Genomic DNA, 461373 nt, shown 5'->3' on the forward strand with positions numbered 1-461373 from the left:
CCAGGTAATAAATACTTTTTCATTTGTTTTTTGTTTATAATTAAGCATCTCAAAGTTAATAAAAAAAAAACATTTTTTCTTATTTCTCAAACAAAACCAATATTACATTACTAAAAACAAAAAGCAGGTAGAAAATTACCTGCTTTTATTCACTTATAATTGAAAAAAATTAATATTTAAACAATACACTTCCCCAGGTAAATCCGCTCCCGAAGGCCGAAAGAAGCACAAGATCTCCTCTTTTAACTTTTCCTTCTTCAATAGCTTCGCTTAATGCAATAGGAATAGAAGCTGCTGTTGTATTTCCGTATTTCTGAATATTGTTATGGATCTTTTCATCCGGAAGTCCGAATTTTTGCTGTACAAACTGGGCAATTCTAAGATTGGCCTGGTGAGGAATGAACATATCAAGATCCTCCACTGTTTTTCCTGCTTTATTCAGAGCCTCCATCATCGTTTCAGGGAATCTTGTTACCGCATGCTTGAAAACGAAATTACCGTTCATGATAGGATATACTTCCTTATTGGTTACATTTTCCGGTTCTTTTCTCATCCTGTCGCTCCATCCGAATTTAGATCCCGGAAACTGTGTGCACAGTTCGTCTGCATATTTTCCTTCCGAATGCATATTTACCGCCAAAATATCCCCTGCATTTTCATCTTCGGTGGCAGACAGTATAATAGCTCCTGCCCCATCTCCAAAAATTACAGAAACACCTCTTCCTTCATCGGAAAAATCAAGTCCGAAAGAATGGATTTCTGCTCCTACCACAAGGATATTTTTATAAGTTCCTGATTTGATAAAAGCGTTGGCAACACTCACTGCATACACAAATCCTGAACATTGGTTTCTTACATCCAGAGCACCGATTGTATCACAGCCCAGCATATCCTGAAGCAATACCCCGCAGCCCGGGAAATAATAATCCGGAGAAAGGGTTGCAAAAACAATATAGTCTATATCCTGAGCGGTAAGTCCCGCTTTTTCAAGAGCTTTTTCAGAAGCTTTAAACGCTAAATAAGCAGTGGTTTCCTGAGAATCATTTCTGTTTTTTCTGTGTCTTCTTTCTTTGATGCCTGTTCTTTCCGTAATCCATTCGTCATTGGTGGTCATCAGCTTTGCTAAATCATCATTCGTAACAACATTATCTGGAACATAAAATCCGATCCCTTTTATTGTACTTTTAATCATATAGTTTTTTTAATTTTGGCAAAGATAAAATTATTTAACACATAGTTTTTCAAAATATTAGTATTTTTATTGTATGCCAATTGACACGATATACAGAGACTCCCAATGTGAATGGGTAGATGTAGAGGCTCCCACAGCGGAAGACTTGAAATTTCTTCACGAAAGATATGAAATCAACAATCTTCTTCTGGAAGATACGATGGATCCGAACCACCTTCCGAAATATGAAGAGGATGGAAATATTAAATTCTATCTCCTTCGTGAAAGTACAGAACTGGAGCGGAAAAATCTCAATACAATAAGCGACATCAGTACAAAAATCGGGATTTTCCTGGTGGATAATACGATTATCACTATTCACAGGATGAAGACCAGAAGCATTACAGAGACCAAGAAGCAGATCTCTTCGATGCAGGCAGATATCCCGCCTTCAAAAATAGCTTTGGTTATTGCTCTCCTGATTATGAAGAGCTTTGATGATGAATCTATCAGTCTTATGGAAACCATGGATAACATTGAAAATGAGATCTTTCTTAAAAACACCAACCATACCAACCAGATCAGAAGACTGTACAAGCTGAAAAGAAAATCCGGACTGAATTCAAGGGTACTGACCATTTCCACGGATGCTGTAGATAAATTTAAATTACTCAACCTCCCGGATTCTGAAATCGTCGATCTAAAAGACAAACATAAAGATGTAGTGGCGGATTTTGACCATCTGAATATTCAGATCACCAACCTTATTTCGATGTTCCTGGCGCTTTCGGACCAAAAGGCTAACCAGGTGATGAAAGTACTTGCCATTTATTCGGTTTATTTCTTACCAATCACTTTTATTGCCGGTGTTTACGGGATGAATTTCGACAATATGCCGGAACTTCACCACAAATACGGTTATTTTATAACTTTAGGCATTATGGCTTTGGTTGTGATCTGCACATTTATTTATGCCAGACGTAAGCAGTGGTAATTTCCGGACGACATTAACCGGAAGCAGGTGGTGATATTGTTGATAACAAAGTTTTTAAATATTTTATACAGATCTAATAATAAAAAAGTAAAATTTTGAATCCTGGCATTTAATCCAAAAAACAGCTAAACACCAAACCACCATGAAAACTGAAAATTTAGATAAAATCCTTAAGGAAGATGTACTTTCCGGAGAGTCTAAAGAAAAACTGTCTGCATTGCATGAAAATATCTCTTCCAAAGAATTCTCCGATCTGCTGGATGCCCAGGGAAACCAGTATGTGGAGTTTGTTCAGGAAGGAGGCGGTGTCTGGGGAAGCGCATTGGTAGGTTATCTTTACGGGCTGGAAATATTTGGAATCCGATTTCTGAAAGTGGCGGGAACCAGTGCCGGAGCCATTAACACGATGCTTATTGCTGCCTGTAAAACCAAGGAAGAAGCTAAAAGTGAAATCATCAAAGATATTCTCTTTAGCTGGAATTTCGCCGATTTCATGGATGGGAGAAATTATGTAAAAACCACCATTCATGCGATTCTTAACAATAAGAATTTCTTTAAGATCAATGCCATCATTCTGGCTGTTATCATGATCATCCTGGTGATTATTCCTTTTGCTGCCCGGCCTGAAACAACACTCAAGGCAAAACTGCTGTTCCTGGTTCCTTTAATTCCTGTAATAATCACTTTTTTCTGCATTAAAAAATTCTATAATGATTTCAGAAAGCAGAACAGCGGATTCAATCCTGGAAATACATTTCTGCATACGATGGAAAATGTTCTGGACAGTTTCGGAATCAAAACAGTGGCTGACCTTAATGAAAAGTTTATCCAGAAAGAATATGATTTGAACCTGAATTACCGCTACGGAAACAATCAGGAATATTATACCATTGCCCTGAAAAGCATTGAGGCAATCAAGGATAAAAATATTGAGCATATTGATCAGACAAGCTACAGAATATTCTATGAAAGTGCTGTGGGCAACGATTATTATAAAAACAATCCTTTTTACCAGCTCCGTTCGGAATATGTTGTCATTACCACCGATATCAATGCCAAGATCAAGGTAGAGCTTCCTACCATGGCCAATTTATACTGGTCGGAAGAGGAACTCAAGCACATCAGTCCTGCTGAATTTGTCAGAGCATCCATGTCTGTTCCGTTCTTTTTTGAACCATTTCAGAAGAGAATCAATAAAGATGATGATTCTGTGAAATATGCCTGGAAATTCTGGATGAATACGAAACCGGAAAACATCTACCCTGCCGGGCTTTTCATTGATGGCGGAAGTATTTCCAATTTTCCGATTGATATTTTCCATGCAACCGATGTATTTTATCCCAGGATGCCGCTTTTCGGGGTACAGCTTACAAGTGATTCGGATCTTCTTTCAGAAAAAGGGAAAACCAGTGAAGAAATTCTCAAAACCCCTTTTTCATATGCCGGAAACATCATCAGTACTTTAAAAGGTTTTAATGATAAATCATTCCTGACCAAACACAGTTTCTACCGTCTTTACAGTATCCAGAACGTCAACTGTGGAACAAGCAGCTGGCTGAATTTTTTCATGAAAAGAGAAGAAAAGGAAGATCTTTTCAACAGGGGTTTTCAGGCTGCACTGGATTTCCTGAATCAGTTTGACTGGGAAAAATATAAGTATGAAAGAATGATGCTTTCGATGAAGGAGAAAAAAATATTGAAGGAGGAGGATACGAAAACGGTGGGGTAAGGAATTTTTAAGTATTTTTATAAAAAATACCAATGCAAAACCCAAATAAAATTAATCTGGAAAACTTAATTGGTGAGTTTACAGTTGTTTTTAAAAAAGAATTTGAACAATACATCACAGTAGAAGTAAATGAAATTAAAAACATGGATAAAAATCACTTAATATCATTTGGCAATGATTTTTCTGCTTCATTAAATATTAAACAAAATTCAATAATTGCCGATTTTCTAAAGACCCGCAATTTAGAAGATCATTATGTTGGTAATTTTTGGGGAGGCTTTGCAACAACCTTAGTTGGAATTTTAATTGCTTTTACCACTGTTGAAAAACAAGAGATACAGGAAAAATTAATAGAAGCTATTAATGATCATAACGATAAGAAAAGTTCACCTAAGCCTTGATTATTGTATCTTACAATACTTCCAAAAATTCAAGATACATCGGCACACTTCTTTCCACCCATTCTTCTGAAGGATCGTTTTCGATTCCGTAGTACACAAAAGGTTCCTCATAATCTGCCCTGATATAATCGAAAGTCAGCTCGTAAGGCCGGAAAAGCTCATTCATGGTATATTTATATTTTCCGGAATCGCTGTAACCTTCTTCATCAATTCCCGCTGTAACGGCCAGCGTCATTTTCTTATTACCTGCTTTGAAACCGCTTTTACTTCCGTAAGCCCAACCGTAAAGAAGCACCTCATCAAACCATTTTTTCAGAAGTGACGGACTGCTGAACCAGTAAAACGGAAACTGGAAAACAATTTTGTCATAAGATTCTATCAGCTGCTGCTCTTTGGCTACATCAATTTTTTCGTCCGGATAGACATCATATAATGAATGAACGGTATATTTTTCAGGATATTTTTTCAGTTCTTCCATCCATCTTTTGTTGATCACCGATTTTTCCATTGCCGGGTGAATAACTATAATTAATGTTTTCATTTGTTTAAATTTCTCCAGCAAAAATAATATACGTAACTTACATTTCTACCATTGATACCCAATTGTATGGTACTATAAAAAATGTAAGTAATGACTAAAATAAAGGAAACATCCACCAATTTTGCCAATAAAAAAGCCCTGGCCGACGAATGCCCTGAAATCTATGCTTCCAATACGATTGGCGGACAGTGGGCGTTGGCAATCTGCTGCTATCTTATCAATGGAAAATTAAGATTTGGAGAACTTAGAAAAAAGTTAAACAATATTACAGAACGGATGCTCACCCTGCAGCTCCGCAGGCTGGAAGAAGACAGGATCATCACCAGAACAGTTTACGCAGAAGTCCCGCCCCGCGTGGAATATGAACTGACAGAAATAGGCTATAAATTGAAACCTATTATCCTAGAGTTTGAAAAATGGGGCAAAGAACATAAGGAAATTATGAAAAATATAAATTCTGTTTCTAAGCCACACAAACTATAAATTCAGATTTTGGCTAAAGCCGGATTTCATTTGTTTTTTATTGAACGGATTCAAGTCCGTTGCTATTGATGTAACTAAACTTTAGATAAATCGTAAACTGGTGTATAAAAAACACTATAACTCTCTAACTCCTAAACTCTTTACTTCATCCAAAGTGGCTTCTGATCCGACACATGTTTGTAAACAGGGCAGCTTTCGGTGTGTGCACCCTTTAGATATCCTGTGCTCATTAAAAACTCGTTAACGATCTCCCCGCCGGTAAATTTGAATGTTTTTTTGAAGAGTTTCATCCATTCCTGAAGCGTTTTCGGATGGTGGTGTTCCAGCCATTTTTCAAATGATCCGAATTCTTCCTGCAAAGCCACAATGGTTTTAGCATTTTCAATAGCAGCATTCACTTTCAGGCGGTTCCGGATAATTCCGGGATCATTCAGCAGTCTTTCACGGTCTTCTTCCGTATAAGCAGCAATAGCCTGAATATCAAAATTGCTGTATGCCTTTCTGAAGCTTTCTTCTTTCTTTAATACCGTTTCCCAGCTCAATCCTGCCTGATTGATCTCCAGGATCAGTCTTCCGAAAAGCTCATTGTCATCATGGATTGGAAATCCGTAATGGTGATCGTGGTAATTTTTATGAAGTTCCCTCCTGCTTTCAGGCTTCATTCCTTCTATTGCTGAACAATAACTCATTTGAATAAATTTTCTCTCTTGGTTTAAAATTTCTCTAAATCTTCTTTAATATCAATCCCTGTAAGGTCTTGCCTGATCTCCAAAACGATTTACAATTTCGTCAAAATAATTTTGACCCCTTTTTTGTAATTAATACTAAAGAATTCAAGGTAAAGATACATCAGGATTGTGACAACTGTTTGTCAGTAGCCATCCATACAAATTAATGAAATCAGTGGGAAATAAAATTTATTCGTAGATCAGCAGGAGGAATTTCTGTAATTCATAAGGTTTTCCTATAAAATAAAGTGTAGTTTTGTAAAAATGCCCATATCAGGAATCCATATAAGAAACTACAAAGCACTCATCATGGTGTTTGTATTGGCATTTTCATTATCACCCTGTTCCTTAAAAAGGGATTTCTTCAGTATTTTCGATATTCAGCACATCAATGGTTTAAATAAAGTAAAAATCACCAACAGTGCTGCATCCTGTACTTTCTCCGGTGAAACCTCATCTTCGAGAATAGTCCTTTCAAAAACTGATGTAAAGTTTAAAAACAATGGTTTTCTTTTCCATTCTGATGCATCTTTCGGCTTCGGAGAGGAAAAAATCAGGTTCCAAAAATATTCCGGACATGCTTCCGGAAACAGCCCTCCAAAGTATATTTTGTTTAAAAGATTGAAATTAGATCTGGTTTAAATTTTAACCGGTTTAATTTTATATACAATCTTTTAATATCAAATAATTTCAATGAAACATACTTCAGACAGCCGGTCTTATGACCTGGCCGGGTTATATACATTATCATTCCGTCTCGTGATCGGATGGACTTACTTTTCAGCTTTCTGGCGCAGACTTGTTCTCGAAAACAAACTTATTCCTGAGGAAGCAGGATATATAGGTGAAAAATTCAATCATTTCCTGCCCAATGCTTTAGGCATAAAACCTCTTATCGAATACTTAGTCACCCATCCTGATATCCTTCAAACTTCAATGATGGCCTTTACAATCGTAGAAGCGGTGGTAGGATTATTCATCATTTTAGGGTTATTGACAAGGTTAATGAGTATAGGAATTTTCGGTCTTGCCCTGGGAATTCTCCTCGGTTCAGGCTGGATCGGAACGACCTGCCTTGATGAATGGCAGATAGGTGTTTTAGGAATCGCGGGAGGATTTGTTTTATTCCTTACCGGAAGTGGTCCTTTTTCTTTAGATTATCATCTCATTAAGAACAATAAAAATTTTGTCCGTAAAAAGTGGTTTGTATGGTTAGCATCAGGCGTCCTTCCTTTGTCAAAACCTAAAACCCTTGTATTCGCGGGCTCGGTCCTCATTTTCGGACTTACACTTTATACCAACCAGTACTTTCATGGAGGAGTTTGGGGAACACTTCACAATAAATCTGTAAGACCTAAGATTGAAATTTCCAATATTTCTCTTAATGACTCAGATTTAAAATTTGAAGTATACAGGACTGAAGGTGCAGATGTATACGGTTCTTTTCTGATCGGTATCCATATTCTGGATCAAAACGGGAATATTTTAAAAGAGCTTAACCACAGAGAACTTTCGGAGTTCCCGAAAGAAAATATCAACAATCATTATGTATCCAAAGTAAAGCCTGGAAAACACAGCCTGGTTATTCCACTCGGCTCAAAGGCTGATCTTACGGTGAACCTTAATGATATTTTAACGAAAAAACAAAAAATCCATACAATAAAACTGATTGATATCAGTGGGATTGAGTGGACAGCGGAACTTAATCGTTTTTAACCATTAAGTTTTTTAAGTCTTTAAGGATAAGTTAAGGTGCTTCGACTCCGCTCAGCATGACAAGACGAAAAAAAAGCCGGTAAAAAAACAGTTAGTATTAGAAATGTCATGCTGAACGGAGTCGAAGCATATTCCATAACAAATTAATGATTGACATAATTTTCATAATCATTTTCCACAAAAAAGCCTCCGGAATTTCCGGAGGCTTTGTATTATTCAGATCAGTTTAGTGTACACCACTCAAATCTATTTTTTCTTTGCTTTTTCTTTCCTTAATGAAAAGTATGAACGGGATACACACAAGGAAAATAACCCCTAAGTAAAGGAAGACGTCCATGTATGAAAGTACCGTAGCCTGTTTGGTTACTGACAGATCCAACATTTTATAAGCTGCATTCATCGCTGCATCAGGAGTCATTCCTTTTGCGATAAAGCTGGCTTTTAATCCGTTGAGACGCTGCTGAACATCAAAACTGTTTTCATCAAGATGAGAGATTAGGTTGAGCCTGTATTTCTGGCCTGCATTGGCAATAAATGTAGTAATTGCTGCAATCCCGAATGAACCCCCAAGCTGTCTCATCATCCCGGTAAATGCTGCCCCTTGTCCGATTTCCTGACCTTTCAGTGTACTTAATGACAATGAAGTGATCGGGATAAACAAAAGTCCCAGACCGGCTCCCCTTACGATCAGCATCCAGAAAAAGGCATCTTTACTTGTATCCGGAGTAAGGATTTTATATCCCCAGAAGCTGTAGATAAAGAAGATGAACAGTCCCAAAGACACCAGAATCTGCTGTTTTGCCCCTTTTGAAAGCAGTCTTCCGATAATCGGCATCATAAAGGCTGTCGTCAGTGCCGCAGGAATCATCAAAGCTCCCGACTGTAAGGCCGTCCATCCTAAAATACTCTGTGTATACAGCGGTACAATAAATGTAGATCCATACAACCCGAATCCTAAGACGAAAGACATTACCGTTCCGATCCTCAGGTTTCCGTTTTTCAGCACCCGAAGTTCCACGATGGGATATTTGAAGGTAAGCTCTCTCCAGAGGAATAATATAAATCCTAAAATAGCCGATACGGTAAATGTTACGATCATTCCGCTCTCAAACCAGTCTTCTTCGTGGCCTCTTTCCAGAATAAACTGCAAAGATCCTACAGTAACTGCCAGTAAAGCAATTCCTATCCAGTCTACATCCGAAACCTTTCGTTTTTCTGCGTATTTCGGGCTTTTCACAAACTGTAAGGTCATCAGCGTTGCTGCAATTCCGATTGGAATATTGATATAGAAAATATACGGCCAGCTAAAATTATCAACGATATATCCTCCCAGCGGTGGACCTAAGGTTGGACCGATAATTACTCCCAAACCGTAGATAGCTTGAGCCATACTTCTTTTCTCAATAGGATAAGATTCGGTAATGATCGTTTGTGAAGTCACCAGAAGCGCTCCCCCGCCTATTCCCTGCATCAGTCTGAAAAATACGAGCTCCCAGATATTGGTGGCATTTCCGCATAAAAAGGAAAACACAGTAAATATGATAATGGAAGCAGCGAAGTAATTTCTACGTCCGAACTGCTGTGACAGCCAGCTCGTCATCGGCACGATAATTACGTTACCGATTGCATAAGCTGTGATCACCCAGCCTACCTCAGAAAGTGTAGCTCCAAGGTTCCCTTTCATTTCGTTCAGGGCAACGTTCACGATCGTGGAATCCACAATTTCAAGCAGAGCACAAAGGATTGCTGTGATCGTAATGATCACTCTCCGGGCTCCATATTCTACTAATGAATCTTGCATAATATTTTTGTACGAATAGTTTGTATTAATGTAAAATGTAGAATGTATTAATGATCTGAATTTTGGCTAAAGCCACTGAAAATTGTTTTTTTATATAAGCGGATTAAAATCCCCTTGTTGAATATTTAAATTCTTCAATCTTTCAATCAATCATTAATACATTGTACGTGAATACATTCATACTATTTCAATGATACCTCTGCCTTCACGTTCATCCCTGTTCTCAGTCTTTTTGCAATATTTTTGTCAAGATTTACAAAATCGATCTTTACAGGAAGTCTCTGAACTACTTTTACGAAGTTACCACTGGCATTATCCGGAGGCAATATTGAAAATGTAGCTCCTGTTGCAGGTGAGAATGAGCTCACTACCCCATCAAATTCCTGATCAGGGAAAGCATCAATCTCAATTTTCACTTTCTGTCCTTCCACCATTTTATCTACCTGCGTTTCCTTGAAGTTGGCCACAACCCATTTCTGATCGTTTTTAACCAAAGCAAAAAGCTGTGATCCAGCCTGAAGATACTGTCCTGCCTGAGTGGAAACTTTTCCAACATACCCATCTTCAGGAGCAAGAATTACAGTATATGACAAGTTTAATTTAGCATTTTCCACATCTACCTCTCTTTGTTTTGCCACTGAACCCGCAACGCTAATCTGCTGTGAACTTGCTGCAGTCTGAGAAGATGCAATAGTAGTTTGCTGCGCGATCTGGTTTCTCTGGTCAACCAAAACCTGAAGTTGTCTGTCTGCAGACTGCTTAGCGGCCAAAGCCTGCTCGTACTGCTGTTCCGTAATAGAATGGTCTTTTACAAGATTAGCATATCTCTTCAAATCCTGAGAGGTTTTCCATACGTTTACTTTTGCTGCTTCTATCTGTGCGTTGGCTGTTGTCACTGCCGCCTGTGAAGAGCTAATATTCTTTGAAGTTGCAGTTGTTGTTGCTTCTGCATTTGAAATATTGCTTTTAGCTGTTGATAAAGCAGCCTGAGCTTGTTCAAGAGCCATTTTCTGATCTCTGTTATCAAGGATCACCAAAGTATCCCCTTTTTTTACAAACTGATTATCCTTTACTTTTACTTCTGCCACATATCCGGAAATTTTAGAAATTACCGGTGCCATATTGGAAGTAATCTGCGCATCATCGGTTTCTTCATGATATTGTCCATAAGTAAAAGCTCTGTATCCGTAGATCCCTCCACCGATTACTACAGCGGCTAGGATGATAGGGAAAACTAAACTTTTTTTCTTTTTAGGTTCAAGTTCAACTGTTGGTTTATTATTATTTTCCATTTTGGTCTGAGTCTGATTATTTAATTGTTAAAGTTCCTGTTGTCTGTAATAGTTTTCTGTAAGCTAAAGCGGCATCTGCCTTTGCATTGATCACCCCTACATTAGCTGATATCTGGGCAGCGTCTGCATCCAGAAGTTCTGTCATGGTGGCAAGACCGTTGTCGTATTTGTTTTTGGTAATCCTGTAGTTTTCGTTGGCCTGTTCGGCAGCTTTTTCATACACTGCGATTCTCTTTTTAGAGTAATCTGTGTTCTGGTACTCCCTGTTCACGTCAAGCTTAATATTGTCATTCAGCAACTCATCGCTGGCGGCCAGCTGCTTTTCTCTTGCCTGGGATTGTTTCAATGAGGAGTTTTCTTTCCAGATATTAGACAGGTTATAAGAAATTCCAACCCCTACATTTACGGCATTGTATATGGTAAGAAATTTTGGAATGTCTGCTGCCACATAACCTCCTGTAAATGCAATTGAAGGAAGGTTTTCAGCTTTTGCTGATTTTGTTCCCAATTCTGCCGCTTTTCTCTGCTGAGCCAGAGCCTGCAGGTCTTTACGGTTTTCTTTAGCTTCATTGACATAATAATCCACCGCTTTCACTTCAGAACCTTCATCGATATAATTCTGGTCAACTTCAATTTCTGTCGTTTCCGGAATACCTAATAACAGGTCCATATTGATGTTTGCAATATTGTAGTTGTTTTTAGCTTCCAACAATTGCAGTTCGATATTGGAGGTCTGGAGGTTTGCTTTTAAACGGTCGTTTCTTGCGATAACGCCATTGTTTTCAAGCTTAAGAAAAGTTTCATCCCTTTTTTGAGAAGCCGTAAGATTTTCTTCCAAAACTTTGATGGCCTGGTTAGCTTTAAACAAATTGTTATAAGCCTGAGCTACATTGTAAGCAATCGCTATTTTATCATTTTCAGTGCTTAGTTTGGATGCTTCCACCAGATATTTTGCAGACTGGATCCCATATTTGATTCTTCCGCCGCTGTAGATAGGAACGCTAAGATTAGCAGATCCATAAGCAACCTGATGCACTTCCGGACCCCCTGCAGCCGAAACGCCAGGAAGCTTCAGGTCAACATTGGGTTTAAGCGGAAGGTACATATAGCTGCCCGAAACTTTAAGCTCCGGAAGCTGTCTGTTTTTGGCTTCCAAAAGATCTGCCGTTGCTTCTTCAATTTTAGCGGCATCTATCTTAAGGCTTTTACTGTTCTGGATTCCCAGCTGCACGGCTTCATCGAGGGTGAGCTGCTTTTTCTCCTGAGCATTTATGGCTGCCATTCCCATAAACAGGGATAATGCCAACACCGAATTATTTATTCTCTTCATAACCTAAAAGGTCTTTTAGTAAATATTTTATATGTTTATTAAGTTCTGTGTAGTATTTTTCATCAAAAATTTCATCATCCGCAGTATCGTTCAGGAATTCTTTATACATTTCTTTGGCGTTGGATGCATAAAACAAAGTTCCGCTTACGGTGGCATGAAGTAAATAGATGGGAGGGTTTTTGGTGAAGATCCCTTTTTTCAGTCCGCTTTCAAGAACCTGAGAATACATAGAGATAAAGCCCATTTTGGTCTGCTTCAGAAATTCCACAATCTGAGGATTTTCTGTATGAAGCTGCTCTCTCTGCATGATTCTGTAAAAACATTTATGATGTCTCACCCTTCCCAAAAACTGGTCTACAATTTTTTCTATCTTCTCCCATTCATTGATATCTGTTCTTTCCAGAATGTCTTTTGAAAAAAACTGTCCTTCATTCATTCTGTATTCCACCAACTTCTCATACAGCTTTTCCTTTGAACCGAAATAGTAAGAAATCATAGAGATATTTACATTCGCTGCCTTGGAAATCTCCCTGGTGGAAGTCCCTTCGAAACCTTTTTCAGCAAAAAGTTTTTCTGCAGCAAATAATATATTTTCTTCTTTTGAAACCATAGCATCTCTCTTTTTCAGGGCGCAAATTTACACAAGATTTTTAAAAAATCAAACGATTGATTGATTTTTTAATCTTCTTTTAATATTCACTAATGTAAATCACTGATTATTAACCACATTAGAGTTATAAAAATTTAATGAAAACTTAATAAATGAGAATCAATTTCATCGGTGCAGAACCTTAAACGAAAAAATCCGGAACAGATCCGGACTTTTATATTATTAAATATTATAAATTTCAACGAGTGAATTACTCCAAACTACGAATTTTTATGAATATAGCGAGATAGCTTGATGCCAAGATCCGTCCAGACAATTTTCGGGTTTCCGTTCCTTGTCAGGTGAAGGTCTGCCGTGTTGATTTCTTCCAGGATACTTTCAATATTGGCTCCGCTTATGAATTTAGAAAACCCGTCCCAGTTGAAACCTTCTGCGTTGATTTTTTTATAAACCAGATTTTCGGATTGATAATTCTGCAGAAGGGCAAGCCTGAAAATCTCTGAACAGTAATTCAGGAAATTTTTCTGCTTTTCCCTGTTCCATCCGGCAATTTCTCTGGCCCAGAAGATAATGCTTTTTAAAAACTGGGGCTTTTTTTTCACCATGAACGCATCCCTTACCCATTGGATAAAGAGTTTTTCAAATTCGTCGCTTTTATGCCCGGAATTTAAAATTTTCAGAGCTTCATTAAGGTCACCCTGTGCTTCATGAACAATTTCTCTTATTTTTTCCTCAGAAATTTGGAAATTCTTTTTAAAATAGTTTTCCAGGTCTTCATCACTGATTCTCGGAACTTCTACGATCTGTGTCCTGGAAAGAATAGTAGGAAGAATATCGTTCGCTGTTTCGGCTGTAAGGAGAATAAGGGTTTTGGCCGGCGGTTCTTCCAGAAATTTCAGAAATTTATTGGCTGCTGCTATATTCATTTTATCTGCCCGCCAAACGATCAGGATTTTGGTTCCGCCTTCAAAACTTTTCAGGGCAAATTTTTGGTTTTGCTCATCAATTTCATCTGCAGAAATGAACAGCTGCTTATTTTCCGATTCCAGAAAAGCAGTCCAGTCATCATAGCTTGAATAGGGAGAATCCAGGATCATTTCTCTGAAATCCTCAAATTTATTCTTGCTTAAAGAGTTTTTATTATCGGTAAAAACAGGGAAGCTAAAGTGCAAATCCAGGTGATTCAAATGTTCCACCTTGGAAGCGGCATGCTCATTTTCCCGGCTAAAAATTTCTTTGGCATAAGCCAAAACCATAGGAAATGTCCCATAACCTTCTTTTCCTAAAAAAAGCTGGGCGTGGCTTACTCTGTTTTCAGCAATACTCTCACGAAGAAGTTTTTTCAGATTTTCCTGTCCGGCGATGTTCTCCCAATTCATGTCCCAAAGATAAAGATTTTTTGGAACGGATGATTTCTGAAATGTGAATTTTGCTTTACAGGTGAAGTGGTGAGTTCAGTAATATAACTTATAAATAGGTTGTAAAAAATCACGAGCAAAGTATATTCACAACTAACGATTCACCATAATTATGGCTATTCATCCCCCTTAACAAACTTTAACCACATATAATTTTTACAATTCATTAATATTTAAGATATTTGCGCATTGTTTTAAAAATAAAGAATGAAAAAAATCTTTGCGGTATCATTCATATCAGTTGGATACTTCCTAAATGCACAGAGTATAAGTAACTCTCCGTATGCAACTTATGGAATTGGAGATGTAAAATATGATAATACGATTGAAACTGCCTCTATGGGTGGTATATCTACTGCTTATATCAGTGATTTCACGAGCAGCTTCAATTTCGCAAACCCTGCGAATAACTCTAATTTCGAGCTTACAAGCATCAAGCTGGAGGCTACCAACGAAAACAATTACTTCAAAACAGATTACAACAATACGAAGTCTACCAAACATTCTACGTATCTTTCCAATATATCATTAGCTTTTCCTTTGTCTCCAAAAGTGAAGATGGGTCTTTCCTACCAGCCTTACAGCTCCAAGAGCTATGATATTGTAAATACTACTGAAAGATACAGCACTGTAGATGGTGTTCAAACATTAGACGGCTATAATGTAAACCATTTTAAAGGAAGTGGAACTTTAAATACTGCCCAGGCAGCTATTTCTTATAAGATTGACCAGAATTTTGCTGTAGGTTTAAGAGCTAATCTTTACTTTGGAAATCTTTATGACCGTAATGAGCTTACATCTCTAGATAAAGATAAAGTTCTCAACGCTGAATATATCAACGGTTATGAAACTAAAAACAGCATTAAAAACTTTAACTTCACCCTTGGGGGTAGCTACCAGAGTCTGAATACCCGTACAGACAGAAAGCTGACTATTGGTGCTACGGCTACATTTGGGAATACCAGCAACATGACTACAGATTACATCAACAGTACTTATGTATATTCTGATGCTGCACAAACAGTTAAAGCTTTAGAAACCATTATAGACCAAAAAAGCACAAGTTCTAAAAACCTTCTTCCGTTACAGGCATCTCTTGGAGTTGGATACGGAAGTGAGAACCACTGGTTCTTTTCAGGACAGCTTGATTATAAAAAAGGAGAAGATATTTCTTATTTCGGGAAAACTTTTGACTTCCAGGATACATACAGAATTTCTGCCGGAGGTTGGTATTTGCCGAATTACAATAACTTCAGAAGCTATTTCTCAAGGGTAACTTACAGATACGGAGCTTTCTACGAAAGAGGAAGTCTTAAAATAAACGGAACCAGCATTAATAAGTTCGGGATCTCCGGAGGAGTATTGCTTCCGTTCAAAACAAGCAGCATTACAAGGATGAGCGGTCTGGAATTAGGCCTGGAAGTTGGAAAGAGAGGAACACTTAAAAACAACCTGATCAACCAGAATTACATTAACCTTAAAGTAGGATTTAATTTTGCTGACAGATGGTTCAGAAAGGCCCTGTACAACTAAAATGAATTTTTCAGATAAAATATCATATAAAAATATAGCATGCCTTTTTAGTTGTGCTATATTTTTTATATTGACATCCTGTGAAGAGGATCTTACCAAAGCCAATGGCAACAAAAGCAAGAACTTCCCGTCACAGATCATCAATAATGCCAATATTATACAGCGGGATTCCGGTTTTATATCATTAAAAGCCAAAGCTAAGATTATTGAAAAATATGAGCTGATAGACAGCCCTTATATTGTAGCCAGAAAAGGCATCATGATTGAATTTTTTGATAAAAAGAAGCCAAAGGTACCGGGTAAAATTACCGCTAAATATGCCCGCATTTTTGAATATAAAAAATTCTACGAAGCCAAAGGTGATGTAAGAATTACCACAAATGAAGGCCAGAGGTTTGCAATGCAGAGTATTTACTGGGATCAGAAAAAGAACAGGATTTTTACGAAAGATACGGTATATGTCACCATGGAAGACGGATCTACATTGGTGGGCGCCAATGGTATGACGGCAAAGGATGATTTCTCAGAATATACTTTCTTTAATAATTCAGGAGATTTCAGTACAAAAAGACTTGAAGAAAAAAAAACACCGCAGTAATATGAGAGTTCAGGCTATCGGGCTCATGTCCGGAACCAGTCTGGATGGTCTGGATATATGTTTTGCCGCTTTTGAAAAAAACAATGGCTGGAACTTTCAGATCTTGCATGCTGAGACCATTGCCTATCCGGAGGAATGGGAGAAAAAACTCAGAAACTCCATCCATTTATCTTCGGAAGAATTACTGGAGCTTCACTCGGAGTATGGTTTTTATCTTGGGCGAAAAGTCAGGGAATTTATCGACCGTAACCATCTTCAGAATATTGACCTCATCGCCTCTCATGGCCACACAGTTTTTCATCAGCCAAAAAAGAAATTCACTCTGCAGATTGGTGACGGCAGAGCAATCAAATTAGAAGCCGGACTTCCTGTTGTCTATGATTTCAGAAGTCAGGATGTGCTGATGGAAGGAAACGGAGCTCCTTTGGTTCCTATCGGTGACGAACTGCTTTTTTCTGAATATGATGCATGCCTGAACTTGGGAGGTTTCTCCAATATTTCTTTAAAACAGGATAACAAAAGAATAGCTTTTGATATTGCACCCGTTAATATTGTTTTAAACAGGCTTGCTCAGCAATTCAATAAAAATTTTGACGAAAACGGTGATCTGGCAAGGAAAGGCAAACTTAATAATGCGCTTTTAGAAAAACTGAATACTCTGGATTTTTATAGCCAGCCTCATCCTAAATCTTTAGGTATTGAATGGTGTAATGAGTTTATTTTTCCCCTTCTGGAAAATATTCAGGCTGAGGATGCCCTTACTACTTTCACAGAGCATGTTGCGCAGCAGATATCAAGCATTATTCATCAAAACAATTTAAAAAATGTTCTCTGCACCGGCGGAGGAAGCTACAATACCTGTCTTATTGAAAAGATCAGAGAAAAAACGGAATCCATGATCATCATTCCGGAAAAGCAGATCGTTGATCATAAAGAAGCGCTGATCTTTGCCTTTATGGGAGTTTTAAGGATGAATAACGAAATCAATGTCCTTTCTTCCGCAACAGGCAGCACTCAAGATCACTGTTCAGGGGTACTGGCATAAAAAAACCTTCATTTCTGAAGGTTTTGACTATTTGTAGGCTTCGATCTTGTCTGTTAATGTATTGATGAAGTTCTGAAGCGGCTTTTCTACCATCATTTTGATAAAAGGATTGAATTTCCCTTCAAAAAGCATCTGAACCTCAGTTTGATTTTCGCTGACAGGGTTTAAAGTAGCAGTCAGTGAAAAATCCAGGCTTGAACTTGCTGACTTCAAAACTGCTTTCTGCTCATCCACTTCATCTATTTTCAAAGCAATTTCCGGCATTCCTTGAAGTCCGAATTTAAAACCGTTATCTCTCGTTTCAAATTTCTGAAGACCGTCCGGCATAAAATCTTTGTAGTTTTCAGGATATTTCAATATTTCAGCCAGTTCTTTAGATGATTTATTGACAATAATTTTTCGTCCTTCTAAATTCATTTTTTATTTTTGTATTTAAATTCTTAATTCTTACAAATGTATAAAGTTTTTGTGAACGAAAAAAAATTATTAGTGTCTAAGCATCCTGAGAATCTTGAAAAAGAGCTTAGGTACGAAAGTTTCACAACTTTAGAGATTGCATTGGATCTTTTGGAGAACACCTCGGTAAAAGAGCTGAATGTTTTCGGTGAGAATATTGAAGAAATCTGGAACGAGTTCCAAAAGCTTTTCAGGATCATAGAAGCCGCCGGAGGACTTGTCAATAATCCTGAGGGTGATCTGCTTTTCATTAAAAGATTGGGTAAATGGGATCTTCCCAAAGGTAAAATGGAAAAAGGTGAATCCCGCGAAGAATCAGCCGTCAGGGAGATTGAGGAAGAAACCGGATTAAAAGATGTGGAGCTGGTAAAATTCATCAATACCACCTATCATATTTATATTGAAAGAAACGGTGAAAAAATTCTTAAGTGTACGCATTGGTTTGAAATGAACTTTAATGGTGAAGACACTTCAAAACCCCAGATAGAAGAAGGAATTACTGAAGTAGCCTGGAAAAACACCGCACAGATCGAGGATGAAGTTTTCCCAAGCACTTTCCAGAATATTAAACTGATTGTAAAAGAGTTCTGGAGTTCCAAATAAAAACATTTAGTTGGAAACTGGAAGAGAGAGGTTGGAAGCTATAGCAAACTTTTCACCTCTGGCAGTTCCCATAAAAATTGATTATAAAGCTGGAATACAGATGTTTTTACAATCTCAATAACTTCTATCTTCCAGCTTCAGACTTCCCTACTTTCAAAAGCTATTAAATAAATTCGATGGATTTCTCAAGAGCAATTCCGCGTGAACCTTTTAAAAGAATATTTTCAGAGTGAATTTTATTCTCCTGAAGATAGGCTATTAATTCCGCAGTATTTTCAAAAGACAGTGATGAAGGATTAACAGCCTTAAAATATTTTCCAACTGTAATAATTTGGTCGAATGCCAGCTCCCGGGCAAGATTCAGGATGTTCTGGTGTTCTTTTGCACTCTCTTCTCCCAATTCAAGCATATCGCCGATGATGACTGTTTTACGACCCTCAAAAGAGGCAAAATTATGCAGCGAGGCATTCATAGAACTGGGGTTGGCATTGTAGGTATCTAAAACCAATGTAGTGCCTTCTTTTTTTACCACCTGCGAACGCATATTGGTTGGCGTATAATGTTCAACAGCATGCTTTATTTTATCAAAGCTGATTCCGAAGTACAGGCCAAGGCTGGCTGCTGCGCAAAGATTGGTAAAGTTATATTCTCCCGTCAGTTTTGAAACGGCATGTGCTCCCTGATATTCCAGTCCTACAAAATGCTCCTCAGAAAGAAGTCCGAAATGATAATCCGAATGTTCTTTTCCGAAAGTAATTTTTGGGGTATAATTTTCGGTTTTTTCTGTCTGTATAGGGTCATTCTCATTGACAACGATGGTTTTTCCGTGGCTTTTCAGATAATCATAGAGTTCGGATTTCCCTTTGATCACTCCTTCGAACCCACCAAAACCCTCCAGATGAGCTTTTCCAAAGTTGGTAATGTATCCGAAATCCGGCTGTGAAATGGTACATAACAATTCAATTTCCTTCTGATGATTGGCTCCCATTTCTACCACTGCCATTTCGTGCTCCGGCTTTATGGAAAGAATAGTTAACGGAACACCGATATGGTTATTTAAATTTCCTGAAGTATACTGTACATTGAATTTCTCTGAAAGTACCGCATGGATAATTTCCTTGGTCGTTGTCTTCCCGTTACTTCCCGTAAGGCCTATAACAGGAATCTTAAGCTGGTTCCTGTGATGAATAGCCAGCTGCTGAAGAAACTCCAGTGTGGAGGGAACATAGAAAATATTTCTACCTTTATTTTCGAACTCCTGCTTTTCTACGATCACGGACAGAGCGCCATCGTCTGCAGCCTTTTCTGCTAAGGTGGCAGCATTGAAGTTTTCACCGGAAAAGGCAAAGAAAATATCATTCTTGCTAACTTTTCTGCTGTCGATAGTCACTTTATCTGACTGTAAAAATAAAGGATAAAACTGTTCTATATTCATGTGGAAATATATATATTTTTTTAAGAAGTCACATGCAATCGCCAAATCTATACAAGTGTTTTTAGACTTTTTAGCCAAAGCGATTTCATACTTCAAAAATAAAAAAACCTTCCGGAAATCCGGAAGGTTTTTTTTAAGTATTTTTTTGATAATATTATCTTCTAGTTCTGCTCTTATCATTAGCTCTAGCATCCTGTGCAACACGGAAGCCGATCCATCCGTAAGCTCTGTCCTGGTTTTTGTATCTTCTTTGTCCCGGATCCAACCAATATGCTGTATCCTGCCAAGAACCACCTTTTACAACTCTCACATCATTAGATACTGCAGATGTTCTGTCTCTCGTATCTTTCTGAAGTTTTACTCTTCCACCTGCATCTACAATAAATCTTCTCTGAGGAGAATTGTACATATCAAATGAAGAAGCTGAATCTGAAGCTCTGTAATATTCTAAAGAAGACTGTCTGTCACCATCTCTGTAGTTTCTAAGATCAGCAACGGTTTCTCTTTCAAACTGTCCAGGTAAACCTTTGTATACTAATCTTCCATCTGCTAAAGTATCATACTTGATTGAACCTTCGTCAATCATTTTGTAAGTTCCGTCACCGTTTCTTACAATAGCCTGAGGCATATTTCCTCTATAGTAGTTGAAGTCGTTGAAATCTTCATCAATGATTGGTCTGTAAACGTCAGCAGTCCATTCAGAAACGTTTCCGTACATACCATAGATTCCAAGATCATTAGATGGATATTGTCTTACATCTGCTGTTTGTGCAGCTCCGTCGTTTTTCCATCCTGCAATACCTGAATAATCCCCTCTTCCCATTTTGAAGTTTTCAAGGAACATTCCTTTATCTCTTCCTTTGGTTCCTCTTAATCTTTCGATTTCAGGTTTTTTACCTAAGTATTGGTTGTATTCTCTGTTTTTAGCCATACCAAGAGCTGCATATTCCCATTCAACCTCTGTAGGAAGTCTGAACTTCTGAACCATTGAAGCATTTGGAGCTCTGTTTGCAGAAAGAAGTCTCTGGTTGGTAGTTTTCATACCAGATTTTTGCTGCATTCTTTTCTCGTTGATATATCCCTGCATTTCCGGATCGTTCGCTTTGAATTTATCCATGTTGAAAGCAGTTCCGCCCTGATTATTAGATTCGTTGATATACAAATCTTTGGCTATAACTCCGGCCTGCATTAAAGCTTTTTCGTTCGCTCTATCGGTAAGCCATTCACAATATCTGTTCGCCTGAGTCCAGGAAACGCCTACTACCGGGTAGTAATCGAATTCCGGAGAACGAAGATAAGTTTCATTATAATCGTTTCTAGCTAATTTGTTGTCCCATAAAAGAGTATCTGGCAAAGCGCCGTTATAGATCTCCTTAAAGCTAGGGTCACTTGGTGGAAATACGTACTTCAACCATGTCAGGTATTCGCGGTATTCGTAGTTAGTAATTTCTGTTTCTCCGATGAAGAATGAACTTACCTGCATTCTGCGCGGTGTGTTATTCCAATCATGCATAACATCATCTTTCACTAATCCCATTGTAAAAGTTCCACCTTCTACATATACCATTCCTGGCCACCCCTTCTGTTTTTGTTGCTTTCCTGCAAAAAACCAACCTTGTTTTTCGTTTGGTTTCCAACCCGTCTTGCTGACAAATTTTTTAGTACCGCCTCCTTTGCTGGTCCCGGATCCGCCACAGCTGGTTAATGCAAGTGTAGAACTTAATGCTATTAATGAAAACAACTTTAGTTTTTTCATAGTCGATATAAATATTTTCAAAGTACAAAGAAAAAATAAATTATTCAATAAATCAAGTAAACATTTGATTTTTTTGAAAAACGTTAACAAATTAATTTTATTGTATCACAATTTAATTCTAAAATTTTCATTTTATTTGTAATTCAGAAATTTCAATAATAAACATGAAACAAAAAATCACCTTTTTATTACTAATCTCTTTTGTATCAACACTTTGGGCTCAGAGAAAAGCCATAGAATGGGAAGGCTCTAAAATCCAAGATTTTGGTGACACAAAATTAAATCTTCCAAATTTCAAAAATGAAGGTTTTTCGTTCAGCCAAAATAATGTTTTTATCATAACTAAACAAAAAATAGGAGAAAAGCAGCTAAAAGTTTCGGATCTGGCCTGGGAAAGCGTTTCCGGCAAGGAATTGTATGATCTGGACAAAGGCAGACTGCCGGATTATGAAATTGCAGATATTGCTTATTATACATTGGAAGGAGAAAGATATGCCAGCATCAGCGTTGCTTTATTTAAGAATGTAAAAGGACGTGTTCAAAGACTTTCTTCATTTAATATTTCTGAAACATCGGCTCCCGACAATTCCAGAATGGGAACTGCCAACAAGGTAGGAACTACTGCCAATCCTCTTTCGAGCGGTGGCTTTTATAAGATTAAAGTAGACAGATCGGGGATATTTAAAATCACCACCCAGTTTTTAAAAGATAACGGTATCAATCCCGCTTCTGTAAATCCGAAAAATTTCAGAATTTATGGAAACGGCGGTATCATGCTTCCGGAGTACAATCAGGATACAAAATACAGCGCGCTTCAGGAAAATGCCATCCAGGTGGTGGGTGAAGAAGACGGCGTATGGAACGACGGCGACTATGCCTTATTTTATGCTCAGGGACCAAACGGATACAATCTTTATGATACTTCCAACGGGAATGGTTTCAAAAGAATCGACACAAGAACGGACAGAAGCAACAATCTTAAAAATATATATGATGATTTCTCTTATTACTTCATCAATTTTGATAAAGGTCTGGGTAAAAGAGTACAGCCTGTTGATGTAAATCTGCCTGCCGGTAACCTGATCACGAGGTTTGATAATTATCAGGTGATCAACAACGACCAGAAGAATCTTTTAAAAGTAGGCAGAATCTGGGTGGAAGAGGCACCTTTTACAACAGATAAAGCAGTGACCTTCACGACCAACTCACCGATACAGGGTGGAGATGTTATAAAATACAGAACACAGGTGGTAGGTTACAGAGCACAGCAGAATACTGTTGAATTTAAGATCAACAACCAAAATCCGATCACACAGACTGTTCCGGCCAATACTCCCACTTACGGGTTTGATTTTTATCAGCTAAAGTATGACGGAACAATATCCAACCTGAGCGGAAATCAGATTACTATTAATTATGCCCCCAATATTTCTGTAAATCCTAATGGGGTTTTCCATTTTGATTATGCAGAAGTACAGTATAAGGAGAACCTAGCTTTCAATGGTTCACAGCTTAGTTTCAGAGACTTTTCACTTCCCAGCGGAACTAATACCAATTACGGTTTCAGCATTTCCAATGCCGCAAACCTTGAGCAGGTATGGGATGTAACGGACATTACCAATGCCAACAGAAGAGTAAACAAAGCAGGTGCAGGCAGCTTTAATTTCGGCTATTTTACTTCTGATCCGAATTTCAACAATGAGTTTGTAGCGTTCCGTGCTGATGGAGCATATAGTCCGCAGTTTGTTGAAAGAGTGGCCAACCAGAATCTCTCCGGACTTCAGAATGTAGATTACCTGATCATTACTGTTCCTGAAATGATGGGACAAGCACAGAGACTGGCCAGCTACCATCAGACGAAAAATAATTATACGGTAGAAATCGTAGACGCAGCTAAAATTTATAATGAATTCGGAAGCGGAAGCAGGGACCTAACTGCAATAAGAGATTTCGTTACTAAACTTAACAACAATGGAAGACTCAAATATGTATTTATTTTAGGAGATGCTTCTTATGACTATAAAAACAGAATCTCCGGCAATTCCAATATCGTTTCCGGTTACCAGGGTGAGAACTCGGCAGATTTTGTAGGTTCTTTCGTAACGGACGACTATATTGTAATGACACAGCCACAGACGGCATCTACCATTGAAAACAACCTTCCAGATATTCCTGTAGGCAGAATTCCAGCAGCCAATGTAACGGAAGCCGGAAATATGATCAGTAAAACGCTTGCCTATTACAATGCGCTTCCGGGACAGTCCTCCCCTTTCGGAGAATGGCGAATGAAACTCGACTTTGTTGTAGATGATGATAAAGACGGCGGAAGCCCTTTCCATGAAGTAACCAATAATACGTTGGTAAGCATTTTCGAGGCTCCGGGACAGCAGGACCTGAAAGAATATAATGTAAGAAAATTATATCTGGATGCCTTCCCTGCCCAAAGTACAGCAGCTGGACAAAGATTCCCTCAGGTGACCCAGGCGATCTCCAATGATATCGGTAACAGCCTTTATCTTTTCTATTTCGGGCATGGAGGTATTAACGGATGGGCACAGGAAAGAGTATTAACAAGTACTGAGATCCAGAATTCCAATAATTTCTCTAATGTGTACAGCAGATTCCCGTTTGTCTCTACCATTACCTGTGAATTCACATTATGGGATGAGCCGAATACTTCTTCTGCGGGAGAACAGTTCATTAAACTTAAACAGGGAGGAGCTGCTGCTATGATCACTTCAAGCCGTGCGATCGGAGTGGATTACGGACGTAACTTTACAGATCTTTATACCAAGAATATTTTCAAGTTAACCGCTGATGATTTTGAAACTTTAGGATATGCCCATTTAAATGCCAAAAAGCAAAAAGGAGCTACTATTGACCACCTGAAGGTAAATTTCCTTGGGGATCCTGCCATGAAACTGAGCAGACCTCAGAGACAGCTTGTGATAGATAATATTGAGTCTCCGGTTCCGGGATTGATCAGAGGTCTGGATTTTATTAAAATAAAAGGACATATCAACAATCCGAACGGTACGGTGAACACCACTTTCAACGGACGGGTTTCGATCAATATTTTTGATAAGAGATTAAACAAAAAAACTTTGAATAACGACGGGGTATTGGCTCCTGTCATGGATTACACGGAAGAAGGAAGTGCTATTGTTAAAGCTTCCGGAACAGCCGTAAACGGAGTGTTCACTGTTGAGTTTTATGTCCCTAAAGACATCAACTATGCAGTAGGGCAAGGAAGAATACTTGGATATGCAGACAACAGAGTAACAGATGTATTCAATAACCAGCCAGTACAGGTGGGTGATATCAACCCGAACGGAATCAATGATAATGAACCACCTAAAGTAAAGCTATACATGAATAACACCAACTTTGCTGATGGCGGAATTACCAACCAGAATCCGATGCTTTTAGCTTGCGTTACCGATGATACGGGAATTAACTCTACCGGATCCGGTGTAGGCCACGACATTACGGTTTATCTTGACGGCCAGATTATCAATACGGTTGTTTTGAATGATTTCTTTGCTTCAGGTGAAGGAAACGGATGTCTGAACCCAGGTCTTGCAGACTATCAGAAAGGAAATGTAACCTACCCTTTCAGAAACCTTGCGATAGGCCAGCATCAATTAACATTTAAAGTTTGGGATATAAACAATAATTCTACAACTGCTACGTTAAACTTTGAAGTTAAGGATGAGACCGACCAGCATCTTGTAATCAACAGACCGCTGAACTGGCCGAATCCGTTTACCAATAAAACATACATCCAGTTTGAGCACAACTGCGATGATATTTTAGATGTAAATGTTCAGATTTATACAATTACAGGAAAATTGGTAAGAACATTATCTCAGCCGGTAGTTGCAGAACCGTTCCTACAGGGCTTTAGAACGCCACGTCAGGCAATAGAATGGGACGGAAGAGATGATTTTGGGGCAACTGTTGCAAAAGGTACGTATATTTTTAAGATATTTGCAAAAAGTCAAAATCAAGAAAAATGCAAAGGAAGTGCTACAGCTGTAGAAAAAATGGTACTTTTGAAATAAATTAAATAATACATAGACAATAATTGTTATAAAAAACTGATAATATATAAAAGACAACATATGAATTTAACTACTAAACTGCTTTTGGGATTTGGTTTAAGTGCTGGTTTTTTAGGCTATTCGCAAGATTTAAGTAAAATAAATCCAGTATTAACCGGAGCTCCTTTTCTAAGAATTGCACCAGATGCAAGAGCTGGAGGTATGGGAGACCAAGGGGTGGTAACTTCACCGGATGCATTTTCACAATTCTGGAATGCTGCAAAATATCCTTTTAGCAGAACAAGTTCTTCCATAGGTCTTAACTACACACCTTATATGGGAAAACTTACCAATGATGTATTTTTACTATATGGTGCATTCCATAAATTTTTAGGACAGGAAGAAAGATCTACTATTTCTGCAAGTATCTATTATTTCAATATGGGTGAAGTAGACCTTACCCAATTGGTAGGTTCAGAAGTAACCTCTATGGGTACCTCAAAACCTAATGAATTTTCCATCGACGTTGCCTACGGTCTGAAACTTTCCGATTCGTACTCCATGGCCGTTACCGGTAGATTCATCCGTTCAGATTTAGCCGGAGGTTTCAATACGGACACTACCCTTAAAGCTGCCAACAGTTTTGCAGTAGACGTTTCAGGATACTATACCTCTCCAAGATTTTCAAGTTTCGGAGGCTATGACGGTAAAGTAAATGCAGGTTTTGCTGTTCAGAACTTAGGTCCTAAACTAGACTATACCGGAAATGAAGAATCCAGATCTTACCTCCCTACTATGGCAAGATTGGGGCTTGGATATGATATGTATCTGGATGATATGAACAAAATCGGTCTTAGTGTAGAAGGTTCTAAAATCCTGGTTCCGGGATCCGAATACGTAGGAATAGACCCTAATACAAGACAGCCGAGATATGAAATTCCTAACGTAGGGGTAATGGCCGGGATCGGAAAATCTTTCAAAAATAAAAACTCTATCATGATGAGTGGTGCTTTGGAATATTCTTATGACAATGCATTTTCAGTAAGAACAGGTTACTTCCACGAAAGCGAAGAGCAGGGAGCAAGACAGTTCGCTACAGCAGGTATCGGTTTGAAATACCGTTCTTTCGGACTTGATATTTCTTATCTGATCAATATGTCAAAAGTAAATACTGCTTTGGATAATACCCTTCGTTTCGGTCTTACCTGGAACATTGGTGATGAAACATCCAATGTTGATTATTAAGAACATTATACAATATAAAAAAGCCTCATGATCATGAGGCTTTTTTTATGTCAATACTGAATTAGCTGCGCTGTCAGTTTGCTTCGCAGTGAATTAGTAAAAGCTGAGATAAATTGTGAATAGTCAATGGTCAATAGTAAATTTTATTTCATTAATCAATTATAAAGTCCTTATATTTACTATTGACTGGCGAAGCAAAATTCCAATTTCAGCATTAAATTTGTATTACCCCAATCGTTTCAATTACCCATTAACAATTTATTACAGAAATATAACATATAAGTTTGCAAAAGTCCTATTTTTATAAGGCTTTTCTTATTTTCAATAATTAATTTTGTAGGATGAACTATTCAGCAGAACTCAAAAAATTCGTTACCAGCCAATATGTATATTCTGCGATCAGAATTACGCTGGCAACTGTTCTGCCCTGTTTAGTTCTTGCCCATTTCGGGATTCTGAAAGAATACTTTCTTTTTCCTTTGGGAACCAGCTTTGTGGCACTTTGTGACCAGCCCGGTCCTTTTATCAGAAGAAGAAATGCACTTACATTTGCTATTTTCTGCTTTGTTTTTGTGGCACTTATTGCCAGTCTCGTCATGAACTTCAAGGTGCTGGTCATTCTGGAAATCATCGTATTCGGAATGTTTTTCTCCCTGATTGGTGTTTACGGGCAGAGGCTTGCCGCAGTAGGATCGTTATCTCTTGTTGTACTGGCCATTTTTATCGACGGGCACCTTACCGGCAGTAATATTTTTAAGAGCCTGCTCATATTTGCATCCGGATGTACCTGGTTCCTCCTGATTTTCCTGGTGGTTACTACCATTCAGCCCTATAAACTGGCCAGCCAGATGATTGGTGAAAATTATCTTCAGCTTGCTGAATTTTTAAAAATAAAAGCCAATTATTATCAGAAAAATCCGGATTTCGACAGACTGACTATCCAGGTTATTGCCAAACAGGTCGGAATTAAAAACCTGCAGGAAGAAACCCGGGAAACTGTTTTCAAGACCAGAACCATCGTTAATGAATCTACGACAACCAGTCGTCTTTTAATGCTGATGTTTCTGAATTCTATGGACCTTCATGAGAAGCTGATGACCTCTGAAAGTGATTACCAGAAACTACAGCAGAGTTTTGAAGACAGCATGATCCTTGTCAATATTCATGATTACCTCAACCTGCTTGCGGATGAAATTACCAATATCGGGATATCACTTCAGATAGGAACAAGGGCAAAACCTATAGCCGATCTGGAACTTGAACTGAAAAATCTCAATTATCATTATTTCGAACTTCGCAATAAGCAGCTGACTCCCGATAATCTGGAAAATTTCATGATCCTGCGCCAGATCCTGATGCGCATTAATGAAATTACAAAGGAGATCAACGAGATCTATAAAGTATTTTCGCAGAATATAAAGCTGGCAAAAAGTCTTTCCACAGGCCTGGATCTGAAAAAATTCATGCCTAATGAGGAAAAACTGAATTTTAAGGTTTTAAGGAACAATATTTCGCTTTCATCCTCGCACTTCAGGCACGCGATAAGAATTACTACAGCCTTGCTGGTGGGATACCTTTTTTCAATGTTTGATTTCCTTGGGCTTGGTCATACGTACTGGATACTTATTACCATCACTGCGATATTGAAGCCCGCCTACTCTATTACCAAAAAGAGGAACCTTCTCCGTCTTTACGGAACCATTGCTGGAGCTGTTATTGCCTACGCAATTTTACATTTTATCGATATCAAGGGGCTATTATTTTCTATTTTGCTTTTGAGCATGATCATGTGTTTCAGCTTTCTGAAAGGCCGTTATTTTTGGGCGGTCCTGTTCATGACAATTTATGTATTCCTGAGTTTTAATTTTTTAAATCCCGGAAATGTAAATGTGATCTTTAAAGATAGAATTCTTGATACCTTCATTGCCGGTGTGATTGCCTTTGCAGTATCTTATATTGTTCTTCCGGTCTGGGAGCATACTCAGAATCTGGATCTGATGAAGAAATCTGCAGCAGATAACCTGATCTATTTTGAAAGTGTTATTTCCAAATTCTTATATGGAAATTTTGATATTGAAGATTACAAGGTAAAACGGAAAAATGCTATCATTTCCCTTGCCAACCTTTCTGATAACTTCCAGAGAATGATCTCTGAGCCGAAGAACCAGCAGAAAAAACTGGAAGTGGTACACCAGTTTGTGGCCACTTCACATCTGATTACTGCCTACACTGCATCTTTGTCCCAGTATTCTAAAAACAACGAAAAATATCCCGAAATAGATGCTGAAAGCTGGAGCAGGAAGATAGAGGCAGAAATGCAGCAGACCTCAGTTTTGCTGAACGGAAATGAGATCAATGAAGCTTTAAAAATGGAAAGCCGCCTCGAACCGGAAGATTCTTCCATTGAAGACATGATTTTGAAAAGAAAAACGGAAATAGAGGAAAATGATGTTGTCGACCGCAGAGATCCTGATAAAATTTCACATTTAACGGAACTTAAAAACATCCATGATATATTGGAACTGATCTATGATGTAGCTAAAGAACAGAGAAAAGTTATCGAGAAATACAAAAACGAAGCTGATCCTATTCCTCCACAATCGTGAAGCAATAGTCATCAAAAAATTCTACTCTCGCTTTGAACTCGTCTGAAAACTGCTCATCATAAACCCTGCAGCTGATCTTGTGAAGGTATTTAATCTCAAACGGCTTCACTTCATAATTTTTTTTCAGGGACCAGTATTTCGAGTGGTGGATTTTGTACATACTTTCCTTTACACTCCAGATAATAGTATAAAACGTCACGGAATTATTTTCAGGAATGAATCCCCTTTCATTTTCGTAGGTGAACTTGTCGATAACCCTTAAAATCTTAGGATTGAATTTTTCGATATCAATGCCTATTTTATTTTTGGAAATGGCAATAGCAGCAAAAGGAAATGAATGGGTAATGGAAATCTCTGCATCCTTAGGGGACAGAAACGGTTCCTTCTCTTTGTATAGAATTTTAGAATGAGGCTTTAAACCTTTTAAAAGTTTACGCACCATTAGCACTTCCAGAAGTTTTTTAGGATGATAATCTTTTACCTTTTCGGCATTTTCAGGTTCCAGGAGCTCGTTGATATCAAGTTCTTCGCTTTCATCATATTTCCATACGAGGATCGTGGCATTGTCATCTGAAAAATCTCGGTAAAGGGGCATCGTTTTTTTATTCGATAAAAGTAGTGAAAAGATGTGGAAGTTGAAAGGGATTGAAGACGGATGCAGGAAGATGGAGGTTACTTACAACTTACGCAATAACTTTAGTCTTAATATTGATAAACCTCCATCTCCCCTCTTTCCTTCTTATTTCGACTGATGATTCACATCATTTGTATGCCCAAGAATTTCAACATTAAATAACATAAACAACTTTTAATCTCATCATTTGAACTCGATCTGCCGTTTTTTTATCTTAATTATTAATTGTAATTTTGCATTTCGTTATCAACTGAATTTAAATTTATTCATTACATATGAGTACTACAACACAATACGTTCCTTACAAAGTGAAGGACATATCCCTAGCAGAATGGGGAAGAAAAGAAATTACCCTTGCCGAAGCAGAAATGCCAGGTTTGATGTCTATCCGTGAAGAATACGGACCGTCTCAGCCTCTGAAAGGTGCAAGAATCGCAGGATGTCTTCACATGACGATCCAAACTGCTGTGCTTATCGAGACATTGGTGGCTTTAGGAGCTGAAGTTACCTGGTCTTCTTGTAATATTTTCTCAACTCAGGACCATGCTGCTGCTGCTATTGCTGCTGCCGGAATTCCTGTTTATGCATGGAAAGGTCTGAATGAAGAAGAGTTTGACTGGTGTATTGAGCAGACTTTATTCTTCGGTGAAGACAGAAAACCATTGAACATGATTTTGGATGATGGTGGAGATTTAACAAACATGGTGTTTGATAGATACCCTGAATTCACAAAAGATATCAAAGGGCTTTCTGAAGAAACTACTACAGGAGTACACAGACTTTACGAAAGAATGAAGAACGGAACTTTAGTAATGCCTGCCATCAACGTAAACGATTCAGTTACTAAATCTAAATTCGACAACAAATACGGATGTAAAGAATCTGCAGTAGATGCTGTAAGAAGAGCTACAGACGTAATGCTTGCCGGTAAAAGAGTGGTAGTTTGCGGATACGGAGACGTAGGTAAGGGTACTGCTGCATCTTTCAGAGGAGCAGGTTCTATCGTTACTGTTACTGAAATTGATCCAATCTGTGCGCTTCAGGCTGCCATGGACGGTTACGAAGTAAAAAGATTAGATACCGTTGTAGACAACGCTGATATCATCATCACTACTACAGGAAACTTCAACATTGTAAGAGGAGAGCATTTCCTTAAAATGAAAGACAAGGCAATCGTTTGTAACATCGGCCACTTCGATAATGAAATCGATATGGCATGGTTAAACAAAAACTACGGTTCTACAAAATCTGAAGTTAAGCCTCAGGTAGACATCTACACATTAGAAGGCGGGAAAGAAGTAATTATTCTTGCTGAAGGTAGATTGGTAAACTTAGGATGTGCAACAGGGCATCCAAGTTTCGTAATGTCGAACTCTTTCTCTAACCAGACTTTGGCTCAGATCGAACTTTGGAACAACTCTGCTGCTTACAAAAATGAAGTATATATGCTTCCTAAGCACTTAGATGAGAAAGTAGCTGCTTTACACCTTAAAAAATTAAGCGTTGAACTGGAAACTCTTTCTCCGGAACAGGCTGAATATATTGGTGTAGATGTAAAAGGGCCATTCAAGCCTGAGTACTACAGATACTAATATTTTTTAATCTTAATATAATAAAGGCTTTTCAGGTTTCTGGAAAGTCTTTTTTTTGTATGCTTTTGGAGCTGTTTCTCACTATCCGCTTCTACTCCTCGCGCAAGCCAGGCTTAACCTCACTGCTGTGGGGTAACCGTTTTTATCAGGGCTAGTGAAATCCTTATCTCCCCTCTTCCCATATTTTCCCATATTTCACCATATTTTCATTAAAAAAACAACCATAAACCATGTAATTTATTAAAAATTTGCACTATTTTATTTATTTATATATATTTATTTTTCAAAATATTGTTTTATGATTAAAAAACTACTAACTTTTTTTTTGTTAATTTTTCTGCTCCAAATGAAAGCTCAAAACGAGTTTATTACTATATGGAAACCCAATAATACTTCCTCACCCGTTAATGCTACTTCACAAACAAACTCAAATCAAATATGGTTTCCCGGTGTAGGAGAAAATTACACCATTGCATGGGAAGAAGTAGGCTATCCGCAACATTCCGGAATGATGCAAAATGTAACTTCTACTCTACAAATCCTTATCGATTTCGGAACCCCATTAAACCCTAACCCTTCTGCAGCAACCTACAGGTTGAAAGTAAGCAATGGTAATGGAACTTTCAGACATCTGAAATTCGGAATTCCCAATCAAGTAGTTACGCCCGGGATTGTATTGTCATGGACCTTATTTGGAAGTACAGAAAAACTGATTGATATTGAACAGTGGGGGAATATTCATTGGGATTCTATGAATGCTGCATTCGTTGAGTGCAAAAATATGCAGATGAGTGCAACGGATATTCCTGATTTATCAGGTGTTACGGACGCTTCTTACATGTTCCATAATGCTATGAAATTCTTTGGAAATTCTTCAATGGCCTTCTGGGATACCTCTGTGATCAAAAACTTCAGATCCATGTTCGCATACGGTCCCAATAATTTGGTTGTCCCTCCGGATTCTTTCAATCCTCCTATCAGCTCATGGAATACTTCGTCTGCAGAAAATATGAGCTTTATGTTTAATAGCAGAAAATCATTCAATCAAAATCTGAATAGCTGGAATGTGTCCAATGTAAAAAACTTTTCATACATGTTTGCTTCATGCGATTCCTACAACCAGCCTGTAGACCAATGGGATGTTTCCAATGCAGAAGATATATCTTATATGTTCCATTATATTCCTGATTTCAACCAGCCACTCAGCACATGGAATACGTCTAATGTTATTAATATGGAGCACATATTTCATGGAGATTCGGCTTTCAATCAACCTCTGGAAACCTGGGATGTAAGCAATGTCACCAATATGGATACGTCTTTCTCCAGTGCCTCCAGTTTCAATCAGCCCTTGAGTACCTGGGATACCCGAAAAGTAACCAATATGATGTCTTTATTTTCGGATGCCTCAAGTTTTAATCAGTCACTTGAAACATGGAACCTGAAATCTTTAACCTCACCATTTTTGATGATTTATCAGACTGGACTGGATTGTGACAACTACAGCCGAACACTCAGAGGATGGGCACAGAATCAGGAAACACCTAATAACCTTGTGCTGGGGCCACTCTCTCCCTATGTATATTCTCTTGATGTTTCTATATGGAGAGATACCCTTATCAGCAAAGGATGGACATTCACCGGTGATAATATAGGAGAATGCAGAATGCTTGGAGTTTCGGATACACCTCCAGTCAATGCTACTTCTATATTTCCCAATCCGGCAGAGAAATTCATTTATATTAAAAACATCGCGGATATGAAAAGCTATGTGATTCTGGATGCATCAGGCAGAATGATCGCCAAAGATTCTTTAACAAAAGATGTGATCAACATAGAAACCTTACCTCCCGGAAATTATTTCTTACAGATTATTACCAAAAATAAAATTCATACATTGAAACTGATCAAAAGTAAATAAAAATAAGGCCTCACTATTTCATATCAGTCGGGCCTTATTTTTTAATTATTTATCATATTGATTAGGATGTTGTGCTTTGATCACATCCACTGTTCCCAATACTTTATCTTTCAGAGTATCCTGATATTTCTGAAGCTTTTCTGCTACTTCAGGATTTCCGCTTCCTAAAATTTTAGCCGCAAGAATTCCTGCATTCAAAGCTCCGTTTAAAGCTACCGTAGCTACCGGAATACCTCCGGGCATTTGAAGAATAGACAATACGGAATCCCATCCGTCAATAGAATTGCTCGATAGAATCGGAACCCCGATCACAGGTAAAGTCGTGCAGCTGGCTACCATTCCCGGAAGGTGTGCAGCACCTCCTGCTCCTGCGATAATTACTTTAAGACCTCTTTCCTTTGCTGTTTTCGCATAATCAAACATTCTTTCAGGAGTTCTGTGTGCCGAAACTACTGTCAGTTCGTATGGAATATCAAAGCTTTTCAAAAAACTTGCAGCCTGTTCCATAATCGGCAGATCGCTCTGGCTGCCCATAATAATTCCTACCATCTTCAATTTTTTATTAGATGGTCAAAGATAAAAAAATATAACCTTTAATACACATTTCTTCCTATAATACACATTTCTTCCTACCCCTTTCAGGTAAGAAGGGATGAAAAATATTTCAATCTATGCAATCAGATAAAAAAGTTAAACTGTGTTAATTTTGGATCGCCATTATTATTTTTTTCCAATATTTGTTTCACCAACAACATAAAATTTACATGTAATGAAAAATTTAAAAAAGCTTAAAAAAGAAGAATTGAAAAAAGTTTTAGGAGGTATGGAGCCCTGCAAATTCCAACTTTGCTTTAGAGACGGCAAATGGACATGTGTCCCTTATGACACATGTGGAGGATTCGAACCTTAAAAAAACAAGAGAGTACATTTTGAATGTACTCTCTTTTATTATATACTTTATCAGTTGTTCTGTACCTTCAAAAAATACAACAACTGTACCCATTCGCTTTATTCCATAACAGGTATATTTGTTCGCTATACCTGATTCACATTGAAAGATTATAAACTCATTTTTGCCGTTCTCACGGTCGCTCTTGTTTGGGGAACTACATTTCTGGCTATCCGTGTTGCTGTGGAAACAATTCCTGCGTGGTTTGTAGCCGGGATACGTCAGTTTCTGGCAGCCATGATTATGCTTACCATCCTTCTTTCAAAAAAAGAATTTAAATGGATAGGCTGGAAAAGCCTTGGTTATCAGGTTATTTTCGCCTCCCTTATGCTTGTGGTAGCCAATGGAATGACAACCGTTGCGGAAGAAACCGTATCCAGCAGTCTTGCTTCATTAATCAGTGCATGTTCCCCGATTCTTGTATTCCTGGGAAGTGTGGCTGTTGGTCTTCAGAAATTCAGTTTCCGGGCTCTTGCAGGTGTACTTTTATGTTTCAGCGGAATCCTGTTTATCTTCTGGGACGGAATACAGGATCTGGCGAATCCACAATACAGAACAGGGATGATCTTCCTTTTCTGTGCAATTGCCGGATGGGCCTCAGGAACTATTTTCACCAAAAAACTCAATATCCAGAGTGGTAATATTACCCTGAACCTTTTTTATCAGTTCCTGTTTGCAGGCACTGTACAAATTATTTTTGCCTTCTTCTTTTCAGAGAATTATAATTTCGGAAACTGGAGCTTCAAAAGTATTTCGGCCATGCTTTATCTGGCTGTTTTTGGTTCTGTTGCTGCTTTTTTTGCCTTCCATTATGCCTTAACCAAAATTTCGCCGGTACAGGTTTCCATCCTTGCTTATGTGAATACAATCATTGCTATATTTCTGGGATGGCTCATTATGGACGAAAAAATTTCACTCAAATTTATTCTTGCAGCAGTGATGATCATATGCGGTGTTTTTATTATCAATTACAAACCCGAAATGTTCAGAAGACAGAAGACTACATAAGAAGACAAACAGGATTACACTGAAATCTAAAAACAATCATACCCACTTCCATATCCCCCTCCTTTGGAAGGGTGGCGAAAATTCATAGAATTTTTGACGGGATGGTTTACAATTTCACATCATCCTATCAATAAAATCTTCTTCCATTTAAGCTTACAACACAGGCAAATTTCATATTTTCCTTATTTTTCCCTATATTGTTTACACCAACATTAACAATATGCTTAAAAACACATTTTTTATACTTTTTGCTGGTTCTTTTCTATTAATTAGCTGTGATTATAAAGAAAAAGAAAAAAATCTCACAGAAAGAGAAAAGCAATTACTGGAAAAAGAAAAACTATTTGCAAAAAAAGAATCCGAATATCAGTCTCTTTTAAAAATGAGAGACAGCATTTTTTCTAAGAAAGATTCCGTAAAGATAGTTCTGTGGCCTGAAGAAATCTCCGGACCCTGGAACGGAAAAGTGATCTGTACAGAATCCAACTGCAGTGATTATGTAGTAGGTGATCAGCGTACGGATATCTGGGAATTCGACAGTGATTCGATTCATTTGTCTACAAAAATTATCAATAACAATAATCTGGTAAGGCTATATTCCGGCAAATTTGAAAATAACGAAATCAAACTTAATTTCAAAACGGATTCCACTTCCCAGAAAAAAGTAGAAATGAATGTTCTGCTGAATGATATTTCCGACACCAAGCTGAAAGGAACAAGAACCATTACTACCGACAACGGCTGTACTGCCAAGTTTTCCGTCGAATTAGTACGTTCCACAAAATAAAAAAACACCTATGATTTTACTGAGTATACATAATCTGAGTTTTCCTATAGAAGATCCGGTCTTAAAATTCCTGTTGGTATTGGTTATCATCCTTGCCGCTCCCCTGCTTTTGAATAAAATTAAAGTTCCGCATCTGCTGGGGCTTATCATTGCCGGAGCAGTAATCGGACCTAATGGATTTAACGTGCTGGCAAGGGACAGCAGTATTGTGGTAACAGGAACTACCGGCCTTCTTTATATCATGTTTCTTGCCGGATTAGAAATTGATATGGGCGATTTTAAGAAGAACAAATGGAAAAGCCTCACCTTCGGAATTTATACGTTTGCTGTACCTTTTATACTGGGTTATCTGGGTGGTTATTATCTTCTGGGATTTTCAATGCTTACCTCCATCCTTTTTGCCAGTCTTTTTTCATCACATACCCTGATTGCATATCCGCTGGTCAGCAAACTGGGAATCGCCAAGAACAAGGCAGTCAATATCACAGTGGGAGGAACGATGATCACAGATATCATGGCCCTTTTGGTACTTGCGGTAATCGTGGGAATGTCACAGGGGGATGTAGGCACAGAATTTTGGGTTAAACTTTCCGTTTCCTTCATTGTTTTCGCTTTAATTGTTCTGATTATATTCCCTATTATAGGGCGTTGGTTCTTTAAAAAGGTGGATGATAAGATTTCACAGTATATTTTTGTCCTTGTCATGATCTATCTGGCCGCGATGCTTGCAGAGCTGGCCGGCGTGGAGGCTATTATCGGGGCATTCTTTGCAGGACTGGCTTTAAACAGGCTTATCCCTCACACCTCATCACTGATGAATAGAGTTGAGTTTGTAGGAAATGCTATATTCATTCCTTTCTTCCTGATCAGCGTGGGAATGCTTATTGATTTCAAAGTTTTCTTTAAAAGCTGGGAAACTTTAGAAGTTGCGGGAATTATGCTTGTTGCTTCTATCGGAGGGAAATATCTTTCAGCAGTGATGACGCAAAAGACATTCAGACTATCCAAAGAGGAAGGAAAACTTATTTTCGGACTAAGTTCGGCATCTGCAGCCGCAACTTTAGCTTCAGTAATGGTAGGATACAATATTATTCTTTCAGAAACTGAGACCGGTGAACCGGTAAGATTATTGAATGAGCATGTACTGAACGGAAGCATTCTTCTGATCCTTATTTCCTGTACAATTTCTTCATTTATATCTATGGCCAGCGCCCAAAAGATTGCAGAAAGCGATAATGAAGATACGGTTTCGGGGAATAGTCATGAAGAAGAAAATATACTGTTGGCCATTAACCACGAAGAAACTGTGGAAAGAATGGTAAATCTGGGCATACTGATTAAAGCTCATGAAAATACGGAAAACCTCTTCGCCTTAAATGTCATTAATGAAGATAAAAATGAATCTTCCGTGAAAAATGCCGAAAAGCTGCTTCATCAGGCAACAGATGCTGCGGCTGCGGCTGACGTTAAAATGCAGGCTCTTAAAAGATATGATAATGATGTGATCAATGGAGTGAAAAATGTGATTAAAGAACAGAATATTACCGATCTTATTATTGGTCTGGAAGATGAGAAAGGCTTCTCCCCTTCTTTTGTCTATAATCTTTACAGCGGGTATCTTCAGAATGATGATGTAAATGTACTGGTTTACCATGCAGCACAGCCGCTTTCCACTATAAAAAAATATGCCGTCATGATTCCGGAAAACGCTCATAAAGAAGCAGGATTTTTTCACGCTTTGCTAAGAGTGTGGAATATAGCAAGAAATTCCGGCGCAAGTGTGGTTTTCTATGCTCCTGAAAATATTCTGGATATTCTCCAGAAAATTGTGAAGAAAGCAAACATAGAAGCAGAATTCATCATTATGAGTACCTGGCAGGACGGTGAAAAGACCGCTGCAAAACTGAAGGAAGATGAAGCTTTGATTGTTTTGATGGCCAAACGCGGTATGAAGTCTTATATTCCTAGAATGAGGCTTATTCCTGAATTGCTGAATAAATACTTAAATGACAATAATTATTTGCTGATCTTTCCATTTTCAGAATTTGACGAAAACAGTCCGGAAATACGCTCTGTAGGTAATCATGATGATTTTGTGGAAATTGGTAATGTGATTCAGAAGATTTTTAAGTAGTTTAAAATATTTCTATATTTAATTTATGAAAAAATTATTTCCAATAGTTCTTTTATTATTAATCAACTGCAAAGATCAAAAACAAAATATAACCGCAGATCCAAAAATAGAGCAATCAGTAATGTCTGAAATTAAATATGGTGAAAATTTTTTTGATTACAATGAGATAGATTATTATCAAATTGAAACCAAAGAGGGTGGAATTACAGAATTAGATCAAAATCAAGGTAAATCAAAAATTGATAAACTTAAATATGATTTGGTCATTGGCGAAACTCCGGAAAGTATTAATGATCTTGATTTTCTGAATTATATGAATAAAATTGGTTATTTGAAGAAGAAAATAAATCCGTCTAAATTTGGGAACATCAATAAAATATTTGTGGAAAAGCCAGAAGAAGAAATGATGGTTGCCGCTTGCATTCCAGTCTTCAGGGATATCCTGGTTTTTAAAAAGAGCGGTAAAGTTACAGGAATAGCTAAAATATGTTTCGACTGTCATCAATATCGTATGATTGGAACAGATGCCAATACAGAAAATTTTGGTTCAGATAATGACTATTCGCAACTTGGAAATATTTTAGATAACATTAAATAGTGAAAAAAGCACTAATAATCGTAGTTTTGCTGTTGATTCTAATTATAGTTTCAGTAACAGTTTATTGGAATCTTCCCATTGAAATCACAAGAAAAAATGATATAGACACAGGAAATAAAATCATCCAGAATATTGAAGATTATCAAAAAAATTATGGAAAACTTCCTGATAACAATGATTATAAAACACTGAAAATTTTAGGATTAAAACTGGAAGACTCCCGAGTTTATCTTGATTACATAACGGATAATAAGGGTAATTTTGAGCTTACTTATCTTGAAGGGTTCGACGGTCCTTATCTTTTATGGAATTCTAAAGAGAGAAAATGGACGATTGATTATCCTAAAATTTATAAATAAAAAGAAGACTGCCTTTTCAAGCAGTCTTTTTCAATATTATGAATTAATCGTTTTCTTTATTTTGAGATAACTTTTACCATTTCTTTCACTTTCACCAATTTTTCCATTAGCTCTTCTCTCGAATCTGCCAACACATTAATATGCCCCATTTTTCTTCCGGGCTTGGTTTCGGTTTTTCCATAAAGGTGAACGTATGTTTTCGGTAGTTTAAGAACCTCATCCATTCCTTCATAAATTACTTTTCCTGCATGTCCTTCTGCTCCAACAAGGTTCAGCATTCCGCTGTACCCAATAACGTCAGTATCAGCTAAAGGTAAATTTTTCACTACTCGGTACATCTGTTCAAACTGGGAGTTGGCATTCCCTTCCTGGCTTTGGTGACCTGAATTATGTAGTCTTGGAGCCGTTTCATTTACCCATACTTTTCCGTTTTTATCAAGGAAGAGTTCAATGGCAAAAAGGCCCGGAGAATTAATCGCATTTAAGAATTTTTCTGTGATGGAATCAATCTGTTTCTGGATATCTTCGTTTAAAAATACCGGACAGATATTGAAATCCAACAAATTCAGCTTCGGATCGGCCACCATTTCCGTTACGGGAAAAGTTTTTGTTTCACCATTTTCATTTCTGGCAACAATTACAGAAAGTTCTTTATCGATATCTACCAGATTTTCAATCACAGAGTCCTGTACCCAAAGGTTTTTCATATCTTCTGCTGTACGGATTACCTGAACTCCCTTTCCGTCATATCCTCCCGTATTCATTTTTTGCACGAACGGTAGCGGCATTTTAATTTCGTCAGAACTTCCGTCCATCACTTCAAACTCCGGACTTGGAATATCGTGGGCCTTATAAAATTGTTTCTGAAGAATTTTTTGCTGGATTGTTTTAATAATTTTAGAATTCGGAACCACTTTTATCCCCTGATTTTCTAGTTCAGCCAAAGCATCTGCATTTACATGCTCTATTTCAATGGTTACAACCTCTTTATCTTTCCCGAAACTCAACACTGTTTCATAATCATTAAAATTTCCCTGTGTAAAATGAGAGATATTATTGCACGGTGCATCAGAAGCCGGGTCCAGTGTATAAAACTGATCGTCATATTTCAGTGCGCTTTGTATCAGCATCCTTCCCAGCTGTCCGCCTCCTAAAATTCCTATTTTCATTCTTACTTTTATTTTTTCTATTAGATTTTATTTACCGGTGATTTACTGAATTTTGTCAATCTTTAAATATCCAAGACCCATTGGGTTTTCCTGATTTTCCGAGTCGGATTTTGTCAGGATGATGGAATATTTTTCTTTCATTTTTTCAGGAAGGATATCATTAACATTGAAAATATCGTCAATATCAACACCGTGTTTATCATCAATATGGCTTACTGCACCTCCAAAACCCATCGTTGCATAAAATTCTGTTGCCTTTGCTCTTTTAACGATTTCTCCCATAGATTTTCCTACCATCAGGTGCTGCTCATGAAACTCTTCAAAAAAGCCTTTCTTGTATCCTCCCAGATTAAGAAAATACAGATGGTCTTCGTACAGCTGATCTGTTTTCTCAACGATTGTCACTTTGTATCCATCTGCAAATTTCACTTCCTGGTAACAGTCTATATGGATTTTTCCTTCTGCTTCTTTCCAGAAATCCTTCATATCGGGAACGAGATCTTTAAGATTTTCTGCAATCCCGAAAAAAACGTCGTGCTGCTCGATATTCCTGCCCTTGGGCGTTGCGCCGAGAATGATATAAAATAATTTCATTTCACTTTTCATATCTGCAAAAATACATCAAATTTATCTTTTTTAAACGTTTGGCAGACTACCACAATAGTTTTATATTTGTAGCATGTCAGAAATCATCATTCTGTTTCTCGGCGCAGTTTCCGCCGGTCTTTTGGGTTCACTTACAGGTTTGGGAGGAGGAGTTATTATTATTCCTTTATTAACGCTGGGTTTCGGCGTTCCTATGCATTATGCCATTGGGGCTTCTTTAATTTCCGTGATCGGTACTTCTTCAGGGGCTGCAGTAGCTTTCGTGAAAGAAGGTTTTACCAATATGCGGATAGGGATGTTTCTGGAAATCGGGACTACTGCAGGAGCAATTATCGGAGCATTGATTTCAGGAATGCTTAATCCTAATACGATCGGAATTATTTTCGCCAGCATTCTTTTATTGACGGTTGTTTTAAATCTTAAGGGAAAACCTGACCATCAGGAGCCTTTAATAAAAGGAAGCCTTGAAGAAAAGCTAAAACTGTACGGAACTTTTCCTGATAAAGGAGTTTTAAAAAGCTATTCTGCTAGAAATACCGTTCCTGGATTCCTGATGATGCTGTTTGCAGGTGCCATGTCCGGGCTTTTGGGAATCGGTTCCGGAGCGCTTAAAGTTCTGGCCATGGATAATATGATGAAACTTCCGTTTAAGGTTTCTACGACTACAAGTAACTTTATGATTGGTGTAACTGCTGTAGCCAGTGCTCTGATCTATTTCCAGAGAGGCGAAATCATACCTGTGATTGTAGCTCCGGTACTGATTGGTGTGGTGGTAGGAAGCTTTATCGGTTCAAAAACCCTGATGGTATCCAAAACGAAGAAATTAAAGGTGTTCTTTGCCATTGTGATCACTATTTTGGCAGTATATATGATGTATAACGGTATCAATAAAAGCTTCAGATAATGAGAAAGAATTTTACAGATGTGGATCTGAACCGTTCGGTAGGAAATCTTCTGAGACTGGGGGTTATTTTATCTGTAGCCACATCATTGATCGGTTTTATCAAGCTTTTCACTGAAGGCTTTAAAATGCCTAAGAAATATACTTCCCTGGATATGGGGTCGTCTTCCGAAAAGGTATGGGGAATGTTTTGGAATTCTTTATGCAAAGGAGAAGGTATGGCCATTATACAGCTTGGAATCCTGCTGCTGATCTTCACTCCTCTTGTCAGGATTATTTTTGCGCTGATCGGATATTTAAAAGAAAAAGACTACGTTTATGTAGTCATTTCCTCTATCGTTCTGGCCATTATGGCAGTCAGTTTCTTTACAGGTTACGCTCATTAATTTTTACATTTCATAAAATTCCAGCGGAAGCTGATCCGGATCCTGAGTAAAGAAAAATTCTTTTCCGGTATATTCGTCTATGCGGATCTCTTCGCAGACAAGACCTTTCCTTATCAATTCTTCTCTCTTATCCTTTACATCCTCTACGGAAAAAGCCAAATGTCTTAATCCGCATGATTCAGGACGGGACGGTCTTGGCGGAGGATCAGGAAATGAAAAGAGCTCAATTACATAATGATCGCCTATAGCGAGATCAAGTTTGTACGACTGTCTTTCTTTACGGTAAACTTCACGGATTATATTTAAATCCAGAATTTCAGTATAGAATTTTTTTGAAACTTCATAATTCGAACATATGACGGCAATGTGGTGAATCTTCATTTTAGAATATATTTTTTTCTTTCGACTGCATTCAGAGATACATCAGATCTCCTGTTATTTTATTTCTTTACAGTTTTCTTTTCTCCTTGTATCGATAATGTATTGAATTTTCCAGTCATTCTGCTGCTTGACCAATTGAAAGCTGTTTGCCCCGCAATGGGAGAACTTACCTTTAAAAAAGAATGAATACGGTGTAAAAACACTTGCCAGTCCTCCATCTGTATGAATGGCATCAACGATAATTCTTTCGTCAAGATCATCTTTCGAAAATTTGGTAACTGAGGCTATAAATTCCTGTACATTTTCATTTTTTACGGTCCCGTCTTTAGTGATGGTCTGGAGAATCGCTCCTTCTGCAAAAGCAGATTTCACCAGCTCAGGATCAGCATTTTTCATTCCTGAAAATAGATTGCGGATCGGTTTTTCTATGTCCTGATTCTGCTGACCGAAGCATAAAGTACCAAGAAACAAAGGGATTGCAACAAGTTTATTCATATGAGTTGTCATTAATCGGATACCATAAAAGTAGGAAAAATATTGTGAATTAATAAAATTAACAAAGTTTAAAAAGTTAATGGCTTCGAATTATTTAAAAATAGATTATTTTTATCTGTTTATTTAATACTATGTGGGGAATCTATTTGTTTTTAATCGCGCTGCTGGTAGTGTTTACGGTACTGCCCAAAATTCAGAGTTCCCATTGGATATTCAGGGTTCCGGAGTTTGGTAAGATCCAGATTTTTTATATCGTCTTTTTTACATTTATTTTTGGTTTTCTGATTGAGAATCCTCAAAAATTCTTGTATTCGCAAGGCCTTTTGCTCCTGTTATTTGTGCATCACGGGGTAACCCTTGTAAAATATACTCCTCTATATCCTGTTAAAAAATACAGACAGCAGCATAAATCATCTCAAAAACTGCATTTTATTTCAGCTAATGTCTACCAGTTTAATAAGGAATATGACAGATTTATCAAACTGATAGAAAAATACAGTCCTGAAATGTTCCTGACCATGGAAAGCAATGGTGAATGGGAGCAGGCAATGAGGATTCTTGAAAAAGAGTACCCATTTCAGCATAAGGTAACGCTTGAAAATACTTATGGAATGCATTTTTATTCTAAAATTGAGATTAAAAGCGCACAGACCCATTATTTCGTGGCTGATGATATTCCGAGTATCGAGGCTCATTTGAAGACTGAGGATGGATTTTCATTTGTATTTTTCGGAGTGCATCCGCCTCCACCGAGTCCTACTGAGGAGGAAACTTCCAAGGAAAGGGATGGTGACCTTCTAAGTGCAGCCAAAAGGGTTAAAGACATCCATGAGCCCGTTATTGTTGTAGGAGATTTTAATAATGTGGCATGGTCAAAATCGTCTATCTTATTTAGAAAAACGAGCCATTTGATTGATCCGAGAATCGGGCGTTCTTTTGTGTCTACTTTTCATGCAAAATACCGTCTGCTGAGATTTCCTATCGACCTGATGTTCCACAGTGAAGACATTTTTATCAAGGAACTGAAAACCCTTGAGAATTTCGGATCGGATCATCTTCCGGTTTATTGTGAATTTTTCATTGATCACCATAACGACGAGCAGGAAGAACAGGTAGAGGGTGCAACGGCAGAAGAGAAAGCTGAAGCAGAGGAAATGATACAGGAAGGAAAAGAAGAGGATGGAGAACGTGATGCGGTAGTAACTGAGGATTAAAATATAAAGATTGACTGATTAATGATTTTGGCTCAGGCAGATTCTTTTTTGATTAAAATAAAAGAGACCATCCTGCGGATGGTCTCTTTTGTATTATGGTCATTCTACAATTAGAATAGTTCTTTTCTGATAATGTTCTGGCTTCTTTCAGGCCCTACAGAAACCAGGTATACGTTGATTCCTAAATATTTCTCGATAAATTCGATGTATTTTTGGGCAGTATCAGGAAGTTCATCATAGCTTCTTGCTTTTGTAATATCTTCGCTCCAACCCGGTAAATCCTGGTAAATTGGCTCATAGTTATACAATTTCTCAGTTGAAGAAGTGAAATAATCGATGATTTTTCCATCTTCAGTTTTGTAATGGGTAACCACTTTCAGGTTTTCAATTCCAGTAAGAACGTCTAATTTTGTAATAACCAGGTTATTGATCCCATTGATCATACAAGCGTGCTTCAAAGAAACAAGATCTAACCAACCTGTTCTTCTTGGTCTTCCTGTAGTGGCACCGAACTCTCCACCGATCTGTCTGATCTTCTCTCCTAATTCATTGTCTAATTCAGATGGGAAAGGACCGTTTCCAACTCTTGTACAGTATGCTTTTGCAACACCAATAAGATTTTGAAGGGATGTTGGCGGAACTCCTGCTCCTGTACAAACTCCTCCAGTAGACGGAGAAGATGAAGTAACATATGGATAGGTTCCGAAGTCAATATCAAGCATCAAAGCCTGTGCTCCTTCAAATAAAACGTTTTTACCGTCTCTGATTGCTTCGTTTAGTTCCAGCTCTGTATCAACGATTCTGTCCTGAAGCTGTTTTCCTATTTCTAAATATTCGTTGTAAATTTCTTCAACGTCCAAGGTTGGTTTTCCGTAATATTTTTCAAAAAGAGAATTCTTGATTTTTAAGTTTTTCTCGATTTTGTCTCTCAGGATTTCAGGATTCAGAAGGTCGATCATTCTGATACCCACTCTTGCAATTTTATCTTCATAGCAAGGTCCAATCCCTTTTTTCGTCGTTCCGATCTGCGTTCCGCCGTGCTCTTCTTCACGGTAAGTATCCAAAAGAATGTGGTAAGGCATGATGACATGCGCTCTTCTGCTGATGAAAATGTGATCAGTTTTCAAACCTTTGCTTTCGATCTGATTCACCTCCTTAATGAAAGATTTAGGATTTACCACTACTCCGTTCGCAATGATACACTTCCCTTTGCACTGCAGTACACCGGAAGGAAGAAGGTGCAAAACGAATTTCTCTTCGCCTACATAAACCGTATGACCTGCGTTGTCCCCTCCCTGGAAACGAACAACATAATCCGATTTAGCCGATAAAACATCCGTGATTTTCCCTTTACCTTCATCTCCATACTGAAGACCTACAACTACGTAAGTTGACATATTTTACTTTTATTTTAGATTCATGCAAAATTACTTTTTAAAAATAGGGTGAGCAAATTATGAGGAGATTTTATTTTTGGGGTGGGTGGAAATCATGTGGTTGAGAAAATATATATCGCGATTTCTTTTCATATAAAAGTCCATTATATCTTTTCCAATCACTACTTTCAATTTATTTATTATCATTTTAACAGACCTAATTAATTCCGTATATTTAGAGTTGTCGTATGAAATCAAAGACAAGCCACTATGACATCACAAAAATCATCCTACTTCCCTTCCGGAACCAGTGAAATAAAGCTTTTCAACACCCTTTTCATTCCCGTTGAAGCACCTGTAAAAGCCACTTTACTCATCATTCACGGAATGCAGGAACACAGCGGAAGATATACAGAGATCGCCACTTATTTTGCAGACCACGGACTTGCTGTACTCACTTATGATCACCTGGGACATGGTAAATCCGTAAAAGATAAAAAAGATATTGGCTTCTTCCAGCTGGATCGCCCCGATGAAAAACTTATTTCAGATGCTGAAGCAATGGGTGAATATCTTCACCAACAATATTCTGATGTTCCTCATTTTGTTCTCGGACATTCTATGGGATCGTTTGTTACCCGTTGCCTTCTTCAAAAATCCAGTGGAAAATTTAATGGAGCTATTATTGTTGGAACCGGTGGTCCTTTAGCAGGTATCAGTCTCATAAAAAGCTATCTTTCATTAGCTAACAAAATAACGCCTCATCACCCTACTTATCTCAATACACTTTTTAATATTGTTAATAATAAGCGTTTCAGGAAAGATAAAGATTTCAGCGATACGAGCTGGCTCAGCCTGAATCCGGTCAACAGAAAATCTTTTACAGAAGATGAGCTCTGCGGACTTCCTTTTACCAATAATGCTTTCTATGCACTGTTCAGCATTTACAAAAAAGCTACGGCAAGAAACTGGGCTGTTTCTATTCCAAAATCATTTCCTTTGCTTTTCATCAGTGGACAGAATGATCCTATCGGGGATTTTGGAAAAGGCGTGATACAAACTGTTAATCTTTTGAAACAAGACGGATTCAAAGATGTAAACACTAAGATCTATCCCGAAATGCGACACGAAATATTAAATGAGGAAATCAAAGCAGATGTCTTCAATGATATATATCAGTGGATTTTAAAGCATTTATAAATTCAAATTGTGACTGTCATTGCGAACCGTAGGTGAAGCAATCTAATCTATTAAAAACTACAAGAGATTGCTTCGTCTGAGCTCCTCGCAATGACAAAATACAACAAAATATCTGCTCAATCAGCAAAATCCACGGAAGCATAAAATCATCGGGTCATAACATTTTAATTTAACCCAAAACAATCTCCCGTTCCACTCTGACTTCTTCCAGAAACATCTCATCATGTGAAATCACCAGCAGTGTTCCTTTATAGTCTTTAATTGAATTCGTCAGAATCTCCACATTCTGAAGGTCTAAATTATTTGTCGGTTCATCCAGAATAATCATATCAGGTGCTTTACTGCTGATGGAAAGTCCACACAACAAAAGTCTCAGACGTTCTCCTCCGCTCAGCATCCCGCCCTTTTTATCCCAGGTATCCTTACCAAACAAAAATCTTGACAACAAAGTTTTCACTTCAGATTCCGGAATTGCCCCGTCATTAAACTGCTGTACAAAATCATACACACTTATTTCCTGGCCAATCAAAGAATATTCCTGATCTACATATATTGTATTAAACTCTGATCTCATTATTTTTCCTTCGGACGGGCTTCTATTTCCTAATAGCAGATTGATAAGTGTTGTCTTTCCGGAACCATTGGAGCCTTTGACAGAAATCCGGTCCCCGCTCCTGATCTCAAGACTGAGATTATCTTTCCAGAGGTTTTTATTTCCGTATTTGAAATTAATGTCTTCCACACTGACCAGAATTTTCCCGGAATGCAGGCTGGAATCGTTAAAATTTACTTTCATCAGATCAGAATTTTTCAGTGAAGAACGAAGTTCCCGAAGGTCTCCTGAAATACTATTGATCTTTTCAGCATGAATACCTTTCAACCTGGAAGTATTTTTTTCGGCATTATTCTTTAAGGTATTCATCATAATTCTTGCTACGCCGGATTTTTCCTGTTTCTGTTTCCCTCTTGCATCCAGCTTTTGCTTTCGCTCAATTGTTTCCCTTTCTTTTTCTTTTGCTTTCTTTAAAGCTCTTTCCTTAGCATGAATATCATTATGTAATGCCTCCTGCTCTACTTCTTTCTGTTCAGCATAAAAATCATAATTTCCGCCATAAGCAGAGATTCCCTGGTTGCTTAATTCAAATATGGTATCAACAAGATTCAGTAAACTTCTGTCGTGGCTTACAATAACAACCGTTGAATTTGTTTTTTCAATAAAGTCATACAATAATTTCCTTCCTTCCAAATCAAGATGATTCGTAGGCTCATCCAGTACGATCACATCCGGCTGATTGATCTGAATACCAGCCAGAAAGACTTTTGTTTTCTGGCCTCCGCTGAGGCTTTCCAGCTTTTGATTTAATTCCAGATCTTCCAGTTTCCAGTAGCTTAATGCATTCCGGCAGCGTTCTTCAATATCCCAGTCATCATTTAGAACCTCGAAATATTCTTCGTCTACTTCGCCATTTGTGATCTTTTGAAGGGCGTTCAGCTTTTTGTCGATTGCAAGGCATTCTGCAACAGACAGGTGATCAAAATTGCCGAACATCTGCGGAACATAGTATAAATTACCTTTAACGGTAACAGTCCCTTCTGAAGGTTCAATTTCCTGAGCCATAATCTTCAGGAGTGTGGATTTTCCAATGCCGTTGCTACCAGCTAATGCAGATTTTGTATAGGGTTGTAAAGTTAAATTGACCGAATGGAAAAGGAGATTTCCTCCCGGAAACCCGAAGGATATATTTTGCAGTAAAATCATTATTTCTTTCTTATATAATAGTTAAACATCAGCAACACATCGGTTACTGCTTGGTAAAATCGGAAAGAAATTGAATCCTACATGCTCGTATTATGGGTTTGAGAGATACAAAGATAGTAAATTATTAATTATTCATTTTTTTCAAATAAAAAAAATAAAATCTTCATATAAAAAATAAACCCAAATGTCAGGAAAACCAATATTTCTATAACGGTAAAAATTTTTGGAAGCAGTATTTTCTATGCGAAAAATGCCTGCAACACTAAGTTTTACGGGAATTGCCTAACAGAATCACCTTGAATTATGTCAGGATATTATTTTTAAACCATATGTTTATTAAATCCGGAATAAAAGTAGAAAAGATTTTAATCAAAAATCCGTAACTTTGCCAACTACTAAAATTTTTTATGGAAAGCATTAAAGTTCACGACAAAACTTTCGTTCCTTATCTGAAGGACGCCGAAATTCAGGAAATTGTAAAAGAAACAGCTTTAAGAATTTATGAAGATTACAAGGATGAAGTTCCTGTTTTCATAGGTGTTCTGAACGGAGTAATCATGTTCTTCTCAGACCTTCTGAAATATTATCCGGGCGAATGCGAAATTGCTTTCATCCAAATGAGCTCTTATGTAGGAACAGAATCTACAGGGATTGTATACCAGAAAATGGAACTGACTAAAGATGTAAAAGACCGTCACATCATCCTTGTGGAAGATATTGTAGATACAGGGAATACGGTTGAAAGCCTGTTCAAATATTTCACAGAAACACAGCGTCCGAAATCTGTAAAGCTGGCTTCATTCCTATTAAAGCCTGACGTTTACAAAAAAGATTTCAAGCTGGACTATATCGGAAAGGAAATTCCGAACAAATTTGTTCTTGGATATGGTCTTGATTATGATGAATTAGGAAGAAACCTTTCAAATCTGTATCAGCTGGAAGAAGGACAGATCAACCATTAATTACTGCTATTAGCTTTTGGCTACTAGCCATTAGCTTTAAATATTAAAATCGAACTCAAGTAAATATTAACTAAAAAAGCTAAAGGCTGAAAGCTTATTGCTCAAGGCTGCAGGCGAATCAACATTATGATAAACATTGTTCTGTTCGGCCCTCCAGGAAGTGGAAAAGGAACACAAGCTCAAAACCTGATCGAAAAATTCAATTTAAAACAGATTTCAACAGGTGATCTTTTCAGATACAACATGAAAAATGATACGGAGCTTGGAAAACTGGCTAAGTCTTACATCGATAAGGGAGAACTGGTTCCTGATCAGGTAACAACGGATATGCTGATCGATGAACTCAGAAAACCAACGGATACCAACGGATTTATCTTTGACGGCTACCCAAGAACAACTGCACAGACGCAGGCACTGGAAAAAATTGTAGCAGAGGAGCTGAACGACAAGATCGACATTTGTCTTTCTTTAGTGGTAGAAGATAAAATTTTAGTGGAAAGACTTCTTAAAAGAGGTGAAACCAGCGGAAGATCTGATGACAGCAATGTAGAAATCATTGAAAACAGAATTAAAGAATATTATACGAAAACAGCAGAAGTAGCTGAACTTTACAAGCAACAGGGAAAATATGTTGAAGTAAACGGCGTAGGAGAAATTGACGAAATTTCCCAAAAACTTTTTGCTGAAGTAGAGAAAATAAAATAATCGGAATACGGGATATAGGATGCCAGTTTTTTGGCCCCGCAACCCGCAGCCCGCAACACAAACTATATGTCTAACTTTGTAGATTACGTAAAGATCCATTGTAAAAGCGGACACGGAGGTGCCGGTTCTGCCCACCTTCGCCGTGAAAAATATATTCCTAAAGGAGGTCCTGACGGTGGTGACGGCGGCCGCGGCGGGCACGTCATCATGAGAGGAAACGCTCAGGAATGGACTTTACTACCACTCCGATACACCCGCCACATCAAAGCGGAACGTGGTGAAAACGGAGCTAAAAACCAGCTTACCGGTGCTGACGGTTCTGATATTTATATCGATGTTCCAATCGGGACCATTGCTAAAAATGAAGAAGGAGAAATCATCGGCGAAATTCTCGAAGACAAGCAGGAGATTATTTTAATGCAGGGAGGAAAAGGAGGAAAAGGGAACGAACATTTCAAATCATCTACCAATCAGACTCCAAGATACGCACAGCCAGGAATGGATGGTGAGGAAGGCTTCGTTGTATTCGAGCTTAAAATTTTGGCCGACGTAGGATTGGTTGGATTTCCAAATGCCGGTAAATCTACCCTTCTTGCCTCAGTTTCTGCTGCAAAGCCTAAGATCGCCAATTATGCATTTACTACCCTGACTCCCAATCTGGGTATTGTGGATTACAGAAATTACAAATCATTTGTAATGGCCGATATTCCGGGGATTATTGAAGGTGCAGCTGAAGGAAAAGGTTTGGGACACAGATTCCTAAGACATATTGAAAGAAATTCCATCTTATTATTTTTAATTCCGGCTGATTCTGAAAGCCATTTCCAGGAGTTTAAAATACTGGAAAATGAATTGAAGGAATACAATCCTGAACTTCTGGATAAAGATTTCATCGTTTCCATTTCAAAATCCGACCTTCTGGACGAAGAACTGAAAAGAGAAATTGCCAAAGAATTCCCGGAAAACAGACAGCCGTTATTTTTCTCCGGCGTCACTGGAGAAGGCCTTGTAGAACTGAAAGACGCAGTCTGGAAAAAACTTCACGGATAAAGATGATATACTCATTAAAAAAAATAACAGCACCCGCTGTTATTTTTGTTTCATTTCTTCTGCCTGCCCTGGCGTATGCCCAGGACAGTGATTCATCTTTGGAACTATCCAAAACAAATGAACCGGCACCTTTAAGTGATAAGGCTTTTTTTAAGTATGAATTTAATAAAAGGTTAAAATATAGATTTACTTACGATAAAGTGACAGATCAGGGTACAACTCGTGAGGTGAGTGAATATATTCAGTATTTTATAAGTGATGCCGATTTATCCGTCCTGTATTTTAACAACAGCAGAAATGGAGTTATTTACAATTTAAACAAGGACACCAACCCGGTTCTCCCTGTTTTGATAAAAGATGAAAAGAAAGATATCAGACCCGGAAATTTTGATTATTTCAAAGGTGATATTTCTTTAGAATCCGAAATTGCTGATATCAGGAAAAGAAAAAAGGCAAAAACAGACCAGATTCTGGAACTGGTTGAAAAGAAAGCGGAAAATGATCTGGTTCATTATACCTACCATCTTATCCGTAACGATAAAGGAAGAACAAATTTAGGAATCATTGAGCTGGACATTACCAACAGCGACCAAGGTTTCAACAATAATATCCTGTATGACATGGAGCCGTTGTTCTTCAAAAACAAAATCGCCTTTGACAAAGGCGAAATAAAAAGTTATTCCTACTACAATAAGGACAAAAAAAGATCAAAGTATTATGAATCAATAGATACTGAATCTGCCCTTTTAAGATTATCATTTACCAAAGGCTGCTGTGTTTCATCGCTGGAATAACTAACAACGCCTGAACAGTTTCCGTTTGGAATAATTCTTGAAAGAAATCAGGAAAATCATTCGTTATGAAATACATACTCAGTCTTTGCGCATTTATATTCTTATTGTCTTGTACAACACAGAAAACTGATTCAAAATATTCTAAAATTGAATATAAGGCAGGTCCATGCTTTGGTTCATGCCCTATTTTCACCATCACGATCAATCCGGACAGGTCAGCTATACTTGAGGCTGAACATTTTAACTTCTCCAAAGATTTTTCAAAAGGTGAATTTTCTAAACCCCGTGAAGGGACTTTTAAAGGTACAATCAAAGAAACAGATTATAACAAACTGGTTTCTTTACTGAATGGTCTTGACGTTAAAAGCCTGAAAGACAATTACGGAACAAGAAACGTAACAGATCTTCCCACTTCATATCTGAGGATTAATTTTGCAGACGGAACTTCCAAAAACGTAGAAGATTACGGCAAAAGCGGAAGCGAAAAGCTGAAAGAAGTCTATATGTTCATTGAAGAACTGAGACACAACCAGCAGTGGACAAAAGTAAAATAATCCGTTTAAAAATATTTAGACTACCTTTGTATCTTATAATTCCTTCACATTGAGGGAATTTTATTTTAAAATTAAAAAACATTCATTTGAATTTTACAGACTTAAACTTAATAGAACCTATTGCAAAAGCAATTCAGGAACAGGGATATACCAATCCAACCCCCATTCAGGAGAGATCTATTCCTGAAATCCTAAAAGGAAGTGACTTTTTAGGGTGCGCACAGACAGGAACAGGAAAAACAGCGGCGTTTGCGATTCCTATTCTTCAGAATTTATCAAAAAGCAAGACCAAGAATAATCATATAAAAGCCCTGATCTTAACGCCAACAAGAGAACTTGCCATCCAGATTGAGGAAAACATCAATGCATACGGAAAATATCTTCCGCTTAAACAACTTGTTATTTTCGGAGGTGTAAAGCAGGGAAATCAGGAAGCAGCCTTAAGAAAAGGCATTGATATCCTGGTAGCTACCCCGGGCAGACTTCTGGATTTTATTGCCCAGGGGATCATCAGCCTGAAAAACATTGAGATCTTTGTTCTTGATGAAGCGGACAGAATGCTTGACATGGGTTTTGTACATGATGTAAAAAGAGTGATCAAACTTCTTCCACAGAGAAGACAAACCTTATTCTTTTCAGCAACAATGCCTTCCGAGATTCAAAAACTGGCAGATTCCATCCTTGATAATCCTGTGAAAGTAGAAGTTACCCCGGTTTCTTCCACAGCAGAAACCATCAAGCAGTCGGTCTATTTTGTAGATAAGGAAAACAAACTTAACCTTCTTTCTCATATTTTGGAGAATGATATTGCAGATTCCGTACTGGTATTTTCCAGAACGAAACACGGTGCTGACAAAATTGCCAGAAAGCTTCAGAAAGACAATATCTCAGCAGAAGCGATTCACGGTAACAAATCCCAGAATGCAAGGCAGAATGCCCTGAATAATTTCAAGTCCGGAAAAACAAGGATTCTGGTGGCTACAGACATCGCCGCAAGAGGTATTGATATTGATGAACTTAAATATGTTATTAATTTTGAACTTTCCGACGTTTCTGAAACCTATGTTCATAGAATCGGAAGAACGGGAAGAGCCGGGGCAGAAGGATCTTCAATTTCTTTTGTAGACAGCCTTGATCTCCTGAATCTGAGAAATACGGAAAAACTGATCGGAAAGAAAATTCCCGTGGTAAAGGATCACCCTTTCCATACCGATAATCTGGTAGCACAGAAAAGGGATTCCAATAATAAACCTATGGCGGCTGGCAGTGGCGAAAGAAGATCTTCGAGATCTCCAAAACCTCAGAATAACAATAAGTCAGCAGGTAGTACTCCAACCGGATTCAAGAAACCTAAGAATAAAAATTTCACCAGAAAAAAATAAGAAAAAGCTTCTCATTGAGAAGCTTTTTTTAAGTCTATACATCCCCAACTTAAAAGGGAATTTTATTTTCAATATATTTCAGAAGGTATTCTTTTGAGTTTCGGCCTTATAACCCGAATAACTGACCTGCATTTTCCGTTGTAATCCTGTCAATCTCTGAGAAGTCTTTGCCATAAATATCCACCAGCTTTCCTGCTACCAGATCAAGATATGAGCTTTCATTTCTCTTTCCTCTGTGCGGAACCGGGGCAAGATAAGGAGAATCTGTCTCCAGAACGATCTTATCCAAAGGAATTTCATTTAAAAATTGATCTATTTTTCCATTTTTAAAGGTTACAACCCCTCCTATTCCCAATATAAAATTGAGGTCAATGGCATGTTTAGCCTGCTCCAGATCTCCTGAAAAGCAATGAAAAATTCCACGGAGCTTCGGGTGTTTTTTTCTTTCCAAAACTTCAAATGTTTCATCAAAGCTTTCTCTTGTATGGATCACAATAGGAAGATCCATTTCTATAGCCCAGTCGATTTGCTGCTCAAAAGCTTTCACCTGGATATCAAGCGTTGTTTTATCCCAGTAAAGGTCGATACCGATCTCTCCTATGGCAGGAAAATCCCTCTGATCAAGGTAATTTTTAACGATCTCCAGCTCTTTTTCCCAGGATTCCGGTTTTACATAACATGGATGAAGTCCCATCATAGAAAGGATCTGTTCGGGATATTCGCTTTCCAGCTGAAGCATTTTCTCATGAGATTCCGAATCGATAGCAGGAAGATAAAATTTTGTAATTCCTTTATCCAGAGCTCGCTGAATAGCTTCTTCTCTGTCTTCATCAAATTCTTCTGCGTATAAGTGCGTATGTGTGTCAATCATTTTCTTAAAATTTCAACAGATCTTTATACGGGTTTTTCAAGCCCATCAATAAACCGAAGGCCGGCTCAGTCTTGATTCCCTGTTTCTTAAGTTCTATTATTTTATATTTAAAATCTTCTCCTTTTTCTTTTAATATTCTGTATTCAGCTATCATATGCTGATAAGCATTTTGGGCAAGCACCGGTTTGTTCTGCCCGAAAATCTCTACTGGAAATTCTTCCAGCATGAAGTTCAGAACAATACTTTTTTCTCCCTGTATGGTAATGTTTTCAACCTTCACATCTGCATCTGCAGGAATTAGCCGGCTGAACATAATATCATCCAGAAAATCTTCTTCAAAACAAAGATCTACCTCACAAATAATATCTAAATCGCTGCCTTCAACATCAATTCCGATAGGAATAGTTCCTGCCAGCACCGGGGAATATGGCTTCAGCTTCTCAAAGACCTTATGCTTTGTAAGAACTTCATACACCCTTTTCTGCTTTTCATTTCCGGACTGCAGATATTCAAGGGTAGTGAAATCAATCATTTAAAAATATTTTATGTCTTACTTTTTCCCTCTGGGTTTTAATCCTCTGGCATAATTTTTCTCTAAACTCAATATATTTCGGATCCTTTTCATCATCCGTCCTGTGTTCCAGCGCTTTATTGATCTTAAAATTTTCTTTGATAAAGCTTTTCGTATCATCTGAAAAATAGGCTTCACCGAATTTATCAAAGATATAACTGACAGCCTGAGGAGTAGGATGAATCATATCTTCCCTGTAAAAACGGTAATCACGCAGATCATCCATCAGTATTTCATAAACAGGAAGATAATGGCAGTTTTCCAGTTGAGAAACAGACTCATGAACTGCTGTGATCAGCTTGGATTTACTCAATTGGTTCTCAACCATTCCATCTTTTGTATGGCGGACCGGTGAAACGGTAAACAGGATCTGTACATCATCCCGGCAGATGTCTTTCAGGTTTAAAACCGTGTTGTAGATAGAATCTGTAAGCTCCTGATGAGAAAGCAGCCTTTTTTCAAAAAACTTCTGAGGAATTTTATGACAGTTGGCGGCCAGTTTTTTCTTCGGGATAAATTCATAAATAAACGAAGTTCCGTAAGTAATAATTACCCAGCCGGCATCCTGAAGAAATCGGTTTCCTTCCTCTATTCCGGCATTGATTACATCCAGGGTCTGGTGGATGTATCTTCTGTCGAAGCTGCTGTGATGATCCAGAGAGATAAATTCATCATTAAAAGTGATCAGCTCATCTTCTGTATAGAATTCCGAATCATGGAGCCTTTTAACGGCATTGCTGATCGAAAAAGGATTAAAAATGGTTCCAAAGGGGTTATTCACGGTCTGAAGCTGTCCCTGTCCCAGCAAATCTGTCATTTCCGAAGCAAAACAAGAGCCTATTGAAAATATTTTATCTTCAACATCGATCTTTTTCTCTGACTTGGGAATGTCAACTTCAGTTCTGAATTTCATTGGTAAGGGATTAGGATTTAGGAATTAGGGCTAAGATAACTGTTACCAACAACTAATCCCTAAGCCCTAAATCCTTTTACCTTTAATTAGCTCTCTCTTCTCAACAGGTAATTAGCCAGTTCTATAAAAGGTTTTTTCTTTTCTTCAGGAATATTGATCTTTTCCAGGTAGCTCTGCCCTATTTCGTTATGTTTTTCAATCAGGCGCAATGCTTTCTCATCCACTTTGGTTCTTCTGAAGATTTTTTCAACCCCATATACTTTGTCGATGTTGTCTGTTTTCTTACCATACCAGTGATCCAGTTCTTTTCTCTCTTCTTCTGTAGCATGTTCCCTGGCTAAAAGATAAAGAACGGTTTTTTTGTTTTCATAAATGTCTCCTGCATGCTTTTTCCCAAACTGGGCCTGGTCCCCGAATACATCCAGGTAGTCATCCATAATCTGGAAAGCAATTCCAATATGTTTTCCAAAATTGAAAATCGCTTTGGCATCTTTGAAATTAGCTCTTGCAATAAGTGCCCCTATCTCGAAAGAAGATGCACTTAAAACTCCGGTTTTATAGGTAATCATTCGGATATAATCATCGTAGGTTACATCTTCCTGGGTTTCAAAATTGATGTCGTACTGCTGTCCTTCACACAAAAGGAGACCCGTATGGGTAAAGATCCTGATGCATGCCTTGAAAATTTCGGGTTCAAGGTCTTCGAAAAATTTATAGGCTTTAAGCATTAATCCGTCTCCGGAAAGGATTCCAACATTAATCCCATGAAGGGTATGAATGGTAGGTTTGTTTCTTCTCAGCGGAGCTTCATCCATAATATCGTCATGGATCAGGGTGAAATTATGGAAAAACTCAATGGCCAGCGCTGGTTTTATAGCCTGTTTAAGATCTCCCCCAAACAGGTCACAGGCCATCAGCACCATAATAGGACGAAGACGCTTTCCACCATGGGAAATGATGTAATTCATAGGGTCATAAAGTTCCGCAGGCTTGTCTTTAAAAGTATACTTAGTGATGGCGTCAGCAACGATCTGCTGGTATCTGTCTAAAAATTCCATAAAATCTTTTAATTTGAACAAAAATACAATTTTTCAAGGCTTTATAAAACAAAAAACTTTGCCCCGGAGGACAAAGTTTATATTATAGTTTCAACTTTAAATTAAGCCAGAAATGCTACTGCCATATAAGTAATTGCTGCAACAATTGCCGAAATCGGAATCGTTAACACCCAAGCCCAAAGAAGGCTTACTGTAATTCCCCATCGTACAGCAGAAATTCTCTTTGTAAGTCCTACCCCGATGATCGAACCGGTGATGGTATGTGTTGTAGATACCGGAATTGAAAGATGTTCTGTAATGAATAGTGTAATTGCTCCGGCTGTTTCTGCACTCACACCTTCTAATGGAGTTACTTTAGTAATTTTAGTTCCCATTGTTTTGATGATCTTCCATCCTCCACTCATTGTTCCTAAGGCAATTGCCAGGAATGAGACTAACGGAACCCATAAATAATGTTGAGCAAAATAATTAAAACGTTCTGCTGATGCAATGTTCAGATAAAGGGGATCATGAATAATATCTACGTGATAGAAAATGATTGCAGCCCCTATAATACCCATTACTTTCTGAGCATCATTTAACCCGTGCGTTAAACTGAACAATGCTGAAGATGCCAGCTGCAGCTTCTTAAATGACTGATCTGCTTTGTGCGGGTTTGATCTTTTATAAAGATGAACAATGATAAGCGTAATGATTATTGAAATCAGCATCCCGATAAAAGGAGCTAAGAAGATAAACAAAAAGATAGGAATCACTTTATCAAATTTCACCACACTTTGATGGGTAACCTGAGTGAATGCTTCCTTAATGGTCTGCCAAATACCTAAATCCGGCTGCGCTGTTGCTACAGCATGATAATCCAGCATAAAAGCGTGCATTAAAGCAGCTCCTAAAAAACCTCCGATCAGTGTATGTGAAGAGGAAGAAGGAATACCAAACCACCATGTTAGAAGATTCCAGGCGATGGCTGCAATAAGTCCTGAAAATATAACTTCCAGATTGATAAAATTTTCATTAACCGTTTTGGCAATTGTATTACCAATTTTAAATTCTCCAATTACATAAGCGGCCAGGAAAAAAGCGGCAAAGTTCCAAAGTGCTGCCCAAAGAACGGCCTGAAATGGAGTTAAAACTTTTGTAGAAACAATAGTCGCAATTGAGTTGGCAGCATCATGAAAACCATTAATGTAATCAAAAATCAAGGCCAAGGCAATAATAACTATAAGTAAAATCGGAAATTCCATTGTTTAGTTATAATTATTAATTAAGCGTATTTAATCATGATGTTCTCAATAGTGTTGGCAACATCTTCTGCTTTGTCAGTTACTATTTCAAGATAATTAAGTACGGATGAAACTTTGATAATGTTGATGGCATCATTGGTTTCAAACAGATCTACCATAGAATTGGATAACAGGTCATCTGCAATATTTTCAATAGAGTTCACTTTGATACATGCTTCTTTCACCTGGTCCATATTTTTGAATCCTTTAAGGTTTTTCATCGCGTTCTGGATCTCAAGACAAGCTTTGTGGATCAGTAATGAAAAATCTGAATAGGCCTTCATTTCAGGCGATTTGTATAGGAAGATGTATTTTGTGGAAGCGTAGATGTAATCTGCGATATCATCAAGGCCGGTTGCCAGGGTATGAATATCTTCACGGTCGAAAGGTGTAATGAAGTTTTTTCCTAATTCAACAAAGATCTCATGGGTAAGTTCATCATTTTTGTGTTCATAGTCGCTCATTCTTTTTAACATGGTGTCGTCATTAAGATCGAAATCTTTGATTCCGTTGTTAAAGTCCTCAGACATTGCAACTAGGTTTTCAGTTACTTTTTCAAAAAGTACAAAGAAAATTTTATCTTTTGGTTGAAAAGCGTGGAAAATATTACCAATTCCCATTGTTATGTATTTATAATTTGAGTGCAAATTTCCTAAAAAAGGATTTGCCCTGAAACAATATAACATTAAGTTTTGTTAACATTCGATTACCACCTGATTATCAAGTAAAAAAACCGACTAAAAGCCGGTTTTTTATATTGATGGAGATGCTTTAGTTTGCTACTTCAGCTCTCATTTCTTTTCCTTTAAACTTCATTGAAGGAATATTGCTCATTACATTTTCCTGGAAAGATTTTTCCACTTCAAAGAAAGAGAATTTCTCTAAAATTTCAATGTCACCGATTTCTGCTCTTTTTTTGCTTTTTCCGGCTGTAGCTTTATTAATGATATCCAAAACATCAAGCTTTTTCAACTGATCTTTTTTCCCTAAATTGAAGAAGAACCTTACCATGTTCTCATCTTTTCTTCTAGGTTTTCCGCCACGGTCTCTGCTTCTTCCGTCGCCGCGATCACGGTCTCTTCCTCTGTCCCTGTCTCTGTCACGACCTCTGTCTCTTCTTGAATAATCGTCATCTCTGCTGCTTAGTTTCTGCTCAACAAGATCATGTTTGTCTTTGTAATAAAGAGCAAGATCTTTCAGCTGGAACTGTAACAGTTTATGAACTAATTCTTCTTTAGTGAAGGCACTCAGATCAGGAATTAAGCTATCGTTAAATTCAAAGATATCTTCTTCATGCTCTGTAAATAGCTTTTCAAAAACTCCTCCAACCTGAGCTTTGATAATATCATCACCTGTTGGAATAAATTTCTCTACAATATCGATTTTAGTTGTAGATTTGATCTGCTTCAGCTTTCTGCTTTCTTCCGGCTTTATTAAGGCCATTGAAATACCGTCTTTTCCTGCTCTACCGGTTCTTCCGCTTCTGTGAACGAATACTTCCGGATCATCAGGTAAAGAATAGTGGATCACGTGTGTTAAAGAATTTACATCCAATCCTCTTGCTGCAACGTCTGTCGCTACAAGGATATCAATGTTTTTCAGTCTGAATTTCTTCATTACCGTATCTCTCTGCGCCTGGGAAAGGTCTCCGTGAAGCGCATCAGCTGCATAACCATTCTGCATTAAGAAATCTGCCACTTCCTGAGTTTCCATTCTTGTTCTGCAGAAAAGAATAGAATACTGGTTTGGATTGGCATCAATTAATCTCTTAAGAGCTTCTTTTTTCTGACGGTAACCTACCACATAATATTCATGCTTAATGTTCTTCTTAACCTCGTTAATAGAACCTACAGAAATACGGTGCGGGTTGGTAAGATAATTTTTGGAAATTCTTTCCACTTCTTTGTTCATCGTTGCCGAGAATAAGAAAGTCTGCTTTGTATCCGGTGTTTCACTTAAAATTGTTTCCAACTCATCTTTGAAACCCATGGAAAGCATTTCATCAGCTTCGTCCAAAACTAACCAATGAATAGCCGAAAAATCAAGTGCTTTTCTGTTGATAAGGTCGATTACTCTTCCCGGAGTACCTACAATAATTTGCGGTTTATCCTTTAAAGAACGAATCTGATCCATAATACTGCTTCCACCGTAAACCGCTGTGGTTTTGATGTCTCTCATGTACTTGGAGTAATTTTTTATGTCTTTAGAAATCTGAAGACATAATTCCCGTGTCGGACAAAGCACCAATAATTGGATTTTGCGACTCGTATCGTCAATCATATCCAAAATCGGAAGCGAAAACGCTGCTGTTTTGCCTGTCCCTGTCTGCGCAAGTGCGATCAAATCGCGAATATCTGAAAGAATGAAAGGGATAGTCTGTTTTTGGATTTCTGTCGGGCTTTCGTAACCCAGTTCGCCAATTGCCTTAAGAATGTCAGGACTTAAATTGGACTCCGTAAATAAATTCATTAAATATTTTAAAATTTTTGCAAAGATACAACAAATATTTGATTTGTTTTTGAATAAAGTTTTAAATATGTAAACTTTAATTCAGAATCCTTTAATATTTTTTTAATTTTTTAAAAATTAAATCCAAAAAAACGGGCCTCGCATTAAAAAGATGTTAAACATTATTTTTTTTTATTAAATTGGATTGATTTTTTCGCTATTATTTATGAATTTTCAAAAATAGCATGGTTCAACGTAAAATTTCATTTTAAAACGTCCCTTCTTACCAACTTATTTATCTCCCATTATTACTGGATTTATAGCCCATTATTCTTCCCAGGCTGTGGATGATAAAAGCTCTGCTTTTAAGTTAAATTAAAAAATCTGTTCTGCATTTTAATACATTCGCTATATATTATAATTTTTGGTCAGCATAAGTTTATTTTTTAACTTGGTTAAATAAATTAAAAAGCCCACCTAATAAATTTTAAAAAACATGCATACTATAAATCCGGAAACCCTGAAATTTTTACAAAATCTTACCATCAACAACAACCGTGACTGGTTTAATGAAAACAAAGCCGCTTATACAGAAGCACAGGAAAATGTTATTGCCTTCCTTGATGGCTTGATTAAAGAAATGTCGGGTTTTGATGAGGAACTGGGGAAAATTGACGGCAAAAAATCATTGTTCAGAATCTACAGAGATACAAGGTTTTCAAAAGACAAATCACCTTATAAAACTAACTTCGGAGCTTCCCTCGGAATGGGCAAAGGTAGCCAGAAAGGCGGCTATTACCTTCATCTGGAACCGGGTAAATCTTTCCTGGCGGGTGGTATTTATATGCCGGAATCTTCCGTCCTGAAAGAAGTAAGAAAGGAAATTTCTTTATACGGTGAGGATTTTCTTAAAATCATCAATCAGAAAGATTTTAAAAAGCATTTTCCAGAACTTGATCAGGATGATAAACTGAAAAAAATTCCCCAGGGATTTGAAAAGGAAAATCCAATGAGTGAATATCTGAAACTAAAGAATTTTATTGTGGTATATTCCCTGAAAGATGAAGAAATCACGGACAAAAATGCCATAAAAAACCTAACGAAAATCTTTAAGCTGATAAAGCCATTCAATGATTTCCTGAATGCCCCTTTTCAATAAAAACCTTCTACATTTTGAATTAGAAAGATTATGAAAAGTTCTCCTAAGCTGACTTTTTAACTTAAAACTCAAAAAGAATCTGATTAATCTGCGAGCGAAAAAAACTCTCACAGATTAAGCAGATTTTTATTTTCTTTATTACTTATTATTTTAAAACTTCATTACATCCTTCACTACTCCATTTTTCTGGGTGTGCTGCAGTAATTCGGTTTCGACGAATGTTTTGATTTTATCTTCAGAACCATTGTTTGGGAACAGAAGATGAACATTGGCTCCGGCGTCCAGCGTGAAAAACAACGGCTGGCCTGTTTCTTTTCTAAAATCCCAGATTTTATTGATTACCTCCAGCGTTCCGGTTTTCATCAGAATAAAGGCAGGATCACTCATCATCATCATGGCATGAAGAGTAAGTGCCTCATGTTCAACCAATCTTATAAATTCTTCCAGGTTGCCACTTTTAAGAATTTGTTTCATGGGAACAAAGTTTTCTCTTGCTTCCTGAAATCTTCTTTCCGCATAAGGATTCGTATTCATCAGGCCGTGTCCTACGGTTGAGGATACGCTTTTCTGACCTTCATGAATCAATAAAACCCAGTCATTAAAGTTTCTAAATATTTCATGAATTTCATCATCGGGATATTTCACCGCAAACAGATCTGAGCTTCCTTCTACCTCATCCGTTACCCCCCAGACTACAAGCCCGTTATACAAGCTTCTGCAGGCACTTCCGCTACCTAATCTTGCCAGAAATGAAGCTTTTTGTAATGATTCTTCCTCAGATGATTTTCCTGAAAAGATTTCGTCCAGCTTCATCAGACATTTTGCAATGGCACCAAACCCGGAAGCGGAACTTGCAATCCCTGAGCTGTGCGGGAAAGTATTTTCTGTTCTGATGATATATTTTCCTTTCAGTATCCAAGGGAGGTACTGCTCGATACTTTTAAAGTATTTTTCTATTTTTTCAGCAAATTTCGTTTCTTCATTGCCCGCCAGAAAAGTTTGTACAGTGAAAGCTTCATTGGCAAAAAACTCTATAGAAGTGTTGGTTTTGCAATGGTTTAAAGTAAAACTTATACTTGGATTTGCAGGGATTTGATCAGCATATTTACCCCAATATTTAATGAGGGCGATATTGGAAGGACAGCTGTCTGAAACCGTCTGATTATTGATAGTGAAATTTTGTTTTCCTAGAAATTCTTGTGTTGTCATAATCTGATTTAAAATAAAAAACGGCGCATCTGTTGTAATGGATTCAAGCTGTGTTTAATACATGCTCTCAATAATATCCGCATATTTTTTAAGGACCACATTTCTCTTGACCTTCAGTGTAGGAGTTATTTCTCCGGTATTGATATCAAACTCTGCAGGCATTAAGGTGAACTTTTTTACTTTCTCATAATCTGCGAGATGAACCTGTAACTCATTAATTTTTTCCTTATACAAAGCAATAATTTTCTCGTTTTTTACGGCTTCTTCCCAATTGGTAAAAGGAATATTGTTTTTTTTGATAAAATCCTGCAGAAACTCAAAATTGGGAACGATAAGCGCTGAAACAAACTGCCTTCCCTCTGCCACAAGCATAATCTGCTGGATAAAGTTATTATTGGTAAGAAGGTTCTCGATCTGCTGCGGTGCTATATACTTACCGTTGGAGGTTTTCATTAAATCTTTGATCCTGTCTGTGATAATCAGGTTTCCTCTATCATCAAACTTTCCGGCATCCCCGGTTTTGAACCATCCATCTTCCGTAAAAACTTTCTGTGTTTCTTCAGGCTTATTGTAATATCCTTTCATGATACCGTTTCCTTTCGCCTGGATCTCATCGCCTTCGCCGATACGGATTTCTACACCAGGTAATGGTTTTCCGCTGGTTCCATGCTCAAAATGGGTCAACGGGAAAAGGGTCAGTGTAGCGGTTGTTTCAGTCAGTCCGTACCCTACCGTGATGTGAATTCCCACTGAATCAAAGAATTTGGTGACTTCCGGCGAAAGCGACGCTCCCCCACAAGGTAAGAACCAAAGTCTGCCGCCCATCCTTTCTTTAATTTTACTGAAAACCAGCCTATCTGCAACGGATTCCTTCAGTTTCAATCCAAAAGGAACCGGTTTTTCATTTCTTCTAAGCTCTGCAGTCTGCCAACCTGTTGCCAGCGCCCACTTAAAAATCTTTTTCTTAAGCGAAGAGCCTTCTTCCGCTTTTTCCAAAACTCCGGCATATACTTTCTGGAAAAACCTCGGCACAGCACACATTGTAGTAGGCTTTACTTCTTCCAGGGCTTTGGCGATATTTTTCGGATCTTCCAGGAAATACACTCTTGCACCGCCATACAGGCAAAGCAGGCTCCAGCTTCTTTCAAAGACATGGCTTAATGGAAGGAAGGCCAGCGACAGTTCTTCTTCAAAATTTTTAAATTTAAAAAATTCAAAATGGGAATCGAAAGCCTTGATAAAATTTCCGTGGGTAAGCATAACGCCTTTAGGAGTTCCCGTTGTTCCGGACGTATAGATCAGAGTGGCCGTATCGTCATATTCTTTTTTACAGATTTCCAGCTTGGGAGATGATTTTGCAATGAAATCCTCGAGATAAAAACTGTTGAATTCTTTTTTGATCCAAACCGATTTTTTAGAGACAATAATGGTCTCCAAACTGTTTTCTTCTTTCTGTAAAATCTCCAGACAGGCATCATACTGTTCCTGGCTACCGACAAGCACAGCTTTTGCTGAAGAATCCCTGATAATATATTCTGCCTGCTCTGCATTATTAGTAGAATATACAGGTACAGTAACGGCACCGATTGCCATTGAAGCAAGGTCAACAGTCATCCACTCAGAAGAATTATCTGAGTAAATAGCTACTTTATCATTTTCCTGAATTCCTGCATTTTTCAGTGCATTTGCTGTTTTAAAAACGATTTCGCTGAATTTTTTCCAGCTCAGCTCTTTCCAGGCTTCATCTTTCTTTTTAAAGCCTATCGCTGATTTTACCGGATGCTTTTCTACATTTTTAAGGATAATTGCTGCTGCAAGATTCATGAATTCAGCTTTTTGTCGTTAATATAATTTTTAAGATGAAAATCAACACTTTCCTTTACGGGAATAAACTGATAATCAAGCTCTTTTTTTATTTTCTGATTGGAAATGGTATTGAGTGATGAGATGGCTTCAATATTTGATTTTGTAATGATTTTCAGCTTAGGAATCAACCAGCCGAAAAGAATATTGGCCAACCGTCCCAGATTCAGCTGAAATCTTGTAAGGATTTTTGCATCTTTTAATCCAAGCTGAGACCTGATCTGTTTTCCGAGATCTGCATATTTTTTGTTTTCGGAAACAAGAATAAAACGTTCCCCGAAAGCATTTTTCTCCATCAGCTGAATAGAAATCCGGGCTGCATCTCTGACGTCTATATAACTGGTTCCACCGGAAAAGGTAAAGCCATTATTTTCAAAAGTGGGAAATATATCGCCACTGCTTTGCCCCCAGTTTCCGCTTCCTATGATCATTCCGGGATTCACAATGATGGTATTCAACCCTTCAGCAGAGGCCCTCCATACTTCCATTTCAGCAAGGTGTTTAGAAATGGCATAGGCAGAATGTTCTTCTTTGGGATTAAATTCTGAATACTCGTCTAATTCGCCTTTTTCATTAAAAACATCCAAAACAGCAATGGTACTTACGTGAAGAAATTTTTTCACTTCCGAACCTTCACAGGCAAACAGCAAATTTTCAGTACCTTTCACATTGGTGTGGTACATTTCTTTTTCGTCATGAGGATGGAAACTTACTTTTGCGGCACAGTGATACACCTCATCCACATCTTTTAATGCATCCTGAAGCGCATCAATATCATCAAAATCTACATCTACCCAATCGATCTTATTAAAAAGATCATCAGGATTTTCTGTATAAAAGCCGTAAGAATGCCTTACATCGTTTAAATTGCTGCCCGGTCTTTTGGAGGCACGAACGTTTTTCCCTTTTTTCAGAAGTTCCAAAACAATTACCCTTCCCAGGATTCCGGTTGCACCCGTTACAAAAATCATTAATTATGTACTTGATTGCTGACTAAAATATGACAATATTTTCTATCCGGCAATTCTTCATTTCCCTGTAAAGTTGATAAAAAACTGCCTATGCAAATTTGCGATTTTTAAAGCAGAATTCCACTTTATTTAACCAATATTATCATTTTAAGGCATTCGGTTTTCCTGTTACTATAATTTTAAGTACAGGGAGTGATATTTTATCACTTTAATTATTATAATTTTAAAGCTTTGGAGACCATAAGATCACTTAAATCATTTGAATAAGGAGTTCCGTAAAACAACAGATATTTGTCGGATCACATTCCCCTCCCCTGGAGGGGTGGCAAAAATTCTATGAATTTTTGACGGGGTGGTTAAGCATAACACATCACTATTAGACACAAAAAAAGCACAAAAGATTGACATTTATCTTTTGTGCCTTTATATTAAATTACATTGCTTTTTCAAGCCATAACCATATTATTTCTTCTCGGAGCCTTATCACAAAGAACGTCTGCAATGCTCTTGGAAATCTGATTCCCTTCCGTCAGATTATCCAGCCAGAAAAATTCACCTGCCGCATTGATCTCAATGAAATAATATTCATCTTCCGGGGAAACAATGATGTCTATGGCACCATAATCCACATTGTATACATCTAAAAGTTCAAGAAGCTTGGTTTCAATATCAGAAGGAAGCTCTGTTCTTATCCATTTTGTAAGCAGGTTTACACCGTCCTTTCTCCAATCGACTTTTGCATCTTCAGACTGCTGGGAATCTATTTCAAAAGCATAAACGTCCTGCCCTACAATGGTAACGCGAAGCTCTTTTTTCTTCTCAATTTTTTTCTGGAACTGCATCGGGCAATATACCAACGAATCCAATTCCTCAAGTTTGTCTTCGTTAACAACATTGGTAAAGACTACGCTTTCCACTCCGTCTTCGTAAATAGCAAAACCAGTCTGCATTTTAGCGATCACATTCTGATGTTTAAGGATGAACTGCCTTGCTTCTTCCGGGTTGTTCGTCAGGCAGGTTTCAGGAATCTTAAGTCCTAATTTAACTGCAATTTTAAGCTGCTCTTCTTTACTGTCCAGTCTTCTGTAAATGCCCGGTTTCCCTAGTGCATAAGCATCCACAGACTCTATAAATCCGAAAAGCGTATTTCGGATCTCACCCATAGCAGCGCCATAGAATTTTTTATCCATTTCCTCTTTTACCCCGCTTCCGATATTATAGGCTCTCCTGTACCAAACAGCAGCAATATCATCCAGACGGTACTTTGCTCCTTTTGTTTCAAGAACACTGATCCATTCTCCATCCTGATATACCGTTGAAAGTTTATTTTGTATAGGATACAGATCCACATCGAAACGGATGACCTCGCAGCCATTTTTTTCTATATATTCCGTTACTTTTTCAATTGAAAAGTTATCTGCTGTATGCGTAATGATTAATATTTTATTCATGGATTGTTAATTCTTTTTATAAGGTTATCGGCGATTCTTTCTGCAATGGGAAAGCCCAACTCTTTCTGAAGCATTCCCCATTCTCCCTGCGGATTTACTTCAAGGAAATAATATTCCCCGTCTTTTCCCCTGATCATATCTATTGCTCCGATATAAAGTCCCATTTCCTGCATCATGGAAGCAAGGCCCGCTTTGATATTTTCCGGCAGTTCATAAGCAGACCAGATATAGTTTCCCTGTGCCACCCTCCAGTCTGCATTGTCACTGTTATTGATCTTTCCGGTGAAAAAGTCTCCGGCTATGTAAACAATCCTCAATTCATATTCTTTATCGATATACGGCTGAAAGATCATCGGGCAATACATAATATCTGCAATATGCTGCAGGGTATCTTCTTCAATGATCATTGTTGAGATAAGATTCTCCCCATTCATGGTTTTTGCAGTCAGGCTGTGCAGTTTTGCCACTGCTTTTCCGTTACAGAATTCATGAAAGAAGGCAGTAATCTTTTCTTCATCATTGGAGAAAATGGTTTTGGGAACGGTTAGATGATTTTCTTTGGCCGTTTTCAGCTGAAGCATTTTATTTCCATCAATTTTCCTTTCATTTTCATAAGGATTGATCCATGGAATATTTTCTAAAACAGTAATAAGGTTATAACGAAGGTTGGCGTATCCGCTCAGGAATATTTTTCTGTACTCTTCATCCAGTTCTTCGGGAACAGGTATGCCCCAGGCTTTCCTGTGCCACACTCCTTTAATATCTTTGGAATGAACGGTATTTCCGGATTCATCGGTCAGTTCAAATGAATCTTCATTCACACTGATCTTCTGGAGATGATTCATATGGTCGGAATTCAGCCTGAAATACGGAATATTTTTAGAGTTGAGATATGCAAAAAACAGATCAATATTATAAAAATCCTGTGAATGGGTAATGCAGAGAATCATTTGCCGGTTTTTATTAAAAAAGGAAACTTAGTGTAAGTTTCCTTGGGAATGATTGTATTAATACGATTAATATTTCGTTTTAGTCCAGTGGAACTGTTGGAGCATCATCATCTCCGTCAGACGGATATTTCAGCGTGTGCATCATATCATCTTTAGGGGACGTTACTACATCGATAGACGGCTTAGTGATTGAGTCTTTTAAAGTGTCGGTAATAATCCCTGTGTCTCCTCCTTTAATCGTTTCAGGATCTTTAAGCTGCTTTTCCAGGAATGACGCAAAGAACGGCTTCTTTTTTGAATTTTTGTCTTTCATAATAATTTAGTTTTGGTTGAAAGTATACTTGTAATTGTATTCTGTAGAAATTTAGACCACATCATCATCACCGTCTGAAGGATACTTCATAGTTACCAGAAGGTCCTTGCTTGGATGGGTGACATGATCAAAAATCTGTGCTGTAACGTTATCAATAGAAGGTGCAGTAACGATGTCGTTATCTGTGTTTGAAATAATGCCGCCACCCTGAACGGTTTCCGGATCTTTAATCTGCTTTTCCAGAAATGAGGCAAAGAACGGCTTCTTTTTTGAATTTTCGTCTTTCATAATCTTTGAGTTGGTTATTGTTTTTATTCCGGTTTAAAGAATGTCTAATTCCCCAGACTCATCGCTGTCAGACGGGTACTTCATAGTTACAGCCTGGTCCTTTAACGGAGTTGTTGCATTGTCGAGAAACGGTGATGTTGTAACATTATCCCTTTCAGGTATAGTAATAACATCTGTAGTAGATGTAGTAATGCCCCCACCCTGGATTTTTTCAGGATCGCTGATTTGTTTTTCTAAAAATGAAGCGAAGAAGGGTTTCTTTGAATTTTTCTTTTCCATAAGTTATTATATTTAGTTTTTAAACAAAACTAAAGTACAAAAAATTTCAACATATGGGGAAATAATATTTTTATTTTAAGAAAAATTTAACTAAACCAATCAAAAGACAGAAATAAATTAATTTAAATTCAAAAACTCTTTAACAACTTTCGCGAAATCTACCGGATTTTCGGCCTGAACCCAATGCCCAGCATTTTTAACCGTAACTATTTTAGCTTTTGGAAACTGCTGTTTGATTCCGTATTCGTCCTGAGGAAGAATATAATTCGATTTTTCTCCTGCAATAAACAAGGAATCGCCTTCGAAAATTCCAAATTTAACAGCATTGGAAACAAATTCGTTATATTTTTCAGATAAGGTTTTAAGATTGAATCTCCAATTCAGTTTTTTGTTATCATCCCAATACAGATTCTTCGCTAAAAACTGGATCGTGGATTTTTCAGGAATATACTGACTCAATACGGCTTCTACTTCTGCCCTCGAGCTCACTGTATTAAAATCTACAGTTTCAAGAGCTTTAATAATCCCCTGATGATGAGGGGGATAGGCTTTTGGTGAAATATCCACTACAATAAGCTTTTCTACTCTTTCAGGATATTTCAGGGCAAACTGCATAACTGCTTTTCCACCCAGGGAATGCCCCAGAACATATGCTTTCTGAATTCCGTAATGATCCATATAGCGGGCAATATCATCAGCCAGATCGTCGTGCGTCATGCTTTCGGAATGAAAACTTCTGCCATGATTTCTCAGGTCGATCAGGTGTACGGGAAGATACTCACCCAGGTCTTTCCCGAAGCTTCCCCAGTTATCAAGCATTCCAAAAAGTCCGTGAAATACAAGAAGCGGCGTCACCGTAAGATTTTCGCCAAATATTTTTGAGTTTAAGATGTCCATTTTTTTGATTTTAGAAATGAGTAGATAAGCTTAGAAATGAGTAGATGAATATTGCAACTAATCAATATTCTCCCACGGCTTCTATCTTTTAGCCCCAGACTGCCAATCGTTTTAAGTAGGCCTGAACTGTATTTTCAAGCCCCATATAAAGTGCTTCAGATATTAAAGCATGACCTATGGAAACTTCCAGAAGATTGGGAATATTGTCTGCAAAATATTTTAAATTTTCAAGACTCAGGTCGTGTCCTGCATTAATTCCTAACCCAAACTCGGTTGCAGCCAGTGCCGTTTCATAATAAGGTTTTATAGCCTTGTCTTTGTTGGTAAGGTAATTTTTTGCGTAAGCTTCAGTATACAGCTCAATTCTGTCAGCTCCTGATTTTGCAGCGTATTCTACAAGTTCCGGCAAAGGATCAAGAAAAACAGAGGTACGGATTCCTGCATTCTTAAATTCTGCAATAATTTCTGTAAGGAAATCCAGATGTTTTTTGGTATCCCAGCCTGCATTGGATGTGATGGCATCGTCCGCATCAGGGACAAGAGTTACCTGTTCAGGCTTTACCTCAAGAACCATATCAATAAAAGAACGGTGAGGGTTTCCTTCAATGTTGAATTCAGTGGTAACAAGGGGTTTCAGGTCATACACATCTTTTCTGGTGATATGTCTTTCATCAGGTCTTGGATGGATGGTAATTCCCTGTCCGCCAAATTCCTGGATTTTCACTGCCGCTTCTGTTACGCTTGGTGTTTCACCTCCTCTTGCATTTCTTATCGTCGCAATTTTATTGATGTTTACGCTTAGTTTTGTCATTTTTTATTGATGTTAGATAATAAGGATAGAAGCTTGAAACCATTCATTGCATACCGCACTTTAATTTCCTCATTATCATAATTAAATTAATTTTAGAGATCTATATAAATATTGTTTCATCAGACCTTTAAGCTGATCTGCATTACCTGAAGATCAAATTCCTTCGAAGCAACCAGCAGATGGTCAAAAATATCTGCCTGAATCTGCTCGAAATGTTCCCATTTTGAATCGTTAGAGAAACAATATATCTCAAGCGGAAGCCCTTGCGGAGTAATATCCAGCTGGCGGACCATTTTTGCTCCTTTCTGATCTATATCAGGATCATTTTCTATATATTTCTGTGCATAATACCTGAAAACCCCGATGTTGGTAAGCTGTCTTCCATTAATGGTTTTATCATTATGCTCCAGATTTTGTTTTTCTTGTTCAATTTCCTGTGTTTTCTCTTCCAGGTAGTCTGAGATCAGGTTGATTTCTTTCAGGCGTTCAATATCTTCTTCGTTCAAAAATTTAAAAGAATTGATATTGAAATAAATAGATTTCTTAATCCTTCTGGTATTGGATTCAGACATCACCTGGAGGTTTTTAATCTCCGTGGTCAGGAGATCATAAGTAGGAATGGTTGAAACTGTTTTATCGAAATTGGTGATCTTCGTTGTGAGAAGACTTATATCAGTAATGTTTCCTTCGATGCTGTATTTTGGAATACTTACCCAATCCCCTACTTTCAGATTTTTGGAGGTAGCCACATGGATCCCGGTTACAAAACCTAAAATAGTATCCCTGAAAACGAGAACCAATACAGCAGTAATGGCCCCTAAGCTTCCGACAATAGTAGTTCCTTTGATCCCGAATATTACGCAAAGCCCTACGACAGAAAAAATGAAGATTCCCAGGATCTTTACAGTTTCCGAAATGGCATTCAGTGCCATGATCTTATAAAAATCCTGTTTTATGGTGAAGAAATACCTGAAACCCGTCAGTGATCTGTAAAGCATTCCCGCCAGAATCATTACCAAACCTAAATTGATGGATCTGTTGATAAAAATATTGGTTTTAGGAAGTGCTGTAGCAGGAAATATGGACGGATGAATGGCTCCTACTACCAAAAGTGCTGCAAAATGAGCAACAGAATTCGAGATTTTAGACTGATAAACGGACCGTATAACCGGATATTTTTCATCACTTTTAAAAAATCTGAAAACAAAATTAATAACGAATTTAAAGATAAAATCCACCACTAAAAACACGGCACACAACAGCCCTAACTTAACAATAATATGAACGACCCAATCCATACCGCCAGGCGTCACCTGGCTGATATAAATATAAAGCTGATCACTTATTTCCTGCAAAAAGCTTTTTGTATCCTGTATTTCGTCTTTCATTACAGCAAATTTATAAATAAAGAATGATGATGTAGCTATTGACAATCAATTTTCATCCCAAATATGAAAAAGGCTCCTGCAAATTTTCTTTTTTCCTATCTTGCATAGATAATTTTAAAGAATGGATACAGCCTTAATCAATATTCTCTGTCTTATTTTACTGGTTCTAGGAATACTGGGTACTTTCCTACCTGTACTTCCGGGACTTGTACTGAGTATCTGTGGTCTTCTGATCTATAAATTCGGGACGGATGCCGATCTGCCTATGATCTATATCTGGGCTTTTGTGATCCTTACCTTAATTTCTGTAGTACTCAGCTATGTAATTCCTGCAAAAACCAACAGAAAATATGGAGGTACACGCTGGGGAAGCATCGGATCAATCATCGGAACCATCGTAGGAATTTTTATTCCTATTCCTTTAGGATTCCTGGTAGGAATGTTTGCCGGCGTATTTATCGGGGAACTTCTTCATGACAGCAAGGATATGAATAAGGCCCTGCAATCGACTAAAGGAGCATTTATCGGCTTCATTTACGGAACAGGTTTCAGCCTTGTGGTAGGTGTGGCAATGTTTTTGGTAGTAGTATTGAATATGCTTGGTGTTATTTAAACAACATAATATTAAAATTTAGACGGAAGCTGGAAAAGGTGGATGGAATAATGCTTGATGTCAGATTTCCGGCATTGCAGTTTTGACAGATTAATTATAAATAAATTCACATCAAAAAAAAAAGATATGTTTCATAAAGCCATTATATTAAGTTTGGGAATGCTGACCTTAGCAGGCTGCAATGCCCAGAAGAAAGCAAAAACACCGGAAGTAAAAGCCGGAGCAGCTTCAGGCACGAAAGGCACCAAGGCTTCAGAAAAAGAAGGTATCGTTTATTTTAATCAGGGAGAAAATAAATTTCTTCCGAAATATCAGATGAATGTTACATTCAAAGGAATTTCCGAAGACAGCCGTTGTCCTGAGGGCGCCAACTGCATCTGGGCAGGCGTTGCCATAGCACAGGTAGAAGTTATGAGCACTACTTCCAGACCTGTGATTTTAAATCTTGCCACGATGGATAATGCCGGAAGAAATTACCACCAGTCTGAAGGATTCAACGGATATACCATTTCACTGGAAGAGGTAAGCCCATTCCCGAAATCCGACGGAGGGGCAAAAGCTTTGGAAGGAAAATACAGAATCGGGATCAAATTCACCAAAACCGGAGCTACCAGATCGGAAACTACCAGGAAATAGGTTTCTTTCCTTTTGAAATAAGGTATTCGTTAATTTTCGAGAAAGGTTTGCTTCCGAAAAATCCTCTGTACACAGAAAATGGAGACGGATGCGCAGACTTTAAAATAAAATGCTTGGCCGGATCAATGAGTTCGGCCTTTTTTTGTGCAAAAGCGCCCCACAAAACGAAAACAACATTTTCTTTTTTATCTGAAATTTCTTTGATGATAAAATCAGTGAATTTTTCCCATCCTAAATCTTTGTGAGAATTCGGAGTGTGCGCACGAACCGTTAAAGTTGCATTCAACAATAAAACGCCCTGTTTTCCCCAATCATCCAGCTCTTTTGAAGTTCTTACAATTCCTAGATCATCTTTTAATTCAATGAAAATATTTTTAAGAGACGGCGGTGCAGCAACCTGTTCAGAAACAGAAAAGCACAATCCATTCGCCTGAAAGTCATTATGATAAGGATCCTGTCCTATAATCACCACCTCAACATCTTCAAAGGGAGTAATTTCCAGCGCTCTGAATATCTGGTTTTTAGGTGGAAAAACTTTTGTGGTTGCGTATTCCTGTTTTACTTTTTCCAAAAGGTTTTTAAAATATTCCGTATTTTTTATCGGGGCTAAAATTTCAGTCCAGGTCATTGTAATATTATTTTCGATCAGATATTGACATAATTATAAAACATATTTTCTTTGAATTGCCCTCGATTGGGGTTCATTAATTTTTTATAATTTTCAAATATACATAATAATCATTTTTCAATCAAAAAAGCAATACCTGCCACTGTCAATAAAGCTATTAAATATCAGTAATTTTAGAATAATCAGAAATACTTTTTTATTTGTAATATCATCAAACTAGTGATACTTCTTTAAGCTAAAAACAATATTATCAGGAAAGTCTTCATCTTTTCTCTCCTCTTCCAAAACAAAATGGTGCTTCAGCAGAAGATTTTTCGAGCTTTCATTGAATTTATGGGTCATTGCCACTACTTCCTGAAGGTGCAGTTCATTAAATCCGAGTTTTAAAACCGCTTCCAAAGCTTCCGACATGATGCCCTTTCTGTGATATTCAGGTAAGAGTTCATATCCTACTTCCGCTGTCTTTCTGTCTTCAGAAAAATTCCAGAGGCAGATCGTTCCGATAAGATCGGGCTGATGTTTTAAAGAAATTCCCAAATAAACTGTCTGGTTATTCCGGGTGTTTTTCTTGATGGTTAAAATAAACTGAAGCGCATCATAATTATTTTTCGGAGAATTCCTTTTCACAAACTGATTGATCACTTCATTGCTGCGGATCCGTAAAATATCTTCAACGTGGCTTTCGTTGATTTCTTTTAATAATAATCGTTCTGTTTCGAGTTTCATATTTCCAAATGTACTAAAACTTAATAATTACCCCATTTTCAAATTCTCAAATTAACTCATTTTCAAATTAAATTCACATTTTCTCACTAAATTTGCATTGTGTATATAAATAAAGAAGATTTAAACGAATTAGAGTTTCCGCAATTGCTCGCGGAGATCTCTCCATTTGCGTATTCTCCGAAAACGAGAGAAAAAATTCTTCAACTTCGTCCCATGGAAATTGACGAGGCGGAACTTTCCCTGAAAAAAACGTCGGAATACCTTTCGAGTTTTGAAAGTTCAAATGCAATTCCGTTCGATGAATACGAAGATATCGAAAGTGAGCTGAAATTAATGCTGATCGAGAATTACCGTCTGGAAAACAGTGCTTTCATTAAAATAAAAACCTTAACTGAACAGATAGGAAAGCTTCAGAAGTTTTTCCCAACCATGCCTGACACTTTTCCTAAACTGATAGGTGATGTTTCTGAGCTGGAATTCAAAAAAGAAATTATTGATAAGATAGATAAGGTCTTTAACCGTTTTGGAGAAGTGAAAAGTGATGCCTCTCCTGTTCTGAAGGAGCTCCGTTCTGAAATTCAGGTGGCTAAAAAAGCCATTCAGGAGAATTTCAACCGTGCTTTGTTCAATTACGGACAAAGTGAATTTCTGGATGATATCCGCGAAACCATTATTGAGGATCAAAGAGTTTTAGCTGTAAAATCGGGATTCAAAAAAAGGGTGGCCGGAAGAGTTTTAGGAATTTCAAAAACAGGTTCTATTACTTATATCCAGCCGGACAGTGTAGTAAAGCATTACTTCAAGCTCCGTGAAAGTGAAGAAGAAGAGAAAAAAGAAATCGACAAAATTTTAAGAAAGCTTACTGCTGAACTGGCAGAGTTCCAGCCCCAGTTGTGGAGATACCAGGTTTACATTTTTGACCTTGACCTTACGAGAGCAAAGGCAAAATTTGCAGAACTGGTTAACGGAATCCTTCCCAAGATCAACCGTCACAGAACATTAAAGCTTAAAGATGCATTTCATCCGCTACTGTGGCTGAGAAATAAGGCAGAAAATAAGACTATTTTCCCACAAACTTTGAGTTTAACGGATCATAACAGAATTATCTGTATTTCCGGGCCGAATGCAGGAGGGAAATCCATCACCCTGAAAACCGTTGGACTGCTGCAGCTGATGATCCAGAGCGGAATTCTGGTACCGGTACATCCAAGGTCTGAAATGTTCTTTTTTGAAAAAATCATGACAGATATCGGTGACAATCAATCTATTGAAAACCATCTTTCAACTTATTCTTCCAGACTGAAGAAAATGGCTGGAATTATCCGTGAAGCTGATGGTAATACCCTGTTGCTAATTGATGAATTCGGGACGGGATCTGACCCTGAGCTTGGTGGTGCCCTTGCGGAAAGCTTCATGGAGTATTTCTACGATAAAAAGAGTTTTGCCATCATTACCACACACTATACAAATATCAAACTGGTAATAGAGCAGCTTCCGCATGCTGAAAATGCAGCGATGCTTTTTGATGAGGAAACGCTGGAGCCCATGTACAAACTGGAAGTGGGACAGGCAGGAAGCTCATTTACTTTTGAAGTGGCTGAGAAAAACAGGATTCCAAGGTTTATCATTCATGCTGCGAAAAAGAAGGTGGAACACGACATTGTGAACCTGGATAAAACCATCGTAAAGCTTCAGCAGGAAAAATTTGAGGTTGAAAAGCTGAAAACTGACCTTGCCGAAAGAAAAGAATCCGTAGAAGATAAGCGCGATAATTTACAGAAACTGAACGAGCAGCTACAGCAGAAGCTTTTCAATTTCCAGAAACTGTATGAAGAGGAACACCGCAAGCTTCAGTTCGGTAATAAGATTGAAACTTTCATCGACAGTTACGTAAAAGGAAAATCGAGAAAAGATGTGGTGAAAGATTTCGTGAAGCTGCTTGAGCAGGAGAAATTCAGGAAAATAGGCGCAGATAAAGATGAATCGAAACGTCTTCAGGTAGTGAAAAGAAAGATCACCCAGCAGCTTAAAAAGGAAGAAGTGATCGAAAAAATTGCTGAAACCAATGAAAAACTGGAAGAAAAGCGCAAAACTGACCGTGCTGTGTGGATGAAAGAAGGCCAGCGTGTTCGTATTCCGGGAAGTACCAGCGTAGGAACGATTGAAAAGATTTCAAAAAATAAAGTGATTGTGAATTACGGAACTTTTAAGACGACGATTAATGCGGATGAGCTGGAAAGGATCTGACAATTTAGGAGTTATAGCTTTATAACTTATAAAAAACAGCGCTGAATATTCAGCGCTGTTTTATTTTATTATTTCCTGATAAATTTCAAACGGATTGTATTTCCTTCACTTTTAAGCTGAATAAAGTAAATTCCCTTAGCAAGATGACGAACATCTACTGTATTGCCAGATATTCTGCCCTCTCCCATTTTCTGTCCTGAGACTGAGAAAATCTCATACTCAGCTTGTGAGAAAAGTCCTGAAATATTCAAAACATCTGCAGCAGGATTCGGATAGATACTTATTTCTTTGGATTTCGTGGTTTCATCTACAGCAAGATTCGTGTTCACAAAAGTTACTCCATAGTCTTCCACTTCTCCATACGAAAATATTTCGCACGGGCCAGCAGGCATTGTTTCACTGATTATCACCCTCATCGCTGTCCCGCACTGTGTTATATTGGCAAGAGAAGGAACATTAAATATAAAAGCTTTAGGATTCGTAGAATCTACCATAGTAGAAACGATCATTTCCGAGGCCTCAAAAATTGCGTTCGCATTAAAATCTATCCACGCTTTTACATAAGATATCCCCGGTGCTCCTGCCCAGCTGGATGTTACCGATATAACATTATTTACGGAGCCTACCCCAAGCTGTATACGACGGGGTAAGTCAATACGAAAATCCGTATGGTTTGACATCGATGAAGCACTTACCATCGCAGGAAGTCCCCCGGAAGGAGTTATTGTAACGTTTGATAAATAAAGTGTTCCCAAATTAGTAGAAGTGGATCTGCAGTAATTAAGATGGGTATAGAAGGTTAACGGAAAGGATATATCTCCGGAAGCATTATCAATCACCTGAACCATATGTCCCAGACAGGGTGTGAGATTATTCAGATCAACAGAAGTGGTCCCGGCAGGAATATTCATCGAGAGCCATACCGCAGATGTTGATGCCCTCCATCTCACGGTATAACCTGTAGCTCCGGGTATAGGATCCCAGGTGATATGTGCAGAAGTAAAACTGATATTGGAAGCTTCTAAATTCATCGGAACGGTAAAGGCAGATTCGGCGCAAATGTTTTTCATTCTGCTGGCTGCCTGAAATTGTAGTGCACCTGAAAAAAGCAGAAGTATAAAAAGTAAATTTCTGATCATATTTAGTTATTTATGGATTTTCTTCTGAAAAATAGGTTAAATTATTTATATATTATTACATTTTAATTAATAAATATTACACTTTAAGCATTTTATAGAAAATATTTCATTATTATCTGACCAAGAAATAACTTTTTAGAACATATTGATCATTTTATTCAAATACCGTTATATTTTACGGAGCAAAAAAGCATTTAATTTATATATTTGAAGGATTAAAAATTTCATAGAATGATTTCCGTAAACAAAGCATTGTACTTATCCGCTTTCAGTCTTTTTTCCTTAGCATTTGTCAGGGGACAGAGTAAGGTTCCTTTCGGCGTTGTAAAAGCTGAAGAAGGCTACGCCAATGTACGTGTTCACAAGGATGACTACAGAAAAATCGTGGACAAAATCCGGATGCGTAAAGGTGATGTATTTGTTTATGTAAAGCCTGCACCGGGAGAAACGGAATGGATCTGGATCAAATATCCTGAAAAACAGGATGAAGAAAAGCCTTTTGTGAGATATGAGAATCTTGAGAAGGAAGGAATGGTCAATAAGGGGCGTGTTGCTTTCATCGATCAGCTTCCTCAGTTCACGCCTTCAAAATCCAAGAACGGGAAATCACTTATTTTCACAGACAACAGCAATCCTAAAATACCAACTGCCCAAAGAACCAAGGTCGTTATTGATGTTTACCCTTCCAATGCCGGTTACAGAAAGCAGGAAAAAGATGCAGACGGAAAAATTCTTACCATCGATAAAGTAAAGCCATGGGGAATCAAAGATGCACTTCCTGAAGGGATGACGGAGATCAAATCCATCAGGGTTCAGCAGCCTGGAAGAGGTTCTGTTTTTGTAAGGGAAGCTATTAAAAATATGTTCCAGCCTACCATGGATTTCAACAATATCGGGGTAACTGCTCTTGATAATGATCATATCTACCTTTATATGATCAATGGTTCCGGTGAAAACAGGTACACCACTCTCTGGACGATCAACGAAGGAAGGGTAATGAGCCAGATTATTTACAATAGTCCTGAATAGTTGCCGTTTTTTTCTGTAATATTCTTATTTTTGCCCTGAAAAAGTTTTAACGCTCATTCATCACAGAAACTGGTTCTGCTTAACGCAGATTAAAAGGGAACCGTGTGAAAATCACGGACTGTCGCGCAACTGTAAGTAACTGAAGTCTTTATCAAGGATCCACTGTGCGGGGCATGGGAAGGAGGTAAAAGATGTTACAAGTCAGGAGACCTGCCTATTTCTTTAAACAAGAAACTTTCGCGATTGAAGTTATTGATCTGATGGACTGCTTCAGGAATTCTTATGTTCCTGTCACTGTTCTGTTATTTTAATATATTTCATTTCGCATTAATTAATAATGAAATATGACTACAGAAGAAAGAATTGCAGCATCCGAAACCAGAATTTTTAAAGCGGTTTTCCCGAACACAACCAACCACTACGATACTCTTTTCGGAGGGACGGCCATGCAGCTGATGGATGAAGTTGCTTTTATCACCGCGACACGTTTTGCAAGAAAAAGAGTGGTAACCGTAAGCAGCGATAAGATCGATTTCAAAAAACCTATTCCTGCCGGAACAATTGTAGAACTGATCGGAAAGGTGTCCTATGTCGGAAAAACCAGTATGAAAGTGAATGTGGAAATCTATACGGAACAGATGTACTCTTATGAAAGGGAAAGAGCCATTGTGGGTGATTTTACGTTTGTGGCTATTGACGAATTTAAAAAGCCGATCAGGATCATGTAATTAATTCTGATTAAAACAAGGTTTCGGGCGGCCTGCGGCCGCCCGAAACCTTGTTTTAAAAGACATTGAGTTTCTTTAAAACTATCTGAGGACTTTTTCAGTCTCCAGACTTTTACTCAATAACATTTCAAAGGCCTCACCCATTTCATCTGATGCCCTTGTGATAGCATTTTCAAGCATATTTCTGATCTGTTTTTCGGTAACGCCGGCTTCCGTCCAGCTTTTTCCTGAAGTATGAGAGTTCAGGATAAACGGCATGATACGGTCGATTGAACAGGCAAAAATAGCATCCGGGGTCTTTTCTTCCTCGAATTCAAGCCATAGCTCAAAAAATTCTGTGCGTAAAGGTTCATCCAGGATTCCAAAAATTTTCTGTGCTGAAACTTTCTCTCTTTCAAATTTTCCTACCATTGCTTTTTCATCAAAAAGAAAAGTATCTCCCGCCTCTATTTCTACCAAGTCATGAATAGAAAGCATTCTTATGACACGTAAAAGATCAATATCTACACGGTTTTTAGCGTATGGATAAAGAATCTGGGCCAGAATAATGATCTGCCATGAGTGTTCTGCCGTATTTTCTCTTCTGGAATCGTCGGCATTATAATTTCTTCTTTGTACATTTTTCAGTGCATCCACTGCCAGGATAAAATCGATTTCCTTCTGTATCTTCATTGTTAATTTTTATAATATTCGTTGATGGGATAGGTTTTAATATTCTTTATCCATTTATCGTTGATAAATTCTTTTTTAGTCACTTTTACTGTTTCACCGCCTGTTGCATCTTCTTCCAGCTCATATACTTTAAACAATCCGCGTTGTGGCACTACCGTATATTCCGTTGTGAGATGCCAGCAGCAACCAGATTTTGAATAGGTAATCAATCTTTTTCTTTCAGAATCCGTATTGAACATACCCAGATTTTCGTAAGCCAGAGCTGTTAATTCATCACTTAAAACAAATTGCTTCTTAGTGATATTGAATACATAGACATCATAAGAAGGTCCTCCATAGCCGCTTTCATTTCCGTTTCTGACGGCTATATCTTCTGTTCCGTCAAAGTTGAAATCATCAAAAATCAATGGGCTCTGTTCATTATATAACTGAATGATATTTGCGGTAGGCTTCTGGTCTTCATTCAGATAGAAGTTTAAATTCTCTGAAGTTAAGATCTGGAATGTTCGGGAAGTCTTCTTATCCAAAAGCTCAACAGTTGATTTTCCACTGCATTCATTGTTTTCGCAGGTTTCCACGTTGATTTTTACATCATAATTCTTTGAAGCATCTTTTAATTCGAACTGGTTCTGAGCAAAATAAAAGTTTCCGAAAAGAATAAGGGACCATACTATTTTGTGATTCATCTGGGTTGTGCTTGATTTTTAATTTTTTCTGTGAAATCTCATTCAAAAGTACAAAAATTTAAAATTTCATGACCGATTTTGATTCAATCTAAATCCAAAGGAAATTTTATATAAAAATTATCACACTGATTATCAATATTTTAAATTAAACATTAAAATTATTTCACTACTTTGTATTGCATAATACCATTTTATTTATATATCTTTGTAATGTAAAATCGGAATAGGTTCAACTAGCTAGGAACATTTATTCTGAAAATATAACTAATTAACAAAACTTATTAAAGATGAATACTGAAAATACCAAAGCGCAAATGCGTAAAGGAATTCTGGAATTCTGTATTTTAAGTCTCATCAATCATCGTGAAATGTATGTTTCCGACCTTATCGATGAACTTAAAAAAGGAAAACTGGATGTAGTGGAAGGCACCCTCTATCCTCTCCTTACAAGACTGAAAAATGGCGAATTCCTTTCCTACAGATGGGAAGAATCTACCGGAGGACCTCCAAGAAAATATTACCAGATCACAGAAAAAGGAAAACTCTTCTTGGACGAACTTCAAAATACCTGGGCAGAACTGACAGATTCAGTAAACCAAATCACACAAAAAAATTAAAAAACAAAGCTATGAACAAGACACTCTCAATAGGACTCGCAGGTTTTTCTTTCACTATAGAAGAACACGCATATATAAAGCTCAGCGACTACCTGAATGCTCTTAGAAGCTCATTAGATGCTTCAGAAGCAGAAGAGGTAATGCATGACATAGAAATCAGAATGGTTGAAATCTTCAAAGATTCTTTAGGTAAAAGAGAAGTCATCAACGATGGAGATGTAGAAAGAGTAATTGCTCAGATCGGTACTCCTGAAAAGATCGAAGAGCAGGAAGAAGCTTACTATTCTGAAAAAAACAGCAATAGACAAAATACTACAGGAACTACATATTCTGATAAGAAACAACTGTTCCGTGACCCTGAAAGACAAAAGATCGCAGGAGTTTGTGCCGGTTTAGCCGCATACTCTGGTATGGACATCACTTGGATGAGATTAATTTGGGTAGGTGCATTTCTTTTTCTTTGGGTTGCCCCTGGGTCTTCGTTTTTAATTGTCCTTTTATATTTTATTCTTTGGGCAGTATTACCTAAAGCAGAAACTGCATCAGATTTTTTGAAAATGAAAGGAAAGCCATTGAACTTTGATAATTTAAAGGAAGAATCTAGTAAAATTGTGCAATTCGCCAACGAGACAACAACCAGAGCAGGTGAAATTTACACTGAAAATAAGCCTTACATCAGCAATGCAGGAAGCGGAATCTGGAATGTTTTAAAATATATTATTGGAATCTTCTTCGCATTTATGGCTGTAAGCAGCATTATAGGTGTATTTGTAGTCTTTGGTCTTTTCGGAATTGACTCCAACTTTCCCGGAGCTGATGAAATGAAATTTCTTCTTGATAACGATGGGCTTTACAATGTATTTTTAGCATTAATTATTGTTGGATCTTTAATTCCTGCCGTTCTTTTCAGCCTGCTAAGTATTAAGATTTTTTCACCAAAAACTAAGTTGAGAAATATCGGTTGGGTTTTAGGAGTTTTATTCTTGGCAGTAATATGTTTGGGAACATTCTTTGGAGTAAGCATGGCTAAAAAAGAAATGTTCCTGAAAGGTCATAAAGAAGATACAGAAGAAGTAGCAATCAATACACAATCAGACAGCATCTATGTTGATGTGAAGCAGGTAACGATTCCTCAGAACTTCCAAGCTTATGACGACGATCTTTATTCTGATAAAGTCTCTGTGTTCGAAAAAGACTGGGTTCATGTAGATGTAACAAGAAAAGCTGATATCAAAACTCCTTATTTAATTATTAAAAAAGAAGCGAAAGGATACAACCTTCCATTGAATGTAAACGTTCCTGTAGAAATTGTAAACAACAAAATAATTCTTCCGAACTACGTAAAATATCCTTACGAGCACAGATTCAGAGATTACAGCATCAATTATGAATTGGTAGTTCCGATAAAAACAGTGGTAATTCCTTCAAAACATGACAGAATCGATTTTGACGGAGACCTGAACGGTGACGGAATCAACGATGACGATCAGGATAAAGATGAAAACGGAAACATCACCATAGAAAAAAATAAAATTTCTGTAAATGGTTCTACTATTGAATATAACTCTGATGATAAAGACAGCCTGATCATCAACGGGAAAAAAGTTCCGAAAGCCAAGGCTGACCAGGTCATTGATTCCATGAAGTCTACCATCAAAAAAATGAACAAAAACGTAGACATCAAAATCAAAGACGGAAAAGACGAAATTTCCATACAAACTAAATAATTAACTTCAGAGAGTGCAGAAGGTGTGAATGGAGGGCAACCGTTTGAAATTCACACTCTTCTTCTCTCAGAGATTACAAAAAAATATCATTATTTAGTTCGCTATGTTAAAAAAATGTTATACATTCGTATAGTTAAAAAATAATTAGCCAAATCATTAAAAAACACCTTAACCATGGTACAAGTTGCATTAGAAATTGTTATGAAGATCGTAGATTTAATCAGCGGTTTGTTTTAAGAGCGATAATATTTCAATATATTTGTAAAGTATAACCAAATTGGTTATACTTTTTTGTTTTTAATCTAAAGCTATATGAAAAAACTGATAGGTAAACTGATGTTAAAGATGTTGGGCTGGAAAGTCGTGCTACAAGGCGATGCAAAAAGTCTGAACCGATGTATCCTTGTGGTGGCACCCCATACCCACAACATGGAATATCTGTTAGGAAATCTTGCCTACTGGTCTTTAGAAAAGCCTTTGAAAATTATCATTAAAGACGCCCACACCAAAGCATGGTACGGAAGTGTTGTAAAAGGGCTTGGAGGTATTGGTATCGACAGAAGCCAGAAAAACGACCTGGTGAATTTTGTTGCCAAGCAATTCGAAAAGGAAGACTTCAGTCTTGTTATTACTCCTGAAGGAACCCGAAGCTGGGTACCGAAGTGGAGAAAAGGATTCTATCATATGGCCCTGGCTGCAAAAGTTCCCATTGTGCTGGCTGCAGGTGATTTCAAAAGAAAAATTGTTTATCTGGGCTATACCATCCCCTACGAAAGAATTGCTTCAGTTCCGTTTTCTGAGATCATGGCGGAGATTCAAAATTACTATGTAAAATATGACATCATTCCGAAAATTCCGGCAAACTGGAATCCGAATATCATGGGCAGCGACAACGAAGAAGAAGTTAAAAGCTAACAAGATCAATTCGCTCAATCAATTATCATTTATAATTCATCATTTATCATTTATAGCATGAAAGGTCAGACCAAAGAAGAGCTCCTTGCGTTCTTAAACTCCTGGGGAAACGGGGTAACATTAGCCAAAACACTTGAAATACAATTCATAGACATTGACGTTGAAAATGAAACCCTGACCGCTACAATGCCAGTGCAACCAAAAGTACATCAGCCATTCGGGATCCTTCACGGAGGAGCAAGCTGCGTGCTGGCGGAAACGTTAGGTTCAAGCCTGTCTAATATGTTCATCGATGGCAGTAAATATTACGGAGTAGGAACCAATATCAATTCCAACCACCTTAAAAGTAAAAAAGACGGGATCGTAACAGCCACGGCACGGTTCATCAGAAAAGGAAAAACAATGCATGTTTCTGAAATCGAGATCAGGGATGAAAAAGGAGTACTTATCAACCATACAACGATGACGAACAATATTCTTCTGAGATAATCTGAATATCAATACAAAAAAAGACCCAATTTTCCGGGTCTTTTTTTATTTCAAAACTATAATATGAGAAATGTTTTGTTAAAAAACAGTCTTTAAATTTTGACATTTTTAAGACTAGTAATACCTTTGCTGAAAGGAAAATTACCGGAAATTTCCTGTTATATTTTTCGGTCGGTGATTTTCAAAAATCTATCCACAGCTCATGATTTATTTCAAACTTCCCTTCGATGAAACGGTATATTCAAATGATCAGAATGCAAACGAAGAATCCGTTCAGTTTCATTCTTTTGACCTCTTAAGGCAGATCGGTTTTGAAGGTGATATTATCAATGCTTCTGAAAAGTTTGAACAGGATATTATTACCAGTGAAAGCTTATTGAAAGACGAAAGCTTTTTTAATACAGAAACCAGGGAAGAATATATTGACAGTCTTCATCAGGTTATTGCTGTAATTAAAGATCATAAGCTTCCAAAACTTGTATATTCAAGAAGAAATATCTTCAGGGATTTTAATCAGATTGATTTTAAAGAAAGCTTTAAAAAACTTTGTGCATCTTATCCCAATGCATTCAGATATATTTTTAATGACGGACAAAATGCCTGGATGGGAGCTTTTTCAGAAATCCTGGGAAAATTCAACAAAACAACTCATGAATTTGAAACCATGAGCCTTGCAGGAACACTTCCGGTATCTGAAGAATGGACGGAAAAAGAAATTGAAGAACAAAAACCTGTAACGTCCTATATTCAGGATACCCTTAGGAACTATTCCGGAAATATAGAAATATCAGACACTTACGATCATATTTCGGGAAATATCAAACATTTACGGACAGATTTTAAAGCCCAAATTAATCATGAAGATCTGGACAGTCTCATTAATGACCTCCATCCTACCCCGGCAGTCTGCGGCATTCCAAAGGATTTTTGCAAAAGAAGTATTCAGGAACTTGAAAAATTTCCCCGTGAACTGTATTCCGGTTTTATTAAAGTAGAGACCGATGAAAATGTAATGTATTTCGTGAATTTAAGATGTGCAAGGCTTTACAAAGATTCTGTACATGTATTTGTTGGTGGCGGCATTACAGCCCAAAGCAGCCCGGAAAAAGAATGGAGGGAAACGGAACTGAAATCGGAAGCGATCCTGAAGAATCTGGTTGTTTTTTAAGGTAATGGTGGCTTCGAGAGCCTCAGCCACCTTCCATGAGAAAACAAAAAACCTCTTTCCAAAGAAAGAGGTGTGTTATATAGAATAATGTAATTCTGTATTATTTCTTAGCTCCAATCCTGCTCCATGTATCCAGTACAAAAAGCAAAATAAGGCCAATAACCGCTGAAGCAATTGAAAATACAAACTTCAGGTTATCTTCTGATAAAAGATCCGTCTGCCAGTCTAATGCATAAAGATTGATGGCAATGAAAACGATAAATACAACTAGAAATACTTTATAAAACTTCTGCATGATACTTAAAAATTAATATAGTTCTGCACCAACTGCGCAAAATTAGCGGTGAATAATTTGATTGAAATCGCTAAAAGGATAATCCCGAAAACCTTCTGAAGAATAGACAGGGTAGCCTCCCCCATTTTGTTTTCCAGCCACTTCGCCGATTTCAGCACCAAATATACGAAAATTGTGTTGAGAACAATTCCTAAAATAATATTAATATCGTGAAATTCAGCTCTGAGCGATAACGTTGTCGTTAAAGTTCCTGCTCCGGCAACCAGCGGAAATGCAATAGGAACGATGGATGCAGCCTTAGCTTCAGTCGTTTTATTGATCTCAATACCCAGAATCATTTCAAGGGCTATGATAAAAATCACAAAAGCACCGGCAATGGCAAATGAATTTACATCTACTCCTATCAGCTTTAGGATCTTATTTCCTACAAAAAGAAAAACAATCATGATCAGTCCGGCAGTAATAGACGCTTTTCCCGCTTCTATCTGTCCAAATTTCTGCTGAAGGCTTACGATGATAGGAACAGAGCCGATAATGTCAATTACGGCAAAAAGAACCATAAAGCAGGTAACAATCTCTTTAATAGAGAAATCATTAAGTATTTCCATCTCTTTGTAATTAAAAATTTCGCAAAAATATGAAAAAAAATTGATTATTTGCTAATCTGTGAATACAAATTAACAACTGCTTTTAAAAGATCTTCCATTCCTTCTGCAGATTTCAAAGGCGAGTATTTCTCCACCTGAATTCTTTGTAACAAATTCCTGTATTCTTCAGCAACAGCAGAACCTTTATAGCTTTCCAGGAAGAGTCTGAAATCCTGGGAAGAACTCTGAAAATACTGTTTTCTTACATCAGAATCCATTTCTTCCAGGGTATCAAAGAATTTCTGATAATCTTCATTATCTTTAAGATTTTCCAAATAGCTGAAATAATCATTAATATCCGTTTTCAGCGTTTCTCTGATCTCCTTTTCCGTTTCAGCCACTGAACCCAGCGGTTTAGGAGATGCAGTTTCCTTAACTAACGCTCGCTTTTTTTGCCATGTCTTAAATAACAGGTACATAATAAATAAACCAACAAGAATAGAAATATTGGTTAAAAGGATATTCCAGTGGAATTTGCTTTTTTCTTTTACTTTAAAGGTAGTTGTCTTCAGAACCGGGGTGTCAACCGTTTCAAGAAGCGTGTTGGTATATTCATTTACTTTTTCAACAGTAGTACGCGATTCCAGGATCTGGTCATGGGAAAAAGCATTCAGGTCAAGCGTTTTCTGCCCAAGATCTACATATTCGCGGCTGGCCGGATCGAAGAATGCAAATTTCTCAGTCTGAATCGAAATGGCACCTGCCTTTTTAGGAATAACAACATAATTGGCTAAAATCTCCCCTTTCATTCCTGTAGTCCCGGGAACGACTTTAGAAGTAATTTTAGGAGCAAACACATCATAATCGGGTGAGGAAATAATCTTAGGAAGATGCATATCCGGAAGATTGCCTTCCCCTGAAACTTTCACCACCACATTAATCGGTTTTTTAACCTCTATTTTCTCCTTCGATGCGTTGTATACACTCACATTGAAGTTCCCAACTGCATTCTTAAAGTAATCCGGCGATCCTTCAGGAAGCCTTTTTACATTAAGCTTTACTTTATTGGAAACAATTTTATTCTTATTGGAATATGTGCTTACCGACGCCGAGACGGACGGAACCTCAACATATCCTGCTTCATTAGGAAACACCATAAATACGGCCAGAATCTGCGAAGCCATATTTCCTGATCCTGAAGGGTCTATTTCCGATTTGCTGAAGCTGACAGGATGCACATTGATATTATTCTGACGGGGAAGATGAACATCCTTCACTTTTCTGAAGTTGTCCATATTTTTAGAATAAACCTTCAATACAGCTATTGTAGGCTGATCCTGATAAACTTCACGGTCTTCTATCTCCATATTAAGATAGACGTCATTGGAAACATTGCCGGCAAGAGATCTTTTATCGATAATGTCTTTGATATTCACATCAAAAGGCTCCGTCTTGTAAATTTTATTATTGACGGTTACCAGAACAGACCCTATTTTAATTTTACCTTTTTTCTTCGGCTCAAGAGCAATTCTTGAAATTTTCTGGGTAATCAGCGTATTGGTGGCTGGATCAATCAATGTATTGGTCATTGATCCGCTTCCTATAATATTGAATTTTGAAAGGTCGGGAAGCTGAAAACGGGTTTGTGGTTCAAGATCAATCCCGTTAAGCTCTAAAACAATGGTAAGGTTTACAATGTCCTTTCCGTTGTATTCCGATTTATCAGATTCCATAAAAAGATTAACCTGTCCGTAAGAAATTACGGAGGTTAAAAGGAATAATATGTAAATCAGTTTTTGCTGCATCACCAATCTTTTTCGTTGCTCTGCGGCACCGAATAAGAATTCTTATTTAAGATTTTTCTGGCGGTTTCTTTTTCTTTTTCGTTGACTTTATCTAATATCGCATTTTCCAGGTTCTTAGGCATTTTTCCTTCATTATCCTGGTTTTGCTTAGGAGTGTCTCCTTGTTCGCTTTTCCCTTCATTCTGCTGGCCGCTGCCCTGATTCTGCTTTTGATCTTTGTTGTCGCCTTTCTGATCATCATTTTTATTCTGATCATTTCCGCCACCGCCTTTTCCGGAATTATTCTGTTCGTTTTTCTGCTGCTGTTTTTCTTTTTCTTTCAGCTTGGCAATTTCATAGTTCTTTCGGGTTGCTTCATTATAAGGATTCTGTTTCAGAGCCTGCTTATAATAATCTGCTGCTTTTTCCGGCTGGTTCATCTGCATATACGCATTCCCCAGGTTATGAAGAGCAGCCGTCTTATCCGGCAATGTCTGCGAAAGCTTCTGGGCTTTGTCAAACTCTGCTTTAGCCTCTTCATATTTCTTGCTTTTATATAAAGCATTTCCCAGGTTATAATGAGCAGTAAAATCTTTTTCATTCACTTTTACGGCTTCCATATATTTGGAAGACGCTCCGTCGTAGTCTTTCCCGTTAAATTTCTGATTACCTTCATAAACTAAAGTTCTATAGTTTTCCTGCCCAGACACTAAGTTTGAGAATGAAAAAATAATAAGAAACGATAAAAAAATGATTTTAGTATTCATTACTTGCAAAATTATTCCTTTATATGTTAATAAACAGACTTCTATTTGTTAAAGTTCGGTTAAAGTACTTATTTAAAATCTTGATAAACAAAGTATAAAAACTAAATATTGAAATCTTTTTTCGGGTTCAAGATATAAATCAAAAAGAAAAAGAAAATAGAAACTATTAAAAAATACTGATAGTAGTGATTGGCATTCTGAGATTTTACCAGCGTCTGTGCAGAGGAAGATTTTCTGTTCATGGCATCAACAATTTTATCCGGAGCCTCATTGATGTTGTTCCCGTCTATATAATCTCCTCCTGTAGATTCCGCCATTTTTTTAAGGGCTTCCGTCTGTCTTTTGGAAATCACCGTTCCGCCGTCCATATCGGTTTTATAGCCCATCAGCTGACCGAAAACATATTCCGGGACCGGAGCGCCTTCATCCGTTCCTATTCCTACCGACGTTATGGATATTCCTTCTTTATTGGCCAGTCGTATTGCAGCATTATCATTACCTTCATTATCTTCTCCATCACTCAGCAGAACAACTTTTCTTGAGCCTTTGCTTACATTTTTAAATTTCTCTACAGCAGCCTGCATCCCTTTTAGGAAATCGGTTCCCTGAATTTTCATTGAGCTTGTTTCCACAGCACTTATGTAGGTTTCCGCAGAACCGTAATCTGTAGTAAGCGGCATAATGGAAACGGCTTCCCCTGCAAAAATGACAATTCCAATCTTATCATTCTTCAGTTTCTGCATTATGGCAGTCATTAGATTCTTGGCTTCCGAAAGACGGCTGGGATCAATATCTTCCGCATTCATTGAATTGGAAACGTCAAGCATAAAGATGACATTGTTAAGCTTTTGATTGGTTTTCACCTCCTCGGACCCATTCAACAGATCAATGATCGAAAATATCAGAAAAAGCGTTCCCAAAAGGTATAAAGCCGGAAAGAATTTTGTAAATCCGGATCTTTTTTCGAATAAACTGTCATGAAAGCGGCTGTCTGCAAAGATTTCCCTTCTTTTCTTTTTCCATCTCAAAAAACGGATCAGAAAGAAAGACAGCAACGGCAGAAGCAGCAGCAAAAATAAATACCAGTAATTTCCTAACGACCAACTCATCAGCTTAAAAATTTATATAATACCCATCGCAGCAGTGCATCAAAAAACAGCATTCCCAACGCGATCCAAAGGAAAATTTTAAAATATTCATCATAATTGTACAGCTTGGAAACCTTGATATCCGTTTTTTCCAACTGGTTGATCTCGTCATAAACCTCTTCCAGACTGCTGTTGGAAGTCGCTCTGAAATATTTTCCGCCTGTTGTCTGTGCTACTTCCCTCAATGTATTTTCATCAATCGTCACCGCTGTTTCGGTAAAAATCAGTTCGCCGAAAATATCCTGAGAAGTGGGCATCAGAGCAAAGCCATTGGTTCCTATTCCGATGGTATATACTTTTATATTATTATTCTTGGCAAGTTCTGCAGCCAGCTGTGGAGGTATTGCATTCTGTATATTGCTCACTCCGTCCGTCATTAAAATCACCACCTTGCTTTTAGCTTTACTTTTAATAAGATGGTTCACCGCAACGGAAAGTCCCTCTCCAATAGCTGTTCCCGGCTCAAGGCCTGCGGAATTAAGATTTTTGATTTCATCTATAACGACCTGATGATCCGAAGTCACCGGGACTTTCGTAAAGGCTTCTGCCGCATAGGCTACCACTCCTATCCTGTCGTTCGGGCGTTTTTGTACAAATTTTACAGCAATATCTTTTAATGCGGTAATACGGTCCGGATTGAGATCTTTGGCAAGCATACTCAGGGAAACGTCTATAGAAAGCATAATATCAACTCCTTTGGTATCGTCCCTGTCCTGGGAAACCGTAAATGTTCTCGGTCTGGCCATTGCAATAATCAGTGCAGAGAGAATAATATATTTTGAAATCTTAAGCAGAGCAAGTACAGCACGGATTCCTCCACTGTCATCCATATTCTTGACAGTAGGAACTTTAATGCCTTTCTTCCGCTTTCCTCCCGCATCTTTTATGAAAAGAGGAATGAACAGCAGGAAAAGCAGCAGGAACCACGGACTGTAAAATTCAAAATCAAACATCCTTTCTTAAGTTTTCAAATTCTAAATCTTTTGATGATCTCTTCACAAAATCGCGGATATCAGCAAAATCTTTCTCCATCGTGGTCTGATCAGGGAAGGTTTTGGCAAATTTTACCAGATCTCCTCTCAAAAAGACATCTTCCACTATCCTTTCGTTTTCCTGGGAAATGGTATTGTTCTTTTTCAGGACGTCGATAAGATCGTCTGTAAGAAGAACGTCTGCAGGAAGCTGATACTGTCTGGCAATGAATTTTCTTGATATATCTATTAATTCAACATAGAAAGAACGGAAATCACCACCTTCTATATATTTTTTCTTTTTCAGGGAATCCAACTCTTTTAAAGTCTGGTTAGTGGCAACTGCAGGTGAACTTTTTGACTTTCTGCCCCATTTGACAAACATAATGATTGCTATAATCAAGGCAATAACCGCTAAAGCTGCAAGAATATAAAATTTGTAGAGCTCCCAATAGTCTTTTGTTTCAAGCTTCACCTCCTTATTATTCATGATATCATTAATCTGATCTCCCTTTTGGGCAGTATTCACAACATCAATTTCGTAAGGAATGGTTTTTAAGATCTTACCTCCAACATTAAATTCCAGCTCGGGAATGGTAAATTTTCCCTCTTCATACACTGAAAATTCAATTTTTCTTTCGTAAGAATTCTGGTTTTGTCCGATGCTGTCTTTAATTTCTTCAAAATGGAAGGGAAGCAGCTCGTTTTTTGGAGCTGAAACAACCTGCAACTCATGTACATTATCTATTTTAATGACTAAACGGTTGACTTCACCTAAAGCAAGGGTCTTCTTCTCCAAATTGGAAGACAGTATCTGTGAAAAAGCGTTTCCACAGATTAAAAAAGAAAGTATTAAAAGTATTTTTTTCAATTTCAACTGATTGTAATTGCGGCCGGAGCCTTCATTTATTTAAAATTTACTTCTTCTGAAAATAATTATACAGCAGTTTTGAATAATCAGCCCCTGTGTTGATATTCATAAAACTGGCCGAGCTGGTGGCAAAATCTTCTTCCAGAGCCCGGACTTTCTGCTTTTGAGCTTCGGCAAATGTATATCTCCATCTTGCACTGGAAGTATTGGCCCAGACTTCTTTTCCTGTTTCGGCATCATACAAAAGAGCATAGCCTACATCGGGGATTTCATTATCTTTTTCATCATAAATCCTCAATCCTAAAAGCTGGTGTTTTTTTGAAGCCACACGGAGCATTTTGGAATCATATTCATCTTCAAAATCCGAGAACAGAAACACCAGAGATTTTCTTTTGAATATCCCCATCATATACTCCATTGCCTTATCGATCTTTGATACAGCCGGAACATAATCTGCTGTCAGAATATTACTGATGATGGAAAGAATATGTTTTCTGCCTTTCTGAGGCGGGATTACTTTATATACTTTATCTGCAAACAGGATCAGGCCTACTTTATCATTATTTCCGGCGGCGGAAAATCCAAGACTGGCCGCAATTTCTGCCACATATTCCCTTTTCAGCTGACCTCTGGTTCCATAATCCATGGAAGCAGAAATATCTACCAGGAGCATCATCGTAAGCTCCCTCTCCTCTTCCATTACCTTTACGAACGGTTCGCGAAAACGGGCTGTTTTGTTCCAGTCGATTCTGCGGATTTCATCTCCGAACTGGTATGGACGGACTTCCGAGAACGTCATCCCCTGTCCTTTAAAAGCACTGTGATACTGTCCCATAAGTGAAGCTTCCGTCTTCTTTCTGGTACGGATTTCTATCTGCTTTACTTTTTTTACAATATCTTTTATTTCCATAATGTGTTGCGGAATTCGGTTACGAGATTCGGTTTGCGGGATTCGGGGTAATGTCTACTCCTCCATCTTCCATCCTCTAACTTCTAATCTCTCAATTCAATCGAAACATTCAGCCATTCATTATCGAATTTCGGGCTGTATTTCTTATAAAAATTAATGGCGGGTTCGTTCCAGTTCAATACCTGAAAAACCATTCCGCTGTATTGGTTTGCTTTTCCATATTCCAAAGTGGCATCAAACAGAAGTTTTCCAATTTGTTTTCCTCTCATTCTTTCAGTCACTACAAGATCTTCAAGATACAATCTTCTTCCTTTCCAGGTTGAAAATCTGTCATAATATAGAGAAATCCCCACAATTTCATTATTAAGTTCAGCAACAAAAGCTCCCCAAACCGGAGATTTTCCGAATCCATCTTCTGTGAATTCATCCAAGGTTATAGTCACCTCATGAAGTGCCTTTTCATATTCTGCAAGTTCACGAATGAGCTCCAGCATCGGAGCGCAGTCTTCCTGAGCGGCTTTTCGGATAATCACTTCACTCATTATGGTGCCTGTATTTTTGCCAAAATCCTGTTGATAATTTCTTCTGAAGAAATCTCTTCCGCTTCCGCTTCGAAGGTAAGACCAATTCTGTGTCTTAATACATCCTGAGCCAGTGCTTTTACATCCTCAGGAATAACGAAAGCTCTTCCTTTCAGGAATGCATAAGTTCTGGACGCAATGGCAAGGTTAATGGATGCTCTTGGAGAAGCCCCGAAACCAATATAATTTTTAAGTTCAGAAAGTCCGTAATTTTCAGGATAGCGGGTTGCAAAAACCATATCAAGAATATATTTTTCGATCTTTTCATCCAGGTAAATCTGGTTGATCAGTTCTTTGGCATCTACAATATCCTGCAGGGATATTACCGGTTTAATGACAGGCTGATGAGAAGTAGAAACCATTCTCATCACCGTTCTCTCGTCTTCAAAATTAGGATAGTCTATCTTACATTTCAACATGAAACGGTCGCTCTGTGCTTCCGGTAACAGATAGGTTCCTTCCTGATCGATCGGGTTTTGAGTGGCAAGTACCAAAAACGGTTTTGGAAGTTTCATAGTTTCATCACCAATGGTTACCTGCTTTTCCTGCATCACTTCCAGCAGTGCCGACTGTACTTTTGCCGGCGCACGGTTGATCTCATCTGCCAGCACAAAGTTGGCAAAAACAGGACCTCTTTTTATTGAAAAATCGTTGTCTTTGATATTGAAGATCATCGTTCCCACGACATCTGCAGGCAGCAGATCGGGCGTGAACTGTATCCTGGAGAATTCACCGTGAACAGCTTCTGCCAGGGTTTTGATCGCTAAAGTTTTTGCCAGTCCCGGTACACCTTCCAAAAGGACGTGCCCGTTCCCTAAAAGACCTACCAAAAGGCGGTCTATCATATATTCCTGGCCAATAATCACTTTATTGATTTCCTGTCTGAGAAGGGAAAATAAGTAATTCTTTTCTTTTACTTTTTCCGTCAACTGGCGGATATCTTCAGCTTGATATGTATCTGACATAGCTTTAATTAAAAATAGGTGGTAAATTTCTGATAAATACTGGCATTAATCAACATAATGAATGCCATATTAGAGTTAAAGTTTGTTAAATATTCCTCTATTAATAATGTATCCAAATAACAGGCAGGAATTTGTGGTACTGATTTCTTTTTAAAACAGTCTGCTTCTCTGAAAACATATTGATTTAATGACAACTCATGTTATCATTGAAAGTATGGCAATAAGGGTCTAAAACTAAAGTTTGGTAATGCTGATGGTAAAAACATTTTCCGGCATATCGACCGTTTCTTCATAGGCTCCGACATTGATAAAATATTCAGTTCCTGCAGTTGTTGTAAAGGTATAGGTTTCTGCAGCTCCGCCTCCGCCGTTGTCTACTGCATTTACACATGCCAGATTGCCACATGCTCCGCTGTAGATATCCATCTGAGGATCATAAGTACTGCCTGAAGGCATGGTTATTTTAACGGTAAACTGGCCACCGTCCCCGGTAAATTTAAACCAGGTTCCATCATTCATTGCATCAGGACATGTGGTTATAAATCCGCCATTATTAGTGGCAGACACCGCATCAGTCTGGGTGTAGGTGTAAGGAAATGCTAACGCTGCAAAAGCACCGGAGCACGCATCGTTTAGAGGTACAGGAGGAACTGTACTAAAAACAACATCTGTACAGCCGGAAGATTCAAGATTTCCTGTAACGGAAGTGACTTTCAGATAATAATTGGTATTGGGATTAAGAGGTACTGACGGCGAGAAATCAGTAGCATTCACGGTCTGTTGGTTAATCACATCAGTTCCTCCCGCGCTTGTTCCCAGTGAAACTTTATAAGAATCTGCTCCGGAAACAGGAAGCCATTTAAAATTCGGAGTTAAAGATATAAATTGGGCATTATTAACCGGAAAATTGATGAAAGGACATGCAGGAGTAGGCTTAGGCATTAATCCTGAAATAGTCACTGAAGATTTGTAATCCGCCCTAATCCCTCCGGGAGGAGATGCCGGGTCAACAATTGCACGGTCTCCTTTATAATAAAGGGTGGAATTCGGAACATGGGGATATACATGAAAAGCTTCATCAAAATTATTAATATCGATACTCTGAGCATTTTCTTTTGCCGCAATGACCAGATTATCCGTGTTATTATAAGTAAATGGGGTTGTCAATGTAATTTCAACCTTATTATTGGTCTTGGTTACTGTACCGACAAACACCTGAGTAAGCTGTGAAGCAGGAATCCAGTCTGTTCCGGATACAAAGGCTGTTTTTGAGGTATGTCCCATGTAAACTGTCCAGTCCGATGAGTCATTAATAGTAGTCGAAGCATCTACATAAAATGTAAGGCCCGTGATATTTCCTGCAGCTGTAGCATTCAATTCCTGTTTAGGATAAATCTGCTGGACATAAGAATACGAAAAAAAACTACTTACAGGTGCCGTTCCGACAGCTGGGCTTCCTATGTTTAAATTGATCTGGGCTTTAAACACTGATATTATTGACAACAAAGATAAAAGTAGAATTTTTTTCATTATTAATAATTTAAATTGAACGCTGCGCTAATTTAATGATTAAATTTTAATTTTATCATTAAATTGTGAATTTTAATCAACACATAACAACACCTTATACTAATATTTAATATATTTGTAATAAACACCATAATATGTATCAAAAACTACTTTTTCTGAGTATCCTTTTTGCAGGTCTTATGAAATCACAGACGACCAACAGGATGAATTTGATTTCAGATGCAGTTTATTACGACGGGTATGCGGCCACGGTATCGGATCCGGTACCTGCAGGACTTACCAGACTTTCAAATACCAGATACACAAGAAAGCTTACTGACGCTGAACTCAACTCTTTTAAAGCTAAAATAGCCATGAGAGTGACTATAGGTGCTCTGTGTGATAATTACGACCGTCTGGGAAGTGTTTATTTAACTATGGTACCCAAAAATCAGCCTACTTATACTATTGATGATGCCAATGTGAAAAGAATTGAAGTCGGCAGATACATTACTCCGTTCATGAGTAAGAACCGTACTCCTACAGAAGTTCCTTATACTTATAATTTAAGTAATCTGTACAGCATATTTCATGATACTACATTACGCACTGCCTATGATATGTATATGGAACTGGATGTTTTTGGTGTCCCTTATGCAGCTCAGACTCAGGTGGCCGGATGCGCCGGTAGAATTGATGTTTTTTCGGGGTCTCTTACTTTCTTTTCCACAGATACAGGGGCTACTCCTGCAGATTACAATTCGGTGGTTCCTATATTAAGTTACAACAGGTTAAATAATTATAACAGCACTGATGTTCCCGGTGAAACTGTCAGAATTGTCAGTTTCAATCTTCCCAATACTGTCACCAACGCTAATTTTTTCGTCATCTCTACTCCTCATGGAGCCAACAGTGGCGGTGAAGAATATGTTAGAAGGCAGAACTACACTTATATAGATGATGTACAAATGCTTACCTATACTCCCGGAGGAATTTCCTGCGAACCGTTCAGGGTTTACAATACACAAGGCAATGGAATTTATGGAGCAACTCCAAAATCCCTTACAGAATGGACTTCATGGAATAATTGGTGTCCGGGCAATTCAGTTCCTATCAGGGGATTTACAATGCCTAGTATCGCGGCCGGAAATCACACACTGAAACATACAATACCTACCGCCGTTTTTAATCAGCAGCAAGGTGATGTGTATTTATCGGTTTATATGCAGGGGAAAAGCAATGCTGCTCTGGATGTAAAAGATATTAAAACCGTAGATGTGAGTATATATCCCAATCCTGCTTCTGATTTTGTCAATATCAGATCCAAAACAGATGTAGCCTCAATCAGTCTTTTCAGTATAGATGGAAAAAAACTGGCTAAAACTCATGGAGAAAACAGGATTGATATTTCAGCTTACAGTACAGGAGTTTATTTTCTGAATATTGTGCTGAAGGATGGGATAACGTTTAAGCATAAGATCATTAAAAAATAAAAATGGTGGCTTCGGGAGCCTCAGCCACCATTTTATTAATCTTCTTTTACCACCCCGTCAAAAACTCTTTGAATTTTTGCCACCCCTCCGGAGGAGGGGAACTTGATCCTACAGGGTTTTGTCGTATTTTACTACTGAAATAATTGGCGATCAGGTGGTAATTCTTAAAAATACATTCTTAAATACTAATTTATTCAAAGTTATATTCAGGCCGTATTAATCTGAAAACAATAAAGAATTCCTTTGATATTTTCAGGGGAGTTTTTTTTAATTTACAAAAAAACGGTCATCATTAACATTTTTTTTCATGGTTTAAGAACATTTAATTCAATCCTTTCTTCAAAAAATTGTCACTTCCAGTTTATTAAACTATTTTTGGTGATTAAAATTTTTGCAAAATGAATTATCATTTTCAAGCACACAGACAAGTGAGAAAGAACCTTTTAAGTATTCTGCAGAACACTTCCCACGAAGATCTTCTGCTGATTCCTGACGGTTTCAACAACAATATATACTGGAATATTGCCCATACGGTTGCTACCCAGCAGCTTCTGCATTATTATCTGAGCGGAAATCCTTTCAGAATTGATAAATATTGGATTGAGACCTACAAAAAAGGCACTCTTCCCAACCTGAATGTACAGAAATCTGAAGTGGAAGACCTTGAGTTTTTACTTACTGAAACTTCAAAGATTTTGATGAAGGATTATGACAGCGATTTCTTTTCAGACTACACCCCTTACACCACAAGTTTCGGTATGGACCTGAAAAGCATCCAGGATGCCATTATCTTCAATAATATGCATGAAAGCCTTCATTATGGCTACATTATGGCACAAAAAAGAGCAATACTCGGAGAGAAGGGGAGATAATTAAGGTTTAAAGTTTAAGTGTTTAAGGTTTAAGGTTTAAAGTTATGGGGACAATAAGGAAATTTGAGGATTTAGAAATCTGGCAGTTGTCCCGTGAACTTTGTAAAGAAATTTATAATATTATTCAAGGGACTGCTCTTAAAAATAATTTTAAACTTTGCAGTCAGATCGACAGTTCATCAGGTTCAATTATAGATAATATTGCTGAAGGATTTGAAAGAAATGGTACCAGAGAATTTATTCAATTTCTTTCTATTGCTAAAGCTTCCTGCGGTGAAACAAGATCACAGCTATACCGTGTTTTTGACAGAAACTTTATAAGTCAGGAATTATTTGAAACTTTACTTGAACGAACGGAAACTTTAAGCAAAAAGATTAGCTCTTTTATAAAATATTTAAAAATAACAGATTTAAAAGGAACAAAGTACAAACCTTGAAATTCAGTATAATCTCTGGACTTTAAACATTTGAACATTGAACCTTAAACATACAAACATAGACATTTCAATGAAAGACGATTTTATTTTCGGGCTGCGTCCCGTAATTGAAGCTATAGAAGCAGGAAAAACGATTGACAAGATCTTTGTGCAGAATGCACTGCAAGGTCCTATTTATGCTGAGCTGAAAACAATTTTAGCTAAAAATAAAATCCGTCCCAACTATGTTCCCATTGAAAAGCTGAACCGTTTTACAAGAAAAAACCACCAGGGAGTGGTTGCTTTTATTTCAGATGTTCCGTTTCACAGAGTGGAAGATATTGTTCCGCAATTATTTGAAGAAGGGAAAACACCTTTCCTGTTGATTCTGGACAGGCTTACAGACGTGAGAAACTTTGGAGCAATCTGCAGAACGGCAGAATGTGTAGGCGTAGATGCCATTATTCTTCCTGAAAAAGGCGCGGCGCCTATCAATTCAGATGCAATCAAAACATCTGCCGGAGCTTTATATAATATTAAGATTTGTAAAGAACCGAATTTAGCCCATGCAGTAGATTTCCTTCAGCAAAGCGGTATTTCGGTATTTGCAGCTACTGAGAAGGCCCAAAAGCTGATCTATGACGTAAATTTCACAGAACCCTGCGCTATTGTAATGGGAAATGAGGAAACCGGAATTTCTAAGGAAGTAATGCATCATTCGGACGAAAAAATAAAGCTTCCTATTGAAGGGAAAACACAGTCACTCAACGTTTCTGTAGCATGTGGAGCCATCCTTTATGAAGCGGTAAGACAGAAAATGGTAGCAGCTCCAAATCTTTAATCAGTCAGAACAGAAGTATTTTTATGATGTTTTATGGTATCGTTATTGATGCAAAGAACAGAATCAGTAAAATTTAATTTAAAAAAAATCGAATGAAAAACGTAGCAGCAGCAATGCTTATCTCATCTATAGCCCTTATATCTTGTAAAAAAGAAACGGCAACCATCACTAAAGTAGATCCTAAAACAGGAAAGACAGTTACTGTAGAAGTGCCTGCCGATTCCGTTGCTAAAGTGGCGGAAAACCCTGCCATTAAAGATTCTGCAGGAGTTTTCACACAGACATTCAAACTGGAAAAAGGCAAGACCTACCCTCTTACCACTTACCAGAGAGATGTAAAAACAATGGAAGATCCTCAAGGAAAAACAATCACCGCTACCAGTGAATCTACAGATGAAATGAATTTCGTAGTGAATGATATCAAAGGGAATGTGTATGACATGACACTTAATCTTGTAGGTAAAAGAAATTCCCAAAGTGCTCAGGGGAAAACAGTAATCGTGGATACTAAGCTGCCGATCCCAAAGGAAGATGACCTGAAAATGATCTGGAACATCAATAAAGCACTTACAGGAAACAAGCTTAACATGAAAATGGACACTAAAGGAAATGTGATCTCCATTACAGGTTTTGATGCTGTTTATAATAAGGTGAATACTGCTGTAGGAACTCTTATCAAAGATGCCAACCAGAAAGCCAGCGTTGTGGCAAGCCTTAAGGAAACTTTCAATGAAAAAGTGCTGAAAGACCAGCTGAATAAAAATTTAACGATTATTCCTAAAAAAGGAGTGAAAATCGGTGAAAAATGGAGTACTTCTGAAAATGCCGACCCAAGCGGAAGCGTTAAGGTAAATTCAAACTATGTATTGAAAAGCGTAGGAAACGGTACTGCGGAAATCTCTGTAACCGGAGGAATTCCTAAAAAAACGGAAAAGAAAACGCAGGGACCTATTACCCATAGCCTTAGCAGCGAACTCTCCCAGAACGGAACCATTAAGTTTGACCAAAGTACAGGATGGATTGCCAACCAGAATATTGATGTAAAAACAACACAGATTGAGACTATTTCAGATGGAAAACAGTCACAGTCTATGAAAAGTACATCCAAATCTTCTGTAATGGTAAACCCTTCAGCAAAATAATTGAAGTAAAAAGTTTTTGAGTTAGAGAGCTGAAGAGTTTGAGGCTTATCTGTTTAATTGCCAACCGAAAACCGGCATCCAGCAACAGACAACCATAAACCGGAAACTTTGAATTTAAATCAGAAATTATGAAGTACATTCTTGAGTTAGTACTTACAGCCATTATTATTTTCTTTGTGTGGAATATTCTGAAAAGGATTTTCTTTAAAACCTTTTATAGCTATAGATTCGATAACCATAAAAATAATAACAGCCAACAGGACATACACAACTCGAATAAGAATAAACAAACCCTCAACTGGGACGCAGAAACAGTTGACTATGAAGAGGTAAAAGAAACCAAGGACAAAAGGTAAAAATTCCAAGAAATTAAAGATAATAACCAGCATGGCTAAAAATAAAAACTTAATTTATATTGCAATTTCATTAGTTGTATTTATAGTTTTAGCATTTTTATACTCCACCCCTGTTTTTTCAGGGAAACAGCTTTTTCAGCATGATATCGTACAGTACAGAGGAGGCGCAAAAGAGCTTCTTGACTACAGAGCCGATACCGGAAACGAAACCTACTGGAGTGACTCCATGTTTGGCGGAATGCCGACTTATCAGATGGGAAGCCAGTTCAAAGGTGATATCATCAAAAAGATAGACAGCAACCTGAACTTCCTGCCAAGGCCGGTTAATTATCTTTTCCTTCTTTTTGCAGGATTCTTCTTCCTTGGAATGGTAGCCGTCAGAAACTGGAAATACGCTCTATTGGGCGCCACTTTCTTCGGATTATCCACCTATTTTTATATCATTATTGCGGCCGGCCACAATGGTAAAGTGAATACCATCGAGTATTTCGCTCCGCTGCTTGCCGGAATTCTATTGGTTTACATCAGGAAAAACTACATCTGGGGATTCATTACCACTACCCTGTTTATGGGGCTTCAGATTGCGGCTAACCACCCGCAGATGACCTATTACCTGTTTCTGGCATTAGGATTTTTATTCCTTTCTGAGCTGATAAGAGCCATCCAGAAAAAGACTCCGATGAAGCATTTCCTTATTTCATCCGCAATCATTGCAGCTTCATGTGCAATCGGTGTCGGGATGAACTCCCAAAGGATCATGGCCAATTCTGAGTATATTAAAGAAACCGTACGTGGAAAGCAGATTTTAACCAATGACAGTCATACTTCAGGACAATCAGGATTGGATAAAACCAGCATCCTGATGTGGAGCTACGGAAAACTGGAAACACTCAATCTTTTCATTCCAAGGTTGATGGGTGGCGGAAGCCAGGAACCGGAAGCTAAGGAAATGATGAACAGGGTTCAGGAACTTATCCAGGAAAATGTGGGCTCACAGGCTGAAATGGACCGGATTTCCAAAGGGTTCAACGGGGTTACCTATTGGGGAGACCAGCCCGGAACTTCGGGTCCTGCCTACCAGGGAGCTGTTGTATGTTTCCTTGCTTTATTAGGTTTTTTCTTTGCCTGGAAAAAATACCGTTACTGGATCTTAGGAGCATCTATTTTAACTGTTTTGCTCGCATGGGGAAGCAACTTTATGCCGCTGTCTGATTTCTTTATCGACTACGTTCCTTTTTACAGCAAATTCAGGGCACCTTCTTCCATATTGGTTGTGGTGGAACTATTGTTACCTTTAATTGCCATTATCGGCATCTACAGGTTCTTTACAGACGAAAAATTAACCGAGGAATACAAAAAGAAAATCCTTCTGTATGTAAGCGGAGGAACTTTAGGACTGTTATTGATTCTCCTGATTTTCGGAAAATCACTGCTCGGTTTTTATACGGAAAGCGAAAAAACCTATTTCCCGCCTTTCCTGCTGGATTACCTCACCGATGAAAGATTCAAGCTATTCAGAATTGATGCTATCAAAGCTCTGATTTACGTCGCTATAACGGCAGCTGTTCTTTTTATGACTATGAAAAAGAAGCTGAGCCAGAATATTGCCCTCATCATCATTGGAGCAGTAAGCTTATTTGATCTCTGGACGGTCAACAAGCGTTATCTGAATGATTCCAACTATGTAGACAAAGTTTTTGCTGAAAACCCGTTCCAGACAGAAAGTTCAGATCTTCTGGCGGAAAAGGTTCAGGGAAATCCGAATTTAGAATCTATTTTAGCCAATGTCAACGTTAATAAAACACTTGAGACTATTGCTGAAAGAGACAAGACCCACTACAGGATTTTTAATAATATTTTAGGAACATTCAGCGAAACGAATACGTCTTATTTCAAATCTTCGATCGGAGGTTACCATGCCGTAAAACTGAGAAGATATGATGACGTGATCAATGAATATTTCCAGATCATGGATTCTGTAAAAGTACCGAATGTCCTTAATCTCCTTAACGCAAAATACTGGGTAATGGGCGGACCGGAACAGCCTCAGGCAATGCCGAATCCTAAAGCCAACGGAAATGCATGGTTTGTAAGTGACCTGAAATTCGTCAATACACCGGACGAAGAAATAAAATCTATCGGAGTGATCGACAGTAAGAAAACAGCTGTCATCGCCTCAGCAGACAAATCATATTTCAACAGCAAACCTGTACAGGCGGATTCTTCAGCATTTATCAACCTGACGAAATACCAGCCAAACGAACTGGAATTTAAATCCCAGTCAAAAACACCACAGCTTGCTGTATTTTCTGAAATCTACTATCCTCACGGTTGGAAAATGTTTGTAGACGAAAAAGAAGTTCCTTACATCAAAGCAGATTATCTGCTTCGTGCCGTACACGTTCCTGCAGGAAACCATAACATCAGAATGGTCTTCGAACCTGAAGTGATTGAAAAAGGGAAATGGCTGTCGCTTTTATGCTTCGGATTATTTATTGCACTGAGTGCATTCGGGATCTTCTGGATGAATAAAAATAAGAAAAAGATAACTAGCTGAAGAAAAAGTTTAAACAAAACACTTAATACTCTTAATCCTTAATTCAAGCCTTAATGGTTAAATTTTTAAAACATTAAGAAATATTAAGCTGTTAAGACTATTAAGACTTGGATTCAAATCTTCAATTAATGGAACAAAAAAAAATACTGATTATCACCTATTACTGGCCTCCTGCGGGAGGTCCTGGTGTTCAGAGATGGCTGAAGTTTGCCAAATATCTGCCGGAATTTGGCTGGGATCCCGTGATCTACACCCCGGAAAATCCAAGTTATCCCTTGCTTGATGAAAGCCTTCTGAAAGATGTTCCCCCAAATATAGAGATCGTCAAGACCAGAATCTGGGAGCCTTACCAGCTGGCAGAAAAGCTTAATAAAAGCAACAAAAAATTCAAAGCCGGACAGTTTGATGTAGGCAAAAACCAAAGCTGGAAATCTAAGCTTTCAATCTGGGTGCGTGGAAATTTCTTTATTCCGGATGCCAGGGTATTTTGGGTAAAGCCATCTATCAAATTTTTAGAACAGTATTTAAAAGAAAACAAAATAGATGTGGTGGTAACTTCCGGGCCACCCCACTCTCTTCATATGATTGGTCTTGGACTGAAAGAAAAATTTCCAAATCTGAAATGGATTGCTGATTTCCGTGATCCATGGACTGAAATTTCCTATTATAAACATTTAAAACTCACTAAAAGTTCGGATAGAAAACACCGTCAGCTTGAAAGTGCCGTTTTTAAAAATGCTAACATTACATTGGCTACCAGTTATACGGATGCGGATAATTTCAGGAAAGCAGGAGCCAATGCGGTCTGTATTACGAACGGATTTGATGAAAGTGACGCTTCAGCCCCGCACAGTATGGCAGAGGATAAGAATAAGAGTTTTACTTTAAGTTATATCGGGGTTCTTGAACAGTTAAGAAATCCTGAAAACCTTTGGAAGGTATTGGATGAGCTGATCAGGGAAAATAAAGAGTTTGCAGATGCTTTTACACTGAAGTTTGCAGGAAGAGTGGATGATAAAATTCTTCAGTCCATTGAAAGTTCAGCTTTAAAAGAGCACATTTTGAATCTGGGCTATATTCCCCATGATAAAGCAGTGGAAGAAATGACCAACTCCAGTCTTCTACTGATTACCAATTTTCCCAATGAATCTTCTAAAGGAATCATTCCCGGAAAAATATTTGAATACCTCGCCACCGGAAAGCAGATTATCTCTTTTGGACCGGACGAAGCTGATGTTTCGAGGATACTTTCGGAAACAGGAGCAGGAAAGCATTTCAGCTACGAAAACTCTCAAACAGTCAAAGAATTTATCCTTAGTAAATTTGAGTTATGGAAACATGGAAACCTTCTTGAAAACACTCAGAATATTGAACAGTTCTCAAGAAAAAATTTAACTGAAAAGCTTTCTGAAATTTTATAGTCAGATAAAAACCTGTAATTGCGGGTTATGCTAAAGAATTAAATAGACAATATTATAACAATATTATAGATGCTTCGACTCCGCTCAGCATGACAATTCATAACCTTACAGTTACAATTAGCAATGTCATGCTGAGCGGAGTCGAAGCATCATTCTTTAAATATATTATCGCATATCTTAAATCGTCCACTGATCATTCACAACTGCCACCAGATATTGTTTTCCCTGGAACTCCTCAAATATAAAACGCAGCGTCTTCCAATCCATTTTTCCATTTTCCTCGGTGCCTTTTATAAAATTTTCCGTGAAGTCTTTACCTGGGTATATTTCTTTTAAATTATTCAATGAATTTCCTTTACCCTGAAATGTATTTAATGAATAATGAGCCGTCGTAAAATCTTTGGAAAATACCCATTTGGACAGGTAGTCATTGATGGTTGCCTTGTACGGGTCTCCTGAACCGTCTTGTGCGCCCCAGCTGAATACAGTTTTGGTAGGCTGGTACTTCTCAAAATCTCCTTTCGTGAAATGATGATTTTCCTTAGGATCCACAAAGCCATACATGGAGAAAGTAATTCCTTTTTCCGGATGAATAAATGATGCAAAAGTTTTATAGTCTTTAGTTTTCAAAGCCTGCAGGATTTGGTCGTTAGCAGCTTTCACTGCTACCTCATCCGTTTTTTTCTTTTGAGCGGCTTCCTCAATATTTTTTTCTTTAGCCTGCGCCATAGAATCGATCACATTCGGAACCGGTTTTTCAGGATTTTTTTTACAAGCTGTTACTAAAGTCATTGCTAAAATTGGAATAATCAGTTTTTTCATCTTTCAATTTTTAACTTTAAAAAGCACCAAAACTGATGCCACACCATACTTTTAATAGATAAGTTCTGTTGCTAATTTTTCAACTAATCTTACCGTTTTCAGTACATTTGTCTTATGGAAATTTTAGATATCCTCATCATCGGAGGCGGACCCATCGGTCTCAACTGTGCTCTTGAAGCCCAGAAAAATAACCTGACTTATCTGATTATAGAAAAAGGAACCATCGTCAATTCCTTATATCATTATCCTTTATATATGCGTTTTTTCTCATCGGCAGAAAAACTGGAAATAGATGGTATCCCTTTCATCTCAACAGCTCCCAAACCCGGACGGCAGGAAGCACTTGAATATTATCAGGGAATTACCCGACAAAAAGAACTGAATATCAATCTGTATGAAAAGGTTCTGAAAGTTTCCAAAACAGGTAACATCTTCGACATTGAAACCTCAAAAGCAGTCTATAAAGCAAAAAATGTAATTATCTCCACAGGATTCTATGATATTCCAAACCTGATGAATATTACAGGAGAAGATCTTCCAAAAGTAAAACATTATTATACAGAACCTTATCCGTATGCCAAGCAGAAAGTAGTTGTGGTAGGATCAAGCAATTCTGCGGTGGATGCTGCCCTTGAAACCTACCGGAAAGGCGCTGATGTAACGATGATCATCCGCCACTCAGGAATTTCAGACAATGTGAAATACTGGGTAAAACCGGATATTGAAAACAGGATTGCAGAAGGAAGTATTAAAGCTTATTTTAATTCAGAAATGATGGAAATTACTGAAAAGACAGTCGTTTTCAAAGATGGAAACAGGGAAGTCAGGGAAGTTGAGAATGATTTTGTACTCGCACTGACAGGCTATCTTCCCGATTTCGAATTTTTAAGAAATTCAGGAATAGAGCTGCAGGGTGACTGTCTGAATCCGTTGTATCATCCTGAAACCATGGAGACCAATGTTCCGGATTTGTATCTGGCCGGCGTGGTCTGCGGAGGAAAAGACACCCACCTTTGGTTTATAGAAAACTCACGGGTTCATGCGCAGATGATTGTGGGCAATATTCTGTCCAAGTTCACTTCTGAGAATTAATCAGGATCTGCTAAAATTCGAAATTTGTCCCTAACATAAAGTTTCTTTTTGCAGCTGGATTATAAAACCGGTTTCCAAAAGCATTGATATCAAACCCTGCAACATAGTCTGTATTGTAAAGGTTCTGGATCTGAAGATGTACATTCAATTGGGTACGGTCAATCTGTATCGGGAATCCCAACCGGATATTTCCTACCAGGCTTGATGCCGACCATACAGAGTTGGCATCATTCAGAGGTATTTTTGACGTGTAATAATGAGAATAATCTATACTAAGTTTTTTAAAAAACACAACATTAAATAAACTGCTTATCGATGTTTTCGGAACTCCTGTCACTTCATTTTCTGAAAAATCATTGTCCAGCTGTTTGTAATTTTTGAATTTAAAATCATAGAAATTTCCGGAAAACCGGAACTTAAAGCTGCTAAGTATGTTATTCTTAAGATTAAAACTTTTAGATTCAAAAAGAATTTCCACTCCTTTTTGGGCAATATTTCCCTGATTAGCAAAATACTCCTGCCCGCTTTCATTTTGTCTTCGTACAATGGCATCTTTCATCCTGAAATCAAAATAGCTTCCTTCAATGAAAACAGCACTTCCAAACTGCTTTCTTATACCCACTTCTTTGTTCCAGCCGTATTCAGGAACAAGATCAGCATTAAATTCTTGGTTGGAAGACCTGATTTCTTCACCCGTAGGAGCCGAATTTCCTTTTCCTATTTTCCCTCTTACCGAAAAGCCTTTTCCCAGCAGGTAAGTAACTCCAATATTCGGAAGCCATTGCTTTTTGAATTTGATCCGAACTTCTTCTGAAACCGGGTACATTCTCTCCCATTCGTAGGAATTGGAATTTAAGCTTATTGAAATATCAGTAAAAAGCTTTTCATTAAAATTCAATTTTTGTGACAGAAAATAAAAGCCTGAGTTGTTTTTTAACTGATCAAAATTCTGAGGGTTACCCTGTATTCCTTTATTGTTATTGTAATTTTTAACCAGAATGTTCTGATGTCCTCCCTCAAATCCTAACCTCCAGGCAAGGGATATTTGGTCCCAGCTTTTTTCAAAATTAAAATGAGTCCTCAGGGCAAAATTCCTTTCAAACCTGTTTTCAAAATTCGTGATGAAAGGATTTTTAAAATCTACATAAGAACCCTGTACTAAAAGAAAATGTGAAAAATAGGAGTTAATAGCAGTTTCATGTGAAATTCCTGCTAAAATCATTTTATTACGGATGCCCGCATGCTGTTCCTTTGCTCCCGGAATCCCGCCGGCAGAAGGCCTCGCCTGTTTTCTGTCAGATTCCATCTGGTTCAGGGTTAATCCGCCCGGAGTTTCATAATCCAGATCAGAAAGCAATACTATCGCATTTAATGAGGCCCTGGGAGCATATTTAAAATGATCTTTAAGATAAATCTGTTGTCTTTTTACAGCAGATTGCTCCCGGTAAGAATCTGTCTGATAATAATTTTGAAAAAGCTCAAAGAAATGTTTCCCTTCCTGACGGGCAATATCAAAATGCTGATCAAAAGTTCTATAACTTCCTATGGCAACTCCGGCAGATAAATGATCAGACCTTCTGGTTTGCAAAAGCACCGTTCCACCCGTGACTGCTCCGTAATCTCCACTCTCAGGACCTTTATAGACTTCCATCCTGTTAATAAGTTTCGGGGAAATCACATTAAAATAAGTATTCCCCGAAGCATCCGACAAAATGAAATCATCCAGATAAACTTTGATATTCCGTACTCCAAAGGGAGATCTCAGGGTGCTGCCCCGTATTGATATCCTGTAGCTGGTCGGCGAACGCTCTTCCATCCTGGCTCCCGCAATCTGATTAACAGCTTCCATAAGTCTTTCCGGAGGATTCAGATCCAGAAGGCTTTCAGAAATAACTGTCACGGATTTTGTAGATGCCATAAAGGGAGCCGGCTTCTTATAGGCATCAATTTTCACCTCAGATATCAGAACAGCGGTATCCTTTTTCTGCGAAAAGAAAAAAGGCACAGTGAGAATAAAAAAGAATGCTAATAATCTCGTCATCAGCACAAAGCTAGCAAAGTTTTACTGTAATTTTTATGTACAGTGTGAAAATCCCCAGCTTTTAGCTTTTAATTTCTCTTTTTTTAAGCATCCACGGAATCACAAAATAAAACCCGGCAGCAATAGCCACAGCCACTATCCCGGTCCCTATCCAGAGCATATTGAATCCGAACCGGTCTGCCGTCATGGTCCCGACATATGGAGTAATGATAAAAGCCAGGGCAACAGATATTCCGTTTAATCCCATATAAGCTCCTTTATTATTTTCGCCTGAGCGTAAAGCAGTTATTGTAGATATAAACGGAAGGGTCCAGATCTCTCCGATACACAGAAGCGTCATGGAAACAACAAGGGTCAGAACAGAATAATCAAAAGCCAGCATCACATAAGATACTCCGCACAATACAGTTCCTATGAACAAGGTAAAGGCAAGACTGAAATATTTTTCAGCAACCTGTACAAAGCCCATTTCCAGCAGTACAATCAGAAAGCCGCTGTAACCCAGGATATATCCGATACTTTGCTGACTTAAATGGGCTGTGTCTTTATAAAAAATAGTCAGTGTACTGAACAGCTGGAAGAAACAGATCGAAAAAAGCATACAGAAAAAGCTGTACAGGAGGAATTTCCCATCCCGGTAGGGAGAATTTTCTTTTTTAACAGCAACAGCTTCTTTTACTTTTTTCGGTTTCAATGAAGCCTGTTTGTTTCGTTTTCCAAAAAATTTGATATACATCAGCCCCGCTAACAGAGCCGCCAATGCATTGGTGAAAAATAAAAATTCATAGGAAATGGCAGACAGTATCCCTCCCAAAGCAGGTCCGATTGAAAAACCAAGGTTGACAGCCATCCGGTTTAGCGAGAAAGCTCTCGTAATATTTTCAGGCTTGGCATATTTAGTAATGGCTACTGAATTGGCGGGACGGAAAGTTTCACTGACGATACTCTGGATCAAAATAATAGCGGCCAGCCCCACCTCTGTTTTAAAAAGAGGAATCAGGCAGAATAAGGGCACACTCAGAAGCAGGCTCAGGCTTTGAACGCGATATTCCCCGATTTTATCCGTGATCAGCCCTCCCAGCCATGAACCCAATACAGAACCTATCCCGAAAAAACTGAGGATAATTCCCGAATTTTCTATACTGAAATGAAGATACCCCGTCATGTACACTCCTAAAAACGGAAGTACCATAGAACCTGCACGGTTGATAAGCATGACCAAAGCCAGCATCCAGCTCTCTTCCGAGAGTCCTTTGAAAGAACTCGTATATACGCTAATTAATTTCACAATACTATTTTTTGAAGAAAACCAAGTAAGGCATAAAATTAGGAAAAACAGCCTGTACGATTTTTCCTAAGGTTCTTCTTTTTATCGATATGATTGATAGAAAGAAAAATATACTTCATTACAAGGAATTAATATTTATACTTATTAAAAACAAAAAAGGCAGGACTTTGGGAAGTCCTGCCTTTTATATATCAAATCATTTAAGATTATTCTGGTTTAAAAGAGTCCTTCAATGTTACGGTACGGTTAAACACCAGGTTATCAGCCGTAGAATCCTGATCTTTGGTAAAATACCCGATTCTCTGGAACTGAAGCGGTTCTCCCACCGCCACATCTTTCAGACCTGGTTCTGCAAATCCTTTAATAACAGTTACTGATTCCGGATTGATGAAGTTTAGGAAATCCACATCTTTTTCAGCATCAGGCTGCTCAACGGTAAAGAGTTTATCATAGATTCTTACATCTACCGGGATCGCATGAGTGGCAGATACCCAGTGAAGTGTACCTTTTACCTTTCTTAAGCTTTCTTCCGTTCCGCTTCCGGACTTGCTTTTTTCATCATAAGTGGCATAGATCGTAGTGATCTCGCCGTTCTCATCTTTCTCTACCCTTTCTGCTTTGATGATGTAAGCTGATTTTAAACGAACTTCCCCGCCTAATTTCAGTCTGAAGAATTTATTGTTTGCTTCTTCTTTAAAGTCTTCTCTTTCGATATATAACTCTCTTGAGAAAGGGATTTCTCTTGTTCCTGCATTTTCCTGTTCAGGATTATTTTCAGTTTCAAGCCATTCTTCCTTACCTTCAGGATAGTTTTCAATAACCAATTTTACAGGATCCACCACTGCCATTACGCGTTTTGCAACCCTGTTCAGATCTTCACGTACGCAGAAATCCAGTAACTGAATCTCAATCAGGTTTTCTCTCTTCGCAACTCCTACTTTTTCAATGAAGTTTTTGATAGATGCCGGTGTGAAGCCTTTTCTTCTCATTCCTGAAATGGTAGGCATTCTAGGATCGTCCCAACCTGTCACCACTTTCTCAGCAACAAGTCTTTGAAGCTTTCTTTTGGAGGTAATCATGTAAGAAACATTCATCCTTGCAAATTCTCTCTGTTTGTTTCTTACTTTGGCTTCATCATATACCTGATCCAGATACCAATCATAAAGCGGCCTGTGATTTTCAAACTCCAGAGAACACAGCGAATGCGAAATTTGTTCAATATAATCAGATTCCCCATGTGCCCAGTCGTACATAGGATAGATTTTCCATGCAGTTCCGGTTCTGTGGTGGGGCTTATTCAAAATTCTGTACATCACAGGGTCACGCATGTTCATATTGGGCGAAGTCATGTCGATTTTTGCACGAAGAGACATTGAACCGCTTTCAAATTCACCGTTTTTCATCTTTTCGAATAAATCTAAAGATTCTTCAACAGGACGGTTTCTGTAAGGAGATTCTATTCCCGGTTCTGCCGGATTTTTTCTCTGCTCGGTAATCACTTCAGACGGCTGCTCATCTACATAAGCTTTTCGTTCTTTGATCATCTGTACGGCCCATTCATAAAGCTGCTGGAAGTAATCGGATGCATACAGCTCTTTATCCCATTTAAAACCAAGCCATTCAACATCTTTCTTGATAGAATCTACAAATTCCTGCTCTTCTTTTTCAGGGTTTGTATCGTCGAAACGAAGGTTTACGGGAGCGTTGTATTTTTCGCCCAGACCAAAGTTGATGCAAATAGCTTTTGTATGGCCTATATGCAGATATCCATTGGGTTCAGGGGGAAAGCGGAAACGGATCTGGTCTTTTTTCAGTCCGTTTGCCAAGTCATCTTCAATAATTTGCTCAATAAAATTGAGTGATTTTTTTTCTTCTTCCATTTAGATTAGCTTTTATAAAAAAAGTTTCACAAAGTTACGGAAAATTTGGGGCTTACGGAAATGATAATTTTAGTGATAATTTTAGTGATAATTCTGTGATAATTCAATCTTTTTTGATTAATTTAGATAAAACTAAAAACCGTTTCTAAAAATTACCGACTATGGCTGTTTATATCTTAAGCAATCGTAAGATCGTCCGGCATAAGGGCGAAAAAGCAGATTCATTTTCCAGTGATGAATACTCTATTCCCAATTTCAGGATCGCCAAATGTAATTTTGACACCTACAAAGAGCCTACGGCTGCCGCCAAAAAGGAAAAAGATTATACCAACCGTAATATATTAGATTACAAATTATTTTCCGAGCCCGAAAAACAGGGCTATGAGGAAGTACTGGAAGTCCTGCAGAACGAAAAAGGCATTAAAAAATCTACGCTGACGGCCAATAATCTTGGCGGAACACAGAGAATGTTTTATGAGCTGTATAAAAATATGTCCTCTACCAAAGACAGAAGTGATGTCCTGATTTTTATTCATGGATATGCTTATGATTTTGATGATGAACTCAAGGCCATCATTGACCTTAAAAAACTGTACATAGACCATCCTGAATCACCTGTAGAACATATTCTTTTTGTAAGCTGGCCTGCTTCGAGCAGCCTTGTACCACTGACTTATTTCGATGATAAGGCTTCAAGCATTAATTCAGGATCATCGCTGATGAGGCTTTTCTATTTTTACACCCAGTTTTTAAAGGACATTTTTTCAAACCGCGATCTGGCTCCTTGCAATCAAAGAATTCACCTCATGGCTCATTCCCTTGGAAACAGAGTTCTTCAAAGCATGCTGTACAGCCTTAAGAGGGAAAATATTCTGCGTGTTATTGATCAGGTCCTGCTGTTAAACGCTGATGTATCCTATAAGGTTTTCGAAGATTCTGAAGATTCATATAATAAGCTTCCCCTGTTGGCCAACCGTATTTCCATTTACCTGAACAGAAAGGATACTGTATTGGGAATCTCTCAATTTACCAAGAATATCCTTACCCCAAGATTAGGCAAGAACGGTCCAAGTGATATTGAAAAGTTAAAAGATATTGTTTCTGTTATCGACTGCACTTTTGTAGAGGATGATATTCTGAACAGCTTTAAGTATGAAGTGGGAAACCATTGGGGATATCTTTCCAGCTCTGTGGTACAAAAAGATATTTTTCAGAATTTATATGGAATTGATAGAAATTTAATCACAGTAAGATTAAAAAATAACGAAAATATTTTCACAATTATTTCTTAATGATTAATTAAAAAAAAGTTATGAAATTAATCATATGTTAAACTTTAAAATCAATACTTAAGTTGGCATAAAGATTGTAAATTTCATTATAACGAGAAATACACACTTTATCATGAAAAGAATTAAAAACAAGTTTTCTTATATAGTGAGATATATCAAGGAAGCAATTTTCGTAAAAGACGTGATCTAAAAATGAATGTTAACCCATAAACAAGAAGTTTATCCGAGCCTAATATTACTTTATCTCTAATTTGACACATGAAAATACCTTCTATTACAATTTAGAAGCAGTTTTTCATATTTATACTTTTTCAAAATTGTTCGTAAAATAAGACTTTAACCTCGGAATTAAATCCTATTGGAGTGAATTTAGTTAATTAAAGTTAAATTCTTGTGAAATAAAAAAAAGAGATTGATATTTACTTACCAAACAAATTAAAATCTTTTATTATGAAACACATGAGAAAACTTAACAAGTCAGATTTAAAAGTTATCAAAGGAGGAATTGTTCCTATTGGATGCAACAGTTGGGATCCCAAACTCAGATGTTGCAGATCATGGGATGCTGAGCATGCGGGTAGCCCAACCTGTGCAGATTCTCCTCCTTCATTTGCATAGCTATTAAAGCTATATTTTGAACCATAACAACTCATTTCTGAGTTCCAGACTTGATTCAAAATTATTTACAAATAGAGATCCGGTGCCCAATCCTTGCGGCATCGGATTTTTCTTTGTGAATGTATATTGCGCAATAGCATTGAGCCCTACATTACTTTCGAGAGCGGAGGTGATCCACCAGCCGATATTCTGCTCTTCCGCAAGAAAAATCCACTCATCTGAACCTGAAAAACCTCCTACCAGAGCAGGCTTTAAAATAATATATTGTGGCCTGATGGTTTCTAAAAGTTCTTTCTTTTCAGCAGGATCAGTAATCCCAATCAGTTCTTCATCCAAAGCAATCGGCGTAGGAGTTCCGGCACACAATGAGGCCATATCATTCCAGTTCCCAGCTTTTATCGGCTGCTCAATAGAATGAATATGAAGATCTGCAAGCTGCTTCAAAACAATCTCTGCCTCTTCCCTGCTGAATCCGCCATTGGCATCTACCCGAAGTTCCAGCTCATCTTTTGAAAATTTTGTTCTTAATTCCTGAAGGATTTTGTGCTCAGATTTCCAGTCAACTCCAATTTTCAACTTAATACAGTGAAATCCCAATTGAAGCTTTTCCCTGATCTGTTCTTCCATATAATGAATATCTCCCATCCAAATCAGTCCGTTGATCATAATAGATGCTTTTCCTTCAGTAAATTCACTTGGAAAATACAGATGATCCCCATGCTTCAGATTTAAAACTGCCTGTTCATATCCAAACCATATTGAAGGAAATTCTATCAGTTGTTCTTTCAGATAGTGATCATCCTGATCGATATTATCACACAACCACTGCAGCTTTTCTTCATAATCCGGCCTGTCATCAAAACTTAGTCCTCTGAAAACAGCACATTCACCTGTACCTTTCTTTCCGCTTTCCTCAACTTCGAAAATAAAGGTTTCTTTTTCATGCAAAACGCCACGAGATGTTCCGCTCGGGCGTTTGAATTCTAATAAATATCTGAAATATTTTGCTGTCATTATTTTACACTGTCGATCCTCATAAATTCCTCTGCTTTCTCTACCATCTGAATACTTCCGCAGAAAAACGGGATTCTCTGGTGAAGTTCAGTCGGTTCTACTTCAAGGATTCTTCTGAACCCGTCCGTAGCCTTCCCTCCAGCCTGTTCTGCAAGGAATGCCATAGGATTACATTCGTAAAGCAGCCTTAGTTTTCCGTTCGGAGCCTGGGAATAAGACGGATAAATATAAATCCCTCCTTTCAGCATATTCCTGTGGAAGTCTGCTACTAAAGAACCGATATATCTTGAAGTATAAGGACGGTCTCCTTCTTCCATCTGGCAATATTTAAGATAATTTTTTACCCCTTGAGGGAACTTAATATAATTTCCTTCGTTAATGGAATAAATTTTTCCATTCGTAGGAAATGTCATGTTTGGATGAGAAAGATAATAGGTTCCCAAAGAAGGGTCCAGAGTAAAACCGTTCACCCCGTTTCCTGTAGTATAAACAATCATGGTGGAAGAACCGTAAATTACATATCCTGCAGCAATCTGGTTAATCCCTTTTTGAAGAAAATCTTCTAACTGAACCGGAGTTCCCGGCTCTGTTACTCTTCTGTAAATAGAAAAAATGGTTCCTACGGAAACATTCACATCAATATTGGAAGATCCGTCAAGAGGATCAATCAGAACAACATATTTACTCAGGTGACCGTTTTCGCCACATTTAATGTCAATAAAATCATCATTTTCCTCAGAAGCAATCCCGCAAACAACCTCTCTCTGAGACAAAGCCGTAATAAAAATTTCATTAGCAATCACATCAAGCTTCTGCTGTTCTTCTCCCTGAATATTCTGATTTCCTGCTGCTCCCGTTATATCTACAATCCCTGCTTTATTTACTTCTCTGTTTACTACCTTTGAAGCCAATCTTATTGCACTTAGCAGACGGGAAAATTCACCCGTAGAATACTGAAAGTCGTCCTGTTTATCAATAAGAAATTCTCCTAAAGTCTGTAATGGTTGATTTGACATATTTTTCTTTTTACGTTTTCCCCAAATTTCGGAAAATTTATCGGAGAAAGAAAGCTTTTGTTAGAAAAGACCTTAAACACTGTATTTCAGATCAATACACAATCAACACAGAGGTATCCTTAAAATTATCATGGTATCATTAATCCCCATTTGATGATAATAAATCAATGAAATTCTGATAATATTCATCAAGTCTCAATTTTAATAAAATCTTAATTCCCTCCAACGGAGAGACACTTTCATATCTCGTTGTAAATTTATAATTTTGACGTCCGTAAAAAACTCATGTAATTTTTAATCTAACAATTTTATTTTAAACAAATTAATGAAAATTTTCAAGTTTGGTGGCGCATCTGTGAAAGATGCCGAAAGTGTAAAAAATGTGTCCATGGTTTTACAAAGCCAGGGGTTTGCCAAATGTCTGCTGGTGATATCAGCGATGGGCAAAACGACCAATGAGTTGGAAAAAGTTGTAGAACTTTATTTCAAGAAAGATAACTATCAAACTGAGATTGAAAAGATAAAACGAAAACACATCGAGATTGCGGAAGGTCTGTTTCCTGAAAACCATGCAGTTTTTGCTGAGATCAATCTATTTTTTGATGATATCGATTCTTTCTTAAGAAGAAACAAATCCCCTAACTACAGTTTCGTGTATGATCAGGTGGTGAGCTGCGGGGAAATGATCTCTACTAAAATCTTAAGCGAATACCTGAACGAAATCCAGTTTACCAATCAATGGTTGGATGCCAGGGACTTTATCAAAACCGACAGTTCTTACAGGGAAGGTATGGTAGACTGGGCAAAAACAGAGGAATTTATTTCTACTCTGAATAAGGATATCTGTTACGTAACACAGGGTTTCATCGGTTCTGATGATAATAATTTTACGGTAACCTTAGGAAGAGAAGGCTCTGACTATTCTGCCGCTATTTTTGCGTATTGCCTGAATGCCGAAGCCATGACCATCTGGAAGGATGTTCCGGGCGTAATGACGGGAGACCCGAGAAAATTCAGTGATGTTTCCCTTCTTTCCAATATTTCTTATGAAGAGGCTATTGAAATGGCTTATTACGGGGCAAGTGTTATTCACCCGAAAACTTTGCAGCCTTTACAGCAGAAAAACATTCCTTTTTATGTAAAATCTTTCGTAGATCCTACCAAGCCAGGAACGAAGGTAGGAGGATCAGACAAAAATCAGCATGAAGAGTCTTATATATTAAAGGAGAATCAGGTTCTTTTAAAAATATCGACCCGAGACTTTTCTTTCATTGCAGAAGATCATATGAGTCTTATTTTCGGATATCTTTCCAAATACAAGATCAAGGTGTCTCTTATGCAGAATTCTGCTATTTCTCTGGCTTTATGCCTGGAAGATAAATTCGGCAATGTGGATGAGTTTAATGATGAACTTCAAAAAATATTTAAAACTGAAGCGGTTAAAAATGTATCTTTATTTACAGTAAGAAATGCAAATATGGATCATATTGACAAGTTTTACCAGGAAAAAAATGTATTATTGGAGCAGATTTCCAAAAATACGGTTCAAATGGTAACACAATAATTTTAACTGCGACTAAACACATATGAGTTTAATTTCGAAAAACGATCTTATCACAGCTTCCGGCTTAAGCAAAATCGGGTTCCTCAAGAACCCGGTTGCCTCTGCCGTGATGAGCATTGCCAAAATAAATGAAGTAAATAAATTATACGACAAATTAAAAGATAAGGAAGGCAAAGATTTTTTCGACTCATTTGTAAGAGAAAGAAACCTAAGCTATATCGCTTTTGAAGAGGACCTTGCGAAAATTCCAAAAACAGGACCGTTTATTCTGGTTTCGAACCATCCGCTAGGTGCTATTGACGGAATCTTGATGTGTAAAATTCTTTCAGAAGTACGTCCGGATTTTAAGGTAATGGGAAATTTCCTTCTGGAAAAGATCAAACCGATGGAGCCGTATGTAATCTCTGTCAATCCTTTTGAAAACAGAAAGGAAGCATACAGCAGTACTTCAGGAATGCGGGAAACCCTGAAACACCTTCAGAATGGAGGCTGTGTAGGCATTTTCCCGGCAGGAGAAGTATCCAACAAAAATAACCCTTACGGGGAAATACTCGACAAAGACTGGGAAAAACCAGCCCTTAAGCTGATCAGAATGGCTAAAGTTCCGGTAGTTCCTTTATATTTTCATGCTAAAAACAGCCGCCTTTTTTACCAGGTGGCCAAGCTTCATCCAAGTTTACAGACTTTGATGCTTCCCGCTGAAATGATGAATGACAGGGAAAAACCCATCAGAATCAGGATAGGAAAACCCATCACGGTAAAAGCAATGGATGAAATGGAAACCATTGAAGAGCTGGGTGAGTTCCTGAAGCGTAAGGTCTACATGATGAAATCTTATTATGAAAAGAGAAAATCATTGGCCCAGAGCATCAATCTTAAAAATTTAACGGTAAAATTCCCTCTTTTAAAAGAAGAGAATATTGTACAGAATATCATTGACGAAACGCCTAAAGAAGATATTCTCAAGGATATCAACAGGCTGAAAGGCACAGACAAAATGCTGTTCAGTAACGGAAACTACGAGATCTACTTCACAACTTATGAGGAAATTCCTTCTATCATGAGAGAAATAGGACGTCAGAGAGAGCTTACTTTCCGTGCTGTAGGTGAAGGAAGTAATCTTCCGTTCGATCTTGATGAATATGATAAGCATTACCACCACCTTTTCCTTTGGGACAGCAGTGCAGAGAAGCTTGCCGGAGCCTACAGAATGGCTTTAGGTAAAGAGGTTATGAAGAAATACGGCATCAAAGGATTCTATACAAGCTCATTATTTGAATTTGAGCAGGATATCCACCCATTCTTCAAGAAAGTAATTGAAATGGGCCGTGCTTACATCTGTGAGGAGTATCAGCAAAAACCACTTCCCCTTTTCCTTTTATGGAGAGGAATTGTTCATGTTTGCCTGAGAAATTCCGACCATAAGTTTTTGATGGGTGGTGTAAGTATTTCCAATAAATTCTCTGAGTTTTCCAAATCTCTGATGATTGAATTCATGCGTTCGAATTATTTTGATTCAGCAGTGGCACAATATATTACGCCAAGAAATGAGTATAAAGTAAAACTGCGTGACAGGGATAAGAATATCTTCTTTGAGGAAATGGAATCTGATCTGAATAAGCTTGACAAAATCATTGATGATCTTGAACCTGAATTAAGGCTCCCTGTGCTGATCAAAAAATACATCAAACAAAACGCTAAAGTTATTGCTTTTAATGTTGACCCGAATTTTAATGATGCCATCGACGGATTGATGTATATCCGCATCAGTGATCTTCCGGAAAGTACGATAAAGCCTGTACTGGAGGAGATGAGCGACCACATCAGAAAAGAACAGGAAAATAATTCAGCTGAAAATCAGTAGGTTTTATTTTTATTTTAAAAAAGTATGATTAATACTTGCTTCATATAAGAAAACTTACTACTTTTGCATCACTTTAAAACAACGAAGTAAGACAAACAAAAATATAATGGTTTCTTAGCTCAGTTGGTAGAGCAATGGATTGAAAATCCATGTGTCCCTGGTTCGATTCCTGGAGAAACCACTTGAAAACCTCTAATGTATTTAGAGGTTTTTTTGTTTTATAAATTCTTCAATATTTTCTCTGAATCCCAAACGGAAGCAAATTCTTCATTCAGATTAGCCAGAGCAGTTAAATGAATCAGTTCGGCATCATATTTCTCTCCATTAATCCCAATCCTGTCAAAAGCTGCTGTGGCATCAGAAATCACATAGGTTTCATATCCAAAATTCCCGGCCATTCTTGTCGTTGTCGAAACACAGTGGTTCGTGGTTATTCCAGCAATCACTAAAGTGTTTATATTCTGGTGGTCGAGCTTTTTTTTTAAGTCTGTTCCGATAAAAGCACTGTTTACTTTTTTCGTAATAACAGGTTCATCATTCTGAGGCAGAACATAGTCATTAAACTGAAAGCCCGGATCAGTTTCATACAGCTTAGACTCAGGATTAACGGAACTGTGCCTGATATGAAAAACCGGAAGACCCAGTTCTCGCCACTTTTCCAATAATTTTCCACTGATTTTTTCAGCATCTCTGTTATTCCTGTTTCCACCCCAGTATTCTTCGTCCAGAAATCCTTTTTGTATATCAATCAGCAATAGAGCTGGTTTTTTATCTCTTAATTTTGTCATTATATATTCTTAATAATTAAACATACGGCTGTAAAGAAACTCCTTATATCTGTCATTTAAAGGAGAATCAAACAGATCAAATACATGCACTGCACCAGGTATCACCCACAACTCGGTTTTAATACCTGCCTGATATAAAAAACTGGAATATTCTATATTTTCATCCCTTAATGGATCCAGTTCACAGGCTACTATTGTTGTTCCGGGAAGATTACTGAAATCATCGTAATAAGTCAGATCTGCATATCGAATGCTCTTATCTTTATCATCATTTCCCAAAAAATGAAGCCAGGCGGTCTCTGCATATTTCTTATTCCATAAAGGGGCATCTGTGAATTCATTCATGGAAGGCGTATCCATCCTGTTATGAATTACAGGATACAGTAAAAACTGGTGTTCGATATTCTTAAGTCCATTATCATTCGCCATTTGGGTAACTGCTGCCGCCAGATGTCCGCCTGCACTGGCTCCGAAAACAGTGATATTTTCTGGATCAATTCCCAGTTCGTCTTCTCCGTTCCTGATGACCCATTGCAGCGAATCAAACCCGTCCAGTATTGGAATGGGAAATCTATATTGCGGAGAAAGCCTGTAATCAACCGAAATGATTGTTGCACTTAGGTTTTCTGCTATTTCAAACATCTGGGGATCTACCTGTTCCGGAAGTCCAAAGACATATCCTCCTCCATGAAAGTAGAGGATCGTTCTGGTTTTATCAAATTTTTTGGGCTGATAAATATGGAGTCTTATCTGATGATGATCAAAAGTGCTTTCTATGAAAATATCTTTCACGTTAATATTATCCGGCACCCTGAAAGGATTTTCCTTTGCAAACTGTATCTTTTCTTTCTGAATAATCTCAGGGTTACTGAGAAACTCGGCTTCATTTATTTCCAGCGAAAATGGAAAACGGTCTATGCTTTCCTTCAAACCTTTATCAATTCTGTTTAAGTCCATTGTTTGTGTAATTTTTTGGATGATAGCCATAAGTTTTCACCCATTATTTTTTATTTTGTAAATTTATATGATGAATATCGGGCCTCCAAAAACTCAATGAATTGTGTGGAACGAACAAAAATGTAAGTATGGGTATTAAAGAGTCATCAACCAACCATGAAAACAAGAAGGGTCTGGAACAGAGCTGCTCAGAAATATATGCGGTAAACCTCATCAGCGGAAGGTGGATACTGTCTATTTGTTATTGTTTGAAAAGAGGAAAACTGAGATTCTCGGAGCTGAAAGACAGTATTCCCAACATCAGTGAAAGAATGCTTACCATGCAGCTCAAGAAAATGGAAGAAGAAAAACTTATTCTCAAAAAAGTATACGCTGAAGTTCCTCCCAGAACTGAATATGAATTAACGGAAATAGGAAAAGAGCTGATTCCTGTTCTGGATCATTTGGAAGTATGGGGGAAAAATCATAAAAAAATAAAAAATACTCTATAATAGTTAGCGCTGACATTCAACAAGATATTCTTTATTTTAAATTCTAAAAACAGGTCACTCCGGAAGACTTTTCACATTTATCAAAAAAAACTTGCACGATATTGCAAAAAGCTCTATTTTTGCACCCACGTTAAACAACGGAACAATTGGTTTCTTAGCTCAGTTGGTAGAGCAATGGATTGAAAATCCATGTGTCCCTGGTTCGATTCCTGGAGAAACCACTTAAAACCTCTAATTTATTTAGAGGTTTTTTTGTTTTTAAGATACTGAGGAATTATTAAACGTTGTTTTTTGTAAAAGATAACAATCTTAAAGTTTCGTTAATAAAGAGCCTTCCCAGGTAAACTCACCGTCTATTTTTTGGAAAATACCTATCTTCGCCAACAAATCTAATTTGAAAATGAAGAAGATCATCTCCGGGATATTTGTTTTCTGCTCTGTAGCTATACTGGCTCAGGAAGCGATCCAGTTTCAGGAATTACCGTTCAAAGACTTAATAGCAAAGGCAAAAAAAGAAAAAAAGCTTGTTTTCGTCGATGCTTATGCTTCTTGGTGCGGACCCTGTAAGATGATGGAAAAAAATGTATTCACCCAAAAAACCGTTGGGGATTACTTCAATACCAATTTCGTTAATGCCAGATTCGATATGGAAAAAGGAGAAGGAAGGGAAATTGCTGCCAAATATGGAGTACGTTCCTACCCTACTTATCTTTTCCTGAATGGTGAGGGTGATCTTGTTTCTCAAAACTCCGGTTATATGGATGAAAGTCTTTTTGTAGCCATGGCTCAGAACATCAATTCTCCCGGTAATAACAAGGGTTCTTTAAAGGAACGTTTTGCCAAAGGAGAAAAAGATCCTGAATTCCTGATCAACATTATGAAACTGAACTCTTCTTCAGATTATGATTTTGCTAAAAAAGCTTCCGAGCGATATTTTGAAAACAAAAAGAAGACAGAAGAAATCACCAAAGAGGAAATAGGCTTTCTCCTGTTCTTTGTAAAATCAACGGAAGACAGCAACTATAATACATTTGCCTCAAGAAAGGCTGAAATTATTAAATATCTACCCGAAGAAACTTACAATGAGTTTAATAACCAGTTGAAACTTTCAAAAATCGTAGACCAGTCTATTGATGATAAAAATAAAAGGATCAATGAGGAGTATTTCATGAAAACCGCAGAACCTTTGGTAGGAAAAGAGCTGGCCCAATCCAAATTGAACCAAACAAAGCTAAGCTATTACGAACAAAACGCCAATTTCCCTGAATTTGAAAAAGCTGCCCTGGAATACTATAAAAATTCTGATGCATTCGAACCCAACGAATTGCTTAGAGCAGCCTGGGTATTCAGCGAGCACATCAAAAACCCTGCTTCTTTAAAGAAAGCTACAGAATGGGCTGAAAAATCTGTAATGCGTAGCGAAACACCGGAAAATACATACATTCTTGCAAAGCTATATTTTCTGACCGGAAATAAGGAAATGGCAAAAAGCTACGCAGAAATGTCTAAAAATATGGCAGTCCAGACCAATAAGGATTCCAAACTTGCAGAAGAATTATTGAAACAAATAAAATAATAAATGCTAAAACACAAATTTCTTACCGCATCCATCACATTGCTGTCTACAGCTTTGCTGACAGCACAAGAGCAACAACAGGAAAAAAATCTATATATCAAAGGAAATGCACTTCTGGCACCAATTGGGCTCATCAATATTGGTTTGGAAAAACAATTGAGTCAAAAAATTACCATGCAGGGTGATATTTTGATATCTCCCTGGAAATCCTTTGCAGGACACGAATTCCAATATTACTCTGCATCCGTCGAAGGCAGGTATTACTTTAATGAAGCATTCAGCCATTGGTATGTAGGGGCAAACGTTGGGGTATCATCATTTGTTTTACAGAAATGGAACTATTGGAAAAGTATTCCTTACACCAATAGCAATAATGAAGTATTTCTTAAATCTGACTTATATCAAAAAGGATTTTCATTTTTAGTAGGTATTACCGGTGGATATCAGTTTAAGGTATCCGACCGCTGGAATATTGATGTATATGCAACCGTTGGTTCATCTACAGATTTCTATAAAGGATATGATCGTACTACCGGTAAACGGTATGAATCTGCCCAAAAATATAACAAAAGCGGAGAAATCCTTCCTTACAGAGGAGGCGTAATGATTTCTTATAAATTAAAATAACAGCATGAAACTGTTCGGAAAAAATCATATTATCATTTCAGTGATCACCTTCGTGATTCTTTTTTTAATGAATTATATCGGAAATGACCTGCCTGATAAACTGGAAAGAGCATTAATGACAGCTTTTGCCGGAGTTATAGGCTTATCTCTTGGACTTTTCATCCTTAATAAGGGAAAGAATGATAACAAACCACCACAGAATTTTGACTGAGAAAAGTCAATGATCAATAGTCAATTTGGTTTCAAAATCAGTTCTCGTAAATAACATATTTGCTTCGGATCTTTTCAAATTTCTCCAGATCACTTTTCCATGAAGCTTTGATTTCCTGAACTGACTTTCCGGCGATGATCTGTTTTCTGAATTCATCGGTTCCGGCAAGTTTATCGAAAAACAAATTCTCAAGGAAAAAGCCCTGACCAGGATTTTTATATGCTTTATAAGATTTGATCAGCCATTCAAGATTAATTTCCCTAAGATCTTTTGGATAGGCTGAAAGATCTTCACCGTAGCAAAGTTTTCCATTCAGGAAAGGATCTTTGGCTCCAAAATTAGGCTTTGGGGTAAACTGATAAGGAAGCCCTTGCGTCCAGGGAGATCCGTAAATCTGAAATGGCAGACTGGTTCCTCTCCCTACAGAAACCTGGGTTCCTTCAAAGAAGCATAAACTTGGATACAGATTGATAGACTTATCGTTGGGAAGATTCGGAGAAGGCTTATCCAAGACAGAATAGCGCTGTTTTTTATGATAATTTTTCATCGGAATCAGGGTGTATTTTGCCTGAACTCCATTTTTCAGCCACTTTTCACCATTGACCATTTTTCCGTATTCTCCTATCGTCAGCCCATAAACTACAGGAACCTCGTGCATCCCTACAAAACTTGACCATTTCTTTTTCAGGACCGGTCCGTCAGTATATCCATCGTGCGGATTGGGACGGTCAAGCACCATTATTTCCACATTATTTTCTGCTCCGGCTTCCATCAAATAGGTTAAAGTTGAAATATAAGTGTAAAACCTTACTCCTACGTCCTGGATGTCGAAGACTACAATATCCAATCCTTTTAATTGTTCCGGTGTTGGTTTTTTATTGTTTCCGTATAAAGAAATAATAGAGATTCCGGTTTTGGTATCTACTCCGTTTTTTACTTTCTCCCCGGCATCAGCATCTCCTCTGAAACCATGTTCAGGAGCAAAGATGGTTTTGATTTTAATATTGTTCTTCACCAGAAAGTCTACCACATAACTTTTATCGCTCATCAGACCGGTTTGGTTAGTCACCACCCCGATTGTTTTATTCTTCAGCAAAGGCAGATAAAGTTCAGGTTGATCTGCTCCCGTTTTGAAATCCGGTTGAAGTTGAGACTGAGAATAATATTGATTGAATACTCCTAAAAAAATTAGGCAAATAAGAAGTAAATTTTTAATTTTGAAATCTAAATTCATAAGCTTGAAATTTCCTTTATATTTCTCTAGAAAAATAGCGTTTTCCAAAGATAACAAAAATAACCTTTCAAGAGTTATCATCTTTATCGGCAGGCTTTCTGTAGCTTTGGGGATTATTGTTTCTTTAATTACCGTGGCTACCGGCTTCGGCTCCAAGAAAGCCATTAAGGAAAGACTGGCGGATTTCAGCGGACATATTACGGTAAGGTCTACCAGATCCAATTCTTCTTATAACACTTCTGTTTTAGATAACCAGGGACTGGATATCCAAAGGATTAAAAAGCTTCCTGATGTGGAAAGTGTCCAGAAATATGCAGCAGTGACCGGAATTATGCGTAACGAGCACAATTTTTCAGGGATTATATTTAAAGGAGTCGGGAAAGATTTTGACAGCCTGAGATTCAAAAAATTCCTGGTTGCCGGCACTACTCCAAAAGTAACAGAAAAGGGCTTCAATAACGACGTTACTATTTCGCAGAAAATAGCAAATGATCTTCATCTAAAAGTTAATGACAGTATAGTTACCGTATTTTCAAAAGCAGATCAGAAACCTATTTACCGTAATTTCAGGGTAATAGGAATTTATAAAACAGATATTAAAATGATTGATGAACAGTTTGTAATAGGCGGCATCAATCATGTAAGAAAAATTCTGGAAATGAAGCCTGATGAAATAGGCGGCCTCGATATTTTCTTCAAAAACGTGAATGATATTGACAGAGATTTTCCGGAAATTGAAAAACTGATCGGTTACAAAAATTATGCAGAAAAGGCAACGGAAAAATTCCCGCAAATCAACGACTGGATCAGTATTTTCGACACTAATATTGCTCTGATCATTATTATTATGCTGATTGTAGTTGTGATCAATATTATTATGGTCCTTTTAATTCTGATCATCGAAAGAACCAATTCCATTGGGCTTCTGAAAACTCTCGGAGCCAGCAATTCACAGATAAGAGCTACTTTCATCAATTATACGCTGATCATTATGATCCCGGGACTTCTCTACGGCAATGCAATTGGCCTGGGTTTGATCCTGATCCAGAAATTCTTCGGCATTATTAAGCTTAATCCTGAAAACTATTATGTGAGTACGGTACCTGTAGACCTTAATCCTGTTGCCATTATTTCAATCTCGGTAGGCATTCTGATTATTTCAGGACTGGCATTAATTATTCCGAGTTACCTGATCAGCAAAATATCTCCGGTAAAGGCAATTAAATATAATTAACGTGAATACTGAATGGTGAATGGTCAATTTTAATAGCAGCAACTAATTGTTTCTTGAAAAATTCATCATTGACTATTCACCATTCACATGATAAATCATCTTAAATTACGCAGCTAATTTTTAAAGCCTTATCTTTGCATCGCTTATAAAACATTTATGAAATACGCAAAAAATATTCTTGAAACCATAGGAAATACCCCTCTTGTAAAGCTTAACAAAGTACTGGGTGAAGATTTTCCTGCTTTGGTTTTGGCAAAAGTAGAGACGTTCAATCCCGGAAATTCTGTAAAGGACAGAATGGCTCTTAAAATGATAGAAGATGCCGAAAAAGACGGCAGATTAAAACCCGGAGGTACTATTATTGAAGGAACTTCAGGAAATACAGGGATGGGACTGGCTCTTGCAGCCATCATCAAAGGCTACAAATGTATTTTTGTAACCAATTCCAAGCAATCTAAAGAAAAATGCGATATTCTTCGTGCTGTAGGAGCCGAAGTGATTGTATGCCCTACCGATGTGAAACCTACGGATCCGCGTTCTTATTATTCAGTTTCCAAAAGACTGGCTAAGGAAACAGAAAACGGATGGTATGTGAACCAATATGATAACTTATCCAACAGAGCCGCTCATTACGAATCTACAGCTCCTGAAATCTGGGAACAGACAGAAGGAAAACTTACTCATTTCGTAGTAGGGGCCGGAACAGGAGGTACTATTACAGGTTGCGGAACATTCTTCAAAGAAAAAAATCCTGATATCAAGGTAATCGGAGTTGACACTTACGGTTCTATTCTGAAAGAGTTTCACGAGACAGGGGAACTTCATTATGATCACGCCTATACGTACATCACAGAAGGAATCGGGGAAGATATTATTCCTGAGAATTATGATATGTCTGTGATCGATCATTTTGAAAAAGTAACAGATAAGGACGGTGCCATCTACGCAAGAAAACTGGCTAAAGAAGAAGGGATTTTCTGCGGATATTCTGCGGGGAGTGCTATTGCTTCTTTAATCCAGATGAAAGACCAGTTTACAAAAGATGATGTGATTGTTGTTCTTCTTCACGACCACGGTTCAAGATATGTAGGAAAAATCTACAATGACGAGTGGATGAAGGAAATGGGTTGGTTAGATTAATCAGAAACGAAGATCAATTATCTTTTCACATATAAAAAATCAGAGCAAATGCTCTGATTTTTTTATTTACCAATATTCTTCTTTATTGCTTGTTTGAGGCTGTCGTAGTCGCCTTTACTCATTGATTTCTTTGGGAACATATAATTAAATTTACCTTCCAGGGAAATAAATTCATTATTGACTTCAAAGTCTTTAAAATCTTCCCATTTACTTAATTCTTCCTGGTGATTAAGGTTGACGTTAAAAATCTCATCATTAAACCTGATCTCATATATTTTGGAATCTTCCAGTGATTTTAAGTATCTATTCACCTCTTTTTTCCATCGGGAAATCTTATTAATGCTTAAAGAAAGATAAACCGTACATAACAGAAATAAAAAGCTCACAAAATACAGAATCCCGAATTTTTCTTTACTTAAATCATCTTTAAAGAAAAAAAGGATCAGCAGTATTAATCCTACAACTGCTGTAGTAATTGTTTTTCCTTTGGTAGTTGGTGAAAAAAATAAGCTTGTCTGGTTCCCGCTGAAATAAATTTCCTCGAAATCTTTTCTGTTCACATGTAATCTGATGACTTTCTCTCCATTCATTTCTTAGAAAATATTTAATTCGTTTTTTAAGATTACAAAACTAAATCAAATATCTTCATATTGATCATTTATTGCAGAAAGTTTATTCATCAGTTCACGATTTTTTTTCTTTAAATCCTCCATTTTCCGAAGCATATGATGGATGACTTCCAGACCGGGAAGATTAATTTCCAGATCATAATGCCAGTTGGTAAACTTCTCAAAAACAGGCAGATCTTCATAGAGCAAATACCGTACTTCATTCTCTGTTTCTACATGGAGTAAACCCTCGTCTACCAATTCATCAAAAAAAGTGACCTCTATATTGTATATTTTTACGAGTTCTTCCCGCGATATTCTTTCACTCATGACTTAGGAATTTTTAAGTTGTTCAAAAAGTTCTTTCTGTTTGTCCGTCAAACCAGTAGGTAATTTCACCTCATACGTCACAAAAAGATCTCCGGACTGCCCTTCTTTCTTATATACCGGAAATCCTTTTCCTTTCAGCCTTACTGTTGTTCCGTTCTGTGTTTCTGGTTTTACTTTGAGATTGACGCTTCCATCCAGTGTATTCACTTTTACATCGCCTCCCAAAACAGCAGTATACAGATCTATTGAAACTTTTGTTTTCAGATCATCACCTATTCTTTCAAAATTGGGATCAGCAGGAATATTGAATGTAATATACAGATCGCCGTTCGGACCTCCATTAAAACCAGGATTACCATGACCTTTCAGTTTGATCTGCTGTCCATCGTAAACCCCGGCAGGAATCGTGATTCTCACTTTTTTACCATTGATTTCAAAAGTCTGAGGATGGGTATGTGCCGCATCTTTTAAGGTTAAATTTAATTCAGCGTGAACATCCTGTCCTTTAAACTTACCTGAAGAACTTCCTCTTGAGCTTCTGCCAAAACCACCACCTGCACCGCCAAACATACTCTGGAAAAAATCTGAAAAATCTTCCCCTTCACCGAAATCAGCACCGGAAAATCCTCCGCCGCCATAATTCTGCTGCTGATACTGTCTTTGCTGCTGCTGGGCTTTTTCGTATTCTTCGCCATGCTTCCAGTTCTCCCCATACTTGTCATATTTAGCACGGTTCTCGGGGTTGCTGAGCACTTCATTGGCTTCATTCAGCTCCTTGAATTTTTTCTCCGCTTCTTTGTCGTCCGGATTAAGATCAGGATGGAGCTTTCTTGCCAGTTTTCGATAAGCTTTTTTAATGTTATCCTGGGTTGCGCTTTTATCTACGCCTAGAATTTTATAGTAATCTATATAAGCCATAGAAACGATATTTACTCAAATTTATGAAATTTGTCCCTGAAAAATATATAAGAGAGTGTTAAAAATAACCCTATCTTTGATAAAAAGCGTTGAATGAAAGAGGTTCTTAAAAATTACTCGGGAATTATACTTTTACTATTTGGGATTATTGCAGGAAGCATCATAGGCATTACTGCTCCGGGCATTGTAGAATACATTAAGCCTCTGGGAGATATATTCCTGAATTTGCTTTTTGTAAGTGTAGTGCCACTTGTATTTTTTGCCGTGTCCAATTCTATTGCGTCTCTGGAACAACAGTCCAAGTTTGGAAAAATCATTCTCGTCATGGCTTTTACTTTCCTGTTTTTTATTTTAACGGCGGCTGTTTTTACCATCTGTGCGGTCTATTTATTCCCTGTTTCGGGGGTTTCCGGCAGTTCGGAAATAATTTCTGAAGCCGTTAATGAAGACAGCTGGGGAAACAGGATTGTCAGTTTTTTCACTGTCGGAGAATTTACCCAGCTTTTTTCGAGACAAAATATGCTGGCTCTTCTTATTTTTGCCTTCATGACGGGCTTTGCTGCCAGAAAATCAGGAGAAAAAGGATTACCGTTCAGGGTATTTATCTCTTCAGGATATGAAGTGATGAAGGAATTACTTTTATTAATCATGAAACTTGCACCTATCGGACTTGGAGCCTATTTTGCCTATCAGGTGGCGACTTTGGGACCACAGTTGTTTGGATTCTATGCTAAACCTCTCGGGCTTTACTATATTGCAGGAATTATTTATTTCTTTGTCTTCTTTTCGCTGTATGCTTTTATGGCCAACGGGCAAAAAGGAATCAAAAGCTTCTGGTCCAATGCGGCATATCCTACTCTTACCGCTTTAAGTACCTGCAGCAGTTTTGCCACTATGCCGGCGAATCTTCAGGCTGCTTCGAAGATCGGTATTCCAAACTCAATTGCCAATCTGGTTATTCCTATCGGGACAACGCTTCATAAAAACGGATCTTCCATGTCGTCTATCATCAAAATATATGTTGCTTTCCTGATTATTGGAAAAGACTTTTTTGATCCGGCGAATTTATTGCTAGCTTTAGGAATTACGGTTTTCGTAAGTATTGTTGCGGGCGGTATTCCGAACGGCGGATATATTGGGGAAATGCTGATGATTTCGGTGTATAAATTACCACAGGAAGCCATTCCGGCTGTGATGATTATTGGTACGCTGGTAGACCCACTGGCAACTGTTCTGAATGCCGTAGGAGACATTGTAGCAGCGATGTTTGTAAACCGGTTTGTGAAGGTCTGATTAATATTTAAAACATGAAGGTTTAAGAGCTATAACTAAACTTATTCACTTCGTTTTACCGGCTCTAAATTTTCGTATTCTTCAGGGGTGAAAAGCCTGTAATGAACTTTAAATGTTTTGCCTAAAGGTGTTTCCAGGGAAAAACCTCCGGGACCGAAACCATCTGTAACATCGAGTGTAAAGTGAGAATATTTCCAGTATTCGAATAAATCGCGGTCGATCCAGAATTCATGTCCGTTAATGGTACCAATCATAGCATCATTCATACGGGGGAAAAATCCACCTTTCTCGAAACATTGCGGCTGAGTGCCTTCGCAGCATCCTCCTGCCTGGTAAAACATCAGCGCTCCATATTTATTTTCCAGTTCGAAAATAACATCCAGGGCTTTTTCTGTGGCCGATAGCCTTGATATTGTGGTTTCCATTTTCTGTTCTTTTACATCAACAAGTTACTTCTAAGGTACGAAGATTTTTATTGTCTTTAAAAAAGCCCGGCAGGAATCCACCGGGCACATTAATCCATCATCATTTAATTTGAGCCGGCAATATCCAGCACGATTCTACCATCAATCTGACCTTTTTTCATTTTATCAAAAACATCATTAATATCTTCAAGCTTTGCAGAGGTTACCGTTGCTTTTACCAGTCCTTCATTCGCAAAATCCAATGCTTCCTGAAGGTCTTTTCTTGTTCCGACGATAGAACCTCTCACCGTTATTCTTTTTAATACGGTTTCAAAAATCGGAAGTTCAAAAGATCCCGGAGGAAGACCGTTAAGAGCTATCGTCCCTTTTCTTCTGAGTACATCTATCCCCTGCTTGAATGCAATTGGAGATACTGCTGTAATTAAAGCGCCATGCATTCCGCCCACTTCTTTATGCAGATATTCCCCGGGATCTGTATTTTTCGCATTCACTACAAGGTCTGCGCCCAGTTTTTTTGCCAGTTCCAGTTTATCGTCCGCTACATCAATGGCTGCTACATGCATGCCCATTGCTTTGGCATACTGAACTGCAACATGTCCCAATCCACCGATTCCTGAAATAGCGACCCATTCGCCGGGCTTTGTCTCGGTTTCTTTTAACCCTTTATAAACAGTTACTCCCGCACACAAAATAGGAGCGATTTCCAAGAAATTAACATTGGATTTTAAATGCCCTACATATCTTGAGTCTGCAATAACGTATTCCGCAAAACCGCCATCTACGCTATAACCTCCATTTTTCTGTGCTTCACACAGCGTTTCCCAGCCAGTGATACAGTAGTCACAACATCCGCAGGCACTGTATAACCATGGAACGCCTACCGCATCTCCTTCTTTAACATACGCTTCAGGGCCACATGCCACGACAATACCTACTCCTTCATGGCCGGGAATCAGGGGCATTTTGGGCTTTGCAGGCCAGTCGCCATCTACAGCATGGAGATCTGTATGACACACACCACAGGCAATAACTTTGACGAGTACCTCATACCTTCCGGGTTCTCTTACCGGAACTTCTTCTATTTTCAGTGGTTGTCCGTAGCCTTGAACTACAGCAGCTTTCATCGTTTTTGGGATCATATGATTTGAGTTTAGTTTTTATTAGTTAGATGATAAATGGTGAATGGTGAATCGTTAATTTTACTACCAGTCTATTATTGAGTATTGACTTGCAAAGCAAATTGACTCTTCACATTAAAATATATTGTGAATGGTCAATAGTGAATTGGAAACTTTACTGTCAGTCTGCCATTGACCATTGACTTGCGTAGCAAAATTGACTTTTCACGTTCATAACCATTAACCTCTTAAGGATAACAGATTTCCTGCTTACCTGAAATATTTCAGATAAGGAATACGATTTTTCGCGTGAGGGATGGGAAGGGCGGCGAGGAACGAGCCGGTGCGGAATGAAATGGAGCACCGAAACGAAGTGAAGCCCTGGAAAAGCCCGACCGTTTTGCCCCGGCAGAGCCGGGGCAAACGGGCACGCCCTAATATTTAAAATTAAAAGAAACCTAATTTGTTTTTGTTGTAGGAGATCAGCATGTTTTTGGTCTGACGGTAATGATCCAGCATCATTTTATGGTTCTCTCTACCGATTCCCGACTGTTTATACCCTCCGAAAGGTGCTCCTGCAGGATAGGAATGGTATTGGTTTACCCAGACTCTTCCAGCCTGAATCTGACGAGGAATATTGTACAACTGATGAGCATCCCTGGTCCATACACCTGCTCCAAGACCATAGATCGTATCGTTGGCAATTTTTACAGCTTCATCTTCATCTTTGAAAGTTGTAAAGGCCAGTACGGGCCCGAAGATCTCTTCCTGGAAGATTCTCATTCTGTTGTTACCTTTGAAAATAGTCGGCTGGATATAGAAACCATCCTCTAAGTCTTCGCCCACGTTATTTACGTCACCACCCACAAGAACTTCCGCTCCTTCTTCTTTTCCTAACTGAATGTAAGACAATATTTTATCTTTCTGAATCTGTGAAGCCTGAGCACCCATCATGACAGTCTTGTCAAGTGGGTTTCCTACTTTGATAGCCTTTACCCTTTCGATCACTTTGGCGATGAACTCGTCTGCAATATCTTCCTGAACCAGCAGTCTGGAAGGACATGTACAGATCTCTCCCTGGTTAAGGGCAAAAAGGACTGCTCCTTCAATAGCTTTATCCAGAAATTCATCGTCTGCATCCATTACTGAACTGAAGAAAACATTTGGAGATTTCCCGCCCAGTTCAAGGGTAACGGGAATGATATTTTCTGTTGCATACTGCATTACAAGACGTCCTGTAGCTGTAGAACCCGTGAATGCAGCTTTTGACACTTTAGGGTTAGTTACTAAAGCTCTTCCCAATTCTGCTCCGAAACCGTTGACAATATTAATAACACCGGCAGGCAAAAGATCACCGATGATTTCCATTAAAACCATGATGGAAACGGGAGTGCTTTCTGCAGGCTTTAATACAACACAGTTTCCTGCAGCCAGGGCCGGAGCTAACTTCCATATTGCCATCAATATTGGAAAGTTCCAGGGAATAATCTGTGCAATTACACCCAATGGTTCGTGAACAATCAGGGAAACCGTGTCTTTATCTAATTCATTGTGAGAACCTTCTTCTGAACGGATTACGGAAGCAAAATACCTGAAATGGTCTATTGCTAGAGGTAAATCTGCCGCTAATGTTTCCCTTACCGCCTTTCCGTTGTCTATGGTTTCAACAATGGCAAGATATTCAAGATTCTGCTCTATCCTATCTGCTATTTTATTGAGTATAATACTTCTTTCTGTAGATGAAGTATTTTTCCAGGTTTGAAATGCTTTGTCCGCTGCATTTACAGCCAGTTCCAGATCTTCTTTGGAGGAATGGGCTACCTGGGTGAAATTTTTACCGTTTACCGGGGAAACTACATTGAAGTACTGTCCGTTAACAGGAGGTGTAAATTTCCCATCAATATAATTATCGTATTTGTTTTTGAATTCAGGCCACTGGAAAGCGGTCTCTGATTTCGGTTCTGTCATAGTGCTCATATTAGTATCATTTTATTTTTTCGTAATGCCAAATTACATTTACTCATGAAAAAGTGATAGCACAATCGTATAAAAAAACATCAAAATAGTGCAGATGTTCAACTTTATAATTTTATTAACAACACTGAAGAGTTAAAATTTATATATTTGAGTGATTGGGTTTTGTAAAATGTTTAGAAATGAATAACAATAATAAATTTTTATTAAATACTCCCGAATTAAAGAAGGAGAGCCAGTTATTGAACATGGTTGAAAACCAGACAAAATTCAATCTAAACAACTGTGAATTTAGTATTTACGAAACCCACAAGGCTGCTTTCGGGGTTAAACTTCATTTTGAAAACATTGCTTTTACCGCTATGCTGAGAGGTAAGAAACATATGAAGCTGGATAATAAAACAAACTATTTCGATTATTTTCCGGGAGAAAGTATTCTTGTTGCCCCCGGTGAAACTATGGTGATCGATTTTCCTGAAGCAGATCTGGCGCCCACCCAATGCATTTCTTTAAGCCTTAATCCTGAGTTTATAGAAAATTCTCTTAATTATTTAAATTACAGTCTTCCTAAAGCAGATGAAACTTCACAGTGGAATATCCAGCTGGATGAATTTTTTCTGTTTAACAATCAATCCTTAGCTTCTGCTACCAATAACATTATGAGAATTGCCATGGATGACAATTCCCAGAAGGATATCATGGCAGATTTCGCATTGAAAGAACTGTTAATCAGATTAATGCAAACCCAAGCCAGAAGCATGGTGGAAAAGAATATTGCCAAAAATAAATCAAGGATAGGTTTTGCCGTAGACTATATCAGGAAAAACCTTCATCAGAAGCTGTCTATTGACAGTATTGCCAAACTGGCTTATGTAAGCAAATCGAACTTTTTTAAAATGTTTAAAGATGAGCTGGGAACGTCTCCCAATGATTTTATCCTGCAGGAAAGAATCAACAGGGCTAAAGAATTATTGGCCGGACAGATCAGCATAAAGGAAACTGCTTACCAGACAGGATTTTCGGATACCAATTATTTTACGCGTGTATTTAAGCAGCTTGTAGGGGTTACGCCGAAGAGTTATCAAATCTCAGCTGTATTTTCCGAAAGGTATTAGAAATAAAAAAAGCATTCCTAAAAATGAAATGCTTTTATGTTCAGCTAATAAGCCTAATCCTTATAATCATAATATCTCGCTCCCTTCAACACAGAATTTTCATATTCTACTGATTTTAATCCGAAACCTTTGTAGTTTTCATTAACAGAATTCTCAAGCTGTTTTCTGTGCAGTTTTTCGTAGCTTTCAAAATCAATGGCAGTTCGGTTTTTCAGGTTTTCAAACAAGTTCCATTTGGATGCTGCAGTTTTCCAGTTCTTTGAGATTTTTCCGGCAAAAACTTTGGATTTCGAGCCGCTTCCATATCCTAAAAAGCCAATCTCAGTACCAGCCAGTTCTTCTCCTTCATCAAATGAAACCTGTATAGCCGAAAGAAGTGCCATAAAGATGGAAGCCGTATACATATTCCCTATTTCAGAAGATGCACGTTGTGATCTTTCAATCTTCTCATTAATAAAATTCAGATAGTCTTCAGATTTTGCAACAGCCTTCTGCTCGTCCGGAGTTCCATAAGAAAGCCCGTTTTCAATGCTGTAAATTTCAGTGAATACCCTTTTACCGTGAAATGCATATGGCAAATGAAAAATAAGGTACCTCCAGGCTTCATAAGGCTTATCTTTTCCTGTAATTTCCTTATAATGCTGATAAGCCTCCCTGATTCTGTCCTGATAACACTGGTTTGAGTACTGCCCGTCAAAAACAGGCTCATCCGTAAAAATTTCAATTTTATCCGGGAAAGTTTCCGGTGCAGAACTTAAGTCTTTTTTATCATAATGCCTTCTCGGCTTAAAGAAGTCAAAAACACTTTCAGTAGCAACTCCCCAGTTGTTTTCAATTTCCAGAAGATCGGGTTTTGATGAAACCAGCAAAGCAACTGCACCGCCACCCTGTGTATATTCTCCGGAAGAAGCCAGTTCGTATTTAGCATAATCGCTGGCGATAACCACTGCTTTTTTGTCCGGGTTTACTCTCACAAAGTCTAATGAATTGTGTAAAGCATCTACTGCCCCGATGCAGGCGAAAGTCATATCTACCACATCACAGTTTTTGAAGCATCTCTCGCCAAATTCCTTTTCAAGTACTTTTTCCACCATCTGCATGGCATACGAAGCTGTAGGTTTTGCCGCATCCAGAGCACTTTCTGTTCCCAGGTAAATCCTGGCTATATTTTTGGGATTGAGATCATGATCTTTGATCAGTTTTAATAAAGCTTCTGCTGCAAATGTTGCCGCATCTTCATGTACATCGGGAAACCCCATTTTATGCAATCCTAATCCTTTTTCCAGTTTTGCGGGTTCAATTCCTCTTTTCTCCGCCAGATCTTTGATTTCCAAATACAAAGACGGCACATAATAGCCCGCTGCCTCAATTCCAAAAGTCATTTATTCTAAATTTTTATACGAATTTATAAAATGATGTTTGAATAATCCCTCAATCCTCAGGCATAATTTCTATTTTAAATACAAAAATCATAAAAAAGAGGTTGGCTCAAAAGTTAAATAATTTACTTTTGAGACAACCTCATCAAATTTTTGTTTAAATCTATACGAATTTAGATATTTTTCTTTGACAATATAACTTTGTTGATAATCAATTGAGTTAAACATTGTAATTTAGTCCATGATAAATTTGTTTTCCAACACTTTATACAAAATCGAATCTTTATTCTCTAATAGGTTTAAAAATGATTGAAATAAAAAAATATTCTAATCAGGCGGGGCATCCTGAGCCAAGACGGGTCATCAGATACACTTTATTCTGGTGTGATAACGGAAGTGCTGAAATCCTGGTTGACGAAAATATCTTTATTCTGAAAACCGGACAAACTATCACCATTACTTCCGGACAGTTTCATCAATTAAAATCTGTGGATGGAGAACTTACTGCACTGGAATTTACGCTTGACTTTTTCTGTAAAAGTGACAGTGATATTGAACTTATTTTTCACAACGGACTTTTTTGCCATTTCGGAATGAATGAAATGATCACCATACAACATCCTGCCTTTTTCACTGAAACATTGAACACCATTGAAAAAGAAATTCTGGAGCAGCCTTATCAATATCTGATCTCTACGCATTCTCTGGTGGAGTTGCTGTTGGTAGAAATCAACCGCAGTAAAATTGCCAACGGTGATGAAATCTGGAAACCGGATGCTTTATTCTTAAAGTTCCTGGAAAGTATCAGAAACAATTTTGAAAATAATTATCAGGTATCTCATTTTGCTGATCTCCTTGGAACCACTGAAGCCAAACTGAATGAGATTTCAAAACTTCATACCAGCAAAACTGCTCAGAATGTCATCTACAGCCTTATTATTTCCGAGGCAAAGAGACTTTTGCTCTATGAAAAACTAACGGTAAAGGAAATCGCTTATCTGCTTGGCTTCAATGATCCTTTCTACTTTTCGAATTTCTTTAAAAAACATACTTCCCATTCTCCAAAAGATTACCAGAAGGCGGTAAAAGAGATGTAGTTTTTTCGCTTGAGTAAAAGAAGCTCATAACTTTCGGATTCCTATTCTTCTTTCAGCATTTAAATATTACATGCTTTTTCCGGAATTGTCTATTCTTTAGGCAACGGTTTTCGCTGAACTTTGTACCTGTAATTAAGCTCTAAAAAATTATAGTATGAAAACTCAACAGGACACCGCCGTTTTTTTATTAAGGATAGCTTTGGCATCAGGATTTTTATCTGCTGTAGCCAGCAGGCTGAATCTTTGGGGAGCTCAATCTTCAGGCTGGAAAAAATTTGTTCATTACACTTCTGAAACCAATTCATTTTTGCCTCAGTCATGGGCCTCTGTTATAGCAGTATTGTCTACTGCTTCTGAATTATCAATTGGCATTTTGCTTCTTGTAGGTTATCAGGTAAAAGGAACAGCAAAGTGCGCCTCTATTCTCACTTTATTATTTGCGGTTGCGATGGGTATTTCTTTTGGCATTAAAGAGCCTTTGGATTATTCTGTCTTCGCATTCAGTGCCGGAGCATTTCTCCTGAGTACTTTCTCCCGCTATGAATGGAGTTTAGACCAATTTCTACATCAATAACAGTTAAATTTATACATCATGAACACCAACATCTACGATTACATCGTAAAAACGGAACAGAAAGAATGGCAACCTTTAATTGAAAAAGGAATTCATTATGAAGGTATTTTTGTGAAATCTTTAAAATTTGATCCGGAGAAAAACCGTTCTACCAGCATTCTTTTAAAATTTGATCCGGGAGCCAGTTATCCTTATCACAATCATCCTGCCGGAGAGGAACTATTGATCATGGAAGGGGATGCAACTATTGCAGGAGCCCAGCTAGAAAAGGGAGATTATCTGTATACTCCTCCTGATTTTAAACATTCTGTGAAATCTGAAAAGGGATGTACAATTCTTTTTATTGTGCCGGAAGAAGTAGAGATTCTTTAAGCTTATAAACGTAAAAAGGCTGCCCTTTTTGAGGCAGCCTTATTTATATTCCTGTAATTTTAAGATCTTGTTTATTTAAAATCTTCAATAGCTTTATTGATCGCATCAATCTGCTTGTTGATGCTTACAGCATTCTGAGGATTCTGTCTCAACAGTTCCATTTTTTTACTCAAACCGTCTTTAAGCATTTGAGAGATCATCATTTTTGCCTGAGGATTATCTCCCATTTGACTTTTTGCATGGCTGATGATCTTTGTAATGTTTTCAGTAGCTTTCAGATTATCCGAACTCATGATCCAATTATAGCCTTCTTCCGCAGATTTTCCCAATTCGGGATTCTGGAACTTGATGAAAGGATAGAATGCCACTAATGAAGTAATATTAGCCATTTGCGAGGTCACTTTATTCTTTACAATGACAGGAAGCAACTGACCCAATAATTCGTCTGAAGCACCTTCAAGATCAATTTTATCGGCTAATGTATTGGCTTTTGATGGGTCCAGCGTTAAAACAGCATTTAGTGAAGCTCCTTTTACAGCATTGGAAACAGCACTTACCCCTTTTTCATAAAGCGAAAGATATTTTTTATCCTTGGTTTTGGCCAATGCAGCAATAGCAGCAGCCTGAACCAATGTTTTCGGGTCATTTGAAGCCAATTTTTCAACGTCTGCACCTAAAGCTTTCATCTGTTCAGGATTGGAAAGATCCATCAATTTAAGGGCTTTCATTCTTGTTCTGAAATACGGATCTTTTAATGCCGCCGAAAGTAGTTTTATAGCTGCAGGATTTTTTCCTACCTGATCTTTAATACCTGATAAAGCAAGATATCTGCTCTTAAATTCTTTGGACCCGGTAAACTGCATAAGATTCTGCTCAGGAGTTTTGGTATCTGTAATATCCGCCAGTAAAATTCCGTCTGCATTGATATTCACTAAATCTGCATTTTTAGAAACATCAAAATTAAAGGTATTTTTTGCGGTTGCGTTTACCCAAACGTTGTATCTTTTTGGTTTTCCGTTATCATAAACATCAATTGCCAGAGGAAACTGGAAAGGCTGATCCTGGGTTTGCTCAATGACAACAGCAATTTGTTTTTTAACAGGTTCGAAAGTGTAAGAATATTTAATTTTCGGATTCCCGTTTCCAAAATACCATTGGTTAAAGAACCAGTTCAGGTCTTTCCCGGAAACTTTTTCTAAGGATAGCCTTAGCTGATGGGCTTCTCCGTTCTGATATTCATATGTTTTGAGATAATCATTCAAGCCTGCGAAGAAGGCATCATCACCTAAGTAATTTCTCAGCATGTGGAGAATTCCGCCCCCTTTTTGATAAGTAACCAGATCGAAAACATCTTCACGGGAGTCATAATTGAATCTTACCAGGTTTTTATCAAAATTTCCTGGTGTTGTAAGATACATATTCACATCTTTCATCAGGTGGTCATCTGCTTGGTCTTTTCCGTATTTGTATTCGTTCCAGAGGTATTCTGAATAGTTCGCAAAAGATTCATTTACAGTAAGATTACTCCAGCTTTCTGCGGTTACCAGATCTCCAAACCACTGGTGGAATAACTCATGGGCTATGGTATCTTCCCATTTATTTTCATCGATGAGCTGTCCCGGTTTCTGCAAGATATCACTTCCATGCAGTGTCGCTGTTGTATTTTCCATCGCACCACTCACATAATCTCTTCCGGAAATCTGTGCATATTTCGCCCAGGGATAATCGTAGCCTAATTTTTTAGAGAAAAAGTCGATCATTTCCGGTGTGTTTCCGTAGATCTGTTTCGCGTATGGTTCGTATTCTTTTTCAATATAATAATCTACCGGGATATTCTTCCATTTGTCTTTAACGATGGCATATTCCCCAACTCCCATAAAAAACAGGTAGGTGGAATGTCTTTTGTCCATTACCCAATGGTCTGTTCTTAAGCCATTTGCTTCTTTCTGGGAATCTTTTAACAAACCGTTGGAAAGGGTCACATATTTATCAGGAACTGTCATATAGATCTCCTGGGTAGTCTTCTGGTTGGGTTTATCAATGGTTGGGAACCAGGCGGAAGAAGATTCTGTTTCACCCTGTGTCCAGATCTGTGTAGGCATATCGGGATCTTGTCCCTGTGCGTTAATGAAATACAGTCCTTTGGCGTCATTAATAGCTGCACTTCCCTGTTGCTTTACTTCATTCGGACGTGCTGTATACTTGATATAGATAGTATAGTCCTGGTTTTTCTGATAGGTTTTATCCAAGGTGATTTTTAAAACATCATCCTTATAATCGTATTTTAAAGGAGATTTTTTTCCATTGGTATCCATTGCTACTTCATGAATAAGCATTCCCTTTGCATCAAGCGTCAATTCGTTGGAAGGATAGAAAAAAGGTGTAGCAGTAAGCCATTCTTCACCATTCATCTGCTCTTTCTGATAATCGAAATTTACTTTAAGCTTGGTATGTTTAAGTTCCGTTACTTTGGTATGGGTAGCTCTGTATACTTTTTCTCTTCCTGAAGTTTCAGTCTGTGCTGATACGTTTGCGGAAAATAAAATCCCGAGTATAGCAATGGACAAAATCGCCTTTTTCATTGATTACTTTATTATTTTTTAGAATTATTTTTTGTTATGATGTCAAAAATATCATTGACCAGAGTTTCATAATCTCCTTTCTTCAACTGTTCCTTTGTTTTGGCAAAAGCTTTTTTCAGTTCACTTTCAGGGTTTTCATCGTCGATGATATCTACAGAAATCACTCCTTTCATTTGAAGAATTGCATTTTTTAATGCTTCCGGATCAACTGTTTGCTCGGTATTTATTTTTAAATATTTCATTTTATTCTTTTGTAAAGGTATTTTTTGTTCCTCCCTGAATGATTATGAATTGCTTTTTTGCAGGATAAAAGTCGATAACAATTCCGGCCATATCAAATTTAAAGCTCGTCTCAGAAGTTGCTTCCAAAGGAAACGCACCTTGTCCGGTCGCCTGAGCCATCAATTTTTTATCTTTGATAAAGATATTAATTTTTAAAGGGACATCCGGACTTGCATAATTTCCTACAAATTTCTGCAAATCAGCTTCCGGAATTTCAAGGGTTTTAAAACTTGGCATTTTAAAATCTTTTCCTATCGCCGTTTCTACCATTTTGATAGAAATTTCGTTGGTATCCATATCGGCTTGATTGGTTGTGAAACTCACCGCAGTTTTCAAATCCGGAAAATAAAACAATGCTGATCTGAAATTGTCGATTCCGCCTGTATGACCAAATCCGGAATATTTATCAAAAGGAACTTTCACCAAACCATATCCGTAATTATCAATAAAATTTTTCATTTTATCAACATTTTCTTTTTTGATTAATTTTCCGTTTTCAAGACCTAGAATAAATTCCAGCAAGTCTCTTGGTGTTGAAATGATATTGCCCGCCCCGATTGGAATACTCATGTCCGTTTCATTGGAAACTTCATATTTTCCGTTGGTAAACTGGTAAGATTTTGCCTGATCTTTTGAAGTGTCAATTTTTCCTCCAACTTCCGTTAAGGTTAATTTTAACCGTTTTGTAATTTTAGCTTTAATTAATTCAGCATAAGATTTTTTGTATACTTTTTCAAGAATAAAACCCAGCAAAATATAATTTGAATTACTGTATTCATGCTTTGAACCCGGTTCAAAATCACTTTTATATTTTTTGATGATATCAACTAAGCTGCTTTCTGTCTGAGGTTTTGTATTGTATTGCCAGTATTCGGCTTCGTTGGTCAGGTTATGAATCCCTGTTCTGTGCTGCAATAAATTTTCGATTGTAATTTTGCTTGCGTTGGGAATTTCAGGATAAAATTCAGAAAGTTTCTGATTTAAGGAAATCTTTTTCTCCTCAACAGCTTTCATTACCAAAACTGCCGTAAATGTCTTACTGATCGAGCCAATTCTATATTGTGTATTTACATTGGCTTTCTGCTGTTTTTCAACATCAGCAAATCCAATTACTTTCACAAAAGTCGGACGTTCATTTTCTGCAAATGCAAAACTTCCCATTACCTTATGATGAACAAACAGAGAATCGAAATAATTCCCCAGTTTTTCCTTTATATTTTGTTGAGAAAAAGCGGCACCCGAAATACCAATCGCTGTAAGAAAAAGTAACTTTTTTAGCATCCCTTTAAGATTTAACTGATAAGTAATAAAAAATAAGGTTTTGTTACATATCAACAGTCATTCTTGGCAGGATATTCATTGTTTAAATAGCTACCGGAGCTTTAATTCCCGGATGCGGATCATAATTTTCCAGAGTAAAATCTTCAAAACTGAAGCTGAAAATATTTTTAACTTCTGGATTCAATTTCATTACAGGAAGGGGTCTCGGCTCTCTGGAAAGTTGTTTTTTTACCTGCTCAAAGTGATTATTATAAATATGAACATCTCCGAAACTATGAATATAATCTCCTACTTCAAGGTCACAGACCTGGGCAACCATCATCAGTAATAATGCATAACTTGCAATATTGAACGGCACTCCCAGAAATACATCTGCGCTTCTCTGATATAGCTGCAGGGAAAGTTTTCCATCAGCTACATAAAACTGGAAAAGGGCGTGGCATGGCGCAAGGGCCATATTTGGAATTTCTGCGGCGTTCCATGCGGAAACGATCAGCCTTCTTGAATCGGGATTTTTTTTGATCTGGTCTATTACTTCTGTGATCTGATCCACTACTTTTCCGTCAGCTCCCTGCCAGCTTCTCCACTGCGCGCCATAAACAGGCCCCAGATCTCCGTTTTCGTCAGCCCATTCATCCCAGATGCTCACTCCGTTGTCGTTGAGATATTTGATATTGGTATCGCCATTCAAAAACCAAAGCAATTCGTAGATAATGGATTTCAGGTGAACTTTTTTAGTAGTTACCATCGGAAATCCTTTTGACAGGTCATATCTTAATTGGTACCCAAAAACACTTCTGGTTCCGGTGCCGGTTCTGTCCGTCTTATCTGTTCCATTGTCTAAAATATGCTGTAAAAGTTCTAGATAGTTTTGCATTTCTGAAAGCGGTTTTATGGTTCAAATTTAGAAAAAACTAACCGATTTCCACTTATCACAGATCATAAAAAGCATTCATTTTCATGAATGCTTTGTATAGGGCTGATGTTATTTTTCTATTAAACAGCAGTATATCCACCATCTATAAGATAATATCCTCCTGTTATAAATGAAGATTTATCTGAACTTAGGAATAGAACTAATTCTGCAACTTCCTGAGCAGTACCGAGACGGCCTATAGGATGTTTCCCTACCAATAATTCCTTTTTTTCTTCATCCATTTCCTGTAAAAGCGGGGTATCAATATATCCAGGGCCTACTGCATTGCAACGGATTCCTTTCTGTCCATACTCTGCTCCTATATTTTTGGTAAGCCCTACCACCGCATGTTTTGCCGTTGTATATGCCGAAGAAAGTGGTGCAGCTACGCTTCCATGGATAGAAGCCATATTGACAATCACTCCACCTCCGTTCTTCTCCATTTCCAGGATTTCATATTTGCAGCCATAAAATACGCCATCAAGATTAATACTTAAGACTTTTCTCCAGCTATCCAGGCTATAATCTCCGGTTAAAGCTGCTTCGCCGCCAATTCCTGCATTATTGCATGCAATATCAAGCTTTCCATAAATCTCGGCAGTTTTTCTGACAAGGTTTTCTACTTCTTCTGCGCTGGCAGTGTCAGCTTTTATAAATGAAGCTTCCCCTCCTTCCGACTTAATCTTTTCTACAGCTTTTTTACCATGCTCTTCATTGATATCCGATACGATAACTTTTGCACCTTCTTTAGCATACAGCTGAGCCACTGCTAAACCGATTCCTGAACCTGCACCTGTTACCAGTGCAACTTTGTTTTCTAAAATTCCCATATTGATAAAATTTAATATGTTTTTTGTTTAAATAACTATCTTCAATTTACCACAAAAATCAATAGTATTCGAAATTTTAACAATAAAATTTTCTTAATTTTACATCAATAATGCCAAATTATTTAAAAATTAATTCAATATATTAAAATAATTGACAATTCAATAACAATAGAACATTACATCTTGTCGGATTTTGCTGAATGCCTAATATGAAAAGGGGAAACAATCCTGCTTACGGATCAGACGAAATAGTACTATTCTATCGACCGGATAGTTTGAGAGACCGTATTAACTGAAAACGTCTCGCCTGCTTTTTTTCCTGACATTGCTTTAATAAGCGGAGATTCTGCAGAAACTGTCATGATTTTCTGATTTTCTGAAATAATTTCGCCCACAGATACGGCAACATAAAAGAGTCCTTTATCTGTTTTTACCAAAGCTCCGTTCTGAACTTTGTCAGAGGCTTCAGCTGATATTTTCTGAAGAATGGATCGTTGATTCAGAGATTCATTAAGCTGCCGCTGAAGGTTATTGATTTCCTGTTGTAGCATTTCGCGGCCGGTTTCATATTTGTCGCCCATGGAACTTTTGGTATCATTATTAGAAGCCCTGGTTTCTGCAATCAGGGTTTCAAATGACTGAATCTTGTCATTGATCTTTGTTTTTATGATGTTTAATAATTCCTGTTTGTTCATAGGGTGAAATTCCGGTAAAATAATTCTTATACATTTTGGCTAAAGCCTATTACAAATGTATATAAAAAAGCGGGCTAAAGCCCGCTCCTATTGAATATTTTTAAAAGATTAAAGCATGTTGGGTTAACCTTCCCTCTATTTTTCAAAAACTGCATAGTCTGAAACTTTGAAGCTGAAATTTTTTCCTCCGTCAAAATCTCTTTTTGTTTTGTCGAAAACATTGCGGAAAGTTCCTGAAAGATTCTGATCTTCGATGGTGAAGTTTACAGGCTCTTTTGACATATTCAGGACTACCAGAACTTCGTCTTTTCCATTTTTTCTTACATAAGCCAAGATCTTGTCATTGGCAGTTGTATTCAGAAGATACGTGGAAACGTTGGCATCTCCTCCTCTTAATGCAGGATTGGATGCTTTCAGTTCCAGCAAAGTTTTGTAAAATTCTGCCATCTGGTAATTGTTTGTCCATTTGATAGCATCTTTTTCAAAAAATTCCAGTCTTTTCGTGTTGGGAAGTTCCTGTCCCGAATACAGCAGAGGAACACCGTTCCAGGTAGCCGAGAATACAGCCATAGGCTTGGTAATAACTCCGTATTTTTCGTATTCTGTTCCGTTCCAGGAGTTTTCATCGTGGTTGGCTGTGAACCAGGCTCTCATGGAAGAATCTCCGATATTCGAATATTGCTTTAAAAGATCTGTAAGTTCCTGCAATGGCTCATTTTTCTTATAATAATCTGCCGATTTATGCATCCATTTCCATGAATAACTGGCATCAAATACTTTTCCGTATTCAGGGCTTTCGATTTCATCAAATTCTCCCAGCCAGAAAAGCGGCTTTATTTTTTCCACTTCGGGACGTGCCTGTTGCCAGAAATCTACCTCAACCCATGAGGCAAGGTCGCATCTGAAACCATCAATACCGGTTTCTTTCACCCAGAATTTCATGGCATCGATCATGGCCAGTCTCATTTCCTGATTTTTATAATCCAGCTCGATAATATCATCCATTCCTGAGGCAATATGGAATTTACCGTCAGGATCTTTCAGATAAAATTCAGGGTGTGTTTTTGTCCAGATATGGTCCCATCCGGTGTGGTTGGCCACCCAGTCTATGATTACTTTGAATCCTAAACGGTGGGCTTCATTTACCATATGCTTGAAATCGTTCATTGTCCCGAATTCAGGATTAATGGAGGTATAATCTGACGCTGCGTAAGGGCTTCCAAGGCTTCCTTTCTTGTTTTGCTGGGCAATAGGAGTTATTGGCATGAACCAAAGAGTCTTTACCCCCATTTTTTTCAGGCGGGGCATTTCTTTTTCAAATGCTTTAAATGTTCCTTCCTGTGTATATTGTCTTATGTTTACTTCATAAATATTGGTCGTGTGCTTCCATTCCTTCGGCAGATCCATAGTGTTTTTCGTATTTTGAGTAGCGCAGGAAACGATTCCCAGGCCAATTATTGCTAATAGAATTAATTTCTTCATTCATCTATTTTTAGCAAAAGTAAGGAATGTTTTTTTGTCAGAGTAGAAAGTGGAGGGAAAACGGGAATTGGTAATAGGAATTTTGTGTCGCAGGAGACTTTTTTAGGTGAATAAGAAAATGGTGGATGTTTATTATAAGAGTTATGGGAAATTGGATGCCTTTTTCACGCAAAGCTTGTGTTTGATTCCTTTTATTTTAAGGAAGCAAATGATGGCGGCTTCGCCGCTGATTAAGCTATTGGACATTCTACCTGCATAGCTTCTTCAAGCTTGTTTCCTGTTTTTAAAAAATTCACCATTCATTTGGGTAGCAAAATTCACTATTGACATAAAAAAGCCCCGGACAAAATCCAGGGCTCTATATTGTTTTCAGATGTTATTATCTTTCATCATCGTTATCGTCATCATCTTCGAAAACATCATCGTTGTAGTTTTCTTCTTCTTCGTCATCGAAGTTATCGTCATCTTCATCTTCGAAAGTTGTGTTTCCTCCAAAGTCATCATCAAAGCTGAAATCATCGTCCATAAGTGGCATTGCCGATCTTTTTTTGGACCCTCCAGCATTTCCGCTTCTGCTTGGAGCTTTTAATGGAACGTTTCCAAATCTATATACTGTAATAGGGTAATTAACTCCTTTTGTTTCTTCAATAATCTCCACAAGCTCACAATACAGCTCCCAAAGATCAAGAAGCCCGTACTGGAACTGAGCCTTGTCGCCTATTTTTTCAAAAGCTTCATCAATGTAGACATCCGACATAATCTCGCCATCACCATCGTCACTCATGTCTTCCAGAGGAACGCTTTTAACTATCGTCCCGTCATCTTCCAGCATATTAAAAGTGGAAAGCTCATCTCCCTGCAGACTGAACGCACTTTTAATTCCCAAATGTAAGTTCCATAGCGATTGTTTTCCCTTCACTTCAATATCTCGGAAAATATCCTCTTTCGCATCTAATATTACGCGGATCTTGTAAACCATATCAGTTTCTTAAATTACTTTTTTGCCTTAATTATTATGATAAATCTCTGTTGCAAATATATAATAAATGACATGTGACAAAAAAATATTTCAGGATTTTTTAAAATATTTTTTTTTCTTACATTTTACCAAAATTATTTACTTTTTTCAAGCATAAAACTGAATTTAGTTCCTTCCAGATAGACACTTTCTACGGTAATATTTTCATTGTGAGCCTCCAGGATGTGTTTCACGATGGCCAGCCCTAAACCGGAACCTCCTTCTCTCCTGCTTCTGCTGGTTTCCACACGGTAGAATCTTTCGAAGATCCTTGGAAGGGCTTCTGCTTTAATTCCCATTCCGTTATCTATCACTTCAATGAGTACTTTATTTTTAAGGACACTGGTTTTTACGGCTACTTTGGCTTCTTGCCTGTTGGCATAATGGATAGCATTGGAAATAAGGTTAATGAAAACCTGTGAAATTTTCTGTTTGTCGGCATCTACAAAGATCTGGGGATGAAGGGTCTGGATCTGGAGAGTGGCATTATGTTTTTCTGCCTCAAATTCAAGAAGCTCAAAAATTTCTTTAATTAAAAGGTTAACATCAAATTTTGAAACGTTAATACTGATTTCTCCTGCTTCAAGTCTGTTGATCATATCAAGGTCCGTAACGATCGCGATTAACCGTTCTACCGATTTATCAATTCTTTCCAGGTATTTGTCTCGGATGGTAAGGTTGTCAACTCCGCCATCCCTGAGGGTTTCCACATATCCTTGAATGGAAAACAGGGGTGTTTTAAGTTCATGGGAAACATTTCCTATATATTCCTTACGGTAGCTTTCCATTTCCTTCATCATGTCGATCTCAGTTACCTGCTGCTGATTAAGATCAGAAAATCTTTCTCCCAACTCCTTGATGGTAATATTTTCGTCATTGTCGTGAACAATTTCCTGCGGAAGCATTTGTGAAAGTCCGCGGACCTGCTTTTTCCCGTAATAATTGAAGAGAAGCTCAAGAACGACGTAATTGATCATAAAAATGAGAACCAGGCAGGTGAAAAGACCGATTTTAAAAAAAGGGGTCTGGTAATAGATATCCTTCAGTGAATCGAAAATGATTACTAAAAGAAACATCACCAGTGTCAGAAGACACGAGGCGACGAGTGTAAGTCTGTAAAATTTCAATTTTACAAGTTTTTATAGGTTTATGTAAAGATAGGAATTTAAGTTATTAAACGATAAGCTTATAACCGATTCCTTTTAATGTCTGGATGGTATTGATTCCAAGTTTTTCTCTTAATCTTCTGATGTGGACATCGATAGTTCTTTCTCCAACGATCACGTCATTGCCCCATACTTTTTCAAGAATTTCTTCTCTTTTGAATACTTTTTCAGTGTTTGAAGCAAGAAGATAAAGTAAATCGAACTCTTTTTTAGGAAGAAGAAACTGCTGTCCGCTTTTGGAAACCCTGAAATTGTCTTTATCAATTACCAGATCCCCGATCTCAATAAGCTTGGCATTATCTGAAACCTGAGAAGTCAGCTGTAATAAAGCATTTACTTTAGAGATAAGAATTTTCGGTTTGATCAGCTTTACAATATAGTCATTGGCACCGGCCTGAAATCCTGCTAACTGGGAAAATTCTTCACTTCTGGCAGAAAGAAAAACAATAAGTGTTTTCTGCAGCTCTTTTACTTTGCGAAGCTCCTGACAAGTTTCAATACCATCTTTCTCGGGCATCATCACATCCAGCAGGATAAGATCGGGAATAATCTCTTTAGCTTTATCTATACCTTCGTTACCGTTTGTGGCTGTATAGATATCATAGCCTTCTTTTTCCAGGTTGTAAGACAGAATCTCTAAAATATCCAGTTCATCGTCTATTAAGAGTATTTTCTTTTGGTTCATTTTAAATTTTTACTGAGTCAAAGTTAATAAATTTTAAAGCACAGATGAACAAATGTATTATCGTTCACATAAAGTTAACAATAATATCCTTTTCTTAATGTTTAGTTAAAAAAAAATTAAAATTCGCTAAACCATTTACCCCACTTATCTTTTATTCCTTTGCACCGAAAGAATCTAGTAAGATAAAGTAAAATGAAAAAACAACTCCACAAGAGCATTATGCTACTTGCTTTGTTTTCTGCCGGCTATGCTTTTGCACAAAGTCAGGTTTTAGAAGGCAGGGTATTGGATGAGAAAGACAACAATCCTATAGAAGGGGTAAAGGTAAAAGTAAATGATCAGGAAGTAGTAACAGACATTTCAGGATACTACTCTATCAATCTGTCACCGGGAACCAACTATGTTATAACGGTATCTTCCAACGGATACAACAAAAAAGAGATCAGTGAGGTTACTATAAAAAATGATGCAAATACCCATCTTGATATTGTTTTGAATAAACCATCCACTAAAGAAATTGAAGGGGTTGTTATAAAATCCAATGCAAGAAAAGAAACGATAGCCTCTACCATTGGATTGCAAAGAAATTCAGGTGTCGTTTCTCAGGTAATTGGTGTTGAAGCCATTAAAAGAAGCCCGGACAGAAACACAGGGGAAGTTCTGAAAAGAGTTTCGGGTGTGAGTCTGGCAGATGGAAAATACATTGTGGTAAGAGGTTTATCAGACCGTTATAACCAGGCTATGCTGAATGGTATTCAGTTATCCAGTACGGAGCCTGACAGAAAAACTTTCTCTTTTGACCTTTTCCCAGCCAACGTTATTGAAACACTTGTTATTAATAAGACTTTCATCCCTGAATACAGTGGAGAATGGGCAGGAGGACTGATCCAGGTAAATACTAAAGATATTCCAAACAAAAACTTTTTCAATATTCAGGTAGGTGTTGGAGGAAACTCTATTACAATGGGGCAGGAATTCCGTATGCAGAAAGGCGGAAAATGGGATTTCCTTGGTATTGATGACGGATATAGAAAACTTCCTTCTGATATGCCTGCAAAAAATGCCTTCGGTATTTTGGATGAAGCAGGTAAAACTGCCATCGGTAAGCAATATGTGAAGAATCTGGGCTATAACAGTATTGGATATCCTGAGAATGTAAGCTTACAACTTGATGGAGGTTTCAATACAAAGATCTTCGGAAAAGATTTAGGCGTTATTGCAGTTCTTAATTACAGTAACAACAAAAGAAGGATCGAGTCTCAAAACCGTTTCTTTACGATCAATGACCAGCTTGCCGATACGAACTTCGATTATTATACTGAAAAATATCAAAATGATATTATCCTGGGTGGTTTGCTAAATCTTACTTTAAAACTGAACAGCAATAATAAAATTTCCCTGAAAAACATCATTACCAATAACACGGTAAACCATATGTCTTTCAGAACAGGAAAGGACTTTGAATTCGATCCTATTAACGGAACGAATATTATGGCTAGAGAAATTGGGTTTAAGGAAACAACTTTCTATAATTCAACGCTTAACGGTACTCATAAAATAGACGCTCTTGGAGGTCTTACTTTAAACTGGTATGGTAGTTTCGGTATTCTGGATCAGTACATTCCATTATTGCAACGTTTACAATATAACCAATATCCTGACATGACAGGTAGTCCTTATCTGGCTTTGATTTCTAACGGGCTTTCACAAAAATCAGGAAGTGTATTTTATTCTACACTGAGCGATTATTTATATAATGCAGGAGGAGATTTATCCAAGACTTTTACAATGTTCGGACAAAAACAAACGGTAAAAGGAGGATATTTATTCCAGGTTAAAGATAGAATTTACAATTCCAGACCATTCTCAGTAAGACTTTCAGGATATAATCAGGGATTGCTTTCACAGCCTTTTGAAACTATTTTCAACCCTGAAAATTTTGGAACAGACGGAAACAAATTTACTTTCGATGAAATTGCAGGTAACCAATACAGATACATCGCCAATACGATTCTAAATGCAGGTTATTTACAGTTTGACAATAATTTTGCACCGTGGTTCAGAGCAGTATGGGGATTAAGAGTTGAAAACTTTGATCAATTGGTAGGAAGTACAAAAAGAAGTGATGACCGTTTTGTAAACACCCGCGTTACTGACTTTTTACCTGCGCTTAACCTGACATTCAAGGTTAATAACAACATGAACATTCGTGTTGCCGGTTCACAGACTGTTGTAAGACCTGAGTTCAGAGAGGTTTCACCGTTAGCGTACTATGATTTTGATCTGGGAGCAACTGTAATCGGTAATAAGTTTATTCAAAGAACTAAAATTACCAATGCAGACCTTCGTTGGGAGTGGTACCCGAGAAATGGAGAAATTGTTTCCGTTGCAGGTTTCTATAAAAACTTTAAAAATCCTATTGAATTATACTTCAACCAATCCGGTGTAGGAACAAGTAATACATTTAATTACCTGAACGTAGATAAAGCGGATGCTTATGGAGCTGAGCTTGAATTCAGAAAGAAACTTGATTTCGTAAGTGCCCTTAAAAACTTCACTTTTGGCGGAAACTTCGCTCTCATTAAAAACAGAGTAACTGACGAAGCTACTAAAACAGACCGACCAATGCAGGGACAGTCTCCATACACCGTGAACTTAAGTCTTCAGTATGATGCTGAAAAAACGGGATGGACTTCAACAGTACTTTTCAACATGATCGGAAGAAGAATCCTTTATGTAGGAAATGATCAGGTTCCACCAATCTGGGAGGCTCCAAGACCGCTTCTTGATTTCCAGGTGGCCAAAAAGATCTGGCAGAATAAAGGAGAGATCAAACTTAACGTTTCGGACATCCTTAACCGTCATGCCAAGTTCTATCATGACCTTAATAATAACAAAAAATATGATGGTGCCGATGCACTTGCTATAGACAGAGTAACAGGAACTAACATCAGTTTAACTCTTGGATACAGCTTTTAATTTAATCAAAATCTAATCTAATAAAATAAGTCTTTATAACATGAAAAAAATTGTTTTATACTCTTTAATGCTTGGTACATTAGCAACGACTATTACCGCATGTAGAAATATAGAAGAAGATGGTGAAACTATCGTTCAAAATGGTGGCTCAGGAGGAGGAGGAAATACTGAAAACCTAATTCTTTCAGGAAAGATAACATCGAATCTTACGCTTAAAGCTAATAATACTTATAAGTTAAGAGGACTAGTATATGTAACTAACGGGGCTACGTTAACGATTGAGCCTGGAACAAAAATTGTAGGTGAGGCCGATAAAAACGGGTCATTAATTATTACAAGAGGAAGTAAAATCATGGCGGAAGGAACTGCCAGCAACCCAATCATCTTTACTTCAGAGAAGCCAAGTCCTAAAAGAGGTGACTGGGCAGGTCTGGTAATCCTTGGAGCAGCTCCTACCAATGCTTCTTTCAATGGACAGGCCGGAATTGGTGAGATCGAAGGGGGTATCAATAACACTGAAGGTCTTGGACTTTACGGAGGAACCAATGCTGCAGATAATAGTGGTATATTAAAATATGTAAGAGTAGAATATGCGGGGTATGCATTCTTACCGGATAAAGAAATCAACGGTATTACATTTGGAGGTGTAGGTAGCGGAACTACAGTAGATTATGTAGAAGTTGCTTATGCCAACGACGACAGCTTTGAGTGGTTCGGAGGAACGGTAAACTGTTCTCACCTTATTTCTTACAAAGGTCTTGATGATGATTTCGATACAGATAACGGTTTCTCAGGAAAAATCCAATTTGGTATTGCTGTAAGAGATCCTCAGGTTGCTGACGTTTCAGGCTCTAATGGATTTGAATCTGACAATGATGCTAACGGTTCTACTCTAACACCGAAAACATCTGCTGTTTTTTCAAATATGACGATCATTGGGCCAATCAACTCTTCTGCCACAGCAACCAATGCAGGATCAATCAACTCTCTTTTCCAAAATGCACTACAGATCAGAAGAAATTCATCAATTTCAGTATTTAACTCTGTTTTCACAGGATTCCCGGTTGGTTTGTTTATCGATGCTACGAAAGGTACACCTACAGATGCTAACATCACAGGAAACAGTTTGGTTTTCCAGAATAATATTTTAGCAGGAAATACAACTCCTTTAAAATTCGGACCATCTACTTCCACTCCTACCCCTTATACTTTAGCAGATCTTACAACCTGGTTCAATACAGGAGCGAATTCTATGCTAACGTATACTGCTGATGTAAAATTAACCAATGCATGGGCTCCGGCCGGAACTACACCAAACTTCTCTCCTGCTTCAGGATCACCTTTATTAACAGGAGGTTTATTTACTCATGCTAAATTAGCAAGCTGGTTTACACCGGTAACTTACAGAGGAGCTGTAAAGGATGCTAATGATACATGGTACGCAGGTTGGACAAACTTTAATTTATAATAAATCACGGGCTATTCAATACATAATTAGCTCTGAATAAATTAACATTTTCTGAAGCTTAGTAACTAGTTTCTTCATATCAAATTTAAAAGGCCATCGGGAATTTTTCCGGTGGCTTTTTGCACGAATTGCTACTTAAACTGCGAGGGAGTCATTCCCGTCTGTGCTTTGAAAAATTTAGAAAAACTCGCATGATCATAAAATCCCAGGTCATACACAATATCTTTCACAGACATTTCAGATACCTTTAAAAGACGTTTGGCCTCCAGCAGGATCCGGTCCTGGATAAGAGAAGAAGCAGAAGCATTCAGGTTCTTTTTGCAGACGATATTTAAATAATTGGCAGAAATACTCAGTTTATCCGCATAGAAAGAAACCAATCGTTCCGTTTTGAAATGCTCATCAATAAGCTGTAGAAACCTAGAAATAATAGGATTGGAATGATACCTTTCAAAATCTTTGAAGGCCCCTTCCACGGATTTGCTGACCAGCAACCCGATCAGTTCACTCCGTTTCTGAACCACTTCCCAAAATACATTTTCGCCGCCGATCTCTTTTTGAATAGCCTGAAATTCATAACGGAAAATTTCAAAAGCCTCCTGGGAAAGATTGATCACCGGATGATTCTGATAATAGGACGCTGAGAATCTCAGTAAAGGCAAAAAGCTCTCAAACCAATCCCGGCTGATCATCAGCTGGTAACCTACCGTTTCCTCTTCAATCATCCATTGATGCACCTGATCAGGAAAAACAAGATGAATCTGGCTGTTTCCTACTTCATATTCCGTAAAATCAATAGTATGGCTGCCTTTTCCGTATTCAAAAAGATTGATGATAAAAAAATCATGCTTGTGGGGTTCATCAATGGAACGTTCTCCATGCAGTTCATTAAACAGCAGATGACAGCCCTGAAGCCGGTTTTCACTGAACTCCTGAATTCCTAAAACCGGAAAATGATCTGTATGCCCCACCCTGTCTGATTTTCTTTTAAAATTAGTAAAATTTATGCAGGAAATCTGAATGGATGGAGGTATTTTCATCTTAGGCCGGCGTCTTTTACCACAAAAGGCACAAAAGTTTTTTACACTTTAGTTATTTTAAGTTCAAAAGCTTTGAAAAAATGAAGAACACTTAAGCTTCTGGAAATCTTAGGTTTCTATGATGACTAATATTTGTAGGCTCTAAATTCCCCTCCCTTGGAGGGATGGCAAAAATTCTCTGAATTTTTGACGGGGTGGTCTAATAAACCACATTCCCCTGATAAACCAACGATTCCACATCCGAAATCCTCGACACCACCTCCGCAGAACAACTTGCATTCATCAGTACAAAATCCGCCTGATCTCCGGCTTTGGGCCATTGGAGGTTTCCTTTATCATCAAGCGGAAGAATATTGGCTGTGGCCAGTTTCAGATTCCTCGAAAGTAAAAATTCTGTGGAATACCCGTAAAGTTGTGCCATCAGATTGGCCTTCTGCAACACGCTTCCGGTCCCGAAAGTATTCCAGTGGTCTACAATGCTGTCATTACCGGTCAATACAGTTACATTGTGTTTATACAAAGCTGGAATTGGCATGACCAAACTCCCAAAAGGGATTGTAGAGACAATTCCGATCTGGGCCTGCGCCAGTTTTTCAGCCATTGCTTCCTGTTTCGTTTTATCTAATTTTGCCAGAACAAAACAGTGGCTCAGATATGTTTTCCCTTTCAGAAAAGGATTTTCATTGACTTTTTTAATTAAATATTCAACTGTTTGTAAGCCGGATTCGCCCGTTTCATGAAGGTGGATATCAATTCCTTTTTTATGGTCTAAAGCCAATTGAACTGTAAAATCAACCGTTTTTTCAATAGCCCCGTCAATCGTAAACGGATCTACTCCACCAATAAAATCTATGTCCATTTGAGCCGCTTCTTTGAGATAGGGCACAGAATCCGTATAAAATACACCGTGTTGTGGAAAGGCTACCAGCTCTGCTCCGAAACTTTTCTTTTTATTTTCTAAGGCTTTCTGAAGGTTTTTTAAGGATTGTAATTTTGAAGTAGATTCAATGTTGACATGGCTTCTGGCAAAAGAAGTCCCCTTTGACTGCAGCAGTTCAATCATTTTTTCCGCCTTGAATGTTGAGTTCTTCAGCATTTCAGGAAGAATTTTCTGTTCCAGCTCAATCATTCCCTTTACTCCACCGGTTCTTTTTCTTACTGCCTGCCATTTATCACCGTAAAAAGTTTTATCCAGATGTATATGCATGTCCTTAAAGGCAGGAAGCATCAGCATTCCTTTTGCATCAAGAGCTTTTCCATTCGGCTGGTTCGGGCTTATTTTAACGATCTTTCCTTTTTCAATTTCAATATAAAACAGATCCGTTTTAGTGGCAACTACTTCTCCTTCTTCATCATATTCAAACCCTGTTTCCAAACGGACGTTCTTAAGGCTTAATTTTCCTTTTTCAGAAATATTCTTTTGATCAAATAATGGGGATGCTGCCATACTATTTGGTATTAAAGTAAGTCCGGCTGCTGCCAGAGCTGAATTTCTTATAAAATCTTTGCGGGATATGGTATTGCCACGGGTTTTCATTTCCAATCTATTTATAACAAAAATAGAAAGAATAGCTTTGGATGAAGTGTATGGTTTATTACAATATCTGTATAATTTATTTGAGTTTTTGTGCTGAAGAATTTTTTTAACCACCCCGTCAAAAATTCTCTGAATTTTTGCCACCCCTCCAAGGGAGGGGAATTTTGATCCGACGAGTATTAGTCATCTGTATTTGAGATTTTCAGAGAGCTTAAGTGGTCTTTTTTGCTGTAAGTTTTTAACTTCAAAATAACTAAAGTGTAAAAAAACTTTTGTGCCCTTTTGTGTAAAAATAAAAAAGACCGGATCATAAAATCCGGTCTTATAGTAATTTATCTTTTATATCTTAAGAATATTCAAATTTCCTTACCGCTTCAAGCGTCATATCAATTTCTTTATCCTTGATGGCATCACTGATGAAGTAGGTTTCGTAACCACTTGGCGGAAGGTATATTCCGTTCTGAAGCATCTGGTGAAAGAAATTATTGAAAAGGGAATGATTGGAAGCCGCAGCTTCATCAAAATCCGATACTCTGTTGGTATGGAAAAATACAGACATCATGGATCCTTTTCTGTTGATTTTATGGGGAATTCCTTTTTCGTTCAGAATTTTACCTATACCGAAATCAAGTGTTTCAGCAGTTTTATTGATCCTGTTAAAGAATTCAGGATCGTTTTTAATAAGCTGTAAAGTTTTCAATCCTGCTCGCATGGCTAATGGATTTCCACTTAATGTTCCGGCCTGGTAAACTCCGCCTTTCGGAGCCAGGTGATCCATAATTTCGTTTCTTCCTGCAAAAGCTCCTACCGGAAGACCTCCGCCGATTACTTTCCCGTAAGTAACCAGATCCGCTTTTACATTATACAGTTCCTGCGCACCTCCGAAAGCAAGTCTGAAACCGGTCATTACCTCATCGAAAATCAATAAAGCCCCGTTTTCATCACAGATTTTTCTTAAGTTTTGAAGGAAATTATTTTCAGGAAGCACACAACCCATATTTCCGGCAACAGGTTCAATAATAATGGCTGCAATTTCACCCTGATTATGGCGGAACAGATCTTCTACCTGCTCAAAATCGTTGTAACGGGCCAGAAGGGTATCTTTAGCCGTTCCTTCTGTTACTCCCGGAGAATTCGGATTTCCGAAAGTGGCGGCTCCACTTCCTGCCTTGATCAGGAATGAGTCTGAGTGACCGTGATAACAGCCTTCAAACTTAATAATCTTATCTCTCTTTGTATATCCTCTTGCCAGCCTTACAGCGCTCATACAGGCTTCCGTACCTGAAGAAACCATTCTGATCTGGTCGATATTAGGAACATTTTCTATGATGAACTTTGCAATTTCTGTTTCCAGTTCTGTAGGTGCTCCGAAAGAGAAGCCTTTTTCAGCCTGGATCTTCAGTTCTTCCAAAACTTCTGGATGGGTGTGGCCTAAAATAGCCGGGCCCCATGAATTGATGTAATCGATATACGTATTGTCATCCGCATCGGTAAGGTAAGCTCCTTTTGCAGATTTCATAAATACAGGCACTCCTCCTACGGATTTGAAAGCACGCACGGGAGAATTTACCCCACCCGGGATGTATTTGTAGGCTTCATCAAATAAAGCCGAACTTCTTTGGTATTTCATTTATTGTTGATCGTTGATGGCTGCTAATTGATTTTCATCAGTAAACATTAAACTGTCAGCTGATAACCAACAACTAGCAACTATTGAATTAGTTTCTTGGTTTTTTATCAATCAAATAAATCAGCTGGCCGGCAGAAGGTTTCTGTCCTTCGTCCATTCTGTTTTTTGCGTATAATTTATTTAATTTGATTCCGAATTTCTGGGCGATATCATGCATATCTTCACCGTTTTCGGCTGTATAAGTGGCAGTATTACCTGCTGAATTTTTAGATTCAAGGAAAACGATGTCATTTTTCTTCAGAACATCACTATCCAGCTCATTCCATTTTGCCAGCCTGCTTTCGCTTATTTTGAATTTATTGGCAATGAATTTTACAGTAGTATCTTCGGGAATAACAATGTATTTTAAGCCTTCGTTCGGGTGGCTTTTGATTAGAATTGAATTAAGAATCTCAGCTTTTGTTTTGATTCTTTCCACTCTTTTCTGCTGCTGGGCATAAGAGGTCTGCTTATATGGAACCTCAACAGTAACAGGATCTTTAGATTTTTTAACCGTCATTTTAGAAGGTTCAAGCTGAGCCATAAATGTTCTGTCGTCTTTCAGATCAGGATACATTTTAAGAACGGCATACAGGACTTCTCTGGAATTGGTATTGTCATACTCATAAAGTCTGTATCTCTCAATTTTACCAATGAGGATTGATGCATAACGTGGGTTGGTTGCATAACCTGCCTTTTTAAGTCCATAGGCCCACGCTTTGTAATCTTTCATATCCAGATTGAAAAGATTGGTATAATATTTTCTTGTGGCCAGGAATATGGAATGATCTTCGTAAGACTGTCTAGGATCATCATATACTCTAAAACACTCATTGGGAGCATCATCTGTATGCTTCATGGTTTTTCCGGTCCAATCTTCCTTACATTTTATACCGAAGTGATTTTTACCTTCCTGAGCCAGTCTGCTCTGCCCTCCTCCCGTCTCCAGGAGTCCCTGGGCTAATGTGATAGAGGCCGGAATTTTGTATTTTTCCATTTCTTCTACCGCATATTTAGCGAATTTCTGAATGTACTGGTCTTCAGTAGCCCAAGTCTGGGCCGAGAATGTTGATAAAACTAAAAGGCTTACGATTGAGAAAAGTCTTTTCATGTTTTTCAATTTTTACTTATATAATTAAATTTCTATTCTGTTTTTCCAAAAGCAGATTGGCTCCTTCTATACCCTGCAGTCCGCCAGTATGAAAGCACAACACCCTACTATTTTCAGGAAAGTAACCCTCATCTATCAGTTCGAAAACTTTCTGCATCATTTTTCCTGTATACACCGGTTCCAAAGGAATACCGTACTTCTCTTTAAATTCATTGATAAAACGGATGTTTTCATCTTTTATTTTACCATAACCTCCAAAACATGAATCTATTAGATTAAAATTACGCCCTGAAGTTAATTCTGAGATTTTATTCCCTAGTGAAGCATCATCAACTACCTTAAATCCTATAACTTTCTGATTTTCTTCACAAAACTTTGCAATTCCGGCAACTGTTCCTCCGGTTCCGACTGCGGTGCAAAGATAATCAAAATCTTTTGTTTGGTCATTGAGCATCATTTTAACGCCTTCTATGGCCTCTTTATTAGTTCCTCCTTCGGGAACAATCAGCGCATCGGGGAATTCTTTGTGCAGAAATTCGGTGAGTTTTTCTTTATGCCGGTATTCTTCACGCGTGACAAATTTCAGGTTCATTCCGTTTCTTTTGGCCAGCAGAAGAGTTGGATTATCCCTCCATTTATCCTGCAGCTCTTCTCCCCTGATAATTCCTAATGTTGAAATACCGGACAACTTTCCTACCGCAGAAACGGCAGCAATATGATTGGAAAATGCTCCCCCGAAAGTAATGATATAAGGATTTTCAGGATTTTTCTCAAGATAGTTGTTGATGTTATAAAATAGTTTCCAGTATTTATTTCCTGAGATCTGGGGATGAATAAGGTCTTCTCTTTTGATAAAGAGTTTTATATTTTTATGATGAACGGATATTTCCTGAACGGGAATAGCTTCTGCCGGGGCTGTTAATAGCATTTTTATGGTTTAACTATTATCTGCAAAATTAGTGATTTGTTTTTTAGTGAATTATAGGTTTTTTTTCGGGTTTAGATAGAAGAATTTAAATTTAAATTTAAACACGGATGACACGGATTTACACGAATTTTGGAAATAATTTCTGATTCATTTTTTTTAGCCTCTAAATATTTTCGTGATTATTCGTGAAATTTGTTTTTTACTTAGGTTTTGGCTAAAGCCTGATAGAATGATTTTTTTGAAGGCGGGCTAAAGCCCACTCTTATTGAATTTTAATAAAAATCTTTTATCTTTTATCTTTTATCTTTTATCTTTTATCTTTTATCTTTTATCTTTTATCTTTTATCTTTACAAATACTTCCTGAAGTTCCAGAATTTCCTTTTTTTCAGGTAATTCATATCTGTTTCCTTTGCATACGCCTCTCTTTCAAACGAGATTCTTTTATAGGCCAGAAAACCGTCTTTCAGCTTGAAAACCCAGTAATAATATTCGATGACATAAAAAATATAAAAGAAAATAACAAGCATTTCGAGCTGCTGTCTCAAATGGATTTTTTCGTGATTGATAAGTATTTTATTTTCCTTATCTTCGGGTTTCCTAATGAAGATAAAGGGAAAGAGAGCAATGCCATTGATTTTTAATCTTTTTAATGGCTTTTGGCATATAATTATCATACTAACAAATATAAAGTTTTTTTGACTTAGCGATTTAACTTATGGCCCAATATGACATCAAAGAAGGTGAAGACTTTTACTATAATGAACAGGGGTACAAGGTTTTTACGGAAAAATTCCATCTGAAAAGGGGATATTGCTGTAAAAGCGGCTGCAGGCACTGTCCTTACGGGTACGATAAAAAGACTGATACATTTATTAAAAACGATAAAAAAAATAAATAAAATGAAAAAATATATTTTTATTTTGTTGGCATCGGCTGCATTAGGCCTTACATCGTGCAGTCCATTTCAGGTACGTTCAGATTATGCTGAAACAGCTAATTTTACAACTTACAAAACATACAAAATCAGAATTGACGATCTGAAACTGAATGATATTGATAAAGACAGGGTTTTAAACGAATTATCGAGACAGCTGCAGAGCAAAGGGCTTCAGTCCGGAGAAAATCCTGATCTGATCGTTAATGTAAAAGCCAATCATAAAAAGGTTACGGATATTACCAACAATTCGCCTTACGGAATGTGGGGATGGGGTGGCCCTTTCGGATGGGGTGTAGGCATGAGCAGAACATGGACCAGCAATTATAATGAAGGTGCACTGATCGTAGACCTGATCGATTCTAAAACCAACAAACTGGTTTGGCAGGGTATCGGAAGTGGAATTTCCGTAGATTCTCCTAAAGCCAAACAGAGACAGATTCCTGAGATCATGGCCGAGATCATGAAAAATTATCCTCCTCAGAGAAAATAAACTGATTTAAATCAATTATCATATATATCTTCCGGTACGGTTTTCTGTACCGGATTTTTTATTGCTAAAAAACATTTTAACCATTACATTCATTCATCTTAAATACCTATCCTTTCTTAGCAGTTTTAAAATATTTATGCATTTCATATGATCTATTCCAGTTTTTAGCCAAACTGCATGCTGTACATTTCAAAATTAACAATAATGTAATTTTTTATTCGTGAAAATATAGTATTCTTACAGAAATTTTATTAGTATGAAAAAACTTATCTTATGTACTGTAATAGCGGGGTTCGCTAATGCCCAGGCTCCTGCAGGTTATTACAATTCGGCAAACGGATTGAGCGGTGCTGCGCTGAAAACGGCATTAAGTTCTATAATTACCAACGGACATCAGGACAAAGGTTACAATGGGCTTTGGACAGGTTATAAAACCACTGATATCGATAAGAACTATGAAAATGACGGTTCAATTATGGATATTTATTCAGAGAGACCTTCAGGAACCGATCCTTACAAATATACACCAGGTACGAACCAGTGCGGAACCTACTCTACGGAAGGCAATTGCTATAACAGGGAGCATATTGTTCCTCAAAGTTTATTCAGTGAGGCGGCACCAATGGTTTCGGATATTCATTTTATCAGAGCTACAGACGGAAAAGTAAATGGGATGAGAAGTAATTATCCGTTCGGAAAAGTAGGTTCGGCAACATTTACTTCCCTGAACGGCTCAAAACTGGGCAGTTCTTCATCTTCAGGATATTCCGGGACCGTTTTTGAACCGATCGATGAGTTTAAAGGCGATGTGGCAAGAATGATTTTTTATTTCGTAACCCGTTATCAGAGCAAGCTTTCTACTTTTTCTTCAGGAAATATGCTGGGAAGCTCTACATTTCCTGGACTTCAGACCTGGGAACTGAATGTTCTTCTGGCATGGCATGCTCAGGATCCTGTTTCACAGGCTGAGATCAACAGGAACAATGCTTCTTATACTTATCAGGGGAACAGAAATCCTTTCATAGATAATCCCAATTATGTTAATCAGATCTGGGGTTCAAGCCCGGGAACTACCGATCCGGGAACCCCTACCAACCCTGGAACGAATTGTGTGAATGAAGCTTTTGAAACGATTCCTGCTGCCGAAGCTTCTTATACCACGAGAACATGGTCGGCCAATGGCATTTCATGGACAGCCACAGATGCAAGAACGGATCAGACGATCAACACGAAGGCTATTACGGTAAGAAACGGTTCTTTAACTTCAGGAAGCTCAGCTAACGGCATCGGATCACTAACGGTGACTACGCAGCTTAAGTTTTCAGGAAGCAACGGGACATTTGATGTAAAAGTAAACGGAACAACAGTAGGAACAATACCTTACGGAGCTACTGCGGCAACAACGACGATCAATAACATCAATATTTCAGGAAACGTTACAGTAAGTCTCGTGAACACCTCATCGAGCAACAGAGTAGCTATAGACGACCTTAAATGGACGTGTTATTCAGGAACAGCCAGACAGGCCCAGGGAATATCAGCTAATGAAATTACCATTCAGGAACTTCAGGTTTATCCTAACCCGATCTCCGGACAGGAAATTTTTGTAAAGGGTGATACGCAGAACATCCAAAAGGCAGAAATTTATAATCTTCAGGGTAAAACGCTTCAGACGATTAACAGTCCTTTTAAAAACGGAAATTCTATTAAGATCAGAAATCTTGAACAGGGAATTTATATTTTAAAGCTTGACCAGACTCCTTTGAAGTTTATTGTGAAATAATAATTGTAATAACAATAAACAGCCGGCTCAATATTCCTGAGCCGGCTTTTATTTTTTACTGGGATAATTTATTTTTCTTTTATTTCATGTAATTATACCATGGAGATCCCTGAGGAGTCGGATATTGTAATCCAAAAACAGCATTATTTCTGTATGCATCTTTGGTAACGGTAACATATTTATTTCTGATCCTTCCATCGTCTTCAATGGAAATACTCAGGATTGAATAATTTTTCCCATCATCCCAGAAAAAAGAAGTGGGATAGGTAAAAGCGTTTTTTTCGCCCTGGTTCCATGACACTTTATCGGGTGAAACTTTTTTAAGCTTTTCAAAAATCGGCTTTACAAGCCTGGCATCTACGGTTGCTTTATCTGTTACTGTAGCTGTAGGCTTGCCATGTTTGGCGGTTATCTTTTCAAGAAATTCTAATGAATATTTTTCGGCGGCATTGGTATCAATCGCTCCTACTTTTCCTTTATATACGGTAATTCTTGTTCCCATTGTGTTATCCAAAGGAATGCTGCTATACATCAAGCCCTTGTTTTCGTCTGCATAATACTGTATTACATCGGGTTTGCTTCCTTTATCTTTCAGAAACAGATCTTTATTTTCAAAATCATACTTCTTTGCATCTTCTCCCAAGGAGACGGACGAAAGGTCAAATGATTTATTTCCGCAGCATATATTGATCAATACAACGAAAATCAATATTAAAAACTTTCCTTTTTTCATAATACTTTATATTTTGATTATTAATGCCATTCGCCTGATGACAGACTTACTGTTTCAAATATATGAATACTATACAAAATATATTGATCAATGTAAGAGCTGCTCCAGCTCCCAAAGACCATGCTACTCTTTTCTTCATGGGGTATGGTGTACTGTAAGTGGAGAGCAATGCCGCAAAAAAAGCTGCAATTCCTGTGAAAAAACATCCGGCTGCAAACATTATCCAATCCAGTTCTACAGCATTGGTTGTGTCACGGTCTTTAGCATCTGTAATTTTTATTTTTTCCCCTAATTCCGGTGGGTTATTGCTTGTAATATCGAGTGTCTTTACTATTTTTTTTCCGTTTGCATCCGTATATTCCACTTTTGGAAAAAAGATTGCCTTGTCACTGTAGGTAGAAGAACTTGGAAAGCTTTTAGCTTTTGTGATTTCTTTTTTATAGCCTACAACGGTTGCTGTGTACTGTGGCTCATCAAAGGTTCTGTAGGCCTTTTCCCAAAAAAAGGTATAGGATAGAATAAATGTCAGTGCATTTACGGAAACCATTATTAACGAAATAAAAAGAAAGAGAAAGGTCTTCTCAAGAACACCTCCTGTTTTTCCGGAATGATTCCTTTGATCCGAAATTTTTGAAAAAATCCTGTATCCTAAGAACACGGAAAGCAAAACGACCACGGCAATTAAACCTCCAAAAAAAGTCATCATCAGGGAATTTAAATAATACTAAATCCTTTTTCTTTTGTTCTCATATGAAGCTTGACCTCCATTTCGATGTTGCCCTGCTTTTCAAGGTCCGGACTTTTGAACTGAAGCGGCTGGGATCCGTCTTTTTTCATGAGTCTTACCAATTTACCATAACCCATGATCTCCAGATGCAGATCGGCTTCATTAAGCTCTTCTACAGCTAAATTCTGACCAAACAACTGACCGGCACTGTCTAAAAATCTTTTTTTCCGGTCTTCGGTATAGTATAAAGCCTGCTCCTGAAGTTTCATTTTGTCCTGCGACATTTCCAGGTATTTCCCGACATTATGCTCAACAAGCACAGCGCGTATCTGCCTGTAATATTTCAGAACATCGCTGAAAAGGTCTTCTTTTTTCATGTCCTTGAAATCCACGGAATGCTGCCAGCCGTCCAATACAAAAGGGAGTTCCACTTCTATTTCACCGGCAACCGTAAAAGTGGGATGGCTGACATTTTCTGTAAGTCCGTCCCATGGAGATTCCATTTTAGGGTGAAAGGCAAAACGGGAGGCTTTCCAGTTATCTAAATCTGCACAAAAGAAATCCACGGACATGGTATCATCTTCATCTAAAACATTTTTCCCCAAACGCGGATACATTTTCCCGACCACCTGGTATTTCCCGCTTTGCAGCAGGGCCTGATTGATCATGGTATCTCCTCCGAACCCTCCTTCTTTAGTCTCATCTCCGTACCAGTCTATAACGGGAACATCATTCACATAGATGGTTCCTGAGCAGTACATTCTCGGATATACGGAGTATAATGGTTTTTTAAAATTATGCATACCTGAATTTAAGTTAAATATTTTTTATCCATATAGTAGGTTTCTTCTTTGATCACCTTTTCTTCCACTTTGAAATTACTTTTCCACCAGCCTACTTCGCCTTCTATCTCTACGGAAAGAACCACTCCGGAAAACTTCAGAATCGGCTGGATAAATAGTCCTGTTGTATCTGAATCTATGACAAAATCTCCTCCAAAATAGGAATCTGCTTTGGCAGCGGCTTTAAATGTGGCAATAGGTTTTACTTTTGTCCCTTTTACAGTTCCTACCTCGACGCTGACACTGAGTTCTATGGTAGCTCCCATTTTTCCGCCAATAGTAGTTTTACCCTGCATATTGATGCCGTTGATGCTATCTATTTTCAGGGCATCCACCATCATTTCCAGCTCGCCGTAGAATGTAGCCGTAAAGGTAACCGAAGCGCCCAGTTTTTCCAATCCGCCTCTGAATTTATTAATAATCCTGGCAGCGGCAGGGTTTCCGGTTGCTCCGTAAGAAGCTACGGCAATTGCCGCCCCGATGATGTCAATGACAACTTCAGCTCCTATCAAAGGTTTGAAACCAAAACCAACTTCCCCTATCACACTCAGATTGGCCCGCTCATTGATTCTCTCCAGATACCACTTTCCTACTACTGTAAACTTGGGATATCTTACATTAAAACCGACAGGAATTGCTGTTTCTTTTGCAGCACTCTGAGCGTAGTTGATGGCATTCTGAACGATATTTACGGCAGTGGCAATCATCTTTGCCACGAGCTCTATTTTATCTGAAAACTCATTGGTGAAGCTTCTTTTTTCTCTGCCGGCATCCCATTCTGCGGATAGTCCTACCCCTATGGAAATCGGGACTTTTCCGGTTTCGTTCAGGCGGTATCTTTTGTAACCGGCCTGTCTGGATTTCTCCTGATGCTTGGCATAGATATTTCCCGGCGGCATGTTGGCCGCTTTATAGTTGGAAACATTGACCTGGAATTCCAGCGCCAGTTCCCATTTGATATCGGGATATGCTTTGATTAAAACCGTAGTTCTTTTTTCATTGCTGAAATATCTGCAGCTGTGAACATGCATATGAAACTGGTTCGGATTGGTAGCCGAAGGCCAGATATACTGTACAGGGGCCACATTCAATCTTGATATATTGGAATAGACTTTGTACCTGAAAGACGGTGTGGCAAAGGTTTGCTTCGTATCTCCGGCATCAATGGACTGTCCCACATCAACCATGAGGTTCTGCTTTTTATGCTTGTTTTTGCTGTCGCGGAAACATTCATTAGTCTCGAATCCTGCAATATCTATCGTAAGTTCTTTCTTTGTGGATTCGGTAGGGGCTACGACTTCATAATTTATCGTCTGGGCATCATGGGCATTGAATACAAAAGATATATCTACCCTTCTGTTATTCTCGTAGTCTTTTTCATTTTTATATTTTACGTTGTCCCTGCCCATTTTATCATCGGTAGGGTCTATTTCTCCTTTCCCGACAGAAATGATCCTTCTGGGATCAAGGCCTCCGTCTGCAAAAAATTTCTTGACCACATCTGCTCTTCTCTGGGACAGCCCTTTATTGTAATTCTGTTTTCCTATCACACAGGCATATCCGCTAAGGTTCATGGTAGAATCTTTATGCTCAAGAAGAAATTTAAGCACATTATTGAGGATGGCTTCCCCGTTTTTGTCTATTACCGTTGAATCAAATTTATAATAGATGGTTCTCTCGATCTTTTCCTGAAGGGCAGCAGACTGTACTTTTCTTATTCCCATACCATTGTCGAAAATCTTGACCGTAGTATTACTTGCTTTCCCGTCTTTCACTTCACTTTCTGTGATCTTAATGACTTCGAATTTACAAGGCTCCTGACGAACGGAATTTACGTCCGGTTTATAAACTTTGGTAGGAGTCTGGTTCTTGCTTACATTGGCATTGGTGGTAATTACTTTATTTTTTACATTCAGATAGATTCCGTGAAGGTCATCACCGAGATTATCTTTAATGTATTTTTTGGATGCTGAATCTTTTACTTTGATGTAAAATTCTTCAACATTCTGGATGTTGTCTACATGAGCCATCCAGGAATAGGTATTTTCTATTTTTAAATTAACCTCGCCGTCTATAACCTGTACATTATTGTATACATGGACCAGCTTGTCTGCCTTTGCAGTCTGCTGGTTCCAAAGCTCCACTGTTACGGTATTTCCGTTAAGGCCTTCCGTTGTAAGGTTAAGGTAAACAATATGACCGTAGGAAATAAACTTGTTTTTATCCTGGTTTTTGATGCTGTTTTTACTTCCTCTCTGGGTAGTCCATTTGCTGGTAATAATTTTGGGTTCGCACCAGCCTTTTACATAAATACCTGTATTGTTTTTGGTATCCCGTTTACCTGAAAAACTGGCTTCGATGTAGAACTGATAGCTTCCGCAGTATTGTTTGTCAATTTTGAATTTATAGCCTGTAGTGGATGGAGCCTGGTAGATGATAATTTTGCGGTCATTGGTCTGCCTCATCCAGATAACAGGTTTCTTTTTATCTTCAGCAGTGGTGCCCGGCAGCCATTCATCAACCTGAAAAGTCACTTCCTGATTGGGCACAATGGTAACTCTCTGACCCGGAACAGACATTTTGGGATAATAATTACCTTTTGTAACCTTTATTTTTTTTACGCCTTTTGCCATTTCTTTATCATTTAGATTGTAGCATCCTGCCCACCATAGTCAGGCTGTTCATTATACATTTCCTCAGAGTCCACCAACGGATTGATCTGCTGCTGTACGTCTTTATCAGCATTCTTAAAATTCTGCGGACTGCCTTCAGTCCTCTGCCCGTGATCTATGATCTCAATGCATGGTGTTCCGGCAATGGCACAGACAGCTTTGCTTGTTTCCACGATGATATATCCGCCATTGTTGAGCTGTACTTTTTCGTAGTAATCTTTCCATTCTGTTACCATGATCTTGCAGGGTGGCGGCGGAGTTCCCATTTTTATACAGTTTCCGAAGGTATTTTTTTCGAATGTGGCTGCTCCTATCTCCTTCGTGGTAACGATCAGTTTTTTGGATGCATCCTTATCATTGGCGTATTCTTTCTGGTGTGAGAGCACTTTGAGCTTGTCCGGCATTTGTCCGAACTGGCATTTGCATAGAGCACCCTGTACTACAATATGTTTTTCTGCCATGGTTAAAATTCTTTATTTGAAATTACAAGTCTGGTTAAATATTGATTCCCGAATTCCAGACGGACAAAAGAGGAGTTCATTTTAAAGGTAACAACCGTTAATGCACTGGATGTGTTTTCATTGGTATCAACCGTAGTTTGGTAGAGCTTCGCATTGTACCGTGCAAATTTCTGCTTACATTCAGATGGTGAGCTGTCGTTGAATACGAGTCCATACGGTAACCCGGAAACCATATCGCTGCCGTAATACTGAATGGCATAATATTCCCGTCCATCGTTCATATTGGCGTAGATCATATTGAAATCATCAAAATCCCAACTGGAATATTGACCGTTTTTGCAGTCTTTACATTCCAGCTCGCTGGGATCTGTCTGTAAAAGCTTTGTAAAAACAGCAGATGTGGCAGGCAGCGTAATAAACTGTTTTTTACTGAATAAATTCTGAAGGTTTTTGGATGTTTTTTTCTGCTTTGAGGTTCCTTCTTCCGCGGCAAGGGTCGGAGCATCTGAATAGGTAGTGGCTGCTTCAGCTGATGATGCATCTGCTGCTTCCGCTCCCTCTGCAGCCTCAGACGGTTTATAGTTGATAAGAAATTCTTTGATCTCCTGTTCCAGTTTTCCTGTAGATTTGGTGAGTTTCGTATCAACCTCTTTTTTTGACCAGCTGTCCGGAATCAATCTTTCAAGATAAACCGTGACTTTCGTGTTTTTTGAAGACACTTTTTTCATATTGACAGTCCAGATGGCCTGTTGAATAAATTGCTTGGGTTTGGCTCCACTTTTTAATGCCAGATCCAGGTAAAGGTTTTTGGAAGCTCCATCATATTTCAGGTTATAGAGATCAACAGTGGTTGAGAAATCGCTGTTGGATGCAGCGGCAGCTTTTGGTTCATCCCTGGTATAATCATTCTGAAAATAGAAGATTGTATTTTGTAAGGTTTCGATATCCTTAGGGATGTTAAACTCTGTTTTCTGCCCGAAATACAGGCTGAAGCTTAATATAAAAACAAGGATGAAAAATTTATGATTTAGTTTAATTTTCATTGCATTAGTTTTTTAAATTACTCGGTCAGTGCCGCAATGACAACTGATATTTTCTTTTTCTTCTCAAGTTGTATATCACATTCTAAATACATTGATTTTATAAGTAAACTCTGTCCGTTCAGGTAATATACTGCCCTGAAACTGCCTTCGTGATTCATTACCGGACTGTCTTCAATGATCATTGAAAAAGGGGCTTTGTTTATAAAATCATAAATGCTTCTTTCGTCGTTCAATCTCCCCTCTCCTTCTATATTGACCAGGCCTGATTCTCCTTTTAGCGGATCGACTTCAAGTCTTATCTTATATTGGGGTTCTACCGGATTATCTACAACAGGAAAACTTGCTGTTATCTCTGTTTCATAATCCTGCCCGAAACTCTGATAGGCTCCAAAAAACAATGTTCTGATGAAATAATCGTTTTTCAGATAAAGGTTTATCGCGTCAGGCTCGTTGATTACTTTTTCTATCTTTCCGCAGTAGGTGTCTACCGTTTCACCATCAAATTCTTTATATATTTCCTCTTTTATGGCAGGCCATCTTTCTTTAAATATGGAAAGGTTTTCTATGCCGTTAAATTTCCCTTTTTCATCTACGCTGATCTGTAACGGGTATAAGACTTTAGAAGTTTTATAGGCCAGAAGATCGGCTATTTCATTGACTTCTTCTTCGTTCAGATACAGATTGGAAGTCCTGTCTATTTCAAAAAAATGAAGCTGCTTCTCTTTTTTCAGCCAACGTACTGACGTTTCATATTTCAGTTCGTTTTTATGATCATCATTTTCAATTGTTATGGTCGTTCCATACCTGCCGAATGAATTTTCCGGCTGAAAGATCAAGCTGTTGCCCCGCCCGAACTTTACCAACCTGTTTTTATCGGTCACCACAGTTCTCGGCAGAAAGAGCTCTTTCTGTCCTGTAAGCTCGATCAGGATCATATCTTTCACGTCGCAGTGGTTATTGTGAAATAACTTTAAGGCACCAGCATCCAGGCTGTACAACTGGCTTATACTTTTTAAGCTTTCTCCTTTCTGGACGGTATGTATGTTAAATTTCTGCATAAGCAATCTGGCATCAGTATTCTTTATCAGAATGTCTTATTTGTATATAATGATCATCAGGACAATACCCAAGGATCAATATTCAATCTGTAATTCTGTTCTTTATTTTTATTAAAAAATGAAACTATAATTTTTAAGTCTTATCCTTCATGGATCACTCTTACCCTGTCAGAGGTAGGATCCATTCCTATGCCTTCTCTTCTTGCCGACCAGTGCAGGTATTTGTTCCTAAGCGTTCTCAGGTCTTCCTGTTCTTTCATTTCTCTCTGATAGTCTGCATATTTCTGTTCCGGTATGGATGCTCCACCGTAAGCGACCCTAAGATCATGATATCTTTTAAAGGTATATTGCTTTCCATCTGCCATCGCATAGGGCCTTAAACGGTTTTTCACTCTTACCAGCAATTCATCTGATGAAATGGAATAGGTTTCGTCGGTCAGTTTTTTTATTTTAAGGGGAACTGTTTTCTGAACGCCATGCTCTGCCATAAAATGCAAAGGAATAAAACTATATGCCTTTTTCAAAAATTTACGTTCTCCTCTTAATGACAGGTAAAATCCCGGGGTAATGGTAAGTTCTTCATCCGTATACCATGCATCATTGATCAGCTGTTGCCGTAATGCTTTTAATTTTGTGCTGGTTGTCCAGGAAGTTTCCACCTCTTCCCATATTTCCGGACCGTCTTCATAAGCTCCGCCTACATCGCAGTGCACTCCCGGAAATATTTTTTCTATTCCTACGCTTACATTGGTAAGGTCGAAATTTTCGCGGTGTTCGTTTTCTGCCACAAAATGAATAACCGTCTGTGCCCTTCCAATATCATCCAATCCCAATTCTTCTACGTCATTGTGGAAATTGGGTTTTGGAGAAAAGTTTTTGGAATAGGAAGAAACGGTATCATAAATTCCCAGAAATCTTATCTTCAGAACATCAACAGTAATTCCTGCCTCCTGAAGCTTGAGTCCCAGATGGCCCCATTTTGGAAGTTCCTCGCCTTCTACAGCATTTCCGTCACTGTCTGAGTGAGAAGTTACGGTCATCCCTTCATGGGAAACGGTTGTTGCTCTGGCTTTATATTTTGATTTTCCTATTTCGTGGGCAAAATTACGGGCAGCTGCAGCGCCACGGCTGAAACCGAAAACATCAAAGGTAAGAACAGCTATTTTATCTGCTTTTTTTGAGCTTTTGATTGTTTTTACTTTTTTTACGATCTCTTCACAGCCTTTTCTTACTTTCCCTCTGATCCCGGTAGCCCCTGTTCCGAAGGCATAGCCAAGCATGGAATCTTCTTCTTTATCTTCCGTTCCTATTCCTTCTATGTAGATTCCAAAATTTTTATCGTAATTATCCCACAAACGGGCTACATTACTCCAGTCATTATTATAACTGTTATTATCACTGGGTTTGCCCCCGTTTTTCTTATAGTCTGCGGTTTTGTTCCTTCTTTCTGTGGTGTTGGTTTTATTATTCAAAGTTCCGTCAAAAAATATCCCAAGAGTAATGTCTAATACTTCCTCTTTGGATATTTCCGGTGTATAATCTCCAAATTTATTATTGTGCATGGTTCTTATTTTATTTATTGACAGATAGTTTGTAAACTTTTGACAGCCGGAATCTACTCTATTTTATCTGAGAGCCTGATCTTTGCTTTCGTAACCGGCAGTTCTTCGTTTCCGCTCTTTAAGGACAGACTGGCTCCTGTATTATCTGCACGGACTTTAATGGTAAGATCTATATTTTTTTCTTTTCCGAGCTTCCGGAATAATTCAAATATTTCTTTCTCATCAAATGAGTCTATCCATACTGCATATCTGTTTTTATTCTTATCTCTCCAGTAGAAGCCGCAGAATTTTGGAACAGCTCTTTTTTTATAAGTATCTGCTGTCAGGTTTTCTCCGAAAAGGTTTTCCTGTTCACCGTTATAATTATTAAATCCGAAGTCGATCCATTCGCTGCCTTCCGGCAAAATTACTGAAGGTTTCCAGTTATATTTTTCCCTGTATATCTCATAAATATCCGGATCAGGATAGCCTTCTTTTTCTATCTTAGTTCTGATTTCAGGCTTAAACGTTTCATAAGACGGATCTTTCAGCATTCTGTCTGCAAAGCCCTCTTTCAGCATATACTGGGCATTTTCGTATGCTTTTTCTTTGTTAATAATGGTATCATGAGCCTGAAAAGCTCCTACATCTTTCTGATTTCCCGGACCGCTGATCCAAAGAACCACCCGCCCTTTGGGAGCAAGGCCAACAATAAAATTACTGTAGGTGGTTTTCTTACCATTATCCTGGTCTATAAAGCCTTTATCAAATAAATCTTTTATTTTTTGCTTATCCAGATCCCATTTTCCAGTATAGAATTTATTTTCCACCAAAGAGTACCATGTAAATTCCAGTTTGTTGGGAATGTCCATCTGGCTGGTTTCTACACTCATAGTTCCGCCTTCATTCCCCCATCCTGTATTCTGTGTGCCCCAGATAGCATCAAAACTGTAAGTGAAGTCATCTGCAATAATGGCTCCTTTATAAATTTCCATCGGGTATTCCTCCGGTGCCGAAAGGGTTCCCAGCCAGCTGTATTTCTGTTCCATTTTTTTATTTTGACAATTAATTAATGAGAAACTACTAATAATAAAAAGAAAAAGAATTCTTATTTTACTTGTTTCCATGAGACATTATTTTCTTATTGCTTGCCAAAACAAGGTTATTTTTCTGTGCCTCTACATTAATTTTCTGAGCAATTTTTTCAACTTTCTTGCCCACACTCAGATGATAAGAATCTGTGACTTTTATCTGTATATTTTTAGCTGTTTTGATGATGGCCATATCAGAAAAGTTTTGATTTTTCGGCACTGTTGAATTCCACGATCTTACCGCTCTGCATCGTCATGTTTTCAAGTTCGCTGAACATGGATATTTCCCCGGCTATTTCATTGGATGTTTCAGACTGTCTTCTGAATTCTTTTTCCACCATCTCTGTTCTTGTGTCCGAAGATTCGCGGATATCACCTGAAGCTGTCTGTACAATGTCTTTTCCGGCTGTAGAAATGATACTGTTATTGGCAGAACTGTTGATTCCTTCTCCTGCACTGATCGAAATTTCTTTTCCTGCCGTTATATTGATGTTATCTCCGGCATTCAGCGTGAAGTTTTTAGGGGCTTTCATGCTTATATTGCCGGCTCCATCCATGAAATAGATGTTTCCGCTCGGATCCATGATCTTCACACTTCCTTCTTCATCATTCATTAAAATCCTGATTCCGCTTCTGGTCTGGATAGATTTCAGATGATTATTGACACCTCCTCCTAAAGCAACCCCGCCGTGGAACATTCCTCCCATTACAAAAGGTCTGTCCGGATGGCTGTGGACAAAGTTAACCATCACCTGATCTCCCACTTCGGGAATGGCGACATAGCCCCTGTTTTGTGTGATCTGATCCGTTCCTCCCGCATCCGGGCTCATCATCCTGATAAAATGGGTGGTATCACTGGTCTGCCAGTCGAACTGCACCTGTATCCTGCCCTGTCCTTCGGGATCTGTATTGGATATTACCACTGCAGTTTGCGGTTCTGCTTTGGGGATTTTATATTCCGGTCTCGGAAGGAATCCTGTATCTGCTGCAATTCCTGCAAAGCTTCCTTTATAATGGCCTATAGTGTCGATCTCATGCTCAGCTTCTGTGATCATGATTCTTGTAAAATAAGAGGTTTCATTGGAGTCCTGCTTCCGCATCTGAACATCTGCAATACATCCGGGGTGAAGGAATGGAACCGTTGTATTTCCTGAAATGGAAAAAACGTTCACAGCTGCACTTCCCGAGGCACTCTTCTGCGAGTATTCCACATCGAGATGGGTGGATGCTTTGATAGGAGCTATCTGAAGCGCAGGAGTCTTGTAAATACTGTTGTTATGCTCATAAGCTGTCTTCGCTATATCACTTACATGCTGAATAGGCGTTGAACCGGAAGTAAGCTTCTCATTTTTATTGCTGTTGTAGCCGTAAAACTGAGGTTTGGTATGGATGGCTTTCAGTTCAACTTTAATATCGTTGGCACTGCTTCCGTACGTCAGGATAATCGGCTTGTTCTGAGGTGGAAGTTTTCCGAAATGAAGCACTTCGCCGTCATAAAAAAACTGTTCACCATAGGCTTCAGCCATTCTTGCCAGATAATTGTAGTGAGTCTCGTCGTACTGACTGCTATAGATAATCTGCGAGAAATTATTGGCATCGACCCTGATATCAAAGCGGCTTTTATCAATTCCCTGCTTGATAACCTCTTCTGCAATGATACCGATATTGACTGGCTGGCTTCCTCCAAAACTCTGGATATGAGAAGCACCATCCAGAAGAATGGTAGGGCTGCATCCTGTAAGCACAATATTCCCCAGGCTCATTTTTTCCTGGCTGAAAGCTACTCCGGTAATGATGCCCACAAATGTCCTTTCCGGGCTGTTATCTATATCTTTATAGGAAATGACTGCAGTGAGGCGTTTTCCAAGAAATTTATTGGCATCTTCCAACGAATGGGTCTGGCGGCCCCCTAAAGTATCATGAGCCAGGGTAAGGGTAAATTCATGATGGCGCTGGGTACTTTGTTTAAGTTTAAAATGCTTATAAAATTTGATAATCTTTCCTTCTATAACCAGGGAAAGTTTTACCAGACGGTTGATACCGGCATGATGATTTTCGGTTACCCCGTCTGCATTTTGTGACGGTCGAAAAGCTTTTCCGCTTGAGTTTTCTGGTGTAGTAGACATATTTTATAAAGTGATTTGTGTTAAAATGTGTATATTATTCATCCAATCGGGAATTTTTGAGAATAAACAAAGATTCCTTGCTAGAAAATAGTGTTCACAACAGGTAAAAAAAGACCGTCTTGAGGGACAGTCTCTTTGTATTTTGTACTATTCCGGGTCTAGCTTAATGGCCAGAACCCGTCATATAGTGAATTTCCATAGGTAATGCTTTCTGCGCTTACTACAAAGCTTACCAGCATATTGTTGCTGTCGATCGCATCAAAATCCACTTCGTGGTGGATGACGTATCCGTTTTCCCATTTCAGGGTAATCAATGTTCCTTCTTCATGAGATTTATTGAATGTCACTTCACCGCTGGTCGGCTTATATTTACTGTTCAACAGACTTTCCAGAATATCCGATTTTTCGGTTGCCTCAATGGTTATTTTGATCAAAGCGTTCGATGGATCGGATGCTACACGTCCTGAAACATCTGTAGACCTTGATACATTATAGTTAAGTTTTAACAATTTTTGTCCTTCGCCTCCATTGAATTTTAAGATTCCTCTTGAATTTCCTGCCATATTCTTACATTTTAATCATTAACGATTATACGATTCTTAAAGTTTGTCTAACAAAGATAAACTTCATGCTCTAATTTAAAAAATTTTCACCCGAGAGATTTACATTTTGTAGTAATTCTACGACTTTTTTTCTACCCATCTTAAATAATAATTAAAAAAATATAGTTTCTGCTTATTTTATACATGAGAATGAATATAAAAATGCTTGTAATAATAGGATATGACCATAATAGCCAGATTGACAACAACCAAGGCCATCAACACACCACTATATTTCCTTTTTTTATCTGTGAAGCTCACACCCAATGTCAAAAAAAACAGCAATAATGTATAGACTGCCGGGTACATATGAAAAGCTTCCGAGAATTTTCCTTCAAATACCAGCATAATAGCCCTCTGAGCGCCACATCCCAAACATTCTATTCCCAGGAATTTCTTGCTGGGACAGGTGAGCATAAAGTCTTCAATTTTCATTTTTTATGTTACGATGAAATTTTCGCCCTTGTATATTGATGGGGAAAGAAGCAGTCGGCCTTCATTTCAAATGAGCCCTGAACAGCAATATAAGGATTTCTTAAAATTTCTCTTGCTATAAATATAAGGTCTGCATCCTCTTTTTCCAATATTTCTTCGGCCTGCTCAACCTTAGTGATCAATCCCACCGCTCCGGTTCTTACCCCAGTCTCTTTTCTGACCTGTGAAGAAAAAGGAACCTGATATCCATCAAACACAGGTATTTTTGCTCCATGAATATTTCCCCCGCTTGAAACATCAACCAAATCCACGGAATGTTCTTTTAGCACCTTAGCAAGCTCTACACTATCATCAATATTCCATCCGTTTTCGGCATACTCAGTCCCGGAAATCCTTACAAAAAGGGCAGTATCTTCATTCAATACTTCATTAACGGCATCAACAATTTCTATCAGAAAACGGACCCTGTTTTCAAAACTTCCTCCATATTCGTCTGTTCTGATGTTAGATAATGGTGATAAAAACTGGTGAATAAGGTATCCGTGTGCACCATGAATTTCTATAATATCGAATCCTGCCTTTACCGCTCTTTGGGCTGCATCTTTAAAATTCTGCACCTGTTCCCGGATTTCGCCGACAGTGAGGGGATGGGGAATCCTTTCAGAGGGATGATAAGGAATGCTGCTAGGAGCAACTGTTTCCCAGCCTTCTTCTACAGGAATCTGTATATTATTCCAAGTGGATCCTTTTCTCCCGGCATGGGCGAGCTGAATTCCTATTTTACTTTCTGAACGGGAATGGACAAAATCAACGATTTTTTTCAGTTCCTCTGCCTGATGATCGTTCCAGATTCCCATACAGTGGTTGGTGATTCTTCCCCGCGGCTCTACGCCTGTAGCTTCCACCATGATCAGTCCGGTTCCTCCTTGCGACCTGCTTCCGTAGTGTACAAAATGGAAATCATTGGCCATGCCATTTTCACAGGAATACATACACATGGGAGACATTACCCATCTGTTTTTCAATTCTACATTTCTAAATTTTATTGGTGTATACAGCATTTTATTTTTTTTGAATTTTCAATTTAATGGATGAATAAAAAAACATTGTCCAATTGGTGAAAAAGGAGTACTTTTAGCCCCCCTTTTTTAGTCATGACTAATATATGAAAAAAGACATACAGATCAGTTACGAGCACTTTAAAAACAGCAGTGAACTGAGCGATATAGAAAAAAAACTGTTCGAGAGTGCCAAGCAGGCCCGTGAAAATGCCTATGCGCCTTACTCGAACTTCCTTGTAGGATGTGCTGTTCTGCTGGAAAACGGCGAAATTTATTCAGGTAACAACCAGGAGAATGCTGCTTATCCATCGGGACTTTGCGCGGAAAGAACGACTCTTTTCTGGGTGGCTGCTAATTTTCCTGATGTAAAGGTTAAGAAGATTTTTGTAGTGGGAGGGCCAAGGGAATTCCATGAAAAAAATCCTCCGATTCCCCCTTGTGGAGCCTGCAGACAAAGTTTAATAGAATATGAAACGAAACAGAGCGAAAACATAGACCTTTATTTTTCAAGCATGAATGACGAGGTTGTGAAGGTGCATTCTATTAAAGATCTGTTGCCGTTTTATTTTGATTCATCATTTTTATAGGGCGAAAAGCCAAAACAGCGAAAATGCCAATTATAGCTGATTAGATTGGTCAGCTATTTTACTTTTTACCATTTTGCTGTTTACTTTTTTGCCTTTTTACTCTTTTACCTTTTGTCATTTACCATTTTACCCTTTTTGTGAAATACATATAAAAAGTTATCTTTGCAAAAATTTTGGTTTCCAGCATATTGGAAATAATAGGGAATTGGGTGCGATGCCCAAACTGTCCCCGCAACTGTAAATCGCAATAAGATTTTCTGCAAAAAACCACTGTTCATACGGGAAGGTGCAGAAAGCGAAAGTCAGGAGACCTGCCAAAATTATAATTAAAAACAGATTACTTTCGGAGGAAAAGTAAAATAGTATGGATATAAAAAGGTCTTTATTACTTCTTTGCTCGTCTTTTGGCAGCTTTCTTTTCGGACAGGAGAAAGCGGTTGACACTATTTATATTTTCGACAGCCAGATGAAAAAGGCAAAACTTTTTCACCCGGTCCGTACGATTACTCCTAAAGATATTGAGAAAAACTCGACCAATCTTTCTGAGCTTTTACGTTTCCAGTCTTCAATTTACATTAAAGAAAACGGCCGCGGTGCTGTTTCTTCACCATCATTCCGGGGAACAACGGCTCAGCAGACTGCTTTTGTGTGGAACGGAATTAATATCAACTCGAGCTTTTTAGGACAAGGGGATGTGAATAATATTCCTCTTTTCGGATATGATCAGATTGACATAAAAGCCGGCGGGGGAAGTGTTGTATACGGAAGCGGTGCTATCGGGGGAAGCATTCATTTAAATAATATTCTGGATTTCAACAAGGGTTTTAAAGCTTCGTTTTTTTCTGAGGTGGCTTCTTTTGATACGTATAATAATTTTGCACAAGCCGGTTTCAGCAATAAAAAATTAAGTATAAAGGTTTTGGGAAGCTATATAACCAGCCAAAATGATTATAAGGTTCCTGAATTTGTGGTAGGAAATACAGGATTCCACAATACTAACGGAAGATATTATAATACCTCAGTGAATATTGGTGTAGCATATAAAATTGCTGACCACCAGACTATTTCATGGCAGAATCAGATATTTGATGCTTCCCAGCATTATCCTATTTTCGAACTGAATGGTAATAAAACGAAATATAAAGCACAGACTTTAAGAAGCCTTATTGCATGGGACATTCATAAAAGCAATCTTTCCAACAGCCTGAAAATGGCTTACACGGAGGATAATTTCCAGTATTTTTCGGACCTTAACCAGCCTAAGGCAAGTGGGGCAGACGGAAAGAATTACATTTTTAAAAATGATTTCAATTATTTCATCACTCCAAAGATCAACATTAATGCAATTGGAGAATTTCAGGTGAACAAGGGTGAAGGCTATCAATCGGACAAAAATAACCAATCCGGAATTGGGGTTGTCAGCAGAAATGTAGGCTCTTTATCGGGTCTGATCAGATATTTTGCCACAAAAGACCTCCGTTTCGAAGCAGGAATTAAAAAAGATTTTGTAGAAGATATCTCTTCTCCCCTTCTGTATTCTTTTTCCGGGAAATGGAATGCAGTGAAATGGTATCATATGGGGATTAATTTTTCAAAAAACTTCAGATATCCTTCTTTTAATGATCTTTACTGGCAGCCGGGAGGAAATCTGGATTTAGTTCCGGAAACTTCTATAAATATTGATATGAACCATGAGTTCAGCTTTGGAGATTTTAAGATTTCTCTAAGCCCTTATTATATGGACATCAAAAATCTTATCAATTGGCTTCCAACCTCTTTTGGCTACTGGGCACCATTTAATACGTACAGGGTTGAATCTTATGGTTTGGAATCGCAGATTACCTGGAATAAAACTTTCGGTAAGCATGCTTTGAGGCTGGACGGAGGCTACACGTATTCAAAATCGATCAACAAAGACACTGATATGCAGAGGATGTATGTTCCAATGCACAAGGCAGTAGGAAATATAGAGTACGGCTATTCTTTATTTAAAGTATATGCTCAAGGGATGTTCAACGGTCTTACGTACACAACATCCGATGAAAAAAGATCTGCAGCAATTGATCCTTATTTTATTTTGAACGCCGGAATTTCTGCATCGCTTTTCAAGAAATATACTTTAGGATTTAAAGTAAATAACGTTACGGATACCTATTACCAGACGGTATCTCTTTACCCAATGCCTAAGAGAAATTACAGTGTTTATGCAACAATTAATTTTTAAACTTAAAAATATTATGAAACTGACAAAACTTCTACATCTTCTTTTTGCTTTTACACTTCTTCTAGGCATTGTGTCCTGTAGCAGTGACAATACTATTGAGGAGCAGGAAATATTCTACGGTAACGGCTTTTTAATCGCCAATGAAGGTTCTTTCGGAAAACCCGAGGCAGACGTAACATTTGTAAGCGCAGATCTAAGCCTTAAACAGGATAATATTTTTGCATTTAATAACGGTGGTGCAAAGCTAGGTGATGTTCTACAGATGATTGCCTTCAATGGTGAAAATGCTTATCTGCTGTTAAATAATTCTAATAAGATCCAGATTGCCAACCGTTCCAATTTTAAGGCTAACGGCCAAATTACCGCTGAACTTAATTCTCCCCGCTATATGGCTTTTGCCAACAATAATATTTATGTAACGAATGATAAATATATGGGTGATAAATTTGTAAGCATTTACAGGGTTTCAGACCGTTCTTTCATCAAAAAAATTGCTTTCACGGATGCTGTCGAGAGAATTGTGGAAGCCGGAAACAATATCTTTGTACAGAATGCTTCTTTCGGTTTTGGAAATAAGATCACTTACATCAATACTTCTACTAACGAGGTTCAGTCTACGATCACTCTTCCTGCCGGAAACATCAACAAAATCATCTCCAACAATCAAAATGTTTACGCGGTTGCTGCAGATGCCGCTAATTCTTATATCTACCAGATATCAAGCACAGGAAGCATCACCAAAACAACTACTTTAACGGGGATTGCCGATGCAAAAAATCTTGAAATTTCCAACGGTAAATTCTATTTCACTTCAGGAAAGAAAGTATACGGAATGGATATGAGCGCTACAACGGCTCCTTCGTCACCATTATTCACTGTAGCGAACAGTGTTGATGACTATTCTGCCTTATACGGATTCAGCGTAATCAACGATAAAATTTTCACGTCTGATTCTAACGGATTTACCCAGGACAGTAAAATTGTAGTTTACAACACTTCAGGAACTGTTATCAAATCATTTACTTCGGGGATAGGCTCAAATTCTGTTTACCCTAACTAAGAATTAATACTTCGGTATTATCATATAATTTTTTATTTTTTTTCATCATTTGTGTTTTTTTTCCGGTCGTTTCTTTGAAGAAGCGGCCGGATTTTATTTAAGAGGTAAAACGGTTATGGCGGGACTTTGTCCCGCCGTAACCGTTTATATATTCTAAGCTTAATTATGCTTTCAATCCCAGCTTCTCAGCTTCGGCAATCACAAATTTTTCAGCTTCTTCCTTGTCATTGGGGATCTCACCTTCCAGAATGGCTTCTTTCACTTTTTCTTTAAGAATCCCGATTTCTTTTCCGGGTTTAAGATTAAACATCTGCATGATTTCTTCTCCGGTAATCGGTGGCTGGAAATTGCGGACCTGATCTTTTTCCTCAACTTCTTTGATCTTCACAGCTACATATTCAAAGTTCTTTTTGAACCTGTCCTGTTTTTTAGAGTTTTTGGTTGTGATATCCGCCTTGCACAGGGTAAAAAGGTCTTCCAGATCTTCACCGGCATCAAAAAGGAGTCTTCTCAGTGCAGAATCTGAAGCATCATCTGTGATCAGAGCAATCGGCCGTGATGAAAGTTTTACCATTTTCTGAACATATTTCATATCACTTCCCAATGGCAGTTTTAGTCTGTGGAAAAGGGTCTTCACCATTTTTGAGCCTAAAAACTCATGGCCGTGAAAAGTCCATCCGGTTCCTTCAACAAATTTTTTGGTAGGCGCTTTGCCTATATCATGCAAAAGTGCTGACCACCGTAACCACAAGTTATCTGTATTTTCAGAGATATTGTCAACTACTTCAAGAGTATGATAGAAATTATCTTTGTGCGTCTGCCCTTCTACCTCTTCTACTCCTTTAAGTTCTAACAGTTCAGGAATAATCAGCTTTAAAAGCCCCGTTTCTTCCATTAATCCCAATCCTACAGAAGGTTTTTTAGACATCATGATTTTATTGAATTCCACCATGATCCTTTCCATAGAAACAATCTTGATTCTTTCGGCTTCCTGTCTGATCGCATTCAGGGATTTCTCTTCAATTACAAAATTGAGTGTTGAAGCAAAACGAACGGCTCTCATCATCCTCAAAGGGTCATCAGAATAGGTTTGGGCAGGTTCCAAAGGAGTTCTTAAAATTCCTTTCTCCAGATCTACAACCCCGTTGAAAGGGTCAACAAGCTCTCCGAAATTAGCCTTATTCAAAGAAATTGCCATTGCATTGATGGTGAAATCTCTTCTTTTCTGATCATCTTCCAGTGTTCCACCTTCTACTTCAGGCTTACGGCTGTTCTCGGTATAGCTTTCTTTTCTGGCCCCTACAAATTCCAGCTCAAGGTCTTTATATTTGATCATGGCCGTCCCATAAGTTTTGAAGACCGAAACTTTTAATTTAGGATCAATATCCTTTGCTACGGTTTGAGCCAGCTCAATCCCATTTTGCTCCGTCACAAAATCGATATCTGTAGACGCTGTTCTTTTCATCAAAAGATCGCGGACATATCCACCGACAATATATACCGACTGGCTGTTTTTTTCCGCAGCTTCAGCAATGATCTTGAACAGTTTTAAATTTTTATTTTGGGTAAGATTAATTTTCATCGTTATAAATAGATCGTCTTTTTCTAGCTATGCATTTCCATCAATCATAATGGGCGTACATTTTATTAATTTTTTCATCATCATCAAAGAACATCACTTCTACAGCATGCTTATCCATAATAGATCTGTAGAACAACGCCACCGAATTTACACCTGCCGTTGAGCTTATCAAATCGAAATGCAGATCAGGAAATTTATCCAGTGCTTTTTTCCAATATTCCCGGACGGCATCTTTGCCTTTCAATGTACTTTCTTTCCCTCCGGTAGCCATCACAATCATAGGAGTTGTGATCTCTATATCCTGTGTATAGTGGGACAAGATATCTTCAAGGTCATGGGAATTCCAGGCACGGATCCATTCTTCAGCAAACTTCTGGTGGTTCATGGCATGTCTTTTATCAGTTGAAGAATGCAAAGATAGAAATTAAAAAAAAGAAATCCTGCCGATATGTATTGACAAGATTTTAAATTGAAATATTTAATCCGGGATTTTATTCACGAAGAACCTTAATCCTGTTATCGTTCCATATTTTTATCACCGAAGAACCTGAATATTTTGAAACTTTCTCCCTGTCCTCTTCCACAGCATAATCTACGAGCTTAATGATTTCGGGTGAAATATCAGAAAACTTCAACGGACTTTTATCTCCACTGAAATTGGCCGAAGTGGAAACTAAAGGTCTGTTCAGCTTTGTAATCAGTTTTTTACAGAAATCGGTTTTAATAAGCCTGATTCCAATACTTCCGTCCTCAGCAAGCAATTCTTTCGGAAGGCCGCGGGGATTTTCATAAACAATCGTTACCGGCTTTTCACTAATATCAATAATTTCCCACGCCATTTCCGGAACGTCCACAAACTCCTGAAGTCTCTTTTCAGATTCCACAAGAATAATCATGGATTTGTTTTTTTCTCTTTTTTTGATATCGAAAATCTTATTGACAGCTTCTATATTCGTGGCATCGCAGCCTATTCCCCAAATAGTGTCTGTAGGATAAAGAATTGTTCCGCCGGATTTTAGTATTTCGATGATGTTTTCCATAATTTTTCAGGTTTTAAACCTGTGTATAAAGGTAAAGAAATGGTGAATTTCAGCCAAAAAAATATGAGGGTAAAATTTTGGCTTTTACTAAGATATAGTTTTGACTAAAGCCCGTTCCTATTGAATTTATAATATCATTTAAATCTGATCTGGATTTATTTCAATCCCGGCAGATATCTCTCCTTAATGATATTCAAATGATGATAATTGTGTCCTACAATCAGTTTACCGACTGTTTCTGCTGTCAATTCATTTCCATTAGCCGTTCCTATATTCTTCAGGGCAGATGGTTCAAGGCTTTCAATCAGGATTTGGGAAGATTTCCGCACTGTTTTGTACTCTTCTAATAAAGATTCCAAAGTTCTTTTATTCGCAAAAGAATGGGCAGCATAATCTTCTTCATCAAAACCCGGTAACGCCGCTTTGTCTCCCCTGGCAAAAACCAGAACTCTGTACTGAAATACTCTTTCGGCATCTGATAGATGCAGCAAAAGCTCTTTCAGGGTCCATTTTCCTTCGGCATAAGCAAAAAGGGACTGTCCTTCAGTAAGCTCCGAATACAGAGCTATTGTGTTCTCTCCCGATTTTTTTAATTCTTCAATCCAGCTTCCGGAAGGAATCTGATCAAGATATCTTTGTATGTATTTTTGAAAATCTGACATATTATTTAATTATAAGTGATGAGTAATAAGCAATGAGTGATTATGATTAATATTATAAATGTATTATTTATTGTTGACTATTCACTTTTAATTCTCTCTGTTCGTCCATTCATAAAAATTCACAGAATTATAGAGCTCAAAGCCACATGCGGGATAAAGCTGATTTCCTACATCATTGCTTTTTCCGGTTTCGAGAAGGACTCCACAGGCATTGGATGATCTGCAGAGGTTTTTTGCTTCTTCAATCAGCTCTTTGGAGTAACCTTTTCCCCGGTGGTTTTGATTGACGTAGAGATCGTTCAACAACCAGTAACGCTGCATTCTTGTAGATGAAAATATAGGGTACAGCTGAACAAATCCCGTCAGTTGGCCATCATTTTCTGCTACAAAAATTTCAGAATCTTTATGCTCTATTCTTTCTCTGAGAAAGTGTTCAGCAGAAGGAATATCGGATTCTTTGTGATAAAAAATCCTGTATTGGTCGAATAGTTCTGCTAATTGATTTAAATCCTCAAGCGTAGCTTTTCTAGTATTTTTCATATTGATTATAAATGATGATCGTAGCTCAGTACCCTTTTCATTTTCCATTGCTTATCCTCCAAAACCCATAAAATATTAAATTTTGCACGGCTTCCCTGAACCCATTTTCCATTGGAAAATTCGAAAAACTCATGTTCCCCTTCCTGTACAAAGGCATACAGCACATTATTGTTGTATAAAGGATACACTTTCATGCTGTTGGGAACAAGATCCCGTCTTACTTTATTGGGACCTCCGCAGATATTGTTTTTAATGGAAGCGGTAAAGGCTTTTTCTCCAGAAGTAATTCCGCCTTTATCATGATAAAATTCCAGGTCATTACTGACTATGGATTTATAATGAGAAAGATCGCATTTATTGAATCCTATGTCGAATATCAGGCTGTCCAGTTTCTTGGCTGTTTTATACAATTCATCGGTAGTTTTTACCTGGGAATATGTAATCTGACTGAAAAAACTTAAGATCAGAAAAAACAAAATCTTTCTCATTATTATTTATTTTAAAGGGTTAAGAAAAAGCTCTTTCAAGGTCTGCTATAAGATCTTCTGCATCTTCAATACCAACGCTTAAGCGAACCAAATCGTCTGTAATACCCAATTCTTCACGTTTATCAGCAGGAATGGAAGCATGTGTCATTAATGCAGGATGATTGGCTAAAGATTCAACCCCGCCTAAAGATTCTGCCAAAGTAAAAACCTTTACTTTTTCAAGGAATTTAACAGCATCTTCTTTTTTTCCTGATTTGAAGGTGAAAGAAACCATTCCTCCAGGCTCTTTCATCTGGGATTTGGCAAGTTCATACTGAGGATGGGATTCTAACCCCGGATAGATTACCCTGTCTACTGCAGGATGGGTTTCAAGATATTTGGCCACAGCAAGTCCGTTATCTGAATGGCGCTGCATTCTTAATGCCAAAGTTTTGATCCCTCTTAAAACAAGGTAAGAATCGTGAGGTCCCAGGATACCACCACTTGCAAACTGGATAAAATGAAGCTTTTCTCCTAATTCAGCATCTTTTGCAATTAATGCTCCGGCAATCACATCAGAATGTCCACCAAGATATTTGGTAGCCGAGTGCATTACGATATCTGCTCCAAGGTCAATAGGTCTCTGGATGTATGGCGTTGCAAAAGTATTATCAACAGCAACCAGAATACCTTTTCCTTTGGCTATTTCAACTACTGCTTTAATGTCTACCAGCTTCATCAATGGGTTGGTTGGGGTTTCTAACCAGATCAGTTTGGTTTTGTCCGTAATAACGTCAGCAACTTTGGAAACATCATCAAAATTCACGAACGTAAATTTCAGCTGGTATTTTTCAAAAAGCCTGGTAAACATTCTGTAAGTACCTCCATAAAGATCATCTACAGCTACTACCTCATCACCTGGATTCAATAATTTCAAAACACAGTCGATGGCCGCAAGTCCTGACCCGAAAGCCAAACCTCTTGCCCCATTTTCAATACTTGCCAGAGAGTCTTCCAATGCCTGTCTTGTAGGATTGGCTGCTCTTGAGTATTCGTATCCGGAATGTACTCCCGGACTTTTCTGTGCAAATGTAGACGTTAAAAATACAGGAACATTTACAGAACCTGTTGCAGACTCGTGGTGCTGCCCTCCGTGAATTACTTTTGTATTAAAATTCATACTATTTTTTATTTTTTATAAGCCTGCCATGAAAAAGTCAAGGCTCTTTGAAATGTTATCAGATTTTCTTTTCACCTCTAGCTTTCCGTTAAAAGCATAGGCCACAACATCTATCTCTTCCGGAAGTTTATCAGGAACAGTCGTTGTAAATGAAACCAGATATTCACTGTTTTCATACCGATCTTTGCCTGTCTCCTTAAGCTCTTCAAACTTTCCGTTGATCCTGAGAATGATTTTCTTCAGGGAATCATCTATATAAGCAATATCCGAGCCGTTTCCTTTAATGAAATCATCCATACTGGGAACAAGCTCCATGACAGATTCACCTTCCATATCATGTGGATGGAGACTTCCTTTTAACAGGGCTGCCGGAATATCTTTCTCTTTAAATAAAGCGACATCCAATGCAGCATTTTCGGGATTTTTTTCTGTTTCTGAAGTTGCTGCGGTTTCAGCAGCTGGGAGTTTATCTGCCTGAATGGCAGCGTCAGAGGTTTTTGTTTCCTTTACCTCAGTTTTTTTATTGCAAGATGCCAACAATACCATTGTACCGATAAGTAAAAGTGTTGTCTTCATAGTATTTTGTGATTGGTGTAGTGGGTTTTACATTTTTATCGCAGATTTCACAGCAAATTCTTCTGCAATCTCCTCAAGCCACTGTGCAACATCTTCCTCTCCGGTTGCTCTCTGGTAAGTATTGCCTAAAGATACGAGGATCTGGTGAATGAACATTTTCATCTGATCTACCGGCATTTCTTTTGTCCAAAGATCAATTCTTAGAGCCTCCATTGCTTTGTCGTCCCAAACCGAGATCATGGTAGCTTTTGTTTCTTCCTTTTCCACACCACCGTCCTGAGCGTTCCATGTAATATTTTCAGGAATGTGGTTCTCATCCAGCTCTACATCTATTGTAATCTGAGTTTTTCTCATATCAATCTAAAATTTTTCCGCAAAGTTAATACTTCTTCAGCTTATCTAAAATTTCTGTGGAGCTTCTTCATCATGAAACAGGGTATTAAATTAAAAAAAATAACTCTCAAATTGCTTTGAAAGTTATCATTTATTTTAACTATTATGGTGTTTTAGGTTTATATACCGCTTCATTAAAGATAGTGGTAGCATCCAGCTTTAAGAAATCAACCAGTTTTGTTTCCGGTTTTTGCCTGAAATAGGCTTTACAAATTTGCCAGCCTGTAAAAATTCCAATCTGGGGAGAAGACTCATTATCGATTTCCGTATAGAATTTTGAGAACGGGCCGGGAGAAATAAAACGCTCCACCAGCCTTGGATCGTCCCCGAAAATCAGGTTGCTTTCCACAAAATAATTCCAGATATTGGCTTCATTGGCAACAGCCCAGTCGTACTGCTTCTTGGTATAATTCATTTTCAGATAATCTGGCGTATCGGGAAGAAAGGCATCCTGCAGCATCATGATTTTTCCGTTCAGAATAATTTTATCAATAAATTTCTGATGATCCGGGGACTCCATTACAATATTTTCAGCAAAGATCTGGGAAACTTTGGGAACAATATTTTGAGGATTCATTGATTTTTGAAAATACAGTTCCAATCCTTTATAATTGGCATTTCCATCGCCCATAAATCCGGTGATATCTATAAAAAGAAGGTTTCCTTTGGAATCGTAAAAAATAGGATCCTGAACCATCTGAAGTGCCGATGAGAAAAGGTAAACCTTAGGACTTTTAAATTGCGGGAAGTAATATTTGATATGAGAGAATAAATCCTGAAGTTCTTTCTGAAGCTTTGCCTGATCTATTTTACCGGCAGCTTCTTTGTAAATCTTTATTTCTTCGGCATCAGCCCTTCTTTTTCCAAAATCCGCATCAGAAACCGTTCCCTGGAACCATGGAAATTTAGCCTTAAACTGATCCAAAGGGACATTCTGATCATAAAATTCTTTGGAAATATCTGTTACCTCAACTTTTTCAGCAGGAGCTTTTACTTCTACTTTCCATGGGTTCTCCGGTTCTTTTTTGCAGGAATCCAAAGCGAGAACTAAAATGGAAGAAAGCGCAATAATTCTAAAAATCTTCATTATTTTTACATGAAATTTAAGTGAACAAAAATAAGGATTAAAAACACAATGAATGATGAAAATTAAAATATTTACAACATTAAGCCTTATTATTTCAGGATTTTCTCTGTTCTATGCCCAAAAAATTAATTTTAAAGATCAAAACTTTGAAAAAGCAGTTCTTGAAAATTTTGACGTTAATAAGAACGGCTCACTGGAAAAGCTGGAAGCAGATATGGTTACCAATCTGTTCCTTGTTCAGAAAGGCATTACAGCGGCGGATGATGTGCTCCTTTTCAGCAATGCGAAGGTGATCGTGCTTGATGATAACACTATTTCCAGCGTCTCTCTTACCGGTCTGCCACAACTTGAACTGTTTTCGTGTACGGGATGCAAGATGATTTCTTTCAAGGCGGAAGGTCTTAAAAACCTAGCTTCTTTATATCTGGATAATAATGTTCTGGAAGCTTTTTCACTAAAGGAAATTCCCAAAATTGACCAATTAACATTATCTTTAAATCAGTTAAAAACAATTGACATCACTCCGCTCAAAAATTTAAGAAAATTAAACGTCGAACATAATAAGATCCAGAAACTTGATATTTCCCAAAATTCATCACTTCAAACGCTGAATGTAGGTGGAAATCCTATGAAGGAAGCTGATATTAAGAAGGGAACGAAAACTGATGTCACTGTTTTCGGATTTGAACAATAACCCATGCTATGAAACTAGAAACAGAAAGATTAATCCTCAGAAAATTGGAAGAAACAGATGTAGAACGCATGTTTCTGCTGGATTCTAACCCTGAAGTCATGAAATACATTGGTGTTCCGGTACTCACGGAACCAAATCAATCATTAAACGTTATCCGAATGATTCGGAAGCAGTATGAAGAAAACGGAACAGGAAGGCTGGCCGTGGTTGAAAAGGAAACCGGACTTCTGATCGGCTGGAGCGGCCTGAAATTATTGACCGAAGAGATCAACGGTTATAAAAATGTACTTGATCTCGGCTATCGCTATCTACCTGAATCATGGGGAAAAGGTTATGCCCTGGAAGCTGCGAAAGCATCTCTGGAACTGGGTTTTCATCAGATGAAAGCCGAAGTGATCTATGCTCATGCCCATTCGGAAAATGAAGGTTCCAACCATATTTTAAAGAAATTAGGCTTTGAGAAAACCAGCGAATTCACAGAACCCGATGGCATCTGTAACTGGTATGAGCTAAAACGTGAAAAATATCTTCAATAACACAAAAAACCTGTAATTTTGAATTTTCTTTGACGTCTGAAAATTCCTAAAGTTAAAGGAATAGATGTAAAGATGGTAAAAGACGGATTAAAATATAAAAAAGGGACAAAATTCCCTAAAGAATTTGAAAATAGACTAAAAAAATAAATAAATGCAGACTCAGAAAGTAATAGATCATATTGTAAACTGGCTAAAAGATTATGCCGTAAAAGCTAACGTAAAAGGCTATGTAATTGGGGTATCCGGAGGAGTGGATTCCGGAGTGGTTTCTACACTTTGCGCCATGACAGGGCTTGAAGTACTGCTTCTTGAAATGCCTATCCGCCAGAAAGAAGACCAGGTAAACCGCGCTCAGGATCACATCGAAGATCTTAAAAAAAGATTTCCGAACGTTCAAGGAAAAACAATCAATCTGACCCCTACTTTTGAGGCTTTTGAAGATATTGTTGAAAACCATGTTGAAGGAAGATGGAGCAATAATTTAGCTCTTGCCAATACCAGATCGCGTTTCAGAATGGTGACTTTATACTATTTTGGGCAACTTCACGGTTTATTGGTTTGCGGAACGGGAAATAAAGTGGAAGATTTCGGAATTGGTTTTTATACAAAATATGGTGACGGAGGTGTAGATGTTTCGCCAATTGCCGATCTTTATAAAACTGAGGTTTACAAGCTTGCCAAAGACTTAAATCTTATCGAGAGTATCCAAAAAGCAATTCCTACAGATGGGCTTTGGGATGCTGACAGAACAGATGAAGACCAAATTGGGGCAACTTACCCTGAACTGGAAAAAATTCAGAAAGAATATGATACTAAAACTGTTGATGATTATGAAGGACGGGACAAGGAGGTATTTATCATTTTTGACAGAATGCATAAAGCGGCAAGGCATAAAATGGTTCCTATCCCGATTTGTGATATTCCCGAGGAATGGAGAAATGATTAGTTTTAAGTAATAAATGATAAGTTTTATATGAACGGTAAAATAAGATCGGTATTTTTTATTTGTCTGGGGCTTCTTTTCGGAATGTCTGCGATGTATGTCTACAATAATTTTATTGCGGATAAAAAAGGGAATGCAGAGGCTGTAAAGACGGAAAAGGTCAGCTATGGAAATGCTTCTCCGGATTCTCAAAATACCAATGAAAATTCTTCTACACAGTCTATCGACCAGCTGACGGAGGAAAAAACAGTCATTAGTTATGTAAAACAGAATCACAGGCTTCCTGATTATTATATCACTAAAAATGAAGCAAGAAAGCTAGGCTGGAATGCTTCAAAAGGAAATCTTTGTGAAGTACTGCCCGGCAGAGCCATTGGCGGAGATAAATTCGGGAACAGGGAAAATCAGCTTCCTCAAGGCGAAAAGTATTACGAAGCTGACGTCAATTACAGCTGTGGAAACCGAAATGCAGATCGGATTATATTCACCCGCAATGGGAACGTTTACCTAACTAAAAATCATTATAAGAGTTTTGAGAAACAGTAATTGAATGTCATTGCATCGTTGCTGCGCTCCTCGCAATGACAAACCTTAAACAATAAAGAAAAATATGAAGACAATATATATCGATTTTACAGACATCGGCGATTATGAAGATTTTTATGCTCAATTAAAGGAAAAAATAACCCTTCCTGAATATTTTGGAGATAATCTTGATGCGCTGTCCGATGTTATTACCGGAGAACTGGAGCTACCACTCCACATTGAGTTTGTTAATATGACGGTAGATCAGCTTGAAATTTTTGAAGATCTCCTGACAACCCTTGAAGATGCAGAAGATGAAACGGAAGATTTCAGTTTCACTTATTATCTGGAGCAGTACGAAGATGAAGATGAAGATGAAGATGAAGATGAAGATGAGGACACCCCGGAAGACGAAGAATAATAACATAAAATCAAAACTCGCAGAAATTCTGCGAGTTTTTTGGTCAAGTCTTCTAAGTGTTTCTAATTTTATTTTTACTGTCTGATAAACTTAAAGCTTTGTGAAGTTTCCCCCTTCACGAAAATCTGCAGAATATAATCTCCTTTTGATAAAGAAGAAACATCTATTCTGTTTTCCACAGCATTATCTGTTTTTACTTTCTGACCGACCATATTGTAAATTTCCACTTTATCAATCTGCTTGATTCCTTTAAAGTAAAGCATATCTTTTACAGGATTTGGATAAATGGATATAGTATTGTTGTGTTGCGTACTTTCATGGGTAGAAAGCAATGTTTTCGAAAGATCCAGAAAAAAAGCAACCATCTGGTTGGATGCATTGGTTCCCATTCCTGCAATTCTTTTTCCATCCTGTGAAATAGCTAAGGGAAGCCCCATAGTAACCCCTTGGGTATTGATGCCCATACTTACCGCATAATCATTCAGGTTCACCCGTCCTCCTGCTTCTGTCCATATAAAGCCTTCTCCAGACATAGGAGGCGCACCAAAAGCCCTGAAAAATCCGATTACTTTTTTACCGTCGGCAGAAATCCCGGTTGCTCCCCCTCTGAAGAAGGCTGAGGAATTTGGATGGGTTATGTATGTAAGGCCGTTTACGCTGTTCCACACGTATGGGTTTGGCATTGCGGAACCTATAATTGTAGTTCCGTCAGCTGAAACGTCTCCAGCTTCGCCTACGTAATTGCCGTTAGTATCCGTAATAAAGCTTTCTACTCCGTTTACCCATTTGGCTCCGCTTCTGAATCCCGTATCCTGATCCTGCCAGCCGACAATCACAGATCCGTCAGCATTAATGGCATTGGCTCTGGAGCTTCTGTTGGGAACTATACTGCCCAGATCAGTTACTCCGCTTGCAGCATTCCATTTTACAGCATGTGCGGTTCCGGCAGTAAGCCATCCGAGCCCTACAATAGTACTGCCATCAGAAGTCATTCCCCAGGTAGAGCTTACATGGCCGTCCCAGCCTGCAGGAACCAGTCCGCCGAGATTCGTCCATGTGTTTGCAGCCGTATTATAGGTTGAAATTTCGTTAAAACCAGTTGCGGTATTGGTGATGGACGAACCTATTTTAGTTCCGTCAGCTGTAATCAGCGTTCTTCCTGCAGCGGGATATCCGTTGGATATAGAGCCTATCTGAACCAAACCATTCAGCTCATCCCACTTATAGATCTGACCTGCACTTGTGTGCATACTGACGATTCCACCATCCGAAATACCGCCAACTGTATAATTTCCCAATGCCATTACAGTGAGCTGGGCATTGGTTATTGCAAATCCAAACAGAAAGCAGGTATATAAAGCTTTCGTTGAGATGTTGTAAATTTTTTCCATAATTATTTAAGTTTAATATTTTGAATTGGCTTAAACAATATTAATATTATATTTACCTTTTTAAAAGATTTTGACTTACATAATTCGTGAAATTCAAAAGAATAAAAAACGTAAAACACTAAAATACAACCCTATAACAAAAATCTACTTTGAGGACAGATCATCAGGAAGCTGTAAGAAAAAAACAAAAAAAATCATTATTTTGCCGGAATGCTTTGCTTCAGGGCATCCGATTTCTGCTCATTATTCTGAGCTCAATTTTTGTTAAAGGACAATCGGGACCGGATTTTAATATTTTGGCAGACAAAGCTTTTCAGAAACTATATCAGAATCCTGATGAATGCATCAACTATTCCCAAAGCCTGCTCATCAGCGATCAGAATCCGGAACACAGGATTGTACTGCAAAATATTATTTCCCAGGCGTATGCTATGAAGGGAGATTATGTACAGTCCGTGAATATCTACAGTCAGAAGGAAGACTCAAGGGAAAAGGAAAAACTGTCTTATTTTCTTCAGATTGCCGGTGATTATAATCTAGCTGACCAATATCAGAATTTGGATCTTTACCACCAGTCACAACAGATTATCACCAGTCTTTTATCTGATCAAAAGCTGTTAAAAGGTGACAATCCCCGGCTGAATGTCATTACAGGCAAGCTTTACCAGCTTCAGGCGATTAATTTCGGGATCAACAGGAGCTATGACAAAGCCCGGGAAAACCTCAACAAAAGTGACCATTATCTCAGCTTTAATAATCAGGAAAACTTAATCCTGAAGATGGAGAACAGAATCTTCAGGGCTTCTTATTTGATGAAACAAAATAAACCGGAAGAAGCTAAATATATTCTGGAAAGCACACTTGCAGCAACTGAAAAGAATAAAAATTATCCGTTTCTTCAGGCATTTGCTTATGAAAACCTGTCACGGTATTATTTTTTAAAGGAAGATTATCATACTGCCATTGAAATTCTTGAAAAAGGACTTTCCAGGATAGAAAACACTCCGTATAACAGTTTAAAGGTAAAAATTTATGAATCATTGTCGAAGAACTATTTTGCTCTTCGTAATGATGAAAAATACCATCAGTACAATAAACTTTACAGTGAACTCCGGGCAAAATCAGATTCAAATACGAAAGAAGGGATACGCTATATTGTAAAGCTGGTAGAAACCAATCAGAATAATAATCTGGAATTTCAAAAGCAAAAGCAACTGAAAAAGATAATCTGGCTTTCTACGGGATCCCTGGTTATCATTACAGGACTTCTGATCTGCTTTTTAATCCTGAAAAGCAGTCATAAAGACCTTAAAAAACAGTTCGATTTTTTTGAAAAACAGCAAAAGCAGGAATTCACGGCACAGAAAGATATGCCAGACATTGTGAAGGAAGCTCCGGCTATTAAAACCAACGAAAAAGATCTTAATAAAATCTCCAAGGAAAAGGAAGATGAAATCCTTCAGAAACTGGAAGAATGGGAAAAACAGCAGCGTTATCTCGACAAAAACATGACACTTTCCATGCTGTCTTCACAAATGGGAGTCAATACAAAATATCTTTCCGAAGTGATTAACAGCAGTAAAGGGAAAAATTTCAACGGATATATTAATGAATTAAGGATTAATCACATTGCCCTCCTGCTGAGAACAGATCCTGTTTATCTTAATTATAAGGTCAGCTATCTCGCAGAATATTCAGGGTTTTCTTCACACAGTGCCTTTACCACAATTTTTAAATCGGTCACCGGAATGTCTCCGAATATTTATATCCAGGAAATCAGTAAAAGCAGAATGTTATGAAAGTTATATTAAAAATCATTCCCGCCATTCTTTTATGCTTTCAGATTTCAGTTTGCGGGCAGAATGTTCCGTTTGATTCCCTGATGAAAAAAGCCCGCCTTGAGATCTACGATAATCCGGATAATGCCATCAGGATTGCTAGGGATCTTCTTGGAAAGGAACATGATGTTCATAAGAAAATCGGCATTTATCAGTTGCTTTCTACGGCCAATATTGCCAAAAGGGATTTTGACCAGTCCCTGCTCTATCTTTTAAAAGCTAAAGAAACCGCACAGAAAACCAATGACCTGAAGATCCGTACCAGCGTCCTGATTTCCGCCGCCATACAGTACCAGCAGATGGAACTTTTCAATAAAAGCCTTGAAACGCTTAACGAAGCAGAGCCTCTTCTTGCCAAGCTGCCCGATGACCTGCCTGAAAAGCATATTGAAACGGCAAGAAGCTATGCCATCCGCGGAATGATTTACAAAAGTCAGTCGAATCCGGAAATTGCCCTGGAAAAGTTTCTGATCTCCATTCAGAATTTTGAAAAGGTACAACATAAGCAGACCACGTATTCCAATATGAGCGTGGTTTACTATAACATCGGCTATTGTTATCTTAATATCTCTCAGCTTGAAAAAGCCCATCAGGCATTTCTCAGGTCCGCAGACTATGCCCGGAAAAATAAAGCAAAAAGTCTGGAAGCATTTGCACTGAAGGGAATGGCTGAAATGTACAAGCAGAAAAAAGAGAATGAAACAGCTCTTCAGTTGCTGATAAAAGCTGAAGATCTCAGCAAAAATACCGGCGATCTTATCCTGAATGAAGGCATCTACAAAGAAATGTCCGACAACTATCTGGCCCTGGGAAAACCGGATCTGTATCAGAATTACAGTAAAAAATATTTTGAAATGCGCTTTCAGCGGGAACAGAATGAGTTAAACTCTATTAACCATTCAATCAATGATCATAATCTGGAAACACTCAAAAAAAGCAGTACAATCAAGACCCACTATAATTATCTGACGGCAATTATCGGAGGCATCAGCATTTTTATCATCGCTCTGTTGCTTTCTTTAATTTTCAGGATCAGGAGACAGAATCTGAAGTACAGAAAAGAGATTCAGAAACTGATAAGATCGTGAAAATTAAAAGTGAATAGTGAAAATAAAAAAAGCATTCCCGAAAGGAATGCTTTTTTTATTTTTTATTTTTATTTTCCAATGGCTTCTGTAATTGGATTTCCTATATTTCCGCTCGGGAACTGAATTTTCAGCAGTGATGATACGGTAGGAGCAATATCGGTCATATTATAAGGCTTATTACTTTCTCCTTTCTGAATTCCCCAACCCATAAAAATCAGTGGAATGTGTGAATCATAAGAATTCCATACGCTGTGCGTAGTTCCTGTCTTAGAATATGGAGGAAGCATTGAATCGTGAGAGACCAGCTGGATATCACCGCTTCTCTGCCTGTTGATTCCGTTGATAATTCTCTGCTTGATTGGTTCCGGAATGGTCGCTTCCTGAACTTTATCCACAGATACGGCATATAAAACGGTAGGATCTTTCTGTAGTTCTTTGATGGTGAAATCTCTCAGGTCATCCAGTTCAATTTTATTGTCCTGCATGAGCTTTCTGTCAAAATAGATCTGGTAGTTGTCTACAGCATTGATGAGCTTATCCACTCCGAATTTATCTTTCAGCTTCTGATTAATGTCTTTTTCCATTCCTTCTCCAAAGAATCCTGTAGTCATTTTATGTTCTTTCAGGAATCCTACTGAATGGGCTCCGCCGTGGTCAGCAGAAAGAAAAACAGTATATTCTCCTTTTCCTACTTTTGAATCCAGGTAGCTGAAAAATTCTGCCAGATCCTGGTCAAGTCTTAAATAAACATCTTCTACCTCAATAGAATTCGGCCCGAATTTGTGACCTGCGTAATCTGTAGATGCTAAATTGATCGCTAAAAAGTCAGTTATCTGGTCTCCTCCTAATTTTTCTCCTTCCACAGAAGCTTCTGCCAGTTTCAATGTCAATGTATTTCCGAAAGGAGTATAACGGATATTATCTTTTTTACTCTGATAATCCTGTGCTAAATTGCTGTAAGGGAAAACCGGCGTTTTTGCACTTCCCAGTAGTCCTTCCCAAGAAGAATTATCCGGTGAGCTTTCTGTATACTGATTAATAGGAAGTAATGTATTCCAGCCATTTGCCACTAATTTTTCAGGAAGGTTCTGCGAATTGAAAGATTTCACCCACTGCGGCAGGTCGTTCATATACCATGTACTCGTAATGAAGTTTCCTGTGCTGTCATCAAACCAGAAAGCTCCATTCGGCGTGTGGCCTGCAGGAAGGATAGAAGCGCGGTCTTTTAATGAAACCCCGATCACTTTTCCCTGGAAATTGGTTGCCAGCCTTAATTCATCTGTTACTGTTGTAGACCAAAGGTTTTTCGGAGAGTGGCTTCCTGTTTTTACGTTCGATGTTCCTACCGGCTGCACGCTTTCATCTGTTGTGCAATAAACATTTTTTCCGGTTTCTTTGTCTGTCCAGTCGTTTCCTGCAATACCGTGGATGGCAGGCACAGAACCTGTATAGATGCAGGTATGTCCCAAAGCTGTAACAGTAGGTACATAGTTGATATGAACATTATTCAAAGAATATCCTGTATTCAGTAATCTTTTGAAGCCATCATTTCCGTATTTATTGTAAAAACGGTACAGATAGTCCCACCTCATCTGGTCTACCACCAGTCCTACGACTAATTTGGGTCTTTCTAATTGAGAGTTTTTGTTCTTCTGAGCATTGATTGTCATTACGGACAAAAGGGCAGCTGCCGCAATTGAAATTTTCCTAAGCATCTGGTAAATTTTTGTTGACGACAAATTTAAGGGTTTTGAAAGTTTTGGAGTGTGAAATTTTATTTAAATTTAAACAATAGTCTTTATAGACAGAGATATACTATTCAAATAAAGGATATCAGATTATTATATTAGAAATTTATTTACTTTTACAGCCTTTAATTAATTACACAAATTTATGTATAAGTATATTTCTCTTCTTTTTATTTTCGTTCTTATTAACACAAATGCCCAAATCAATAAACAATTAATAGACAATTGGACAAGGGTAAAATCAAGCATGTTGGATGGAAGCAGAGATCTGTCGGCAAGCGATGAACGAATTTTAACCTGGAAAATCACCGATAATAAACTTTGTGAATACAAGCATCCTGTATTTGAAGATATGAAAACATGCATGGATATTAAAATAGAAGGTCAAAGTATAAAAGCTTCAGCATTGGCATTCTATGAAATAGAAAAATTAACATCTGATTCACTTGTAGTGATTTCAAGAATAAATGGAGAAACAAGTGGTGATAAAATAAAGAAAATATGGTTCGTTCGAACTTCAAAACTTCATAATGAATATCTTAGTAAAATAAAGAGTGACAGCACGATAACTGCAAATCGATATTTTACACCTACTCTTAAAAAAAATATTTTTTCTGATATTTTCGACCGTTATCCGAATGACTTCCATATAATAGGGAATATTATAATTTATCCCAAGAAACATATAGTTAACATTCAGCATGAAAATACAAATCAGTCTAAAAAAAGTATAGAAAGTATAGAATTCTTAAAATCAACTCTTGAAAAAAGTTATCACTTATGGAACCTTGAAGGTTTTGAAAACTTCGATCAAGTATCTATTCCTTTTAATATTGAAAGTGAGACTAAATATATAGACTCATTTCAGGGAGCAACGATGTCATTTACTTTTTTTAAAAACGAGCTTAAAAGCCCAAATAAAATACCTGTAAAAATTGAAAATAAATTCCTGTCTAATGAAACATTTCTTAAAGGAATTAAAGCTGTTGACGACAAAAAACTAGACAAGGCAATAGAGTTATTTAACAAGGCATTTGAACTGAATAATACAAATACAGATGCACTCTATAACATTGTCTCAATCAGCCTGAGTAAAAATGATGTTACTACAGCCTGCACTGCTTTAAAGAAATTAAAAGATTTTGAACAGACTGAAGGAACAAAGATTTTTAATGAAAAATGTTTAAAACATTAATTCATCTATTTAACCATAACTATAAACTACAGATTACTATAGAAATGTAATCAAGACTTACTCCGTTTCCATGGAAATAAAAAAACTAGAAAAACTGAATGACAATCCCAGCTTAGACTGGGGGATGAACGGCTACACCACGGATAAGATACTCGCCGTTTCTGCCGTTGAATTTTCCAGTTCTTTTGAATTTATTCTGAAAGAAAAGTCTATTCCCTACACCAAGATCTGGGAAACCAATTCAGATGAAATTATTGAAATTAATAAAATTATTGAAAAAGGGCATTCTTTTGGAGTTTTTGAGGGTAAAAAACTATCAGGCTGGGTCGTCTGTGAGCACAGAATATGGAACAACAGCTTTTATATAGAAAATATTCTGGTTAGTGAAAGTTTAAGAAGACAAGGGGCCGGAGCTCAACTGATTAAAAATGCTGTCCGGGAAGCCAGAAATTTAAACTGCAGAATCATTGAGCTGGAAACCCAAAATACCAACTACCCTGCCATACAGTTCTACAGGAGGTTGGGCTTCAGTATTACCGGACTGAATACGAGACTTTATGAGAATACGGAAGAAACGGCTGTATTCATGACCCTGGACTTATAAAGTTTAATCGAGACACACTATAAAAATTATTGATATTTTAATTTTGTACTAATCGGTACAATTATATATCTTTGCTTCATCAATTAATCTCCAATGGCAGGAAGACCTAAAATATTTGATGAGCAGCAAGCCATAGCAAAAGCAACTGAAGTTTTCAGGGATAAAGGCTATGATACAGCTTCGGCGGAAGAGCTGCTTTGTGCAATGGGCATTGGGAAAGGCAGTTTTTACCTGGCATTCAAAGGGGGAAAGCAGGAACTTTACATCCGTTCCATTACCCAGTTTGCAGATCATTTCTATCAAAAGCTTTCGGACAGTATCTCTGCTTCTGAAAACAAAATACAATTCATCAGGCAGTTTTTTTTAAGTCTTTCCGATGCTTCAGACTGTGATAAGGAACGGGGCTGTTATTTAGGAAATGCCCTGGTTCAGCTTTCTGAAAAAGATCAAAAAATAAAAAATATTACCGTGCAACTGCTGAAAAAATTACAGGCTCTGTTTGCAGAAACTGTAAGAAATGCACAAGAAAACGGGGAAATCATAAGTACTGAAAATCCTGAAATTATTGGATGGCACCTTAGCAATCTATGGAACGGAATCCATGTCACAAGAAGGATGGAGACTTCACCGGAAATCCTTAAAGGCATTATTGAAATCAATCTTAAAATACTAAACTAAAATTTTTTTAATCAATTTTGTACCATTCAGTACAATATAAAAATACTTATTAATTTAATACCCAAAAATGTCATGAACATTACCAACAACATCATCCTGATTACCGGCGGAGGCTCAGGAATAGGATTAGCCATTGCAAAAGCGCTGAACACCGACAACAAAATTATTATTGCGGGAAGAAATAAAGAAAAGCTCGATGCCGCAGCAAAAGGCCTTGAAAATGTCTTTACCATCCAGGCTGATATCACCAATGAAAAGGATGTGGATTCCCTTATTGAAGAAATTAAAGTGAATTTCGGAGAACTTAATATTCTAATCAACAATGCAGGGCATGCCTATACTTACACTCTTTCTGACAGTTCAGATACTTACAGCAAAGCCTTTGCAGAATTTGAAACCAATTATTTTGCCCCCATACGTCTGACTGAAAAACTGCTCCCACTATTAAAACAACAGGAAAATGCTGCAGTAGTGAATGTGTCTTCTATTGTGGCATTCGTTCCGGGCTCGCACATTCCGACGTATTCTGATTCAAAAGCAGCCCTTCATTCCTATACCCAATTATTAAGGTATGAACTGGCAAAAGATACTGCCGTTAAAATATTTGAACTGATGCCTCCTCTTGTCGATACGGATTTTTCTGCAGAAATCGGAGGCAAAGAGAATGGTATTCCTCCTTCAGAGGTAGCGGACAGTCTTGTAAACGGTCTTATCAATAACATCTACGAGATCCGTGTAGGAAATACGGAAGTCTTATACAGCAACTTTTTTGCAGGTTCAGAAGGTGCGTTTAATGTGATGAACGCATAATTTTTAACATACTGATCATTAATTGCGGGAAAAGGAAGAATCTTTTCCCGCAGTTTTGGTTACTATTAATTTTTTAATTTAAAATTATTACAACCGGATTTGGCTACAAGAAAAGCAGATCCGGCTACATCTGTTTTTTGAGGATTACGGAATTTTGCTTCAACAAAAAAAATCAAAATGAAAATTATCGTAACAGGTTCATTAGGAAATATCAGCAAACCGCTGACAAAAGAACTGACGGGCAGAGGACATTCTGTAACCGTTATCAGCAGAAACAGTGAAAAGCAAGCGGAAATTGAGGCTCTAGGGGCAAAAGCAGCCATCGGATCTATGGAAGACGTAGATTTTTTAACAGAAACTTTTAAAGGTGTAGATGTTGTTTATGCTATGGAGGCCTTGAATGCGGGTGTATTCTTTGATCATACTATTGATTTTATAGAAGCCAATATCCAGATTGCAAGAAACTACAAAGATGCTTTTGAAAAATCGGGAGTAAAGAATATTATCCATTTAAGCAGTATCGGGGCACATATGAGTGAAGGAAACGGAATTCTTACCTCTCATTATCAAGTAGAAAAAATACTGAATGAGCTTCCGGATGATGTTTCCATCAAGTTTATGCGTCCGGTCGGGTTTTATTACAATATGTTTTCATTCATTCCTACCATCCAGTCACAAGGTTTAATTATTCAAAATTATGGTGGAGATCAAAAAGAGCCCTGGGTGTCGCCACTGGATATTGCAAGTACCATTGCGGAAGAGATTGAAAGGCCATTCAATGGAAGAGAAATCCGCTATATTGCAAGCGAAGAAATTTCTCCCAACGAAATTGCGCAAACACTGGGTGAAGCCATTGGAAAAACTGATCTTAAATGGTTAACTGTTTCCGATGAAGAAATCCTAAACAGCATGGTGAAAGCAGGAATGAATCCGAAAACAGCTAAAGGCTTTGTAGAAATGAATGCTGCAAGAGGAACTGGTGCTCTATACGAAGATTATTATCTGCACAGACCTATTTTAGGAAAAGTAAAACTGAAAGAATTTGCAAAAGAATTTGCGGCAGCTTATCATCAATAATAGTTAATTTTGTGATATGAAACAGCCCATCAGAATCAAAACGATCAGTGAATTTCACCAGTTCCGTGGCCTGGCGAAACCTGAGCATCCACTCATCAGTGTTGTAGATTACAGCATGATTAAGGATGATGCAAGCCAAACTGAGCTGAGCTGGATTCTTGACTTCTACTCTATTTCTGTTAAACGGACGTCTCTCACGAAGATAAAATATGGGCAGCAGCAATATGATTTTGATGAAGGATTCATGTTTTTTATGGCTCCGGGGCAGGTTTTCAGCGTTAAAAGAGATCCGGGTTCAATTGCAAAACATACGGGATGGATCCTGCTCATTCATCCCGATTTTCTTTGGCACACTCCTTTGGCAAAGACTATACAAAATTATGAATACTTTGATTATTCGGTGAACGAAGCTTTATTTTTATCGGAAAAGGAAGAAAATATCATCAGCAATATCGTTCAGAATATTCATCAGGAATACCATTCCAATATTGACACATTCAGCCAGAATATTATTATTTCACAGATCGAAACGCTTCTCAATTATTCGGAACGTTTCTATCAGCGGCAATTTATCACCCGCAAAATTTCCAGTCACAAAATACTGGACTCTTTGGAGGTAATTCTTACTGATTATTTTAACAGCGAAGATCTCATTGCTAAAGGGCTTCCAAGTGTACAGTATATTGCAGATGAACTGAATGTATCACCAGGCTATTTAACCGGCCTGCTAAAGGTTCTTACCGGGCAGAATACCCAGCAGCATATCCATGAAAAACTGATCGGGAAGGCAAAGGAAAAATTATCAACAACCCAACTTTCAGTTAGTGAAATTGCTTATGAATTAGGCTTTGAGCATCCTCAGTCGTTCAGCAAATTATTTAAAAGCAAAACCCATCTTTCTCCACTGGAATTCAGAAAATCTTTTAGCTGAATACTTTCAGACAGTTAATACTTACCAATATATAAACGCATCGCTCCGATGCGTTTTTTTTAGAAAGTTTTTCATTTAAAAATGATTACAGTCAATTCACTGATTAGCAACAAATACAAAACAAAAAATCAACCAATAATCTAAAATAACAGTATTTTTATCACTTAAAATTGAAATATAATTAATTTTTTATATATTTATCGAACTAAAACAATATTAATTACTATGAAAAAAACATTCTTATTTGCTATTGCATGCAGTTTATTCCTGACCTCATGCAATAATGAAAGTATTCCGACTGTAACTCAGGAAAACCAAAGAACAGAAGCTGTTCAGAATTTCAAACGTGCGATCACCACCATGAATACTTCTAAAAATCTTCCTATGAGTGATGAGAAGCAAAGCACTGAATATCCGTTTCCACAATTAAGCGAAAAGAGAAAAGAAGCCCTTCTCCCTGCAGCAAAATCTCTCATAAAATCTACAGGTATAAAAGATGAACAAATTGAAGAGGCTACCCATGGTGATAAAACCAAAATCATATTATGGGCCATGGAAATTTTCCAGGATCATTACACTAGTTCTTCTCTATAACCTTAAAGCTTAATTTTTAAATCAATATGAAAAATATTTCCCTATTCCTTTTATTATTAATCGGAACCCTCGCATATGCCCAGACAGGAAGCATGACCATTTATAATTTTTCGACGCAAAGTGTTACCTATAACCTGATCGGTACCAATGACAACAGTTATCCCATAGACTGCCAGCCTATTGTAGAAGGAAATTCTGCAACGGCTTTACCGCCGTCATCCACTGTAGTTTATTCACAATACAATAACAGCCACCTGGTAACCCCTGCCATCAACGAATGGAAAGTAATCTCAGACGCAATATTTATCCCCAGCCAGACTTATAATGTGTCTGCAGGAGTTACTATTCCACCTGTTATCACCACTCCTACATCATGGCAATCGCTACGCCTTACTTTTTCAAATGGTGAAATGATCCACCTTGGAAGAGACTGCGGATATGTTGACAGCCATCATGGAGCTTTTAACGGTTCTACTCCTACCGGTATTACAGCTACATGGAATTATTTAGGAAATAATGTTGTAGTATTTATCAACTAACACAATTCATCAACGACAATATAGGGCAGATCCGTCATTCGGGTCTGCCTTTTTCAATCATTTTCTTTTAAAATCTGAAAATAGTTTCTTTAAGTAATAAACTTGCCTTTTCACTTGTTATTAGTATATGAAAACAATTCCATTATTTATTTTCTTCATGATCTCCATCATTGCCGTTTCAGCGCAGGCCAGCGATACGGAAGCTTCTTTTGAAACTTCCGATCATGTTAAAATCAATTATAAGATTTCCGGAAAAGGGGCAGCCTGCATCTATGTTCCCGGAGGTCCGGGACAGGGATTTCCTTCCTTTGAACTTTTGGGTGGAAATAATCTTGAAAAAAATATGCAGATGATCTATATGGACCAACGCGGGTCAGGCAGTTCCGGAACCTCAGATAATTACCATCTGGATACGATGGTTCGGGACATCGAAGAACTGAGACAGCATCTAAAGCTCGATAAAGTTTTTCTACTGGCTCATTCTTTCGGAGGGATTATAGCGGTTAATTATGCCAAAAAATATCCTCAGCATACAAAAGGATTAATTCTGGCCAATATCACACTTCATTTCCTCAACGATGACACCCTGAAAGAGCAGATAGAATACGGAAACAGTCTTCTCCAACTGCAGAATAAAGCAGTTCCCAGGGACAGCCTTTCTAATGAGCTGGCAAAAATCAGTACTGCCTTAAGAAAGAAAAGAATCGGATATAAATTTCTTACGGAAGATATTGAAACCATCAAACAAACCGATAAAATAGATTCTCTTCACCCAAGGATCATAGATTTTGGGATGGCCGTGATTTCAAAACCCAAAAAGTATCCTGAATACTATACTGATTATGCACCACTTACAAAAGACATTCGTGTTCCGGTTTTAGTTATCACCGGAAAAAAAGATAAAGCCGTAGGAACCCGGCATTATAAAGCATTCCGGTTTCCGGATCAAAAAGTTCTTGTCATTGATGGCGGACATCTTTTGTATTATGAGAAAAACAGGGAGTTTGTGGATGCAGTGAGAGAATTTGTTGATAAGCATCGTTGAATTTTAGATTCTTTTTATGATCCATTCCAATGGTGTGATCGGTTCTTATAATATTTTCGAACGCTATTTAAATGAAGAGAAAAGTCTTAAAATAAATAAATGAACTGCTAAAAAAGACTCAGCGCGGCCTTCGGCCGCGCTGAGTCTTTATATAAAATTTAGATCAATTAAAACTTAAGATCTCCGTTTACCTCTCTTACAGCATTAGCCGCTTCAGCAAACTTCAACTGCTCATCTGCAGTTAATGTTATGTTTACGATTTTTTCTACTCCATTTGCTCCGATAATAGCCGGAACTCCTAAACAGATATCATTTTGTCCGTATTCACCTTCAAGCATCAGAGAGCAAGGGATCATTTTTTTCTGGTCACAAGCGATTGCCTGAACCATTACAGAAACTGCTGCACCTGGTGCATACCATGCTGATGTTCCTAATAATTTAGTTAATGTAGCTCCTCCTACTTTAGTTTCTTCAATAACGTACTTTTGCTGCTCATCACTTAAGAATTCAGTGACAGGAACACCGTTTCTTGTAGCCTTGCTTAATAGAGGAAGCATTCCGGTATCACTGTGAGCAGCGATTACCATACCGTCTACGTCAGAAATCGGACTTTCCAATGCTTCAGCCAATCTGTATTTGAATCTTGCGGAATCCAGCGCACCACCCATTCCGATGATTTTGTGCTTAGGAAGACCTGAAGTCTTGTGTACCAAATAAGCCATAGTATCCATTGGATTGGAAACTACGATGATGATCACATCCGGAGAATGTTTTACAAGGTTTGCCGTAACATCTTTTACAATTCCTGCATTGATGCCGATCAGCTCTTCTCTTGTCATTCCAGGTTTTCTTGGGATACCTGAAGTGATTACTGCCACATGAGAACCTGCAGTTTTGCTGTAATCTCCTGTTGTTCCGGTAATTTTTGTATCAAATCCGTTTAGTGATGCAGTCTGCATCAAATCCATTGCTTTACCTTCAGCAAACCCTTCTTTAATGTCTACCAAAACTACTTCTGAACAGAAGTTTTTCATTGCGATGTATTCTGCACAGCTTGCTCCTACAGCGCCTGCACCTACTACAGTTACTTTCATATTGTATATTTTTTTTAAATTATTTTTTAGTTCAGTCTAAAAATTGAAACGCCCAAATTTAACAATTCCTGAAAAAGTGGGCAATTTTTCAGGAATTTAATTGGACTTCGGTGAAATTAATTGACGTTCAGTAAAAACGTATATAGTTTTTTCGCTCCGGAAAGGACTTCGCTGTAGTTTTCCTCGGTCACTTCAGTATCCAGAACCTCTTTGAAATTTTTCCACATAGGCCCCGTATTCTCCTGGTAGCAACCGAAGAAATTGAAGGTTACCTCATCAAAACCTTCTGTTTTAGAAAGCTGTTTGGCGATCACATTTCCCCCTAAAGTAGAACCTTCGATCACGTACATGGCTCCCAAAGCCTCATGCTCATTATTAAATTCGAGATGATGGGAAGCAGACTGATTTTCCAGGGAAAGACTTTCAAGATCTTTTTCAATAAGGGAAAGCTTCTTTCTGTCGTTCAGCTGAAGTTTTTCCGAATATTTATCGGAAAGACTTCTGAATATCTGGTCTTCGCTGTGAAGAAGCATCAGATAGTTGGTATTGATGATTTTTTTATAATCTTCTAATGTGAAGGTTTTATTAAAAATTTTTTCAGAATTGAAAAGTTTCTCCGCAGCATCGTGATATTCCGCTGTATTTTGTTTAAGATACTCTGATACCATACAATAAGGTTTTAAAGTTTCTCAAATTTACGGCTTTTTAAACGTTAAAATAAAACAAGTACCCTCTTTATTGCTCGTGTAATCCACATTTCCTCCGATACGGGTCATAATTCTGTGTACAATAGACAACCCTACTCCGTTTCCTTTAAAAGTTTTGGCATTATCCATCCTGTTAAAGATTTTGAACATCTTATGTTTTTCCTGCTCGGGGATTCCTATACCGTTGTCTGAAATCCTGTATACAACAGTTTCGTTTTCCACGGTTCCCCAGATTTCCACTTTGGGCTCGTCCTGGTGGGAGGTATATTTTACGGCATTATTAATGACATTCAAAAAAACCTGATTAAGCATCGTTTTATCTGCAAGTACGTCAGGACATTCTTTAATAACGATTACCGTTTTTGGAGTATCAAAAGTAATTTTAGCATTTTCCGATATCTTTTGAATTGTATTCAGAGGTTGAAGGCGCTCCAGTTCTATTTCGCTGTGTTTGGCACGGCTGAGCTGCAGTACATCATGCATCATTTCTGCCATACTGTCGATTTCTTCAATAATGGAGGTCAGTTTATTTTTATTCTTTTCCGTTTTCTCAAAATTGGCAAGCAGCATCTGGGCATTCAGCTTCATCACAGTAAGAGGAGTCCCCAGGTCATGTGAAATGGTGTATGAAAAACTGTCAAGCTCTTCATTTACCTTTCTCAGCTCATTATTCAGTGCTTTAATGGCATTATACTGTTTGTGGGAAGTTTCAAGGATTACATCACGCACAGCCTGTACGGCATGAATATCTCTGGAATTCCATCTTTTTGAATTCCCTTTGATATTTTCTGTAAAAATATGGAAAGAAGTCCTTGGCGAAACCATTTGCTTTTCTTCACCATTCTGAAGAAATACCTCTACTTTCTTTTCAGGATTTCCAGCCCAGTTAATGTGTTCGTCAAACTCTTTGCGGAACCAGATCAGCATTTCTTTTTTACTTCTTTCAATAAAGTAGATAATGATTCCTGCAGCATTTTCATCAAGCTTCAATTCCTGTCCGTAATCTTTAAGAAAACTACGGCTTACAAAAATACTTTCTGAAGTATTCTCAAGAGCCCAATGGGCAATACTGTCAATGATATCATAATCCGGAACAACTCCTACAGTCACTATATTTCCTTCAGAAATAATAGCAAGACCATCCGATTCAGGCAGTTTCCTGATTTTCGCTTTATTATCAGCAAGAGAATCGAAAAGATTATTATGTTTTAAAAATTCCGATTTCAGCTGAGATGCTTTTTCATTCAGCTCCAGACGGTATTTCAGTTCGTTTTTAGATTTGAATGAAGAATAGGCATTGGAAGCCAGGGCTGTAAAAATCCCTGCCTGTACCCTGTCTTCAAGGTCAATATGCTTAAATTCTGAATTCTGACAGGTAACTAATCCCCAAAGATGATCATCAATAATAATGGATATACTGAAACTTGAAGTGGCCCCGGAGTTTTTAATGTACTGCCCATGTATGGGAGACATTCCGCGGGAAGCCACAAAAGTAAGGTCTATATTTTCTTCAGAACGGCTCATAAGCGGAACTGTTTCATCATATACATTACTGAATATTCTTTTCCTTTTCTTTAAATAAAGTGCTCTGGCCTGCCTTGGAATATCAGATTCAGGATAATGAAGCCCCAGATAACTCTCCATATTATCGTCTCTTCTTTCTGCAATTACCTTTCCTGAACCGTCCATCATAAATTTATAAACCATCATCCGGTCATAATTCACAATTTTGGAAAGCGTTCCCAGCAATTGATCCCACAACTCCTGCTCGTTGTCTATGACATAGAAATTGTCATATTTATTAGAAATTCGTTTATTCCGGTTTTCCAAAACCATTTCAAATTCCAGAAAAATATGTTTTCCACTTCTGAAAACAGAAAAATGATACTCTTTTTCACCAAGAAATACCTTATCAAAATGGGTTTCGTTTTCTCTTTTTGTAAAGCTCTTTAGAGATGAATACAGATCAGATTCAATAACAGGGCGGAAGATCTCAGGAAAGTCCATAAGGCTTTTTTCAAAAAGCTGTTCCGCATTTTCGATTCTGAATATATCGGTAATATTCCGGCTGAAAAAAGTAATGGAATGGGACTCTGCATCAATGCCAATCAGGTATCCAAAACTTTGTATATACCCAGGAATATGGATAGGTTCCTCATGACACTCTACAAAATTCATATATTTCTTTGATCTATCAAATATAACGATTTTTTTACCGTCATGTTGCTTTGTGGTATTAAATCATGAAACCCTTACAGCACTGGGGTCCTATAAATTTAACTACATTTTAGCTTTAGACACTTTGTTCCCGACATCAACGAGTACTTTAGTTTAAAATATACTAAAAATTTATAAAAAATGCAAATTTAATTTTTCAATTATGATTGATCCCATGAATCCTATATGACACTTAAAATAATTATGTTAATTAAATAAAATTTATTAAATTTATATCACTAAATGATGAATACGGTTAAGAATTAGTATTTTTTTTCGTTATTTACAACAACAGTTATCTCATCTTTAAATCCAAAATAAGCTATGAAAAAGTTCCCATTAATTTTATTTTCACTTATCCTTTCTATAGGATTATGGAATCCGTCAGAAGCATGCACAAGGGTAGTTTACAAAGGACCACAAAATACCGTTATCACAGCCCGTTCTATGGATTGGCGTGATGAGATCCCCGCTAACTTATGGGTTTTACCCAAAGGAATAGACCGTAATGGATTGGTAGGTCCGAAATCTGTAAAATGGACTGCAAAATATGGAAGCCTTATAAGTTCTTCCTGGGACATTGCTTCAGCCGACGGCATGAACGAAAAAGGATTAGTTGCCAACCTGCTTTGGCTGGGAGAATCCCAATACCCAAAATTTGATGGTAAAGGAAGTAAAAAGGGAATTGCAATTTCATTATGGGCACAATACTATCTTGATAATTTTGCTACAGTAAAAGAAGCTGTGGAATTCTCACGAAAAGAGCCATTCATTATTGTAAGTGATTATATTCCGGGAACAGAAAGATTTACAACCGTCCATCTTTCCATTTCGGATGCTTCAGGAGACAACGCAGTATTTGAATATATTGACGGAAAACTGGTTATTCATCATGATCCGTCTTATACGGTAATGACCAACTCTCCTGTTTTTGAGGAACAGCTAGCGTTAAACAATTACTGGAAAGGGATTCCGGGAACCGTGATGCTTCCGGGAACAAACCGAGCTGCAGACCGTTTCGTTCGAGCTTCCTACTACATCAATGCAATTCCTCAGACTGCAGATACTCGTACAGCAATAGCGAGTGTTTTCAGCGTTATCAGAAACTGCTCTGTTCCTTACGGAATCACCTCAGCCACAGAACCCAATATTTCGTCAACAAGATGGCGCTCTGTTTCTGATCAGAAAAACCTGGTATATTATTTTGAAACGGTTTTCACGCCAAATACCTTTTGGGTAGATCTTAAAGATTTTGATCTTAGTTCTAAAGGTAAAGTAATGAAACTGGATCTGAGTAATAATAACACTTACAACGGGAAATCCAATGCGAATTTCAAAGAATCTGTACCGTTCACTTTCTTAGGATTAAAATAGATATTTCACCACAACCATTCTTATACCTAGCAAATTAACACTCTGAATGTTTGGATTATGATTAAACGCGAAGTGATATCAATCAAAGATTTGACAGGAGGTTAATCAGTTGTGGTTAGAATAATATTCACAGTAAAAAACAAAAATAGATATGGCCTTTTTTTCAATTAAAAAGAAAAGCCTGATTCTTTGCATGCTAGCCTGCGGGTTATCTGCTTATGCACAAAATCAGGACTCTCTGAAGACCACACCTCCTCCACAGGAAGAAGACAATGTAAAATACCCTGTACTGCAGATCAAAGGTCTTTTCCAGGCACGCTATCTCGTGGGAATGGCAAAAGATGTAGATGTAAACGGGCTTCATCATGCAGACGGATCAGGAACCAGCAATAATTTTATGCTTAAGTACATGAGGGTTCAGGTACGTGCACAGATCAGTAAAAGAACGGAAGTCGTGGCCCTTGCCAATCTTGCCGATTTTAAAAATGATCCTAAAAGCAGAGTCCTTGAGAACGCCTATCTGAAATATACATTCAATCCTAAACTTGCTTTCACCGTGGGACAGTTCAGACCGTGGTTCGGTATTGAAGAGACTTATCCTATAGACATCATCAAATCTCTGGACTGGTCCAATCAGTATACAGAATTTGGAAAACTGGGCTGGACGAGCTTCCAGATCGGACTTTCTGCAACAGGACAGCTTCAGCTGGGGGAAATACCATTTCAGTATGCCATTTCAGTCGTTAATGGAAACGGGAAAAATCAGATCAATGATAACGACAACGGCAAGCAATATTCTACAAGACTGGTTTTCGGGCTGTCAAAAAAATACAATTTCAATGTCGGCCTGAATGGAGGTATTGGCGAAGTTTTAAGCAAAAAAGTATACGCAGTAGGAATTGACCTGAGCTCCATGATCCAGTTTGACCCGAAATGGAGCCTGGATATGCAGCTGGAAGCCAAACAGGCAACCAATCATGTATTGTACAATACCATAGATCCGGAACTGAGACCTGGCAATCCTGACCAGTACCTGATCCGGGGTGCTTATTTCCTTCCCAATCTTAGGTACGAGATCAATCATAAAAACCTCAGCGCTTTCGAGCTGTCATGCCGGTATGAATATCTGGACACCAATTTCCGGCTAAATTCCAATCCGAGACAAACCATTACCCCGATGTTCGGCCTTGAATTCCTGAAAAATTACGGAGCAAGGATTCAGCTGGGCGTCCAGTTCGACCGTTACAAACATCAGGTGGAAAATACATCACAATACAACAATAATCTGTTCATTGTTCAGGTACAAAGTAGATTTTAACCGCTTAAATATTTATAGATCATGAAAGAAATTAATATTACCAATATAGCCATAACATTTGCCATTGCGCTAATTATATGGTTTATCCCGGCCCCGCAAGGCGTCGCTGAAAATGCCTGGCACCTGTTTGCTATTTTTGCAGCAACTATTTTAGGAATTATCCTTAAAGCCGCCCCAATGGGTACAATGTGTATGATGGCTATTGCTTTTACAGCCCTTACCCAGGTTGTGGCTCCGGGAGATGCAGGAAAGTCAATCACCAAAGCACTTTCCGGATTTGGGGATAAAGTAATCTGGCTCATCGGGATCTCTTTTTTTATCGCCAGAGGATTTATCAAAACCGGTCTGGGAAACCGCATTGCCTTTTTATTTATCAGAATATTCGGGAAGAGCTCATTGGGACTGGCTTACGGGCTTGGATTAGCCGATGTTTGTTTAGCCCCTGCTATTCCAAGCAACACAGCAAGAGGTGGCGGAATTATTTATCCCATCATGAAATCTATGGCTATCAGCTTCGATTCTGTACCTGAAAAGCCGGAAACACACAGAAAACTGGGATCTTTCCTTACCCTTAACAGCTATTATATGAACCTCATCGCTTCTTCTATGTTTCTTACGGGAACTGCAAGCAACCCGATGTGTCAGAAATTTGCAGCTAATTTAGGAATCAATATCACATGGATGTCCTGGGCTGCTGCAGGATTTGTTCCGGGATTAGTGGCATTCTTTGTCGTTCCTTTGGTCTTATATAAGCTATACCCGCCTGAATTGAAAAAAACAGGGGATGCTCCGAAAATGGCGGCTCAGAAGTTAAAAGAAATGGGGCCTATTTCCAGAAATGAATGGCTGATGTTATTGGCTTTCTTTATTCTTTTAGCTTTATGGATATTCGGCGGAGCCTTATCTATTGATGCAACTACAACCGCTTTTATCGGACTTACCATGCTGCTTCTTACCTCTGTTCTTACCTGGGAAGATATCAAAGGCGAAAAAGGCGCATGGGACACCATTGTATGGTTTGCCGTGCTGGTAATGATGGCCAGTTCTCTGAATGAACTAGGGTTTATCGGCTGGTTCAGTGATCTTATCAAGGTAAAAATAGGCGGATTAAGCTGGCAGGTAGCCTTCCCGGTAATTATTGTCGTTTACTTTTTCAGTCATTATATTTTTGCCAGTGCAACGGCCCACGTGGCGGCCATGTATGCAGCCTTGCTTGGAGTTGGGGTTTCTTTAGGAATACCGCCGATGTTACTGGCTATGATGCTTGGTTTCTTAGGTTCAATTTATGGGGTACTTACCCATTACGGACATGGTCCGGCTCCGGTATTCTACGGAAGCGGATATGTAGAGCTGAAAGCCTGGTGGCTGAGAGGTCTTGAAATAGGAATTGTATTGCTGATCATCTACATGGTAGTCGGAGGACTCTGGATGAAAGTTTTAGGATATTATTAATCATTAAATCAAAAATATGCTGTCAACCTTGTCAAGAAAAATGCTGATGTGCCTTACGGGACTTTTCCTGAGCTTTTTCCTGCTGATTCATTTTCTGGGAAACCTTCAGCTGTTCCTGCCGCCGGAGCAGGCCCATCTTCAGTTTAATGCCTATTCGCATTTTCTGTCCGGAAATATTCTGATCAAAATGGTTTCATATGTTTTGTATGCAAGCATTATTCTGCATGCCCTGGACGGGCTTATCATTACTTTAAAAAATAAAAAATCGGGAGGCAGTTACCAGTCGGAAAGACGCGGAAGAGCCAGTACATGGTCTTCCAGAAATATGGGAATTCTCGGTACGCTGATCCTGATTTTTCTGGTGATTCATTTTCAGAATTTCTGGTATGTGTACAAATTCGGAAATCCTCCGCTGGACAGCAACGGAAATAAAGACCTGTACATTCTTGTAGTAACGGTCTTCAAAGAATGGTGGTATGTCATTATTTATGTGATTTCAATGATTGCGCTATGCTATCACCTGATTCACGGGATCCACAGTGCTGCCAGGACATTGGGATTATACCATCCTAAATTTGTACAGTGGTTCAAAACCGCAGGAATTGCTTATTCAGTGATCATCAGTACAGGTTTTGCACTGATGCCTATTTATGTATTCTTTACTGCCAATTAAACAAAAAAGTCATGATCTTAAATTCAAAAATCCCGGAAGGTCCGCTGGAACGGAAATGGGAAAACTATAAAAAGAAAGCCAAACTCGTGAATCCTGCCAACCGCAAAAAGCTGGACGTTATTGTTGTGGGAACAGGGCTGGCAGGAAGCTCTATTGCGGCTTCGCTGGGCGAAATGGGTTACAATGTAAAATCATTTTGCTTCCAGGACAGCCCGAGGAGAGCCCATTCTGTAGCCGCACAAGGTGGTGTGAATGCTGCTAAAAACTATAAAAATGACGGCGACAGTGTCTACAGAATGTTTGCAGATACTTTAAAAGGCGGGGATTTCAGAGCCCGTGAAGCCAATGTTTACCGCATGGCAGAATGCTCTTTAAACCTCATCGATCAGGCTGTGGCACAAGGTGTTCCCTTCGGACGTGAATACGGAGGCTATCTTAACAACCGTTCTTTCGGAGGGGTTCAGGTGAGCAGGACGTTTTATGCAAGGGGACAGACCGGGCAGCAGTTGCTTCTCGGGGCGTATCAAGCATTGATGAGACAGGTCGGTAAAGGAGCTGTACAGCTGTATTCCAGACATGAAATGCTTGATCTCGTTATAATCAATGGTAAAGCAAGAGGTATTATCGTAAGAAATCTTGACACCGGAGAAATTGAAAGACATGCAGCGCATGCAGTGATTCTGGCAACCGGAGGTTATGGAAAAATTTACTACCTCTCCACCCTGGCAATGGGATGTAACGGTTCCGCCATCTGGCGTGCTCACAAAAAAGGAGCTTTGATGGCTTCCCCGAGCTGGATCCAGGTGCATCCTACTTCCCTTCCGCAATCGGGAGATTATCAGTCTAAATTGACCCTGATGTCAGAATCATTGCGTAATGACGGACGAATCTGGGTTCCTTCAAAAGCAGATGAAACCAGGCTGCCTAATGAAATTCCGGAAGATGAAAGAGATTATTATCTGGAACGCAGGTATCCTGCTTTTGGAAACCTTGCCCCAAGGGATATTTCTTCCCGTGCCGCCAAAGAAAGAATTGATGCAGGCTTCGGAATCGGACCTTTAAAAAATGCTGTATACCTTGATTTTTCTAAAGCGATCAGAGAACAGGGAAAGGAAAAAATACAGGAGAAATACGGAAATTTATTTGATATGTATCTTAAAATCACAGGATACAATGCCTATAATGAACCGATGATGATTTCCCCTTCCGCCCACTTTTCAATGGGTGGTCTGTGGGTAGATTATGAGCTGATGACCACTATTCCCGGGCTTTTCGCTTTGGGAGAGGCTAATTTTGCAGATCACGGGGCCAACAGATTGGGAGCCAACTCGCTTCTTCAGGCTTCTGTAGACGGATATTTTATTGCTCCTTATACCATTGCCAACTATTTGGCTGATGAGATTCACACCGGAAAAATTTCACCTGAAGGCCCGGAGTTTGAAGCTGCAGAAAATAAGGTGAAGCAGCAGATTGAGAGTTTTATGAATATCAAAGGAACCAAAACCGTTGATTATTTTCATAAAACCTTAGGAAAACTGTTGTATGATTACTGCGGGCTGGCCAGGAATGAAGAAGGTTTGAAATATGCCATCGGAGAAATCAGGAAATTAAAGCAGGAATTTTACAGGGATGTCAGGGTTTCAGGACAGGGAGACAAAATGAATTCGGAACTTGAAAAAGCAGGCCGTGTAGCTGATTATTTCGAGATCGGGGAACTGATGTGCTACGATGCTTTAACCCGCAATGAATCCTGTGGTGCCCATTTCAGGGAAGAATTCCAAACGCCGGATGGTGAAGCTCTGAGAAATGACACTGAATATCAATTTATCTCAGCATGGACCTGGAAAGGTGAAAACACCGAACCTGAGCTGATTAAAGAGCCGCTGGTTTTTGAAGAAATACAACCTACGGTAAGAAGTTATAAATAACAAAAGGGGAAGAAAGCTAAGGAAGCATAAGGCAAAAGGGCTAATAGTAAATTTGCTTATTTGCTTCAAGAGCTTTCTCAGTATTCTTAACTTTCTTCGCCTTAATTAAACACAAAAAATCATGGATTTACACCTTAAAATATGGAGACAGAAAGACAGACAGAGTGAAGGAAAACTGGTCAGTTATGATCTTAAAAAACTGAATCCCCACATGTCTTTCCTGGAAATGCTGGATACTTTAAACGAAAAACTCATTACGGAAGGCGACGAACCTGTAGAATTCGATCACGACTGCCGTGAAGGAATCTGTGGACAGTGCGGTATGATGATCAACGGAATTGCCCACGGGCCTTTAAAAAATACAACGACATGTCAGCTTCATTTACGGTCTTTCAGAGACGGTGAAACTGTTTTGATAGAACCTTTCCGTGCTGAGGCTTTTCCCGTTAAGAAAGACCTTAAAGTGGACCGGTCAGCTTTTGACAGAATTATTTCTTCCGGTGGATATGTATCGGTCAATACGGGACAGGCTCCTGATGCCACAGCCATTGCAGTTACCCATCAGACCGCTGAAGAAGCTTTTGATTCTGCCGCCTGCATCGGATGTGGAGCTTGCGTTGCCACTTGTAAAAATGGAAGTGCTGCTTTATTTACCTCTGCGAAAATCACCCATATGGTTCTTCTTCCTCAAGGTAAGGAAGAAAGAAATAAACGGGTCCTGGATATGGTTACCCAGATGGATAAAGAGTTATTCGGGCATTGTTCCAATACGGAAGCCTGTGAAGTGGAATGCCCCCAGGGAATTTCTGTATTGAATATCGCGAGAATGAATTACGAATATAGTAGAGCCTTATTCTTCAGGCGAAAAGACTAAATAGCGAAAGTAAAAAGGTTGATTTGTAAACTGGCAAATTAGCCTTTTTACTTTTTCCCTTTTTAAAATACTTTAGGGATCATAATCTTCTTCGGATCATTCTCGTCATACATAATCTCAATAGTTCCATATTTAGGGACAGAAGAGAGATTCAGGAGGCTGACGATTTTCTTGTAAACAGCAATATGTTCAGTTCCTCTGAAATCTTTAAAACTTACCTGAAACATAATCTCCGGCTGATCATTGACAAGAAGACCTGTCTGGCTTACGCTGATAATATTGGCTTCAGCATTTCTTCCTGAGAAAAGAATACGTTCTTCTTTATTATTTTTAAAAAGCCTGCTGATCAGTAACTGAAAAACCAATACATAAATAAGGGTCATCACTCCACTGAAAATAATCGGATGCATGAAGGTCAGAAATCTCCAGCCAAAATCAAAGGATTCCCGCTTATAGAAATAATAGTAGAGCCCAACGATGTAGGCCATCATCAATAAGGTAAAAACAATTCTCAAAACAATTCCGGAAGTATTGAACCCAACTTTCTGATCACTTAAAATAAAGTAAGGTTCCTGGGATACTTTGGGATTTAACAGTACTTTTACCTTATTTCCGACATCAAACCTTTTCTCCTGTGGTCTGGAATCGTGAAACATTATTTCATGTTCAATCCATGTATTTCTGAGATTGGGAAATAAAAGAACAATCTGAATGATATTCATATTGGTTTTGGGAATATACTTCAGGAGTTGATAGTTCATGATTTTTGCTTCCCTCGGAATTCCGTTCTGCAGTATAGACTGAATAGTATTCTTCTCTTTAAAGGTCTTTACAAAAAGGATATTGATAAAGAAGATCATCACATAGAGCCATATAAGAAAAGAAAAACCGAGATATCCATAGCTCACAGCTAATGAATTTCTCGGTTCTGTTGCAAGGTCCTCACTTATCATATAAATGAAAATCGGAAAAGGAATGCAGAAAAAAAAGAGAAAAATCCCCCAGAAAATGATCATAAATTTCATAGCTGCTATTTTGTAATCAGCAATAAAGTTATGATATTATTGTCGAACGGGAGATATCTTTTTACACCTCTTTATCAAAGTAAAGTCTGTAATATTTTCCCTTGTCGTCCTCTCCCATTTCCAGCTTCTGCCTGTCGCCGTGAATATAAATATGGAAATTTTTATCAAGTTTAATGATACTTTTGAAATGACGCTGGGTTTTCTTTACAGCCGCTTCACTGATCGGGAATTCTTCGGCAATATTCACCTGCATATCCTGCTCATAATCTGTCTTAAAGTTTACGAAACTTTCAATCACGTGCTGATCTCCCAATACTTCGTTGGCAAAATCATCCAGCTTGAATTCTTCCTTTTCCTTGAAGAAATTGATGGATTTATTTAAAAAATCAGCCTGATCCGCTTTTGAAACTTCAAATTCCTGTGGAAGCTGCTTGGTGATATAGTCCTTGTAAACCATCAGGGCTTCCTGGGTATGGAAATATTCATCATCACGCTGCTTTACTTTCAGGAAATCCTCGAACCAGTAATATATATCTCCGTTTTTGTTATTGTCAACCACAGAAAGTACATATCCTGTTTCTTTGTTATTGTTGTAGATTAAGGCTGCCTTGTCAATTTTAGACAAACCGATTCCCTGGTCTTTTTCAATGTCAAAAGTTTCTTCCTGAGGCGAAATTTTCAGGAAAGATTCTCTTTTTTCTGTTTTAAAGATTCCTATCTTATCAACTTTGTCCGGACGGTCGCTCTCTTCTTCAAACAGAACAATAAACAATTCTCCACCCTGAACCCTGGGGTTTTCAGCCGCTTCAAAAAGATGTTTTGCAATATTTTCAGATTCCCAAACGAATTTGGCCTTATCTTCAAAGATTTCGGACACGGAACTGTAAACCGGATTATTCACCAGATAAGTGTCGCTGTAAAAATTGAAGGTTTCCTCTGATTTAAAAGAACCTAAAAAATAATCTTCAAGCAGCTCTGCCATTCCTTCTTCCAGCTTAAGCTCTTCCTGAGACAGTGTTAAAGATTCTCCGTTGATTTTATTTCCTACTCTGTGTACTATAATTTTTGAAAACATCTTATCATTTTGAGCTGCAAAGATAATGTTTGAAAACCCAAATAAAAAATGCGTAAAAGTATTTGCAAGGAGTCAGTATATTTGTGAAAAAATGAAATAAACCTTTTGTGCATAGATATCTGGCTTTTTATTAAATTATAGTTTAATTATTATCTGCTTGAAAAAAAACATTAAAAATATAAGATTCGATCAGGAGAAAGCACCTTATGGCTGCGAATTGCTGGAATTGGAAGCTTTATTTAAAAGACTGACTACATGGACCTACTTTGGTAAAACGGAACGGATTCATTTCTTCAGTGTGATGGTTGTTACGGAAGGAAAAGGCAGGCATTTTGTAGATTTTAAAGAATATAAGCTCGAAAAAGGAAGTATTCTATTCATTGCTCCCGGACAGATTCAGCAATATGAAAGTAATCCTCAATATAAGGGATACATGCTGATATTTACAGAATATTTCTTCCATAAGCAGGTGAATGAGCTTACTTTCCTCAACCAATCCTCTATATTTGACATTACCCTTCCCAATGCCCTGGTAAAGCCCGATCCGGAAACTTTCTCCAGGATCATGCAGCTTCTGTTTTTGCTTCAGGAAGAATTCTCATCGTCGTATGAACTTTCTAAAAAAGAAAGCTTGCAGAAACTGGCCAGTTTGTTTCTTATTTATTCGGAACGCCAAAAACAGAGGGATAGCAACGTTATTTCCAATAACCACTATTTGTCCCAATATTATCACTTCAAGCAATTGCTTGAGACGTTTTTTTCTAAGGACCGGAGTGTAGATTTTTACGCTTCCCTCATGGCCATTACTCCCAAGACATTGAACAGGATCACGAGGTCTGCTATCCAGAAATCTGCGAAAGAGGTTATTGACAGCAGGGTTATTATTGAAATAAAACGGCTTTTGTTATTTGAAAAATTAAGTATAAAAGAGATTGCTTATTCCCTGAATTTTAATGAGCCTACCAATCTCGTTAAGTATTTCAAAAAGCATACAGGAGAAACTCCTACCTCCTATAAAGGATAATACTGTCCGTTTTTTACCATTTTTTGTCTGCTTTAAACCTTTTGGAAATCAACCGAATGGTACATCTTTGTAATTAGTACATCTTCAAAAAAATTATTTCAAATTCAAAAGCACAAATGTATTAATACAAAACCGGCTGCAGCCGGTACAATGAACCTGTAAGAAGGTAAAAACACAAATGGAGCTGCCTCAATATTAAGGCAGCTTTGTTGTTTCAGGGAATACATTTAGCCTGCAATTCAAAAGCAGTTGGCGATCTTCAATAAATAGTTTTCTGATTCATTTTGATAAGAACCTTATCATTTTGACAGGAATTTCAGGAGTCTTCATTTTTTCTAAAAACCATTAATCATTTGATTTTAAGCATATTAATCGGAAATAGTTTTCAAAGGAACACCATTGGCTTCATTATTTTCAAAACATGTATTATGGACCTTAAGACTCTAAACCGTATCGATAAGTTAAGAAGATTAAAAAGCAGAGGACCTGAAACTCCCAAGTGGCTAAAGCCTTACCATTTGATCCTTATTGCTTTCTGGGCCGTTTTCATTTTGGGAACCATGATCAAATTTTTAGAACAAAATCATTAAACCTATGAACTATTCGGAAGCCGTTCAGGAAATTACAGAGGTAATTCCTGACTTTGAAAATGAACTTACAAAAAACACCCAACAGAATCCTTACAGTGTGATCAGGAATTTCACGGAGCGCATCAAAAGTATGGTCCGACAGAATGACAGAAATATTTTATTCAAAAGTCTTCAAAAAATGGACAAAATTTACACAAACGGAGATACTGATTTAAAAAATGCCGTAGAAGGAATTTTTGTTTATTCCCTTGATAATTTCACAGTTTTCTGCAGCAGAGAGTACAGAACAATGATTTTTGACCACTTATCCAGGGAGTTACAACAGATATATGCCAGACAGATTTACAGTCATGGAAACTAAGGTTTTATTACATTTTTCATCTGTTTCATTACAAAAGCACATTTTAACTTAAAATTAATACTACTCAAATTCAATACGTTATGAAAACAAAGATCAGGAGAATATCCGACTGGAAAACACTAAAAACAACGACTAACAGGCATAATACGGAGATATTAGCTACTCACATTGCTGTGATTATAGGAGCTTTCATTTTTGCAGCCATGCTGTAGATTTTGGTATACATTTCGCTGCAAGATAGATACTGAAAAATATTAATTATGATGAAAGTACAAATGCAGGCTATTAACAAGAAAATAGCCGTTGAATACTTAAAATTTTTCTATCCGCCACTACGAAGTGAGATCACACAGCTATCTGTTCAGGAAAACTTTGCCGGCGTTATTCAGGCCACGATCAATTATCTGAAGGATATGCTCCAGGAATCGAAAATTTATATTGTGGCCCATCACATTAAACTGATGGACTGGATCTACAGAAACGGGGATTCTTATGTGAGAACCATCATAGAAAATCTGTTTGTAAGATCTCTTGAAAGTTTTAAAAAACATGCTAAAGATCAGCATTGGAAGCTCCTTTACCAGTATATGCCTGACAGTTTCCAGGTCATTTACAATGAGCAGCAGAAGCAGGACCAGATCTTTTTCGGTAAGTAAAAAATAATTTAATTTGTCAATAGGCTCTTCAGGCATTATGTCTGGGGAGCTTTTTATTTTACGAGTTCAGGTTTTATTATTCACCCTTCAACAAACATTATGTACAAAAAAAGACACTAGTAATCTATCTTCATAATATTACCTTCTTAAAAACGAAGCCAAACTAATCAAGAAAAAAACGACTCCTATTATTGGAGTCGTTTTTTATATTTTTTCAGAAAATTATTTTTTTATATCTGATTTTACATCTTTATAACCATCTGAAACTGCATCTGCTCCTTTTACAGCAACATTTTTAACACTTTTCGTTCCTTTGGTAGCGGTTTTGTCAACCCATTTTGCACCATCTTTAACACCTTTTTTTGTAGCTTTTGCTCCTTTTTTAGCTTTATCTCCCACCCATTCTGCACCATTCTTCACTCCTTTTTCTGTTGCTTTTGCTCCTTTTTGAATGGCAGTGCCTACATTTTTTGCTTCTTGTTTTACAGTTTCCTGGGCATTAACAGCTGTTGCAAATAACCCAAAAGCTAATAAGGTGAATAATTTCTTTTTCATATTTTTATTTTTAAAATTAACTTCATAAATACAGCATAAAAAGAGCCAAACCTATATTCTCAAAAAAAATTGACTAAAATAATTTATCTGTATAAAATTTTCAACTTTGATAAGTAATTTTTAATACAAATTTTCATCATTTTACAATTATAAGGTTATAAAACAAAAGCAAACCAATACTAACAGTATGTAAATCAGACTTTTAACTCCATCAAAATTATGAAAGTTTAGAATAAATAGCTGTTTCGAATTATGGGAACAATTAATGTTCTGCCACCCATTTATTCAAATCGATTTCTTTAGAAAGCTCCAGTTTCTTTCGCAATCTGTATTTTTTGGATTCAACAGTTCTTACGGATATATGTTCATATTCTGCTATCTGCTTATTCGAGAAGTCTAATTTTAGAAATGCACATAATTTTATATCACCAGCGTTAAGATTGGGGTATTTTGAAGTAAGGTTATTATAAAATTCAGGATACAATTCTTTAAATCTGTTCATAAAAGTAGGATCAGCATGTATAGCCAACTCTACCAGCTCTTTATGTGTATTGTTCAATTTTCTTTTAAGCTCCGATGATTCCTGTTCTTTCTTATTAATCAGAGTATCTTTTAGTTTCTCGCGAGATTTGGATATGTGATGAATCATATAAATTATAATGCTGCTGATCAAAATAATAATGAAAATGATGTAATAGAGACTGCTGTTATTTCTTTTTTCTTTTTCCGTCTGTTCGGTAAGTATTTTTTCGATAACCGTATTAACAGTTATATTTGCTTCTCTTTTTAAACTATCATTTAAATTAGAATATTTTGATAAGTATTCATTTTCCTTGTCACGATCATTAAGTCCTTTATAAGCTTCGGCAATCAGTTTATAAGACTCCAGGTCTCTGCTTCTTAGCCTGGCTTTTTTAGTAATTGCCAAAGAGTTCATCAGGTAGTCAAGAGCTTTATGATAATTTTGTTTTTCTATATTTAATCTGCCAAATGCCCGCAAAACATTGGCTTTACCTTCAATAGGAATCTGCTTTGTGTACAGTAAAGCGTTGGCCTTGTTAATATAATATTCTGCAGAATCCATATTATGAGCTTTATAGTGCCTTTCTGCAATAGTAATGTACAGCATTGGCATTGGCGACTTCATACATTGATGTTCGGTACTGTATACGGAATCCATCATTCCAAGAAATTCAAAACTTGATCTTTTCCAATCATAGATAGAATATATTCTTTTTTCCCGCTGCTTCCTGTTTTTGATCTTTTTTGCAAACTCTAAAGCTATATTGAAAGACTTAATGGAACGCTCATATAATTCTAATGAATAATAGTTTATCCCATAAGTAAAATGCAGATAAGCCTCCAATTCATCGTCATCATCTTTTTTAAGCTTTGTTTCCGCAATTTCCAGAAATTTCAAACTTTCCTGGTTTCTCTTCATGGTATTCAGAGCGTTGGCAATATTGATGTATCCTCTGATTTCTCCTTTTTTATAATCTATTTTTTTACTTACTTCAATAAATTTTCTCTCCTTTACCATCACTTCATTAAAATCACCTTCCTTTATTAGCTGGCTAAAGGTATTGGTTTGCATGCTGTCAATTTCAGTGATGCTAGATTGGGATTTTAATTCATGAACCAAAAAAATCGAAATAAAAAAAATACTTTGTTTAAACATGTGTTTTTAATGGTTGAATAGTTTTTTTTGAGTAGAAATTGTTTCATAAAGATCCTATAATTTCAAAAGCAACAGATATATGATGAAATATGTATCTGTCAGATTATTACATTTTGTTAAAATTGAAATTAACTTTTGAGCATAAATATTATGCTTTTACAATAAATTTTATTTTACAGGATGAACTTCAAGTACATATTTCGGCCACAATAATCGATCAGTAATTTTATGATAAATTATAAGTTAAACTCTTCGATTCATTTTAGAGCTCAACACCCAAGAGTAATTAATCTTTTAATTAAATTTATCCTTAAAATTAAAACCTGCTATTTTTTTGTAAACTCATTCTTTTTCAGCAATAAACAGTTTTCTCCATCTGGCAACAGTATTCCTGCTTAATTTAAAATGCCGTGCAAGCTGCATATTATTCAACTTGTTTTTTTCTTGATAATCCAAAATCTTAAGTATAGAAGATTTATTGTAAGACCGGTGGCTTTGATTAAATGTTTCTGTCATCTGATCTGATAAGCCAAAGATCTTACGGTTAAGTTCAATGATGTCTAATACCGATAGGTTTTGTTTATCTAATAAAAATCTACACTCCTCTTTTCTCGTAGGATGCTTTTTGTTTATGATATCATTATAGATACGATGATAATCCGGAGTTGCATTTTCCATAGTGTTTTTGATAATGATTGTTTTTTTAGAATCGGGTTTTCATAATATAATTTTCCTTATTTTTCCAGAGTTTGTGTATTATTTCCTGCAGCATATTTCTTTATCCAGTTGTATAAAGTCGTTTTAGGAATTTTATATTCATCTATAATCTGTTGTTTTGTTTTTTCTCTGCTTTCTAATGATTCCAGAATGAAATCTATTACTTCTTTGGTATATATATTTTTCCTGAACTGCGGAAGCTGGGATTCTTTTTCTTTTAATGAACTGTTATAATTTATGCTACCGGGTGGAGCATATAATATCAAATGCTGAGAATAGACCCTGAAGAAATCATATTCAAGTACTTTGCTCCATTTAAGCAAAGTACCGGTAGGCAACTGCTCCTGTAAAAACATCTCTTCAATTTCTTCACTGTCACATTTGAAAAAATTACAGATACGGGATGTTTCAATTCCAGTTTCCAGGACCCGCTGTTTGATCAGTGAGCCTATATAAATATTCTTAAAATCTCTATTCATGTTAATGTTGAAGGTTAATTTTTCAGGGCACCTTTAATTCAATTATAAATGATTTCCCTTTCTATACTCAGCTTTTGAAATTTGTGAATGCTTATTTATCCGGTGTCAGGTAATTTCCAAAATGAAGTGTTATTTCCATATTGATAGATTTCATAAGGGGTTATGGTGTAGAAAGCTGTTGTAAAGAGAAGTTTCTGCATTCTGATAAAGAATTAGGGGTTGAAATATGGGCATCTGTGGTAGGCTTATTTAGAGCTCCCCAGTTCATGGTAAGATATACTTTGTCCCCTGCATTGAGATGTACAACACAATTCACATTAATTGGTGTATTTCCTCCTGAAGCTGTGTCATTATCAATATTCCCCCTGTTTCCGCCAATAATATTGGTAAGCGCAGTTCCATTCTTAGTAATATTCAGGTTGATTCCTGTAAAAGCTCCAGTTCCTGAAACAGCTCCTCCACTTCCAAAATAAGCATACCCCTCTATTTTATAAATTCCTGACTCCAGTATCTGCCAGTAATCTCCTGCATCATTCCAAACTGCAGAGCCTCCCTGATTCACAATAACATCGCTTACAGAGAATGGAATAATCTGAGGAATACTGTTGTTGAAATTCGTTAAAGAAGTTCCGGAATAAGTAACCGTATCAGAAGCTCCCAATGCGGCAATGGTAGGGATTGTTTTATTGATTAAAATCCCGATTTCCCAGGTGGTTCCGCTGGTTGTTCCTTTGCTAATAAACATGGTATATCCACCAGGTGTCAAAGTTACACTTGAAACTCCTGCACCGGATTGATTATCTATGAGTTCAGATCCACTGGCTGCGATTGTAAGCAGTGCAGTTCCTACATTTTTGATGTAATACACTCTGCCCAATATATTTCCTGCTGCAGGAGCCGCAGCTGTTGCTGCCGGTAAGATAAATGTTCCTGCCGAAGCACCACCATAGGCCATATAGAAATCATTTACCCCCAGTGCTGTAGAGGCTGTTACCCTTTTATACTGTCCCGCTATAGAGCCGTTCACGGTAAAAGTACTACCTGGCAGTACTGTATTAACTCCGACATTTCCAGCTTGTGAATACATCACACCTGGCAAAACCAATAAGGCTGCAAATAAAAAATTTTTCATGATTATATTTTTAAGTTCAACGTAATTTAAAATTTCACTAGGACTTCCAGAATGTTTGATCAGTTCTATTAAAAAAATAGTTTGCTGATGTTTTACATTATCATAGGTAATCATCCCAGGGAGAGATTATAATATTTAAATAAGGAAAACTATCCACTGAAATAGAGCTAACGTATTACACATATTAAGAATACCTCTTTTTTGGCGGATACTATGTCCGATGCCAATACTGCATTATAATTCGGATTAAGTGCATTAACCCTATTTGTGCAAAATAGGGAGAGAGTGTAGAAATCAAAATAACTTTCAAAATAATTACCTTTTTTCATTGTGTATTTTTATCAATGTGTGTTAATTAAACAGCAGGAAATTAATCCTGCACCAATACCAATCTATTAGTGACAAGAAAATTAATGTCGAGTACAAACTGAATTTCCGTTTTTAATTTGTATTGTATTTAATTTTCAAAAAAGAATAAAGTGGATATTCATGTGGTATAAAATAGGTGGATTAAATTATTTTTCATCCCTTATGTTATACTACAAATCACTTAAAATATTTAAGCTTAAACAAAAAATACAGGTATCAACAAAGTACTTACGCAAAAAGTAAGATTATTATGTTTTCACATCTATCTCTTCTATTTTACCCACTTCTTTTAAAAACTACCCATATACCGTAAAGTAAGATTAGAAAGGGTGCTATTAGGAGTAATTGTAGCAGGGTCTGTAAAGCCGGCATCCCTGTAATACCTGTTGATTGAGAATCTGATTCTGTCATTTACATTTAAGGTTACGAATCCTGAGATAGCTGTATTGCTGTCAAAAACAGTTGCCCCACTAGGAAACCCGTATGCAGTGCGAAGATTTGGAACAGGTTCTGTACCATTTACCAAAACCATTCCTTCATAGGCGTCCCGGGCTGCATTAACACCATTCGTTACGCTGTGAAGAGAAATAACGCCTTGCACATGATAAGTACCTGCCTTTTTTACAACCAACTCTCCCGCTCCATTGACCGAAAAATTACCAGTATCATTCGCAATAAGGGTATTAATATCAAAACCAAGGGTTCTTGTATTAGTTGAAGTCGAAGTCAAAGGACCTTCATCAAAGGTACTTTTGCAGCTTACATAGGTAATGGTTTTATCCTTGGTCATTTTGTTCATCGAAAAAAAGGGAATCCAGGTACTGCTGGTATTATTCCACCAGTAAAAGCCCCTTTCAATAACAGCAGTCAGAGGATCTTCAAAATCAAGAAAAACCAATAATCCATGATCTTTGGCATTAGTTACATTCAGAGAAGTTACCCGGGGAACAATGACTCCTTCGTTGCTTAGGGGATTATCTTTATCTTTTGCACTGATTTCCAAGGTAGTTTTGGGTGTATTGGTATTGATCCCAACCTGAGAACTTAGTAAACCAAAACAAAAAAAGCTCCCTAGTATAAGTAAAGTTGAAATATTTTTCATGATCGTTAATCTAAATAAGATAAGGTTAGTGTATAAACTGACTCCGGGCCAACTGAAGTATCACAGGAATTTGTTCTTCTTGTTTGTACGGATATTCTCTGCCCTTTGGTCAATGTTATAATATCCGAAATGGTATGATTGGTACTTCTTTTCGCATTATCTGCTGACGGCAAAGGAGATTTGGCTATAAGCACGGGGTTGGCTCCATTGTTTATAAAAACTCCCACTTCTGTAGTTGTAGCTCCGAGATCCCCAATGTTTTTGTATACACCTCCAGTAAAGAATAAGGAATAATTTCCGGTTCTCCCGATAATAACATCTCCATTCTGTAAGGTATAGTTAGCATCCGGTGCTTCCAAGGCTGTGAATGGAGCTTTATACCAGACATTGATATTGGCATCCCCGCTGGCAATGACCGGGAAGCCACTTCCTGAAGCAATCGTTTTAAAGAGATTCTTTCCTAAAATCTTGGTCTGAAATATATATTGCCATAATTTTTTGTTATCATCCCAAAAATAATATCCCTCAAAACCAGCAGTTCCGGTTCCGGCATTATCCAAGAATACCAACATCCCATTCTGATTCTGAGCAGGATCCACTGTCGAAAAACGGCTGACAGTAGGAAATAACATCCCTGCAGAGTTTTCCGGAGTATCAGGATTTTTTGCACGAATATCCAATAAAGACTTGGGGGCACTTGTATTGATACCTACCCCATTTTGGGCAAACAAGATGCCTATGGAAAATATTAAAAAAAATACAGTTATCTTTTTCATAGCATTGTACATTAGTTAATCATTAAGATAAGTCATTGTAATACAATTGGTTCCATACCCTGTATAAACAGTACTGCCTGTTTCTGTGGTCTTTTGTATGGTCACACTTATAACATCATTCTGAACCAAACCCAAAATCCCACTAAGCGCAACGCTGGTAGCCGTTGTCCCTTCATTGGTTAGGGAGTTAGAAGTTGTCAAAACTGTTGTTCCGTTCTTCTTAATCCGGTAAGTATAAATAGCCCTGTTCTCGTTGACAGTACCTACTGTTTTTTTTAATGCTGAATTAAAGCTAACCAGATAAGTCCCGCTTTTTCCTACAGTAATCTGATTCCCGAAAACAGAAAAACCCGTGGGATCATAAGCCTTTAACGTACTGAACAACACAGTGTTTTCTGTATTTCCCGATGCCGAATATCCGCTTCCGGTTGCCACATAAATGGCATCATCGTAAAGACGGTTATAATTGCTAAGAAAAGAGACCCAGCTGGTGCCGTCCCAATAATAAAAACCATCGGGAAGCGTAGCATGCTGAAATAAGAAAACAGTGTGACCTTTTGCCTGGGGAACAGGAAACAATTTTACCTTAGGAATTAAGATTCCATCCATCCCGGTAGGAGAAGAAATACTCGTCGGTTCTACATGAAGACTTGCCGAGGGAGCAACAGTCTTAATACCCACTTGGGCAAATGAGAACATAGGGGCCAGTATGAACCCAAAAAAAATCACTTTTTTTTTCATTGTATGTTTCTAGAATTGTATTTTACCTTACTAAGAAGAATACACATCCGCCGAGCTATTGTATTGCAGTTGGTTGATGAATGCCCAAACAATATATTAGCGCAAGCTGGATATGATCACATTTTCATCTTAATTTGTATTAGCAATAAGCCTGAACTTATCATTGTGTTTCTACTGACAAATCACTTGAAATTTTCCAATCTAAGCAAAAAACACAGGTACCAACAAGGTACCTTACATCCTAACAAACTTAAAATCAACAAATTATAATTCATCAATATTTTTACGTAGCCATAATACAGTATCATCTTTTGGAGGGATATTGAGTCTCTTCCTTAAATTGTGTTTATTGTTTTTAATAGTTTGAACTGCTTTAAAAGTATACTTAGCTATATCTTTTGTATTAAAGCCCAAATAAATGTAAGCACAGAAGATGAGTTCAGAAACTTTAAGATGAGTATTCATCTCCATTAGTTTTTTGCGAAAGTCAGGATATTTTTCCTGGAAATGTGCCCAAAATTCAGGACTGTTATTCTTGGCCAGCTGAATGATTTCATCAAAGGCCTCATCTGTTTTCTGTTCGGATAAGGAAGTTTTTTTCTCTTCCTTTTTTTCAGAGGCAGAAAAGAATAAATAATACATTAATGAAGCAAGGGTTGCCGTACCTCCAATGATTATATAACATGTATTGAATTTTTTTTTATTTTCTTTTTTGCTTTGTTTCGATAGCATGCCAAATAAGTACTCTGATTAATAATTCTTAAGACAATAAATGATCGTGATATTTAGATATATATCAGTTATTATGGCTTGCATCTGAAAATTTTAGATTTCTAATATCTAGTTGTGCATATATAGGGAATCTTACTAAGATCAAAGTATTCTTCATTTCCACTAGTGTTGAATTTTTAGGGTTACCTTTTTTTAGAGTTTTGAATTTTAAAAGCACAAAGCAAACGAAGTCAGGGGTGAAATCAAAAAAAACAAGGTACCAACAAAGTACCTTTACCCCCTAATAAATACGGAAAATGGCATTTAATCATCATATATTTCTTCACCAAAGGAGAATATGATTTTGTACTTGGGTAGGTGAATGTTTTCTTAGATATAATATACCTATTATCACTGTATGAGCCATTATTTATCCATCTGTCAGCCTAGGAATATACAAACCGGAAGCATCAACATATTTGTAAATGTTTTACCATTATCCTACCTGAGTTCTTATCCATATGATAAGATCCTCCTGTGCAGGAATATTGAGTCTTTTCCTTAAATTATATTTATTGTTCTTTACCGTCTGAACGGCTTTAAAAGTATACTCTGCTATATCCTTTGTATTAAATCCCAAATAAATATAAGCTGATAATATAAGTTCTGAGGTTTTCAGAGTAGGATTGATAGCCAGTATTTTACCCCGAAAATTGGGATACACTTCCTGGAAACGTCCCCAGAATTCGGAATGGTTTTCTTTAGCCAATTGTATAACCTCATCAAAAGTTTCGTTTACTTTTTGCTCAAGTTCTTTTACCTGTAAGTCTTTTTGCAAATAAGCTGTTTTATTTTCTTTCAACAAAAGATCTTTTTTCTTCGCCTGCCTGTAACATGAAAAACTCACTAAGCTTACTATCGCTGTAATCCCCAAAAATAAACCTCCTAAAATGTAATACAGCTTCTTGTTTGAGTTCTGGTTCTGCCTTTTTTCATCTTCAATAATTTTTTTTCCAGAAGTCTGTAAAGCTATTAAATTAGTATGGGCAATGCTGTCTCTCAGTTTTGTATATTTTTCCAGATATTCATTGGCTTTATAAACGTTATTCTGGTGGCGAAATATCTCAGCTATTTCTTTATAATTCTTCATCATATTTTTCGGCCTGTTCATTTTGATAGATAATTCGAGAGACTTTTCATAGAACCCCAAAGCTTTATTATAATCGTTTGTGCTTTCATAATACTGTCCGGCCATATAGTTAAAAACAAGATGATCAAATGTTTCTGTGGACTTTTTCAATAATCCTTCGGCTTTATCCAGGTAAAATTTTGCAGAATCCTGATTTTTTCTCTTCTCAAGAAAATAGCTTGTAAGGTTCGTTGCCTCCACTACTCTGGGTAAAATTTTATAAGCCTTATGAATATAATAGTACATAGAATCATTATCCTGAATCAATTCAAAATTCACAGCCTTGCTCCCATAAATATAGTGCAGACGTTTTCTCTTTTTCTGTTTGTCACTTATTTTTAAAGCTTCTCTTATCGCTTTATCATAACTTTCATTGGATTTTTCAATGAATCCCAGTTCATGATAATTTTTTCCATAGGCTGCAAAAAGCGCTGACACCAATACCGGATCATCGTCATATTCAGAAAATAAAGCTTCTGCCTTTTGCAGGTATAGCTGCTCTTCATTATATTTTCCCAGAGAATGAAGAAAACCAACCATCTGAATGTAACCCCTTGCCTGGCCTCTTCTATAATTTATCGCCTCTGATAACTGTATTGATTTCTTAGACTGTTCAATTCCATCATAAATTTTACCTTTCTGAATATATTGATTCCCTATTTTTTCTTGCAAGCGATCTATTTCCTCAGGGGACCATTTCTGAGTATAGAATACACAGGATAGCAATAAAAAGAAAAGCAGAGCCATTCTATCTTTTACATTTATTAATTTCATTCCTTAGTTTATTTCATTTTAAAAATTACCTGCACACTGTAAAGCAAGTTGAGAAAGAGTATCATAAAAGAGTAATACTATTAGAAAGAATGATATATTGAAATAAAAGAAAATATTTGTTGGTTGTGCATGAAGACCAGCTGAAGAAGCTATAGTCTTTATATCCATTTGTGCGTTCATACCGAAGAGCCCTATAAGAAAAGTAATAGGAATTATTAGTTTTTTCATAATTATTAGTTTTATTAATTAATTCAAGTAAATAATATACATAAAATTAAATATTATTAACTTCAATTAATAAAACAAATTAATTATCCAAATATATAAAATAATACAATACAAATAATAAATAAAAATATAAAATAATAAAATATTAAATAAAACGCAGATATTATAATATTAAAATATTAATAACAAAAAAAATAAAAAAATAAAAAAATATTGAATAAATCAAATTAAGTGCTTATTTTTAAATAATTCACAATAAAAAGAACTACACTTCCTTTAAAAATCAGGTACTTATTCCAAATCACCAATATTATCCCTTGGTTATGCCCCAATTACTGCTTGATATTATAAGAAACCTTGATAGAGAATATCAAGGTTCAGAAAACTATTATAACTGATTAAAAACCAAAAAAATTTCAGAGTTTTATTCTCTTCCAGGTTAACCTAAAATCTTGAAAAAAAACGGTAACAAATTAATATGAACCATATATTTTTTCATCATTTGTAATTTGTATAATTATTTTCTGTTTTTCAGTACTTCAATTTCTTTTCTTAACAGTGCTATTTCCTGCTGTTGTTCTTTCACTGCATTCACCAGAATTTTGGTAAGAGCACTCTCATCAAGTTCACGCTTATCCTTTAGTCCGCTTTTTTTAGTGTCATCTATAATCTTTACCATATAAGGAGCAGCTTTCTCTACGTCCTGTGCAATGAAACCTACATATTCCGTGTCCAGATCTTTATATCCCGATTTTTCGTTATATTTATAGGTTACCGGGTTCAGTTTAGTGATCACATTCAGTCCGTCCTTAAATTCCGCAATGTCTTTTTTTACTCTTCTGTCTGAAAAAGTTCCCCAGCTTCCTCCACCCGGTTTGTCTGCTGATCCGTTTACGGAAAGTAACGATGTCGGGGATGCTGTCCCGATTCCTACTGAACCTGAAGGCGTTACAGTCATCTTGACTAATCCGCCAGTGAATAAACCTAAAGGAGTGGCAGTAGTTGTTCCAACAATCAATTGTGTTGTAGTCCCGGAAGTAACAATTTGGGCAGCATTACCATTATCTACATAAATATCCAGGATCGAACCTCCTGCTCTTGCTGTAAATGTACCTCGGGAAGTTCCTGTATTCGTAATTTGTGCCTGCCCGAAAGTATGATTAAATACGCTAGTAGTGCCTCCATTAGCCATAGTAAGCACATTCCCGGCCATATTCATAGTTCTTCCTGACGTAAGAGTACCGTCTGAATTATAGATATTTTTCATGGTCGAAGACAAATCTACAGTAGGACCGGTTATACCGTTTACACTGGTGGAGAGTAAAGTTCCGCTCAATGTATTACCTACAGAGCTTATCAATGTAACATCTGGCGATGCAGTAACTCCGTTAACGGAAGATCTCAATGTATTGGTAGTAGGCTTGGTAAGTGTATTGGACGTTATAACTGAAGCTGTAGGGGCAATACCATTCACGTTGGAGGTCAGTGTATTTCCTGACATAGATAATGTGTGTGTAGTTGCCGCAGCAATTGCCGGCGCCAGATTCAGGGATGGGCTTGAAATCCCATTCACCGTGCTTGTAAGATTTGTTCCCGATAATGAAATATTATTTGTATTAACAGCAGCAGCGGTGGATGCTACCCCGTTGACGGTGGAAGTTATTGTATTCCCTGAAGTTGACAATACATTTGTAGTTGCTCCTCCGGTGGCAGAGCCTTTACTAAGTACCCATTGAGTACCGTCATTATAATATAAGGCCGGCTGCACATCAGCTACCAATGCTGTATTATATACTATCATACCGGCAACATGCGCCGAAAGCGGAGATGGTGAAGAAGTTGAAGTTAATGCTATTCTCGGAGGTAAAAGACCCCTGTTGGCAGATACAACATCTAAAACAGCATTGGGGTTCGGATTAGCAGTATTAATCCCTACATTACCAGTTTGAGCGAAAATAATTCCACACGAAACAATCCCTAAAAGGGTAATCATTTTTTTCATTTTTGTGTATTTTTTAAATCATTTGTTCCTTTGCACTTTCAGATATGAATAAAATCAGTTTTCTGTTCGCACAAAATTTTGGACAAATCTATCGAGTTTATTACAAGAAGTACATACGGCATCTGTACTGCGAGAAATAAAGCAATGATAATCAATACAATAAATAAACATTGCAGTAGAAACACAGTGGAAAAACAAGAAGGAAATATTGGAGTTAATTTAAAAATACAACTATTATTAATAGAAAAAATAAACAATTATTCCATATAATTTATTTGTTATCATCCTCAGAAAGATATATTTTTCTTTTTTGAATTTCAGTCGGATGTTTCATAAATATTACTTTAACCTAGCCTCACACAATACTCACTTGGAAAACGTAAACATAAAAAAACCGCTTTAAACTTTCGTTTAAAGCGGTTTTAATTATTTCTTATTATTGATTAACAATAATTACTTCACTTCTTCAAAGTCTGCATCCTGTACATCGTCTGCACCTCCTGCATTACCTCCAGGATTTTGAGCTCCTGCATCTGCACCCTGAGCCTGTTGTCCAGCTGCATACAGTTCTTCGGAAGCTGCCATCCACGCTGCATCTAAAGCTTCTGTTTTAGCTTTTACATCGTCAGCATTTTTAGCTTCGAAAGCGGTTTTTAATTCTGCGTGAGCTGATTCGATTGCTGCTTTTTTATCAGCAGAAAGTTTTTCACCGAATTCTTTTAACTGCTTTTCAGTCTGGAAAATCAATCCGTCTGCTTTATTGAAGATTTCAACTTCTTCTTTTTTCTTAGCATCGGCTGCAGAGTTTTCCTGAGCTTCTTTCTTCATTCTTTCGATTTCTTCGTCAGAAAGACCTGAAGACGCCTGGATCTTGATCGTTTGCTCTTTTCCTGTTCCTTTATCTTTAGCAGAAACACTTAGGATACCGTTAGCATCAATATCGAAAGTTACTTCGATCTGAGGAACTCCTCTTGGTGCTGGTGGAATATCTGTAAGGTCGAATCTACCGATTTCTTTGTTATCGTTGAACATTGGTCTTTCACCCTGTCCTACTCTGATGCTTACAGCCGGCTGGTTGTCAGAAGCTGTAGAGAATACCTCAGATTTTTTAGTTGGGATGGTGGTGTTCGCTTCAATTAATTTAGTGAATACAGAACCCATAGTTTCAATACCTAAAGAAAGTGGCGTAACGTCAAGAAGTAATACGTCTTTTACGTCTCCTGTTAATACACCTCCCTGGATAGCTGCACCAATTGCTACAACCTCATCCGGGTTAACTCCTTTAGATGGTTTTTTACCGAAGAATTTTTCTACTTCTTCCTGGATGATCGGGATTCTTGTGGAACCTCCTACCAGGATTACCTCATCGATATCTGAAGTTGATAAGCCTGCATCTTTCAATGCTTTGGCAACCGGCTCCATAGATCTTCTTACAAGATCAGCAGATAGCTGCTCAAATTTAGCTTTGGTTAAAGTCTTCACCAAGTGTTTAGGACCTGTAGCCGTAGCTGTGATATATGGAAGGTTGATTTCAGTCTGAGGAGAAGAAGATAACTCGATTTTAGCTTTTTCAGCAGCTTCTTTCAATCTTTGTAATGCAATCGCATCAGATTTTAAATCTACTCCTTCTTCAGCTTTAAATTCATCAGCCATCCAGTTGATGATCACATCATCAAAGTCATCACCTCCTAAGTGCGTATCCCCGTTTGTAGACAATACTTCGAATACACCGTCTCCCAAATCAAGGATAGAGATATCGAAAGTACCTCCACCAAGGTCATATACAGCGATCTTCTGATCTTTGTGGTTTTTATCCAAACCGTAAGCTAAAGCTGCAGCTGTAGGCTCGTTGATGATTCTTTCTACTTTAAGACCTGCAATTTCACCAGCTTCTTTAGTAGCCTGTCTCTGTGCATCGTTGAAGTAAGCCGGAACAGTGATTACCGCTCTTGTTACTTCCTGTCCAAGATAATCTTCAGCAGTCTTCTTCATTTTCTGAAGAGTCATCGCTGAAATTTCCTGTGGTGTATATTCTCTGTCGTCAATTTTTACTTTTACAGTATCATTGGGTCCTGCTACAACTTCATAAGGTACTCTTGAAATTTCTTTAGCATCTTCCTTAAAATGAGTACCGATAAATCTTTTGATAGAGTATACAGTTTTCTTTGGATTCGTTACAGCCTGTCTTTTTGCAGGATCCCCTACTTTTCTTTCACCATCTTCTGTGAATGCCACGATAGACGGAGTCGTTCTTTTACCTTCTGCGTTAGGGATAACAACAGGGTCTTTTCCCTCCATTACAGCAACACAAGAGTTGGTTGTTCCTAGGTCAATTCCAATTATTTTACTCATAATATTTATATTTTTTCTAATTTTTATATTTTAATTTACACTCTCAATTTCTCAATATCTGTACCATTCAAAATTTTGTGACAAAATGACAGATCGCAAAATTTTCACCGTCAAATAGGACTTAAAGATTATGTTAAATTGTACTATTCAAGACAGTTTGAACATTGGACATTCTGAAAATTTAATTAAAGTTTAACCTTGGAAATGTGAATTAAACTATACGAATTGTTATTTTTGATAAAATATACACTTTAGAATGTCAGTACACTTCAATCCGCGAGATATTACATGGCTTGCCTTCAATGAAAGGGTTTTACAGGAAGCTATGGATGAAAATGTCCCTTTACACTTAAGAATACGTTTCCTGGGAATCTTTTCCAACAATTTAGATGAATTTTTCAGGGTACGGGTAGCCGGATTAAAGCGTGCAATGGATTTTAAAGAAAAAGTAATTGCGGAATCTTTCTACCAGCCGCCTTCAAAAATCCTCCAGCGGATCAACGAAATCGTGATCAGGCAACAGCAGAATTTTGATAAGACCTGGAAGCACATCCAGGCTGAAATGGCCGATCTGAAAGTGTCTATTAAGACTTCTAAAAACCTGACCGCCAAACAAAAAGAATTTGTAAGACAATATTTCGATGAAGTTGTGGAATCCAATGTCATTCCTATTCTGCTTCATGAAAATACGCCGATGCCTTATATGAGGGATAAAAGTCTTTATCTTGGAGTGGCTATGAGGAAAAAAGACTGGCAGTATTCCAGTAATTATGCGATTATTGAAATTCCGTCACGTTTTGTAGGAAGATTTGTCTTGTTGCCTACAGAAGATCCGGAAGAGAAAAACGTTATGCTGCTTGAGGATGTCATCACTTTCAACCTTCCCCATATATTTTCTTATTTCGGCTATGACGAATTTGCTGCAAATGCTTTTAAAGTAACAAAGGATGCCGAGCTGGAACTAGATAATGACATCCGGACCAACTTTGCAGAAAAAATAGAGAAAGGTCTTAAAAACCGAAGAAAAGGGAAGCCTACCCGTTTTGCTTTTGATAAAGATATGGATAAGGCCCTGCTGGAACTTCTGATCAGAAAATTAAATTTAACAAAAAAAGACAGCATTATTCCGGGTGGAAAAATTCATAATTTCAAGCACTTTATGGATTTTCCGGATGTTTTTGAAGCCTACGAAAGACCTGTGGAAAGAACCTCTTTCACCCATCAGGCTTTTGAAAACGGTGAAAGGGTGACCGATGTGATCCTAAAGGAAGATGTTCTGCTTACTTTCCCTTACCATAAGTACAATCCGGTGATTGACCTTCTGCGTGAAGCAGCAATGGACCCTGATGTAAAATCAATCCAGATCACTGCCTATCGCCTGGCCAGCAGCTCAAAGATCAGTAATGCCCTGATCTATGCGGCGAGAAACGGTAAAGAAGTGACAGTAATGCTTGAGCTTCAGGCCAGATTCGATGAAGAGTCCAACCTGCAGTGGAAAGAGATGTTCGAGCCTGAGGGAATTACTGTTCTTATAGGCCTTCCCAATAAAAAAGTACACGCCAAACTCTGTATCATCAAGAAAAGATCCCACAATAAAACCATCCAGTACGGTTTTGTAAGTACCGGAAATTTCAATGAAAAAACAGCAAAAATCTATGGTGATCATTTATTGATGACTGCGGACCGTGGCATCATGGCAGATATTAATAAAGTATTTAATGTCCTTAAAAAACCGAAAGACGATTTCCTTCCGGTCCTGAAAACCTGCAAAAACCTAATGATCTGCCCGCAGTTTATGCGTGAAAAGATAGTACATCATATTGATAAGGAAATCGAAGAAGCGAAAGCAGGAAGAAGAGCAGAAATTATTGTCAAAGTTAATTCTATGAGCGACAGGGCTCTCATCGAAAAACTCTATGAAGCCGCCAAAGCCGGAGTAGTTACAAAAACTATAGTAAGAGGGATCTACTGTGCCGTTAATCAAAAAGAATTCAAGGAAAAAATAAAGGCCATAAGCATCGTTGACGAATACCTGGAACATGCAAGGGTAATGTATTTCTACAATAAGGGGGCAGAAGACCTATATATCTCTTCAGCAGACTGGATGACACGAAACCTGGACTACAGAATTGAAGCCGCTGCAAAGATTACGGATAAGGAACTTAAGAAGGAATTGAAAGATATTCTCGATATTCAGTTGAGAGATAACGTAAAAGCTCGTATTTTAGACAAAAAATTGAGCAACGAGTATGTGAGGAATGATAAAAAGGAATGCCGTTCTCAAATAGAAACCTACAAATATTTAAAAGCTAAAACAAGCAAAAAATGAAGATCGCAGCGATAGATATAGGAAGCAACGCCGCCAGACTTCTGATCAATGAAGTAAAGATCAGCAACAGAAAGCCTGAATTTATAAAACTTAATCTTTTAAGAATTCCTTTAAGACTGGGGATGGATGTGTTCACCATGGGAATGATTGGGGAAGAAAGAGAAAAAATGGTTATCGACTCTATGAAGATTTTCAGCGACCTTATGAAGATCTATAAAGTAGAACATTACCGTGCCTGTGCCACCAGTGCCATGCGTGATGCTTCCAACGGAAATGACATCATCAAACAGGTTCAGGAAACTTCGGGAATCAATATAGAAATTATTTCCGGAGACGAGGAGGCTACTCTTATTTATGAAAACCATGTTGCTGAAGGACTCGACAAAGAATTTGCCTATCTGTACATTGATGTGGGAGGAGGTTCCACAGAACTTACTTTTTACGAAAACGGAAAAATGGTCTATGAAAAATCCTTCAATATCGGCACGATCAGGCTTCTGAATAATCTGGTATCCGCAGACAACTGGCATGAGATGAAGGAAGAAATCAAAAACAATATTGTCAGTAAAAAACCTATTGTGGCTATCGGTTCCGGAGGGAATATCAATAAGGTTTTCTCAATGAGCAAAACGAAGGACGGAAAACCTATGACGTTGTCTCATCTTAAAAAAGTATATAAAGAATTTAATGAGCTTTCTGTAGAGGAAAGAATGACCAAACATACCCTCAGGGAAGACCGTGCAGATGTCTTGGTACATGCTTTGAGAATCTTTAACAATGTGATGTCCTGGTCGGATATAAACAGAATATTTGTCCCTAAAATTTCCGTTGCTGACGGACTGATCCATAATATTTACAGCCAGCTGCACGAAAAAAAATAAATTTCTGACACAGTATAGATAGAAACCGGCCAGCCTCTGGCCGGTTTTTGTTTTTATATAAAAGTCATCGCAATACACCACACATAAAAAAATTCTTCCAAAAAATATAAAATTTTTACTGTACATTTAAAGTAAAACCAAAAGGGAGTACGTCTCACATAATATCAAAAGAAAAAATGAATCCAATCAAAATAATTCTTACAGGAGCAACCGGTATGGTAGGTGAAGGTGTTTTAATGGAATGTCTTGAAAACCCTGATATCTCTGAAATTCTAAGCGTAAGCAGAAAATCTTGCGGGAAAACACATCCCAAACTCAGGGAATATCTGGTTTCCGATTTCTTATCAATAGACCTGAATGATGAAAATCTTAAAGGTTATGATGCCTGTTTTTTCTGCGCCGGAATCAGCAGTGTAGGGATGAACGAGACAGAGTACACAAAGATCACCTATGATACAACGGTTCATTTTGCCAAAGCTGTTCTGAACCAAAACCCTGAAATGGTATTTAATTATGTGTCCGGAGCATCTACAGACAGTACAGAAAGTGGAAAGCTGATGTGGGCAAGGGTAAAAGGGAGAACAGAAAACACGCTGAAAAAAATGGGCTTCAGGAATGCATTCAATTTCCGCCCGGGATTCATGAAACCTGTTGAGGGTCAAATCAATGTAAAATGGTTCTTTAAACCATTTATTTGGTTTTTTCCTATTTTATTACCGTCAAAATCGTTAACTTTACACGAAGTGGGCAGAGCTATGATTAACGCTGTGCATAAAGGATACCCCACCTCTACTTTGGAAATTAGGGACATTAAAAATTTAGCAATATGAGAGACATGTTAAAAAGAATAGTTCTTGTGGTTTTTGTACTCCTGGTTCTGATGGCTGTTTCAGGCTATTTCTATATGCAGAAACATCCATTGGAAGGAAAAACGTCTGCAGATAAAACCATGAACATTTCAGGAAACAGGATAAGCAAGTAAACCACTTAAAAAGGTAAACAGCAGAAACACTGATTTACAAATTTGCTTTACTGTTCGCATATGCTGTATTCTTATCCTGAATATGTTTCCCCTTCTTAATTTTAGGAATCATTTACTACTCACAATTCAAACATTCGCTTTTTCACCATTTCGCTTTTTAGCTTTTTAGCTTTTTCCAGCCATTTAATCCTTTTGCCTTAATAACTTGTTACCTTATTATTAAACATTTCTTAAAATTCCATTAAAATACTTGCGGTGCATAAAGTTCATTTTTGCATAAATCTAATGCAAGTAAAAAATGATCAACAATTACCTATTAAAAGGATCTGTCATTGCCGCGTTTTTCCTTCAGGGTGGTCTTTTCGGACAGACACTTATCCATTACTGGAATTTTAACAATAATACATCTGCAGCAGCCATTACAAATCCCGCTTCTACCCTGGTAAGCGGATCCCTTGCTGCTCTTGCCGGAGGAACCAGCCAAATAGATTTTGCAGGCGGTACGGGACAGAATTTCGATATTGATAACTTTAATGCCAGAAATAATGACCCGTCCGGAGCTCATTTAAGATTCAACAACCCAATCGGTGGGGCATTACAGTTCAATCTTCCTACAACGGGATATAATAACCCTATTGTAAAATTTACCACAAGAAGATCGGCACAAGGTGCAGGAACCCAGGCATGGTCCTATTCAACGGATGGAACTACTTTCATCCCCTATCAGACTGTCAGTCCCCAGGATGCCAATCCTCAACTGGTTACGTTTGATTTCTCTGCTGTTTCAGGGGTTTCCAATAATCCGAATTTTAAATTAAAAGTAGAATTTTCCGCAACAGGAGGTGGAACGGGCGGAAATAACCGTTTCGACAATTTTACAGTAGATGCCACCGCTACCGGAGGAGCAGACACTACTCCTCCAGCAACAACCTATTTCCCTATCCACAACACAAATAATGTTTCTACCTCTGTAAATCCTACAATTTCTTTTAATGAAAATGTAAGACTTGCAGATAATTCCGCGATCACCGATTCTAATGCACAAAACCTTGTAGAATTCCGTACAGGAAATGCTTCAGGCCCTTCAGTTCCCTTCACGACAACTTTCAGTAATAACAAAATCACTGTAATTCCTTCAACAGCACTTATACCCGGACAGACGTATTACCTCTCTCTTAAACCTAATCTGGTAGAAGATATGAGTGATAATGCTGTGACAGCAATTACGCAGAGTACCTTTACTACAGTAGGCACAACAGTTTCCCTGGATAAAAATTTCATCAAGGTTGATGAAAATGCAGGAACTCTGGCTTTCAAGATCAATGTCGCCAATCCTTCAGCAGCCAGTGTAAACCTTGTGGTAAAACCTGCTCCGTTCAGTACAGCCGGCAGCAGTGATTTCACATTAGCCAACCAGACGATTAATATTACACCATCTACGACAAGTTATACGGTTAATATTCCTATCATTGATGATACGCTGGAAGAACAACAAGCAGAATATTTCGTAGTAAGTTTGGAAAATCCTGCAGGCGCTACGATTTCCGGAGACAATACGGCAACCGTTTATATTGTAGATAATGATAAACCTGTTCCTGTTCCTTCCGGACAGATCCAGCTGAATTACCTCGGAAGTTTCGATCCTTCCGGAAGCAACAACAGCTCTACGGAAATTGTTGTTCATGATCCGGCCACACAGAAATTATTTACCATTAGCTCTGTTACGGATGTTTTTGATATCATTGATTTCAGTAATCCCAGTTCATTGTCTGTAACCCAAACAGTAAGTATGACTCCCTACGGAGGAATTACAAGTATTGCCGTTAAAAACGGGATCATTGCTACCGCTTCCCCTAATGCCAATCCGCAGCAGAACGGTTCTGTAGTTTTTTTTGATATCAACGGCAATTTCCTTAAACAGGTTACTGTAGGAGCTCTTCCGGACATGATCACTTTCAGCCCTGACGGGACAAAAGTAATCACCGCCAATGAAGGGGAACCGAATGATGCCTACACCGTAGATCCGGAAGGCACAATCAGTATCATCGATATTTCAGGAGGTATCGGAAATCTGACTCAAAGTAATGTAACGACCCTAAACTTTAACAGTTTTGATTCTCAGGTTGCTGCTTTAACTGCAACAGGCCTGAGAAAAGTAAGAACAAATAATACACTTTCTCAGGACCTTGAACCTGAATATGTTACAGTAAGTTCAGACAGTCAGAAAGCATGGGTTACTCTTCAGGAAAACAATGCCATAGCTGAAATTAATTTAGCCACCAAATCAATTACAGGAATCTGGGGCTTAGGCAAAAAGGACATGAGCCTTCCGGGTAATGGTTTTGATGCTTCAGACAATAATGGGGAAGTAGTCATTGCGAACTGGCCTGTGAAAGCTTATTACATTCCTGACGCGGTTCAGAATTACAAAATAGGGAATACCCATTATATCGTAACAGCCAATGAAGGAGATGAGAAGGATCTTTCAGGATACAGCGAAAGGACAACGGTAGGTGCAAATACCTATACCTTGGATCCTGTTTTATTTCCTCAGGCATCTGTTTTAAAAGCTTCTCATAATTTAGGCAGATTCAGAGTTTCCAGCGCTACCGGAAATACAGATGCAGATTCGGATTTTGAAGAAATTGCAGCTTTGGGAGCACGCTCATTCTCAATTTTTAATGCAGATACCCAACAATTGGTTTATGACAGCGGTGACCGTTTTGAAAGATATATCGCGGCCAAACATCCTCTGATTTTTAATGCAGATAATGAAAGCAACGGGGTTAAAAACAGAAGCCGCGCCAAAGGCCCTGAACCGGAAGGTGTTGCTCTGGCTGCCATTAACGGACAGACGTATGCTTTCATCACACTGGAAAGAACAGGTGGTGTGATGGTTTACAATATTACAGATCCCAATAATCCTACATTTACAGATTACAAACATTCACGTTCTACCTCTGCTTACGGCGGCGACAATGGACCTGAGGGCATTACGTATATCGCTCCGGGAAATACTACCACAGGCAAGGGTTATGTGGTTGTTGCCAATGAGATCAGCGGAACACTTTCCATTTATGAAGTCAATTCTCCGACAACATTAGGAACCGGTGAAATAAAAACAGAGAAAGCTACATTCAATGTTTTTCCTAATCCTGTCACTAAAGGAAATACGCTTTATTTTAACAGGGCTCAGGACTATGAGCTTTATGATATGTCAGGAAAAATGCTCGGAAAGGAGAAAAATGCTTTAACTATAGATACTTCAAGACTTTCTGCGGGTGTTTATCTGATAAAAACTTCTGAAGGACAATTAAAAAGAGTCATTGTAAAGTAGAATACATTATTTAGTTGATGAATTGCCCCGGAATATTGTCTGAGCTTTTTTAACCTGCAAATTGATTAAATTTATCCTTTCTTAATAATTTGAAATAATTAAAAAATATGTTTGGATTTGCTTTTGACAGCGAAACAGAACTTGAGGTTATAGCTTATATTGATGATATAAAAAATATTGAGAGCCCAGAAAATATTATTTACCGTACTATACGACTCATTAATGTTGACAACGCTACCCTTCTAATATCAGCAATAGAAAATGCCACAGAAATCTATGAAAACAGCGGTTTCATCTGTTTGCTTGATGATAAAAAATCTATTATAACCAAGACTTTTATTAGTAATATCAGAGTAATAAAGTCTAAAAAGAACAATGTAACTTTATTAGGACAAATATGGAGTTATCCCCCAGGTTATCATAAAGCCTGGAAAATGAGACTCAATAATGAAATTATCCAAAAGAATATCTGGAAAAATTTTAGGAAAGAAGAATTACAGGGTTGGCTTGTTTATGCTCTTCACACAACGATAATAGACCAAGTAAAAGAAAATATCAGTATTCAGATCAATGGAAATGAATTTCACAATCTGGACGGTTTCTTCTGTACTTTGGGAGAAGAAGTTAATGGTATTGGCGGATATTTCGGACGTGGATTTGGTGCATTGAATGATTGTCTCTGCGGAGAATTTGGCGTAAAAGCTATGTCAGAATTAATCTGGCTTAATCATCAAAGAAGCAAAAAATTATTTAAAACTAAGTTTGATAAGATACTTCAGATTTTTGAAGATCGTCACGTCAAAGTTTTTTTAAAATAAAAGACTCGGGCGGAAAGCAAAGCTTTCCGCCCGAGTCTTGTTCCAATATTTTGATATTAAGCCTTCGGAGCCTCAGGTTGTGGAGTTTCCGGATTCATATCATCAAAATTCCTTTTCTCCTTCTTCTCCGGAACGGTGATGATCTCTTTTTTAACCTCATCCGGTTTTCCTTTTAAGTAATCCGGTAGGTTAAGTCCTGCCATATTAAACAGATCATTTAAAGGCGGAACTGTTTTCATCATTCCAGAAACGAAATTAGCGGTAGAACTATTTCCATCCTGCCCGTTTCCACTGTCCCAAACAGTCACTTTGTCGATCTTAATATTTTTAACAGCTTCAACCTGTGTTTTAACCAATTCAGGAAGTTTTTCAATTAATAGCAGCTGGAAGGCACTGTTGGTATCGCCTCCGGCAGCCTGTACCACTTTATCGTAACCTTCAGCCTGCTTGGTCAGAATTTCATAAAGACCTTTTGCTTCGGCTTCCATTTTTGCAAAAATAGCATCTGCTTCCCCTTTTGCCTGGAGTCTTATTTTTTCGGCTTCAGCCTGAGCGTCAATAATGGCTTTTTGTTTTGCAATTTCTGCATGTACTACAACGTTGGCCTGTTGGGTGGCCCGTTCTCTTTCGGCCCTTGCTGCTTCTGCTTTTTGCTCGGCCAGATAGGATTCTTCCAAAGACTTTGCAGCCTGTACTTTTTCTGCAGCTGTTGCAATTCGTAATGCTTCAGCTTCTTTTTCCCTCCTTTCGGCATCGGAGTTCGCGATGGTGATTTTTGCTTCGTTTTCTCCTTTTACAGCGATGGAATTGGCCAATGAAGTCGCAATTCTGGATTCTTTTTCAGCTTCAGCCTTACCAATCGATTCATCTTTTAAGGCTGCAGCAATGCTTACTTCTTTATCTTTTCTCGTGATGGCAATCTTTACATCCCTGTCTCTCTGTGTTTCTGCAATTTGGGTGTCTTTTTCCCTGTCAGCAACTGCTTTTCCGGTTTCCCCGATCTTCGTTTGTTCAGCAACGCTGATGATTGCTTCATTGATCGCTTTGGCAGCCGCTTCTTTTCCAAGTGCCTCAATATATCCGGATTCGTCTCTGATATCTGTAACGTTTACGTTGATCAGCTTTAAACCGATTTTCTTTAATTCCGTATCTACGTTTTTAGAAATGTTATCTAAAAATTTATCCCTGTCTGAATTGATCTCTTCAATCGTCATGGTGGCAATAACCAAACGCAGCTGTCCGAAAAGAATATCTTTGGAAAGTTCCTGGATCTGCTCCTGTGACAATCCTAATAATCTTTCAGCAGCATTTCCCATAGAATCAGGTTCCGTAGAAATAGCAATGGTAAATCTACAAGGCACATCCACACGAATGTTCTGCCTTGATAAGGCATTGGTAAGATTAGCCTCAATAGAGATTGGTTTAAGGTCGAGATAAGCATAGTCCTGGATTACTGGCCAAACAAATGCACCACCACCGTGGATACATTTTGCAGAGCTTCCTCCGGTTTTCCCGTAAATAACCAAAATTTTATCCGACGGACATCTTTTATACCTCGAAATAAGGGCTAAAAATGTGACGAATAGTACAAGTACAATAACTAATGTAAGAATAAGAGCTCCTGGTATTGCCATAAATAGTTTTTATAAAATGGTTGATAATGAATTAAATTTTTGAAACGACAAGGATCTTGTCATAGATGTAAGTTACCCTTACCGAATCTCCTGAAGAAATATTTTCTTTTTCTTCTGTCATCGCAGGAAGTTCATGGCTGGTTCCGTTCACAGAAATCGTAATTTTTCCTTTTCCCTTCATATCTGCAGGAATGGTAAGATAAACTTCTCCCGCTCTTCCGATGAGGTTTTCCAGTTTAAATGTATTGTCTTCTGTAAGCTTAAGGATTTGAAGGATAAGGATAAAGAATATAAATATAAATCCGGCTCCTACAAGCACAGCCACAAAGATCAGCAGTAATTTGTTTCCTATTGAGCTGTAAAACGCTACCCCGCTCCATCCGAATCCCAGAAGGAAATTGATAAGATTTCTGAAAGAAAATAACTGAAATGGGCTGTCCGCATGGCTGTCTCCGCTAAAATCAGCGTGTGTAACATCTCCGTGACTGCCTCCGACAAAAGTAAGAACCGTTTGAATTAAAAAGATAAAACTGGCTGCTATAGCCGTATACCAAAACCCCTGATGAAGCGGTTCTAAATTTAGTAAAAATTCAAACATAAGATGCGTTTCTCACAAATATAGCTAAAAAAAATCAATAAAGTCAACAAAAAACGCTATAAAACAGACTGTTAATAAATCAGACACCAAGGTTCAATTAAATAAAATAACGACCTTAAAAAAACAAAAAAGACAGGCTGAAAAACCTGTCTTTAAAAAATATCTCGTGTAATTTTTACTCTACATTGATTACTTTTTCAATCTCCGGTGCATGTTGCTTGATGGTATTTTCAACGCCCAGTTTCAGGGTTGAAAAATTCAGCGAACACCCGGAGCAGTTTCCCAGAAGTTTTACAAAAACCTGGTTATCCTTCACGTCAATAAGCTCAATATCGCCTCCATCCTTATTCAGGAACGGTCTGATGCTTTCCAGAGCTTCCATTACTCTCGTTACTGTATCTTCGTGTGTTATATTTGTTTCCATATTTTTCTTCGTTCAATTCGGTTTTTTTCAAACTTAATTGAAAATAATTATTTTTTAGCTTTCGGCGAGCATCCTGCCATAGTCGAAATCTTTACAGCTTCAGTAGGCGGAAGGTTTTTGTTTCTTTCCACAAGGCTTTCTACCATATTTCTTGCCACTTCCGTGTAGATTTCTGCAATTTTAGAGCCTTCCTGAAGCGCTGCAGGTCTTCCTACGTCTCCCGCTTCTCTTATACTCTGAATCAACGGAATCTCTCCTAGCACCGGAATCCCTAGATCTTCAGCCAGATACTGAGCTCCCTGCTGTCCAAAAATATAGTATTTGTTATCAGGAAGTTCTGCCGGTGTAAAATACGCCATATTTTCGATTAATCCAAGAACAGGAATATTAATGCTCTCCATCTGGAACATGGCAATTCCTTTTCTTACGTCTGCCAACGCTACGTGCTGAGGTGTACTTACGATCACAGCACCTGTTACCGGAACTTCCTGGATGATTGACAAATGGATGTCTCCAGTTCCCGGAGGAAGGTCGATCAACAGGAAATCAAGCTCTCCCCACGCTGCATCTCTGATCATCTGGTTCAAAGCTTTTGAAGCCATAGGACCCCTCCATACCACCGCCTGATTGGCTCCTGAGAAATATCCTATGGAAAGCATTTTAACTCCATAATTTTCTATAGGCTTCATCATGCTTTTTCCGTTAACTTCCACAGAAAGCGGCTTTTCACCTTCCGTATCGAGCATCGTAGGAACAGACGGTCCGTAGATATCGGCATCCAGTAATCCTACTTTGAAACCCATTTTAGCTAAAGTAACTGCCATATTCGCAGCCACAGTAGATTTTCCTACTCCTCCTTTTCCGGAAGCAATAGCGATTATATTCTGAATTCCCGGAATCTGCTTACCTTTGATCTGGCTTTGCTGGATCTCGCTAGGCTCCGGAGAAACAATTTTAAGTTTTAGCTGGATCTCTTCACCAAATTCACTGGCAAAAGCCTGTTTCATGGCAGCCTCCAGTTTTTTCTTCTCGTGCATGGCTGGTGAGTGGGCCGTCATGTCAATATAAACATCATTACCCATAATCTGAAAATTACTCACCAAATCATCTACTTCTATCTCTTTAAGGAAATCTTGAACCTTTTCTTTCGTCAACATATAAATATAAATTGTTCACAAATTTACGGATTTTTTCGATAATTTAGAATCAATAAAATCTATAACCTGATGTGATAAATAAGATGACAAAAATAATCGCACCGATTTCTTATCTTCCTCCTTATCATATCATTTCACTTTCATAAAACAGAATCTATGAACGCTACTAACTATCCCTCTAAATATGCTTCTTCTAAAGGTATTTTCACCCTTGGCAGCACCAGGTTCAAATGGTATAATCTGGCAGAAGATCCGGCTGACATTTCCCTTCAGGATATCATCAATGCCAAAGTCTGTATTGAAACTGCTGATGAAAATTTCCAGAACAAGGATGATCTCGGATTTGTCATCATGCACAGATGCGGCGAAAATTATCTGCTGTTGGTTTGCACATGGAGAAGCGAAAACGAATTATGGGAAAGCGTTTATTATGACGGTTCCGGAACATTTGAGGTTTGGGACAGAAAAAACATTCATATTCCCACCTATTGCGTATGGGAAATGGGGATTGTTTACCATGAATCCAGAGCCTGGAAAAAATTCCTGGGAACAGACCGTACGGAAATCTATCAGCAAAATTATTTGAATGATCTCTTCGAAGGAGAAGTATAGTTTTTTTTGAGATTAAAAGATTGAAGGGATTATTCAATAGAAACGGGCTAAAGCCCGTTTTATAGATATTAAAGATCCATCAGGCTTTCAGCCAAAATAAATTTGTCATTTTTAAACCTAATTATCCGTGTACATCTGTGCAATCTGTGGGCAATAAAAACCCAAACCACAAAGCTCTTTTTAAACATTTTAGTTTTTTGATTTTAAAGTAATTGAGTATAAGGAGCACTTTATTTTTTTAGTTTGCCCTGTTCTTTTCATCAAATCTCACATTACGGTCCGTGCCTTTTACTTTTTTGTTACCAAAAGTATAGGTTGCAGATAACGTAAGCCTCCTTGCATCATAGTAATTATTATAAAAATGAGTTCCGGTTGTATAATAGATCTCTCCTCTGCTCTTCGACTGTTTGAAAATATCGGAAACAAACAAATTCATCTGAAGACTTTTTTCCATAAGGTTCAGTTTAAGTCCGGACGTAAAATTTCCTGCAAAATCCATATACACATTCCCGGAATTGGATGGTAAACGGAACCAGTAATTGAAGATAAGCTGTACCGTTTTACTTTTATTGAGTGACAGGTTGTTCTGGAAATTAAAATCATAGCTACTTCCTTTTCTGGATTCGGCATCGGTAGAAAAAACTTTTGTTTCCATATAAGACAGGTCCGCTGCATAATTGGCTTCCCAGAATTTGAAAAAAGTATCTGAATAATTGATGGTAACTCCCATACTGTTCTGGTTATAAAAATTTTCAAAGGTGCTGATACGGTTCTCCCCCTGAAGGTTCACCAGCTGGTCAAATGCTTCTACCGTTCTCTGGAAATAGGCTGAAGTAGACAATTTTCCTTTGTAAACATGGGACAGCTCAAAATTATGATTAATAGACGGTTTCAAAAGAGGGTTTCCGGTAAAATACGAGTTAACATTAATATACCAGCGATAAGGATTAATCGCCCGGAATCCGGGCCTGTTGATCCTTTTTGAATAATTTAAACTGAAGGTATTGTTCTCATTGCTTTTATAGGTAACATAAGCCGTCGGAAAGAATTTCCCATATGAATTTTCTGTCTGCTGACCTGAAGTTACAGAATTTCCGTTCACTGTAGAATATTCATAGCGGATGCCTGCTTTTGCAGACCATTTTTCATTGAAATCTTTTTCAAAACTCAGATAGGCTGCGTAATTCTTCTCGTTATATTCAAATACATTGCTTTTTACAGGATCTGTGACAAAACTTCCATCGGTAAAATTCTGATAAGAAATGTCTGAATTATTATCAAAATTGGTAAACTTTATTCCCGTTTCTGTTTTTGCCAACTGAAAAGGCAATGTAAGATCCGCCTGCCCGGAATAAATTTTATAGTTGACTGTAGAAGGCGTCCTTACTACAAAACTGTCTCCGGCACTCTCTGTTGTGGTAAAATCAATAAGACTCTTCGGAATATTGGAGAAATAATTTCCGGTAATACTCAGTTTATTATCCCGCTTCCCGAATTTCAGGTCGTAGTAGGCACTTATAGTCTGCTGTCGGTTCTTAGCACGGTGTTCCGCATAGGTAGACAGCGTATTGGTATAGTTTCCGTTCTGAAAATAATCTGAAGTATTCGTAATATCCATATTGGAATGGCCGACTCCCTGCTCATAAATAAATCCTATATTCGATTTTGGATTAAACTGATAATCCACACTTAAACCTCCCCCCAAACCGTTTCCGAAATCTCTTCTGTCGTCAGAACTTTTAAGTCCGTCCGCTCCTTCGATGGTATAATTTTCATAGGAATGTTTTTCACTTTTATTTTGCCGAAACTTCAGTGATGCCCGTAGTTTTTCATTCTGATAATTGACCGTGGCGCTATTGGAGATCCCTGTATAAGTCTGCTGCTGAAGCCCTGTGGTAAGGCTTCCGCTCCATCCAAGATTCTGGTTTTTCTTTAGGACGATATTGATCAGGCCGCTGTTTCCCTGCGCTTCATATTTTGCCGGCGGGGTGGTGATCACTTCAATTTTTTCAATATTCTCAGATCTCAAATTTTTAAGATAAGCCACCAGCTCATTTCCCGAAAGGTTCAGCATTCTTTCATTGATCATTACGGCAACCCCGCTTTTCCCTGCAATGGAAATTCCCGAATTATCATCTACTTTAAGCAATGGTGTGGTTGCCAAAGCTTCAGCGCCATCCATTCCCTGTGAAGCAACAGAATTGGATACATTAAAGACCAGTCTGTCAGCTTTTCTCTCAATAAGCTTTTTTCTGGCGGTCAACGTAACCCCTTCAATCTGTTTTTCCTGTTTTTTTTCAATGAAAAAATCCTGCTTCATATCTCCGTTTACTGTAATATCTGATGTGGATATTTCCGCTCCGTCCTGTATTAATTGGATATGGTAAATTCCATTTTCAGAAAGTTTAAGCGTATAGTTCCCTTTTTCATCCGAAATAGCAGACTGTCTTTTCTGATCTTTAGCTGCTATGATTTCTATGTATGAACCTGAATTTCCTGATTGTGTAATTTTTCCTGTTATTCGCTGTGAAAAAGTAAGCACCGACACCAGCATAACCACCGAAAGTAGTATTTTCTTCATTTATTTTGTTGTAATAGTTTTTAATAAGACAATCCTTATCTTTTTTTGTTACATATTGTTCTGCAGTTTTTCAATATATTCGTTGATATAAATTGATGTTATGAAAAACAGGCTGGCGATTTTCTCTCTATTCATTGCCCAGATGATCTATTCCCAGAATGAGTCCCAATATGTAAATCCTTTCATAGGTACGGGAGGCCACGGTCATACGTTTCCGGGAGCTATTGTTCCTTTCGGTATGGTACAGCTTTCACCAGATACGAGGATAGATGGCAGCTGGGATGGCTGCAGCGGATACCATTATTCAGATCGTGTGATTTACGGATTTTCCCATACCCACCTGAATGGTACCGGAGTTTCGGATTACGGGGATATTATGCTGATGCCTGCTATGGGAAATGTAAGCCTGAACAGTAAGGATTATTCCTCTCAATTTTCGCATAAAAATGAGAAGGCTTCTGCCGGATTTTATTCGGTTAAATTAGATAAAAACAATATTGATGTCCGTCTTACCACCACCAAAAGAGTCGGTTACCACGAATATACTTTTAATAATGCAGGAAAAGCCCATATTATCCTGGATCTTAACCACAGGGACAAATTGCTGGAAGGGGAAGTAAAGATCATTGATGATAAAACCATTGAGGTTTTCAGGAGAAGTGAAGCCTGGGCATCCAACCAGTACATCTACGCCAGAATTGAATTTTCAAAACCGATGAAAATTTCAAAAAAAGAAGCTAACGGAAAGCAGGAGGATAAACTTTTTACGGGAACAAAACTGGCACTCGCTTTCTCCTCTGATGTCAAAAAAGGAGAAAAGATCAGTGTAAAAGTAGCCATTTCCCCAACAGGCTATGAAGGAACAGAAAAAAATATGCTTGCAGAAGGAAAATCAAGTGATTTTGAATCTGTAAAAAAACAGGCTGAAACCGACTGGAACAAGGAACTCTCAAAAATTGAAGTGAAATCTGAGGATAAGGATAAACTTTCTGTTTTTTATACAGCCTTATACCATGTTTTTACCCAGCCCAACATCAATATGGATGTAGACGGAAGATACAGAGGCCGGGACAATAAAATTTACACCACAAATGGTTTTGATTATTATTCTGTATTCTCGCTTTGGGATACTTTCAGAGCTGCTCATCCGCTGATGACGCTGATCGACAGAAAAAGAACGGCAGATTTTATCAATACTTTTATCAAGCAATATGAACAGGGCGGAAAACTGCCGGTCTGGGAGCTGGCTTCGAATGAAACGGAATGTATGATCGGTTACCACTCGGTTTCTGTAATTGCAGATGCCATGGCCAAAGGAATCAAAGGATTTGATTATGAAAAAGCATTTGAAGCTTCAAAAAATTCTGCCATGCTGGATATTTTCGGTTTAAATGCATATAAGCAGAATAATTACATCAGCATGGATGATGAGCCTGAAAGTGTTTCCAAAACAGTGGAATACACTTATGATGACTGGTGTATCGCACAAATGGCTAAGATTTTAGGCAAAAAAGAAGATTACCAGTATTTCATGAAACGTTCGCAAAACTGGAAAAATCTTTATAATCCGGCCAATGGCTTCATGCAGCCCAGAAAGAACGGGAATTGGTATGAGCCTTTTGACCCAAGGGAAGTGAATAATAATTATACAGAAGGTAATTCATGGCATTATTCCTATTCCGTTCAGCAGAACATTCCCGGCTTGATCGCCGCGCATGGTGGGAAAGAAAAATTCGAGCAGTTCATTGATGCTATTTTTACAGCTCCGGACAAAACAACAGGCCGGGAACAGGCAGATATTACAGGTTTAATGGGGCAATATGCACAAGGCAACGAACCCAGCCATCACATCGCTTACCTGTACAATTACGTGGGAAAACCTGAGAAAACAGATGCCAAGATCAAATATATCCTCGATAATTTTTATAAAAATATGCCGGACGGCCTTATTGGAAACGAAGACTGCGGCCAGATGAGTGCCTGGTATATTTTAAGTTCATTAGGAATTTACTCAGTTACTCCAGGACTTCCGGAATGGCAAACGACCACACCTTATTTTGATGAGGTTAAAATTCATCTTGAGGACGGCACTACAAAAGTGATTACAAAAAATACCGGCAGAGCCGAACTTCAGAAATTAGGTTTTGAAAATATTAAGCCTGCAAAGGATTTTAAATATTCAGAAATGACTGCAGCGCCGGTGATTGCATCAGACAGAATCTTTGATTTTTCTGCAAAAGTTCAGATCACCCTACTGAATCCGGGTGACAAAGTATACTATATGACTTTGAGTGACAGTGACGCCAACGTAAGAAAAACTTTTACCGCATATAAAGGCCCTTTCACGATCAGTAAAACAACACAGGTTCACGCTTATTCAGAAAGAAACGGTGAGAAAAGTTCGGTAACAGTAGCCAATTTCAGCAGAAGGCCTAATTACTGGGATATTACGGTCAATTCAAAGGTAAATCCACAATATACAGCAGGCGGAAAGCTGGCACTTATCGACGGAATCAATGGTGATGTGAACTGGAGAAAAGGAGAATGGCAGGGGTATCAGGGACAGGATTTTGAAGCTATTATTGACCTGAAATCACCTCAGCAGATCAAAAAACTGTCTTCAACCTATCTTCAGGACAGCAAAGCATGGATTTTAATGCCTAAAAAAGTAGAATACTACGCATCCATGAATGGTAAAGATTTTATCCTTCTTAAAAGCATCGACAATACGATTGATGCTAAAGATGAAAAAGTACAGACCAATGATTTCCAGACGGAGATTCTACCGACTGAAGCGCGTTACATCAAGGTAAAAGCGTATTACTACGGAAAGCTTCCAGCATGGCATCAGGGAGCGGGCGGTGAAGCTTATATTTTTATTGACGAGATTTCTGTGAAATAAAAAAACATTATCATAAATGAAAAAACTATTATTACTATTTTTTGTTCTTTTAAGTATCATTAAAGTATCAGCCTGTAAATGTATAAGAGAAACTTTAGCACAAGATTATTTAAATGCCAATGTTGTAGGTATTATTAAAATCATAAGAGTTTACGATGAGAATGCCGAACAAAGAACATATAAAGCAGATGTTGAATTTGAAAAATTGTACAAGGGAGCAAAGTTTAAAACCTTAAATGTAAGAGGATTAATCGGGAATTCATACTCTGGTGCTTGTGAAATAAATGTAGAACCCAACGAAAGATATTTGATTTTATTAAGTGGAGTTAATAACAATAACCCAACCATTTCTTCCTGCACTCCAAAATCTCGTTTAAGCACTAAACCTACAAAAGATGAGAATTCAGAGCTTGAAGCTTTAAAGAAAACTTTTTCTTATTTAGATGAAAATAAGTACAAATTTATAGGCCTTACATTTACCAGTTGTGATGATGAGACAAGCGATGATGGTCAAACAGATTTATCACAAATTAAAGATTTTAAGCCAAAGCAACCTTTTGCCATATACAGAGTAAAGATAAATGAATCATCTAAAATTGAAGAAATTGTAACCATCAATGATTTTGGCAGTCAGGACAAGATAATTAAGGAGATCATAAAAAGAAACATGATCGTTGACAGGCCAATGTTTTCAGATAGTTCGGATAAAAAAGAATTTCTCATATTACTTTTTTATCATAAAGAAAATTCAAAAAAACACTATAAAAAAACAATCTCCAATTATTGGTAAATAAACAATCCCTTCGAAAAATTCGAGGGGATTTGTTTTTATTAAAAATTTCCTGAGTTAGACTTAAACTATTATTAATAAGTTGAAGCAGGTTTATTATTGTTCTCTAATTTATATAAATCCAGAACACCGGGATCAATCTTCAAATCGGGTCTGAACATGATAATTCCTTTTATAAAATGTTTTCTGAGTTCATTTCCATTAATAATCACACCATCAGCATTTAAAGTAAATGCCTGCAGTTTTATGGTATTGAACGCATCATCAAATAAATAAAAACATACAGTATAATCGGCGTCTGTCTGGTCCCTTGGAATAAAAATATCATATTTCCCGTTTTCAGGAGCGGGCCTCAGTTCGCTGTATTTCAATGACCTTACCAGATCCTGGCCGCTGTAGTCATGGATCCCCTGGCTGTCAACTACAATCTGCGTAATTTTCCTGCCTGCTTTTCCCTGACCTTGCTTAATCAGCGACCATACCACTAACCCGGTAACTGCTATTGTTAATACAGCAATTAAAATTTTTATTTCAATTATAATTTCCTTTGATTTCAATGTAAGTACAAGCATTAAGACCATCATCAGCGGGATTATTACCACTATCATCTTAAATATTGAAAACAAAACCTTAATAATTAAAGTCCAGTTTTTTGAAATTTTTGAATGAATAGCCGGAAATTTATCTGCTTCAGATATCATTGTAATGTTGACTTTAATTTAACCTTTCAGACCATTTCAGACCCTCCGGCAGCTCCATATCAGAAAATTCGATGTGGATCACTCTTCTTTTTCTGCCATCCGTAGTTCTGTTGGAAGCATGAAGTGTTAAAGGTTTCATGATCATAATGCCACCCTTTTGCACATCACAGATTTTTTCTGTTTCTGTACTCCAGTCTATGGTTTCTGGTCTGTAGATTCCTCTGGTATGAGATCCCGGAATCACCTTCAACGCTCCGTTATATTCATTTGTATCATCCAGATGAATCCTGATGGTACATATATTTTCAAGAAATGGCAGAGGCGGCTGCACGGCAAACTGATTTTTTTTGGCCGTCCATGGTCCGAATCCCGGCATTTCAAGTTTTTTATCTACAGAAATCGTCAGATCCTGATGATAGGCAACATACCAGTTTGAGGTTTCCGGCTTATCAAAATAAATGCTTTTTACAGCAAAATATTTTTCTCCGAAGAATTCCCTTATTATCGTTTTCAAAGTATCATTGAAAATCAAATCTTTAATTTCAGGAATTTCCTTCAGAAACTGTCTTACGGCAAAAAGATCATCGGATTTTCTGAAATTCTCTCTCGAGGCATCTGCTTTTTCAATGATTTTTGCAATCTTTTCAATCTTATCATCAGAAAAGACCGAATTGATAACGGTAAGGCCTTTTTCAAAGAAATATTGTTTGTGATTCTCTATATATTGTTTTGTCATGTGCGATTAAACTTCCTGAGGAGTATTTTCCAGCTGCCCTTCCCACTTGGAAACGGCTGAAGTTGCCAGTGCATTTCCTAATACATTCGTCATACTTCTACCCATATCACAGAAGTGATCAATTGGCAGGATTAACGCGATACCTTCCGGCGGAATTCCGAACATGGAACATGTCGCAACGATGATCACCAGAGAAGCTCTCGGAACACCCGCAATCCCTTTTGAAGTAAGCATCAGCACAAGAAGCATGGTGATTTGCTGACCCAATTCCATTTCAATCCCGTAGATCTGGGCTATAAAAATGGAGGCGAACGTCATGTACATCATACTTCCGTCAAGGTTGAATGAATATCCTAGTGGCAGGATGAAAGATACCACCCTGTTGTTACATCCGAATTTCTCAAGCTCTTCCACCAGTTTCGGGAAAACAGCTTCTGAACTCGTTGTAGAGAATGCAATTAGTAGCGGAGCCTTAATTCTTTTTAATAATTCAAAAAGACGGTTTCCTAAAATAAGATAACCCACCAGCAGAAGTACAAGCCAAAGTACACCTAATGCAAAGAAAAAGTCCCGCAGGTAAATAGCATATACTTTGAATATTTCAAACCCGTTCACGGCCACTACAGCTGCAATAGCTCCCAAAACACCAAGCGGGGCAAACCACATAATATAACCCACCATTTTAAGAATAGCATGGGCAATGATATCAAAAAGTTTAACCACCGGTTTTGAATATTCTTCTCCTAAATTGGCAAGCGCCACTCCGAACATAATGGAAAAGACCACAATCTGAAGCACCTCATTAGTGGCGAAAGCTTCAAATAAACTTTTAGGAATCATATGCTTCACAAAGTCCTCCAGAGAGAAACTCTTACTTGTTTTTAAAAGATCTTCCGCAGCCGCTGCATCCTGGATAGGCAGCTTGGTTACATGTCCGGGCTCAAGCCAGTTGACAAGTGCCAGACCTATAAAAAGAGAAACCAGGGAAGCCGTAATAAACCACAGCATTGCTTTCGTTCCTACCCTTCCAATCATTTTGATATCGCTCATTTTGGCAATTCCCACTACAAGGGTTGTAAAAACCAGCGGTGCAATGATCATCTGTACGAGCCTGATGAAAACCGTTCCCAGCAGTTTGATATTCTTGGAAAAAGGTTCCGCACTCTCCGGATACTGCAGGTGTACCAGACCTCCGATTCCTACTCCCAGGATAAGTGCAACGATAATGGCAATAAAAAGTTTATTTTGTCCTTTCATATAAATAGTTCAATTCCCACAAATATAATGGTTTTTCAATTGGTACAAGATTTTGTCTGAATCCGGTTAACTTTAAATTAAGTTTATAATACATTAAAATTAAATCGCTGATTTCGAAAATATTGTAAAAAATTTAAGAAACATTTATTAAGTTTTTATTCTTTTGGTACACATTTTATTATTACATTTGATTGTATTAACAACATTAATAAATATACAACTATGAAAAAAACTATTGCAATGGCTGCATTGGCTGTAGCTATATCTTTTGGAGCGGTTTCTTGTAAAAAGAAAGTTTCTGATGCCGATCTTCAGACTCAGGCTACAACGGTGGTAACTTCTAATCCCAATGCTTCTGTGGAAGTAAAAGACGGAGTTGCTCATTTAAGCGGAACTTTCGCTGATCAGCAGTCTAAAGATGCCATGATCGCAAAATTAAAAGCTATTAATGGAGTAAAAGACGTAATGGATATGTCTACTGTAGCAGCTCCTGTAGCAGTTGCACCTGTAGAAACTACAACAGCTGTAGATCCTGCAGTTCAGAAAAAAGTTCAGGATGCTGTTAAAGATTTTCCTTCTGTAAAAGTAGAAGTTGTAAACGGACAGCTTACCCTTACAGGAAATGTTTCAGGCCTTCAGGCTAGAAAAATCAAAGAATCTGTAGATGCTTTGAAAATCGGAAAGTATAACAATAACCTAGTGGTAAAATAATTTTAAGATGAGCACATTACAAGATAAATATTCAAGCGTAGTTTCAGCAGCACAGTCTGCCGGAATTTCTAATCTTCAGGTTCAGGAGCAGGATGGTATTCTTTATGTTTCAGGAAGTGCTTCCAATACAGCAGCAAAAGATGCAGTATGGAATGCTTTGGGAACAATTGATTCTACTTATTCAGCTTCAGACATCAATATCGATGTACAGGTAGCCGGATTGGCTTCAGGTGCTTCTTTAACAGTTGCTACTGAAGATTCTAACCTGAACATCAGACAGGAGCCTTCTACCGAAGCTGCTGTAGTAGGAAAAGCTGCGAAAGGTTCATCAGTAACTTTGATCGAGCAGACTTCTGATGACTGGTGGAAAGTGAAAACTGATGACGGTCAGGAAGGATATGCTTATTCAAGATATTTAAGAGCATAATTTTCGAGAAACTGATTTCAAAAAACAATACAGACATCCCCGCTTGGGGATGTTTTTTATTTTCTTGTCAGCTTTTTCAGAAGCATAAGCTTCAATCAGCCAAAATCTGAGAGATTATTTTGCGCTCGCAGATTTATCAGATGGAGCAGATGTTTGTGTTTTATATAATATTGAATAAGAGTAGATTTATTTTACAGCGCTTTATTTTTCTTCTATTTTTCGTTAAAGATTGAGGTATACAGCAGAACGGATGCTATTTATTTTTAAATTAGCTGTAAATTTTATTTATGAAGATCCATATTTCAATTTTATTCATTTTCTTTTTCATCCTTGGACGTGCACAGAACACAGAACAGAAGGATACTTTTGTAAAAGACAATTTCACCAAAAAGGAAGTCTACATTCCGATGCGTGACGGGGTAAAGCTTTTCACAGCGATATACATCCCTAAAGATATTTCAAACAAAAACAAGTATCCTTTCCTGATGCAGAGAACCTGCTACAGCATTGCTCCTTATGGTGAAAACGAATACAAAACCAAACTTGGGCCTAATCAGTTCCTGATGAAGGATAAATACATTTTTGTATTCCAGGATGTACGAGGAAGGTATATGAGCGAGGGCACTTTTACCAATATGACTCCTCAAGTGGATCGTAAAACTAAAAAGGATGTAGATGAAAGTACAGATACCTATGACACCATAGAATGGCTTTTGAAAAATGTAAAGGACAATAATGGTAAAGCAGGTCAGTACGGAACTTCGTATCCCGGATTTTACACTGCAGCAGGAATACTGGCACAGCACCCTGCGTTGGTAGCTTCATCTCCACAGGCTCCTATTTCAGATTTCTGGAATGATGATTTTCTTCATAACGGGAGATTTATGCTGGGATATTTCAGAACATTTCCTGTTTTTGGAATTCAGAAAACGAAGCCTGAAAACAAAGCATGGTACATGGATACTTTTGTAAAGCAGACTTCGGAAGACGGTCTTAAATTTTACAGAGACATGGGCACTTTGAAAGACGGCTATGAAAAATATTATCAGAACAATTTTTTCATGACCGAGATTATGAATCATCCGAATTATGATGAATTCTGGCAGAAAAGAAGCCTGCTTCCCCATTTGAAAAATGTAAACCATGCCGTAATGACCGTTGGAGGATGGTTTGATGCCGAAGACCTTTCAGGGCCTTTGAATATTTACAAAACCATAGAAAAAACAAGCCCGAAAGCCAAGAATACAATCGTAATGGGACCTTTTTCCCACGGAGCATGGGCACAAGAGCAAGGAAAACATTTCCACAACCAGATCTATTTCGGGGACAGTATTGCAACGTATTATCAAAAGAATATTGAAACTAAGTTTTTCAATCATTATTTGAAGGGAAACACAAAAGAAGATGCCGGTCTTCCGGAAGCTCTGATGTATGATACAGGTTCTAAAGAATGGAGAGAATTTGCCTCTTATCCTCCGAAAAATGCCCAGAAAGTTAATTTCTATCTGGCAGACGGCACTTTAAAAAACACAGTAGGGCAAGGATTTTCAGAATATTACAGTGACCCTAACAACCCTGTTCTGAGCTCTGATAATTTAAAAGATTTCAATGGCTTCACGCCTAAAAACTATATGTCGGAAGATCAGAGATTTGCAGTAGGCAGGCCGGATGTTCTGACGTTCACAACCGATGTTTTAACGGAAGATATCACATTTGGCGGAGAGATTATGGCTAAGCTTAATATCGCCTCCACGTCTACCGATGCTGATTTTGCAGTAAAACTTATCGATGTATATCCTGAAGATTTCAAACCTGCAGAAAAGAAAGAAGGCGTAATCTACCCCAACTATCACCAAATGGTAAGAAGTGAGATCATGCCGGCAAGGTTCAGAAATTCCAGGGAAAAAGGAGAAGCCTTGGTACCTGATCAGAAAACAGCGGTGAATTTCAGACTTCAGGATGTAATGCATACCTTCAAGAAAGGGCACAGGATCCAGATTCAGATCAGCAGTACATGGTGGCCGCTTTTTGCGATCAATCCTCAGAAATTCATGGAGAATCCGAATTTTGCCACGAAAAAGGATTATACCAAAGCATTTATTAAAGTATATAATGACAGTTCTATCGAGGCTGAAGTTTTGAAATAAAATAATGATGAGCTGAGCCAGTAACAGTTTAATACCTGTTTAAAAAACATAAACCCGGTCGCTGAGGAATCTCAGCGACCGGGTTTTTTATGGTTGCAAGTGGCTTCAGGAGCCTCAGCCACCTGGAAATTGCAGGAATCACACATCAAAAATACATAATGAAATCAGGAAATAAGGGCTAAAAATATTATCAACTATAAAATAAGGTGGCTGAGGCACTCGAAGCCACCTTATTTTATTCTTCGATCGTTCTGAACGTCAGATTTACTCTTGGTGTTTTCACTTTTGTAGTCGGAGGAAGCCTATGCAGCCAGTTTTCCTGCGTTGTGCCTTTCATGACGAGTAAGCTTCCGTTTTCCAGGAATATTTCCACCTTTTCTTTGGTAGTTTTATGTTTAAATAAAAACTTTCTTTCTGCACCAAAAGTGAGGGAGGCAATTGCACCATGTTTTTTAAGATCGGTTTCGCCATCGCTGTGATAAGCCATGCCTTCACTTCCGTCATGATATAAATTGAGAAGACAGGAATTGTAGGTTTCTCCTGAAACTTCTTCACATTTTCTTTTCAGTTCCAAAAGCTCCGGAGTCCAGAATTTTGCCAGTTTGGTGCGCTTTGAATAGGTATATTCAAAAGCTTTCTCCCCAAACCATGCAACCTTTCTTTTCGTTAAAATTAATTTCCCGAAGATCATGGCTTCATCATTTTCCCATGGCATCTGATGCAGCAAATAGTTATAAAAGAAATCTGATCTTCCTTTATCAAAGACTTTCCCATAATAATTCACCGTTCCGTCGTGCGGAAGAATATTTAAAGGGAATTCTGACATTTCTTCAAATAAACTCATTTCATTATTTTTTTATGGCACGAATACACATGAAAGCAGGAAACTCATTTAATTCTTTATAATGTTTCGGATCCAGCTTTTCAAATTCTTCTGTAGGTTTTGGTTCAACCAGTTTATCAATATAAAACCCATTTTCTGTAAGAGGAGTGATACACTCACTCAGAGGTCTTCTAAAGCTATTGACTTCAACAGGTTTTCCAAATCCGTTCCATATACACTTTACATGTTCGATTTCAAAATATTCTTCTGAATGAAAGTAATTGTATTCAAAAAAAGGATGCTCAATGGATATAACAAGACTACCATTAGGTTTCAAAACCCTGCAAAATTCTTTAATGGTGAAATTCCAGTCCTCTATATAGTGAAGCGCTAATGCACAAATAACAGTATCAAAGGTCTCATTCTCAAACATTTCAAATGGTGAAGATAAATCGTGGACGAAAAAATCTTTTTGATTTTTATTTCTTTCACGTGCCAGCATGACCATTTTTTCACTGATATCAAAACCTTTTACTGTTGCTCCCTCAGATATTAATATTTCGGCATATTTTCCTGGCCCGCAAGCTGCATCAAGAATAAATTTACCACTTACTTCCTGAATCAGCTCTAATGTATTGGGTCTGTCATAATAGGCATTATGAGGTTTGTGATCGATAAGTTCATTATATTTCTCAGCGATCTCCTCATAGGCAGATAGGATTTTATGTTTGATCATAATTATTTTTATACTGTAATTCTAGATTGAATCTATTACATTGGAAATACGTGAGCCTTCCCATCCAACAATGGCATATTTACGGGTGCTTCCCCATCGGTAACCACCAATATTTCCTGTAGACTGGATCACACGGTGGCACGGAATAAGAAATGCCACAGGATTACTGCCAATAGCTGTTCCAACAGCTCTGGAAGCCTTAGGATTTCCTATTTTCTCTGCCAGGCTGCCATAGGTAGACAGTTTCCCCATTGGAATAGACAGAAGACTTTCCCAGACTTTAAGCTGAAAATCTGTTCCTTTTAAGTGTAATTTAATTGTATTGAGTTTGGTCCAGTCCTGACCGAATATGGACAGTGCATTCTTTTGAAGAGCATCCTGTTTTTCAAAGAAAGAAGCATTGGGAAACTTAGCATATAAATTCCCCAATGCTGTTTCTTTATCGTCTTCGAAAGCCATATAGCAGATCCCTTTTTCCGTAGATGCTGCCATTACATATCCAAAAGGACTTCTGGAAAAACTGTAATTAATGCTCAGGCTTTTTCCGCCGTTTTTGTATTCTGCCGGAGACATACCTTCTATTTTCACAAACAGATCATGAAGCCTGCTTGTGCTGGAAAGCCCCGTCTCGTAAGCGGTATCAAATATACTCGCTTTTTCTTCTTTAAGTAAATTTTTAGCATGTTCAAGACTGATGAACTGTAAAAATTTCTTCGGACTTGTTCCTGCCCAATCCGTAAATATCTTCTGAAAATGGGCCGGACTTAAATGAATATTTTCTGCCACTTCCTCCAAACTCGGCTGAAGCCTGAAATTGCTCCGGATATATTCTATCGCTTTGGCAATTCTGTTATAATCTATTTGACTTTGTGTGGACATAGTATTTCTTTTTTACCTCACAAATTTCCAAAGAATATACGGCAGAAAAAATCCGATTCTTGCGAAGTTTAGTTATTGTTATAAATATGGTTGTAAGCCAGCATTTTGTAATATAGCTTAGCAGCAAGGAAGGCAGTTGGTTTAGCCATCGGAGAATCCATTAATTCTACAATATCAAAAGCTACTACATTGCATTTTTCAAATACTTTTCTTAATAATTCAAGTGTCGGGTACCACTGAAGTCCGCCCGGTTCCGGAGTTCCTGTAGAAGGAGCGATGGAAGGGTCAAAAGCATCAAGATCAATTGTGATATAAACGTTTCCTGAAACTTTTTCCAGAACATCATTGATCCAGTTGTCATTATTGGCAATTTCATGGGCAAAAAACACTCTTCCTTCCGGCAAGTATTCAGCTTCTTCCGCATCCATGGAACGAATTCCCACCTGAACCAGATTATGCTTCTGATTGGCTTCAAAAACCGCACATGCATGGTTGGAAGTAGATCCATGAAATTCAGGACGTAAGTCTGTATGAGCATCTAACTGAAGAACGGTAAGGTTTTCAAACTTCTCTCCTACTGCACGGATAGAACCGATAGAAACAGAGTGCTCACCCCCGAAAAGGGTAAATACTTTTCCTTCATTATTTAGAAGCTCTTTTGTTTTCTGATATACTGCTTCCGTCATTGCTTCAGGAGTAGAATTTTCAGAAACCTCTCCCGCCAGGTATACTCCGTCAAGATAAGGTTCAGTACCTGTTTCAATGTCGTAAAGCTCCATGTTTTCAGAAGCATCAAGGAATAGTTCCGGGCCTTTATCGGCTCCTTTTCCCCATGTTGATGTTCCATCGTAAGGAACGGTTACCAGCATTACTTTAGAGTTTTCTAACGTTGCATTTTCTTCAGGAATTCCTGCGTATGTTCTCATGTTTTATTTAAAAAATTAAATGATTGAATGATTGAATGATTCCACAAAGATACAAAGAAGTTGGAAGCAGGAAGCAAGAGGCCGGAAGTTTTTGGAAGGCAACCAAAAAGACCCATGTTGGAAAAAACAAGTTATCTTATAAATTTTAATCTCCTCCTCCATCTTCAGGCTCCCATCCTTCTTTACCATTTAAATATTTAACCCTATTTTTGCAAAAAACAAAATATGTCTTTAAAAGCTGTTCTTTTCGACATGGACGGGGTTATTGTAGATACGGAACCACTGCACAGAAAAGCTTATTTTACAACTTTCGATGAACTGGAAATTACTGTTTCCGAAGAACTGTACAGTTCTTTCACCGGAGCCTCTACCAAAAGGGTATTTGAAACCCTGATTGAGAAATTTGGTTTAACGCAGACGCATGAAGCTGCTTCGGGTATCAAAAGATCTCATTTCAAGAATTATTTTGATACCGATGAAGAATTTGATCTTATTCCTGGTGTAAGAGAACTCATCAAGCATTATCATGAAAACGGGATCAAACTTATTCTTGCTTCTTCAGCGACAATGACGACGATTAATATGGTTTTTGAAAAATTCGGGCTTGAACAGTATTTCAGCGGAAAAATCAGTGGCGCAGATCTGAAAGAATCCAAACCTCATCCGGAAGTTTTTCTTTTGGCGGCAGAAATGGCTGGAGAGCCAGTGGAAAACTGTATGGTTATTGAAGATTCCACCAATGGAATTCTTGCGGCGCACAGAGCCGGGATTTTTTGCGCTGCTTACAGAAGCCCCCATTCTAAAAATCAGGATTATACTTTAGCGGATATTGTAGTTTCCGATTATGAAGAGCTGGAACTGGATAAGCTTTCAAAATATTTTTAAATGAAAAAGCTCTCAAAATCTGAGAGCTTTGTTTTTTATGTTTTTCCAGGAAAAGCTAAGATTCTTAATTATCCTTAATTCTTAACAAAAATCTTAATGGTTAAAATTGAAACATTAAGAACAATTAAGTGGTTAAGATTATTAGGTGAGATTGCTTCGTCACTACGTTCCTCGCAATGACGGTATCATTATTTGTATCCCAGGATTTTCAAAATATCTTCAGGTTCCTGTTTTTCACGGAAAATTTCATACTGAAGCTCTCCGTTTTCATCTTTCTGGATCAGGACGTGCCTAGGTTGCGGCATCAGACAGTGATGAACACCGCCATACCCTCCAATTGTTTCCTGATAGGCTCCTGTATGGAAAAATCCGATATACAACGGCTTGGTATCACTGAAGACCGGCAGATAGATCGCATTGGTATGCTGCTCGGAATTATAATAATCATCCGAATCACAAGTTAATCCTCCTAAAAACACTCTTTCATATGTATCTTCCCATCTGTTCAGCGGAAGCATAATGAAGTGTCTTGAAATGGCCCAGGTATCTGGAAGTGTGGTCATGAATGAAGAATCGATCATATTCCACTTTTCTCTGTCGTTCTGACGTTTCTGAGAAATGATCTTATATAGGTTGGCTCCACTTTCTCCTACGGTAAAGCTTCCGAATTCCGTATAAATATTAGGCTCTTCCACACCTTCTTCTTCACAGAATTTTTTGATCTGTGAAACAATTTCTTCTACCATGTACTGATAGTCGTATTCAAAGTTTAAAGAAGTTTTGATCGGGAAACCGCCACCAATGTTCAGTGAATCCACTTCCGGGGCAATTTTTTTCAAACGTGCGTATACACGAAGACATTTGTACAATTCGTTCCAATAGTAGGCTGTATCTTTGATTCCTGTATTAATGAAGAAGTGAAGCATTTTCAGTCTTGCATTCGGGTGTTCCGCAATTTTCTGGCTGTAATAAGGGATAATATCTCTATATCCTATTCCCAGTCTTGAAGTATAAAATTCGAATTTCGGCTCTTCCTCTGAAGCGATTCTGATTCCGATATCGAAAGTGGTATCAATACTTTCTGTAAGCTTATCCAGCTCGCGGTAGTTATCCAGGATCGGGGTAATATTTTCAAAACCGCTGTTGATCATTTCTGAAATTTTCACCAGATAATCATCGGTCTTGAACCCGTTACAGATAACTTCAATATTTTTATCTACTTTTCCTTTCTCATAAAGAGATTTTACAATATCCATATCATAAGCGGAAGAAGTTTCTATAGAAATATCATTCTTAAGGGCTTCTTCAAGCACAAAATTGAAATGGCTGGATTTTGTACAGTAGCAGTAGGTATAATTCTTTTTATAATCGGCTTTCTCAAAAGCTTCCCTGAACCAGCTCTTCGCTTTCTGGATGTTTTGAGAAATTCTCGGCAGGTAGCTAATTTTTAGCGGAGTGCCAAATTTTTCAACGACTTCCATTAAAGGAACATCGTGAAACAACAAATTGTTCTCAGAAACATTAAATTCTTCCGTAGGAAAATATAATGTCTGATCAATAAGTTCCGAGTACTTTATTTTCATTTCTTGACAAGTGAATTAAGAAATGCAAAATTGCTAAAAAAGTTTGGTTTTTGAGCGTTAAATTTATTATAAATTTCAAAACGGAAACCGGCAAAAACCTGAGAAGATTATCAATTTGTAAACTTCTTAATGTATTCTTCCCTTTTATTCTCTGAAATACCCAAAACCTGTTGAATATAAGCGTCCACCGAGCCATATTTCTTGTTGATTTCATTAAAAGCTGCATCAAGATATGCTGTTTCCACCCAGCTCAGCTTTTCAAGGACTTTTACATCCATTTTGGGGTAAAGGAAATGTAAATTATTCGCCAGACGGAATCTTTTATGGACGAGTTTTTCCCTGTAATTGTTTGATAAAAGATAGTCATTGTAAATGGTTTCTTTATCAAATTTCAAAATGGTCAAAATTAAAGCTGTGGTAATTCCTGTCCGGTCTTTTCCCGCCGTACAATGATAAAGAATGGGTTGATCAGATTCCATGATTTCAGTGATTATTTTTCTGACCATCTCTGGGTTTTCGGTTACATATTCCCGGTAAAAATCTATCATCCTTTTGTCGGCATCAGAACCGTTTACCTTTCCTTTTAGGACCAGTTTTTTAGCCTGTGACAGCTGATCTCCTTTGTCTTCAAAAGCTGAATATCTTTTATAAACCATTTTATCCGGGAGCTGGTCCGGTTTATCTGCTATTTCTTTTGAGTTTCTCAGATCGATTACCTCTTTTATTCCTAAATTTTCAAATTCTCTGAACGATCTTTTTTTCAGTTGATGAAGATGGGCGCTTCTGTAAAACCGGCCTTCCTTTAAAGTTCTTCCTTCTGAATTCCGGATATTTCCTGGTGTCCGGAAATTATGTACTTTTTTAATCCGGATATGCTTTTCATTTTCTGTTTTTCCGTATTCGGGTGTAGAAAAATGCAGTGTTCTGCATGAGGAAATACAGAATAATAAGATGATCAGAAATGATATTTTAGCTAGATTTTTCATTTTTATCCCACATACTTTCACAGATTTCACGGATAAATGTGGTTTTGATTCGGAGTTTATGTTTTGGCTAAAGCCAATTGGTTTTTATATATTTTTAAATGAGCTAAAGCCCATTCCTATTGATATGGTTTCGTGAAAATTTCGTTTAAATTATAAATAATTCTTCCCGATAAAAATTAATAAATCTCCTTTTTCATATTCAATGGAAACTTCATCTTCAACGGCAAAATTACGGGTCCCGATCCTCGAAGTGATGCTTAAGCTGCCATTCGTTAAGGGCCAGTTAACCCCTTTTGTTGTAATATTTTCAACATACGGAAAAGGATATAAAGAAATCATTTTATTATTTACTCCTTTTACAGAAAAGCTTGACGGGATGAAATAATATTCAGAAAATTCGTCATAAAATTTCAGGCTCATTTTATCTTTAAAAGTATAAGCAACCGTCAGATTTCCCAGGAAATGATCCTGTTCACCACCGCTTCCTCCGAATATATCGGCCATGCTAAAACCTCGTTCCAGAATGAGATCTAATGCTTTATGGAAATCCGTTTTGTCCTGATCGGGTGTATGAATAAACTTTTCGTGATAAATATTTTCATCTGCCCCGGAGTGAGAATCAAAATCACCTGAAATAAAATCCAGCTTTTCCAAGGGAAATCCCATATTTTTCAAGTAATGGAAAGCACCATCCGTACAGGCAATAAGTTCATATTGATCTGCATCCGGAAGTATTTTGGGGGCATCCCCGTTGATAAAAAGCAATACTTTACCTCTCATTCGGATTCCAGTATTCTTCCGGTTCGTTGTTGATTTTTGAAATGTATCTCGCCAAAACGAAAAGATAGTCTGAAAGCCTGTTCAGATATTTAATCAGTTCCGGGCGTACTTCTTCAGATTCATTTAAGAAAACAAGGGAGCGTTCTGCTCTTCTGCAAATTGTTCTCGCTGCATGTAAAAAAGTTGCGGATTTTCCACCACCCGGAAGGATAAAATACTGAAGCGGCTCCAGCTTATCTTCAAAAGCATCCATCCACTGTTCCAGCTCTTCAATCTCCGTATCCGAAATAATCAGAGGTAAGCGTGACTTCCCATTGGCCAGCATTAATTTATCAACCGGTGTTGCTGCTTCTGAACCTACCGTAAACAGATCAAACTGAATCTTTTTTAACTGCTTCAAAGCCTCTTCATCCTCAATATGACTTTTTGCGATCCCGATGAATGAATTCAGCTCGTCTATATTGCCGTAGCTTTCCACTCTTGCACTGGCTTTGGAAACTCTTGTACCGCCATATAAGGCGGTCTGTCCTTTATCTCCTGTTTTTGTATAAATTTTCATAGTACTAAATTACTTTATTTTGTACAATGTAAAAAGTAAAATGTAGGAATGATTCGCAGTTTTATCTCTGCACAGCTATGACCCTATTATTGATTGAGTGAGAGAATCCTTCGAGGGCGCTCAGGATGACATAGCTAATAAAATCTGCTTTATTACATGTTGTGATTTCACAAATTTCCACAGATGTAAATTTGGAGGATTTAAGTTTTGGCTAAAGCTAAAGCCCGCTTCTATTGAATCTATTTAGATATAATCGAAAAAAAATGACCGGATAAATCCGGCCACTCACAAATTATTTATTTACCTCTACATATTGTATGATGGTCTGGTTTTTTGGGTTATAGATTATTGTACTGCTATTGGGAAATCTTTTCAGCTTGTAATATTCTATATTTTTATCGCTTTTGATGTCTTCCAGGAAACTGGTATCAAAAGCATTTTCCGGAAGGAATTTTGAGACAAAACTTATTTTGTCTATGATGCTTTGTCCGTCTATCTTGCGGGCTGTTTTGTCGGATTTGTTTTCGTCGGCAGAAGGCTGTTTTTCCAGAAAAGGAAGAAGGACAGCGATATCGGATTTGTATTTGAAGATATATCCTTCAGAACCATTGGGAAATTTAAATTTCTTTCCGGTATCCTCAGTTACTATTGGTTTTCCTTCATTGGGAAATACCTGGTTAAATTTTACATCCTGGGAATTCGTTAAAGAATTAATGGATTCACTGACTGTTTTCTTAACAGTTTCTTCCACTGCCTGCTGAGCTTTCTGCTGTACAGTTTCAGTTGTTTTCTGAACGGTCTGGTCTATTTTCTCTTCAATTTTATTACATGAGATGAGTAAAAAAACAGGAATAACAGGCAAAATATACTTCTTCATTTCGAGATTTTGATAGCGTTGCAATTTTTTAATTCATGCAATTTACATCTAAACGGAGAAATGACCTTTTATATTTTAATAAAGAAATAAAATATTTTTTTAACATCAGAAATCCTGCTGACAAACTGTTGTCATAACCCTACCCTACCTTTGTATCAACAATAACAAACTAAAACAATACAATTATGACAACTACAGCAACAGCCACTAAACAGTTCATGACCTCTGATCAATTATTAGAGCACTGGCAGGGACACAGAAACCTTACAAGAAGAGTGATAGAAGCTTTTCCAGAGAAAGAATTATTTGAATTTTCCGTAGGCGGAATGAGACCTTTCGCAAAACTGGCAGTAGAGCTGATCAGCATCGGCGGACCTGCTCTGAAAGGGATTGTTAACAAAAACATGGAAGCTTACAATGAGGAAGGATTCAACCCGAAAACCAAAGAAGATATCCTGAAAAAATGGGACGAGGAAACTGAGGTGATCAATCATTATTTCAGCCAGATCACTGAAGAGCGTTTCCAGGAAACTTTCAACTTATTTGGTCAGTATGAATTTCCGGTGTACCAGAACATTCTTTACTTCGTAGATAATGAAATTCACCACAGAGGTCAGGGGTATACCTACCTGAGAGCTTTAGGAATTGAACCCCCTTTTTTTTGGGAGAGATTTTAGGATCATTAATGCCTTTGTTCAGACTGAAAATGATGATTCAATCCAGACAAAAAGAAAAACCTACGGAATCAAAATCATTCAAATTATCCATTCATTAAATATAGACACCCGATTTTGTTGTTTTTGATTTTTGTCTTTGGTTTAAAATCTCTTTGTTCAAACTATATGAATTTCCAAAAATCCGGCTTCACGTACGTGAAGCCGGATTTATATTGTTTATTAAAATAAATTTCACCGCCCCGATCTTGTTCCTGCCACAATATCTTTATTCTACTTTTTTTGAAATATTTTCTATCAGATTTCTAAGCTTCACTTTTAAAGATTCCGGTTCTAAAATGGTTGCAAAATCTGCAAAAGTGATCAGCCAGCGTGGGAAACCTTCTTCTATCCATTCCGTATCAAAAGTCATTTCAATTCCATGCTCTGTCTCCTTTTCTTCAACAAACCCGTAATATCTTTTTGAATTAACGATATGTCCTATTATTTTCTTTTCCACTAAAATCCTCACCCTTGTTTTCTCTCCGTTTGAATATCTTCTGTAATCATTGATCTGTCCGTATTCCTGCGAAAAAGGGTTCTGTGTTTTAAGAATCTGCTGGATCCTGTCAACCCGAAACTGTCTGAAATCCTTTCTCATGATACAGAAAGCCATTATATACCAGTAATTGAATTCAAAGAAAATACCTACCGCTTCGATGGTTCTGTTTGTTACCCGGGAATCAACTGTTTTGTATTCAATAATAAGCTGGGTCTTATCAGCAATACTTTCCAGAATGGTAGGGATCACATTTTTGATATTGCTATCCGTTTGGGTATGATGATTATATACATCAATCTGTTTTTCAATATTCTGGATCAGGCTTTTATCTGAATTCCGAAGTACAGAACGCACTTTTTCCATGGCAATCTGATAATGGGCTCCAAGGCTTTGGTGAGAAAATTTCTGCATCAGCTTTTCGGCAGTGATGAAGCTCAATACCTCTTCCTTAGTAAACATGATAGGCGGAAGCTTATAGCCATCCATCAGTGAATATCCGTTTCCGGCTTCGCCTATAATAGGAATTCCGGCATTTTCCAGGGTTTTTACATCCCGGTAGATGGTTCGGATGCTTACATCAAATTTGGCAGCAAGATCCTGTGCCCTTACTGTCGGTTTCGACTGTAATTGCGTGAGAATAGCTGTTACCCTGTCCAGTTTTTTAAGATAGTGATCGTTCATATTAATATCGCAAATCTATCAATCTTTTTTGGGTACATCACATAAATTGACCGGCTTTTTATTTATATTTAACTCTTTTATTCATTCTATTTATTTGAATATGAATCCTACCAGCTTTATCCAGACCATTGAAAGTATAAATAAGCCAGAACAGCCTGTCATGGATGCTTTGGTCTCAAATTTAGAATTAAAAACTTACCGTAAAGGTGATTTTCTTTTAAAAGGCGACGAAACCTGCCGGCACTTTTATTTCCTTGAAAAAGGCCTGGTAAAACTGTTCTTTGATAATGGTGATAAAGATTTTATTATGACTTTCTTTTCTGAACATTCTTTTTTCACTGAGCTGAGCGGTTTTTTAACGGGTAATCCTTCAAAATATATGATCGTTGCCCTTGAATCCTGTGAAGTTCTCCGTATTCATAGAAATGTCATTGAAGATGTATGTAAAAAATATCATAGTGCAGAAACTCTCTTCAGTAAACTGTACCGGAAAGCACCTGTCAACATGATGGGAAGGATCAGTGAAATGCTCGAAGATGAAGGCAAAAAACGGTATAATAACTTTCTGAAACAGAGACCTGACCTTATTCAGCGCATCAGTCTGGGAGATCTGGCAGATTATATCGGCATCACCCAGGTTTCCTTAAGCAGAATCCGTGCTCAAAAATAGTTTTTTATCATATGTAAAAAAATTCCGGAAAATTGCAGTCTACATTTGTCATATAATTAATCAAAAAACAATTTATTATGTCACAAAGAATTAATGCATTTGCAATGGGAAACAAAGCTGTAAACGCCCTTCATCATATGGGATCACAGATACAGCATTCATCACTGGAACGTTCATTTCTTGAACTTTTGTATTTCCGGGTTTCCCAGATGAACGGATGTGCTTTCTGCCTGGATATGCACTCCAAAGAACTGAGAGCCAAAGGCGAAACCGAACAACGAATATTTCTGGTAAGCGCATGGAGGGAATGTTCTTTTTACACAGACAGGGAGAAGGCCGGATTGCTGTGGGCAGAAACCTTAACTTCTTTAAACAGGAAAGAGGTATCTGATGAAATTTATGCTCAGGTTAATCAACATTTTTCTGAAACTGAAATACTTGATCTCACTATGGCCGTGATTGCAATCAACAGTTATAACAGAATCAATATTGCTTTTGGAGCAGATGTGGGGACTTATCAGGTTGCTGAGGAGGCACAGTAACTTCATTTTTTTATCGCAAAGTTTTATTGTGAGTGCTTTTAATTAGACTTACGATAAAACTTTGCATTAAATTTTATGTGGAAAAACTTTAAAATGATATTGCAATATTCTCTCGCAGATCAAGCAGATTTATAAAAAAGATTTGTGAAATCTGTGAGATCTGCGGGAAATAAAAAAATTCTCTTTATTGAAATCACTTTGAAAAAGATCATTAGTTATCTTTAAAAGTACTCACCAGCTTATCCAGATTTAAACTTCTGGCAGACGCGTCAAAGATCTCACGGTAAGTTCCGTTGAGTTGGACCAGCTCATCATGGGTTCCACTTTCTACAACCCTTCCCTTTTTCATCACATAAATAGTATCAGAATCCAGGATCTGTGACAGAGAATGGGAAATAATAACCACTGTACGTCCTTCTTTGATAGCATCCAGGGAGTTTTTAATCTGTTCGGTAGCAATGGCATCCAGGCTGGCAGTTGGCTCATCCAGGAAAATAATCGGTGGGTTTTTCAGGAACAACCTGGCAATGGCGATTCTCTGCTGCTGTCCGCCTGAAAGCTGGGTAGCATCATGCTGATAACCATCCGGAAGGTCGAGGATCTGATCGTGCAGGTATGCTTTTTTTGAAGCTTCCTGAATCTCCTCAAAGCTGGCATTCATATCACCATAACGGATATTATCCTCGATACTTCCCTGAAAAATATGGTTTTTCTGAAGGACCAATCCTAAATCGTCTCTCAGAAAAGTATTGTTATATTCATTTAAATTGACTCCATCCAGCAGGATTTCTCCAGAATCGGGAAGATAAAATTTACACAAAAGATTAATCACCGTAGATTTTCCGGCACCACTTAATCCTACCAATGCCGTGGTTTTTCCATTTTCTATTTTCATGGAAACATTATGTAAAGCCTGGGTTCCGTTTGGATAACTAAAATCTACATTTTTTAATTCGAAATTACCTTTGATTTCTTTTTCCACAAAGTTTCCGGTCGGTTCTTTCTCGTCATCAGCATTGAGAATTTCAAAATAGCCTTCTGCATAGATCATGGCATCATTCATATCATCGTAAATCCTATGCAGCTGGCGGATGGGAGCAGAAATATTGTTGAAGAGCATAATGTGAAGCATAATTGCCCCAATCGTCATCTGCTGATCGAGTACCAGATAAACCGTTAAAAGAATGATTAAAACCACTCCAAACTGTTCTATAAAAGTTTTCAGCCCATCATAAATAAAGTTGGTTTTCCTTGTGAACATCTGGCTTTCCATCAGCTCCATCTGTAAATCGTACTGTTTTTTTCCTTCAAATTTTTCACGGACGAAACTTTTAATGACCATAATGGAATTAATCAGGTTCAAAAGTCCTGAAGTTTTCCTTTCCCGTTGATTTCTAAGCTGGCGACGTACCCCTCCGAGCTTTTTCGCCTGTAATGAACTGATATAAAAATAGATAGGAACAATGATCGTGGAAACCATCCCTACATATACATTCTGCATGTACATAATGATGAGGGCGATAATGGCATTGGAAAAAAGCGGCAGTATATCGATGAAAAAATTCTGGACCAACTTTGTCAGGCTTTCAATCCCACGGTCTATTCTGATCTGCAGCTTCCCGGATTCATGATTCTCATCGTTGAAATAGGCCACTCTGTACATCAGGATTTTGTCAATAGCAGACTGCGCAAGGACGGAACTCACATTGATTCTTATTTTTTCTCCATAAAACTTCTGTCCGAAATTGATGAAAATATTAAGCAGTTCTTTTCCCAGCAAAATGATGGAAATGACGATCAGAATATGAACACCCTCAGACATAGGATGTGGAAGATGGGTGAGTTTGGTCACCTCATCCACCGTATATTTTAAAACAATTGGATTGACCTGTGCCGCAAGAGCTCCTAAAAAGGTAAGAAACAACGTCCCATAAATCATTAAACGGTAAGGTTTTATAAACGGAACGAGCTGTTTATAGATCCCGAATAAAGTGACTGTTCTGTTAAAAGGTTTTGCCATAGAAATTATTTTAACTAAAAAACGTACCGTTTCTGAGAGAAAAGGTACGTTTAATTCTATTTTTCAGCAAATACTTTTGGAACCGATATACTTTTATCCTTCGTAAAAATAGGTTGTAAGATAATGCAGTTCGGGTTTGCTTGCTGCTTTGGATTCAGCTTCTGCCTGTTCCAGGGTGTATTGCGTGGTCAGTTCTTTTCTTTGAAAGATAAATGAATTGTTTGCATTTTTGTCCACTACATCATTGAAGATATGCTCAATTTCAGAATTGGCAAGAGATGCAAAGCTAATGTCTTCGAAACCGTACATCAGCCTTAAGTCATCATACTGACTGAAGTTTTCATCTACAAATCCCTGAAACTGTGCTTTTGAGTTAAAATTACCTGCCCAGATGTTATAAATATACTTTTTCTTTTTCGGTTTGTCTAAAATACTCTGGTATACAAAGTTTTCACCAAGATAAGCTTCTCTTACCTGAGGATCGTTAGCAAGGTCTTCCGGAAGTCCTTCTTTCAGGATGTTTCCTTCAAACATAATGTACGTTTTATTTGTAATTGCTAAAGTCTGCTGTACATTGTGATCCGTGATCAGGATGCCTATATTTTTGTCTACGAGGCTTCTTACGATTTTCTGAATATCTTCTACCGCAATAGGGTCTACTCCCGCAAAGGGCTCATCCAAAAGGATAAAATTCGGGCTTGTGGCAAGACATCTGGCGATTTCCGTTCTGCGCCTTTCCCCTCCGGAAAGAAGATCTCCTCTGTTTTTACGTACATGCTGCAGGGAAAATTCTTCGATCAGTTCATCACATTTAATCTGCTGTTCACGTTTTGACAATTGGGTAAGCTGTAAAACCCCCATAATATTCTCTTCTACAGAAAGCTTTCTGAAGATGGAAGCCTCCTGTGCAAGATACCCGATTCCCTTCTGGGCCCTGCGGTACATGGCATCCGTTGTGATTTCCTGTTTATCGAGGAAGATCTTTCCTGAAGTAGGCTTAACCAATCCAACAATCATATAAAATGAAGTGGTCTTCCCTGCCCCATTCGGGCCCAGCAAGCCAACAATTTCTCCCTGTTCTACCTGTACAGAAACGCCTTTTACTACTTTTTTAGGACCGTATTCCTTGATTAAGTTTTCTCCTCGTAAAATCATAGGAGCAAAGATAAAGTTTTTTTGAATTCAAATTTTAGATTATAAATGGTAAACGTTTTTTTGAATGGTCATTTTATTTTCTAATAATTCGGAGATTGCCGGTATTGAATTTTAAATTTTGGCTAAAACCCTGAGTGATAGCGTTTTTATAGTAAACTGGCTAAAGCCCGTTCCTAATTGATTGCATCCTTCGACTTCGCTCAGGATGACAGACCTGATACTAACTACTTTTTTTATTATTATTTGTACAAATAAAAGCTTATGAATGTAATTTATGATCATATTCCCTTAAAAATTAAATATTTATACCATTATTTTGTAACTCCAATAAATTTTATCCGACCTATTGAAAAAGTATTTTAATCATCACACTACATTAACAATGGAAAATTACGGCTATACAAAAACAGAAGGCACACAGAATCCGAACCCGCAAAATAATGTCCCTTATCGCTCGGAAAAGAAAATTCCGGCAGCGATACTGGGAATCCTTGTCGGATGGCTGGCATTAAACAAATTCTATCTGGGCTATACGAAAGAAGGGGTGATCCAGCTTGTTCTGAATATCATCACTTTTGGAGCTGCTTCCATCATTCCTTTCATTGAAGGGATTTTATACCTGTTCATGAGTGATAAGCAGTTTGATGACACGTATGTTTACGGGAAAAAAGGATGGCTCTAAGGGAAAATAGTAAAATGGCAAAAAGGGCTAAGAAAGCTGATAAAGCTAAGAAGGCGAAAGGCTAATAAGCAAATTGGCCTTTCTGCTCTTTTGTCATCTATGTTATTATTTTATTTCCCTATTTTTATGCTACCAAATCAAGACTTAAATAATATGCAAAATAATCAAGACCTCACAGATCTTCTTGCCTTAGATCTGGGTATTAATATTGTGGACAGAAGACCTTATGCCAAAGAAGTTTTCAAATGGCAGGATATGGATCTTCTTCCCCACTCATCCACAGATACGCTTCTTTGCGAAATCTTCGAATGGAACGGGAGAAACTGGAGAACGACGGGAAACAACCTCATCGGATACCTGTTTTCCGGAGCTCTTCTTAATACAGTCAAAGAGCAGCTGATTAATACCCCTAAGAATTCCGCATTGATCCCGGATTTTGAATTCACCAAAGAAAGCATGGTGGAATATGGACTTTCTCTTCCTTCCCTCTTTAATATCGGAGTGAATGGAGATATTAAAAATACCAAGAGTTTCTCAATAAGGGTGAATGGGGTAACCAAGTCCAGGATTACCAATATTGATGCTCCGGGAATTGAAATCCTGAAAAATTACTCTTTGTTTACCCAAAGTAAATCCAAGACTTACAGAAAAAATATTAAATTCAATTATCTGAGTACTTCCCTCTTCTATGCAGAAAGTGTGGAGATCTTTCTTGAAAAAGAATCAGGAGTTGGGGTGGATGTAAGTTTTCAGACTGAAAATGTAGAAGTGGATACCAAAATAGACACGGATACCAAGAAACATTTTATTTTAAAATATTCCGGAAATCAAGCTCCTTTTGCTGCAAAATTTACGAAAGGAAAAGATTTCAATATTATGTGATCAATTTCACTGTTCACAAATATTTAGATAAAAATAAAACACCTCAGATCTGAGGTGTTTTATTTTTTATGATGATTTTTTTCTATTTATTCAAAATCATTGCTGCTTCTTTTGCAAAATAAGTAAAGATCATATCAGCCCCGGCTCTTTTGAAGCAGGTAAGACTTTCAATGATTGTTTTATCATTATCCAGCCAACCGTTCTGGGCAGCTGCCTTTACCATGGCATATTCTCCGCTTACATTATAAACCGCTATCGGAAGGTCAATCGCTTCACGAACTTTGGAAACAATATCAAGGTAAGGAAGTCCCGGTTTGATCATAATAATATCGGCTCCTTCATCAATATCTTTAAATACTTCGTTCATGGCTTCACGGGAATTGTGAAAATCCATCTGATAGGTCTTTTTATCTTTCGGAATTTCCATATTGTCCTTTGGTGCACTGTCCAGGGCACTTCTGAATGGTCCGTAAAACGAGCTTGCATATTTTGCAGAATAGCTTAAAATTCCAACATCCGTAAATCCGCTTTCTTCCAAAGCTTCACGAATGGTAAGAACTCTCCCGTCCATCATATCGCTTGGTGCCACAATGTCAGCCCCGGCTTCGGCATGGGATACGGACATTCTTGCCAGTGCATCATTGGTAGCATCATTCACAATTTTTCCGTTTTCAATGATTCCGTCGTGTCCATAGATAGAATAGGGATCCAAAGCTACATCAGGCATTACAATCATTTCCGGAACTGCATCTTTAATCGCTTTAATCGTCTGCTGCATCAGTCCGTCCTTGTTCCAGGCTTCTTTTCCGGTATTGTCTTTCAAGTGCTCTGATACTTTCATGTACAGATTGACCGATTTTACCCCCAGGGAAAAAAGCTCCTTACATTCCTTCACTGTCAGATCGATGCTCCTCCTGAAAATTCCGGGCATCGACGGGATTGCTTCCTGCTGGTTTTCGCCCTCCATTACGAAGATAGGCATTACAAAATCATCAGTCGTAAGGATGTTTTCTCTTACTAGACTTCTGATAGATTCATTAACTCTAAGCCTTCTATTTCTTGAATGTATCATTTTGGAATACTTTTTGAATATGTTTCTACAAATTTACTACAACTTATATAAAAAACTATTGTATAGAATTGTAGAATTGTTTATTTTTGTTTTAATACATTCGAGAAATTATAATTTGATGAAAAAACTTTTACTTTTATTTATATTTATCGGCGCTTTCGTTGGATTTTCCAACAATATGCAAGCACAGTTGAGAGAGCCGGGTTCCCTTTCACAGAAGTCTGATGACGGGGTGTTGGTAGCTTATCCTAATCCTGCAAAGGACTTCCTTCTGATCAAAGCGAAAGATTCTGCTTTAAAAATCAAAAGTGTAACCTTTTACTCAATTTTAGGAACACAGGTGGCTAACTATTCTGTCAACATGAACTCCGGAGAAATCAATATTGAAAAACTGAAACCCGGAAAATATCTGATTCGCTATATCTTAAGCGATAATACCCAAAAGGTTACTCAAATCGTAAAACAATAAAATTAAATCCTGATAATCATCAGGATTTTTTCTTTTCCCACTGTTCTGCCTTAATAATTCCGTAACTTTCAGAACTTTTTTAGACTCATTGTAAAAACAATTTAATGCTTAAAGCTGAACATATCAGAAAGACCTATGGTGCCGGAAAGAAAATAGCATTGGATGATTTCAGCATCCATGTTCCTCAAGCCAGTATTTATGGTCTTCTAGGCCCAAACGGAGCCGGGAAAACGTCCTTTATCCGTATTATTAATCAAATTACACAGGCTGATTCCGGAGAGGTATTCATCAATGGAAATAAGCTTAACCCAAGCCACATCCGGGATATCGGTTATATGCCGGAAGAAAGAGGACTTTATAAAAATATGAGTGTGGGTGACCAGATCCTTTATTTTGGAGAGCTGAAAGGAATGAGTAAAAATGATGCTTTAAATGAAGCCAAGAAATGGTTTGAAAAGCTTCACATCGACCAGTGGTGGAAAAAGAAACTCTCTGAGCTCTCTAAAGGGATGGCACAGAAAATCCAGTTTGTAGTCACCGTCCTGCATCGTCCGCATCTTCTGATTCTTGATGAGCCTTTTTCAGGTTTTGACCCGGTGAATGCCAATTTAATTAAAGATCAGATCATTGACCTTAAAAATAACGGCACTACCATTATCCTTTCAACACACAGAATGGAAAGTGTTGAGGAAATGTGTGATTACGTAGCGCTTATCAACAACTCTAAAAAGATCATTGACGGAAGGGTTTTTGACGTAAGGGAAAAATTTAAAAAGAATATTTTTGGGGTGACTCTTTCCGAGGTGGATGAGGTTAAGTTCGAGAATTTTAAAGCCAGCTATGATATTTTTAATTTCTCTAATGAAAACAACTTGGTTTCTTTTGACCTTAAAAATGAAAGCGGACAAAACGATATCCTTCTGGACCTCGTAAATGTAGGAAAAGTAAGATCATTTGATGAGAAAATCCCGAGTATGAACGAAGTGTTTATTAATGCGGTAAGCAATCATTCTTAATTTTTATGAATAATATTTTTTTAATTACAAAAAGGGAATTTCTTACCCAGGTTAAGAAAAAATCCTTCATTATATTAACATTACTTGCTCCTCTTTTAGTGATTGGATTTGGAGGGGTAATCGGGCTGATGTTTAAAGCAAACGAATCCCACAGCATCATTGAGGTTGTGGATAAAAGCGGACTTTTCAGGAATCAGCTGAAGTCTAATGATAAACTTGAATATGTTTTTGTTTCCGCCGCTGATGAAAAAGCAAAAATCAATAATCTTAAAGATAATGAGTCGCTGGACGGCATTCTGATCCTTCCCGAACTGAAGAATCAGAACTACAATGAACTTGAAAACAGCACAAGACTTATTATAAACGCCAAAATGGGCTTTGATACAAAGCAGAAGATCGTTTCTGATATTACAGATGTAATCAAAAAGGAAAAGATCAGGCAGCTTGGTATTGAAGAAACCCAACTCAACAATCTCGATAAGGGCTTTACCCTAAAGACTATCAATGTTTCTGATAATAATAAAGAAGATTCCGACCTTGCATTCGGTGTAAAAAGCGGTCTGAGTATCCTTTTAATGTATGTGACTTTCATGTTCATCATTATTTATGGAGTAAGGGTAATGAGAAGTGTTCTTGAGGAAAAAAACAACCGTGTGGTGGAGATCATTATCTCATCGGTCAAGCCTTTTGAGCTGATGATGGGTAAAATCTTGGGAGTAACCCTGGTGGCCCTGACGCAGTTTCTGATCTGGATCTCGATGTCTGTTATAGGAGCCTTGATTTTAAATACCGGATTTTCATCTTTCCAGAAAAATATTCCGGGAGGAAATGAGGAACTGGCCAGCAAGCTTGATATTACGCAGATTGCTACTCAGGTTTCACACAGTTTACTGGAACTGAATTTCCCGTTGATCATCTTTGTATTCATTGTATTTTTCCTTTTAGGATATATTTTTTACAGTTCCATTTATGCAGCCATCGGCTCGGCAGTAGATAATGAAACAGAGACCCAGCAGTTCACTTTATTTGCTATTTTACCGCTTACTGTAGGGATGTATGGGAGTTTTTCTTTAATGAACAATCCTGATGGTCCACTGGGCTTCTGGCTGTCTATTATTCCGTTTACTTCACCGGTTGCCATGATTGCAAGAATACCTTTTGGCGTTCCGGCATGGCAGATTGCCCTGTCTATTGCCCTTCTATTGGGAACTACTATTTTCATGATATTCTTAGCAGGAAAGATTTACCGTGTGGGAATTTTGATGTATGGGAATAAGGCCAGTTTGAAGGAGATCTGGAAGTGGATTAAAGGATAGTTTTGTTATTCTCTTGTCTTGAAACAAAAAGAATCAAAAATTCAAGACTGGAATCTTTCACTAAAAATTTAAATATGAGCCAATAAAAAGTACTATACAAAAACAAAAATCCCGGAAATTAAAATTTCCGGGATTTTTTTATAATTGAATAACTTATTATTCTATTTAAAGATATAGCTTAAGCTAAGGCTGATTACCTGCTCAGACTTTCTCTTATCAGTCCCTCCTTTTTCTTTTGCAAGATCAGGATAAGTATCTGAAAGACCAAGGTCATATTTAAGCGCTAATTCCAGCTGTCTCTTATAGCTGTATCCTACTCCTAATCCTAAAGCAAAGTTAAAGCTTGCAGCTTTTCCACTTACAGATGGATATAAAGGATCGGTAACATCCGGATCATAATATGGTCTTCCAATCGGAGCATTTTTAACGTTCTGACTCATCAGAAAGTTAAATCTTGGCCCGATCATTCCAAAGAATTCTGATTCTGCTTCAGAAAAATATCCTTTAAAATAGATAGGGACGCTCAGATAATTGTTACCATATACTGCATCATAACCGTCTTTCCCTTTAGCATCTTTGTCCTTTCCGGTTTCGCCTGCACCGTAATATACGACTTCCGGCTGTAAAAAGAACTGGTTTGCCTTCCCGATAGGAATTAAAGCCAAAGCTCCACCCTGAAACGCGAATCTCGGACCAGAAGGATTATGGGCATTTCTTACTCTGGAATAGTTACCTCCTGCCGTGATACCAAATCTTGTATTTGCAAAGTCAATCTGGGCAAAAGACAGAGTTGAAAGGGCCAATGCTGAGGTTAATAAAAGTTTTTTCATATGTTTTGTTTTTGTATGTGTTATCCTAGAATTTTTGCAACAGTAGCACCAATATCAGCAGGAGAATCTACAACGTTGATTCCGTTGTCTCTCATGATCTGCATTTTTGCCTGAGCTGTATCTTCATCACCTCCTACAATAGCACCTGCATGGCCCATCGTTCTTCCTTTAGGAGCAGTTTGTCCGGCGATAAATCCTACAACCGGCTTAGTAGATCCGCTTGCTTTGTACCATCTTGCAGCTTCAGCTTCCAATCCACCACCAATTTCACCGATCATTACTACCGCTTCAGTTTCAGGGTCGTTGATGAATAATTCCAAAGCTTCTCTTGTCGTTGTTCCGATGATTGGGTCACCACCGATACCGATTGCTGTAGAAACACCGTAACCAGCTTTTACAACCTGATCAGCGGCTTCGTAAGTAAGGGTACCCGATTTTGAAACGATACCTACTTTACCTTTTTTGAAAACGAAACCTGGCATGATACCAATTTTAGCTTCTTCAGAAGTAATGATTCCCGGACAGTTTGGACCGATCAATCTGCAGTCTCTGTCAGCGATGTAAGATTTTACTTTTACCATATCCGCTACAGGAATACCTTCAGTAATACATACGATAACTTTGATACCCGCTTCAGCAGCTTCCATAATCGCGTCAGCAGCGAATGCAGGTGGTACGAAAATGATACTTACGTTGGCTCCAGCTTTTTGAACGGCATCAGCTACTGTATTAAATACAGGCTTTCCTAAGTGCTCAGATCCTCCTTTTCCCGGAGTAACCCCTCCTACTACGTTGGTTCCGTATTCAATCATCTGGCCCGCATGGAAAGTACCTTCGTTCCCTGTAAATCCTTGTACAATTACTTTAGAATCTTTGTTTACTAAAATTGACATTTTATTGATGTTTTAATTTATTTAAATATTTTATTAATGCTCACAAATTTACTTATTTTTCTTTGATTTTGGACAAAACCAAGTGAATAGTTTATTTGAGATTTCTCAGCTTTACTTCTTTTTTCAAATAGCCTTTGAAATCTTCTGCAAACATTCCTATATAGGTTCCTTTTTTAAGATCTCTGTTGACTCCTGTTTTACCAAGAATAACGGATCCTGCTTCAATTTTGTTACCGGATGCGATGCCAACCTGGCCCCAAAGGGTTACTTCATCCCCTATGACACAGCAGCCTGCAATTCCCACCTGTGAGGCAATCAGACATTTCTTTCCGATAACGGTGTCGTGCCCGATCTGAATCTGGTTATCCAAAACAGAGCCTTCCCCGATTACGGTGGAATCTGTAACGCCTCTGTCGATTGTACAGCCATTTCCAATTTCTACATTGTTCTCAATGACTACATTTCCAACGGAAATAAGACGGTCAAAATTCCCATTCAGCTTTCTGTAATAAAACGCATCACCTCCCAAAACCGTGTTTGACTGAATAACAACATTATCACCAATAACCGTTCTGTCTCCAATAACGACGTTTGGAAAAATTAAAGTATTTTTCCCGATGACAACATTATTTCCGATAACGGCCGTACGATGAATTTTTGTTCCCTCTCCGATTTCTACGTCGTGAAGTTCCTCAGTGAAATTGTATATTCTTGTAAAATGGGTATTGATTTTATTGAAATCTCTGAACGGGTCATCGGAAACCAAAAGTGCTTTTCCTTCCGGACATTCTACTTTTTTGTCGATCAGAATAATTGTAGCCGCGGAATTCAGGGCTTTATCATAATATTTCGGGTGATTCACGAAAACAATGTCTCCCGGTTTTACCATATGGATTTCGTTGGTTCCCAATACTTCAAAGTCTTCGGGACCTACAAATTCAGAGCCTATTAATTCGGCAATAGTTTTGAGCTTTTGTGGAGAGTGGAATCTCATAACAACTGGTTTTCTTATAAAAACAAAATTCGGAATGCTAGTGCAAACCGAATTGATGTAAATTGTATTATTATTTTACTCTTTCTAAGTAGCTGCCGTCTTCTGTACTTACTTTAATTTTGTCTCCCGGCTCGATGAATAGAGGAACCATTACTCTGGCTCCGGTTTCAACGATTGCATTTTTAAGAGCGTTAGTCGCTGTATTTCCTTTTACTCCCGGATCAGCTTCAACTACTTCCAGGTAAACAGACTGAGGAAGTTCAGCAGAAAGAGGAGTTTCGTCAACTTCTTTCAAAATGATGGTTACTTCTTCTCCTGCTTTCATGAATTGTGAGTTTTCAATCATTTCTTTATTCAGATATAATTGAGAGAAATCATCATTGTTCATAAAGTGGAAACCATTTTCATCATCGTAAAGATACTGGAACTTTCTGGTGATTACTTTTACTTCGTCTATTTTGTGTCCTGCAGAGAAAGTATTATCGATCACTTTCCCGTTAGTTACAGACTTTAATTTTGTTCTTACGAAAGCTGGACCTTTTCCAGGTTTTACGTGAAGAAACTCTATTACTTTAAAAATATCGTTACTGTACTCAATGCAAAGTCCCTTTCTGATATCGTTACTTGTTGCCATTAATTTATGTTATCTTTTTATTTATTATTCTCTTTATTTACCAAATCAATTATATCCTCTAAGTAATACTGATTTGTTTTAAGTTTTGAAATGACTTCAGGATCATTATCTGTAAGTTTAACAATAAGTTTTTTATCAATTACCAATCCGAAGCTGACATCTCTTTTATCAGAAGTATTATTTGATTTTTCAATATCAATCAAAAGAACCTTGTAAGAGTTTCCTTTTTTATCCTTCCACGCAAACTTAGGGGTCAAGCCTGCATTTAAAACACCTCCCAGCAAACCTCCTCCATAAGGATTATTGTATGAAATTGCTTTTTTATCTTTTACTTCATCCAGATAGACCAAAAAATATTTCTTCCCAATTACCTTGACTCTTGCAAATGTATCAAAAGAATAGATATACGCTGCATAGGTCATGCTAAAATAAAGGTTATCCTGATACTTCATCAGCCATGCTCTATTCTCCTTCTTCGCTTTTTTGTCAGTATCTGTATATCTGAATGGCGACATTTTAATGTAATCTTCATTCTGACTTTTTACTTCTGCATAAACATTGGGCTTAGCAAGGCTGTCTTTTTTATAGTCCGAGAAGCCGTAATAGAACTCCATGCCTGTTATTCTTTGGTTCTGGGACAGGTAAAAATTAGAAATTACCAGTACAAAAAGGAAAGACAATTTTTTCATTAATTACTCTCTTTACCTGTTCCGTATCCTTTTACAATACCTCTCGGTGAGTTCTGGATAAACTGAAGGATCTCATCTCTTTCAGCAGTTGGAAGCATTTCTTTTTCAATATAGGCTACAGCCTGAGAAACGTTCATTTTCATCTGGAAAATAGTTCTGTAGATTTTCTGGATCTCGAAAATTTTCTCATTGGTGAATCCTCTTCTTCTTAACCCCACTGAATTAATTCCTGCATAAGACATTGGTTCTCTTGCAACCTTTACATAAGGAGGGATATCTTTTCTTACCAGGGTACCTCCTGAAATCATGACATGTTTTCCGATTTTACCAAACTGATGAACAGCACTGAGACCTCCCATTACGGTATAATCGCCAATTTCTACGTGTCCCGCAATACCACAGCCGTTTACAATGATCACGTGATCTCCGATAACGCAATCGTGTGCAATGTGGGAAGTTGCCATGATCAGGCAGTTTTTGCCAATTTTAGTAAATCCCAGAGCTTTTGTTCCTCTGTTGACGGTAACACATTCTCTGATCGTAGTTTCATCACCAATAATTACCTGGGTATCTTCACCATCAAATTTTAAATCCTGAGGGATCGCAGAAATTACTGTTCCGGGGAAAATTCTACAGTTTTTACCTATTCTTGCCCCATCCATGATGGTAACATTAGGACCAATCCAAGTTCCTTCTCCGATTTCTACGTCCCCTGCAATTGTAGTAAAGGGTTCTACAATAACATTTTTGCTGATTTTCGCACGTTTATCTACGGCTGCTAATTGATGAATCATTTAATCAACTTTATTTTTTGCAACTTGAGCCATTAATTCCGCTTCTACTGCTACAGTATCTCCTACATATCCGTATCCCTGCATATGAACAATACCTCTTCTGATAGGCTCTATCAATTCAATTTTGAAAATCATAGTATCTCCTGGAACTACTTTTCTTTTGAATTTTACTTTATCAATTTTAATGAAATAGGTAGAGTAATTTTCAGGATCCGGAACACTTGCCAATACCAGGATACCTCCTGTCTGCGCCAAAGCTTCTACCTGAAGAACTCCAGGCATTACAGGCTCTTTAGGGAAATGGCCTACAAAGAAAGGCTCATTCATGGTCACATTTTTCAAACCTACCACATGGGAATCTGACAACTCAAGAACTTTATCAATTAACAAGAACGGAGGTCTGTGAGGCATAAGCTTCATAATGCCGTTAATATCGAAAACAGGTTCTTTAGTAAGGTCGAAATCGGGTACATTTTTCTTTTTCTGAAGCTTCCACTGACGGTTAAGTTTTTTTGCAAACTGAGTATTCACAAAGTGACCCGGTTTATTTGCAATTACTTTCCCTTTTATCTTTACACCAGCTAATGCAAGGTCCCCGATCACATCGAGTAATTTGTGTCTTGCCGCTTCGTTAGGATAATTCAGTGTAAGATTGTCTAAAATACCGTTCGGTCTGATAGAAACGTTATCTTTTCCAAACGCTTTTTTCAGCTTTTCTGTAGTATCAGGAGTAAGATCCTTATCTACATAAACGATGGCGTTAGAAATATCTCCACCTCTGATCAAGCCATGATCTAGAAGCATTTCCAGTTCGTGCAGGAAGCTGAACGTTCTTGCGGAGGAAATTTCGTCTTTAAATTCTGAAATATTTTTAAGAGTGGCATTCTGAGTCCCCAATACTTTGGTTCCAAAATCCACCATGGTTGTTACTTCGTAAGTATCTGAAGGAATGATTGTAATTTCCGATCCGGAAGCCGGATCTGCATAGCTCAGCACTTCTTTTATGACCAGGTATTCTCTGGCGATCCCCTGCTCTGCGATTCCCACACTTTCAATGGCTTCAACAAAAAACTTTGAGGATCCGTCTAAAATTGGGGGTTCAGAGGCATCCATTTCAAGGATCGCATTATCGATATCACATCCTACCAACGCTGCTAACAGGTGTTCACAGGTAGTGATTTTTACACCTAATTTCTCTAATGTTGTTCCTCTTTCTGTTGCTACTACATAATTAACATCAGCTTCTACCTGGGGATGTCCCTCAAGATCTGTTCTTACGAACACAAATCCTGTATTTTCTTTTGCTGGTTTAATGGTAAGTTTTACTTCTTTACCCGTATGAAGGCCAATTCCGGAAAGTGTTACTTCTTTCTGGAGCGTTTTTTGCATATCACTCATTAGTTTTATCTTTTGAGATCTCCTCAAGATTATTTATTCGCTTTACAATTTCAGTAAAATTCCTGAAATGGACATAGTTTCTAAGATAGTCATTATAGCTTATTGCAGGAGATCCGTACAATGTCTCTTTATCATTAACGCTGGAGTTCACACCGCTCTGAGCCTGAATTTTCACCTGATTACCAATTTTGATATGGCCTACCACCCCTACCTGGCCGCCAATCTGGTTCCAGTCTCCGATGGTAGTAGATCCTGCAATCCCGGCCTGTGCTGCAATAACGTTGTTCTGACCGATTTTTACGTTATGGGCAATCTGGATCAGATTATCGATCTTTGTTCCTTTGCCGATAATGGTGGAACCGATGGTAGCTCTGTCGATACTACAATTGGAGCCAATCTCCACATCGTCTTCGATAATGACGTTTCCTAGCTGAGGGATCTTCTTAAACCCTTCTGCAGTAGGCTGGAAACCGAACCCGTCACCACCTACAACCGTATTGGAATGAATCACACAGTTATCTCCGATGATACAGTAATCGTAGATGCGGGCTCCACTGTCAATTTTACAGTTTTTACCGATCTTAACGCCTTTACCGATATATACATGTGGATAAATTTGTGAACCTTCCCCGATTTTGGCTTTTTCTGAAACATAAGTAAATGCCCCGATATACACCTTGTCACCAACCACAGCAGTATCGTGAATAGAAGAACCGTTTTCGATTCCTTCTTTTCTTCCCTGCATTTCCTGGTAGAGATTCATTAAAATCTGGAAAGAAAGGTAAGCATCCTTTACAACAATTAAGGTAGGATTATAATTAACTTTATCTATAAGTTTTTCCGAAACAATAATAACGGAGCATTTTGAGGTATCTAAAAAATGTGAAAATCGATCCTGTGCTATAAAAGAAAGATGTCCTGATTCACCATTTTCAATTGGTGAAACCCCTGTAATAACCGTGCTTTCGTCGCCTATTATCTGTCCGTCAATAAAACTTGCAATTTGCGAAGCTGTAAATTCCATATTCTGCAAAGATAAGAAATTCTGTAATTCGCAAACATTTTTTGATTTTCGGAACGTGAATTTTAAGATTATTTAAGATATTATCTGGGAAATATCTCTTGGAAAGGTAAGAATATACCTGGCTGTCTTGTGTACCATAAGCCCAGATAACAGCTGGTCCTGCGATTCTTCCAGCCTGATTTTTTTACCATTCTTCTGAAGCAGGTAAATAGGCTGCTTTTTGGTATCATAAGGCAGTAATTTTCTTTTAATCTCATGTACAAGCTCTTTTCCATTATTGATTCCGAAAAATTCATTAGTATTTTTTATTTTTTCCTCAATGAATTTTCGCTTAAAAGGATGAGTTGAGATAACCGTTTTCGGAAGGTTTCTTTGGATCACACATTTGCACCAATAGGAAAGAATAAAGTCTTCAGAATCCTGCCATGATTTCATCGCATGAATTATATCATTGTCATCAAGTTGCGTAAATCTGTAAATATCTTCATCGGTCGCTGAATTTTTCCCACGGTTCAGGAAATATTTCAGGTTTTCTCCCGCAGGAAGATCCATCCCTTCAGAAATGAGATATTTGGCTCTTTCCAGGATTTTAACCAGAAGAAATTCTGCCAGCGCAGAAGTTTTATGATAATATACCTGCCAGTACATAAACATCCTGGCGGTCAAAAAATTCTCAATGGAATATACCCCTTTGGCATCGATCACCAATTCGCCTTCGCTGCACACATTCATCATGGAAATAATCCTTTGTGTATTGATATTTCCCTCCGAAACGCCGGTAAAAAAGCTGTCTCTGTTCAGGTAATCAAGCCTGTCCACATCAAGCTGGGAGGAAATAAGCTGGTTGAAAAATTTTCTGTGGTACTTCCCCTGAAACATTTCAATGGCTACAGAAAGCTGGCCGTCAAATTCCTTATTCAGCTTATTCATTAATAATAAAGAAAGCTTTTCATGGTGCCAGTCGTCCATCAGCATATTTTCCAATGCATGAGAGAATGGCCCATGCCCAATATCATGCATCAGAATCGCAAGCATTGCGCCTTTTTCTTCTTCCTCTGTAATTTTCACACCTTTCTGGCGCAGGGTTTCCAATGCTGTAAACATCAGGTGCATCGCTCCCAGTGCATGATGAAACCTTGTATGGGTAGCCCCGGGAAAAATGAGATTCAGAAGACCGGTCTGCCCTATCCTCCGCAATCTCTGAAAGTAAGGATGCTCGATAACGTCAAATAAAATTTCATGTGGGATCCTGATGAAACCATGAACGGGGTCGTTGATGATCTTTAGCTTATTCTGCATTGAAACGTCGATATTAGTAAACAAAGTTAGGGATTTTAAATTTTAAGCGTCATTAAATTGACGTTAAAGAATTCCACCCCCTTCCAAAACAGAACATCCTTCTTTGTTGATGAGACCTATGTTTTATTCTTTCACCACAGATTGCACGGATTTGCACAGATGTTTTCTGCATATTCTGTTTTAAAAATATATCTTTGATCCATTAATAACCATTCATTTTGATGAGAAAAATTTCTTTTTTCATTTTATTTTTTTTCAGTTTACATTTTTCTGCACAGGCTTTATCGGAAACACAAAAACTTGAATCATTGTGTAAGGTCTGGGGATTTTTGAAATATTGCCATCCTCATGTTGCCAAAGGAGGCTTTGATTGGGATCAGCAGCTTTTTCAAAAAATCGGAGAGCTTGAGCACATCCGGGATAAAAACCAGTTGAACGAATTATATTCCGGATGGATCAGCAGTCTTGGAAAAGTGGATGAATGCAAAAAATGCATGAAAGAAGATAAAGCGAAAATATATTTTCTGAGAAACTTTGATCCGGGCTGGATGAGCAATGAACAAATATTCAGTAAAACAGTAACCGAACAGCTCTTATTTATCCAAAACAACAGAAATTTAGGAAGCAGCCATTATTTCGGAAAAGGCGGAAAAAAGGTTTTCTTCAGGAATGAAAATTCATACGGCTCAAAATATATTTCAAAAAAGACAGCACTGTTGGAGCTTTTCAGATATTGGAATCTGGTAGAATATTTCTTTCCTTATAAGTATCTGACTGATGAGAACTGGAATGATGTATTAACAGAAATGATTCCCAAATTCCTCAGCATCGATAATGATGAAAGCTATCACCTGACCCTTGCGGAACTGGTTGCAAAAACTGATGATTCCCATGCCTTTCTATATTCGCCACTGATCAATGCCAACCTATATGGAAGAAAAAGGGTTCCTGTAGAATATATCTATGCGGAAGGAAAGCTGGTTGTAACCAAGATCAAGAAAAATAAATTCAATGAAGAAATACCATTGAAAACCGGTGATGTTATTTATGATGTGAATGACAGGACAATTCCTCAGCTGGTTAATAGTTTTGCTAAATATGTTCCAGCTTCCAATTCCTGGGGAAAAATCACAAAAGTGAAAAATCTTTTTCTGTTCAGCAATCATGATTCTATCAGGCTTAAAATAGAGCGTGACGGACAAAACCTGGCTGTAACAACAAAAACCTATCTTCTCACAGATATTACAGGAGAAAAGCCGGCTATTCCTGACAAATGGAAATTTTTAGATGCAGATAAAAAGATCGGCTACGTTAATATGGGCATTCTTGAAAAAAGCGATGTGGATGATATGTATAATGATTTAAGATTTACATCATCCATCATTTTCGACCTCAGAAATTACCCTAAACAAACAATTTTCCCTTTGAGCAGGCTGATTCTTCCTGAAAAAACAATTTATTATCAATTTAATTTCCCGGAAACAGATTATTTGAGTAAATTTTATAGCTTAAAAAACAGCATCGGCAGAAAGAACCCGGATTACTATAAAGGAAATGTTATCGTCCTGGTAGACGAGAATACCCAGAGCCAGGCGGAAACAACAACCATGATGTTTAAGCAACATCCGAAAGCCAAAGTAATCGGAAGTAATACTTCGGGGGCTAACGGTGATGTGATCAGGTTTAAAATTGCTGATCTGGATACTTGCTTTACAGGGCTCGGAGCCGACTATCCGGACGGAAAAGAAACGCAGAGGATAGGAATTATCCCGGATATTATCATAAAACCCACTGTGAAAGGGGTTCAAAACAAAAAAGATGAAGTTCTGGAAAGAGCTTTGGACTATATAAAGACCGGTTTTTAAAGAAATTGAATATCAGTAATGATGAACAGCATTTTCATTTAACTAATATTTAACTTTTAGTGTCTCTAATTTGTGAGAAATTAAAAGGAATTGGTCAACATTTTGATGCTATAACCATGTAAAAAAATAAATTATGTCGGAAAAGATATTATGGATAGATGATGAAATAGATTTACTCAAACCCCATATCGTATTCTTAGAAAAAAAAGGTTATCAGGTAACCCCTGTTAACAATGTGAATGAAGCTCTGGAACTTATGGATTCGGAGAAGTTTGCATTAACGCTTATTGATGAAAATATGCCCGGTATTTCGGGACTGGAAGCCATTCCCATGATCAAAGAGAAAGATAATTCCTTAAAGATCGTCATGGTGACAAAAAGTGAGGAGGAACATATTATGGAGGAAGCCATCGGATCACAGATCGCGGATTACATTCTAAAACCTGTAAATCCCAACCAGATTTTATTATCATTAAAAAAGAATCTGCAGGAAGATAATCTTGTGGAGCAGAAAACAATACTTCAGTACCAGCAGGAATTCAGGAATCTGTCTATGGAGCTTTCTTATATCAGGACTTACCAGGAATGGGCAGAATATTATAAGAAGATATTAAGCTGGGAGATTAAATTTGATAAGGTGGAGGATAATGAATTTTCGGATCTTTTGCAATCACAAAAGGAAGAAGCGAATATCCAGTTTGCCAAATTTATTGAAAAAAATTACGAAGGCTGGCTTACTGACTCCGATAAGCCTTTAATGAGCCACACGCTTTTTAAAGAAAAAATAAAACCAGAAGTGGAAAAAGAAAAAGTTCTTCTTCTTATGGTGGATAATCTTCGTTTTGACCAATGGAAGGTTATTGAACCACTATTCACCAAATACTACAATAAAATTTCGGAGGATTACTATTACAGTATTCTACCTACCGCTACTCAGTATGCAAGAAACTCTTTCTTTGCAGGACTGATGCCGTCCGAAATCGAGAAACGTTTTCCGGATAAGTGGTTCAATGATAATGAAGAAGGAAACAAAAATGAATTTGAGCGTGATTTCCTGGAAGACCAGATGAAAAGAATCGGCTTGGGATCTAAATCGATGAAATACCTTAAAGTTCTGAATGCTGATTTTGAAAGAAAAATCTATGATGACTTCAACCAGCATAAAAACAACGACCTTTTAGTCATTGTCTATAATTTTATTGATATTCTTTCGCATGCCAAAACAGATAATCATATCGTAGATCAGCTGATCCGTGATGATAAAACATTCAGATCCCTTACCTTAAACTGGTTTGAGAATTCATCATTACTGAAAATCATTAAATCAGCAGCAGAAAACGGTTATAAGCTTGTCATCACCACAGATCACGGAACGGTGTATGTTAAGAAACCAAGCAAAGTCGTAGGTGACCGCGAAACATCTACCAATATACGTTATAAAACCGGAAAGAGCTTAACCTATGATGACAGCGATGTATGGGCTGTTACCAATCCTGAAAAGCTGTTCCTGCCCAAAGGAAACTTAAGCTCAAAATATATTTTTGCAAAAAATAATATTTTCCTGGCTTATCCGAAAAATTACAATCACTTTGTGAATTACTATAAAGAGACCTACCAGCATGGAGGAATTTCACTGGAAGAATGTATTATTCCTATCAGTATTTTAGAACCCAAGTAGTTTTTTTCATAGTTTATTTAAAATTTTGGGTTTAAGGCGGCAAAAATCGAATGATTTTTGCCGCTTCTTTTTGCAGTCTCTTTTAATAGTCTCGAAGAGTTCATATCTTAGCAAAAAAACAATGTTTATTATTTCACTGACCTATAAAACCTCTCTGGAAAATGTAGAACGTTTTATTCCGGAGCACAACGATTTCCTTGAAAAACATTACCGTTCCGGAAACTTCATTGCTTCCGGCAGAAAAGAGCCAAGAACAGGAGGAATCATACTTGCAGATGCCTTCTCTAAAAATGAAGTTGAAGAGATCATTAAAGAAGATCCTTTTTATATTCATGAAATAGCAGATTATGACATTACGGAATTTTTCCCTACAAAATATAACGAACACTTTAAATTTTTCATCAAAAAACCATGAAGTTAATCACGTACAACGTTAACGGAATCAGGGCTGCCTTTACAAAGGATTTCCTGGGCTGGCTGAAGATTGCTGATCCGGATATTATTTGTATTCAGGAAAGTAAAGCTGGCAACGATCAGATAGACATTGAAAGCCTTGAAAAAATCGGTTATTATAGTTATTGGCATTCTGCAGTAAGAAAAGGCTATAGTGGCGTCGGAATTGCTTCAAAAATCAAACCCAACCATATTGAATACGGATGCGGTATTGAAAGCTATGACAATGAAGGCAGAATTATTCGTGCAGATTTTGACGGATACTCTGTTATATCGGTTTATGTTCCGTCTGCCAGCAATATTGATAGGTTAGAATTCAAAATGCAGTTCTGCCATGATTTTCTGGCTTATATAAAAGAACTAAGAAAAACGATTCCTAACCTTATTATTTCGGGAGATTTCAATATTTGCCACCAGGCTATAGATATTCATGATCCGGTCCGTTTAAAGAACGTTTCCGGCTTTCTGCCGATGGAAAGGGAATGGATGACTGACTTTATTGAAGAATGCGAGCTGATTGACAGTTTCCGTTTCTTCAATAATGAACCGGAAAATTATACATGGTGGAGCTACAGACAAAATTCCAGAGCTAAAAATAAGGGCTGGAGACTGGATTATAACTTTGCAACTTACACTTTGAAGGATAAGCTTTCACGAGCTGTTATATTAAAGGAAGCTGTACACTCGGATCATTGTCCTGCCTTATTGGAATTAGATGTCTAGAAGACTTGATTATAAAGTAAAAAGCCAGCTGAATCAGCTGGCTTTTTTAAATTTAAATCATAAATTTAGTCGACAATTTCATATTCAACGGGAATAGTACCTCTATTGGTATCTCCGATTTCATCGAACGCAGCTTTAGAAATATCTAATGCTCTTGATGCATGGAAAGGGCCTCTATCATTAATCTTCACTATCACCTGTTTTCCATTGTTCAGATTGGTAACTCTAATATTAGTTCCAAACGGAAGCGTTCTGTTGGCAGCGGTAAACTTTGAATTACTAAAGATTTCTCCGCTTGCTGTTTTTCTACCGTTAAATTTATCGTGGTAGTACGATGCATAACTTGTTTTCTTCGCATCTAAGGTGTTCCCTGTAAAAGAATAAACACCTAAGGTTGAAATCATCATTATGATTACGAGAATGAATCTTTTCATCATCTTGAATTTTATTGGTTTTGACGGAGCAAAAGTATAAGGAATGTTGTAAAGTCCCTACTCCATATGTTAAAAACTGTTAACAAAAAGTAAATAATATGTTAACAAGGCTCGCAACTCCCTATTATCAGGGGTTTTAGATACCACTGTTAAAAAACGTTAAAAAAAACATCTAAAAGTTAACGTATTTAACTTTTTGCCAATAAAATTCAAAATTCAATTTTCATATATTACTGTAAATCAATGTTTTATATATTTATAAAATTATAATCTTATATTCTAAAACGCGTAAAGGCATAAATAATTTAAGATATTAGTTATATGAAATACTTTTAATAGAAGCTATTTGAGACCCTAAGGTAAGTCACTCATATTTTATTTAACAGTGATTTTTACCATCCAAATAATCGCTTATTATTTCTGATCAATTATTCTTCCTTTTTATATTCCCTATTATCAATATCAAATTAAATACCAACTGAGTAAGATTTATAAACCTAGAGTCAATATGTAAAAAAAACCAATGATTGCTCATTGGTTTTAGTATATTAATAAGTATTAATCTTATTTTAAATATTCTATTACATAGTCGTATGTTCCGGCAGGATATACTACTGACATACTTGGAGAACCTGTAATTGCATTTCCTGCAGTAGTTGCAATTGTATAAGAATACAAACTTCTGTCATATACAGTGTTTGTACCTGCTTTATAAATAGTAATACCATATAAAGCACTCATACCTGTCGGTGCCGGAATATTTACAGCTGTAGAAGTTCCTGTAGCAGCAAATGTTCCTTTGATAGCATAAACCTGCTTGCTTGCTACTAATGTATTGGTAGCTGTTTCAGCAGAAGTTACATCAAATTTAGCGCTACCTCCACCTAATGGTCTCCAAACTCCTGCAGTTACATTACCATTTGATGCACCATTTGGATTATAGAAAAAATAATATCCAGGGGTTACGGCTGTTGCTGTTGAGGATCTGTTACCTGTTGTAAGAGTATTTCCTGTAGCATTATTATATACAATCATACCATCGAAGTAAGTTGGGAAAGTAAATCCATCAGCTAAGGCCAAATCAAATTCAAAGTTAACAAGGTTAACACTTGGAATAACAATTCCCTTACCAACATTAGGCTGTGCTCCAGATTCTGTACTGAATGATGTACTACCATCTAACATTACATTTGAATTAGTAATGATTGGATTTGTTGTATTATTGGTAAGTACCTGAGCATTAAGGGATACTCCAGATACTGCAAATATGCTTAAATAAACTAATTTTTTCATCTTAATAAGGTATTAATTTTATTTTGTTAGAGCAAACCACTGAGTACCAGTCCATAGAATAGGATACCCTCTCTGAGCGTTCATTGTAAGTGAACCCCCAACATTTGTTATAGTGTTTGCTGCTGTAAGGTTATTATTGAAAACGTAAACAGTTCTACCTGCATCAGCTGCTGTTAGGTTAGGGAATGTAACATTCACTAATGTAGTAGCAGAATTAGTTACAATATAATAATCTGTTGGTTGAACAGTATATATTCCAGGTGTTGTAACAACTGTAGTTGTACCTCGAATTACTTCATACTTCTGCGTTGGGGCAGCAGCACCTCCTCCTACAGCAACCCAAACAGAGTTTGGAGCATCATAGTAATAGAATCCTGTTGCAGTTACATTAATTGTTTTACCAGCTGCAGAACCATCCAGAGTATTAACAAATGTAAGGGCGCCATTCTGAGCAGCCGTATATGCTGCATCTTTAGCTGCTAACTGAGTTCTTGACAAACGAGGGACTAGCAAGGCATCAGGTCTAGCATTATCAGTAGTATTAGCTACTACATCTAGGGTTGCGGCTGGTGTAGTTGTGTTAATACCTACACGACCCGTTGTCTGAGCCTTGGAAACTGCCGAAAGGCCAACGAGCATTGTCGCTGTTAATAAAAATTTTTTCATAAGTTTTTAAGATTTAAATTACACTATTTTCCATCAATATTTCCAAAATGGAAAATGCATCCCAACTTGTGCTCATCTTCAAGATTAAAATTTAATTTATTAGAAAGGCAACTTATTGAAGCATTTGATTTTAAAACATTGCTTATTGCGCAAATTTAAGATATAATTTTGAAATTTATTCATTTTATATAAAAAAAATAAAAGACATTTATCGATAAAAAATACAACGTGTTGAAAATCAACGTTATTCAAAATTTACAATCTATATAAATGCTGTTAAATTTTAGTAATATTAGGAAAAATGACCTTATTAGGTATTGGATGTAAGAGACAGATTATCAGATAAGTTCTCCATACAAATCAAATTCCTCTGCCGAAGTTATTTTAACATCAGCAAATTCTCCTATAGAAATGTATGTTTCTTCTGCTGAAACCAGAACCGTATTATCCACATCAGGTGAATCATATTCTGTTCTTCCAACAAAGTAATTTCCTTCTTTTCTGTCGAAAATACATCTGAATACTTTTCCGATTTTTTCCTGGTTCTTTTCCCAGGAAATCTGTGATTGGAGTTCCATGATCTCTTCTACTCTTGCTTCTTTTACCTCCTGCGGTATATCATCTTCCAACACGTAAGCTCCTGTATTTTCTTCATGGGAATAAGTAAAACATCCCAATCTGTCAAATTTTTGTTCTCTTACCCAATCCTTCAATTCCTGGAACCTTTCTTCAGTTTCTCCAGGATATCCAACGATTAAAGTTGTTCTAACAGCCATATCCGGAACTTTTTCTCTAAACTTAGCTAGTAATGCATTGGTTTTTTCATGAGTGGTTCCGCGTTTCATGGATTTCAATAGATCAGAATTGATATGCTGAAGAGGAATATCGATGTAATTACACACTTTCGGCTCTTCACGGATGATATCGAGAACATCTTCAGGGAAACCACTTGGGAAAGCATAATGAAGACGGATCCACTCTAAACCTTCAACTTTTACAAGTTCTTTTAAAAGTTCTCCAAGAGCACGTTTTTTATAAAGATCAAGGCCATAGTAAGTAAGGTCCTGAGCAATAAGGATAATTTCTTTAGTGCCTTTCTTTGCCAGTTTTTGAGCTTCCACAACCAGTTTTTCAATAGGAGTAGAAACATGTCCACCTCTCATTAAAGGAATTGCACAGAAAGAACAAGGACGATCACAACCTTCTGAAATTTTAAGGTATGCATAATGCTTTGGAGTAGTAGTCAATCTCTCTCCAACAAGTTCATGCTTATAGTCTGCCCCCAAATGTTTAAGAAGAACCGGAAGATCTCTTGTTCCGAAATATTGGTCTACATCCGGGATTTCTTTAATAAGATCCGGTTTGTATCTTTCAGAAAGACATCCTGTAACAAAAACTTTTTCGACTTCGCCTCTTTTTTTTGCATCTACATAATCAAGGATGGTATTAATAGATTCTTCCTTAGCATTGTCAATAAATCCACAAGTATTGATTACCACAATATCTCCGCGGTCTTCATGAACCACTTCTTTTCCATTGGCTTTAAGCTGGCTCATTAATACTTCAGAATCGTATACATTCTTGGAACATCCAAGAGTAACAACATTGATTTTCTTCTTCCCTACAGATTTTGTGCGCATCGTTTTGATTTTGAGTGTGCAAAGATACGAAATAATAAAAGAGTAAGCTCAAAAAATGAAAACCACTTTAGGAAAGTGGTTTTCAATATATTATTTAAAAATTTTGTGCAGAGAATGTTGGTAATGATTTATCTTTTTCAGAAAGTATAATTGCTTCAAGTGGTAATTTCCAGTCAATATTTAATTCCGGATCATTCCATATAACACTTCCTTCAGACTCTTTATTATAAAAATTATCACATTTATACGAAAAGATCGCTGTTTCACTTAAAACGGAAAAACCATGTCCGAATCCACGGGGAACATAAAGTTGAAGTTTATTTTCAGGCGTCAATTCAACTCCAAACCATTTTCCGAATGTTGGTGAATCTTTTCTCAAATCAACCGCTACATCAAAAACTTTCCCTTCCAGGCAAGATACCAGTTTGGCCTGGGCATGCTCCCCTTTCTGAAGATGCAGCCCTCGGAGTACACCATATGAAGATTTTGAAATATTATCCTGAACAAAATGTCCGTTCATCCCAGTCAGTTCTTCAAATTTTTTCTCATTATATTTTTCAAAGAAGTATCCTCTATCATCTTCAAAGATTGTGGGCTCGATAATATAACAATCTTTTAAGGGTGTTTCTTTAATTTTCATTTTTTGTTGTTTTTATAAATTATATTCTTTTTTTAATCTCCATTTTAATCCTAAATATATTCCACCTGCAGGAATAAATATAATCAAAATAATTACCCAAACAGGAAGCTGTGAATGAATTAAAAAAATATTTATAAGCACCTGAAAAACAGCATACACAGAGCTTATTACTAAGTGGGATACTTTTTTTTCGTTAGCAAAAAGCTGATAGAGATGTCTTCTGTGGGCTTCAAATATATTTTCTTTTAATAATATACGCTCAATAATAGTAAGTACAACCTCCATCCCGTAAATTGAAAGTAACAAAATGTATTTGTATTCCCCGGTTCTCATGATAAGAAGAGTAATAAGACCGATTACCCAAAAACCGATTCCCATACTTCCAACATCTCCGGCAAAACATTTTGCTTTTTTTCTAAAATTAAAAAAGAGAAAAACTAAGCATGCCAAAATTGGGTAAACGATGAAGCTTTCATCTGTAAATTGAATCATGTCTTTATTAATGTATGCTAGTGAACCTAGAGTTACAAGACTGTAAACCCCTGTCATCCCGTTGATACCGTCCATAAAATTATAGGCATTCAGAGTCCCAATTATAACCACAAAGAGTATTGGCCATACCCAAAAAGGCATTAATGTAAAAGCCCCAGTAAAGTATAGAAGCAGAACTACTGAAACGAAATGAACCGAAAGCCTAATCTTATTGGATAAAGTCCTTACATCATCAATAAAACTGATGGTACATATCGCCAGAAGTCCTAATCCAAAAGACCAATAATTTTGAATTACTTCATTAAAATTAAACAGGCAAAAAACAATAAATGCAATAGGAAAAATAACCCCTCCTCCTCTTAATGTGATTTGTGTATGTGCACTTCTGTGATTGGGTTTATCTATAATATTATATTGATTTGCAATTCTGAAATATATCAGTATTGAAATAAATAGGATGACAGTGACAAGAATATATTCCATTACTTTAACTAAAGCTTTTTATTGTTTTTTCAAGACCTTGCTTCGCTGAAACAGGAAGATCTGTAATTTTCAATGTGTTTTTTATTTTTTCATTTGAAACCAAGAGACTGCCTGTCATCTTTTTCAATCTTTTTGTATTAATTGGAAGAGGTAAAACATCTCCTGTCTTGGCAAGACCCTGTATGAATATTTTAGGTACGGATAAATTGATGGTCTTTTTATTTGTAACTTTTTTTATTATAGTAATGATATCCTTTGTTGAAACCGGCTCATCATCACAAATATGGTAAATTCCCGTTTTTATTTTGTTTTCATTTTTAATAATTTCCGATATAAAGAAATTGAAGTTATCAATAGATAAAAAAGACCTACTGTTGTCAAAAGACGCTAAGGGATATGGAAGCCCTTTTGAAATTATTTTATATAGCAGTCCCAGATTACCTTTATCTCCGGGTCCATGAATCATTGGTGGTCTCAGAATAATCACTTTTTTATTTTCAGGAAGCATCTGTGCTAAAAGCCACTCCTCTGCCTGTCTTTTAGTTTTGCCATATAAAGAAACCGGATTACAGATGGAATCTTCTTTCAGCGGTTCTTCAGATTCAAATTCTTCAACAGCAGCAATTGAGCTTACATGAATAAGAAGCCTGGCATCCGATTTAATAAAAGTATCAAATATCTCTTTTACCAATTCTACATTGGCAAAGGAATAATCTTTTTCAGTCGCAGTCCCTTTATGATCATGTGCTTTGCCTACAAGATTAATCATAATATCCGCCCAACCGGCAGCTTCTTTCCAGGAAGTATTTCTTAATGATATTACCTGAACTTCAGCATTTATCAATCTCGATTGTATAAGATTCTTTCCTACAAAACCGGAACCTCCATAAACGGCTATATTCATAATTATTGTTTTAAAACCTGTTCCCAATGTTTAATAGATGAAAGACCGAATACTTCATTTATCCATCCCTTTAAAGACATACTTTCTCTAATCTCAGAGTTCATTTCTTTAAAATCGGACCGGAAAAAACTTTCATCAAATTTGATTGCTTCTCTTTCTATGATAGAAATATTCTGTGAATCATAAAAAGGGTACTTTTTTATTTTAGGATTGGTAGTGATTAATTTTCTACCGGCTCCCAACGTTTCAAATGTTCTCATTGTAAGACCGTCCTGTCCGGGATGGTTGATATCCAGAATAACTTTGGTATTCTTATAAATATCAACTATTTCGTGATGGGAAAGACTATTAAATGAAATTTTATTGTAGTCAAAGTCTCTAAAATTCTTATCCGTTGCTTTTCTATATTTAAAAAGAAGCTTGCTAGGAGAATAATAAAATGTAAACATCTTTAACTGATGCCCGCCACACCATGATTTAGCTTTTTCACTAATTGAATAACGGTCCGAGTGTGCAGTTCCGATAAAAGCCAGATCATTTTGAAAGTTTTTATTGCTTCCGTTAAGATCTCCATAATCCTGAGCAAAAAACAATGGTCTGAAGCTTATTTGATACTGAACGGCATCCTGACTGTCAAAAGTGAATTTATCATCAAAATAATTTAAAATCTCTAATCCATTCGAATTATTTTTGAATGAGTCATAGGTATAGAAAATGAATTTGATACCTGGATTATTTTCTTTTAAAAAATCAAGGAAAAATTTTGGTGTGGCTTCTCCTTTTATTAAGAGGAAATAATCATATTTCGTATCTTTTATCTTTTCAATGATCTCGTTAAAATACTGATTGATTTTAACAGAATACATTTCTTTTTTTATACGGATAATCGCCTTACTAAAAAAAGAATTAGAAGGTCGCTCATCAAACAGATCAACTGTAGCTCCCATATCTTCCAATTCTTTCTTAATTAAATTTTCATAATTAAAAAATTTAACCGAAATTAAAAGTACGTTTTTACCTTTTAAATTCATTATCTATAATTATTGGTTTGTGAAATTTCTACATTCTTAGAATCAATAATAATACTCTTATTTGGATAATAAATATAATTATCTTTAAAAAGCATACCTTCTGATTTATCAACTTGCAATGCTACCACGTTTGGCGTATTCCTGTAATCTAAAAATTTATTATTTGTAATAATTGATCTAGAATTAGGAATCGCCTTTATTACGGCATTTACATTATTAAGACCTGCACAATCTATAAAATCATTGTTTAATATGCTCCAGTCATAAGCCCCGTTTTTAATTATTACAGCTTCCTGATTTATTCCTTTAACAATATTTCCAATTATCTTGATATTATTGCTGTTCTCACCTACAACGAAATTTTTTGTATAGGAATTCTTATTATAATAGGTATAGCGCCCAAGAAAATTTGAATTACTAATAATAATTTCATCGCAATTATTTAAATAAAAGAAACTATTAATACTTTTTGTATCTGTTGCATGTACAAAAAAAGAATTTGTAATCTGGATCTGCTGAACTCTTTTGATTGCGTTACCTTCAATTCTTATCTGGTAAGCTTCCCGACCATTATTATTAAGTAGTTCCCCAATATATGCATTTGTGATAGATGTATTTTGATGTCCTGTTTTTTCATCCAATGGTTTTAATAGAAGTAAACATTCATGTGCACTATTTAGCCAAATATTGGAGAGTCTGTTTCCACCTGCAACAATCTTAAGACAGATATCTCCTCCGGTAATTTCAGTATTAGTAATAGTGCTATCTGAAAATAACTCCACCCCAACTTTATTTTTAAAAAAAAACGAATTACTAATCCTGAGCAAACCTTGCCGCGATTTTAGACCAATGCTTTGAAAATTATAGAATCCGACATTATCAATAATCAATCCTCCACCAAATGTTCCATCAATACCCATTCCACCTATATTATTGCCATCTAACCGTAAATTCGAAATCTTCACCCAATCACAGCCGTCCACAAATTTCAATATAGGCTCATTTCCTATTGACTTTAGTACCGTTCCTACATCATTGTGCCAATGATTAAAACCAACACCTTCCATGCTTAAACCTTTAAAGTTATAAGGAACAACTAAAGTTCTCACTAGATAAACTCCCTGTTCAAAACGTATTGGCTTACCGCTATTCAATGCATTCTGAATAGCTTTAGTATCATCAGTAATACCATCTCCCTTCGCATTAAATTCTTTCACCGACAAAATTTGTCCGGATAATCCTATTGAATTTAAAAATAAAATAAGAATTAAGGTAACTGTCTTCAAAATAATCTATTTATATAAACCTTTAGCTTTCATCTCATCAATCGACTTTTGATATTGGTCTTCTTGCACTTCCTGGGTATTGACCCATTCTGTGAATTTCTTTAGGCCTTGCTCAAAACTCACTTTCGGCTCAAACCCTAATAAAGAATTAATTTTCGTTAAATCAGCATAATTGTGACGAATATCTCCTAAACGATAATTTCCTGAAACCGTTACCGGAACATCAACACCGTAGTTTTTGATTAAACCATTGGCCACTTCCAAAACATCAGTTGCAACACCAGTTCCTACATTGAAAACATGGTTGTCGGCTTCCTCTTTTTCTAAACCTAAAATAGTAGCATCTACCACATCATCAATGAAAACAAAATCTCTGGTTTCTTTTCCGTCTTCGAAAATATTGATTCCGTTTCCGTTCTTAATTTGGGTCGAAAAAATGGAAAGAATTCCTGTATATGGATTTTTCAAAGATTGACCGGGTCCGTAAACATTTTGGTAACGGAACGCAACACCAGCAATACCAATTGTAGGACAAACTGTAAGAACCATCTGTTCCTGGTTTTGTTTTGTAATACCATAAACAGATGATGGATGAATTTTTGAAGTTTCGTCCGTTCCTACTAAAGTAAGAGCAGAAGAACCCGGGTACTTCACTTCGAAATCACCTTTATCCATATAATCTGCAGTACGTTGTGTCGGATAGACTGCACCTAACTCTTGACTGATATACTTGCCTTCTCCATAAATAGAACGGGAAGAAGCCACCACTACTTTTTTAATATTATGCTTTGTATTAACCAATAAATCTAAAAGAATAGCAGTACCACCAATATTAACATCAATATATTTTTTTACTTCGTACATAGATTGTCCGGTACCGGTTTCGGCAGCATAATGGATGATAGCATCCTGACCTTCTAAAGCTTTTTTCCAATCTTCCTCGTTGGTTACTGAGCCTAAAATAAAATTAACCTTATCTTTAATGCTAAGATACAATGGGGAAGTTTCGGCAGGATCTTCACCATGTATTTGTGGCGAAAGGTTATCCAAAACCGTAATATTATAGCCTTTATCAATCAGTTTTAATGCTAAATTAGAGCCTATAAAACCGGCTCCACCTGTAATTAATATATTTTTCATAATTTGTATTTATTAATCATTATATTTTTCCCAACGCTGGGTTTCGAAATTATATTTTTTTATTGGTTTCGCTGGAGTTCCCACTGCAATAACATTTGCAGGCAAACTTTTTGAAACCACCGAGTTGGCACCTACAATTGTACCCTTCCCTATAATTACACCGGGTAAGACAGAAACAAATTCACCTAACCAAACATTATCTTCAATGATAACTGGTTTTGAAAATAATTTTCTATCATGCGGAATTGAATCTGGAGAAGAATCATTTTCATTTCCTGCATAGCTTCCATGTGAACAGTCGGACACATAAATTTTACTCGCAAATAAGACATTATTCCCTATTTCTACTTTTTCCATTGCCGTTATATGAACATAGTCGTTCATCTGAAAATTCTCACCAAAAAATAAAGTGGTTTGTTTATTTTCCGGATATGCCTCTATCCTGCATCCTACCCCTGTTGTAAAACCTTTTGAAACTTTAATGAACTTTTTACCACGAATATCTATTGGGAACCGAATGATACGAGCATCTGAAAAGGTAAATTTAGTTCTAATCAGATTTAAAGTCATTTTGCATAATCCCCAAAAGCCATATTGTGTCAGCTTACCTCCCATCATACAATTCTTTATAAAATTCCAGATATTTCAAATAAGTTTTGTCCCAGTCAAATTTAGGGAATTGCAAAATTCCTTTTTGAATTAATTCTCTTCTAAATGATTCATTCTCTAATTTCAAAATTCCTTCAGCCATCAAATTCTCATTGATATCATCATACAATATGGCTGCATCTCCAACGACTTCCGGTATTGAAGAATTTTTGTTCGCAATAACCGGGCAATGTGTTTTCATAGCCTCCACTAACGGAATGCCAAATCCTTCGTATGATGACGGGTATAGAAGCACAAACGCTTTATTATATAAAAAGTTCAGATCCTCATTATTTAATCTTGAAAGCTGAATATATTGTGTCCCCAATAAAGATTCAACGTACAATTTTTCATCATCATTAAATGGCTCTCCTATAACTACTAGTTTATATTTATCTTTAACTTTTGCAGCTGTTTTAACTGCGATAGGGAAATTTTTATACTCTGTCCTGTGGCCTATGTAGAGTAAATACTTATAATTTTCAAGAGTCGCGAATTTTGGGTTTTTCTGCGAAATTTCAAAATTCTCATTTATTTTGAAAAAGTCATTACTCACACCATTATAAATAACTCTAATTTTTTTGGGATCTAAATTCGGAACAAAATGCAAAAGATCCTTTTTGGTATTTTCCGAAATACAAATAATACCATCTGAATTCAAAACGGCATGTTTTTTTTGGTGCAAATTCACCCAACGAGCTAAACCAGTTCTAAATTTTTCAGTTGTAAAATCGTGTATCGTTGTTACATTGATAGCATACTTTGATCCTGAAATCCTAAAATAACTGGAATGGAATATACTCTTTTCCTGTATTGACTTCGTGAAATTTAAATATCTCCTAATCTTTAAATTTAGAAAAGTTTCTTTTTCAACATTATGAAGTGAAAACTCTCTTCTAAAAATATTATAATTGGGCTCTTTTTGTTCATAAAATATAACATCCAATTTTTTGTCCGCATTGAATCTTTTTATAAGTTCCGTCCAGTAAACCGAGCCTCCTCCAGAATTTTGAAGTGAATATATGATATTATCGAATACGACTTTCATTTCATTTGAATTAATTTTATTATACCTGGTATTATAAGCAAAAATAATGAAACGAAAAAAAATTGATAGAAAAACGTGCCTGATTCTCCTCTACTCAGATCAAGAATCATGGTAAAAAAGATAAAATTTAAAACTTGATTTTTTTTATTCGCAACCTTATTAATTAAAAAGCCTAAAAATAAATAAAAGAAAAATGGACCTACATATCCAAAGTTTACAAATGCTTCCGTTACAGGAGTGTATGCAAATCCCATTGTATATCTATTTCCAAAATTTCTTTTGATAAATTGATCAGCAAGAGAATATGGTTTCTCGGGATATATATTTCTTGGAATGAAAAAAATTATGGGATACAAATAGGATTCACCATATTTTAAATCTAATTGATTATTTTGATAATTTTCAACATCAAAACTTAATGTATAAAATGGATAAACAAATTCATTACTTTGTAAAGTATTAATGATATTCTGTTCATTTGAAACATTCGTTAATCCCGAGGATAAATTACTTCGAATTGTACCTAGGTACTGAAAAACTGATATTGCTATTAAGAGACCAACTAACAAAGAAAATGTAAATTTTATTTTACGAATATTGACAACCACCCAAAAAATACCTAAAATCATTGGCATAAAATCTCTTCTATTTCCTGCACTAAGTTGTAACAAAATATAATATATCAAAATTGCTATAACAAAATATAGAATTTTTTTTGGAATTTTCTTAAAATAGTAAATAAAATGTAAAAATATACCCGAGATGAGCAATCCAATCACAATGCTACCCATTCCTCTTTCTTCGAATAAAGTTGAACGATCCTTCTCCAATACCGATGGATTAAAAAGAGCTCCTATAGAATAGAAAAAATACGTGACATAACCAATTAGAATAAGTAGTATAATTATAAGAAAAAGATTATAGCCATTATTATTTTTATATTCCTTAATATTAGACTCGTACAATTTATCATATTGTTCTTTCTTATTAAAAGACCAACCTATTATATAGGCTGGAATTGCTGAAGCATAAATTATACTGGATATATAAACGTTATCTGATATTTCACCATTTAGTACTTTCTCTATCATAGCCTGAAAAATTCCATACAAAAAAAGAAATATAAGAAATATTAATGCATTTCCATTTGCTAATAAATAGTTAACTCTATTTTTAATGACAAAAAAACCCAAAAACAAACTATAAAAAAATGCTAGAATTAATAATGTATCATTTTTATATATAACTAAAAACAAATAGCATATTATTAATACAAAGTACTGAAATATCCCAAAGGATGAAAGTAGCTTTTTGAGTAGTCTCATTTATTTAGTTTTAGTTTAGCAAATTCTTTACCCAGTTGCAATGCGTTTTTTTCTACATTATAGTAACTTGCTTTTTTTCTATCCAGTGGATAGTAAATAAAAGAAGCAATACGGCTAAGCCAAATTCTTTTTTTTAATTTAAATCTAAAATCATGTTTTATACAAAGATATGCAGTCCCACATCGATATTTAAATACACGATTTAAAGAACTTTCATCACCTTTAGATAAAAGTACCTGAGGATGAAAAAATTGAATTCTCGGCGAATACATTATATTCAAAGAAGTATCTTCTGTGAGAATTCTGTACAACCAATCATACCCTTCTTCTGCTCCAAAGAAACATCCAGCTCCCATGTTTTCATCAAAATTCCATTTTTTCAATATATCTGTCTTACTTATTACAGTAGCTTCAACAAACCCCCCTAACATATTTCGTTGATTAAGAAAAGTTGATTCTTTTTTGAAATTTAAAACACTGTCTATTCCTTTCTCATCAATACATTTTCCAAATACCATATCAAGATTATTCTTTTCAATCTCTACAAAAGCATTTTGGTAGGTATCGTGTAAAATTTTGCTATCATCATCTGGAAAGCTTATAAATTGTCCCGAGGCTAGCTTAACTCCTTGGTTTTTTGCCTTAGATAAGCCTTTAAAAGAAACTATTTCATGAATAATTGGTAGCTTTTCATTATATTTATTTATTATATTATCTAAAAAATACTTATCATTTTGATCAATAATGATTATCTCATATCGAAAATCCAGCTTAGCTTTTTCTATTGATCCCAATAGATTATCTAATTCTTCTGTACGACCTACTGTGGGTATTACTATTGATAATTTCATATTTTCTTGATCATCCATTTTATATTTTTAACATTTATTAATATATTAATATTGTTTATAAAACTTATAGAAATACAACTTAAAGCTTTGATAATTTTTTTATTTTTAAATGCTTGTTTAAGCAAACTGTAATAGCTGAAAATATAATACTGAGCCGTATATCTATTTACTTCTTCCCTCTCTTCTTTCGAGAGGCTATATTTGTTTAGATACAATACCCTAATTCGATTAATTTGTTTCAAGGAAGATATTATATGACTTCGAGATAATACTTCCAAAGATATATCAAATTTCGAAAGTCTCCAAAAATCATAATTATCACACTTCCCAAACTCTTTACAAATAAACTCTGTAGCAATTCTAATATGACTTTCTATTTGTGAATGATTGTTTGACATTGACATGCCCATTTGATTTATTCTATATAGATATAATGATTCGTCAAGAATTCTAACATTTAACTCTTCATTACAAATTAAATCTGAAAATAGCTTATAGTCTTCAGCAGCTTTATAATTTTCATTATAATTATTATCTGTAAGCAGTTTTTTTCTAACTAGCGAGGGTGCATGAGGAATTGGAGAATTGAAAAACGTTACAAATTTTATTCCTAGCTTAGTTTTCAACAAATCTAATCCATTCGTTTTAAGTGGATTACCATTCTCATCAATAAAGGTATAATTAGACGAAACAATGTCGGCATTATATTTATCCTTCTCTTCTACTAGCTTTTGAATACGTTGAATATCAGAGATATCATCCGAATCCATAAATAAAACATATTCATATTGTGAATAATTAATAAGCAAATTTCTTGTAGCGGTTACACCTAAGTTTTCTTTATTTGCAAATACCTTTATTCTCTCATCTTTTTCTGAATAGAATTTTAAAATTTCTAATGTTTTATCACTTGAATAATCATCAATACATATAACCTCAAAATATGGATAAGTTTGATTGAGAATTGAATCTAATGCCGTATGGAGAAAACGTTCTACATTATAACATGGAATAACAACAGATATATAAGTATTATTATTTTTTCTCATTTTGATTTAGTTTTATTTTCAAAAATGGCTTGATGTAGTAAATAATAATTGAATCCTTTATAATAAATATTTGAAACAATAAATAAAATACACCTGATATAAACATACCTAATAATAACCGTTGTAATGTATTAATATCTGGGAGAAAATAATATATGGGGATAAAAAAACTACTAGCCACTAAAGTTTTAAATAGAAAAGATAAATGTAAATTAAATTTTTGTCTCCTATAAGCAAAATAAAACAATGATAGTGAAACAATTATTTCTGTAGTTAAAAATGCATATGTTGCCCCTAAATAACCTTTCGAAGGGATTAAAGAGAAATTGAGAATTAGACTTATAATAGTACCTATAATAGTTGCTTTCAGAAAATCATTTTCTTTTCTTAGAGGCGTTAAAATGTTTAATGCAAATAAATTACTAAATGGAATTACAAAGATAAGGACAGAAAAAAACTTTAAAGAAAAAACAGCAGGCTCAAATGATTTCCCTCCTAAAACATATATAAATTCTTTGGCATATAAATTAACCAAAATTGCAGCAGGTAAACCCATAAAAATATTAAAAATAACAATTTTACTAATTAGGTCTTGGAAAGCTTTTCTATCCTCAGTTACCATAATTGCTGTTTTTGATAATACAACAGTTGTAAGTGATGATACCAAAATTACAACTATGTTAAAAACCCTAAAAGCTAAGGAAAAATATCCCACACCTTGTTCAGTACTTAAAAAACCCAATAAAATAGTAGTCATAGTAACATAAATACTAATCATAAATTTAGTAGTAAAGAAAGTAAGTAATGGGGATAAATGCTTCTTAAGATTTTTTATTGAAGGCAGTCTATACTCAATTGTTTTATTGATAAAAATAATATTTAAAATTGATGTTAGGACAAATGTCAAAACTGTAATAAAGTAATAAATAAGACCATCAGAAGCATTTTTCACAAAAAGAAAAACAGCTACTATACTGATAATCTTTACTATAAGTGTCCTAACCGCTATAAATTTAAAATTTTCTGTACCTTGAAAAAACCATTCTAATGAGAAAACGCCAACCAATACCTGAATACTCCCTATTAAATAATAAGTCTGATTAGCCTTGACAGTTGGATTTAAAAAAACAAAAAAAAAGTATACAATTAAAACGAAAACAGTCAAAATACTATTGATACTTATAAGTTCTGAGAAAGTCTCATTTAGATTTTGTTTTGAAACAAACTTAGCTTTTGAGATTTCCCGGACTCCATAAACAGAAATTCCTAACGCGGCAATTGTGATAAAGTATTGAGCAAAATTATCAACAAGATTAAATATACCGACTGTTTTAGGCCCCAGAATTCTATTTGTATAAGGCATTACAATTAATGGAAACAGTAATTGGCTTGTAAGAAGCAAAAAATTGAAAATATAGTTTTTAAAAACAGCCATTGAGAAATTTTAATTTTATAAAAGCTCTATTTTATCAACAAATAATTGCTCATACACGTCTTTTACTTTTTGCGATTTATCTTTTTTCAAAACCAATATTGCATCACTTGTAATTATAAGAATACTTTTTTTAATTCCTAAAAATTCTGTGTGAATATCTGTGCCAATTACCATATTACCATGTTTATCTATTGGCTTTCCGTTAGCCTTCAGATAATCATAAAGAGATTCAAAGGACCCCATATCTGACCAATTGAAATCAGATTTTACAACTTTTAACCGGGTTGTTTTTTCCATCACGGCATAGTCTACAGATATAGAGGGAATTTCTTTGCTTTCTTCCAGAGGAAGCTGATTATCATGTAATTTTTCAAATGCTTTTTTTGAGGTATCAAAAACCATTGGCTGATATTTTTTCAGTTCTTCTAAGAATACTTTAGCCTTAAAGCAGAACATTCCGGAATTCCAAAGAAAATTTCCACTATCGAGAAACTCCTGAGCCGTTTCCAAATTTGGTTTCTCTCTAAAGCTTACCACGTCATTTCCCTTTACCTGAATATACCCAAAACCAGTTTCCGGCCGTGTAGGAACCAATCCGAAAGTAATCAGGTAACCCTCTTTGGCTAATTGTATCGCTTCATTGATGGATTTGTCATATTCTACTTGGTTTTCAATCAAGTGATCTGATGGGGTAATCAATAAAATATCTTCATCTTCCACCGCAAATGCAGCCAATGCTATTGCAGCAGCAGTATTTCTAGGTGTTGCCTCGATAATCTGCTGATACTGATCAATTCCAATTTCTGAAAGTGCTGTTTCCGACAGAACATAATTATCAATATTACCAAGTACTAAAATATCATCAGACAGATTTTTATTTCTAAGTGCTGTAAGCTGAAATAAAGATTTATTACCAAAAATATTTAAATACTGTTTAGGCTTATTTTTTCGTGACAATGGCCAAAGACGGCTACCAACACCTCCTGATAAAATTACATTAACGATTCTTGACATTATAATTTTTCTTTCATTTTTTCAAACCAGCTTTTTGTGTGGGCTCCGTAACCATAGCCATATTTGTTTCCATATGCAAAATAATCTTTATTCACATCATTTAAAACAAAGCCTACGTTTCTGATTTTTCCAGAGTCTATACTGCTGTTAGCAAAATCTATTAGTGTTTTTTCTGTGTATCCTGATCTTGTTACGTATAAAGTAACATCGGCAGCTTCTGCAAAAAGGAATGTGTCAGTCACCAACATTAGTGGTGCTGTATCCAAAATAATGTAATCATATTTACTCTTCAGTTCTTCCAACAGGGTTTCGTATCTTCCATTCGTTAAAAGCTCGGTAGGATTTGGGGGAATACTACCAGAATAAATAACATCCAAATACGGATTAAATGTAGATACATGAACAATATCCTGAAGCTGGGTTTTAGGGTCATACAAATACTCCGTAAGTCCTAGTAAACCTTTTCTGGCAGGATTATATCTTTGAAGTTGTGGGTTTCTGATATCAGAACCAATGATAATTACTTTTTTACTTGGAGTAGCTAAAGTAAGTGCTAAATTAACTGATACAAAAGTCTTTCCTTCTCCTTTTACTGTAGATGTAACAAAAACGACTTTCGCATCTTTCTTTTTTGGTAACATAAAATTCATGTTAGTAATAAGAATTCTGAAAGATTCTGCTATTGGTGAAAGATCATTAACTTTTATAAGTTCATCTTCGTCTTTTTCTAAGCTTGGAATTTCACCTATTACAGATTTTTCATGGGAAAGTTTTTCTAAATCATGTTTAGTCTTAACTTTATTATTAAATAATTCTTTAAGATAAATAAAAATAAAAGGCAAAAGAAGTCCCAATACTAATGCTACTCCCAAGAAAAGGAGTTTTTTCGGGGCAACCGGTTTAGGGGAAGGATAAGCATAATCAACAATTCTTGCTTTATTAGCTGTTACTGCTAAGGAAATAGCTGTCTCTTCTCTTTTTTGTAACAATAACAGATAAAGGTTTTCTTTTATCTGTTGCTGACGTTCAATGCTTCTAAACATTTTTTCCTGAGCAGGAATCTTTGTGATTTTTGAACTAATCTTATTTTGTTCTCCTTCATATTGGTTTTTAGCTAATTGAATCCCAGTCTTATTTTTAATCAGGCTTTCCATTACAGAGCCTTTTAAAGATGAAATTTGCTTATTAAGATCTACGACCAGTGGGTTCTGAGGAGTTGCGTTTTCTAACAATCGGTTTCTTTCCAATACCAACTGATTATATGCGGAAATATTAGCAGTGGCAGTAGTGTTATTTAGACCAATATTTGTAGGCAAAACCTGACTGTTATTCTGCTTACCCATAAAATTGATCAACGCATTTGTCAATTCAAGCTGAGATTCCAGGTCAATTTGCTTTGCCCGAGCTTCGGCAGAAGCTTCAAGATTAATTTTTGCTTCTGTTCCTAAATCTGTAATTTGATTATTAGATTTGAACTTTTCTTTTTCATTTTCTACCTGACCCAATTCATTTGATATAATATTGATCCTGTCATCTATAAAATCTTTTGTTTTTTTAGATTCAGAATTTTTATCTGAGATAGCATCATTATTATAGGCTTCTACTAATTTATTTATAATATCTTTAGCTTTAGAAATATTTGCATAATTCAAAGATAATCCTATTACTGTTGCATCTTTATTTCGTAACGCCACATTCAACATTCCCTGTATACGATTTACGGCATCATCAATAGTTGAATAAGTCATATATAAATCTCCTACTTCTCCTGCTTCTAATTTATTGAACTTTGCATTTTTCAAAATTATAATATTGGCATAAGGAAGATTTATGACTCTATTAAAACTAGTTTTAATCTCAGGCAGCTCATCACTTCTTAATGTTATATTTTCTCCTGAAATTTCAATTGAAACTGGCTTTGTAGGCACTTTAGTGAAAGGCTTTTCATTAACAACTTCAATAGCTATGGGAGAGGTGTTTTTATAAAGCTCTTTTTCTTTTAAACTATATTTTGTATAGATAGAGGTTTGCAGCCTTAGCTGTTTTACAACCTCCTGCATTAGTTTTTTAGATTTAAAAATTTCTATTTCATTATCGATACTATTGGTTCCCATTCCTCCAAATGTTGACAGATCTGACAATACACCAAAATCTCCACCTACAGGAGCTGCTTTTTTGGCATCTTTGATAAGTACCGATGATTGAATATTATATATAGGTATGGCAAACCTTAAATAAAAATACGCTATAATTAGAGAAATTACAGGAACAATAACAAACCATAACCAATTTTTTAAATAAGGTCTAATTATTTCCTCAATATTAATTTTTTCTGATTCCTCAATAACTGGATTATCCATTATTTAGTTTTAAATTTTACAAGTTATTCTGTTATATAGCAACAGATATTAATTAGTTTATTATCCTAGATTATAGTCTCGCATCTACTAAGCTTCTATCAATACAAGCTTTAGCATCAAAAATAACACTATTTTCTTTTTTCATTTTTTTAAAGTCTAACGTCAGAAATTCCTTATGAGATACTGCTATGATAATAGAATCATATTTTTTATCTTCAGGAAATTGATCCAAGATATCGACTCCATATTCATGCTTAACTTTTAATTTATTTGCCCATGGATCAAAAATATCTACTTCTATACCATATTCTGTTAATTCATTATAAATGTCAATTACTTTCGTATTCCTTATATCAGGGCAATTTTCTTTAAAAGTTATTCCTAGAATTAAAGCTTGTGAGTTCTTAATAACGTTACTCTTTGAGATTAATAATTTAACGACTTTTGAAGCTATAAACTTTGTAATTGAATCATTTACTCTTCTGCCCGATAAAATAACATCCGGATGATATCCTAACTGCTCAGCCTTATGAGCTAGATAATATGGATCTACAGAAATACAATGTCCACCAACCAACCCTGGTTTATACTTAAGGAAGTTATATTTTGTTCCTGCAGCTTCGAGAACATCATTCGTATCAATCCCCATTCTATCAAATATTAATGCTAATTCATTGACAAAAGAAATATTTACATCCCTTTGGGCATTTTCAATTGCTTTAGATGCTTCAGCCACCTTAATGCTAGGTGCTTTATGAGTTCCTGCTATAATAATTTTTTTATACAAGTTATCCACCTCTTCTGCTATTTCTTTTGTAGACCCAGAGGTAACTTTTTTTACATTTGTTAAAGTATTCACTTTATCACCTGGATTAATTCTTTCAGGAGAATATCCCACAAAAAAATCTTGATTAAATTTTAACCCAGAATACTTTTCTAATACCGGAACACATTCTTCTTCTGTACAGCCAGGAAAAACAGTAGATTCAAATATTATTATATCATCTTTCTTTATAACTTCTCCAAGCATCTTTGAAGCGGACATTAACCAACTTAAATCCGGAGCATTATATTTATCAATTGGAGTTGGAACAGTTACTATAAAAATATTGCAATCAACAATTTCATTCAATGTACTGGTCCCTTTATAGCCTGTTTTGCCATTTGAATCATTATATTTTTTTAAACTTTCATTAAGCTTTTTTATATCTGCTTCAAGGGTTACATCAATGCCATTATTAAGTTGATCAATTCTTTCGGTATTAATATCAAATCCTAAAACTGGAAAATAATTTGAAAATTCCAAGGATAGGGGTAAACCAACATATCCCTGTCCAATAACAGCTATTTTATATAATCTAATGTCATTCATTTGTGTTTAAAGTTGCTAAGAAATATTAAAAAAGAGCATATCTACTTTAGATAATTCAAATCTCACTTCTATTTTTTAATTAAACTTACCACAACAGCAACTGCAGTTACAGCAATTGATATAGCCGTTAAATATATTCCTGTATTTGGATTTTGTTTGGATATTATATCTTTAGTATTATTTGCTGGAACTATAATTGCATCTCCTTGTTTTAGATTGTAATATGGTGAATTAATTAGATTTGCATCTAATAAATTTATTTTTCCGTGGGTAACATTACCATTTTCTGTTCTAATGACTAAAACATCATCTCTCTTTCCATATACCGTCAAATCTCCAGCTAATCCTAATGCATTTAAAATAGTAGCCTGGCCATTCGAAACAGTATAATCTCCTTGTCTATTTACTTCTCCAAGAACTGTAACTTTAAAATTGGTAAATCTTATATTCACAGTAGGATTAATTACATACTGCGTCATTTTATTTCTTAATTCTTCTTTGAACTCAACCAATGTTTTATTTGATGTGTTAAGTTTACCCAATATCGGAAAATCAATATTCCCTTCAGAATCTACAATATAAGTAGGCCCTGCAATAGTACTTGATCCTTGATTAGGAGTATTTCCTCCTGCAAGAGCGTTTGTCTGAACAAGCTCCGATGAAGAATAATTTTGATTAAACGGCTTTACTACATCCATATCCTTAGCTGTCACCAATATCACCAATTGATCACCGGTTTGAATAGTATTACTAGAATTTCTGGAAGACGACTCAACAGCTACCTTCTCGATATTCTGCATATAATTTAGGTCATTTTTTGCATTTGGATTAGTTTTACATGATACTAACCAAAAGGCAGCTAACACCAACAATATCTTACTTTTCATATCTTAAAAATTGTACAAATATACATTTATATTTTCTTTATCTATCTAAAGCCTCGTAGATGGAATTATTACTTCTAAACTCAGGCACAATTGTTTTTAAAAGCTTAACAACATTCACTTTATCTTCCATGACAGAAGCATCTGTTATCAGATTGATCAGGGCTTCTATTTCTGAGAATGACATCGCAGGGTCTTTAGAAATCATGATCTTCTCATTATGAGTGGGAAGTGTTTTGGCATTATCACTCAATAGCTCTTCATAGAGCTTTTCACCAGGTCGTAAGCCCGTATAAATAATTTTTATATCTATATTAGGTTCAAAACCGGATAATTTAATCATTCTTCTTGCCAGGTCCAGGATTTTTACAGGTTCTCCCATATCAAAGACAAAAATTTCACCTCCCTGCCCCATTGTTCCTGCCTGAAGAACAAGTTCACAGGCTTCCGGAATCGTCATAAAATATCTTACAATATCCGGATGGGTAATAGTTACCGGACCTCCTGCCTCTATCTGTCTCTTAAAATGTGGAATAACAGAACCGTTTGATCCCAATACATTACCAAATCTTGTTGTAATGAATTTAGTAGTATTTCCTTCAACGTGATGTAAGGACTGAACAAATAACTCTGCTGCTCTTTTGGAAGCCCCCATAACATTGGTAGGATTTACAGCTTTATCCGTAGAGATCATTACAAACCGGTTTACTTTATAACGGCTTGATAAAATCGCAACATTTTTTGATCCTAAAACATTAACGCGGATAGCTTCATTAGGATTCTCCTCAACTAAAGGTACATGCTTATAAGCAGCAGCATGGTATACCATTGAAAAATTATAGGTTTGAAATACCGGTTCAACACGGTGTATATTAGAAACATCCGCTAAAACAAATTTAAATCTGATATGAGGAAACTTCTCTTTCATTTCAAGCTCAATATCATATAATGGCGTTTCGGCCTGATCCAGAACCACAATCAATGCAGGATTAAACTGGGCTACCTGTCTTACGATTTCACTTCCGATAGATCCGGCACCACCTGTCACCAGTATATTTTTATTGAAGTGTCTGCTTTTAACTTCTTCGCTTTCAATTTTTATCGGTTTCCTGTTGAGAAGGTCTTCAATCTGAAGATTCCTGATGGCTCCTCCTAAATCACTGTCTCTTAATTTCTGTACGGATGGAGCTTTAAATATATTTAAGTCTTTTTCTAAGAATAAATTCACCCATGAATTCATTTCATCTTTAGACATCATTTCTTTAACAATGATAACCCCGTCAATAATAAGGTCTTCTTTTGTAGCTTCCTCTATTCTTCTCTTCTCATAAATAGGTTTTCCCAATAGCGAGGCTCTCTTGGAATCTGTTCTCTGCGTAAGGAAGCCTACTACCTGATAAGGCAGGCTTGGGTTATCTAAAATAGCACGGGCTATAGCAATGGACTGTTCATCGATACCAAGAACCAAAATTCTTTTTTTCAGGGCACTCCTTCTATATTCCCGAACAATATGGAAGAACTCTTTCACATACAACCTGAAAAGGAATAATCCCATAAAAGAAATAATGAAGTAAAGGATAAGGAATGGGGTAAGGATAAATTTCCCTCCGGTAGACCAGAAATAGATCAGGTTTACCAATCCCACTACGGTCATGGTACAGAAACATGATATAAGCAGTTTAAAAAGGTCAATAAAAGTAGAGTGCCTTATAATCCCTGCATAAGTTTTGAATAAATACATAAAAATTGTATTTATCAAAATAATAAAACCGAAAACAATACTTTTCTCTTCGTGATAAATGAATTCTTTCTGGGTAATTTTTTCTATCGTATAAGTGGAAAGAAATAAAGACATGACCAGAATAATAATATCTATTACAAGTATTATCCATCTGGGAAGATATCTTACGTCTGAGAGATTGACAACATTATCACCTCCAAATATCTTTTTTCTAATAGAGCTGTACATTGTCTTTTTTTGTGTTCATATTTAAATAGGTTCAACCCCTTGTTTTATTAATACTCTTTAAGAATGGATACAAAAATAAAATAAAATCCTATCTATCCGTAAATTTTAAAAACAAATTTAGGGAATTTCATTTTCTAAAACTTCAGAAATTCTATTTCTGCAATCATTCGTTAAATTGGTTCCTGACGGTAGACAAAGTCCTGTGTCAAAAAGCGTACCAGATAAATTATTCCCAAAAAATCTGCAGTCCTTATACAGAGGCTGAAGATGCATTGGCTTCCACAGATATCTGGTTTCTATATTATTCTGTGAAAATTTATTCCTAAGCTCCTCCTTCGAAAGTTTATTTTTCAGAATAACAGTATTGAGCCAGTAATTAGAATAAAAATCACTGTTTGGGGCCGAAAATAAATCAATATTTTCATTATTCTTCAAGAGTTCGTGATAAAAATCATGATTTTTTCTCTTCGCAATGATTTTTTCTTCGAGTGTCTCCAGCTGTCCCCTTCCAATCCCGGCTGCAATATTATCCATCCTGTAATTATATCCTAATTCGGAATGATTGTAAAACACTTCGTTGTCTTTACCCTGTGTAGCAAGAAAAAGCGTTCTTTTCTTTACCTCCTCATTTCTTGAGATCAAAACTCCTCCGCCTGCAGTAGTGATAATTTTGTTTCCGTTAAAACTAATAACAGAAAGATCTCCGAAAGTACCACAAGGCCGGCCTTTATATTTACTGCCTAGCGCTTCCGCACTGTCTTCAATTACGGGAATATCATATTTTTTTGAAACCTCGAATACTTCTTCCGCTTTAAAAGGCATTCCATACAGGCAAACTGCAATAATCGCTTTCGGCTTTTTTCCTTGCTGAATACAGTATTTTATTGCATCTTCCAAAGCATTCGGACATATATTCCAGGTTTGGTCTTCGCTATCGACAAATACCGGAACAGCTTTAAGGTAAAGAATGGGGTTGGCAGAAGCCACAAAAGTAAAAGACTGGCAGATAACGAAATCGCCTTCTTCAATATTTAATAATCTAAGCGCCAGATGAATGGCTGCAGTTCCGGAAGATAAAGCCGTTACATGAGAATTGTTTCCTAAATAGTTTTCCAGGCTATTTTCAAATTCATCTATATTGGAGCCGTATTGGGAAATCCAGTTGGTATCAAATGCGTTGTGTATATATTCAAGCTCATTTCCTCCCATATGAGGAGGTGAGAGCCAAATTTTTTCTTTTTTCAATTATCTATTTATGTTTCCGCAAAAGTATCATTTATTTTTTCATATTCAAAGCCTCGGCTCATCAAATATTTTATTGTTTTAGATTTTTTTTGATATTCCTTCATCCCTTTCTGCTTTGAATAGTAGTCTTCAAAGATTTTTCTGATCATTTTTTCATAATCGGATTCATCTATTTCATCGAAGCAGCTGTTGATGAGTTTTTCAGAAATCTGTTTCTGCTTAAGGTGCATTTTAATTTTATTTCTGCCCCAGTGCTTGATGTAAAATTTTCCTCTGATATAGCTTCGTGTAAATCTTTCTTCGTTAAGATAGTTTTCTTTTAATAGGTACAGGATAATTTCATCCTTTGCTTCATCAATGAGCATGAATTCTCTCATTTTTTGCTCCACTTCTACATGGCAACGGTCCTGATAGACACAATAGTTGACCAGTTTCTGCTTTATTTCATCAAAGGTGAAAGATTTTTTCTCCATAATAGATATGAAAAAGAATGGACAAAGCCGCCCATTCTCTATGATAATATTTTAATTCAGATTAATAGTTGAACAGGGCTTTGCCTTCCATCAGTTCATTTACTTTCTTTCTTACAGAACCGATCACTTCTTCATTTTTGATATTTTCTACCACTTCAGAGATGAATCCTGCAATGGTGTCCATATCATTTTCTTTAAGACCTCTTGTTGTGATGGCAGCAGTTCCCAATCTGATACCGGAAGTCGTGAACGGTGATTTGTCATCAAAAGGAACCATATTTTTATTACATGTGATATCTGCCAGTACCAAAGCCTTTTCTGTTTCTTTTCCGTTGACGTTCTTATTTCTAAGGTCAACCAGCATTAAGTGGTTATCTGTACCTCCGCTTACAATATCAAAACCTCTGTTGATCATAGCTTTTGATAATGCCTGTGCATTGGCTTTAACCTGTTTTGCATAGGTTTCAAACTGAACGTCTAATGCTTCAGCGAAAGCAACTGCTTTACCGGCAATAACATGCTCAAGCGGTCCGCCCTGAATACCCGGAAAAACAGCACCATCTAATACCTGGCTCATCATCTTTGTTTCTCCTTTCGGCGTTTTGTGACCGTATGTGTTTTCGAAGTCTTTCCCCATCATGATCATTCCTCCTCTCGGACCTCTTAAAGTTTTGTGAGTAGTAGTGGTCACCACATGACAATGTTCAAATGGAGAATTCAATAATCCTTTTGCCACTAAACCTGCCGGGTGAGCAATATCTGCCCAAAGTGTAGCTCCGATTTCATCTGCAACCTCTCTGAATCTAGCATAATCAAGATCTCTTGAATAAGCGGAGAAACCTGCGATAAGCATTTTTGGTCTTTCTCTCAAAGCTACTTCTCTCATCTGATCGTAGTCGATAAGTCCTGTTTCTTTCTGAACACCGTAAGAAACCACCTGATACTGAATTCCTGAGAAATTCACAGATGAACCATGAGTAAGATGCCCTCCCATTGAAAGGTCCATTCCCATGATTTTGTCTCCTGCTTTCAAAACTGCAAGGTAAATAGCAGCATTAGCCTGTGAACCTGAATGCGGCTGTACATTGACATAATCTACACCGAAAAGTTCTTTGGCTCTGTTGATGGCTAATGTTTCAACCTCATCTACTACTTCACATCCTCCGTAATATCTTTTTCCGGGATATCCTTCAGCATATTTGTTGGTCAGTACACTTCCCATTGCTTTCATCACGTTCTCAGAAACAAAGTTTTCTGATGCAATAAGCTCTAATCCATGGGATTGTCTTTGTCTTTCTTTTTCAATCAGGTCGAAAATAATGTCCATTTTACTTTTAGTTTTTGAAATTTTTCACCCCAAATGTACGGAATTTCTTGTAAGATTTCTTTATCCTAAAATCTGATTTGGGAATAAAATTTCAGGTATTATGCATCAATTTACCATCAATTGTGACTTTTTTACTCCAGCTTATAACTTCTTTTTAAATATAAACTAGCTTTCACCAATAAGATCAATACAGGAACTTCTACCAAAGGTCCAATAACTCCTACAAAAGCCTGCGACGAATGAATTCCAAAAACGGCAATACTTACTGCAATAGCCAATTCAAAATTATTTCCTGTCGCTGTAAAAGCGATGGAAACATTTTTGTCATAAGGAACTTTAAGGCATTTGTTTATTGAAAAACTTATAAAGAACATCAATACAAAATAAATAATCAGTGGAATTGCAATTTTTACAACATCCATGGGCAGTTCCATTATTTTATCCCCTTTTAAGCTAAACATTAAGACAATTGTAAATAATAAGGCATATAAAGTAACAGGTGAGATGGCAGGGATGAATTTTTGGCTGTACCATGCTTTTCCTTTGAGTTTTGTAAGACAATAACGGCTTATAAAACCTGCTAAAAAAGGAATTCCCAGATAAATTAAAACGCTTTCCGTTACATTGCCAATAGGTACAGAAACATTAAAATTACCCAATCCTAATTTCTGAGGAAGGAGATTAATAAACAGCCATACCAGAAAACTATAGGATATGATTTGAAAAATACTATTTAAGGCGATCAGCAAGGCTGCATATTCCCGGTTCCCTTTTGCCAGGTCATTCCAGACAATAACCATGGCAATACACCTTGCCAGGCCTATAAGAATGAGTCCGATCATAAAATCCGGCTCATTCTTAAGAAAAACAACAGCTAAAACAAACATTAAAACAGGCCCTACGACCCAATTCAACAACAACGAAACGGATATTACTTTTTTATCCCGGAACACTTGTGGTAATAAGTTATAGTCTACTTTCGCCAAAGGTGGATACATCATCAGGATTAATCCTACAGCTAAAGGGATATTGGTAGTCCCTGAAGAAAATGAATTGGTGATTACAGAGATGCCCGGAAAAAAATATCCCAAACCTACTCCAATGATCATGGCCAGAAAAATCCAAAGTGTTAAATACCTATCAAGAAATTTTAATTTGGTATTCATTTTTAATCATTTATTTTGGAAAAAACATAAAACATTTCGGCACCGATCTGCAGACTTCTTTCTCTGTATATTATAGTTTGTTCAGCCGTGTCATCTGAAATTTTCGGATCTTCAAATGTAACAGGAATACGTTTCTCGGCACCTGAAATGAAGGGACAACCTTCATCTGCCTGTGAACAGGTCATAATTGCAGCAAAGCCTGTATTTGGGTTAAAATTATCATCATACTTTTTAGAAAATCCAATAACAGGTAAAGCATTTTCAGAATACTTAACAGCATATACAGGGTTTTCGCTTTCACTTAGTTTCCAGATATGAAAGCCAGCTTCTGTTAATGTTTCGACAATTTTAGGAAATAAAGCCGTTGTTTCCGTACCTCCGGAATAGCAGTTTACATTAGAAATTTTAAAATAGGCGGATGCAGTTTGCGCCCAGATCTGTGCAAGATGGCTTCTCCGGGAGTTATGGGTACAAATAAAATTAATAGATATTGATTCCTGATTTCTTCTTTTCTGCTTTACAAAATCTATCAATGGCTGTAAAACATCTTTTCTTTCTTCGCTGATCTCTTGAGAAAGAAGTTCTTCTATCTGTTTTGTCAATTTAGGATACATTCGAATCATTATAAGGTTAATATTTAGCAACAGCCTGAACCCGGTGTACAACCAGAATTCTGGTTAGTTTTCAGCCCTTTCAAGTTTATTTTTTGCTTTTCCGGAGGGATTCCACAGGCGTCTGCAGCTAAGCAAGCGGTCAGTTTATTCTTTAAAACAAAATTTTTACCGTTAAACTCAAGATCATATTTTCCAATGGTCTGATCCTGATATTCCACCTCAATTTCAAAATCGCCTATTCCCAGCTTCTCTTCCGAAAGGTTAATGATATGCAATAACTTTCCGGGTTTAAGGCGATGTTCATAGTCATCTGCATTCCAAAGCTGGAAGTTGACTCTCTCTTCTTTTCTGATGGTTCCTCCACAGTCGATAAAATTTTTAGTCACACTTCCTATTTCTGTTACATGAAAGTGTTCAGGAACTAATTTGCCGTTTTCAAGCTGGAATTCAACATTATCCAATGAAGGTAAAATGTTTTTGATATCTGATAGTTTCATAAGTGATATTTTAATTGTTATAATGCAATATTACGATAGTTATGGTTAAAAAATTTTAGCAGCAATTCTGCTTTTTGACTGTAGCAATAATATTCGAAAAGAAAGTGTTTAAAACTTCAAAAGCTTTTTCGTCAATACAGTAGCAAACGGAGTTCCCTTCAATATTTCCTTTTATAAGACCTGCATTCTTCAGTTCTTTTAAATGTTGAGAAACAGTGGGTTGTGCAAGAGGAAGTTCATTGACAATATCTCCGCAGATGCATTCATTGACCTTCAGAAGATATTCTATGATGGCAATTCTTGCTGGATGCCCCAAAGCTTTTGCAATAATTGCTATTTTATTCTGTTCATCTGTAAAGAAATCTGTTTTAGTAGCACCCATGATGTTTAATTATATCGCAATATTACGATAATAAATTTTTACAGCAAAATATTTAATAAAAAATCCCTGCAGAAATTCCTACAGGGACCGCACCCATTTATAATATATAATTAAAACTCCTCATCTGCAAGCTCCTTGTTGACAATAGCTCCTGTAAAATTTCCCTGTGCGACAGCATTGGCAACAGATCTCATCATGGTTACATTATCTCCGCAGGCAAAAACACCGGGGATATTGGTTTTGTGCATATCATCAATTTTAATAAATCGGTGTTCGGTAAGCTCACAACCCAGATCTTCCGAGACATTGATATTCTGTTCAAACGGTATTTTAGCGTAAAGGGCCTGTAAAGAAATTTCTTTTCCGCTTTTAAAGATTATTTTCCGGATGTAGCCGTTTTCATGTGCAATTTTTTCAATTTCATCTTCAACCAAACTGATATTATGATGAGCGAGCTTATCTTTCTGCTCTTTTGAAAGAGTCGACTGTCCATTACTGAATAAAAAAAGATCTTTGGTCAGGTTATACACAAGCTTTGAAAATTCATAGACCATATCGCCATCTGAAAGTATTCCTGTCACTTCATTTTTCACTTCGTAACCGTGGCAGTATGGACAATGCAGTACTGAAATCCCCCAACATTCTGCAAATCCCGGAATTTCCGGCATAATATCCTTCACTCCTGATGCCAGAACCAGCTTTTTAGCATAGAATTTTTCTCCTGTGGAGGTTTCCGCTTCAAATCCTTCATCTGTTTTCTTTAAAGCCGCTACAAAACCTTCATGAAACTTTACGGTATCATATGCTGCGACCTGCTCCCGGGCAAGATCAGAAATTTCTTTCGGCGCTTTGCCATCGTGAGTGATAAAGTTATGGGAATGCGGAGTCTGCATGTTGCATGGTTTACCGCTGTCAATAATCAGAGTATTTCTTAGTGATCTTCCCAGAGACATTCCTGCGGATAGTCCTGCATAGCTCCCTCCTATAATGATGACATCAAAATTTTTCATTTAATTGATATTAGTGTTTAATGATTGATAATAGCAAAACGGACAGCTTCAGGTTTTGCTTATTGGTCTATTTGCCTTACAAAGATAAATAATATTTCATTAACGAAACAATGTTGCATTAATATTGACCAATATTATTTAATATAAATATTATAAACTGAGCAGCTGATTTTAAATCTGTAAAATTTAAAATCAGCTGCCCTATTATTGATATCTGTGTTTCACTTCATTGATTTCATCCAAAATTTTTGGCCGGACATCAATTTTCGCTCCTGTGAAACTGAAGATTTTAGTTCCTCTTTCTCTGGAAAATTTATTGGTAATAGAGTCTGCCAACTTGGAGGTTTCAAAATAAGGACCTGACTCTTTTAACTCGTCAACTTCTAAAGCTTCTTTTATCCGGATCAGGTTATCATACCTTTTGCTGAGATCAAACCAGTTTAGATAATCTGCATTAAAGGAGACTGCCCTTACTCCTTTTTTAGAATAGTAATTAATAGCTCCTGCCTGGCCATAATTATCACAAAGAACCAGGGTCCTGCCACTTCGTGAAAGCTGGGAATACTCTTTATCCACTTTTTGGGCAAGCTCTTTCCATCCCTGCATATCTGCAAAATCCTGAGGGAGCGGATGATCTTTACCATCTTCCCAGCGGAGTAATCCCATCTTTTTATATTTTTCAGGGTGGCTGATGATGTATTCCGGACTTTTATTGGGAAAAGCAAGATTATACAAAGGCAGAAACAGAAGAACAGGAATAAGGATAAAAACAGGTTTAAGAAACTTCTTCCAGCCTTTATCAAAGATATGCGCCAGAAAAACGGCCCCAAATGCTATAAAAACCGGGTAAAGTCCAACAGCATAATAATCTTTAGCCCTGAAAAATAAAAACAGGGCAATCGTTATGACATATGCCCAAAAGAAGGATCTGAACTTCTCAAACGGCTTGTAAAACAGCAGTGCATAAAAACCTGAAATAATTACCAATAATGAGCCTATAAAGAAAAGGATCTGGGATTTAAAAAACCCGAAACGGCCAACATGAACCAATTGCCTTTCCGAGAGTTCTTTCATATGTGAAACAACCGGGAAATCGAATTTGTATTGCCAGATCAGGTTAGGAAGCATGATTAATAAAGCCACCAAAGCTGCTCCGTAAAGATGAGGCTGAAGAAAGACCTTTCTTTGCCGGGTCAGCAGGATAGCCGGGATTAGTCCGAGCACGGAGAAGACAATATTGTATTTATTCAGAAAGCCAATTCCAAAGATGACTGCTGTAATGTAAAGCCATTTTACTTTTTCTAAATTGAAATACAGGATCAGCGTATAATAAATCAGGGTCCACAGTAGAATTTCCAGAGAATTAGGCTGAAAAAGCATATTGATCCGGAGAAGTGCGGAAAGCAAAATGCCCGTTGAGGCTAAAATCTTAGCATATAAGCTACCCTGAAGCTCTTCAATGATTTTCCATACGACCACAAGAGTCAGTGCACCGAAAAGAGCCGGAAAGAATTTTACCCAGAACACGGATCCTCCGAGTATTTTAATAAGCCATGCCAGCCATGAATTCACGGGAGGGACGGACAGATATCCCCAAGCGAGATGGTTGGCCTGATTCAGATGCAGGTATTCGTCCCTGTGAAGCTCGTATTCCGGACTGATCAGGGAGTATTGCAGAATGAATTTTGCAATGACAAAAAAAATGAGAAGGAGGCGATTCTTCATCAATTATAATGTTTGTAGGGTTATTATTCTTTTTTAAGACAATTTATTGAAAATATTCATTACATCGGTTCGGTCAATAAAAAATCCCGGAAAAAGCTCCCGGGATCATACAGTTTAAATATATAGTGATTGTTTACTATTTTTTCTTTTCTTTAAGCTCTTCTTTATCTTTATCGGAAGGGTTCCAGACTTTCACTTCAGAGTCTTTGGTAAGTCCTGAAAGGATCTGTACGTTGATTCCATCGCTGGCGCCTAATTTCACATATACTTTTTTGAATTTCCCATCAGGCTGCTTCACTTCTACGAAAGGAGTGTCTTTGCCGTTTTTCTTTTCATACTGAATCAGGGATTCGTCCAAAAGCAATGCATTCTTCTCAGATTTCAGCACAATCTCACCGTTGGCAGAAAATCCTGCTCTGATGTATTCGTTGTTAGGATTGTTTACATCCCCTTCTACCGGGAATTTTATGGTTCCCAGATTATCTTTTCCTTTAGGAGCAATCATGGTCAGTTTTCCCGGGAACGTTTTGTTCTGAAGGGCTCCGATCACGATTTTCATATCCATTCCCTGTTTCAGTTTTCCGGCCTGAGCTTCGTCTATTTCTCCCTGGAAGATCAAAGAATTAAGGTCTGCAATGGAACAAATCGTTGTTCCTGCATTGAATGAGTTGGCTTCGATTACCTGGCTTCCTACTTTTACAGGAACCTCAAGAACGGTACCTGCTGCTTTGGAACGGATCTGCGTTGTCGCAAGGCCCTGAAGTTCCGGAGTAGCTCCTGTTTTCACAATCTGCAGTCTTTTCTGAGCGGTAGCCAGCTGCTGATTGGCATTCCTAAGAGCCTGCTGTTGTGAAAACAGCTGCTGCTGCGAGTTTAAATACTCCTGCTTGGAAATAACCCCTTGCTTGTACAGTTTTTCCTGCATAGAATATTGCTTCTGCATATTATCTACATTCATTTTAGCATTACTGATCTGCAGCTGGGAGTTTACCACTTCCTGCTGGGCATTGTTTACATCAGCAATATTAGGGATGATTCTCACGGTTGCAATCAGCTGTCCTGCTGTTACTTTATCTCCTTCATCTACCAGAATTTTATCAATGATCCCTGCAATATTCGGTTTGATCTCGATCTCTTCTTTTGGAATAATCTTTCCTGTAGCCATCACCTTGTCTTCCATATCCTGGTACTTTGGTTTTCTGGTAAGGAAAGCTTCACTCTGTTTAGAATTTGATTTCACGAGATACCCGATCCCGGAGAACAGCGCCACTGCAAATAAAAGCCCGAGTACAATATAAATGGCTTTTTTCCAAGTGAATTTCTTTTTCATATATCTAGTTTATTTTTTACTATTAAAAGGGTATTAGTTTATTTAAATATTTAATGATTAAAAAATTTAAACATTAAAATCAATTTCAATTTTCAAATTAACATCACATCACTACTCTGATCTCAATGCTTCAATAGGACGGATTTTTACTGCCCGCTGTGCCGGGATCATCCCGATAATCAGACCAAGGACTACCATCACAGCCATGGCACCGAATACGTTTCCATAATTTACGGTCGGGTTGTAGAATGGAAAATCATCCTGGTTCTGGGTCACCATATTTAAAATAATGAGGACGAAAATTCCGCACATAAATCCGAGAATTCCGGAAGACAGGGTAATCACCACACTTTCCAGGAGAATCTGGTTTCTTACTTCGGCGGGTTTTGCGCCCAGTGCTCTTCGTATTCCGATTTCCTTGGTTCTTTCCTTTACGGTAATCAGAAGGATGTTTGAGATAGCGATAACTCCTGCAAGAATGGTAAGCGTTCCCACAATAATTGTTAAAAGCTGCATTCCCGTAAGAAAACCTGTCAATTTTTTAAATTCTTTTCCAAGGTTGAAACTTCCGAAGGCATTGGTATCTTCGGGAGATACTTTATTTTTGGTTTTCAGGACCTGTTTTACCTCTTCTTCCACTCCGTTTACATTGGCGTTGGGCTTGCTTACAATTGCAAACATGTCAATCTGCTCTCCGGCATTATACATTTTTGTATAGGTTGAAAGAGGGATAAAAGCAGTTCTGTCGTTTTCAAATCCGCCTCCTTTTTTCACTCTGAAAACGCCGATCACGTTAAAAAATATGCCTTTTATATTGACCTGTTTCCCAACGGGATCTTCTTTTTTCTTGGCATCAAAAAAATTCTTATAGATCTCTTCTCCAATTACCACTACGTTTTTATTTCCCTGAACATCAGCATCATTAATGTAACGGCCGAAAATAAGTTTCTTTTCAGATATTTTATTCCCCACCGAATAATCTCCGGTAAGAGAATAGGTTCCGTTTTTACCGTTTCTTGACATGGATTCGCCTGGCGTTCCGGTAAAGCTGCCCCTTGCATTTTGTGGTGAGATATAATCTACGGCAGTAACTTTTCTTTTCAGCATATCCATATCGGATAACTGGAGATGAACTTCCCTTCCCTTAGGAAATCCGTCATACGGAATGGAGGTTTTCTGAGCCCAAAGAAAAATGGAGTTGGTGGCAAATCCGGAAAATAGTTTATCAAAACCGTTTTCCATTCCTTTTGCTGCCCCAAGAAGACTCACATACAAAAACATTCCCCAACCCACACCAATCATGGTAAGGAACGTCCGAAGCTTATTATTCCTCAGTGAATAATAAATTTCCTGCCACGTATCTTTTTTAAATAAAATGTTCACTTCTTTGAGTTATAAGTTTTATTGTATTATAAATAATCATTGATGAATGATAAATGATGCCTTTGATTCATTGCATTGACTTCATCTTCGGATCAACCCATTATCACATCAGCGCATCATCATTCCGTTCTCAGTGCCTCTATAGGCTTAATCCTTGAAGCTCTGTATGCCGGAACGAATCCTGCAATAAGTCCTGAACATACCAGTGCTATGAATGCCATAAAAATGGTTCCCCATCCCACACTAGGGTTTTTAATGAAATATTCTTCAAGGCTGTCTCCTATTAAGCTAAGCGCCAATACTCCTATGGCAACTCCTATAATTCCTGAGATTACTGTTATCACAACACTTTCCTGTACAATAAGGGCAACAATACTTCTCGGCTTGGCACCAATTGCCTTTCGGACACCGATTTCCTTGGTTCTTTCTTTTACGATATACACCATGATGTTACTGATCCCGATAATTCCGGCCAGCAGTGTCCCCAAACCTATAAAACCTACAATAAGGGTAAGGACCGCCATAAACTGAAAGGTTTCGTTCATGTTTTGAGCATTGTTCCAGACGCGGACTCCGTTTTCATCATCAGGAGCAACATTTTTTCTTGCTTTTAACCTGTCTTTTAGTTCATCACCATATTTAATGGCCTCCTGAGGTGTCAGCTTTTCGTTGTAGGCAATATATGCGGTAGATACTGTATCTGAACCTTTTTTCATTTGCTGAAGGGTCGTAATGGGAACTGTGATATGCCTTTCGTCCCAGTCACCTCCATCATCGGAAAAAACACCTACTACTTTGAACATGGTTCCGTTGATATTAAGGTCTTTTCCTACAGGACTTCCGTTTTTGATGAGGTCACGCTGAACCATTCTACCAATTACAGCTACATTCAGCTTTCGCTCAAGGTCCATTGGTGTAAGATAGCGTCCGTCCAGCATCTTTCGGTTCTCAATAACCTGCTCTCCGGGTTCTGCACCGTTGATCTGGTAAGTTCCGCTTTCTTTTCCGTATTTCACCATCAAGTTGGTGCTGTATCTTGGGCTGGCATCGCCTACTTTTTCTTTATCGGTATTGACCAGGAAGTCGTAGTCATCATTATCCATCGTCACTGTCCTGTCAGACTGAAGTCCTTTGTAAGCCAGCGTGGTTTTACCCGTATATATCGTGATAAGATTCTGTGCATCTCTTGCAAAACCTTCGGTAAAGGCATTCTGAAGACCTTTCCCTATCCCGAAAAGAACAACAAAAATAAACAGCCCCAAAGCCACTGTAAACCCCGAAAGTACCGTCCGCAGTACATTACTGCGAATAGAACTGAATATTTCCTGCCAACGATCTAGGTCAAACATTTCTTATTGTATTAAAAGATTGAAAAATTCAAAGATTAAAAAAATCGAGCTCCAAATTTTCAAATTATCTCATTATCAAATTTTCAAATCAGCAAATCCTACAAAACAATCTGCTTAATAAACTCATCACTTTCTATGATCCCATCCTTCAGGATTACGTTTCTTTTCGTTTGGGCGGCTACGTCAGGTTCGTGGGTTACCACAATGATGGTTCTTCCTTCATTATTGATATCCTGAAGAAGCTTCATAATATCGTGTGTTGTCTTGGAATCCAGTGCTCCGGTAGGTTCATCCGCCAAAACGACTTTAGGATCTGTAATCAGAGCCCTTGCAATAGCCACTCTCTGCTTCTGCCCTCCGGAAAGCTCATTGGGAAGATGGCCTGCCCATTGTCCGAGACCTACTTTCTCCAGGTATTCCAATGCTTTTTGGTTACGTTCTTTTCTGGGAACATTCTGGTAGTATAAAGGAAGTGCTACATTTTCAAGAGCTGTTTTATAGCTGATCAGATTGAAAGACTGAAAAATAAAGCCCAGAAACTTGCTTCTGTACTCTGCAGCTTTTACCTCAGACAGATGCTCAATTGGAACCCCATCCAGCTCATAAGTCCCTGAATCTTTTTCATCCAGAATACCGATGATGTTAAGAAGCGTGGATTTTCCGGAACCGGAACTCCCCATAATAGAGACAAACTCGCCTTCGGAAATATTAAGATTAATCCCCTTCAGAACGTGCAGTTTGCTTTTTCCTGTATCGTATGATTTATGTAAATCCTGAATTACTAACATTAAGTGGTGCTTGTTTTATACCCAATAAGTAGATGATATTTTCAATTTGTTACAAGAACAATAATTTATTCGAATATTTTATTGTTTAACAAATTAAACCTTTATTAAAAGTACATTACACAAAAGTGTTTAACCGTAACTTTAATTTTTCATTTATTTTCTGCCTGTAACCCTCCGTAAGCCATTATCTGTGCTGGTTTCATGTAAATGTGGAAAACTTTTACAGTTAAAACTCAGCCAATTAGTATTTACCCCTTTTAAAATCAGTTCTTTTTTTCGAACTTTGTCATTAGTTCTTTACAAGAAACCTACACCAGTCAATGTGAATATGTTTCAAACGTAAATACCAAACATACAACAAGTTAAGCATTGCTTCAAAGTTATCCACAGTGATGCAGATTATTTAATTTTAAAGATATTTTAAATATGGGAATTTTCGATAAAAGAGTAAGTTACAAGCCATTTGAATACCCTGAGGTTCTTCAGTTTGTAGAGGCGATCAACAAATCGTTCTGGGTGCATTCGGAAGTGGATTTTACTGCAGATGTTCAGGATTTTCATTCGCAGTTGGAACCACATGAAAAACATGCTGTGAAAAACGCACTTTTAGCGATTGCACAGATCGAGGTGTCTGTAAAGACATTCTGGGGAAACCTATACAACCACTTGCCAAAACCTGAATTCAACGGCCTGGGAGCTACTTTTGCAGAATGCGAATTCCGTCATTCCGAAGCCTATTCCCGATTGGTAGAAGTACTTGGATACAACGAAGAGTTTTTAAATGTCATAGAAATTCCTGCCGTAAAAAAGAGAATTGACTTCCTGTCAAACGTTCTGAAACATGCGAATTCTACCACTCCAAAAGAATATGTATCCTCTCTTTTATTATTCAGCATCCTGATCGAAAACGTATCGCTTTTTTCACAGTTTGCCATCATCCTTTCTTTCACAAGATTCAAAGGATACATGAAAAACGTTTCCAATATCATTGCCTGGACTTCCGTTGATGAGCAGATTCACGCCAATGCAGGAATTTACCTGATCAACAAAATCCGTGAAGAGCAGCCGGACCTGCTGACAGATTCAGATATCGAAGACATCTACACCTTGGTAGATCAGTCCATTGAGCTGGAAGGTGAAATTTTAGACTGGATTTTTGAACTGGGAGAATTAAGCGTTTTCTCAAAAGAAGACCTTCTGAACTTCATGAAGTACCGTGTAGACGACAGCTTAAAGAAAATCAACATGGAAACCCGTTACAATGTTTCCCCTGAGCAATACCGTCCAATGAAATGGTTTGAAGAAGAGGTTTTTGCTAATTCTATGGATGATTTCTTCGCAAAAAGACCGGTAGATTATACGAAACACGATAAGAGTATTACGGCGAACGATTTGTTTTAAGCCGGAAGAAGCGCGAGCGAAGCGAGCGGCAAAGCAGTTAGTATTAGCAATATCATACTGAGCATGCCAAAGCATTTTAATAACTTCATTTAAATAGCAACTACAATAATGATCAATGTAATTGTAACCTACACCGTAAACCCTGAATACGTTTCAGAAAACAAATCCCATATTCAAACATTTCTTGATGATTTTAAAAATCTGGATCAGGAGACATTTGAATATAAGGTTTATGTAAAAGAAGACGGTGTTACTTTTTTACATTATTCAAACTACATCAATGAAGAGGTTCAGCAAAAGGTTTTAAACACGCCTTCTTTTAAAGAATTTCAGAGATTAAGAGATGAAAGCGGACTGAACGGTACGCACAAAGTGGACATATTACAATCAATATAAAAAGCAACAAAATTCCGAAGCATAAATACTGCACCGGAATTCGAAAATATAAAATCTATGGAAGAACAAAATTCAAATATATGGTGGCTCAATGAAGAGTCCGAGCAGATGCTGAACAGAGGCTATCTGTTAAAAGGGGAAACTGTGGACGGAGCCATCGACAGAATCACTACTGCTGCTGCAAAAAAATTATACAAGCCGGAATTACAACCTGCTTTCAAAGAAATGATCACCAAAGGATGGATCAGCTTCTCCTCTCCTGTCTGGGCAAATATGGGAACACAGAGAGGTCTTCCTATTTCATGTTTCAACGTACACATTCCGGATAGCATTGAAGGAATTACCCACAAAATGGGTGAAGTGATCATGCAGACAAAAATCGGTGGTGGAACTTCAGGGTATTTCGGAGAACTTAGAAACAGAGGAACTGCTGTAACGGATAACGGAAAATCCTCAGGAGCGGTTTCGTTCATGAAATTATTCGATACTGCGATGGACGTAGTTTCGCAGGGTGGAGTAAGAAGAGGAGCATTTGCCGCTTATCTGGATATCGACCATGGTGATATTGAAGAATTTTTGTCTATTAAAGATATCGGAAGCCCTATCCAGAACTTATTTACAGGAATCTGTGTTCCGGATTACTGGATGCAGGATATGATCGATGGAGATATGGACAAACGTAAAATCTGGGCAAGAGTTCTTGAAAGCCGTCAGCAGAAAGGTCTTCCATATATTTTCTTTACCGATAACGTGAACAGGAACAAACCACAGGTTTATAAAGATCTTGGAATGCCTGTTAATGCAAGTAACCTTTGCTCTGAAATCATGCTTCCTTCTACCAGAGAAGAGTCTTTCATCTGCTGTCTGTCTTCCATGAACCTGGAATTGTATGACGAATGGAAGGATACGGATGCCGTAAAACTGGCTGTTTACTTCCTGGATGCTGTTTTAACCGAATTTATCGAGAAAACAGAAGGAAACTACTACCTGCAGGGAGCAAGAAACTTCGCATTGCGTCACAGAGCCCTTGGATTAGGAGTTTTAGGATACCATTCTTATTTACAGAAAAATATGATTCCTTTTGAGAGCTTCGAAGCTACTCAGTTCAATGCAAGAGCTTTCAGACATATCAAAGAACAGGCGGAAACCGCTTCAAGAGAGCTTGCCAACATTTATGGTGAACCGGAATTACTAAAAGGATACGGATTGAGAAATACCACAACAATGGCCATTGCTCCTACCACTTCAAGTTCTGCGATCTTAGGACAGACTTCCCCTGGAATTGAGCCATTTGCTTCCAACTATTATAAAGCCGGTCTTGCGAAAGGAAACTTTATGCGTAAGAACAAATATTTAGCAAAGTTACTGGAAGAAAAAGGTCTTGACAACGAAGAAACATGGAGAACGATTATGCTTAACCATGGTTCTGTACAACACCTTAAGGAGCTTACAGACGAAGAGAAAGCAGTATTCAAAACGTTTAAAGAAATTTCCCCGATGGAAATTATCTCCCAGGCCGCTCAAAGACAGCAGTATATTGACCAGGCTCAGTCTCTGAACCTACAGATTCCTTCTACAATGCCTGTAAAAGATGTTAACTATCTTTATATCGAAGCTTGGAAAAAAGGCGTGAAAACCCTTTATTACCAAAGAAGTTCATCTGTTTCTAAAGAAATGATGGTAAATTTTGTAACTTGTTCAGCTTGTGAGGCATAGGATTCATAAATAATAAACATCAACATACTTAAAAGCACGCTTTTTGCGTGCTTTTTTATTTACAGGTTAAAATTTTAACAAATTTTAACACTATACTCATTAAATTTAAAACTCATAGCAATCTTCCATTGACACTGGAAATATTTACCTTTCATTCCCTAAGCAGTGAATCAAGTCTCTAAAACACAAGGTTTTAATTAATATTATAAAGTAATTTTATATAAATTTGCTGAAAATTTAATAATAAAATGTTTTTACAATAAATCTTTAACTGTAAAATGATATAGCGATCAACAGCAGATAACATATTATTAAAATTTAAATTTTTACAAAAAAAGCACTAAATAAATCAACGTAACATATTTTACGTTTTATTAAAAAATTAAAATAATTATAAAAAAACACAACTAAAAACAATAATACCAAATGAATGAATAAAAATAATAAACACAAAAAAACACTACTCAGAAATCACTAAATGATGAATTTTTAATTTAAAATAAATATTTAAATTAAAAACCAAACACAAGAAAAACTCGTATCTAATATAAAACAAACAAAATACGGGTATTAAACAATTAACTTAATATTGGCAAGAAATTTGCTAATAGTACAAACACACAAAAAAAATTATTTCGAAAAATGCACAAGATTATCACTTTAATTTTGGTAATGGCTTTTTGTTCCATTACTGCTCAGGTGGGTATTAACACTTCTACCCCCGATCCAAGCTCTGCTTTAGATATTACAAGCACTTCTAAAGGGGTTCTTTTACCCAGAATCAGCAACCTTTCGTCCGTTACTAATCCTGCAACAGGACTGGTTATTTTTGATACAAACAGAAAATGTATCAGCCAGAATGTGGGAACTCCTGCAGCTCCGGACTGGGTATGTCTTTCTCCCTATGTAGCTAAATTTTTCTACATGCCAAGCGTAGTTTTTGACACTACTACTCCTGCAACAGGACAGACAAAAGATCTTTATACCCTGTATAAAAATCAGTTTTCGAATGTACCGGCGAATGCAAGAAGCACATCAGCTCCTGCTACAATTCCGTTTTTCCCTAATGCAACAGATATATATTACTATGTAACGGGATATGACGCTTCTGTTTTCAAGATAAACAGCATCAGCAACACGGGTGTACTAAATTATGACGTATTATCAAATGCTACTTCAGCATCTTTCATCAACATTGTATTTGTTGTAAAATAAGCAGTCATGAAAAAAAATTTTAAAGGGCTGTCTTTGATGAGCCTGGTTTTTGTTCTGCTTACCAACTTTGTGTATGCACAGACAGACAGTACAGAAGTGGCAAGTATTTACGGGTTTTATTCCTATTCAAGCTCATTAATGAATGCTTCTTCAGCATCTGAGCTTTCGATACAGGGAAATGCCTCACATACCGCTACAGGAGTACAGCTTACTCCTGCCAGCTCAAGCCAGTTCGGGGGATTGTTTATCAACGGAAGAACTTTTACATCAGTAAACGGTCTTCATGTGGAATTTGAATATGATATGAAAAATGGTACTCCACTGGGAGGTACTTACGGAGACGGTTTATCTTTTTTCCTTTATGACGGGGCAGTAACCAATCCTGTCATTGGAGCACCGGGTGCTGGCATCGGATATTCCTATAACAGAACGCAGAATACCTATGCAAGTCAGAGAAAACCAGGTTTATCCGGGGCTTATCTGGGTATTGCGCTGGATGAGTTTGGGAATTTTAAATCGAAACGTTTTCAGGGTGAATCCAGAATAAATGGTATTTCAGGGGTAACCTGGAGCCAGGCAGCAAGTCATGTAACTTTAAGAGGGGCAATGGGTGCAGCCATCAATACGACAGGTTTAGGATTAGGATATACGGGATATCCTGTATTGGTTACCCGTTCTACGTTGAGCAATTCGGGTACGGTGGGCAGAATCCTGCAGACAGACAGAAGCTATCTAACTACTTCAAATACGCTACCCTCACTTTTTGACCTTAGAAACAATGCCGGAGAATTCAGAAAAGTATATCTTGACCTGATTCCACATTTCACAACCCCAACTACGACAGATGGATTTGATATAAAAGTGGATATTCAGACTACTCAAAATGGAACACCAATCAATGTAATCAATTATTACCACTATAAGACCTCAGTTCCGTATACTGAAAATGCAAATCCGCAAATAACTGATTTTAATACCTCTGATGTTGAAGGAACTCCTACAAACCAAACCCTCAATGCAACAGTTCCGGCAGTTTTAAAGCTCGGTTTTGCAGCAGCTACAGGAGCAGCATATCAGCAGCACATCATCCGAAATGTAAAACTTACTCTTCCTTATGCCGCCGTTACCAATGATGATGTGGCGTCTACCTGTAAGCTTCAGCCGGTTAATATTCCGGTTTTGAATAATGATATTGCCTACAAAGGTCCTATCAGCATTACCACTCCGCCAACAGGAAGCAGTGCCAATATAGATTATTCTACTTTCAGCTTTACAAAAACCAGCGATACAGATCTTACCCTGTACCGTAAAAAGGTAACTCCTCAGGGAACATGGACGTATAATAAATCTACCGGAATTGTTACCTTTAATCCTTCAAGCGGATTTACAGGAACCGCAACAATGACTTATACCATAAAGGGAAGAACTGTAAAAGATGCAAACGGAAAGATCATTGAACCTTACGGTGATACCGCTTACCGATCTGTTCCGGCTACAATTACAGTCAATTTAAAGACTACCGGATGTGTCTATTCTGTTATCTCAAATAAAATGGTAACACAGGGAGTAAAGTAATATATTCTAAAAATCAATACAAAAAAACCATAGAACTTTCTATGGTTTTTTTGTATTGATTTTTTATTTATAAATTTAATTTTTTAAAATTTCAGCTATGAAATTTGGGCAAGTAGAAACCGATCTTATGCATCTAATAGGTTATTTACCAAATAATTAAAAATAAAATTACTTGTATAAAAATATTTATTAACTTTATGTTAAGAAAAAGAAACACATATGGAATTAAATTTTACATTACATCCCTTCTCCAGCGTTTGTATTTTAAAATACAAATAAGATTGACAGACTCGTTCGCAAGTTTTTGATATTAGATGCTAAAAGGAAATACACAAAACATTATTCACTATACTTTCTACATAATTTAACTGCGAAATACTGATTTGTAAAACTTTCTGCACCAATTATTTAAAATTTACAACCTGTACATAAATTAGTTATAATATTTGACGGCTCTTATGAAGTCTGAATAATATTATAAATCCATTCGCAATTTGATTTGAACAAAAAGCATTAATATTTTGAAAACCATTAATGTCTTTTCAGCTCTATATAAAAAATCAATTAAATATAAATAAACAAAAATGAAAAAAAACTTATTATTTGGGATAGTAATTTTCCCGTTATTTTATTCCGCACAAGTAGGTATTAATACAACTACTCCAGCAGCAACATTAGATGTAACTGCCAAGAATACAACAGGAACCACTACAAATGTAGATGGTTTGCTGATACCCCGTGTAGACAGACAAAGAGCACAAAGTATGGCTTCTATTCCTACTTCTACCCTCATTTATGTGAATAGCATTGCAACAGGAACCCAAACAGGAACCGCTGTCAATATAAATGCAGTAGGATATTATTCATTCGACGGATCGGTCTGGGTAAAAATAAATACAGGAAATGATGTTAATATTTATAACTCAGACGGAACACTTACGGGAAACAGAACGGTTGAAATGGGAACCAATTTTTTAAGGTTCCAGAATACTGCAACCGGTCCTTTTTTCAGAATTCTTCATACAGCTACTGATGGCCAGGGAACTATTCAGGGAACCAGCCGTGCTGCTATGACATGGTCTTCCAATGCCGCTTCTTTCCTTGATATTTTTCAGGATGTAGGATCGGCAGCGCAAGTTTCCATCAGAGGAACTTCTACCGGACTGTTCTTAGGTTCATCTACAGGAAGTACAGCTCCTGTCAACCTTATGGCCAACGGAACCACAGCCCTTACGGTTATTAATGGAGGGAATGTAGGTATAGGAACTACAGCACCCAATACCAATGCACTGTTAGAATTAAGCTCAGCTTCAAAAGGTCTGCTATTGCCAAGATTAGCTTTGACTGCAACCAATAATGCCTCTCCGCTTTCTGCACATGTTGCAGGGATGAAAGTATATAATACGGCAACCAATACATCATCTGCAGGTAATGAGGTCTATCCCGGTGAATATATCAATGACGGTGCAAAATGGGGACGTTCATTAAGCACGAGTGATGTCAGTATACTTATCGGAGCAGATGGTACAGACGCTGTGGCTACATCAGCAACGATAACAGTACCTAGTGGTACTAATGTTGGTGTTAACACTAATTTAAGTACGTTTAATTTTACATTGACCAGGCCTTCTTTAGTGACTTTCAGCGCCAATGTTTCAGCAAGCATGACAACCACTACAGGAGCTGCAATTACAGATGGTGTACCAAGACTATATCGGGTTTTCTGGCAGTTTACAACAGTGCCTGCAGGTTCTACAATAACTACAGGAACTGCCTATGGTCCGAGTTCCGGTATTTATACAGGAGCCAGCCCTTCAGGTGGAACAACAGGAAATATGAATACGACTCCCAATATGTCTCTTAAGCTAATTCCGGGTTCATACACTGTAGTCTTAACCGGACTATTAACAAATATTGTTAGCTCCTCCTATAATGGACAATTTGGAGCAGCTGCTAATGACAATGTGAGTATTGTTGCGATACCGATAAAATAAAAATATTTATCAAATTAATTTGATGGAACCACAGAAAGTTTCTGCGGTTTTGTTTTATATTTGTTTATAAGTTTAATTTTTTAAAAACTTCAGCTATGAAATTCGGCCAAGTAGAAGACCCGTCAAAAATAGATTTTACGCTTCCAAAAGATCATTCAAGAACCAAGGAAATTTTAAATCAGAATAAAAAAGGACTTGAAAATATTTCCATAGGATGTGCAAAATGGAACAAAACCGACCTGAAAGGATTTTACCCTAAGGGCACCAAAGACGAACTGACCTACTATGCCAAACAGTTTAATTCTATTGAGCTGAACGCTACTTTTTACGGAATGCCTACTCCTGAGCAGGTTGCGGTATGGAAAGAAAAAACACCTGACAATTTTAAATTCTTCCCAAAGATCACCAACACGGTTTCCCATTTCAGAAGGTTGATTGACGTTACCGAACCTGTTACCAGTTTTGCATCAGCTGTAATGAATTTTGATCAAAAACTGGGAATGGTTTTTCTGCAGCTTCATGATAATTTCAAACCTAAGGATTATGACAGGCTGGAAAAATTTGTGAAAGACTGGCCCAAAGAAGTCCCGCTAGCTATTGAGCTTCGTAATACAGAATGGTTTACTGATGAAGAGATCTTCAATACAACCTGCGAACTTTTTGAAGCCCATCATATTACCAATATCATAGTGGATACTGCCGGAAGAAGGGATATGCTACATATGCGGCTTACCACTCCCAATGCATTTATAAGATATGTAGGAGCCAATGCTGAAAGCGACTATGATAGACTGGATGACTGGATGAAACGCCTGACAAAATGGAAAAAAGAGGGACTGCAGAACGTTTATTTCTTTGTTCATCAGAACATTGAAAAAGCATCTCCGCTATTATCCGCCTATTTTATTAAAAAGATGAATGAAGAATGGAAAACAGATCTTCATATTCCGCAAATGGCTTCAGATAATAATGGAACGCTGTTCTAAAAGCAGGAAAACATACTCCATTTTTTAATAAAACGCGAAAAAACTGTTTTTTGTGGGAAAAATTTAGTAATTTAGAATAGACTGCTGTTCATAACACAACAGGCTGTTTTAAAATACAAATGCCATGGAAAAAGAAATCTGTACCATCAGCATTACCAACAACTGGCTTGGTGATGAATATACATTCTATGAAGATCATAGAATCAAGAGAGTTTACGACAATCACAGCCTGAGCGTCAACCGCACTGAATGGCTGGAGCCTCACCAGATCAGTAAACAGAATAAGGACAAACTGGTCAAAAGCTGCCCTGAAGAATTTAAGGAGCAGATCATGCAGATCCTGGATTATCCTTAATGTAATATTATGAGTAATGGGTAATAAGTAATATTAAACTATTGGTTTAAAGAATTACTTATTACCCATTACTTATTCCTTATTTTTTCTCAATAAAAGGACGAGATTCAGGAAAAGCAGAAGAAGGTCTAAAGTGACCCAGATTCCCAGCTTTGTATTTTCATAATTATAGGCTTCCAGCTGTTTTTTTGCAGTTTCTGAAAGTTTTACACTTTGGTTGATATAATTCTGAACTTCTACAATCTGGTCTATATTTTTATTCGGAACCGCATGCTGGGAGAAATACACCATGTTTTTTTTGCCAAGATATCCTATAATCCAGTATTCATCGGATTTGTCCATTTTAAGATATTCTATCCTGTAATATTCCGGACGTATTTTCCCGATATGCTTAGGCTCTAAATTTCCGTTTTTGGCAGTATCTACTTTAATGAGGTAAAAATCCAGTGTCTGGGGCAGTTTATTCACTACCTGAAGCCCCACTGAGTTGTCTACAAAACTTACCGCACTTTTTTTAATGAACCAATAGGTAAAGATTGAAATAGAAAAAACGACCGTAAGAATCCGGAACAGTTTCGCCCATTTTGCAGTCTTTCCTGATTTTACTTTAAATAAAACCAAAGAAATAACACAAGCCCAGAAGATCACAAAAATGATAAATACCATACTGCAAAGATACTGATTTAAGATTTTTCAGAGGAATCTTAATCTACATTCCATTCTTTGTAGAATTGGTCAAGGAATCCCAGCATATAATCATGTCTTTCCTGAGCCAGCTCTTTCCCTTTCCGGGTATTCATCAGATCTTTTAAAAGCAGCAGTTTTTCGTAGAAATGATTGATGGTGGTACCGTTAGATTTCTTGTATTCATCTTTGGACATATTCAGGCTTGGCTGAATTTCAGGATCATACATCAGATTGTTTTTAAAGCCTCCGAAGTTGAACGTTCTTCCTATTCCAATAGCGCCAATCGCATCTATCCGGTCTGCATCCTGTACGATCTTAAGTTCAGCAGGAAGCTCAGCCGGCATTTCGCCCCTGTTCTTAAAAGAAATGTTTTTAATAATAAATAATACCTTTTCTATTACCTCTTCCGAAACATTCTGGCTTTTCAGGAATTCTCCTGCTATTTTCGGAGCTATGGTTTCGTCTCCGTTATGGAATTTAGGATCGGCAATATCATGCAGCAATGCAGACAGCTCCACCACTTCCTTATTGCAGTCTTCGGTTTCGGCTATTTTTTTGGACAATTTCCATACTCTTTCAATGTGATACCAGTCGTGGCCTGCTTCAGCACCTTCCAACTTTTCTTTTACAAATTCTACGGTGTTTTCGATCGTACTTTTCATTTATCCGTCAGTTCGTTTAAAATAATGTTCCAGAGTTTCTTATTATAACTTCTAAAAAAATTGATGTGTCCGATTTCTTTTTTTTCGGATTCAGATGTTTTCACGAGCCTGTAGGAGGGCCTGAGGTTGGGGTAGGTATTATTCAAAAGGCTTAATACTCCTTTTTCTGTCAGCCACACATCATCTTCCGCCCGGATCACAAACACTTTTTGTGTCAATTTTTTAGAATAGTCATCAATTTTTTCCAACAGCTTGTTGGTTGATTTCCTGTTTAAAATTAAGGTTCTCCAGTCATATGCACAATTTTTTGGAAGACTTTCTCCCAATCCAAACCAATTTGCCGGGAAATAGCCTAACAATCCGGTGGTTAAGGGCTGAACAATTCCAAACCCGAGATAGGCTTCAACTTTGGTCCCCAGTTTTAGATTTCCGACAAATGCATTCTGGGTTCCCACGAAAATAAATTCATCAAACATAGTGGAATCTTCATTCATCCCAAGGATCAATGCCCCAACCGAGTGTCCCAGGCAGTATTTTTTATATTCAGGAAATTCTGTTTTGATATACCGCGTTAATGTTTTATAATCTTCTGAGCCCCAAATCCTCATGGAAGCTCTGAAACCTTTCATTTTTTCAGGCTTTGAAAGACCAATTCCCCGGTAATCATAAGCAATCACCGTAAAGCCATGCTCTGCAAAGAAACGGGCAAATGAGAAATAAACCTGCTGCTTTACGCCTGTTGCAGAATTGATCAGAAGCAGCTTACCATTGCTTTTCTCAGGCCTGAAAAGATGAACTGCCAGAGATACACCGTCTTTTGTAATAAGTTCCAGTTTTTCCATAGTGAAAAAGAAAAAATCCACTATAAAAGTGGAGATTTTACTTATCTTTTTATGTTAACTTTGTAACTTTCGATATGTGACAAATAGCTTTAGGAAAGGAAGTCCGACATTCTCGGGAGTCCCGTCTGCGAACCTTTCCCCCCGGAAACTCTTGAAGAAACCTCATTTCCGAACTTCACACAGTCCTCAATGGAGTTCCCGTGACAAAGTGCTATAGCGAATCCTGAAGTAAAGGCATCTCCCATTCCCATTTTGTAAACGGTTTCATCTTTATCATTTCTGTAATACTTCATTTCCGTCCCGTCAAAATAGATCGTGGAATTGGTATCGTCCCTTACAAAAACTTTATTAAAGTATTTTTTAAGGATTTCTTCTCTTTTTTCTTCTCCGAAAACAGTATGAAGTTCACTGCTTTTGGTAACGATAAAATCTACATTATCAATAATATCTTTACTGATCCTCATTGCCGGTGAAGCATAAAGACCTACTTTCTTGCCATATTTTTTGGCCTTTCTTATGGTATATTCTACTACTTCCATGGCTACTTCAAGCTGAACGAGAATAAGGTCTACGCTGTGAAAATAGCGGTCCGCATCTTCTACATGCTGTATGCTAAGATATTTATTAGCAGCAGGAACTACCACAATCGCCGCATTCCCATTGCTGGTCGTTACATAAGCTGTCCCTGTAGATTCCGCATCGGTTTCATGGACAAATCCTACATTAACACCTTCACCTACGAGATTTCTCATGATCTGCTGGCCAAGAGGATCCATCCCCACACATCCGATAAAATAGACGCTTGCTCCAAGTCTGGCAGCACCTACCGCCTGATTAGCCCCCTTACCGCCAAAATAGCTATCTGAATTAATGGCTAAAACCGTTTCATTGGAATGGGGAATTTTTTCGGTCTCTAAAACCAGATCGATTGAAGAGCTGCCTACAACAATAATTTTGGGTTGTTCTGATGAGAATTTCATTGGTGCTTTTATGTTAGTTTAATATAATATTCAGAAAACTAGGTTTCAAAAATAACTAATTTAATTAACTTATTTCAATAAATTCTGTAATTATCTTCACGGGCTTGTGATCTTTGTCATAAGCAATATAGCTGGCATAAAAACCTTCTCCGTAACCAGTTTCAAAGGCAAAAATAGTTCCGGGATGTTCATCTGCCGGCTTCAGGAATGCATACTGATCTATAGCTCCTTTCTCATCAAAGAAATACTCATGAAAAAATTCTTCATAGATTCCCATGAAATCTGCGCCTTTGCTATGGTATAGTCTTTTTTCAAGCTCATTAAGGCTGTTCTGGGTATCCACATCCATCAGGCATCCCATTCCGCTTTCTACCGGGTATCCGAAGACTTCTTCTTCCGCAAGGTCCTTTACATCCTGCCCTTCAGTGACAGCCATTTTCCATTCTTCAATCGCTGCGCTACTAAAAATAACCTCTGCATAGGCTACACAGTTACTCTCTCTTTCTTTATGCAGCAAAACAGAAAAATTCCCTTTCGGAAATTCTGTAGAAAACGGAAGCATATCATTCGTGATGAGAGGATCACAGGCCACTAGCTTTCCGCTTGAAAGATAGAGTTTCCCAACTTCAAAGCTTTCCAATAACGGGCTTTCCACGAAGTTTTTTGAGAATAGTTTTTTTATGTTTTCCAGGTGTGTCATTTATTCTTTGTTGTTTAAATTGTCCGGCTGAGCGGAGTCGAAGCCTTCTTTATTTTCAAAATTATCGGAATGACTTTTATTTTGACAAACAGATAATTCCTTCAGTTTTTCCCAATTATCATTGATAATGGCTTCTTTTTTCTTTCGACTCCAGCCTTTCACTTGCTTTTCAAATGAAATAGCCTGAGTAACATCATTAAATTCACAAAAGAAGACTAGTTCAACCGGTCTTCTTTTGTGAGTATAGCTTTCAGGGAATTTTCCTGACTGATGCTGAGATAATCTGACCTCAACATCATTGGTAACTCCTGTATAATAAGAGCCGTCGGAACATTTTAAAATATATACAAAGTATTGTTTCATTTTAAGAACAGGCTTCGTGAACTTTCGTTCGCAGATTTTTCATCTGTGCTCAGCCTGACATTCCGACAAACTTACTGCCTATCTTTTAAATTTACAAACTTTTCAGTTTATCTTCCAAAATGGCAATTTTATCCTGAGCATCTTTTTGTTTCTGGCGCTCTACCTCTACAATTTCAGGTTTTGCATTGGCTACAAATTTCTCGTTGGAAAGCTTTTTGTCAACAGAAATCAGGAATCCTTTTAGATATTTTAATTCTTCTTCTGTTTTTATTTTCTCTTCTCCTAAATCCAGGTTTTCACTTAAAGGAATAGAAACTTCTGTAGCCCCAACAAGGAATGTAAAGCTTGGTTTATCTGTTTTTGTTCCAAAATGAATTTCAGAAACGTTTGCCAGTTTTTTAATGACAGATTCGTTTGCAAACTCTGAAGCGTTTGTATAAATTTCCGCTGCTTCTTTTGGAGAGATTCCTTTTGTCTGACGGTAATTTCTAACTCCGGAAATTAATTCTGCCGCAGTCTCAAAGTTTTTAATGATATTTTCATTAAATGTTCCTGCTTTTTTCTGCTGAGCAATAACCAATGCTTCTTCAACTTTTCTTTCAGAGATTAATTGCCAGATTTCTTCTGACTGGAAAGGCATAAACGGATGAACCAACTTCATTAATTCTTCAAAAAGTTCAACTGTTTTGTGGTAAACTTCTTTAGAAATTCCTTCTCCGTAATTTGGTTTAATGGCTTCAAGATACCAACCGCAGAAATCATCCCAAATCAGTTTATAAATTAAATGTAAGGCATCTGAAATTCTGAATTTTTCAAACTGATCATTGATCTCAATGATTGTTTTATTTAATTTATTTTCAAACCATTCCATGGCTTGTGATTCTGTTGAGTTCGCAGGTTTATCTTCATGATTCCATAGATTGATCAATCTGAATGCACTCCAGATCTTCGACATGAAATTCCTTCCCTGAAGCATAAGATCTTCATCGAAAAGAAGATCGTTTCCTGCCGCAGAGCTCAATAAAATTCCTACCCGTACACCGTCTGCACCGTATTTATCAATTAATTCAAGCGGATCAGGAGAGTTTCCTAAAGATTTAGACATCTTTCTTCTCTGCTTATCTCTTACAATCCCTGTAAAATATACATTCTTGAAAGGAACTTCTTTTCTGTATTCCAATCCGGCCATAATCATTCTGGCTACCCAGAAGAAAATAATATCCGGACCTGTTACCAAATCAGAAGTTGGGTAGTAATAGTTAATATCCTTATTTTCAGGATCAAGCAAACCGTCAAATACGGACATTGGCCATAACCATGAGGAGAACCAGGTATCAAGAGCATCTTCGTCCTGTTTCAGATCCGATGTGCCTAGATTCGGGTTTCCTGTTTTTTCCCTGGCTAAGGCTAATGCTTCCTCGATAGTTTCTGCAACTACAAAATCATTTTCCCCTTCTCCATAATAGAATGCAGGAATCTGCTGTCCCCACCAAAGCTGGCGGGAAATATTCCAGTCACGGATGTTTTCCATCCAGTGCTTGTAGGTATTTTTAAACTTTTCAGGGTAAAACTTAACCTCATCATCCATTACCACGTCCAAAGCCGGCTTGCCAATTTCAGACATCTTCAAAAACCATTGAACTGAAACCTTAGGTTCAATAACAGCCCCTGTTCTTTCCGAAGTTCCTACTTTATTAACATAGTCTTCTGCCTTTAACAAAAGATCTTTTTCTTCAAGTTCTTTCGCGATCTGTTTTCTTACTTCAAATCTGTTTTTCCCTGCATAATGTAAACCATGCTCGTTCAAATTCCCGTCATCATCCAGTGCATCAATCATTTTTAACTGATGCTTCTGACCGATCTCGTAGTCATTGATATCATGAGCCGGTGTAATTTTCAAGGCTCCTGTTCCGAATTCTATGTCTACATATTCATCTTCAATAATTGGAACTACCCTGTTTACAATCGGTACAACTACATTCTTACCTTTAAGATGGGCATATCTTTCATCATTAGGATTGATACACACTGCAGTATCCCCGAAAATAGTCTCGGGACGTGTTGTAGCTACGGAAAGAAACTCTTCCGTGCCTTCAATCTTATATTTAAGGAAATATAATTTTCCGTTCTGCTCTTTAAATATTACTTCTTCATCAGAAATATTAGTCTTGGCTTCCGGGTCCCAGTTTACCATTCTGTACCCTCTGTAGATCAATCCTTTATTATATAAATCTACAAAGCTTTTGATTACCTGCTTGGAAAGCTTGTCTTCCATGGTGAAACGGGTTCTGTCCCAGTCACATGAACAGCCGAGCTTTTTCAGCTGCTCAAGGATTGTTCCTCCGTATTTGTCGGTCCATTCCCACGCGTGCTTTAAAAATTCTTCACGGGTAATATCTGATTTACTGACCCCTTCAGACTTCAGTTTAGCAACAACTTTGGCTTCAGTGGCAATTGAAGCGTGATCTGTGCCCGGAATCCAGCAGGCATTGAAGCCCTGCATTCTTGCACGGCGGACGAGAACATCTTGAATGGTATTGTTCAGCATATGCCCCATGTGTAATATCCCCGTTACGTTTGGCGGAGGAATTACCACAGTATATGGCGGTTTGTCATTAGGTTCCGAATGGAAGTATTTGTTCTCCATCCAGAAGTTGTACCATTTCTGTTCAGTTTCCTGTGGATTGTACTTTTCTGAAATCTGCATAAATTCTATTTCTTTTGCTTACAATTTGCAAAAATAGTCTAAAGAAAAAAAATTTTAAGTATGAATTAAAATAATTTTTAACTTTGTTTCTCAAAATTTATCTAACAAACATATTAACATTCAAGAATATGAAAAAATTAATTGCAGGAATTGCATTATTTGGAACATTTGCACTGGCATCTGCACAAACCATTACGTTTGACAAAACGACTTTTGACTACGGTACTATTAAACCAAGTGCTGATGGTACAAGATTCTTTACTGTAACGAATACAGGTGACAAGCCTTTGATCCTTTCTAACGTAAAGCCTTCTTGTGGATGTACAACTCCTGAATTCAGCCAGGATCCGATCATGCCAGGAAAGTCTGCTAAAATTAAAGTAGGATACAACACTGCTATTAACGGACCTTTCAATAAAATGATCGAAGTTTTCTCTAATGATCCTGCTAACAGCAGAAGCGTAATCTACATCAAAGGTAATGTTGATGCTAACGCTCCTGAGCCTAAGCCATTAACAGCTGAAGAGCAGAAAGCAGCAGCAAAAGCTGAGAAGAAAGCTGCTAAACTTGCTAAAAAAGCAGCAGCAAAGTAATCTCTACTAAAAAATAAAAGAACCGTCTTCAATGAAGACGGTTTTTTTATTACATTTAGGTTAAAATATATCAAATCTATGGACACCAATTTTTCAGATGACTTCCTGATTAAAGGAAAATTTTCAATAAAAAAAACTTCAACAGAATATAAAGGAAAACTCACAAAAGAAGAAGGCGAACAGCTTTTAATCGCAGAAAAAGAAAAGCTCCGGGAGCTGCAGGAAAAGCTATATGCCGATGGGAGCCAATCGCTGCTTGTTATTCTTCAGGCCATGGATGCAGCAGGAAAGGACAGCCTGATAGAGCACGTTTTCGGAGGGGTAAATCCACAAGGCTGTAATGTTACCAGCTTCAAAGCTCCAAGCACAAAGGAATATTCCCACGATTTCCTGTGGAGACATTACCTGGCTCTTCCCCAGAAAGGAATGATCGGAATTTTTAACCGTTCCCATTATGAAAGTGTATTGGTATGTAAGGTTCATCCTGAATACAACCTCAGCGAGAAAACGTGGTCTTCTGTAAAGGACTTTGATGCAAAATTCTGGGAAAACAGGTATGAGAGTATCCGGAATTTCGAAAAGCATCTTTCACAGAATGGAACAACTGTGGTTAAAATATTTTTAAATGTTTCCAAAGATGAGCAGAAGAAAAGACTTTTAGACAGGATTAACGAACAGGAGAAGAACTGGAAATTTTCTGCAGGAGATCTTCCTGAAAGAGCTCTTTTCCCGAAATATATGGAGGCTTATGAAAATGCTATTAATGAAACATCAAAGGATTATGCTCCGTGGTATGTACTTCCCGCAGACAATAAATGGTTTGCAAGAGTAGCCGCTATACAGATCATTATTGATACTCTGGAGAAGATGAATCTGAAGTATCCGCAACTTGGAGAAAAGGAGAAAACAGAGCTTGCCGAAGCCAAGAAAACACTTGAAAGTGAATAATACATAAGTGTAAATTATTACGTCGTAGCTAAATAGGGTAAAATAAATTTAATGTAGAAGACACTAAAAAGTGAATAATATGTTGCACATATTAGTTTTTTTCATAAATTTATCAAAAATTAATTTTTGACCCCTAATCATTAAACTTTAGCTATGAAAAAACATTTATTATTATCAGCAATTGCTATAATAAGCATTATCTCCTGTAATAATGAGGGAACAGCTGTAAATACTGTACAAAGCATGAAGACTCCTCAAATGGAAAACTTCGACAAAGCTTTCAAAAGTCTAGGCGACCCACAAAACAGACCTACTGAAGAAGAAAAGAAAAGAAATACTTCTGAACTGAGCGACAGAAGGAAGGCCCTCCTTGTGCCTGCATCCAAAGAACTGATTTTATCTACCGGTATTACAGAAGCTGAGCTGGAAAGAAAAACAGGGGGTGATATGAGCCAGATCATCGTCTGGGCTACCAATATCTACATGCAGAAAAGTGATGAGATCCGTAAAAACTTAAAATCTGAGAAATAATCATGAAAAAGTTTTTACTGCTGCTCGGCATATGCTTTGTTTCTTCTGCATATGCTCAGGGAGGAATGCTGATCATTCAGAATTTCACCACCAACTATGACTTTCATGGAATAATTTATGCCAATAATTTTGCCGGAGGGTGCTACCCTTACGTTACTTCCAAAGATCCTTATCCTGTGGTGGTACCGGCAGGTGCTACAGCAAAATACGAAAATTACAGAGACCAGTTCTCATCTTCTTCCTTTCCGGTTTCTTCGTGGGAAGTTACTCTCGCTTCAGGTTCTGCAGCCACAACAAGACCATGGAACCATCCCAGCCTGATGCCCGGCGGTGTTATTTCTAATAATACAAGATGGTCTATGTCTAAATTCCAGATGTACCATGCCGGAACTTCTGTGCCGGAAACTTTCTTCAACGGAGATATCGGAGATGCTGCCAATCCTTGCATCAGTGCTCCTGATTATATAGATTCATCACCTTACGGAAGCTCCAAGTGGTTCACCATCACTTCAGGCGGAACAGTCTATACTTATCTTGTCATCCAATAAATCACTCACCTTATATTACTATGAAAAGAACAGCATTACTTTTATCAGCCCTGGCAGGAGTTCTTTCTTTTGCCCAGAACTCTCCCCTGATTATACAAAATTACAGTGCGTATGATGCCGTAGGCAGGCTCCGCACCGGTACACCGGGCACACCCGGCCCTTATATGTACGCAGCTCCTAACTTTCCTTACGGAACTTACACCGTTCCTGCGGGAGCTATGACACAATACAATACATTCAGCACATCAGGTACAGCTTCTCTTCCTATTACGACATGGTATGTTACAGATCCTGTCAACCCTGCCAATAGCGGAACATACCCGTACAACCATCCTTTTATTGCATCGGTAATGAATTCTTCCAATATATGGGGAGGATTCCATTTCTGGCTGACAGATCCATCTTTAGGAACTGACATGTATCAGCTTGGGAATCCCGTTGTATATTCAGGATTTACTACTTCAGGAACAGGAGCTTTTTCGAGTGCAGACTGGTTTACCATAACCACGCCTAGCGGCCCGACCACTTACCTGCAGATCTTTTAAAAAAGGGGCAGCTGTTCTGCAGCTGTCTTTTTACATTTTTGTTACAGCGAGCAGTGTTTTTTGCTCTCTGAGGATTTTCTGTGCCTAAATTCAAACCTATTTTAATCTTTATTCTAATATAATTAATCATGAAAAAAATTCTTTTATCGGCCATGATAGCCATAATTACATTAACATCGTGCCATAACGAAAACACTGCTGTCAATACGGTGGAAACTATGAAAACCCCACAGATGGAAAACTTCGACAAAGCTTTTAAAAGTCTTGGTGATCCGCAGAACAGACCTACCGAAGAGGAAAGAAAAAGAAACACTTCCGAACTGAACGACAGAAGAAAGGCTCTTCTTGTTCCGGCTTCTAAAGAACTCATCCTTTCTACAGGTATTACAGAAGCTGAGCTGACCAGAAAAACCGGCGGCGATATGAGCCAGATTATTGTATGGGCTACCCAGATCTATATGCAGAAAAGCGATGAGATCAGAAAAAATATTAAATCCGATAAATAAAACTAACCATTCAATTTATTAAAGTATGAAAAAATTAACTGTTATTCTAGGGATACTGGCAGGAATAGGTATTTCTGCACAATCTTCCTTAATGGTGATCAATAATTACAGCGCTTATGATGCTGAAGGAAGGTTTATGACGGTAGGGTCAGCCGGCACGGGATCGTCTCAACCCTATATGTATGCCCTTCCGAATCCTCCTTACTCAGTGTATACTATTCCTGCAGGAGGCTACACGAAGTACACCAAATTTGATAATACAGGCAGCCCGAATCCTATTCCCATTCCCGGATGGTATTATATTGATCCTTTAAACAGCTCCAATACCGGCAATTATCCGTACAACCATCCTATCATCACAGCCGTTACTCCTGTCGATGAATGGATGGGCTTCGCTTTCAGGCTTACAGATACTACGGGATATACGTATGATACTTTTGAGGTAGGAGATCCGGTTCTTTCCAACGGTTTCTTAAGTTCGAGCCAGACAGGGCCCAACACCACTGTTTCTGCAGACTGGTTTACCATCACAACACCGGGCGGACTGGTTACCTATTTCCAAATCTATTAAACACCCTGAAGTTAACGTCTAAAAAATATTTAACTACTTATGAAAAAACTATTCTTATCATCGGCCTTTGCCCTATTAACTCTGGCATCATGCTCTAATGAAGGGACTGCCGTCAATACGGTGGAAACCATGAAGACTCCACAAATGGAAAACTTCGACAAAGCTTTTAAAAGTCTTGGTGATCCGCAGAACAGACCTACCGAAGAAGAAAGAAAAAGAAACACTTCCGAACTGAGCGACAGAAGAAAGGCTCTTCTTGTTCCGGCTTCCAAAGAACTTATCCTTTCCACAGGCGTTACAGAAGTTGAACTGACCAGAAAAACTGGCGGTGACATGAGCCAGATTATTGTATGGGCTACACAGATCTATATGCAAAAAAGCGATGAGATCAGAAAAAATATCAAATCTTAAAGATAATTATCATGAAAAAAATATTAACATTATTAGGCCTAGCAGCATTTTCTCTTGGATATTCTCAAGGAGGAACCCTTATACTGAACAATTATTCCCAATATGATTTCAAAGGATTCATAATAGCTAATAATTTTGCCGGAGGGTGTTATCCCTACATCAGCTCCAACAATCCGGATATGGTAACAGTGCCCGCCAATTCTCATATAGGTAATGGCAATGCATTGATATATACCAATTACAGGGACCAATACACTTCTTCTCTGTACCCGATGACGGAATGGCACGTCAGTACATCATCCGCACCCGGTATACCAAGGTTATGGAACCATCCGGCCGTAATGCCCGGCGGAGTCCTTTCAAACAATACAAAATGGGCCACTACCAAATTCGTAATGTACTATCCTGGAACAACCACTCTTGCTCCGGATAATTTTAACGGTGCTATCACGCTGGCAGGCAACTCCACTTGCTACAGCGCCTCGGACAGTATGATGAGTTCGACAGGTAACAATAGTGCAGAAATATTCACGCTATCAAGCGGCGGAACGACCTATACCTATATCCAACTGTATTAATTTGAATTCTTTATGAAAAAAATATTCACCATTCTTTCAATAGCATTGTTTTCAGCTGCCTATTCCCAAAGCAGTATTATGATTGTTAATAATTATTCTACCACTTACGATTTCCAGGGAAATATCAGTGCTCACAATTTTTCAGGAGGATGTTATCCCTATGTAACCTCAAGTACACCCGCAACGATTACTGTTCCTGCGAATTCACATACAGGTAACGGTCATGAGCTTGCCTATAAAAATTTCAGAGACCAGTTTACCGGTTCAGCGTATCCTACTACCAACTGGACAGTACAGTTGAGCCCCACCACAACCCAGGTACGTGCCTGGAACCATATAAGTATAGCACCCGGAGGAGTTATTGCTTCAAATGTAAAATGGGCCTCTTCACAGTTCCAGATGTATTTTGCAGGAACTTCCACACCGGAACCGGCTTTCAGCGGACTGATCGGAGAATCTCCTGATCCATGTACAGGAGCTACCGGCTATATTTCAACGCCTTACGGGGATGCCGAGTGGTTCAATATCACTACAGGAAATGTAGATTATTCTTATCTGCAAATTTATTAGTCAAAAAAAAATCAAACCTAAATTCTAATTAATTATGAAAAAACTTTTTTTATCGGCAGCTTTTGCCGCTTTAACTATGGTTTCGTGTAACAACGAAGGAACTGCTGTCAATACCGTGGAAACTATGAAGACTCCACAAATGGAAAACTTCGACAAAGCTTTTAAAAGTCTTGGTGATCCACAAAACAGACCTACCGAAGAGGAAAGAAAAAGAAATACTTCGGAATTGAGCGACAGAAGAAAGGCTCTTCTTGTTCCCGCTTCAAAAGAATTAATCCTGTCCACAGGCGTTACAGAGGGGGAACTAATGAGAAAAACAGGCGGTGACATGAGCCAGATCATTGTTTGGGCTACCCAGGTCTATATGCAAAAGAGTGATGAGATCCGTAAAAACATTAAATCTGATAAATAGATGATGAAAAAGATTTTGTCAATATTAGGTATTGCCGCATCCATAGCTGCTTATGCACAAGGAACCCTTATTATCAACAATTATACAATTTATGATTACAGGGGAGATGTAATCGCACACAATTTGTTTGCGCCATGCTATCCCAGAGTGGTCAACAATGTTCCTATCATAGTGCCTGCCAATTCCAATACGGGAACCGGAACCCAGCTCCAGTATGATAACTTCAGAGATCAGTATACTTCTTCTTTGTATCCTATGGCTGAATGGAGTGTAGCAACCTCTCCCAATACGACGAATGTAAGACCGTGGGATCACCCTGCTTTAGTTCCCGGAGGCACATTTTCAAACAATACGAGATGGGGCATCACTAAATTCGGGATGGTCTATGCAGGGACCAATAATAATGTTGTTGGGTTCAGTGCCAATATAGCTATAGCGGGAAATCCATGTTATACTTATCCGGATTATTTTACGACTCCAAGCGGAGCGAACAGTGGGGAAATGTTTACCATTACCAGCGGAAGTCAGGTGACCACCTATCTTCAGCTTTATTAATCAAAATTCAACTTAAATTCTAATTAATTATGAAAAAACTTTTTTTATCGGCAGCTTTTGCCGCTTTAACTCTGGTTTCATGCAACAATGAAGGAACCGCTGTCAATACCGTGGAAACTATGAAGACTCCACAAATGGAAAATTTCGACAAAGCTTTTAAAAGTCTTGGTGATCCGCAAAACAGACCTACCGAAGAGGAAAGAAAAAGAAATACTTCGGAACTGAGCGACAGAAGAAAGGCTCTTCTTGTTCCTGCTTCAAAAGAGCTAATCCTGTCCACAGGAATTACAGAAACTGAATTAATGAGAAAAACCGGCGGCGACATGAGCCAGATTATTGTATGGGCTACCCAGATCTATATGCAGAAAAGTGATGAGATCCGTAAAAACATTAAATCTGATCAATAATGAAAAAGCTATTAACCATATTGGGAATCACGGCAACGTCGTTCGCTTATTCCCAGGGGATGTTCATCCTCAATAATTATTCCCCTCATGATTATCACGGAAATCTCATGGCCATGAATCTTAGCGGCTGTATTCCGGCTGTCATCAACAATGACCCTGCTACAATTATTGTTCCTGCCAACTCACACATGGGAAACGGACTTGCATGGAAGATAGATAATTACAGAGACCAGTTCGGCAGTTCCCTGTACCCTATTAATAACTGGCTTGTAACACTTAGCTCATCATCTTCAACCGTGAGATCATGGAACCATCCCAGCCTTATACCGGGCGGAGTAATTGCCAATAATACCAAGTGGGTCACTTCTAAATTTGCCATGTATTACGCAGGAACCGGTAATAAAGTATTCGGATTCAATACGAATTTGGGAGATGCTACCCCGAATACATGTGTCACCAGTGTAGATTATTTCTCCACTCCGGATGGCTCCGCAGAATGGTTTACCATTACAGCAGGTACTGATACAACAACTTATCTACAAATTTATCCATGAAAAAAACAGCAGCTTTATTATTGGGCCTAGCAGGAATATTTTCCTCAGCCCAGACCTCTTCTTTTGTGTTTAATAATTACAATGCTTACGACGCCGTAGGAAGACTGATGACCTGCAGCCCGACCCCGGGACTGATTAAATATATGTATGCCTCTCCAAACGGAACATTCGGAACCTATACGATGCCGGGAGGAATTTCTTCTTCTTACGCATCTTTCGGAACTACCGGCCTGGCACCTTTCCCTATGAACATGATGCAATGGAATGTGACTGATCCTACCAATACAAACAACAACGCATCATATCCTTATAATCATAATTTTATAACATCTACGATGTCAGCTATCAATGAATGGGCATCATTTCATTTTGTACTTCGTGACAGCGCAGGAAATGCCATTGATTCCTTTCTTGTGGGAGACCCTGCTGTTGCAATCAATGCGGGTGTGACAGCAAACGCCTATCAGATTGGCGCCAGCAGCGGGATAGAAGCAGAATGGTTTACCATTACCACATCCACCGGAAAGGTGACCTATTTCAGTATTTATCCATAGATAGAAAAAAGCGGAGACTGGTCTCCGCTTTTTTATTGTAAAAAGTTTGTATCGAATAAAAATCACGAGAAAATCTGTAAGCCGGATTTTGTTCTTCCGAAGAAGCGCCTGTTATTTATCTGCGTCTTACATTGCTGCAAGACTTGAGCTGATTACCCCTCGGCTTTCAGGACGAGCCGCCCCTATTTTCATTGCTGAAAAGAACCGATATACTTATCATTGCACCGCAAAGAGTTTACCTGGTTTCACTACAGCCGAACTGTACCTGCTTTCTGTTGCACTTGTCCTACCCTCACGGGTGACGGATGTTATCCGCTTTGCTGCTCTATGGTGTCCGGACTTTCCTACCCCTGCCGAAACAGGAATCAACAAGCCGATTTTCTCGCGGCTGCAAAGATACGGATTATTTGGTGATTTTGTTGATTTGACGATGTGATGATTTGGCAATTTGACGATGCGAAGATTTGTTGATGTGTTAATGTTGCGCGTGAAAAATGGGTCAGCAATCGATGTGAGAAGATGTGAGAGCTGATTGTTTTTAGGTTTTGGCTGAAGCCGGATGATTTTTATTTTTTGTTGAATGGATTAGAGTTTACTCCAATTGAATATTAAAATGGACCAATAAGTTCAACAACGCTTAACCACCATCAAATCTTCGCATCGTCAAATTGCCAAATCATCACATCGTCAAATTAACCCCTCATCATATCAACAAATCAACACATTATTATTATCTTCGTGCCATTATATAACTATGACTTCCAGAGAAAAAGAATTTGCGCAGCTTATTAAGGATAATCAGGGCCTGATTATTAAAGTTTCCCGCTTGTACACCAATTCTCTTGAAGATGAAGAAGACCTGTTTCAGGAGATCGTACTCCAGCTTTGGAGAAGCTACGACTCTTTTAAAGGTAATTCTAAAATTTCTACGTGGATGTACCGCGTAGCCCTTAATACAGCCATTACTCTTTTCAGAAAAAAAAGCAAAAGCCTTCCTACAAACGAACTGGACATCAACCATAAAGATTTTGTAGAGGATGATGACGAAAAACAACAGCAGATCTCTCTTCTGTATACCGTGATCAAAACCCTTCCCAACATAGAAAGAGCAATTGTAATGATGTATCTTGATGACCTGCCCTATAAGGATATTGCTGAAAACCTCGGGATTACCGAAGTTAATGCACGTGTGAAAATGAACAGATTAAAGAAAACCCTTAAAGAACAGATGCAAAAATATGCCTGATTTTGATTTAGACAGCTTTAAGAAAACATGGCAGGAACAGCCTGTTCAACCAAAATATGACAGCAATGAAATCCTTCAGATGCTGAACAGAAAATCGCGCAATTATGTGAAGTATATTTTCTGGATCAGCGTGGTGGAATTTTTATTTTTTTCTGTTTTGGGACTATTCTATTTCTTTCAGGATGAGGAATCGGATAGTTTCCGTAAAATACTGGAAAAGCTGGGAGCACAGAAAGCTCCTGAAATAGAAACTAATTTTGATCATGCTTATTTAGCTATAAAAATCTTAAGCCTGATGATTACCGCTTATTTTGTCTTAAAATTCTACCAAAATTACCGCAAAATAAAAATCGAAGAAAATCTCAAAGGGCTCATTATACGAATCATTAAATTCAAGAAAACAGTCAACGCTTTTATCCTGATCAGCATCGCTCTTCTGGTTGCCTTTACCTTTGTGTTTACAGCCTTTATTTTCTATGCATTGAATTCCCAGAATGTACGGCCGGACAATTCCAACCTGATTATTGTTATCATCGGTATCATTGTAAGTACCGTACTGTGTGTACTTTTGATCTGGTTGTACTACAGGCTTGTGTACGGAATTATCATCAGAAAACTGGATAGAAACTTAAAACAGCTCAGAGAGATAGATTCTCAGGAAAATTAGGACAAACAGGCATCAGTTCAAGATTTTTCATTAATTTTATTCCACCAAATCTTAAACTATGCCATTATCTTACGTCTATGGAGCTTCCACCATTCCATTACTGGGACAAACCATTGGGGGAAATCTTAAAAAGACCGTTGAAAAATATCCAAACCAAGAAGCTTTAGTCTGTATTCATCAGGATTACAGAGCTACCTATCAGGAATTTTATAACCAGACAACAGCTGTTGCAAAGGCTTTAATCTTCTCAGGAGCCAAAGCAGGAGACAGGATCGGAATCTGGTCTTCAAACCGTTATGAATGGGTGTTACTTCAATATGCCACGGCCCGTATAGGTACGATATTAGTCAATATCAATCCTGCATACAGAACACACGAACTTACCTATGTGATTAATCAATCGGGCATCCGGATGATGTTTTCTTCTCTCAGTTTTAAAACAAGCAATTACAGGGAGATGGTAGAATACGCAAAAGAAGTCTGCCCCAGCCTGGAACACGAAATCTTCTTTGACGACAATTGGGAGGATTTTTTAAACAACGGTCAGGATATTTCTGATGATACGCTTCACAGCTTTGAAGAGCATGTCCAGTTTGATGATCCTGTCAATATCCAATATACTTCCGGGACGACAGGCTTCCCGAAAGGCGTTACCCTTTCCCATCATAACATTTTAAACAACGGGTATTTCATTGGTATACGCTTAAAATATTCAGAGAAAGACCGCGTCTGCATTCCTGTTCCTTTTTATCACTGTTTCGGAATGGTAATCGGAAACATATGCTGTACCACTCACGGCGCATGTATGGTGATCCCTAACGACAGCTTTGATCCGGATATTACTTTAAAAACAGTTTCCGAAGAAAAATGTACGTCTTTATACGGGGTTCCAACGATGTTTATCGCTGAACTGGCAGTTAAGGATTTTGATACCTACGATTTTTCAAACTTAAGAACGGGGGTGATGGCCGGATCCGTCTGCCCTCCGGAAATCATGAAAAAGGTAGAAAGCCTGATGAATATCAAAGAAATGAGTATCTGCTACGGAATGACAGAAACTTCACCTGTATCCACCCAAACCCTGATAGGAACAACATTGGAAAAACAGGTCAGTACCGTAGGAACTGTACAGGACCATCTTGAGATCAAAATTATAGATGAAAATGGAAAGATTCTGGAACGGGGTGAACATGGCGAACTCTGCACCAGAGGCTATTCCGTCATGCTAAAATACTGGAATGATCCTGAAAACACTAAAAAAGTACTGGACGATGCCCGTTGGATGCATACCGGAGACATGGCCGTAATGGATAATGGTGGCTATATTACAATTTCCGGCAGAATCAAAGACCTTATCATCCGCGGTGGAGAAAATATTTCACCTAAAGAAATTGAAGATTTCCTGTATACCTATCCTAATATCCTGGATGTTCAGATCATCGGGGTTCCGAGTGAAAAATTCGGGGAAGAAGTAATGGCCTGGGTAAAAGTCCGGAAGGGATTTGATGTAACGGAAACTGAGCTTTTAGAATACTGCAAGGGACGAATTGCTCATTATAAAGTTCCTAAATACTGGAAATTTGTAGATGAATTTCCTATGACCATTTCGGGGAAAATCAGAAAAGTGGAAATGCGGGAGATTTCTATTAAAGAATTACAATTGGATGCTTTGAAGCAACGTTCCTAATTATATACTTTATTTTTAACAGATTAAGCATACTTTATTCCATCATTAATTAAACTGACTTATTTTACTTTCAAAAAATACAAAAGCCCAGAAATACTGGGCTTTTATCTATTGTATGTTGTATAACTTTAAAGTTCTTTTCTTAATCTTGCTACCGGGATATTAAGCTGTTCACGGTATTTGGCGATTGTTCTTCTGGCGATATTATAACCCTGTTCTTTCAGCATCACCACCAGCGCATCATCGGTAAGAGGTTTTCTTTTGTTTTCTTTGCCGATTACTTCCTGAAGATGGGTTTTAATTTCTTTGGTAGAAACTTCTTCACCGTCGTCATTCGTTAAACTGTCTGAGAAAAGGTCTTTCAGATAAACAATTCCGTTTGGAGTATCGGCATATTTACTTTTTACTACCCTTGAAATGGTAGAAATATCGAATCCGGTAATATCCGCAATATCTTTCAGGATCATTGGCTTCAACGATTTCTCATCTCCGGTGATAAAATAATCCTTCTGAAATTTCACAATGGCTGTAATAGTCTGCAGTAATGTATTCTGACGTTGGTTAATAGCATCAATATACCATTTTGCAGCATCCAGCTTCTGTTTGATGAATAAAGCTGCCTGCTTATGCTCAGAAGAGTTTTTATCATGAGAATAGGTAGTTAAAATATCCTTATATTCTTCGGAAACTCTTAGAGTCGGTGCATTTTTACTATTAAGCATCGGGATCACTAAACCGTCTTTCACCTGGATCACAAAATCCGGGATAATTTCCTGGTTGATCGTGATCGTCTGCGTATCAAAGTTGCCTCCTACTTTTGGCGAAAGTTTTGAAATTTCATCCAAGGCGTCTTTAAGATCATCTTCCTCTATATCATATTTCTGAATAATCTTATTGTAATGCTTATTGGTAAGGGCATCGAACTGATGTCTTAAAATATTGGCAGCGAGAGAAACCGCTTTATCAGAGCTTACTTTCTTTTCGATCTGAAGCAGCAAGCATTCCTGAAGGCCTCTTGCCCCAACACCTGGCGGATCCAGTTTCTGGATGTAATTTTCAAGGATATCCTCCACTTTTTCTTTGGTGGTATAAATTCCCTGCGAGAAGGCAAGATCATCAACAATAGCCTTGATCTCTCTTCTTAAGTATCCGTCCGTATCTAAATTCCCTATAATATATTCAGCAATTTTTACATCTTCTTCGTTGATGTTTACCAGGTGGATCTGTTCCAGCAGGTAATCATATAATGACTGGCCTTCGGTAAGAAGACTTTCATTATCAAATTCTTCATCGTCCGGAGAGTAGTTGCTGGATGCTGTTTTATAGTTCGGTTCGTCATCGTATATGTACTCGTTGACATCAAAATCTGTCTCAATACTATCGGTTCCTTCGTCCTGATAAGCATCTTCAATAGAAGAGTAATCATCTTCTTTGGGATCCTCCTTTACAATTTCCAAAGCAGGATTTTCCTCTAACTCCCTTTCCAGCTCCTCTTCGAATTCCAATGTATGAAGCTGGATGAGCTTCATCAACTGGATCTGCTGAGGGGCCAGCTTCTGTCCTAATTTGAGTTGTAAGTGTTGTTTAAGCATATTAGTCTTTGTGTTTTAACATAACATATTCTACGAATTTAATGAATTAATTTGAAAAAAAACACATTTAGCATGATTTTTGCATTATAGTTTCAAGATAATAAACTATTGGAAAATAAAAAAAGCCTTAATTTTTACATTAAGGCTTTTTTATTGTTCTAGAATTCAGCACTTTTCGGCGTTCTAGGGAAAGGAATCACATCTCTGATGTTGGTCATTCCTGTTACAAAAAGAACCAGTCTTTCCAATCCTAAACCAAAGCCTGCGTGTGGTACAGAACCGAATTTTCGGGTATCAAGGTACCACCAAAGTTCATGTTCATCCACATGCATATCTGCCATTTTCTGTTTTAATACGTCTAATCTCGCTTCTCTTTCCGATCCTCCGATGATCTCACCGATTCCAGGGAAAAGAACGTCCATTGCTGCAACGGTCTTATTATCATCGTTCAGCTTCATATAGAAAGCTTTGATCTCTTTTGGATAATCGAACAATACTACCGGGCTTTCAAAATGCTTTTCAACCAGGAATCTTTCATGTTCGGACTGAAGATCCGTTCCCCAGTTTTCAACCGGATACTGGAATTTTCCTTTTTTATTTTCTTTTGAGTTCATTAAGATCTCAATAGCTTCCGTATAGCTTACACGCTTGAAACGCTTGGCAATAACATTCTGAAGTTTCTCGATCAGGCCTTCTTTTGCTCTGTCTTTTTCCGGCTTTGATTTCTGTTCTTCTTCAAAACGTTTGTCCAGGAATTCAAGATCGTCTTTACAGTGATCAAGAACGTACTGGATTACATATTTTAAGAAATCTTCCGCAAGGTCGATGTTATCTTCAAGGTTGTTGAATGCCACTTCCGGCTCTATCATCCAGAATTCCGCAAGGTGTCTTGTCGTGTTCGAATTTTCAGCACGGAAAGTGGGTCCGAATGTATAAATTCTACCCAATCCCATTGCAGCAGTCTCTCCTTCAAGCTGTCCGGAAACGGTCAGGTTGGTTTTCTTTCCGAAGAAATCCTGTGCGAAATCAATTTCACCATCCTCCGTTCTTGGGATGTTGTTCAGATCAAAGTTTGTTACTCCGAACATTTCTCCTGCTCCTTCAGCGTCGGCTCCGGTAATTACAGGGGTATTGATGTAGAAGAACTGGTTTTTGTTAAAGAATGAATGTACGGCAAAACTTACTGCGTGACGCACTCTGAAAACCGCCCCGAATAAGTTCGTTCTGAATCTTAAATGGGCCTGATCTCTTAAAACTTCCAGCGAGTGTTTTTTAGGCTGAAGAATCGTTTTGTCCCTGTCTTCTGTAAAGTTATCTCCTAAAATAACAATCTTTTTCGCTACAATTTCTACATTCTGCCCGGCTCCCTGGCTTTCCACCACTTCACCCACTACCTTTAAAGAGGCAGCTGTACTGATCTTACTGATAATTGATTCATCGAAATTCTCAAAATCAACAACAATCTGCAAATTATTAATCGTAGAACCATCATTTAGCGCTATAAAGCGATTTGCACGGAATGTTCTTACCCAACCGTAAACCGTAATGTCATGATGTAATACTTTCTTGTAATCCTGTAGGATTTCTTTAATCGTTTGCTTTTTCATTTGTTGATTATAAATTTTCGTTTAAAAATTAACGTTGGCAAAGTTACAAAAAAACAGCGTAACCTGATGATTACGCCATCTTTTTAAAAACCATTTATCAAAGGATATTAACCAAAAACTATGTTCTGAATATTATTTAATTAAAGAAGGTCGTCTTTTTTCTTTCTTTCCCATTACGGATTTTCCAGGCGTGGTAGGAACTTGGCACGTCATATTGCCACTTCGGAAGCAGCAAAACGATCAGAATCACATCAATATGAGATACAAACCCTAATCCTACCGCCAGATAAAGTGCCCATCCTGTCTGTTGGAAACCAATTAAACAGGTAAAAGCAATCAGCAGACTCAAGCCCCACATTTTTGACAAAAAAGCGTGAGTGCAGGTTTCCTTGCCGAATTTTGTGATGCTGACTATGTAGCAGAGCGCTTCCATAATGAAGATTAAAAGAATTCCCTTCCATTCACTTTTAATTAATTCAGGATCGAGAAGGTAGGAGACCAATCCTAGTGAAAGCCAGAAAACCAAATCGGTCTGACTGTCTAGTCTCCGTAATTTTTCCGATGAAACCCCGATTTTCCGGGCAATAATTCCATCGAAAATATCCGTCAATAATCCGAAATACATTAATCCTACAATCAAAAATCGTGATTCTGCCCCCTTATAATAAGCTAATAGCATCATGACAGGAGCAAGGATAAATCTGGCTGCAATCAAAAGATAAGGTACCCTTTTCATGATTTTTTGGGTTTAAAGTTCCAGTTGATCAATGGAAATTTCCTTTTTTCATTTTCGTTCCAGAAGCCAATCTGGATTCCTCTTGAATCTTTGCATACATTAATCAATGAAACCTGAACACCTCTACATTTCTGGCTTACATTGGCAAAAGTTGAAATAGCAGCGCCTCTCGTGGTATGATGAAAATTGTACAATGGTGAGAAGGCAATACCATTCGTCACAGAAGGTGCACTTATATTGCTGGATATATTGACTTCCAAACCGTTGGTAACTGTGGGTTCCATATTAATGATGGATAATTGCATCCCATTAATCTTATTCATTTTCTCAGGTAAAGGCTCAGTCCCAATGTCATTAATAGCCCAGTTGTCAATAGACGGGATGCTTACAAGCAGCAATGCGGGAAAGAAAATCCCCAGGCCGTTAAGTCCCAATCCAATACCATTAACTTTCTTAGGCTGTATCTCACGATCAATCTCATCATAATACTTAATAAGCATCCCATTAACATTTTCCGTTTTTTTGGAAGGTGAAAAACCAATAAGCCTGGGCCGATCCGGTTTAGTATTCAAACTGTCCTGAGCGTTCATGATCATTCCTGTAAACAGGCCGATCATCATCAAAAATTTTATTTTCATAACTTATTGTTTTAAAATTATGAGTCAAAATTATCTGTGAAAAGCACCAATCCGAATGCGGAAAAAAATTAAAATAAAGAAGTACATTTGTGAAAATCACAAAACCATGTATCAGGAACTTTTACTTAAGGAAATCCGCAGGAAAATCGGGAATCAATCGTTGAACGATGAAATTGCCAATATCCTCAATATAAGTTATGATGCGGCACACAGAAGAACCTCCCTGAAGGCAAAATTCAGCTTTGAAGAAGCGCTGGAACTGGCAAAATATTATCAGATTTCCCTTAACCAATTCATCACTTCGGACCGGCAGCTTGTGGTTCAGAAAACCTCTGCAGTAAACAATACGGAAGACCTGCAGTCTTTCTTCCGGAATAATCTCAGCATTTTCGAAAATCTGCCGCTTTCTGATGAGATGACGATTTATTATTCTGCGAAAGATATTCCTTTTTTCTATACCCTTTCAGATACTTTACTTTCCCGTTTTAAAATTTATGTCTGGATGAATCTGCTTAATGCAAAACAGGTATTTATTCCTTTTCTACAGTTTTCGCCACCTTATTTTGAATCCAATACTCAGGAGCTCAAGAAAAAATATGAGGAACAAAATGTGGTAGAGCTGTGGAATGACAGGACCATTTCCAGTATTTTACAGCAGATCCTATTTTACTTTGAAACCGGACTTTTACAAAAGAATGAGGCTCATATTATTCTGAAAGAGCTGGAAGAACTTATCAAATACATTGAACACAAAACGGAAAGCAATCCCAAATTCCACCTGTATGAAAATGAGCTGATGCATCTTTCCAATGACATTTTTTTTCACCATCCGCAACAGTCGCTTTTTGCCATACCAACCAATATGTTCGGGTATATTCTGGTTAATGATGCGAACACCTGCGGTGAGACTCAGAATTATTTTGAGCACCAGATTAAAAATTCAAAATCTCTGAACACTTCGGGAAACCGCGACAGAAAAGTATTTTTCAATAAAATGTATGACCAGATTGACCGTTTAAAACAAAAAATGATCCTATGAAAACCCTCTACAATGGTGATTTTTTTGGAAAGACCAATGAAACACTTCGCTTCGACGGATTGACCATTACGGATACGGAATACACGCACCCTTACGTAGACTGGCACTATCATGAAAATGCTTATTTCACATTTCTTTTGCAGGGAAATATGACGGAAGGCAATAAAAAAGAAATTTATGACTGCCAGGCCGGAACATTGCTCTATCACCATTGGGAAGATGCCCATTATAATATTAAGCCTGATATTTTTACAAGAGGGTTTCACCTGGAACTTACTGAAAACTGGTTTGACAATTTTCAGATTTCAAAAGAAGCTGTTGAAGGAAGCTTTAATTTGAAAGATCCTGCTTTAAAATTATTGATGTACAGGATTTTCAAAGAAGCAAAAATTAATGATCCATCATCTGAACTCTCTGTTCATGGGCTTATACTCAGCATTTTCAGCCAATTATCAGAGAAAGGCCGGAATTCTAATAAAAAGCCGGAATGGACGCATAAGATTACTGAAATACTTCACGAAAATTTTACAGAAAAGCTTAGCCTTACAGAACTTTCAAAGATTCTGGATGTTCATCCGGTTCATTTAAGCAGGGATTTTCATAAACATTTCCAGTGCACCTTAGGGGCTTATATAAGAAAACTGAAGATCAATAAATCCTTAACGCTTCTCAACACCGGATTGTCCTTAGCTGAAACAGCCCTTGAATGCGGTTTTACAGATCAAAGTCATTTCATCAGGTCTTTTAAAGAAAATACAGGGATTACTCCTTTGCATTACAGAAATCTTCTTAAAAAATAAAAATGTTAATTTCATTCTATTTTTCCTAAGGACCAATTTATATTTTTGTCTATATAAAACATTACCATGAAATCTATTCTACTGCTTGTCTTGTTTACTGTTTCCGGATTTTCTTTGGGACAGTCCAAAAATAGTACAGATCCTGAACCCATTGTACATCCTGTTCAAAAAAAATACCTCAACAGAATTGTTTTTCTGGACAAAACGGTTCCCTTAGACCAGTTAAAAGAATCCGACATTATTGCTTCCACAGAATTTCAGGAAGATAAGAATCTTGACTTGCGTGTTTTCATGGATAATTCCCTGGTCAATTATTTACATCAGCTTGACCCCTCTTTATCGCCCGATGAATTGCTTAAAAAGGGAAATTATCAGTTTAGTTTTTATGTTGATGGAAAATTAATTTATACTGAAAATCTAAATACCGGAGCAGGAATCCCAGACGACAAAAAGAAGAAGACCACATTCAGAATCCCTTTATTAAGCTCAAAAAATGAAGATTCATGGGGAAGGTATATGTGGATGAGATTCTACCTTGGAAATGGAGGAATTGACGCACTGGAAGAGGGAAATCATCTTTTAAAAATTGAAATCAAACCTTACCTGAAAACTCCGGCTTTAAAGACAGGAAATATGATTGCAGCAGGAAAGATACAATTAAATATACCTCATAAAAACATTCCGGAGCAGCAGATTGCTGTTCAGAAAATACAGCCCAACAGTGGTTGGAAGGTTTCCAATGAAAAACTGAATGAAGAGAAAATCAGGCTTTTAAACAGAAAAATTGCAGAAAACAGGTTCCGCGAGATCACCGGCATTGCGGTTATTAAAAATGAAAAGCTTCTTCTGGAGGAATATTTCAGCAATTCCGGGAGGGATTCTTTACAGGACACCCGTTCAGTCGGAAAATCTTTTGCCTCTGCATTGGCCGGCATTGCCATCCGGGACGGTTATCTTAAAAATGAAAATCAAATGCTGAAGGAGTTTTATGACCTGAAACAGTTCAAAAATTATTCATCAGCAAAAGACAGCATTACAATAAAGAGCCTGATTACCATGGGTTCAGGATTTGACGGAAATGATTCGGATGAAAATTCTCCGGGAAATGAAGAAAATATGTATCCTACTGAAAACTGGGTGAAATTTACCCTGGATCTGCCTACAACACAAAATAAACCCGCAAAAACATGGAGTTATTTTACTGCAGGTGTTGTACTGACCGGAGATATTTTAGACAAAACAGTTCCAAAAGGTCTGGAAAATTATGCTGAGAAAAAGCTATTTCAACCTCTGGGAATTACGAATTACAAATGGCAGTTTACGCCACAGCAGAAGCCTTCTCTGGCCGGCGGAATTCGGATGCGGGTGCTGGACTTTGCTAAATTCGGACAGCTTTATAAAAATAACGGAGTGTGGAACGGCAAAAATATCATCGACAAAAACTGGATAAAAAAATCTTTTACCAATTATTTTACTAACGATCAGGATTTTGAAGGATATGGATATTTATTCTGGAGAAAAGTGTATAAAGTGGGAGACCGAAGCTTTGAAGCCTATCAATCCAGCGGAAACGGAGGAAATAAAATTATTATATTCACAGAAATCCCTGTTGTAATCGTAGTTACGGCAAAAGCTTATAACAAGCCTTATGCTCACATACAGACTGATAAAATTGTTCAGGAATATTTACTTCCAGCGATATGTAATGATAAGTAATAAGTAATGAGCAATGAAATGATAAGCAAGATGCATACATTATCTATTAATAAAAAGGAAAATATTTTTGGTAAATAAGAGATAAATTTCAGATCTGTTCTCTGAAAAATGGTTATTCGTCTTTTTTAGAGGAAACTAAAAAGACATCGATAAGCCCTTCCGGAAGCTGCATTTTGATGAATCTTTCTTCTCTGTTCACCTCAAGGATCCAGTCTTTGATGATAGGGATCACTACTTCTTTTCCATCCAGATTGGTGACAAAATAGTTTTGGGCAGTCTGATCATTTACAGATCTTATAACACCGCATTCTTTACCATTTTCGTCAAGGATATCGAAACCGATGATCTCATGATAGTAAAACTGTTTTCCGGAAAGTTTCGGAAGGCTTGCCAGCGGCAGGTAAACGCTTTTTCCTAAAGATTGGTCTACTAATGCTTCAGAGGAGTTTTTGAAGGCAATATTCAGAGCATCATTTTTGCTCCAAGATGTTTTGGCAATAAAAAATGGAACCAATAATCCGTTGATTTCAACGAATATTGATTCCAATTTATTGTAAAGCTCGGGTTGATCGGTATCCAGTTTAAGGATAACATTTCCCGCAAGGCCGTGTCTGCGCGTGATTTTTCCTAGTAAATAGCAATCTTCTTTACGCATACAGGGTTATTCTTAAGCTTCAGTGTTTTCTTCAGTTTCAGCAGCAGGAGCTTCTCCTTCTGTAGCTTCAGCAACTTCTTCTGCAGGTGCGTTAGCAGCTTCTTCAGCAGCTTTAGCATCAGCCTCAGCTTGTGCAGCCGCAGCAACTCTAGCTTCGTTTACTTTAGCTTCAGCTTCTAAAGCAGCTTTCTTAGCGTCAGCCTGAGCTTTAGTTAAACCTTCTACTTTACCTTGTACTTTTTGTTCTTTAGATTCTACCCAAGCATTGAATCTTTTTTCAGCTTCAGCCTCATCAAAAGCTCCTTTAGCAACTCCACCTTGTAAGTGTTTTTTGTAAAGGGCACCTTTATAAGAAAGGATTGCTCTTGCAGTATCAGTTGGCTGTGCACCGTTGTTTAACCACTTTACAGCAGAATCAACGTTCAAATCGATAGTTGCAGGGTTAGTAATTGGGTTGTAAGTTCCTAGTTTCTCGATGAATCTACCATCTCTTCTAGCTCTAGAATCTGCAACCACGATGTGGAAGAAAGGCTTACCTTTTTTACCGTGTCTTTGTAATCTGATTTTTACTGACATAATGTTGTGAATTTTATGGGAACTCGTCCCAGTTAAATATTTAAGAGTGCAAAGATAATACTTTTTCTGATATGTTAATAAGCTGATACAATAATTTGTTGATTTTTTCTGTCTCGTATCAAATTATTAAACTATTCTCCTGCCAGGGTACCCATGTAGAAAAGCCCCAGGCATTTCTGGTTTTCCTCAATGGTTAAAGATTCTTTGAGATGGTTTACAATACCGGGAGAACTCCAGTAGCAGCCAATATTATTCGCCGTACAGGTAAGATACATATTCTGTACCGCCATGGAAACAGCAGCAATTTCTTCCCATTCCGGGACCATACCGCTGAAATTGACCACGATGGAAGCTACGGCATCTGCTTTATTGATTTTAAAACCGATATCCTGGTATTTCTTCTCCAAAAAAGTCTGTTCGGGTTGTGTGGCTTTGTAAATTGCCTGCATTTCTGAAGCTAATTTTGCCTTCTCTTCTCCTTTAAAAATCTTAAAACGCCATGGTTTTGTACGTTTATGATTAGGCGCTAAGGTTGCTGAGTGTAGGATTTCATCCAGGATCTCCTGAGATATTTCGCTGTCAGAATAATCTTTGGGAAAGATGCTTCTCCTCTGCTCTATGATTTGTTTTAAAATTTCTGCATGATTCATACTGCAAATTTACAATATGTAATTGAATGCATTGTTATTACTAAATTACCTCTATAATTTTCTGGTGAATTTTGTTCAGGGTAAACTCAGCTCCGGGTTTCATGCCCATCATCTTTTTAGCCATAGGGCTTTCAGGGGAAATGGCATAAAACCGGTCGCCTTCATAAAAGAACTCTCCTAAAGAAACCGAAATATAGAAACGGGCTTTATTTGTAATCACCAACGAGCCCAGCTGTATCTTTTCCGTAGAAGTGTTGAGTACCTTTGACATATTTCTTTTAAGATCATTCAAAGCCCCCAACTGACGCTGCATCTGATAAATTTCCTCCTGCATCTCCTCCCTCATACTGTCATATTTTGGAGTTTTTTTAATATCACGGCTGGCTTCCAGGGTAAACTCGATAAAATTTTTAAGCTTTTCTATTTTTTCAGAAATTACCGTTTTCACGTAATCTCTTATATCACTTTTCTCAAATACGATCTTCTCCATGAATCTAATCTTTACATAAAGATAATAATTTTTTAAAATAATAATTGATATTTTCGTTCTTCATAAAATACACTTTACAGAAGATCAGAGAGAATAAATGATTTTTAATGATTACACGGTTTTATGATTAAATGCAATAAAAAAGCCCTGTATTTCTACAAGGCTTATAATTTTTACTTTTCAGCAAGCTTTTTAAGGTTCTCCAGTCCCTGGCCGAACATTTTATTCATATTCATATCCATCATCGGCTTCATAATCTTCATCATGGTATTCAGCTCATTGTCTATTGCCCAGGTAACTTTTGTCCCGTTTCCTTCAGGTGTCAAAATAAGTTTGGCAACCGCGTCACCTTCAAAAGGTTTGATGAAATGGAGCTTGGTCACCATTTTTTCGCCAGGTACGATTTCGGTGATCGATTGCTCACCCTCTCCTACTTTGTCATTTCCTTTCCAGTGATAGGAATCTCCTACTTTGTCGCCATCTCCTGAATAAGTGATCACAATATCTTTGTCTGCCTTGGAAAAAGGATCCCAGATATTATATTGCTTCAAAGAGCCTACATGCTGCCATACTTTCTCCTTCGGGGCATTGATGACAACTGATTTTTCAAAGTGATAATTCTTACTGAAAGCCAGCATGGCAATAACTGCATATACTATCAGTAAAAGAATGATTACGCCAAGAATTTTTAAGAGTGTTTTCATAGTTTTGATATTTTGAATTTATTTTCCACTTTTTTACCACAAAACCACTAAAACAGAAATCATTCCTTATGAAGCCGGTATGTTGTGGTTTTGTATTTTCAAAATTAGTCATTACAACCACATCGCTACTTTTCATATGACAAGATAATAAAGATAGAGCATTTTTGTCACATCCTGATATCCGGGCATTATTTTTGTGTATTTCAGCTGTGATTCCCATTGAATCCTTAAATTTACCTTATCAAAAATCGAAAAATGAATATTTTAACCGAGAAATTTAATACACCATATCACGCAGCACCGTTTACCGGCATTAAAAATGAAGATTTTCTTCCTGCGTTCAGGGAGCTGATCAAACAGTCTGAAGATGAAATCAATGCTATTGTCAGCAATCCTGAAACGCCGACTTTTGAAAATGTCATTGAGGCATTGGCTTATTCCGGAGAACAGCTTGATGTGGTTTCCAATATTTTCTTCAATTTAAATTCTGCAGAAACAAGCGACGAAATCCAAAAAATTGCCCAGGAAGTTTCTCCGCTTTTAACTGAGTATTCCTCAAAGATTTCCCAGAATGAAGCCCTTTTCAGCAAGATCAAAAAAGTATATGATGAAAAGGAAAAATATAAGCTGAATGAAGAGCAGGAAATGCTGCTGGATGAAACATATAAAGGTTTTGTGAGAAGCGGAGCCCTGCTGAATAAGGAAGACAAAGAAAAACTACAAAAGATCAATATGGATCTTTCTTTGAAGTCTCTTCAGTTCGGCCAGAATGTTTTAGCTTCTACCAATGCTTATTTCAAGCATATTACCAATAAAGATGACCTTGCCGGGATCCCGGAAGCCATCCTTGACCAGTATGCCGAAGATGCTAAAGAAAGGGAGCTGGAAGGCTGGGTAGTCACTTTACAGTATCCTAGCTATATTCCGTTCATGACCTACGCCGAAAACCGGGAGCTGAGAAAGGAAATTGCCTTAGCGAGCGGTAAAAAGTCTTTTGACGGCGGAGAATTCGACAACCAGGAACTTATCAAGGAACTTCTTCAGCTGAAACAGCAGAAAGCTGAATTATTAGGCTATAAAAACTATGCAGAGTACGTTCTGGAAGAAAGAATGGCAAAATCTCCGGTAAAGGTTTTTGATTTTTTAAATGAACTTTTAACGAAGGCAAAGCCGTATGCAGACAAGGAGATTGATGAGCTCAGAGCTTTAGCCAAAGCTGATGGAATAGAGGAATTGCAGAGCTATGACCATTCATTTTATGCCGAAAAACTACGTAAGCAGAAATATGACTTTAATGACGAGGAGCTCAAGCCTTATTTTCCACTGAATCAGGTACAGGATGCTGTTTTTGGGCTGGCAGGAAGACTTTTCGGACTGCATTTTGTGGAAAGGAATGATATTCCCAAATACCACGAGGATGTGAAGGTATATGAAGTTTTCGAGACCGCTGAGACCGATGGCGTAAAAGAAGGAAAGTTCAAAGCGTTGCTGTATGTGGACTATTTCCCGAGAAAAGGCAAAAGAGCCGGAGCATGGATGACAAGCTATAAGAACCAGTATAAAAAAGACGGTGAAAATTCCCGTCCACATATTTCTATTGTCTGCAATTTCAGCAAGCCGACGAAAGATACACCAAGCTTACTTACCTTCCAGGAAGTGACAACTTTGTTCCATGAATTTGGTCATGCCCTTCACGGAATGATGGCTGACACTCAATATCCAAATCTTTCCGGAACGTCTGTGAAGTGGGATTTCGTAGAACTTCCGTCACAGTTTCTGGAGAATTTCTGCTACGAGCCTGAGTTTTTAAAGACTTTTGCCAAGCATTATAAAACCGGAGAAGTACTTCCTGACGAAAAGATTGAAAAGATTGAACAATCGAAAAACTTCATGGAAGGCTACCAAACGATGAGACAGCTTGGATTCGGGCTTCTGGATATGAATTACCACACAAAAGTTGGAGAGCTGGAGAATGAAAGCGTGAAAACATTTGAGGATAAATATACCAAAGCAACCTCCCTTTATCCTGTCAACCCTGAAACAGCAATGAGCCCGAGCTTTTCCCATATTTTCCAGGGTGGGTATTCTGCAGGCTATTATTCTTACAAATGGGCTGAAGTTCTGGATGCGGATGCTTTCCAGTACTTTAAAGAAACCGGAATCTTCAATCCTGAAACAGCAGCAAAATACAAAATCCTTCTTTCCTCAGGCGGAACAAAAGACCCTATGGAACTGTATAAAAGCTTCAGGGGAAGTGAGCCGAAGGTGGAAAGTTTGCTGAAGAGAGCATTCGGATAATCAATATTGTAAATAATTAATTTATAAAAAGAACAGTTATTCACTGTTCTTTTTTGTTTCAGTTTAAAATACCGGATCATATAATATTTTATATCTGGATCTCAATGAAAATATATAAATTAGTTTTTACATAAACACAAAACCACGTGAAAAAAACATTAGTCATAAACGGAATTATAATATTCAGTATATTTTGTACGCTCGCCTGCTCAAAAACAAAGCAAGTCGGGAAAAAAAATAATTTTTCAAGGGAAAACCTGCAAAATCAAGATTTAAAAGAATTCATCGGGAAAAGAATAACTGTTACCGGCCAAACAATAAACATGAAGCTTGGCGCATTACTGATTACAGAAAACGGGGAAAGCATCTGGATGGAAGGAATGGATAGCTGGCCTGATGGATATTATGTAAATGAATCTGAAACTAAAACCGTGAAGGTAACAGGAACTTTAACCGAAAAAAATGATTTACCTGTTTTCATTGCAAGTGACTCAACAATTCAACAGGGAATGCCTCAACCTGAAGGAACCGACCTTGAAACAGCAGGTAATAGATATTTATTAAAAGATTATCAATACACTGTACTTAAATTAAAACAACTATATCAATGAACCGAAATTTATTTTTTCTGTTGATAACTTTCATTTTATTTTCATGCAAAGAAAACAGTAAGATCCCTGCTAACACCAAAAAAGAATCAAAACCAAAAACGGAGAAGCAGGATAATATAACAACTGAAATTTCAACGGATATTAGTCAACTTCAAAAGTTGATCGACTTCTCAAAATTCAGACCTGAAAAGGTAAAATTCAAATACACATTCATTGATAATTCAAATGGAAGAGTTCCCGGCCCTTCCGACTCTTTTCTGGAAGCCATTTTATATTTTGACGATAAAACAATGGAAAAAATACAGGAAATTAGTCAAAATGAAGAGGCTTCAAATCTCAACTATCAAAAAAAAGCTTTTAAATTTGATTGGCTTGAAAAACAGGTTCTCTCTGAACTTGAAAGTTCTGACAGTTTAAAAAATATACATCCGGATTTAATTTTTGGAACTAATAACGGAGAATGCTGGTATTTGAAAAATAAAATTCTGCTCAAAAAAGAAACAAATTAAAATACTGTAATTAACAAGCAAAACATTTAACAGCAATATGGAAAAACAATTTTATGCAGTTTATTTAAACCCTTCAAGACCTGATTTTGCCACAACCATGACAGACAGCGAAAGAGCAATTATGATGAAACATGTTGCTTACTGGACGGAAAAAATGAAGCAGGGAAAAGTATACGCTTTCGGACCTGTTATAGACCCAAAAGAAGTTTATGGACTTGGAGTCGTAGCCGTAGAAAATGAAGAAGAATTAAAAGATTTCATCACCAATGATCCGGCAGGAAAAATAAATACTTATGAATATTTTCCAATGAATGCCATAGTACCTGACATATCCAAATAATACTTTTTAGAACTACAGAATTTATATGACCCTACAGGAACAGATTGCAGAATACATTAACAGTCAGCCGGAATCCAAACGCAATGATATGCTGGAACTGCACCGCATCATTCTGGAAATAAATCCGACATGCCAGCTATGGTTTCTGGATGGTAAAGATGATGAAGGCAGAACTGTTTCCAACCCTAATATTGGCTATGGGCATCATATCATACAATATGCCGGCGGAAAAACCAGAGCTTTTTATCAGATTGGTCTGAGCGCCAACACCACCGGAATTTCAGTCTATATTCTCGGTATTGATGATAAGAAATATCTAGCAGAAACGTATGGAAAAACGATAGGCAAAGCAAGCGTTACCGGATATTGTATAAAGTTCAAAAAGCTGAAAGACATTAACATTGAAGTACTTAAAGCAGCCATACGGGATGGGTTTACGGCCCGGTAATGCCATTACAAAAGCTACGATATAGGGCAAACTGAAATTTCTTTACCTTCAGCATAGGTTTTCCCCCAGTCGCAAAGACTTTCCAGAATAGGAATTAAATCCAGCCCTTTATTTGTTAAAACATACTTGACTCCAGGAGGAACGGTTTCAGGGATTTCCTTCTTGACAATAACCGCATGAGTTTCCAGTTCTCTGAGCTGACGTCCCAAAACCTGTTCGGAAATATTGGGCAACTCTTTTTTCAATAAATGAAACCTGTTATTCCCCTGTGAAATAGAATAAACAATTTGCGACTTCCAACGGCCGCTAATCATTGCTATCGCTGAATTGAGTTCACAAACCTGAAACAGGAACTGCTCATTAATCGCATTGGTTGAATTTTCTTTACGCATATATCTTCATTTTTAACGGCTCACAATTTTGTTCGTTATTGTACACAACAAAATGCTTGCTGAATTTTGTAATAAAAATACACAATATGAACAAGGTAATAAGCATCATGATCGGATTACTTACTGCAATTTCAGCCAAGGCACAGGAAAAATGGGTGATAAAATCTGACTATTTAGAAAAACCCGACACTGTACTGGTTTTTAAACCCAAAACTTATCAGAAAACAGAAAAATATCCCTTGATTTACCTTTTACATGGCTACAGCGAAAATTACAAACAGTGGTCCAAAACCACAGATTTACAGAAACTGGCCGATCAATATAACTTCATTATTGTTACACCAGATGGCTTTACATCTTATTATATCAACAGTCCCATCAACAAAAGTTCGCAGTATGAAGATTTTTTCTTTAAAGAATTAGTCCCGAAAGTACACCGTTCATTTACTGTTGACGACAGAAATATTTTTATCAGCGGTTTGAGTATGGGAGGTTATGGAGCTTTGCGGTATTTCATTCTGCATCCAGACTATTTCAATACAGCAGGCTCTACCAGCGGAGCTTTGGAAATTGACGCTCTGAATTTTAAAAAAGTTAGTCAGCATTTTTGGCAAAGCAACAGATTAATGGATGATCTGACCACCAATATCGGTGATCCGAAACATACATCCTGGAACCCATACAGTATCTCATCACTTTTGAAACAGCATCCGGATTTTAAGAAAGCTTTTATTTTCGACTGCGGAACCGAAGATATCTTATATCCGAATTCCCTGCAACTGAAACACCAGACCGACAGTCTTAAAATTCCAGCTACTTTTATCAGCCAGCCGGGTGACCATAATACGGAATACTGGAACAAATCTATCGAGCATCATTTTGTCTATTTCCAACAGCATTTGAAAAAATAGGAAAGACAAAAACCTGGTGAATTTTATTTCAAATCAAATATAAACATGAAATTAAATAGTTTCTTTTTCAGGAACATTTACAAATTCTCCTTTTTCAACAACAACCCGGTTGCCCCATTCTGTAATGGCCTCTAAAACAGGAATAAATGTTTTTCCAAGATCAGTCAGGCTATACACCACTTTAACAGGCGGTTTTTTGCCAAAAACTTTCCTTGACACCAAACCGTCTTTTTCCAATTGCTTTAACTGTAAACTCAGCGTCATTTCGGTCACGGCCGCCAGTTCTTTCCGAAGCTCGCTGTATCTTTTAGACTCTTCCTTCAAATGGTAAAGTATAACAGCTTTCCATTTTCCGCCTACCAGATCCATGGTAAGACTTACAGTACAAGGATATATTTTCCCTTTTAATTTTACGTGGTCACCAATGCATTCTGTTTTCATTTTAAATTTATTTTGGCCTATCTGTTTAGATAGTTATTGCAGGTATAGTGTACTAAAAATAATTTTGTAACTAAAATAATGATAGTACAAATTTATAAAAAATGAAAATACTTATTGTTCTTGCTCATCCTGAAGAAAAAAGTTTCAATGCGGCCATGTTCAACACTTCGGTCAGAACTTTAGAAAAAGAAGGCCACGAGGTAAAAACCACTGATTTGTATAAAGAAAAATATCAGCCGGTCAGTGGGAAAGAAAACTTCACCCGACTAAAAAATCCAGATTATTTTAAACAACAGAATGAAGAATTATTTGCCATGGAACATTCTACCTTTACCCTGGATATCCTATCGGAACAGGAAAAGATCGAATGGTGCGATATGATGATCTGGCAGTTTCCCCTGTATTGGTTTTCGGCTCCGGCCATCTTAAAAGGATGGATTGACAAGGTTTTTACCATGGGGAAATTTTATGATAACGGGAAAATCTTCGGTAATGGATTTTCGGTTGGGAAAAGAGCAATGCTGTCTGTAACAGCCGCCGGCCCCGAAAAAAATTATACAAAGGACAAATACGGAGATATAAGCTCTATTTTATTTCCAATACATCGTGGAATTCTAGAATTTCTAGGCTTTTCCGTTTTACAGCCGGAATTTATTTATTCTGTGGAACGACTTACTGATGAAGAAAGAAAAACAGTATTAAACAACTGGTCTGAAAGATTGATTAATATCGAAAAAGAAATCATATGAAGTGTTTATATAATCATTTTTTTTCGCCCGGCTTTAAACTGAAAAACTTTTCTTTTCAGCTGTATTCGCTTTTCAGTATGATTTTCTTTTTGTAATTTTAATCTTCTTAAAAAATGATCTGAAACCTTACCATACATATGTCCGTTTATAAAGTGAAAAACCAATTATTTTCTAAAATATTCATCATTGTTTCAGGTTTAATAACTTTATTTTTAAGCTGTTCTCATTTATACTCTCAGAAAACATATGTGTTCTTTGGTTCTTTCAACCGGGATAAAACATCTGAGGGAGTTTATATATATCAGCTGGATACGATTAAAGGTAAATTAACCAAAGTAACTTCTTTCAATGGAATTTTAAATCCTTCATTCCTTACCCTTTCTCCAAACGGAAAGTACATTTTTGCCTGTACAGAAAGTAAAACACCAGGTGCAGGAAGTGTCAGCAGTTTTAAATTCAATCCTGAAGATGGTAAACTGACTTTTATCAACAGTCAAAAAAGTGGTGGTGAAAATCCCGTTTATGTAACGGTCCACAAAAATGGTAAATGGTTGGTTAATGTCAATTATACTGAAGGCAGTGCCTCTGTATATCCTTTGTCTGAAGATGGTACTATACATCCTTATGTACAGAATTTTCAATTTTCGGAAGGAAGCATCAATAAGAAAAGGCAGGACAGGTCACATGTTCATGCAGCTGTTTTCTCACCGGATTTCAATCAGGTATTTTTAACGGATCTCGGTGCTGATAAAATCAGGTCCTATATGTTTGACAGTAATGCAAATGAGCCTCTGCAACCTGCAGAAATACCTTATCTCCCGACTACTTTAGGAGGCGGACCGAGGCATTTTACCTTTCATCCGAACGGAAAATTGGCTTACTCCATCGAAGAAATGGGAGGCGCCGTTAATGCATACGAGTATGAAAACTCCAGGCTGAAAAGCATTCAAAGAATAGATACACATAATGATCAGTACAAAGAAGAATTTGAAAGTTCTGATATTCACATCTCTCCGGACGGTAAATTTTTATATGCTTCTAATCGTGGATATGAAAATAATATTGCCATTTTTCCAATTCTTCAGGACGGAACATTAAAAAATATTGCATACCAGCCCACATTTGGCAAGCAATTAAGGGTTTTTGATATAGATGAAACGGGAAAATTTTTAATTATAGCCAATGCTTCCAGCGGAGACGCTTTCGTATTCAGGCGTAATCCTGAAACCGGTTTATTGAAAAAGGTGGGAAAAAGAACAAAAATCAAGGGAGTTTCGTGTGTGAAAATAAGAAAGTATTGATTTATTTTTTCATCAACAAAAAAAATTTAAAAATAAGATATCCTAACAAAGTATCTTATAATTGTATAACTTTAGTTTTTTATGATAACCATTGAACAACTCCATAAAACCTTAGATGAACGCAGACGTCCGGAAGATGTTGCGGAGATGATCGTTGAATTAATGAAAAATGATCTGAACCGTCATGAACTTTCTGTTTTGGAAAAAGCTGCTCAAGGTTCACTGAAAAGAAGCTTGCATGGATATACTTCGATGCTGGAAACTTTCGGAACTGCAGTTGGAGCCGAAAAGCAGATCAAAAAAACTATTGAAATCTTTAAGATCAGTCAAAATGAAACTTCCAATTATCACTATGCTGAAAATATTGAGACCTTTTTAACGGAAACATCTCCTTTGATCCATAAATCAATAGGAAAAAACGATTTTCGTAGCGACAGACTCAATAAAATTCAGAGAAAAGAAGCAGGACTGGATCTTTCCAAAAGGAACTACAATAAAAAATGGCGTCTTCTGAAGCGTATTGAAAAAAGACTGTACAAGTGTATCCAAGAATCCAAAAAGATTGAGTTCCAAAAAATAGCAAAACATGGATTAGCTCACACCATCAGTCCGGAAGATTTTAATTCAGACCTTAATACCGCCTGCTTTATTGCCTATTTTAATGCACGGAGTAATGTCAGAAGTACATTTACCAATCAAAGCCAGGAAAGGCCGTTTGATGAAATATGTGAAATGCTTTTCAACAGATGCAAAGGAAGTGCTGACAAAACTAACTGGCAGGCTGTTTCATATATCTATACAAATGAAGAAGCTTTGCACTATCTTACCGACGAACAGAAAGGGAGACTATTGGGAAAATGGAGTAAAATTCTTCAGGAAATTGCTGAATTCCTGGGAGAATTGTGGACAGATAACAACATCAACAGGAAAACTATGGCTGTAAAAAAAGGCAATGATTCAACTACATGGAATAATACAGCCGGAGCCTGGAATAAAGCAAGAGACAACTGGATGAACCTAATCTATGCACTGGGGATGGAGTATATTCTCGATGATATCTGCTTCGGAAAAGTGATGCGACTGATGGCGGCCGATGTCATTGCATGGCATTTATCCAATGGTGGAAAACTCGACCCTAGCACAGAAGTCTGGAATATACTACCTTTGCCATGGGAGGTTTTTCAGGAAAAACAATTCTGCAATAAAAAAATGATTGTACAGGCTTGCAGAAAAGCCGGTATTGATCCTGAAAAATCAGGCTGGATTGCCCCGAGAACTCAACAGGTAAGCCAGTTTAAACCAACGCCTGAACTGGTACATGGAGTGACAGTTTCAAACCCTTTTCTTGCATCGGTCTTAAGAAAAAACAAATATTTTTCAGGCAAAATCTGAAAATAATAGAATAACGGATAGGTTAATTCAGTGGTAGAATTCCCGGCTCTTCATCCGGGGTGACGCAGGTTCGAGCCCTGTACCTATCCAACTTCTGATATAGCTCAGTGGCAGAGCACCCGGCTCTGGACCGGGAGGACACAGGTTCGAGCCCTGTTATCAGAGCAAAATTTATGGCAAGCCCCAATCAAAAGCATAAATTTTAATAGTTAATAAGAAAAATATTATTAATTTTCAATTCAAAAACTACAAATTATGCTACTTGCTATTCTCCTTCCTTTTCTGTCCTTTATGGTCCGTGGGAAAATACTTACAGGCATTGTCTGTCTCATTTTACAGATTACCCTCATTGGGTGGCTTCCTGCTGCTATTTGGGCAGTTTTATCCCTGAACAATGCCAGAGCAGAACGAAGAAATGACAAACTGATCCGGGCCATGAAAGAAAATGGAAGATAAGGCAGTTTGAAAAGAATTCAAATAAAACTGAATATGAAAATTGCATTTAAAGATAAAAGACTGATTATTAATCTGATCCTTGGCATTGTATGGATTATTGTTGGAGTCAGCTATTTTCCGGAAGGTGAAAATACCAGGTTTGCTCCTTATTTCACCATTGTTTTGGGTGTTGCCTATCTTTGTATGTCTGCTTATGAATATTATAATCAGTATCTCACCATTACCGGCGAAAAGATTCAGATCAATACATTTCCTAAAAAGCAGATGACTATCAGCGAAATAACAAAATCAGGATATTACGCTGATGATTATACGTTCAAAACACCTGAAAAAACTTTAAAGGTGAGAAAATCCCAGATCTGCACAAGAGATCTTCCAAAGTTTGAAGCTTTCTTTAATGATTTGAAACTGAAGCTAAATAGTGCCGATATTAGTTAACCTTAAATAATCAATCCTTCTTTGATTATTTTTTTATAAATTACTATAAAGTATAACATAGTAATGTTAAATAATTATATCTTTGCATAACAAAATAATAACCATGATCACTAAAACATTTTTTACAGCTCTTCTTCCTCTTCTGTTTTTTTGCAATACCATCAGTGCCCAAAGCATTGAAAAGAAAACCGACAGCATTATACTTAGCGGTTTCAGTAATAAAGATGAGCCTGGAGGTGCATTCCTGATTGCAAAAAAAGGAAAGATCATTTACCGGAAAGCGTTTGGAAAGGCCAATCTTGAATTGAATGTCGATATGACTCCTGAGAATGTCTTTCAAATCGGTTCCATGACCAAGCAATTTACAGCTGTAGCTATTCTGATGCTGGAACAACAGGGAAAATTAAAGGTCACTGATCCGGTTTCCAAATATATCAGAGATTATCCTTCAGGCGATAAAATTACCATTCACCATCTGTTAACCCATACTTCGGGGATCAAGGATTTTACAAAAATGAAATCTTTATCTACTATTGCACAAAAAGAAATGAAGCCTGAAATGATGGTCGATTTCTTTAAAAATGAACCTGTTGATTATGCTCCCGGAGAAAAATTCGACTACAATAATTCAGGATATGTAGTGCTGGGATATATTATTGAATTGGTTTCAGGGCAGACCTATGAAGATTTTATCAGAAAAAATATATTTAAAAAGGCAGGTATGGACCATTCTTACTATGCAACTGACCGCCAGATTATTCCTAAAAGAGCATATGGATATCACCAGAAAGAACATGGATTTGTGAACAAAACGGTGATCAGCTTCAGTGTTCCTTTTGCATCCGGTTCCCTGATGTCCACAGTAGATGATATGCTGAAATGGCAGCAGGCTCTGAACCAGAATACCTTGCTCAATTCCTCCGAAACTCAAAAAGCTTTCCGGAAATACAAGCTTAATAACGGTGAAGAATTTACCTATGGCTATGGATGGCATTTGAAAGATATTGGCGGAATTCCTGACAGGGAACATGGCGGAAGCATTTTCGGATTCAAAAGCATGGGCGTTTATATACCCGGTGAAGATATCTACGTTATAGGATTCAGTAACTGTGACTGTCATTCACCGACAGAAATCACGAGAAATATTGCCAAAATCGTTTTACAGTCAGAAAAAAAATAATCACTGGAATGAAAATTACCACACCAAAAGGATGGAATCTTGAATTTACAAAACGCCGCTGATTTCAAAGAAAACACAATGTGATCAACAAATTATATATGAAACGCTGATCTACAGAAGTCAGTACCTAACATTTCTGAAAGTAAGTATTTTTCTTCATCGTTTTTTAGGAAAAATGTGTTCCGGAACTTTCAGAATCGAAATAAGAACAGCAACCAGACATCCTATATTAACGGCTAAGGCTGTTGAGAAAGCATTCCGATAATTCTCCGGGGCAGGCTGGATTCCGAGTACGTAATAAAAAACACTTCCTACAACAATAATTCCAGCTATTGCAGCCATCTGCTGGAAAGTATTGTAAACTCCCGAGGCATTTCCGGCAAGGTTATAAGGTAGTCCGGACAAAGCAATATTAGCCAGTGAAGGAATAATAGAGCCCACCCCTGCTCCATGAAAAAACAACAACAGACAAAGGATAAAAAAAGATGTTTCATTATTAAATAAAAGAATCTGGAGGAAAAGAACCATCATAATCAAACCCAGCCCTGCAATTAAAAATGTTTTGCCATACCGCAAAATAAGCTTTGCCGAAAACAGGGAAGCCAGGATAAAACCGAGTCCCTGGAAAACTATTATTTCACCAGCTGCCAGTGATCCTATTTTCAGTCCGTCCTGGAAAAATAGGGACAGAATATAGAAATAAGAATCAAGCATAATAAAGAAAAAGGAAACTGCAACAATACCCAGATTAAAATGAATATAGCGGAACAACGTGAGATCAATAAGATAAGGCTTCCGGTTTTTCAGCCTCCTTTTTTGATTCTTAATAAAATAAATTAAAATACCTGCTGAAAGAAGAATCAAAAGTATCCTTACAAAACTAACATTTCCGTTTTCGGACATCGTAAGGGCATAGGTAAAGCAGAAAAGTCCAGCTGCCAGGATTGCGACGCCCACGAAATCAAGATTATTTTTTTCAGCAGAAATTTTATACTCGTTGACTATTTTTTGTGTAAAAAACAGGGCCAGAATACAGACCGGAATATTGATAAGAAAAATAAGCCTCCACGGTTCTTCTATTAAAGTCATCGATGAAAAATACCCCCCAAGAAATTGTCCCAAAACGGTGCCTGCGCCAATAGTGATTCCGTACCAGCTCATGGCTTTTGTCCGCTCTTCATGTCCGGTAAACAATACCTGTATCATCGACAGTACCTGAGGAGACATCAGCGCCGCACTGATTCCCTGGATAAAACGGAAAATCACAAGAATTACCGCATCAGATGACAATCCACACGCCACAGAACTCAGCATGAAAAATACCAGACCGGTCATAAATATTTTTTTCCTTCCGTAAACATCTCCAAGCCTCCCGCCTGTAATCAGAAATGAAGCAAATCCGATAAGATAAGACGCAATCATCATCTGCATTTCACCGTTGGAAGCATGAAGATCTCGCTGGATCGAAGGGATGGATACATTAATAATAAAAATATCCATAATCGTAAGCAACTGCCCGGATAATATAATAATCAATTTCAAATATTTATCTTTCATTTTTATATAGATATATCTATTTTTATAAAGTAAAAAAATTAAGACAACAGAGCCTCAATCATTTTTTTTATCTGGTCAAAAGAATCAGTGCTTTTATGAATTGTAGAAGTCACCACCGCGCCTTCTATCAGTAAGAAAATGTTTTCAGTAACGCAATTTGGATCAATATCCTTTTTACTTTCTGCATATTCGTCAACCAGACTTCTGATCAATTCTTTTTGCTTCGTCTTATGGTGTTTTACAAAATCAGAAACTGGCAGATTGCTGTCTCCCAATTCCGAGGTGATTTTAATGAAATGGCAGCCGGCAAATTTTGAAGTTTTCTGCAGTTTTTTACGATAGTCTATCAAAGAAAGCAGCTTTTCTCTTGGGTCAGAAATCTTTGCGGAATGTTCTTCAAATCCTTTGAACCAGGCCAGCTCTTCATTAATGAGGTAAGCCTGCAGAAGATCATTCTTGGATGAGAAATGATTGTACAAAGATCCTATAGCAATATCCGCTTCAGCAATGATCTGGTTAATTCCGGTTGAATTAAAACCCTGTCTGTAGAACAAATCTGAAGCAACCCTTACGATCCTTTCCTGTACTTTTTCTTTTTTCATCTGAAATTATTTTTACAAATGTATGTATAAAATAGATAAGTCTATCTATTTTATAATAAATAATCATCCTAAAGTAAAAGTGCTTAAGTTTCATTAATCATAAAAGATTAAACATCCACTGCATAACATTTTTAATTGTAATCATTACATATTTTGTATCTTTAGTTACCATTTGGAAAAGACATGTGGTATACAAGCATGGCAGAAGAACTTTTTTTCATCAAGACGAATCCTAATATTGCCAAAATCAATTTGTACAATAAACTATGCCGTGATGAGGAAAAAATCATCGGCTTTCTTCAGCCCGATGCCAGAGCAAATCTTGAAATCATTAAAAATAAAGTAAAAGATTCTGTAGAAAGTCTTTCCAAAGAGGAGCTTTCGAGTATTTTCCAATGGCTCAGCAGTGCTTATCCTGCGGACCGGGAAGAGGCTAAAACCCAACTTTTCATCCATGGACTCGATCTTTTTTATGAAATTCCAAAAGAACAACATGTGAAAACTTTTCAGGACATCCTTGCTGATTATGAGAAATATTCTAAGCGGAATCTGGATTTTATGATAGATGCCCAAAACTTCAATCAGTTCCTTATCTACGGTTTGTTTTTTACGGACATTGCCCTCAGAGAAAAAGGTAACGACACCGTACTTTCCCATTATTTAAAAACCGATTATCCTTCTTTATATACTCTTGCTGAAGAGCAATTCCGGGCCAAGGGATCAGATCAATACAATGATTCTGACCTACACCGTTATTTCGGGGAGCTATATGACCTGACTAAGTTTTATAAAGGACCAATCATCAAACTGGATCAGTAAGATTTAAATTTGAAAAAAGAGATTAATGATTCTCCTGCAAAAAATAAATACCAGAATTATCCTAATTTGTTCAGCATTTATGTTGATTTCCTGCAGTAAAGAATATAATCCTAACTTTTTCAATGGCGAATGGATTTCTGATTCACTAACCACCGGGCAAAATGACCACTGGAGGGAATTTTTATATTTTGACAAAGGCCATGTAGCGCGTACTACTATTTGGGGAAAAAAATATTTACTCAATAAAAATCTCAGAATAAAAGGCTTAAAGTTATATGACAGAAATAGGTTATTATTCAATATTGAGGTTATTGACTCTAATAAAATCATTGTAAAAGGTAAAGATTATTATGGAAGCTTTTACAGAGATGATTCCCAATTGTATGATATGAAAACGATTGTATCTTTGATAGAAGAAACCGAATCTAAACGAAAAAAAATAATAGGAAACTGGAAAGCTGTAGACTTCAAAATAATTTCGATATCAAAATATCCAGAGGACAAAATCTACGCAGAATTTCCAGAAAACACAAAGATAGCAGAAGTCCCAACTAATGAAATCAAATCTGTAAATTTTGACTATAATCAATTTTCATTTCATTATAAAGACAGGGTCGTTTCTTTTGGATATACTGCAGAAAAAGATAAAATAGAATTCGGTTCTGGAGATGTTATCTTCTCATTTAATTATCATTTTCAAAACAACCAGCTTATTATTGATTATACAACACACAAAAATATTCTAAATACCATTACTTTTGAAAAGATTAAATAATATAGGCTTAATATAACAAACCCAACCTCCCAGAAGATAAGCGGCAACATCCAGAATATCCCCGGTAAATTTTTCTGATACCATCGGACAAATAACTTCAAACAACAATGAAAGGTAAATAACTGAGCTGAGGAAAAACTTAATATCCGGCTTCCACTGATATTCCAGTACATCATTCATCAGATATTCTATCAGGTAAGCATACATCGGAACTGTAATGAAGTCGGTCAGGTGATTACTGATGACCGGAATAAAAATTCCTTTCTTTCTGAGAAGAATAACAATGAGCCAGATGATAAGTCCCACCATAAACCAATACGGAATTTTATTTTTCATCACATATGAAGTATGGCCATAATGAATCCTATAATGATCTGAAGGATCTTTACCAAGGTTTCCTGTATATCTTTTCCATTTTGGGAATCTTTGTTTCCGGCAGTTTCATAATTGAATATTTTCTTTCCTTCCATCCCATTCGATTTAAGAATACAAATGTATTAAAAATTAGAACATTTGTTCTAATTTTGAAATATAATTTAAACTCTCTTATATTTGAACAATGAAAACAAAGGACAAGATACTTTCAAAAGCAATGGAGCTGTTCAATGAAAAGGGCTACAATAACATTACTACAAGGCACATTGCGGCAGAACTGAATATCAGTGCGGGAAATCTGCACTATCATTTTAAACATTCGGAAGATATTATTAAGATCCTTTTTTCTGAACTGGTCCTTAAAATGGACGATTTACTGAACAATCTGCAGAAAATAGAGAATAAGACCCTCGAAGATCTGTATCATTTTACATTTTCCACCTACGAAGTCTTTTATTCTTTCCGTTTTATATTTATGAATTTCTTTGATATTCTGAAACATATTCCAGCTATAGAATCGCAGTATGAATCTATTAACATCAGCAGAAAAGATGAGTTTCAGGAGATCTTCAAAGGCTTTCAGAAAGACGGCATTTTTATAGAGGATATTCCGGATTTTATACTCAGAGGCCTCACTACACAGATTTTCATCATTGCAGACAACTGGATCATCCACAATAGCCTTGCTTTTAAACTTGAAAAAGACGAAGCAGTAAAGCACTATGCCCTGATACAGATGAACCTGTTCTATCCTTTACTTACCAAAGAACAGCAGAAGTTATACGAAAGAAAATATATCCATAATAATAAACCATTTCATGCAGGAACTACATCCGGATTACCATCAGCTTAAAATCCCTGTTCCTAAGGAATTCGAGAGCATATTCACCTATTTTTATTATGCAGAAAACAGTTCGCTCGTTCCTGTTACAAAAATCATGCTTCCCTCCTATCAGACTATTATGTTGTTTTGTTTTGGGGAAAATGCCTTTATGACGACTCAGGAAAAAAATACCGTGGAGGTAAACCAGTGCATTGTTTTGGGACCGGTACGCCAGACCTTTGATTACACGCTGCCGGCAGGAACTTCTATTCTGGTAGCCAATTTTAAAGATGATGCTTTCTACAGGTTCTTTGGCAAAGCCCTTGCAGCCGGAAACGGCACGCATCCCAACGAACTTCTTCATAATAATTGTTTCACAGAACTCTGGCATCAGATCTCTGTTTTTCCGTCTCCCGAAGAGAAAACCGATCATATTCTCGAGTTTTGCAAACCTTACCTTCAAAATCAGGATGAGACCATCCACCTGCTGAGCCATTTTGAAAATCCCGCATTGAATCCTATCAAAGCAATTGCCAAACAAACCAACCAGAGTGAAAGAACTATTCAGTTGAAACATAAAACAAAACTTGGCTATTCCTCTAAAGAACTTAACCGCTATAACCGTTTTCTCAAGGCAATTGCTATCATTGAAAAAGAACTGGCCCATCAGAAAAAAATTGAATGGTTCAATATTATTGATGAATGCGGCTATTATGACCAGAGCCAGCTTATCCACGATTTTAAACACTTTATCAATCTTTCACCCTCCCAATATGTAAAATTCCAGGATGACATCTGCCGTTCCGGATCGGCATAATGCATTTCGTTTTCTTACAATTTTTGCGAATTGTCTTCCTCTACATTTGTCTCATAAAATTTAAATACAAAAGCAATGAGACATTTAATCATTTATGCACATCCTAACGAAAACAGCTTAAACAGCAGCCTTCTTCAAACCGTAGTTGAAAGCCTTGAAAGAGAAAATCACGAAATAGAAATAAGGGACCTCAACAAAATCGGATTTGATCCCGTCCTTTCATTGGCAGATATGCAGGGCCAGCGTGCCGGAAAGGTTTCAGATGATGTGAAAACAGAACAGGATTTCATTTCCTGGGCAGAATTTATCACATTTATTTACCCGATTTGGTGGACCGGAATGCCAGCCATTATGAAAGGGTATATTGACCGGGTTTTCAGCTATAATTTTGCCTACCGATATGACCAAGGAGTTCAGAAAGGACTTTTAAAAGGCAAAAAAGCAGTAATTATTAACACCCACGGAAAGTCCCATGAGGAATATGAGCGTATGGGAGTGGATAAAGCACTTACCTTAACATCAGACAACGGAATCTTCCTGTACAGCGGTTTTGAAATCATACAGCATTTCTTTTTTGACAGGGCAGACAAAGCTTCCCAGGAAGACCTCAACATCTGGAAAGAGCAGATCAGAAATACCTATTCGCAACCTGTATTCGACCTTTAAACGTGTATGTGAGAGCTGGTCATTTTAATTATACACTGCAAAATATGGGTTTAAAATAGTGCGATTACAACAGTTTTTAATTTTTTGCTTACAGAGATTTATGGCATGAAATTAGCTTCAAAAGCGCTAAGTAAAATTGTTTTGAAAACCTTTATTTTAAACCATTAAGATTAATCAACTGTCGAGAACAGTGAATTTAAATCTCAACTGATATGGAACTTTACAGAAGATCTTAGTGGTTTAAATATTGGATTTATCTTAATTTTTTTCTACATTTACACTATCAATGAAACATTTAAACAGCATATTGCGTCTTCCATTTTTTAATGAGTATTACTCCCCGGCGAACCGTTCGGGAAGACTTTCTATATCTGTAATCTAACAAGAATAACATCCATAATATAGAGCCCGGACAGTATTGTCCGGGCTTTTTTTATTTAAAATCAAAAAAAGATGATCAACACACTAAAAGAAAACACAGCCATCATCCTTCCGGAAAACGGTCTGGAAGAGAAACTGAAACAGGCTGAAAAGGAAAACAGGAAATTAATTATTAAACTGGGATTTGATCCTACAGCCCCGGATTTGCATCTGGGCCATGCTGTAGTGCTCAAAAAACTAAAACAGTTTCAGGATCTGGGCCATCAGGTTGTGATTGTAGTAGGAAGTTTCACCGCAAGAATCGGTGATCCGACAGGGAAAAATAAGGCACGGAAACCTTTAAGTGCCGAAGATGTAAATCATAATGCGCAAACGTACATCAATCAGCTTTCAAAGATTATTGATGTAGAAAAAACTAAAATTGTTTTTAATTCCGATTGGCTGGATAAGCTCAGTTTTACGGAAGTTATTCAGCTGATGTCGAAAATTACCGTCGCCCAGTTGATGCACCGGAAAGATTTCAATAAAAGATTTACCGAAAATACCCCGATCGCAATGCATGAGCTTATTTATCCTATCCTTCAGGGTTTCGACTCTATACAGATGGCATGCGATATTGAAATGGGCGGAACAGACCAGCTTTTCAACTGTACGATGGGAAGGCAGCTTCAGGAAGCCCATCAGATGCCGGCACAGATTGTTATATGCATGCCTCTGCTTAAAGGTCTTGACGGCAAAGAAAAAATGAGCAAATCGCTGAACAATATTATCGGACTTACCGATGAACCGAATGAGATGTTTGGAAAAACCATGTCGATCCCGGACAGTCTTATTGATGAGTTTATCGATCTGGCTTCTGATTTCTCTGATGAGGAGAAAGCAGATTTACAATTAAAACTACAAAATGGTGAAAACCCGATGATCATCAAAAAAATGCTTGCTAAAAATATTGTTGCCCAATACCATGATCAGGCAGCAGCCGGGCTTGCAGAAAGCTTCTTCAACAGTCAGTTTCAAAGCAAAAATTCTGAAGAAAAAGTTTATGAACCCATTTCTTTAAACTCGTTGCCTCATACAGACAACCGGATAATATTGGTGGAACTCTGCAGCAAGCTTAAAACCGACCTCAGTAAATCGGCAATCCGGAGAATGATCCGAAGCGGAGGTATTCAGGTTAATCATATAAAAATAACGGATCCTGATGAAGAGATTGAATTATTTGCACAAACAAAGGTAAAAATCGGAAAAAGAGATTTCTTCGAACTGATATAAATAAAGGTGTTTTTAATATATTTGTTTTTGTGAATATGAACACTACTATCACCTACAGAAAAGCATCAGAAAATGATATAGACTATCTTCTTGATCTGAGAACCCAAACCATGAATCCCCATTATGCTGATTCCGGCCTTCCGACAGACAGGGAATCTACGCTCCAGAGAATTCTTTATCAGTTTGACAAGGCTAATATCATCCTTTTAAACAACGAGCCCGCAGGATTGCTGAAGATCAATAAAGCAGCTGATAAAACGGAAGTACTTCAGCTTCAGATCGATCCTGATCAGCAGGGAAAAGGACTCGGAAGAACTATTTTAACCGATATTCTGAAAGAAGCTTCCACGGAAAGAAAAACCGTATCATTAAGTGTATTAAAAACCAATAAAGCACAACACTTATACGCGGATTTAGGCTTTAAAATCGTCGGTGAAGATGATCATTCCTATTTTATGGAATTCTCTGAAAGATAAATATTTACTTAAGTTATAAAAAAACTGAATATCCTTATCGGGTTATCACTCGTTCGGAGGTATTCCCCTCCCCTGGAGGGGTGGCGAAAATTCAAAGAATTTCTGACGGGGTGGTCAGCCCACATCCTACTGATTAGCCATCGTCACCAATATCAGTCTTCCACCTTCTTCTGCAGACAGCAGTATCTTTTTCCCATCTGTCAGCTCTACCATAGATCCCGTCGGAATTTCTTTCTGTTCAGTAACATCTTTCATAGAAGTTAAGCTCTGATTCACGAACACCCATTTCTCATGATGAAAAGTAAAATAACCTACCGGCATTTTATCCTGCATGGTAAGGTTTTCATTTCTGATCACTTTTCTTGAAACATGCCATTTGAATAAATACTGATTATTATACACCATCAACCTATGGTTTTCAGGTTTCCATACCTCCCCATCGAATTGAAAATACAGATCCAGTACGGGAAGTGTTCCCCGGTGAGGTGTCCCGCAGAAAGGACATTTGGGTTTGTTCCTGTTATCAAATACATACCATTTTTCCGTACATTCCGGCTTGTGACAGGGCTGTATCAAATCGGCGGTCTTCAGCAACGCAGCTTCCCATTCGTTGGCTGTAGGGCGGCGGATAGGATCGTGAAGCCCATCTATAAATGCTTTTTTAAACAACTCGGAAAGATAAGGACCGGCCGCCGTGAACGGAATTTTTTGCGGATCGCCCCAGAAAGTGTCCCATTTTCTCAGATGTTCTGCTTTCACCTGATTGGACGGGTCTGTGGGATGCTCCACGAACAGAGCTTTTTCACCCATAGAAATTATTTCATCTTTTTCGGAATCCAGATCCCAGATTTTTCCTCCCCTCAAAGGATGTCTTCTGAACAGATACATATAAATCAGTACAGCCAGTGCATGAAGGTCAGTTTTCTGATCAGGCAGATGCCTTCCGGGATCCTGCATATTCAGATGCTTGGTCTTTAAAACTTCGGGAGCAATAAAATCTGCTGTTCCGATTACTTCCGGCGGAAATAATTTCGGAACCACCAGGCCGTCTATATCGATGATGCAGGCCGATTTTGTAACCGGATCGATCAGAATATTGTTATAGGAAAGATCCGAATGGGCCAGCCCCATCTGGTGAAGCTTTTTGACTCCCCTGCTGATATTAATTGTGATCTGGAAATAGCTGAGCCAATCCCCGAGTTCGGAATGGTCCAGCCTTAAAGGGTACTGCTGGTTTCTGAACATGGGAGCCGTGAACCATTTCCCTACCTTATCCTGACCCTGGATATTATCTGACCCCACATATCCTTTTGCAAAAAAGAATTTTTGATGGTAAATGGGAACCACAATTCCCGTCAGCTTTCCTTTTTCAACAATATCATACGGCCATCTGAATATTTCGTTCAGAAAATAATCTGCTGAATTTCCGTTTTTAATATTCCCCAGATAGGTGGAAACAATTCTCATAATACGCTCTTTCTGTCCAGTATCCAGAGGGTTCCGGTAAAAAGCAACCACATATTCCCTGTCCGGCGAAAAGTAAACATCTTTCACCCCGCCGCGGATAGGGCTTTCATCCACATATTCATAGGATATGGCTGAGTCAAGAATGGAAGTAACTTTAACGGTCTTTTTCATGTTTAATAGATTATAGCCAGTGTTCTGTCATCATGATTTCCCCGGCTCCAGAAATCGGTCCAGAGGAGAAGCTGCTCATCAATATCTGTGTCATTGATGAAATCTACCTTAGCACGGTCGTCATTACTCCCGCCAAGGTCATTAAAAAACGCTTTCCAGATTTCTATGTCTTCAAGGCGGCTTTCCGTTATGAATTTAGGATCATAAATACCGTCTGTCATCAGTACAAGATAAGAAAAATCGTTCACGCAGGTGACCGCAAACCTTGAGGCTATATCATCATTAAAGATCTCTTTCATGGTAACAAAACGGGTTCCGCCTCCAAATTCACCTACATCCATTCGGTTCAGAAGCTTTACTTGAGAAAAGTCAGGACTAATCAGGCTGATCGGGCAATCTCCAACTCCAAAACTAAGGATTACATACCCAAAATCGAATTTTTTAGTTAATGTAAATACCAGCGTTGTATGAAGATCTTTTATAGAAAAAGAATTTTCTACTGCAGTTTTATCTAAAACATGGTAAACCTGATAAACACCTTCATACAAACGTCGAATAACATTTTCTCCGGCTTCGGGCCGTATTTCTTTTGAGGCATGAAAGGAGTAAATATCTTTAATATTTTTTTCGATATCATTCAAGATATCTTCAGAGCTGAAAAAACTGCTAACTGAACTAACAGCCAGCCTGGAACCTTCCCTTGCCAAAACCGCGGAGCCGGCTCCATCTGCAACAGAAGCAATAAACCAGCCTCCGGGAAGAGCTTTTACTGCAAAATCATCGTCCCTGAATTTTCCTTCGTGGGCATGAGAACGTCCTCTTTTGGAGACAACGGTGATTTTTTTATCTAAAAAATTTCCTTTGCAGGAATCTTCGTCAGGTTTATGATACATATCGGCTGTATCGCTTGGGATATTTTTCCAGAGATCTTTGGGATCAGCATTAATGAACAGATGCACCTTCTTAATCTCTGTACTGCCTTCGTCATGGATATGATAGAATTCAATATCAAGATCGTGAACATTATTAACATAAGGCATTCCCGACAATTTATTATTTTCGAAAGCAAGTCCTGTCTCCTGAAGATTAGCGATATTTCTGATCCTTATATTTGGAAAATCATCCAGCTCAAAACTGAACTCATAAAACTGATTGGAACTGGCATTTTTAAGCACCAGATGAAAATCTTTAAATTCTTCTTTTTCTCTGTAAATAACAGCTTTTTCCATGGTTTGTTTCCTGCGTGATAATCTTCCTTATCCTAATGTTCTGTTAATATCAAATCCTTCACTGGAAAACCCATAATAATCCGAAGTTCCACACCACGGACATTTATTGTAGCCTTCCCCCCGCAGACAGTGGATCCCGCCACATGAACAGGTTGCTAATGCAATTGGGTTGGCACAGTGAGGGCACGAAGTACTTCCCTGAAGCTCTTCCACGGAAATTTTAAGGTTACTTTTAAAGGAAGAAGAGAGCCTGAAATAGGCTTTTTCATCAATTTTATAAGCTCCATCCAGTCTGTAATATCTTGTAGACATTCCCGGTATGCTTGATTCAGAGAATGTTTTTTTAAACTTCATTAAATATAATTTCTCTGTTTCCGAGCATTTCCCGTTCAGAACCACAAAATTATTGTCCGGAAACTTCTGTTCCAGTTCAGGGTTTACTTTTTCCAGGATAAGGGAATCTATTTTGGAAAGATTAATTCCCTCTTTATTGGCTTCGGTAACACTCTGGCTGGTGGTTTTAATGGAATCCGTCACCCATTTGAAAAACTCTTTATAGGAATTTTCATCAGAATTATTAAATAGTAAAACATTGTCAGATAAAGTTCCGAGCAGCTTATAGTTCGTATTTTCGCCAATAGATACAGCTATGGTATTGGACTTTCCGTGGTATTTGTTGTTCCATCTTTCGATAGCTTTTGTAGCATCATCGGTAGGAACACCATCTGTGAAAAGAAAAACAATCGGTTTCCAGTCTCCTTTTCTTTCGTAGGTGGTTTTCACAATATCTCTGTCTATGCAATCCATCACTTTAATCAAACCCTGAGACAGCGACGTACCGCTTCCAATCGGGATCTTTGGCGGATAAAAACTGATGATATCCTGCAACGGTGTAATAACCTCTGCCTCTCCGGCAAAGCCTATAATGGAAATATAGACCGTTTCAAGTGAATACGGATCTTTCTTTAATTCTCTGATGATATTGGCAATACCTTCCTGTACCTGCTCAATAGGTTCTCCCACCATAGATTCGGAGACATCGACTAAAAAATAAATGGGCAGTCTTCTCATGATTTATAAAGACAAAGTGATTTAGATAATAATATTAAGCTCAGAAGGAGGAGGAGGCAACGGAACATTTTCTCCGGTTCCCTGCGATTTTCCACCCATGGTGATGGATGAACTTACCCATTTGAAAAATGAGGAAAGCGTTATCGCATCGGTAGTATCCAGCTTTACCACATGGTCGGTAAGCTCTTTTAAGAACTGTTCATCTGCTTTAGGGCCTGCAGCACAGCCCACAATAGCCCCGAATTCCATTTCTCTGATCATCGGGATCATCTGCCTGTATTTTTGAATATCTGACGGTTTTCCGTCTGTAAATATAAAAAGCAGCGGCCTCCAGTCATCCTTTCCATCGGAGGAACCTCTGATCAGTTCTTTTTTTACCAATTCCGAGACCATTTCCAGGGCTACCCCGGTATGGGTGGGCCCACTGTCGGGACAAGTGATCTCCATAGGATAAAAACCTGCCAGATCAGTCAGCGGAATGATATTTTTAACTTCCCGGTCAAAAGTGATGACACTCAGATGAAGGCTTTCCATCGCTTGGGGATCTGCACGAAGCATGCTTATCAGCCCGTTAAATCCGTTATTGAGTGCCTGGATAGGTTCACCATTCATAGAACCGGAAGTGTCCAGTAAAAAGTATGCTAATAATCTCCTGCTCATGGGTAAGATAATAGTATTTCTGAAGCCGGCAGTGGAAGTTGAAAACTTCCCTGCCGGCCATTAGGTTGGGTAAAATTGGGTTAGTTGCTGTATGCGTACTGCTTCAGGATCTCAATAAAATTATCAGTCTGGTGAGGCTCTCCTAATGCACGGAACTTCCAGTCACCGTTGTGACGGTAGGCTTCGGCAAAAACCATCGCACATTTTCCGTTCATACTTGCATCACCTGAAAGACTGTATTTTGTAATCTCTTTTCCTTTGGCATCTACAGCACGGATAAAGGCATTCTCTATCATCCCGAAATGCTGGTTATTTTGTTTTCCCTGGTAAATAGTCACCAGGAATAGTATTTTCTGATAACTTTGATCAAGCTGGTCAAGCTTTACAATGATCTGTTCATCGTCACCATCTCCGGCTCCGGTTCTGTTATCTCCGGTCAGCCATATATTTCCGCTTGGATGCTGCATAGAATTGAAGAAAACCACATCACCCTGGTAAAGTGCGATCTGTCTTCCGTCGTTGGTTTGTACTGTCCTTCCCAGATTGGCTACTTTTCCGTTTCCATCCAGAAGAAATGCTACCGCATCAAGATCGTATTCCGCTTCTTTACTGAACAGTTTTCCAAAAAAACCGCCCTGTTTTCTGACATCCCATCCTAAACCGATCGTTACTTTTGAAAGGTCATAAACACTTTCTCCGCGGTCATTTTTTCTTAAATCAATGGTTTGACCCTTCTGTAAATTAATTGCCATAGTTATAGTTTTGTGTATTTGAAATATAATTATTTAATGATCTGCCCTTTGTAATATTTCTCAAGGAAGAAAGCAAGGTCTGCCCTGTATCCTATTCCTGAAGCTTCAAATTTCCAGCTTCCGTTTCTTTTGTATAATCTTCCGAATTCCACTCCGGTTTCAATAGAAAAATCTTCATCCAGCTCATATTTTGCAATCTCCTGGCCGGTACTGTTATCTACAATTCTGATGTATGAATTCCTCACCTGTCCGAAATTCTGTTTTCTTCTTTCAAAGTCTTCGATAGTTACTACAAAAAGAATTTCTTCTGCTCTGGGGTCTACTTTTTCAAGATCTACAATAATCGCTTCATCATCGTCGCCATCACTGTTTTTACCGCTAGGATCATCTCCTGTATGGGTTAGTGCACCATCGGGAGACTGCAGGTTATTATAGAAAACAAAACATTCTTCAGTGATTAATTTTCTGTCAGCATCAATCATGATGGCAGAGGCATCCAGGTCGAAATCAAAACCGGTTCCTTCATTCGGGTCCCAGCCCAGTCCTATTGTCATTTTTGTAAGTCCGATTTCTATTTTTTGTCCTTTCTGTAAATTAATTGCCATAGTGTCTTAGTTTATAAATTATTTTTTGTTTAAGATAAATTTGATTTGTGAGCTGACCAAATTTATTGATAAAAAAGTGAATGACATGCGGTAATGTTCTATTTTAATAGGGTTTTAACATAAAAAAAGTCCAATTAAAAAACTGGACCTGTATGATTAAAAGTTATTATTGAACTTAATTTTCAAATTCTTTATCAGCAACTGCTTTCTCTCTTGCTTTTGCCAGCATAGGAATAGAAGTCAAGCCCATCACCAACATAATGGTAATCTGCAGCGGAAGAGAAATGAATGAATAAGTCAGGCCCATCTCGCCACCCAATTCTGCACTTTTCCCCATTGAGATAAACAAGGCCATAAATCCGTATTTCATTGCCAGATTAAATGCACCGATCCCGCCACTCGCAGGAATGATCATTCCGAGGGTACCGACTACAATAATAAAAAAGCCGTCAGCTACAGTAAAATTTGAAGTTTCAGGAAGTGCAAAGCAGACAAGATAAGCTGCAAAATAATAGCATATCCAGATTCCTAATGTGTAAAGGATAAATTTCCCTTTCTCTTTTAATTTAAATATGGTAGTTAACCCCTGGAAAATACCGTCAATAAAATTCACAATTTTCCCTAAAAAAGGAATATCTGCCAATTTTTTTTTGAAAACAAAAAACAAAACAGTTCCCACCGCAAGAACAAGGAGAATCAAGAGGATCTTATTCGGATTAAGGTTAACGCCTGAATTTTCATAAAAGGACAGGATCGCTTCATATTTGAATAAAAGGGTCAGTCCCAAAAATCCAAGCATACAGATAAGGTCTACTACTCTTTCCAGAATGATGGTCCCGAAAGACTGATCCACCGGAACTTTTTCCACACCATATAAAGCGGTAGCTCTTGCTACTTCCCCACTTCTGGGAATGGTAAGATTCATCAGATATCCAAAAGATATGGACCAGAGTGAATTGGAATTGGAAATTTTGTGTCCCATCGGCTCCAGCATTAAGTTCCAGCGCACAGCCCTGAACCAGTAGGCCAGAAGTCCAAAAACGGCAGCAAACAGTACCCAGAGATAATTAGCCTTAGCAAGAGATGCCCTGATTACTTTAAAATCAAGTCCTTTTAATGCAAGCCATAAAAAAAAGCCTGCAAAAGCAAGCGATATTACTATTGTTAGTATTGATTTTATGGGGCTCTTTGATTCTTTCTCCATAAATTAGGTTAGAAGATTTGTTTTTTCATCCGGAAAAACGATTTTCGGCTGGAAGACTTTTGCTTCTTCAGGCGTCATCTGTGCATAGGCAATGATAATAATGATATCATCTTTCTGAACTTTTCTTGCAGCAGGTCCGTTTAAACATACTTCGCCGGATTTTCTTTTTCCTTTGATCACATAGGTATCAAAACGTTCTCCATTATTCACATTGACGATATAGACCCTTTCTCCTACTACCAGACCGGCAGCTTCTATAAGATCTTCGTCAATCGTTATACTCCCAATATAATTAAGGTCAGAGGCTGTAACCCTTACCCTGTGGATTTTAGACTTGAAAACTTCTATTAACATTCTGCAAATTTATTAATAAAAATTAATAAATCGGGTGTTTGAAATCATTTTAAAACTCCCACAGACCCAGCTATTTAATTTTATATTACACAAGTTTTCAAGACATTGTTTATAAAATCAGCAAACATATCGATGAAAATATTAATACTTTACACATAATTCAGGATTTAATAAATACAGGAAATAATATTAATTTTTTGCTAAAGTCAATACTCATAAGCATTTGGCATGATTTTAGTGAGCGGTAACGTAGATTTTACGTGAAAAACGAAATTATCATATTTTAACTGTTTTCAGCAAAAACTAAAAAAATTTTATAACTTTTAATAAAATAATTGCACAATTAGAAAATAGTATTATATTTGCTATAATTACGAACTAACTTAATATTAAAAATTATGAACAAGTCTGAATTAATCGACGCAATCGCAAAAGATGCAGGAATCACTAAAGTTGCAGCTAAAGCTGCTTTAGAATCATTCATTGGTAATGTAACTACTACTCTAAAGAAAAAAGACGGAAAAGTTTCTTTAGTAGGATTCGGTACTTTCTCAGTAGCTGAGAGAGCAGCTAGACAAGGGATCAACCCTGCAACAAAAAAACCAATTAAAATTGCTGCTAAAAAAGTTGCTAAATTCAAGGCAGGAGCTGATTTATCAAATGCAGTTTCTGGTGCTAAGAAAAAATAATCATTCAGATTAGAAAATTCAAGACCGTTTCTCAGGAAACGGTCTTTTTTTGTTTATTATTTTTTGTTTTGGCTAAAGCCTTAGATCTGCTATACATTAAAAGCGGGCTAAAACCCGCTACTATTGATTTAAATTGAAATAAATGTAAAGTAAATTCAGACTTAGGGTGCAAGACGGGAAATTTTCCAGTCCAGATCTTCAAGCTGATAAATAATCCTGTCATGGAGCCGGTTGGGTCTTCCCTGCCAAAATTCTATTTCGTAGGGTTTTGCAATATATCCGCCCCAGTTAGCCGGTCTCGGCACTTCGCTGTTTTCGTATTCTTTTTCCAGTTTTTTTAATCTTTCTTCAAGAAACTCTCTATCAGGAATTGCCTGGCTCTGTGGTGAAACAACGGCCCCTAGCTGACTCCCTTTAGGCCTTGAGTGGAAATAGCCATCGCTGAGGTTTTCAGCAATTCTTTCAAGATTGGCTTTGATGATGATCTGTCTTTCAAGATTCGGCCAGAAAAAATGAAGACAGGCTTTATGATTGCTTTCTATGGCCCTTCCTTTCCTACTGTTGTAGTTCGTGTAAAAAATAAATCCTTCGTAAGTATATTCTTTAAGCAGCACCATTCTTGTCCTCGGGCATCCATCTTCTTCTAAGGTAGAAACGGCCATGGCATTGGCTTCCGAAACGGACGGGTTATTGCTTGCATCCAGAAACCAATCCCTGAACTGCTCAATTGGATTTTGTTTTATCTCACTTTCAATAAGTTGGGATTTCTCATACACTTTTCTTTTGTCGTGCAGGTTTTCCATAAATATTTTTTATTAAATTTGAGTATGAATTACTCATACAAAGGTAAAATATTAATTTCCACACCTGACATTTCCGGCGATATTTTTTCGAGATCGGTGGTTCTGATCGTTGAGCATAACGAAAGCGGTGCATTTGGTTTGATATTGAACAAGAAAAACGGCCAGATGAGTAGTAAGTTCAAAAACTTTTTTGATTTCAAAATAGAGGTCTATGACGGCGGCCCTGTCGAAAATGATAAGGTCTTTTTTATCGTTAAGAATAAAAAGGTTACTGAGGTGTATTCTGAGATCAACAAGGACTTTTATATCACGGAAGACATTGAAAGCATCATCAGCGCAGTCCTTAATAAGGAATTGAGCATTAATGATGTAAAAATCTTCTCAGGATACTCAGGATGGTCTGCCGGACAGCTTGATGACGAGGTACAAAGGAAGATGTGGACTGTAGTGGATATCTACAATCTGGATTATACACTTCCGAACGACCAGACCCTTTGGAAGTCGATTATGCAGAATCTGGGGGGAGAATATCTGCTGTGGGCCAACTCACCTGAGGACATTTCTCTTAACTAACTGAATTCCTATCTGATACGCTTTAAAAACATTAACAAATTTTAAGATTATGTTAACCAATTTTAAAGAAAGAATTCCCGTTATTTGAAAAACCAAAAATCACTGAAATGAAAGGAATCAAACTACTTGCTTTAGGAGCCTTTTCCGCCTCATTTTTATCATTCACTCCCATCAACAAAAAATATATCGTTATAGATGCCGGACACGGCGGAAATGACATGGGAACGGTTTTTGAAAAGTTCTCTGAAAAAGAGATTACCATCAATATCGCCAAACAGATCCAGAAACTGAATGAGAATCAGGATCAGTATGAAGTGGTATTAACAAGAGATTCTGACACGTATCCAAGCCTTCAGGAGAGAACTGATATGATCAACAAGCTTAATCCTGAAATGGTCATTTCCCTTCACATGAATAACAGTCCTCAAAAGGAAACTCCCAAACAGGGCACCGAAGTATATATTCAGAATACTGAAAATTCAAAAAAACTTGCTGAAAAAATCTCTAAAAAATTTGATGTCCGCAAAATTGAAGAAAAAAATCTTCACATGTTGAGAGAAACAAAATCGCCTGCAGTATTGGTAGAGCTTGGCTTCATCAACAATACAAAGGACAGAGAATATATAACGAGTGAAAACGGACAGAAAGAAATCGCACAAAAATTCACAGAAATTATCCGTGAATATTAAATAAAGAAACAATTTCTGATTTATTCAGAATAAAACCCGGTAAAGGACTTGGGTACTTTGTTGTTTACCGGGTTTGTCAATTATTCAAAACTATTTTTCCAGCTTTCCACCATTTCTTTAAAGCGGGAGCTTTCAAAAGTTTTATTTCTTATTTTACCTACAGAAAATATGCCTTTCTCGTCGGAGATCATTAAAATCTCTTCGGCTTTTTGTGATTCAAAAGCAATGATTTCATGCTCCTGAATATCTGCCAGGTTATTTTTATGTAAAAAAGTAACGAAGTTTTCCATGAAAGGAGAGATGTATGCTCCCTCGGACTGCTTAGGAACTTTAATGACGTTTCCTTCCAGAAATAAAAGGTTTCCGGAAGTGGTACGCGCAATCCGTTTGTTGGGATTCAGCAGAATCACATCATCCAGATCATTTTCTTCTGCATAAATACCTCCATAAATGTTTTCCGGACAGTGAACCCTGATATTACTCAACAGGTTATTATTTACATTGATTTCCTTGATAAGATCCATTTCTAACGGCCTGTGATGAACCGCAAGCACATCTTCTGATTCCGTTACTTCATAAAAATAGGATATGGAAGATTTTGAAACCGTTACTGCATCATTATTCCTGAAAACCTGAAAATTGATAATCCCGTTTTTTATTCCTTTACCATCGATAACATCCTGATGAAAAAGGGTCTGGAAAAACTCCAATGTATAGGTAAGCGGAATATTCATCCTTATTTTCCGCATGGATGCCATTAAGAAGAAATAGCATTCTTCATCCATGATCAGTTTACCGTTTCTTACAAAGAAAGAAACCTTCACTGCGTCGCCTAAAAGAAACGCTCTGTTCTTTACATTTAACCCGTCTGATGTAAAATATTGATTTTCCAATTTTTGAAGTGATTTATTTATAAAAAAATAATGAACGATAAATCGTTCATCAGTTTTACCATGTCATAGTATCCGGCTTATGCCGCACCTAATTTTATTCTAAGGTTTTCTATAAGGTTCTCCCAATACAGTGCATTCTCCTGCTCGTCCCCTTCTTCACAAAAATCTGTAATATTGAGAGCCAGGTCTTCTGTAATATCGTCTATTGTAATCGTCATTTCAAAGAAGTTTTTAGTCCCTTCATCTTCTTCCCATCTAAAACGTACGAAACCTTCCGGCTTATATCTGATCAAAGTGGCCTTTTCGGCAGGTCCTCCGCCCCAGCTAAAAAAGAAGTCATCGCCTTTTTCTGTTACCTCATCCGCAAACCATTCAGATAACCCCTCTGCCGTCGCCAGATATTCGTATAAAATCTCTGATAAACAATGCATTGGAAATTCGTAATGGACTTTATGTTTCGCCATATAATCTTTGTTTTTATCGTCCCGCAATATATAAATTAATTTTTTTATTACACTAAAAAGCGGTTATTTTTTTAAACAATCTTCATGATATTTATCACAGATTTTAAATCTATATTGAATCTAATTTCAGAACCTGAAACTGCCATGCAGCCCATAAAAAAACTCTCCTTTCAAGAGAGATTTTTTGATTTATTTTTCGTTTAAGACATCAAGAATGATCTGGCATCCCCGTCTGATTTCGTCCATAGAAATGGTCAGGGGTGGTGAGATTCTCATATACTCGTTTCTGTAGAGCTGCCAGAATACAATAAGCCCTTTTTCCATGCATTTTTTAGCTGCTTGCAGGGTATATTCGGGTGTTCCCAGATTAACGGCAAGCATAAGCCCCTTCCCGTTGATATTTTTGATTTTGGGATGTACCAGAAGTTCTCTGAACAGCTTTTCCTTTTCGGCGGTTTCATCCATCAGCCCACTTTCGAGAACTTCTTTCAAAGTGGCATAGCTGGCAGCAGCAATCAGGGGATTACCTCCGAATGTTGTAATATGTCCTAATTTTGGGGAATGCGACAATGTTTCCATGATTTTTCTGGAACTCATAAAAGCACCTACAGGTACTCCACCGCCCATTCCCTTGCCCATAACAAGGATATCGGGAACAATTCCGAAATGCTCGAAAGAGAATAATTTACCGGTTCGGCCAAAACCAGGCTGAATTTCGTCGAGGATCAGAAGTGCTCCTACTTCTTCACATCTTCTTTTAAGCTTAATCAAATAATCACCTTCCGGCACTAAAAACCCTGCTGCTCCCTGAATGGTTTCAAGAATTACACAGGCAGTCTTATCTGTAATTTTATCCAGATCATTTTCGTTGTTGAATTCTATAAAACTGACCATCGGCAGCAATGGACGAAATTCTCTTTTATGGGTTTCATTACCGGACACACTCAGGGCTCCATGGGTATTCCCGTGATAAGAGTTTTTAAAGGAAACAATTTCTTCTCTTCCTGTATACCTTTTGGCTAGTTTAAGGCTTCCATCGATCGCTTCCGCACCGCTGTTAACGAGATAAGTAATTTCAAGCGGGTCCGGGGTAGCTTCTGCCAGAAGTTTACATAATGCTATAGGTTTTTCCTGTGCATATTCCCCGTAGACCATTACATGGAGGTATTTGTCTGCCTGTTCTTTGATGGCTTGCACCACTTTAGGATGCGAATGCCCTAAAGTATTGGCAGAAACACCTGCTACAAAATCCAGATATTTTCTGCCATCTGTTCCATAGATATAGCTTCCTTCTGCTTTTTCAACTTCAAAACCTGCTGCAAATTTCGTAGTCTGTGCCTGATATATAAAAAAGTCTTTGTGCATTTCCATTGTTTCGAAAATTTTCAGCAAAGCTAAAAAAGATTCAGCACATGCAGAAATTATCGGCCCTTAATAAAAAAATTGCCCTTAGAATTCTAAGGGCAACAGTATTAAAATCAACATTCTATTTAAAGTACTTTTTCGACCGTTACGTAACTGTTGTTTATTACATTATAAGCCGTTGTGCTACCGACTTCAGAAATCGCCTCCAAAGTAATATACTGTCCCTGAACAGCATATACTGAGAAATCCAGGCTTATTTTTCTGACTGTACCGTCAAAATTTACGGCATTTTCCAAAAGCTGGAATCTCTTGGCATCGTTGACATATAAACTTGCTCCCAATCTGCTGCTAAATGTACCTGCAGCCCCTGTAAAGTTCAGGCTTACGTTAATTCTGTATAAACCGCTTTGACGGATATAAATCCTGTTCAGATCTGCCCCTGTTGTGGGAACATTTGTTTTAAGCTTTAACGGATCTGCTAAAAAATTGGGTTTATCAATTAAGGAATTAATAGGAAGCATTACAGCACCTGAAGTTGTACTTACAGGGTTTATCGTAAACCTGGAAATATTATCAGATTCAATTTCAAAGGCTTTGCTCCACACAAGCCCGTCAAATACCATGACCTGACCTGTACTTTTCACAAATATAAGCATGCCTCTTAAGACTTCTATCCTTGTGGCGGGAGCATTTACCCCGGTATAAGGTAAGTCGGTGGCGGTTTCCACAGCTGGTAAACCAAAACCTTTAACTCCGGTCGCTTCATTTGCATTGGTTATATACATCATTACCTGATCGTTACCATTGGCATTAGAATCAGGGTTGGGTATATTTGTAAAATTAACTTGTGCACTGTACATGTTTAATGCAAACAGTAACAGGCAGAATATATATTTTTTCATTATTAATAGGCTTTAATTAAACGTGCTCCAATATATGAGTTTATAGAACTTGAATCTGTACCGTAGGCAGCCAGAGATCCCCCTGATCCACCAATTGTTGTTATAGTAGGAACAACTCTCAGCTCTGCACCCGCAGGTAAGGATATGGTTTGAGCAAAACTGGACGTTTTACTTGCCTGAGTATCAACAATAAATATAATAGAGTAATTGCTCTTGGTTACAATAGTTTCCCAAGCTGAAGCTGGTGTATATTTAACCTGTAATGTCAGTTTAAATTCTGTAACACCTATCTGAGCCCCCAAACTTCCACCGGTAAAACCCAGAGCTGCTGCTACGTCATACATGCCATTTTGTTTTATCGTTACCGAGCTTGCATTTTTCAGAAGAAGGTTATCAACAAGAACCTGGCTTTTATCATCCGGTGCAAGATACTGGGGAGACCCTACAGAAAGGCATATTCCAAGACCAAAGGCCAGGCAGGGTATTGTAATTCCTGAAGAAATTCCCAATCTCGAACCTTTAGGCTGAAAGATTCCCTGTATCTGTCTTGCAGGGTTCCAGGCATAACCATCGTATTTATAATACTGATCGTCAGCCTTGTTATAGATAAGCCCACCTACAAGGTTAGGATAATCACTGAAGAGATCTGTTGATGCAGCATCATATTTAGGGAACGAAGTATAAGTATTGGAATAGGGCAATATTACCCCTCTTGTTCCATCTTTTATTTTTAGTATATTCTGATTACTGGCAATATTGTCTCCAATCACGACTTGTGCATTTAAACCATATTGAAATAAAAGCACTAAAATTAACAATGTCTTTTTCATCTTATTGCATATTTATTTTTTCAACAATAATTTCTGATACTCCGTTTCCTGTAGTATTCATTGAAAAAGACATTACATTCCCTCCAATGATACCGGTACAGACTCCTGTTCCAATGTTCTGGTTTCCGTAAAATCTAAGTCTTAAATTGTCACCTGCTTCAAAGCTGCCTATATAAGTAAGCACTAATGATTGCCCCACATCAATGGCTGTCGGATTTATACTTCCCAGAGATAATGCACCGCTGGTAGAGCTGCTCGTATTATTGGTAATAGGTCTCCAGGTTGTAGGCGCTGCTGCAGTACTTGTTTCCAGATCAACCTTTGAGTATAGGTTAATTGTTACTCCTACACATAAAGCCGGTGTATTAACATCTATAGCACCGCTTTTGAAAGAAATTTTATACAAACCCCTTGTCTTGATATTAATGACATTACTTGTAGCCGATGCAAGGGAAACATCCGACGAGATATCATTATAACTGGGGCTGGCACTTGTAAAAGGAACATCCATAGCTCCTCCCGCCTGTGGACAAAGCCTATTGACTCCTCCACATCCCAACCCACACGTTCCGCAATCTGCTGTCACTACAGCACTTCTTATAAAACGTGCCATTTTGTTATTCTTCAGAGCCGTTACAATGGGATCTGAAATTTTCCAAGCTGTACCGTCATTCTGAACAATACTTCCGGTTTCCCTGTTGAAAATAACAGAACTCTGGGTTCCGTTTCCTGTGGTACCGGTAGCAGATACAGGCAGCGCTGAAGCCGTGTTTGACCTGGGCATCCTGGCTGCATTATCATCTTGTTTTACATGTAAGAGGGTTCTTGTGTCAGGCTGAAAACCGGGAGCTTTCGCAATCCCAACCTGTGCGCTGACTCTTATAAAGCAAAAAATAAGAGCCAAGAGGAAATACTTGATTTTCATTTCTAAATTTTTTTATCATTCTTGGTATTATAAATTTAGAAATATTTTCAACTTAAATCATATCATTTGATAAAAATTAGTGTAAATAAAAAAACATATAATAAAAATATAGATTTAATAGGCTATTCAGATCATGTGAATGGGCCTAAAATTTCAAAAAAAGAACTATTTTATGTTAATTTTGAACTCTTTTCCGTATAATTATAAATAATAAATCACCATTTCCTTGTTAAAAAATGGTGATTTATTGTTTTCTTGAAAAAAATATGATTTTATTTTCTTACCCTTTTAGGCTTTTTCGCTTCTTCTTTTGCTCTTTCCTTGTCTATGGCTTCCTGAGCCTGATTAAACAACTCATTATCAGCAGAATACTTTATTTCTTCATAATTAGGGCTGTCAACAAGAATATCCTGCCATTTTCTGATCCGGTCTTTGGTATTCCAGTTGAAATCAGAGAATTTTCTTTTCTCCGGTTCTATCTTACTCATAGGATAGGTATCAGAATTGGCTGCAATACTGCATGATATGATCTGTAAACCTCTTTGTTCAAATAACGCTCCTATAATCCCACAGGTAGAAAGTGTAATTCCGATTCTCTGGGGCTGTTTTGTTTCCTGATCCACATCATCTACATAAACAATAGACTGTGCGTTCCCTACTACCCTGGCTTCTTTGATATCATTATTCTCATAATAGACCGTCATGAATTTTCCTTTTACCTGGTTGAATTCATCTTTAAGGTTTAATGAGTCTACTTTACTGATGGCAAAGGCATTTCCAATGACTTTGAGGGAATCTATATTTTCGGTTTTGGTATTAAAATAGGCCTCAACTTTGTCACCGGTTACCTGTTTCTCACCACTCCAAAGAATAGGATGCGTATACATATGCATGATTCCATCTGTTTCATTGAAAGCAATAGAATCTGCTCTTCCCTGGGCATTTGATTTAAAGATACGTGCCTTTTTGTAAGCTCTTAAAAAGCTTTTCTTTACCGTTATGTCTGCTGGGTCAGGCTTTTGATAGGAAAGGATTTTTTCTGCTGCAAAATAAATGGAATCTTTTTCCATGATTTTAACTGCATACGGGCCTTTAGTCATCATAGCAGAATCTTTCTTCTGAAAAACTTCTCCGTAACCGCCTTTGATATATCTTTTTTCCAGAGGGTCGTCCAAGGTAACGTTTCCGGTTGCTGTCCCGAATCCTGTCGTATTATTGAAATACATATCATCCCCTGTAAGGATTTTATCGTTATAAAAAATCTTTGAATTTTTATTGAGAAAAGCTTCCTTCGTATCCATCCTGTAAGTTCCTCTTTCGGTGTAAATACGGTTTTTAGGATTGGCCCGGTTGGTGATTGTTGTAGGTCCAAAGAACTCAGCCACCTTTGTATTCTGGTTTTGCTTGATATTGGGACCTTCAATGATATAATCAGGATTGTCAATTTTCACATTCCCAACGAAATCAATCATTTTGGTATTGAGGAAATAGGTGGCAGATTTGGTATACATTATATTCTGCCCGTCAGAAATTGTTCCTCCGGTATTGAAGTAGGCCTGATTGGCCAGCCTGTCATAGTACAGGATATCTGTTTTAATGGTCTGTTTAGGATCGGTAAGAACCACATCTTTTTTGGCAACCCCTTTCTGGGTTACTCCATTATATTCCATTTCATTGGCGGTAATCACGGAACCGTCTGCATTCTGAAGCTTTGCATTACCAATAGCTTTTACCAAACTCTGGTCGTTGTAAAGAATTACTTCATCAGCATAGAGAACAGATCCCTGATGCTCTATCTGAACATGACCCACCATGTACTGGTTTCCTTCGTACTTGGTATCTTTTCTGAACTCATCGGAATGGATGATTTTTACCTTGTCTTCAGGTCTTACTGCAGGTGAAGATTTTCCTTTATTTTGAATATAAGGATCCATCTGCGTAGTTTTATTGTCCTGTGCGGAGCTTAACGCAGAAATAAAAATGAACAGAAAAAGGATTATTCTCATTGATTAATCATTCTTGGTACCATAGAAATACAGCGAATGCGAATCAATATTTACGCCAAATGCTTCTTCAATTGCTTCTTTGATTCCCTGAATTCTCGGATCACAGAATTCTATAATTTCCTCAATTTCTTTATCAGAGTCTTTTTTGTAGATCACCAGGTGGTCATGCTGCTTGTCAAAATAAGACTTTTCATAAGATGAAGAGGTCAATGTTTTTTCTCCAAACTGATGCTTACGGATCAAACCTGCATCAAGGAAAATTTCAATAGTGTTGTAAATGGTTGCTTTTGAAACATGATATTTCTTCTGCATCATAAGAAGGTACAGATCATCCACATTGAAGTGGTGATCCATACTGTAAATCTCTTCTAATATCGTATATCGTTCAGGCGTGTTTCTGAAACCCTTTTCTAAAAGGTAATTTCTTAAAACATCCTTGATCAAAGCAATATTTTTTTCTTTTTGTACTGTATCCATCAAAAAAATTATCTACAAATTTATTGATTTTTATTTAAATAGACCTTATGATATGGTACGGACACTTTTTTATGAATTATGACGGAAGAAGCCGGATTGTTCAATCTTGCTGTCATAAACCGTAAGCTCGGTAATCGGCGCTGATTCCACTTCTACGTTGTGTGAAGATACCCCCCAGGCTTTGAAATCGTCACTTCCGATGTACTTCACGAAGTTGTAGATATTGAGGGTAATCTTCTGTTTAACAGTTAAAAGTATATCGTTAATATATGTATTATCTATAATTACATACTTCAGATCCGGCGGTATGTTATGAGCTCTGAGAGACGGGTGGCTGCTTCTTGAAGGAATGGTTCCTTCTGCCATAAGATCTTTCAATACCATATTAAAATAGTCATTGATCCTTCGGTCTACTTTGAATCCTAAAAGGAAGTTGATTTTGTACACTGTCCCCGGCAGAATTTCATCTACCGTATATTTGAAAGTATATGGATCTTCCTGATTCACAATACTTAATATAAAGTAATGATCTGCTCTTTTCGGCTGCTTTTTGATGATGGAATAAATAATTTTTGATTCTACCTCATCATTTCTTTTGGCTCTGCTCAGATAAGCCAGGTTGGTCGCATATTTTGGAATTGTTTCATCCAGCTTCATATCTTTTAGGATGGAAACATATTTTTCTATTTTCACAAATTGAATAAATCGGGTTTTTATCAGCCTTCCATTATACCATGCATACATAGATATTCCGATAGAACCGGCAAGAACAACCGTGATCCAGCCGCCTTCCATGAACTTGATAATATTGGCGCTGAAAAATCCTAGTTCAATAGCCATGTATACCAGAGCAAAAAATACAATCAATACTTTGCTTACTCTGTGTTTCAATAACCAAAAAATTAAAAGAACTGTTGTCATCAGCATGGTTACGGTGATGGAAAGTCCATAAGCGGCTTCCATTTTACCTGATTCCCTGAAATGGAGAACAACAATAATACACAGAATAAGAAGTCCCCAGTTGATTCTTGGGATATACATCTGCCCTTTAACCCCTGAAGGGTAATCAATTTTTTGATTAGGCCATAAATTAAGGGACATTGCCTCGGAGAAAATGGTGAATGAACCTGTAATCAAGGCCTGGCTTGCAATAATTGCGGCTGCAGTTGCCAGAATTACTCCCGGAACGATCATCCATTCTTCCATGATTCCAAAAAATGGATTCACTACAGAAAAACCGGGCTTCCCATGATTGGTTAAAAGCCATGCTCCCTGTCCAAGATAGTTCAGAATAAGCATGATTTTAACGAATCCCCAGCTTACTCTTATATTTTTGGCTCCACAATGCCCTAAGTCTGAATAAAGGGCTTCTGCTCCCGTTGTACAAAGGAAAACAGCACCAAGTATGACAATTGCGCTAGGAGAATTCACAATAAGCTTGTAGGCATAGTAAGGGTTGAAAGATCTCAAAATCTCGAGATTTTCGCTTAAATGCATCATTCCCAAACCTCCTAAAACTAAAAACCAGACCACCATTACGGGTCCAAAAAATTTCCCGATGAAACTGGTCCCAAATTGCTGTACCACAAAAATTGCAATCAAAATTCCAATAGTAATGGGTACTACAGGTGTGTGGGGGTTATATATTTCGAGACCTTCAATAGCCGACATTACCGTAAGCGATGGTGTAATTACCCCATCTGCGATAAGTGCTGCAGCTCCAATGATGGCAATAAGATACAGCCATCCTTTTTTAAGGTTTTTAACCAGCGAGAATAAAGCCAAGATACCACCTTCCCCTTTGTTATCAGCCCTTAAAGCAATGATCACATATTTTATGGTCGTCTGAAGGGTAAGAGTCCAGATAATACATGAAAGGGCTCCTTCAATGTATTCGTTAAAGGGCATATTGCTGCCTCCGTCTTTTGCATTTACAATCGCTTTCATTACGTAAAGCGGGGATGTTCCGATATCTCCGAATACAATTCCCAGAGAAACTAAAACTCCAATGAATGAAAGTTTCTTTATGTCAAAATGATAACCATCTTCTGTAAGGTCTGCCATGTCAGCTTTATTTTTAAACGCGCAAATTTATACTAATTTTATGACGTCAAGAACTATTCTTCATGAATATAATAAATGAAAAAACTTCCTTTCGGAAGTTTTTCTCTATAATAGTTATTTTACGTACATCGCTTTTTTGATTTCCTCTTTCACTTTCTCAAGCTTAGGGAACCATTCTGCAAATAATGCAGCTGAATATGGGGCAGGCGCATCAGGAGTAGTAATTCTCTTGATCGGTGCATCCAGATAATCAAATGCTTTCTGCTGTACCATATAAGTAATTTCAGAAGATATGGAACCAAATGGCCATGCTTCTTCAAGAATTACCAGTCTGTTTGTTTTTTTAACGGAAGCTAAAACGGTATCAAAATCAAGAGGACGAACGGTTCTAAGGTCGATCACTTCTACAGAGATTCCTTCTTTAGCCATATCTTCAGCAGCCTGAATAGCCAGCTTCATGATTTTACCAAAAGAAACCAAAGTAACGTCTGTACCTTCTCTCTTGATATCTGCTTTACCTATTGGAATGTAATATTCTTCTTCAGGAATTTCCATTTTATCCCCATACATCTGCTCAGATTCCATGAAAATAACCGGGTCATTATCCTGGATGGCTGTTTTCAATAATCCTTTCGCATCATATGGATTGGAAGGAACTACAACTTTTAAACCCGGACAGTTGGCAAACCAACCTTCAAAAGCCTGAGAGTGTGTTGCTCCCAACTGGCCTGCAGAAGCTGTAGGACCACGGAAAACGATCGGGCAGTTCCACTGTCCACCACTCATCTGACGTATTTTTGCTGCGTTGTTGATAATCTGATCAATTCCTACCAAAGAGAAATTGAATGTCATAAATTCTACGATTGGCCTGTTACCATTCATTGCCGCTCCTACAGAGATTCCTGTGAAACCAAGTTCAGCAATGGGTGTATCGATTATTCTTTTAGGACCAAATTCATCCAGCATTCCTTTAGAGGCTTTGTATGCACCGTTATATTCTGCAACTTCCTCTCCCATCAGGTAGATAGATTCGTCTTTACGCATTTCCTCGCTCATTGCCTGTGCAATTACCTCACGAAAAGTATATTCTGCCATATTTTCTTGAAAAATTTAGACTACAAAAATAGTGTTTTTTTATTATACACATAACAAAAAAGCATCTCATTGAGTAGAGAGCCTTAATTACTTTAATCGAAAAGGCTTTTCTTCTGCCCATTCATTTATTTATCCCATTTCTATGCCTGAACATTATTAAAAAAAATAAAAAACGGCATCTCATTTCTGAAATACCGCCTTACAATTCTATTTAAACTTAATTAGTTTACTTTGTCCCAGATCTGGGTCCTTCCTAAGATGGAAACCCCCATATATCCTCTTACATTCAGCTTATCGCCACTTTTTGTAATAGTACATTTGTAAGTTTTACCTGTTTTAGGGTCCGTAATCGTTCCTCCGGTAAACTCATCACCGTCTTTTTTCAATCCTCTGATGATTTCCATTCCTAAAATTGGCTTTCCTTTTCTGTCGTCCTTACATCCTGTACAGTTGGGATCCGCCGGCTTTATAAGCAGCTGGGAAACTTTCCCGTAATATTTTCCATCTGACTTTTTATAGATCTCCACAATAGATTTTGCCTGCTTGGTTTCGTCATCTATGGTCTTCCACTTCCCTTCAATCTGTGCAAAAGATAATACGCCAAACAGAGAGAGCACGAATGTTAATAATACTTTTTTCATATTTTTTATAGTTTTAATTCCAATAAAAGATTTTTGCTGTCTATTTACTGCTAAAAATATAAATTAATTTCAAACAAACAAAAACTTTTATTATCCTTCGCATTATATAACAACACTTATACCAAAACCAATAGTTTAAACATTGGCTAAATATCAGTTAAGCTTCCTGTTGATCACCCGGTCCATATAATCCTGATACCACGCCTTTGCCGTCAGCATTTCTTTTTCTGTTTCCGGGGTTTTTAATTTTCCCATCAGGTTGTTGGTAAATCCAAGGTCATTCTTTTCATATACTCCTGTGATTTCTTTCCCGTCGAAACGGTACATATGGTTTCCAATGATGAATTGCTCTGTGCTGCCATCTGAATTAACGATAATAGAAGGGTATTGTTTGTCACTTACAAGGCTTCTTCCCCAGCTTCTGATCTGCTTATTGTACCCGATAAGGTCTGCCAGCGTAGGATAAATATCTATTTGCTGAGCCACCTCAGGATTCACACCTTTAAGATTATACTGTGGATTTGGGGAATAAAATATCAGCGGAACGGCAAAACGGTTCATGGCTTTTTCATATTCACCGTAAGCAATCTGGTTGGTATGATCCCCTGTGAAAACGAAGATCGTATTATTGAACCACGGTTCTTTTTTAGCGGTTTCAAAATATTTTTTGATGGCATAATCCGTATACTGCATCGGCTCATGCATTTCTATTGTTCCTTTTTTAAACTTTCCTTTATATTTTTCAGGAATTTTGAACGGGTGGTGTGATGAAGCGGTAAAAACCGTAGTCATAAAAGGCTGCTTTTTCCCTACATTTTTTGCAAAATACTGAAGGAACGGCTCATCCCATATAGCCCACATTCCGTCGAAATCTTCATCATGATTATATTCATTTTTTCCAAAATAATGCTTAAAACCTAATATATTCCCAAATCCGAGAAACCCCATGGATCCGTTCGGTGCCCCATGATAAAAAGAGGTATCGTAGCCCAGATCGTTACAAACCGAAACAATGGACTGGATTTTCTGATTGGAATATGGTGAGCTTGTAAAAGCATCCGTAAGACTTGGAATACCCGCCAGCACACTGCTCATCCCATGGATAGACTGCCTTCCGTTGGCAAACGTATTGGGGAAAATCAAACTATGGCCGGCAAGACTGTCTATAAATGGGGTATAAGAAACATAGCCGTTTATATTTTTATCTTTATTAAAAGCTCCTGAATATTCCCTGCCAAAAGATTCAACGATAAAAATGACAATATTGGGACGGTTTTCCACCTTTCTGTCGTATATTTTATAAGGCTGAACATGATCTGCAATAAATTTTTCGTCTACAAAATGAACTTCTTTAAAATTATTGGTTCCCAAAGTCCTGAAAAAAGAAAAAGTACTGTTCAGTACAATATTCCCCTGAAGTGGATTGACTACAAAACGGTTGGCATCTACCAGGTTTATGGGTCTTGTACTGTGCTTGAAGTCACCACGGATTCCCCCGACAACTAAAACAGCTGTCGCGCAAAGAACCAGTATGGACCAGATAAAGTAAGGGATAAGTTTTACCGGTTTCTGTTCCGTAATTTTCACTTTTTTGTACAGGAAAACCCAAAGAGCCATCAAAACAACGAACCATATAAGCACAAAAGGATGCTGCCCAATGGAAACCGTAAACACTTTAAAAATATTGGATTCGTGCTTGGCAACCTGTAATGCGGTGGAGGTCAGCCTTGCCTGGGCGAATTTATAGTAAACAAAATCACCGAAATTCATGGCATAAGCAATACCATTGGTGATGAAATAAAGCCAGAACAGAACAGTCTGGTAACCTTTCTTAGTATTGATAACAATCGGAACAAGGCTTAGCAGAATAAATAAGGCATTGACGTATAAAATTGCCGTAGTATCAAAGGCAGTCCCATGAAATGCCAGGCTGAAATAATCTGAAACGGAATCCACTTTGATGAGTTCTTTATTGAAATACCAAAACAAAAGGCGGGCAATCTGATAAAAAACGTATGCTAAGAAAATCCTGTATACAAGCACCAGAACTTCTTGTTTTCTAAATTCTTTAAAAAATTTCATTCGGCAAATTTACATCAAAATCGTATTAATGTATTTTTTCCTTCATAATATTTCAGGTTAAAATTCTGAAAAACCCTACTTTTGCTGGTATGAATTTCATGAAAAACAATCTTGCCAATCTGCTTACGCTTGCCAATTTATTTGCCGGATGCGTAGGGGCAATACATCTTATTCTGGGAGATTACCAGACTACTGCGGTCTGCCTTATCCTCTCCTCTATTTTTGATTTTTTTGACGGTTTTGTAGCCAGAGCTTTAAAATCGAATTCCAATCTGGGGCTTCAGCTGGATTCCCTTGCGGATATGGTTAGCTTCGGGCTGATCCCGGGTCTTACGATGTACAAGGCATTGGAACCGTTCGGAAATGAAATTCTGGGCATGCATCTTCCTTTTGCCATCAGCTACCTCGGTATTTTTGTGACGGTTTTCTCATGTCTCAGACTGGCTATCTTTAACCTGGATGAGGAACAGCGTTATTATTTCAAAGGGCTGAATACCCCTACCAATACCGTGTTGCTGTTTGGATTGTATTATGCGTTTAAAGAAACAGGAACTTTTGCATTTTTATTTGAAAATTCATTGTTCCTGATTTTACTGACTGCTATCACTTCATGGCTTCTGATCAGCCCGATCAAAATGATGGCGATGAAATTCAAATCCAAAAAGATTCAGGATAACTATCCGAAAATTATTTTATTACTCGGCGGAATTGCCATTCTGATTCTATTTCAGATCGTTGGTATTCCAATGCTTGTTATTTATTATATAGCAGTGTCGCTGGTTTTTCAGAAACAGTTGGGTTAGATTTCAGACGTCAGACATCGGATATCAGACTTTAGAAATCAGCACATTTTCAAATTAACACATTATCAAATTTTCAAATTAAAAAAATGAATTTAAAACTCCATAAACCCCTTTGCATTTTTGACCTTGAAACTACAGGAACCAATATTGGAAAGGACAAAATTGTAGAGATCTGTATTTTAAAAGTAAATCCGGACGCCTCAAGAGAAAGCAAAACATGGCGTGTCAACCCGGAAATGCCTATTCCGCAGGAGTGCAGCGAGATCCACGGAATTTATGACGAAGACGTAAAAGATGCTCCGACATTCAGGGAAATTGCTCCTAAAATTATGGAAATGCTTTCAGGAAGTGATCTGGGAGGATTCAATTCCAACAGATTTGATGTTCCGCTTCTGGCAGAAGAACTTTTAAGAGTGGAGATGGATTTTGATCTGAGTAAATTCAAACTGGTGGATGCACAGACTATTTTCCATAAAAAGGAACCCAGAAACTTAGGGGCTGCCTACCAGTTTTACTGTGGAAAAGTCCTGGAAAATGCCCACTCTGCAGAAGCTGATGTGATGGCCACTTTTGAGGTACTGGATGCTCAGGTTGGAAAGTATGACGATATTCCAAATGAGATCGCTCCTTTAAGTGAATTCAGTTTCCATAATAAGAATGCTGATCTTGCAGGATTTATTGGATATAACGATAAATCGGAAGCTGTTTTCAACTTCGGAAAGTATAAGGGACAAGTTGTAAAAGCTGTTTTCCAAAAGGATCTGGGATATTACGGATGGCTTCAGAATGCAGATTTCCCTTTATATACCAAGAAAATATTTACAAAAATTCAACTTTCAAGTAAATTCTAGAAAATGTCGAATCTGGTCCGCTTTAAATTTTACGAAACGGCTCTTGAGGCCAACAGGGATAAGCAGATCCTTGCTGAAAACGGTGTTAATGGTTTTATCGCCAACGAACAGCTGATTCAGTCGGACTGGCTGCTTTCTCAGGCTGTAGGCGGCATTCAGCTTCAGGTTTTTGAAGATGACCTGGAAAAGGCAAAAGAGATCATGAAAGATTATAATGATAATGAAGCCTACTCCCTGGAAGTGGAACATACCATTGCCCATCCTGAATTTGATTTTGTATGCCCGAAATGTGGCTCCAACCATATTTACAGGGACGACAGGGCAACGAGTTTCTTTGGAATCTCCATTTTGTCGAGTCAAAAGTTTGTATGCTATTATTGCGGAAATGAATTTACTCATTAACTAAGTTCAGAATTCAAAATAATGAATAGTAAAAGATTGCTTTGTCATTACATTCCTCGCAATGGCGAGCTCATAAAACATAAATAAATTAAACATTATGAAAATCATTTGTATAGGAAGAAATTACAGCGAACATGCAAAGGAATTAGGAAATGAAATTCCTGAAAAACCGGTTATTTTCATGAAACCTGACACAGCAGTGTTAAAGGGAAATGATTTTTATATCCCGGAATTTTCCAATGATATTCATTATGAGCTGGAAGTGGTTTTAAAGATTTCAAAAGGAGGAAAATACATCCGGAAGGAAGTGGCCCACAAGCATTATGAAGAGATCAGCCTTGGAATAGATTTTACGGCAAGGGATCTTCAGAGCGAGCTTAAATCTAAAGGCCTTCCGTGGGAGCTTGCTAAAGGGTTTGACGGCTCTGCTGTGGTAGGAAACTTCTTCAGAAAAGAGGATTTTGATCTTCAGGAACTGCAGTTTTCATTGCTGAAAAATAAGGAAGAGGTACAGAACGGCAATACAAAAGACATGATCTTCAGTTTTGATGATATCGTTGCTTTCGCTTCCCAATATTTTACACTGAGAGTGGGTGATCTTATTTTTACAGGAACACCAAAAGGAGTTGGAAAGGTTAATGAAAATGATATTCTTGAGGCTTACCTGCAAGATGATAAAATTCTTGATATTCGAATATTATAAGTATTTAACATAGAATTCCGGCAATTTTTCTTATCTTTAGAATACAAAATTAAAGGTCATGATAAATATTGTACTACCCGTAGATTTTGGGGACAAAACAGAACAGCTTGTAGACGGAGCCGTAAAATTTGCAAAACAGTTGAACGGCAGAATTTTTCTGATTCACGTAGCGCCTTCAGATATAGGTTTTGCTATCGGTGATATGGGATATCAATATTTTCCTGAGGTAGAAGCGAACGAAATCAGAGATGAGCTGATACAGCTGAATAAGATTGAGCAGAGAATCGTTGCCCATGATGTGGATTGTGAGCATCTCTTAAAGCAGGGGATCGCAAAGGATACTATCCTTGAATATGCAAAAGCTAAAAATGCAGATTATATCGTCATGGGATCACACGGAAGAAGCGGAATTTATGATGTATTTGTAGGCAGCCTTACGAAAGGACTTACGAAAGATTCCCACATTCCGGTACTGGTACTTCCTATCCACGACTAAAAAAAGTAAATTTTAATCGTTAATAAAAAAACCGATCAGACTAGTGTCCGATCGGTTTTTTACTATATAACCAATTAATTAACCTTCTTTTTTGTAGATCTTAGGATCGTAATAAGGGTGCTTGCCCTCAGTTGGAGAATAATAGTCTTTATCTTTATCACCGCTTAGTTTTACTACCAATACATAGCACCAGTAGGTAAACAATGTACAGCAAACGATAAATAAAATCCAGTTTAGAACATTTCCAAATGTATCAAAAAAACCAAATGTAAATTTGAAAACTTTACTTAAGAATAACCAGAAAGACGTCATTATTTTCCTTTTTTAAATTAACTTTGTACAAATTTATAAAAAATGTTTAAATTACTTTCAAAAGAAAGCAATATTTTTTCAATTCCTGTTTATATTGGTTTTCTTCTTTTAGTAGTCGTAATATTTAACATACTGAATTTCAACACCTACGAAGCCATTATCGCCGGAATAACTTTTCTAGGGATTGCTTTGGGATATTTTTGTTTTCACAGTATTGCCCTTAATTATCAGACGCATCTGCCGTTGTTTTTATATACGTTTTTTATTTTTGGTCTGTATCCGGGGAACCTAGACATCGGAATTGCCGTTTCGCTGCTTACCAATTCTTTTCTTTTACTGCTTCTGACGAGTGCTGATGAAGATATAAGGAAGAAATCCTATGTCCTGGTAGGAGCCATTGTGGCACTGAACTTTATTTTCCTGCCCACTACCTGGCCTATGGCCCTTTTTGTGATTGTTCACGTAATAGCCACCTCCCAAAAAATAAGCTTAAATCTCTTCCGGTTTCTTTTGGGAATTGTACTGATTGCATTCAGTTATTTTTCCATCATGTTCTTTTTCCGATTTACCACCTGGAATATTGATTATTTCCCGTTTGGAAGGATGAGACCTATGACGGATTATACGGACCTGCTGCCTTTGGTTCCTGTTCTGCTGATGCTTATTTATGCAGTATACGACCACTTTAAAAACTATAATAAGAAAAGCCCGATAAGCCGGTACAAATACACCTTCCTGCTTGTATTTTCGCTGGCACAGCTGGTTACCATTATTCTGTACATGAATAAAAATTACGAATATTTACTGCTTCTGGCATTCCCATCAAGCATCATCCTGAGCAGGATGATGAGATTTTTGCCTAAATACTGGATGCAGGAGGTAAGCCTGTGGCTTATCATTATAAGTATGATTGCTTTTAAAGCAGGTACGTATTTTAATTTATTTTAAAGATTATGATTCAGATAGACGATAAATTGATTTCAGAGGATGTATTTTCCGAAGAATTTGTTTGCAACCTTTCGAAATGTAAAGGTGCATGTTGTGTGGAAGGAGATGTAGGTGCTCCGCTAGATAAGGACGAGCTTGAGATTTTAGACAGTATTTTTGATAAAATAAAGCCGTATCTTACCCAGGAAGGCATCAAAGCCCTTGAAGAACAAGGCACGTGGACCACTGATCCTATGGACGGAATGTACGTTACCCCTATGGTGGAGGACCGCGAATGTGCTTACGTAACGTTTGACGAAAAAGGAATCACGAAATGCGGTATTGAGAAAGCCTATGAAGATGGAGCCGTAGACTGGCAAAAACCTATTTCCTGCCACCTCTACCCAATCCGTGTTACGGAATATTCTACTTTTACTGCCCTGAACTACCACGAGTGGAGTGTGTGCAGTGATGCCTGTACGCTTGGAAAAGAACTGCAGGTTCCTGTCTACAAGTTCCTGAAAACTCCGCTGACCAGAAAGTACGGTGAAGATTTCTACAATACTCTATGCGAGGCCGCCGATGAATGGAAAGCCGCTTATGGCTCTTAAATAAACAAAACCGCAGATTGAATCTGCGGTTTTTTATTAATTATCCATTACTTGAACAGGTACTGAAATTCACATTATAGTTAAAGTTGAGTTAAAGTTATTCACCATAAAAAAAGCCGGAAAATATCCGGCTTTTATATTTAAAAAACATCAGTTTTTATTTGAAATCTGCATCAGAAACTCCTGTATTTAAAACAACCTTAGTGGTTTTTATCGTTACTTTCTGGCCTTTTCCGTCAATATCTATTTCAGAAGGGAATTTTATATCTTCCACCGTCATATAGTTCTTGACAGTAACACTTCCTTCTCCTACAGAGGATTTGTATAAAAGCCCTGTAGCCGCATCAAAGTAAAATTTTCCTTTGTCTGAAGATAATACGTTATAATCTTTGCCATCCAGCTTTTCTGTTGTCACATCCTTGAAGTTTGAAGGATTAAAAGCCAATGCTTCTATAGTAGTCCCTTTTTTCAGTTCAGCGATGTTGTCAGCCGGGAAATCGGTTTTCTGGCCCGCTCTTTCTATATATCCTTTTTCGCCGTCAAACACCTGGGAAACTTTCTGCCCCATAGCAGTTTGTATGGACTTAAATTTATTCCCTTGCTTCATGGTGCTCATGGTGATATCCATCCCCTGAACATTAAGCGTATTATCAACAATGGTAGATTTTACTGCTTCCAGTTTACTTTTGCCTCCTAAAGCTTTAAAGTAATTATCTACAACATCTTTTGGGGTCAGTTTGGATTTTACGACTTCCGTCTTTGCGGGAGCTGCACTGGTTTTCTGAGCTGTTGCCGGAACTGAAAACAGTACGGCACAGAAAAACGGAATGATCATCTTTTTCATATCTCTATATAATAAGTTTAAGGTGTAAATATATGAATAATGACCATAAGAAAATAAACCCAGCGCATTTACATGAATTACCTGCCGATTTTATCCCTTATCCATTAAGATTTTTTAAGAATATCCCGAAAAAAACAAAACCTCCGATCGCTCGGAGGTTTCAAATATTTATATCGGAATAAATTATTTCTTAAGTTCTTCCAAAAACTCGTCGTGAGAAATTTTAGTTTCTTTTTTAGACGCTTTTTCAAGAATTACATCTTTTAGTTTAGCCATAGCTACTTCAGAAGAAATTTGTCTTACCTGCTCCTGGTCTTTCAACATTTCAACAGCATACTTCTGGATTTCTTCGTCACCTAAGTGGTGGATTCCGTAGATCGCCAACTGGTTTCTTACCAACTGCTCAGCCTGTGCCAATACATCAGCATAGTCTAATTTGATCTCGTTATCTGTCATTAATTTACCTTCAATGATCTGGTATCTTAGCTGGTTCTTCTCAGCATTAAGGATTTCTTTAGCCTGCTCTTCAGACTGGATGTTCTGGTTAGAGAACATTAACCATTTTACAAGGAAGTTTTCAGGAAGTTTTACTTCTTCTTTTTCAGTAACCTGCTCCAATACTTTATTCACATAGTGAACATCAGCATTCTGCTGGAAATACTCATCCAATTCAGATTTTACTTTTTCTTTAAGCTCTTCTTCAGACTTGATTGTTCCTTCGCCGTATACTTTGTCGAATAAATCCTGATTAAGCTCAGCCAGGTTCAATGAATAGAAATCTTTTACTTTAACCTCTACTTCAGCGTGGTGCAAATGCTCAACTTCTTCTTTAGAGAAACCTAGTTCTTTAGCCAATTCTTCATCACCAGCAAGAGTTTCTTTAGATACTTTTACAGAACCGTCCATTTTTAAAGCTTTTACCAATTTGAAAGCTTCTTTGTTTTCAGCAGTAATGGTAACGTTCTTTGGATGGTGGTGGTGCTCTCCTTCAGCATCTTCTTCTACAACCTGAGAAATTTCTAAAGCTATATAAGAATCTTTAGTGATTTTATCCTGAGGAACCTGCTCTGCAAAACGTCTCTGCATGTTCTCAATGCTCTTCGTGATTTCTTTGTCTGAAGCTTCTACTTTATAATGAGGCGCTTCATATTTAGCTAAATCTATCGTGAATTCAGGCTCATATCCTACCTCGAAAGCAACTTCAATTTTTTCAGCATTGTAATCTAGTTCGTTTACTGGCTGAGGAACAGGCTGACCAACTAATCTTAGTTTGTTTTCGTTAACATAGTTGTTCAATGCGTCAGAAACCTGTTTGTTGATTTCTTCGAATGCAATACCTGCTTCATATTGTTTTTTAACCATACTCAAAGGCACTTTCCCTTTTCTGAAACCAGGAACTTGCGCATTTTTAGCATAATTAATCAACTGCTTTTCTACTTTTTCTTTGTAGTCAGATTTTTCCAATGTCACTGTAAGTAATGCACTTACGTCATCATGGTTTTGTGCGGTAACCTTCATTATTGATTAAAATTTTAGGTTGCAAAAATATGAAATTTTTATGAGAATTGCCCACTTAAAATCAATTCTTAGTGTTCAAATATTCACAAAGAATAATATCTTCCTGCAGACAGCTTGAAATATTCAGTTCTGATTTGTTAAACAGGTGTAAATAGATAATCCTGACAAACAAGAATTTACTTATTAAATCCTTTGAAAATCATTGTATATTTTCAGACCTTTTGACATAATATCTGACTTTTATCCACCAAAATAACCTTTTGCATACCAATTGATTAAAATTTAGAACCCAATCTTAAAAATATTACAATGCTTAAAAAAAATAATTTTCTCACGATCCTGGAGTGGTCTTTTTGCCTGTATGTTGCAGGAATGATGATTTTGTTCGGTGCAGGTAAATATCAGCAATTCGATCATTCTGTAAATGAAAAGTTTAAAGGGATGAAAATAATGTGGGATTTCTATTCCTATTCAAAGCCGTTTGTTATCACTCTGGGATTGTTTGAAATACTGGGAGCCGTATTATTAATTGTTCCTAAAACAAGGATTATAGGCTGCCTGTTTCTAACTTCGCTTCTGACCAATGTAATTTTGCAGGATTATTTTTATGATGTACCCGCTATTTTTGGTGCCATTACTCTACAATTGATTGTTTTCTTTATATTATGGTTAAATCGGGTGCCGGTAATGAATGGTATCAAAGCTTTTACACAAGTTTCAAAGGGAATTAATCCCGGCAATCAGATTAAGCAAATCATATACATTGCCTTATGTACCTTACTAATTTTCGTAATCATGTTTTACCTGGTTACTTTTTTACTTAATGCTTTTCTGCTTTAAAAAATAAAAAAACCGCTGAAAAATATCAGCGGTTTTACTATTTCACATCAGCTATTTTAATTGCTTAGGTTATAGGTAGCTTCAGCATCTGTTTCTCCACCTATAACACTTCCCCAGGCAGTTCCCGCCTTTGCATCATTTACACTTTCAGGCGAGTGGATCAAAGTCAGTTTCAGGAAAGGAGCAGTTCCGTCAACGGCCTGTACTACATCCCATTTTGTTTTTAATCCTACTCTTTTGCCATCGTTTCTCAGGTCATTACCATCCAGTCTGGTAATGTTGATTTTTGATTTTGGAAAGTCGAAAATAAGGAAGTGTTCATTTTTAGCATCAATGATTTCTTGTGTAGCATCTTCATTTCCGTTACTGAATTTTGCTTCAACGGTATAGGATTTTCCGTCTTTCAAAGGAATGGTAGGAATTCCTCCTGCCCCGATACTGTAATTGTACTCGATAGCCGTAGCTCCCGGAGTATCTTCTTTTACCAGTAAAATAATATTGGTAAGCTCTTCCTGAGGAAGGTCATCTTCTGCCGCCGAACCGTCTCTCTGACACGAGATCACTGTAACTGTGATGAATAAAAGTGCTAATAATCTGAAAATATTTTTGGTATTGAATAATTTGTTCATTGTAAGAATTTTAAAGTTGTAAATTTTAATGTAATTGTTCTGAAATCTTTAGAATCTGTATCTAAAGTTTAAAATAAAGTTTCTTCCTGCCTCATCTGCAAAGAATCTCAAACGGTTCAGATAATCTCTGTACGAAGTGTTGAAAATATTGTTCACGATAAGTCCCGCAGAAAGATTTTTGCTGATATTGATTCCCATCTGGATATTCCAAAGCGAATAACCGCTAGGCGGCGTACTGAAATCAATCATTTTATCCACCAGCTCGCCATCCACATAAACTTCCAGCGGAGCATTGCGGATCGGGAATCTGGTCTGCTTCAAAAACGTCTGGTTTTCAAGCGTAAAATAGAAGTTATTCCATTTTTCCTTTTTAAACTGTAATGCATTGGAAAAATTTGGTGGCATCATTAAAATCAGAGGCTCATTGTTCGTATCATCCTGTCCATGCACATAAGCCCCTCTTCCCACATAGGTAAGATCATCGGTAAGCTTCCAATTAATATCCAGATCCACTCCATACATTTTGGCGTCAATCTGCTGATAAGCCCATTCGGGAAACACACCTCTGATGGTCCCCTTAATTCCCACCGGTACCTGATTAATAAAGTTTTTGGTGATAAAAAAGTATGGATTCACAGAAATATTCAGTCCCTTCAAAACATTGATTTTTGAATCTACCGTTAAGTTGAACTGATGGCCCTGTTCATTTTTCAAACCCATATCGCCTGTTTCAATTACCCCTGCAGAATGATGCAGCCCGTCTGAAAACAATTCAGCAATATTCGGGGATCTTCCCACTTTTGCATAGTTAAATTTCAAATCAAAATTTGAGCTCGGGCGGTATTCCAGGCCTGCATTGAAGGAAACATTATTATAGTTAAGCTTAGGGCGCGTCAACACTCTGTTTTCATCCTGCTTTACGTAAAACTGGGGGAAAGTGTCCGCATATAGTTTATCCCAGTCGCTTTTGTCATACCATTTCGTAACATCGTAACGGGTGAAATCATATCTTACCCCTGCTTCAAAATTGAAATCATGGGAAAGTTTATATTTAAAAACAGAATATATTCCGGCAGAATACTTATCGTAGTTAGGAATCAGACGTCTTGCTTTCGTCGCAGGATCTGAATAATTATTTTGAAAACCTCCATCAATTCCCGTTTCCAAAGACCACTTCTCCCTTTCCAGAAGATCATTGAGATTAAACTGATGCGTCATCAGCTCAAGATCCAGCGAAGGGGTATCTTTCAACTCTCCTCTTCTGATATCATATTCCTGTCTGTGGTTGTACTGATAGCTATAGGTCGCCGAAAGCTTTCCGATATTTTCAAATCTTTTAAAAGCTGAAACTTTGGCAATATGATGCTCGATAACCTGTCTCGGATTATCAATATCATAGCTGAATTTCCCTGAATAAACAGGCGGATTGGCATTCATTGCCCTGTCATAATCCCCCGAAGTGGAAACATGGGAATCTCTTAAAATCCCTATATTCTGGTTGGTGAGATAATAATCAAAAGAAATTCCTTTTTCATAGCTGTTATTCTGAACCGTAAAATTAAAAGAAGAGAAATCCATTCCCGTATTCTTCAGATTATAATCCGGAGCGCTCTGGTCGCCCAGCTTTTTGATGCTTCCGCCGGACTTTACCGCCCAGCCGTTTTTCCAGACTCTGGCTACATCTACATCCAGCCCAAGTCCTCTCCCGTTGGAAATTCCAGTGAGGCCCACAGAACCTTTTATCGTATCTTTTTTAGGGAAAATTTCAGGTTCCAACACCACAACGCCTCCAATGGCATCACTTCCGTATTTCAATGCAGAAGCCCCTTTTATGACATCAATATGCTGAAAATTGTTAATATCAACATTGGGAGCATGCTCTACACCCCATTCCTGTTCGGCCAGCTTTACTCCATTATTTAAAATAGAGATCCGGCTTCCATACAACCCGTGAATCACGGGCTTGGAAATATTATTTCCGGTTTTTAAAGTGGTAACCCCGGATATTTTCGATAACAAATTGCCGAGATTATCCGTAGAATTTCTCTGTATCTCGGATCTGTCGAGGGTTTTAATGATTAAAGAACCATTGGATTTATGACTTCCATGGATCGTCACCGTTTCGATATCCTTAACGTGGTGTTCCAGCGTAATGGCCAGATGCATATCCTGATCTACTCCTATATTTTCAGTATAATCATCACAATCAGGATGTTTAGCAATGAGAATATATTTTCCCGCAGGAATTTTATTGAATATAAACTTACCGGTATAGTCTGTTTTGGCTGTAAATTCTCCGATTTTCACCACAGCATTTTCCAACGCCGCTTTATCATGAAAATCATGAACTGTTCCTTCTACAGTATAAGTTTTCTGTGCGTTTATCAATGTCAGTCCGCAAAGAACCAACATCAGGCTATATATCAATTTCATTGTCTATAGATTGATTGCGTACCTTTTTCAGGTACATTTTTTTCGTAAAAATTTTGTTGGGTGGGATTATTTTAATTGTAAAATGTACAACGTAAAATGTATTAATGATAATGGCCTAAATATAAAAGAAACGAGGGGTTTGCAAAAATATCTATTAATTGCAACTGAAACTTCTATATCATGTACCACAAACCCCGAATCTCGCATCTCGGATTTAAATTCCGAACTATGCAAAAACGGCAATCAGCAAATACCAATCCCAAGATATTGCACTTTAAACTGAATTAAAGCCAATAAAAAATCTATGATTATGCAACTGCGGGTGGCCCCCGGAGCTGAAAAGTGAATTTGGTCTGAGACCATATTTTTTCCTGAACGGTAATAGTCTGCTTTACCTGATGCGTAAAATGCTCAAAGGTAAAACTGAATTCTTCAGGAACCAAAGTATGTCCTGTAGCCAGGAAATGACAGGCAAGACAATCGCCCGGTTTTTCTTTGGCTGAAGTTTTGGCGATGGTGTTTTCTGTCTTTTTAAGATTGAAGATCTTAAAATTATCAACAGCATCGTGATGGTGAAAACTCTGGGAAAACAGCGCAATGAAGTAGATCCCAAACAAAAGTTTGGAGATAAAACTCTTCAGATTTCTGCTTTCCTTAAAAATCATCCTGTAAAATTATAAAAATAATTTAAAGTTTTTAATTAAGTTTTCATTAAAACTGCTCAATACGTCGGCAAAAGTCTTTTTTTTGTTACAAAAATGAGCTTCGACAAGTATATATTTATTTAAAAATCCTTCGACTCCGCTCAGGATGACACTGTTAAAATTATACCGTTAGTATTAGAAATGTCATCCTGAGCGAAGTCGAAGGATCTATTTATTATTTAATTCAAAAAATTAAGCCAATTGAGATCCCAAGTGCTCCCATTCCTGTAAAGCAACATCCAGCTCCTCTTTAGCTTTATTGTACTTTTCCAAAGTTTCTTCAGAAGGATTTTCTTTGGTAAAGGAAACTTCCATGGTTTCAATTTCAGCTTCAAGCTCAGAGATTTTCTCTTCTACCTTCTTTAATTTATTCTGAATATTTTTTTGCTCTTTGCTTACAATAGTTGAGGATTTCTCTTCTACTTTTACCTCTTTCGGAGCAGGTTTTACCTCAACTTTCACATCATCCCCATGAAGTTTTGCTTTTTCAGCAGATATTTCGCGAAGGGTCTCTTTTTGTCTGTATTCAAGATATTCACCAACGCTTCCAAGGAATTCTTTCATTCTTCCATCACGAAATTCGTAGATTTTATCACAAAGTCCATCCAGGAATTCTCTGTCGTGAGAGATGACAATCAGGGTCCCTTCGAAATTCTGCAAAGCCAGCTTAATAATCTCCTTGGACTGAATATCAAGGTGGTTGGTAGGCTCATCCATAATCAACGTGTTGAATGGACGAAGTAATAGTTTACAAAGTGCCAGACGGTTTCTTTCCCCCCCGGAAAGTACTTTTGTTTTCTTGGTTACTGCATCTCCCTGGAAAAGGAAAGATCCCAGAAGGTCTCTTACTCTTGGTCTCGTTTCTTCCGTAGCGGCATCTTCAGCCTCTTCCAGAACGGTTTTATTAGGAGTCAGTACTTCTTCCTGATTTTGGGCAAAGTATCCGATGTTTACGTTATGCCCCAGGTTCCAGGTTCCTGTATAATCTTTGATATCTCCGGCAAGAATTTTGGCTAAAGTGGTTTTCCCCTGTCCGTTCTGTCCTAAAAGGGCAATTCTATCGCCTCTCTGAACGATAAAGTCTACCTTATCAAAAATCTGTTTGTTTCCATAAGCTTTTCCTAAGTTTTCTGCCTCGAAAATAACTTTTCCAGGAACCATAGACTGTACGAAACGGATATTGAATTTGGAAACGTCTTCATTATCCACTTCAATACGCTCGATTTTATCTAATTTTTTAATAAGCGACTGGGCAAAAGATGCTTTTGTAGCACTTGCACGGAACTTATTAATATTGTCTTCCATCTGTTTGATCTCCGCATCCTGGTTCTTCTTAGCCTGAACCAGCTTTTCGCGGCGCTCTTCACGCATCACCAGATATTTGGAATAGTTGGCTTTATAGTCGTCAACCTTTTTATTGTTGATATCAAAAGTCCTGTTGCAGACAGCAGTCATGAACTGTTTATCGTGACTTACCAGAACAATGGCTCCGGGATAATCTTTCAGGAAGTTTTCCAGCCAGATGATGGATTCCATATCCAGGTGGTTGGTAGGCTCATCGAGAAGCATGATATCATTCTTCTGAAGAAGCAGCTTGGCCAGCTCAATTCTCATTCTCCATCCTCCTGAAAATTCATCGGTGATTTTATGGAAATCATCTGCTTTGAAGCCCAAACCAAATAATATCTTCTCCATATCGCCTTCCAGGTTGTAAGCATCGTGGTTCATCAGAAGATCATTCAGCTCTGTCATCTTATTGATCAGATCTGTATAGGAATCACTTTCATAATCGGTTCTGGTTGCCAACTGGTGATTAACTTCTTCCAATTCAGTTTTCCATGCATTAATTTGCTCAAAAGCCTGCATGGTTTCATTCCAAACAGTTCTTCCTTTTACGAAATCAAGATCCTGTTTTAGGAAACCGATGGTTACATTTCCTTCAGGTACAACGCTTCCTTCATAGAAATTAATTTCTCCGGAAAGCATTTTCAGTAAAGTAGATTTTCCTGCTCCGTTTTTCCCAACGAGTCCCACTTTATCATCCTTTTTAATGGTGAAATTTGTATTTTGAAACAGATAGTTTCCTGAATGGTGTAATCCTAAACCTTGAACCGAAAGCATTTTATTAAATAAAAATTAAGTGAATGAATAATGAATTTTCGGGTGCAAAAGTACGGAAAAAGAAATGAATAGTGAGAAATAACTGAAAGGCGAAGAGGTGGAAAGGTAAAATCGCGAAAAGGTAAAAAGGCAAAGGGGCTAAGAAAAACGGGAATAATGAGATACATGTTTGCTAATAACCTTTACAATTTCGCCATTTTGCCATCTTGATTTTCTGCCAAAAAAGAGGAGTGCCCATACAGACACCCCTCGCAACCTAAATTTAAAACTGAAAAGTACTCGTATTATCGATTTAATTCTGTTCCGAAACAAAGGATTTGATCCCAATAGTACGGCTCCAGATATCATTATTGGGAATATTGGTCCCATACATAAAATCTGCGACAAAGCTATCCTCTGGAAGATGCAGTTCGTTAAGGAATCTGGTCTGAATGCCTTGGTCTGCGGATGTGCTGCTGGGTACATTCAGGCCGATGTTGATAAGCTCTGCTTCTATTTCACCGGCTGATTTCTGGAATGCATCATGGTGATACATTCCGAAATTAGCTGAAATATGGGTATAGTCTGCAAAGCCGGCATAATCATAATGAGGTTTCAGAGCCGGTAAAAAGCTTTTGACATAGGCTGCAAGATCTGTTTCAAAATCCGTCAGAAAAGGATCATTCACAATCTCAAGCCCGGAATTGATAAGATCTGTACTGAAAATTCCCGGCGCTGCACTATTGGTTTCAGCCAGCATGATTCTTCCATATACAAACGGTAGCGTATTCAGGACCTGTTTCCTGGAAACATAAGCCTGGGATAGCACAAGTCCTTTTTCGACCTGAAAATCAGAAAGCAGCTGATCCCATATTTTGTTTCCTTCAGCATCTGTTTTTGTATTTCGTACATCTGAAATATAATTCTGCAAATCACCTGCATTAATAAAATCCGTGGAAACATACACAGACTGCGGTGCCTGCAGATACCCTCCGCCCACATCGGCATGGGCTCCCGGGACAAAGATCTCTTTCCATACAGCTCCTCCGGTTTCTGTTTTGGTATCCTGCATATTCTTTGAATTTTCAAAAAAACCGGTAAGTGGAAAGAAGAACCTGCATTCGTTGATGGCACATATATGAAGCGCATTTTCCACCTGCTGAGGCAGAGCCATATCATAGGTATTGAAAGGTTTTGATTCAACGGTATCAAAAACACCCAGAAACTTTATGGTAACATTTGCTGTGGGAAAATTCGTAACAAGCTGGTTACAAAACTCTCTAGCCAACATACTCCCTCTGCTGAATCCGTAGATGTAAAAATGATAATCAGTATTTTTGTCATTCACCAGATTTTCCACAAAAGCATTGGCTTTCTGCAGTTTGTCATCTGCAGAATATCCCTGGGTATCCGGAGAATTTAAGCAGGTAGCCATAGCAAAATTGCTGTCTTCACTGCCGGTGACGGTTCCTATTCCTTCGATATATATTTTGTTGGCCCCGTTGAATAGTTTGAACAGTTTGTAAACATTCGTCGGTGCTCCTTTATAGCTTTCATTATGGGTTGAAGGCCTATTTGCTGAACCTGCATTGATCCCGTTATTTCCGGTTCCGTCAAAAAAAATTCCGACAGGTAATATCATATCATTTTCCATCGCTGTGTTTTGCTTTAATTATTGAAAGTTTCTGTAAAAGCTTCATTTTGTGATTCTGCCGTAAAACTTATCTTCAAATTAACGGAAGAAGGAAAAACAATACTAGCGTGAAAAATACCAAATAAAAAATTCCGTATTTCTACGGAATTACATTTTATCAAGAGAATATATATTGTTTACTACGGCATAGATGACGATACCCACTGTATTTTTTGCCCCAATTTTTTCCAGGATGCGCTGGCGGTGGCTTTCTACTGTTCTGGGGCTGATGAAGAGCTTTTCTCCGATCTCATTATTGGTATATTCCTGGCAGATCAGCTTCACCACATCTTTTTCCCGTTCAGAAAGCTCGTCATCCATTTCAAAAAGAGATTTCTTTTTCGCGGAGCTGTTCATATAGGTAAAAAGCATCTGATGGTCTTCTGCCGTAAAGAAAACTCCATTTTTATGCACCATGGTAATGGCCTCGATGAAGGTTTTCCTGTCTGAGTTTTTAGGCAGAAAGGCAGAAACGCCTAATTTTACCATATACCCTAAAATGGAGGTTTTGTAATGGGAAGAAAGGATAATAATCCTGAGCTCAGGGTATTTTTCTTTGAGAACTTCCACCAGCTCAAAACCGTTCATGGGCTGCATCTGCACATCTACAAGGGCTATTTGCGGGAATTCATCTCCGGAAAGGGTTGCGAGCTTTTCAATAAAATCCGGGCCGTTGTTGGAGGTAAGACATACGGATATGTTCTTTTCGTTGGAAAGCAGCATTTTCACCCCTTCAAGGATCAGCTGTTCATCATCAATTAAGGCTATTTTTATTTGGGAGTTCATGATTTCTTGGAATTAAAATAATTAGACGGCTTCCTTTGTTCAGGGTACTTTTCCATTTATGAGTGGCATTCATGGATTTTATCCTGGATTCGATGTTTTTGATGCCCATTCCTTTTTTCACGAGATCATAATCAAATCCCTGTCCGTTATCAGAAATAATAACAGCCATGTACCGGGGATAATCTTTGATATAAATCCAAAGATCCGTAGCGGTAGAATGTTTGATCACATTGGTTGTAAATTCCTGAATGATCCGGTACAGCTGCACTTCTACAAAGATATCCTTTTTCTCATATCCCGGCATGACCTTCATGGAAATGCTGATCTTATGTGAAAGATTGGCAATAAGCTCTTCCACATACAGGACAAACCCTACAGACTCAAGGTTGACAGGATATAAGGAATGGGAAATGCTCCTAGCCGCATCAATGAGTGACGACATCTGGCTGTAAATATTCTTTTTGATGACGTCGTCTCCTTGTGTATCAAGGTTGTTCAGCCACAGGGAAAGGATATTGAGCCGGTTGCCAATATCGTCATGAATCATCACGGCTATTCTTTTTCTTTCTTCTTCCTGGGCTTTGATATTTTCGAGCACCAGTTTTTTCTGATGAAGAACTTCGGCTTCATGCTGGGCATTTTTTTCTTTAATGATCCTGCTGATAAACGATCTGTAAGCCAGGAGAATAAACGAAACTATAACGGTTATGGTAACAATTATAAGGATCAGCAGGCTAATATTTAAGGTTACTTCTTTAATTTGGTGAAGGTGTATAAAAATGAACAATATAAAATACCTGACAGAATATTATTGGCACTAAGAATAATATAGTAATCATTTTCTGAAAGGTCTGCAATCTGGTGCTGGATGATAAAAATAAATACCGAAACGGAATAGTAGAAAAAAATACCTGCATCTGCAAAGAGAAAACGGTTTTGTGCAGAGACGCCTCTGATTTCCCGGATCAGGGCAAATCCCGAAAGGCAGATAATTATGATATTGGATATTACTTTTACAATATCACTGTTGAACGGATAGTTAAACACATATTTCGATATCATAAATCCACATGCCAGAAGCACAGTAATTCCCAGAAAGTATTTTGAGAGGTTCAGTTTCCTAATAAATAAAGCGGTAACCAGAAAAAATTCGCCGGCTATGTATAAAGGATACAGAAACGAGGTATCATTAAGATTGAAAACATAAGGCAGAACCAGGTTCAGCAACTCAATTAAAAAAAGAAAAGCAATACAGTGAAAATATTGCTTTTCTTTATTATCCAGTATACGGTATTTTGCTGCTCCCAAAAGTATAACGGATAGAAGCAGAGCATAATTCAGGAATAAAATGGCTTTAAAAAAATCTGTCATTCCTATCTATCCTGTGTATTTAAGATCCAAGTTCAGGAATACGGCAGACAGGCGGACACGGTTTCGCCCAGTCATAGGTATTGGAAATAATGCTTTCACTGCTTCCCTGCTGTAAAAGTTCATGGAAAGAGATGAAGATCAGCGTTACCAGCATTCTCTGATAAATATCGTTATGTCTAAGCCCAAAAGAACACTTGATCCCGATCACTTCAGGATAAGGATGGGTAAGATCCTGCATAGGAATATAGAATCTTCGGAAAATTCTTTCTCCGCCGAATTCCGTACATTCACGGTAGAACCACTCCATTCCTTCATTTCTCCAGCGTTCAATGGCATCCACAGCTATATCCTGGTCCAGAACCGGCTGCTCAGATACCGGGAAAGAGGTACTGGTATTATCATCCACTTTAGTAAGATTGCTGGAAAGAACTGCATTTTTGGTCACAGAAAATTCTTTGGTTTCCTGTAATCTCAGATCATATTTAAGCGGACATAGAACAGTGTACTGGTATTCGGTAATACTTTTATCAATATGTCCCTGTGAATCCAAAGGAAGAAAGATCAAAACCATTGCGCCATTGTATACGCCGACTTCTGCACAGACGTCCACATATTTGTTTTGCTGCTTGATTTTATCAATCTGCCCTGAAGAAAGTTCGAAAATGTAATTGGTAGGAATTAAACTGGCAATTTTAGAATAATCTGAAACGTATCTGCCCCATTCGGCTACGGCCAGTTTGTAATCGTTCTCGTTCATAAGTTCATGGTTTATTTAGTTGCATAAAATTATACAAACTAAACATCCTGCACAAATAATCGCATCATAAATTTATTATTTATAAGATTAATTTAATATTAATCGCTAAAAATTTTCCAGATTATAACGAGGTTTGTGGCTACTCGGCAGTTTAATAATTCCTCACTGTGACGTGATAACAACTCTGTTGCCTTTCCTTGATGTAATAAATTTTCCCGGCATTGGCATAATATTTTAAAACTTTCTCCAGTGCAGCTTCCATTTTCGGATTATATTTCAGCACATCATTAAATCTGATATAAGAAATATCAAACGAGTTACCGTAGTTGTGAGAACTGATCCCCAGAGAGGCATTGGAATTCACTCTCCTGAGTCTGCACTGGTCTTCTAATGTTCTTGTGATGGATGATACGGTAAAAGTATGCCCTTTAGTTTCTTTACTGAATCTGGCGCCCATTTTTTCAAGAGTGGTTTTTGCTTTGGAAACCATATAAGGCCTGCTGTAATCCAGTTTTTGAACACGATAACCTTTCCCGCTTTTTTTTATTTTGTGAAATTTCCCACCGGATATATATTTCTGTACTGTTTTGGAATCTTTCAGTAATTTTACATTAAAGCTTTTTGAAGCATCCAGATGTGACTTGTAAAGGGCGGTAGGCTCTACTTTAAGTACCGTTGCAAGATCATAGCAGGGGAATGCTTTTTTTGCTGCCTGCGAATAATAAAAGCTATACATGAAGGGCACAAAGGCTACACAAAAAAACTTTTTCATTAACCACTCTTTTAAATTACTAATCGAAAGATAAACATTTATGAGATATCATTCAATCCATGAATAATGTCTTCTTAAAAAAATTCCCAACAAACATTAAACCAAATTACTGAATGTGTAATTTTATCTTAAGAAATCTTAAAAGATTTTTAAGTTTTATCTTTTTATTTTAAAATTTAAATTTTACATTTGAGATGCATTTAAATAATAAACATATGATAAAAAAACTTTTTGCTGAATTTTTCGGCACATTTTGGCTTGTTTTTGGGGGTTGCGGAAGCGCAGTATTTGCTGCCGGAGTTCCTGACATCGGTATCGGCCTTTTAGGGGTTGCATTAGCCTTTGGTCTTACAGTTCTTACGATGGCATATGCTGTAGGGCATATTTCCGGCGGACATTTCAATCCGGCTGTTTCTTTCGGGCTTTTGGCGGGAGGCAGATTCTCTGCTAAGGATCTTATTCCTTATGTTGTGGCGCAATGTCTTGGGGCTCTTCTTGCAGCAGGATGCCTGTATGTTATTCTTAACGGTTCAGGAGCTGTAGACTTTTCAAAACCGGGAGCTTTTGCAACGAACTTCTACGGAGAAGCAGTCTATAATGGAAAAGCTTTCAGCATGGGAGCGGCATTCCTTGCGGAGTTTTTATTGACAGCTTTCTTCCTGATTGTTATTATGGGAGCTACAGACAAATGGGCTAACGGTAAGTTTGCCGGTATTGCGATCGGTTTGGCTCTTACCCTGATTCACCTTATTTCTATTCCTATTACCAACACTTCGGTGAACCCTGCCAGATCGCTTTCACAGGCTGTTTTCACGGGCGGACTCGCTATGTCTCAGCTTTGGCTGTTCTGGGCGGCACCTATTTTAGGAGGAATTACAGGAGGTTTGATCTATAAATTCTTACTTCAGAGGGATACTGCTGAAGTTACTGATTAATCTTCATTTCGATATTATATAAAATCCTGTCAGGCGGCAGGATTTTTTTTATAGGAACTGGTGGGCGGCAAGTTATCTATCTTGCGAAATTACATTCACAGAAACACGATGCGGAATTTTTTATTTAACTTTTTTAATATCAAAAGGATTTTTAAAGATAAGTTCTTCATGCCTTCCCTTAATCTCCAATTTACGCTGCAACAGGTTCAGGGCTATTTTGCGGATAAAAAGATCTTTGTCATTCAGTTTCCAGTAGGAATCTTCGTGTACTCTTTTAGGCTTGCGTATGAGATAAAATTCGGTTTCCCAGGTATCGGCATTGTGATAAAATTCGATAATTCCGCAATGCTCCGGAATCACAGCATGATCTACCATGCCCATGGGAAGAAGAAAGCTGAAAGTATTACACATATAGTCACCGCATGAAATCTTATCATGTTTCAGGAATTTCTCACCGGTATCTTTATTGAGGTAAGACTTTTTGAAATCGTTTTTAAAATCACTTTTTGAAAGCTTGATCTCAATTTCATGACTGAATCCATCGGCATCTATGAACAGCATATCTGCTTCCCAGTCACCCTGGAAATAATTCGTCAGGACAATTTCTTTTTCGAAATCACAATGGGAATGAATATATGCGTGAACAAGTTCTTCTATTTTCAGCATTACAGCTAATATTTTATGTTGTTACCTGCTATTAAGAAACCAATAAACTACATCCCCTGATATCGGAATGATCTATTCTTCCCAATACCTGAAATTGATCTCCGGGAAGGGTTTTCCCTAAATCCTGTGTAGCAATAAAGCAGCACGAATGGATATTGGCAAGGTCTATAATATTGATGGCTCCGGTCCGCCCCTCTTTTTCATAGGAAAAGGGATCTTCTGCATTCCGAACCAGTATTTTCATCCAGTTTGGAGATTTATATTCATTATTTCCCAGGGAATATGCCTGTGAAAGCAGTTCCGTCATTGAATATTCTGAATAAATCCTTTCTGTTTTAAAGCCATTCTGCAGGATTTTCAGCAGCTCGTCCTTAGTCATTTCTTCTTTTCGGCCTTTCATTCCACCGGTTTCTATAACGGTCAGATTTGGAGATCCGGAAATTGAAAATCCCATAGATTCAACAGAATCCAGGAAGTCCAGCAAAGCAAATGACACTCCGAAAAGAATAACTTTTTTGTCTTTTAAATCATTCAAAAGCTGAAAAAGCTCAGCATGGTTGTAAAGAAAATATCCATTCTCGGGCTTTCCTGATTTTTTCATGAGATCGTCTACCATATAAATCAAAGAAGAGTTCTGCTTCTCCAGATAGCTTGGAAGAAGGCCCAGAAATACAAAGTCTTCGGGCTTCCCTATAAACTGTTCAAAACTTTTAGAGATGCTTTTCTCATAGAGTCCCGGATCTGCAATAAAATGCTTTGAAAGATTCATCTGGGTAGTTCCTGAACTCTGAAAAAACAGATCGGCTGTCGCATTTTTATCTAAAATCTGATGGTTTTTAAACATCTCAATCGGCAGAAAAGGAATTTTCGCCAAACTATTCACCTCAGCCGGATTAATTTTCAGAAAATCTACAAACTTTTTATATACCTCAATATTCTCATACTGGTAACGAAAAGCTGCCAATGATGCATCCAGAAAATCCTGTTCTGTCCGTATATCGAATATATTTTTCAATTTTTAAAGACTATTTTTAAACCAATTAAATAACTGAAAATAAAACAGTTACATAAATATGATATTTTTTTAATATTTTTTTAATCGAAGAATTCTATTTTGGTAAACTTCTTGCAATTACTTAATCGGAATATGGATTAAAAACAAGAGTGAACTTCGGTTCATTCGAAAATTACCTCTCTCAGGGGTAATTTTTTTTTGTCCCGTCTGCAAAAGTTTTCAGTTCAAAATCCTTTTCAAAAACCCCGTAGGTGAAGTAAGAGATCCAGTCACCAAGATTGATGTATTTTGCTTTCTGTTCCAGATCCAGCACCATCGGAAGGTGACGGTGTCCATAGATGAAGTAATCCAATTTCTCGGATTTCAGCTTTTCTTTTGAATAGATAATAAGAAACTCTTTATCTTCACCCAGGAATGCTTTATCTTCATCCCCGGAGATCATTTTATTTTTCTGGGAAAGATACAAGGCTACTTTCATGGCAATATCGGGATGAAGCCATTTGAAAAACCACTGTGCCACAGGATTCGTGAACAGTTTTTTCATTCTTTTATAGCCTTTATCACCAGGTCCCAGACCGTCTCCATGAGCCAGCAGAAACTGCTTCCCTCCCATCTCAAAATACTGTTTTTTGTAAAAAACGGTGCATCCTATTTCTTCTTCCAGGTAGTCTTTCATCCACAAATCGTGGTTTCCGACAAAAAAATAGATATGGATTCCTCTGTCCTTCAGTTCGGCTATTTTTCCGAGAACACGTACATATCCTTTGGGGATTACATGTTTCCATTCGTGCCAGAAATCAAACAGATCACCCATTAAAAACAAAACCTGCGCATCTTCCTTAATCTCGTCCATCCACCGGATGAATTTCTCTTCGCGCATCTTACTTTCTTTAGGATTTGGAGCGCCAAAATGCTGGTCCGAAGCAAAATAGACTTTTTTTCCAGGTTCTAAATTAATGATCGTTTTTAACACCAGACTGAATTTTATTGTAAATTACTGTTACTTATTGTCTTCTGCGAACCATTCCCCGTAGGAGTTTTCAGTTTCGTGAAGTTTAAGATAGGCCAGAGATACCTCAGCCGGAAGTTTTGATTTTATTTTTGCCGCAATAGCATACAGCATATTTTCACAGGTAGGCTGAAAGCTGCAGTAAATTACTTTGTGACCTTTATTTTCAAGATCTTCCCCAAGTTCTTTATGAGGAGACAGTGCATTAACAAGAACCGCATGATCCCATACATCCACGATTTCAGATTTCACGATACTTTTAATATCCCCAAAATCCACCACCATCCCGTTTTTGGGATTCTCCAAATCATTAACAGGTCTTCCTTTCACCGTTACAAACAGTTTATAGGAATGCCCGTGCATATTTTTACATTTCCCATCGTAATTATACAGCACATGGGCTGTCTCGAATGTGAAAATTTTTGTAATCCGTATCATAGTGCAAAGATATGACAAAACATATTTATAAGTTGCGTACTACATTGGAAAAACAAATCAAAACGATCCTTCCAATGTATAATCTTTGGTAAAGCTGTTATTCTTTGATTTGATCCAGCCAGTTAATTTCCAGTCTTTTAATCTTCTGAGTTTTCAGATCTACTAATACCCAAAGCGTATCTGAATCCACTACAAGCTGATCATTACAATAAAATTCAACTTTTCTGGGCTGCCTGATGCCTTCAGGAGGCTTCGGATAGGTTTTAACGGTAAGTATATCTCCGAGATAGACTTGTTTTTTGTATTGAATATGATGATCAACAAGCATCCATATATCTTCGGGATAATCTGTTTTATCCTTTACTTTTTCCCAGTGCTCGCCTGCTATTTCTTCTACCCAATGTACATACTGCACATTATTGACATGGTTATTCTGGTCTATATGCGCTTCCGTTACCTCGATCTGTTTCTGATAAATTAAATTCATTCGTATTTCGTCTTCATTAGTATTCAAAGATATGGACTTTAAAGCTTCGAATATTCTTTAAAAACAAAAAACCTTCCCAAAACTGAGAAGGTTCACAACTAAAATTTATGTATATGGAAAATGATCAATGGAACTGTGCGGTTTCTGTAGAGTCTTTCATTGCTACTGTTGCAGAAGAGCCGTTAGTCACTACATTCTGAACCTCATCAAAATATCCTGTGCCTACAAACGATTGGTGTTTTACCGCCCTGAAGCCTTTTTGCTGAAGAGCAAATTCCCTTTCCTGAAGTTCGGAATATCCTGCCATTCCTCTTTCTTTATAAGCTAAGGCAAGCTCGAACATCGCCGTATTCAGGGCATGGAAACCTGCCAGTGTGATAAACTGGAATTTGTAGCCCATTTTGGCAAGCTCTTCACGGAAATTCGCCATTTCTTCCACACTAAGCCTTGCCGCCCAGTTGAATGACGGTGAGCAATTATAGGCCAGCATTTTCCCCGGGAACTGAGCATGGATGCCTTCGGCAAATTTTCTGGCCTGCTCCAGATCAGGATTGGAGGTTTCCATCCAGATCAGGTCTGCATATGGAGCGTAAGACAATCCTCTGTCAATTCCCTGCTCTACCCCGTTCTTCACTACATAGAAACCTTCGGAAGTTCTTTCCCCGGTCACAAATTTTTTATCCCTGTCATCAATATCCGAAGTCAGAAGATCTGCAGCATCGGCATCTGTTCTCGCAATAATGATACTTGGCACACCCAGTACATCAGAAGCCAGACGGGCTGCAATAAGTTTGTTAATAGCTTCCTGGGTGGGAACAAGCACTTTTCCTCCCAAGTGACCGCATTTTTTGGCTGAAGAAAGCTGGTCTTCAAAATGAACTGCTGCTGCTCCTGCTTCAATCATTTGCTTCATCAGCTCAAAAGCATTTAAATTGCCACCGAATCCCGCCTCTGCATCTGCAATGATCGGAACGAGATATTCTTTATTCCCGTTTCCACTCACTGACTGGACCTGATCCGCTCTCAGTAAGGCATTATTAATTTTTTTCACCACAGAAGGCACTGAATTGGCAGGATATAACGACTGGTCCGGATACATTTCCCCTGAAAGATTGGCATCCGCAGCTACCTGCCATCCTGAAAGATAAATGGCTTCCAGTCCTGCATCAACTTCCTGAACCGCCTGATTCCCCGTTAAAGCGCCAAGTCCGGCTACATAATCCTGGGTATTCAGTTTGTCCCAGAATTTTTTGGACATTTCTGTTGCAATGGTGTAATCAATCTTGTAAGAGCCGCGCAGCTTTAATACTTCTTCAGCGGTATATGTTCTTTTTACTCCGTTCCAGCGAGGATTATTCAGCCAATCCTGTTCTATAGCGTGGATCTGTTCTTGTTTTGTTTTCATAATATTTTGGATTTATTGTTAACTAGGGATTAGGTTATAGGTTGCAGGGATTAGGTAAAAGTTTAAATTATAGTAGGAGTAGGATCTTTTCTTTTTTTACACATAAACTCTCCTACACTCCCACACTCCTACACTCCCACTCTCTTACTCTCTCTCTTACTCAAAAACTCTTTTACTCAATAAAAGGATAGGCTTTCAAAGTGAGGAATTCCTCGAATTTTTCTGCAAATACCAATTCATTGAAGAGCTCTTTCGCAAGATTGAATTTTCCGTTTTTGAAACGTTCTTCACCTACATATTTTTCAATATTTTCTATTTCTTCAGCCTCCCACTGAAGGATCTTTTCACGGGTCAGGACCTGGCCGTCATCCAGTTTTGCCTCATTTTTCAGCCATTGCCAAAGCTGCGTTCTTGAAATTTCGGCAGTGGCAGCATCTTCCATCAGGTTGTAAATGGCTGCAGCACCGGTTCCCATCAACCAGCTTTCCAGATAGAGAATTCCAACATTGATATTTTTTCTTACCCCTTTTTGTGTAATCTCACCTTTCGGAACTTCAAGAAGATTGGCTTCTTTAATATGGTATTCAAATTTTTTATCGATTTGATTGTCTGTCGGCATATACTGGTCAAAAATATCTTTTGCTACAGAAACCAATGCCGGATGCGCCACCCAGGTTCCATCATGGCCGTTTTTCACCTCCCGCATCTTATCATTACGTACTTTTTCAAAAGCAATACTGTTGGCTTCATAGTTGTCTTTTACCGGAATCTGTGCAGCCATTCCTCCTATAGCATGAACGTTTCTTTTATGACAGATCTCGATCACCCTTTTTGAATAAGCGCTCATAAAAGGCGAAGCCATGGTTACCTGATCTCTGTCCGGAATCATAAATCCGGGAAAGTTTCTGAATTTTTTGATGAATGAGAAAATATAGTCCCATCTTCCGCAATTCAGGCCTGCGCTGTGTTCTTTTAATTCAAATAAAATTTCATCGATCTGAAATGAAGCTGTAATTGTTTCAATCAAAACGGTAGCTTTAATGGTACCCAGAGGAATTCCCAGATAATTCTGAGCAAAAACGAAAACATCATTCCACCAACGGGCTTCTTTATAATGCTCCAGTTTAGGCAGATAAAAATAAGGGCCGCTTCCGTTTTTCAGCAGCTGCTCTGCGTTATTGAAAAAATAAATTCCAAAATCGGTCAGTGAGCCTGAAGCTTCTTCCCCATTGATCTCCATGTGTTTTTCCGGAAGATGCAGCCCTCTTGGACGAACCTGCAACACAGCTGTTTCTTCATTAAGCCGGTAAGATTTCCCGTTTTCAACAGTAAAATCTATCTTACGCCGTACTGCATCCGCCAGGTTAATCTGTCCCTGGATGCAGTTTTTCCAGGTGGGCGAACTGCTGTCTTCAAAATCGGCCATAAAAGTCCGGGCCCCGGAATTCAATGCATTAATGATCATTTTGCGGTCTACAGGTCCTGTAATTTCTACTCTTCTGTCCAGCAAATCATCCGGAAGCGGTGCGCAAGTCCAATTTCCGTTTCTTACCTCTTCAGTTTCCGGTAAAAATCCGGGAAGGTTTCCCGAATCAAAAAACCGCTGTATATTTTTTCTTTCTTCTAGCAGATCTAATCTTTTTTGATTAAAGTTCTGATGAAGAGTAATTAAAAAATCAGTCAATTCCGGAGTAAAAACCTCCTCAAACTGCTTATGAGCTTTTATTTTCAGTTGTGTCTTTGTTTCCATAACCTGTTGATTTTGTGATTTGATATTACAAACATAAATAAAAATATTCACAATTAGCGAACGTTCGCTAATTATTTTAAAAAATTATTATGCGAATAATCGCAACCATTTTTTTATATTTGATTATGAATTCAGAAAGTGATTATATCAAAACCGTATTCGGATTGAAGCTGAAACAGCTGAGACAAAAGAAAAACTGGTCTCTGCAGGATCTCGCTGTAAAGACCGGATTGTCCAAATCTTACCTTAACGAAATTGAAAACGGAAAAAAATACCCGAAGCACGACAAGATCATTCTGCTTTCTGAATCACTGAACTGTACTTTTGATGAGCTGGTCTCAACCAAGCTGGATAAAAGTCTGTCTCCCTTCAACGAAATTTTACAATCGGATTTTTTCAAGGAAGTGCCGCTGGATCTTTTTGGTATTAATAAAAATAATCTGATCAGCATTATCAGTGATGCTCCTAAAAAAGTAACCGCTTTTATCAACGCCCTTATTGAAATTTCCCAGAATTACAACCTGGGAAAAGAACGTTTTTATTTTGCGGTGCTCAGGTCTTTCCAGGAACTTTATGATAATTATTTCCCTGAAATTGAGGAGAAAGCCAAAGAATTTATTAAGCAAAACGGACTTGACATCAGCAAAGATCTGAGAGCTTCTGTGCTGGAAAACATTCTTACTGAAAAATTCCATTACCGTATAAGGTCCGAAGATTTCGTACAGTTCGGGACCCTGGATAACCTGCGTTCTCTTTTTATCCCTGAACAGAAACTCCTTCTTTTGAATGAAAAACTTGAAAAAGATCAGCGGACATTTATTTTAGCCAAAGAGATCGGATTTAATATTCTGGAGTTAAAAGTTCGCCCAAACACTTATTCCTGGCTGGATTTTGGAAGTTTTGAGGAAATACTCAATAATTTTTATGCTTCGTATTTCGCCGGAGCCCTATTGATCTCTAAAGAAAAAACGGTTGAAAAAACAACAGAATTCCTTCTTCAACACACCTGGGAACCCAAAAGCTTTGAGGAACTGATTGAAAATTTCACAGATTCTCCTGAAACCTTTTATTATAGGCTTACCAACCTGCTTTCTTCTGAATTAGGCATTAAAGATTTGTTTTACCTGTGCCTGGTTAAGAAAAAAAATTCTGATAAAATCCAGATTTTGAAAGAGCTTCACCTGAACCATCAGCAGGCCCCACATGCCAATGCGACCAACGAACATTACTGCCGAAGATGGATTGCTGTGAAAAACCTGCATCATTTAAAGGAAAACGAAACCCTTACAGATGCTCAGATCTCTCATTATAAAGACCAGGGAGTAAGTTATCTTGTGATTTCAACCTCACAGAGAAATCCGTTTTCAGATGGCAGCAACAGAAGTTACTGTCTTGGAATTTTGCTGAATACGCAGACCATTAAGAAGATTGGCTTCGTAAAGTCAACGACCTTAAAAACCATTAACGTAGGAGTAACCTGCGAATCCTGCAGCATTCCGGACTGTGAGGTGAGACAGGCACCACCGGTACGCCTGGAAAAGGAATATTTCAATCTTAGCATGAAGAATGCAATTGAGAAGATCAGGAAACAGGTAATGATGAATAGTGAATAGTGAATAGTGAATAGTGAATAGTGAATGTAAAGTTATAAATCTGGGTTCCAATCTATATTTCTTATATCTTTATTCTTTAATTAAACACACAAATGATACTAGATTTATTTTTTCCAAACCGTTGTATAGACTGCAACCGGATCATTGATGGAGATCTTTTAGTCTGCAGCTTATGCTTTGAACAAATTCATTTTACCCATGCTGACTATTTCAGCGATACTATTGTTAAAGAAAAGTGCAGGCTTATGTTTCCTGTTGAAAGAACCTATGCTTTAATGAAATTTGAGGAAAACAGTTTAAGCCGGAAACTGATCCATGAACTGAAATACAAAAGCAGAGAAAATGCCGGGAAAACTCTTGCTGAATGGACAACAGAACGCCTTGACTTTAAAGACGAGCAACCGGACCTTCTGGTTTCCGTTCCGCTTCATCCAAAAAAATTAAGGGAAAGAGGTTATAATCAGCTGCATTTATTTACAGAAACCCTGTCAGAATTTTATACCATTCCTTTTGATCATGAGTTGGTACAGAGAAATCATTATTCAAAAGCACAGGCATTAAAAGATAAGAAGCACCGTCTGGAGACAGTAAATCCCTTTTCTCTCTCAAAACCTATTTCAGGAAAACACGTTCTTTTAATTGATGATGTTTTTACGACCGGAAATACGGTTTCATCAATTGCCTGGGAAATTTTAAATGCCGGAGATAATAAGGTGAGTGTTCTGGTGATGGCAGTGGATGCGTGATGTGGGTTTTGGTTTGAGAAGTTCAAGGTTTAAGGTTTTATGGTTCGGGATGCGGGTTGGGATCTCTATCAATTTATAGACATCTAAATTGAATATTGTAACTCAAAACATGAAACCCGAAACCCGAAACTCAATAATCTTTCATCTTCCGATTCTTTTTCCTAATTTTCCGGCAAACTATTGATCATGAAAAACCTGCTTTTACTTCACGGTGCTTTGGGACACAGCACTATTTTTAAACCTTATGAAAGAGACCTGTCAAAATATTTCAATATCCATACACTTCTATTTTCCGGCCACGGGAATACAGCGCTACCGGAAAACGGTATCAGCATTGAAAAATACACTGAGGAAATAAAAAACTATCTGGAGAAAGAAAATCTAAACGATGTCTGTATTTTCGGACACAGTATGGGAGGTTATGCCGCATTATGCTGTGCTCTGAGATATCCTGAAAGAATTAATTCTATCATGACTCTGGGTACAAAATTCGACTGGTCTGAGCAACAGGCCCTAAAGGAGAGTAAAATGCTTGATCCGGAGGCTATTCTTCTGAAAGTTCCACAATATGCCGAGCAGCTGGAAAAACAACATGGTTCAAAGTGGAAGCAATTATTGCCTGCGGTTGCAAATCTGATGGTTTCTCTTGGCAGAAATCCACCTCTTAATGAAAGCAGCCTCTGGGCTATTACTATTCCTGTACAGATCATGACGGGGGACAAGGATAATATGGTCAGCATTGAAGAAAGTGTAAGTGCCTACAAAAGTATTCCAAATGCGAAATTGGCCATACTTCCGGACACAAAACATCCTATGGAAAAAGTACGGCCCAATTTATTGTTTGATCTGATGAAAGATTTCTGGAATCTTTCGCTGTAGTTATCGTTGTAATTTTTCACCGTAGCTTAAATCTCCGGCATCACCAAGTCCAGGTGTAATATATCCTTTTGAAGTCAAACCTTCATCAATGGCTCCTACCCAAATTTTTGCGTCAGGATATGCTTTTTCGATGGTTTCCACTCCCTGTCTGGAAGCAATTGCTGCGACAATGTGCAGCTGGGTCGGTGTTCCGTTGGTCAAGAGATCTTTGATAGCCTCAATAAGTGAAGCTCCGGTTGCCAACATGGGATCTGCAACAATTAAAGGTCTTCCTTCGATATTCGGACAGGTAAGGTAATCCTGTTTGATCGAGAAGTAATCATTGGCGTCATGCTTTCTGTACGCAGCCACGAAACCGCAGTCTGCTCTGTCGAGATAGCTTAGAATTCCTTCAAACAAAGGTACTCCCGCTCTCAGAATAGTAGTAATTACGGGTTGAACTGCTATTTCCTGAACTTTAATCTTATCTAAAGGGGTCTGGATCTCGACTTCTTTATATTCCAGCCCTTTGCTGATCTCAAAAGCTGCGATTTCACCAATACGTTCCATATTTCTACGGAATCTCATTCGGTCATTCTGGATGTCTACATTCCTAAGCTCATTGATCCAGGAGTTTATTAAAGAAGATTGTTTGGACAACACAATTGTATTCATTATTCTGAAAAAGCTTTTAATATATGATTGGATATGAATAAAATCCCTCTCAGAAAAATCTAAAAGGGATTATTTTTTTATTTCTGTCTGAAATACACCTCGATTGGAACTCCGGTGAACCCGAATTCTTTTCTCAGTTGGTTTTCAGTAAATCTTTTGTACGGTTCTTTTACATACTGTGGCAGGTTGCAGAAAAATACAAACTGAGGAGACGGTGTCGGAAGCTGTACACAGTATTTGATTTTAATATATTTTCCTTTATTGGCCGGTGGCGGTGTCTGCTCAAAAATTGGAAGCATCACTTCATTCAGTTTTGAAGTTTTGATCTTCTTTTTACGATCTTCATAGACTTGCATAGCTACTTCCACAGCTTTCAGGATTCTTTGCTTCGTTAAAGCTGAAACAAATAGAATAGGAATATCGTTGAACTGACCAATTTTATCTTTAATCACTTTTTCGAAATCACGCATCGTGTTGGTCTGCTTGTCTTCCACCAGGTCCCATTTATTTACCAGAATTACAATTCCTTTCCTGTTTTTCTGAGCCAGTCCGAAGATATTCATATCCTGAGATTCCCATCCCAATGTAGCGTCTACCATAACGATCACGACATCAGAATATTCGATAGAACGAATGGATCTCATTACGGAATAGAATTCCAAATCTTCATTTACTTTAGATTTTCTTCTCATTCCGGCAGTGTCTACCAACACAAATTCGTGACCGAATTTATTGTAAAGTGTCTGAATACTGTCTCTTGTGGTCCCGGCAATATCGGTTACAATATTTCTTTCCACGTCCAGCAAAGCATTGGTCAGAGTAGATTTACCTACATTCGGACGGCCGGCGATGGTAATTTTAGGCAATCCTTCAAACGGGTCTTTATATTCCGTTGTTGGAAAATCTTTAACGATATCATCTAAAAGATCTCCGGTTCCTGAACCTGTAGCGGAAGAAAGTGTATAATATTTATCGATACCCAACTGGTAGAATTCTGTAGCGGGAAGTTCTTCTTTTGCAGAATCCACTTTATTGATCACAATGTAGATCGGTTTGTTTGATCTTCTTAAAAGACGGTAAATCTCATAATCGGTATCGGTAAGGCCTTCTTCTACGTTCATCATAAAAATGATAGAGGTAGCTTCATCCACTGCCAGCTGAACCTGCTTACGGATTTCTTCTTCAAAAATATCATCCGTTCCTACATCATATCCGCCGGTATCTATAACTGTAAAATCTACCCCGTTCCAATCGGATTTCCCGTAATGACGGTCCCTAGTAACACCAGCTGTAGAATCTACAATGGCTTCCCTTCTTTCAAGTAAACGGTTAAAAAGTGTGGATTTTCCTACGTTGGGACGCCCAACGATTGCGACAATATTTGACATAAAAATGTTTAATAAATGAAATTATTAATGGGTATCTCCAACTTTTGGAGCCCAATTTTTTTGCAAAGATAAGATTTTATTATTTAGGTGTTAAAATCTGCTTCTTATAAAAATATTTTCTGAATAAAACCGGTTTTGTATTTTATTAAAAATCACTGAATTATATATTATTACAGCTTTTATTGCTGTCTAACTATGAAAAATACTTTTTTCAATAAAATATTTTTTATAATTTCGCGCCACTAAAATAACAAAGACCCATGGTGTAGCGGTAACACTACTGATTTTGGTTCAGTCATCTGGGGTTCGAATCCCTGTGGGTCTACAAAAAAGCAATCAATTTAATTGATTGCTTTTTTTATTTCAGTTAAATTTTAAATAATATAGCCGGTACTTTATTATAAAGAGGAATCAAATAAAAGACTTTTTATAACGCCAGTTGTTAGCATCATTAAAAAGAAGAGCAAAAAGTAAGTGAAAAAATTTACAAATGGTTTTCTATTATTGTTATTTCCTAATGTATTAGTATTATAGCCATTTACAAAATTCCTGAGTCCTAGAGTAAATACAACAATAATTGATGTAAATATGATATAAAGAATAATGGATTGCTTCAGATTAAAAAAGAATAAGATTACTAAAATATCTATTAATGCAATAATCCAACTTAATTTAAATATTTTAAGAGACAATATATTTTTTCCCAACATTAAAAACAGCGAATTTGAGAATATGATTATAAGTAATATTATTTGTAAGATTGTATTCATAATATTAAAAATTATTTACCTCAATAATTTCTTTATCTGAAGGAATATTCTTTCTATAAACCGGGTATCTTGTACTACAATCTCTGCATTTCCTTTTAGTTCTTTATTCACAAAGATGTCTTTATCATAAGATGTTTTCAAACCATTTGGAAAAACAATATCTATATAAGAATTTTTACTGTCAGTTGATACCTCTTGAATTCGTGCATTTAAAACTCCATATTCCTGATAAGGAAAATCATATAGCTTAACTATAACTTTCTGTCCTTCCTTTACTTTAACTAAGTCATCTTGAGCCACAATAAGTTTCCCAAGTAAAATTTTATTATACCTTTGATTTTCAAGAGGATTTACAATTACTTTGGAGTTTACGAAATCTGGATATTTTACACAATAGCACACAACGGATAAAGAAAACAACAACACTATTGAAATGAAAAGATTTCCTTTTAAAATTACCCAATGAGGATTCTTATTCAGTAGGCTTTGCACACCCGCTGAACGTAATTCTGAATCTCTTAAATTATTTTCATTCATATTAATTTCCTAATTCCAGCTGGTCTTTTATTAATCGATAGTATTCGCCTTGAAACGTCACTAAATCATTGTGTGTACCTTCTTCTACAACCTTCCCTTTATCTAAAACAATAATTTTGTCCGCATTTTTAACAGTAGATAATCTATGAGCAATGACAATTGCTGTTTTTCCTTTAAAGAATTGTTTCAAATTCTCCATTATTATTCTTTCATTTTTTGCATCTAAAGAACTGGTAGCTTCATCAAAGAAAATATATTCAGGTGACTTGTAAACCGCTCTAGCAATAAACAATCTTTGTTTTTGGCCGCCACTCATTCCTACACCCTCATTTCCAATTTGGGTATTTTCTTTAAGAGGTAAATTTTCAATAAAATCTTTAATATTGGCAATTTCAATTGCTTGATTAAATTTTTCTTGTACAACCGAATCTTCACCAACTGCAATATTTTCGACTATGGTATCATTAAAAACATACCCCTCCTGCATCACAACTCCACAATTATCTCTCCAAAATCTAGGGGAAACCTTATTTAATTTTAAATCACCGATCATTACATCACCAATAATTGGCTCGTAAAATTTCAACAATAATTTTAGCAAAGTTGTTTTACCGCTTCCACTTGCACCCACAATGGCTGTGGTTTTTTGGTAAGGAATATTTAAGTTAAGATTTTCAAAAACATAATCCTCCGAACCTATATATCTAAAAGAAACATCTTTTAATATAATATCTTTTTCTGGAATTACAGAAATGTATTGTTCAGTTTCAGTTTCCTCATCTTCTTTGTCATGAATTTCGCCCAGCCTTTCTAATGAAATTTTAGCATCCTGTGATTGTTTTATAAATTCAATTAATTGTAAAAGAGGACTATTTAGCTGCCCTATTATATATTGAACAGACAGCATCATTCCTAATGTTAAATTTCCACTTATAACAAGCTTAGCAGAAAGAAAACTTACAAAAACATCTTTTATCTGATTAATAAAATTTCCACCCACAGATTGCCATTGTTCTAAGGATAAAGATTTCATTCTCAGCTTGAATATCTCTATTTGAATTGCTTCCCAACCCCATCTTTTCTTTTTCTCAGCATTATGTAATTTAATATCCTGCATCCCATTAATGAGTTCAATTACCTTGCTTCTTTCCTGAGACATTTGCCCGAACTTCTCATAATCCAGCAACTTTCTTTTTTTGAAAAAGAATAGAACCCACATCATATATAAAGTTGCTCCCAATAGATAAACAAGAAACAGTTTATAATCATAGAAAAACAATACTGCGCTGAAAACTACAAGATTTACTACCGAAAAAAGGATATTCAGAGATGTATTCGTTAATAGTTGTTCAATTCTATGGTGGTCATCTATTCTTTGAAGTATATCACCAGTCATTCGGGTATCGAAAAAGCTGATGGGCAATTTCATCAGTTTGATAAAGAAATCCGAAACTATAGAAATATTAATCCTTGTAGAAAGATGCAGTAAAATCCAACTCCTAACAATATCAAATCCCATTTTACCAATAAAAAGCATTACCTGAGCTAAGAGAATCAAATAAATAATATTTAAGTCTTGACTCTTTATTCCAATATCAACAATACTTTGTGTGAGAAAAGGAAATATGAGGGTTAACAGACTGCCAATTAATAAACCGATAATTAATTGTACTACAAGCCTTTTATATTTTACAAGATATTTTAAAAGAAATGAAAGACTCGCTTTATTTTCTTTTTTTTCAAATTTGTTTTTAAAGAACAAAGGGGTGGTTTCTAATGCCAAAATAACTCCCTCCTCAGTTGTTTCATCTGCATTCTCCCCAATCCAAGATTTTATAAAATCTTCTTTTGCATAAGTAATTAATCCATAACCAGGATCGGAAACATACACAGAGTTACTTTTAACATCAACATCATAAACAACTATATAATGAGATTTTCTCCAATGTACAATGCAAGGTAATGGAGTATCATTTTTTAATACCTCAAAATTAATTTTCATTCCAAGAGTATTAAAGCCGAGATTTTCAGCGGCATCACTTAAACCCGCTAAATTACTTCCCTCTCTTGTTGTTTCTGATAACTTTCTGATATGTTGCAATGGAATTTCTCTCCCAAAGTATTTAGAGATAATTCTCAAACAGGTTGGTCCACAATCTTTGGCGTCAGGTTGTTTATAAAATGGAAAGCTTTTCATTTTTAAATTTCTTCATCATCAATTAAATCCTGTATAAAATATATAATTTCTTTCCTTTCATAATTCTGAGGAAAGAAGTTATTACCAAAAACAGGTGTAAAATTTAGCCCTTAAACAATATTTTCTTTTTTTAACATTTAAAGATTAGTACAAACTCAAATTACTATTAAACTTCCATATTTCTTAATAGAACTTTTACAGTCCATATTTTCATATCATGGTGGATTTAAAAATAATTAGTAAATTCAATAGTATCAATTTATAGTTATTAAGTAAAAGTAATTTCTTAATAAATTTTCCATCACTCGTAAACTATTTAAATGTATAAAGCTGATTGATAAAAATACAGTACATAAAAAAACAGGCTTAATAAAAAACCTGTTTAAATTATGATATAGGGTAAGATACTAGTCTTTAGCTGCTCTACATTCTGCCCAAGTCATTGTATTACCTTCTCCACCTACCGGAGCTTCAATAATAGTCACATCTCCAATTTGTACATTAAATGAATGAGTAGCACAATAAAGCCAGCTATATCCACCACCGATAGATTTTAAAGACGATTTAGTTAATTTTGTTCCTTTGTTTTTTAAAATTGATAATTTTTTCATGGTTTAATTTTTTTTATTAATACTTCACAAGTATATGAGTTTTATTTGAAATTACCAAACTTTATTTCTTAATTAATACATCTAAATTGATAGATGGGACGCCTGATGAAAACTTTTTCCAATCACCATAATAAACTCTATAATAGGTACTTTGTGAAAATGTAAAAATATTTCCACTAAAATAGATATATCCAGTAAAATCACTAGCAGTTCTTACCGAAACGAAAAAATCTTCATCTATCCAAATATTTTTATCCGAAACATCTAAGCTTATCATATTATTTTTAATATCAGCATTAGTTATTTCTTTGGATAACGTTTCATTGATTAATGATTCACCAGGTAAATCATCTTTGCTTTTATATATATCAAAGACTAAATTAATTGGCGTTTCAATTTTATAATCACAAACATTAATATTAATGTTCTTAATTTTAATCTTTTTCTTATTTTTTATTTTAATTGCGTACTCATTAAAAAGAGCTTTATCCTTTCTAGAATCATAACCACAATATCTTGTTTTTGACTTCTTATTTTCACCAAGATTCTTCTCATACATTTTTTGAGGGGCTAATACTACTTGTTCTATATTAACTACCCTTTCTGTTAAAATAATATCGTGGTTATTCTTATTCAAATAATCCGACACTTTTATTTTGTAAGGCTCAAATCCTCCTAAATATGCAATAAGATTTTTATTTTTGTCAACATTAGTTAAATCAATTGAAAAAGAACCCTTTTCATCAGTAATATCCCCTGTCTCCTGACCTTCAACTCCTATAACAACTCCCGAAACTGATTTTTTGTCTCCATCATAAACAATCCCATTTATGGTTTGCGAAAAATAATTATTAAAGAATAATAATAGAAAGCAAATCCCGATAATTTTTTTCATAATTGTATTTATCTCTTATTAATATATTCTTGCAATAGATTTTTTAATTTTTTTTCAATTTCTAAAGTATTAAAATTATTAAAGTACTTTTCTGAGAATTTATATCTACTATCTAAATAAACAAGATATGATTCAAAACCAAATTCATCTAATCCTTGCTTTGTAAAGTAATCATCATAAAAAGTATCCTTTACTTTTCTATGGAAATTTTGTATTTCTGAAAAGTCTGGCTTATGCTTATCCTTTTTAAAAATCTGTTTTGCTACTAACCCTAATATTCCGCCTGAACCACTATTACCTATACTTAAAATACTAACCTGCCCTTGATTCATATCTGGAACTCCAAAGTTTGGTGTGGTAATTCTTGAATATTTTTTTTCTTCAGGATGGTCTTTTATATAGTCCTTTATTTCTTCATTCAGCAATTTCTTTTTATTAGAACCTCTAAGATTTATATCTTTTTTTAAATCACCCGTTGCATTAAAATCCAAATCAACTTGTTCAATTTCAATAGGTGATTGAATAAGGGTTACAGAAATTAAATTAGCAAAATCTTGATGATTCACTTTTCTTATAGTTCTATCATATTTTTCTTTAATAAATCTTAACTCATCATTTGTATTTGCTTTTATTTTAAAGAATCCCTGATGATCTGAAATTACCTGTTCGTTAGTTTGAATGTTAACAACGGATACATTTTGCAATATAAATCCCTGCTCCGAGATTGTATTTCCCGAAACAATATTTTGAGCATAAATGGAGATGCTAAACAATAGAAAGAATAAATATTTCATGCGAAACTACACAGCATACTACTTGCCAAATATAGTAAAATAACAGCTTAACAATTATATTATTTCATTTGACAATGAATTAATAAAAATTACATTATAGTTTACTAACTGAAAACCATTAAGCTATTCATATTTATTTTATAATTTTCAATTCTTTTCTTAGTTACTAAGATCTTTAAAGTTATTGAAGCTGTTATTTTAGCAGACAGTTTTCAAAAGTATAAATCCCGCTATTCCTTTTTATCCCGGTAAAATTTTTCTTTCAGATTCTTTTCCAAAATGTAATATATAATGTACTCAAAAAAGCGGTTATCTTTTTTTACGATACGCATCAAATGCATATGTATTAAATCGAAAGCCTGATCTTCTTTATCAGAATTTTTAAGATTGGTCTGTATCTCCGACCGGATTTTCCCTAACATATCATCTATCGCCGGATAATCATTAGATAAGATAGCATCAATATTATTTTTATTTTCAAGGATAATTCTATTGATAGATTTATTATTGTCAGGAGTTATTCCCAATTCCATTGCAAAGGACTCTTTTATTTTTTTCAGATAACTTATTTTATCCTCAAGGGTAGAAAAAAAGCAATCCAAATAATTCATTGCTGTCTTTAAACAGAAAAGCCAGTCTTCAACATTGCTGTCTGATGCATATTTCACAATCTCACAGGCTATGAGGCTGTCCCAGTAATATATTTTCTCAAAAAATAAAATATGATCACCCTGATATCTCAACATTTCCCTGTCATAAGTATCATATTGCAGAGAATCAATGTATGAAACTTTCTCCCATAAGATTTTATTTAACTGATCAACGAATTTCAATGGTTGGTCAGAGAAAACCCTGAATCTTATGTGAAAATCCGGAGCATAATAATACAAAAACATAAAATGTGAAATAATTCCTTCTTCTACCAGGTTTTTTAAAAAGGGAACAAGATCCAGTATTATTGTGTTTGCAATATCCTTATCAACAAATAATTTAAAATAAACACAGCCATGCATAAACGGATAGAGTTTATTTAAAACATACACCTCTTCAGGTAGTTTCTGAGAGGTATAGCTAAGAGAACTTTTATTCTTTAATGGAGTTATTATTTCCAAATTAATGGATGACTGATCTCCATCTGTAAAAAAGGGCTGGTAATCATCATAAATTGTCTCACAAACGATCAGAGTATTTTTCTTTTTAAGCTCTTTCAGGAATAGCTCCACGGATATTTGTATGTCCTGATTGATATACAGTTCCTGTTCCCCGTCAACGATGCAAAATGTTTTTTTAAGTCCTAATTTTTTTACATTTTCATGATAGAGCGATAATGCATCGCTGATATTTTCGTTTTTATTTTTAAAAAAATCAGAGGACTTTATAAGCCAATGGGCTTTCTTTAGAATATGCTTCTTATAACTGATCCTGGGGAAAAAACCAAGAGTATTCAATATATTATTGACATTAATTCCGCTCTTCTCATGGTTATCATACTGGGTGCTTACATCTAATAAAAACCTAAAAACAGGACTGTTTAATGCATGATGGTGATCAAAGAATGCATAAAATGTCGGAATGACATATTTATTAAGCTTCTTACTTCTCAGGTAAACTTTCGATTCAATGATCTGAATGTACAAATCATTAACGTCAATATATTTCTGGTCATGCTCTACCGGAACATCATTCGGATATCTTATGATATAATCAAACTTGATATTGCGCTTTACAATATGACCCGCCAGGTAGGTTGGCAAATGATCAACCTCTGCAAAAATAAAATCGGATCCGGCAATACTGTTTTGATATGAACCGATTTCCTCTGCAAAAGAGTTGATCTCCTGGTTTTCTGTAAATCTTCCCAGTATTTTTATCGGTGACGAAAAGGATACATAATTGATATTTATAACTTTTTTTCCTTCCTGCTGGGGATTTTTGAAAAGAGAATATGAGCAGTATTTAGTACTCGTGTCGGGAATATGATGTTTAAATGAAGCCAACTCATCTTTTGTAAATTCTATCTCTGTTTTTCCGTTCTTAGCCGCTTCGAATGTTTTTTTCAAAATAAGCAATTCGATCTTACTTAACTCTGCATCGGCGACATAATCCCCGGCACCGTAACCTATGTCTAAAGCTTCCAAGAACAAAATTTCTCTTTCCCCGTATTTTTTATTAAAAGAGTACATCAACTTGTTCAGCCTTGTTTGTTTTGAATTAAAATTCTGTGACAGCTTTTCATAAACAAACAAAATATCCTGCACATTGCTGATAGTATCAAAATCAATCTGAACAGTACTTTCAAAGTTTAAATCGTACTTTATTTTACTTGCGAGTGTATTACTTAAGGTTCCAGCTGTTTGAAATTCATAAACATCATTCAATGTCTGGAATAACCCGGGATCATCTTTTCCAAGTTCTTCGGAAAGAATGCTTCTCAGTAAGTCGTTCTTTATAAAATCCTTTCCAATGGTTGAGTAATTAAGGTCTGAAAAAATAATTGATTCATCAACCAGTTCGTTAAAAAATGCGTCTGCCTCTTCTTCACTGGCATCAAAACTCTCTTTTAGAAAATTAATGATTTCTGCCGCAGACTGTCCTTTCCTGCAGAAATTAAAAAAAGAATCCATTACCTCATCACGCTCTATACTAGCTTTGAGATAATTTTTTATTTTACTTTTAAAATTCTTCCGGATATAAATCAGCTCTGACTCTTTAGAATAAATGGTATTATTAAGGCTATAAGTAAGTTTCTCTCTGATGATTCTGTTTTCATTTGCCACTTTGATGAGCCGGTCCAGGTATTCATAATCAATTTTAGGCAGCAATTGCTTCTTATAGACAGGACTTCCTTTTTCATCATTGCGAGAGTGGTTAATTAAGCCAATTCCTGAAAACATTCCAAACGGTATAGATCTGCTTGCTGCGCGGGAAAAATACTTATAAAAAGTAATTTCTATATTCTTTTTTTTATCCGGAGATTTATCATCATACTGCAATAACAGGTGATAAAATTCTTCAGATGACATTTTTATAGATTTTATAAACAGTTCATCTTCTTGTAAACGTTGATATACCTCAGCAAAAGAAGGATTGGAAAGATAAGTATTCCTAAAAAAATCCAGGCTGAAAAGAGGTCTTCTCATGATGGATTTTGTAAACAGTGAATCGGGCATCATCTATAAGGAAAAGTTATTTGATTTTTTCATATCGCTTATTAAATCAGGAATAAAATACCTGAGAAATGATCTGGAATAATTTTCCGGAAAGACATGATGGTTTAAAAGTAATGTAGGTGAATGTTCAAAATTCGTAGACAAGCCGAAATTATCCTGATTGATTATATGATTTTCGATTTCTGAACTCAACTCGTCATCAATTGGATGCTTTTCTTCAAAAAAGCTGTAATCATTTGCCAGGAGCTCTAACGTGGAACCGCCTCCTGAATTTATATAATGATGAAAAATATTTTTTATAATCTCTTTACCTTCTGAAGTGAAATTTTTATCATAAAATATGATTTGAATGGTTAAATTATCCGCTTCATAATTATAGATATCCCATAAAGTCTTGTAAGTCTCTTTACAGTATTTACAGTTCGGGTTGGATATCATTGTAATTAAAGGCTTCGAAGGACTGGCTTCACCAATAACGATTCCGAGATTTTCCATATCAAAATCAATTCTTTTACTTTTTATTAAAGAGTATTTAAAGAGATCAAAGTTTCTGTAAAACTTGATCAATCCATTATTGGTCTTCTTTAATCTCTCTATTAAAGCTACATTTTGAGAAATAAAATAAGTAACTAAACCGGATCCTGCTATGATGATCAGGAACAGTAAAATCTTGTTAAAATTTAAATTGAACTGAAGTTTATTGAATGTAAGAACACTGATT

Annotated in this window: 454 protein-coding genes, 5 tRNA genes, 1 other RNA gene, 1 pseudogene and 2 riboswitches (2 of these 463 cut by a window edge); of the genes and pseudogenes, 194 read left to right on the plus strand and 267 right to left on the minus strand. The window is 37.3% G+C overall.

The features are described 5' to 3' along the window. Both ACM40_RS06940 and ACM40_RS06945 read right to left on the minus strand, forming a co-directional pair. On the minus strand, nt 1–23 hold the start of the coding sequence (locus ACM40_RS06940; protein WP_048502105.1) for a hypothetical protein. It extends 1252 nt beyond the left edge of the window; the window shows 23 of its 1275 coding nt (coding positions 1–23); its start codon is at nt 21–23; its stop codon lies off the left edge, out of view. 146 nt (nt 24–169) lie between these two features. Beyond that, nucleotides 170–1192, minus strand: a complete 1023-nt coding sequence (locus tag ACM40_RS06945) for a 3-oxoacyl-ACP synthase III family protein (protein ID WP_048502106.1) — start codon at nt 1190–1192, stop codon at nt 170–172. 73 nt (nt 1193–1265) lie between these two features. On the opposite strand from ACM40_RS06945, the gene ACM40_RS06950 reads away from it, so the two are divergent. From ACM40_RS06950 to ACM40_RS06960, 3 genes are all read left to right on the plus strand, one after another. Further along, nucleotides 1266–2165, plus strand: a complete 900-nt coding sequence (locus ACM40_RS06950; RefSeq protein WP_048502107.1) for a CorA family divalent cation transporter — start codon at nt 1266–1268, stop codon at nt 2163–2165. Nucleotides 2166–2307: 142 nt separating this feature from the next. Beyond that, nucleotides 2308–3894: a patatin-like phospholipase family protein gene (locus ACM40_RS06955; protein WP_048502108.1), complete on the plus strand. Its 1587-nt coding sequence runs from the start codon at nt 2308–2310 to the stop codon at nt 3892–3894. A gap of 32 nt (nt 3895–3926) precedes the next feature. Further along, nucleotides 3927–4295: a hypothetical protein gene (locus tag ACM40_RS06960; protein ID WP_048502109.1), complete on the plus strand. Its 369-nt coding sequence runs from the start codon at nt 3927–3929 to the stop codon at nt 4293–4295. A 10-nt stretch (nt 4296–4305) separates the two neighbouring features. Here the strand turns inward: ACM40_RS06960 and ACM40_RS06965 are convergent, their stop codons facing one another. Next, complete coding sequence (locus ACM40_RS06965; protein ID WP_048502110.1) at nt 4306–4836, minus strand: NAD(P)H-dependent oxidoreductase; 531 nt, start codon at nt 4834–4836, stop codon at nt 4306–4308. A 90-nt stretch (nt 4837–4926) separates the two neighbouring features. Between ACM40_RS06965 and ACM40_RS06970 the strand changes: the two genes are divergently transcribed. Further along, a complete protein-coding gene (locus tag ACM40_RS06970; protein ID WP_048502111.1) occupies nt 4927–5319 on the plus strand; it encodes a winged helix-turn-helix transcriptional regulator in 393 nt (130 codons plus the stop codon). A 140-nt stretch (nt 5320–5459) separates the two neighbouring features. Here ACM40_RS06970 and ACM40_RS06975 read toward each other — a convergent pair whose 3' ends face one another. After that, a complete protein-coding gene (locus tag ACM40_RS06975) occupies nt 5460–6008 on the minus strand; it encodes a DNA-3-methyladenine glycosylase I (protein WP_048502112.1) in 549 nt (182 codons plus the stop codon). A gap of 303 nt (nt 6009–6311) precedes the next feature. Here ACM40_RS06975 and ACM40_RS06980 point away from each other — a divergent pair, with 303 nt between their 5' ends. Continuing rightward, nucleotides 6312–6689: a hypothetical protein gene (locus ACM40_RS06980; RefSeq protein WP_048502113.1), complete on the plus strand. Its 378-nt coding sequence runs from the start codon at nt 6312–6314 to the stop codon at nt 6687–6689. 51 nt (nt 6690–6740) lie between these two features. Next, nucleotides 6741–7763, plus strand: coding sequence for a TQO small subunit DoxD (locus tag ACM40_RS06985; RefSeq protein ID WP_048502114.1), 1023 nt, complete (start codon nt 6741–6743; stop codon nt 7761–7763). Nucleotides 7764–7989: 226 nt separating this feature from the next. On the opposite strand, the gene ACM40_RS06990 is transcribed toward ACM40_RS06985, so the two are convergent. The 5 genes from ACM40_RS06990 to ACM40_RS07010 form a co-directional block, all read right to left on the minus strand. Then, complete coding sequence (locus ACM40_RS06990) at nt 7990–9564, minus strand: DHA2 family efflux MFS transporter permease subunit (protein ID WP_048502115.1); 1575 nt, start codon at nt 9562–9564, stop codon at nt 7990–7992. A gap of 182 nt (nt 9565–9746) precedes the next feature. After that, complete coding sequence (locus ACM40_RS06995; RefSeq protein WP_048502116.1) at nt 9747–10856, minus strand: HlyD family secretion protein; 1110 nt, start codon at nt 10854–10856, stop codon at nt 9747–9749. A gap of 16 nt (nt 10857–10872) precedes the next feature. Next, nucleotides 10873–12186 (minus strand): TolC family protein, encoded by a 1314-nt coding sequence (locus ACM40_RS07000; protein ID WP_048502117.1) that lies wholly within the window; start codon nt 12184–12186, stop codon nt 10873–10875. Continuing rightward, a complete protein-coding gene (locus tag ACM40_RS07005) occupies nt 12170–12796 on the minus strand; it encodes a TetR/AcrR family transcriptional regulator (protein ID WP_048502118.1) in 627 nt (208 codons plus the stop codon). Before ACM40_RS07005 ends, ACM40_RS07000 begins: the two co-directional genes overlap by 17 nt. 260 nt (nt 12797–13056) lie before the next feature. Then, nucleotides 13057–14175 (minus strand): ATP-binding protein, encoded by a 1119-nt coding sequence (locus ACM40_RS07010; RefSeq protein ID WP_048502119.1) that lies wholly within the window; start codon nt 14173–14175, stop codon nt 13057–13059. A gap of 246 nt (nt 14176–14421) precedes the next feature. Between ACM40_RS07010 and ACM40_RS07015 the strand changes: the two genes are divergently transcribed. Genes ACM40_RS07015 through ACM40_RS07025 form a run of 3 tightly spaced genes read left to right on the plus strand, consistent with a single transcriptional unit; the run spans nt 14422 to nt 17390 of the window. Continuing rightward, entirely contained in the window at nt 14422–15747 is a 1326-nt protein-coding gene (locus ACM40_RS07015) for a membrane protein (RefSeq protein WP_048502120.1), read from the plus strand. 1 nt (nt 15748) lies between these two features. Continuing rightward, a complete protein-coding gene (gene lptC, locus ACM40_RS07020; RefSeq protein WP_048502121.1) occupies nt 15749–16345 on the plus strand; it encodes an LPS export ABC transporter periplasmic protein LptC in 597 nt (198 codons plus the stop codon). A 1-nt stretch (nt 16346) separates the two neighbouring features. Next, nucleotides 16347–17390: an anhydro-N-acetylmuramic acid kinase gene (locus tag ACM40_RS07025; protein WP_048502855.1), complete on the plus strand. Its 1044-nt coding sequence runs from the start codon at nt 16347–16349 to the stop codon at nt 17388–17390. Nucleotides 17391–17417: 27 nt separating this feature from the next. On the opposite strand, the gene ACM40_RS07030 is transcribed toward ACM40_RS07025, so the two are convergent. Continuing rightward, nucleotides 17418–17807: a hypothetical protein gene (locus tag ACM40_RS07030; RefSeq protein ID WP_040998816.1), complete on the minus strand. Its 390-nt coding sequence runs from the start codon at nt 17805–17807 to the stop codon at nt 17418–17420. A gap of 36 nt (nt 17808–17843) precedes the next feature. On the opposite strand from ACM40_RS07030, the gene ACM40_RS07035 reads away from it, so the two are divergent. After that, nucleotides 17844–18449 (plus strand): NUDIX hydrolase, encoded by a 606-nt coding sequence (locus tag ACM40_RS07035; protein ID WP_048502122.1) that lies wholly within the window; start codon nt 17844–17846, stop codon nt 18447–18449. Between the two features lie 163 nt (nt 18450–18612). On the opposite strand, the gene ACM40_RS07040 is transcribed toward ACM40_RS07035, so the two are convergent. Together ACM40_RS07040 and gldJ are read right to left on the minus strand one after the other, a co-directional pair. Beyond that, on the minus strand, nt 18613–19884 hold the full coding sequence (locus tag ACM40_RS07040; protein WP_048502856.1) for a UDP-N-acetylmuramoyl-tripeptide--D-alanyl-D-alanine ligase: 1272 nt from the start codon (nt 19882–19884) through the stop codon (nt 18613–18615). A 154-nt stretch (nt 19885–20038) separates the two neighbouring features. Beyond that, a complete protein-coding gene (gene gldJ, locus ACM40_RS07045; protein ID WP_048502123.1) occupies nt 20039–21640 on the minus strand; it encodes a gliding motility lipoprotein GldJ in 1602 nt (533 codons plus the stop codon). A 164-nt stretch (nt 21641–21804) separates the two neighbouring features. On the opposite strand from gldJ, the gene porU reads away from it, so the two are divergent. From porU to ACM40_RS07060, 3 genes are all read left to right on the plus strand, one after another. After that, on the plus strand, nt 21805–25704 hold the full coding sequence (gene porU / locus ACM40_RS07050; protein WP_048502124.1) for a type IX secretion system sortase PorU: 3900 nt from the start codon (nt 21805–21807) through the stop codon (nt 25702–25704). 60 nt (nt 25705–25764) lie between these two features. Next, nucleotides 25765–26928: a type IX secretion system outer membrane channel protein PorV gene (gene porV / locus ACM40_RS07055; protein ID WP_048502125.1), complete on the plus strand. Its 1164-nt coding sequence runs from the start codon at nt 25765–25767 to the stop codon at nt 26926–26928. Nucleotides 26929–27269: 341 nt separating this feature from the next. Next, nucleotides 27270–29534 carry an FUSC family protein gene (locus ACM40_RS07060; protein WP_048502126.1) on the plus strand — a complete coding sequence of 755 codons (2265 nt, stop codon included), beginning with the start codon at nt 27270–27272 and terminating at the stop codon, nt 29532–29534. On the opposite strand, the gene ACM40_RS07065 is transcribed toward ACM40_RS07060, so the two are convergent. Then, entirely contained in the window at nt 29515–30129 is a 615-nt protein-coding gene (locus tag ACM40_RS07065; protein ID WP_048502127.1) for a 4'-phosphopantetheinyl transferase superfamily protein, read from the minus strand. The genes ACM40_RS07060 and ACM40_RS07065 overlap by 20 nt on opposite strands. A 314-nt stretch (nt 30130–30443) precedes the next feature. Here ACM40_RS07065 and ahcY point away from each other — a divergent pair, with 314 nt between their 5' ends. Both ahcY and ACM40_RS07075 read left to right on the plus strand, forming a co-directional pair. After that, a complete protein-coding gene (gene ahcY, locus ACM40_RS07070; RefSeq protein WP_048502128.1) occupies nt 30444–31760 on the plus strand; it encodes an adenosylhomocysteinase in 1317 nt (438 codons plus the stop codon). Nucleotides 31761–32106: 346 nt separating this feature from the next. Beyond that, a complete protein-coding gene (locus ACM40_RS07075) occupies nt 32107–33681 on the plus strand; it encodes a BspA family leucine-rich repeat surface protein (RefSeq protein ID WP_048502129.1) in 1575 nt (524 codons plus the stop codon). 45 nt (nt 33682–33726) lie between these two features. Here ACM40_RS07075 and purE read toward each other — a convergent pair whose 3' ends face one another. Continuing rightward, nucleotides 33727–34230, minus strand: a complete 504-nt coding sequence (gene purE, locus ACM40_RS07080; RefSeq protein ID WP_048502130.1) for a 5-(carboxyamino)imidazole ribonucleotide mutase — start codon at nt 34228–34230, stop codon at nt 33727–33729. A gap of 220 nt (nt 34231–34450) precedes the next feature. Between purE and ACM40_RS20900 the strand changes: the two genes are divergently transcribed. The 6 genes from ACM40_RS20900 to ACM40_RS07105 all read left to right on the plus strand — a co-directional run bounded on the left by ACM40_RS20900 (nt 34451) and on the right by ACM40_RS07105 (nt 39516). Further along, nucleotides 34451–34591 carry a bacteriocin-like protein gene (locus ACM40_RS20900; RefSeq protein ID WP_410492731.1) on the plus strand — a complete coding sequence of 47 codons (141 nt, stop codon included), beginning with the start codon at nt 34451–34453 and terminating at the stop codon, nt 34589–34591. A 141-nt stretch (nt 34592–34732) separates the two neighbouring features. Beyond that, entirely contained in the window at nt 34733–35638 is a 906-nt protein-coding gene (locus ACM40_RS07085) for a DMT family transporter (RefSeq protein ID WP_048502131.1), read from the plus strand. 220 nt (nt 35639–35858) lie between these two features. Next, nucleotides 35859–36425, plus strand: coding sequence for a hypothetical protein (locus ACM40_RS07090; protein WP_048502132.1), 567 nt, complete (start codon nt 35859–35861; stop codon nt 36423–36425). A gap of 10 nt (nt 36426–36435) precedes the next feature. Continuing rightward, complete coding sequence (locus ACM40_RS07095) at nt 36436–38559, plus strand: cation:proton antiporter (RefSeq protein ID WP_048502133.1); 2124 nt, start codon at nt 36436–36438, stop codon at nt 38557–38559. Between the two features lie 25 nt (nt 38560–38584). Beyond that, complete coding sequence (locus ACM40_RS07100; RefSeq protein WP_048502134.1) at nt 38585–39157, plus strand: hypothetical protein; 573 nt, start codon at nt 38585–38587, stop codon at nt 39155–39157. Further along, nucleotides 39157–39516, plus strand: coding sequence for a hypothetical protein (locus ACM40_RS07105; protein WP_131705345.1), 360 nt, complete (start codon nt 39157–39159; stop codon nt 39514–39516). The genes ACM40_RS07100 and ACM40_RS07105 overlap by 1 nt, the downstream gene beginning before the upstream one ends. A gap of 56 nt (nt 39517–39572) precedes the next feature. Here the strand turns inward: ACM40_RS07105 and ACM40_RS07110 are convergent, their stop codons facing one another. Further along, nucleotides 39573–40685 carry a 5-(carboxyamino)imidazole ribonucleotide synthase gene (locus tag ACM40_RS07110; RefSeq protein WP_048502136.1) on the minus strand — a complete coding sequence of 371 codons (1113 nt, stop codon included), beginning with the start codon at nt 40683–40685 and terminating at the stop codon, nt 39573–39575. A 42-nt stretch (nt 40686–40727) separates the two neighbouring features. Then, a complete protein-coding gene (locus ACM40_RS07115; RefSeq protein WP_048502857.1) occupies nt 40728–41279 on the minus strand; it encodes a DUF1543 domain-containing protein in 552 nt (183 codons plus the stop codon). 85 nt (nt 41280–41364) lie between these two features. On the opposite strand from ACM40_RS07115, the gene ACM40_RS07120 reads away from it, so the two are divergent. Beyond that, nucleotides 41365–42195, plus strand: coding sequence for a sulfite exporter TauE/SafE family protein (locus ACM40_RS07120; RefSeq protein WP_048502137.1), 831 nt, complete (start codon nt 41365–41367; stop codon nt 42193–42195). Then, a complete protein-coding gene (locus ACM40_RS07125) occupies nt 42195–42578 on the plus strand; it encodes a DUF1634 domain-containing protein (protein ID WP_040998787.1) in 384 nt (127 codons plus the stop codon). The genes ACM40_RS07120 and ACM40_RS07125 overlap by 1 nt, the downstream gene beginning before the upstream one ends. A gap of 3 nt (nt 42579–42581) precedes the next feature. Here the strand turns inward: ACM40_RS07125 and ACM40_RS07130 are convergent, their stop codons facing one another. After that, complete coding sequence (locus ACM40_RS07130; protein WP_048502138.1) at nt 42582–42959, minus strand: VOC family protein; 378 nt, start codon at nt 42957–42959, stop codon at nt 42582–42584. A gap of 54 nt (nt 42960–43013) precedes the next feature. Further along, a complete protein-coding gene (locus ACM40_RS07135; protein WP_048502139.1) occupies nt 43014–43454 on the minus strand; it encodes a nuclear transport factor 2 family protein in 441 nt (146 codons plus the stop codon). A gap of 131 nt (nt 43455–43585) precedes the next feature. Here ACM40_RS07135 and ACM40_RS07140 point away from each other — a divergent pair, with 131 nt between their 5' ends. Beyond that, complete coding sequence (locus ACM40_RS07140) at nt 43586–44668, plus strand: endonuclease/exonuclease/phosphatase family protein (RefSeq protein WP_048502140.1); 1083 nt, start codon at nt 43586–43588, stop codon at nt 44666–44668. A gap of 110 nt (nt 44669–44778) precedes the next feature. Here the strand turns inward: ACM40_RS07140 and ACM40_RS07145 are convergent, their stop codons facing one another. After that, nucleotides 44779–46065 (minus strand): adenylosuccinate synthase, encoded by a 1287-nt coding sequence (locus ACM40_RS07145; protein WP_048502141.1) that lies wholly within the window; start codon nt 46063–46065, stop codon nt 44779–44781. A gap of 249 nt (nt 46066–46314) precedes the next feature. Here ACM40_RS07145 and ACM40_RS07150 point away from each other — a divergent pair, with 249 nt between their 5' ends. Continuing rightward, entirely contained in the window at nt 46315–47244 is a 930-nt protein-coding gene (locus ACM40_RS07150) for an alpha/beta fold hydrolase (protein WP_048502142.1), read from the plus strand. A 169-nt stretch (nt 47245–47413) separates the two neighbouring features. Here ACM40_RS07150 and ACM40_RS07155 read toward each other — a convergent pair whose 3' ends face one another. Beyond that, entirely contained in the window at nt 47414–49003 is a 1590-nt protein-coding gene (locus tag ACM40_RS07155; protein WP_048502143.1) for an ABC-F family ATP-binding cassette domain-containing protein, read from the minus strand. 407 nt (nt 49004–49410) lie between these two features. Here ACM40_RS07155 and ACM40_RS07160 point away from each other — a divergent pair, with 407 nt between their 5' ends. The 6 genes from ACM40_RS07160 (at nt 49411) to ACM40_RS07185 (ending at nt 54450) form a co-directional block, all read left to right on the plus strand. After that, nucleotides 49411–49965, plus strand: a complete 555-nt coding sequence (locus tag ACM40_RS07160) for a phosphoribosyltransferase (RefSeq protein WP_040998776.1) — start codon at nt 49411–49413, stop codon at nt 49963–49965. Nucleotides 49966–50091: 126 nt separating this feature from the next. After that, the gene (locus ACM40_RS07165; RefSeq protein WP_048502144.1) at nt 50092–50670 is read left to right on the plus strand and encodes an adenylate kinase; all 579 of its coding nucleotides are present in this window, start codon (nt 50092–50094) and stop codon (nt 50668–50670) included. A gap of 66 nt (nt 50671–50736) precedes the next feature. Next, nucleotides 50737–51720 (plus strand): GTPase ObgE, encoded by a 984-nt coding sequence (obgE, locus tag ACM40_RS07170; protein ID WP_048502145.1) that lies wholly within the window; start codon nt 50737–50739, stop codon nt 51718–51720. A 2-nt stretch (nt 51721–51722) separates the two neighbouring features. Further along, entirely contained in the window at nt 51723–52514 is a 792-nt protein-coding gene (locus ACM40_RS07175) for a hypothetical protein (RefSeq protein ID WP_048502146.1), read from the plus strand. A gap of 65 nt (nt 52515–52579) precedes the next feature. Further along, nucleotides 52580–53068 carry a DUF6438 domain-containing protein gene (locus ACM40_RS07180; protein WP_048502147.1) on the plus strand — a complete coding sequence of 163 codons (489 nt, stop codon included), beginning with the start codon at nt 52580–52582 and terminating at the stop codon, nt 53066–53068. Between the two features lie 86 nt (nt 53069–53154). Beyond that, nucleotides 53155–54450: a DEAD/DEAH box helicase gene (locus tag ACM40_RS07185; protein ID WP_048502148.1), complete on the plus strand. Its 1296-nt coding sequence runs from the start codon at nt 53155–53157 to the stop codon at nt 54448–54450. 106 nt (nt 54451–54556) lie between these two features. Here ACM40_RS07185 and ACM40_RS07190 read toward each other — a convergent pair whose 3' ends face one another. The 7 genes from ACM40_RS07190 to ACM40_RS07220 all read right to left on the minus strand — a co-directional run bounded on the left by ACM40_RS07190 (nt 54557) and on the right by ACM40_RS07220 (nt 61615). After that, nucleotides 54557–55321, minus strand: a complete 765-nt coding sequence (locus ACM40_RS07190) for a TatD family hydrolase (protein WP_048502149.1) — start codon at nt 55319–55321, stop codon at nt 54557–54559. Between the two features lie 4 nt (nt 55322–55325). Then, nucleotides 55326–55853, minus strand: a complete 528-nt coding sequence (locus tag ACM40_RS07195; protein ID WP_048502150.1) for a DUF4269 domain-containing protein — start codon at nt 55851–55853, stop codon at nt 55326–55328. Further along, a complete protein-coding gene (locus ACM40_RS07200) occupies nt 55846–56805 on the minus strand; it encodes a GSCFA domain-containing protein (protein ID WP_048502151.1) in 960 nt (319 codons plus the stop codon). Before ACM40_RS07200 ends, ACM40_RS07195 begins: the two co-directional genes overlap by 8 nt. 86 nt (nt 56806–56891) lie before the next feature. Continuing rightward, a complete protein-coding gene (locus ACM40_RS07205) occupies nt 56892–57863 on the minus strand; it encodes a polyprenyl synthetase family protein (RefSeq protein ID WP_048502152.1) in 972 nt (323 codons plus the stop codon). A gap of 101 nt (nt 57864–57964) precedes the next feature. After that, nucleotides 57965–59107: an inorganic phosphate transporter gene (locus tag ACM40_RS07210; protein ID WP_048502153.1), complete on the minus strand. Its 1143-nt coding sequence runs from the start codon at nt 59105–59107 to the stop codon at nt 57965–57967. A gap of 20 nt (nt 59108–59127) precedes the next feature. Beyond that, entirely contained in the window at nt 59128–59766 is a 639-nt protein-coding gene (locus tag ACM40_RS07215; RefSeq protein WP_040998750.1) for a DUF47 domain-containing protein, read from the minus strand. A 151-nt stretch (nt 59767–59917) separates the two neighbouring features. Continuing rightward, nucleotides 59918–61615 carry a DEAD/DEAH box helicase gene (locus ACM40_RS07220; protein ID WP_048502154.1) on the minus strand — a complete coding sequence of 566 codons (1698 nt, stop codon included), beginning with the start codon at nt 61613–61615 and terminating at the stop codon, nt 59918–59920. Between the two features lie 475 nt (nt 61616–62090). Here ACM40_RS07220 and ACM40_RS07225 point away from each other — a divergent pair, with 475 nt between their 5' ends. Beyond that, on the plus strand, nt 62091–62753 hold the full coding sequence (locus tag ACM40_RS07225; RefSeq protein WP_048502155.1) for a DUF2461 domain-containing protein: 663 nt from the start codon (nt 62091–62093) through the stop codon (nt 62751–62753). 150 nt (nt 62754–62903) lie between these two features. Here the strand turns inward: ACM40_RS07225 and ACM40_RS07230 are convergent, their stop codons facing one another. From ACM40_RS07230 to ACM40_RS07280, 11 genes are all read right to left on the minus strand, one after another. Beyond that, nucleotides 62904–63962, minus strand: a complete 1059-nt coding sequence (locus tag ACM40_RS07230; protein WP_048502156.1) for a diphosphomevalonate/mevalonate 3,5-bisphosphate decarboxylase family protein — start codon at nt 63960–63962, stop codon at nt 62904–62906. A 54-nt stretch (nt 63963–64016) separates the two neighbouring features. Next, complete coding sequence (locus tag ACM40_RS07235) at nt 64017–65786, minus strand: AMP-dependent synthetase/ligase (protein ID WP_048502157.1); 1770 nt, start codon at nt 65784–65786, stop codon at nt 64017–64019. Next, a complete protein-coding gene (locus tag ACM40_RS07240) occupies nt 65783–66796 on the minus strand; it encodes an NAD-dependent epimerase/dehydratase family protein (protein WP_048502158.1) in 1014 nt (337 codons plus the stop codon). Before ACM40_RS07240 ends, ACM40_RS07235 begins: the two co-directional genes overlap by 4 nt. 446 nt (nt 66797–67242) lie before the next feature. Beyond that, entirely contained in the window at nt 67243–68247 is a 1005-nt protein-coding gene (locus ACM40_RS07245) for an MvdD family ATP-grasp ribosomal peptide maturase (protein ID WP_048502159.1), read from the minus strand. Further along, nucleotides 68244–69197 (minus strand): MvdC/MvdD family ATP grasp protein, encoded by a 954-nt coding sequence (locus tag ACM40_RS07250; protein ID WP_048502160.1) that lies wholly within the window; start codon nt 69195–69197, stop codon nt 68244–68246. Before ACM40_RS07250 ends, ACM40_RS07245 begins: the two co-directional genes overlap by 4 nt. Before the next feature lie 79 nt (nt 69198–69276). Further along, nucleotides 69277–69510, minus strand: a complete 234-nt coding sequence (locus tag ACM40_RS07255; RefSeq protein ID WP_048502161.1) for a microviridin/marinostatin family tricyclic proteinase inhibitor — start codon at nt 69508–69510, stop codon at nt 69277–69279. Between the two features lie 51 nt (nt 69511–69561). Continuing rightward, on the minus strand, nt 69562–69798 hold the full coding sequence (locus tag ACM40_RS07260) for a microviridin/marinostatin family tricyclic proteinase inhibitor (protein ID WP_048502162.1): 237 nt from the start codon (nt 69796–69798) through the stop codon (nt 69562–69564). Between the two features lie 33 nt (nt 69799–69831). Next, complete coding sequence (locus ACM40_RS07265) at nt 69832–70077, minus strand: microviridin/marinostatin family tricyclic proteinase inhibitor (RefSeq protein ID WP_048502163.1); 246 nt, start codon at nt 70075–70077, stop codon at nt 69832–69834. 117 nt (nt 70078–70194) lie between these two features. Further along, nucleotides 70195–70974 carry an alpha/beta fold hydrolase gene (locus ACM40_RS07270; RefSeq protein ID WP_048502164.1) on the minus strand — a complete coding sequence of 260 codons (780 nt, stop codon included), beginning with the start codon at nt 70972–70974 and terminating at the stop codon, nt 70195–70197. 88 nt (nt 70975–71062) lie between these two features. Next, nucleotides 71063–71785 carry a pyridoxine 5'-phosphate synthase gene (locus ACM40_RS07275; RefSeq protein ID WP_048502165.1) on the minus strand — a complete coding sequence of 241 codons (723 nt, stop codon included), beginning with the start codon at nt 71783–71785 and terminating at the stop codon, nt 71063–71065. Nucleotides 71786–71904: 119 nt separating this feature from the next. Next, a complete protein-coding gene (locus tag ACM40_RS07280; RefSeq protein WP_048502166.1) occupies nt 71905–73173 on the minus strand; it encodes a mechanosensitive ion channel family protein in 1269 nt (422 codons plus the stop codon). A 121-nt stretch (nt 73174–73294) separates the two neighbouring features. On the opposite strand from ACM40_RS07280, the gene ACM40_RS07285 reads away from it, so the two are divergent. After that, nucleotides 73295–73786, plus strand: coding sequence for a DUF456 domain-containing protein (locus ACM40_RS07285; protein WP_048502167.1), 492 nt, complete (start codon nt 73295–73297; stop codon nt 73784–73786). Between the two features lie 126 nt (nt 73787–73912). Continuing rightward, nucleotides 73913–74422 (plus strand): hypothetical protein, encoded by a 510-nt coding sequence (locus ACM40_RS07290; protein ID WP_048502858.1) that lies wholly within the window; start codon nt 73913–73915, stop codon nt 74420–74422. Here ACM40_RS07290 and ACM40_RS07295 read toward each other — a convergent pair. Both ACM40_RS07295 and ACM40_RS07300 read right to left on the minus strand, forming a co-directional pair. Then, nucleotides 74409–75050, minus strand: coding sequence for a uracil-DNA glycosylase (locus ACM40_RS07295; RefSeq protein WP_048502168.1), 642 nt, complete (start codon nt 75048–75050; stop codon nt 74409–74411). The two genes, ACM40_RS07290 and ACM40_RS07295, sit on opposite strands and share 14 nt — an antisense overlap. A 216-nt stretch (nt 75051–75266) precedes the next feature. Next, nucleotides 75267–75776 carry a GNAT family N-acetyltransferase gene (locus tag ACM40_RS07300; RefSeq protein WP_048502169.1) on the minus strand — a complete coding sequence of 170 codons (510 nt, stop codon included), beginning with the start codon at nt 75774–75776 and terminating at the stop codon, nt 75267–75269. 99 nt (nt 75777–75875) lie between these two features. Between ACM40_RS07300 and ACM40_RS07305 the strand changes: the two genes are divergently transcribed. Beyond that, nucleotides 75876–78023, plus strand: a complete 2148-nt coding sequence (locus ACM40_RS07305) for an endonuclease MutS2 (RefSeq protein WP_048502170.1) — start codon at nt 75876–75878, stop codon at nt 78021–78023. 68 nt (nt 78024–78091) lie between these two features. On the opposite strand, the gene ACM40_RS07310 is transcribed toward ACM40_RS07305, so the two are convergent. Continuing rightward, nucleotides 78092–79162, minus strand: coding sequence for a GEVED domain-containing protein (locus ACM40_RS07310; protein WP_048502171.1), 1071 nt, complete (start codon nt 79160–79162; stop codon nt 78092–78094). A gap of 231 nt (nt 79163–79393) precedes the next feature. Between ACM40_RS07310 and ACM40_RS07315 the strand changes: the two genes are divergently transcribed. Together ACM40_RS07315 and ACM40_RS07320 are read left to right on the plus strand one after the other, a co-directional pair. Then, complete coding sequence (locus tag ACM40_RS07315; protein WP_048502172.1) at nt 79394–80191, plus strand: hypothetical protein; 798 nt, start codon at nt 79394–79396, stop codon at nt 80189–80191. Between the two features lie 53 nt (nt 80192–80244). Next, nucleotides 80245–80424: riboswitch (cobalamin riboswitch) on the plus strand. Nucleotides 80425–80535: 111 nt separating this feature from the next. Next, nucleotides 80536–80919, plus strand: a complete 384-nt coding sequence (locus ACM40_RS07320) for an acyl-CoA thioesterase (RefSeq protein ID WP_048502173.1) — start codon at nt 80536–80538, stop codon at nt 80917–80919. A gap of 81 nt (nt 80920–81000) precedes the next feature. Here ACM40_RS07320 and ACM40_RS07325 read toward each other — a convergent pair whose 3' ends face one another. Together ACM40_RS07325 and ACM40_RS07330 are read right to left on the minus strand one after the other, a co-directional pair. Then, nucleotides 81001–81591 (minus strand): HD domain-containing protein, encoded by a 591-nt coding sequence (locus tag ACM40_RS07325; protein WP_048502174.1) that lies wholly within the window; start codon nt 81589–81591, stop codon nt 81001–81003. Nucleotides 81592–81593: 2 nt separating this feature from the next. Next, the gene (locus tag ACM40_RS07330) at nt 81594–82277 is read right to left on the minus strand and encodes an XAC2610-related protein (protein WP_048502175.1); all 684 of its coding nucleotides are present in this window, start codon (nt 82275–82277) and stop codon (nt 81594–81596) included. A 287-nt stretch (nt 82278–82564) separates the two neighbouring features. Here ACM40_RS07330 and ACM40_RS07335 point away from each other — a divergent pair, with 287 nt between their 5' ends. From ACM40_RS07335 to ACM40_RS07355, 5 genes are all read left to right on the plus strand, one after another. Then, nucleotides 82565–82894 (plus strand): PadR family transcriptional regulator, encoded by a 330-nt coding sequence (locus ACM40_RS07335; protein ID WP_040998703.1) that lies wholly within the window; start codon nt 82565–82567, stop codon nt 82892–82894. A gap of 11 nt (nt 82895–82905) precedes the next feature. After that, nucleotides 82906–84621, plus strand: a complete 1716-nt coding sequence (locus ACM40_RS07340) for a PspC domain-containing protein (protein ID WP_048502176.1) — start codon at nt 82906–82908, stop codon at nt 84619–84621. A gap of 312 nt (nt 84622–84933) precedes the next feature. Then, nucleotides 84934–85536 (plus strand): 1-acyl-sn-glycerol-3-phosphate acyltransferase, encoded by a 603-nt coding sequence (locus tag ACM40_RS07345; protein ID WP_048502177.1) that lies wholly within the window; start codon nt 84934–84936, stop codon nt 85534–85536. A gap of 57 nt (nt 85537–85593) precedes the next feature. After that, on the plus strand, nt 85594–86025 hold the full coding sequence (locus ACM40_RS07350; protein ID WP_048502178.1) for a PaaI family thioesterase: 432 nt from the start codon (nt 85594–85596) through the stop codon (nt 86023–86025). 202 nt (nt 86026–86227) lie between these two features. Next, nucleotides 86228–87193: a chorismate-binding protein gene (locus tag ACM40_RS07355; RefSeq protein ID WP_048502179.1), complete on the plus strand. Its 966-nt coding sequence runs from the start codon at nt 86228–86230 to the stop codon at nt 87191–87193. A 100-nt stretch (nt 87194–87293) separates the two neighbouring features. Here the strand turns inward: ACM40_RS07355 and ACM40_RS07360 are convergent, their stop codons facing one another. The 11 genes from ACM40_RS07360 to ACM40_RS07410 all read right to left on the minus strand — a co-directional run bounded on the left by ACM40_RS07360 (nt 87294) and on the right by ACM40_RS07410 (nt 97602). After that, nucleotides 87294–87488, minus strand: coding sequence for a hypothetical protein (locus ACM40_RS07360; protein ID WP_040998697.1), 195 nt, complete (start codon nt 87486–87488; stop codon nt 87294–87296). A gap of 5 nt (nt 87489–87493) precedes the next feature. Further along, nucleotides 87494–88096 carry a MarC family protein gene (locus tag ACM40_RS07365; RefSeq protein ID WP_048502180.1) on the minus strand — a complete coding sequence of 201 codons (603 nt, stop codon included), beginning with the start codon at nt 88094–88096 and terminating at the stop codon, nt 87494–87496. A gap of 44 nt (nt 88097–88140) precedes the next feature. Further along, a complete protein-coding gene (locus ACM40_RS07370; protein ID WP_048502181.1) occupies nt 88141–89880 on the minus strand; it encodes a BatD family protein in 1740 nt (579 codons plus the stop codon). Then, the gene (locus tag ACM40_RS07375) at nt 89880–90626 is read right to left on the minus strand and encodes a tetratricopeptide repeat protein (RefSeq protein WP_048502182.1); all 747 of its coding nucleotides are present in this window, start codon (nt 90624–90626) and stop codon (nt 89880–89882) included. Before ACM40_RS07375 ends, ACM40_RS07370 begins: the two co-directional genes overlap by 1 nt. Before the next feature lie 101 nt (nt 90627–90727). After that, entirely contained in the window at nt 90728–91735 is a 1008-nt protein-coding gene (locus ACM40_RS07380; protein ID WP_048502183.1) for a vWA domain-containing protein, read from the minus strand. Then, the gene (locus ACM40_RS07385) at nt 91735–92727 is read right to left on the minus strand and encodes a VWA domain-containing protein (protein WP_048502184.1); all 993 of its coding nucleotides are present in this window, start codon (nt 92725–92727) and stop codon (nt 91735–91737) included. Before ACM40_RS07385 ends, ACM40_RS07380 begins: the two co-directional genes overlap by 1 nt. Next, a complete protein-coding gene (locus ACM40_RS07390) occupies nt 92720–93616 on the minus strand; it encodes a BatD family protein (protein WP_117614863.1) in 897 nt (298 codons plus the stop codon). The genes ACM40_RS07385 and ACM40_RS07390 overlap by 8 nt, the downstream gene beginning before the upstream one ends. Nucleotides 93617–93662: 46 nt before the next feature. Beyond that, the gene (locus ACM40_RS07395; RefSeq protein ID WP_048502186.1) at nt 93663–94526 is read right to left on the minus strand and encodes a DUF58 domain-containing protein; all 864 of its coding nucleotides are present in this window, start codon (nt 94524–94526) and stop codon (nt 93663–93665) included. A gap of 83 nt (nt 94527–94609) precedes the next feature. Continuing rightward, entirely contained in the window at nt 94610–95068 is a 459-nt protein-coding gene (locus ACM40_RS07400) for a GNAT family N-acetyltransferase (protein WP_048502187.1), read from the minus strand. After that, nucleotides 95068–96072, minus strand: coding sequence for an AAA family ATPase (locus ACM40_RS07405; protein WP_048502188.1), 1005 nt, complete (start codon nt 96070–96072; stop codon nt 95068–95070). The genes ACM40_RS07400 and ACM40_RS07405 overlap by 1 nt, the downstream gene beginning before the upstream one ends. Nucleotides 96073–96306: 234 nt before the next feature. Continuing rightward, entirely contained in the window at nt 96307–97602 is a 1296-nt protein-coding gene (locus tag ACM40_RS07410; protein ID WP_131705346.1) for a hypothetical protein, read from the minus strand. A gap of 134 nt (nt 97603–97736) precedes the next feature. Between ACM40_RS07410 and ACM40_RS07415 the strand changes: the two genes are divergently transcribed. From ACM40_RS07415 to ACM40_RS07450, 8 genes are all read left to right on the plus strand, one after another. Continuing rightward, nucleotides 97737–99074, plus strand: coding sequence for a peptide-N-glycosidase F-related protein (locus ACM40_RS07415; RefSeq protein ID WP_048502190.1), 1338 nt, complete (start codon nt 97737–97739; stop codon nt 99072–99074). A gap of 398 nt (nt 99075–99472) precedes the next feature. Continuing rightward, nucleotides 99473–99946 carry a DinB family protein gene (locus ACM40_RS07420; RefSeq protein ID WP_040998679.1) on the plus strand — a complete coding sequence of 158 codons (474 nt, stop codon included), beginning with the start codon at nt 99473–99475 and terminating at the stop codon, nt 99944–99946. A 44-nt stretch (nt 99947–99990) separates the two neighbouring features. After that, nucleotides 99991–100383, plus strand: a complete 393-nt coding sequence (locus tag ACM40_RS07425; protein WP_048502191.1) for a four helix bundle protein — start codon at nt 99991–99993, stop codon at nt 100381–100383. A gap of 70 nt (nt 100384–100453) precedes the next feature. Further along, the gene (rlmB, locus tag ACM40_RS07430) at nt 100454–101203 is read left to right on the plus strand and encodes a 23S rRNA (guanosine(2251)-2'-O)-methyltransferase RlmB (protein ID WP_048502192.1); all 750 of its coding nucleotides are present in this window, start codon (nt 100454–100456) and stop codon (nt 101201–101203) included. Between the two features lie 92 nt (nt 101204–101295). After that, nucleotides 101296–102345: a DUF6263 family protein gene (locus tag ACM40_RS07435; RefSeq protein ID WP_048502193.1), complete on the plus strand. Its 1050-nt coding sequence runs from the start codon at nt 101296–101298 to the stop codon at nt 102343–102345. A gap of 128 nt (nt 102346–102473) precedes the next feature. Next, nucleotides 102474–102701, plus strand: a complete 228-nt coding sequence (locus ACM40_RS07440) for a hypothetical protein (RefSeq protein ID WP_048502194.1) — start codon at nt 102474–102476, stop codon at nt 102699–102701. Between the two features lie 31 nt (nt 102702–102732). Then, the gene (locus ACM40_RS07445) at nt 102733–105258 is read left to right on the plus strand and encodes a YfhO family protein (RefSeq protein ID WP_048502195.1); all 2526 of its coding nucleotides are present in this window, start codon (nt 102733–102735) and stop codon (nt 105256–105258) included. Nucleotides 105259–105386: 128 nt separating this feature from the next. Then, entirely contained in the window at nt 105387–106679 is a 1293-nt protein-coding gene (locus ACM40_RS07450; RefSeq protein WP_048502196.1) for a glycosyl transferase family 1, read from the plus strand. Nucleotides 106680–106856: 177 nt separating this feature from the next. Here the strand turns inward: ACM40_RS07450 and ACM40_RS07455 are convergent, their stop codons facing one another. Next, nucleotides 106857–107501: a hypothetical protein gene (locus ACM40_RS07455; protein WP_048502197.1), complete on the minus strand. Its 645-nt coding sequence runs from the start codon at nt 107499–107501 to the stop codon at nt 106857–106859. Nucleotides 107502–107615: 114 nt separating this feature from the next. Here ACM40_RS07455 and ACM40_RS07460 point away from each other — a divergent pair, with 114 nt between their 5' ends. Then, the gene (locus tag ACM40_RS07460; RefSeq protein WP_048502198.1) at nt 107616–108593 is read left to right on the plus strand and encodes a YpdA family putative bacillithiol disulfide reductase; all 978 of its coding nucleotides are present in this window, start codon (nt 107616–107618) and stop codon (nt 108591–108593) included. Between the two features lie 10 nt (nt 108594–108603). On the opposite strand, the gene ACM40_RS07465 is transcribed toward ACM40_RS07460, so the two are convergent. The 3 genes from ACM40_RS07465 to ACM40_RS07475 form a co-directional block, all read right to left on the minus strand. Further along, nucleotides 108604–110634 carry a TonB-dependent receptor gene (locus ACM40_RS07465; protein ID WP_048502199.1) on the minus strand — a complete coding sequence of 677 codons (2031 nt, stop codon included), beginning with the start codon at nt 110632–110634 and terminating at the stop codon, nt 108604–108606. A 61-nt stretch (nt 110635–110695) separates the two neighbouring features. Continuing rightward, nucleotides 110696–111865: an MFS transporter gene (locus ACM40_RS07470; RefSeq protein ID WP_083996840.1), complete on the minus strand. Its 1170-nt coding sequence runs from the start codon at nt 111863–111865 to the stop codon at nt 110696–110698. A gap of 263 nt (nt 111866–112128) precedes the next feature. Beyond that, a complete protein-coding gene (locus ACM40_RS07475) occupies nt 112129–113802 on the minus strand; it encodes a glutamine--tRNA ligase/YqeY domain fusion protein (RefSeq protein WP_048502201.1) in 1674 nt (557 codons plus the stop codon). A gap of 161 nt (nt 113803–113963) precedes the next feature. On the opposite strand from ACM40_RS07475, the gene ACM40_RS07480 reads away from it, so the two are divergent. Together ACM40_RS07480 and ACM40_RS20530 are read left to right on the plus strand one after the other, a co-directional pair. After that, nucleotides 113964–115094 (plus strand): alpha/beta hydrolase, encoded by a 1131-nt coding sequence (locus ACM40_RS07480; protein ID WP_048502202.1) that lies wholly within the window; start codon nt 113964–113966, stop codon nt 115092–115094. Nucleotides 115095–115544: 450 nt separating this feature from the next. After that, nucleotides 115545–115712: a hypothetical protein gene (locus ACM40_RS20530; RefSeq protein ID WP_165579287.1), complete on the plus strand. Its 168-nt coding sequence runs from the start codon at nt 115545–115547 to the stop codon at nt 115710–115712. A 9-nt stretch (nt 115713–115721) separates the two neighbouring features. Here ACM40_RS20530 and ACM40_RS07485 read toward each other — a convergent pair whose 3' ends face one another. After that, a complete protein-coding gene (locus ACM40_RS07485) occupies nt 115722–116726 on the minus strand; it encodes an o-succinylbenzoate synthase (protein WP_048502203.1) in 1005 nt (334 codons plus the stop codon). Next, nucleotides 116726–117742, minus strand: coding sequence for a class 1 fructose-bisphosphatase (gene fbp, locus ACM40_RS07490; protein WP_040998657.1), 1017 nt, complete (start codon nt 117740–117742; stop codon nt 116726–116728). The genes ACM40_RS07485 and fbp overlap by 1 nt, the downstream gene beginning before the upstream one ends. Nucleotides 117743–118067: 325 nt before the next feature. Between fbp and ACM40_RS07495 the strand changes: the two genes are divergently transcribed. The 3 genes from ACM40_RS07495 to ACM40_RS07505 all read left to right on the plus strand — a co-directional run bounded on the left by ACM40_RS07495 (nt 118068) and on the right by ACM40_RS07505 (nt 121351). Then, complete coding sequence (locus tag ACM40_RS07495; protein WP_048502204.1) at nt 118068–119306, plus strand: aspartate kinase; 1239 nt, start codon at nt 118068–118070, stop codon at nt 119304–119306. Nucleotides 119307–119328: 22 nt separating this feature from the next. Beyond that, entirely contained in the window at nt 119329–121170 is a 1842-nt protein-coding gene (locus ACM40_RS07500) for a lysophospholipid acyltransferase family protein (RefSeq protein ID WP_048502205.1), read from the plus strand. Nucleotides 121171–121278: 108 nt separating this feature from the next. Beyond that, nucleotides 121279–121351, plus strand: a tRNA-Phe gene (locus ACM40_RS07505). Nucleotides 121352–121388: 37 nt separating this feature from the next. Here the strand turns inward: ACM40_RS07505 and ACM40_RS07510 are convergent. After that, nucleotides 121389–121958, minus strand: a complete 570-nt coding sequence (locus ACM40_RS07510) for a cysteine hydrolase family protein (protein ID WP_048502206.1) — start codon at nt 121956–121958, stop codon at nt 121389–121391. Between the two features lie 9 nt (nt 121959–121967). After that, on the minus strand, nt 121968–122915 hold the full coding sequence (locus tag ACM40_RS07515; RefSeq protein WP_048502859.1) for an alpha/beta hydrolase: 948 nt from the start codon (nt 122913–122915) through the stop codon (nt 121968–121970). Nucleotides 122916–123043: 128 nt separating this feature from the next. Between ACM40_RS07515 and ACM40_RS07520 the strand changes: the two genes are divergently transcribed. From ACM40_RS07520 to ACM40_RS07540, 5 genes are all read left to right on the plus strand, one after another. Then, nucleotides 123044–123406 carry a winged helix-turn-helix transcriptional regulator gene (locus ACM40_RS07520; protein ID WP_048502207.1) on the plus strand — a complete coding sequence of 121 codons (363 nt, stop codon included), beginning with the start codon at nt 123044–123046 and terminating at the stop codon, nt 123404–123406. Nucleotides 123407–123554: 148 nt separating this feature from the next. Further along, nucleotides 123555–123627 (plus strand) — tRNA-Phe (locus ACM40_RS07525). 179 nt (nt 123628–123806) lie between these two features. Beyond that, a complete protein-coding gene (locus tag ACM40_RS07530) occupies nt 123807–124982 on the plus strand; it encodes a thioredoxin fold domain-containing protein (RefSeq protein ID WP_048502208.1) in 1176 nt (391 codons plus the stop codon). Between the two features lie 3 nt (nt 124983–124985). Beyond that, nucleotides 124986–125609, plus strand: coding sequence for a DUF3575 domain-containing protein (locus ACM40_RS07535; protein WP_048502209.1), 624 nt, complete (start codon nt 124986–124988; stop codon nt 125607–125609). Nucleotides 125610–125613: 4 nt separating this feature from the next. Continuing rightward, nucleotides 125614–125820: a hypothetical protein gene (locus ACM40_RS07540; RefSeq protein ID WP_040998643.1), complete on the plus strand. Its 207-nt coding sequence runs from the start codon at nt 125614–125616 to the stop codon at nt 125818–125820. Nucleotides 125821–125857: 37 nt separating this feature from the next. On the opposite strand, the gene ACM40_RS07545 is transcribed toward ACM40_RS07540, so the two are convergent. Then, nucleotides 125858–127054, minus strand: a complete 1197-nt coding sequence (locus tag ACM40_RS07545) for an exo-beta-N-acetylmuramidase NamZ domain-containing protein (protein ID WP_048502860.1) — start codon at nt 127052–127054, stop codon at nt 125858–125860. Nucleotides 127055–127058: 4 nt separating this feature from the next. Between ACM40_RS07545 and ACM40_RS07550 the strand changes: the two genes are divergently transcribed. Beyond that, the gene (locus tag ACM40_RS07550) at nt 127059–128288 is read left to right on the plus strand and encodes an ABC transporter permease (protein WP_048502210.1); all 1230 of its coding nucleotides are present in this window, start codon (nt 127059–127061) and stop codon (nt 128286–128288) included. A 156-nt stretch (nt 128289–128444) separates the two neighbouring features. Beyond that, complete coding sequence (locus ACM40_RS07555) at nt 128445–129428, plus strand: PLP-dependent cysteine synthase family protein (protein WP_040998638.1); 984 nt, start codon at nt 128445–128447, stop codon at nt 129426–129428. Nucleotides 129429–129490: 62 nt separating this feature from the next. On the opposite strand, the gene ACM40_RS07560 is transcribed toward ACM40_RS07555, so the two are convergent. From ACM40_RS07560 to ACM40_RS07570, 3 genes are read right to left on the minus strand one after another with little or no spacing between them, the layout of a single operon-like run. Then, a complete protein-coding gene (locus ACM40_RS07560) occupies nt 129491–130018 on the minus strand; it encodes a hypothetical protein (RefSeq protein ID WP_048502211.1) in 528 nt (175 codons plus the stop codon). Nucleotides 130019–130063: 45 nt separating this feature from the next. Continuing rightward, nucleotides 130064–130366: a chaperone modulator CbpM gene (locus ACM40_RS07565; RefSeq protein WP_048502212.1), complete on the minus strand. Its 303-nt coding sequence runs from the start codon at nt 130364–130366 to the stop codon at nt 130064–130066. 3 nt (nt 130367–130369) lie between these two features. Continuing rightward, entirely contained in the window at nt 130370–131284 is a 915-nt protein-coding gene (locus ACM40_RS07570) for a DnaJ C-terminal domain-containing protein (RefSeq protein WP_048502213.1), read from the minus strand. Nucleotides 131285–131377: 93 nt separating this feature from the next. On the opposite strand from ACM40_RS07570, the gene ACM40_RS07575 reads away from it, so the two are divergent. Beyond that, nucleotides 131378–132577 carry a dicarboxylate/amino acid:cation symporter gene (locus tag ACM40_RS07575; protein WP_048502214.1) on the plus strand — a complete coding sequence of 400 codons (1200 nt, stop codon included), beginning with the start codon at nt 131378–131380 and terminating at the stop codon, nt 132575–132577. Between the two features lie 41 nt (nt 132578–132618). On the opposite strand, the gene ACM40_RS07580 is transcribed toward ACM40_RS07575, so the two are convergent. The 3 genes from ACM40_RS07580 to ACM40_RS07590 form a co-directional block, all read right to left on the minus strand. Then, nucleotides 132619–133002, minus strand: a complete 384-nt coding sequence (locus ACM40_RS07580) for a DUF779 domain-containing protein (protein ID WP_048502215.1) — start codon at nt 133000–133002, stop codon at nt 132619–132621. Between the two features lie 104 nt (nt 133003–133106). After that, nucleotides 133107–134141, minus strand: coding sequence for an alcohol dehydrogenase AdhP (gene adhP / locus ACM40_RS07585; protein WP_048502216.1), 1035 nt, complete (start codon nt 134139–134141; stop codon nt 133107–133109). A 426-nt stretch (nt 134142–134567) separates the two neighbouring features. Then, nucleotides 134568–136097, minus strand: a complete 1530-nt coding sequence (locus ACM40_RS07590; RefSeq protein WP_048502217.1) for an aldehyde dehydrogenase family protein — start codon at nt 136095–136097, stop codon at nt 134568–134570. Between the two features lie 179 nt (nt 136098–136276). On the opposite strand from ACM40_RS07590, the gene ACM40_RS07595 reads away from it, so the two are divergent. Continuing rightward, entirely contained in the window at nt 136277–137209 is a 933-nt protein-coding gene (locus ACM40_RS07595) for a helix-turn-helix domain-containing protein (protein WP_048502218.1), read from the plus strand. Nucleotides 137210–137262: 53 nt separating this feature from the next. Here the strand turns inward: ACM40_RS07595 and ACM40_RS07600 are convergent, their stop codons facing one another. After that, a complete protein-coding gene (locus ACM40_RS07600) occupies nt 137263–138591 on the minus strand; it encodes a hydroxymethylglutaryl-CoA synthase family protein (RefSeq protein ID WP_048502219.1) in 1329 nt (442 codons plus the stop codon). Nucleotides 138592–138893: 302 nt separating this feature from the next. Between ACM40_RS07600 and ACM40_RS07605 the strand changes: the two genes are divergently transcribed. The 3 genes from ACM40_RS07605 (at nt 138894) to ACM40_RS07615 (ending at nt 140631) form a co-directional block, all read left to right on the plus strand. Next, nucleotides 138894–139685, plus strand: coding sequence for an AraC family transcriptional regulator (locus ACM40_RS07605; RefSeq protein ID WP_048502220.1), 792 nt, complete (start codon nt 138894–138896; stop codon nt 139683–139685). 154 nt (nt 139686–139839) lie between these two features. Next, a complete protein-coding gene (locus tag ACM40_RS07610; protein ID WP_048502221.1) occupies nt 139840–140259 on the plus strand; it encodes a DoxX family membrane protein in 420 nt (139 codons plus the stop codon). Between the two features lie 18 nt (nt 140260–140277). After that, nucleotides 140278–140631: a cupin domain-containing protein gene (locus tag ACM40_RS07615; protein WP_048502222.1), complete on the plus strand. Its 354-nt coding sequence runs from the start codon at nt 140278–140280 to the stop codon at nt 140629–140631. A gap of 71 nt (nt 140632–140702) precedes the next feature. On the opposite strand, the gene ACM40_RS07620 is transcribed toward ACM40_RS07615, so the two are convergent. The 10 genes from ACM40_RS07620 to ACM40_RS07665 form a co-directional block, all read right to left on the minus strand. Beyond that, on the minus strand, nt 140703–143213 hold the full coding sequence (locus ACM40_RS07620; RefSeq protein WP_048502223.1) for a M1 family metallopeptidase: 2511 nt from the start codon (nt 143211–143213) through the stop codon (nt 140703–140705). A gap of 11 nt (nt 143214–143224) precedes the next feature. Next, nucleotides 143225–143455: a hypothetical protein gene (locus ACM40_RS07625; RefSeq protein WP_048502224.1), complete on the minus strand. Its 231-nt coding sequence runs from the start codon at nt 143453–143455 to the stop codon at nt 143225–143227. Between the two features lies 1 nt (nt 143456). After that, nucleotides 143457–144776 carry a serine hydrolase domain-containing protein gene (locus tag ACM40_RS07630; RefSeq protein ID WP_048502225.1) on the minus strand — a complete coding sequence of 440 codons (1320 nt, stop codon included), beginning with the start codon at nt 144774–144776 and terminating at the stop codon, nt 143457–143459. Nucleotides 144777–144858: 82 nt separating this feature from the next. Further along, nucleotides 144859–145653 carry a thymidylate synthase gene (locus ACM40_RS07635; protein WP_048502226.1) on the minus strand — a complete coding sequence of 265 codons (795 nt, stop codon included), beginning with the start codon at nt 145651–145653 and terminating at the stop codon, nt 144859–144861. A gap of 119 nt (nt 145654–145772) precedes the next feature. Continuing rightward, nucleotides 145773–146522 carry an SDR family NAD(P)-dependent oxidoreductase gene (locus tag ACM40_RS07640; RefSeq protein ID WP_048502227.1) on the minus strand — a complete coding sequence of 250 codons (750 nt, stop codon included), beginning with the start codon at nt 146520–146522 and terminating at the stop codon, nt 145773–145775. A gap of 254 nt (nt 146523–146776) precedes the next feature. Then, nucleotides 146777–147217 (minus strand): hypothetical protein, encoded by a 441-nt coding sequence (locus tag ACM40_RS07645; RefSeq protein WP_048502228.1) that lies wholly within the window; start codon nt 147215–147217, stop codon nt 146777–146779. A 135-nt stretch (nt 147218–147352) separates the two neighbouring features. Beyond that, nucleotides 147353–148699, minus strand: coding sequence for an alpha-amylase family glycosyl hydrolase (locus tag ACM40_RS07650; RefSeq protein ID WP_048502229.1), 1347 nt, complete (start codon nt 148697–148699; stop codon nt 147353–147355). A 379-nt stretch (nt 148700–149078) separates the two neighbouring features. Continuing rightward, the gene (locus tag ACM40_RS07655) at nt 149079–149678 is read right to left on the minus strand and encodes an IS1096 element passenger TnpR family protein (RefSeq protein ID WP_048502230.1); all 600 of its coding nucleotides are present in this window, start codon (nt 149676–149678) and stop codon (nt 149079–149081) included. 134 nt (nt 149679–149812) lie between these two features. Next, nucleotides 149813–150844 carry a sensor histidine kinase gene (locus tag ACM40_RS07660; RefSeq protein ID WP_048502231.1) on the minus strand — a complete coding sequence of 344 codons (1032 nt, stop codon included), beginning with the start codon at nt 150842–150844 and terminating at the stop codon, nt 149813–149815. 46 nt (nt 150845–150890) lie between these two features. Continuing rightward, the gene (locus ACM40_RS07665) at nt 150891–151568 is read right to left on the minus strand and encodes a response regulator transcription factor (RefSeq protein WP_027379708.1); all 678 of its coding nucleotides are present in this window, start codon (nt 151566–151568) and stop codon (nt 150891–150893) included. 192 nt (nt 151569–151760) lie between these two features. On the opposite strand from ACM40_RS07665, the gene ACM40_RS07670 reads away from it, so the two are divergent. Further along, nucleotides 151761–154547 carry a TonB-dependent receptor gene (locus tag ACM40_RS07670; RefSeq protein WP_048502232.1) on the plus strand — a complete coding sequence of 929 codons (2787 nt, stop codon included), beginning with the start codon at nt 151761–151763 and terminating at the stop codon, nt 154545–154547. 40 nt (nt 154548–154587) lie between these two features. Continuing rightward, nucleotides 154588–156015 carry a hypothetical protein gene (locus ACM40_RS07675; RefSeq protein WP_048502233.1) on the plus strand — a complete coding sequence of 476 codons (1428 nt, stop codon included), beginning with the start codon at nt 154588–154590 and terminating at the stop codon, nt 156013–156015. A gap of 131 nt (nt 156016–156146) precedes the next feature. Here the strand turns inward: ACM40_RS07675 and ACM40_RS07680 are convergent, their stop codons facing one another. The 6 genes from ACM40_RS07680 to ACM40_RS07705 form a co-directional block, all read right to left on the minus strand. Beyond that, the gene (locus ACM40_RS07680) at nt 156147–157055 is read right to left on the minus strand and encodes an AraC family transcriptional regulator (protein ID WP_083996810.1); all 909 of its coding nucleotides are present in this window, start codon (nt 157053–157055) and stop codon (nt 156147–156149) included. Nucleotides 157056–157254: 199 nt separating this feature from the next. Beyond that, on the minus strand, nt 157255–158592 hold the full coding sequence (locus ACM40_RS07685) for an amidohydrolase (protein WP_048502234.1): 1338 nt from the start codon (nt 158590–158592) through the stop codon (nt 157255–157257). Between the two features lie 346 nt (nt 158593–158938). Then, entirely contained in the window at nt 158939–160222 is a 1284-nt protein-coding gene (gene hemL / locus ACM40_RS07690) for a glutamate-1-semialdehyde 2,1-aminomutase (RefSeq protein WP_048502235.1), read from the minus strand. An 88-nt stretch (nt 160223–160310) separates the two neighbouring features. Continuing rightward, nucleotides 160311–161372 (minus strand): glucosaminidase domain-containing protein, encoded by a 1062-nt coding sequence (locus ACM40_RS07695; RefSeq protein ID WP_048502236.1) that lies wholly within the window; start codon nt 161370–161372, stop codon nt 160311–160313. 16 nt (nt 161373–161388) lie between these two features. After that, on the minus strand, nt 161389–162300 hold the full coding sequence (locus tag ACM40_RS07700) for a 1-aminocyclopropane-1-carboxylate deaminase/D-cysteine desulfhydrase (RefSeq protein WP_048502237.1): 912 nt from the start codon (nt 162298–162300) through the stop codon (nt 161389–161391). A gap of 348 nt (nt 162301–162648) precedes the next feature. Continuing rightward, complete coding sequence (locus ACM40_RS07705) at nt 162649–162975, minus strand: hypothetical protein (RefSeq protein WP_048502238.1); 327 nt, start codon at nt 162973–162975, stop codon at nt 162649–162651. Between the two features lie 41 nt (nt 162976–163016). On the opposite strand from ACM40_RS07705, the gene ACM40_RS07710 reads away from it, so the two are divergent. The 3 genes from ACM40_RS07710 (at nt 163017) to ACM40_RS07720 (ending at nt 165511) form a co-directional block, all read left to right on the plus strand. Next, nucleotides 163017–163199, plus strand: coding sequence for a DUF5522 domain-containing protein (locus ACM40_RS07710; protein ID WP_048502239.1), 183 nt, complete (start codon nt 163017–163019; stop codon nt 163197–163199). 1 nt (nt 163200) lies between these two features. After that, on the plus strand, nt 163201–163728 hold the full coding sequence (locus ACM40_RS07715) for a DUF4136 domain-containing protein (protein WP_048502240.1): 528 nt from the start codon (nt 163201–163203) through the stop codon (nt 163726–163728). 256 nt (nt 163729–163984) lie between these two features. Further along, on the plus strand, nt 163985–165511 hold the full coding sequence (locus tag ACM40_RS07720) for an endonuclease (RefSeq protein WP_048502241.1): 1527 nt from the start codon (nt 163985–163987) through the stop codon (nt 165509–165511). 79 nt (nt 165512–165590) lie between these two features. Here ACM40_RS07720 and ACM40_RS07725 read toward each other — a convergent pair whose 3' ends face one another. The 14 genes from ACM40_RS07725 to namA all read right to left on the minus strand — a co-directional run bounded on the left by ACM40_RS07725 (nt 165591) and on the right by namA (nt 179903). Further along, nucleotides 165591–166244: a hypothetical protein gene (locus tag ACM40_RS07725; protein ID WP_048502242.1), complete on the minus strand. Its 654-nt coding sequence runs from the start codon at nt 166242–166244 to the stop codon at nt 165591–165593. A gap of 46 nt (nt 166245–166290) precedes the next feature. Continuing rightward, nucleotides 166291–166950 (minus strand): hypothetical protein, encoded by a 660-nt coding sequence (locus ACM40_RS07730; RefSeq protein ID WP_131705347.1) that lies wholly within the window; start codon nt 166948–166950, stop codon nt 166291–166293. An 8-nt stretch (nt 166951–166958) separates the two neighbouring features. Then, the gene (locus ACM40_RS07735; RefSeq protein ID WP_228376155.1) at nt 166959–167774 is read right to left on the minus strand and encodes a hypothetical protein; all 816 of its coding nucleotides are present in this window, start codon (nt 167772–167774) and stop codon (nt 166959–166961) included. A gap of 8 nt (nt 167775–167782) precedes the next feature. Further along, on the minus strand, nt 167783–170446 hold the full coding sequence (locus tag ACM40_RS07740; RefSeq protein ID WP_048502245.1) for an OmpA family protein: 2664 nt from the start codon (nt 170444–170446) through the stop codon (nt 167783–167785). 11 nt (nt 170447–170457) lie between these two features. Beyond that, a complete protein-coding gene (locus tag ACM40_RS07745; protein WP_048502246.1) occupies nt 170458–170946 on the minus strand; it encodes a DUF4280 domain-containing protein in 489 nt (162 codons plus the stop codon). 2 nt (nt 170947–170948) lie between these two features. Beyond that, entirely contained in the window at nt 170949–171989 is a 1041-nt protein-coding gene (locus tag ACM40_RS07750) for a hypothetical protein (protein WP_048502247.1), read from the minus strand. A 17-nt stretch (nt 171990–172006) separates the two neighbouring features. Continuing rightward, complete coding sequence (locus tag ACM40_RS07755; RefSeq protein WP_048502248.1) at nt 172007–173047, minus strand: hypothetical protein; 1041 nt, start codon at nt 173045–173047, stop codon at nt 172007–172009. Nucleotides 173048–173187: 140 nt separating this feature from the next. Next, nucleotides 173188–174609: a T6SS phospholipase effector Tle1-like catalytic domain-containing protein gene (locus tag ACM40_RS07760; protein ID WP_048502249.1), complete on the minus strand. Its 1422-nt coding sequence runs from the start codon at nt 174607–174609 to the stop codon at nt 173188–173190. Between the two features lie 53 nt (nt 174610–174662). Then, the gene (locus ACM40_RS07765) at nt 174663–175637 is read right to left on the minus strand and encodes a DUF2931 family protein (protein ID WP_262483711.1); all 975 of its coding nucleotides are present in this window, start codon (nt 175635–175637) and stop codon (nt 174663–174665) included. 64 nt (nt 175638–175701) lie between these two features. Next, nucleotides 175702–175872 carry a hypothetical protein gene (locus tag ACM40_RS20535; RefSeq protein WP_155859170.1) on the minus strand — a complete coding sequence of 57 codons (171 nt, stop codon included), beginning with the start codon at nt 175870–175872 and terminating at the stop codon, nt 175702–175704. Nucleotide 175873: 1 nt separating this feature from the next. Next, nucleotides 175874–177805: a type VI secretion system Vgr family protein gene (locus ACM40_RS07770; protein WP_048502251.1), complete on the minus strand. Its 1932-nt coding sequence runs from the start codon at nt 177803–177805 to the stop codon at nt 175874–175876. Nucleotides 177806–177963: 158 nt separating this feature from the next. Beyond that, nucleotides 177964–178368, minus strand: a complete 405-nt coding sequence (gene tssD / locus ACM40_RS07775; RefSeq protein WP_048502252.1) for a type VI secretion system tube protein TssD — start codon at nt 178366–178368, stop codon at nt 177964–177966. A gap of 177 nt (nt 178369–178545) precedes the next feature. Next, complete coding sequence (locus ACM40_RS07780) at nt 178546–178842, minus strand: DUF2752 domain-containing protein (RefSeq protein WP_048502253.1); 297 nt, start codon at nt 178840–178842, stop codon at nt 178546–178548. Nucleotides 178843–178850: 8 nt separating this feature from the next. Further along, nucleotides 178851–179903, minus strand: coding sequence for an NADPH dehydrogenase NamA (gene namA, locus ACM40_RS07785; RefSeq protein WP_048502254.1), 1053 nt, complete (start codon nt 179901–179903; stop codon nt 178851–178853). A gap of 104 nt (nt 179904–180007) precedes the next feature. Between namA and cdd the strand changes: the two genes are divergently transcribed. From cdd to ACM40_RS07800, 3 genes are all read left to right on the plus strand, one after another. Beyond that, a complete protein-coding gene (cdd, locus tag ACM40_RS07790) occupies nt 180008–180490 on the plus strand; it encodes a cytidine deaminase (protein WP_048502255.1) in 483 nt (160 codons plus the stop codon). A gap of 157 nt (nt 180491–180647) precedes the next feature. Beyond that, nucleotides 180648–180824, plus strand: a riboswitch (cobalamin riboswitch). A gap of 30 nt (nt 180825–180854) precedes the next feature. Beyond that, on the plus strand, nt 180855–182714 hold the full coding sequence (locus tag ACM40_RS07795) for a TonB-dependent receptor plug domain-containing protein (RefSeq protein WP_117614860.1): 1860 nt from the start codon (nt 180855–180857) through the stop codon (nt 182712–182714). 13 nt (nt 182715–182727) lie between these two features. Next, nucleotides 182728–183774 (plus strand): YncE family protein, encoded by a 1047-nt coding sequence (locus ACM40_RS07800; RefSeq protein WP_048502862.1) that lies wholly within the window; start codon nt 182728–182730, stop codon nt 183772–183774. A 163-nt stretch (nt 183775–183937) separates the two neighbouring features. Here ACM40_RS07800 and ACM40_RS07805 read toward each other — a convergent pair whose 3' ends face one another. The 10 genes from ACM40_RS07805 to ACM40_RS07850 all read right to left on the minus strand — a co-directional run bounded on the left by ACM40_RS07805 (nt 183938) and on the right by ACM40_RS07850 (nt 191301). Continuing rightward, nucleotides 183938–185356: a CCA tRNA nucleotidyltransferase gene (locus ACM40_RS07805; RefSeq protein ID WP_048502256.1), complete on the minus strand. Its 1419-nt coding sequence runs from the start codon at nt 185354–185356 to the stop codon at nt 183938–183940. 40 nt (nt 185357–185396) lie between these two features. Beyond that, nucleotides 185397–185771: a nuclear transport factor 2 family protein gene (locus tag ACM40_RS07810; RefSeq protein ID WP_228376156.1), complete on the minus strand. Its 375-nt coding sequence runs from the start codon at nt 185769–185771 to the stop codon at nt 185397–185399. 76 nt (nt 185772–185847) lie between these two features. Beyond that, nucleotides 185848–186396, minus strand: a complete 549-nt coding sequence (locus ACM40_RS07815; protein WP_048502258.1) for an L-threonylcarbamoyladenylate synthase — start codon at nt 186394–186396, stop codon at nt 185848–185850. A gap of 155 nt (nt 186397–186551) precedes the next feature. After that, a complete protein-coding gene (locus tag ACM40_RS07820; protein WP_048502259.1) occupies nt 186552–187058 on the minus strand; it encodes a DinB family protein in 507 nt (168 codons plus the stop codon). An 87-nt stretch (nt 187059–187145) separates the two neighbouring features. Further along, nucleotides 187146–187598 (minus strand): GNAT family N-acetyltransferase, encoded by a 453-nt coding sequence (locus ACM40_RS07825; protein WP_048502260.1) that lies wholly within the window; start codon nt 187596–187598, stop codon nt 187146–187148. A 5-nt stretch (nt 187599–187603) separates the two neighbouring features. Then, nucleotides 187604–188086, minus strand: coding sequence for a DUF4440 domain-containing protein (locus tag ACM40_RS07830; protein ID WP_048502261.1), 483 nt, complete (start codon nt 188084–188086; stop codon nt 187604–187606). 19 nt (nt 188087–188105) lie between these two features. Then, nucleotides 188106–189245: a cystathionine gamma-synthase gene (locus tag ACM40_RS07835; protein ID WP_048502262.1), complete on the minus strand. Its 1140-nt coding sequence runs from the start codon at nt 189243–189245 to the stop codon at nt 188106–188108. A gap of 15 nt (nt 189246–189260) precedes the next feature. Then, nucleotides 189261–189821, minus strand: a complete 561-nt coding sequence (locus ACM40_RS07840; RefSeq protein ID WP_048502263.1) for a hypothetical protein — start codon at nt 189819–189821, stop codon at nt 189261–189263. Nucleotides 189822–189848: 27 nt separating this feature from the next. Next, nucleotides 189849–190175: a gliding motility protein GldC gene (gldC, locus tag ACM40_RS07845; RefSeq protein WP_048502264.1), complete on the minus strand. Its 327-nt coding sequence runs from the start codon at nt 190173–190175 to the stop codon at nt 189849–189851. A gap of 142 nt (nt 190176–190317) precedes the next feature. Further along, a complete protein-coding gene (locus ACM40_RS07850) occupies nt 190318–191301 on the minus strand; it encodes a gliding motility protein GldB (protein ID WP_083996811.1) in 984 nt (327 codons plus the stop codon). A 52-nt stretch (nt 191302–191353) separates the two neighbouring features. On the opposite strand from ACM40_RS07850, the gene ACM40_RS07855 reads away from it, so the two are divergent. From ACM40_RS07855 to ACM40_RS07875, 5 genes are all read left to right on the plus strand, one after another. After that, nucleotides 191354–191995: a hypothetical protein gene (locus ACM40_RS07855; RefSeq protein WP_048502265.1), complete on the plus strand. Its 642-nt coding sequence runs from the start codon at nt 191354–191356 to the stop codon at nt 191993–191995. 8 nt (nt 191996–192003) lie between these two features. Beyond that, a complete protein-coding gene (locus ACM40_RS07860) occupies nt 192004–192531 on the plus strand; it encodes a GNAT family N-acetyltransferase (protein ID WP_048502266.1) in 528 nt (175 codons plus the stop codon). A gap of 151 nt (nt 192532–192682) precedes the next feature. Beyond that, entirely contained in the window at nt 192683–193477 is a 795-nt protein-coding gene (nadE, locus tag ACM40_RS07865; protein ID WP_048502267.1) for an NAD(+) synthase, read from the plus strand. A 27-nt stretch (nt 193478–193504) separates the two neighbouring features. Beyond that, the gene (locus tag ACM40_RS07870; protein ID WP_048502268.1) at nt 193505–194020 is read left to right on the plus strand and encodes a ribonuclease domain-containing protein; all 516 of its coding nucleotides are present in this window, start codon (nt 193505–193507) and stop codon (nt 194018–194020) included. Between the two features lie 64 nt (nt 194021–194084). Continuing rightward, nucleotides 194085–194420, plus strand: a complete 336-nt coding sequence (locus ACM40_RS07875) for a barstar family protein (protein WP_048502269.1) — start codon at nt 194085–194087, stop codon at nt 194418–194420. 74 nt (nt 194421–194494) lie between these two features. Here ACM40_RS07875 and ACM40_RS07880 read toward each other — a convergent pair whose 3' ends face one another. Continuing rightward, nucleotides 194495–195811 (minus strand): T9SS type A sorting domain-containing protein, encoded by a 1317-nt coding sequence (locus tag ACM40_RS07880; protein WP_048502270.1) that lies wholly within the window; start codon nt 195809–195811, stop codon nt 194495–194497. 149 nt (nt 195812–195960) lie between these two features. Here ACM40_RS07880 and ACM40_RS07885 point away from each other — a divergent pair, with 149 nt between their 5' ends. Together ACM40_RS07885 and ACM40_RS07890 are read left to right on the plus strand one after the other, a co-directional pair. Next, nucleotides 195961–197610, plus strand: a complete 1650-nt coding sequence (locus tag ACM40_RS07885; RefSeq protein WP_048502271.1) for a helix-turn-helix domain-containing protein — start codon at nt 195961–195963, stop codon at nt 197608–197610. Then, nucleotides 197607–198737, plus strand: a complete 1131-nt coding sequence (locus tag ACM40_RS07890) for a tetratricopeptide repeat protein (RefSeq protein WP_048502272.1) — start codon at nt 197607–197609, stop codon at nt 198735–198737. The genes ACM40_RS07885 and ACM40_RS07890 overlap by 4 nt, the downstream gene beginning before the upstream one ends. 68 nt (nt 198738–198805) lie before the next feature. On the opposite strand, the gene pafA is transcribed toward ACM40_RS07890, so the two are convergent. Beyond that, nucleotides 198806–200452, minus strand: coding sequence for an alkaline phosphatase PafA (pafA, locus tag ACM40_RS07895; protein WP_048502273.1), 1647 nt, complete (start codon nt 200450–200452; stop codon nt 198806–198808). Nucleotides 200453–200630: 178 nt separating this feature from the next. On the opposite strand from pafA, the gene ACM40_RS07900 reads away from it, so the two are divergent. The 9 genes from ACM40_RS07900 to ACM40_RS07940 all read left to right on the plus strand — a co-directional run bounded on the left by ACM40_RS07900 (nt 200631) and on the right by ACM40_RS07940 (nt 207958). Next, nucleotides 200631–201680: a tetratricopeptide repeat protein gene (locus ACM40_RS07900; protein WP_048502274.1), complete on the plus strand. Its 1050-nt coding sequence runs from the start codon at nt 200631–200633 to the stop codon at nt 201678–201680. A 70-nt stretch (nt 201681–201750) separates the two neighbouring features. Continuing rightward, nucleotides 201751–202284, plus strand: coding sequence for a GNAT family N-acetyltransferase (locus tag ACM40_RS07905; RefSeq protein WP_048502275.1), 534 nt, complete (start codon nt 201751–201753; stop codon nt 202282–202284). A gap of 93 nt (nt 202285–202377) precedes the next feature. Further along, nucleotides 202378–202962 carry a TetR/AcrR family transcriptional regulator gene (locus ACM40_RS07910; protein WP_048502276.1) on the plus strand — a complete coding sequence of 195 codons (585 nt, stop codon included), beginning with the start codon at nt 202378–202380 and terminating at the stop codon, nt 202960–202962. Between the two features lie 72 nt (nt 202963–203034). Beyond that, entirely contained in the window at nt 203035–203772 is a 738-nt protein-coding gene (locus tag ACM40_RS07915; protein WP_048502277.1) for an SDR family oxidoreductase, read from the plus strand. A gap of 177 nt (nt 203773–203949) precedes the next feature. Then, nucleotides 203950–204849, plus strand: a complete 900-nt coding sequence (locus ACM40_RS07920) for an NmrA family NAD(P)-binding protein (protein ID WP_048502278.1) — start codon at nt 203950–203952, stop codon at nt 204847–204849. A 16-nt stretch (nt 204850–204865) separates the two neighbouring features. Next, entirely contained in the window at nt 204866–205780 is a 915-nt protein-coding gene (locus tag ACM40_RS07925; RefSeq protein ID WP_048502279.1) for a helix-turn-helix domain-containing protein, read from the plus strand. Between the two features lie 225 nt (nt 205781–206005). Beyond that, entirely contained in the window at nt 206006–206374 is a 369-nt protein-coding gene (locus ACM40_RS07930) for a hypothetical protein (RefSeq protein ID WP_048502280.1), read from the plus strand. Nucleotides 206375–206400: 26 nt separating this feature from the next. Then, on the plus strand, nt 206401–206913 hold the full coding sequence (locus ACM40_RS07935) for a hypothetical protein (protein ID WP_048502281.1): 513 nt from the start codon (nt 206401–206403) through the stop codon (nt 206911–206913). A 127-nt stretch (nt 206914–207040) separates the two neighbouring features. After that, nucleotides 207041–207958 (plus strand): alpha/beta fold hydrolase, encoded by a 918-nt coding sequence (locus tag ACM40_RS07940; RefSeq protein ID WP_048502282.1) that lies wholly within the window; start codon nt 207041–207043, stop codon nt 207956–207958. Between the two features lie 167 nt (nt 207959–208125). Here ACM40_RS07940 and ACM40_RS07945 read toward each other — a convergent pair whose 3' ends face one another. The 3 genes from ACM40_RS07945 to ACM40_RS07955 form a co-directional block, all read right to left on the minus strand. Then, entirely contained in the window at nt 208126–209052 is a 927-nt protein-coding gene (locus ACM40_RS07945; protein ID WP_048502283.1) for a malate dehydrogenase, read from the minus strand. Nucleotides 209053–209168: 116 nt separating this feature from the next. Next, a complete protein-coding gene (locus ACM40_RS07950; RefSeq protein ID WP_048502284.1) occupies nt 209169–209720 on the minus strand; it encodes a biliverdin-producing heme oxygenase in 552 nt (183 codons plus the stop codon). A gap of 27 nt (nt 209721–209747) precedes the next feature. Further along, the gene (locus ACM40_RS07955) at nt 209748–211937 is read right to left on the minus strand and encodes an ATP-binding protein (protein ID WP_048502285.1); all 2190 of its coding nucleotides are present in this window, start codon (nt 211935–211937) and stop codon (nt 209748–209750) included. A 363-nt stretch (nt 211938–212300) separates the two neighbouring features. On the opposite strand from ACM40_RS07955, the gene ACM40_RS07960 reads away from it, so the two are divergent. From ACM40_RS07960 to ACM40_RS07985, 6 genes are all read left to right on the plus strand, one after another. After that, nucleotides 212301–213350 carry a linear amide C-N hydrolase gene (locus ACM40_RS07960; RefSeq protein WP_048502286.1) on the plus strand — a complete coding sequence of 350 codons (1050 nt, stop codon included), beginning with the start codon at nt 212301–212303 and terminating at the stop codon, nt 213348–213350. A gap of 151 nt (nt 213351–213501) precedes the next feature. Then, a complete protein-coding gene (locus ACM40_RS07965; RefSeq protein WP_048502287.1) occupies nt 213502–214668 on the plus strand; it encodes a porin in 1167 nt (388 codons plus the stop codon). Between the two features lie 21 nt (nt 214669–214689). Then, entirely contained in the window at nt 214690–216120 is a 1431-nt protein-coding gene (locus tag ACM40_RS07970) for an anion permease (RefSeq protein ID WP_048502288.1), read from the plus strand. Nucleotides 216121–216136: 16 nt separating this feature from the next. Further along, complete coding sequence (locus tag ACM40_RS07975) at nt 216137–216793, plus strand: succinate dehydrogenase cytochrome b subunit (protein ID WP_048502289.1); 657 nt, start codon at nt 216137–216139, stop codon at nt 216791–216793. An 11-nt stretch (nt 216794–216804) separates the two neighbouring features. Then, a complete protein-coding gene (locus tag ACM40_RS07980; protein ID WP_048502290.1) occupies nt 216805–218721 on the plus strand; it encodes a fumarate reductase/succinate dehydrogenase flavoprotein subunit in 1917 nt (638 codons plus the stop codon). A gap of 121 nt (nt 218722–218842) precedes the next feature. Further along, on the plus strand, nt 218843–219595 hold the full coding sequence (locus tag ACM40_RS07985) for a succinate dehydrogenase/fumarate reductase iron-sulfur subunit (protein ID WP_048502291.1): 753 nt from the start codon (nt 218843–218845) through the stop codon (nt 219593–219595). A gap of 62 nt (nt 219596–219657) precedes the next feature. Here the strand turns inward: ACM40_RS07985 and ACM40_RS07990 are convergent, their stop codons facing one another. After that, nucleotides 219658–220620, minus strand: coding sequence for a hypothetical protein (locus ACM40_RS07990; protein ID WP_048502292.1), 963 nt, complete (start codon nt 220618–220620; stop codon nt 219658–219660). Nucleotides 220621–220681: 61 nt separating this feature from the next. Beyond that, complete coding sequence (locus tag ACM40_RS07995; protein ID WP_048502293.1) at nt 220682–221695, minus strand: nucleoid-associated protein; 1014 nt, start codon at nt 221693–221695, stop codon at nt 220682–220684. A gap of 157 nt (nt 221696–221852) precedes the next feature. Between ACM40_RS07995 and ACM40_RS08000 the strand changes: the two genes are divergently transcribed. The 5 genes from ACM40_RS08000 to ACM40_RS08015 all read left to right on the plus strand — a co-directional run bounded on the left by ACM40_RS08000 (nt 221853) and on the right by ACM40_RS08015 (nt 224326). Beyond that, nucleotides 221853–222719: an AraC family transcriptional regulator gene (locus ACM40_RS08000; protein ID WP_048502294.1), complete on the plus strand. Its 867-nt coding sequence runs from the start codon at nt 221853–221855 to the stop codon at nt 222717–222719. A 428-nt stretch (nt 222720–223147) separates the two neighbouring features. Beyond that, complete coding sequence (locus tag ACM40_RS20540) at nt 223148–223309, plus strand: hypothetical protein (protein ID WP_165579288.1); 162 nt, start codon at nt 223148–223150, stop codon at nt 223307–223309. 4 nt (nt 223310–223313) lie between these two features. After that, complete coding sequence (locus ACM40_RS08010; protein WP_048502295.1) at nt 223314–223670, plus strand: hypothetical protein; 357 nt, start codon at nt 223314–223316, stop codon at nt 223668–223670. Between the two features lie 80 nt (nt 223671–223750). Further along, nucleotides 223751–223882, plus strand: coding sequence for a hypothetical protein (locus tag ACM40_RS20815; protein WP_262483712.1), 132 nt, complete (start codon nt 223751–223753; stop codon nt 223880–223882). Between the two features lie 48 nt (nt 223883–223930). Beyond that, complete coding sequence (locus tag ACM40_RS08015; protein ID WP_048502296.1) at nt 223931–224326, plus strand: hypothetical protein; 396 nt, start codon at nt 223931–223933, stop codon at nt 224324–224326. A 222-nt stretch (nt 224327–224548) separates the two neighbouring features. Here the strand turns inward: ACM40_RS08015 and ACM40_RS08020 are convergent, their stop codons facing one another. The 13 genes from ACM40_RS08020 to dnaK all read right to left on the minus strand — a co-directional run bounded on the left by ACM40_RS08020 (nt 224549) and on the right by dnaK (nt 239131). After that, nucleotides 224549–224881, minus strand: coding sequence for a hypothetical protein (locus ACM40_RS08020; RefSeq protein WP_048502297.1), 333 nt, complete (start codon nt 224879–224881; stop codon nt 224549–224551). A 262-nt stretch (nt 224882–225143) separates the two neighbouring features. Continuing rightward, complete coding sequence (locus tag ACM40_RS08025) at nt 225144–226475, minus strand: helix-turn-helix transcriptional regulator (protein ID WP_165579289.1); 1332 nt, start codon at nt 226473–226475, stop codon at nt 225144–225146. A gap of 426 nt (nt 226476–226901) precedes the next feature. Beyond that, entirely contained in the window at nt 226902–227237 is a 336-nt protein-coding gene (locus ACM40_RS08030; RefSeq protein WP_048502299.1) for a transposase, read from the minus strand. Nucleotides 227238–227293: 56 nt separating this feature from the next. Next, nucleotides 227294–227755 carry a transposase gene (locus ACM40_RS08035; RefSeq protein WP_048502300.1) on the minus strand — a complete coding sequence of 154 codons (462 nt, stop codon included), beginning with the start codon at nt 227753–227755 and terminating at the stop codon, nt 227294–227296. Nucleotides 227756–227915: 160 nt separating this feature from the next. Next, nucleotides 227916–228887: a hypothetical protein gene (locus ACM40_RS20740; protein ID WP_228376157.1), complete on the minus strand. Its 972-nt coding sequence runs from the start codon at nt 228885–228887 to the stop codon at nt 227916–227918. Between the two features lie 658 nt (nt 228888–229545). Continuing rightward, nucleotides 229546–230358 (minus strand): hypothetical protein, encoded by an 813-nt coding sequence (locus ACM40_RS08045; RefSeq protein WP_048502302.1) that lies wholly within the window; start codon nt 230356–230358, stop codon nt 229546–229548. Nucleotides 230359–230363: 5 nt separating this feature from the next. Continuing rightward, nucleotides 230364–231134, minus strand: coding sequence for a hypothetical protein (locus tag ACM40_RS08050; protein WP_131705348.1), 771 nt, complete (start codon nt 231132–231134; stop codon nt 230364–230366). A gap of 15 nt (nt 231135–231149) precedes the next feature. Beyond that, entirely contained in the window at nt 231150–231875 is a 726-nt protein-coding gene (locus ACM40_RS08055; protein WP_048502304.1) for a hypothetical protein, read from the minus strand. A gap of 264 nt (nt 231876–232139) precedes the next feature. Then, nucleotides 232140–232607, minus strand: coding sequence for a helix-turn-helix transcriptional regulator (locus ACM40_RS08065; RefSeq protein WP_048502306.1), 468 nt, complete (start codon nt 232605–232607; stop codon nt 232140–232142). Between the two features lie 475 nt (nt 232608–233082). Beyond that, complete coding sequence (locus ACM40_RS08070; RefSeq protein WP_048502307.1) at nt 233083–234549, minus strand: tetratricopeptide repeat protein; 1467 nt, start codon at nt 234547–234549, stop codon at nt 233083–233085. A gap of 18 nt (nt 234550–234567) precedes the next feature. Beyond that, nucleotides 234568–234777 (minus strand): hypothetical protein, encoded by a 210-nt coding sequence (locus ACM40_RS08075; RefSeq protein WP_048502308.1) that lies wholly within the window; start codon nt 234775–234777, stop codon nt 234568–234570. A gap of 517 nt (nt 234778–235294) precedes the next feature. Beyond that, nucleotides 235295–236779, minus strand: a complete 1485-nt coding sequence (locus tag ACM40_RS20170) for a tail fiber domain-containing protein (protein WP_053077103.1) — start codon at nt 236777–236779, stop codon at nt 235295–235297. 453 nt (nt 236780–237232) lie between these two features. Continuing rightward, nucleotides 237233–239131: a molecular chaperone DnaK gene (gene dnaK / locus ACM40_RS08085; protein WP_048502309.1), complete on the minus strand. Its 1899-nt coding sequence runs from the start codon at nt 239129–239131 to the stop codon at nt 237233–237235. A 256-nt stretch (nt 239132–239387) separates the two neighbouring features. On the opposite strand from dnaK, the gene ppk1 reads away from it, so the two are divergent. The 6 genes from ppk1 to ACM40_RS08110 all read left to right on the plus strand — a co-directional run bounded on the left by ppk1 (nt 239388) and on the right by ACM40_RS08110 (nt 247478). Then, a complete protein-coding gene (ppk1, locus tag ACM40_RS08090) occupies nt 239388–241460 on the plus strand; it encodes a polyphosphate kinase 1 (RefSeq protein WP_048502310.1) in 2073 nt (690 codons plus the stop codon). Then, complete coding sequence (locus ACM40_RS08095) at nt 241457–242341, plus strand: exopolyphosphatase (protein ID WP_048502311.1); 885 nt, start codon at nt 241457–241459, stop codon at nt 242339–242341. Before ppk1 ends, ACM40_RS08095 begins: the two co-directional genes overlap by 4 nt. 176 nt (nt 242342–242517) lie before the next feature. Beyond that, nucleotides 242518–243171, plus strand: a complete 654-nt coding sequence (locus tag ACM40_RS08100; protein ID WP_048502312.1) for an NAD-dependent epimerase/dehydratase family protein — start codon at nt 242518–242520, stop codon at nt 243169–243171. Further along, a complete protein-coding gene (locus ACM40_RS20545) occupies nt 243168–243323 on the plus strand; it encodes a hypothetical protein (RefSeq protein WP_165579290.1) in 156 nt (51 codons plus the stop codon). The genes ACM40_RS08100 and ACM40_RS20545 overlap by 4 nt, the downstream gene beginning before the upstream one ends. Before the next feature lie 298 nt (nt 243324–243621). Next, nucleotides 243622–246660: a choice-of-anchor I family protein gene (locus ACM40_RS08105; protein WP_048502313.1), complete on the plus strand. Its 3039-nt coding sequence runs from the start codon at nt 243622–243624 to the stop codon at nt 246658–246660. A gap of 107 nt (nt 246661–246767) precedes the next feature. Next, nucleotides 246768–247478, plus strand: a complete 711-nt coding sequence (locus ACM40_RS08110; protein ID WP_048502314.1) for a barstar family protein — start codon at nt 246768–246770, stop codon at nt 247476–247478. A 56-nt stretch (nt 247479–247534) separates the two neighbouring features. Here ACM40_RS08110 and ACM40_RS08115 read toward each other — a convergent pair whose 3' ends face one another. The 4 genes from ACM40_RS08115 to ACM40_RS08130 form a co-directional block, all read right to left on the minus strand. Continuing rightward, nucleotides 247535–249112, minus strand: a complete 1578-nt coding sequence (locus ACM40_RS08115) for a flotillin family protein (RefSeq protein ID WP_048502315.1) — start codon at nt 249110–249112, stop codon at nt 247535–247537. 31 nt (nt 249113–249143) lie between these two features. Then, entirely contained in the window at nt 249144–249710 is a 567-nt protein-coding gene (locus tag ACM40_RS08120) for an NfeD family protein (protein WP_048502316.1), read from the minus strand. A gap of 175 nt (nt 249711–249885) precedes the next feature. Next, nucleotides 249886–250134, minus strand: coding sequence for a NifU family protein (locus tag ACM40_RS08125; protein ID WP_002977212.1), 249 nt, complete (start codon nt 250132–250134; stop codon nt 249886–249888). Nucleotides 250135–250181: 47 nt separating this feature from the next. Next, nucleotides 250182–251291 (minus strand): Mrp/NBP35 family ATP-binding protein, encoded by a 1110-nt coding sequence (locus tag ACM40_RS08130; RefSeq protein ID WP_048502317.1) that lies wholly within the window; start codon nt 251289–251291, stop codon nt 250182–250184. A 156-nt stretch (nt 251292–251447) separates the two neighbouring features. Between ACM40_RS08130 and ACM40_RS08135 the strand changes: the two genes are divergently transcribed. After that, nucleotides 251448–251903: a hypothetical protein gene (locus ACM40_RS08135; RefSeq protein WP_048502318.1), complete on the plus strand. Its 456-nt coding sequence runs from the start codon at nt 251448–251450 to the stop codon at nt 251901–251903. Between the two features lie 238 nt (nt 251904–252141). Here ACM40_RS08135 and ACM40_RS08140 read toward each other — a convergent pair whose 3' ends face one another. Beyond that, the gene (locus tag ACM40_RS08140; protein ID WP_083996812.1) at nt 252142–254484 is read right to left on the minus strand and encodes a TonB-dependent receptor domain-containing protein; all 2343 of its coding nucleotides are present in this window, start codon (nt 254482–254484) and stop codon (nt 252142–252144) included. Nucleotides 254485–254584: 100 nt separating this feature from the next. Here ACM40_RS08140 and ACM40_RS08145 point away from each other — a divergent pair, with 100 nt between their 5' ends. Then, entirely contained in the window at nt 254585–257386 is a 2802-nt protein-coding gene (locus ACM40_RS08145; RefSeq protein WP_048502319.1) for a GH92 family glycosyl hydrolase, read from the plus strand. Nucleotides 257387–257402: 16 nt separating this feature from the next. Further along, the gene (locus ACM40_RS08150; RefSeq protein ID WP_048502320.1) at nt 257403–258176 is read left to right on the plus strand and encodes a hypothetical protein; all 774 of its coding nucleotides are present in this window, start codon (nt 257403–257405) and stop codon (nt 258174–258176) included. A 74-nt stretch (nt 258177–258250) separates the two neighbouring features. Here ACM40_RS08150 and ACM40_RS08155 read toward each other — a convergent pair whose 3' ends face one another. The 3 genes from ACM40_RS08155 to ACM40_RS08165 form a co-directional block, all read right to left on the minus strand. Next, entirely contained in the window at nt 258251–258784 is a 534-nt protein-coding gene (locus tag ACM40_RS08155) for a hypothetical protein (RefSeq protein ID WP_131705349.1), read from the minus strand. Between the two features lie 106 nt (nt 258785–258890). Then, the gene (locus ACM40_RS08160; RefSeq protein WP_048502322.1) at nt 258891–259613 is read right to left on the minus strand and encodes a phytanoyl-CoA dioxygenase family protein; all 723 of its coding nucleotides are present in this window, start codon (nt 259611–259613) and stop codon (nt 258891–258893) included. A 6-nt stretch (nt 259614–259619) separates the two neighbouring features. Next, complete coding sequence (locus ACM40_RS08165; RefSeq protein WP_048502323.1) at nt 259620–260870, minus strand: dicarboxylate/amino acid:cation symporter; 1251 nt, start codon at nt 260868–260870, stop codon at nt 259620–259622. A gap of 222 nt (nt 260871–261092) precedes the next feature. On the opposite strand from ACM40_RS08165, the gene ACM40_RS08170 reads away from it, so the two are divergent. The 3 genes from ACM40_RS08170 to ACM40_RS08180 all read left to right on the plus strand — a co-directional run bounded on the left by ACM40_RS08170 (nt 261093) and on the right by ACM40_RS08180 (nt 264155). Further along, nucleotides 261093–261581 carry a BON domain-containing protein gene (locus ACM40_RS08170; protein ID WP_048502324.1) on the plus strand — a complete coding sequence of 163 codons (489 nt, stop codon included), beginning with the start codon at nt 261093–261095 and terminating at the stop codon, nt 261579–261581. Between the two features lie 7 nt (nt 261582–261588). Then, the gene (locus tag ACM40_RS08175; protein WP_048502325.1) at nt 261589–262008 is read left to right on the plus strand and encodes an SH3 domain-containing protein; all 420 of its coding nucleotides are present in this window, start codon (nt 261589–261591) and stop codon (nt 262006–262008) included. A gap of 287 nt (nt 262009–262295) precedes the next feature. Beyond that, nucleotides 262296–264155 (plus strand): CocE/NonD family hydrolase, encoded by a 1860-nt coding sequence (locus ACM40_RS08180; RefSeq protein WP_048502326.1) that lies wholly within the window; start codon nt 262296–262298, stop codon nt 264153–264155. A 235-nt stretch (nt 264156–264390) separates the two neighbouring features. Here the strand turns inward: ACM40_RS08180 and ACM40_RS08185 are convergent, their stop codons facing one another. The 4 genes from ACM40_RS08185 to speB all read right to left on the minus strand — a co-directional run bounded on the left by ACM40_RS08185 (nt 264391) and on the right by speB (nt 267519). Continuing rightward, nucleotides 264391–264999 (minus strand): alpha-ketoglutarate-dependent dioxygenase AlkB family protein, encoded by a 609-nt coding sequence (locus ACM40_RS08185; RefSeq protein ID WP_048502327.1) that lies wholly within the window; start codon nt 264997–264999, stop codon nt 264391–264393. 4 nt (nt 265000–265003) lie between these two features. Next, complete coding sequence (locus tag ACM40_RS08190) at nt 265004–265714, minus strand: class I SAM-dependent DNA methyltransferase (protein WP_048502328.1); 711 nt, start codon at nt 265712–265714, stop codon at nt 265004–265006. A gap of 21 nt (nt 265715–265735) precedes the next feature. Next, the gene (locus tag ACM40_RS08195) at nt 265736–266593 is read right to left on the minus strand and encodes a bifunctional helix-turn-helix domain-containing protein/methylated-DNA--[protein]-cysteine S-methyltransferase (protein ID WP_048502329.1); all 858 of its coding nucleotides are present in this window, start codon (nt 266591–266593) and stop codon (nt 265736–265738) included. Between the two features lie 68 nt (nt 266594–266661). Continuing rightward, nucleotides 266662–267519, minus strand: a complete 858-nt coding sequence (speB, locus tag ACM40_RS08200; RefSeq protein ID WP_048502330.1) for an agmatinase — start codon at nt 267517–267519, stop codon at nt 266662–266664. A gap of 225 nt (nt 267520–267744) precedes the next feature. Here speB and ACM40_RS08205 point away from each other — a divergent pair, with 225 nt between their 5' ends. Further along, the gene (locus ACM40_RS08205; RefSeq protein WP_048502331.1) at nt 267745–268404 is read left to right on the plus strand and encodes an HAD family hydrolase; all 660 of its coding nucleotides are present in this window, start codon (nt 267745–267747) and stop codon (nt 268402–268404) included. Between the two features lie 188 nt (nt 268405–268592). Here ACM40_RS08205 and ACM40_RS08210 read toward each other — a convergent pair whose 3' ends face one another. The 5 genes from ACM40_RS08210 to ACM40_RS08230 all read right to left on the minus strand — a co-directional run bounded on the left by ACM40_RS08210 (nt 268593) and on the right by ACM40_RS08230 (nt 273189). Beyond that, nucleotides 268593–269987 carry a decarboxylase gene (locus ACM40_RS08210; RefSeq protein ID WP_048502332.1) on the minus strand — a complete coding sequence of 465 codons (1395 nt, stop codon included), beginning with the start codon at nt 269985–269987 and terminating at the stop codon, nt 268593–268595. Nucleotides 269988–270097: 110 nt separating this feature from the next. Continuing rightward, on the minus strand, nt 270098–270973 hold the full coding sequence (locus tag ACM40_RS08215) for a tyrosine-protein phosphatase (RefSeq protein ID WP_048502333.1): 876 nt from the start codon (nt 270971–270973) through the stop codon (nt 270098–270100). Between the two features lie 150 nt (nt 270974–271123). After that, a complete protein-coding gene (locus tag ACM40_RS08220) occupies nt 271124–271753 on the minus strand; it encodes a thiamine diphosphokinase (protein ID WP_048502334.1) in 630 nt (209 codons plus the stop codon). Further along, a complete protein-coding gene (locus tag ACM40_RS08225) occupies nt 271743–272312 on the minus strand; it encodes a cob(I)yrinic acid a,c-diamide adenosyltransferase (RefSeq protein WP_048502335.1) in 570 nt (189 codons plus the stop codon). Before ACM40_RS08225 ends, ACM40_RS08220 begins: the two co-directional genes overlap by 11 nt. A gap of 292 nt (nt 272313–272604) precedes the next feature. Further along, nucleotides 272605–273189, minus strand: a complete 585-nt coding sequence (locus ACM40_RS08230; RefSeq protein WP_048502336.1) for a hypothetical protein — start codon at nt 273187–273189, stop codon at nt 272605–272607. Nucleotides 273190–273374: 185 nt separating this feature from the next. Here ACM40_RS08230 and ACM40_RS08235 point away from each other — a divergent pair, with 185 nt between their 5' ends. After that, nucleotides 273375–273866, plus strand: coding sequence for a DinB family protein (locus ACM40_RS08235; protein WP_048502337.1), 492 nt, complete (start codon nt 273375–273377; stop codon nt 273864–273866). Between the two features lie 265 nt (nt 273867–274131). Here ACM40_RS08235 and ACM40_RS08240 read toward each other — a convergent pair whose 3' ends face one another. Next, complete coding sequence (locus ACM40_RS08240; RefSeq protein WP_048502338.1) at nt 274132–275085, minus strand: helix-turn-helix transcriptional regulator; 954 nt, start codon at nt 275083–275085, stop codon at nt 274132–274134. Nucleotides 275086–275185: 100 nt separating this feature from the next. Between ACM40_RS08240 and ACM40_RS08245 the strand changes: the two genes are divergently transcribed. Next, complete coding sequence (locus ACM40_RS08245) at nt 275186–275755, plus strand: Crp/Fnr family transcriptional regulator (RefSeq protein WP_048502339.1); 570 nt, start codon at nt 275186–275188, stop codon at nt 275753–275755. A gap of 77 nt (nt 275756–275832) precedes the next feature. Then, nucleotides 275833–276297 carry a carboxymuconolactone decarboxylase family protein gene (locus ACM40_RS08250; RefSeq protein ID WP_048502340.1) on the plus strand — a complete coding sequence of 155 codons (465 nt, stop codon included), beginning with the start codon at nt 275833–275835 and terminating at the stop codon, nt 276295–276297. 211 nt (nt 276298–276508) lie between these two features. Here the strand turns inward: ACM40_RS08250 and ACM40_RS08255 are convergent, their stop codons facing one another. Together ACM40_RS08255 and lptB are read right to left on the minus strand one after the other, a co-directional pair. Then, a complete protein-coding gene (locus ACM40_RS08255) occupies nt 276509–278236 on the minus strand; it encodes an ABC transporter ATP-binding protein (RefSeq protein WP_048502867.1) in 1728 nt (575 codons plus the stop codon). 510 nt (nt 278237–278746) lie between these two features. Then, a pseudogene (gene lptB / locus ACM40_RS08260) lies at nt 278747–279472 on the minus strand (LPS export ABC transporter ATP-binding protein); the annotation flags it as partial. A gap of 382 nt (nt 279473–279854) precedes the next feature. Here lptB and ACM40_RS08265 point away from each other — a divergent pair. Then, the gene (locus ACM40_RS08265; RefSeq protein ID WP_048502341.1) at nt 279855–280154 is read left to right on the plus strand and encodes a TM2 domain-containing protein; all 300 of its coding nucleotides are present in this window, start codon (nt 279855–279857) and stop codon (nt 280152–280154) included. 153 nt (nt 280155–280307) lie between these two features. Continuing rightward, the gene (locus ACM40_RS08270) at nt 280308–281036 is read left to right on the plus strand and encodes a hypothetical protein (RefSeq protein ID WP_048502342.1); all 729 of its coding nucleotides are present in this window, start codon (nt 280308–280310) and stop codon (nt 281034–281036) included. An 82-nt stretch (nt 281037–281118) separates the two neighbouring features. Here ACM40_RS08270 and hemB read toward each other — a convergent pair whose 3' ends face one another. Beyond that, complete coding sequence (hemB, locus tag ACM40_RS08275) at nt 281119–282108, minus strand: porphobilinogen synthase (protein ID WP_048502343.1); 990 nt, start codon at nt 282106–282108, stop codon at nt 281119–281121. Nucleotides 282109–282226: 118 nt separating this feature from the next. On the opposite strand from hemB, the gene ACM40_RS08280 reads away from it, so the two are divergent. The 3 genes from ACM40_RS08280 to ACM40_RS08290 all read left to right on the plus strand — a co-directional run bounded on the left by ACM40_RS08280 (nt 282227) and on the right by ACM40_RS08290 (nt 284909). Next, nucleotides 282227–282577, plus strand: a complete 351-nt coding sequence (locus ACM40_RS08280) for a T9SS type A sorting domain-containing protein (RefSeq protein ID WP_048502344.1) — start codon at nt 282227–282229, stop codon at nt 282575–282577. 104 nt (nt 282578–282681) lie between these two features. Further along, entirely contained in the window at nt 282682–283593 is a 912-nt protein-coding gene (locus ACM40_RS08285) for an ABC transporter ATP-binding protein (protein WP_048502345.1), read from the plus strand. Between the two features lie 5 nt (nt 283594–283598). Beyond that, a complete protein-coding gene (locus tag ACM40_RS08290) occupies nt 283599–284909 on the plus strand; it encodes an ABC transporter permease (RefSeq protein ID WP_048502346.1) in 1311 nt (436 codons plus the stop codon). A 161-nt stretch (nt 284910–285070) separates the two neighbouring features. Here ACM40_RS08290 and ACM40_RS08295 read toward each other — a convergent pair whose 3' ends face one another. The 9 genes from ACM40_RS08295 to ACM40_RS08335 all read right to left on the minus strand — a co-directional run bounded on the left by ACM40_RS08295 (nt 285071) and on the right by ACM40_RS08335 (nt 293464). Next, a complete protein-coding gene (locus ACM40_RS08295; protein WP_048502347.1) occupies nt 285071–285739 on the minus strand; it encodes a porin family protein in 669 nt (222 codons plus the stop codon). Between the two features lie 20 nt (nt 285740–285759). Next, nucleotides 285760–286632: a succinate--CoA ligase subunit alpha gene (gene sucD, locus ACM40_RS08300; RefSeq protein ID WP_040997883.1), complete on the minus strand. Its 873-nt coding sequence runs from the start codon at nt 286630–286632 to the stop codon at nt 285760–285762. Nucleotides 286633–286723: 91 nt separating this feature from the next. After that, a complete protein-coding gene (locus ACM40_RS08305) occupies nt 286724–287626 on the minus strand; it encodes an LpxD N-terminal domain-containing protein (protein ID WP_048502348.1) in 903 nt (300 codons plus the stop codon). A gap of 70 nt (nt 287627–287696) precedes the next feature. Continuing rightward, a complete protein-coding gene (efp, locus tag ACM40_RS08310) occupies nt 287697–288260 on the minus strand; it encodes an elongation factor P (RefSeq protein WP_048502349.1) in 564 nt (187 codons plus the stop codon). A 17-nt stretch (nt 288261–288277) separates the two neighbouring features. Then, nucleotides 288278–288949 carry a hypothetical protein gene (locus ACM40_RS08315; RefSeq protein ID WP_048502350.1) on the minus strand — a complete coding sequence of 224 codons (672 nt, stop codon included), beginning with the start codon at nt 288947–288949 and terminating at the stop codon, nt 288278–288280. Next, the gene (gene lpxA / locus ACM40_RS08320) at nt 288949–289743 is read right to left on the minus strand and encodes an acyl-ACP--UDP-N-acetylglucosamine O-acyltransferase (protein ID WP_040997889.1); all 795 of its coding nucleotides are present in this window, start codon (nt 289741–289743) and stop codon (nt 288949–288951) included. Before lpxA ends, ACM40_RS08315 begins: the two co-directional genes overlap by 1 nt. Next, the gene (locus tag ACM40_RS08325) at nt 289744–291141 is read right to left on the minus strand and encodes a bifunctional UDP-3-O-[3-hydroxymyristoyl] N-acetylglucosamine deacetylase/3-hydroxyacyl-ACP dehydratase (protein WP_048502351.1); all 1398 of its coding nucleotides are present in this window, start codon (nt 291139–291141) and stop codon (nt 289744–289746) included. Then, nucleotides 291134–292165, minus strand: a complete 1032-nt coding sequence (gene lpxD, locus ACM40_RS08330; RefSeq protein WP_048502352.1) for a UDP-3-O-(3-hydroxymyristoyl)glucosamine N-acyltransferase — start codon at nt 292163–292165, stop codon at nt 291134–291136. Before lpxD ends, ACM40_RS08325 begins: the two co-directional genes overlap by 8 nt. 72 nt (nt 292166–292237) lie before the next feature. Further along, on the minus strand, nt 292238–293464 hold the full coding sequence (locus tag ACM40_RS08335; RefSeq protein ID WP_048502353.1) for an HD domain-containing protein: 1227 nt from the start codon (nt 293462–293464) through the stop codon (nt 292238–292240). A 308-nt stretch (nt 293465–293772) separates the two neighbouring features. Here ACM40_RS08335 and ACM40_RS08340 point away from each other — a divergent pair, with 308 nt between their 5' ends. The 4 genes from ACM40_RS08340 (at nt 293773) to ACM40_RS08355 (ending at nt 298183) form a co-directional block, all read left to right on the plus strand. After that, a complete protein-coding gene (locus ACM40_RS08340; RefSeq protein WP_165579291.1) occupies nt 293773–295329 on the plus strand; it encodes a S41 family peptidase in 1557 nt (518 codons plus the stop codon). Between the two features lie 133 nt (nt 295330–295462). Continuing rightward, on the plus strand, nt 295463–297007 hold the full coding sequence (locus tag ACM40_RS08345) for a bifunctional response regulator/alkaline phosphatase family protein (protein ID WP_048502355.1): 1545 nt from the start codon (nt 295463–295465) through the stop codon (nt 297005–297007). 121 nt (nt 297008–297128) lie between these two features. After that, on the plus strand, nt 297129–297422 hold the full coding sequence (locus ACM40_RS08350; RefSeq protein WP_048502356.1) for a YciI family protein: 294 nt from the start codon (nt 297129–297131) through the stop codon (nt 297420–297422). Beyond that, nucleotides 297419–298183 carry an exodeoxyribonuclease III gene (locus ACM40_RS08355; protein WP_048502357.1) on the plus strand — a complete coding sequence of 255 codons (765 nt, stop codon included), beginning with the start codon at nt 297419–297421 and terminating at the stop codon, nt 298181–298183. Before ACM40_RS08350 ends, ACM40_RS08355 begins: the two co-directional genes overlap by 4 nt. Nucleotides 298184–298248: 65 nt before the next feature. On the opposite strand, the gene ACM40_RS08360 is transcribed toward ACM40_RS08355, so the two are convergent. The 34 genes from ACM40_RS08360 to ACM40_RS08525 all read right to left on the minus strand — a co-directional run bounded on the left by ACM40_RS08360 (nt 298249) and on the right by ACM40_RS08525 (nt 335436). Beyond that, complete coding sequence (locus ACM40_RS08360; protein ID WP_048502358.1) at nt 298249–298620, minus strand: septal ring lytic transglycosylase RlpA family protein; 372 nt, start codon at nt 298618–298620, stop codon at nt 298249–298251. A gap of 561 nt (nt 298621–299181) precedes the next feature. Next, entirely contained in the window at nt 299182–299802 is a 621-nt protein-coding gene (locus tag ACM40_RS08365; RefSeq protein WP_228376158.1) for a hypothetical protein, read from the minus strand. Between the two features lie 126 nt (nt 299803–299928). Next, on the minus strand, nt 299929–300576 hold the full coding sequence (locus ACM40_RS08370) for a hypothetical protein (protein WP_048502360.1): 648 nt from the start codon (nt 300574–300576) through the stop codon (nt 299929–299931). Nucleotides 300577–300914: 338 nt separating this feature from the next. Further along, on the minus strand, nt 300915–302216 hold the full coding sequence (gene rimO / locus ACM40_RS08375; RefSeq protein WP_048502361.1) for a 30S ribosomal protein S12 methylthiotransferase RimO: 1302 nt from the start codon (nt 302214–302216) through the stop codon (nt 300915–300917). 94 nt (nt 302217–302310) lie between these two features. Further along, nucleotides 302311–302856 (minus strand): dTDP-4-dehydrorhamnose 3,5-epimerase, encoded by a 546-nt coding sequence (gene rfbC, locus ACM40_RS08380; RefSeq protein ID WP_048502362.1) that lies wholly within the window; start codon nt 302854–302856, stop codon nt 302311–302313. 12 nt (nt 302857–302868) lie between these two features. After that, the gene (locus tag ACM40_RS08385) at nt 302869–303831 is read right to left on the minus strand and encodes an MraY family glycosyltransferase (RefSeq protein WP_048502363.1); all 963 of its coding nucleotides are present in this window, start codon (nt 303829–303831) and stop codon (nt 302869–302871) included. A gap of 4 nt (nt 303832–303835) precedes the next feature. Next, nucleotides 303836–304735, minus strand: coding sequence for an NAD-dependent epimerase/dehydratase family protein (locus ACM40_RS08390; RefSeq protein ID WP_048502364.1), 900 nt, complete (start codon nt 304733–304735; stop codon nt 303836–303838). A gap of 2 nt (nt 304736–304737) precedes the next feature. Then, nucleotides 304738–305766: a hypothetical protein gene (locus ACM40_RS08395; protein WP_048502365.1), complete on the minus strand. Its 1029-nt coding sequence runs from the start codon at nt 305764–305766 to the stop codon at nt 304738–304740. After that, the gene (locus ACM40_RS08400; RefSeq protein ID WP_165579292.1) at nt 305766–307052 is read right to left on the minus strand and encodes a glycosyl hydrolase family 28-related protein; all 1287 of its coding nucleotides are present in this window, start codon (nt 307050–307052) and stop codon (nt 305766–305768) included. The genes ACM40_RS08395 and ACM40_RS08400 overlap by 1 nt, the downstream gene beginning before the upstream one ends. A gap of 6 nt (nt 307053–307058) precedes the next feature. Next, the gene (locus ACM40_RS08405) at nt 307059–308192 is read right to left on the minus strand and encodes an NAD-dependent epimerase/dehydratase family protein (protein ID WP_048502367.1); all 1134 of its coding nucleotides are present in this window, start codon (nt 308190–308192) and stop codon (nt 307059–307061) included. Between the two features lie 12 nt (nt 308193–308204). Further along, nucleotides 308205–308810, minus strand: a complete 606-nt coding sequence (locus tag ACM40_RS20860) for a DapH/DapD/GlmU-related protein (protein ID WP_316932870.1) — start codon at nt 308808–308810, stop codon at nt 308205–308207. Beyond that, nucleotides 308797–309888 carry a glycosyltransferase family 4 protein gene (locus ACM40_RS08415; protein WP_048502369.1) on the minus strand — a complete coding sequence of 364 codons (1092 nt, stop codon included), beginning with the start codon at nt 309886–309888 and terminating at the stop codon, nt 308797–308799. Before ACM40_RS08415 ends, ACM40_RS20860 begins: the two co-directional genes overlap by 14 nt. Further along, complete coding sequence (locus ACM40_RS08420; protein ID WP_048502370.1) at nt 309885–311213, minus strand: O-antigen polymerase; 1329 nt, start codon at nt 311211–311213, stop codon at nt 309885–309887. The genes ACM40_RS08415 and ACM40_RS08420 overlap by 4 nt, the downstream gene beginning before the upstream one ends. Beyond that, nucleotides 311210–312082, minus strand: coding sequence for a glycosyltransferase family 2 protein (locus tag ACM40_RS08425; RefSeq protein ID WP_048502371.1), 873 nt, complete (start codon nt 312080–312082; stop codon nt 311210–311212). Before ACM40_RS08425 ends, ACM40_RS08420 begins: the two co-directional genes overlap by 4 nt. Further along, nucleotides 312061–313113, minus strand: a complete 1053-nt coding sequence (locus ACM40_RS08430) for a glycosyltransferase family 2 protein (RefSeq protein ID WP_048502372.1) — start codon at nt 313111–313113, stop codon at nt 312061–312063. Before ACM40_RS08430 ends, ACM40_RS08425 begins: the two co-directional genes overlap by 22 nt. Continuing rightward, entirely contained in the window at nt 313100–314548 is a 1449-nt protein-coding gene (locus tag ACM40_RS08435; RefSeq protein WP_048502373.1) for a flippase, read from the minus strand. Before ACM40_RS08435 ends, ACM40_RS08430 begins: the two co-directional genes overlap by 14 nt. A gap of 15 nt (nt 314549–314563) precedes the next feature. Beyond that, the gene (locus ACM40_RS08440) at nt 314564–315562 is read right to left on the minus strand and encodes a mannose-1-phosphate guanylyltransferase (RefSeq protein ID WP_048502374.1); all 999 of its coding nucleotides are present in this window, start codon (nt 315560–315562) and stop codon (nt 314564–314566) included. Further along, on the minus strand, nt 315562–317922 hold the full coding sequence (locus ACM40_RS08445; protein WP_048502375.1) for a GumC family protein: 2361 nt from the start codon (nt 317920–317922) through the stop codon (nt 315562–315564). The genes ACM40_RS08440 and ACM40_RS08445 overlap by 1 nt, the downstream gene beginning before the upstream one ends. A gap of 70 nt (nt 317923–317992) precedes the next feature. Next, on the minus strand, nt 317993–319294 hold the full coding sequence (locus ACM40_RS08450) for a nucleotide sugar dehydrogenase (RefSeq protein WP_048502376.1): 1302 nt from the start codon (nt 319292–319294) through the stop codon (nt 317993–317995). A 68-nt stretch (nt 319295–319362) separates the two neighbouring features. Next, nucleotides 319363–320181: a polysaccharide biosynthesis/export family protein gene (locus ACM40_RS08455; RefSeq protein ID WP_048502377.1), complete on the minus strand. Its 819-nt coding sequence runs from the start codon at nt 320179–320181 to the stop codon at nt 319363–319365. Between the two features lie 37 nt (nt 320182–320218). Next, the gene (locus ACM40_RS08460; protein ID WP_048502378.1) at nt 320219–322147 is read right to left on the minus strand and encodes a polysaccharide biosynthesis protein; all 1929 of its coding nucleotides are present in this window, start codon (nt 322145–322147) and stop codon (nt 320219–320221) included. Between the two features lie 117 nt (nt 322148–322264). Beyond that, on the minus strand, nt 322265–323356 hold the full coding sequence (locus ACM40_RS08465) for an aminotransferase class I/II-fold pyridoxal phosphate-dependent enzyme (RefSeq protein WP_048502869.1): 1092 nt from the start codon (nt 323354–323356) through the stop codon (nt 322265–322267). Between the two features lie 44 nt (nt 323357–323400). Beyond that, a complete protein-coding gene (locus ACM40_RS08470) occupies nt 323401–323865 on the minus strand; it encodes a regulatory protein RecX (RefSeq protein ID WP_048502379.1) in 465 nt (154 codons plus the stop codon). Between the two features lie 61 nt (nt 323866–323926). Next, on the minus strand, nt 323927–325192 hold the full coding sequence (gene glyA, locus ACM40_RS08475) for a serine hydroxymethyltransferase (protein ID WP_048502380.1): 1266 nt from the start codon (nt 325190–325192) through the stop codon (nt 323927–323929). Nucleotides 325193–325323: 131 nt separating this feature from the next. Beyond that, nucleotides 325324–326358, minus strand: coding sequence for an ACR3 family arsenite efflux transporter (gene arsB, locus ACM40_RS08480; RefSeq protein WP_048502381.1), 1035 nt, complete (start codon nt 326356–326358; stop codon nt 325324–325326). Nucleotides 326359–326360: 2 nt separating this feature from the next. After that, nucleotides 326361–326972 carry a protein-tyrosine-phosphatase gene (locus ACM40_RS08485; protein WP_048502382.1) on the minus strand — a complete coding sequence of 204 codons (612 nt, stop codon included), beginning with the start codon at nt 326970–326972 and terminating at the stop codon, nt 326361–326363. 23 nt (nt 326973–326995) lie between these two features. Then, nucleotides 326996–327469, minus strand: a complete 474-nt coding sequence (locus ACM40_RS08490; protein ID WP_048502383.1) for a DUF6428 family protein — start codon at nt 327467–327469, stop codon at nt 326996–326998. A 55-nt stretch (nt 327470–327524) separates the two neighbouring features. Then, nucleotides 327525–327851 (minus strand): ArsR/SmtB family transcription factor, encoded by a 327-nt coding sequence (locus ACM40_RS08495; protein WP_048502384.1) that lies wholly within the window; start codon nt 327849–327851, stop codon nt 327525–327527. Nucleotides 327852–327961: 110 nt separating this feature from the next. Continuing rightward, nucleotides 327962–328861 carry an NAD(P)/FAD-dependent oxidoreductase gene (locus ACM40_RS08500; protein WP_048502385.1) on the minus strand — a complete coding sequence of 300 codons (900 nt, stop codon included), beginning with the start codon at nt 328859–328861 and terminating at the stop codon, nt 327962–327964. 204 nt (nt 328862–329065) lie between these two features. Beyond that, a complete protein-coding gene (locus tag ACM40_RS08505) occupies nt 329066–330586 on the minus strand; it encodes a glycosyltransferase family 39 protein (protein ID WP_048502386.1) in 1521 nt (506 codons plus the stop codon). A gap of 136 nt (nt 330587–330722) precedes the next feature. Next, complete coding sequence (locus ACM40_RS08510) at nt 330723–331916, minus strand: efflux RND transporter periplasmic adaptor subunit (protein WP_048502387.1); 1194 nt, start codon at nt 331914–331916, stop codon at nt 330723–330725. Between the two features lie 111 nt (nt 331917–332027). Next, a complete protein-coding gene (locus ACM40_RS08515; RefSeq protein ID WP_048502388.1) occupies nt 332028–333299 on the minus strand; it encodes an ABC transporter permease in 1272 nt (423 codons plus the stop codon). Nucleotides 333300–333418: 119 nt separating this feature from the next. Beyond that, on the minus strand, nt 333419–334648 hold the full coding sequence (locus tag ACM40_RS08520) for an ABC transporter permease (RefSeq protein ID WP_048502389.1): 1230 nt from the start codon (nt 334646–334648) through the stop codon (nt 333419–333421). A gap of 98 nt (nt 334649–334746) precedes the next feature. Continuing rightward, nucleotides 334747–335436, minus strand: coding sequence for an ABC transporter ATP-binding protein (locus ACM40_RS08525; RefSeq protein WP_048502390.1), 690 nt, complete (start codon nt 335434–335436; stop codon nt 334747–334749). Nucleotides 335437–335862: 426 nt separating this feature from the next. Here ACM40_RS08525 and ACM40_RS08530 point away from each other — a divergent pair, with 426 nt between their 5' ends. From ACM40_RS08530 to ACM40_RS08565, 8 genes are all read left to right on the plus strand, one after another. Then, complete coding sequence (locus ACM40_RS08530) at nt 335863–336837, plus strand: ribonucleotide-diphosphate reductase subunit beta (RefSeq protein ID WP_048502391.1); 975 nt, start codon at nt 335863–335865, stop codon at nt 336835–336837. A gap of 108 nt (nt 336838–336945) precedes the next feature. Continuing rightward, a complete protein-coding gene (locus ACM40_RS08535; RefSeq protein WP_048502392.1) occupies nt 336946–337233 on the plus strand; it encodes a hypothetical protein in 288 nt (95 codons plus the stop codon). Between the two features lie 48 nt (nt 337234–337281). Continuing rightward, nucleotides 337282–338949, plus strand: a complete 1668-nt coding sequence (locus ACM40_RS08540; RefSeq protein WP_262483717.1) for a ribonucleoside-diphosphate reductase subunit alpha — start codon at nt 337282–337284, stop codon at nt 338947–338949. Nucleotides 338950–339591: 642 nt separating this feature from the next. Then, nucleotides 339592–340164: a hypothetical protein gene (locus ACM40_RS08545; RefSeq protein ID WP_048502394.1), complete on the plus strand. Its 573-nt coding sequence runs from the start codon at nt 339592–339594 to the stop codon at nt 340162–340164. A 6-nt stretch (nt 340165–340170) separates the two neighbouring features. Next, a complete protein-coding gene (locus ACM40_RS08550; RefSeq protein WP_048502395.1) occupies nt 340171–341739 on the plus strand; it encodes a hypothetical protein in 1569 nt (522 codons plus the stop codon). 584 nt (nt 341740–342323) lie between these two features. Then, complete coding sequence (locus ACM40_RS20175) at nt 342324–343733, plus strand: hypothetical protein (protein WP_053077105.1); 1410 nt, start codon at nt 342324–342326, stop codon at nt 343731–343733. 95 nt (nt 343734–343828) lie between these two features. Then, on the plus strand, nt 343829–344719 hold the full coding sequence (locus ACM40_RS08560; protein WP_048502396.1) for a DUF72 domain-containing protein: 891 nt from the start codon (nt 343829–343831) through the stop codon (nt 344717–344719). Between the two features lie 124 nt (nt 344720–344843). Then, nucleotides 344844–345074 carry a hypothetical protein gene (locus ACM40_RS08565; protein ID WP_048502397.1) on the plus strand — a complete coding sequence of 77 codons (231 nt, stop codon included), beginning with the start codon at nt 344844–344846 and terminating at the stop codon, nt 345072–345074. A 72-nt stretch (nt 345075–345146) separates the two neighbouring features. Here the strand turns inward: ACM40_RS08565 and ACM40_RS08570 are convergent, their stop codons facing one another. From ACM40_RS08570 to ACM40_RS08600, 7 genes are all read right to left on the minus strand, one after another. Further along, nucleotides 345147–345740: a hypothetical protein gene (locus tag ACM40_RS08570; RefSeq protein WP_083996816.1), complete on the minus strand. Its 594-nt coding sequence runs from the start codon at nt 345738–345740 to the stop codon at nt 345147–345149. 38 nt (nt 345741–345778) lie between these two features. Next, on the minus strand, nt 345779–346423 hold the full coding sequence (locus tag ACM40_RS08575) for an HD domain-containing protein (protein ID WP_048502398.1): 645 nt from the start codon (nt 346421–346423) through the stop codon (nt 345779–345781). After that, complete coding sequence (locus ACM40_RS08580) at nt 346420–347265, minus strand: alpha/beta fold hydrolase (RefSeq protein ID WP_048502399.1); 846 nt, start codon at nt 347263–347265, stop codon at nt 346420–346422. Before ACM40_RS08580 ends, ACM40_RS08575 begins: the two co-directional genes overlap by 4 nt. A gap of 89 nt (nt 347266–347354) precedes the next feature. Next, nucleotides 347355–348245: a ribokinase gene (locus ACM40_RS08585; RefSeq protein ID WP_048502400.1), complete on the minus strand. Its 891-nt coding sequence runs from the start codon at nt 348243–348245 to the stop codon at nt 347355–347357. Nucleotides 348246–348309: 64 nt separating this feature from the next. Continuing rightward, nucleotides 348310–348945 (minus strand): DUF4241 domain-containing protein, encoded by a 636-nt coding sequence (locus ACM40_RS08590; protein WP_048502401.1) that lies wholly within the window; start codon nt 348943–348945, stop codon nt 348310–348312. After that, a complete protein-coding gene (locus ACM40_RS08595; protein WP_048502402.1) occupies nt 348946–349308 on the minus strand; it encodes a GIY-YIG nuclease family protein in 363 nt (120 codons plus the stop codon). It abuts the gene before it with no gap. A gap of 91 nt (nt 349309–349399) precedes the next feature. Further along, complete coding sequence (locus tag ACM40_RS08600) at nt 349400–352015, minus strand: valine--tRNA ligase (protein ID WP_048502403.1); 2616 nt, start codon at nt 352013–352015, stop codon at nt 349400–349402. A 128-nt stretch (nt 352016–352143) separates the two neighbouring features. Between ACM40_RS08600 and ACM40_RS08605 the strand changes: the two genes are divergently transcribed. From ACM40_RS08605 to ACM40_RS08675, 15 genes are all read left to right on the plus strand, one after another. After that, entirely contained in the window at nt 352144–352608 is a 465-nt protein-coding gene (locus ACM40_RS08605; RefSeq protein ID WP_040997965.1) for a DUF1573 domain-containing protein, read from the plus strand. 78 nt (nt 352609–352686) lie between these two features. After that, complete coding sequence (locus ACM40_RS08610; RefSeq protein ID WP_048502404.1) at nt 352687–353556, plus strand: polyphosphate kinase 2 family protein; 870 nt, start codon at nt 352687–352689, stop codon at nt 353554–353556. A 153-nt stretch (nt 353557–353709) separates the two neighbouring features. Further along, nucleotides 353710–354087 carry a hypothetical protein gene (locus tag ACM40_RS08615; RefSeq protein WP_048502405.1) on the plus strand — a complete coding sequence of 126 codons (378 nt, stop codon included), beginning with the start codon at nt 353710–353712 and terminating at the stop codon, nt 354085–354087. A gap of 2 nt (nt 354088–354089) precedes the next feature. After that, complete coding sequence (locus ACM40_RS08620; protein WP_048502406.1) at nt 354090–354635, plus strand: hypothetical protein; 546 nt, start codon at nt 354090–354092, stop codon at nt 354633–354635. 20 nt (nt 354636–354655) lie between these two features. Further along, nucleotides 354656–355180 carry a hypothetical protein gene (locus tag ACM40_RS08625; protein ID WP_048502407.1) on the plus strand — a complete coding sequence of 175 codons (525 nt, stop codon included), beginning with the start codon at nt 354656–354658 and terminating at the stop codon, nt 355178–355180. Nucleotides 355181–355308: 128 nt separating this feature from the next. Further along, complete coding sequence (locus ACM40_RS08630; protein WP_048502408.1) at nt 355309–355686, plus strand: hypothetical protein; 378 nt, start codon at nt 355309–355311, stop codon at nt 355684–355686. 25 nt (nt 355687–355711) lie between these two features. Beyond that, the gene (locus ACM40_RS08635) at nt 355712–356257 is read left to right on the plus strand and encodes a hypothetical protein (protein ID WP_048502409.1); all 546 of its coding nucleotides are present in this window, start codon (nt 355712–355714) and stop codon (nt 356255–356257) included. A gap of 39 nt (nt 356258–356296) precedes the next feature. Continuing rightward, nucleotides 356297–356668: a hypothetical protein gene (locus ACM40_RS08640; protein WP_048502410.1), complete on the plus strand. Its 372-nt coding sequence runs from the start codon at nt 356297–356299 to the stop codon at nt 356666–356668. Between the two features lie 11 nt (nt 356669–356679). After that, nucleotides 356680–357246 carry a hypothetical protein gene (locus ACM40_RS08645; protein ID WP_048502411.1) on the plus strand — a complete coding sequence of 189 codons (567 nt, stop codon included), beginning with the start codon at nt 356680–356682 and terminating at the stop codon, nt 357244–357246. A 12-nt stretch (nt 357247–357258) separates the two neighbouring features. Then, complete coding sequence (locus ACM40_RS08650) at nt 357259–357816, plus strand: hypothetical protein (protein ID WP_048502412.1); 558 nt, start codon at nt 357259–357261, stop codon at nt 357814–357816. 34 nt (nt 357817–357850) lie between these two features. Further along, a complete protein-coding gene (locus tag ACM40_RS08655) occupies nt 357851–358228 on the plus strand; it encodes a hypothetical protein (protein WP_048502413.1) in 378 nt (125 codons plus the stop codon). Beyond that, a complete protein-coding gene (locus tag ACM40_RS08660; protein ID WP_048502414.1) occupies nt 358229–358783 on the plus strand; it encodes a hypothetical protein in 555 nt (184 codons plus the stop codon). Nucleotides 358784–358812: 29 nt separating this feature from the next. After that, a complete protein-coding gene (locus ACM40_RS08665) occupies nt 358813–359190 on the plus strand; it encodes a hypothetical protein (protein ID WP_048502415.1) in 378 nt (125 codons plus the stop codon). Continuing rightward, nucleotides 359190–359744 carry a hypothetical protein gene (locus tag ACM40_RS08670; RefSeq protein ID WP_048502416.1) on the plus strand — a complete coding sequence of 185 codons (555 nt, stop codon included), beginning with the start codon at nt 359190–359192 and terminating at the stop codon, nt 359742–359744. Before ACM40_RS08665 ends, ACM40_RS08670 begins: the two co-directional genes overlap by 1 nt. Further along, the gene (locus ACM40_RS08675; RefSeq protein WP_048502417.1) at nt 359741–360298 is read left to right on the plus strand and encodes a hypothetical protein; all 558 of its coding nucleotides are present in this window, start codon (nt 359741–359743) and stop codon (nt 360296–360298) included. The genes ACM40_RS08670 and ACM40_RS08675 overlap by 4 nt, the downstream gene beginning before the upstream one ends. Nucleotides 360299–360359: 61 nt before the next feature. Here ACM40_RS08675 and rnpB read toward each other — a convergent pair. Continuing rightward, nucleotides 360360–360683: RNase P RNA component class A (gene rnpB, locus ACM40_RS20185), an RNA gene on the minus strand. A gap of 369 nt (nt 360684–361052) precedes the next feature. Here rnpB and ACM40_RS08680 point away from each other — a divergent pair. The 3 genes from ACM40_RS08680 to ACM40_RS08690 are packed head-to-tail and all read left to right on the plus strand — an operon-like array spanning nt 361053 to nt 363898. Then, entirely contained in the window at nt 361053–361544 is a 492-nt protein-coding gene (locus ACM40_RS08680; protein ID WP_040998000.1) for an RNA polymerase sigma factor, read from the plus strand. Next, nucleotides 361537–362211: a hypothetical protein gene (locus tag ACM40_RS08685; RefSeq protein WP_048502418.1), complete on the plus strand. Its 675-nt coding sequence runs from the start codon at nt 361537–361539 to the stop codon at nt 362209–362211. Before ACM40_RS08680 ends, ACM40_RS08685 begins: the two co-directional genes overlap by 8 nt. 58 nt (nt 362212–362269) lie before the next feature. Then, the gene (locus ACM40_RS08690; RefSeq protein WP_048502419.1) at nt 362270–363898 is read left to right on the plus strand and encodes an AMP-binding protein; all 1629 of its coding nucleotides are present in this window, start codon (nt 362270–362272) and stop codon (nt 363896–363898) included. A 128-nt stretch (nt 363899–364026) separates the two neighbouring features. Here the strand turns inward: ACM40_RS08690 and rpoN are convergent, their stop codons facing one another. From rpoN to ACM40_RS08710, 4 genes are all read right to left on the minus strand, one after another. Continuing rightward, on the minus strand, nt 364027–365490 hold the full coding sequence (gene rpoN, locus ACM40_RS08695) for an RNA polymerase factor sigma-54 (protein ID WP_048502420.1): 1464 nt from the start codon (nt 365488–365490) through the stop codon (nt 364027–364029). 158 nt (nt 365491–365648) lie between these two features. Then, nucleotides 365649–367097, minus strand: a complete 1449-nt coding sequence (gene asnS, locus ACM40_RS08700; RefSeq protein WP_048502421.1) for an asparagine--tRNA ligase — start codon at nt 367095–367097, stop codon at nt 365649–365651. Between the two features lie 136 nt (nt 367098–367233). Beyond that, nucleotides 367234–367833: a CDP-alcohol phosphatidyltransferase family protein gene (locus ACM40_RS08705; protein WP_048502422.1), complete on the minus strand. Its 600-nt coding sequence runs from the start codon at nt 367831–367833 to the stop codon at nt 367234–367236. Continuing rightward, entirely contained in the window at nt 367830–368471 is a 642-nt protein-coding gene (locus ACM40_RS08710) for a hypothetical protein (RefSeq protein ID WP_048502423.1), read from the minus strand. Before ACM40_RS08710 ends, ACM40_RS08705 begins: the two co-directional genes overlap by 4 nt. A 106-nt stretch (nt 368472–368577) precedes the next feature. Here ACM40_RS08710 and ACM40_RS08715 point away from each other — a divergent pair, with 106 nt between their 5' ends. The 3 genes from ACM40_RS08715 to ACM40_RS08725 all read left to right on the plus strand — a co-directional run bounded on the left by ACM40_RS08715 (nt 368578) and on the right by ACM40_RS08725 (nt 372026). Beyond that, complete coding sequence (locus ACM40_RS08715) at nt 368578–369510, plus strand: hypothetical protein (protein ID WP_048502424.1); 933 nt, start codon at nt 368578–368580, stop codon at nt 369508–369510. Continuing rightward, complete coding sequence (locus ACM40_RS08720) at nt 369507–370310, plus strand: AraC family transcriptional regulator (RefSeq protein ID WP_048502425.1); 804 nt, start codon at nt 369507–369509, stop codon at nt 370308–370310. Before ACM40_RS08715 ends, ACM40_RS08720 begins: the two co-directional genes overlap by 4 nt. Before the next feature lie 66 nt (nt 370311–370376). Further along, entirely contained in the window at nt 370377–372026 is a 1650-nt protein-coding gene (locus ACM40_RS08725; RefSeq protein ID WP_048502426.1) for a serine hydrolase domain-containing protein, read from the plus strand. Between the two features lie 112 nt (nt 372027–372138). Here the strand turns inward: ACM40_RS08725 and rimM are convergent, their stop codons facing one another. The 5 genes from rimM to ACM40_RS08750 form a co-directional block, all read right to left on the minus strand. Then, the gene (gene rimM, locus ACM40_RS08730; protein WP_048502427.1) at nt 372139–372681 is read right to left on the minus strand and encodes a ribosome maturation factor RimM; all 543 of its coding nucleotides are present in this window, start codon (nt 372679–372681) and stop codon (nt 372139–372141) included. Nucleotides 372682–372693: 12 nt separating this feature from the next. Beyond that, nucleotides 372694–373257 (minus strand): 30S ribosomal protein S16, encoded by a 564-nt coding sequence (locus ACM40_RS08735; protein ID WP_048502428.1) that lies wholly within the window; start codon nt 373255–373257, stop codon nt 372694–372696. Nucleotides 373258–373388: 131 nt separating this feature from the next. After that, nucleotides 373389–373907 (minus strand): nitroreductase, encoded by a 519-nt coding sequence (locus tag ACM40_RS08740; protein ID WP_048502429.1) that lies wholly within the window; start codon nt 373905–373907, stop codon nt 373389–373391. Nucleotides 373908–373947: 40 nt separating this feature from the next. Then, nucleotides 373948–374397: a hypothetical protein gene (locus tag ACM40_RS08745; RefSeq protein WP_048502430.1), complete on the minus strand. Its 450-nt coding sequence runs from the start codon at nt 374395–374397 to the stop codon at nt 373948–373950. A 173-nt stretch (nt 374398–374570) separates the two neighbouring features. Then, nucleotides 374571–375101, minus strand: a complete 531-nt coding sequence (locus ACM40_RS08750) for an SRPBCC family protein (protein ID WP_048502431.1) — start codon at nt 375099–375101, stop codon at nt 374571–374573. 255 nt (nt 375102–375356) lie between these two features. Here ACM40_RS08750 and ACM40_RS08755 point away from each other — a divergent pair, with 255 nt between their 5' ends. From ACM40_RS08755 to ACM40_RS08775, 5 genes are all read left to right on the plus strand, one after another. Further along, on the plus strand, nt 375357–377399 hold the full coding sequence (locus ACM40_RS08755; RefSeq protein ID WP_048502432.1) for a M3 family metallopeptidase: 2043 nt from the start codon (nt 375357–375359) through the stop codon (nt 377397–377399). A gap of 146 nt (nt 377400–377545) precedes the next feature. Next, nucleotides 377546–378010 (plus strand): hypothetical protein, encoded by a 465-nt coding sequence (locus ACM40_RS08760; protein WP_048502433.1) that lies wholly within the window; start codon nt 377546–377548, stop codon nt 378008–378010. Nucleotides 378011–378030: 20 nt separating this feature from the next. Continuing rightward, nucleotides 378031–378519, plus strand: coding sequence for a hypothetical protein (locus ACM40_RS20750; protein WP_131705350.1), 489 nt, complete (start codon nt 378031–378033; stop codon nt 378517–378519). A 37-nt stretch (nt 378520–378556) separates the two neighbouring features. Next, nucleotides 378557–378859, plus strand: coding sequence for a YciI family protein (locus ACM40_RS08770; protein WP_048502435.1), 303 nt, complete (start codon nt 378557–378559; stop codon nt 378857–378859). A 25-nt stretch (nt 378860–378884) separates the two neighbouring features. Further along, nucleotides 378885–379307: a DUF1801 domain-containing protein gene (locus tag ACM40_RS08775; RefSeq protein ID WP_048502436.1), complete on the plus strand. Its 423-nt coding sequence runs from the start codon at nt 378885–378887 to the stop codon at nt 379305–379307. Between the two features lie 14 nt (nt 379308–379321). Here ACM40_RS08775 and ACM40_RS08780 read toward each other — a convergent pair whose 3' ends face one another. After that, nucleotides 379322–379699 carry a winged helix-turn-helix transcriptional regulator gene (locus ACM40_RS08780; RefSeq protein WP_048502437.1) on the minus strand — a complete coding sequence of 126 codons (378 nt, stop codon included), beginning with the start codon at nt 379697–379699 and terminating at the stop codon, nt 379322–379324. Between the two features lie 86 nt (nt 379700–379785). Here ACM40_RS08780 and ACM40_RS08785 point away from each other — a divergent pair, with 86 nt between their 5' ends. Next, a complete protein-coding gene (locus ACM40_RS08785) occupies nt 379786–380610 on the plus strand; it encodes an alpha/beta hydrolase (protein WP_048502438.1) in 825 nt (274 codons plus the stop codon). A 51-nt stretch (nt 380611–380661) separates the two neighbouring features. On the opposite strand, the gene ACM40_RS08790 is transcribed toward ACM40_RS08785, so the two are convergent. Beyond that, nucleotides 380662–381051, minus strand: a complete 390-nt coding sequence (locus tag ACM40_RS08790) for a winged helix-turn-helix transcriptional regulator (protein ID WP_048502439.1) — start codon at nt 381049–381051, stop codon at nt 380662–380664. Nucleotides 381052–381152: 101 nt separating this feature from the next. Here ACM40_RS08790 and ACM40_RS08795 point away from each other — a divergent pair, with 101 nt between their 5' ends. The 8 genes from ACM40_RS08795 (at nt 381153) to ACM40_RS08830 (ending at nt 386567) form a co-directional block, all read left to right on the plus strand. Beyond that, complete coding sequence (locus ACM40_RS08795) at nt 381153–381800, plus strand: NAD(P)H-dependent oxidoreductase (RefSeq protein ID WP_048502440.1); 648 nt, start codon at nt 381153–381155, stop codon at nt 381798–381800. Nucleotides 381801–381937: 137 nt separating this feature from the next. Next, the gene (locus tag ACM40_RS08800; protein WP_048502441.1) at nt 381938–383101 is read left to right on the plus strand and encodes a lactonase family protein; all 1164 of its coding nucleotides are present in this window, start codon (nt 381938–381940) and stop codon (nt 383099–383101) included. A gap of 81 nt (nt 383102–383182) precedes the next feature. Continuing rightward, entirely contained in the window at nt 383183–384493 is a 1311-nt protein-coding gene (locus ACM40_RS08805) for a hypothetical protein (protein WP_048502442.1), read from the plus strand. Between the two features lie 15 nt (nt 384494–384508). Beyond that, a tRNA-Lys gene (locus ACM40_RS08810) sits at nt 384509–384583 on the plus strand. A 3-nt stretch (nt 384584–384586) separates the two neighbouring features. Next, nucleotides 384587–384658: transfer RNA gene (locus tag ACM40_RS08815), tRNA-Gln, on the plus strand. 90 nt (nt 384659–384748) lie between these two features. Further along, nucleotides 384749–384949 (plus strand): YqaE/Pmp3 family membrane protein, encoded by a 201-nt coding sequence (locus tag ACM40_RS08820; protein ID WP_228374920.1) that lies wholly within the window; start codon nt 384749–384751, stop codon nt 384947–384949. 33 nt (nt 384950–384982) lie between these two features. Next, the gene (locus ACM40_RS08825) at nt 384983–385387 is read left to right on the plus strand and encodes a hypothetical protein (RefSeq protein ID WP_048502443.1); all 405 of its coding nucleotides are present in this window, start codon (nt 384983–384985) and stop codon (nt 385385–385387) included. A 103-nt stretch (nt 385388–385490) separates the two neighbouring features. Further along, nucleotides 385491–386567 carry a serine hydrolase domain-containing protein gene (locus tag ACM40_RS08830; RefSeq protein WP_048502444.1) on the plus strand — a complete coding sequence of 359 codons (1077 nt, stop codon included), beginning with the start codon at nt 385491–385493 and terminating at the stop codon, nt 386565–386567. A gap of 156 nt (nt 386568–386723) precedes the next feature. Here the strand turns inward: ACM40_RS08830 and ACM40_RS08835 are convergent, their stop codons facing one another. Together ACM40_RS08835 and ACM40_RS08840 are read right to left on the minus strand one after the other, a co-directional pair. Beyond that, the gene (locus tag ACM40_RS08835; RefSeq protein ID WP_048502445.1) at nt 386724–388124 is read right to left on the minus strand and encodes an MFS transporter; all 1401 of its coding nucleotides are present in this window, start codon (nt 388122–388124) and stop codon (nt 386724–386726) included. A gap of 38 nt (nt 388125–388162) precedes the next feature. Further along, entirely contained in the window at nt 388163–388726 is a 564-nt protein-coding gene (locus tag ACM40_RS08840) for a TetR/AcrR family transcriptional regulator (protein ID WP_048502446.1), read from the minus strand. A gap of 198 nt (nt 388727–388924) precedes the next feature. Here ACM40_RS08840 and ACM40_RS08845 point away from each other — a divergent pair, with 198 nt between their 5' ends. Both ACM40_RS08845 and ACM40_RS08850 read left to right on the plus strand, forming a co-directional pair. Then, on the plus strand, nt 388925–389545 hold the full coding sequence (locus ACM40_RS08845) for a hypothetical protein (RefSeq protein ID WP_048502872.1): 621 nt from the start codon (nt 388925–388927) through the stop codon (nt 389543–389545). Between the two features lie 25 nt (nt 389546–389570). Then, nucleotides 389571–390320 (plus strand): hypothetical protein, encoded by a 750-nt coding sequence (locus ACM40_RS08850; protein WP_131705351.1) that lies wholly within the window; start codon nt 389571–389573, stop codon nt 390318–390320. Here ACM40_RS08850 and ACM40_RS08855 read toward each other — a convergent pair. Together ACM40_RS08855 and ACM40_RS20825 are read right to left on the minus strand one after the other, a co-directional pair. Beyond that, nucleotides 390288–390656, minus strand: coding sequence for a hypothetical protein (locus ACM40_RS08855; protein ID WP_048502448.1), 369 nt, complete (start codon nt 390654–390656; stop codon nt 390288–390290). The two genes, ACM40_RS08850 and ACM40_RS08855, sit on opposite strands and share 33 nt — an antisense overlap. Beyond that, nucleotides 390656–390790: a hypothetical protein gene (locus tag ACM40_RS20825; protein WP_262483713.1), complete on the minus strand. Its 135-nt coding sequence runs from the start codon at nt 390788–390790 to the stop codon at nt 390656–390658. Before ACM40_RS20825 ends, ACM40_RS08855 begins: the two co-directional genes overlap by 1 nt. Before the next feature lie 89 nt (nt 390791–390879). On the opposite strand from ACM40_RS20825, the gene ACM40_RS08860 reads away from it, so the two are divergent. The 5 genes from ACM40_RS08860 (at nt 390880) to ACM40_RS08880 (ending at nt 395130) form a co-directional block, all read left to right on the plus strand. Next, nucleotides 390880–391548 (plus strand): TetR/AcrR family transcriptional regulator, encoded by a 669-nt coding sequence (locus ACM40_RS08860; protein WP_048502449.1) that lies wholly within the window; start codon nt 390880–390882, stop codon nt 391546–391548. Then, on the plus strand, nt 391514–392335 hold the full coding sequence (locus tag ACM40_RS08865) for a helix-turn-helix domain-containing protein (protein WP_048502450.1): 822 nt from the start codon (nt 391514–391516) through the stop codon (nt 392333–392335). The genes ACM40_RS08860 and ACM40_RS08865 overlap by 35 nt, the downstream gene beginning before the upstream one ends. 75 nt (nt 392336–392410) lie before the next feature. Next, the gene (locus ACM40_RS08870) at nt 392411–393001 is read left to right on the plus strand and encodes an NAD(P)H-dependent oxidoreductase (RefSeq protein ID WP_048502451.1); all 591 of its coding nucleotides are present in this window, start codon (nt 392411–392413) and stop codon (nt 392999–393001) included. 453 nt (nt 393002–393454) lie between these two features. Next, the gene (gene tyrS / locus ACM40_RS08875; RefSeq protein ID WP_048502452.1) at nt 393455–394654 is read left to right on the plus strand and encodes a tyrosine--tRNA ligase; all 1200 of its coding nucleotides are present in this window, start codon (nt 393455–393457) and stop codon (nt 394652–394654) included. A 35-nt stretch (nt 394655–394689) separates the two neighbouring features. Then, the gene (locus ACM40_RS08880; RefSeq protein WP_048502453.1) at nt 394690–395130 is read left to right on the plus strand and encodes a GNAT family N-acetyltransferase; all 441 of its coding nucleotides are present in this window, start codon (nt 394690–394692) and stop codon (nt 395128–395130) included. 126 nt (nt 395131–395256) lie between these two features. Here ACM40_RS08880 and ACM40_RS08885 read toward each other — a convergent pair whose 3' ends face one another. From ACM40_RS08885 to panD, 8 genes are all read right to left on the minus strand, one after another. Then, entirely contained in the window at nt 395257–396768 is a 1512-nt protein-coding gene (locus tag ACM40_RS08885) for a helix-hairpin-helix domain-containing protein (RefSeq protein ID WP_048502454.1), read from the minus strand. Between the two features lie 2 nt (nt 396769–396770). After that, a complete protein-coding gene (locus tag ACM40_RS08890; protein ID WP_048502455.1) occupies nt 396771–397997 on the minus strand; it encodes a PP2C family serine/threonine-protein phosphatase in 1227 nt (408 codons plus the stop codon). 27 nt (nt 397998–398024) lie between these two features. Further along, on the minus strand, nt 398025–399068 hold the full coding sequence (locus ACM40_RS08895; RefSeq protein ID WP_048502456.1) for a TerY-C metal binding domain-containing protein: 1044 nt from the start codon (nt 399066–399068) through the stop codon (nt 398025–398027). 21 nt (nt 399069–399089) lie between these two features. Beyond that, nucleotides 399090–399728, minus strand: coding sequence for a vWA domain-containing protein (locus tag ACM40_RS08900; protein WP_048502457.1), 639 nt, complete (start codon nt 399726–399728; stop codon nt 399090–399092). An 80-nt stretch (nt 399729–399808) separates the two neighbouring features. Continuing rightward, nucleotides 399809–400480 (minus strand): TerD family protein, encoded by a 672-nt coding sequence (locus ACM40_RS08905; protein WP_048502458.1) that lies wholly within the window; start codon nt 400478–400480, stop codon nt 399809–399811. A gap of 29 nt (nt 400481–400509) precedes the next feature. Further along, complete coding sequence (locus tag ACM40_RS08910) at nt 400510–401085, minus strand: TerD family protein (protein ID WP_048502459.1); 576 nt, start codon at nt 401083–401085, stop codon at nt 400510–400512. Between the two features lie 175 nt (nt 401086–401260). Then, nucleotides 401261–402289, minus strand: a complete 1029-nt coding sequence (locus tag ACM40_RS08915; protein WP_048502460.1) for a lysylphosphatidylglycerol synthase transmembrane domain-containing protein — start codon at nt 402287–402289, stop codon at nt 401261–401263. Between the two features lie 3 nt (nt 402290–402292). Continuing rightward, a complete protein-coding gene (panD, locus tag ACM40_RS08920; protein ID WP_040998077.1) occupies nt 402293–402643 on the minus strand; it encodes an aspartate 1-decarboxylase in 351 nt (116 codons plus the stop codon). A 398-nt stretch (nt 402644–403041) separates the two neighbouring features. Between panD and ACM40_RS08925 the strand changes: the two genes are divergently transcribed. After that, on the plus strand, nt 403042–403332 hold the full coding sequence (locus tag ACM40_RS08925) for an HU family DNA-binding protein (protein ID WP_002976900.1): 291 nt from the start codon (nt 403042–403044) through the stop codon (nt 403330–403332). Nucleotides 403333–403493: 161 nt separating this feature from the next. On the opposite strand, the gene pdxH is transcribed toward ACM40_RS08925, so the two are convergent. Next, nucleotides 403494–404135 (minus strand): pyridoxamine 5'-phosphate oxidase, encoded by a 642-nt coding sequence (gene pdxH, locus ACM40_RS08930; protein WP_048502461.1) that lies wholly within the window; start codon nt 404133–404135, stop codon nt 403494–403496. 24 nt (nt 404136–404159) lie between these two features. On the opposite strand from pdxH, the gene ACM40_RS08935 reads away from it, so the two are divergent. Next, nucleotides 404160–404708 carry a YqgE/AlgH family protein gene (locus tag ACM40_RS08935; RefSeq protein WP_048502462.1) on the plus strand — a complete coding sequence of 183 codons (549 nt, stop codon included), beginning with the start codon at nt 404160–404162 and terminating at the stop codon, nt 404706–404708. A 107-nt stretch (nt 404709–404815) separates the two neighbouring features. Then, nucleotides 404816–405397: an N-acetylmuramoyl-L-alanine amidase gene (locus ACM40_RS08940; protein WP_048502463.1), complete on the plus strand. Its 582-nt coding sequence runs from the start codon at nt 404816–404818 to the stop codon at nt 405395–405397. An 80-nt stretch (nt 405398–405477) separates the two neighbouring features. On the opposite strand, the gene ACM40_RS08945 is transcribed toward ACM40_RS08940, so the two are convergent. From ACM40_RS08945 to ACM40_RS09000, 12 genes are all read right to left on the minus strand, one after another. After that, nucleotides 405478–406290, minus strand: a complete 813-nt coding sequence (locus ACM40_RS08945; RefSeq protein WP_048502464.1) for an aminotransferase class IV — start codon at nt 406288–406290, stop codon at nt 405478–405480. A 77-nt stretch (nt 406291–406367) separates the two neighbouring features. After that, nucleotides 406368–406754 carry an START-like domain-containing protein gene (locus tag ACM40_RS08950; RefSeq protein ID WP_040998091.1) on the minus strand — a complete coding sequence of 129 codons (387 nt, stop codon included), beginning with the start codon at nt 406752–406754 and terminating at the stop codon, nt 406368–406370. Nucleotides 406755–406943: 189 nt separating this feature from the next. Then, nucleotides 406944–408119, minus strand: coding sequence for an aspartate aminotransferase family protein (locus ACM40_RS08955; RefSeq protein WP_048502873.1), 1176 nt, complete (start codon nt 408117–408119; stop codon nt 406944–406946). Nucleotides 408120–408244: 125 nt separating this feature from the next. Further along, nucleotides 408245–409021, minus strand: coding sequence for a hypothetical protein (locus ACM40_RS08960; protein WP_048502465.1), 777 nt, complete (start codon nt 409019–409021; stop codon nt 408245–408247). Between the two features lie 2 nt (nt 409022–409023). Continuing rightward, nucleotides 409024–409851 (minus strand): hypothetical protein, encoded by an 828-nt coding sequence (locus tag ACM40_RS08965; RefSeq protein ID WP_048502466.1) that lies wholly within the window; start codon nt 409849–409851, stop codon nt 409024–409026. Nucleotide 409852: 1 nt separating this feature from the next. Further along, complete coding sequence (locus ACM40_RS08970) at nt 409853–410776, minus strand: hypothetical protein (RefSeq protein WP_048502467.1); 924 nt, start codon at nt 410774–410776, stop codon at nt 409853–409855. Nucleotides 410777–411048: 272 nt separating this feature from the next. Next, nucleotides 411049–412782 (minus strand): OstA-like protein, encoded by a 1734-nt coding sequence (locus ACM40_RS08975; protein ID WP_053077106.1) that lies wholly within the window; start codon nt 412780–412782, stop codon nt 411049–411051. Nucleotides 412783–412785: 3 nt separating this feature from the next. After that, complete coding sequence (locus ACM40_RS08980) at nt 412786–413259, minus strand: Fur family transcriptional regulator (RefSeq protein WP_040998101.1); 474 nt, start codon at nt 413257–413259, stop codon at nt 412786–412788. A 69-nt stretch (nt 413260–413328) separates the two neighbouring features. After that, complete coding sequence (locus ACM40_RS08985) at nt 413329–415323, minus strand: KUP/HAK/KT family potassium transporter (protein ID WP_048502468.1); 1995 nt, start codon at nt 415321–415323, stop codon at nt 413329–413331. A gap of 114 nt (nt 415324–415437) precedes the next feature. Further along, nucleotides 415438–416418 carry a pyruvate dehydrogenase complex E1 component subunit beta gene (locus ACM40_RS08990; RefSeq protein ID WP_048502469.1) on the minus strand — a complete coding sequence of 327 codons (981 nt, stop codon included), beginning with the start codon at nt 416416–416418 and terminating at the stop codon, nt 415438–415440. A 221-nt stretch (nt 416419–416639) separates the two neighbouring features. Further along, nucleotides 416640–417059: a DUF2147 domain-containing protein gene (locus ACM40_RS08995; protein ID WP_040998107.1), complete on the minus strand. Its 420-nt coding sequence runs from the start codon at nt 417057–417059 to the stop codon at nt 416640–416642. Between the two features lie 153 nt (nt 417060–417212). Further along, the gene (locus ACM40_RS09000) at nt 417213–419141 is read right to left on the minus strand and encodes an LTA synthase family protein (protein ID WP_048502470.1); all 1929 of its coding nucleotides are present in this window, start codon (nt 419139–419141) and stop codon (nt 417213–417215) included. 89 nt (nt 419142–419230) lie between these two features. On the opposite strand from ACM40_RS09000, the gene ACM40_RS09005 reads away from it, so the two are divergent. From ACM40_RS09005 to ACM40_RS09025, 5 genes are all read left to right on the plus strand, one after another. Then, a complete protein-coding gene (locus tag ACM40_RS09005; RefSeq protein WP_048502471.1) occupies nt 419231–419944 on the plus strand; it encodes a CDP-alcohol phosphatidyltransferase family protein in 714 nt (237 codons plus the stop codon). Nucleotides 419945–420030: 86 nt separating this feature from the next. After that, a complete protein-coding gene (locus ACM40_RS09010) occupies nt 420031–420795 on the plus strand; it encodes a 3'-5' exonuclease (RefSeq protein WP_048502472.1) in 765 nt (254 codons plus the stop codon). Nucleotides 420796–420798: 3 nt separating this feature from the next. Next, complete coding sequence (locus tag ACM40_RS09015) at nt 420799–421197, plus strand: putative signal transducing protein (protein ID WP_048502473.1); 399 nt, start codon at nt 420799–420801, stop codon at nt 421195–421197. 97 nt (nt 421198–421294) lie between these two features. Further along, complete coding sequence (locus ACM40_RS09020) at nt 421295–421900, plus strand: fumarylacetoacetate hydrolase family protein (RefSeq protein WP_048502474.1); 606 nt, start codon at nt 421295–421297, stop codon at nt 421898–421900. 58 nt (nt 421901–421958) lie between these two features. Then, on the plus strand, nt 421959–422396 hold the full coding sequence (locus ACM40_RS09025; protein WP_048502475.1) for a universal stress protein: 438 nt from the start codon (nt 421959–421961) through the stop codon (nt 422394–422396). Between the two features lie 78 nt (nt 422397–422474). Here ACM40_RS09025 and ACM40_RS09030 read toward each other — a convergent pair whose 3' ends face one another. Continuing rightward, nucleotides 422475–422708 (minus strand): DUF6341 family protein, encoded by a 234-nt coding sequence (locus tag ACM40_RS09030; protein WP_040998117.1) that lies wholly within the window; start codon nt 422706–422708, stop codon nt 422475–422477. 42 nt (nt 422709–422750) lie between these two features. Here ACM40_RS09030 and ACM40_RS09035 point away from each other — a divergent pair, with 42 nt between their 5' ends. Both ACM40_RS09035 and ACM40_RS09040 read left to right on the plus strand, forming a co-directional pair. Further along, nucleotides 422751–423656: a DUF6427 family protein gene (locus ACM40_RS09035; RefSeq protein ID WP_048502476.1), complete on the plus strand. Its 906-nt coding sequence runs from the start codon at nt 422751–422753 to the stop codon at nt 423654–423656. Nucleotides 423657–423661: 5 nt separating this feature from the next. Beyond that, complete coding sequence (locus ACM40_RS09040) at nt 423662–424246, plus strand: DUF3109 family protein (protein WP_048502477.1); 585 nt, start codon at nt 423662–423664, stop codon at nt 424244–424246. 157 nt (nt 424247–424403) lie between these two features. On the opposite strand, the gene ACM40_RS09045 is transcribed toward ACM40_RS09040, so the two are convergent. Next, nucleotides 424404–425090, minus strand: a complete 687-nt coding sequence (locus ACM40_RS09045) for a hypothetical protein (RefSeq protein ID WP_048502478.1) — start codon at nt 425088–425090, stop codon at nt 424404–424406. Nucleotides 425091–425273: 183 nt separating this feature from the next. Continuing rightward, nucleotides 425274–426608 carry a trigger factor gene (locus tag ACM40_RS09050; protein WP_048502479.1) on the minus strand — a complete coding sequence of 445 codons (1335 nt, stop codon included), beginning with the start codon at nt 426606–426608 and terminating at the stop codon, nt 425274–425276. A 309-nt stretch (nt 426609–426917) separates the two neighbouring features. On the opposite strand from ACM40_RS09050, the gene ACM40_RS20180 reads away from it, so the two are divergent. Continuing rightward, nucleotides 426918–427448 carry a DoxX family protein gene (locus ACM40_RS20180; protein ID WP_053077107.1) on the plus strand — a complete coding sequence of 177 codons (531 nt, stop codon included), beginning with the start codon at nt 426918–426920 and terminating at the stop codon, nt 427446–427448. Between the two features lie 56 nt (nt 427449–427504). On the opposite strand, the gene ACM40_RS09060 is transcribed toward ACM40_RS20180, so the two are convergent. The 10 genes from ACM40_RS09060 to ACM40_RS09105 all read right to left on the minus strand — a co-directional run bounded on the left by ACM40_RS09060 (nt 427505) and on the right by ACM40_RS09105 (nt 438693). Beyond that, entirely contained in the window at nt 427505–428077 is a 573-nt protein-coding gene (locus tag ACM40_RS09060) for a hypothetical protein (RefSeq protein ID WP_048502480.1), read from the minus strand. A gap of 48 nt (nt 428078–428125) precedes the next feature. Next, the gene (locus tag ACM40_RS09065) at nt 428126–430510 is read right to left on the minus strand and encodes a TonB-dependent receptor (RefSeq protein WP_048502481.1); all 2385 of its coding nucleotides are present in this window, start codon (nt 430508–430510) and stop codon (nt 428126–428128) included. A 308-nt stretch (nt 430511–430818) separates the two neighbouring features. Continuing rightward, complete coding sequence (locus ACM40_RS09070; protein WP_048502482.1) at nt 430819–431175, minus strand: hypothetical protein; 357 nt, start codon at nt 431173–431175, stop codon at nt 430819–430821. Between the two features lie 231 nt (nt 431176–431406). Next, nucleotides 431407–433335: an ABC-F family ATP-binding cassette domain-containing protein gene (locus ACM40_RS09075; protein ID WP_048502483.1), complete on the minus strand. Its 1929-nt coding sequence runs from the start codon at nt 433333–433335 to the stop codon at nt 431407–431409. 292 nt (nt 433336–433627) lie between these two features. Next, nucleotides 433628–434968, minus strand: a complete 1341-nt coding sequence (locus ACM40_RS09080) for a T6SS phospholipase effector Tle1-like catalytic domain-containing protein (protein ID WP_048502484.1) — start codon at nt 434966–434968, stop codon at nt 433628–433630. A 147-nt stretch (nt 434969–435115) separates the two neighbouring features. Continuing rightward, on the minus strand, nt 435116–435793 hold the full coding sequence (locus tag ACM40_RS09085; RefSeq protein ID WP_048502485.1) for a response regulator: 678 nt from the start codon (nt 435791–435793) through the stop codon (nt 435116–435118). Then, nucleotides 435762–436580 (minus strand): sensor histidine kinase, encoded by an 819-nt coding sequence (locus tag ACM40_RS09090; RefSeq protein ID WP_228376159.1) that lies wholly within the window; start codon nt 436578–436580, stop codon nt 435762–435764. The genes ACM40_RS09085 and ACM40_RS09090 overlap by 32 nt, the downstream gene beginning before the upstream one ends. Beyond that, nucleotides 436541–437164: a hypothetical protein gene (locus ACM40_RS09095; protein ID WP_048502486.1), complete on the minus strand. Its 624-nt coding sequence runs from the start codon at nt 437162–437164 to the stop codon at nt 436541–436543. Before ACM40_RS09095 ends, ACM40_RS09090 begins: the two co-directional genes overlap by 40 nt. A gap of 19 nt (nt 437165–437183) precedes the next feature. Beyond that, a complete protein-coding gene (locus ACM40_RS09100) occupies nt 437184–437921 on the minus strand; it encodes a hypothetical protein (protein WP_048502487.1) in 738 nt (245 codons plus the stop codon). Nucleotides 437922–438072: 151 nt separating this feature from the next. Continuing rightward, nucleotides 438073–438693, minus strand: coding sequence for a DUF5715 family protein (locus ACM40_RS09105; RefSeq protein WP_048502488.1), 621 nt, complete (start codon nt 438691–438693; stop codon nt 438073–438075). Nucleotides 438694–438908: 215 nt separating this feature from the next. Here ACM40_RS09105 and aqpZ point away from each other — a divergent pair, with 215 nt between their 5' ends. Continuing rightward, a complete protein-coding gene (aqpZ, locus tag ACM40_RS09110) occupies nt 438909–439628 on the plus strand; it encodes an aquaporin Z (protein WP_409515108.1) in 720 nt (239 codons plus the stop codon). A gap of 120 nt (nt 439629–439748) precedes the next feature. On the opposite strand, the gene ACM40_RS09115 is transcribed toward aqpZ, so the two are convergent. The 7 genes from ACM40_RS09115 to aceB form a co-directional block, all read right to left on the minus strand. Then, a complete protein-coding gene (locus tag ACM40_RS09115; RefSeq protein WP_048502489.1) occupies nt 439749–440294 on the minus strand; it encodes a hypothetical protein in 546 nt (181 codons plus the stop codon). A 31-nt stretch (nt 440295–440325) separates the two neighbouring features. Beyond that, complete coding sequence (locus ACM40_RS09120) at nt 440326–441309, minus strand: acyltransferase (protein WP_048502490.1); 984 nt, start codon at nt 441307–441309, stop codon at nt 440326–440328. Nucleotides 441310–441490: 181 nt separating this feature from the next. After that, on the minus strand, nt 441491–442282 hold the full coding sequence (locus tag ACM40_RS09125) for a UDP-2,3-diacylglucosamine diphosphatase (RefSeq protein ID WP_083996817.1): 792 nt from the start codon (nt 442280–442282) through the stop codon (nt 441491–441493). A 27-nt stretch (nt 442283–442309) separates the two neighbouring features. Beyond that, nucleotides 442310–442756, minus strand: coding sequence for a 6-pyruvoyl trahydropterin synthase family protein (locus ACM40_RS09130; RefSeq protein ID WP_040998146.1), 447 nt, complete (start codon nt 442754–442756; stop codon nt 442310–442312). A gap of 97 nt (nt 442757–442853) precedes the next feature. Next, nucleotides 442854–443243, minus strand: a complete 390-nt coding sequence (locus tag ACM40_RS09135) for an acyl-CoA thioesterase (protein WP_048502491.1) — start codon at nt 443241–443243, stop codon at nt 442854–442856. A 124-nt stretch (nt 443244–443367) separates the two neighbouring features. Beyond that, a complete protein-coding gene (gene aceA, locus ACM40_RS09140; protein ID WP_048502492.1) occupies nt 443368–444648 on the minus strand; it encodes an isocitrate lyase in 1281 nt (426 codons plus the stop codon). A 172-nt stretch (nt 444649–444820) separates the two neighbouring features. Beyond that, nucleotides 444821–446398: a malate synthase A gene (gene aceB / locus ACM40_RS09145; protein WP_048502493.1), complete on the minus strand. Its 1578-nt coding sequence runs from the start codon at nt 446396–446398 to the stop codon at nt 444821–444823. A 125-nt stretch (nt 446399–446523) separates the two neighbouring features. Between aceB and ACM40_RS09150 the strand changes: the two genes are divergently transcribed. The 3 genes from ACM40_RS09150 to ACM40_RS09160 all read left to right on the plus strand — a co-directional run bounded on the left by ACM40_RS09150 (nt 446524) and on the right by ACM40_RS09160 (nt 449636). Beyond that, nucleotides 446524–448011, plus strand: coding sequence for a helix-turn-helix domain-containing protein (locus ACM40_RS09150; RefSeq protein ID WP_083996818.1), 1488 nt, complete (start codon nt 446524–446526; stop codon nt 448009–448011). Between the two features lie 92 nt (nt 448012–448103). Then, nucleotides 448104–448757, plus strand: a complete 654-nt coding sequence (locus ACM40_RS09155) for a ComF family protein (protein ID WP_048502495.1) — start codon at nt 448104–448106, stop codon at nt 448755–448757. A gap of 186 nt (nt 448758–448943) precedes the next feature. Continuing rightward, nucleotides 448944–449636, plus strand: coding sequence for an alpha/beta fold hydrolase (locus ACM40_RS09160; RefSeq protein ID WP_048502496.1), 693 nt, complete (start codon nt 448944–448946; stop codon nt 449634–449636). Here ACM40_RS09160 and upp read toward each other — a convergent pair whose 3' ends face one another. Both upp and der read right to left on the minus strand, forming a co-directional pair. Then, nucleotides 449637–450290, minus strand: coding sequence for a uracil phosphoribosyltransferase (upp, locus tag ACM40_RS09165; protein ID WP_048502497.1), 654 nt, complete (start codon nt 450288–450290; stop codon nt 449637–449639). 77 nt (nt 450291–450367) lie between these two features. Further along, complete coding sequence (gene der, locus ACM40_RS09170; RefSeq protein WP_040998162.1) at nt 450368–451678, minus strand: ribosome biogenesis GTPase Der; 1311 nt, start codon at nt 451676–451678, stop codon at nt 450368–450370. 254 nt (nt 451679–451932) lie between these two features. Between der and ACM40_RS09175 the strand changes: the two genes are divergently transcribed. Then, nucleotides 451933–452003: transfer RNA gene (locus ACM40_RS09175), tRNA-Gln, on the plus strand. 460 nt (nt 452004–452463) lie between these two features. On the opposite strand, the gene ACM40_RS09185 is transcribed toward ACM40_RS09175, so the two are convergent. From ACM40_RS09185 to ACM40_RS09215, 7 genes are all read right to left on the minus strand, one after another. Beyond that, a complete protein-coding gene (locus ACM40_RS09185) occupies nt 452464–452985 on the minus strand; it encodes an HlyD family efflux transporter periplasmic adaptor subunit (protein WP_048502499.1) in 522 nt (173 codons plus the stop codon). A gap of 1 nt (nt 452986) precedes the next feature. Then, on the minus strand, nt 452987–455182 hold the full coding sequence (locus ACM40_RS09190; protein WP_048502500.1) for a peptidase domain-containing ABC transporter: 2196 nt from the start codon (nt 455180–455182) through the stop codon (nt 452987–452989). 407 nt (nt 455183–455589) lie between these two features. Beyond that, nucleotides 455590–455793, minus strand: coding sequence for a hypothetical protein (locus tag ACM40_RS09195; protein WP_048502501.1), 204 nt, complete (start codon nt 455791–455793; stop codon nt 455590–455592). 61 nt (nt 455794–455854) lie between these two features. After that, complete coding sequence (locus ACM40_RS09200) at nt 455855–456688, minus strand: carboxypeptidase-like regulatory domain-containing protein (protein WP_048502502.1); 834 nt, start codon at nt 456686–456688, stop codon at nt 455855–455857. An 8-nt stretch (nt 456689–456696) separates the two neighbouring features. Further along, complete coding sequence (locus ACM40_RS09205) at nt 456697–457482, minus strand: hypothetical protein (protein WP_048502503.1); 786 nt, start codon at nt 457480–457482, stop codon at nt 456697–456699. Between the two features lie 230 nt (nt 457483–457712). Beyond that, entirely contained in the window at nt 457713–460655 is a 2943-nt protein-coding gene (locus ACM40_RS09210; protein WP_048502504.1) for a thiopeptide-type bacteriocin biosynthesis protein, read from the minus strand. Beyond that, nucleotides 460656–461373: the 3' portion of a vitamin K epoxide reductase family protein gene (locus tag ACM40_RS09215; RefSeq protein ID WP_048502505.1), read on the minus strand. Its footprint extends 782 nt past the window's final position; the window shows 718 of its 1500 coding nt (coding positions 783–1500); its start codon lies beyond the right edge, outside the window; the stop codon is at nt 460656–460658.

The organism is Chryseobacterium sp. BLS98, from assembly GCF_001045445.1.
GTDB lineage: Bacteria > Bacteroidota > Bacteroidia > Flavobacteriales > Weeksellaceae > Chryseobacterium.

Coding starts and splice junctions, on each gene's coding strand:
- ACM40_RS06945 (WP_048502106.1), bottom strand. CDS start 1,192: ATGATTAAAAGTACAATAAAAGGGATCGGATTTTATGTTCCAGATAAT.
- ACM40_RS06950 (WP_048502107.1), top strand. CDS start 1,266: ATGCCAATTGACACGATATACAGAGACTCCCAATGTGAATGGGTAGAT.
- ACM40_RS06955 (WP_048502108.1), top strand. CDS start 2,308: ATGAAAACTGAAAATTTAGATAAAATCCTTAAGGAAGATGTACTTTCC.
- ACM40_RS06960 (WP_048502109.1), top strand. CDS start 3,927: ATGCAAAACCCAAATAAAATTAATCTGGAAAACTTAATTGGTGAGTTT.
- ACM40_RS06965 (WP_048502110.1), bottom strand. CDS start 4,836: ATGAAAACATTAATTATAGTTATTCACCCGGCAATGGAAAAATCGGTG.
- ACM40_RS06970 (WP_048502111.1), top strand. CDS start 4,927: ATGACTAAAATAAAGGAAACATCCACCAATTTTGCCAATAAAAAAGCC.
- ACM40_RS06975 (WP_048502112.1), bottom strand. CDS start 6,008: ATGAGTTATTGTTCAGCAATAGAAGGAATGAAGCCTGAAAGCAGGAGG.
- ACM40_RS06980 (WP_048502113.1), top strand. CDS start 6,312: ATGCCCATATCAGGAATCCATATAAGAAACTACAAAGCACTCATCATG.
- ACM40_RS06985 (WP_048502114.1), top strand. CDS start 6,741: ATGAAACATACTTCAGACAGCCGGTCTTATGACCTGGCCGGGTTATAT.
- ACM40_RS06990 (WP_048502115.1), bottom strand. CDS start 9,564: ATGCAAGATTCATTAGTAGAATATGGAGCCCGGAGAGTGATCATTACG.
- ACM40_RS06995 (WP_048502116.1), bottom strand. CDS start 10,856: ATGGAAAATAATAATAAACCAACAGTTGAACTTGAACCTAAAAAGAAA.
- ACM40_RS07000 (WP_048502117.1), bottom strand. CDS start 12,186: ATGAAGAGAATAAATAATTCGGTGTTGGCATTATCCCTGTTTATGGGA.
- ACM40_RS07005 (WP_048502118.1), bottom strand. CDS start 12,796: ATGGTTTCAAAAGAAGAAAATATATTATTTGCTGCAGAAAAACTTTTT.
- ACM40_RS07010 (WP_048502119.1), bottom strand. CDS start 14,175: ATGAATTGGGAGAACATCGCCGGACAGGAAAATCTGAAAAAACTTCTT.
- ACM40_RS07015 (WP_048502120.1), top strand. CDS start 14,422: ATGAAAAAAATCTTTGCGGTATCATTCATATCAGTTGGATACTTCCTA.
- lptC (WP_048502121.1), top strand. CDS start 15,749: ATGAATTTTTCAGATAAAATATCATATAAAAATATAGCATGCCTTTTT.
- ACM40_RS07025 (WP_048502855.1), top strand. CDS start 16,347: ATGAGAGTTCAGGCTATCGGGCTCATGTCCGGAACCAGTCTGGATGGT.
- ACM40_RS07030 (WP_040998816.1), bottom strand. CDS start 17,807: ATGAATTTAGAAGGACGAAAAATTATTGTCAATAAATCATCTAAAGAA.
- ACM40_RS07035 (WP_048502122.1), top strand. CDS start 17,844: ATGTATAAAGTTTTTGTGAACGAAAAAAAATTATTAGTGTCTAAGCAT.
- ACM40_RS07040 (WP_048502856.1), bottom strand. CDS start 19,884: ATGAATATAGAACAGTTTTATCCTTTATTTTTACAGTCAGATAAAGTG.
- gldJ (WP_048502123.1), bottom strand. CDS start 21,640: ATGAAAAAACTAAAGTTGTTTTCATTAATAGCATTAAGTTCTACACTT.
- porU (WP_048502124.1), top strand. CDS start 21,805: ATGAAACAAAAAATCACCTTTTTATTACTAATCTCTTTTGTATCAACA.
- porV (WP_048502125.1), top strand. CDS start 25,765: ATGAATTTAACTACTAAACTGCTTTTGGGATTTGGTTTAAGTGCTGGT.
- ACM40_RS07060 (WP_048502126.1), top strand. CDS start 27,270: ATGAACTATTCAGCAGAACTCAAAAAATTCGTTACCAGCCAATATGTA.
- ACM40_RS07065 (WP_048502127.1), bottom strand. CDS start 30,129: ATGCCCCTTTACCGAGATTTTTCAGATGACAATGCCACGATCCTCGTA.
- ahcY (WP_048502128.1), top strand. CDS start 30,444: ATGAGTACTACAACACAATACGTTCCTTACAAAGTGAAGGACATATCC.
- ACM40_RS07075 (WP_048502129.1), top strand. CDS start 32,107: ATGAAAGCTCAAAACGAGTTTATTACTATATGGAAACCCAATAATACT.
- purE (WP_048502130.1), bottom strand. CDS start 34,230: ATGGTAGGAATTATTATGGGCAGCCAGAGCGATCTGCCGATTATGGAA.
- ACM40_RS20900 (WP_410492731.1), top strand. CDS start 34,451: ATGAAAAATTTAAAAAAGCTTAAAAAAGAAGAATTGAAAAAAGTTTTA.
- ACM40_RS07090 (WP_048502132.1), top strand. CDS start 35,859: ATGCTTAAAAACACATTTTTTATACTTTTTGCTGGTTCTTTTCTATTA.
- ACM40_RS07095 (WP_048502133.1), top strand. CDS start 36,436: ATGATTTTACTGAGTATACATAATCTGAGTTTTCCTATAGAAGATCCG.
- ACM40_RS07100 (WP_048502134.1), top strand. CDS start 38,585: ATGAAAAAATTATTTCCAATAGTTCTTTTATTATTAATCAACTGCAAA.
- ACM40_RS07110 (WP_048502136.1), bottom strand. CDS start 40,685: ATGAAAATAGGAATTTTAGGAGGCGGACAGCTGGGAAGGATGCTGATA.
- ACM40_RS07115 (WP_048502857.1), bottom strand. CDS start 41,279: ATGAAATTATTTTATATCATTCTCGGCGCAACGCCCAAGGGCAGGAAT.
- ACM40_RS07120 (WP_048502137.1), top strand. CDS start 41,365: ATGTCAGAAATCATCATTCTGTTTCTCGGCGCAGTTTCCGCCGGTCTT.
- ACM40_RS07125 (WP_040998787.1), top strand. CDS start 42,195: ATGAGAAAGAATTTTACAGATGTGGATCTGAACCGTTCGGTAGGAAAT.
- ACM40_RS07130 (WP_048502138.1), bottom strand. CDS start 42,959: ATGAAGATTCACCACATTGCCGTCATATGTTCGAATTATGAAGTTTCA.
- ACM40_RS07135 (WP_048502139.1), bottom strand. CDS start 43,454: ATGAATAAACTTGTTGCAATCCCTTTGTTTCTTGGTACTTTATGCTTC.
- ACM40_RS07140 (WP_048502140.1), top strand. CDS start 43,586: ATGTGGGGAATCTATTTGTTTTTAATCGCGCTGCTGGTAGTGTTTACG.
- ACM40_RS07145 (WP_048502141.1), bottom strand. CDS start 46,065: ATGTCAACTTACGTAGTTGTAGGTCTTCAGTATGGAGATGAAGGTAAA.
- ACM40_RS07150 (WP_048502142.1), top strand. CDS start 46,315: ATGACATCACAAAAATCATCCTACTTCCCTTCCGGAACCAGTGAAATA.
- ACM40_RS07155 (WP_048502143.1), bottom strand. CDS start 49,003: ATGATTTTACTGCAAAATATATCCTTCGGGTTTCCGGGAGGAAATCTC.
- ACM40_RS07160 (WP_040998776.1), top strand. CDS start 49,411: ATGGAAAGCATTAAAGTTCACGACAAAACTTTCGTTCCTTATCTGAAG.
- ACM40_RS07165 (WP_048502144.1), top strand. CDS start 50,092: ATGATAAACATTGTTCTGTTCGGCCCTCCAGGAAGTGGAAAAGGAACA.
- obgE (WP_048502145.1), top strand. CDS start 50,737: ATGTCTAACTTTGTAGATTACGTAAAGATCCATTGTAAAAGCGGACAC.
- ACM40_RS07175 (WP_048502146.1), top strand. CDS start 51,723: ATGATATACTCATTAAAAAAAATAACAGCACCCGCTGTTATTTTTGTT.
- ACM40_RS07180 (WP_048502147.1), top strand. CDS start 52,580: ATGAAATACATACTCAGTCTTTGCGCATTTATATTCTTATTGTCTTGT.
- ACM40_RS07190 (WP_048502149.1), bottom strand. CDS start 55,321: ATGATTGACACACATACGCACTTATACGCAGAAGAATTTGATGAAGAC.
- ACM40_RS07195 (WP_048502150.1), bottom strand. CDS start 55,853: ATGATTGATTTCACTACCCTTGAATATCTGCAGTCCGGAAATGAAAAG.
- ACM40_RS07200 (WP_048502151.1), bottom strand. CDS start 56,805: ATGAAATTCAGAACTGAAGTTGACATTCCCAAGTCAGAGAAAAAGATC.
- ACM40_RS07205 (WP_048502152.1), bottom strand. CDS start 57,863: ATGGAATTTTTAGACAGATACCAGCAGATCGTTGCTGACGCCATCACT.
- ACM40_RS07210 (WP_048502153.1), bottom strand. CDS start 59,107: ATGGAATTTCCGATTTTACTTATAGTTATTATTGCCTTGGCCTTGATT.
- ACM40_RS07215 (WP_040998750.1), bottom strand. CDS start 59,766: ATGGGAATTGGTAATATTTTCCACGCTTTTCAACCAAAAGATAAAATT.
- ACM40_RS07220 (WP_048502154.1), bottom strand. CDS start 61,615: ATGAATTTATTTACGGAGTCCAATTTAAGTCCTGACATTCTTAAGGCA.
- ACM40_RS07225 (WP_048502155.1), top strand. CDS start 62,091: ATGCATACTATAAATCCGGAAACCCTGAAATTTTTACAAAATCTTACC.
- ACM40_RS07230 (WP_048502156.1), bottom strand. CDS start 63,962: ATGACAACACAAGAATTTCTAGGAAAACAAAATTTCACTATCAATAAT.
- ACM40_RS07235 (WP_048502157.1), bottom strand. CDS start 65,786: ATGAATCTTGCAGCAGCAATTATCCTTAAAAATGTAGAAAAGCATCCG.
- ACM40_RS07240 (WP_048502158.1), bottom strand. CDS start 66,796: ATGATTTTTGTAACGGGTGCAACCGGAATCCTGGGAAGGGTAATTGTT.
- ACM40_RS07245 (WP_048502159.1), bottom strand. CDS start 68,247: ATGAATAAAATATTAATCATTACGCATACAGCAGATAACTTTTCAATT.
- ACM40_RS07250 (WP_048502160.1), bottom strand. CDS start 69,197: ATGATTCTCTGCATTACCCATTCACAGGATTTTTATAATATTGATCTG.
- ACM40_RS07255 (WP_048502161.1), bottom strand. CDS start 69,510: ATGAAAGACAAAAATTCAAAAAAGAAGCCGTTCTTTGCGTCATTCCTG.
- ACM40_RS07260 (WP_048502162.1), bottom strand. CDS start 69,798: ATGAAAGACGAAAATTCAAAAAAGAAGCCGTTCTTTGCCTCATTTCTG.
- ACM40_RS07265 (WP_048502163.1), bottom strand. CDS start 70,077: ATGGAAAAGAAAAATTCAAAGAAACCCTTCTTCGCTTCATTTTTAGAA.
- ACM40_RS07270 (WP_048502164.1), bottom strand. CDS start 70,974: ATGGACATCTTAAACTCAAAAATATTTGGCGAAAATCTTACGGTGACG.
- ACM40_RS07275 (WP_048502165.1), bottom strand. CDS start 71,785: ATGACAAAACTAAGCGTAAACATCAATAAAATTGCGACGATAAGAAAT.
- ACM40_RS07280 (WP_048502166.1), bottom strand. CDS start 73,173: ATGAAAGACGAAATACAGGATACAAAAAGCTTTTTGCAGGAAATAAGT.
- ACM40_RS07285 (WP_048502167.1), top strand. CDS start 73,295: ATGGATACAGCCTTAATCAATATTCTCTGTCTTATTTTACTGGTTCTA.
- ACM40_RS07290 (WP_048502858.1), top strand. CDS start 73,913: ATGTTTCATAAAGCCATTATATTAAGTTTGGGAATGCTGACCTTAGCA.
- ACM40_RS07295 (WP_048502168.1), bottom strand. CDS start 75,050: ATGACCTGGACTGAAATTTTAGCCCCGATAAAAAATACGGAATATTTT.
- ACM40_RS07300 (WP_048502169.1), bottom strand. CDS start 75,776: ATGAAACTCGAAACAGAACGATTATTATTAAAAGAAATCAACGAAAGC.
- ACM40_RS07310 (WP_048502171.1), bottom strand. CDS start 79,162: ATGATCAGAAATTTACTTTTTATACTTCTGCTTTTTTCAGGTGCACTA.
- ACM40_RS07315 (WP_048502172.1), top strand. CDS start 79,394: ATGATTTCCGTAAACAAAGCATTGTACTTATCCGCTTTCAGTCTTTTT.
- ACM40_RS07320 (WP_048502173.1), top strand. CDS start 80,536: ATGACTACAGAAGAAAGAATTGCAGCATCCGAAACCAGAATTTTTAAA.
- ACM40_RS07325 (WP_048502174.1), bottom strand. CDS start 81,591: ATGAAGATACAGAAGGAAATCGATTTTATCCTGGCAGTGGATGCACTG.
- ACM40_RS07330 (WP_048502175.1), bottom strand. CDS start 82,277: ATGAATCACAAAATAGTATGGTCCCTTATTCTTTTCGGAAACTTTTAT.
- ACM40_RS07335 (WP_040998703.1), top strand. CDS start 82,565: ATGAATACTGAAAATACCAAAGCGCAAATGCGTAAAGGAATTCTGGAA.
- ACM40_RS07340 (WP_048502176.1), top strand. CDS start 82,906: ATGAACAAGACACTCTCAATAGGACTCGCAGGTTTTTCTTTCACTATA.
- ACM40_RS07345 (WP_048502177.1), top strand. CDS start 84,934: ATGAAAAAACTGATAGGTAAACTGATGTTAAAGATGTTGGGCTGGAAA.
- ACM40_RS07350 (WP_048502178.1), top strand. CDS start 85,594: ATGAAAGGTCAGACCAAAGAAGAGCTCCTTGCGTTCTTAAACTCCTGG.
- ACM40_RS07355 (WP_048502179.1), top strand. CDS start 86,228: ATGATTTATTTCAAACTTCCCTTCGATGAAACGGTATATTCAAATGAT.
- ACM40_RS07360 (WP_040998697.1), bottom strand. CDS start 87,488: ATGCAGAAGTTTTATAAAGTATTTCTAGTTGTATTTATCGTTTTCATT.
- ACM40_RS07365 (WP_048502180.1), bottom strand. CDS start 88,096: ATGGAAATACTTAATGATTTCTCTATTAAAGAGATTGTTACCTGCTTT.
- ACM40_RS07370 (WP_048502181.1), bottom strand. CDS start 89,880: ATGCAGCAAAAACTGATTTACATATTATTCCTTTTAACCTCCGTAATT.
- ACM40_RS07375 (WP_048502182.1), bottom strand. CDS start 90,626: ATGAATACTAAAATCATTTTTTTATCGTTTCTTATTATTTTTTCATTC.
- ACM40_RS07380 (WP_048502183.1), bottom strand. CDS start 91,735: ATGAGTTGGTCGTTAGGAAATTACTGGTATTTATTTTTGCTGCTGCTT.
- ACM40_RS07385 (WP_048502184.1), bottom strand. CDS start 92,727: ATGTTTGATTTTGAATTTTACAGTCCGTGGTTCCTGCTGCTTTTCCTG.
- ACM40_RS07395 (WP_048502186.1), bottom strand. CDS start 94,526: ATGGAAATAAAAGATATTGTAAAAAAAGTAAAGCAGATAGAAATCCGT.
- ACM40_RS07400 (WP_048502187.1), bottom strand. CDS start 95,068: ATGAGTGAAGTGATTATCCGAAAAGCCGCTCAGGAAGACTGCGCTCCG.
- ACM40_RS07405 (WP_048502188.1), bottom strand. CDS start 96,072: ATGTCAGATACATATCAAGCTGAAGATATCCGCCAGTTGACGGAAAAA.
- ACM40_RS07410 (WP_131705346.1), bottom strand. CDS start 97,602: ATGAAAAAAATTCTACTTTTATCTTTGTTGTCAATAATATCAGTGTTT.
- ACM40_RS07415 (WP_048502190.1), top strand. CDS start 97,737: ATGTATCAAAAACTACTTTTTCTGAGTATCCTTTTTGCAGGTCTTATG.
- ACM40_RS07420 (WP_040998679.1), top strand. CDS start 99,473: ATGAATTATCATTTTCAAGCACACAGACAAGTGAGAAAGAACCTTTTA.
- ACM40_RS07425 (WP_048502191.1), top strand. CDS start 99,991: ATGGGGACAATAAGGAAATTTGAGGATTTAGAAATCTGGCAGTTGTCC.
- rlmB (WP_048502192.1), top strand. CDS start 100,454: ATGAAAGACGATTTTATTTTCGGGCTGCGTCCCGTAATTGAAGCTATA.
- ACM40_RS07435 (WP_048502193.1), top strand. CDS start 101,296: ATGAAAAACGTAGCAGCAGCAATGCTTATCTCATCTATAGCCCTTATA.
- ACM40_RS07440 (WP_048502194.1), top strand. CDS start 102,474: ATGAAGTACATTCTTGAGTTAGTACTTACAGCCATTATTATTTTCTTT.
- ACM40_RS07445 (WP_048502195.1), top strand. CDS start 102,733: ATGGCTAAAAATAAAAACTTAATTTATATTGCAATTTCATTAGTTGTA.
- ACM40_RS07450 (WP_048502196.1), top strand. CDS start 105,387: ATGGAACAAAAAAAAATACTGATTATCACCTATTACTGGCCTCCTGCG.
- ACM40_RS07455 (WP_048502197.1), bottom strand. CDS start 107,501: ATGAAAAAACTGATTATTCCAATTTTAGCAATGACTTTAGTAACAGCT.
- ACM40_RS07460 (WP_048502198.1), top strand. CDS start 107,616: ATGGAAATTTTAGATATCCTCATCATCGGAGGCGGACCCATCGGTCTC.
- ACM40_RS07465 (WP_048502199.1), bottom strand. CDS start 110,634: ATGACGAGATTATTAGCATTCTTTTTTATTCTCACTGTGCCTTTTTTC.
- ACM40_RS07470 (WP_083996840.1), bottom strand. CDS start 111,865: ATGCTGGCTTTGGTCATGCTTATCAACCGTGCAGGTTCTATGGTACTT.
- ACM40_RS07475 (WP_048502201.1), bottom strand. CDS start 113,802: ATGGAAGAAGAAAAAAAATCACTCAATTTTATTGAGCAAATTATTGAA.
- ACM40_RS07480 (WP_048502202.1), top strand. CDS start 113,964: ATGGCTGTTTATATCTTAAGCAATCGTAAGATCGTCCGGCATAAGGGC.
- ACM40_RS20530 (WP_165579287.1), top strand. CDS start 115,545: ATGAAACACATGAGAAAACTTAACAAGTCAGATTTAAAAGTTATCAAA.
- ACM40_RS07485 (WP_048502203.1), bottom strand. CDS start 116,726: ATGACAGCAAAATATTTCAGATATTTATTAGAATTCAAACGCCCGAGC.
- fbp (WP_040998657.1), bottom strand. CDS start 117,742: ATGTCAAATCAACCATTACAGACTTTAGGAGAATTTCTTATTGATAAA.
- ACM40_RS07495 (WP_048502204.1), top strand. CDS start 118,068: ATGAAAATTTTCAAGTTTGGTGGCGCATCTGTGAAAGATGCCGAAAGT.
- ACM40_RS07500 (WP_048502205.1), top strand. CDS start 119,329: ATGAGTTTAATTTCGAAAAACGATCTTATCACAGCTTCCGGCTTAAGC.
- ACM40_RS07510 (WP_048502206.1), bottom strand. CDS start 121,958: ATGACAAAATTAAGAGATAAAAAACCAGCTCTATTGCTGATTGATATA.
- ACM40_RS07515 (WP_048502859.1), bottom strand. CDS start 122,915: ATGGACTTAAACAGAATTGATAAAGGTTTGAAGGAAAGCATAGACCGT.
- ACM40_RS07520 (WP_048502207.1), top strand. CDS start 123,044: ATGGGTATTAAAGAGTCATCAACCAACCATGAAAACAAGAAGGGTCTG.
- ACM40_RS07530 (WP_048502208.1), top strand. CDS start 123,807: ATGAAGAAGATCATCTCCGGGATATTTGTTTTCTGCTCTGTAGCTATA.
- ACM40_RS07535 (WP_048502209.1), top strand. CDS start 124,986: ATGCTAAAACACAAATTTCTTACCGCATCCATCACATTGCTGTCTACA.
- ACM40_RS07540 (WP_040998643.1), top strand. CDS start 125,614: ATGAAACTGTTCGGAAAAAATCATATTATCATTTCAGTGATCACCTTC.
- ACM40_RS07545 (WP_048502860.1), bottom strand. CDS start 127,054: ATGAATTTAGATTTCAAAATTAAAAATTTACTTCTTATTTGCCTAATT.
- ACM40_RS07555 (WP_040998638.1), top strand. CDS start 128,445: ATGAAATACGCAAAAAATATTCTTGAAACCATAGGAAATACCCCTCTT.
- ACM40_RS07560 (WP_048502211.1), bottom strand. CDS start 130,018: ATGAATGGAGAGAAAGTCATCAGATTACATGTGAACAGAAAAGATTTC.
- ACM40_RS07565 (WP_048502212.1), bottom strand. CDS start 130,366: ATGAGTGAAAGAATATCGCGGGAAGAACTCGTAAAAATATACAATATA.
- ACM40_RS07570 (WP_048502213.1), bottom strand. CDS start 131,284: ATGGCTTATATAGATTACTATAAAATTCTAGGCGTAGATAAAAGCGCA.
- ACM40_RS07575 (WP_048502214.1), top strand. CDS start 131,378: ATGAAAGAGGTTCTTAAAAATTACTCGGGAATTATACTTTTACTATTT.
- ACM40_RS07580 (WP_048502215.1), bottom strand. CDS start 133,002: ATGGAAACCACAATATCAAGGCTATCGGCCACAGAAAAAGCCCTGGAT.
- adhP (WP_048502216.1), bottom strand. CDS start 134,141: ATGATCCCAAAAACGATGAAAGCTGCTGTAGTTCAAGGCTACGGACAA.
- ACM40_RS07590 (WP_048502217.1), bottom strand. CDS start 136,097: ATGAGCACTATGACAGAACCGAAATCAGAGACCGCTTTCCAGTGGCCT.
- ACM40_RS07595 (WP_048502218.1), top strand. CDS start 136,277: ATGAATAACAATAATAAATTTTTATTAAATACTCCCGAATTAAAGAAG.
- ACM40_RS07600 (WP_048502219.1), bottom strand. CDS start 138,591: ATGACTTTTGGAATTGAGGCAGCGGGCTATTATGTGCCGTCTTTGTAT.
- ACM40_RS07605 (WP_048502220.1), top strand. CDS start 138,894: ATGATTGAAATAAAAAAATATTCTAATCAGGCGGGGCATCCTGAGCCA.
- ACM40_RS07610 (WP_048502221.1), top strand. CDS start 139,840: ATGAAAACTCAACAGGACACCGCCGTTTTTTTATTAAGGATAGCTTTG.
- ACM40_RS07615 (WP_048502222.1), top strand. CDS start 140,278: ATGAACACCAACATCTACGATTACATCGTAAAAACGGAACAGAAAGAA.
- ACM40_RS07620 (WP_048502223.1), bottom strand. CDS start 143,213: ATGAAAAAGGCGATTTTGTCCATTGCTATACTCGGGATTTTATTTTCC.
- ACM40_RS07625 (WP_048502224.1), bottom strand. CDS start 143,455: ATGAAATATTTAAAAATAAATACCGAGCAAACAGTTGATCCGGAAGCA.
- ACM40_RS07630 (WP_048502225.1), bottom strand. CDS start 144,776: ATGCTAAAAAAGTTACTTTTTCTTACAGCGATTGGTATTTCGGGTGCC.
- ACM40_RS07635 (WP_048502226.1), bottom strand. CDS start 145,653: ATGCAAAACTATCTAGAACTTTTACAGCATATTTTAGACAATGGAACA.
- ACM40_RS07640 (WP_048502227.1), bottom strand. CDS start 146,522: ATGGGAATTTTAGAAAACAAAGTTGCACTGGTAACAGGTGCAGGTTCA.
- ACM40_RS07645 (WP_048502228.1), bottom strand. CDS start 147,217: ATGAACAAACAGGAATTATTAAACATCATAAAAACAAAGATCAATGAC.
- ACM40_RS07650 (WP_048502229.1), bottom strand. CDS start 148,699: ATGAAGAAATTAATTCTATTAGCAATAATTGGCCTGGGAATCGTTTCC.
- ACM40_RS07655 (WP_048502230.1), bottom strand. CDS start 149,678: ATGGTTTACAAGATCCGCGTAATATTAGATGCGAAAGAGGATATTTTC.
- ACM40_RS07665 (WP_027379708.1), bottom strand. CDS start 151,568: ATGAACCAAAAGAAAATACTCTTAATAGACGATGAACTGGATATTTTA.
- ACM40_RS07670 (WP_048502232.1), top strand. CDS start 151,761: ATGAAAAAACAACTCCACAAGAGCATTATGCTACTTGCTTTGTTTTCT.
- ACM40_RS07675 (WP_048502233.1), top strand. CDS start 154,588: ATGAAAAAAATTGTTTTATACTCTTTAATGCTTGGTACATTAGCAACG.
- ACM40_RS07680 (WP_083996810.1), bottom strand. CDS start 157,055: ATGAAAATACCTCCATCCATTCAGATTTCCTGCATAAATTTTACTAAT.
- ACM40_RS07685 (WP_048502234.1), bottom strand. CDS start 158,592: ATGAAAACCCGTGGCAATACCATATCCCGCAAAGATTTTATAAGAAAT.
- hemL (WP_048502235.1), bottom strand. CDS start 160,222: ATGAAATACCAAAGAAGTTCGGCTTTATTTGATGAAGCCTACAAATAC.
- ACM40_RS07695 (WP_048502236.1), bottom strand. CDS start 161,372: ATGAAAAGACTTTTCTCAATCGTAAGCCTTTTAGTTTTATCAACATTC.
- ACM40_RS07700 (WP_048502237.1), bottom strand. CDS start 162,300: ATGCTATTAACAGCCCCGGCAGAAGCTATTCCCGTTCAGGAAATATCC.
- ACM40_RS07705 (WP_048502238.1), bottom strand. CDS start 162,975: ATGATAATTATATGCCAAAAGCCATTAAAAAGATTAAAAATCAATGGC.
- ACM40_RS07710 (WP_048502239.1), top strand. CDS start 163,017: ATGGCCCAATATGACATCAAAGAAGGTGAAGACTTTTACTATAATGAA.
- ACM40_RS07715 (WP_048502240.1), top strand. CDS start 163,201: ATGAAAAAATATATTTTTATTTTGTTGGCATCGGCTGCATTAGGCCTT.
- ACM40_RS07720 (WP_048502241.1), top strand. CDS start 163,985: ATGAAAAAACTTATCTTATGTACTGTAATAGCGGGGTTCGCTAATGCC.
- ACM40_RS07725 (WP_048502242.1), bottom strand. CDS start 166,244: ATGAAAAAAGGAAAGTTTTTAATATTGATTTTCGTTGTATTGATCAAT.
- ACM40_RS07730 (WP_131705347.1), bottom strand. CDS start 166,950: ATGATGACTTTTTTTGGAGGTTTAATTGCCGTGGTCGTTTTGCTTTCC.
- ACM40_RS07735 (WP_228376155.1), bottom strand. CDS start 167,774: ATGCATAATTTTAAAAAACCATTATACTCCGTATATCCGAGAATGTAC.
- ACM40_RS07740 (WP_048502245.1), bottom strand. CDS start 170,446: ATGGCAAAAGGCGTAAAAAAAATAAAGGTTACAAAAGGTAATTATTAT.
- ACM40_RS07745 (WP_048502246.1), bottom strand. CDS start 170,946: ATGGCAGAAAAACATATTGTAGTACAGGGTGCTCTATGCAAATGCCAG.
- ACM40_RS07750 (WP_048502247.1), bottom strand. CDS start 171,989: ATGAAAATTAAACTAAATCATAAATTTTTCATCCTTGTTTTTATATTA.
- ACM40_RS07755 (WP_048502248.1), bottom strand. CDS start 173,047: ATGCAGAAATTTAACATACATACCGTCCAGAAAGGAGAAAGCTTAAAA.
- ACM40_RS07760 (WP_048502249.1), bottom strand. CDS start 174,609: ATGCACAATAATAAATTTGGAGATTATACACCGGAAATATCCAAAGAG.
- ACM40_RS07765 (WP_262483711.1), bottom strand. CDS start 175,637: ATGGAACAGAAATACAGCTGGCTGGGAACCCTTTCGGCACCGGAGGAA.
- ACM40_RS20535 (WP_155859170.1), bottom strand. CDS start 175,872: ATGGCCATCATCAAAACAGCTAAAAATATACAGATAAAAGTCACAGAT.
- ACM40_RS07770 (WP_048502251.1), bottom strand. CDS start 177,805: ATGTCTACTACACCAGAAAACTCAAGCGGAAAAGCTTTTCGACCGTCA.
- tssD (WP_048502252.1), bottom strand. CDS start 178,368: ATGGCAGGAAATTCAAGAGGAATCTTAAAATTCAATGGAGGCGAAGGA.
- ACM40_RS07780 (WP_048502253.1), bottom strand. CDS start 178,842: ATGAAAATTGAAGACTTTATGCTCACCTGTCCCAGCAAGAAATTCCTG.
- namA (WP_048502254.1), bottom strand. CDS start 179,903: ATGCTGTATACACCAATAAAATTTAGAAATGTAGAATTGAAAAACAGA.
- cdd (WP_048502255.1), top strand. CDS start 180,008: ATGAAAAAAGACATACAGATCAGTTACGAGCACTTTAAAAACAGCAGT.
- ACM40_RS07795 (WP_117614860.1), top strand. CDS start 180,855: ATGGATATAAAAAGGTCTTTATTACTTCTTTGCTCGTCTTTTGGCAGC.
- ACM40_RS07800 (WP_048502862.1), top strand. CDS start 182,728: ATGAAACTGACAAAACTTCTACATCTTCTTTTTGCTTTTACACTTCTT.
- ACM40_RS07805 (WP_048502256.1), bottom strand. CDS start 185,356: ATGAAAATTAATCTTACCCAAAATAAAAATTTAAAACTGTTCAAGATC.
- ACM40_RS07815 (WP_048502258.1), bottom strand. CDS start 186,396: ATGGAAAACATCATCGAAATACTAAAATCCGGCGGAACAATTCTTTAT.
- ACM40_RS07820 (WP_048502259.1), bottom strand. CDS start 187,058: ATGTCAGATTTTCAAAAATACATACAAAGATATCTTGATCAGATTCCT.
- ACM40_RS07825 (WP_048502260.1), bottom strand. CDS start 187,598: ATGAAAAATACTAGAAAAGCTACGCTTGAGGATTTAAATCAATTAGCA.
- ACM40_RS07830 (WP_048502261.1), bottom strand. CDS start 188,086: ATGAGAAAGATTTTGTTTTTTCTGATCTTAAGTTTTTTCAGTCAGATT.
- ACM40_RS07835 (WP_048502262.1), bottom strand. CDS start 189,245: ATGAATTTTAATACAAAAGTAATTCACGGAGGGCAGCACCACGAGTCT.
- ACM40_RS07840 (WP_048502263.1), bottom strand. CDS start 189,821: ATGAAGACAACACTTTTACTTATCGGTACAATGGTATTGTTGGCATCT.
- gldC (WP_048502264.1), bottom strand. CDS start 190,175: ATGAGAAAAACTCAGATTACAATAGATGTAGAGCTGGATGAGAACCAC.
- ACM40_RS07850 (WP_083996811.1), bottom strand. CDS start 191,301: ATGAAGATTTTTAGAATTATTGCGCTTTCTTCCATTTTAGTTCTCGCT.
- ACM40_RS07855 (WP_048502265.1), top strand. CDS start 191,354: ATGATGAAAATTAAAATATTTACAACATTAAGCCTTATTATTTCAGGA.
- ACM40_RS07860 (WP_048502266.1), top strand. CDS start 192,004: ATGAAACTAGAAACAGAAAGATTAATCCTCAGAAAATTGGAAGAAACA.
- nadE (WP_048502267.1), top strand. CDS start 192,683: ATGCAGACTCAGAAAGTAATAGATCATATTGTAAACTGGCTAAAAGAT.
- ACM40_RS07870 (WP_048502268.1), top strand. CDS start 193,505: ATGAACGGTAAAATAAGATCGGTATTTTTTATTTGTCTGGGGCTTCTT.
- ACM40_RS07875 (WP_048502269.1), top strand. CDS start 194,085: ATGAAGACAATATATATCGATTTTACAGACATCGGCGATTATGAAGAT.
- ACM40_RS07880 (WP_048502270.1), bottom strand. CDS start 195,811: ATGGAAAAAATTTACAACATCTCAACGAAAGCTTTATATACCTGCTTT.
- ACM40_RS07890 (WP_048502272.1), top strand. CDS start 197,607: ATGAAAGTTATATTAAAAATCATTCCCGCCATTCTTTTATGCTTTCAG.
- pafA (WP_048502273.1), bottom strand. CDS start 200,452: ATGCTTAGGAAAATTTCAATTGCGGCAGCTGCCCTTTTGTCCGTAATG.
- ACM40_RS07900 (WP_048502274.1), top strand. CDS start 200,631: ATGTATAAGTATATTTCTCTTCTTTTTATTTTCGTTCTTATTAACACA.
- ACM40_RS07905 (WP_048502275.1), top strand. CDS start 201,751: ATGGAAATAAAAAAACTAGAAAAACTGAATGACAATCCCAGCTTAGAC.
- ACM40_RS07910 (WP_048502276.1), top strand. CDS start 202,378: ATGGCAGGAAGACCTAAAATATTTGATGAGCAGCAAGCCATAGCAAAA.
- ACM40_RS07915 (WP_048502277.1), top strand. CDS start 203,035: ATGAACATTACCAACAACATCATCCTGATTACCGGCGGAGGCTCAGGA.
- ACM40_RS07920 (WP_048502278.1), top strand. CDS start 203,950: ATGAAAATTATCGTAACAGGTTCATTAGGAAATATCAGCAAACCGCTG.
- ACM40_RS07925 (WP_048502279.1), top strand. CDS start 204,866: ATGAAACAGCCCATCAGAATCAAAACGATCAGTGAATTTCACCAGTTC.
- ACM40_RS07930 (WP_048502280.1), top strand. CDS start 206,006: ATGAAAAAAACATTCTTATTTGCTATTGCATGCAGTTTATTCCTGACC.
- ACM40_RS07935 (WP_048502281.1), top strand. CDS start 206,401: ATGAAAAATATTTCCCTATTCCTTTTATTATTAATCGGAACCCTCGCA.
- ACM40_RS07940 (WP_048502282.1), top strand. CDS start 207,041: ATGAAAACAATTCCATTATTTATTTTCTTCATGATCTCCATCATTGCC.
- ACM40_RS07945 (WP_048502283.1), bottom strand. CDS start 209,052: ATGAAAGTAACTGTAGTAGGTGCAGGCGCTGTAGGAGCAAGCTGTGCA.
- ACM40_RS07950 (WP_048502284.1), bottom strand. CDS start 209,720: ATGGTATCAGAGTATCTTAAACAAAATACAGCGGAATATCACGATGCT.
- ACM40_RS07955 (WP_048502285.1), bottom strand. CDS start 211,937: ATGAATTTTGTAGAGTGTCATGAGGAACCTATCCATATTCCTGGGTAT.
- ACM40_RS07960 (WP_048502286.1), top strand. CDS start 212,301: ATGAAAAAGTTCCCATTAATTTTATTTTCACTTATCCTTTCTATAGGA.
- ACM40_RS07965 (WP_048502287.1), top strand. CDS start 213,502: ATGGCCTTTTTTTCAATTAAAAAGAAAAGCCTGATTCTTTGCATGCTA.
- ACM40_RS07970 (WP_048502288.1), top strand. CDS start 214,690: ATGAAAGAAATTAATATTACCAATATAGCCATAACATTTGCCATTGCG.
- ACM40_RS07975 (WP_048502289.1), top strand. CDS start 216,137: ATGCTGTCAACCTTGTCAAGAAAAATGCTGATGTGCCTTACGGGACTT.
- ACM40_RS07980 (WP_048502290.1), top strand. CDS start 216,805: ATGATCTTAAATTCAAAAATCCCGGAAGGTCCGCTGGAACGGAAATGG.
- ACM40_RS07985 (WP_048502291.1), top strand. CDS start 218,843: ATGGATTTACACCTTAAAATATGGAGACAGAAAGACAGACAGAGTGAA.
- ACM40_RS07990 (WP_048502292.1), bottom strand. CDS start 220,620: ATGAAATTTATGATCATTTTCTGGGGGATTTTTCTCTTTTTTTTCTGC.
- ACM40_RS07995 (WP_048502293.1), bottom strand. CDS start 221,695: ATGTTTTCAAAAATTATAGTACACAGAGTAGGAAATAAAATCAACGGA.
- ACM40_RS20540 (WP_165579288.1), top strand. CDS start 223,148: ATGGACCTTAAGACTCTAAACCGTATCGATAAGTTAAGAAGATTAAAA.
- ACM40_RS08010 (WP_048502295.1), top strand. CDS start 223,314: ATGAACTATTCGGAAGCCGTTCAGGAAATTACAGAGGTAATTCCTGAC.
- ACM40_RS20815 (WP_262483712.1), top strand. CDS start 223,751: ATGAAAACAAAGATCAGGAGAATATCCGACTGGAAAACACTAAAAACA.
- ACM40_RS08015 (WP_048502296.1), top strand. CDS start 223,931: ATGATGAAAGTACAAATGCAGGCTATTAACAAGAAAATAGCCGTTGAA.
- ACM40_RS08020 (WP_048502297.1), bottom strand. CDS start 224,881: ATGAAAAAGAAATTATTCACCTTATTAGCTTTTGGGTTATTTGCAACA.
- ACM40_RS08025 (WP_165579289.1), bottom strand. CDS start 226,475: ATGCAAACCAATACCTTTAGCCAGCTAATAAAGGAAGGTGATTTTAAT.
- ACM40_RS08030 (WP_048502299.1), bottom strand. CDS start 227,237: ATGGAAAATGCAACTCCGGATTATCATCGTATCTATAATGATATCATA.
- ACM40_RS08035 (WP_048502300.1), bottom strand. CDS start 227,755: ATGAATAGAGATTTTAAGAATATTTATATAGGCTCACTGATCAAACAG.
- ACM40_RS20740 (WP_228376157.1), bottom strand. CDS start 228,887: ATGAAAAATTTTTTATTTGCAGCCTTATTGGTTTTGCCAGGTGTGATG.
- ACM40_RS08045 (WP_048502302.1), bottom strand. CDS start 230,358: ATGAAAAATATTTCAACTTTACTTATACTAGGGAGCTTTTTTTGTTTT.
- ACM40_RS08050 (WP_131705348.1), bottom strand. CDS start 231,134: ATGAAAAAGATAACTGTATTTTTTTTAATATTTTCCATAGGCATCTTG.
- ACM40_RS08055 (WP_048502304.1), bottom strand. CDS start 231,875: ATGAAAAAAAAAGTGATTTTTTTTGGGTTCATACTGGCCCCTATGTTC.
- ACM40_RS08065 (WP_048502306.1), bottom strand. CDS start 232,607: ATGCTATCGAAACAAAGCAAAAAAGAAAATAAAAAAAAATTCAATACA.
- ACM40_RS08070 (WP_048502307.1), bottom strand. CDS start 234,549: ATGAAATTAATAAATGTAAAAGATAGAATGGCTCTGCTTTTCTTTTTA.
- ACM40_RS08075 (WP_048502308.1), bottom strand. CDS start 234,777: ATGAAAAAACTAATAATTCCTATTACTTTTCTTATAGGGCTCTTCGGT.
- ACM40_RS20170 (WP_053077103.1), bottom strand. CDS start 236,779: ATGAAAAAAATGATTACCCTTTTAGGGATTGTTTCGTGTGGAATTATT.
- dnaK (WP_048502309.1), bottom strand. CDS start 239,131: ATGAGTAAAATAATTGGAATTGACCTAGGAACAACCAACTCTTGTGTT.
- ppk1 (WP_048502310.1), top strand. CDS start 239,388: ATGTCAGTACACTTCAATCCGCGAGATATTACATGGCTTGCCTTCAAT.
- ACM40_RS08095 (WP_048502311.1), top strand. CDS start 241,457: ATGAAGATCGCAGCGATAGATATAGGAAGCAACGCCGCCAGACTTCTG.
- ACM40_RS08100 (WP_048502312.1), top strand. CDS start 242,518: ATGAATCCAATCAAAATAATTCTTACAGGAGCAACCGGTATGGTAGGT.
- ACM40_RS20545 (WP_165579290.1), top strand. CDS start 243,168: ATGAGAGACATGTTAAAAAGAATAGTTCTTGTGGTTTTTGTACTCCTG.
- ACM40_RS08105 (WP_048502313.1), top strand. CDS start 243,622: ATGATCAACAATTACCTATTAAAAGGATCTGTCATTGCCGCGTTTTTC.
- ACM40_RS08110 (WP_048502314.1), top strand. CDS start 246,768: ATGTTTGGATTTGCTTTTGACAGCGAAACAGAACTTGAGGTTATAGCT.
- ACM40_RS08115 (WP_048502315.1), bottom strand. CDS start 249,112: ATGGCAATACCAGGAGCTCTTATTCTTACATTAGTTATTGTACTTGTA.
- ACM40_RS08120 (WP_048502316.1), bottom strand. CDS start 249,710: ATGTTTGAATTTTTACTAAATTTAGAACCGCTTCATCAGGGGTTTTGG.
- ACM40_RS08125 (WP_002977212.1), bottom strand. CDS start 250,134: ATGGAAACAAATATAACACACGAAGATACAGTAACGAGAGTAATGGAA.
- ACM40_RS08130 (WP_048502317.1), bottom strand. CDS start 251,291: ATGTTGACGAAAGAAAAGGTTCAAGATTTCCTTAAAGAGATAGAAGTA.
- ACM40_RS08135 (WP_048502318.1), top strand. CDS start 251,448: ATGAACGCTACTAACTATCCCTCTAAATATGCTTCTTCTAAAGGTATT.
- ACM40_RS08140 (WP_083996812.1), bottom strand. CDS start 254,484: ATGAAGAAAATACTACTTTCGGTGGTTATGCTGGTGTCGGTGCTTACT.
- ACM40_RS08145 (WP_048502319.1), top strand. CDS start 254,585: ATGAAAAACAGGCTGGCGATTTTCTCTCTATTCATTGCCCAGATGATC.
- ACM40_RS08150 (WP_048502320.1), top strand. CDS start 257,403: ATGAAAAAACTATTATTACTATTTTTTGTTCTTTTAAGTATCATTAAA.
- ACM40_RS08155 (WP_131705349.1), bottom strand. CDS start 258,784: ATGATAGTGGTAATAATCCCGCTGATGATGGTCTTAATGCTTGTACTT.
- ACM40_RS08160 (WP_048502322.1), bottom strand. CDS start 259,613: ATGACAAAACAATATATAGAGAATCACAAACAATATTTCTTTGAAAAA.
- ACM40_RS08165 (WP_048502323.1), bottom strand. CDS start 260,870: ATGAAAGGACAAAATAAACTTTTTATTGCCATTATCGTTGCACTTATC.
- ACM40_RS08170 (WP_048502324.1), top strand. CDS start 261,093: ATGAAAAAAACTATTGCAATGGCTGCATTGGCTGTAGCTATATCTTTT.
- ACM40_RS08175 (WP_048502325.1), top strand. CDS start 261,589: ATGAGCACATTACAAGATAAATATTCAAGCGTAGTTTCAGCAGCACAG.
- ACM40_RS08180 (WP_048502326.1), top strand. CDS start 262,296: ATGAAGATCCATATTTCAATTTTATTCATTTTCTTTTTCATCCTTGGA.
- ACM40_RS08185 (WP_048502327.1), bottom strand. CDS start 264,999: ATGAGTTTATTTGAAGAAATGTCAGAATTCCCTTTAAATATTCTTCCG.
- ACM40_RS08190 (WP_048502328.1), bottom strand. CDS start 265,714: ATGATCAAACATAAAATCCTATCTGCCTATGAGGAGATCGCTGAGAAA.
- ACM40_RS08195 (WP_048502329.1), bottom strand. CDS start 266,593: ATGTCCACACAAAGTCAAATAGATTATAACAGAATTGCCAAAGCGATA.
- speB (WP_048502330.1), bottom strand. CDS start 267,519: ATGAGAACATACGCAGGAATTCCTGAAGAAAATGCAACGTTAGAAAAC.
- ACM40_RS08205 (WP_048502331.1), top strand. CDS start 267,745: ATGTCTTTAAAAGCTGTTCTTTTCGACATGGACGGGGTTATTGTAGAT.
- ACM40_RS08210 (WP_048502332.1), bottom strand. CDS start 269,987: ATGAAAATAAAGTACTCGGAACTTATTGATCAGACATTATATTTTCCT.
- ACM40_RS08215 (WP_048502333.1), bottom strand. CDS start 270,973: ATGAAAAATCTAGCTAAAATATCATTTCTGATCATCTTATTATTCTGT.
- ACM40_RS08220 (WP_048502334.1), bottom strand. CDS start 271,753: ATGAGAGGTAAAGTATTGCTTTTTATCAACGGGGATGCCCCCAAAATA.
- ACM40_RS08225 (WP_048502335.1), bottom strand. CDS start 272,312: ATGAAAATTTATACAAAAACAGGAGATAAAGGACAGACCGCCTTATAT.
- ACM40_RS08230 (WP_048502336.1), bottom strand. CDS start 273,189: ATGAAGAAGTATATTTTGCCTGTTATTCCTGTTTTTTTACTCATCTCA.
- ACM40_RS08235 (WP_048502337.1), top strand. CDS start 273,375: ATGACAACTACAGCAACAGCCACTAAACAGTTCATGACCTCTGATCAA.
- ACM40_RS08240 (WP_048502338.1), bottom strand. CDS start 275,085: ATGAACGATCACTATCTTAAAAAACTGGACAGGGTAACAGCTATTCTC.
- ACM40_RS08245 (WP_048502339.1), top strand. CDS start 275,186: ATGAATCCTACCAGCTTTATCCAGACCATTGAAAGTATAAATAAGCCA.
- ACM40_RS08250 (WP_048502340.1), top strand. CDS start 275,833: ATGTCACAAAGAATTAATGCATTTGCAATGGGAAACAAAGCTGTAAAC.
- ACM40_RS08255 (WP_048502867.1), bottom strand. CDS start 278,236: ATGATTTATGGGACGTTGTTTCTTACCTTTTTAGGAGCTCTTGCGGCA.
- ACM40_RS08265 (WP_048502341.1), top strand. CDS start 279,855: ATGGAAAATTACGGCTATACAAAAACAGAAGGCACACAGAATCCGAAC.
- ACM40_RS08270 (WP_048502342.1), top strand. CDS start 280,308: ATGCAAAATAATCAAGACCTCACAGATCTTCTTGCCTTAGATCTGGGT.
- hemB (WP_048502343.1), bottom strand. CDS start 282,108: ATGATACATTCAAGAAATAGAAGGCTTAGAGTTAATGAATCTATCAGA.
- ACM40_RS08280 (WP_048502344.1), top strand. CDS start 282,227: ATGAAAAAACTTTTACTTTTATTTATATTTATCGGCGCTTTCGTTGGA.
- ACM40_RS08285 (WP_048502345.1), top strand. CDS start 282,682: ATGCTTAAAGCTGAACATATCAGAAAGACCTATGGTGCCGGAAAGAAA.
- ACM40_RS08290 (WP_048502346.1), top strand. CDS start 283,599: ATGAATAATATTTTTTTAATTACAAAAAGGGAATTTCTTACCCAGGTT.
- ACM40_RS08295 (WP_048502347.1), bottom strand. CDS start 285,739: ATGAAAAAACTTTTATTAACCTCAGCATTGGCCCTTTCAACTCTGTCT.
- sucD (WP_040997883.1), bottom strand. CDS start 286,632: ATGTCAATTTTAGTAAACAAAGATTCTAAAGTAATTGTACAAGGATTT.
- ACM40_RS08305 (WP_048502348.1), bottom strand. CDS start 287,626: ATGAGATTCCACTCTCCACAAAAGCTCAAAACTATTGCCGAATTAATA.
- efp (WP_048502349.1), bottom strand. CDS start 288,260: ATGGCAACAAGTAACGATATCAGAAAGGGACTTTGCATTGAGTACAGT.
- ACM40_RS08315 (WP_048502350.1), bottom strand. CDS start 288,949: ATGAAAAAATTGTCTTTCCTTTTTGTACTGGTAATTTCTAATTTTTAC.
- lpxA (WP_040997889.1), bottom strand. CDS start 289,743: ATGATTCATCAATTAGCAGCCGTAGATAAACGTGCGAAAATCAGCAAA.
- ACM40_RS08325 (WP_048502351.1), bottom strand. CDS start 291,141: ATGAGTGATATGCAAAAAACGCTCCAGAAAGAAGTAACACTTTCCGGA.
- lpxD (WP_048502352.1), bottom strand. CDS start 292,165: ATGGAATTTACAGCTTCGCAAATTGCAAGTTTTATTGACGGACAGATA.
- ACM40_RS08335 (WP_048502353.1), bottom strand. CDS start 293,464: ATGCAGAATAAGCTAAAGATCATCAACGACCCCGTTCATGGTTTCATC.
- ACM40_RS08345 (WP_048502355.1), top strand. CDS start 295,463: ATGTCGGAAAAGATATTATGGATAGATGATGAAATAGATTTACTCAAA.
- ACM40_RS08350 (WP_048502356.1), top strand. CDS start 297,129: ATGTTTATTATTTCACTGACCTATAAAACCTCTCTGGAAAATGTAGAA.
- ACM40_RS08355 (WP_048502357.1), top strand. CDS start 297,419: ATGAAGTTAATCACGTACAACGTTAACGGAATCAGGGCTGCCTTTACA.
- ACM40_RS08360 (WP_048502358.1), bottom strand. CDS start 298,620: ATGATGAAAAGATTCATTCTCGTAATCATAATGATGATTTCAACCTTA.
- ACM40_RS08365 (WP_228376158.1), bottom strand. CDS start 299,802: ATGTTAGATGGTAGTACATCATTCAGTACAGAATCTGGAGCACAGCCT.
- ACM40_RS08370 (WP_048502360.1), bottom strand. CDS start 300,576: ATGAAAAAATTTTTATTAACAGCGACAATGCTCGTTGGCCTTTCGGCA.
- rimO (WP_048502361.1), bottom strand. CDS start 302,216: ATGCGCACAAAATCTGTAGGGAAGAAGAAAATCAATGTTGTTACTCTT.
- rfbC (WP_048502362.1), bottom strand. CDS start 302,856: ATGAAAATTAAAGAAACACCCTTAAAAGATTGTTATATTATCGAGCCC.
- ACM40_RS08385 (WP_048502363.1), bottom strand. CDS start 303,831: ATGGAATATATTCTTGTCACTGTCATCCTATTTATTTCAATACTGATA.
- ACM40_RS08390 (WP_048502364.1), bottom strand. CDS start 304,735: ATGAATATAGCCGTTTATGGAGGTTCCGGTTTTGTAGGAAAGAATCTT.
- ACM40_RS08395 (WP_048502365.1), bottom strand. CDS start 305,766: ATGAATTTAAAAGGTAAAAACGTACTTTTAATTTCGGTTAAATTTTTT.
- ACM40_RS08405 (WP_048502367.1), bottom strand. CDS start 308,192: ATGAAAAATATATTAATTACAGGTGGAGCCGGTTTTATAGGCTCTAAT.
- ACM40_RS20860 (WP_316932870.1), bottom strand. CDS start 308,810: ATGATGGGAGGTAAGCTGACACAATATGGCTTTTGGGGATTATGCAAA.
- ACM40_RS08415 (WP_048502369.1), bottom strand. CDS start 309,888: ATGAAAGTCGTATTCGATAATATCATATATTCACTTCAAAATTCTGGA.
- ACM40_RS08420 (WP_048502370.1), bottom strand. CDS start 311,213: ATGAGACTACTCAAAAAGCTACTTTCATCCTTTGGGATATTTCAGTAC.
- ACM40_RS08425 (WP_048502371.1), bottom strand. CDS start 312,082: ATGGATGATCAAGAAAATATGAAATTATCAATAGTAATACCCACAGTA.
- ACM40_RS08430 (WP_048502372.1), bottom strand. CDS start 313,113: ATGAGAAAAAATAATAATACTTATATATCTGTTGTTATTCCATGTTAT.
- ACM40_RS08435 (WP_048502373.1), bottom strand. CDS start 314,548: ATGGCTGTTTTTAAAAACTATATTTTCAATTTTTTGCTTCTTACAAGC.
- ACM40_RS08440 (WP_048502374.1), bottom strand. CDS start 315,562: ATGTCAAGAATCGTTAATGTAATTTTATCAGGAGGTGTTGGTAGCCGT.
- ACM40_RS08445 (WP_048502375.1), bottom strand. CDS start 317,922: ATGGATAATCCAGTTATTGAGGAATCAGAAAAAATTAATATTGAGGAA.
- ACM40_RS08450 (WP_048502376.1), bottom strand. CDS start 319,294: ATGAATGACATTAGATTATATAAAATAGCTGTTATTGGACAGGGATAT.
- ACM40_RS08455 (WP_048502377.1), bottom strand. CDS start 320,181: ATGAAAAGTAAGATATTGTTGGTGTTAGCTGCCTTTTGGTTAGTATCA.
- ACM40_RS08460 (WP_048502378.1), bottom strand. CDS start 322,147: ATGTACAGCTCTATTAGAAAAAAGATATTTGGAGGTGATAATGTTGTC.
- ACM40_RS08465 (WP_048502869.1), bottom strand. CDS start 323,356: ATGGGAGGAAATGAGCTTGAATATATACACAACGCATTTGATACCAAC.
- ACM40_RS08470 (WP_048502379.1), bottom strand. CDS start 323,865: ATGGAGAAAAAATCTTTCACCTTTGATGAAATAAAGCAGAAACTGGTC.
- glyA (WP_048502380.1), bottom strand. CDS start 325,192: ATGGACATTATTTTCGACCTGATTGAAAAAGAAAGACAAAGACAATCC.
- arsB (WP_048502381.1), bottom strand. CDS start 326,358: ATGAATACCAAATTAAAATTTCTTGATAGGTATTTAACACTTTGGATT.
- ACM40_RS08485 (WP_048502382.1), bottom strand. CDS start 326,972: ATGTATCCTAAATTGACAAAACAGATAGAAGAACTTCTTTCTCAAGAG.
- ACM40_RS08490 (WP_048502383.1), bottom strand. CDS start 327,469: ATGAAACTATCAGATATCAAAAACATTTTACCTTCATTGGATAATGTT.
- ACM40_RS08495 (WP_048502384.1), bottom strand. CDS start 327,851: ATGGGTGCTACTAAAACAGATTTCTTTACAGATGAACAGAATAAAATA.
- ACM40_RS08500 (WP_048502385.1), bottom strand. CDS start 328,861: ATGAAAAATTTTGATGTCATCATTATAGGAGGGAGCTATGCAGGACTA.
- ACM40_RS08505 (WP_048502386.1), bottom strand. CDS start 330,586: ATGAAGAATCGCCTCCTTCTCATTTTTTTTGTCATTGCAAAATTCATT.
- ACM40_RS08510 (WP_048502387.1), bottom strand. CDS start 331,916: ATGAAAAAGAAATTCACTTGGAAAAAAGCCATTTATATTGTACTCGGG.
- ACM40_RS08520 (WP_048502389.1), bottom strand. CDS start 334,648: ATGTTTGACCTAGATCGTTGGCAGGAAATATTCAGTTCTATTCGCAGT.
- ACM40_RS08525 (WP_048502390.1), bottom strand. CDS start 335,436: ATGTTAGTAATTCAGGATTTACATAAATCATACGATACAGGAAAAAGC.
- ACM40_RS08530 (WP_048502391.1), top strand. CDS start 335,863: ATGGGAATTTTCGATAAAAGAGTAAGTTACAAGCCATTTGAATACCCT.
- ACM40_RS08535 (WP_048502392.1), top strand. CDS start 336,946: ATGATCAATGTAATTGTAACCTACACCGTAAACCCTGAATACGTTTCA.
- ACM40_RS08545 (WP_048502394.1), top strand. CDS start 339,592: ATGCACAAGATTATCACTTTAATTTTGGTAATGGCTTTTTGTTCCATT.
- ACM40_RS08550 (WP_048502395.1), top strand. CDS start 340,171: ATGAAAAAAAATTTTAAAGGGCTGTCTTTGATGAGCCTGGTTTTTGTT.
- ACM40_RS20175 (WP_053077105.1), top strand. CDS start 342,324: ATGAAAAAAAACTTATTATTTGGGATAGTAATTTTCCCGTTATTTTAT.
- ACM40_RS08560 (WP_048502396.1), top strand. CDS start 343,829: ATGAAATTCGGCCAAGTAGAAGACCCGTCAAAAATAGATTTTACGCTT.
- ACM40_RS08565 (WP_048502397.1), top strand. CDS start 344,844: ATGGAAAAAGAAATCTGTACCATCAGCATTACCAACAACTGGCTTGGT.
- ACM40_RS08570 (WP_083996816.1), bottom strand. CDS start 345,740: ATGGTATTTATCATTTTTGTGATCTTCTGGGCTTGTGTTATTTCTTTG.
- ACM40_RS08575 (WP_048502398.1), bottom strand. CDS start 346,423: ATGAAAAGTACGATCGAAAACACCGTAGAATTTGTAAAAGAAAAGTTG.
- ACM40_RS08580 (WP_048502399.1), bottom strand. CDS start 347,265: ATGGAAAAACTGGAACTTATTACAAAAGACGGTGTATCTCTGGCAGTT.
- ACM40_RS08585 (WP_048502400.1), bottom strand. CDS start 348,245: ATGAAATTCTCATCAGAACAACCCAAAATTATTGTTGTAGGCAGCTCT.
- ACM40_RS08590 (WP_048502401.1), bottom strand. CDS start 348,945: ATGACACACCTGGAAAACATAAAAAAACTATTCTCAAAAAACTTCGTG.
- ACM40_RS08595 (WP_048502402.1), bottom strand. CDS start 349,308: ATGAAACAATACTTTGTATATATTTTAAAATGTTCCGACGGCTCTTAT.
- ACM40_RS08600 (WP_048502403.1), bottom strand. CDS start 352,015: ATGCAGATTTCAGAAAAGTACAATCCACAGGAAACTGAACAGAAATGG.
- ACM40_RS08605 (WP_040997965.1), top strand. CDS start 352,144: ATGAAAAAATTAATTGCAGGAATTGCATTATTTGGAACATTTGCACTG.
- ACM40_RS08610 (WP_048502404.1), top strand. CDS start 352,687: ATGGACACCAATTTTTCAGATGACTTCCTGATTAAAGGAAAATTTTCA.
- ACM40_RS08615 (WP_048502405.1), top strand. CDS start 353,710: ATGAAAAAACATTTATTATTATCAGCAATTGCTATAATAAGCATTATC.
- ACM40_RS08620 (WP_048502406.1), top strand. CDS start 354,090: ATGAAAAAGTTTTTACTGCTGCTCGGCATATGCTTTGTTTCTTCTGCA.
- ACM40_RS08625 (WP_048502407.1), top strand. CDS start 354,656: ATGAAAAGAACAGCATTACTTTTATCAGCCCTGGCAGGAGTTCTTTCT.
- ACM40_RS08630 (WP_048502408.1), top strand. CDS start 355,309: ATGAAAAAAATTCTTTTATCGGCCATGATAGCCATAATTACATTAACA.
- ACM40_RS08635 (WP_048502409.1), top strand. CDS start 355,712: ATGAAAAAATTAACTGTTATTCTAGGGATACTGGCAGGAATAGGTATT.
- ACM40_RS08640 (WP_048502410.1), top strand. CDS start 356,297: ATGAAAAAACTATTCTTATCATCGGCCTTTGCCCTATTAACTCTGGCA.
- ACM40_RS08645 (WP_048502411.1), top strand. CDS start 356,680: ATGAAAAAAATATTAACATTATTAGGCCTAGCAGCATTTTCTCTTGGA.
- ACM40_RS08650 (WP_048502412.1), top strand. CDS start 357,259: ATGAAAAAAATATTCACCATTCTTTCAATAGCATTGTTTTCAGCTGCC.
- ACM40_RS08655 (WP_048502413.1), top strand. CDS start 357,851: ATGAAAAAACTTTTTTTATCGGCAGCTTTTGCCGCTTTAACTATGGTT.
- ACM40_RS08660 (WP_048502414.1), top strand. CDS start 358,229: ATGATGAAAAAGATTTTGTCAATATTAGGTATTGCCGCATCCATAGCT.
- ACM40_RS08665 (WP_048502415.1), top strand. CDS start 358,813: ATGAAAAAACTTTTTTTATCGGCAGCTTTTGCCGCTTTAACTCTGGTT.
- ACM40_RS08670 (WP_048502416.1), top strand. CDS start 359,190: ATGAAAAAGCTATTAACCATATTGGGAATCACGGCAACGTCGTTCGCT.
- ACM40_RS08675 (WP_048502417.1), top strand. CDS start 359,741: ATGAAAAAAACAGCAGCTTTATTATTGGGCCTAGCAGGAATATTTTCC.
- ACM40_RS08680 (WP_040998000.1), top strand. CDS start 361,053: ATGACTTCCAGAGAAAAAGAATTTGCGCAGCTTATTAAGGATAATCAG.
- ACM40_RS08685 (WP_048502418.1), top strand. CDS start 361,537: ATGCCTGATTTTGATTTAGACAGCTTTAAGAAAACATGGCAGGAACAG.
- ACM40_RS08690 (WP_048502419.1), top strand. CDS start 362,270: ATGCCATTATCTTACGTCTATGGAGCTTCCACCATTCCATTACTGGGA.
- rpoN (WP_048502420.1), bottom strand. CDS start 365,490: ATGCTTAAACAACACTTACAACTCAAATTAGGACAGAAGCTGGCCCCT.
- asnS (WP_048502421.1), bottom strand. CDS start 367,097: ATGAAAAAGCAAACGATTAAAGAAATCCTACAGGATTACAAGAAAGTA.
- ACM40_RS08705 (WP_048502422.1), bottom strand. CDS start 367,833: ATGAAAAGGGTACCTTATCTTTTGATTGCAGCCAGATTTATCCTTGCT.
- ACM40_RS08710 (WP_048502423.1), bottom strand. CDS start 368,471: ATGAAAATAAAATTTTTGATGATGATCGGCCTGTTTACAGGAATGATC.
- ACM40_RS08715 (WP_048502424.1), top strand. CDS start 368,578: ATGTATCAGGAACTTTTACTTAAGGAAATCCGCAGGAAAATCGGGAAT.
- ACM40_RS08720 (WP_048502425.1), top strand. CDS start 369,507: ATGAAAACCCTCTACAATGGTGATTTTTTTGGAAAGACCAATGAAACA.
- ACM40_RS08725 (WP_048502426.1), top strand. CDS start 370,377: ATGAAATCTATTCTACTGCTTGTCTTGTTTACTGTTTCCGGATTTTCT.
- rimM (WP_048502427.1), bottom strand. CDS start 372,681: ATGCGTAAAGAAGATTGCTATTTACTAGGAAAAATCACGCGCAGACAC.
- ACM40_RS08735 (WP_048502428.1), bottom strand. CDS start 373,257: ATGTCAGTAAAAATCAGATTACAAAGACACGGTAAAAAAGGTAAGCCT.
- ACM40_RS08740 (WP_048502429.1), bottom strand. CDS start 373,907: ATGAATCATGCAGAAATTTTAAAACAAATCATAGAGCAGAGGAGAAGC.
- ACM40_RS08745 (WP_048502430.1), bottom strand. CDS start 374,397: ATGGAGAAGATCGTATTTGAGAAAAGTGATATAAGAGATTACGTGAAA.
- ACM40_RS08750 (WP_048502431.1), bottom strand. CDS start 375,101: ATGAAAACACTCTTAAAAATTCTTGGCGTAATCATTCTTTTACTGATA.
- ACM40_RS08755 (WP_048502432.1), top strand. CDS start 375,357: ATGAATATTTTAACCGAGAAATTTAATACACCATATCACGCAGCACCG.
- ACM40_RS08770 (WP_048502435.1), top strand. CDS start 378,557: ATGGAAAAACAATTTTATGCAGTTTATTTAAACCCTTCAAGACCTGAT.
- ACM40_RS08775 (WP_048502436.1), top strand. CDS start 378,885: ATGACCCTACAGGAACAGATTGCAGAATACATTAACAGTCAGCCGGAA.
- ACM40_RS08780 (WP_048502437.1), bottom strand. CDS start 379,699: ATGCGTAAAGAAAATTCAACCAATGCGATTAATGAGCAGTTCCTGTTT.
- ACM40_RS08785 (WP_048502438.1), top strand. CDS start 379,786: ATGAACAAGGTAATAAGCATCATGATCGGATTACTTACTGCAATTTCA.
- ACM40_RS08790 (WP_048502439.1), bottom strand. CDS start 381,051: ATGAAAACAGAATGCATTGGTGACCACGTAAAATTAAAAGGGAAAATA.
- ACM40_RS08795 (WP_048502440.1), top strand. CDS start 381,153: ATGAAAATACTTATTGTTCTTGCTCATCCTGAAGAAAAAAGTTTCAAT.
- ACM40_RS08800 (WP_048502441.1), top strand. CDS start 381,938: ATGTCCGTTTATAAAGTGAAAAACCAATTATTTTCTAAAATATTCATC.
- ACM40_RS08805 (WP_048502442.1), top strand. CDS start 383,183: ATGATAACCATTGAACAACTCCATAAAACCTTAGATGAACGCAGACGT.
- ACM40_RS08820 (WP_228374920.1), top strand. CDS start 384,749: ATGCTACTTGCTATTCTCCTTCCTTTTCTGTCCTTTATGGTCCGTGGG.
- ACM40_RS08825 (WP_048502443.1), top strand. CDS start 384,983: ATGAAAATTGCATTTAAAGATAAAAGACTGATTATTAATCTGATCCTT.
- ACM40_RS08830 (WP_048502444.1), top strand. CDS start 385,491: ATGATCACTAAAACATTTTTTACAGCTCTTCTTCCTCTTCTGTTTTTT.
- ACM40_RS08835 (WP_048502445.1), bottom strand. CDS start 388,124: ATGAAAGATAAATATTTGAAATTGATTATTATATTATCCGGGCAGTTG.
- ACM40_RS08840 (WP_048502446.1), bottom strand. CDS start 388,726: ATGAAAAAAGAAAAAGTACAGGAAAGGATCGTAAGGGTTGCTTCAGAT.
- ACM40_RS08845 (WP_048502872.1), top strand. CDS start 388,925: ATGGCAGAAGAACTTTTTTTCATCAAGACGAATCCTAATATTGCCAAA.
- ACM40_RS08850 (WP_131705351.1), top strand. CDS start 389,571: ATGATTCTCCTGCAAAAAATAAATACCAGAATTATCCTAATTTGTTCA.
- ACM40_RS08855 (WP_048502448.1), bottom strand. CDS start 390,656: ATGAAAAATAAAATTCCGTATTGGTTTATGGTGGGACTTATCATCTGG.
- ACM40_RS20825 (WP_262483713.1), bottom strand. CDS start 390,790: ATGGAAGGAAAGAAAATATTCAATTATGAAACTGCCGGAAACAAAGAT.
- ACM40_RS08860 (WP_048502449.1), top strand. CDS start 390,880: ATGAAAACAAAGGACAAGATACTTTCAAAAGCAATGGAGCTGTTCAAT.
- ACM40_RS08865 (WP_048502450.1), top strand. CDS start 391,514: ATGCAGGAACTACATCCGGATTACCATCAGCTTAAAATCCCTGTTCCT.
- ACM40_RS08870 (WP_048502451.1), top strand. CDS start 392,411: ATGAGACATTTAATCATTTATGCACATCCTAACGAAAACAGCTTAAAC.
- tyrS (WP_048502452.1), top strand. CDS start 393,455: ATGATCAACACACTAAAAGAAAACACAGCCATCATCCTTCCGGAAAAC.
- ACM40_RS08880 (WP_048502453.1), top strand. CDS start 394,690: ATGAACACTACTATCACCTACAGAAAAGCATCAGAAAATGATATAGAC.
- ACM40_RS08885 (WP_048502454.1), bottom strand. CDS start 396,768: ATGAAAAAGACCGTTAAAGTTACTTCCATTCTTGACTCAGCCATATCC.
- ACM40_RS08890 (WP_048502455.1), bottom strand. CDS start 397,997: ATGGAAAAAGCTGTTATTTACAGAGAAAAAGAAGAATTTAAAGATTTT.
- ACM40_RS08895 (WP_048502456.1), bottom strand. CDS start 399,068: ATGAGAAGACTGCCCATTTATTTTTTAGTCGATGTCTCCGAATCTATG.
- ACM40_RS08900 (WP_048502457.1), bottom strand. CDS start 399,728: ATGAGCAGGAGATTATTAGCATACTTTTTACTGGACACTTCCGGTTCT.
- ACM40_RS08905 (WP_048502458.1), bottom strand. CDS start 400,480: ATGGCAATTAATTTACAGAAGGGTCAAACCATTGATTTAAGAAAAAAT.
- ACM40_RS08910 (WP_048502459.1), bottom strand. CDS start 401,085: ATGGCAATTAATTTACAGAAAGGACAAAAAATAGAAATCGGACTTACA.
- ACM40_RS08915 (WP_048502460.1), bottom strand. CDS start 402,289: ATGGAGAAAGAATCAAAGAGCCCCATAAAATCAATACTAACAATAGTA.
- panD (WP_040998077.1), bottom strand. CDS start 402,643: ATGTTAATAGAAGTTTTCAAGTCTAAAATCCACAGGGTAAGGGTTACA.
- ACM40_RS08925 (WP_002976900.1), top strand. CDS start 403,042: ATGAACAAGTCTGAATTAATCGACGCAATCGCAAAAGATGCAGGAATC.
- pdxH (WP_048502461.1), bottom strand. CDS start 404,135: ATGGAAAACCTGCACGACAAAAGAAAAGTGTATGAGAAATCCCAACTT.
- ACM40_RS08935 (WP_048502462.1), top strand. CDS start 404,160: ATGAATTACTCATACAAAGGTAAAATATTAATTTCCACACCTGACATT.
- ACM40_RS08940 (WP_048502463.1), top strand. CDS start 404,816: ATGAAAGGAATCAAACTACTTGCTTTAGGAGCCTTTTCCGCCTCATTT.
- ACM40_RS08950 (WP_040998091.1), bottom strand. CDS start 406,754: ATGGCGAAACATAAAGTCCATTACGAATTTCCAATGCATTGTTTATCA.
- ACM40_RS08955 (WP_048502873.1), bottom strand. CDS start 408,119: ATGCACAAAGACTTTTTTATATATCAGGCACAGACTACGAAATTTGCA.
- ACM40_RS08960 (WP_048502465.1), bottom strand. CDS start 409,021: ATGAAAAAATATATATTCTGCCTGTTACTGTTTGCATTAAACATGTAC.
- ACM40_RS08965 (WP_048502466.1), bottom strand. CDS start 409,851: ATGAAAAAGACATTGTTAATTTTAGTGCTTTTATTTCAATATGGTTTA.
- ACM40_RS08970 (WP_048502467.1), bottom strand. CDS start 410,776: ATGAAAATCAAGTATTTCCTCTTGGCTCTTATTTTTTGCTTTATAAGA.
- ACM40_RS08975 (WP_053077106.1), bottom strand. CDS start 412,782: ATGAGAATAATCCTTTTTCTGTTCATTTTTATTTCTGCGTTAAGCTCC.
- ACM40_RS08980 (WP_040998101.1), bottom strand. CDS start 413,259: ATGGATACAGTACAAAAAGAAAAAAATATTGCTTTGATCAAGGATGTT.
- ACM40_RS08985 (WP_048502468.1), bottom strand. CDS start 415,323: ATGGCAGACCTTACAGAAGATGGTTATCATTTTGACATAAAGAAACTT.
- ACM40_RS08990 (WP_048502469.1), bottom strand. CDS start 416,418: ATGGCAGAATATACTTTTCGTGAGGTAATTGCACAGGCAATGAGCGAG.
- ACM40_RS08995 (WP_040998107.1), bottom strand. CDS start 417,059: ATGAAAAAAGTATTATTAACATTCGTGCTCTCTCTGTTTGGCGTATTA.
- ACM40_RS09000 (WP_048502470.1), bottom strand. CDS start 419,141: ATGAAATTTTTTAAAGAATTTAGAAAACAAGAAGTTCTGGTGCTTGTA.
- ACM40_RS09005 (WP_048502471.1), top strand. CDS start 419,231: ATGAATTTCATGAAAAACAATCTTGCCAATCTGCTTACGCTTGCCAAT.
- ACM40_RS09010 (WP_048502472.1), top strand. CDS start 420,031: ATGAATTTAAAACTCCATAAACCCCTTTGCATTTTTGACCTTGAAACT.
- ACM40_RS09015 (WP_048502473.1), top strand. CDS start 420,799: ATGTCGAATCTGGTCCGCTTTAAATTTTACGAAACGGCTCTTGAGGCC.
- ACM40_RS09020 (WP_048502474.1), top strand. CDS start 421,295: ATGAAAATCATTTGTATAGGAAGAAATTACAGCGAACATGCAAAGGAA.
- ACM40_RS09025 (WP_048502475.1), top strand. CDS start 421,959: ATGATAAATATTGTACTACCCGTAGATTTTGGGGACAAAACAGAACAG.
- ACM40_RS09030 (WP_040998117.1), bottom strand. CDS start 422,708: ATGACGTCTTTCTGGTTATTCTTAAGTAAAGTTTTCAAATTTACATTT.
- ACM40_RS09035 (WP_048502476.1), top strand. CDS start 422,751: ATGTTTAAATTACTTTCAAAAGAAAGCAATATTTTTTCAATTCCTGTT.
- ACM40_RS09040 (WP_048502477.1), top strand. CDS start 423,662: ATGATTCAGATAGACGATAAATTGATTTCAGAGGATGTATTTTCCGAA.
- ACM40_RS09045 (WP_048502478.1), bottom strand. CDS start 425,090: ATGAAAAAGATGATCATTCCGTTTTTCTGTGCCGTACTGTTTTCAGTT.
- ACM40_RS09050 (WP_048502479.1), bottom strand. CDS start 426,608: ATGAAGGTTACCGCACAAAACCATGATGACGTAAGTGCATTACTTACA.
- ACM40_RS20180 (WP_053077107.1), top strand. CDS start 426,918: ATGCTTAAAAAAAATAATTTTCTCACGATCCTGGAGTGGTCTTTTTGC.
- ACM40_RS09060 (WP_048502480.1), bottom strand. CDS start 428,077: ATGAACAAATTATTCAATACCAAAAATATTTTCAGATTATTAGCACTT.
- ACM40_RS09065 (WP_048502481.1), bottom strand. CDS start 430,510: ATGAAATTGATATATAGCCTGATGTTGGTTCTTTGCGGACTGACATTG.
- ACM40_RS09070 (WP_048502482.1), bottom strand. CDS start 431,175: ATGATTTTTAAGGAAAGCAGAAATCTGAAGAGTTTTATCTCCAAACTT.
- ACM40_RS09075 (WP_048502483.1), bottom strand. CDS start 433,335: ATGCTTTCGGTTCAAGGTTTAGGATTACACCATTCAGGAAACTATCTG.
- ACM40_RS09080 (WP_048502484.1), bottom strand. CDS start 434,968: ATGGAAAATGATATGATATTACCTGTCGGAATTTTTTTTGACGGAACC.
- ACM40_RS09085 (WP_048502485.1), bottom strand. CDS start 435,793: ATGAACTCCCAAATAAAAATAGCCTTAATTGATGATGAACAGCTGATC.
- ACM40_RS09095 (WP_048502486.1), bottom strand. CDS start 437,164: ATGACAGATTTTTTTAAAGCCATTTTATTCCTGAATTATGCTCTGCTT.
- ACM40_RS09100 (WP_048502487.1), bottom strand. CDS start 437,921: ATGAACGAGAACGATTACAAACTGGCCGTAGCCGAATGGGGCAGATAC.
- ACM40_RS09105 (WP_048502488.1), bottom strand. CDS start 438,693: ATGAAAAAGTTTTTTTGTGTAGCCTTTGTGCCCTTCATGTATAGCTTT.
- aqpZ (WP_409515108.1), top strand. CDS start 438,909: ATGATAAAAAAACTTTTTGCTGAATTTTTCGGCACATTTTGGCTTGTT.
- ACM40_RS09115 (WP_048502489.1), bottom strand. CDS start 440,294: ATGCTGAAAATAGAAGAACTTGTTCACGCATATATTCATTCCCATTGT.
- ACM40_RS09130 (WP_040998146.1), bottom strand. CDS start 442,756: ATGATACGGATTACAAAAATTTTCACATTCGAGACAGCCCATGTGCTG.
- ACM40_RS09135 (WP_048502491.1), bottom strand. CDS start 443,243: ATGAATTTAATTTATCAGAAACAGATCGAGGTAACGGAAGCGCATATA.
- aceA (WP_048502492.1), bottom strand. CDS start 444,648: ATGAAAACAAAACAAGAACAGATCCACGCTATAGAACAGGATTGGCTG.
- aceB (WP_048502493.1), bottom strand. CDS start 446,398: ATGGAAACAAAGACACAACTGAAAATAAAAGCTCATAAGCAGTTTGAG.
- ACM40_RS09150 (WP_083996818.1), top strand. CDS start 446,524: ATGAATTCAGAAAGTGATTATATCAAAACCGTATTCGGATTGAAGCTG.
- ACM40_RS09155 (WP_048502495.1), top strand. CDS start 448,104: ATGATACTAGATTTATTTTTTCCAAACCGTTGTATAGACTGCAACCGG.
- ACM40_RS09160 (WP_048502496.1), top strand. CDS start 448,944: ATGAAAAACCTGCTTTTACTTCACGGTGCTTTGGGACACAGCACTATT.
- upp (WP_048502497.1), bottom strand. CDS start 450,290: ATGAATACAATTGTGTTGTCCAAACAATCTTCTTTAATAAACTCCTGG.
- der (WP_040998162.1), bottom strand. CDS start 451,678: ATGTCAAATATTGTCGCAATCGTTGGGCGTCCCAACGTAGGAAAATCC.
- ACM40_RS09185 (WP_048502499.1), bottom strand. CDS start 452,985: ATGAATGAAAATAATTTAAGAGATTCAGAATTACGTTCAGCGGGTGTG.
- ACM40_RS09190 (WP_048502500.1), bottom strand. CDS start 455,182: ATGAAAAGCTTTCCATTTTATAAACAACCTGACGCCAAAGATTGTGGA.
- ACM40_RS09195 (WP_048502501.1), bottom strand. CDS start 455,793: ATGAAAAAATTATCAATTTTAAAAAACAAAGGAACAAAATTAACTAAA.
- ACM40_RS09200 (WP_048502502.1), bottom strand. CDS start 456,688: ATGAAAAAAATTATCGGGATTTGCTTTCTATTATTATTCTTTAATAAT.
- ACM40_RS09205 (WP_048502503.1), bottom strand. CDS start 457,482: ATGAAATATTTATTCTTTCTATTGTTTAGCATCTCCATTTATGCTCAA.
- ACM40_RS09210 (WP_048502504.1), bottom strand. CDS start 460,655: ATGATGCCCGATTCACTGTTTACAAAATCCATCATGAGAAGACCTCTT.